The following is a 461373-nucleotide window of genomic DNA, read 5'->3' as shown; positions in this document are numbered from 1 at the left end:
ATTTTCACCTCATTATCACCCAAGATTTTTTTAGTTTATATTGAAAAACCTATGAATAATTCTGAACAAACGATTTCATTTGGAGGTCCAATTCCTTTTCTCAAACAAAAAATTCAGCTTTCAGAAAATACGAAAGATTATCCTCTTGAAATAAAATTACAACCTTTAAAAGAAACAAAAACAACTTTTTCCTTTATTCCGTTTCTCATTTCTTTTATTATTTCATTCATCTTACTATTTTCAGTAGCTGGTCTATTTTTAAGGTTTATGACAAAAAGTGAAAATAGAGACCATAAGTAACTATATGGTCTCTTTGAACTTAATAGTTTATAAAGGATTCCCTTTTATGCTTTGGCTTTATTAAAGAATACTGTTGATTTACACCCCCTGTTGTTTGGAGCGGAAGGCACGAAGACTCCTGTGGAAGTACGGTTCAGGGGAGACCTAGTAAAATGATCCACAGGAGGGATCATTTGTACCCCGCAGGCGTAAACGCCGAGGAGGCTCGCCGAAACGCCCAAGGAAAAATTTGTTTTTTGAAAAAGCCGGCAGTAGGGCTTTTTCATAATTCTTCCCACGGAAAGCGAAGTGCCTGAAGCGGAAATCAACAGGCAAGTTTAACAGAGCTTATATAAAAACTACTTAAACATATTTAGAGTAAAGTGAAAGGAAGCATATAAGGATAAACTAAATGTTGTGATAAATATTGTTTTCTTTGCCGATTTCATTATTGAGTTACCTATCTGTATGGCTAAATAGAAAAATATAAAAAACATTAAGACATTATAAACAACCTGATCATGTTGCGAAAGCCATTCTAACAGAGTATATCCACTCCAAAGGATTAATTGTAATAAAACCACTACATATACCCTCATTACATCCTCCATCCCCTTTAATATCACTTAAACTAAATATATGAATGGAATCCATCAGTTATTTTTCATTTGTGTAACAAATAAATGACAAGCCTATTTTTACCTATCTTCTATGCTAGAATATAGGTAAAATTGACGAATTTTCGACACTTACTTATATTTTTTAATAAAGCGAGGCGTACAAATGAAAGGGTTGGCTCTGGTTTCTATATGTACCATACTATTTTTCATAGCCTCTTGTAATAATCATTATTCTATTGATTCTTTATCGATTAAAAAGAATGTAAAACAAATAGTCTTTTTTACAGATGAGGCAAATGTTCAAGTTGAAGCACCTTATTATGATGCTATAATTGAACTGCGGAAAGATTTTCCAGAGGAAATAAAAAATATGATGGTTCTTACAAAAGCTAATGGTAAAAAGTATTATGAATCCTTTAAAATAAAAAGTTCTCCGGCCATTGTTGTTATTTATAATAATCAAATCGTCTCTAATATCAACGGTAAAGTAACAAAAGACCAAATCGTACAACCAACCTCTAAAGCACTTGAAATACAAAAATAAAAGTCCTTTTCAAATTGAAAAGGACCTTTGTAGCAGACCTAAAACGTTTTAGGTCTGCTTTTATTATTTAATAATATGAATTGGACTACCAAGTGCAACTTCTGCAGCTTCCATTGTAATTTCACCAAGAGTTGGATGAGCATGAATAGTCATTGCTAAATCTTCAGCTGTCATTCCAGTCTCAATCGCCAGTCCTAACTCAGCAATCATGTCAGATGCACTAGGGCCAGCAATTTGAGCTCCAATGACTAATCCGTCTTCTTTACGTGTAATTAATTTTACAAAACCATCTGTTGCATCAAGTGCAAGTGCACGGCCGTTTGCAGCGAACGGGAATTTAGCTGCGATAATCTCTATACCCTCTTCTTTAGCTTGAGCCTCTGTGTATCCAACTGAAGCTAATTCAGGATCAGAGAAAACGACAGCAGGAATTCCTAAATAATCGATTTCTGAAGGATGCCCAGCAATCGCTTCTGCAGCAATTTTACCTTCGTATGATGCTTTATGAGCTAATGGTGGACCTGCTACAACATCTCCAATGGCATATATATTGCTGATATTTGTTCGGCACTGTTTATCAACATTAATAATACCACGATCTGTCTTTTCAATACCTACCTGCTCTAAACCTATCTCATCGGTATTTGGTTTACGACCAACCATAACAAAAACATAATCAGCTTCGACAGTCTTTGCTTCACCATTTACTTCATAGGTAACAGTTACACTATTTTCGTTTTCTTGAACACCTTTAGCCAATGCTTTTGTTATGATTTCTGCACCTTTTTTCTTTAGGTTACGTTTAACAAGTGCAGACATTTGCTTTTCAAAACCATTTAAGATTTCATCTGTACCTTCTAAGATGGTTACTTGGGTACCAAAGTTAGCATAAGCTCCTCCTAGCTCAGTTCCAATATAACCGCCACCGATAACGACAATTTTATTTGGAATTTCTTCAAGGGCTAATGCTCCAGTTGAATCTAAAACACGTTTTGAATATTTAAATGCAGGTAATTCAATCGGACGAGATCCCGTTGCAATAATGGCATTTTTAAAAGTATAAGTTTGGGCAGAATTTTCGTCCATTACACGAAGAGTGTTAGCATCTACGAAATACGCTTCACCACGAACGATATCTACTTTATTTCCCTTTAACAGGCCTTCAACTCCACCTGTTAATTTCTTAACCACACTTGCTTTCCACGCTTGTACTTTGCTGAAATCAACTTTTACATTTTCAGCTGTAATACCAATTGAATCAGAATGCTTTGCTGTTTCATAACGGTGTCCAGCTGCAATAAGCGCCTTGGATGGAATACATCCAACATTTAAGCACACTCCACCTAGAATTGCTTTTTCAACGATTGTAACTTTTTGTCCTAGTTGTGCAGCACGAATAGCTGCAACGTATCCACCAGGACCTGCCCCAATGACGAGAGTATCTGTTTCTATAGGAAAATCTCCAACTACCATCGATTACGCCTCCATTAACAATAGTTCTGGATCGTTTAATAAACGTTTAATATGATTTAATGCGTTTTGAGCTGTTGCACCATCAATCATTCTGTGGTCGAAGCTAAATGATAAAGCTAATACAGGAGCTGCAACAATCTCACCATCTTTAACCACTGGTTTTTCTGCGATTCTTCCAATACCTAAAATTGCAACCTCTGGGTGATTGATAACTGGTGTAAACCATTGTCCACCTGCAGAACCAATGTTAGTGATGGTACATGAAGCACCTTTCATTTCATCTGGTGCAAGTTTACCGTCTCTAGCTTTGCCAGCTAATTCATTGATTTCATTTGAAATAGTGAATACAGACTTACGGTCAGCATCTTTTACAACAGGGACTAATAAACCTTTCTCTGTGTCAGCAGCAATACCGATATTGAAATAATGCTTATGAATAATTTCACTATTTGCATCATCCAATGATGTATTTAATACTGGATATTCACGAAGTGCACTTGTTAATGCTTTAACTACGTAAGGAAGGAAAGTAAGTTTGATTCCTTTCGCAGCTGCCACTTCTTTAAATTTCTTACGGTGTGCAACAAGCTTTGTTACATCTATTTCATCCATTAAGGTAACGTGTGGTGCGGTGTGCTTAGAATTTACCATTGCTTTCGCAATTGCTTTTCTAATACCACTCATTTTTTCTCGTGTTTCTGGATATTGTCCTTGAGGAATTGGAGCTGCAGCAGCTGTTGGTTGTTCAGTCGTTACAGCAGCAGTTCCTTCTTGAGCAACATTAGCATCCTGTGGTGCTGCTTGAATTGCTCCACCACTTAGGAATGAATCAATATCTTCTTTTAAAATACGTCCATTTTTACCAGTACCCTGTACACGAGAAATCTCAACACTCTTTTCGCGAGCATATTTACGTACAGAAGGCATTGCAATAATTCGACGGTTAGGGTCTATTTCTGGCTGTGTTTCTGCAATTGCATTAGCTGTAGTACTCTCATTGTTAGAAGGAGCCGCAGTTTGTGCTGGTGCTGGTGCTGGTGCCGATGGAGCTTCCTCTTGCTTTGGTGCTTCTTCCTCATGATCACCTTTAAATTTTAAATGTTCATATCCAGGCGCATCAAAAGTAATTAAAGTTTGTCCAACTGTTGCTACAGTGCCTTCTTCTACTAAAATTTCTTCAACGGTACCAGCAACAGGAGATGGAATTTCTACAACAGCTTTATCGTTTTGAACTTCACATAGCACATCGTCTTCTTGAACCTTATCGCCTTTTTTTACAAACCACTTGACGATTTCCCCTTCATGGATACCTTCACCAATATCAGGTAATTTAAATTGAAATGACACGGATTTTCACCCTCCTAAATTTCACTGTCTCAAACATATCAAACATGAAAAGGGCAGACATTTGCCCTCTCCCCTATATTAGAATTCTAAAACCTTTTTCGCTGTTTCGATAACATCTTTGTAATTAGGTAACCATACTGTCTCTGCTTGTGGGAATGCAAACACTGTATCTGGTGCAGTCACACGTAGTACTGGAGCCTCTAAGCTCAAAATTGCACGGTCATTGATTTCTGCAACAACATTTGCAGCAATACCTGCTTGTTTTTGAGCTTCTTGAACGACAATCGCACGTCCTGTTTTTTCAACAGAAGCCATAATTGTTTCAATATCTAGAGGGCTAACTGTACGTAAATCAATTACTTCTACAGAATAACCATCTTTAGCGAGCTCTTCAGCTGCTTTTAATGATTCATGAACCATAGCTCCATAAGTGACAATCGTTAAATCTGTTCCTTCTCTTTTCACTTCAGCTACACCTAATGGAATGGTGTATTCTCCTTCAGGAACTTCTTGACGGAAAGAACGATATAATTTCATGTGTTCAAGAAAAATAACTGGATCATTATCACGAATTGCAGAGATTAGTAATCCTTTTGCATCGTAAGGGGTGGATGGAATAACTACCTTTAAACCTGGTTGTTGTGCCATTAATCCCTCTAAACTATCAGCGTGCATCTCAGGCGTATGTACACCGCCTCCGAATGGTGAGCGAATAGTTACTGGTGCGTTAAATCGTCCACCTGAACGATAACGCATACGTGCTAACTGTCCAGAAATAGAATCCATTACTTCATATACAAATCCAAAAAATTGAATTTCAGGAACAGGACGGAAGCCTTGCAAAGTAAGACCAACAGCTAAACCACCAATTCCAGACTCAGCAAGAGGTGTATCAAATACACGTTCTTCCCCGAATTCTTGCTGCAGGCCTTCAGTTGCACGGAATACCCCGCCATTTACGCCTACGTCTTCACCGAAAATTAATACATTCGGATCATTTCGCAGTTCTGTACGTAACGCATCCGTGATTGCTTGAATCATAGTCATTTGCGCCATGGCTTACTTCGACTCCTTCTCTTTATATATTTCATATTGTTCTTTTAAGTTATACGGTAACTCTTCATGCATAATAGAAATAAGGTCTGTTACTTTTTGCTTTGGAGCTTTATCAGCTTCTGCAATTGCTTCTTTAATATCTTCTTTTGCTTTTTCAATTGTTTCATTTTCCATCTCTTCGTTCCAAATTCCTTTCTTCTCTAGGAATTTACGGAAACGAACAAGTGGGTCCTTTTTCTCCCATTCATTATCTAACTCAGCCGTACGATAACGAGTTGGATCGTCCCCTGCCATTGTATGAGGACCATAGCGATAAGTTAAGGTTTCGATTAAAGTAGGTCCTTCGCCATTTATTGCACGTTCACGAGCTTCACGAACTGCTGCATAAACAGCCAATGGATCCATTCCGTCTACTTGAATGCCATAGATTCCTGCAGCAACAGCTTTTTGTGCAAGTGTTTTAGCTGCAGATTGTTTAGAAACTGGAGTCGAAATCGCAAAACGATTATTTTGAACAATAAAGATTGCTGGAGCACTATAAGCACCTGCAAAGTTAATCCCTTCATAAAAATCACCTTGGGATGTTCCACCGTCACCAGTGTAAGTAATAGCAACAGACTTTTGGCCACGTTTTTTCATTCCAAGTGCTACTCCTGCAGCTTGAACATATTGAGCACCGATAATAATTTGTGGAGCAATCGCATTTACTCCCTCAGGAATTTGTCCACCTTGGAAATGTCCTCTTGACCACAAAAATGCTTGTGATAAAGGTAATCCATGCCAAATCATTTGGGGAACATCACGATATCCTGGAAGAATAAAATCTTCTTTTTCAAGAGCAAAATGTGAAGCTAATTGAGATGCTTCTTGTCCTGCTGTTGGAGCGTAGAATCCTAAGCGTCCTTGACGATTTAGAGAGATGGATCTTTGGTCCAATATACGTGTATACACCATGCGACGCATTAATTCCTGTAATTGCTCATCACTTAACTCTGGCATTGCTGCTTCGTTAACAATTTCGCCTTCTTCATTTAATATCTGGACTGTCTGAAATTGCTTCTCAACATTTTCGAATTGAGTTGTTGAATCGAAAATTGCTTTTTTTGTGTTTGAAGCCATCTAAGTCACCTCTTCCTCTCATATAAAAATTAAAATGACAATAGCCAATACTTACTTAGGTTACCCAAAGACACGTATTATTAGAAAACTTTGTTCTGTATGAAAGTTGACGAAAAAAACGTACTTTTGACTAGTTTTCCACAGAAGATTAAGAATCAATCATCATCATAGCATTTTCAGATATACCGTCTGTATTAGTTATTTATTAAAAAATTATAATACAATTTTTCTCTACGTTTTTCAGTTTACATCACAGCTTTTATATTCGTCAATCACTATGCTTTATAATTTAACAACATAATTAACTTATTAAAATGAAATCACTTCATCATTAACTGTATTATTTATTTCAATATAACTGTACCACAATAAACACTAATCAATACAAATAAAAAAAGGCGGATTATATTCCACCTTTACTCGCCCTCAATTTTGAACCCAGCTTTTTTATAAAATGCTAATTTCAATTCATTATATTTTTCCGTTTGAATATTAAATTGTTCATTAATTTTATATACATCCTCATACTTCATATTAATTTTATTTAGCTGTTCTTCAATCTGGTCAATGCTTACATCACGATTTTTAAACAATTGGTAAAGTTCCATATCATATTGTAAGGCTTGAAAATAAGCCACTTGAAGTTGATCATGCAGCTTATATCTTTCCATCATCAATTCGTATAAGTTTTTAGCATCGGTTTTAAGTGAGTTATCTTTTAATTCTTTTATATAAGGGGTTAGTTCTTTAAATACTTGTTCTGATTTTTCAATGCTATCCGTTTCTAAATTCATTAATTTCTTTCTTTCATCCACTAATGAGATAGCTTCGTTAGATAATTGCTCTATTTTATCGTGTTCCTTCATTCCGATGCTAATAATCTGATCGTACAGCGCTTTTTCTTTTTTCTCAGCCTGTACTAAGGGATCTTGTTGTTCTTTGAAAGCATTTTCAGCTACAACGACTTTTTCCATTACATCGTACATTTTTTCAGGAGCTGTTCTTTGATTTAGGCAACCACTTATTAAGAAAATACTAAAGAACAATATAGCCAAACCAAGTTTCTTTTTATTCATCTTTTAACCCCCTCCTTTAACAATTAATACGATATCAGTTGCGGTTCATTTTGACAACAAATGGTGTAAAAATGATGAATAAAAGGAATTAATAAGCTTGTCCTCTAAAATGATATTCTCTTTCTTATTGTTTATGACTAGGTATTCGCCCATACAAATATAGATTTCTGACATAGGCTATATAACCATCTGATGAATTAGTCAGATTAGTTTGTTTGAGGGGTTGATCGTAATGTATGGATACGGATACGGATATGGTTGTGGATGTGGATATGCTTATCCAGCATATGGATTTGGTAGAGGGTTTGCATTAATAGTGGTTCTTTTCATCCTATTAATCATTGTTGGATGTTCTTGTTGGAAGTTTTAAGAAAGCACGGGAAGAGTAAACCTCTTCCCGTTTGTTTTTTAGAAAAAGAATAGAAATATTAACTTTTTATGCATTGTCTGATAGACTATGAACATACATATGAAAAAAGATAGTGATATCAGGAGTGATGGTACTATATGTTAACAATGAAGGATATTATTCGTGATGGTCATCCATCATTACGGCAAGTAGCAAGTGAAGTTGTTCTACCCGCTTCCGAAGAAGATAAATCTATTTTAAAAAGTCTCTTGGAATACGTCATTAATAGCCAAGATTCAGAACTTTCCCTTCAATATGGCCTGCGACCAGGTATAGGCCTAGCAGCTCCGCAAATTAACGTATTGAAAAGAATGATTGCAGTTCATGTAAAAAATGAACAAGGACAATTATATAGTTATGCTTTATTCAATCCTAAAATTATGAGTCATTCAGTTGAAAAAGCTTATCTAACCTCTGGTGAGGGCTGTTTATCAGTAGATGAAAATATACCTGGATATGTCCCACGTTACGCTAGAGTAACTGTAAAAGGTTTTGATTTAGAGGGTAAAGAAATTAAAATCCGTTTAAAAGGATTACCAGCTATCGTCTTCCAGCATGAAATTGACCATTTAAACGGAATTATGTTTTATGATTATATTGATTCTTCTAATCCGTATAAGAAGATTGATAATGCCATTGCGATTGAAAGATAAAAGGTTGATCTAAGAGATCAACCTTCTTTATTTGTCTTTTTATATAAGCTGGAGTTCTTTTAAACCATACCATATTCCTTCTTCTGATACGTCTCGGGTAATAAGATTTGCTTGCGATTTAGCTTCACCCACTGCGTTACCCATTGCAACACCTGTTCCAACTGCTCTAAGCATCTCGATATCATTTAACCCGTCTCCAAATGCATAGACATCCTTAATGTCAAAACCAAGAGTTTCAACCATTCTTTTAATCCCTTCAGCTTTTGATCCTCCAGCGGGTAAAACATCAACAGAATAAGGATGCCATCGAATAAAATGAAAACGGGAATAATCCGAAGTATATAAATGTTCTTCACTTTCCTCACAAAAAAGAAGAGATTGGAAAATTTCATGTTTTTGATAGAAAAGTTCATCTTTTTCAGGATGAGGAAACTTTAAACTACCCATACTGTCTTCAATAAATTTATGATGATCAACACTTGATTTCATCGTGTGTTCATTCATAAATATAAGGGGATGACCCATTTTCTTACTATTTTCGGATAGCTGATGAATCTCATTTTTATCTAAAGGGTTTTTATAAATGACCTTATTTTCAAAAACAACATATTGTCCATTAAAACTGACAAATGAATCAATATCTAATTCTTCTCTAAGATTTTCAAACATAAATGGGGCTCTGCCAGTTGCAATAGCAACAAAAACCCCATTTTCCTTTAATAGCGCTAAAGCCTTCTTTGTGCTTAGAGGAAGATTCTTATCATGATCAAGCAACGTTCCATCTATATCAAAAAAAACAATCTTTTTCATTAGTTGGTCTCCTTTTACTGGATGTTAGGCAGAAATACTTGTTTAACTTTTATATTTTCCTTTTTTTAAAATAGTATATTGTTCCCTCAACTTATCCCTTTTGGCTTCATTACTTTCCTACTTTACCAAAGACAAGTATTAAATTCCATTTCATTTACTTAAATATTGACAAATTCAGTACATTCCAATTAATTCCACGTTTCTTTATGAAAAAATATGTCAGTTTATCATATAATAAAGTAAAGAGAGAAGGTTGAATCGTATATTTTTTCTATTTATTAGCCTCCCCTTCTTTACATTGGACAAGGAATGTTTAAAATAGGAAGTAAGGAGATGATCCACCATGTTAAAAAAGCTCAGAGAAAAGCTTTTGAAACAGTGGAAAGATTTACTTAGAAAAAAAACAATTGCTTAAATTTGAGCCCTTCATACTTGCGAAGGGCTCCTTCCTTATTGTAAATTTAATCAGTGCTTCTATTTTAAACCTTGTTTCCCAAATATAGGTATTTGCGCTGAAAATAGAAAATACATGAAATAAATGCTAATTTTTTATATAATAGAAAAAGTTAAAATGGAGTTAGGAGCGAGCTAAATGATTTTTAAAGTATATTATCAAAAATCTATTACAGAAGTACCAGTAAGAGAGAACACAAAGACGATGTATGTTGAAGCAAATTATGAAAGAGAAGTTAGAACAAAATTAGCTGATCGAGGTTTTAACATTGAGTATGTTCAACCTGTTGTAGATGCGTTTTTAGATTACGAAAAACAAAACGAAGATTTTAAAGTATTGGAGATAGATTAATTTATGAAATTTGTTAAAAATGACCAAACAGCCGTTTTTGCTTTAGGTGGTCTTGGTGAAATTGGTAAAAATACCTATGCAGTTCAATTTCAAGATGAAATTATTCTTATTGATGCCGGGATTAAATTCCCTGAAGATGAGCTATTAGGAATTGATTACGTTATTCCAGACTATACTTATCTTATTAAGAATGAAGAAAAAATTAAAGGTTTGTTTGTTACACATGGACATGAAGACCATATTGGTGGGATTCCTTATTTACTTAGAGAAATAAATATTCCAATTTATGGCGGTAAATTAGCATTAGGCTTTATTAAGAATAAATTAGAAGAACACGGTTTATTAAGAAATGCTAAATTAATCGAAATTAAAGAAGAAGATATTATCAAATTCAGAAAAACCTCTGTTACGTTTTTCAGAACCACACACAGTATTCCGGATTCTTACGGTATTGTGGTAAGAACCCCAAATGGTCAAATTGTTCATACAGGGGATTTTAAGTTTGATTTTACTCCAGTTGGAGAGCCAGCAAACTTAACGAAGATGGCGGAAATTGGTAAAGATGGAGTGCTATGTCTTTTATCAGATAGTACCAATAGTGAAATTCCTAATTTTACAATGTCCGAACGTCGTGTTGGAGAAAGTATCAATGACATTTTCCGTAAAGTCGATGGCCGAATCATATTTGCTACTTTTGCCTCCAATATACATCGTTTACAGCAAGTAACCGAATCTGCTGTTCAAAACGGAAGAAAAATAGCTGTTTTCGGCAGAAGTATGGAAGCAGCGATATCAATTGGACAAGACCTTGGCTATATCGTAGCACCAAAGGATACATTTATCGAACCTAGTCAAATCAATAGACTTCCGGCTAATCAGGTAACTATCCTTTGTACAGGAAGCCAAGGGGAGCCAATGGCAGCCCTTTCACGTATTGCCAATGGTACACATCGACAAATTCAAATAATACCTGGTGATACAGTTGTATTCTCTTCATCACCTATTCCTGGAAATACAATAAGTGTAAGTCGTACGATAAATGCATTATTTAAAGCAGGAGCTGAAGTCATTCATGGGCCTCTCAGTGACATCCATACTTCAGGGCATGGAGGTCAAGAGGAGCAAAAACTTATGCTTAGACTTATAAAGCCAAAATTCTTTATGCCTATACACGGTGAATATCGCATGCAAAAAATGCATTCTAAACTAGCTGTAGATTGTGGTGTACCTGAAGAAAATTGCTTCATAATGGATAATGGTGAAGTATTAGCACTTTCTGAGGATACAGCTCAAATTGCTGGAAAAATACCGTCAGGAAATGTTTATATTGATGGTAGTGGTATTGGCGATATTGGTAATATCGTTCTACGTGACCGAAGAATTCTTTCTGAAGAAGGTTTAGTTGTTGTAGTCGTTAGCATCAATATGAAAGAATCCAAAATTGCATCAGGTCCTGATATTATTTCACGCGGTTTTGTCTATATGAGAGAATCTGGTGATTTAATCAATGAAGCTCAAAATTTATTATCAAAACATCTGAATAAAGTCATTGCTGATCGCAAAACTACCCAATGGTCTGAAATTAAAAATGAAATTACAGACTCATTATCACCATTTTTATACGAAAAAACAAAACGTCGTCCTATGATCCTTCCAATCATTATGGAAGTATAAGTAGGAATAAAAGAGCCTGGAATCCCATTCCGGGCTCTTTGTTATTGTCTACAAAACCTATTATCATGGGATATAATTGTCAACATTATTGGGATATCGAAATAGTATATTGAATAATAATTTTCTGGGGTGATTCTATGGCAGTAGTAAGAGCGCGTGAATCTGATATCAATTTATTAGCTAGATTACTTAGAGCAGAGGGAGAAGGGGAAGGTAATCAAGGAATGTTGATGATCGGAAATGTAGGAATCAATCGCATTAGAGCTAATTGTTCGGACTTTAAAGGTCTTAAAACCATTCCCCAAATGGTCTATCAACCCCATGCTTTCGAAGCCACAACGAAAGGATATTTTTATCAGCGTGCTAGAGAAAATGAAAAACAATTGGCACGAAGAGCTGTGAAGGGGGCCAGAATTTGGCCATCCAAATATAGTCTTTGGTATTTTAGACCTTCGGGAGATTGTCCTCCAACTTGGTATAATCAACCCCTTGTTGGCCGTTTCAAGCTTCATTGTTTTTACGAGCCAACTGGTAAAGAATGTGAAAATGTCTATAATACTTTTTAATGTCTTGAATAAAGTAGTGTTGACTTTCACTCCAGGTTGCTCGCTTTCCGCAGGGCGGGCGGTAAGCCTCCTCGGCGCTGCTAGCGCCTGTGGGGTCTTACCTGTCCCGCTGCTCCCGCAGGAGTCTCGCACCTTCCGTTCCAGTCAACTATTTGATAAAAAAATTAATTTAAAAACAACAATCATTTAGAAATTGAATTTTTATAAAGTTTGTTGTTTTTAAGTGAATTATTCTTTTAATAATCTGAGTTGATTGTAGTGGAGGGCACTTGACTCCTGCGGGAAATAGAGGGAAGTGGGAGACCTAGGTAAAATGATCCTCGCGAGGGATCATTTCTACCCCACAGGCGCTTGCGCCGAGGAGACTCCCATCCCTCCCAAGATGAATTTGTTTTTTGAAAAAGCCGGGAGTAGGGCTTTTTCATAATTCATCCCCGCGGAAAGCAAGTGCCTGGAGCGGAAATCAACGGACAACTTTAGCCTTAAAAAACTATTTATATGAAAAGAGACAATATAAAAAAGGATACGCCTCTTGTAAAGAGTGTGTATCCTTTTTCCATTTTACTGGATTACTTTTTTTTCAAACCGATTGATATCTGCATCTGCTCCAATGACTATGAGTATATCTCCTTTTCGAATCGCTTCACTAGCCTGTGGAGACACTAAAATTTCAGTTTCTCTTTTTATTGCGACAATATTAATTCCATACTTCGCCCGAATATCAAGGTCAATTAAGGAATAACCGTCTAATTTACTGCTGGCAACAATTTCAACAATACTATGTTGGTCTGAAAGCTCTAAGTAATCTAGTACATTATTTGAAACTATATTATGAGCAATTCGTTTTCCCATATCTCTCTCGGGATGAACAACATGGTCCGCACCAATTTTACGCAGCACTTTTTCATGGTAATCATTTTGTGCCTTCACGGTAATATTTTTAACACCTAGCTCTTTTAAGATTAAGGTAGTTAAAATACTTGATTGAATATCGTCTCCTATCGCGACAATTACATGATCAAAGTTACGAATACCCAGACTTTTCAGCACCGCTTCATCTGTAGTATCCCCTACTACAGCATGCGAGGCAATCATTGCAAATTGATTGACCCGTTCTTCATTATTATCTATTGCCATTACTTCCATTCCTTGATCAGCGAGTTCCCTGCAGATACTTCCGCCAAATCGTCCTAAGCCTATAACGGCAAATTCTTTTCTCACTAGTTATTCCTCCAACGGTTGTAATGAAAAAACATGACTATATTTTAACAAATTAATAAACGTTTAGAAAGAATTATCCTTTTTCATTATTTTTTTGTTCTGTTTTTTCATTAGACTTATACCTTTTAAAACCAAAGTATAATATCAATAAAAAAACTGAAATTATTAGTAGTATTGGTAAGTTTCCAACTACTAAAACAAATAGTCCTGAAAATGCACTTAAGAGAAAATTGGTACTGGATGCAAATTGTTTCTTTGTTTTTTCCCATGTATTCAGTTTATCTTTTTCAATATCCGGAACAATAATATTATCCTCATATAAATGAATGGTAACAGTTGAAAATGAGGTTTGATTTTCTAAAAATTTCATTCGTCCTAAAACCTGCTCAATTTCTTCTTGCACTCTGGCTAAATCACTAGATATTTTTAATAAATCCTCTGTCTTATTAGCCTTCTTCATAAACTCTAATAAACGCTCTTCTATTACTCTTTTAGAACGAAGACGAGATTCTAGGTCTACATATTCTTCTGTCACGTCCTGACCATTAACATTGCGTTCTAAGACCTCTTCGGCCACCCCTTCGGCATCATCTAAAAACGCTTGAAAGTAGTCTTGCGGGATACGTAGAGTTATCGTCCCACTCATTTGTTTATTATCATCACGAAAAACATTGGATTGAACAATATATCCGCCATAACTACTCGCTTTCTTTTCCAGACTGCTATGAGTCGCTTCATAATTTTTCACTTTAAGCCGTATCTCAGCTTGATAGATAACCATCCTCTTACTACTCTCAATAGTAAGATTTTTAGTCTCCTCCGCTTTTAAATCGCCCACTGCATTTTCTGTCATTGAAATGGATTCCTCTGAACCGCTCTTGGCATGATCCATACTCATTTTTGCTTCTTCCTTTTGACCACTACAAGCACCTAATAGGAAAAGGAGAAGTATAGATAAACAGAAAATCCATAATTTCCTCATAGTATCACCCCACTGAATTGTTTTAAGAACAGACGCTTTTAGCAGATAAAAGTTACAATTTCTCCTTGAGATTAATATCTTAAAACAAAAAAAAGCGTATGAAATTTAAGTTTCATACGCTTTTTAGATAGGAGTCACCTAATTAACTAGCACTAAAAACTTGGTATTGTGCCTTAACAAGGTGATAATATTCTCCTTGTAGTTCCATTAGCTGATCATGACTGCCTTTCTCGATAATTTGTCCATGGTCAAGAACGAAGATTTTATCTGAATCTCTTATCGTCGAAAGTCTATGTGCGATAATAATGGATGTACGCCCGTTTAATAATGTCTTTAAAGCTGTTTGAATTTTCAATTCCGTTTCGGTATCAATACTTGCTGTCGCCTCATCTAAAATTAAGATTTTTGGATTCGCAAGCAATGACCTAGCAAAGGATAATAATTGTCTTTCTCCAACCGATAAGATGTTTCCTCTCTCTTCTACCTCAGTTAAATATCCATTTGGCAGCTTTTCGATGAAGGAATGAGCACCTACTGCTTCCGCTGCCTGCATCACTTCTTCATCAGTTGCATCTGGTCGTCCGAAACGGATATTTTCCATGATTGTTCCTGAAAAAATAAAAGTATCTTGTAGTACAACACTTATTTGGTTGCGAAGACTTTTTAGTGAGATATCCTTTATATCCATCCCATCGATTTTAACAGTTCCACTCGTAGAATCATAAAACCTACTAACTAAGTTTGCAATGGTTGTTTTACCAGAACCTGTATGACCGACCAAAGCTACCGTTTCACCTGCTTGTATTTCTAGGTTAATACCTTTAAGTGCTGTTCGTTTATCATCATAGGAAAAGACAACTTTTTCAAATTCAATATGGCCAGCTAGCTCTTTTAAGTCAACTGCATTCGTTTTTTCAGCCACTAATGGTTTTTCATCGAGAAACTCAAAAATCCGCTCGGATGAAGCCATTCCCATTAATAATTGATTATAAACCTGACCCAACCTAGATATAGGCTCCCAAAACATTCCTAAATAAAAAGCAAAAGAGACAAACACACCGATCGTAATAGTTTCATTTTGAATTAAATGAGCCCCAAACCAAATCAATACAGCAGTTCCCAACGCATTTGTCAATTCAACAAGAGGTCTAAACATCGCATTTTTTTGGGAAGCAATTCTCCAACTTTCATAGGTTTCCCAGTTTACTCCATCAAAGAAAGCCATATTCTCCTTTTCTTGAGTAAAAGATTGTGTCACTCGAATCCCCTGAATACTTTCATTTAAATGTGAATTTAACTTAGCTTGCTTTAAACGTACTAGCTGCCATGCACGACGAATATTCTTTCTCAGGCTTGTAGAAATAAAGAACATAATCGGCAGAATAACAAGGACAGCTAAAGTTAATGCAGGACTTAATGTAAATAGGATAATTATGATTCCAACAAGAAGAACAATGTCCATTAATAGATTAATGGCTCCATTTGTAAATAACTCTTGTAATGAGTTGATATCATTCATAATACGTACAAGAATGGAACCTGCAGATCGTTGATCAAAAAATCGATGCGAAAGATTTTGAACATGGGTGAACAAATGCTTTCTTAGGTCATAAATGACACTTTGGCCAAGTTCGTTCATCCATTTGATTCGAAAAATATTTGCCATATATGCTGCGGCATATAGCACTCCAATTGTTACAACCAATATAGTAAGTAGACCCATATCTTTATGTTTGATTGCTTTATCTAGCGTGTATACACCAATTAAAATCGGGATAGCTAGGCGAACTAATGTCGTTACAATTACCATAGCAATGGATAGCGGAAGTAAATTCTTACGATAGGGCTTCATATAACTAAATAACCGTAGCATCTGATGCCAATTAAACGGTTTATCTATGACTTGATCAGTAGAATAATGGAATCGTTTTAAAACATTTTCATTTATATTCTTTCTTTTCATGATGACACCTCCCCTTTTCATCCAGTTTGAGACGATACAATTACCGCTTGATCCTTATATTGAATTTCAAATATTCTTTGATATAAGCCATTATTTTTAACTAATTGTTCGTGGATACCACGTTCCACAATTCGACCATTTTCTAATACTAATATTTCATCAGCATGCTTTAAAGATGAAATACGGTGAGCAATAATAAAAGTTGTTCTGCCTTTCATTACTTCAATAAGAGCTTTTTGTATTTTAAACTCTGTTTCCATATCGACAGCACTTGTAGCATCATCCAATATTAATATACTTGGGTCTACACATATTGCACGAGCAATAGCAATCCGTTGCTTTTGCCCTCCAGATAATCCCATACCTCTTTCACCTAATATGGTGTCATAGCCATCTGGAAGTTCCATAATAAAATCATGGGCTTGTGCTCTTTTGGCCGCATCAATAATTTCCTCCATTGTGGCATCTGGTCTACCATAAGAAATGTTAGCTTTAATGGTGGATGAAAATAAGAAAGATTCTTGTAGAACAAATCCAATATTGCTTCTTAACGACTGTAAAGAATATTCACTTACATTCTTGCCATCAATAATTACTTCTCCATTTACCGGCTCATAGAATCTGGTTAACAATTGGGTTAAACTCGTTTTACCTGAACCAGTGGAGCCAATAAGACCAATCACTTTTCCTTGATGGGCTTTAAAGGAAATATTATAGAGCGCATCCTTTGAATCCTCATCATAGCGTAAGGTAACATCTTTAAATTCTACCTCGCCGCGAAGTTTTTCAGTTCCAAGAGAATGATCCCCATCAGCTATTTCCTTTTCTTCCTCCAACACCTCTAATAGTCTTTCACCCGATGCTTTCGCTTGTGAAAACATGTTAATCACAAAGCCTAAGTTTACAATTGGCCAAATGATATACCAAACTAAACTATAAAAAGCAACCAATTCACCTGGTTTTAATTCAGAGTTAATAACTAAATATCCTCCATAAGATAACAAAAAGACAACACTAAGATTCCCGAGGAACTCCATTAATGGGAAAAATTTCGCCCATATTATAGAAGTGGATAAATACTTTTCTTTATAATCACTATTGGAATCATTGAATTTTCCAATTTCAAATTCTTCGCGGGACAAAGATTTAACTGTATTTATCCCACTAATATTTTCTTGAACCTTCGTATTTAGCTTCCCGAATGATTTTCTAATTCCTCTAAAGGCAGGATGGACAGCCTTTTCAAATTTGTAAACGACAATCGCCAAAAAAGGTAATGTGGCAAGCGTAACTAAAGTTAATGTGACTGAATAATAAAACATAACAGCAAAGCTTATACCAATTAAAACGATTAATCTAATTAATTCTGCAATACCGAAGGATAGAAAAAATCTAAAGCCCTCAACATCCGCTGTTAAACGTGACATCAGGTCTCCAGTCTTGGCATTATCATAATAACGAAACGGCAAAAATTGAAGCTTTTCATAAAGTGAATTTCTTAATTTATAAACTGTTTTAATTCCGAACATATCACCATAATATTGATTAATGTAAGTTGCAATCCCTTTTATAAACATTAGAATAATAAAACCTATGGCAAGATACGGTACCCAATTATACTTTTTCCCCAATACGACATCGTCGATTGTTACTTGTAAGATCATTGGATATACCACTGTAATGGCTGTTACTAACATTAAGAACGCAATTGACCAAAAAAAGTACTTTACATATGGCCAATAAAAAGGCTTTAGCTTTTTAAACGTATTCATGATGACCCTCCCTTTGTTTGAATCTTTCTATTTTTTTGTAAGAACATAATAATAAATATATCGAGTTTCGAAGTATTTTTCCAGTCTTTTGCCTGAATTTTTTTAAAAGTGTAAATAAACTTTTTCTTTACTTAGGCATAAAAAAACAGCAATCACAAGGATTGCTGTTCATTATTCTGCTTTTTCCATTTCATCTAAAACGCGATTTACTCGTTTTTCTAACATTTTCATTCCACTTCCACCTGCTTGAAAATGACGAAGGTTACCGTCTTTATCAAATACATAATAGGCAGGAACGTATTGGTTTTCAAAGGCTTCTGTTAATTTATGTTCATTATCAACAAAAATAGGCTGACTAATACCATGTTCATTTGCAACCTTTTTAATCTCATCAAGATTTAAATCTTCTTCTGATCTTGGCATATGAACGGCTACTACATTTAACTTGTCCTTAAACTGGTCCCGGAATTGATTTACTTGCGGCATAGCTTCTTTACACAGATAACAGCTAACTGACCAGAAGTGAATTAAGGTAGGTTTTTCTCCTACTAACTGTTCTTTTGTTACTTCCCCATTTAACCACTCTGTGGCACCGTTTAATTCTGGCATTGGTTCACGTAGTTTCATGTTTTATAACTCCTCTCATTAAAAGATGTTCCTCATTGCCTGCTTTGGTTTTAAAAAGACCTAACTTTAAAGAGTTAGGTCTGAATAGATGAGTAAAATTATAGTGTAGCTTGTCCAGGTTTCCAGTTTGCTGGACATAAACCACCTGTTTGAAGTGCTTGAAGCACACGTAATGTTTCATCTACATCACGGCCGATATTATTATGGTTCACCACAGAATACATTAATTCACCTTCAGGGCTAATGATAAATAGTCCACGAAGAGCGATACCTTCTTCTTCAATTAATACACCATATTCACGTGAAATCATGTGATTTGTATCGGCAGCTAATGGATAATTTAATACTCCAAGTCCATTATTTTTACGATCTGTATTGATCCATGCTAAGTGAGTATGAATTGTATCTGTAGATACTCCAATTACCTCAGCATCTAAGTCTTCAAACTCATCATAACGATCAGAAAGAGCTGTAATTTCTGTAGGGCAAACGAAAGTGAAATCCATTGGATAGAAGAAAAGAACAGTCCACTTGTCATTCTTCATATTTTCTTCCAAGCTAACCTTTCCAAACTCCTTGTTTGGTAATACTGCATCCATTTCAAAACGTGGTGCTTGTTTTCCTACCATACGTTCTGGCATATCTAACCCCTCCATTAAAAATAATATTATTAGGATTATGTAAGTTCATTTGTTGTTCTATAAATCAAATCTAGTTTAGCATTTCTAATAGAAAAAATAAAATATTCTGCATTTATCTATATTTAGTTTTCTTGACCTTTGAATGATAAATAATTTCCTATAAAAGAAATCCCTTTCTCAATAACCGATTCATCAGGGTTTAACTTAGAATGATGAAGTCCATAATCAGAAGCTACCCCTAACCAAAACATAAAACCTGGTATCTCCTTTAACATATAACCAAAGTCTTCACCTGTCATTGCTTCTTTACATTCAATGAGTTTCATTGTTTTATTATGTTGTATAAACTCCATAAATTCTCTTGTTTCCGTTTCATGATTGTAAACCTGATGGTACATACAACCAAAGTCAATGGAGGCTTCACATTGAAATCCTACTTCAATACCATTCACTAGTGCTTTAACTCTTTGTTTCACTTTATTCATCGATTCAGGTGAGAGGGTTCGAATAGTTCCCTCTAGTCTTGCACGTTCTGCTATGATATTTTGGACGGTCCCACCCGTAATTTTTCCAATCGTAATAACAGCACTATCCAAAGGATCTACATTTCTCGAAATAACCGTTTGCAGTTGAGAAACAAGTGCACAGGCAGCAACAACCATATCATTCGTTTGATGTGGATAAGCAGCATGACCGCCTTTACCTTTTAAGTCAATGAAGAGTTCAGATGTATTTGCAAATAATAATCCTTCTTTTACAGCGATGGTACCGACCGGATACTCTGGTGCAATATGTAAAGCCATAATCATATCCGGTTTCCAATCTTTCATAATATCTGATTGAAGCATCGGTTCTGCCCCACCAGGACCTTCTTCTGCGGGTTGAAAAATAAACAAAACATCATCCTGAATCGGATTATTAATGATATATGTCAATACTCCTAATGCAATACTCATATGAAAATCATGCCCACAAGCATGCATTCTGCCTTCATGAGTAGATTGAAATGGTAAGCCTGTTTCTTCTGTTATGGGTAAACCATCAATATCAGCTCGATATCCAATTGTTTTACGTGGATTTAGGCCATGAACCTTAACAAATAACCCGGTTTTCCATTTTTTAATGGTTAGACGATTCTCAGGCAGGCTTGAAAGATATTCAACTAAATAAGCTTGTGTTTTAAATTCTTGGAATCCTAATTCAGGAATTTTGTGTAACTCTCTACGAATGTTTACAAACGTACTCAAAGACGAGTCCCCCTATTAGAAAAGCTATTTAATAATGACGCCTCATTAGAAATAAAGCGTGGAATACACTTCCACGCTTTGTTTTATAGCTGACGTAACTCTTGTTTAATTTCTGTTTTGGATTTTGTTTTTTCATCGATTTGTTTAATAACACGTGCTGGCGTACCGGCAACTACTGTATTTGGAGGAACATCATCAATTACAACTGCTCCAGCAGCAACTACTGCACCTTTACCGACAGTCACACCTTCTAACACAACTGCATTAGCCCCAATTACAACATCATCCTCTACAACCACTGGTTTTGCTGAAGGCGGCTCGATAACACCTGCTAAAACAGTTCCAGCACCAATATGACAGTTCTTTCCGACGGTAGCACGTCCACCAAGAACAACGTTCATATCAATCATTGTTCCTTCTCCAATTACAGCACCAATATTGATAGAAGCTCCCATCATAATGACAGCATTATCACCAATCTCTACTTGGTCACGAATAATGGCACCTGGCTCAATTCTGGCTTTAATATTTTTCATATCTAGTAAAGGAATAGCCGAATTACGTCGGTCATTTTCGACAACAACATCTTCAATTTTTTCCTTATTTGCTTCAAGAGCTGCACTAATTTCAGACCATTCGCCAAATACGACTCCTGTATTTCCAGTAAGGAATGTTTTCGCCCCTGCACCAAAATCAATACTTTCTAAATCACCTTTTATGTATACTTTTACCGGTGTCGCTTTTTTACTATTTTGAATAAAAGAGATAATTTCATTTGCATCCATCATTTTCAATTTAATATCCCCCTTTTAAGGTATTTACTTTTACTAAATCATACTTTAACAAACAACAGTATTGAAGACAAGTATAATTCATTTTGCATCTTTTCGTTCGTTTGCAATAAATTCTTTTATAAGTTCAACAAATGCCTTTACTTGTTTTAACTCAAAAGCAGACTCATATCCTAAAAGCCATGTATCTCGGCTTAACGGCTCTCCATTTTCATCAATTAATGGGATTTTAAAAATATTTTTTTCGGCACCATTTAAGGTAATAGCAGGTAAAATAGCATACCCAATTCCATTAAACGTCATCTGTTTACATGTTTCAATTTGGTCCACAACGACGGTCCGCTTCGGGGTTGATTGAAATCGTCTGTGCCACCAATCTTGTATTTCCTGATAATAATTGGAATCACTCTTAAATTGAATAAATGGCCGATCTGTTTCTAAGATTTGTTCTGTTTTCGTAATTTCGGTATCAACCAAATACAAACTATCCTTGAATAAATGAATTTTCACACCCTTCCAATCGGGTGTTCCTCTAATAATCCCAATATGTACTTGATCTTCATACATCGCTTTTAAAATCTCGGAACTCCATCCGGTGATAAGAGAAATTTTTGCTTGTGGATATCGTTGGATGAACATTTTTAAAACCTGGGGAAGCCAATTCTGCCCCACTATAGAAGCTACTGCTATTTTTAAAGTTCCATGCACTTCATTTTGCAAGGCATGAAGTGCCTCACGTACTTCTTCTTCTCTTTGAAGAGTTTCATTTATAAACTTAATCACATGCTCTCCAGCCGGCGTTAAAGCTAGTCCTTTTTGAGATCGGACAAAAAGTTTTGTTCCCCACTCTTTTTCAATACCTTGTAACCGCTGGGAAAGGGCCGGTTGCGATACAAAAAGTCTCTCTGCTGCTTTTCTCATATTCATTTCCTGCGCGAGTACAGCCAAAAGTTGAAACTCTGAAATTGATGACATTTTTATACCTCATCATAAGTTTTTCTTATAGTATATCTTGTTGATTATTTTTTTTCATTATAAACAGCTAGTAGATTCTAACTAAATATATAAAACTCCACCCGTTTAGGTGGAGTTAGATTTATTTACTCTTTTTATTAGATCTTCTTGTATGTTTATATAATAATTTTAATACAGCTCTTCTAGTTAAGATTCCCTCGAAATACCCTTGATCGTTTTCAATACATAGGAAAGGATGATCGACTAATAGCTCCAAAGTAGATAATACAGGACTATTTATAGTGATTCTGGGAATGGAAGGATTCATGACATTTTCCACACGGTTTTTTTCTAATTTCTCGAATTCGATTCTTTCTAATCCTAAAATGGATTCTAACACCACAGGTGTACTAATTAAGCCTTTTAGCTTATATTGCATATCTAATACAGGAATTGCTGTATATCCACTTTTAGTTAATACCAGTAAGGCATGCTCGAGTGTATTTCCGATTTGAACGTGAGCAACTCTTTCAGATGGTATCATTAATTCTTGAATGTTTATCTCTAAGAATTCATTACTTTGTAGGCTGATCATTCAAAAAACCCCTCAAAATTTGAATATGAATCGCCTTCATTTTAACATACATTTTTGTCTAAAAGTGAAAAATCTTCTTAAACGTTTTGCTTTTCAGGCATATAACTAGCCTTTACTGGTTTCAATATTTCTTTTTTCAAACAGGCAATGGGGACATTGAAAAATGACATTTTGATTGGATTGAGCTGTTAGAACCCTTCTGCCTATCTCTTCTTCTTTTAAACAGTTAGGACATTTAATAGTAGGTATCATTTTTTAACCACCTCAGCTTTATTTTACTTAAAAAAGAGTATTTGAATTCAAAAAAAAGAGACCAAAAAGTGGTCTCTTAGTTATTGAATCAAATCAAATATTTCAATGGTAATCATATCAATATTATCAAATTGGTAACGCTTCGGTTTTTCCTTCTCATTATATACTTCTAGCTCAAAGGTTTCCGTTTTTGGGTGAAATGTAACTTGGCATTTTCTTTCCCCGTTTACTTCAAAATATCTTTGGGAAGATTCTCCTCCATTTGATTGCTCTTGTAGGTTTTTTAAACGAGTTAAAATTCCTTGAAGTTGTGACATACTCTCTCTCCTTTCAAACCAAACACTACTAGTAGGTTTCTCTATTAACATGTTTCTATCCTGAAAAAATCTTTCAAGTTTTTCCATTCAATACATATCAATATTAACAGAATAAAATAACTAAGTGTGTTTGCACAAGTAAAATAGTGAGAAAGAGCCATATTTTTTTCCTTTTTAAAAGAGTAAAGAGAATCTATGATTTATTTTTCTTTTGAATAGGAAGGAATAAAAGGGATTGTCTGAATGAACGGAAAAATTGATTTTTTTTGGAAGGATCGCACTTAAAGTAATCAAGCTTTGGTCTTTTGTATGAAAAGTTGAATTTTCTTCTTTTTCTTGATAGCCAACCTTTGTAGAATCCTTTTTCATTTGCTCAGCTTTGTCGATGATTCTTCGGGGAATATGATTATATAAATAGTCAGTTACTTTCCATTCATTTTTTACTTTTTCTATCAAGATTCCTTCATAATGATCGTCGTAACCTACAGGACCCTCATGATTTTTTTTAAAATATTCAAAAACGTATATTTGCTTAGACTCCATCACCACTTCTGTATTCTCTGTAAACCTACGGTAAGGAATGAAATACTGAGCAAAATCAGTACCATATGTACAATATTTCCCATCCTCCGCATAAAGGTTTGCATCTAGAAATTTCTTCTGGTATTCCTTTGAAAAATAAGGAGTTAATACCTCATTAATTTCCTCCATACTTCTAACCTTCTCACTTAAAGAGGTCTGTTGATGAAATGCTTCCTCAAGAAATTGCATTACCCCATCACGATTTTTCAATTCATTTCCACTTGCTTTTGGGGATATAGGAATGATCAATAAGAGCAGTACAGTAAAAATAGCGATAAATACTTCTTTTTTCCTCATTGTGTTTCCCCCTCGTCCAATCTTTGAGTATATTCATTCTAACAACAAACGATGCTGAAGAAAGAATAAATCGTTCGTAAAAAACTGCCATCATTAGACAGAAAATAACTATTGTTGGCTTTTATTTACCCCATTTGACAAAATATTAACTTCAAATAAAAAAAGAGTCACACGGACTCTTTTTAAAATTTTAGCTTGTCGTATAAATAATCATAACTAATATCAATAAATAAAAAATCTTTTTCATTAATTGCAAATGAAAAGGTTCGAATTAACTCTCCTATTTCAATATCACTATATAAATCGGATAGTATTCCCTTCTGCTCTTTTCTCATATAGATGATATTTTCAAGAAAAAATGGTCTCCAGCTCCAATTTTTATTGATATATTCTTTTTGCAAAACCCAATAATCATTTTGTTTAAAAATATTCGCTGACTTTTGAAAACCATCCTCATCACATACATATAATCGGAATGCTATCTCATGGAATTCTTTACTCAAGATTGTTAACCAATCATCGTATGTTTCCAGTTTTTTATTCTTTGCTAAAATCATTTGCAGCTTTGATTGAAGTTTATCTCTCATTTCAAGCAAAGAAACAAGATTCTTTTTTTCATATGTAATAAATTCATGAATTTCTGTTTTCAAACGTTCCTTCAACAACGTACGACTTAAGAAAAGCTCGGAAGGTTTTTGTAGATAATACCCTTGATAATAACGTCCGCCGTTTTTCCAAGCAAACTGTAATTGATGTACCATTTCAATATTTTCAAATAACAATGTTGCTCCAATCTTTCTTGCTAACATAGAAAGGGTAAACAATACATCTTGAAATGCTCTTGATGTTTCAGTGGATTTTAAGGCTTTTAAATCAACCTTGATAATTTCTGGAGAAAGCTGGCCGATACGGTCTAACTGACCATTTTGATCGCTTCCAATCTTATCCATAGCTATTTTAATGCCATAAGTACGATAATAATTTAATAAATGGTCTAAATGTTCTAGGTCCCCTTGTTCCAAACCGCCTGCAATTTCTAAAATGACACGATTTAATTGAATTCCTTTTGTTTCATATTCCTGTAAAATTCCCAAAAAACTTTCTTCTTCATCATATAATAATAATTGGGCATTACGGTTAATAAATAGCATAACATCTTCATCAAGGGAAAGAGACTGTTCAAGAGCTTTTCTTAATACAAGATTATCCACTAGCAATCGATATTCTTCAGGAATTTGTTCATCTTCAAAAAAATACCCTATGCTAATCGGCCCACCTTTACTAATATACCTCCCAAAAACTTCGTATCCTATAATTCGATGTTCATCAGCGCTAAAAATAGCCTGAAAATAAGGAGCAACATTATCTAAGTCAGTCAAAATGTCTAAAGCATCCATCAGTAGACCTCCTCTTCTTCCAGTTTTTCTAAGGTGCTCTTCTATCACTTATTTCATCGTTTTCCAATAGATATCTTGTTAATATCCCTCTATTCAAACATATACTAACCATGCAGAAAGAAAGGATGTGCTTACATGAAGAAGATCCATTTTTTTGCTGCAATAATTCCACTACTTGGGTGTAGCCATGTTAGTCCTGAATCTCAAACTTCACTCAATAGTGAAAATAAAACTCAACAAATACAGAATACAACAGATACTCAGATGAGTGAATATATAAAGGTACAAAATCCGCCTAAAAAAGAGCAACCTATAGAAGTCAACTCTTCTAACAAGGATAAACCTGTTGAGGTTATTTCACAAATAAAAATAATGAACGTACCGCTTGTTAAGCAAAATCCTGAGTTAAAGTATGGATGTGAAGTAACAAGTTTAACGATGGTTTTAAACTATGCAGGGGTTAACGTTAACAAAATGGAGCTTTACAGAAAAGTAAAAAAGGATGCAGATCCTATAAGACGTGCATCAAGCGGTGATATTCTTCAATGGGGAAACCCCCATGAAGGATTTGTTGGAGACATGACTGGAAGGAATGCAGGGTATGCTGTATTTGATAAACCAATTGAACGTTTGGTTAATGAATATTTACCGGGAAGAGCAGTTAATTTAACGAACCAATCATTTGATAAGGTAATCGAACATGTATCAAAGGGGTATCCGGTCGTTGTTTGGACTACAGGGGATTATCGATTACCCGATAGATGGGAATCTTGGAAACATGGCACCCAAACGATTAAAACTCCTCTTGACCTTCACGCTGTTGTTTTAGTGGGTTATGATAATCGATTTGTTTATTTAAATGACCCATTATCAGGAAGAAAAAAGGTAAAAGTAAATAAGCAACAATTTATTGCTTCTTGGAAAGCTTTACACTCTAGAGCAGTTAGTTATAGATGATGATGATGGACCAAAAAGAAAAACTTTCTTTTTGGTCCCAATTATTTTTTAAAATGGAAACTGATTTAGCCATTGTCCTCCATCCATCGTAATACATTCACCATTAATATATGACGCATGCTCTGAGAATAAGAATGCAGCCAGGCCTGCTATTTCTTCTGGTGTACCCAGACGACCAAGAGGTACGCTATTTAAGGTTCTCCGAGCTGCCTCCTCTGATTCCCAAAGTTTTTCTGCTCCTCCTGTCCGTTCAATTGGCCCAGGAGCAATAGCATTGACTGTTATGCCGTATTTTTTCCCCCATTCTACAGCTAAGGTTCTTGTCATCGACAAAACGCCTGCTTTTGCAGCTGCAGAATGAATCACTCCAGCACCGGCATTCCAAGCATATGTAGCGACAATGTTTATCATTTTTCCTTTTATCCCTTTTTCAATCCAATACTTACCTACTTCACTGCTGCAATAGAATGTACCATTTAGTACAATATCAATAACCGAATTCCAACCATTAACACTTAATTTTTCAGCTGGACAAATAAAATTCCCAGCTGCATTATTGACTAGAAAATCGATCGTACCGAATGTTTGAACGGTCTCATTTACCATTTTTCTAACATCCTCTATATTTCGAACGTCCATTGAAATAGGAAGTACATGTCCAGCTACTGATTCAATTTCATTCTTTGCCATTTCTAATTTTTCTATACTTCGCCCTGTTATAACTACTTTTGCACCTTTTTCTACAAATTCCTTTGCCATATACTTACCCATTCCACTTGAACCACCAGTGATAATAGCTACTTTTCCTTTCATCCAATCCCTCCAAAATGAATCATCATTCATTTTCATTATAACATATTTAGGGAATATTCTAATAATTTAGAACAAAAATACTTATTTCAAATCTGGTTAGATATTTTACTTCTTTTTCATACATATCTTTGTTAGTATTAAAAGGAAAAATGAATGTAAGGTTGGTTTTTTTATGCCTAAAAAGGTTTCAAGGAGAATTTTTCTAAGAAAAGTTATAGGTTCACTATTAACACTTGTTGGTACTGGTTATGGGGGATATTTTTATGCCCATCAAATTGAACCAAGATTATTAAAGGTTAATTCCTATACGATTAAACATAATGATATTCCAAAAAGCTTTAATGGGTTTAAGATCGTTCAATTCAGTGACACTCATCTTGGTTTTCAATACGATTTAGTTCAATTCAAAAAAATGCTAAGAGTGATTAAAAAACTCGAACCTGATGTTATATTTTTTACTGGAGATTTAATGGATGCACCTAACCAATATTCACACCAGGAAGAAATTATTCCATTATTAAAGGATCTGGAAGCCCCCTTTGGGAAATTTGCTATTTATGGTAACCATGATCATGGAGGTTACGGATCGAATATATATAAAAATATTATGGAGCTTTCCAACTTTCAAATTTTATTAAACAAATCATTTGAGATAAAGCTTTTGGATCAAAACAGTATATATATTATTGGTTTAGATGATGCCATGCTTGGTAACCCCAATTTTGATATGGCTTTACATAATATCCCTGATGATCAATTCAAAATATTACTTTCCCATGCTCCAGACCTTGCTGATCAAACGGTAGAATACGGTGTACAACTTCAATTAAGCGGACATAGTCATGGTGGCCAAATTCAAATTCCTTTTGTAGGTGCTCTTATTACCCCTCCGTATGCAAGAAAATATCGAGAAGGTTTTTATAATATTAATCATTTAAAGCTTTATGTAAATCGTGGTATAGGAACGACACGCTTGCCATTCCGATTTATGTCCAAGCCCGAGATAGCTGTTTTTACATTACAATCGTTAAAATAAAAAGGAAGGCTTGTTATTTCATTATAAAAAGCTGTTTTCGTATAGATTGTGGTTTTCGTAAAAATCCTTAAAGCCGGATTTTTACAGGATCTCTTAATAAGTGATCAGCTCTTTTCTTCATTTCCATATGAGTCTAACACCCTATATCGTGAAATGCCTATTTATTAGTCTCAAAAAGCAACAAAGTTTCAGAAAAGAGCCTTATAAAATAACTACCTTCCTTTTATAATTTTAGTTTAAATACTTTTTTTCAATATCTTCAGGTGTTAAAGGTTTTGCAAAGTAAAATCCTTGTGCCTTTTGACACTTTGCTTTTAATAAAAACTCCACTTGTTCTGCCACTTCGACTCCTTCGGCAATCACTTCCAATCCGAGACTTCTTCCTAAATGAATGATTGTACTAGTTATGGCTGCGTCCTTTTCATTTAAGAGGATATCCCGTATAAAAGATTGATCAACTTTTAAGACATCTATCGGGAACTGTTTAATATAACTTAAAGAAGAATAACCCGTGCCAAAATCATCTACTGAAATGCTAACACCGAGTTCTTTTAAACTTTTTAATACAGGTATTGTCTCTTTTTTATCATGCATTGCCCCTTCTGTTATTTCTATTTCTAAAGAAGCGGGTTTTATCTGATAAAAGTCAATCATTGCTTTAATGGTTTGTACCAAATTGGTTTGTTGAAATTGTTTTGGAGAGATATTAATGGCAATCCGAATTTGGTTATAGCCTTTTTCATTCCATTTCTTTATTTGCTTACAAACGGTTTTAATAACCCAATTACCTATTGGGATAATAAGACCTGTTTCCTCTGCTAAAGGGATAAATTCCCCTGGTGAAATAAAACCTAACTCAGAAGAATTCCAACGAATAAGAGCTTCAAAGCTTTTGACTTGAATCGTCTCCAAATCAATCTGCGGTTGATAATACAAAGTAAGTTCTTTTTTTTCAATGGCTTTTCGTAAATGCGTTTCTAAAGAAACAACATTATGAATGGTTGAATTCATATCTGAGCGATAAAACTGATAGTGTGCCTTCCCACGTTCTTTCACTTGAAACAAAGCTTCATCTGCATTTTTTATTAATGATTCTGAGTCCCTACCATCATATGGGTATAAACTGATACCAATACTTGGGGATATATAATATTCCTTTGAATTGATATAAAACGAGGAAGTAAAACTTGATAGTATTTTTTCAGCAACTCGAGAAACCTCTTGACGGTTCATGTTCGGCAGTAACAACATAAATTCGTCTCCACCCTGTCGATAAACCCGAACACCATGTGATTGTATACTAATTAGTCTTGTTGCAACCTTTTTTAATATTTCATCTCCTATAAGGTGACCAAGTGTATCATTTAAATATTTAAAGCGGTCCAAATCTATGGATAATAAGGCAAACTCTTTCTTTGAATCCTTAGCTAAAAAGATTTCATTATTCAAATCATCCAATAGTGCACGTCTATTTAATAACCCTGTTAGTTGATCATGAAAAGCCATATATTTTAAGGTTTCGGCGTTTTTGGCTTGTTCAGAGATGTCACGAGTAATAACATAGATTCCTTTTATCCCATTATGAATAATGATAGGAACTGTTTTTATATGGACAGTCAACTGATTACCATTTTGATGGTTAAAACGACAGTCCAATGATTCTAAAGAATAACCTGATTCTGTTTGCTGCAACATATTTTTAAGATTGGTTTGATCATGGTCCGACACAAAATCAAATATGGATCGATTTCTTAGTTGTTTTTCTGTATATCCCATTAATTTATAGGCTGCTGGATTGGCCTCTAAAATAATGCCATCCAGATTAATTGAAAAAATCCCATCCAAATTATGATCAACAATGGAGCGATAATGTTGTTCACTTTCAACTAGTCGATTTTTTTCAATTAAATTTTCTGTTACATCCCTTGTAACAGCAACTACAAATTGTATATCTCCTTTTGCATTTTTTACTGGAGTTAAAATGGTTTCTCCATATACCTTTACACCATTTTCTATTATGAGTTCATCGGAAAAAACGGTGGTCTTACCTTCTTTCATTAATCTTTCATATTCATTTTGGAGATAGATAGCCCTATCTGGAGGAATAACCTCTTCTATTAGCTTCCCAATTGAGTTTTGATTAATTCCAGCTTTGTTTAAACCTGATTCATTGGCAAACATATATCTAAATTTCGGTCCTTTTTCTACTTTCATAATAAAGACCACATCTTTAACATGCCGGAAAATAATATCAATAATCGTTTTCTCTATTTTTTTATTTGTTTGAATTCCAGCAGTAAGAATATCTTCTAGTTTATTCATCGAACCATCCTTATTTTGCTATATATATTATTATCGGCTAACTATTAAAATTATTTATCTTCGCTATCTTAGTAAAATTTTACCGATTTTTCTTCTCTGCATTTAAAGATATAGCCAGTAAGAGAAATTCGGTAAAAATTTTGTAGAATGATTCTTTTATTATTAGATTTTTATTTTTATAAAAAATAGATATAATAAAATATGAATAACAAATGAAAGGAGCTATAATTGTGGATAGGAAAATAAAAATCCCCCACCAATTAGAACCAACAATAAGCAACCTCTCTCAAGCAATCTTCACTGTGAATCGACACGCCAAAACGGCTCCGAATCCAAAACAACTTTATCTTTTAAAGCATGAAGCATTAAAAAAACTCTTAAGAGAAGGAAAAGCTAAAAAAGTGGGACTTCACTTTTCTCAGAACCCTGGGAAGAGCCAGCAAAGATCGGACGTTTTAGTGGTTTGTGATCAATATACCTTTCACATCCCCCCAACAAAAACAGATTTCTCTGAGCTTCCACATCTAGGTAAGCTTGATGAAAACATTCGAAATCCAAAATCTTCACTCTCTTTAAACCAAGCAAAAAAACTTTTACATTCTTATACAGGAATAAAGGACCAAGACGCATCCCATCCTAAATCCCCTAAAAATTATCATAAGCCTGTTTTTAAAAAACTTGGAGAAAGCTATTAAAGGTTGTGCCCAAAGGGACAACCTTTTTCCATTTTATAATTAGGTATAAAATACAAAAATTAGTAAGAAACTATAGCTGTATGATTATTTTTATGAGGTGATAAATATGGATGCAAATCGCGTAAAACAGATATTATCTTCTTCTGCTGATATTGAAGTAAAGTACAATGGGACATCTGTATGGATAGATCAACTAAATGAGGACGGCCGAACTGCAACAGTTCATCTTAGAGGGCCATTAGAAGAACGTTCAACCGTAGAAATTGGAGAGCTAATAGAGGGATAGTGAAATAAAAAAGACGTGCAATTAAAGTGGCACGTCTTTTTTCCTTTAGAGCACAAATTTATCAATTTTAAGGACTAATTCTGCAATTTCAGGTTTACTTACTTGATAGTTAGCTCCTACCATTTCCCCTTTATGTCTTAGATCATCTGTAATTAATGAGGAAAATATGATAACTGGTAGCTTTTTTAAATTTGGGTTAGTTTTTATTCTTTTAGTAAGATGATGACCGTCCATTTGTGGCATTTCGATATCCGTTATGACTAATTGAATTTCATCTACAATGTTCTTCCCCTCTTCAACGAGGCTTTCTAGATAAAAAATCGCATCTTTACCATTCTCAAAAAACTCTACTTGATCGAACCCGGCTTCGGATAGTGTATCAAATAATAGCTTACGAAGAAGCGGTGAGTCCTCGGCTACCAATAATCGTTTAGTTGAACGCTCTCGTTTACCTAGCTTTTTTACTTGTTGGACATTAATACCTGAATCAGGATTAATATCGACGACAATTTTCTCAAAATCTAGTAAAAGAACCATTTCTCCCCTTAATTTCACAACACCAATTACCTGACTATTTTGACCTTGGTACATTTCGGAAGGTTTTTCTATTTCCTGCCATGAAATGCGGTGGATTTGGGTAACGGAATGAACATGGAATACGATCTTTTGTTTATTAAATTCCGCTACAATATATTTATCATCTTGAGGATTTTCTGAAGGTGGTAAGCCAAGAGAACGGGCTACATCTACTACTGGTAAAACCTCACCTCTAAGTTCGATTATACCCTCTACAGTTGGATGTGCGTGGGGAATAAAAGTAACCGGAATTGGATGAATAATCTCTTTTACTTTGATTACATTAATACCAAATTTATTCTTACCAATACAAAACTCTACGATTTCAAGTTCGTTTGTGCCGCTTTCTAATAATATCCCTTTATTGTTTTCCATATAAATGCGTCCTTCCTATTTCATCATCCCTAGCTTCTTTTACTATACCACGAAAGACCTAATTAATAGATAGGGATTTTTACGAAAACCACAATCTATACGAAAACAGCTTTTATGAAACTTGGATGGCGTTTATAATTTGTTTTTGGTGATGTAGATCGTGTCCAATAAAGTCCTCAAAATATTCCTTTACGGTTAAAGAATGTTCGCCAATTGAAAATCTAATCCTTAAATCCTCTTCAGTAAATTGGTCAATATATTGGAAGTATTTTTGCCTTCCCTCTATTATTTCATTGATTAGTTGTTCCTTTGTGATTCCGCTATGTGCATATTCTTTCGCTGTATCATTTACGTGTTGGAAATTAGGATACCCCTCTTGTTTAACACCTTCCTGAAAATGCGGAAATCTTTCATTTAACGAGTGTTTATCCCATGATAATAGATGGGAAATAACAGCAGCAGTCGACCACTTATTTTCAGCAATTGGAGCATACCATTTTTCATCATTTACATTCATAAGAGATTGCAGCCACTCTTGATAATTTACGTAATGCATCCTAATTTCTTGTAGATTCAATTTATTTCCCCCTCATACAATTACTGCATAATCCTCTTATAATTTATTTTTTTAAAACTACGGTTCCCGCAATAAGGTCATGCAAAGATTGTTTTTTCTCTGTAAAGGCTGCAATAATATAACCAATCATAAAGATGGAAGATAAAAAAGCCATAGCTAAATATCTGCCGAATGCTCTCCAAAATGAGATACGCTGACCTTTTATATCGGTAACAATTAAACCAAGTAATTTTTTCCCTACGGTTCCTTGCCATTTGGATGCGTGCATGCCTGCATAATATAGCACTGTGAGGATAAAACTTACTAGAATCGATAGCAAGTACGCCCCAATAAAGAGTAAAGCTTGTTCGTCTGTCATTTCATTTTCCATGTATGCAGGATCAAGTAAAACATCAAATCCTACGGCTGCTCCAAATACACTAATCATGATGATAATCATAATAATGGCAATAGGAATGCCTACAATAATACTATCTAACAAACTAGCCACAAAACGAATCCAGAACCCAGCATATACCCTCTTTTGCTCCTGCTGTGTTTCATAATTTCCCATCTATAATCCCCCTTTAAGTAATGGATATTTCTCCCATTATAGCATCATCATGTTTTCTTTAACAGATATCATATTAACGATGAAATATTCACCTTAAACTGTTAAAATAGGAATATTATACAATGCGGAAGGATGAAGCAGAAAGTGGAACATTTAATTAATCCAAAGGTAAAGAACATAGAAATTTCGGGAATCCGCAAATTTTTCAATCTTGTTTCTGGGACAAAGGATATGATTTCCCTCACCATAGGTCAGCCAGATTTTCCAACTCCCGATCATGTTAAAGAAGCAGGAAAGAAAGCCATTGATGAAAATTTCACTACATATACACATAATGCAGGAACACTTGAATTAAGAAGGGCAGCTTCTCAATTTGTGAAAATAAAATATGGATTAGAATATAATCCTGATTCAGAAATAATAGTTACTACGGGTGCCAGTGAAGCGATTGACATTGCTTTCCGGACCATTTTATCAGAAGATGTAGAAGTTATTTTACCTGGCCCTGTTTATCCAGGCTATGAGCCGATCATTCGTTTATGTGGAGCAACACCTGTTTATGCTGATATTCGCCCACACGATTTTAGGTTTACTGCAGATGTTATAAAACCATATTTAACTGACAAAACACGCTGTATTGTCCTTCCTTACCCTTCTAATCCAACTGGAGTAAGTCTTACAAAAAACGAATTAGAAGCTATTGCAACATTAATAAGAGGTAAGGATATTTTTATTCTCGCAGATGAAATATACAGCGAATTGATTTATCAGCAACAACATACATCTATCGCTACCTTTCTAAGGGAGCAAACAATCGTCATAAATGGTTTATCAAAGTCTCATTCCATGACCGGATGGAGAATTGGCCTTTTGTTTGCTCCAGAGGATATTTCAAAACATATACTTAAGGTACATCAATATAATGTAACCTGTGCCACTACCATTTCACAAGCAGCAGCTTTAGAAGCACTTACAATTGGAATAGATGATGCTCTTCCAATGAAGGATGAATATGAAAAGAGACGAAACTATGTTTATCATCGTCTGGTTGAAATGGGATTTGAAGTGATTAAACCGGATGGAGCATTTTACTTTTTTATCAAAATTCCAAATTCGGATATTACCTCTATGAACTACTGCTTATCCATGGTTGATAAGGTAAAGGTTGCAGTCGTTCCGGGTAGTGCCTTTTCTACACTCGGAGAAGGATATTTCCGTCTATCCTATGCATATAGCATGGATACCTTAACAGAAGGGTTAAATCGAATAGAACAATTTATAAAGCTATAAAAAAATGCCCTTAATCGGGCATTTTTTTTGAGTAAAAGTAAAATTATCCTTTAAATTCACCATTATTTTTAGATGCTTTTTCTTTTTTTGCTTTATCTTTATGAACTTTGTTAGCAGCAGCACTTCCAAATTCATGAGCAAATTCTTGGTTTAAAACAGCAGAGTCAAAGCCTTTTTTATTTTTTTGATCTGCATCGTTTTTCTTAGTTCTTTTAGCCATAGTGTTACCTCCCTTTTTCCTTACAAACTTATTATGAAAAAGAGGAGATCTTTTTATTCGATTAGTTTTGCTGTTGCCAATACTTATATAAGGCTTGTGTACCACTATTTTCCTCGCCCATTTCAGCTAGGCGGTCATACATGTTTTTGGCTAATGAAAGTCCTGGAACATTCATTTCAAGCTTTTCTGCTTCTTCAAGAGCTATTTTCATGTCTTTAATAAAATGCTTTATATAAAATCCAGGGGCAAAATTTCCTTGAATAATTCTCGGTGCAAGATTGGATAATGACCAACTTCCAGCAGCACCAGATGAAATGGTTTGAAGTACTTTTTCAGGGTTTAACCCTGCTTTTTCAGCATAGATGATCGCTTCGCAGACACCAATCATATTAGTAGCAATGGCTATTTGATTACACATTTTTGTATGTTGACCTGCACCTGCTTGTCCTTGGTAAGTGATATTAGTTCCAAGTATCTCAAAAATGGGCTGCATTGCTTCGAAGGCTTCTTCATCCCCACCAACCATAATAGCAAGCTTACCATCTCTTGCCCCAATATCCCCGCCGGATACAGGTGCATCAAGAGCAAATATACCAACTTCCTTAGCTTCATGATATATCCTTTTTGCGAGTGTTGGTGTAGATGTAGTCATGTCAATTAGATATGTATTTTTAGAGCTATTGTAGATAAGTCCTTCTTCTCCAAAATAAACTTGCTCAACGTCAGTTGGATAACCGACCATTGTTATCACAACATTTGCAGCATTTGCAATATCCTTTGGAGTGTCTAACCATTTAGCTCCTGCTTCGATTACTTCTAATGCCTTTTCTTTTGATCGTGTTGAAACCACTAGAGAATACCCAGCTTTAAGAAGATTTTTAGCCATACTTTTCCCCATTACACCTAAACCAATAAATCCTATGACAATTTCATTATTTTTCATCATTCTCTCCACCCCAATATATATATTAAAGTCTAAATTTATTTTAACAAAAAAAAGACCAAGTTATCAGAACTTAGTCTTTTTTTCTCTCGCAATTTTACGCATTATATAGCTTTCCCTTATATAAGTTAATTAAACAGTATTGATGAATTTATATTGATTTCACCATACCACCATCAACTAGAAACGCACTTCCCGTCATATAAGCATTTGCATCAGATGCTAAAAAGACGACGACTTTAGCAAACTCTTCTGGGCTACCATATCTATTTAAAGGAATATTATTTTTCGCTTCTGTTTCAACTTTTTCCCTAGTTGAACCAAGTTTTTTAGCAGTTACTTCATCTAGATGTTTCACACGGTCCGTATTGATTCTTCCTGGCGCTACAGTGTTAACAAGAATATTATAGGGTGCAAATTCTTGAGAAAGGGTTTTTGCTAGTCCTACTATACCTGTTCTAAAGGTATTCGATAATATTAAACCAGGTATTGGCTCTTTAATAGATGTGGATGCAATATTAATAATTTTCCCACCATTCCTTTTCAAGTATGGTAAGGCTGCACGGATCATTCGAACATAGGATAATAAATTTAATTCAAATGATTTATACCAATCCTCATCTGTTATCGATTCAAAATTACCTGCAGGAGGTCCACCAGCATTATTAATAAGGATATCAATCGTTCCTAATTTCTCAACTGTTTCAGCAACCAGCGACTCAATATCTTCTGCTTTAGTAATGTCTGTCTTTTTATAATAGACCGTTCCATTCGAATTGGTTTGCAACTGTGTTGCAACATTCTTTAATTTATCCTCTTCCCTGCCACTTATCATGACATTTGCACCTTCTGCTAAGAACATTTCCGCAATTGCTCGTCCAAGACCTTGACTTGATGCAGCTATTAAAACTGATTTTCCTCTTAAGTTAAAATCCATTTCGTTTCGTTCCCTCCCTGAAATTCATTTTAACGCCATTATAGCAAAAAAAACCGAATGTCGTTAAACATTCGGTTAAGCCGACTATGAACTAGTCGAATGATCAGGGGGGAAAGAAAATGGTTTACCACAAACCTTACCAGTTGATAAGAGTTATTTACCCCTTATTTCTAAAATTCAAACATTAATTTTTGTTTTTTGTAATTTCATGAACAGCCGCGATGACTTCTTCAGTAGTACTCATTTGAATGACTTTCCTTGCTAATTCTTCTGCTTCAGACTTAGTAAAATGGCGGACCAGTGAACGTGCTTTTAAAATACTAGTCGCACTCATGGAAAATTCATCTAATCCAAGCCCTACCAAGATTGGAATAGCAACCTCATCCCCAGCCATTTCACCACACATCCCTGCCCATTTTCCTTCTGAATGTGCTGCATCAATGACCATTTTAATGAGTCTTAAAATGGCAGGATTATATGGTTGGTATAGATAGGACACACGTTCGTTCATACGATCTGCTGCCATCGTATATTGAATTAAATCATTCGTACCAATACTAAAGAAATCTACTTCTTTAGCAAATTGATTCGCTAACACTGCCGTGGAAGGAATTTCGACCATGATCCCTAATTCTATATGATCCGCTACTTTTTCACCTTTTTGAATTAAATTCTGTTTTTCTTCTTCAAGTATGGCTTTACCTTGACGGAATTCATCTAAAGTTGCAATCATCGGAAACATAATTTTTAGATTCCCATAGATACTTGCTCTTAAAAGTGCTCTTAACTGAGTACGAAAAATTTCTTGTTCCTCTAGGCAAAGACGAATTGCCCGAAAACCCAAAAACGGATTAAGCTCTTTAGGTAAATCTAGATAAGGAAGTTCCTTATCTCCACCAATATCTAAAGTTCTTACTACAACGGGTTTGCCATGCATTCCTTCTAATACTTCTCTATATGCTTTATATTGTTCTTCCTCTGTAGGAAGTTGGTCTCTTCCCATATAAAGAAACTCCGTACGGTACAGCCCGATAGCTTCACCGCCATTTTCAATTACACCTTTTAAATCTTTTGGAGTGCCGATATTGGCAGCAAGTTCAATTTGGTGGCCATCTTTTGTTAAGGTTTTCTCATTAACTAATTTTGCCCACTCTTCTTTTTGTTTTTGGTAATCAGCATGTATTTGTTCATATTGATTAACAACTTCTGGGGTTGGATTTATATGTACTTCACCTTTCAAACCATCCACAATAATCAAATCCCCATTTTGAATGGATTCTGTGGCTTTCTTTGTTCCCACCACCGCAGGAATCTCCATTGAACGGGCCATAATAGCTGAATGTGATGTTCTTCCACCAATATCTGTCGTAAAACCTTTTACATAGTCACGATTAAGTTGTGCTGTATCTGAAGGTGTAAGGTCCTCTGCAATGATGACAACTTCTTCTGCAATCAGACTAGGATTAACCATTTGCACTTTTAATAAATGAGCAAGAACACGCTTTGTCACATCACGAATATCTGCGGCCCTTTCCTTCATATAATCGTTATCCATTTGTTCAAACATGGTAATAAACATATCAGCTGTTTCTTTCAAGGCATGTTCTACGTTTACCTGTTCTGATACTATTTTATCTTCGATTGGTTTAATTAATTCAGGATCACTTAATACAAGTAGATGTGCCTCAAAAATTGCTGCTTTATCTCTACCTAAATCCGTTTCTGCTCGATCACGAATTTGCTCAAGTTCATTTTTAGAAACAGCTAATGCATCTCTAAAACGAGAAACCTCTTCTTCTGGATTGCTAACTGTAGTTTTCGAAAATGTTAAGTCTGGTTCGACTAACTTATATGCCTTAGCAATGGCAATTCCATTTGAAGCTGCGATTCCGTTTAAAAATGTCATTATTCAGCCAATCCTTCTTTTTTCAAAGTTTCCTCAAGGCTATTTACAGCTTCTACTTCATCGGAACCTTCTGCAGAGATTTTGATCTCAGCACCCTGCCCCACACCAAGAGACATAACTCCCATAATGGATTTGAGATTCACTTTTTTATCTTTAAATTCTAAAAATACTTCAGAATCAAATTTACTTGCTGTTTGTACTAGTAATGTGGCTGGTCTAGCATGAATACCAGTTTCTGCTGTCACTTTAAATTGCTTTTCTACCATAAAAAATCAAGCTCCTTTATTGTTTGGAATGTTAATTTGATGCTAATAAATATGAAGGAAATAAATCCTATTTCTAGTTTCTAAGGTAATCAAAAAGATCTTTTTAGTCAACTAACGCGAAAAATGAAATTGGTAACATAGATGGAAACGATTTTATTCTTCCCAATTTACTATAAGAAATGTAAAAAATTGATTTTGATTGTTCATAGAACGTTCAAATTTTTTAAATAAGATATGAAATCAAAATAATATATTTATGCTAAAATTTTTTCATTAAAAATGTATTGGTGGTACATATGATATATAAAAGAGAAGAACCATTTAGATTTCACTTTCAAGCTCCTATTTCAGCTAGTTTAAAAATATTTAAAATAAATGATCATAGAAAAGAATCCAGCCAAGGACTAGCACAAGTTTTAGATGTAAGTCCAAATGGCCTAAGAATCAAAACTCTTTATGATCTACCAGTAAATGAGAAAAAATTCTTAATAGAAATTTCATTTAGAATAAATGATAAACCAATTAGAATTTTAGGAAACCTTGTTTGGAAAAAACAAGAAGGTTCATCTTTTATTTATGGGTTAATAGGTAGGGAAGATTCGGAAACTAAGAATGAAGTCATAGAGGAACTTAAAGAATTTACAAAAAGAATAAAACGCAAATGATAAAATATTAAAAATGCTGGCTCAAAAACTATCCCGTTTGGATGAGAGGGAATGATGAACTAATAACTTAAAAATAACGTACTCTGTGTCCTTTAAAAATTAGAGAAAACATTTATCGGACCTACAATCCGCTATTTATAAAAAATAAGGTTTTCTTTCCCTTATAGGACACACGTTCCGTTATCGAGGTAAAAGATGGTCATTTCAGCTAGATAATAAGCCACTAGCGTACTCTGTGTCCTATAATACCTCCAAATTAGCGTAATTGACACACATAACGAACCCTGTGTCCGATAACTTTTCCAAAGTGACTTGTTAACTAGATAATAATTAGAACTGTTCGAGTATGTTCAATTTTTCATAATATACACCTATGTTCTAGCCAAAGAAAATAGCCGTGATTCCAAATTTGAAATCGACGGCTTTTTTATTGTTAATTTAATTATTATTTCAAGCGAATTAGCATTTCTTCGAGGCAACCAAACGGACTACTCAAAAAACCGCAATCTTTACCTTTATTCTTTTATATTTTTAAGAACATTCCATACAAATGAGAGAACACCAAGAACTGTTAAAGTTGCACCAACTGCTATTCCAGGCAGAATAGCTTCGTTTTGTGTTGTAACTAGGGTAGCAAGGGATAACATCATAATGGGCAACCCAATATTATGAAGCCAAAAATGGACGGTTGCCAAACGATTATTAGTTAATGAAGGAAATAGATGATAAATGATTCCTGCTAAAGTTAAAGCCGTCCAACCTAAAAGATTGATATGGACATGAACTGGAGTTAAATCATACGAATGAGAAACGGACATGTAATAACCAAGTAAAATTCCAATGGCAAAATAAACAACCGAAATTTTAATCAATCGAATTCCCATTTTATCACTCCTTGGATTAAAAGTTCATAAATCTTTAACAATATATGAACATATCCTTCGGCCTAGAACTTTCGTATCAGATATTAATTACGACTTTCATTCTTCATATATCATCTTTTTTGTCATTCCTCCATCAATCGTGATATTTTCACCATTCACAAAATCATTTTTAGCATCACATAAAAAAATACAAGCTCTTGCGATATCGTCTGGTTTACCTACACGATTTGATAAATGTTGAGAGTGATCGATTGGTTTAAGTTCATCATAATTTACGGTTTCAATCCAACCTGGACTAATGCAATTCACTGTTATGGCGTGAGGGCTTAATGTGTTGGCTAGTGCATGAGTTAAAGCCACAATACCTCCCTTTGATGCACTATAAGCCTCAGTATTGGGTTCTGACATAAATGCTCTAGTAGAGGCTATGTTTACAATCTTCCCTCCATTTTTCTTCATAAGTTTAGCTGCTTCTAAAGAACAGAAAAAATATCCTTTTAAATTTGTGTCCATCACATCATCCCAGATTTCACTTGTCATTTCCCAGAAGGAGTGAAATTTTGATATTCCAGCATTGTTAATTAAGATATCAATACTTCCAAATAATTCGTATGTAAACGTCATTAGATCTTTAATTTCGTCTAAATTTTTCACATTCGTTTTTTTAAACTCAACTATCTTCTGCTTTTTTTTCAGTTCGTTTTTGAGTTTATTACCATTCTCCTCGTTTATATCTGCTATCACTATATTTGCATTTAATTCAGCAAATTGTCTTACAATTGACCTGCCAATACCGTTTGCTCCACCTGTTATAATGACTGTTTTCCCTTTAAAACTCATCATGTCACCTTCTCTTAAAATATGGAAAAGGACGGTTATTAACCGTCCTCCAACAAAAAATATACTTAAAAAAACCTATTCATCATTATACTATATTCTTTACAGGAAAATCATTTCACCTATTATTTTGCAAAGCGATGATTTCCGATAGTTACTGTTACTTCACGGGAAAAAATCCATTGACTAACTGCTGTTTTTGGATTGTAAAAGAATAATGAGCCACTACCTTGTCCTCTAAAAGCTAAAGCTTCATTGACAGCTCTCTTAGAAGCAGCATCGGCAGGCTGATTGATCTGTCCATTTTGCACTGGTGTGAACGCATAATGTCCGTTTGAGATTTGATAAATAACAGATCTAATAGAGTTTGGGAAATTAGGGCTAGATACACGATTTAAAATAACAGTAGCTACTGCCACTTTACCTGCATAAGGTTCCCCGACTGCTTCTGCACGGACTAAACGTGCCATTAAATCTTTGTCTGCTGCAGAAATAGTAGAACTTGGAATGATCAGGTTTTGTCCAGCTAATAAATAGGAGCTATTTGTGTTATTTGACTTCATTAATGTTTTAACAGGAATTCCATACTTAACTGCAATTTTCCAGTAAGTCTCACCAGATTGGACTTTATGAGTAGTTGTTGCTGCTTCTGTATAGTGATTTGCAGTAAATGCTGACATTGATAGAATTAATCCAGCTGCAATTACTAGTTTCTTTAGTTTTTTCATTTATAATTACCTCCTAGTAGTTGTTTCGCTCTACTACTAGACTAGCAGTTGTAATATTTCAATTCATGGTCCAAAAAATGGTAAAGACTATAAAGGTCTACCAATCCTTTGTCAGTAAAATGCTTACACAGATATAAGAAATATTATCCAAGAAACTTTCATCAACTAAAAATTTCCAAGTTAGGATAAAAGTAGAGCAAATTTTACATTATGTTTCAATCATGTTACCAACCATTCTATAAAAAAAGCTACCATATGGTAGCTTTTTAGCTTCGAGGAACTTCTAGATAGTGATAAACTGCTGCACCACCTCGTTGAGCAATACCACGAAAATGTTTAAAGTCCTCTCTTTTCACAAGAACTTTACGGAAAACTAAAAAATCCTCTTTGGAGACATAATATTCGTTTATTACACCATTTTTTAATTGATCTAGCCGTTCATTAATTAAATCCGCATTCACCTTTATCACCTACATTTATTCATATATAGTAGATTATCATATTTTTTTAAAAATCGATGAAGGAATAGACAAAAATATCAATTTATAATTTTCTGATAAATTAGTTTAATTCATTTGTTTTTTATGTTAAAATAATCTAAAACTTTGACAAATTTTTGAATATTAATGTTTGTATTTTTTCCAAAATGATTGAAAATTCTTTACGAAAGGAACATTTTAGTGCAAACTGATAATATTGCAATTGGCGTGTAAAGGAGAGGAAATGGTTGAAAAAAGCAGAAGTTGGTAATGTCATCGAATTTAGAGAGGGCTTACAAGGTATTGTAGAGAAAGTAAACGAAAACTCTGTCATCGTTGATCTCACTTATATGGATAATTATCGTGATTTGGAACTTGACCAACGGACAGTTGTTAACCATAAAAACTATAAAATTATTAAAGAAAAAGCTATTTAAAGAGAAACCTAAACAAGCATATTCATATGCTTGTTTATTTTTTACCTCTTCATAGTTCTAGATCCTATTATTTTTGAAAACTACATTAGAAAAATGTTTGTTTCTATTAATATCGGGTATATATATAAGTAGTATGCCTAATATAAATGATAAAATAGGAAAAAAACAATGCCGACAGGAAAAAACTCACTGTCAGCATATTAAGGATTATTCTTTTTCAGGATTTGCTCCATTTGCAAGTTCTTTAAAAGAATTTACTTTACCGTGAGGATTTTGGTCTTGTTTACGGACAGTCCAAGCTCTTTCCTTCTCTCTTTTTGCTCTAGTCATTTAACCATACTCCTTTCCTGTTATCTAGAATCTTATTTACTAATGATGTGAATGACACATGTGGACTTCGCTAACAATATCTTTACTTACTGAAGACGAAGATTAGTAAACAGTCATAGCATAATCATTTTTTATCCTTTTTATTAGAATTAGTTTATTTTCCTTTTTACATATCCTTTGTATTTTTTTGTTAAAATAAGTTGATAGAAATAAGGAGTCATTTTTCAATGAAAAAAAGCATGCTTGATATCCGTCTTGTAATCGGATTTTTGCTTGCTCATCTTCTTTTCTTCTTCATATCTAAGCACCATCAAGTTTTCTGGTACATGTTTACGGCAAGTATGCTTATATTAATAAGTTATTCCATTATAAAAGAAGAAGTAGATGATGCAGTTTCGATACGGGGTTATTTGACCTATGGTATGATTTCAGGATTCCTCCTATTTGTTCTATTTTTTTTAGGTAATCAAGTTCTTAATTTAATAAAAATCCCTGTCCAGGATCAAATAGTAAGATTATATGATTTATTTTCCCCAACGTTATTTTGGCATTTTATCTCATTACTATTAATTGCTGTACCAGGGGAAGAAATATTTTGGAGAGGTTTTATCCAAAAACGATTGTTACAAACTGGATTTTGGAGCAGTATTCTTATTTCATCCTTCATGAATGCATCGATTAATATATACACAGGTGAATGGATTTTAGTATTTGCAGCTCTATTGTCTGGAATCTTCTGGGGATTCTTATATGCATGGAAAAGAAGTTTACCACTCGTAATTGTTTCTCATTTAATATTCGATTTATTTATATTTTTTATTTTTCCACTAGAAAATTTTCAAAACGATGTAACACTTTCCCATTTTTTTCGTCAAATTTTGTAGAATTACTTCATAGTTAAATTGGGAGGAACCTATTATGAAATTTTACATACCATCATTTTTATTATCTACCATTTTTATTTTAATGGTCTCTGGATGTGGGACTACCAGTCAAGATGATTTGACTCAAACCAACGGAGCAAAAAATAAAGTGACTCTAAAAGATTCTTCAACCTCTCAAAGTGGACAGAGTACTAATGATGTTTCTGAAGAACATATCCGTATATTGGAGCAAAATCTTGTTTATCAAAAAAATGGTCAGGAGGAAAAGGACACTGCATTCCTAAAATATAGTGATAATCAAAACTATTCTATCTATGTTTTACCTGATTTTGAATTAGCTGCGGAAGAACCGTACAAAGATATCCTTTATGTAAGTAAAAATGATTCTATTTTTATGAGAATTGAATTATTGCCTGATGACGTAGATTGGAATTTAGTTAAGGAAGAAACCAGCTCACAATTAAAAGCTGTTTCTCAAACGATTAAAACTCAAACACCTGTGGATGATGAATTTTTCAAAGATACCATTATTTTAGAGGCTGCTAATGAGGAAGACATCGTGACATCCTATTTAGTTAATAATGAAGACTTACAAATGAAGCTAACCATTTTTAACAAAAAACAAGAAGACTACCGAGATGCGCTGTTACAAATGGCAAAGACTATTATGAAAGAAACAAATAAAAACGCTGGATAAAGAGTAAAATTCTCTTTATCCAACGTTTTTTATTTTGGCAATGGTTTCATCCACAATAGTATAAAAAATAGCAAGCTGATATAGCCAAATAACGGATATAAATAAGAGAGTAAAGTACTATAATCGACTAAACTAATAAAATAAGTAACCATAAATATAAAACATACGATTACAATACTTGGCATTGCGATATATCGTTTTAACTGACGCTCTAATCCAAAGACATTGCCAATCACGGAGGTGAATATCTCACCATAAATAATGAGGATAAAAATCCAATAAAGACCTGAAGCAATGTTTTTCATTATGACAGCCATCGGAATTTCATAGGATTCAAGATTCGGAAGCATAACAAGTGTGATATGACTTGATATTAATATTAATGTTAATGCTATCCCGCCAAGTATCCCTCCCCAGCGAATAGTTCGATCATCTTTAATTTCTGAGGCAACTGGAACCAATACTGCTTGAGCTAACCCTAAATTTAAGGCAGAATATGAAAACGGAGTAATTACTGTCTTCCATCCATCTTCCACAAAAGGTATAAAAAGAAAGTTCTCGATAAAGTTAGGCATTTTTATAGATAAAATCATTAACAGTACGCTAAACGATATCATCATTGGAACAACAAACGTATTAACTGCAAATATCCCCTTAATTCCAACAAGCATGACAATAAAAGAAAGGGCTATAGTTACAATGATTCCTATCATTTTATTTATACCTAGCTGTTCTTGAAATATAGCACCTGCCCCTGATAGCATCACTGCACAAACTCCAAGAAGCATAAATAACATTAAAACATTTATGAACATTCCTATATATTTACCAAACAAATATTCATTAAATTCCTGATAAGATTTTGCACCGATTATGGCAGCTGTTCTCATTAATTTAGACCCTAAGAATATGAGTAAGTAGCCACTCATTAATATACTAATAAAACCAAAAAAGCCAAATCGGGAAAAAAACTCTACAATCTCTCTTCCAGTTGCAAAGCCGGCACCCACCACAGTACCTACATATACAGCTGCAATTTGACAGGCAGCTCCCCAATTCGTTTTCACTGCATCTCCTCCTTCCTTTTATGTATATGAAGAAAAGGACAAACAATGACGAGCTCTTTTGGTTCAAATAAAATTTCCTTTCATTCCCTGTGCAAAATACTTGAAAGTCAAAATAGGTCAAATTATACTATGGTTACAAAGGTCAAAATAAGTCAAACCATTTTGATCTTCTTTTAACCTATCTAAAATTTATAATTTTATTTTTAATATATTTCTCTAAACATTTGAAATCATTGGGAGGAATGGAAAAATGATGTGTCAAAATTGCCAAGAAAAAAGTGCAAAATATCAGATTCATTTGAATGTCAATGGACACAAACAAAGCTACCGTCTTTGTCAGGAATGTTATCAAAAACAAAATGAAAAAATGCCAACACCAAATGGCTTAAAAGGTAAATCTTCTTCTCATTTTCCTTTTGAAGATTTCTTTTTCAAGAATATACAGTCACCTTCTTATTTCAATCATCATGAAATGACATATGAAGATCCTCAAAATAAGACTGCTTCAAATGGAAATAGCTTTTTAAATCAATTTGGCCGTGATTTGACTCATATGGCAAAAGCTGGTTTAATCGATCCTGTTATTGGCCGTGAAGAAGAAATTAATCGTGTCATTGAGACCCTAAATCGCCGTAATAAAAATAATCCCGTTTTAATCGGAGAACCCGGTGTTGGGAAAACAGCTATTGCAGAAGGATTAGCTTTAAAAATAGCGGAAGGTTCCGTTCCAAATAAACTATTAAATAAAAGTGTCTATTTATTGGATGTAGCATCTTTAGTCGCGAATACAGGTATCCGGGGTCAATTTGAAGAAAGAATGAAGCAGTTAATTACAGAACTCCAACATCATAAAAATATTATCTTATTTATTGATGAAATTCACTTAATAGTTGGGGCAGGCTCTGCTGAAGGTTCAATGGATGCTGGGAATATTTTAAAACCAGCTCTAGCGCGTGGAGAACTGCAGGTAGTTGGAGCAACGACATTAAAAGAATACCGAAAGATAGAAAAAGACCCTGCTCTTGAGAGAAGATTCCAACCAATCCAAGTACAAGAGCCGACACCTGAACAAGCAATTGAAATTTTAAAAGGAATTCAAGGAAAGTATGAAAAGTATCATGAAGTAAAATATACAGAGGATGCTATTAAGGCGTGTGTTACCTTATCACATCGTTATATTCAAGATCGCTTTCTTCCGGATAAAGCAATCGATTTATTAGATGAAGCAGGTTCTAAAATCAATCTTTCCTTTAGCGAAACAGATATTTCTCATATTGAGAATCGATTAAAAGAGATACACAATGAAAAAGAACAAGCTTTACAAAGAGAAGATTATGAAAAGGCTGCAAAACTCCGAGACGAAGAAACAAAGCTAGAAAATGCATTACAAGAAACACAACCTTCCAATACAGCAACTGTTGAAGCGGCACTCATTGCTGAAATTGTACAAAAGAAGACTGGTATTCCAGTTGGTAAACTGCAATTAGATGAAAATAAGAAAATGAAAAACCTAGAAGAGAATTTAGGTAAAAAAGTAATTGGTCAAGAAGAGGCAGTTAAAAAGATTGCAAAGGCAGTTCGCAGAAGCCGCGCAGGTTTAAAATCCAAAACACGTCCAATTGGTTCCTTCTTATTTGTTGGACCAACTGGAGTGGGTAAAACAGAATTAACGAAAACCCTAGCCAAAGAGTTATTTGGGTCAAAGGATGCCATGATTCGTCTAGACATGAGTGAGTTGATGGAAAAGCATAGTGTCTCTAAATTAATCGGTTCACCTCCAGGCTATGTCGGTCACGAGGAATCTGGACAACTAACGGAAAAAGTTCGTAGAAATCCTTACTCAATTATTCTTTTAGACGAAATTGAGAAGGCTCATCCAGATGTTCAACATATGTTCCTTCAAATACTTGAAGATGGCCGTTTAACAGATAGCCAAGGCAGAACGGTAAGCTTTAAGGATACAGTCATTGTCATGACAAGTAATGCAGGTGTTGGAGTTAAAAATATAACGGTTGGCTTTGGACAAAACGAAACCTACTCAGAAGCAAGTATACTTGACTCACTTAGTCATTATTTTAAACCTGAATTCTTAAATCGCTTTGATAATATTATAGAATTCAAATCGCTTGAAAAGAAACATCTTCTAGCGATTGTTGATTTAATGATTGAAGATCTGTCAGAAACACTTAGAGAGCAAAATGTTACATTGTTAGTGACAGCCGATGTTAAAGAAAAAATCGCTGAACTTGGCAATCACCCTTCATTTGGTGCCCGACCATTACGTCGAGTGATTCAGGAACAATTAGAAGATAAAATTGCAGATACCTTACTTGATAATCCCGATATGAAGAACGTCACAGTAAAACTAAGTGATGGTCAAATTGTTGTTGAGGTATAACCTTTTCCAATTAAAGAACCCAGTGAATCAATTCACTGGGCTTTTTATTTATAGTTTTTGATCGTCAACTGAATTTAACCAGTTTTCGATTTCACCAACAACTGATTCCACACATCCATCTTGGAATGGAGAGATCAATCCTGCTTCCTCCGCTAATTTAGTAAAGGATAAGCTACCCCCTAGCTGGCAAAGGTGATGATAGTCTTTCCAAGCCGATTCTTGATCTTCACGCGATTTTTTCCAGAATTGGAACGCACAAATTTGAGCAAGTGTGTAGTCGATATAATAGAATGGTGAGTTATAGATATGACCTTGTCGTTGCCAGAAACCACCGTTTTCTAAATACTCATTTCCATCATAATCTTTATGTGGTGAATATTTTTTCTCAATTTCACGCCAAGCCTGCTTTCTTTCTTTTGGTGTAGCTTCTGGATTTTCATAAACCCAATGCTGGAATTCATCAACAGAAACACCATATGGTAAGAACAATAATGCACCACTTAAATGTGCAAATTTGTATTTATCAGTATCTTCCTTGAAGAAAAGGTCCATCCATGGCCAAGTAAAGAATTCCATACTCATGGAATGAATTTCACAAGCTTCGAATGTTGGCCAATTATATTCAGGAATCTCAAAATGACGACTTGAATAAACTTGGAAAGCATGACCTGCTTCATGAGTTAAAACATCAATATCTCCAGAGGTCCCATTGAAGTTAGAGAAAATAAATGGAGCCTTATACTCATCGATGTAAGTACAATAGCCACCACCCGCTTTACCTTTCTTTGCAACAAGATCCATCAGATTATTTTCTTGCATAAAGCTGAAAAACTCACCTGTTTCTTTTGAAAGCTCTTCGTACATCTTTTGACCATTTTCAATGATCCATTCAGGGCTTCCCTTTGGAGTAGCATTCCCACTTTCAAATTTAAAGCCTTCATCGTAATACTTTAACTTGTCAACACCGATACGTTGACGTTGACGCTCTTTTAACTCGGTTGCAATAGGAACGATAAATTCCTTTACCTGATTACGGAAATTAGCAACCATTTCAGCATTATAATCCGTGCGGCTCATTCGATAATAGCCTAATTCTACAAAGTTTTTATAGCCAAGTTTTTGAGCAATCTCTGTTCGTACCTTAACTAACTCATCATAAATTCGGTCGAATTCCTCTTCATTTTCATTGAAAAATCCAAACTTGGTTTCACTAGCTAACTTTCTCATTTCACGATCCTTAGATTCAGTAAATGGATCTAATTGAGCTAAAGTTCTTTCTTCTCCCTCAAATTGGATTTTGGCAGATGCTACTAGCTTTGTATATTCAGTCGATAATTTATTTTCCTTTTGAAGTAATGGAATAATATCAGGATGGAAAGTTTTTAATTGTCCTTCTGCCAAATCAAATAGCTGGCGACCCCATTTTTCTTCTAATTCAGCACGGAAAGGTGAAGATACTAATGCTTCATAATACTCAGAAATGAGACCCTCAACCACTGGTGCAATTTCATCCATATAATCTTGTTCAGCTTTATAGAATTCATCATTTGTATCAACGGAATGACGAATTGAGCAAAGATTAAACATCGTACCAAGATGTCCTCTAATCTCATTTATCTTTTTCATGGCATCATTTTGTTTTTCGATATCATCTGCTGTCTTAAACTGTTCAAGAGAAATATGAAAGGAAGCTTTTACTTCTTCCATATTAGGTCTTGTGTATGTATATTCTTCAAATTTCATGATGAATCCCCCTTTTTATCTATTATAAAAATTCTATAACTATTTCGATACTCTAATAGAAAAATCCTCTATTTAGATAAAAAAAAACAGTCCTTATAAAGGACTGTTAATACTTTCCTACAGATAAACCAAGTTTTTTTAATAGTTCAATTGCGGTTTCTTTTTCATCAGCGGTTAAACTAGACATCAGATCATGGATTCGTTGTTCATGATCAGGAAACATATCACCAATAAATTTCTTACCCTCTTCTGTTATTTGTGCATATGTTACTCTTCGATCCTTAGGACAGGCTACTCTTGTAAGTAATCCCTTTTCTTCTAATTTATCTACCACATAAGTGATGCTGCCGCTAGCTAATAAAATTTTACCGCCAATTTGCTGAAGTGGTTGGTCTCCTTTATGATAAAGTAACTCTAGAACAGCAAATTCGGTTGGATTTAATCCTTTAGATTGTATTAATTTATTCACTTGTTCATTTATCGCTTTGTAAGCTCTGGATAGAACAATAAAAAGCTTTAAAGACTGAGTAGAGTCATTAGTCATTTCGTTTCATTCCTTTAAATAGCAATTTTATAACTATGATTCCATTTATCTTGAATTCAAAGTTATTATAGTGAATAAAAAATGCCTTGTCAATTTTTGATACTACTGTAAGGTTCAAAATAGCATGTTCCTCTTAAAAGAAAACATAGAAAAAAGGCATTCATTAAAAGTAGCACTTTTAAGAATACCTTTGAATAAAAAATAAACACTTGTTACCCAGTTTTAATTCATTCTTCTAATTTCTCTATGCCTATTTCCTAAAAAAACATAAATTAGAATAAGACTTATCCAAACCATTAAGGCACCATTTAGTAAATTAACATTAATAGCCAGGGATGTATGTTGAACGATAAGTGGACAAATTAAGAATCCAACAAAGAATCCTATTCTTGAAAATAGCCCTTGTAAGGAAAACGCTTTTCCCCGTTCATGAACAGACGTTTTTTGTAAAATGGTATTAACCGTAACCTGAGATAGCCCTTCGAAGACCCCAGATACGAATAAAAATATCAGAATCCACTCTTGACTTGTTTCTCTAAATACGAGAATCATTGCTGCTGAAAAAAAGAACAAAAATAGACAATATCGAATGAAACTATCCTTCTTATTGATCAATATTGTTCCAACCAACATTCCTGCGGAAGCAGTTGCCCAAAACAATCCATTAGTCAAGGCTTCTAGCTTGAATGTGCTTGCTAAAAAGGGTAAGGAATAATTATTTGCTGAAACTGCAAATGTATAAAATAAGCTAGTAACAACAATTATAGCGACGGGGCCTTTCTTCATGACAGAAAACAACTTTTTTCGATCGCCAAAATGTTCTTGAATTTTTGGAACTGAATCCCACCGTAAGGATACCAAATAAATAGCTGCTATCAAAAATGTTAAGCTATCGAATAAGATGACAGGCTTGTGTCCAAAAAACTCAGTAGTCCAACCACCTATTATAAATCCACAAATACTTACAATAGATCCAACTCTAACAATTAAAGCATTTATTTTTGGTGCTTCTAAATGTCCAAACATATCAGGAATAGAAGCTGAGTAACTAATATAAAAAAGTTGATTTGTACATCCAAGAATAAACGCAGCCATACAAATTGAAATTGGATGATAATAAAAAATAGGAAGTAGGACGGATAAAACATTGATTCCGTCGGTCAAAATCATTAGTTTTCTTCTGTCCACTCTGTCTATAAAACTACCTGCTATAAAGCTGGTTATGATTCCTCCAATTTGTCTAACGAGGAAAAAAGCCATCAAATACCATTCCGCATTTTGAAATGATAATAATAGTACCGATAAAGCCATAAAGTTCATTCTTGAAGCAAATTCTGAAAAACCAACTACAAATACATATTTTTTCATTTATTTCTTAACCTCCGCTTTTGGCGGCTCAGATACAACGCCCCTGTTAGGGGCGCTGTTGGATGATTTCATTCACCATCTGCTTTCCTCCTTTAACTTTTCTTCATTTTTTAATTACGTGGGTTGTATCGTTGCCTAATTTTACTTTTCTAAAAGTAATTATCTAAATTATATTAAGATTCCAAGCAAAGAACACGATAATTTTATTGTTTTGTAAAAAAAAAGAGTATACCAAAAAAAGCCTTTGATATACCCTTTTATATATTAGATTAAATTTCTCTTATTTTTATAAGGAGTTCTTCCTTTTCTTCATCTGAGAGCATTCTCTCTGCCATAGGGAAAAGTACATTTTCTTCTTTTGCAAAATGCTGTGTAAGTGTAAAATAAGCATTTTTAATTAAGTCAGCAAATATTTTCTGGTCATCTATAGAAAAAGTTGAACTTAGACTCGTTTTTTCTAAAAATGTTCCTATATAGTTTTTGGCTTGATCATGCTCATATTCCATAACCGCGATTGGTCCACCGTTTCGGCCAATGTATTTTTCCATCATTTCAAAAAGTACCCCTTCTTCTCTTTGAGAATGTGGATCCAATTCAGTAATAAAAACCTTAACATCATTAATTAATTGCTGAAATGTTACGTCTATATGATCTTCAAGTTCTATCTTTTGCGTCAGCTCAAAAAGTCCTTCTAACTTACTTAATAATGGAGTATGCTCGCTTTTCAGCTGAGCCAATCCTTCACAAAGAGAGCCCTGGCTCATGCCCCCAAATGAACTCATACAACCTTCCATAACACATAACTCCCTTCTGCATTATTACATTTTAAGTATAAACAGATAAAAGGTTAGATGTTGTGATTCACGTCACAATAGAAGATGATTCCCTGATGACAAAATAGTCAAAAAATTTTAACAAATATAAGATAAAAATCATTAAAGGCTCGCATATAATAAGCTTAGAGGGTACTATATTTATAGGAGGTTTTAAAATGAACCAACCTGATTATCGGGATTTTTATCCAAAATCTTTAATACCGATTGGAGTAAATGATCAAGCTGCACTAGAATTAATACCGTCGTATACTAAGTCTTTTCAAGCTACACATTGGTTAGTTGCCTTACAAGCAAAAGTAAAACCTGAATCAGAAGAAACTTATCACTGGCAGGTTTACCTTTTTCCAACGGATTTGGAGGGTTCATATACTTGGAGTAACCCATTATTAATTTCTAAATTTGTTAATAGTATCGACGAAGCACTTGAAATGTCAAATGAACTTGAAACATATGGCAGAGATGATTCTATTATCTCATCTAAATATATAGAAAGAATTAGTTAGACCCTTCCGCTACGAATTCCTCTTTTAGCTTCACTCTTTTTATTCCCTTATGTGAAAAAATATACATATGCAGTTAACACCGAATTCAATAATAATCCTCCTTATAAAACGAATAGCAATTTTTTGGACAGGCTTTAAGTCAAAAAAAAAAGCTACTGACGCGGATACATCAGCAACTTTATTTGATAATAGGGGGATAAATTAAGCTAACCTAAAGACGATTCCATGCCCACCCTTTGGATATTCCCATTTGATATTTTGATAAGGACAGCCGATACGGCAGCTTCCACATTCGTGGCAGCCTTCATAACCTACTTGCATTCTGGAGCCTTCCCATTTATAAACCTCAGCTGGGCAAAATACCGTGCAAAGTTTATCGGGACATTGTGTCATACAAACATCATGATCTAAGACAGTTAAATGTGACTTGGTATCACACTTAAAACGAATCAAATACTGTTTTTCTTCTAGTGTTTTTGTAGACATTATTTCACCGCCTTCCATGCGCGATACATATCTTTAATAACATTAATAGTACCTCTTTCTTTTGTGATACTGCGCATTATTTCTTTTTGCTTATCACGTTTTGGGGTACCATCAACGGTAAAGAACTTACTCATAGCCTTATTCATCATTGGAACATATTCTTTAAAATATTGAGGATACTTTTCAAACGTATGAGCCGCATCCTTATACTTTTCAAGATCCTTTATAATAAAGCTATCATATAACTTTTCTCGATAAACATTTAAACTGGATTCACTAAAATCATTGCGGTGTTTTGCTTCAATAATTGCTTCTGCAGCCATTTTCCCAGAAGACATCGCCATGTTTGAACCCTCTCGGTGAATCGCATTAACAAGCTGAGCAGCATCCCCAACTAACACGACACCGTTTCCAGCTACTTTTGGTACGGAACGATATCCTCCTTCTGGGATTAGATGAGCTAAATATTCTGCAGATTCTCCACCTTCAAGTAAAGGTTTTACCATCGGATGGTTTTTTAAATGATCTAATAAATCATATGGCTTTAATTTGGCCTTGATCATACTTGAAAGAGTTGTTCCAACCCCAATATTTAAGCTATCTTTATTCGTGTAAAGGAAAGCTGTTCCTAAATTCCCCTTTGTGGAATCACCAAAAATTTCAATCGTACAGCCTTGATTATCGGAAAGATTAAATCGTTCATTAATTTTATCCTTAGGGAGATTAATAACCTCCATTACTGTTAATGCTACTTCATCTGGACGGAACTCCTTATGGAAACCTAGTTGTTTTCCTAATAACGAGTTAACACCATCTGCTAGTACCACCACATCAGCGTATATTTCACCATCTGGTCGATCAGTACGTACTCCCACTACTTTTCCATTTTCCACAATACATTCCAAGACAACCGTTTCATTAATTAATAAAGCGCCTGCCTCTACAGCTTTTTGAGCAAACCATTGATCAAATTGTGCTCTAAGTACAGTAAAGTTATTATAGGAAGATTCTTCTCCCCACTCTAGACCTTTGTATCCGAATTGGACAACTGACTCTTTATCCATCATCCAAAAACGTTGTTCAATAACAGGTCTTTCTAAAGGAGCTTCCTTCCAAAATTCTGGAATAAGTTCTTCCATCTGCTTTCGATATAAGACCCCACCCATTACGTTTTTACTACCAGGATATTCACCGCGTTCAATTAATAGTACCTTTAAACCACTTTTTGCACATGTTAAGGCACATGCCGTTCCAGCTGGTCCAGCTCCCACAACAATTACATCAAATTTTTCAGACATAGCTCAATTCACCACCTGAAGTTTTAAGTACCTGTTTAAATTGCTCTATTAATTTAGGTAAAATTTCCATTGCATCTCCCACAATACCGTAGGTTGCTACATCAAAAATAGGTGCATTGGGATCTTTATTGATTGCAATGATAATTTCTGAATTCTTCATTCCAACTACATGTTGGATAGCACCAGAAATACCAATAGCAAAAAATACTTTAGGTGTTACGGTTTCTCCTGTTTGACCGATTTGTAGTGAGTGTGGTAACCATCCTGCTTCAACTACATCTCTTGAACCACCAACACTGGCACCAATGGTTTTGGCAAATTCATGAATTAGTTGGAAATTTTGATAATCCCCCATACCTTTACCACCACAAACAATAACATGTGCATCGGCAAGATTTGCTGTATTTGATACATCTTTCACAATCTGTAGCACTTTTGTACGCATTTCTTCTTCTTTTAAAGAAATGGTTTCTTCCATTATTTTCCCCTGACGGCTCTGGTCAGGTTCAAGAGCTTTCATCACTTTTGGTCGTACTGTCGCCATTTGTGGACGATGTTTTTTACAAAGAATGGTTGCCATAATATTGCCGCCAAAAGCTGGCCGGCTTGCTTCGAACAACCGGTTTTCAAGATCAATATCAAGCATTGTCGTATCAGCTGTTAATCCCGTACTTAAATCTGTAGCAACAGCACTGGCCAAATCTTTTCCATTTGGTGTTGCTCCATATAAAAAGATTTCTGGCTTATACTTTTCAGCTAATAAAATGACACCCTTCATATATGACTCTGTTCGATAGTCCTTTAAAACCGGATGGTCAATGATATACACTTCATCTGCACCATAATAGATTACTTGATTGGCTAATTGGCGAATTCCATCACCGAGCAACACACCCGCTAAAGGAACCTCTAACTTATCGGCTAATTTTCTTCCTGCTCCCAATAACTCCAATGATACGCCTTCAATTTCCCCTTCATTTTGTTCAATGAATACCCATACCCCTTGGTATTCTTCCAGATTCATAGAGGACCCTCCTATATCAATAAATTCTATTGAATATTAATTTGTTGCACTTGTCGTAAACAGTTCTTTTTTCTCCATTAACAGATCCATAAGCTGTTTGACCTGTTCTGTAGAATTACCTTCTAATCTTTTACCACCTTCAGGCTTAGGAGGAGTAAACATTTTTCCTACAATAGTTGGTGAGCCCTTTAAGCCTAGTTGGACACGGTCTACATTTTCAAGATCTCCTACCGTCCAAACTATGGACTCATATCTTGCTGCATTAATCATATTCGGCATAGGAGAGTATTCAATTTCATTGATTTCTTTTTCGACTGTTAACAAGCATGGTAATTGAGTTTCAATGACTTCATATCCATTTGTAAGTTTCCTCTTTATTTGAACTTTTTTATTTTTAACATTTACTTCTGAAACTTCAATCACATTTGTTACTGGAGGAATGTCGAGACGTCTAGCAATTCCAGGACCTACTTGACCTGTATCACCATCAATGGCATGTTTACCACAAATAACCATATCAATTGGTTTATCCTTCGCTATTCTTTCTAATGCCTTCGAAAGTGCGTAGCTTGTAGCAAGAGTATCTGCCCCTGCAAATGCACGGTCTGAAATAAGATAGCCTTCATCAGCGCCAATCTCAATACTTTTTTTTATGACTTCTGTTGCCTGTGGTGGACCCATTGATAAAACAGATACCGTACCACCATGTAGTTTTTTTAGTCTTACAGCCTCTTGTACAGCATGTGCATCATATGGATTTAAAATGGCTGGTGCACTACGGCGGTCAAGAGTGTTCGTTTTGGGATTAATTTTAATAATTTTGGTATCTGGTACTTGCTTGACACAGACGACAATGTGCATGAATACTAGACCTCCTCTATGGGTAGATATATTTGAAAGCAAAAGCCTTCATCATATAATTGAAAATGCTTTTATTACGATATATGTATCGTAATATAAGCATAGTACAAACGATTAAAATAAAGGGTTAACAATCTATGAACATTTGAGAGTATTTTCATACTTTGTTAAAAATTTGTAACCATTTTGACCCTTAAAATATGCTATATAGTGATGTTGTGATCCAAAAGGGTTTCACTTAATACGCTAGTAACACATGATGTAAAGATGGAAATATGTATCGTTTAGTAAAGAAGTGTAGTAGAATAGATGCATTCCATGGATGTCCAAAATTCTCATACAGAAATGTCATTCATTTTGATGGAGTAAAATTAAGAAATTGAAAATAAACTGTTTATTATACTATAAGAAATATAAAGATATAGACAATGATATAAATCACACCCATACGTTCAAATATGAAAGTTCAATAAATAATTGTCGAAATGAAGGAAAGGAACAAGTGCTATGAAGGAAGTATTGATTGGAAGCATTTTATCAGCCTTATCAACAGGTTTTGGGGCTATGATTATCCTGTTTATGAGTCAAAATGTTACACACCGGTTTCGGGATGTTTTGTTAGCCTTTACAGCAGGTGTTATGATGGCTGCTTCTACGATGGGGCTTATTCCTGAAGCTTTAAGCTACGATGGTTTTATTCCGTTAGCTATTGGAATTATTCTCGGTGTTTTTGTCTTAACTATAATGGAAAAAAATATCCCACATATAGATTTACAGCATTCAAAAAGTGGACTTAAATTTGATGAAAAGGCATTGTTAATTATCGCGGCTATTACCTTGCATAATATTCCAGAAGGCCTCTCTGTTGGAGTAAGTTATGCATCAAACCATGGAGAAACTGGGAATCTAATCGCATTTGCTATTGGGTTTCAAAATGCACCTGAAGGACTATTAGTTGCCTTATTTTTAATCAATCAAAAAATAAATAAGGTTAAAGCTTTTATCATCTCAACCTTGACCGGGGCTATTGAAATTATCACTTCTCTATTAGGGTACTACCTAACTTCTTATCTAGATGCACTTGTGCCTTATGGTCTTGCCTTTGCAGCAGGAGCCATGCTTTTCATTATCTATAAAGAATTAATACCTGAGAGTCATGGAGATGGAAATGAGAGGAATGCTACATATTCCTTTATAGTCGGCTTATTGTTTATGATTTTCATTATCGATATATTTTAAATATATATAAAAGGACTGAAAATCATTCAGTCCTTTTTTCTATCTTATATATATATAATCTCTGAGGTCAAAGAGGCTCGTGGCCATACTAACATATGCTGAACAGAAATTTTTATTTCATTTTTACTTTTTGGTTCATTGCGAAAGGTACATTGGTATTCATATATTAATTTATCTAGTTCTTGACTATAATGTAAAGTTTCTTGGCTAGTAAACCCAGTGACTTTTGCGGACAACATCATCATTTCTCTAATCTCATTGATCTCTTCTAGCATTCTATTTGAATGCACCTTGTCTGTCTGGCACAACTCTATTTCCTCCTAATCCACTTTCCACTTATACATTAAGGTACTTAATTTGTATACCTGATGAATTATGACAATAATTTGAATAAATGTAAATAGATTCGCAATATTAGACAAAACTTCCAATCAACTCTTCGGATTCGACAACAACCTTAGGTATTATATCCTATTTTTCGACACTAACACCCCTTATAATAGTCAAAAAGACCCATCACCTAAGTGAAGGGACTTTATCAAAATATTAAGCTTCTACTTCTTCTTTTTCGTAAATAGGTACCCAGCCCTCTGTTGTAACAAAGATACGAATAGCCACAACTTTTCTATCCTCTTTTAAAGTAAAGTAATGTCGAATATTCGGTGGAACAGAAATTAAATCACCAGGATTTAAATGTACCTCAAAGAAAGCTCCGTCTTTTCCTTGGATAATAAATACGCCATGTCCGCTTACAATAAAACGAACTTCGTCGTCAGTATGATGATGCTCTTTTTGGAAATTTACTAGAAGTTGTTCTAGATTCGGTGTATTTTCAGATAGAGAGATTACATCTTGAGCCTTATATCCTCTTCTTTCAGAGATAGCCGCGATTTCACCATCAAATGTATTTAATATTTCTTCTTTTTCCTCGTCAGATAGAAGATATTTCTCATTAAGATGTGCTGGAAGTTTAGTAATATCCCAGTGCTCATAAATCACTTCTTGGCTTGTTAAAAAGTCTAATACTTCCTGTTGATTTTCAATCAGATTACCGTTTTCTTGAAATTTAATATATGCCATGTCAATTCCCTCACTTTTTTTATTTTAGTCTCTGTTATATAGGAATGTTGATTTCCGCTGCAGGCACTCGCTTTCCGCGGGGCGTGCTGTGAGCCTCCTCGTCGCTGGCGCTCCTGTGGGGTCTCACCTGTCCCGCTTCTCCCGCAGGAGTCTCGCGCCTTTCGCTCCAATCAACATTGTTACAAATCGATACTGCTCTTTAACAGAGCAATATCTTAAAATTTAATTAAATTAAACTACTTTAAATAATTGGAAAGGTTTGTGTTCTAATAATCTCAGTTGATAGCGGAATAAGAATTCTGATGCTTCTAAGATTTTTTTTGCTTCGAAAGCGGTTCTTCCCCAAACTGTAATTCCATGATTACGTATTAATACAGCACCTGAGTCACCATGAATATGTTCTGAAAATGCCTTGGATAAGGTTGGTATATGCGCATAATTGCGGATAATTGGTATTTTTAATACAGCATCTTCTTCCCATTGATCAAAAGCTTTAATCAGTTCTTGGCCTTGAAAAGAAACCTCTCCTCGGTCACCGTAAATCTCTGATATAACATTGTTATCGATGGTGTGAACATGCAAGCTGCAACCAGCATTAGTTCTTCGGTAAATTTCAACATGTAATAAAGTTTCAGCAGAAGGCTTTAAATGGGTTGGGACAGCTGGTTGACCAAACTGATCTACTAATAAAAAGTCCTCATCTGTTCTTTGGCGCTTATCTTTTCCACTTGCTGTAACTAAAAATTGCAATGGCTCGTTTTGCACCTTAATAGCTAAATTTCCACTTGTGCCCATAAACCAGTCTCGGCCAGCAAGCTCATCCTTTACATCCGCTAACTCATTCCATTTTTCTTTAAACATTTGCTCGATTCACCCCAATCCATTTTTTAATTAAATCTATACAATCGTAAAACGTTTCGAACTTTTTATATTGAATGCCTAATTCTTCACACTTATCAGCCAAAAACTCCCTAGCAAAAACAAAATCCGCTTGTTTTGCTGCTTCTAAATCTGTAATGGAATCTCCAATTACGATTGTGAAATCATTTGGATTTTTTAATTTTCTAATAACACTGGGTTTGCAGCATCCACAACCGTTATCACAAAGATCATCGCAAGCATTCGGCCAAAGTATATTGATTGTATGATTCAAAAAATCTGCGCTGTTACAATATATACTAGTAAATGGTCCATATGGCTCTAAGATGGGATCTACAAAAAAGTCAATCCCCCCACTTACAACATGAAAAGGAATTCCTTCTTCCTTTGTTAACTGTAATAACTCAGGAAAACCATCACGTATGACAGCATTTTTTAAGGAAAATTGGACGATATCATTTTTTAGATTGCTTGGGAGCAACGCAAATAATTGGCCCACTCCATTTTGAATGCTAACTTTTTGAGACAATATATCGTCTTTTATTGCTTCCCATCCAGGAGGAGCAAACTCTTTCATGATCGCAATAATATTGTCTTTTTCCGTGATTGTTCCATCAAAATCACAATAAATAACAGGTCTGCCCATTATGAATTCACCTCCACATATCCCCATAACTCAAGGGCTGTCTTTAATTCTGGGTATGTTTCGGCACCTTCTATCAGAGTTTGGCCCTTCAAATGTACATCAATCGCTTGTCGAAACGCTTTTCCACCACCTATTGCACCCAATGGGTGGCCGTGAACACCACCGCCTGCATTTATGATAGAATCTTGCCCGAAATCATTAATTAATAATGGAACCAATCCAGGATGAATTCCAGCGGATGGTACAGGAAATGCTTTCTTATAGTAGGTATCTTCTTTTATTAGCTCCTGTTTAATCGATATTGCCTTCTCTTTTTCTAATGCTACAGAACCATAAGGTGATGGGAATAAGGATAAATCTGCCCCAGCATATCTCAAGAGTTTACCAAGTAAGAGTGAGTGAGATAATCCATAGGAATTAGAAGAAGTAAGGGCACCACTTACTGCTGGATGCGCCATTATTGGCAATCCAATTTCATCATCTTCACGCAATTCTTGGAGAGTATCTAGCCCATAAGCAAAAACATTAAATAATAATAAATCAGCACCTAACTCTTTCGCTTTTCGAGCTTTTTCTTTTAAACGAGAGGTCCGTCCCGATAAATTAACCGCATACAAAGTCCGATGTCCAGATTGTTCATAAGTGTTTTGTAATACTCTTTTTCCTGATAAAATTCGTTCTTCAAATGGGGTTAATCCATTATCAAAAAGGATTTCATCATCCTTTACAATGTCAACCCCTCCTAAGGCTTGTGCTTCAAGTTGTCTAGATAAGAAATTAAGATCTCTCCCGATTACACCTTTAAAGATACTCATTAGTAACGGTCGATCGTAAACACCTAATTTCTCCCTTATTCCGTTTATCCCAAACCTTGGACCTGGAAAGATATCCTTTAATTGATCAGGAAACTCTAAATCTAGTAATTTGACCTTTCCGTCCAATGATAATTTCCCAAACACTGTGGTTAACATAGCCGGAATATCTGCTGAGAAGTTTACAGGAGGATAGGCAATCTTTATAATGGCTTCCCCTTCATGTTCAGGATCTTCTTCGATAGAAACTACTTTGCCTTTATGTTTTCTTAATTGATTTTGCTCAAGTTCAGGTAGATCAGTCCATGATCCAATTGTTAATCCGAGAGCTATATCCTCTGCTTTTTTAAGTGGGCTACCCTTGATATCTTTAATAAGATACGTAGCAATTAAATCATTCATCGTAAATCTTCCTTTCAAACTCATCTGCATGACTATTCTTTGTTTGCAATTTTCACAATAAAAAAACCTCTTCAAATAAGAAGAGGTTAGCATACATAACTAACGTCCTCTTATCTTTCAGCTTTTTCGCTGCAAGAATTAGCACCGTGCTTTATGAACGGATTCATAAAATCGGTTGCCGGGCTTCATAGGGCTAGTCCCTCCGCCTGCTCTTGATAAGAAAATCGTTTATTTATTTTATACGTTGTAAATGTTATTTTTCAAATTAATTTGGATTATGACAGGATTTAATAACATTGTCAATGGATTATTTGAAAATTTCTAAAGATTTAATTCTCTCTACTGCTTCTTGCATTCTTCCTTCAGAAGTTAAGAGTCCAACACGAACATAACCTTCTCCATAATGACCAAATCCTACTCCTGGTGCGACAGCAATATGTGCCTTTTCTAATAAAAAATCCGCAAATTCTTCAGAAGTATAGCCTTCCGGGACCTTTAACCAAGCAAAAAATGAACCTTTTGGTGCACGAACATCCCAACCAATTGACTTTAATCCCTCTATCAAGACGTTTCTTCTAGATTCATATAAGGCATTTAGCTCTTCCACACACTGTTGTGAAGCGTTTAAAGCTACTGCTGCAGCTTCCTGAATTCCTCCAAAAATGCTTACATAAAGGTGGTCCTGTAACAGTTCAATAGCAGAAATGACACTGCGATTTCCTACCGCAAATCCAACACGCCAGCCTGCCATGTTATAGGTTTTGGATAAAGTATAGATTTCGATTCCAATATCCTTAGCCCCTTCCGTTTGTAAAAAGCTGATCGGCTTTTGTCCATCAAACCCAATTGCGCCATAGGCAAAGTCATGTACCACACAAATATTCGTATTCTTTGCTAATTCTACCGTTTTTTCAAAAAATTCAAGAGATGCAGTAGCACCAGTAGGGTTATTGGGATAGTTTAAAAACATTAATTTCGCTTTTTCAAGAATTTCAGGTTCAATCGTTTCATATACAGGTAAAAAGCCATTCTCTTCTAGCAAAGGCATTGTAACCATGTTTGCCTGGGCAAGCGATACACCTGACCAATAATCTGGATACCCTGGATCTGGGACAAGTATGGTATCACCAGGATTTAATAAGCATTGCGGAATTTCTACTAAGCCTGCCTTACCGCCAAATAGAACCGCTACTTCCGTATCAGGATCTAAACTAACCCCATATTCTCTTTCATAAAAATCGACAGCAGCCTGCTTGAAATACTTATATCCCTGAAAGGGCGAATACTTATGATTTATGGGATTCGCTGCTGCTTCCTGCAATTTTTTTACAATATGTTCTGGTGTCGGCTGATCGGGATTACCTTGCCCAAGATTAATGACATCATGACCATTAGCAACAGAAAGGGATACTTTCTTAACAAGAGAAGCAAAAAACTGCTTTGGTAAACTATTTAATAAATTAGATTGTTGAAAAGTCTTCATCTACATTCACCTACACAAATCTATTAGAAAATTTTTATTGAAAATCTAGTCACAAATGATATAACTTTAATGACAGAATGTAAAGAAAAATTTAAAAGATTGTGGTGAGTCATGATGAAATATAAAATTGCTCTAATCCAAATGTCGATAGAATTTGGGAATCCAGAATTAAATTATCAAAAGGCAGAAGCCCAAATTGAATTAGCCATGCAAAAATCACCGGATATCATTGTCTTTCCTGAATTGTGGACAACAGGTTATGATTTAGAAAACTTACCAGTTACAGCAGACCAACATGCAAAGAAAACGATTGATTTTCTGCGAGAAAAGGCTAAAAAGTTCAATGTACATTTTGTTGGAGGATCCATTGCGAATCAGGAAAAAGATGGTATCTATAACACCCTTTTAATCATTAATCGCCAGGGGGAACTGGTGCATCAATATAGTAAACTTCACCTCTTCCAATTAATGGGTGAACATTTATTTCTTAAGTCAGGAAAAGACGAAGGTATATTTGCATTAGATGGCGAAATTTTTGCTGGTCAAATTTGTTATGATATTCGCTTTCCTGAATGGATCAGGGCGCATGTTCTAAAAGGTGCACAAGCGATCTTTGTTGTAGCGGAATGGCCATTACCAAGACTTCATCATTGGAAAACTCTATTAACTGCAAGAGCAATAGAAAATCAATGCTATGTCATTGCATGTAATTGTGCAGGCTCTAACCCAAGTAATATTTTTGCAGGACATTCTTTAATCATTGATCCTTGGGGAGAAATTGTCGCGGAAGCCTCCGAGAGTGATGAGATTTTACATGGAGAAATAGACTTAGAGAACGTCGTCAAGGTGCGTAATACCATCCCAGTCTTTCAAGATCGAAAGCCTGACCTATATTAAAAATTTTCTAAAAAAAATGAATTGACAATATTTAATAAAGCCTGTTATTATTTTCATCGTATCAACTTCAATTGAATATTTACATTTTTCTCTTATCAAGAGATGGCTGAGGGATTTGGCCCTATGAAGCCCAGCAACCGACCGTAATTCCATTGTGAAATGTGGCGCAAGAAAGCGCCTTTTATTTAAGGCACGGTGCTAATTCCAACAGAAAGTTAGACTTTCTGAAAGATAAGAGGTGCGAAGACTATTCTTCAAGCCTCTTTCTTATGAGAAAGGGGCTTTTTTTCTAGCCCTTCACACCAGGAGGAATGAAAAATGACATTATTAACAGACAAAAAATATGAACCACTCACTGAACATTCTGCTATTGATTTAGCCATAAAATTAGGAATTTTCGCTGAGAATTCCACTCTAACTTGCTCAGAAATTGGAGACGGTAATTTAAACCTTGTTTTTCGTATAACAGATACTACTAGTGGCCAGGGAATCATTATCAAGCAGGCCCTTCCTTACGCAAAGGTTGTTGGTGAAAGTTGGCCGTTAACGCTTAAAAGAGCGAAAATTGAAGCAGATGCCTTAAAAATATTTGGTAAACTTGCACCTGATTATGTTCCAGTTGTACATTTTACGGATGATCAATTAGCTATTACTGTTATGGATGATCTATCTCATTTGACTATTGCTAGAAAGGGTTTTATTCGAGGAGATCAATACCCATTACTCTCCAAACATTTAGGTGAGTATTTAGCAAAAACACTTTTTTATACTTCGGATTTTGGAATGAATCAATCAAAGAAAAAAGAACTCCTAGGGCAATTTATCAACCCAGAACTTTGCAAAATTACGGAAGATCTAATTTTTACAGATCCTTATACTGATTCACCTACAAATTCCTATGAATCAGAATTACAAGCTACTGTTGACAAAATCAGAAATGATCAAGAACTCATTTTCCAAGTAGCACTGTTAAAAATGAGCTTCTTAACGGAGGCAGAAGTATTATTGCATGGAGACCTTCACACTGGAAGCGTTTTTGCGAGCTCAACGGAAACGAAAGTTATAGATTCGGAGTTTGCTTTTTACGGACCAGCTGGTTTTGATATTGGGCAAGTTTTTGCGAATCTACTCTTCCAAGCTTTAGCTAACGTTGAAAAGAAATCTGAAATTCTTACGCATGTTGAAACATTTTGGAACGAGTTTGTATTACATTTCTCAGAGCTTTGGAAAACAAATAATCAAGAACCACACGCAGCCATTCCAGGTTTATACGAGTCAGTTTTAAATAAATATTTCAATGATTCATTGGGGTTTGCCGGCTGTGAATTAATTCGCAGAACGATAGGTCTTGCTCATGTTGCCGATCTAGATAGTATTGAAGACAATGAACAGAGAATAAATGCTAAAAAACAAACCCTTTCATTAGGGAGCTTATTAATTAAATCTAGAAAAGAAATAAAATCATTCACTGATTTCTTAACTCTCTTAACAAAAAGCTTATAATGTAAAAGAGACAGAACTGGCTTAAAAGCCATTCTGTCTCTTTTAACCATCAATCTTCGCCCACATTTCAACTGGATTAAGTTCATAAATTCCATTTTCACGATACATATAATGGTTGATGATAAACTCTCTACGAATTGTGGCATAATCATCATGAAAACGAAGAATATACTCATTTATTTCCTGCTCAGAATATTTTCTCCCTCTTTCAAACCCCTTTAAGATATGTTCAAACACCAGTAGCTTTTTCTTTCTTTGTGCAGGAATTGTTTTTAACTTCCCATCTTTTGTAAAGAAATTAGCAATTATTTTTTGCTTTTCATCACTTATTTCATTCACCTTTGTATCCTTCCCTTCTACTAGCTCCATCAATGATTCACAATATTGATGGACTACCGAATGTTTCAAATAAAAATAGATCGTATTTTTGTCACGTCTTTCATAAACAACATTTATATCCCGAAGCTTTTTTAAATGATGAGTGATGGTTGGTGCAGTTAAGCCTAACTTACCTGCAATGGCTTGACCATGAAGTGGTCCACTTGATAATAATGACAGTATTCTTAATCGTGTTGGGTCACCCATTGTTTTATGAAAGTCAACTAACCTGTTTAATTGCATAGCCATTACTCCTCTATTTTAGATATACATCTAATTAGATGATAATCTAATTTATTAATTATTGCAATATTTTATAAAAAAAATAATCCTTTTTCAGGATTATCATTCATTCGTTCAATCTATTTGGGATAGGTCAATATATTATTTACTAGATAAATATATATGAAAGGTAGTGCCCACATTTTCTTGGCTATCGACTTTAATTCTCCCATTATGCTCTTCAATAATTTTATAACTAACCATCAAGCCTAAACCCGTTCCACGGTCTTTTGTTGTATAAAAAGGCTCTCCTAGTCGCTTTAATTTTTCTGGAGGAATACCAAAGCCCTCATCTTTAATCGAAATATGAATTTGGTCATCTTTGTATGATTCAATGAAAATTGTAATATTTCCACCAGCTTGCATCGATTCAATAGCATTTTTGATCATATTAACGAACACCTTTTTTAGTTGGTTTGGTTCACAAAATATAATCGGTAGATTTTCTTGATAGTAGGTACGAAATTGGACATTATACATGACTGCTTGGGCATTAAGAAGCTCAACGGTATCCCTCATAATTTGGACGATATCTACTTTCGAATACTTTACTACCTGCGGCTTTGCTAGAATCAAAAATTCATTAATAATAGAATCAATACGATTCAATTCAGAAAGGATTACTTGGAAGTACATCGAACGATCTTCTCTCATTTCGCCTTGCAGCAATTGAATAAAGCCTTTTAACGCAGTCATGGGGTTGCGGATTTCATGGGCAATACCGGCAGCAAGTTCTCCTATTACATTTAGTGTATCGGATTTTCGAAGACGTTTTTCCATTTCTATTTTTTCCGTTACATCTTTGATTACAATAAAATTTACATTTGAAAATAGGTGGAAGATAGAGCTAAATTCGAAATGTTTCACCGTTTCTTCATCAATGTAAATTTTTGAAGTTCCATGAAGCTGACCCGTTTTTTCTAATGTACTTATTATGTTTTCAAGCTTCTGCTTGTTGCCATTTGTATCCGGCAATAAATTTATTAAGTCTTTCCCTAAAATCTCATCTCTTGACGTTTTGAATAATTGACATGCTGCTTGATTGACATCAATAATTTCCCCGTCATCATTCCAGAGAACTAGGCCTTCTAATGAACCTTCAAATATAGTTCGGAATTTTTGTTCACTTTCTCTTAATTCCAGTTCCATCCGGTAACGTTCACTTACATTTCGAAAAATGGTCATATGAAATCCCTCTTTTGAATGTAAGCGAGAGGTAAATTCGATTAATTTTTCTTGACCATTGGGCATTTTTAAAAATAACTGGTCGTTAACTGCTCCTGTTTCAAATAACTCCTTTAGTATTTTCCTATATTGATGGTTCTTTTTTAATATAAACTGATCAAAATTAGCTCCAATGATATCCTGATATCCACATTCAAAGATTCGGCAAGCTGCCTGGTTTGCATTGATGATCTGACCCTTCATATCCCAGAAAATAATTCCGTCCATTGCTTCAATAAATAATTCCTTAAAAAAATAGTCATATTGGGCAGACTGCTCTTTTAGGTTCATTTTTTCAGTTTCATCCCTGAATACAGAGATATAATGACCACTATCTTCATCAAGGCTTGTTACGACACTAAAATAAGAGATACCATTTTGATGGAGGATCGGGAGAACTCCTCTAGCATTCCGATTTTGTTCTAATAAAACTTTTTGTCTTCGAAGCTTATAATGTTTGTCTTTAGGTACAAAATGTTCAAGAGTATATCCAATTATTTCGTCTTTATTTGTATTAATATATTTACAGAAGGAACGGTTTACATCCAAGATAACACCATCTTGATTAAATATGACAATTCCGTCTAATGTTTTATTGAAGATATCAAAAGTCTGTAAATTGGGGTTACACGGATTATTTACATTACTATTATTCATTAAAAAGCATAACCTCCCCAGCAACATAGAAGTATATATATATCTATATTTCTACAAAATGACAGAAAAATCCTTTTTATATAGCATACAACTAAAAATTTTATCGAATACTTTCCTTTTACAAGGCTCTTTTCTTAAACTTTGTTGCTATATGTAACTAATAAATAGGCATTTCACAATATACGCTGTTAAACTTATATGGAAATGAAGAAAAGAGCTGGGCGCTTATTAAGAGAGCCTGTAAAAATCCGGCTTTAGGGATTTTTACGAAAACCAGAATCTATACGAAAACAGTTTTTTACAAAAAAAAAGAACTGTAAAAAGCTTTACAGTTCAATAGTAACTTATGAAAGTCTAAATCTCGAAATCATATCATTTAATTGATCAGACAGTTCTGATAGTGATTGGGCATTGTCTGAAATTTCTTCCATAGAATGATTCGTTTGTGTAACTGAGGCACTTGTTTGTTCGACACCAGCAGCTGATTCTTCTGAAATGGAAGCAATATTTTCAATAGATGCATTCATTTCTCGAGAACTTTGAGCAACTTGTTCAAGATTATCAGATATTTCTTTTACCTTATCTGTCATTAATGTTACAGCACTATAAATTTCCTTGAAGGTTTGGCCGGTTACTTCTATTTGAGAAGTACCTTCTTCTACTTCATTGTATCCCAACTGTAGGGAGCTCACGACATTATTAGATTCTAGCTGAATACCTTGAACGATTTTCGTAATATCTGAAACAGAAAAAGAAACCTGTTCTGCAAGTTTTCTTACTTCATCCGCAACGACAGCAAATCCTCTGCCATGTTCACCGGCTCTTGCCGCTTCAATGGCTGCGTTTAAAGCAAGTAAGTTTGTTTGACCAGCAATTTCATGTATAACTTTGACCAGTTTAGAAATTTGCTTTGTTTGGTCGTCAAGTCCTCTCACTTTCTCCACAGATGTTTTCATAATATCGTTAATTTTTACCATTTGCTTTTGAGATTCCATCATTAGAGAATCTCCTTTTTGCGTCATCATCATGACATCATTTGATGCATCACGAATGACGTTTCCACTTGCAGTTGCTGCCTGTACCTTTGTTAAATACTCTTCCATCATTTCAGATAGAGCAGTAGCATTGTTTGCTTGTTCCTCCGAACCACTCGATAATTCCTGCATAGTCGAAGCCACTTGCTGACTTGATGCTCTAACTTCTGAAGCAGCTAGATTTAACTCCCCACTCCTGCTATTTACATGATTGGAAACAGTAGATATCTCTTGAATCATAGAACGAAGGTTTTCCTTCATTAAACTAGTAGCGCGGCTAAGCTCGGATATTTCATCTTTACCATTCGCTTCTATTAAATCTACATTCAGATTACCATTAGCAATTTCAGTTGAAACAGATACAATATGTTTTAATCTTCTTGAAATGATAGCTCCAATTAAAACGATTGCTAGAATCCCAATAATGGTAGAAACAATGACAGAAATAACAAGTACCGTTAATGTTGAGATAAGGCTGCCTGTTGCAGATGATATTGCATCCTTTTGTTCTTTTTGCATCATTTCTTTTAATTGGTTTAGCTTGACAACATTATCATCAATTAAATTATCAACCTTTAGTTTTCCTAGACGATAATTTCGTTCATGCTGTAATTTAACTTCAGGTACAATAACACTTGTAAATTGAAGATTCATTGAATCATCATCTTTACTCATTTGAATAAATAACATCTTTTCTTCACTGGTGGTTAAACCTTTTCTAATTTCTGCCTTTAAATTTTTTAGTTCCTCTGATAACTCTTCAAAGCGTTTTGTATGCTTCGGATTAGAGTCAATTATGTAATTCCCTACCGAAACTCCTTTTTGATGGAATAAAGCAGCCGCATCAGAAATACGTGTAGCCTGCTTTCCCGTTAGTTCGACTAAGTCCATCTTTTTTTGAACCGAGGTTAATAGAACAAAAGTAATAACAGTAGATATAGCAAAAAGACCAATTGTAATAAATAAAGCGACCCCATACTTTTGTCCAAGCTTTAAATGATTCCAAAACTTTGCTGCGGAAAGAAGCTGTGTCCACTTTTCTAGAAGTGGCTGTTTTTTAGAAACCTTTTTCTTCATTTTGGGCTCTTTTTTCTTTCTTTTTAAGAATTTTACACCTTTCATGTTGTTTCTCCCTTCTCCCCCATTTACAAATTATTTGAAAATTCGACATTACTTTTTATTATTATAATTGAAAAGTAGGCATATTTGAAGAAAGAGTTTCAAATTATAATGAAAAAAGGACCAGTTCGAATGAACTAGCCCTTACTAGAGATTATAAATAAGGATTTTCGTGCTTTGCCTTTAAGCGCTGCCATCTTTTTTCAACTTCAGCTTCAAAACCTAAAAGCACATCTTTGTTTTCTTCTTTTAATAAATGTTTTGTTTTCCCCATATATTTTAACCACTCAGAAAGTGTAACGCGTTTATTTTTTTCTTCCGGGTTATATGTGATTGCAGTCACACCTTGTTCTACTTCATATAGTGGGAAGAAACAGGAATTAACAGCTTGTTCTAAGATCTTTTCACCATAGCGATCTTCCGATTTCCAGTTTAATGGACAAGTAATAAGAATCTTACCATAAACGGTTCCTACATTTTGTGCATACCACTGTGCTTTAGCTGCTTTTTTAATTAAGTCCTGTGGAAATGCTTCTACCCCAGTAAAGACATAGGGAATATTAGTAGAAGCCATAATTTGAGCTGTATCTTTATGATGGAAAGCTTTTCCTTTTTGAGTTTTCCCTACATTAGAAGTACTAGTCATATGCCCCATTGGAGTAGAGTAGGACATTTGAGAACCCGTATTCATATAGCCTTCATTATCATATTCAAGGATAATTAATTTATGGTTACGAAGAGCTGTTCCAATTGCAGAGCCCATTCCAATATCCATACCACCATCACCTGTAATCATAACAAATGTGGCGTCCTCTGATACCTCAATTTCCCCTCTTTTCTTTAATTCCAAAAATGCCTCTACAGTACCAGAAAGAGTAGCAGCTCCATTCTGGAATAAGTTATGAATCATGGTTTGCTTATGAGAAGTGTACGGATAAGAAGTTGTTGTTACATATGCACAACCTGTTTGATATAAAACAACAACATCCCCTTCGATTCCTTTGAAGAATAGCTCTAACCCACCGAAAATTCCACATCCTGGACAGGCACCATGACCAGAAGCAATTCGCTTAGGTTTATTTGTAAGATTACGAAGCGGTGGGATTTTCACTTTTAGCTTATTTGTTTCTTCATCCACTTTCACTTCAATTAAACCTGATTTATAGGCATCACTATGTTGAGGTGTAATTACAGGCTTTATTTTTTTATCTGTATTTCCTGGGACATGCCCGTAATAATCAAATGGCTTTTCTGCAAAACCATTTTCTGCTGCCTCAATGGCCATTTCGAAAAACTTTTCGGCATCGTCTGCATAGAAGTCCTTTCCACCAAGACCGAATACACGACTTAAAACAACTGTTTTATTATCTTTATCATCTTGTAGGGCTGATTTAATTTCATGAGTAAGGTTTGGACCGTTCGCACCATATGAATCAGCACGTTCCCCAACCAATAAAGCTTTTACATTTTTTAATGCTTCACGAATCTCTTTTGCCGGGAATGGTCGAATAATATTAGGGCTGATAACACCCACTTTTATTCCTTTTTCTCTGAATCGGTCAGCAACATCTTTCGCAGACTCAGCAGCAGAATTTAATAGAAACAGTGCTACTTCTGCATCTTCCATTTTATAGAGATCCAGTACAGAATATTCACGCCCGGATAGTTTAGCATATTCAGCAGCAACCTCTTTATAAACCTCACCCGCTGCAATAATTGCCTCAGATTGTTGGAAATGATTATTGATTAAATCATCTCCATTCATATGTGCACCAATCGTAACTGGTTTTTTTGGATCACGAGCAAAGTTATAATCCGTTGGACACTCACCTACAAATTTCTGCACAACACGACGATCACTAAAATAATTTACTTTTCTCTTTTGATGAGAAGTAAAGAATCCATCATAGGCTACAATCACAGGAAGACGTACCTTGGAGTGTTCCGCAATCTTTAAAGCCATGATATTCATATCGTATACAGCTTGTGGAGTTTTTGCCGTTAAAATTACCCAGCCAGTATTTAATCCATAATATAAGTCAGAATGATCACCACGGATGTCAAGAGGTCCACTAACAGCACGTGTTACTAGATTCATAACCATTGGTAAACGCGTTCCAGCTTGTACAGGCAATTGTTCAATCATATATAAAAAACCGTTAGCACTTGTCGCATTAAAGACACGTGCACCTGTAGCTGAAGCACCGTAGCAAATACCAGCAGACCCATGCTCACCGTCAGCGGGGATTAGTTTAATGTCATGCTCACCACGTGCTTTCATTTGATCTAAAAATTGTGCTACTTCTGTTGAAGGCGTAATTGGGAAGTATCCCATGATATGATAATTGATCTGTGCTGCAGCCATAGCAGCCATTTCATTTCCCGACTCGAAAGTAGTGACTTGTTCAGCTGCACCCTTTACTATTAAGTTTTCTTCTAAGATAGACATTAAGATATACCTCCTAACACGTAAGGAAAGTTCTGTTTAACTCGATTTGCTTCTGCATAACCAATCATTTCACGTAAATCTTGCAATGCGTCAGTTGGACAAGCTTCCACACACTTCAAGCAACCTTTACAATATTGATAATCAATTCCTTTTAAGAACATTTGTTTACGGCCTTTTTTATCCTCGCCTTCCTCCCAAACAAAGCAGAAATCAGGGCAAACAGTATCACAAGCAGCACAGTTTATACACTTTTCTTGTTCGAATTGAGGTAAAAAGCCTTGGCGTGATCCACTTAAGTCTTTAAGGATACTATTGGCCTGTGTAGTAAGCACTCCACCAATATCCTGCGTTAGATATCCTAATTGAGGTGCAGGACGTTCAAATCTCTTACCGACGGCATCTTCTGGAGCTTCATATTTCTTAAATTTAACTTCATTGTATCCGCGATTGAAAGTACGAATATTAGGTTCAACCAAGTGTGGATATTTTTTTTCGAATGTTTTCTTAATGACATTACGCATTACATCTGGCTCTAAGAAGTCACATATTCTAAAAAGTGCTCCTAACATTGCTGTATTTACCTTCGTTTTTTCTTCAACAGCAATTGTTAAAGCATCAACAATAGCAACTGTGCCATATTCAATCTTTAAGTCTCTTTTTATATCATCAAAATCTCTTGTAGAATTTACAAGAATAATACCATCTGGTCGCATGCCACTAACAACATTGACCATTTTATATAATGCTTCATGAAATACACCTATAACATGTGGTTCCTCTATTGGACTATGATCTCGAATTTCAACTTCTGGATCGCAATAACGAATAAAGCTTTTAACGGGTGACCCTTTTTTTTCTGAACCATAGGAAGAAAAATTAGAGCCATTTAATCCTAACCCGAGTACACCTGCTTCAGCCAACATTTTCCCAGCTAGATTTGCCCCAAGTCCTCCAATTGATTCTAGACGAATTTCATAGAATCCAAGTTCATTCTTTTGTGGTAAAATAGACAATTTGCTCCCTCCTAAAACTATCCTTGAGGAACTTTCCCCTATTGCCATTGTATAATGTTTCATATTTTTCCTCTGTGATAAAAGTCATACTTGATACAAAAAATTTTATAACACATTTATTTTTTATAAAAAACTCCTTGTTATCAAAGGAATGGCATCGGTTCCAACAATATATAACAGGCTTATTTTTGTAGTATAACAGGATGTACGAACTAGCTTTTCCCTGTTATTCCCTTTTATTTTCCAACAATTTCACTAGTTTCAGATAGAATAATAGGGGTAAAATATTTATGTATTTTTAAAGGGGGGCATGAAGGAGGAAACGATTTGAAGCATCGTGAATATTACTTCGATAATGCCAAATTTATTTTGATTTTTTTTGTAGTCTTTGGACATTTTATCCGACCGCTAATTGAGGATAATGAGCTTGCCTTAGCCATCTATAAAGTGATATATACTTTTCATATGCCTGCATTTATACTAATCTCAGGATTTTTCGCAAAAGGAATTCAACAACAAGGTTATATACAAAAAATTACCAAAAAGTTAATATATCCATATATCATCTTTCAGGTTATTTATTCTATCTATTATTTTTATTTATACTCAAAGTCGGATTTATCCATTAACTTCTTTCAACCACATTGGTCATTGTGGTTTTTAATCAGTCTCCTGTTCTGGCATATGATGTTGCTCGGTTACATTAAGATCAAACCAATATATTCTATTATTTTTGCTGTATTAATCGGCCTACTTGCTGGTTATGTTAGTTGGATAAATAGTTATTTAAGTTTATCTAGAACCTTTGTATTCTTTCCGCTTTTCCTTATTGGCTACTATCTAAAAAAAGAACAATTTTATCATTTAATAAAGCCGAAATTTAAGGTTCTTTCGTTCATTTTGATTTTAATAGTGTTCACCACTTTTTATGTGTATCCAGATATTAACGAAAAGTGGTTATTAGGTTCAAAGCCATACGAAGCTCTCGAAAACGACTATGTATTAGCTGCCATAAAAAGACTTGGGGTTTATGTTATAAGTTTTATCATGGTATTAAGTTTCTTTTCATTTGTTCCAAAAAGGAAACTTATGGTTTCAAAGCTAGGCAGAAATACTCTATATGTCTATTTACTGCATGGTTTCTTTGTTAAGCTATTTCGATCCATGTCTGTAGAATCCTATTTTCATAACACAGGATTCATTATTGGCCTAGCCTTATTATCTTTACTGTTAACGTTGATATTATCAAACAAGTGGCTAATCAATACGTTAAAACCTTTATTTGTGTTAAAGCTGCCTAAATTTAAAATTCAATAGAATTAGAAAAGCGCAAGCGCCTTGGTTAGCCCCGACAAGCAAATGTTCTCTAGCGTAAGAAGTTTGAACTTTGACTTCTTACGCTAGAGGTTATTTGACCTCGAGGGGCTAGGCGCTGGAGCTAGACAATTTTCGAAGTCCCAAAAAGTTATACTTTCTTATCCTGTAATAAAAGCGCAAGCGCCTCAGAAAATAATATCTGTGGCGCTTTTTATATTCTGTAAACATTGGTTTCAAATAATATTCCCCCAAATACCTTCTTTTTACATCTACCTAGTTTTACTAGTATCTTTTTTGACAAGAATAAAGTAAAATAGAATGTTGATTCACTTATACAATGTTTTATAAGGAGTATTATATATGAATATAATCTGTACTACTTTAAATGCAAAATATATACACACGAATATTGCGATACGATATTTAAAAGCTTTTGCCCAACCTGAGTTTGACATTAAGCTTATTGAATATACGATTAAGGATCCGGTTATGAATATCGTTTCAGATTTAATCCAAAAGAAGCCTGCTGTCATTGGATTTAGCTGCTATATCTGGAACATCGAAGAAACCATAAAAGTAATAAAAATGATTAAAAAAATTAATCCATCTATTCAAATTGTTCTTGGAGGACCAGAAGTAACTTACGATGTTCTTGATTGGATGGTAAATGTACCTGAATTCGACTTTATTGTTATAGGTGAAGGGGAAGAAACCTTCAAACAGCTACTTGTGCAGTTACGTGATAACAAAGATGTTAGCTCTGTTCCTGGAATTGCATACCGCCAAGAAGATAAAAGCATTAAAATAAATCCACAACGAAATAAGTTGGATTTAAAAGAATTACCATCCCCTTTTAGGTTTGAAGAAGATATTCCTCATTTGTCAAAACGAGTGACTTATATTGAAACAAGTAGAGGTTGTCCATTTAGCTGTCAATTTTGCCTTTCTTCCATAGAAGTTGGGGTTCGTTATTTTGATCGAGAAAAAGTGAAAGAAGATATTCGTTATTTAATGGAAAATGGTGCAAAAACAATTAAGTTTGTAGACCGCACTTTTAACATCAGTAGAAGCTATGCAATGGAAATGTTCCAATTCTTAATTGATGAACATCTGCCTGGAACGGTATTTCAATTTGAAATAACAGCAGATATTATGAGACCAGAAGTAATTGAATTTCTAAATGAAAAGGCCCCTAAAGGCTTGTTCCGATTTGAAATTGGGGTCCAATCCACTAATGACTATACAAACGAGTTAGTCATGAGAAAACAAAACTTCTCAAAATTAACACGTACAGTTTCACTAGTAAAGAACGGCGGCAAAATAGATCAGCATCTGGATTTAATTGCAGGTTTACCCGAAGAAGATTACTCTTCATTTAAAAAGACATTTAATGATGTGTTTGAGCTTCGGCCGGAAGAGCTCCAACTTGGTTTCTTAAAAATGCTTCGCGGCACAGGCGTTAGATTAAATGCCGATAAGCATGATTACATTTATATGGATCATTCACCTTATGAAATCTTAGGTAATAATGTATTATCTTTTTCAGATATTATTCGTATTAAACAGGTAGAAGATGTTCTAGAAAAATATTGGAATGACCATCGCATGGACCATACAGTAGAATATCTAGTTTCCCGTGTTTTTGATACCCCATTTGACTTTTTTCAAGATTTCGGAACGTTTTGGGAAGAACAAGGATGGTCAAGAATTGGTCATCAATTAGAGGATTTATATACACGTTTGTATCAATTCCTTAAAACTAGAAATACTGCAGACCTTGATGTGATAGAAGGATTAATGAAATATGATTATCTTCTGAATCAAAAATACAATCCTCGAAAACCATGGTGGGAAGGCAGATTACAAAAAGAAGACCGTTCTGTTATCTATAGGGATATTCTTGAAAACCCAGAATCTTTAGGAAGTGACTTTGTTTCTTTGCAATTAAACGAAAAAGAACTATATAAGCATACCTTGCTTGAAACACTTTCCTTTGATTTACAGCGTTATTTACAAGAAGGAATTATTAAACGTAAAGACAGTTTTATTCTAACCTTCTTCTCTCCTTCTAACGAAGGTACAAAAATATTTGGTTTTTAAAACAAAATTAGCCCCAAGGGGGTAGCCCCTTGGGTTTATTTATTACGTTCTTTTTTAGATTTCTCTTTTTCCTTTTGATTGGATATAGGGTATTCATAAAACTTAATACCATTAATATCTCCAAACTCGATTCCGAATTCAACATTGGTAGCTTCTCTAAGCTTTTGTTTCTTTTGTTCCATTATGCTCTTCCTGCTCTACCTTGTTTGGAATTACGGTTCGCACCCTTCATTCGGTTTTCACCTTCACTAAATTCAGCTGAAAATTCCGATTCTGCCACGTTCTTCTTAGGTGTTTTACTATATTTATCAACAGCATCAAATTCTGCTTTGCGTTTAGCCATCTAAAATACCTCCTATTTTTTCTAAATCTCTTTTATTTTGTCTCTTTCTTTTAAAAAGATACTTCCTATTATTTTCTAAAAATTGCTCAACATAAAAAAAGCAAAGGTTATTTAAAATAAGAAAAAAGGAAGTGATATCTTTGAAAAAGGAAAAAAATCAAAATGATTTTTCTATCGAGGAAACCCTTCCTCATCAAATTAATTCCCCAAGTTTTAAAGAGACTGGGATAAAAATGCAACCACCATTTAAAAATTCGCATGGTGTCATCATTGGAGATAGTCTTTATTCATCCCCTAATTCCCCATTAGAAAATTGGAGTGATGAAACTGACCCTGAAATTATGGCTGGCGAAGAGTGGGTTCATCCAACAAATGATATTGGTTGGAATTCAGCAGAAAACCGTGAGTTGCTCGAGAGTAAAAGAAAACCTCAAGCCTATCCTTTTATGCATCCAACAAAAGATGTTAGTCATGGGAAAGATTAATAAACAAAAAAGGTTGGCCAAGGCCAACCTCTTTTGTTTTGTTTTAACCTATAATAACTTTTTCCTTTGGGTAATGGAAATTTGGTTCAACTCTTTTACCACCAATGATAAATAAGAACGAAAGAATTCCTACCCTACCGATGAACATAAGAATAATAATGACTAATTTTCCTAAAATGGATAACTCTGGTGTTATACCAAGAGATAACCCAGTAGTTCCAAATGCAGATGCAACCTCGAAAATTAACGCTAACAACGGTTGATTTTCCGTAATGCTTAAAATAATGACCGCAATAAAACAGATAAATAATGCCATCATCGTCACTACTAATGATCTTATAATATCTTCCTCATATAGTTCTCTTTTAAAAACCTTAATAGAACGATTACCTCTTGCAAAATGAAAGAAAAACAATAAATTTAAGGCAAAAGTAGTTGTCCGTATTCCCCCACCAACTGAACTTGGTGATGCACCAATGAACATCAAAGCAGATAATATTAACAAAGTCGAGTCATGAAAGTTATTCATATTCATTGTTGACAATCCACCGTTTCTAGTAGAAGCCGACTGAAACAGAGAGTAAAACAAAGCTTCATGCCATGACTTATCTCTAAAAAAGTGGTGAATTTCTAGGACTAAAATAGCAATTGTTCCAAAAATCAGCAACCCGAAAAAGGTAACAGTGGTTAGTTTTGTATATAAAGTAAAGTGAAATTTTCCTTGTGGATTTCGGTTAAACAAATATTCCTTTGTTTCAATTAATACTGGGAACCCAATAGCTCCTAAAATCAATAAAATAATATTAACAAATTGAACAAAATAATCATGGGCATATGGGATTAAGGATTGCCCGGTAATGTCAAAACCCGCATTTGTCGTTGCACTAACAGAAGCAAATAAACCATGTAGAAAAGCTTCTTGCCAAGTAGGATAATATCTTAGGAAATATGACCCTAAGATTACAGCTCCAATAATTTCTATTAAAATAATGATGATTAAAATTTGCTTTAATAATTTTACTAAACCAGAAAGACTGGTTTGATTTTGATCTGTCATAATTAATCGGCGTTCCCTTAAACCTATTTTTTTCCCTAGGATTAACCAAAAAAAGGTTCCAAGTGTCATGATACCAATTCCACCAAACTGAAGGACAAACATTAATATAAAGATCCCCGTCACACTAAATGTATCTGAAACAGTTATCGTCGATAATCCTGTAACACTTACAGCGCTGACTGCTGTAAATAAAGCATCTAAAAATGTCCACTTGGCATTTTCTTTTAAAGAAATTGGAAGGCTTAGTAATGTCATTGACACGGTAACAGCTAGTATGTAATAAGCAACAATTATTTGGGCTGGCGCTAGCCGTGAAAGTATTTTTCGTGCAAATATATTCATAAAAATAAATCTATCCTTTCCAGATGTCACTCTTCATCCTATATTAAAGAAAAATCTTCAAGGAATAAAGAAATATCTCCATTTCCCAGTTATTTATAAAAAATTGAAAGTTTTATCCAAAACCAAATATAAAGCATATGTACATTCCCATTAGAAATAAAGAGAAAAATTACCTCTTATGAAATGATTAATTTTTAGCAAACTATATTTACAGAGTACCAAAATTCTCTGTTATTCATCCATCAAAAGGTAAAAGGAGTTGAGAAGTATGTCTAGAAGTAGTAATAAATTGCTTGTTCCTGGTATCGAACAATATATGGATCAGGTTAAATATGAAATCGCACAAGAATTTGGTGTTAACTTAGGTTCTGATACAGTTTCTCGAGCTAACGGATCAGTTGGAGGAGAAATTACAAAAAGACTAGTTAAACAAGCTCAAGCTCAATTGGCTGGAAATAATAATCAATAAAACTTAATATATAATGGCAAAAAGTCCGGACTTTAAATGTCCGGACTCTTCTCTATTTTTTATTTTTTTGATTATTCTTTTCTTCTTTATGTTTTTTATCTTTTTTTCCTTTTTGATGATATAATTCATCGTTATCATCAGACTGATTATTCATTTTTTTTTTTGAATTATGAGTAGACTTATCCTTTTTATCTACTTTACTTTTTTTTTCGTTTGATTTCTCTTCAGACTTTTTTAGTTGGCCCGGTGCTTGGGCCTTACCTTTTACCGGATGATTTTCTTTTTTACTCTGATCATTTTTTGGCATACTTTTCTTATCTGACTTTGGCGTATTATTTTTTTCAACAGGAGGTTTTTGCTTGTTGGTAGATTTCTGTTTATTTTCTATTTTCTTCTCTACACTCGGTTGATTTTCTTTAAGTTTCCCAGTTGTTATGCCCTGTTTATGTGCTTCTTCTCTTTCTTCCTTAGTTCCCTGAACAACTGTTAATTGAAGGTTCTCTTCTTCTACCTTCTTTTCAATCATTTCAATATCTTCTTCAAGCTTCTTTTCAATCTTATCTTGCTTTTTATCTTCATAAACAGTTGATATGACAACCTCATCATGGTTTTCAAAGAAGCCTTGTTCCTTGATTTTTTCAATTATTTGAGTCGTTACAGCTGAAACATCTTTCTTTTTCCAATTATCGATTTCAGAAATAACTAACTTACCTTCTGGATTGTAAGCCTCCATACTAACTACTTCTAAATCTTCATTAACAGCTAATTCAATGCTTGGATTTACATCAATGGACATGTACGCATAAACATCGTTACTTCCAGACATAGGAAGAAATGAAGCCGAAGCAATGACGATTGCAAACATTGCTGCCACTAAGGCCTTTTTCCCAGGAAGCTGATAAAACAATGAACTTTTCTTCGGGACTACATTAATTGGAAAAAAATCAATTTCTTGTCCTATGATATATTCTTGTTTCTCTTTACGAGCTTTTAAAAACTCGCCTTCTGGGGTTAATAATGTTAAAAAACGTCTGTCAATTTCCATTACTATTCCTTTTTTCACGTTTTCAACACCCCTTTAATATAATCTTTTAAATAAACATAGTCATTAATTAAAATCAAAGAAATCGCCATAATATACTTACGATTTCTTTCAATTGTTTTTCTACTTACTTGGACGATATCCTCTAACTGTTTAATGGGAAGTCTTTTCTTCTCCAATAAGTAGGTTCGTAACTCTTGATCATCCACTAGTAACTTTGCAATTTCCATTGCATTTTTCCTCGCGTCTGCATGCTTCGGAGATTGCTCAACCAAATCCTGAAATGAAAGATCATATTCCTTTAAAATTTGCTGAAACTGAAGGATTTCATGCTTTCGTAATTCGGTTTCATTTTTTTTCTGATAGTCAACAATGGAAATTTCATTTTCAATAGCTAAGCTTGGTGAATCATCATCATGATTTTGTGAAGTAAAATCAATACTTATACTTTGATTTTTAGAATGTTTTCGGATATAGTCAATAACCCTACGTTTAATCATTACTTCTGCAAAACTAAGTAATGAACTTCCACGGTCAGGTGAATATTTTTGGATTGCTTCATGAAATGCAATAAGACCAATGCTAAATTCATCGTCTGATTCATGAATATATCTTTTACATACAGAAGATACCGTTTTGGCGACAAACGGTTTATATGAATCAATCGTTTCATTTAATAATAGAAGATCGCCTTGTTGAATTTTGAGCACTGTTTCTTCTAACGTCTTTTTCCGCTTTTTTGCCATAAACAATAAACTTAGCATAAGCCTCACCTCTCTTTACCTAAACCATTATATCATACGAAGATGATATCATTTTTTAGGGGGTTAGGCATTAGAGAAAAGATAGTCCGATTTACTCGGACCATCTTTTCTCATTTCATGGTCAAAGATTATTATTTATGACCATTTGCTTCTTTGTTACCTTTTCCGTGATTAGACTTGACTGTTTCTTTTAATGCCTTTACTTCCTTTTTTACTTCAGCGCGTTTTCCTTTTAATTGAGCTTTTGCTTCTTCTCTTGCCTTTTTAACTTCTTGTTTAACATCTTTACGTGCTTGTTTTTCTGCAGCCTTCACTTCTTTTACAGATGGAGCAACTGTTGTAGTTGTGTCTTCTTCTACCTCAGTTTCAGTAGAACCTTGAACGTCTACATTTATTTCCTGATCATCTGTTTCAGATTTAGTTGTCACATCAGTTTCAGTAGTTGCATTTACTTCTTCTTGATCATCTGATGCTTCTGCTTTATCTGCTTCTGTTGCTAAATCTTCTTCGATTTTAGCTAATTTTTTCTCTAATTTTGCATAGCTCTTTTCAATGTTTCTTTGTAATGCAGCTTTTGCAACTGGATTTTTCACTTTTTCCATTGCAGCTGTTAGTGCAATAATATTTTGAGATAGAATTTCTTTTACTTCTTCAACAGTACCCTGATCTTCATTTACAGGAGCTTCTACTGTTTCTTCTGTATCTGCTGTTACATCAGTATCAGTATCAGTATCTCCTTCTACAGTTGCATCTTCTGAAGTAACTGTTTCATCGGAAGGATCTGCTTCTTCTAAGTTAGTTGAAGCTGTTTCATCTGTAGTATTAGTGTCCTCTAAATCAGCTGAAGTTTCTTCAGTTGTTTTAGCTTCATCCGCAACCTCATTATCATCTGTTTTTTCTTCGATTACAGTATTAGATTTTGCCATTTCTTCTAGTGCTTTTTGGATTGTTTCTACCGCTAAATCTTCATTACCATCTTCAAAAAGGCTTTGAGCTTCTGCTAATCTTTCGGAAGCAAATTGAGCAAATAGTTTAGCTTCTTTTACGTCATCCATCGTTAAAATTAATTGTAGTTTTTCTAAAGCTAATTTTGCAAAATAAAAGAAGTCTCCAGGCACTAATGTAGGCGCATCCACCGTTACGTCTGTTTGAGTTTCAGTTGAGGATTCTACCTCAGATGTAGCGTTATCTTCTAATTGAACTGTTTGTACTTGATTTTCCTCAGATGAATTATTTTCATCTGCAAATGCTAATGAGGAAGAGAAGGTAAATGATCCAGCTAGGACCATTGCTAAAGCTGTTTTAGCTACTTTATTCATTTCTTTTTGATTGATAAATTTCTTCAATTTCATTCACCTCGAATAATATTTTAAAAATGTTTTTTGCGATTGCTTTTTCACTAAATGATTACGAGATTATGTTTCACGCTATGGGGGTTTTAAAAAAAATAACAAAAAAAAAAGCAAAGTCAGGGATAAAATACGATCCACAAACTTTGCTTTAAAAACAAATATTCACGATTTTTTATAATTATCGAAGTGAGCTAAACTTTAAAACAAACATTCGGATTAAATAACCGACCAATAAACCTAATGGCAGAAAAAAGAACATTGGCAGAAAAACCGGACCAAATTTTATATTAAATATCTCCATTTTGGGTGAGTACATTAATCCCACCGTTAAAAAATATGCTGCAAAAACAAAGGGAAAAAAAGCTAACCTTTCTCCTTCTGGCATGGCATGTCTATAAGAATCCCACATAGCAAACATATATAAGCATGGATAAAACATTAGCCATTGATAGTCGGTTACTTCGGTAGCTTTATCAATCTCCCATAGAAAACTATACATAATGGCTGAGTTAAATCTACTTTTAATATTTACTAAAAATTCTAGGAAGACAAATATTGCACCTTTAAAATACTGACCCACCAATAATTGCCCAAATCCCGGAAGTGCTACACTCCATAAAATCGCTTCGATCTTCGTCAATTTTTTCATAAATTCGCCCACATCTTAGAAAGGATATTTTTATTATTATTATTCCAATTTGTTGGCATTTTTATCTCAAGAAATGACGAATTCTATCTTTAATTGTAAAGCAGTATTATATTTTAATTTGATACTCTGGTCTATTTTTATTTTTTTCATAAAACAATACCATTGCTTTTAATCCTTCTTTAAAATCAGGACAACTTATTCCTGAATCCTCTAAGTCCTGTTGGGCATTAGAACAGTCAAACTTGCCTTTCCACTCGAAATAGTCCAATGCTTCTCTTTCAACCCTTAATATTTTTTGAACGGTTTTAAATTGCAAGAAAAACTTAGCAATATTTAAAGGTAAAATCCCCTTAGGTGTTTTTTCAAGAAGCTCATTCATTAAAAGTTTATATATTTGAGTAACAGGGTACGGGTTTGGGTCAGTAAGATGATAAGTTTTCCCTTTCCCCTTTGGACTAAAACTTAAATAAGTGGTTGCTTTTAAAATATAATCAATTGGTACTAAATTAATAACGGCATTACTAGTTCCGAGGTAAGGAATAATAGGTAAGAATCTTAGTCGATTAAAGAAATGTAAAATAAAATAAGGACCATCAAATTTAATGGTTTCTCCTGTTTGTGTATGGCCTTTTACAATACCAGGTCTAATAATCGTAACAGGTATATCTTTTTTCAAATCATCCACAAGTAATTCTGCCTCATATTTAGTTTCTTCGTAAAAATTCTTAAATTTTTCCGGTTTTACTAATTCATTTTCATATAAGATTCCCTCTCTTAACCCTGCAACATATGCAGTACTAAAATAGGTGTATCGTTCAAGACTTGGTAATTGTTTTACCCATTGATTTAGATAGTCCGTTCCTTTGACATTTACAAGATATGCAATGTCTTTCGGAACAGCTAAATCATAAATAGCTGCTAAGTGAAAAACATGTGTAATATCTTTAGAAAGTTGCTCTTTTTCATTTTCACTTATTTTAAAGATTAACGGGTCTGTGATATCACCTTGAACAATTTGAAATCGATCTGAACTAAGATTAAATTCATTAAGAAACCTTTCTCTTTCCTTTTCTGCTTTTTCTATCATAGACGGAACTACGAGAACAATTAATTTGTCAGCAGGGTTCGTTTTCCAAACCTCTCGAATTAGCTGATTACAAATAAAGCCTGGAAATCCCGTAAAAAAATAACTTTTTGTTTCCATTTCATCACCCTTTATTAAAATGCATTTATTTATATTTTAATTGGATAAAACAGAAATCGTCAAACTGTAGATTGAATCTTTAGAAAAATCTAACCACTTTAACAAATTAACGCGCCGGGGGTCTGACCCCCGGCGCGTTAATTTGTTAAAGCAAGGATAGAATGAGAACTGCAGCTGTCCCCCACATTATAATGGCAGAAACTTTATTTAATATCTTGATGAGGTAACCAGATGAATCTATTTTTCCAACCATTTTCCCTACTAATGAAAGACCAAAAAACCATAACCACGAAACAAGTATACAAGATAGTGTAAATATCCATTTTTCAGATCCAGTATAAGTAATCGATGATGTCCCAATGACTCCAATAGTATCAAGAATAGCATGAGGATTTAACAAAGATACGGAGGCTGCAAACAGTATCTGTTTTTTTGCGGAAAATACCTCAGACTCTGTTTCATCTTTTTTAAGTTTTGTATTCCAAGTTGAAAAACCCATAACTAGTAAAAAAACAACACCCACTAAGATTAAAATCGTTTTTATCCAAGATAAACCTAAGATGATAACAGATATTCCAAGAACAGCAACCGAAATAAGAATTGTATCACAAATGGCAGCCGTTAGAACAACCGGTATTGCCCTAATAAAACTAGGTTGTGTAGCCCCTTGATTAAATACAAAAACATTTTGCACGCCTAATGGAAGGATTAGTCCAAAAGCCAGTATGAATCCATGAATAAATGCATTTAACATAGTAAAATCATATATCCCCTTTTATTAATTTCGAATAACAAGTAATCCTAATTCTACCATCGTTCTAATGAATTATCTTTATTATTATGAAAAAGCGATTCTCCTTTTAAAGAGAATCGCTTCTAATTTTATTCGTGTTGATCCATTGGATTATATAATTTCACTTCTGGGTTTTTATCTTGGAACCATCTTAAAGCAAACTCATTTTCAAACAAGAAAGCATACTTATCAAAACGATCTTTTACTAAAATACTGCGGGAGCTAGAAAGGTTTTCTTCAACTGAATCTCCTTCTAACCATCTTGTAATTTTTGAGCCTAAACGTTCCATAATAACTTCCGTGTTATATTCATTTTTCATACGGTGCTCAAATACTTCAAATTGAAGCTGACCAACAGCGCCTAGATAATAATCATCTGTTTTGACCGTTTTAAATAACTGAATCGCACCTTCTTGTACTAACTGTTGAATCCCTTTTTGAAAGTGCTTTTGTTTCATTACGTTTTTGGCACTTACTCGCACAAAAAGTTCAGGCGTAAATTGTGGTAAACGTTCAAATTGGAATTGATTTTTTCCTACCGTTAAGGTATCTCCAATTTGATAAGTACCAGTATCATATAGTCCGATAATATCACCGCTCACCGCTTCATCGACAGTCGATCTATCATCCGCCATAAATTGAGTTGATTGAGATAGCTTTAACTGCTTTCCTGTCCTCGGAATATTTACAGTCATCCCTCGTTCAAACTTACCAGAACAAATACGCAGGAAGGCTATTCGGTCACGATGTGCTGGATTCATATTAGCTTGAATCTTAAAAATGAACCCTGAAAAATCTTCAGAGAGAGGATTGATTTCCCCAACTGTTGAATTTCTTGGCTGTGGAAATGGAGCAAATTTTAAATACGTTTCTAAAAACGTTTGTACACCAAAATTAGTTAATGCACTACCAAAAAAGACAGGTGTAATAGATCCATCTCTCACACGTTCAGGAGAGAATTCATTTCCAGCTTCGTTAAGAAGCATAATTTCTTCTAACGTTTGATCATACAGACCAGTAACTTTTAAAGCATGATCTCCTTCTATTTCTCCATCTTCATTTAATGGAACAAATCTTTGGTCTTCCCCGACACGGAATTGTTCGATACGATTATAGAAACGATCATATATTCCTAAAAACTCTTTTCCCATACCAATTGGCCAGTTCATTGGATATGACTCAATCCCCATTACCTCTTCTAATTCAGCTAATAGCTCAAGTGGGGCTTTCCCTTGACGATCTAATTTATTTATAAAGGTGAAAATTGGGATTCCTCGCATACGACAAACTTTAAAAAGTTTTAATGTTTGTTCCTCAATCCCTTTGGCAGAGTCAATAATCATAACCGCACTATCAACAGCTGTTAACGTCCGATACGTGTCTTCAGAAAAATCTTGGTGCCCAGGGGTATCTAGAATGTTTACACGAAAACCATCATATTCAAATTGCATGACACTGGATGTAACGGAAATCCCACGTTGTTTTTCAATTTCCATCCAGTCACTAGTAGCAAATTTACCGGTTTTTTTAGCTTTTACGGTACCTGCATCGCGAATTGCCCCTCCAAATAGTAATAACTTCTCTGTTAAAGTTGTTTTACCTGCATCGGGATGGGAAATAATCGCAAATGTTCTCCGCGATAAAACTTCATCTTGTAACTTTTTTACCATATCTGAAAATCCTTTCTTTAATCCCTTCATATTTAACACTCATAAATTCAATCTTATCTTTCTCTTCCTTACTTTGCAATCCACAATTTATTCATATCCAATGTTTTCAAAAAGGTGCCTGCCATTCCGCCTATCACACACCACCGCTTTAAAGCAATGGGGGTCTGACCCCCATTGCTTTAAAGCGGTAAAAAGACATATTTTGCAGGTTCTTTCTTCATACTATAGGAAAAGAGGTGTTAAGTATGGATGATAAGAAATATGAAGAGGGTTATAAAAAATACGAAACAGCTGCAAAAGATTATATCGAACAACCAGAGAAAACAAAAGAACTCATCCATAAAGCTACTAAAAAGGCAGCTGACAAAAAGAATGCATTACATGAGGTATGGGACAGACTACATCTACTTTTTGATTTAGTTACGGCATGGAGAAAAGGGGATTACAAGAAGGTACCAAAAGGATCGATTGTAATGATTATTGCTACCATTTTATATTTCGTTTCTCCGATTGATATTATCCCCGATTTCCTTGTAGGCCTTGGTATCTTGGATGATGCAGCCGTAATAGGTTTTACTTTAAAACAAATCGCATCAGACCTTGATAAATTCAAAGCTTGGAAAGACCAAGAAAAAGAGACCCTTTAGTTTTATAAGAGGGTCTCTTTACTTAGAGAATTGATGATTACCAATCACATTTGTCACTGTTCGTGATAATTGCCATTGATTCTCAGAAATATCAGGGTTATAAAAGAATAATGCCCCGTCACCCTGGTCTTTTAATGCTAACGCTGTTTTTACAGCTTTTTTATCCATTTCTCCTGCAGACTCTTTTATAGCTCCATTATCAACTGGCTGAAATTGTCCATCTTGATAAATAACCTCTTTAACAGTATTCGGAAATTCTTTGTGATCAACTCTATTTAATACTACTGAAGCAACTGCGACTTTTCCTGCGAAAGATTCTCCTTTTGCTTCTGCATGAACAAGTCTTGCAAGTAATTCTTCTTCCTTCTTAGAGATACTTTCTGGTACTAACAATCTATCACCCATTTGAAGCTTCTTCTTATTTGTTGGATTTAATTCCATCAATTCGAGCTCAGAAACACCAAATTTTAAAGCAATTTGAAAATAAGTTTCTCCTTCTCTAACCGTATAGATTTGAGTTTGATCAGTTGTCTCTGCAAAAATATCCATGGAATGCGGAAGGGAAATGGATAGAAGGGTGATTAGGAAGATAAAGACTAGCTTTTTCATGCTATCAACCTCCATTTATGTTTAATAATCAACAACATATACTAGCCTAACATGCCTAAAAGTCAAGTTCCACCCCAAAATTATTCCATGGAAAAGATGGGTTTATTTACTAAAGGCTCTTTTCTAAAACTTTGTTGCTTTTGTAATTAAAAAAGAGAGATTTCGCAATATAGGGTGATAAAAATCTTTTTAAAATCAAGAAAAGAGTTGCTCCCTTATTAAGAAAAACTGTAAAAATCCGGCTTTTGGGATTTTTACCAGAATCACATTCTATACGAAAACAGCCCTAATAAATAAAAAAAACTCGGTTTTCACCGAGTTCCCCATTAAGCCTCTCCATTTATTACATCAACACGTTTGACTAAACAATATATCCCATCGATAAATGGCCATATCCCAAATGTAAGCCATCCCAACAAAAGGATAGCAATTCCAAGACCAATATCACCTAAATAAAAACGATGGGCCCCAATAACACCTAAGAAAAACCATAATAAAAATGTAACTACCTTAGATTTTTTTTGCATTATAGCCCTCCAAAAAAAAGATTTTTCTTGTACCTATATTGATTCATACCGACTAATGACTATAAATATTCCTTAAAAGTAGTATTAATCAAATTTTTACAAGATATTCTTTTATGGAGTTCCATACATTATAAGTAAAACCCAGTACAATAAAGTACCGGGTTTGGTGCTCCTTCACACTAGAAGTTAAAGCAAGCTGCTCCAACAATAATTAAAAGAATGAATAGAACAACGATTAAGGCAAATCCTCCATAGCCAAAGCCTACTCCATAGCCATATCCACATGGGTTACAGCATCCATAACCGTATCCGTACATACTCTCACTCCTTAAGCTTTTTCAAATATCATTTATAAATTAGCAAATCCATGAAGCCCCAATAATAATTAGAAGAATAAACAATACAACTAGTAATGCAAATCCTCCACCAAAACCAACTGCACCTGACATATGAACAACCTCCTTCTCAAATTTCTATATATCCTATTCAATAGTGAAGAAATGTGCGAATAACTATAGGCAAAATGGGCTTGCATCTCTAAATCTAATTTAAATAAATAAAAGGCAGCTTGTCGTAACAAGCTACCTCAACAACACCTTAACAACCTACCCTAGTGTTTCGTATATAATAAAGATCTTTACTTCTATGAAAAAGTTTTATCAATCGCCTCAGACAAATTTAACTCTACATCTTTAAGATAGCGTTTTGTAATATTAATATCCTTATGACCTGCTAACTTTGAAACCGTACCTAAGTCTACCCCATTATTTATAAGACGATAACAAAAGGTATGTCTTAGCTTATGAGGATTTACCTCATACTTTTTTAATATATATTGAACAGCTCTTGTGGTAATTCGTCTCTTATTAGATGAAGTAAATAAAGGTACTTTACAATCTAATTTATCAAGAGTACTTAAATAGGAACATACATGTTTCTTTGCTTCTTTTGAGAGTGGTATGACACGTTCTATTTCTCCATTATTGTTGTTCCGAATGAATATTTTTGATTTATTTTCATTTAACTCTATATCAGTAATATTCAGATTACATAATTCCGATACTCTTATTCCTGTGTGTAAAAGCAAATACATCATGGCAACATTACGTAAATTACCGTCCATTTCTACTTCTTTTAAAAGGATAGTCTGTTCGGTTAAATCAAGACCGCTCGGTGTCTCGAACTTTTGATCTTTAACCTTTCGAACAATATTCGCCATAATTTTAGGGTTTCCAAGAAATTTTGAGAAAACGCTCAAGGCAGCAAAATGTTTTTCCACAGTACTGGGGCTTTTATCTTTTTCTAAAAAAGAAATATAAGATTGTATTTGCTCTTCATTAAGGTCATCAAACGACAATCCATGATTTTCTAACCACAATTGTAGTTTGTTAACAACCTCTAAGTATGTGTTGATCGTTCCTTCTGCTTTACCTTGATCCAACAACCACTTTGAAAAAGCTGATTTAGCGTTCAATTTCATTGGAATCATCCCCAAATCTTTTTTCATCCTAATTATTATAACATACTTTTTAGAAAAATCAGATTCACTATGATATAAATAAAAGACCCACACGTCTTGGCTATTTATGGCTGCTGCATTCCTGCCCTGACCTGTTCATAGCTTTAACGTTGGATCTTTAACTGGGCTAGCTGGATTTGAACCAACGCATGACGGAGTCAAAGTCCGTTGCCTTACCGCTTGGCTATAGCCCATCGATTTTATGGCGGAGTGGGAGGGATTTGAACCCTCGCGCCGGTTGCCCGACCTACACCCTTAGCAGGGGCGCCTCTTCAGCCTCTTGAGTACCACTCCATTAATATGTTATTTCATACAAAACTTTTGTAAGCCGTATTCTGTTCACAAAGTGCTGCAAACGGAAAATATCCTTGCACTATATGGAGAATCATCTATCTCATAGTATATTTACTATGGTGTCCTTAGGTTCTATTTCCCTTTAGACACTTCCCCTACCATCGTTTGGGTTGCTCGCTCGTGGGGTTTACCTCGTTCCACCTTCAATGTTTCCATCGAAGCTACGTCACTGTGGCACTTTCAAAGTATTCACACCATATTCAATTGAACTTAGGTGTTTTCCTTGCCGTCAACCATTTAAGGCTGCTCTAGCTTACGGTTTCGCTAGACACGAACACTACAGACATCTCAGTCTGTGCGAGTACGGACTTTCCTCACAAATACAAGATTTGCGCGATTCTCTCCAGTTTTGTATGTTCTAACAAAAATTATTTTATCACTTTTATTCGTTTAAGTCAACTTCTGCGAATAAATGAGTAATAAATAAAAGCGGGTGATGGGAATCGAACCCACGACATCAGCTTGGAAGGCTGAGGTTTTACCATTAAACTACACCCGCATAATTAATATAATATTTTATTGTATTCCTATCTTAACATATCCAAACATTAAGTTCAAATGTTAATTAATGGGGCGATCGAGGGGAATCGAACCCCCGAGTGCCAGAGCCACAATCTGGTGCGTTAACCACTTCGCCACGACCGCCATCTTATTATGATATAAACTTATTTTGTCCATATTTTAAAAAAATATGGCGGAGGAAGAGGGATTCGAACCCCCGCGCGGTTTAACCCGCCTGTCGGTTTTCAAGACCGATCCCTTCAGCCGGACTTGGGTATTCCTCCATATTAAATCAAAGTAGCGGCGGAGGGGATCGAACCCCCGACCTTACGGGTATGAACCGTACGCTCTAGCCAGCTGAGCTACACCGCCATAATTTTAATAATTAAATTCATGGTCGGGAAGACAGGATTCGAACCTGCGACCCCTTGGTCCCAAACCAAGTGCTCTACCAAGCTGAGCTACTTCCCGATAATATGGCGCGCCCGAAAGGAGTCGAACCCATAACCTTCTGATCCGTAGTCAGACGCTCTATCCAATTGAGCTACGGGCGCATATAATGTGTCTACCATTTCAACAAATTATTTTAAGGTAACCTGCGAATAGGAACTTTGGGACAAGAAATATATTAACATCCCATTTCACAGAAGTCAACTTCTTTTCAATAAAAAGGTTCCTTTTACAATCAAAAAAAATGATGGATTAGGAATTTCATTTTATCTAGTCCAAGCTATAAAATCAAGATAAAATTTAAGAAAAAAGAACGCATGAGTTAAAAAATGCTTAGTAACTCTACATGCGTTCCATTAACAAATTTAAGATAAAATAAAACCTTTATTGCCTGATATCCAAAATAAACTCCAAAACCTATCAGTGATAATCCAGATAGTAATGATATGAGGAAAATCATTTGATTTGTAAAAACCTTTTTAAAACTGCTAGAAATGATTGCCATTGTAATATCCCAAATAAATAATCCAATAAATATTGCTAAGCTATACGTTAACAATTGTTGGTGATTATAAGATGCTACTGTTTTAGCTAGAACTGAACCATAAATTCCTAACCAAAATAAGATCGTAAGTGGGTTTGATATTGAAATGAAAAAGCCATTCAAAAATGACTGGTATAACGGAACTTTCGTTCTATTTGAACTTGAAGTCTTTGGTTGCGCATTTAGTAAACTTTCAACACCAGTATAAATAAGAACAAAACAGCCGAATAACCAAAGAAAAGTCTGCATAAATGGAGTTTCTATAAAATTCACTACTCCTATGTAAACAGCAATCATATAGATTCCATCTGCTACAAATGCCCCAATCCCTACAAACCAGGAATGCCAAAAACCAAACTTTATCCCCTTGTCCAATTGAGCTGCATTAACAGGACCGATTGGAGCAGCTAGGGATAATCCTAATAATATGTAACTCAGAAAAACACTCACTCACCTTTGCTCCCTTCTGAAAAAAACATCTCTAAGAAAACTTATTCAGAAGGATAGACAAGTACAACCTTTTTTTAGAAAAAAAGACAAGTTGTTTGTCAACGAAAATTTCATCAAAAAAGAAGTGGCCAAAACTTTCTGGCCACTCAGTTTGTTAATTATTTACTTGATAATTTAAAAGAGAGAAAAGTTCATTTTTTTCCTTTTCAGATAAATCTCTCCACTGACCTATTTCTAAACTACCTAATTTAATATTCATGATTCGAATTCGTTCAAGCTTTGTTACTCTATATCCAAAAGCTTTACACATCCGTCGAATTTGGCGATTTAACCCCTGGGTTAAAACAATTCTAAAAACACGGTCACTAATTCTTGTTACTTCACAACGCTTTGTTATTTCGCCTAATATTTCCACTCCATTTGACATCCCTCTTATAAAATGTTGGTTATAAGGTTTGTCTACTGTTACAATGTATTCTTTTTCATGATTATTCTCTGCACGGAGTATCCTATTCACAATATCTCCATCGTTCGTCAGTAAAATTAATCCCTGGGAATCTTTATCTAATCGACCAATTGGAAAAACTCGCTGTGGATGATTGACAAAATCAATAATATTCCCTTTTACTTGTTTTTCAGATGTACAAGTAATTCCTACAGGCTTATTTAATGCAATGTATATTGGTTTTGGTTTTGACTTTATAGGTTTACCGTCAATTAGTACTTCATCTCCAGGTTCAACTTGACTTCCTAATTCGCATATCGTTCCATTAATAGTCACTCTTTTTGCTTCAATTAATCGGTCAGTTTCCCTTCTAGAGCAAAAGCCAGTTTCAGCAATATATTTATTTATTCTCATTAAAATCCTCTTCTCTATAACCATTGTTTCATTTTAATTGAGATCTATGTAATTTTGTTAACTAACGTCTAAATTATATAGTAAAGAAGTAGCGAAAGGAAATACCAAGTGGATAAATATAGATACACTTACGCTATTCGTTATTTCGAAATAGTTTTAATCCATTTCTTATAGTTCATACTAATATAACTTATCATTTTTTCGATATAAGATAAAATAAATAAATACCCTTATTATATCTAGTTTATATATCAATATTTTATAATTTCGAATAATTTTTAGTAAATGTAACCAAATAGACTAAAGTGAATTTTTGTTATTTACAAAAAATTCTGCTCAGTGTATTATTCAAATACAACTTTCGACAAAATTTTCAACTGTGAGGAATTTTTATATGAGCTTATTTCGTAAAAAATCAATTTCCGCTTTACTGCAAGAATCCGAAAATAAAGGATTAACGTTAAAGAAAGATCTCGGTGCTTTTGACCTTACTATGTTAGGCATTGGAGCTATAATCGGTACTGGAATTTTCGTTTTGACTGGAGTAGCCGCTAGCCAACATGCCGGTCCTGCACTTATTATCTCCTTTATATTATCTGGACTTGCCTGCGTTTTTGCAGCACTTTGTTATGCTGAATTCGCTTCATCTGTTCCTGTTTCTGGAAGTGCTTATACTTATAGCTATGCTACCTTTGGAGAACTCATTGCTTGGATATTAGGATGGGATTTAATTCTTGAATATGGGGTTGCTTCATCAGCTGTCGCTGCTGGTTGGTCTGGTTATTTCCAAGGGTTACTAGGTGGGTTTGGAATTTATCTACCGAAGGCTATAACAAGCGCCTATAATCCATCCGCCGGAACCTATGTGGATATTCCAGCTATACTTATTGTGTTATTCATCATGTTTTTACTAACACAAGGTGTTAAGAAGTCAGCTCGATTCAATACGATCATGGTTATAATTAAATTAGCGGTAGTCTTTTTATTTATTGGAGTAGGAGCTTGGTATGTTAAACCTGCAAACTGGACTCCATTTATGCCTTTTGGTTTTGATGGGGTAGCAGTTGGAGCAGCAACTGTATTTTTCGCTTATATTGGTTTTGATGCCGTTTCAACAGCCGCAGAGGAAGTAAAAAATCCTAAACGCAATATGCCGATTGGGATTATAGCGTCATTAGCTGTTTGTACGATTCTTTATATTGTCGTATCAGCTATTTTAACTGGAATTGTTCCTTACACTGAACTAAATGTTAAAAATCCGGTTGCTTTTGCCCTAAACTATATCCACCAAGATTGGGTTGCTGGTTTTATTTCATTAGGGGCCATTACTGGAATTACAACTGTTTTACTAGTTATGATGTATGGTCAAACACGTTTATTCTATGCAATAAGTCGTGATGGATTATTACCAAAAGCCTTTTCAAAAGTTAATAAACGTACTAATACACCAGTTGTAAATACTTGGGTAGTGGCAATTATTGTTGCGTTTTTTGCTGGGGTTATTCCATTAGGGAAGCTTGCTGAATTAACAAACATTGGTACACTATTTGCCTTTATTGTAGTTTCATTAGGGGTTTTAGTATTAAGAAAAACTCAACCGAATTTAAAACGTGCTTTTAAAGTTCCTTTTGTACCAGTTATCCCCTTACTGGCAGTTTTATTCTGTGGCTATTTAACATTACAATTACCTGCTACCACTTGGATCTCATTCTTCGTTTGGCTTGTCATTGGGTTATTTGTATATATGTTATACGGACGTCGTAATAGTCATTTAAATCAAACAGAAGGAAAAGAAAAGCAAACAACCTAATTTATAAGTAAATTCAGAGGTGAGCAGAAAGGACCCTATTCTTTCTGCTCATTTTTTGTTATTCCAAAATTACTCGGTATGTTAATATACAACTAGTTAATAATCTTAAGAGCTATTCAAAAGGAGAAAAACATGATTAGAGTCATCGCCGTAACGAAAGATTCAAAACTCGTTTCTGATCTACATGTTCATGATTTACACCCTGAAAAATACAAATGGTTTTGGGTAGATTTTGACCGTCCTACAGACGAGGAAATTGACTTATTAAAAGACCCTTTTCAATTCCACCATCTTGCTATAGAGGATTGCATACATACGCTACAAAGACCGAAATTGGACTATTATGATGATTATTCATTTTTTGTTACTCATTCGATCAATCCAGAAACTTTTGAAAAAGAAGAGGTTGACTTCTTTTTAGGGGAAAATTATGTTGTTTCCTTTCATCGAAAACTATCAATAGAATTAGAGGAAGTTTGGCAACGTTTTTTCGTATCAAAATCTGCTAAAAACTGGACACCATCCCTTGTTTTTTATCATGTTCTAGACAAAATTGTTGATAATTATTTTCCGCTGGTATATCAAATTGAAGATGCATTAAATAATATTGATGAAGAATCAAATAAAAAATCAATGGAAGTATTATTAAATCAATTGTTCGATGCACGCCATCATCTTCTAATATTAAGACATACCATTGTGCCAATGAGAGATTTAGCCTATCGAATGCTCAACTCGCAGCGACTAACGGCAATTGTTCATAAAAAAGAATATTTTGCAGATATTCATGATCATTTACTTAAATTGTCGGAAATGATTGAGGCAAGCAGAGAATTAACAACCGATATTCGAGATAGTTACCTCTCATTAAATTCACATGAAACGAACCGAGTCATGAAGGTGTTAACGATTATTACCACTATTTTCATGCCTTTATCTTTTCTTGCGGGATTATACGGAATGAATTTTGAACATATGCCTGAACTTTCATGGAAGTATGGCTATTTTGTTATTTTAATACTAATGTTCACCATAAGTACCGTTATGTTTATTTGGTTTCGAAAAAAAGGATGGTTTAAATAAAGTAAAAAGACAAGACAAGCAATAAATGCTAGTCTTGTCTTTTTTTCTATTTTATCGGTGTGGATTCTAATTTTTGTATCAGTGTATCTTCTTTTTCCTTGGCCATACCTGCTCTCATTTCAGCCGAACCCCTTACCTCTTTATACCATTTTAATGTGTCTGTCGCAGTCTCCTCTACCGGTCTAAAGGACAATCCTGCTGAGATAGCTTGGTCTGTATTGGCAGCAAGCATTCCACTCATATCTTTTCCGTCTGAAAGCGGTCTAGCATCCGGGATCCAAAGAGGCATTTCCATCCAAGGACCGACTTCATTTTCTAGAAGAAAATCATCATTTGCCCATACAAATTCTGCATTGGAACTTAAACCTCTTTTAATTGCTTGAAGTAAATAGTTCATTGTTAAATGGTTATCTATTCCTGTAGCGTTAAATACTCCTGTTTGATTATTTTCAACCATATGGATGGTCCACTTTGCCAAGTCTCTTACATCAATATATTGAACCATTCTATCAGGGTTACCTGGAGCCAGTACTTGCCCTCCTTCATTAATTCGTTTCACCCAATACGTAAATCGGTCAGAATTATCATAAGGCCCAACGATTAATCCCGGACGAATAATTAAGCTTTTAGAAGGAATTGCCTGTAAAAGAACTTGCTCACATAAGGATTTTAGCTCCCCATAATGGCTCATAACTGGTGAATCACTTCCCTTTGTTACCTCTTCCACTTCCTCTTTTGTCATAGTTAGGGTCTCTGCATCCTCATTAAAGTTCTTTTTTGAAAAATCCTTATAGACAGAAATCGTTGAAATAAATACATATTGATCAACCTGATTTTCTAAAACTTGGACAGATTTCTCCATTGTTTTAGGTAAATAACCACATGTATCAATAACCGCATCCCATTTCCGACCTTTAAGCTGCTCTAAATCCTGAATTTGATTCCGGTCTCCGAAAACTTGTTCAACATCTGGAAAAACCTCTTTGTTTGTACCTCTATTGAATAAAGTGATTTCATGGTTTCTTTTTAGTCCCTCTTCCACTAAAAATCTTCCTAAAAATCTTGTACCACCAATAATTAATATTTTCATATTTTCGCCCCCTTTTTATCCTTTAATTTATATTCTAAATAATTTGAAAATTTAACTCAAATTTTGAATCACAAAACTGTTCGACTTTTTTTAAATGAATGGGTTTTATTTGTTTAAGCTCGTTCATAAAATGTACAAGTTTCTATTTTAGGATGGAGTGGTAATTTGAATGTTAATGTGCTTTTGAGTTATATAATCCTTGGGTTAACACTAGCCGCTCCCATTGGACCGGTAAATTCTTCGCGAATTGATAAAGGGATTAAAAATGGTTTCTGGCATGCGTGGATTGTAGGGGCTGGCTCCATGATTGCAGATGCTATTTTCATGTTGCTAGTATTTTTAGGGGTTGTTCGTTTTTTGGACATACCTATAGTGCAAATATTTCTTTGGATTTTCGGCTCATTTGTCCTCCTTTATTCAGGTGTTGAGAGTATTCTAAAATCTAATGTTATTTCCTTAAATTACAGCCGGGAAAAAGAATCCTTGTTTAAATGCTTTATGACTGGTTTTATCATGTCTATTACTAGTCCATTATCTATTTTATTTTGGTTAGGGATATACGGCTCCGTTTTAGCTAAAACAGCCTCATCCTATGGAAATGGCTTATTAATAATCTATAGCTGTATGATATTTCTAGGTTTAACGATTTGGGATATCTTCATGGCATTTTTAACAACTGGATTTAGAAAGTATTTAAACTATAAAAGCCTTATGGCTATTTCTGTTATCTCTGGGGCTTCACTCATTGTTTTTGGTTTATATTTTGGATACCAAGGAATTAAAGCTCTCTTTTGACCATAAACATAAAAACCACCAAAATTGGTGGTTTTCTTTGGTTATTCGGTTATTTCTCCTTCATATTCTGTCGGGTCAACAAAAGAAATATATAACAGATATACTACCATACCAATAGCGGTTAATAAAAATGCCCAGCCAAGTGTTAATTGGTCAATTAGTAGATAGTTATTACATAACTGAACAGGGGATTTTATATAAAGCCAACCCAAAAGAAAAAATGAAACAGTGAAGAAAATAATAACGGTGTTTTTTGTAATTGAACCAAGCTTTTTCCAACTATCCCGTAATGGTACACCTGCTAAAAATGGGATACTAATAAATTTGAAAATTTCTACTGTAGTGACTGTCAGTGCTTCATCCATGGATCGAGGCAACATCCAATAAACCATTATGATAGAAAATAAAATAATACCAGGTAATCCATTTGAATTCCATTTTTCAAAAAATCCCGGAAAGCGTTTTTGAAAAAAATCAGCCATCAGTAATCCCGCAATGACCAACATAGGCATTTGCATATGCATATGAATAGCCATCACCGATTCCATAAAATTTGCTACAGGAGGAATAACTAAAAATATTAATAACAGTAGCCCATAAAAAGATTTATTCATAGTCTACTCCCCCTCTTCTTTAAGAATATCTAATATTTTATCCTTTGCTTCTGCTGGCTTCATATAATCCATGACATCCACTAAAGTCCCTTTTTTATCGACTAAGTAAAATGCAGAATTATGAACAAAGTTTCCATTTCCATCTGGAATAACGGTTACCCCAAACTTATTTAACAATGAATCTAGTTCAGCTTGGTTTGGGATTCTAGCCATTCTCCACGTTTTTCCATCACTGTTAAACATATCTTTATACACATCAAGTCGAGCTGGATCATCCCTAGTTGGATCAAAGCTAATACTAAGAAATACAATGTCTTTTCCTATATATTTACTGGGTAGAGTATGGTATACCTGGCCCATGTTTTTTTCTAATTGAGGACACACCGTTCCACACGATGTATACATAAATGTAATTAATACAAATTTATCCTTAAACTCAGAAATAGTATATTTTTGTCCATTGCTATCCTCTAACGTAACTTTTGGAAACTTAGGCTGGACATCTATTAGTCTATTTACTCTAGCCTTTTCAGCTGTATAAGCAGTGAATCCATCTGTTCCTATATAAAATAAAATGAAACCGAATAGGAAAACGATTAATAATGCGATGGTATTACTTCGATTTTTGATCATTAACGATCACTTCCCACAATGTTTTTAAAACAAAATAGAGTAGAAAGAGATAGCCCCATCCTAGAGCTATCTCTTCTTTTTTCTGAATTACCAAGTTTTAAATGGAGGTGAACCTGGAGGTGCATTAACAATCATGTCTGTTAACGGTACGACATATGCCATTGCAATTACAATAATCGTAAGAACAACCCATAATCCCCAACGCTCAGTCCAATATGGAGTTTTTGGTGCATTTTCCTCTTCTTCAGCAATTGGGAACTCTGTTTCTCCCTTTGGTGCAAAAAACATCATATTAAATACTGCGTAAACTTGTATGATAACTGCAATTAATAATAATGTTGCTCCGATACCTAAAAGCGTCATATATGGCTCCCAGCCTAATGCTGTTGCATGATCCCCATAGGTTGAATAAGATGTTCTGCGTGGAGCTCCAAATAATCCAACCGTATGCTGAGCGCCAGACATAATAATCATACCAATTGTCCAAGTGATTGTTTGAACAACCCCTACTTTATTCATTTGTGGTGTTAATATACGATTTGAAATATGTGGAACTAACCAATAGCTTACTCCGAAGAATGTCATAACTACTGACATCCCTAAAGTTAAGTGAAAATGTCCTACAATCCACATTGTATTATGAACGACACCATCTAATTGATTTGTGGTTTGAGCAATACCACCTGCACCAGCTGGAATAAAGGCAGCCATTGCAATAAATGGAGCTAGGAATCGAACATCCCCCCATGGTAATTTCTTAAACCAACCAAGTGCTCCTTTACCGCCTTTTGCTCTTCCTGTTTTTTCAAATACTCTAAACATAGCATATGCTGTCATTAATGAAGGGAATCCGATTGCTAAACTCATAAAGACGTGCATAAACTTAATCTCAGGTGAAATAGCAGGGTCAACAATCTGATGGTGGAATCCACCTGTGATGTTCATAATAACTAAGGGAATAACTACCATACGTGTTAAGAAATCATTCCAACGGTGTCCACCGATAATTTTCGGGATAATGCAATACCATACAGATACAGCTGTTAAATACCAGATGTTAACTGCCGTATGTCCGAAAGCCCAGAATAGAGTACGAGCAACCATAACATTAATACCATCGGTCCATCCAAGTACCCAAGGAATAATCATGAAAAGCACTTCAACTGCAACGAAAGCAGTTGCACCTACTAATAAGATAAATACACCCGTTGCAAAAAATGATAAAATAGGAAGATGTTTCCCACGATTATTCTTTCTCCAATTTGCCACTTGGATAAAAGCCCCAATTGACAGCATCCAAACACCTAATACAATAAATACAAGACCGAAATAAAACATAGGATGAGCTGCCATTGGCGGGTAGAAAGTATACATAACAGAAGCTTCATTCATTAAAATTGGAATTACGGCTAAGACAAAGCCGAAAATCTTCATCCAAAAGCCGATCCACGCCATCTTTCTTACTTTCGGAAGAAGACCACCCAGTGTATGGGAAAGTCCAGCATAGAAGTAACCGATTGTAAAGAATGCAGATAATACAACAACTAAGAGGATACCGTGTGCTGTAAGTACCTGATAATAATTAAGCCAAGATGGTAATTCCAGAAGTCCAGCACGATTTAAACCTTGTAATAAACCTAATAATCCACCAAGTAGTAATGCTAAAAAGGCAACAGATAAATATAATTTCGTTATTTTTGCATCTAGAGGATTTACACCCAATACTTTATTTGTTTTTTCTTTAAATACGGATTTTGTTTTACCATTCTGATGTAAAATTGATTCCACTGTACTTCCCTCCTTTATTTAACCGTAATGGTTGTACTCATCATTTGGTGTCCAGCACCACAATATTCATTACATAGCACTAAATAGTTACCAGCTTTATCAAACTTTTGAGTTGCTCTTGTGATATGTCCTGGCATTACCATCGCATTCAGATTTGTTCCCGCAACTTCAAATCCGTGAACAACATCCTTCGAAGTCATAATAAAATGAACGGTTGATCCAGCAGGAACTTCTATATTACCAGGGTTAAAGCTAAAAATTTGTAAAGTCATAACCACTTCATATTCGTTTTCTCCAACCTGTTTGATTCCAGGTTGATCAAAAGGTGCGGTTTGGTCCACTTTCTGTGGATCTATCGTTTCTTGATTTGTTGGCGGTCCCATTTCTAAGGCGAATCCTTGGTAGCCAGTAATTAACATGAAAATCATGATCATACCAAAGCTCAAGGTAAGCCATATTTTTTCATCCAAATGCATCTTCATTTCTCTTCCCCCTTAATATCTAGCCATAAATAGCCCGAATAGTACAAAATACGTAACAAGTATGACTGCTCCAACTACTCCTACAGAGATCCATGTTCCAACTTTTGACTCTTGCTCTTTATTTACTTTTGAAGCTCCCATTGAAATTTAACCCCCTTTGATATTTCATACTTACATAATAGTTGCGAATAATTATCAATGATGTGAAGTGCATCACATAAAATGGTTGATTTAAATTACTGTTTGTAGAGTTTTAAAGATAAATGGTCCAAATAATAAATGTATGCTGTCTTTAAATAGCGTTATTATCACTATTGATAAGCTTATTAACATGTTTTGCAAAAAATAGCTTTACACGAAAATAGACAAAATTAAAAATGACAAATTTGTGAATGTTGCCATAAATAAAAAAGATGCACAAGTAGTTTGAATGAAACTACTTGTGCATCTTTTATTTTTAAAGAAAATATCTAATTAAAAAATGGCAATGTGACAATAACCATTAATAAAAACATGATGGTTATATAGTTAACTGAATAAAGGAAAATCAAATGAGCCCAATTGTAATCATTTTTAGCGAAAAATCCTTTAATACTTAATACAATCCATCCAATGTTTAACGCTGTCGCAATAACTAGAAACGTTATTCCAAGCGATGATAAGAAAAATGGTAATGGCATTAAAGCTAAACTATAAATAAGAACTTGACGTTTAGTAAATTCAAATCCATATACAACAGGAAGCATAGCAACCTTAGCAGCTTTATATTCATCATATTTTTTTATTGCTATTGCAAATGTATGAGGCATTTGCCAAATAAATAAGATGAGAAACAAGATGATTGGCACAATATTAAGCTTTGGTTCTACTGCTGCCCAGCCAATTAAAGGTGTAACTGCACCTGAGATACTTCCAATCACAGTATTAAGCGTATATCTGCGTTTAGACCACATTGTATATAAAATAACATAGGTAAACCAGCCGACAAATGCATAAAAAGTAGCCTCAATTGTGGTAAACAGTAAAAGAATTAAACCAAGTATGCTAAGGGATATTCCCATTGTTAGGACTACCTTTAATGAAATGTTACCAGTTACCGTAGGACGTTTTTGTGTTCTTTTCATTACAGTGTCAATATCTACATCGTACCAATTATTTAGAAGTAGCGCTCCAGCCATTACTAAAGTACTTCCTGCTAGAGTTATAAATAAATCTTGCCAATGGTCCGTAATAGAAATATTGCTAAAATACAGAGCTAACCAAAAACCACTAAAAACAGGAATAACATTAGATATTAATACAATCGCTTTAAAAAGTTCTTTTATATCAGAAAGTAGTGTAGTGTTGACTGCTTTATTAGATAGAGTTGTTTTTCCAACCTCTTGTAAAGACGGTAGTACTTCTTTACTCATCAAGATCCTCCCCATTTAATTCTTTTTTCTATTTAAACATAAATAAAAATTTTTAATAATGATTTACATCACAAAGATAGTGAAAATCTTCAAAAAAGATGAAAAACACCAGAAGTCATTCTGGTGCTTTCTTCTTTACCTATATTAACATAATTAATCTAAATAGGATTTAAAATTTTGCTTTTTCCAGACTTTTTTATTCATGATTAAAGCTACCAGCCCGATAATAGCGACAAATAATAAGCTCACAAAAAATCCTGGACGAATCGTTTTTTCCATTAAGGTTCCTGTCACCGCAGCAAAAATGAGCAATAAGCCAATAAAAGCTAATGTTTTGCCGAAAAATTTATTATCAAGTATACGTAATGCTGAGATGATAATAAATGACCAATTAAATAAAATCAATATTCCTGCTGCTGTGGTGATATATTCATATATTTTTCCTGGTAAAAGTAAGGCCGTAATGATAGATGCCAATAAGCCAACTGTGGCAAGTCCTAAAGATGGTAAAGGTAGGTCCTTCCATTTTTTTAGTTTTTTTGAAAAAACCTCTGGGGCATCTCCATCATCCGCCAATGTAACTAAAAGCTGTGTAACACCAAACAATGATGCTGTCATAGTTGAAAATCCCGCTATAATAATCGCCCCATTAAAAACATGAGGAAAGAACGAAATATGATATTTATCAAGTGCGGTAACAAAGGGACTCTCTTTTTCATTAAAAGCTCCATGGGCTACCATGGTAACAGCTAGTCCAAGTGAAACAATATAAATAATCGCTAATACAATTAGCATGATGATTCCAGCTTTAGGTGCATCTTCTTTCTTTTTTAATCTTGTGGCCATGAGACCAATTACTTCAATCCCACCATAAGCATAGTAGGCATAGATAAGAGAAGACCAAAAGCCTTTCAGGCCTTCTGGAAAAAAATCATGAGATGATTTCGGTATTCCTGGATGCTTTACATCTCCATCAATCCAACCAATTAAGGCAGCGGCTGCAATGATAATAAACATCACAATGGCAGAGGTCTTTATGATTGCTAATAGATTTTCAACCTTATCGAATCCACTCGTTCCCGTTAATACAACAATAATGGAGAGTACAGCATAACCAGCGGCAAAGACCCAAAGAGGTACATTAGGAAACCAAAATCTTGAAAGAATAGAAAGAGCCGTTAACTGGCTGCCCATTATCAATATATTGGAGGACCAATAATTCCATCCGCAGCTAAATCCTGCCCACTTCCCGTATGCCTTATTTGCATAATAACAGAAAGATCCATCCTGTGGATCCTGAGCTGTCATTTTAGCTAATAAACTATAAACGATATATGTACCAATAGCCGCTAGCATAAAGGAGATGACAATCGAAGGTCCCGTCATTTCGATTCCTATCGTAGAGCCAAGAAAGTACCCCGTCCCGATTGTGCAACCAACACCTATTAAGGATAGCTGCCACCAGCTTAATTCCCCTTTTTCGGCTCCCTTTCCTTTACTTGCATTACTAGTAGAGCTGCAACTCGTATTGCTCAAACTAATACCTCCTTTTACAGGTATTATGGTTTGATAATTAGCTTCATTTTATGTAATTACTTGGAAATGTCTTTCGATAAATCCTTATTGCTCTTAATTAAGTACATTTTCATTATCCTCAACACCTTCATGTCTCTTTCTTCATATATATATTTGAGATATTACGTACAAGAGATAACATGGATAGATTTACAATGACAGCCTCTAAAATATTTAATAGAGACTACTTATTATTTTCAGCAAACTTTCTAAAGTTTTAAAAGGAGAGATGATTTTGAAACTTATAGCTTTTTATTTGCCTCAGTTTCACGAGACTGACGAAAACAATCGTTGGTGGGGGAAAGGTTTTACTGAATGGACGAATACAAGAAAAGCAAAGCCTTTATTTCCTGGACATTATCAGCCAAGAGAGCCGTACCAAGACTATTACTATGATTTAACAGACGAATCAGCAAGAGAATGGCAAGCCCAAATTGCAAAAAAATATGGTATCTATGGATTTTGTTATTATCATTATTGGTTTAAAGGGAAAAGGTTTCTTCATAAACCATTAGATGCAATATTAGAAAAGGGGGAGCCTGATTTCCCTTTCTGTCTTTCGTGGGCAAATGACCCATGGACGAGAACATGGACCGGTTCAAACCATGAGGTATTGGCAGATCAAAACTACGGAGAAAAAGTAGATTGGAAAGAACACTTCCATTTTCTATTAACAGTATTTAAGGATAAAAGATATATTAGAGTAGAAAACAAACCATTATTTCTAATTTATCGTCCAAGCGATATTCCACAATGTGAGGAAATGCTGGAGTACTGGCAAGAATTAGCTGTTGAAAATGGACTTGATGGAATTTATGTAGTCCAAACATTAAATAGATTTAACAACCCTATTATTAAAGGATTCGATGCTCGTATTGAGTTTGAACCAGGATATACAATGCATTTAACAAATGGTATCCGTTCTCAAAGAGCCATTGATGGTTATAAGCAAAAATTTACTGTAATGGATTACGATAAATACTGGTCTAGTATACTAGAAAGAAAATCTGATACGGCTAGTGTTAAGACTTATTTAGGAGCTTTTATCGATTGGGATAACTCCGCTCGCGTTGGAGGAAATAACCCCCTCATTTTCACCGGCGCGTCCCCCGAAAAGTTTTCAAATTATCTAACACAACAAATAAAGAAATCTATAGAAATGAATAGTGACCTTTTGTTTATAAATGCTTGGAATGAATGGGGCGAAGGAACCTATTTAGAACCAGATCAAAAATATGAATCTCAATATCTTGAATCAGTAAAAAAAGCATTGGAGAATAATGGTTTTTGCCTAGAGGTGAGCGAAAATGACTGATAATCAGTTTCAAATCAGCAAATTGTATCAATTCGTTGATTCGGTAAGTGGGTGGTTATCAGTTGCGGAACAAACAGCACTTTTACATTTGCCCTCTTTTGTTGATCATTTAGAAGGGGAAATTGTGGAGATTGGTTCCTTTAAAGGAAAAAGTACTGTTGCATTAGGCCTTGGAAGCAAGTGGCTAAGCGAAAAAAAGCGAACCATTTTTGCCATTGATCCTTTTATTTCAAACGGATATTATTCCAATTATTTTCATGAATTTCAAAAAAATATTCTAGGTTTTCGTCTCTCAAATTATGTATCACCAATAAAAAAATTCAGCCATGAGGCCATACACGATTGTCCTGAAAGCATAGCTGCCCTTTTTGTAGATGGAGACCATAATTATTCAGGGGTGAAAAGAGATATAGATCTATTTGCCCCAAGAGTTGTCCCAGGCGGATTTATAGCCTTTCATGATTACACAGTTTATGCAGATGTCAAAAAAGCGGTGGATGAACTATGTGAAAGTAGAGAATATGTCCTAGTTTGTGATTACGATAGTTTACGTCTGCTTCGTAAAGTCAAAAATAAAATGTGATATTTATGTAGCTCAACTTAAACCTGAATAAAGAAAATAAAAAAAGCCTCAATTCCCTTGTTTCGAGAAATGAGACTTTCAACTTGATGACCTGTGAGGGACTTGAACCCCCGACCCCTTCCCTGTCAAGGAAGTGCTCTCCCACTGAGCTAACAAGTCATTTTTTAAAATATACTAATAATTATTAGGGATTTGTCCACGAATGTCAAGTCATAATTAACTAAATCAGGTTTTTAAAAAATAGGTTTGGCTAGACCAAGTGGCAGCCAAACCTATTTTTTTAGACATTCGATAGTGCTTTATTTCCCCCGTCTTGTCTCTTCATCATGAATTGTAAAGCTATTAATAGTGCAAACAATCCAAGACCAACCATATCTGAAACACCTTCTGGATAGATTAATAGTAATCCGCCAACTAACCCTATGATTCGCTCGTACCAATAAAGCTTTCTAAACCAATAACCGATAATACCGGCACCAATAGCAGTCATGCCTGCTAAAGCTGAGAATACTACCCAAATTAAGTATGTCCAGCTAGTATCAATCATGAGTAATTCAGGTGATAGAACAAACATGTATGGAATAATAAAGGCGGCAATGGCTAATTTTGCAGAATTCACACCTGTTTTTATAGGTTCACCACCAGATACACCAGCTGCTGCAAATGCGGCTAATGCTACTGGAGGGGTTATGTCTGCAATGATGCCAAAGTAAAACACGAACAAATGAGCAGATAAATCTGGTACTCCTAATAAAATGATGGCTGGAGCAGCAATGGTTGAAGTAATAACATAGTTAGCCGTTGTTGGAGACCCCATGCCAAGAACTAACGCTGCAAACATCGTAAATACTAACGTAAGTAGCAAATGTCCGCCTGCTAAATCAAGTAATCCGTTTGCTAATTTCAATCCTAAACCTGTTTTTGTCACTACCCCTACTATTATTCCTGCTGCTGCGGTTGCTGCAGCTACTCCTAATGCTGTGCGTGCACCGTCAACTAATGCATCAATTGCATCTTTGAATCCAATTCGAGTTTCTTTTTTTATCGCACTCACTACAATTGTAATGACAATGGACCAAAGCGCAGCTCGCATGACACTCATCCCTGTCATCATTAAAACGATTACTGTTAAAATTGGTACCAATAAATAAATCTTTTTTAATACTTCTTTTCGATTTGGCATTTCCTCTTTTGTTAATCCTCTTAAACCAAGACGTTTTGCTTCAAAATCGGTCATAATCCAAATTCCCGTAAAGTATAGTAATGCTGGTATCGCAGCAGCCTTGGCAATATCCCAATAGCTTATACCCCCGATAAATTCAACCATTAAAAAGGCTGCCGCTCCCATAATTGGTGGCATTAATTGTCCGCCTGTAGAAGCTGCTGCCTCAACAGCCCCTGCAAATTCCTTCTTATACCCCAGTTTTTTCATCATTGGAATCGTAAAGGAACCGGACGTAACTACGTTAGCTACGGAGCTTCCACTAATTGTACCTTGTAAGGCACTTGAAAAAATCGCAACCTTGGCTGGTCCTCCTATACTTCTGCCGGCAATGGATACTGCCAAATCATTAAAATATTGTCCAACCCCTGTCTTTACTAAAAAAGCACCGAAAAGCAAAAATAAAAAAATAAAGGTAGAAGATACCCCTAATGGTGTTCCTAATATCCCTTCAGTTGTATAAAACATCGTTTGGACTAATCGTGTTAGATCTAAACCTCGATGAGCTAGAAAACCTGGCATGTAAGGGCCAAATAGGGCATAACACAAAAATAGACCTGAGATAATCATGATTGGCAATCCTACAGCACGGCGAGTTGCCTCTAAAACTAACAAAATAGCTGCTAAACCAATGTAAAAATCTAAATCTGTCAAACGCCCTACCCTCATAACAATCTCATCAATCATTAACGGCCAATAGGCACCTACTGCTATCGCAATGATGGCTAAAATGACATCATACCAAGCCACCTTGTTTTTTTGAAGATTTTTTTTTCTTGCTGGAAAAAGTAAAAATATTAATGCTAGAGCAAAGCCTAAATGTATGGACCGTTGTAATTGTGCTGTCAATTGTCCAAAGATAGCAGTATACAATTGGAACAAAGAAAAAGATAATAGCCCAAAAAATACAATCCAACCAAAAAGTCCATTTAATTTTCTAGTCCTAGCTTCAGGATCAAATTTCTCTAATACCGCTTGTTGTTGTTCTTCAGATAAACTTCCCACATTAAGACTCAAGAATATTCACTCCTCTCATGATTTCTAAAAGATTTACCTTTTTTACATGTATTCGAATCCATGTTCCGGGTTCGATAGTCTTTGATAATGGAAATTCCTTCTTATGATAAATAATCGTATGATTCGCTCTCACTTTACCGACTCTTAAATCAAATGAAGGAAATATTCGCTTCATATTTTTTATGTAGTACTTCCCATCCTTTTCCTCAAAAACTTCCCCTTCAGCTGCATTTGCTGGCATACCAATCGCAAAATCCTCATACATCAGCTCATATTGTTTTATTTCATTCTCTTTAGTAATAGAATAGCTTTCTATTACATTCGTTAAATGAATCGAATGGGTATATTTTATCTGAAAAGTATCTTGTTTTTTTAAAGGAAGATAAGCGAGAATTTTTCCTGTATTTTGATATTCGAATACAAGAGCTTGTTTAAATGGAAGGAATAATAAACTTGATATGATTAAAGCAATAAGGAGGATGAGTAAAATTGTTCTTCTAAAACGTAAAACGTCTTTCATTATTACCTCCAACATCATCTCTATAAGCGAATGTGACCGGTCTTAAACCAAAATTGGTTTTTAGACCGGTCCATTTTGTAAACCTATTCGGCTTTTATACCCTTTTCATCATAGTATCTTTGTGCACCAGGATGAACATCAATTCCCACTCCATTTAAAGCCTTTTCCGCTTTAATAAGCTTTCCTTTAGCGTGAGTGATTTTATTTGTATTTTCAAAAATGGCCTTTGTAATGTCATACACCACATCATCGGATAAGTCGTCTCGAACCACTAACATGGCTAATACAGCCACTGTTGGTACAGCATCTGTTAGTCCATATACACCAGAAGGAACTTCATCTTTTGCGTAATATGGATATTTTGAAATTAATTCATCCGCTTTCCCAGCCTCAATCGGAACGATCACCACATCCTCTGTTGCAGCTAACCCTTCAACTGCTCCAGTTGGTGTTCCAGCTGTAACAAAAGCAGCATCAATGGTGCCATCTTGAATTCCTGCTGTAGATTCATCAAATGAAAGATGCTTTGCATCGATATCATCCATTTTTATTCCATGTACTTCAAGAATTTGCTCTGCATTCGCATAAGTTCCTGAACCTGGTGCTCCAACAGACACCTTTTTCCCCTTCAAATCATCTACTGTTTTTATCCCAGACTTTGCAGTTGTAACAATTTGTACGGTTTCAGGATATAACGTACCAATTGCCTTCACATTATCAACTTTATTATCTTTAAACATTAATTTTCCTTCTTTTGCATAAGAAGCAATATCTGTTTGCGTAAAGGCAATTTCCGCATTTCCATCTTTTAATGTCGTCATATTTTCAGCTGAGGCACCTGATACCTCTGCATTTGCCTGAATACCTGTTGCATCAGAAATAATATTAGCCATTGACCCACCTAGTGGATAATATGTACCACCAGTACCACCTGTAACAATACTAATAAACTTTGGCTTTTCAGCTTTTCCTTCTTTACCTTTATCAGAATCTCCTGATCCTTGCTCTGTCTTACTTCCACATGCTGCTAAAAATAAGGAAAGAACCAAAATAAAAATGGTTGCTAATAGAAAACGTTTATTTTTCAATTCGCATCCCCCTTTTTTAAATTTAAAATTTATTTCCACTATTAATACAATGCAAACAAGTCCGATTTTATGCATTATTAGAATAATCAATTAAAGGTATGAAAATGCATGAATGAAACAATTCTAAATAGGATATGGTACAATTTTGATATCGCTTTCTTTCAAAAGTAGGGAAATTTTTATTAAAGGAAGGATTTTATGAATAAAGGATTAACCAAAGATTATATACTCTATAGCCATTCCTTGAAGGAAGAAGTACCGTTGCTCATTTATTTTCCAGCATCCTATTCTCCTCTTTATAAATACAATTTATTAATCGCTCAGGACGGACAGGATTACTTTCAACTGGGAAGAATAGCAAGAATTGCAGATGAATTAATACATAACAAAGAAATGGCCAATACCATTATAGTTGGAATACCCTATCAGAATGTTAAAGATAGACGGGAAAAATATCATCCAATAGGACAAAGAAACAAAGACTATATTCGTTTTTTAGCACATGAACTTGTCCCTTTCCTTGATAAAGAGTTTCCTACCTATCAAATGGGTATGGGGCGCACCCTTATAGGTGATTCTCTTGCTGCAACCGTTTCATTACTAGCAGCTTTAGAATATCCAAACACATTTGGAAAAGTGATTCTTCAATCTCCATATGTCAATGAGATGGTACTGTCTAAAGCTAACCACTTCAAGGATACCCATTTAATCGATGTCTATCATGTTGTTGGTTTGGATGAAACCTCTGTGGAAACAAAAAATAGAGAGGAAGAAAACTTTTTGGAAGCAAACCGAAAACTATCTTCCATATTTAAAGCAAAGAATTATCCTTATTTCTATGAAGAGTTTAATGGAGATCATACCTGGACCTACTGGCAACCCGATTTAAAAAGGGCTTTATCTTTGATGCTTAAATAGAGCATTTTACCCTTTACAAATTTCATATTAAAAATAATTTAGACAATTTCAGGTCATTTTTTTGTATTGTTACTTTTATCCAAAAATATTTGTTATAATATTTAGACATATTAATGCTATCTTAATGAAAAAAACTTTTATTGGGGGTATTAAACATGAATTATGGTGTTGTTATTTTTCCATCCAAAAAGCTACAAGATTTAGCCAATTCTTATCGAAAGCGATACGATCCACATTACTCGTTAATTCCTCCACATTTGACATTAAAGTATACTTTTACAGCCACAGATGAAGAAGTTAGAAACATAGCCAACCAATTGAAGGAAATTGCACAAAATCACAAACCTTTTCCATTAAAAACCTATAAGTTTAGTTCGTTTCATCCAGTTAATAATGTTATTTATTTAAAAGTGGAACCAACTCCTGAACTTGAAGGACTTCATGCTGATCTAAATAATCGATTATCCGGTGAGAAGAGTGAGTATGCTTTTGTCCCACATATTACGATTGGCCAAAAACTATCGAATGATGAACATTCAGATGTGTATGGTTCACTTAGAATGATGGATGTGAACCATACTGAAGAGGTAGACCGATTCCATCTACTATATCAGCTTGAAAATGGTTCATGGACCGTATATGAAACATTTCGTTTTGGAAAGGAATAATGACTAAATGAAGTTAAAAGTAGTAAACAGCGATGAAGAACTTCAAGATGCCTTTAACATTCGAAAAACCGTTTTTGTTGAAGAGCAAAAAGTCCCCTTGGAGGAAGAAATTGACCAATTCGAAGATGCTTCCACCCATTTTGTTTTGTACAATGATCAAGAAAAACCCATTGGTGCTGGTCGCTTCCGTATTTTAGATGAATTAGGAAAAGTAGAACGGATATGTGTATTAAAAGAAGCTAGAGGAACAGGAGCAGGAAAAGTGATTATGCTTGGTATAGAAGAGTATGCTAAGAATCTACACATTCCTACCTTAAAACTGAATGCTCAAACCTATGCGATTCCCTTTTATGAGAAATTAGGGTATCTTGTTATCTCCGAAGAATTTATGGATGCTGGTATTCCGCATAAAACCATGAAAAAAACTCTTGTCTAAATTGACAAGAGTTTTTTTCATACTTTCACCATATCAGTAAACACTACCTATTAAGGGGTGAAACATTGATGGAGTTTGTCCATATCTTTTCAGAGTTAGTGGTTGGTTATGTTGCGCTTTTTATATTGGCAAAGATACTAGGGAAAACACAGATTACGCAAATTACCACTTTTGATTTTATCTCTGCTGTCGTTCTTGGTGAATTGGTCGGAAACGCCCTTTTTGATGAGGAGATTGGGATAAAAAAGATACTCTTTGCCGTGATGATTTGGGGAACTTTAATTTATACGACTGAAATTATTACTCAAAAATTTAAAAGAGTTAGGAAAACCCTTGAAGGTGAGCCATCGATCGTCATTCGAAAAGGTAAAATTGATTATAAACAATTAAAGATAAATAAATTGGATATTAATCAACTTCAACACTTATTGCGGTCGAAAGATATTTTTTCGATAAGAGAATGTGAATTTGCCATATTAGAAACAGATGGAACGATTAGTGTTCTCCGAAAGCCTTCATTTGAAAATCCTACAAATCAAGACTTAAATCTACCATTAAAACCCGTTCATCTGCCTATCTCTTTAGTTTTAGATGGAGAGCTTGTTCGTGATAATCTCCAACTAGTTCAATGGGATGAACACAAACTTTTACAAGAGATGAAGCCATATGGTATTTCAAAACTTAACGAAGTATTGTATGCAGAATGGAAAGAAGGAGAAGCTTTGCATGTACAAACGTACTAAGCTTCTCCCTTTTTTTATTAGATTCGTTCATTAAAATATTGACCTTTACCAGTAAGTTCCTTCATTATTTCCTCAGCTTCCAGATTTTTGTTTCTAGTTCTTTGCTGATTGTATCCATGGTTGAAGTTCGTTTCTGGAGAAATTGGTTTTAAAGGAGAAATGGCCTCTGGTTTTATTAAACGATGTTGTGATTTACTTTCTCGCGACAAGTACTGAAGATCTCGTAAAGAAGTATAAGGTAAAATATAACCCATTTTATCCACCCTCTTTTCGTTTATAGTATATAATTTCTCCCACTTCTCCCTATTCCCCTTTATTTTTTATTGAAACCTTTTCCTCTTCAGGTCTCCACTCAATTCTGATATGATAGTCTGTATGAATGTTTACGAAGGGGATCTACTATGCAAACTGCTTATTACAATAATGAAATGATACAGCTAGAAAGCTATCCTCGAGAACTCTTTCATCAGCTATATCTATCGGCTAAAAAAGATAAATTACTATGTCCTGTCTGTAAGGAACCCGTCCAATTATATTTAGGGATGAAAAATCCCCCCTATTTTTACCATAGTCGTTCACCATTGAAGACTTGTGAAATGGAAGTTCCTGTTGAGAATAACGATGATACCTTTATTGAACAAAATGGGTTTCGCATTCCGAAAGGCAGAAATATCTTAGAAGGAAAAACAACGGCTAAAACCTTTCGAAAAGCAAAGCTTTTACCTGTAAAAGTAATCGTTTCAGCACACGAAGCTCCTGCTATTCAACATCATTCAAATGATTATATCCAAACACTTCTCCAATCAGGTGTTCCTCTGGACAACAATCAAATACAGGCAGTACTTGATACCAACAGACCGTTACTTGTACTTTCCGGTGCGGGTAGTGGGAAAACAAGAGTCTTAACAACAAAAACAGCTTTTATGATTAATCAACAAAATGTAGATCCTAGCAGCATGATGTTAGTAACCTTTACTTCAAAGGCTGCAAATGAAATGAAGCAACGACTTCTCACTTATCCAAGAATACAAGTTAATCAGATTAATAGATTGATTACTGGTACGTTTCATAGTATCTTTTACAGAATATTAATGCACCATCAAGCAGAGAAATGGAAACCTGAAAAAATTCTTAACAAAGATTGGCAAAAAGAAAAAATTATTAGAGAAGCTGCAAAAGAACTAGAGTTAAACGAAAAGGAATTTGCTTTTGATTTAGCCCTACAACAAATTGGATTTTGGAAAAATTCCCTTATCTTTCCTTCTGAAGTAAAAGCGGAATCAAAATGGGACGAACAGGTAGCATTTTTGTATCAAAAGTATGAGCTATATAAACAAAATAATGGATTTTTTGATTTCGATGATATGTTAATTGGATGTTTTCAGTTTTTCAACGAAAATCCGATTATACTAAAAAAATATCAGCAGCGTTTTCATTATTTTTTAATCGACGAGTTTCAGGATATTAATAAAGTTCAATACGAGCTTATTAAACAATTATCGGAAATTCATAAAAATGTTATGGCCGTTGGCGATGATGACCAGAGTATTTATGCTTTTCGCGGAAGTGATCCAGAGTATCTTATTCATTTTGAAAATGACTTCCCAAATGCAAATGTAATAAAACTGGAGGAAAATTATCGTTCCTCGCATGAAATAGTCGCTTCTGCAAATGAAGTCATTGCTCAAAATAAAAAGAGACGTGTCAAAATAATGAGGGCCCAATTTTCTACAAATAAGCCACCTGTACTGTTTTTCCCTTATGACGAGGAAGAAGAAGCAACGATGGTTGTTACTGAAATACAGGAAAGAATTAAAAAAGGAGCAAGGCCATCTGACTTTGCTATTCTTTTTAGAACCAATGCCGCCTCCCGAGCTATTTTTGAAAGACTTGTCAGTTCAAATCTTCCTTTTCGTATCACACAAGATGCTGAATCCTTTTATGACCGCTTTATTCCTAAAAGTGTTTTAGCTTATTTAAAATTAAGTATGAATGAAGATGATGCTGATGCGATTAATACCATTCTTCCAAGTTTATTTTTAAAACAAGGTTTGTTGCGCGATATTAAGGCATCCAGCATTTTAAAGGATTGTAGTTTTGTGGAAGCCCTTGCGTCTTTAAAAACAAGTTATGCTTTTCAAGCTAAGAAACTCCAAGCACTTCCAAGCATCATCCGTTCACTGAAACATCTTTCTCCAAGTACAGCAATCGAAAGAATTTCTAAAGACATAGGGTTGGAAGATTACCTAAAAAAACGTGGAAGTGAAGGTAATAAATTAGAAAAAGGTTCGGATGACTTAAAGGATTTAAAGGTCGCTGCAAAAGGATTTGACCATATACAAGAGTTCTTACTTCATGCTGAGCATATTTCAGCTCAAAATAAAGAAATGAAAAAGTTGAGTAAAAGTTTTGACAATGCTATTACTTTAAGCACGATACATCGCGCAAAGGGTTTGGAATATGAAACGGTATTTGTTCTCGGAGTGGTGGATGGAAGTATTCCACATGATTTTTCCTTAGATGAATTACGTAATGGTAATGCGGATGCATTAGAAGAAGAAAGAAGATTGTTGTATGTAGCGATAACAAGAGCAAAGAATAGACTTCTTTTATCCATACCAGAAACTAGACGAGGAAAAAGTACTCATCGTTCTCGATTCCTAAATAAGCTTATTAAAAAGTAAAAATATATGAGGGTGCTCCGTATTAATTGGAGCACTTTTTTTATTTTCAAACAGAATTTGTAGATATCTAAACCCATATTCTCACGAGACCGTGCCATATCTATTTTCAAGTCATACAATACTCTAGGAAAATATTACTTTCTGTATTTATTAAACCATACAGCAAAAGGAGGACTAGGATTGAAAGGGATTATTTTAGCCGGCGGAAGCGGAACCCGATTATATCCTTTAACACGGTCGATATCAAAGCATTTATTGCCGATATATGATAAACCTATGATTTATTATCCGCTCTCAACTCTTATGATAGCTGGCATAAGAGAAATATTAATTATTTCTACTCCTCACGATACTCCACACTATAAAAAAATGCTTGGAGATGGATCTGAATTTGGAATCTCCATCCACTATGAGGTCCAACCTTCTCCAGATGGAATTGCACAAGCATTTATTATTGGAGAACATTTTATTGGAAAGGACCAGGTTGCTTTAATTTTAGGTGACAATATTTTTTATGGAAACAACCTCCCAGACCTATTATTGGAAGCAGCCGATCAGAAACAAGGAGCTACTGTATTTGGATATTTTGTTGAGGATCCTGAACGATTTGGTGTGATAGATTTTTCGGAGGATGGAACTGTTACCTCCATAGAAGAAAAACCATCACAACCCAAAACAAATTATGCTGTGACAGGCTTATATTTTTATGATAACAAAGTGATTGATATAGCCAAAAAGATAAAGCCTTCTGGCAGGGGTGAACTTGAAATAACAGATGTAAATAAAGCATACCTTGAATTAGGAGAACTTACAGTTAAATTGTTAGGGCAAGGTAACGCTTGGATGGACACTGGTACTCATCAATCCCTATACAAAGCCTCTCAATTTATCAAGACAATTGAAGAAGCACAAAATATTAAAATTGCTTGTTTAGAGGAAATTGCTTTTCAGAAAGGTTATATTTCGAGAGAAAATTTACATCATCTAGCATTGCCGTTATTAAAAAATGATTATGGGAAATATTTAATGAAAGTCGCAAATTTAAACGATTAAAGAGGTGGGATATGAACATCAAAAAAACCAAACTTCAAGGTGTATATATCCTTGAACCGAATGTTTACAGTGACAATCGGGGATTTTTTATGGAAAGCTACAATAGAAGTGTACTAAAAAAACTCGGGATAGATCTGGCTTTTATTCAAGATAATCAGTCTCTATCTAAAGAGACTGGCGTATTACGCGGGTTACATTATCAGCTAAATCCAAAAGCGCAATCCAAGTTAGTTCGAGTAGTTACCGGGGCAATCTTTGATGTGGTTGTAGATATTAGAGAAAACTCCCCCACCTTTGGTCAATGGATTAGTGTTATTTTAAGTGAAGACAATAAACGCCAAGTCATAGTTCCAAAAGGCTTTGCTCATGGTTTTTGTACCCTCGTCCCCAATACAAACATTTTCTATAAAGTAGATGAGTATTATGATCCTAATCTAGAAAGAGGAATCCTTTGGAATGATCCTGACCTTGACATTGATTGGCCAGTTTCAAATCCAATATTATCGGAAAAAGACAGTAAGCTTCCTTTATTAATAAATGCTGAGATCAATTTTTCAATAAAGGAGGACAGAAAATGAGATTACTCGTTACAGGTGGAGCAGGGTTTATCGGTAGCAACTTTATCCAGTACTTTCTAGAAAAATATCCTGAAAAACATATTATTAATTATGATAAATTAACTTACGCTGGAAATTTAGAAAACTTACATTCAATTAAAGATTCAGATCATTACTCCTTTATTAAAGGAGACATTACCAACCAAGAGTTACTTGAACATGTAGTAGTGACTTATGGAGTAAACGTAATCGTCAATTTTGCCGCTGAATCACATGTTGATAGGAGTATTACCAATTCCTCTGAATTCGTAAAAACGAATATTATGGGAACACAAACACTCTTGGAAGTGGCAAAAAAATATCATCTCCGTTTCATTCAAATTTCTACTGATGAAGTATATGGCTCACTCGGTCCAACTGGATACTTTACCGAAGACACCCCTTTATCCCCCAACAGTCCCTATTCAGCCAGTAAAGCAAGTGCAGACTTCTTAGTTAGAGCCTATCATGAAACATTTGGTTTAGATGTAAATATCACTAGATGCTCCAATAATTATGGACCTTATCAATTCCCCGAAAAATTAATACCGCTCATGATTATTAAAGCACTAAAAGGAAAAACACTACCTGTCTATGGGAATGGTCAAAACATTCGAGATTGGTTGCATGTAAAAGATCATTGTTCAGCGATTGATTTGGTTATCCATAATGGTAAATCTGGTGAAATATACAATATCGGCGGACATAATGAACGTACCAATCTTGAAATTGTAGAACACATTGTTAAAACATTAGGAGTATCCAAAGATTTAATTACGTTTGTTAATGATCGATTAGGACATGATTTTAGATACGCGATAGACTCCAGTAAAATTCAAAATGAATTGGGTTGGAAGCCACGTTATACATTCGAACAAGGGATCCAAGAAACGATTACTTGGTATCAAACAAATGAAGAATGGTGGAAAAAGCTGATTTAAATTTTATAGTAGGGTTTAGAGGGGGGATTTGAGATTACTAGAATACTAGTGACTGGTGCACAAGGACAGCTCGGTTCAGATTTGGTTCTCTTCTTAAAACATTCAGGCTATGATGTTGTTGGTAAAGGAAAACAGGAACTAGACATTACAAATGAAGAACAAGTACTTCAAACCATTTCACAATTGCAACCAAATATCATTATTCATTGTGCTGCTTATACACAAGTAGATCAGGCGGAATCGAATATGGACCTAGCTTTTCTTATCAATGGAATAGGCACTCGAAATATCGCTATAGCAGCTGAAAGCATTAAGGCAAAATTGGTTTATATCAGTACAGATTATGTGTTTGATGGACAGTCAAATGTACCCTATCATGAATTTTCACCCGTTTCCCCAATCAATATTTATGGTCAGTCAAAATTAGCAGGAGAGAATTTTGTTCGGGATTTTCATTCAAAATATTTTATTATTCGTACCTCTTGGGTTTACGGAAATAATGGAAGCAACTTTGTCAATACCATGCTTAAACTATCAAAAGAAAAGGAGCAACTGATGGTGGTAAATGACCAAGTTGGCTGTCCAACTTATACTTTAGACCTTTCTAAAAGTATTGTTCAAATAATGGAAACGAATAAATTCGGCACTTACCATGTATCTAATTCAGGTAGCTGCTCTTGGTATGAATTTGCAAAAGAGATTTTCAGACTAAGAAACAATCCTATTAATCTCATACCTTGTACAACGGAGGAATTTCCCCGTCCTGCTAAGCGACCGAAGCATTCCGTTTTAGACCATTTAGGATTACGGATTAATCATTTTGATGCTATGCCTCATTGGAAAGATGGGCTAAACCGGTACTTACTGGGCAATAAGAAAATGGAAGATAAGTAATAAATAAAAGCAATTTGAAAAGCTCTCGGGTCCCGAGAGCTTTTCACAGTATTAACATATTAATCTAAAGTTTTTAATATCTCATCAATTCGTTCGACATCTTTAATAAATTGAGGATAATTCTTCACTCGATTTCTGTAAGAGTTTAAAGCAGTTTTGAATAATTCATTCGTATCAAGAAATCCATCTTCTCTTGAAGCAATCATTATATCCAGCCATTCACCAAAAGCCTTAAATCCCAAAACATTATTATTTTGTTTAGGATGTATTCGAAAATAACTAAGTGCTTCCGGGATATATACAGCCTTCCCCTTGGATAACAATGATAGCCAAGCCGCTAGGTCATTAATAAGTGAATACTGTTTCCCTTGATATACCCCAAATTTTTCGGTTAGATCCTTTTTGCGAAATAACACTGTCGTAGGTTCGCCTATAACATTGAGACAATTTGTTAACACAAAATTTCCAAACCGTTTGCCTTCTAAAATTCGGGTTTCTTGATATAGTTTCATAGTCGCACGCATAGGGGAAATGAAATGACCGGATTCATTAATAGTCTGCCGATAAGAAGTAACGAGTGTAATATTCTCAAATTCATTAAAAAAATAGATCATTTTCGCAATTTTATCTTTATGAAAAACATCATCATCCATTAAATAATTAATATACTCACCTGATGCAAGGTCGAAGCATTTATGCCAATTTTCTAGGAATAGGTTCCGTTCGTTTTTATGGTACTTAATCTGAGGATATGATTTTATATAAGGAACAAGCATTTCTTGCACCCTATTATCTGAACTATCATCACAAATAATGATTTCAATATTTTGATAGGTTTGTTGCAATACGCTTTCGATAGCTATTTTTAAAGTATCTGGACGATTATATGCTGGTATCACAACACTTACTAAGGATTTTCCCAGAATGATTCCCCCTTTCTCTTTGGTTAAATAATAGTTAATGAACGTTTAGCATTTTTTTAGACTTCTTTTAAACTCTGCAGGAACCCCTGCATATAATGAATGCTCTTGTACATCATCTTTCACGAAAGATCCCCCGCCAATCACAGACCAGGATCCTATGGTCGTTTTTTCACGAATGGAAGAGCCTATTCCTATAAAAGCACCTTCCCGTAAAGTGACATTCCCTGCAATTTGAACTCCTGGAGATACAGTCACATAATCCTCTATTTGATCATCATGACTAATCCCTACTCCTCGATTTATAATGACAAAATTACCTATATCTACATTCGTGGTAATAATAGTCCCTTCACAAATGACATTACCAATTCCTAAGCGATTTCGTTTAGAAATAAACACAGAGGGATGTATTAATGAATCTGCAAATTGAAACCCAAAGTTCTTCGTTTTTTCAACTAGTCGTTTCTTTAGGTACGGATCCCCTACACCTGCACAAACAATCTTCACGTCATTTTTTAATGAAATAATATCAGGTAAATCACCTAATACAGGTACATCATCCACTACCTTCCCTTTCACTTCAGGTCTTTCATCTAAAAATCCCAACACTTTTATACCTATTTGTTCACATAGATGAAGAACCTCACGACCGTGTCCTCCGCATCCCCAAACAACAAGCGGCTTTATGATAACCCCATCCCTTCTACAATTCTCTTAACATCTTGAATGGTCATTTCTTCCCATAGAGGGAGACTAAGGATGCGTTTTGAAAGATTTTCGGTGACCTGTAAAGTGGCATGTTGATAAGATTTAAAAAGTGGTTGTTGGTGGCAAGTCGGAGAAAAGTAAGTACGAGCTTCTATATTCAAATTTGCGAGAGATTGGATAATATCGCTGTTATTTTTACCTTCTGGACAACAAATTGGCATAAATTGATGAGGGATTCCTCCCTCCGTTTTTTGAACTTGCCAGCCTTTATCGAATAATCCTTTTTGTTCTAGTTCGTTTAAGTACCAATGATAAATTTGTTGTCGCACATTCATTTTTTGCTCATATACATCCAAAGTAGCTAAGGCGATTGCTGCCGTGTACTCTGATATCTTCCCATTCAAACCAAGTAAATTGGTTTCTCTGTTACTCGAAAATCCAAAATTCTCCGCTTGGCGAATTTTAGATATTAAATCCTTGTTTCCACTATAGATTAGACCTCCCTCCCCTACTCCAAAAGATTTGGTTGCATGAAAACTAAACACAACAAAACCAGGGAATCCCTTTCCAAAGTGAATTTGGTCTTTTATTGCACCGAAACTGGCAGCTGCATCTACAACCACAGGAACCCCAGATTCATGAATCTTTTTATAGAATTTTAGGTCCATGTTCGTTCCGAAGGTTGCATAGGGTAGAACAGCAGCTACGTCATCACCCAATTTTTCTAGACAATCCTTAAGTAAACTCTCATTCATAGACCAGTTATCAGAATTAATATCAACAAAATAGGGCTCTAACCCACTCCAAATTGCTGCTAAGGGAGTAGCAGCAAACGTAAAGCTAGGCATGAGAACATACTTACCCTTCGATTTCCTAATTTGAGAAAGAGCCAATATCAAGCCAATTGTTGCATTATTGACTGTTATGACTGCTCCATCATTGTCAAAATATTGATTCATGACTTGTTTTTCAAACCGTGTATTTAAAGGACCAAAATTACTATAAAGTCTAGAGTCTTCTATTTCTTTTAAATACGGGATTAGAGCCTCGTGCTTAACAAGATTTGGTCGCAAAAATGGAATTTGTATCATAAGTTGCTTTTGTCAACTCCTTATCAACTACAACATTCATTCCCTTGAACTTCGTGATTCCATTGATTTAGTATCGTCAAGGGCATATCTTCTTTCCTTTCCCATATATATCTATGTAGATAAAAATAATGAGTGAGTTTGTATTTTGAAATTGATTCATTAAGGAAGGAAGAAATATTTACACGCTATTTAACCAATTTTTTTAGAGGGGGAATATGAGTTGCCTTCCACTGAAACTCCTTTATTGACAACCCATCTTTTTATTTCGAAAAAGAATAATTTAAATGGTTTTAAGGATATGTTAGCTAAATTGAAAGAAAGCGGCATCACTGTAAAAGTATATGCTCCTACAGACTCGTTATTAAATATTCATCCAAAGAACCCAAGAGTTTATCTTTCCCTAGGACCAGAATGGCAAGAGTTTAAAACACTAAATAAATTACCTCATCACGAAAGAAAACGCTGGTTACATTATTCTTCCATAGAAGAGATTCAACCCTATAAATTATTTTACTGTTGGCTGAAAAGCACTGATCCTCTTCCTGAAAATAGAACCATACCATCCACTCGATTTTCTTCCGATACTCCCTTAATATCCATCTTTACAGCTAGCTATAGATCTAAAGAGAAAATTCAACGACCGTATCGATCTTTATTGAATCAAACATACACTAATTGGGAATGGATCATTGTAGACGACTCAGGTGATGATGATGAAACCTATCATCAGAGTTTGCTTACCTTAGAGGACCCAAGGGTTAGAAGATATCGTCAAGACTTTCGTAATGGATATATTGGGGCCATTAAACGGTATGCAGCTGGGCTATGTACAGGGGAAATATTAGTAGAAGTTGATCATGATGATGACCTCACCACTGATTGTCTTCAGAAAATTGTTGATGCATTTAAGCAAAATCCAGAATGCGGTTTTGCCTATGGAGATTGCACTGAAGTTTATTACGGAACTAATTTTGCCCATTGGTATGGGTGGGATTGTGGGTATGGTTATAGTATTCATTATCGAGTCTGGGTACATGAAATGAACAGATGGCAAAATGTACAAAGACATACCACCATTAATGCAAATACCATTAGGCATTTGGTGGGTTTACCAAATCATCCACGAGCGTGGACTCGGGATTGTTATCATCTAATTGGAGGACATCGTGAAGAACTTTTGGTTGCAGATGATTACGATATGATTGTTCGAACATTTCTTTGTACAAAGATGGTGGCTATACCTCATTTACTTTATATCCAATATCGAAATGAGCATGGAGATAATTCCACTTTTACTCGGAATCAACAGATTCAGATCCTAATACGGGAACTTTATCGCTATTATTATCAAAGGATTTGTTCAAGAGGGGAAGAACTTGCTTTACCGGAACTCTTACCTTACAGCCGAGTCTGGGAAACGCCTCCTGACCATCCTGCTCGGAAAACGGCTCATATTATAAATGAAGATGATTCTAAAGTGTCTATCCTATTTCCTATCCCCTATTCACAATCTGATCATGAACATTCCCAATTACTTAAGACTCTACAAAAGGGGTTAGATACTAATTTCAAAGAAATGGAAGTAGTCGTTGTAGGCAGGATTCCAGAAGAAGTAGAGAGTTATGCTTCAAAGGCACCAATGGGAGCAATTCGCTGGTGGCCAATGGAGCCGAATGATTCATTAGAAACTTGTATTCAGTATGCTAAGTATTGTGCTTCGGGTAAGGAGATAATTGTTGTAGAACCTTAAGGGAAGTAATTAAAAACCATTTAGCCTACTTATAAACTATTTCATAATAAATCTGAAACCTCAGTCCATTAGAGATTGAGGTTTTTAAATTTAATATGAATAATTTAAAAATTAAACTTCTTAAAGCCGCCTATAAATGTCAACACAAATATGTACAATTTCGCTTGTATAAGGATGTACAAAATTACTCGTTTTCTTTAGCTAAATGATCTTTTAAACGATATGAATTGCCTACCATTGTCACCACAGTCGCATGGTGTAAAATTCGATCTAATATCGCATTAGCTAGCTTTGGCTCCTGGAAGACTTCATCCCATGCTTTAAAGTTTATATTCGTTGTAAATATCGTACTGCGCTTTTCATAACGCATATCAATAAGTTGAAAAAACATTTTCGCATCCTCTTGATCAATCGGTAAATATCCAATTTCGTCAATAATCAAAAGCTTATATTTTGCATAGTGTTTCAATCGATTTTCTAAGTGATTTTCCAACCTCGCTCTTTTCAGATTCTGTATCAAATCATGGCACTTGATAAAATACGTACTTGTTCTCTTCTTAGCTGCGTGAATCCCAATTGATGTGGCCAAGTGGGTTTTACCAACACCACTCGGTCCTAAAAAGACGATATTTTCATTTTTCTCAATAAATCGTAACGTTAAAAAATCGAAAATTTGCTGTTGATTGATGGACGGTTGAAAATCAAAGTCAAAATCCTTCACTTCTTTTAAATGTGGAAAAGCTCCAACCTTCACCATAGAATGAATCATATTTTGTTCACGCACATCAATTTCGTAATTTGTTAATTTAATAAGGGTGTCCACAAATGATAATTGGTTTTGTACGCTGAAATCTATAACTTGATTTAGATGCACCATCATTTGTTTGAGTTTTAAATACTCTAAATTATTTAGTAAATGTTGATAATTTGTACCGGGATTCATTATTTATACACCTTTCCAATCGCTGCTAGATTTTGTTTGGCTAATTCATCAATCTCAGGATAATACGGGGCTGAAACAAGTAGACTTTCTCTATAATGTTCTTCCTGATAATTGAGTTTTGCGTTACTGATTGAGTGTTGAGCGATGAGTTTCGTGTTATAATAAATCCATAGTTGTTCATCGTACACTTGTAAGCCTACTTTTTTTCCTCGGTATTCGGCTGGTACCGAATATTGATTGGATTTGTAGGAAATCATGTTAGACGCATTGACTTTTACTTGTGTATGTTTGATGCGATAGGAATCTCTTACTTTTTCAGTTGGTAGCTGGAGTAAGTGATTCCTTTCTTTTTTAAATTCAAAAACCGGTATTTTACCTGTTCCTTGATGCAACTCGTGATTAATTCGATTACATAAATCTTGTATAAACTGATGTAGCTCTTCTAAAGTTAATTGCCCTTGGTAAGCATGAATTTCATCTAATAACTTCATCGTTGATTCTACTTTTCCTTTGGTCCTTGGGCGGCCTGCAATACAAGGTTTTACTTTAAAACCAAAATCCTTCGCAAACTGCTCAAACTTTGAATTTACTTTCCCGCCAGAAAATTCTGTTCTTGCCTCGTCCATTACGGTTTTCATATTATCCGTTACAATTTCAGTGGGTACGCCTCCAAATGCTTCAAATGCCTCCGTTAAAAAAGAGAGCAGTACACTTTGAGACTTAGAGATACTTAAATAGAAAGCACGGAATCTAGAATACGATAGAAGTAACACCGCAACATTGACTTCTACTTTTTCCCCATCTTTTGTTTCAAACTGAATACTTTCCTTCCAATCTAGTTGAGCTTGTTTGCCTGGAGGTGTTTCAAAACGAACCGTCCCCGTAGGGGAAGAAATACGCTTCTCATCCTCAAAATAGGCTTTAAATTCTGGTGTTCGTGCAATATAGGCACGGAATGCAGAATCAGAACAATTTAAACCGTGGTTATCCTTAAGATATTGCCAAAGCACTCGCCGATAATAAAAAACCTGCTTTGAATCTTCGCTAAGAAGGGCTGCAATAACTTCATAGTATTCATCAATTTTAGAAGGCTTTTCTCGTTTGCGTTTCGGGACAAATCCCCCCAGATACTTATCAATCGTTCTTCGATCCACACCTAATTCTTCTGCTAATTTACTTTTATTAATTTTCATTTTTAAATGCTCCATTAGTTGTTTAAATTTTGGCAAGTCTGAAAGACTCTTAATCTCAAAATTAGTTTCAACATTTAGCGTTATATACATACTAATCCCCCCAAGATTAGTATGAAATGAGCAATCGATTTTGTACATTTTTATTCAAGCAAGAATGTACATATTTAAATTAGCATTTCTACCGCCTATTAAATACTAGGTACTTAGTATACATTCCCCAATTTTTCAATAGAAATTTTAGCACCTCATACTCCAGACAATTCTTTGGCCAAGTTTTTTTCTTCGCACACCTATAGGTTCTATAATAACAAATCTTAAATAACGAATTTCGGCTCTTGATTATGGATACAAATCTATTTTTAATAACTGCCGTGTCAATTATTTCAAGGAATTAATAGAGTATATAGACAACTAATAAAGTGAGGTGTAAAAAATTTGTCGTGTATTATTTGTGGAAAATTAAATTGTGAATGTTATCATGCCGAAGACCCTTTTAATAGGTGTAATCGTGGAACTCAAGGACCTCAAGGACCTCAGGGACCTGCAGCTGGACCTCAAGGCAACCAAGGTCCTCAGGGACCTCAAGGCAACCAAGGACCTCAGGGCAACCAAGGACCTCAGGGCAACCAAGGACCTCAAGGCAACCAAGGGCCTCAAGGCAACCAAGGACCTCAGGGCAACCAAGGACCTCAAGGCAACCAAGGACCTCAAGGCAACCAAGGGCCTCAAGGCAACCAGGGACCTCAAGGCAACCAAGGGCCTCAGGGACCTCAAGGCAACCAAGGGCCTCAGGGCAACCAAGGGCCTCAAGGTAACCAAGGTCCTCAAGGTAACCAAGGGCCTCAAGGCAACCAAGGACCTCAAGGTAACCAAGGGCCTCAAGGCAACCAAGGACCTCAAGGTGACCAAGGGCCTCAAGGTAACCAAGGGCCTCAAGGCAACCAAGGGCCTCAAGGTGACCAAGGACCTCAGGGTGAACAGGGACCTCAAGGCGACCAAGGTCCTCAAGGTGAACAGGGACCTCAAGGCGACCAAGGTCCTCAAGGTGAACAAGGACCTCAAGGCGATCAAGGTCCTCAAGGCGACCAAGGGCCTCAAGGTGACCAAGGACCTCAAGGCGACCAAGGGCCTCAAGGTGACCAAGGTCCTCAGGGCGACCAAGGGCCTCAAGGCGACCAAGGGCCTCAAGGCGACCAAGGTCCTCAGGGCGACCAAGGGCCTCAAGGTGATCAAGGACCTCAAGGTGATCAAGGACCTCAAGGCGACCAAGGGCCTCAAGGTGAACAGGGACCTCAAGGCGACCAAGGACCTCAAGGTGAACAGGGACCTCAAGGCGACCAAGGACCTCAAGGTGACCAAGGACCTCAAGGCGATCAAGGACCTCAAGGCGACCAAGGACCTCAAGGTGACCAAGGACCTCAAGGCGACCAAGGACCTCAAGGTGACCAAGGACCTCAGGGCGACCAAGGTCCTCAAGGCGACCAAGGTCCTCAAGGCGACCAAGGTCCTCAAGGCGACCAAGGACCTCAAGGTGACCAAGGACCTCAAGGCGACCAAGGACCTCAAGGTGACCAAGGACCTCAAGGCGACCAAGGACCTCAAGGTGACCAAGGACCTCAAGGTGACCAAGGACCTCAAGGCGACCAAGGACCTCAGGGTGATCAAGGACCTCAAGGCGACCAAGGACCTCAAGGCGACCAAGGACCTCAAGGCGACCAAGGACCTCAAGGTGACCAAGGACCTCAAGGTGACCAAGGACCTCAAGGTGACCAAGGACCTCAAGGCGACCAAGGACCTCAAGGTGACCAAGGACCTCAAGGCGACCAAGGACCTCAAGGCGACCAAGGACCTCAAGGCGACCAAGGACCTCAAGGCGACCAAGGACCTCAAGGCGACCAAGGACCTCAAGGCGACCAAGGTCCTCAAGGCGACCAAGGACCTCAAGGCGACCAAGGACCTCAAGGCGACCAAGGTCCTCAAGGCGACCAAGGACCTCAAGGCGACCAAGGACCTCAAGGCGACCAAGGTCCTCAAGGCGACCAAGGACCTCAAGGCGACCAGGGACCTCAAGGTGACCAAGGACCTCAAGGTGACCAAGGACCTCAAGGTGACCAAGGACCTCAAGGCGACCAAGGTCCTCAAGGTAACCAAGGACCTCAAGGTGAATGTGATTGTGAAGATGATGATGTAGGATGCACATGTACAGCACAAATAGCAAACTTATTAGAACAAATTGTTCAAAAAAATACAGATAGTAACCCAAATAACAATATAAGCGTTTCTATAAGAACTGCTGAAAATGGTGCCATTGGTAACTTTACTCCAGTAAGGCTTATTCCAGATTCAATAATGGATCCAACTCTAACCCCTGGAGTAGTTGTTGGTGCGGATGGAACAAGAATTAGTATCTGTGATATTGCTGCTCTTACCCTTTTAGGAAATGCTACGTTTACAAGCGCAGGTTTAACATTCCTAAACCTACCAGAACCTGCAGACACTTCGTGTGAAGGAATATGTGAGTCCGCAATTAGAGTAGCCTTAAATGAATTGTTAGGAACAAATGTAGCTATAGGTACAGGTGGTACAACATTTACGGGCACAATTAATCAAGTCTTCGTTGGAATTGTTAACCAAGGCAATATTCGTGCTATAACAACATGTAATATTGGGTTCATTAATCCGTAAAGTAAGGAGAGGGAGTGAAAGCTCCCTCTTTAATAATTTTATAAAGAGAATTACATTTCTCTATCAAACATTGACAATATCCACATTTAATAGAGTGTATGAAGAAAAGTATTCAAGAGATTAATAGAAAGTAAATTACATAATACTATTAAAAAATTACTCTATAAATCAAAAATATATAAATTCCAAGAGAGAATAATTATTTTGATCCTTGTTATTATTTAAAATTTAATTAAATCAGTTAGGCAACATCCTCACTCAAAAAATAAATTTAGCCGTATGCTAATTTTGAACAATTATGTAAGGAGTGAAAATAAAATGAGATTTGGTAATTACAAATATAAAGATCATGAAAGAGAAAAACATTGGCATTTGGATAAGCATTGTGAAAGTAGTGACCATCATCACCACCATCGTGATGAGAGCAGTGAGCACCATCACCATCATCATGAAGAAAGCAGTAGTTCAAGTAGTCATGAATGGAAACATGAGAGCAGCAGCAGCAGTAGTAACAGTAGCCATGAAACTGAGGAAAGTAGCAGCAGTCATGTTTGGGATCAAAGTAAGGATCTTGACCATGGCAATACCAAGCATCAACAAGGTTGTGTAGAAGATGTTTTAAAAGCAATCCTTCATGCACAAAAGAAAGCCAAAAAAGATAAAGAGTGCTGCGATACTTCATGTAAAGGGTCCATTCAGGAATTATTAGGAGAAAAAAATAAAGTCAAGAAAAACACAATACCTTTCATTTTGTACTGTGGAGGTTGTGAACCTTTCAAAGCCACAGGTGTGAAAACTTACTGTAGCCGCAAATCTAATGAGGAAAAGTTTGCTTGTATTACTTCTTTTATCTTTAAAGTGAAAAAAGTTAAAAACGGTTGTGCAGTTCTTGAATTATTAACATTTAAACAGGATAAGTCTCATATGGGAAAAGACAGTAGTCATGACCATAGTCCATGTAATCAAATTCACTGCAGAAATGTTAACGATTTAAAAAGATCGGGAATTTGTATTACAGTAGACCTTTCCTGCATTTGTGCGATTACCTGTTTACCTGCTGTGTATTTATAAAAAATACTTTTATTAGGTAACCAACATATCCATTTTCAACAGTTAATCTACTCTCACTTATGATTTTCTGCCAATTCCCTCAAATCAACCAAAAAAGGTGAACTTAGCTATATAGTTCACCTTCATTACATAGAATGATTATCCTCCAAAAGCTTCAAGAACTTCATTTAAATCTTCCATTTTCAGCTCCATTGAGTGTCTTATCTGCTGATTCCTTGAGCGTAAATCTAATGAAGAAAGGTCTTTAATCGTAGAAACATTTACCAACATTTTTTTTATTTCCAATAACTCAAAGAGGATTTCTTCTGAACCGCCTTTGCCTTTTACCTTCCTTGGATGAAGGTATTGATCAAGAGCAGATAATACTAAATGAATCAATGTATTGTTATATGCGTGATATTCAATTTGTTCCTGTATTACTGGAGAAACAGGAAAAGTCTCCCCTGTTTTAACATCGATATACGTATCAGGGAGTGTAATTGCTGTTTTATTGATGTAATCTGTATATGTTTCTGACATTTCCATCACCTACTAGCTCTTTACTGTAGTAAAGTTAACATTATTTTCTTGTTCCTTTTTTAGTTGGTTCATTTTTGCTAAAATCATCAAACCAAGTACATTCAGCTTTTCCATATCCTCAGGGAACATTAAATCAATTGGACGCCCTCTTTCTGACCATTTGACAGCCGCTTCTTGTATCTGTCTCTTAGCCAATTTAGCAGCACCTCCAACAGCAATATATCTAGTTGCACCCTTAATTTCATTTGAGCTGCTGCGAACACGGTCAAACCGCTCAAGATACTTACTTGCTAATGCTCTTAACTGAGGCACAATATACTTGCTGATATCTTTTCTTACTCCTGCAAATGGTTCTACATACCACTCGGATTGCCCAGCAATTAATTTTTCTTCTAATTCTGAGCGTGAATCAAATTTATATAGCTCATTTTTACTAACCTTTTGGATAATATTATCAATAAATTGATTAATTCCAAATGGCTCCCCTTCAACAGAAGCAACAGGTTTGTTATTTTTAATACCCACAAAGTCGACTGAATCTCCTCCTAGGTCACCAATAATAATGCCTTTTCGAGATTCGGTGATTAAAGAATTATCCTTAATTCCTAAGGTTTCTTGGTCACGTGTCAGACCTAAGTAAGCACATGCTCCCTCCGCCCCAACGATGACATCTTTCACATGAATCTTAACAACCAGTTCCTTTGGTTCAGGAATACCTGGAACCTTATGAAAAATAACGGTATGTGTACCAATTAATCGCTGTTTAAAATTGTGTTTCTTGTCTTTGTATTGAGTCGTAGGCAGCGAAATAGCTAATTGATCGATTGTATAGTGAATATCACTTTCTTCATCACCCATTAATACCGCATGATAAGCCGCTAGACCAAAAAGCAAGATATAGGTGCGGTCCTCATCAACCTTTTGATTATTAAAAGCTGTTAAACTTACATCTCGTTGTTTGGCAGCTGCCTTCCCAATATAAAACAATTCTCTTTTATCAAGTATTGCCTGACTTTTGATTTCAACTATCAGATTTTCTTCAAATACTACATCATCATCATCATATGGTTTTTCATAGTATTCTTCATCAAATAATGAAATGGCATTTGGAATGTTATATTCGCTATTGACTCCTCTATCAAACGATAAAGCCTTATACCAACTGTTTCCTATATCAACGGCAAAATAGTTATGATTATTCATGATCTCTACCTCCTTTTGAATCATATGCAAATCAGGAGTTTCATTGTGCGTGTACCCATTTTTTTAAATCATTACTTTCATTGGATTTTTCCACGAATGTACTGATACATATAACTATGCGAAGGAAGATTAGCTTGCATACCATAAATTGAACCTTAAATTAAAAGGAGGAATATGATTAATGAGCAATAATTGTCAAGATAATAATTGTGTTGATTTTGGTCAATCTGCCGGTGTAGATGCATGTTGCAGTTCTCAGGTAAATCCTGTTACTCAGCCTGGTAACCCAGTCACTGGTCAAGCTGTACTAAGAGTTCCAGTTACACTTGCTGAAAGAAGAGTATCTACCGTTCTTTCCACACATATTAATTTCCCAGATTCTGTTCTGGAAATTAAAGATATAAAAAAGAGGGTGAAAATTGTTCAATGCAGTTTAATGTTACAGCCAGTTACATGTCCGGAAGATGCTTATAACCTGGCTGACGCAACATTAGTGATTAAAGGTTTTGTACGTAAAAACATTCAATACGCAACACCAACAAGCGATATTTCAGCTGACTGCGTATCTTCTACTCTTAGATCACTTACAACTGATGTACCATTTGAATGTATGACTATCATTCCAGCATCTGCATTTTTATCACGCCCGCAACGTCCAGTATTGAATGCTCGTGCAGAATTTGACTTCTTCAGATCACAATCTTTAGGGGTAGGTTTTCCTGAAAAAGATCAGCTACTTTCTAGTGACCTTTCTCAATTCCACCAAACGAGCACTGCCTATTACAACCAACTTCCATTCTGCGAAATCCTCTCACATAATATTCTTGAATGGGATGAATCTGTAGATCGTTCTGGTTTGGGTGTAAATGCTCCATTCGAAGAAGGAGTTTTCACACGTATCAGTGAAAAAATGGTATTAAATTTTGACATCAAGGTCTTACAAAATCAGCAAGTGGTTGTTAACCCATTGACTTTTATACCGCCTACAAATAACGGAAGATAAACTTTGCAATCGCTTCGCATTCAGCAAAATATTTGCTTTAGCAAAGCCATTAGGTCAAAGTTCTCCCTTCAAAATTGTAACTATTATCCTAAACTTGGCATTACCAAATATGGTAATGCCTTTATTTTTTATCAGTGTTAATGGTTCTAATACCTTTATATTCATACCATTAAAATCCTGTCACTTATATTAAGTCTTCCATTCTATTGTAAAAATTGTATCCTTGACCTTAAATATATGAATTTGAATTAAAAAATTTTTTCCGCCTATGTCCATGGGCGTTTACCTATACATAGTCATATGTCAGGCATAGGATACACTATTCTGATTTACCTAGGAGGAGAAAAAATATGTCTGAGAAAAAAAATAAAAAAAACCATCATAAATGTGACGATCACTGTGAATGTGAAGCAACACACCATCATCATCCTCAAGTATCTATTGGTAAAATTGTCACAAAGGTGCCTGTTGTATTAGCAGAGCTTACTTTACAAGCAAATGTAGATACAAACATTACATTTCCAGAACCTGTACTAGAAATTAAAGATATTAAAAAAAGATTAAAAATCACACAATGCCGATTACTTTTACCGACCAATAAGCTTTTTATTAAAGGATTTGTTCGCAAAAACATTCAATATGCAACTCCATCAACTGATATTTCTGGAAGCACAACTACATCGGTTTCATCTGATTTACACTCATTGACAGTAGATATTCCTTTTCAGACTATTACTGAAATTAAAAAATTCATTTCATGTCCAGTTATGCCTGAAATGAACAAACGAAAAGAGTTTGATTTCTTTGTATCCAAACCATTACCATCTGGTTATCCAGAAAAAGATGAGCTGTTAACAAGCGATTTATCTCAATTCCACCAGGAGAGTTCTCAATTTTATAATGAACTGCCATTTTGTGAATTAATTTCAAGCAGAATTATTGAATGGGATGAAGCCGTAGATCGACAACCAATTCCAGATTGCGCTCCATTAGATGAAGGGTTTTTTACAACCATCGAGGAAAAAATGGTTATTGACTTTACAATAAAGGTACTTCAAAATCAACAAATTCGGGTTACATCAACAACAAACGATCATGATTGGGAAGAAGATTGTGATTAATTTTTATTAGGGATAAGTGGACAAAAACGGGACTATGCGGCCAAGTTTGTATAATCCCAATTTCTTAATTTGAGATGAATAAAAGGGGTATATTCGCGAGAAATAAGGAGGCGACAGGAAAGAATGCTATTATGCATTCCTTCTTAAAAAATGAAAACTGAGAGGAATGTTTTTCATGAAATGAAATCGAAAAAAAACGATTTAGAAGAAATAATCGGAGAAGGTTATTCTTATAGACGAAGCACTAGAAAACCAATTATATTACCACCACCTTTGAAGGGCAATGACTATCAAAGAATGTCGCTAAAGAATAAAAAACACAAATCGGATAACATAAGCAAAGATGACGATCATAAGGTTCTTGCCATTGAAGAAGATACACAAAATGATAAGGGTTATTTTGAGCTTACATCGTCAATATACGAAGTATTGGAGAGCTCCTCTGATAGACTAGATGAATCCTCTTACTTATTAGAGACTGATGAATCTTCTTCTTCCCCAGAGGAATCATCTTCAAATAATGATTTTACACTTGACAAGGAGTTAGTGAACAAATTTTCTTATATGCTGGACAGTGAATCGTCTCATATTGAATCTTCTTCCTTTTACGAATCAGATTCTATATATGAATCTTCTTCTTATTCTGAGGAGTCTTCTTATCACGATGAATCTGATTCTTTAGATGAGTCTTCTTCTTATTTTGATGAATCTTCTGGTAAGGATGAATCTGATTCTTTATACGAGTCTTCTCCTTATTCTGAGGAATCTTCTGATCAGGATGAATCTGATTCTTTAGATGAGTCTTCTTCTTATCCTGAGGAATCTTCATGTCAGGATGAATCGGAGTCATTAAATGAATCTTCTTCTGAGGAATCTTCATGCCAGGATGAATCTGATTCTTTAAGTGAATCTTCTTCTGAGGTATTTCTTTGCCAGGATGAATCTGATTCTCTAAGTGAATCTTCTTCTGAGGTATTTCCTTGCCAGGATGAATCTGATTCTTCAAATGAGTCTTCCTCTTACTCTAAGGAATTAGATTGTAGTCAAGATGAAAGCTCATTAGAAACAGATTCAACACTTCCAATAGTTAAGATTCCAGTTGTACTTGGACTGTTAAACTTAGATTTAGATATATATAATACGATTAATCTTAGTATTCCAATTGCCAACATAGTCAACATCGATTGGAGTCTTAAATCATTTGATTGCAAAGTACTACTACCTTCTCCAAATGTTTTCTTAAAAGGTGAACTTATCGGAGAAATTGAATATATTAAGGAAAATGATGAAAATTCTTTACACTTAACTAAGATTCGTATTCCTTGGGATAAAGTAACGGAGATAGATTGGCTGCATTGCCCTGATTTGCCAAGTAGCCATCAAGCGGAATACATGTTTAAATCAAAGGATGACAAGGAGATTCAGATTGTCCGTGAATGTCATAACCAATTCGCCTGCCCAATTTATCCTGAAATCCACCATATTCATATTACCTGGCATGACGAATTATTATCAAAGACCAGTCAAAAAGAACTTGATGTACAAGGAAGGGTTCTTTTAGCAATTAATCTCTTACAATCTCAGTATGTAAGTTTATGAAAAAAATCTAATAAAAGAATAAACAGGGCATCTATAGATGCCCTGTTTATTCTTTTTAAAATTTATCACTTTATTCTTCATTTTCTAATGCTGCAGGGGTAGGAACACCTGGTGTTCGAACAAATTGATTTTGTGTTAATCTTAAGAATAATCTAATTTCCACTTTTTCAGTTACTCGAGAGAATCTTCCAAAAGAATCGAAATCTTTTAGAAGGTCAATTTCAGTAATAATTGTATTTAGTATTTTGCATTCAATTGGATCAGTGAAATACTCAAAAGTTCGAGATCCAGTAACACATCTATTAGCTGAATGTTGGTCATCGCCAAGCTCTCTATACTCATTAAAGGAAGCTTTTTGGCTAAAAGCTATACCAGTAGTTCCTGCAGGATTTCTAAATGGTGTAATTAAAGGTACCCTTTTAATTGTTGTAAATGGGATGTCAACACTAAAATCCCTTACAAATCCGCTGCATTGCTCTACATATTGAATGTTTTTATGCAAGATACCTGTTAAAAATAACTTTACGACCATCCCAATTGGTGACTGATCTGAAGGCACCGCTCTGCATTGTTTTAACGATATGTTTTTCTTAATCCATTTGATTTCACGAGCAGGTGTTGGAAGATGAAAATCGTCTTCGACATCTACTTCAAGTTCGAAATTCTGAAGAACAACATCCTGCAAAGTACCTGCAGGTAATCCTGTGTTAGGTAAACCCACTGCAGTGAACTCAGAATCTACCGCAATTATTTTTCCTGTTTGACAAGCAGAAAGTGGAGGGCAACTTTGATTTCCATTATGCCCATGACTGTTACATCCAGTATTTTTTTTCATTTATTTCACTCCTTTTTTTTTTATCAAAAGAACTCAGAAAGAAATAACCGATTTTCGGCTACATTCTTTTTCCTTTTTCTTTTGACTTACTATTTTATATGATTAAAATACCAAGAAGGAATGGACGAGTGCCGTTAGACTTTAGCATATTTTTGATTATGTATTCAGATGAGCTCTCCATTTAAGAATTGATAACCATTTATTATTAATAATTTACATAAAAAAACGGCTGTTTGAAGTTGAGCTTCAATCAGCCGTTTCAGATATTATTTTTTATTAATCATCTGGGAAATTGTATTGAAATCTAATTGCTTTCCATCATTTACAATGGATTTAACAATTTTATCTTCCATATCCTTTGATACGGGCTTGTTTGCTATTTGAGAAACACGACGAATGACGCCTCGAACTGTTTTTTCATCTTTAAAGTTTGCATTTTGTAAAGAGTTTGCTAAGTCTAAAATATCTTTCATATTGACGCCAGTTTTCTTTTCTACATTTTTGAAGAATCCATTATCCATCTTGTATATCACGCTCCTTCATTCAACTACTTTATAATATGAAGGAGGCTTAAATCGGTGTATGTTTAATTGAATAAGCGCAAAATTATATGATAATTCCCATTTTCTTACCCTTTAGGTTTAAACAAAAGTGCCCCAATAAAACCAAAAATGATAGCGGCAGAGATCCCTGAACTGGTAACCTCAAACATTCCCGTTAATACCCCAACGATACCATGCTTTTCTGCTTCATTCATAGCCCCATGAACAAGGGCATTTCCGAAACTTGTAATAGGAATGGTTGCCCCAGCCCCTGCGAAGTCGATTAACGGTTCATATAGACCGAAACCATCTAAAATAGCACCTATTACGACTAATGTACTTAAAGTATGTCCGGGGGTAAGTTTAAAAACATCAAACATAATTTGGCCAATAACACAAATGATTCCCCCTACTACAAAAGCCCAAAAAAACATCGCAAGCATAATACTCCCCCTCCTAACTATTCATTTCAATTGCTACGGCATGAGCAATGCATGGTATGCTTTCATTTTGCTGAAACGTTAGTGGAGACAAAAGTGCCCCAGTTGCAACGACCAAAATCTTTTTCCATTTTCCTTTTTTCATTTCATTAATTAAATGACCATATAAAACCGTAGCAGAGCAACCAGCACCACTTCCACCTGACTGTACCGGCTGCCCATCCTTATAAATTAATAATCCACAATCTTGAAATTTGCTTTTATCAAAGGTGATCCCATTCTTCTGTAAAAGTTCATATGCTGTATCTCTACCAATTCTTCCTAAATCACCTGTAACAATTAAATCGTAATCATCGGGAGATACACCTAAATCCTTAAAATGCGCTGTAATCGTATCAACTGCTGCAGGTGCCATAGCCCCTCCCATATTAAATGGGTCAGATAGTCCCATATCCATGACTTTACCAATTGTTGCAGAAGTCATAATAGGTTTTGTTTTATCACCATTATTCGAAGTGACAAGCGCCACTCCAGCACCTGTTACAGTCCATTGAGCAGTCGGAGGTTTTTGACCTCCATATTCTGTTGGATAACGAAATTGCTTTTCTACAGCAGCATTATGGCTAGATGCTCCTGTTAATATGTAGTTGGCACCTTGATAGTTCACCATAAAAGAAGCTAATGCTAATCCTTCCATTGAAGTGGAACATGCACCGAAAATACCGAAGTAAGGTATCTCCATTGTCTTGGCAGCAAAACTAGTTGGTGTAATTTGATTAATTAAGTCACCTGCTATCAGAAACTCTACTTTATCTTTTTGTAAATTTTCTTTTTGCAAGGCTGTTTGTAATGCTTCTTCTAATAACAACCGATGTGCTTTTTCGTAAGATTCTTTACCCATCCATAGATCATCATGTAATATATCAAAATCAGCAGCTAGGTTCCCATTTGCTTCAAATGGCCCACCAGACACACCAGTGGAGATAATCATCGGACGATTTTGAAAAACCCAAGATTGTTTTCCCTTAAGCAATCAAATTACCCCCCAAGTGATTAATAACGTTTTGATTAGTGCTACAATAAAAGCTGAGAATACCCCAAATAAAATAACAGAGCCTGCAAGTTTAAACATATTTCCTCCAACCCCTAAAACAAACCCCTCTGTACGATGCTCAATCGCAGCGGATATAACAGCATTACCAAAACCTGTTACTGGTACAGCACTTCCCGCACCTGCAAATTGACCAATACGGTCATAAACACCAAACCCTGTTAGAAGCATAGATAGGAAAACCATTGTTGCAACAGTCGGATTTCCTGCCGTTTGTTCAGTGAAATTAAAAAATGCAATATAGAAATAAGTGATAGCCTGTCCGATTAAACAAATAAGACCTCCAACAAAAAACGCTTTCACACAATTTTTAAGAACAGGTCTCTTTATTTCATGCTTTTGTTCAAGTTTTTGATATTGCTGCTGTTGTGGAGTCATTTTTTGTTTTTGTTTATTTCCCATCTAGCCCACCTCCTATGTTAATTCTGCTTTTAATTGAATGATTTTTTGTAATTCTTTTTCTGCTTTATCATTTGAATACTTTGGATTTTTTGCTTTTTCTTTTAATTCAAGAGCTTCCATAAATATTTTATAATCACTTGAAACAGTAAAATTTTCATCCGGATAATTCTTTTCAAGCTGTTTATTTATCTTTTTTTCAATCTGCTTCATTCGAAACCTATGCAAGTGCTTTACTTTATACACCACAAGTGTATCTTTTTTCCCTTTAATGACGGCTACGTCATAAATTTCTTTATACTTCATAACGTCCTTCTTAATATCTTTTGCTACATTCTCTTCACTTTTATTGATTTGAACAGGACTTGGATTGGTTGTTTTAATCAAGGATAGTCTGCTGTCCTTTTCTGCTTCACTCTGATTACATCCTGAAATCGTTATAGTTAGTAGGAGCAAAATTAATAAGAAAACTGTTAATTTTTTCATACTTCCTCCATCCATTTCCTAAGAATAAACAATATGTTTTACTATTTTCTGCTTGTTGTATTTTTTTATACGAATTAGTAAAAAGGTATAAAATAAAAAACGCCTATCATTTGATAGACGTTCAGTCATTTTTTCTTTCCACAACCACACCCTCTTTTTTTTCTTCTTCTCCTTGGAGTAGTTGCTTGGGGTTGCTCTGTTTTTTGTTCAGCCTGTTCTTTAGAAGATGGTCTTTCCATTTTTTAACTATCCTTTCTATATAGTAAATTTTTATGGAGTATGCGGATAAGATTCTGAAGTTCATCTATTTTTCTAATAGAACTTGAATGATGGAGGCACTACCAGCTATGGCAAGAACTATAATAATGGGGCTTATAAAAGATGGCCAAAGTATATAGCTTATATAAATAATGACCGCGCTCCAAATCCCTGTACACCAATGACAGCTTAATAATTCTCCTATCCAATATTGAATTCCCTTCCCCTTTATTTCGATATATGTTTCTGTTGTACCATCTGGCAATATTTCTTCTACATTTTCATGAAACGGACGTCGTAAAAATTCAGTGATTGTGTCATAAACAATTAATCGAGTAAGTCGAAAACTCGCTAATATTAATAGGATAAACTCAAACCAACTCGGCATTTTTTAAACCCCCTTCATCTTTACGCTAAAATCTTATCCTACCTTATATTATTCAAAGAAGAATCAACTGCTTGGGCATTTTCCTACTAGAGACATGTCTTCATATGATAAAAACACTAACAAAATTATTATTAATAAATCATTTTTAGACACTTGCCCACACCAAAAAAGGGGCTATTCATATAGTATTAAAGACAATAAGTCAAAATTGAAAATTATATTAAGGAGATGAAAAATGTATGTCTTGTAGAGGACATGGTCACCATGAGAATGAAAATTGCGTTTGTGGAGTACTAAGAGCAATCGTTGACGCACAAGATCAAGTCAGCCCAATCGAAGAGGGAGATTGCACAGTAAGCTGTGAAAGATCTATACAAGAATTATTAGCTGGAGTTGTTTCTCCAACTTCTGGCCCAAATACTATACCAGTTATACTTTATTGTGCATGTGAACCTTTCCTTGGATTTGGTGTTAGAAAAACAACAACAGCACCAGTTGGAAGACTTGATTGTGTAAGATCTTTCATATTTAGAGTAAACTCTGTTGACGAAAATTGCTGCGCTTCTTTAGAACTATTGGAAACAGGTCACAGTAATCAGGGTAATCATTTTGATGTTTGTGATCAATTCCCTGGTAATTCTGTAAGTCCAGAAGATATTACTGGAACTGGAATTTGTATCACAGTTGACTTAAGCTGCTTCTGTGCAGTTACATGCTTAGACCCAATAACATTATAGTAGATAATTCGAAAGTGGGCTTACTATAAGTAAGCCCATTTATTTATATGCCAATAATATTAATATCAACAATTTCAGCATCAGATATTTGAGTATGCTGTTTTCCAGTTCGTGTATCTATTTTAATAACCCCATCTTTGTATGAAATAAAATATCCCATATAAATATTATTAATTGTTATAAATTCATATAAAACCTTTATTTGAACAGGCGGCATTTTTTTTAGTTCGTTAAGTTTATTGGATAAATCTAAATGATTAAAGTGGGGTCTTTTTTTAGTTTTTTTACTAACAGTGGATTCATTGGACTCTTCAATAATTACGTTCACAACTTCTTTATCAAGTTCCTCAAGTCTACTAGTAGATAATGTAGTATTTTCTAGTAATGTATTAAAAGGTTGTTCTTGTATAGAATCTAAGTAACGAATATATTGTGTTTCTTCGATTTTCTCTTCTTCCACTTTTACTTCAGATGATAAAATCCCTTCGATAATAAACTCCATAACTTTTGGATCATCTGTTTCTTCCAATACAGAACCCACCTGACTAAGGGTATCCATTTTTGTTTTTGTAAGGAGTTCGTCAAATTTTCCGAACTGCTGTTCTTTCTCTTCTTCAAGATTTAATTCCTTAGAGTGGAGTTCATCTAATGGTTTATTTTTTCGATTTTTAACAAAGAAGGATTGCTGCATTGGGGCAATTTGCTTATTAAAAGTGGGTTGTTGAATATAAAGAAGAGGTTGTTGATTTTTCTTTGAAGCCATATCTATACCTCCAAAATAATTATATTTACCATCCATATATTATGCTGGGCTGCCTAATTCGTTAATAAAAAAAAACCGCCAAGTGGCGGTTTTCTATTTTTATTTTACCCTAGAATATGATACCCAGAATCTACATGAATGTTTTCGCCAGTGATTCCACGTGATAATTCACTGAATAAGAATACTGCTGTATCGCCAACCTCTTCTGGTGTGGTTGTACGACGTAATGGAGCACGTTCTTCGATTTCTTTTAGGATGGAGTTAAAATCACTTACTCCTTTAGCAGATAATGTACGAATTGGTCCAGCTGAGATGGAGTTAACACGAATTCCTACTTTACCAAGGTCAGCAGCTAGATATTTTACGCTTGCATCAAGAGAAGCTTTTGCAACACCCATTACATTGTAGTTGGAAACGACGCGCTCTCCACCTAAATATGTTAGAGTCACAATGCTTCCGCCTTCTGTCATCAAATCTTTTGCTACTTTCGCAACTGCTGTTAAAGAATACGAGCTGACATTATGCGCAAGTAAGAAGCCATCACGAGTAGTATTCATGTAGTCACCTTGTAATTCTTCCTTGTTAGCGAAAGCAATACAATGAGCTACACCATGGATAACGCCGACTTTATCTTTAATAGACGCAAAACAGTTTGAGATGTCTTGATCATTTGTTACATCACAAGGAAGGACAATTGTTTCCTCTTGGTTAAGTGATTCAGCTAGCTCACGAACACTACTTTCCATTCTTTCACCCGCATAAGTGAAGATTAATTTAGCACCTGATTCATGAAGAGAACGCGCAATTCCCCACGCAATACTTCTTTTATTTGCTACACCCATTACAACGTACGTTTTGCTATTTAAAGAAAGATTCATTTATGTATGCCTCCCAAATAATATTACAAGTTATTAGTACCTAGTACTAATATACACGAAATCAAAAAAAATGAAAAGCTTGGACACCGCATTTTAACGCATTAACGCACTGGGGGTCTGACCCCCAGTGCGTTAATTGGCTAAAGTGGGTTATTTAGTTTTTAGTATTTCCTAACACCATTCGCAGAATTCGAGCTCACGTTTTAGTTCGTCAACGTATTCTTTTGAGCCTGTTACGATTAAACGGTCATTCATTTGTAGTTCGGTATCGCCATGTGGAACGATGGAATCTCTGCCCCGCAAGATTCGCACGAAAATTACGTCACCTGTGAATGGAAATCTTCTTATACTCATCCCTGCAAACTGTTCATTAACCATCCGAATTTCATATAGAGATGTTTCCTGATTATTTAGGATGTTCATTAAGCTTGGTGATTCAATTAATGCTCGCATCAATGTTTTAGTTGATAATAAAACAGAAAAGACTTCGATATCATGCTCTTTCAGCCCTGCTTCTAAGTCAGGTGCCTCAATTCTTACGATGACCCGATTTACACCTTTTTCTTTAAAAGCAATTGCAAGTGTCGCATTTAGTTCATCGTCTCCAGTTGAGACAACTACCACATCCGATTCCATTACAGCGGTTTCCTCAAGTGTTTCTATAGAATAATCTTCAACCTCAATAATATCAAATGCTGAATCGGCAATTGGAATACCAGCTCTTTCCTCTTGCTTTAAATGATATAAGGTTGGTTCATATAATGAGGATTTTAATTCAAGGGATACAGGCATTGTGACTTGATTGGCTCCAACAAAAGCGACCTTGATTTTTTTTGCTGTAACCGATTCTTGTGGGAACATTTTTTTAAAGACAGTAGGGGTAATAACACTTGTGAGTACTGCTACTAATATAAGTGTCCCGCTCATTTCAGGAGAAATAATTTTAATTCTTTCTCCAATCGTTGCTGCAGCAATAACAAGCGATAATGTTGAAGTTAACAAGAAACCTGATGCAATGACCGTTTTCTTATCATACCAGAAGCTTAACAAATAAGTAGGAATGAATTTGGATATTAATAATGCAATAAACAAAAGCGGAATCAATAATAGCAACTTAGGATCACTGAATAATGACCAAATATCTAAATTTACTCCAACCATTACAAAGAAAATCGGAATTAAAAATCCATATCCAAAGGAATCAAGCTTGTGTACTAGTTCTTGATTCGGTGATAGTAAAGATACTAATACCCCAGCTAAAAAAGCTCCTAAAATATTTTCCGCCCCTACCGTTTCAGATACGGCTACTAAAATAATAATCAATGCAAAAACCGCACGGGTACCAATTTGAATCGTTCCTTTAGACATCGCCTCAAGGAAGTTCCGATTTTTAAACCTTTTTCCAAGAAAATAAAGTCCTACTCCTGCTGCAAAAAGGATTAATAATAACCAAGTATTTCCGCCACTCTTATCGTAAAGAGAAACAAATACAGCTAATAAAATCATTGTCACTAAATCAGCAATAACTGCGACAAGCAGAATAATTTGACCAATAGCTGTTTTGGTTAAATGCGCTTCCTTTAGTGTAGGTAAAACCACCCCTAAAGAAATCGTTGAGATGATTAGCGTCATATGAAAGGCATTTTCAATAAAGCCCATCAACACAAATAAGTAAGATAAGCCTAAAGATAAAATAAAAATACCTACAAATATCAGACTGGCAACGACAAAGGTATTAGGTTCTAATTTTCCATTTGTAAGCTTTTCACGCTTTTTTTTGCCGGTAAAAGCCGAAAAGTCTATCTCTAATCCACTTAAAAACATTAAAAAGATAAATCCTAATGTAGACAATGTTCCTAACCATACATCATCATGAACGATATTGATTCCACTTTTTCCAATAATTAACCCCATAATAATTTCTGCTACAACAACAGGTATGAAGTTTAATTTAAAGCGATGCATGAGTATTGGTGTAATAAAAGCTACGACCATGACAATAACTAACGATGCTACTGATTGATGCTCCATCCATCTCCCTCCTTTTAAGGTGCTAAATAATTCATAAAAATAGTGGCCATGCCAAAATAAATTAAAATACTAATAATGTCATTAATGGTTGTGATAAAAGGACCTGATGCAACTGCTGGGTCTATTTTAAATCTATGCATGATTAATGGAATAAAGGATCCTGCTAAAGTCGCAACAAATAATGTCGAAAAAATAGAAACTCCAACCAATACCCCAAGAAAAAAGTCGCTTTGCCAAATAAACACGACCAAGGTGACCACGATTCCACAGGTTGCTCCTGTTATTAAACCAGTTCCAGCCTCTCTTATCAACAATTTAAACTTACTCTCTTTCTGTAAGTCACCTGTTGCAATCCCGCGAACCGCAACTGCTAGTGCTTGGGTTCCCGTATTTCCGGCCATTCCAGCTATTAGTGGTATGAACATAGCAAGAATCGCTACTTTACTTAGCGTTTCCTCAAACTTTCCAATTAAACTGGCGGTAAACATCCCTAAAAATAAAAGAATAATTAACCATGGTAACCTTTTTTTCGCTGCAGATATAGGGTTTCGGTCAAGTGTATCCATATCAGATACCGCCGCCAATTTCGAATAGTCATCTGAGGCTTCTTCCTCCATAACATCCATAATATCATCGACAGTGATAATCCCTAAAAGATGGTTTTGAAAGTCTACAACTGGTACCGCTAAAAAGTTATAGTCCTTCATTTTCTTCACAACTTCTTCCTGGTCCTCCCCAACTGAAACCGAAACGACCCGATCGTACATTATTTCTGATATCATCACATCGTCATGACTCACAATTAAATCTCTTAATGAAATAACGCCAACAAGATGCTTCTCCTCATCAATCACATAAAGGTAATAAATCGTTTCGGCTCTAGGAGCTTCATTTTTCAGAATAAACATAGCTGAACGGACCGTTTGATTTTTAGATATAGCGATAAATTCCGTCGTCATGATACTTCCAGCTGTATATTCTTCATAATGGAGAAGCTCTTTTATTTCATCTGCAGCTTCATCATCCATAATCGTTAAATAACTGGCTACTTGATCTTTGTCCAATTCATTTAAAACATCAACTGCATCATCGGCATACATATTAGATAACATATCGGCCGCATAGGTAGGATTCATTTCCGCCAGGACATCTTTATATTCGGCTTCCTCAATCTCTAAATTTTCAAAAAGGGAAGCCATCTCTTCAGGAGATAAATAGTGATAAATCGTTGATCGAAGATCCTCATGAAGATTTTGAAAAAAGATAGCCTGATCATATGGATGTAGGTGCAAAAATTCCTCACGAAACGTAACCATATCTTCATTCTTTAAGGTTTGTTTCAACAGAGCAGAATTCATTTGCTCCTTACTTCCCTCATTATATTCTTTTTGCTCCTTCATCTTGTTCCCCCCTTTTCCAATATTTTTTCTTTCAATCAACTTTTTTAAATCAAAAGCATTCCAAATTTATCGATGTTTATATTATTTCCCTACTTTACCCTTAATCATTTTAATTGAATCTTTTTGAAGTTGTTAATTCTATTCCTCTTGGGAATACTTTTTATGACTTATTATCAGAACGAAAATCATTCAGGGAGGCTAACAAATGAAAATAGATATTATAGGTGATATCCATGGGTGTTACCCAGAATTTAAAGCATTAACTGAAAAGCTTGGATATTCGTGGATAACCGATATTCCAATACATCCCGAAAAACGAAAACTTGCTTTTGTAGGTGATTTAACTGACCGTGGCCCGCTGTCTCTTAAAATTATAGAAATAGTGTGGAGGTTAGTAAAAGAGCAAGGGGCTCATTATAGTCCTGGTAACCATTGTAATAAGCTTTACCGGTTTTTTCTTGGAAATAAGGTTCAAGTTTCACACGGCTTAGAAACAACAGTCGCTGAATATGAATCTTTAATTCCACAGGAACAAAAACGCATTAGAGATATGTTTATAGAGCTTTACCAAAATGCACCACTATATCAAGTACTGGATGAGGGAAAGCTAGTCATTACACACGCAGGTATTCGTGAGGATTATATTGGAAAAACACATTCAGGGGTTAAAACCTTTGTCTTGTACGGTGATATAACAGGTAAAACAAATCCTGATGGAACACCTATTCGCCGCGATTGGGCAAAGAGTTATAAAGGAAAACCATTAGTTGTTTATGGTCATACTCCTGTAGAGAACGTTCGCTGGGTCGGCAATACGGTAAACATTGATACTGGTGCCGTATTCGGTGGAAAATTAACCGCTCTCCAATACCCTGAAAAGGAAACTATTTCTGTATCTTCTACCATGCCATTTGTTGCTGAAAAATTTAGAGAAATCACTTAATTTACTCAAAAGATAAGGCTGGCCATTTAAGAATGGTCAGCCTTTATTAATTTTTCGATATCAACAGGGTTTTCAATTTCAAAAGTGAAAACTTCCTTATTAAAAGGATGAACAAAAGCTAGTCGTTTACAATGCAAGGCTTGACGGTTAATATAGCACATATCGCCACCATAAAGATCATCCCCCAATAGTGGGTGTCCAAGATAGGACATATGCACCCTAATTTGATGGGTTCTTCCGGTTTCTAGGCGCAGTTGAATATAACTATAATCGATAAAATTTTGTAGGAGCTGATAATGGGTACAAGCATATTGCCCTTCTTCCGTTACTTCCCTCTCTATGATACTATCTGATTTTCTGCCTATAGAAGCTTCTATTGTTCCTGCTTCATTTTGAATAATGCCATGAACAAGAGCAATATACGTCCTTTTTACAAGTCCTTTTTTTTGTTGTTCACTTAATAAATGGTGGACATGCCGGTGTTTGGCCACTAATACTAATCCAGAAGTATTACGATCTAATCTCGTTACAATATGAGTAGCTGCAGATAATCCTATCGTCCCATAGTAGTTTAGCAGTGCGCTAGCTAAACTTCCTGTCGGATGCTCTCTAGATGGAATTGTATTCATGTATGCAGGCTTATTGACTACCAACACATATTCATCTTCATAAACAATACTTAATGGTATTGCTTCCTTTATGACTCCCTCACTAGGGATTTCTAGTGGGAAAATAATTTTTAAAAGATCTTCATTTTGAAGTTTGTAACGCACATTCATCTCAAGATCATTGATTAATATTTTTCCACCATTAAACTTAATATCTGTTAAAGCAGCTTTTGATATTTCTTGTTCTTTTAAAAAGTCTTTAATCGTCTTTTCTGAATCTTGATGGCTAATAATCCAAGTAAGAGAAAATGGTTGTTCCATTTAATTTGAATCCGATATAAATGAATCATGTACTCTTTTCCAAAAAGGAAAAGGTCGGAACCTGGCAAAACGAATCTTTTCATTTGCTACTCGAAATTGTATCGATTTAACATCCTTATGTAAAAGTGTTAAATGGTCAACGGTTACTTGAAAATCTGGACGATTAACTGGCTTTAACATACATGTATGATGATCTGGAAGGATGAGAGGTGAGCCTACCGTACGAAATACTCTATTGTTAATCGATGCCATCTCAGCTAATTGGATAGAAGGTAGTGACGGATGAATAATGGCTCCACCTAATGCTTTGTTGTAAGCTGTACTTCCAGATGGAGTGGAAACACAGAGTCCATCTCCTCTAAAACGTTCAAAGTGCTCTCCCCTTATCTCAACATCCATTACTAGGGTACCTTCTACACTTTTCACAGTGGATTCATTTAATGCTAAATATCTTGTTTCTCTCCCGCCATTTTGATATCGAATAATTACCTCTAGGAGCGGATATTCAATAACTTGATAGGGAGTTTTGGCGATGGCGATGACTAGTTTTTCAATTTCCTCTGGTACCCAATCAGCATAAAATCCTAAATGCCCTGTATGGACACCAACGAAAGCCGTTTTATCCAATCGACTGCTATACCGATGAAAGGCATAAAGTAAAGTGCCATCACCGCCAATTGATACTACAATGTCTGGTTGATCCTCATCGTAAATAAGATCAAAATCCTGTAAATATGTTCTCATTTTTAACATGAGAGTACTAGATTTTTGATCACCTCTGGTCGTAATGGCAAAACGCATCAACTTTAGCTCCTCTTATAGTAAAATTGTTTTATTTCTCTCCATCTTGAGCTTCCTTTTTTCTAGTAAAGAATGCTTGGGCTTCTTGTATTTCCCCGCGTATTTGCGACATCTCCTCATCCAAATGGAATGCTGCTTCTGCCGCTCTTTGAAGCCTTTTCTTGATATCCTCTGGGAAGTCACCTTTATATTTATAGTTAAGTGAATGCTCAATTGTAGCCCAGAAATTCATGGCTAATGTTCTAATTTGGATTTCCACGAGAATTTTTTTCTCTCCCTGGATGGTTTGAACAGGATATAAAATAACCATATGATAAGAACGATACCCACTTTTCTTTTGATGTGAAATATAATCCCGTTCTTCAATTACTTCAAAGTCATTTCGATTTTTTAACATACGTACAACTGTATGGATATCATCAACAAATTGGCACATCATTCGAAGTCCTGCAATATCCTGCATTTCTTCTTCTAAACGATCGAGTGCAATTCCTTTTTGGTTGGCTTTATCTAAAATACTTGCAATAGGTTTCACTCTCCCGGTAACAAATTCAATCGGGGAATGACTAGTATCCATTTGAAATTGGCCTCTCATCCCTTTTAATTTGACCTTAAGCTCTTCCACTGCCTGCTTATAGGGTGCCAAAAAATAGTCCCATTGTTTCATATGATTATCACCTCATCCATATTTCTCTATTCTGTAAGGATGACAGATTAAAAAGTGCTTTCTACTTTTTCAACCATAGCCTCACCATAATTACTATTACCTCTGATATTGTCTATTAGGTATTCTAATTCTTCCTTAAACATAGGTAATGGCAATGTTTCTTTTTGGTTATAAAGGACAGGAGTATGAGAATTTTCCAAAGCAACCTTTAAAGTTGGCCATATTTCTTCAGGTAAAACAATATATGTAAATTCATCATTTACTTCTATTAGATAGATAAAAGAAAAATGATCAGAATCAACTAGCATTTGCTCTTTTGCTATAACATTCGTTAAATGAAAATTATCTTCTACATTTAAGAATAATGTATTATCTTCGATTTTTGCAGACCTAATATGTACTTTTTTTTTCATTTTTTCTACCTCCATTATTCTTTTTTTATTTTAACATAACCTTAGCATTTATCATAAAGTGAAACTTTCATAGGCAAGAGTTTTTTATCCTTCTTTTCCATGATAAACTATGGTAGAAAGGATGAACGACTTTGACACAATCCATTGAAATCGAATTTAAGAATGAACTAACGAAAGTAGAATATGAAAAATTAAAAGATCATTTTAGACTGGATTACTCTCAATTTTTTCTCCAAACAAATCATTATTTTGATACTGTTAGGTTTAGCCTTAAGGAAAAAGGCTCTGCATTAAGAATCAGACAAAAAGCCAACTCTTATGAACTTACACTTAAACAACCCTACCAGGATGGACTTTTAGAGACCAATCAAGTTTTGACAGAAGCCGAAGCTAAAGAAGCAATCGAAAATAATCAAATCCCTGGAGGACATGTCTCAGAACTAATTTCTGAAATGCAAATTGATGTTAACCAAATCCAATTTTTCGGAACTCTAACAACCAAACGCGCTGAATGGGAATATGAAAAAGGATTACTTGTTTTGGATTATAGTACCTATTTAAATACTGACGACTATGAGTTAGAATATGAAGTAAATGATAGAGAAAAGGGACAAGTTGTTTTTCATACACTTCTAAACTCTTTACAAATCCCTATACGGAAAACTGACAATAAAATTAAACGATTTTATTTACGAAAATATAAGTTATTATCCTCTGATGAAATGGATAAAGATCGCTAAAGGGGAAGAACAATGAACGTTGATAAATTAAAAGCTATGTTAGAATTGAAGGCATTACAAAATTTTCAAACCACAACTGCCAATCCTTCTGGTTCTTCTTTATTCCAAGAATTATTGAGTGAACTCTTAACTGAAAATGAAATAACAGCTTTAAACGAACCATTACCAAATGAATCAAAACCTAAAGCTGCAGCTTTGTTCAATTCCTATATACCCCCATTTAACCTAAAAGAATCTAAAATGGGGAATGCAGAAATAAACAAAATTATTGAGGAAGCAGCAGAGCATTATCAAATTCCTAGTAAATTAATCCGTTCGGTCATTCAGCAAGAATCAAATTTTAATCCTAATGCGATTAGTTCAGCTGGGGCATCTGGATTAATGCAACTAATGCCTGACACGGCAAAAGGATTAGGGGTTCAAAATATTCTTGATGTAAAGGATAATATTTTTGGCGGCAGTAAGTATTTGCGTCAGATGTTAGACCGCTACAATGGAGATATTCCCTTAGCTCTCGCCGCTTACAATGCAGGTCCTGGGAATGTCGACCGCCATGGTGGAATTCCACCATTCCGTGAAACACAAAACTACGTAAAAAAAATTACGGACCATTACTTTTCATAAGGCTCTTTTCTGAAACTTTGTTGTTTTTTCTAACTAATAAATGGCAATTTACAATATAGGGTGTCAAACTCATATGAAAATGAAGAAAAGAGCTGGGCAATTATTAAGAGAGCCTGTAAAAATCCGGCCTTAGGGATTTTTATGAAAACCACAATCTATACGAAAACAGCTTTTCATAAAAATAATTATTAAAAAACTGTCTGTTACATTTCATTACAGACAGTTTTTTTATTATCCAATAAGGCTCTTTTCTGAAACATTGTTGCTTTTTGGTAACTAATAATTAAGCATTTCACAATATAGGGTGTTAAACTCTTATGAAAATGAAGAAAAGAGCTGAGCACTTATTAAGAGCTCCTGTAAAAATCCGGCTTTAGGGATTTTTACGAAAACCACAAACTATCCGAAAACAGCTTCCAATAAAGAGCGGTTTCCATCTAAATACAGAAAAGTAACCGTTTTGAAGCTATTTGTTTGAGTTATACTAATGGCATTGCTAAAATAAAACAAAAAGCAGTAGAGAACATAAAAGATAATAGCCATTTTTTCCCTACGATGCTTATGAAAACAAACTCATTAAAAGGAGTTATCAACATGATTGAAAAGCCTCTTACTCCATTTGAAGCAATTGGTGAGGAAAAATTACATCAATTAGTCGATGCATTTTATTCACGGGTTAGTCAACATCCTGATCTAGCTCCTATTTTTCCAAAAGGATTTAATGAAATTGCTAGAAAGCAAAAGCAATTCTTAACTCAATATTTAGGTGGTCCATCTTTATATACAAATGAACACGGACATCCAATGATGCGTGCAAGACATTTACCATTCGAAATTACACCAACAAGAGCTAAAGCATGGTTATCATGTATGAGTGAAGCTATGGATGAGGTAAATCTGACTGGACGTGTTCGAGATGAATTCTATTCAAGGCTTATCCTAACAGCCCAGCATATGATCAATACTCCTGATCCCGATGACAATTTCGATGGTGATCTAGAGTGAAAGTAAACAAACCTTGGTCCACAAAACCCTTCCATAGTTCTGATAAAAAGCCAATTGAAATATATATGTTCATTGACCCATTATGCCCGGAATGTTGGGCACTAGAACCAATCATCAAAAAATTAATGATTGAATATGGAAAGTATTTTTCTATAAAACATATATTAAGTGGAAGAATAGCCACACTTAACATCTCTAAAAAGAAAAATTATGAAAGTATAGCCGAATTCTGGGAAAAGACCGCTAGCAGAACAGGTATGTCATGTGATGGTAGCTTATGGTTAGAGAATCCTGTCTCCTCCCCCTTCATTGCATCTGTTGCCATAAAAGCAGCAGAACTACAAGGAAGAAGAGCCGGAATTAGATTCCTACGTAAACTTCAGGAAGTGTTATTTTTAGATAAGCAAAATATCTCTAATTTTGAAGTTTTAAAGAATTCAGCTAGTAGCATTGGTCTTGATGTAGAAGAATTTATAACAGATATCCATTCTGAAAGCGCAGCTAAAGCATTTCAATGTGACTTAAAAATCACAGCTGAAATGGAAGTTGACGAAATTCCAACTTTAGTATTTTTTAATGAAAACGCTGAGGATGAAGGGATAAAAATCACTGGTTATTATCCATACGAGGTGTATGTTCAAATCATTGAAGAAATACTACAAGAAAAACCAGTAAAACAAGCCCCTCCACCACTTGAATGCTTTTTAAAATATTTTAGTTTAGTTGCATCCAAAGAAATTGCAGTTGTTTACAACATGACGATTTCACAAGTAGAAAGGGAAATGAAAAAGTTATTATTGAAACAAAAGGTAGAACAAGTTCCAGTTAAATATGGAATGTTTTGGAGATATATTGAATAACAAAGAAGCACTTTCAAATGAAATGCTTCTTTTTTGTTATTCTACTAAAACAAATATCAAAAAAAGAAAAGGACCTTGCATCTTTTGCAAGGCCCTGTTCTATCATACAAACAAAGGGGATGGGAGAAATCTTTCACTTCAAACAAAGGGGTAAATGTTTGTTTGTGAACAACTTCATGAATAAAATATATCATGGATTCCTATCAAATTACAGTAGTTTGTATTTTATTTCACAATATTGTCAAAAAAACGGTATGAGGTATTGATTGTAGTAATATAATTTACTAAAGGTCTTGTGTATTAAGTACAAGCACATATTTTTAGGAGGAGACGAACATTGAAAAAGTTTACTATTCCTCTCATGATTCTTATGATTTTCATTTCTTTTTACCTGCAAATCCTTGGACTAATGAATTTGATCCCTTTCTTTGTAAGTGCACCTATTCTATTTTTATCCTTCTTATTCCTGCTAACTTCAATTAATAGAAGAAAACGGTTTAGAGGGTTTAAGTAAGAAAAAAGCTCAATCGCCCAGAACTACGAAAAAAAGATGTTCATTTTTCTCAGCCCGACACGCAAATGTTCTGTGGTGTAAGAAGTTCTTACTTTGACATCTTACACTACAGGTTATAACATTTATCGGACCTACAATCCGTTATTCATAAAAATATAGGTGTTTTCTCCCCCTTATAGGACACACGTTCCGTTATCGAGGTAAAAGGTGCCCATTTTAGTGCGATGATAAGCCAATAGCGTACCCTGTGTCCGATAACATCTCCAAAATAGGCTATCTGACACAAATAGCGGACTCTGTGTCCTAAAAAAACAAAAGAAAACATTTATCGTACCCAACAAATCCGTTTTTAAAACTACTGTTCAATTAGTGTTCAGTTTATCTTAATAGACATCCCTGTTCAGCCCAAAAAAATAGCCGTGATTCCAACATTGAAATCGACGGCTTTTTTTAAGTTGTTTTTTAAGTGTGAATTTGCGTTTTCTCTGCACCAAACGAAAAGGTTACATTAGGATGGCTTTGTATTATTATCTAGGATAATAATCTTTCCATTTCATTTAGTTTTTCTTCAAAAACCTTACAAGCTTCTGCAATAGGATTTGAGCTTGTCATATCCACTCCAGCTTTCTTTAGAACCTCGATAGGATAATCTGAGCTACCTGCACTTAAAAATTCAATATAGCGCTTTACAGCAGTTTCGCCTTCTTCAAGAATTTGTTTACTTAAGGCAGTCGCAGCACTAAACCCAGTTGAATATTGATAAACATAATAATTGTAATAAAAATGTGGAATTCTAGACCATTCCAGCCCAATTTCTTCATCGATTACAATATCTTCTTCCCCAAAATATTTTTTATTTAACTCATAGTACATTTCAGTTAGAGAATCTGCAGTAAGTGCTTCGTTATTTTGTGCTTTTTGGTGAATTTGATGTTCAAACTCAGCAAACATCGTCTGACGGAAAACCGTTCCACGGAATCCTTCAAGATAGTGGTTTAGTAAATATAATCTTTTTTGCTCATCATCAATTGTTTTTAATAAGTAATCATTTAACAATGCTTCATTACAAGTGGAAGCCACTTCGGCTACAAATATGGAATAATTACCATATGGATACGGTTGATTCTTTCTTGTGTAATAACTATGAACGGAATGACCAAATTCATGTGCAAGAGTAAATAAATTATTTACGTTATCTTGCCAATTCATTAAAATATAAGGATTTGTTCCATATGTTCCTGAAGAATAAGCCCCACTACGTTTACCTTTATTCTCATGAATATCAACCCAGCGGTTCTCAAACCCTTCTTTAAGGACATTCAAGTATTCTTCTCCAAGTGGTGCTAACCCTTTTAAAATTAAGTCTTTAGCTTCCTCATAGGTTACTTCCATCTTTACATCTTTCACTAGTGGAGTATATAGATCGTACATATGGAGTTCTTTAACACCAAGCACCTTCTTACGGAGCTTCACATATCTCTTCAATAAATGAAGATTATCATTTACTGTATTAATCAAATTATCGTATACACTCTCAGGAATATTATTGGCTGAAAGTGCCGCATGTCTTGCCGAAGAATAATTTCTAATTCGAGCATTAAAATTATCTTTTTTAACATTGCCACTTAATGTACTGGCAAATGTATTGCGGAACTTCCCATATGTGTCGTAAACAGCCTTAAATGCATCATGTCTTACACGCTGGTCAGCACTTTCTAAAAAACGAGAATATCGGCCATGTGTAACCTCAACATCATTCCCATTTTCATCCTTTATATGTGGGAATACTAAATCCGCATTGTTAAGCATTCCAAATGTATTTGCAGGACTTCCTAGAATCTCACCTGCTTCAGCAAGTAATGCTTCTTCTTTCGCACTCAAAACATGTGGACGTTGAAGATTTATTTCCTCAAGGGCATGTTCATAAAGTTTTAATTCCTTTTTTTCTTCTAAAAAGCCTTTGATTTTATTTTCATCAATCGAAAGAATTTCTGGGACAATATAAGCTAACGTACTTCCGACCTGAGAATAAAGATTTCTGATTCGATCATCTAAACCTTGATAGAAGGAATTAGTCGTATCTTGATCATATCTCATATGTGCATATGTATAAAGCTTCCCCACACGCTCCATAAGGAAATCCTGTTTTTGTAAGGCCTCATATAGTGTATCAGCACTTTCACTTAATTTCCCTTCATATTTTTCCAAGGTTGGGATTAATGCTTTTACCTCTTGAAACTCCTTTTCCCAAGCTTCATCTGTTGCAAAGACATCCTCTAAACGCCAAGTATCTTCCACTGAAATTTCACTTCTTGCAGGAAGTGTTTGAACCTTAACCTCGTTTGTCATCTTTATACCTCCAATAATCACTTTGAATTCTAAAAAGTCCTTTTTATGCTATTCGACTTTCCTTTAGAAATTCCTTTTACATTTATATATTATGTCCATTCCTTCGATTACATTTTAAAAAATAATATTTGCATATTTTTGATAAAAGGCATTTTCCATATCTTTTTGTTCCCTAGGTGAATTGGGAATCTGAAGATCATTCTCTATTTGAAAAATATCTTGATTGAGTTGTCTAATAATATTCGTTTTTACTAGTAAATCTACATATTGAGCAACTGGTATGAGTGGTGGATATATATCTCCTTCTGAATAATCCTTTTCAACTAAGGGTAGCGTTCTTAATTGTATCTGTTTTTTACTTATCCTTTTTATAAATGCCATATTTATGTCGTGTCGAGAAAAAGGATTCCGTGTTCCCCTTTTTAAAAGAATATCAATAAAAAAATAAGTTTGCCAAATTAGCGGAGGTGTTGTGATAAAAGGACTATCCAGGACAGGTAAACCAAGATAAGGAGGTAATAAAAAAAGATTGAGGTGATTTTGATAAATCAAATTTAAAAAGGAGTTTTGGAAGGAGCCATGGAACTGAATTTGTTTATATTTCCAATAATCTAGTTCCTTTAACCATAAAGTCGGGTCCAATCTTGGATGATTTTGGGGCGCCAACAGATTTAAAATAGTAAATTCATCTTTTTTTCGAATAGTTTGTTTGGAGAAAACATTTCGATTGGTAATAGCTTGTATGGATTCTTGAAGAATAAATGTTTCCGTTTCTGAACAATAGTAAGGAATCATCCACGAACTGGTGGGATACTTTTGGAGGAATAAATAATGAAAATCAGATAATGCGGTAATGGAAGGCTTCTTTCGATTAAAATGATTGGCCCCTAAAATCCAAATAGGAGTATAATGATTTGCCCGGTATCCTATGGTTCTTTTTCTAAAAATTTCTTCACTAATGTTTGAGCATTGGTATTCTATCACATATTTCCTTGAACCAACATAAAAGAGAATATCCGCTCTCTGCTTGATTTTTGAATCATAGAATTCCATTTGCGGATTTAAGTTTTGTTTCATTAACCATTGATAAAGCTGAATTTTTCCATTTAAATGATATTCAGATTCTTTTTCGTGTTCATACTGACAACTAGTTCCCTTCAAATGTGAAAAATGAAAAATCCTTTTGTTACCTAGTTTTAAAATCATATTTTCATGACATTGAGGACAAAAAAACTGTTCTTCTTTACGTAATTTTTGCAAAGATTGCTTGTCTTTATAATCCATTAAACAAATTCTTTGCTCATTTTTCAAGATAGCTGTTAACAAGTAAATTTCCTCCTTTCCAATTTCTTATCTAATTCGATAACGCGTAGAGAATCTCCTTCAAAAAAAAGAACCCCTGTTAATTAAACAAGGATTCTCTTTATAACAATGGTGATAATAAACGCGAAGTTGATTCTAATAGCCTTAAACCGAGATGACGTTTTTTAAATGTTTCTAAATTTAGTTCTTTTGAGTTCTTAATATCCTTTAAATAATCATTTACTAGCTTTTGAGTGCTCCTTGTTCTATAGAGAAAGGCGTTTACTTCAAAGTTTAAATGAAAACTTCTCATATCCATATTGGAAGTTCCAATAGAAGCTAACTCATAATCGACAATAACAATTTTACTATGCATGAATCCACGGTCGTATTCAAAAATTCGAACTCCAGCTTCCATCAATTCCGGGAAATATGATCTTGAGGCGTGAAAAACGATTCTTTTGTCTGGTTTTTTAGGTACAAGAATCCTCACATCAATTCCACTTAATGCTGCAATCTTGATAGCCGAAAAAATATCCTCATCTGGGATAAAATACGGTGATGCAATCCAAACCGTTTTCTCGGCTGATGTAATCATCGAAAAGAAAATATTTTTTATTACGCTCCATTCATTATCAGGTCCACCCGCTATCAGTTGAACTCCACCATGTATGTTCTCTTCCAAATCAGGTGACAAATATTCTGCCGTTAAAAAACTATGATTAGTCATGTAGTACCAATCTTGTAAAAATATTAATTGTAAAGAACGTACTGCTTCCCCTTTAAGCATAAGATGGGTATCACGCCAAAATCCAAATTGATTACTTCTCCCTAAGTATTCATCCCCAATATTTAAGCCTCCAACAAACCCTACAGAGCCGTCTATAACTATTATTTTTCTATGATTTCGGAAATTAAACTTATTGTTTAGAAAGGGAAGTCTTACTGGACCAAAAGGTACCATTTCTACACCTGCATTACGTAATTCCCGGATAAAAGTCTTAGATAACTTCCAGGAACCAACCGCATCATATAAGAAACGTATTTTAACTCCTTCCCGAGCTTTTTCTATTAATAGATTTTTAATTTCTCTTCCGATTTCATCATCTCGGACAATGTAATATTCTATATGAATATGGTGCGTAGCTTTTTTTATTTCATTTATAATACATTTAAAGGTTTCTTTTCCGTTTGTTAAAGTCCTAGTTGAGGTGGCAAAAGAAATCGGGCTATTCCCTAGCTTTTGAGCTAATGCAAAAAGTCTTCGTTGTTGGTCACCCATCTGCATCATTTTTTCTTCACTTTTAGGATCTTCTTCTCCTTCTATCGTTAAAAAAGCTTGTTTGTCTAAAAAATACTTTTTTCTAAACATTCGCTCCTTCCGATAGTTGCGTCCAAAAAGTAAATAGAAAAAAAATCCAACTAAAGGGAAACTACCTAATACTACAAGCCATGTTAATGTTTGTGTTGGGTGGCGATTTTCTAAAAAGATGACAAAACTAATAAAGATAACGGACAATGTGATGAAAATACTAGAAATCCGTAAAAAACCACTTCCGACATATTCTTTAAAATAAGAACCAAGAAGGATCAAAACCGAAACAAATAGGATTACACGTACGGTATTTTTCAAATTTCATCACCTACCCCAAAAAACTTCGATCTCTACATTAGAAGTTTAGATTACGCAATACGAATAATTTTACTCTATAATCTTTAAAGATATATAGAAAAAAGACCGATTTCAACCATGAAATCGGCATCTCTTTTATAAAAAGTGTTTTCTTATTGTTTCAAATACATTTTCAGCTATAACTTCTTTTCCATATTCTTCTAAACGATGAATAGTCATATGAGATTCAATCCCATATTCCATTAATACACTTAATAGGTTATCAATATCTTCTTCACTAAACATCTCTTCATCAAACTCAATATATAAATAATATTTATTTTCATATGCAAATAATCTAGTGAAGATATCGTCAAGTCCTGGACGTTTGGAAAGAGAAATAACATCTTCAATATCTTTAAATGAAAGTAGGAATTCTAATGGTTCATCAGAATAATCCTCATCGTTTTCATCTTTATTCTGGTTAAATTGCTGATCCAAAAGATCCTCAATTCTCTCATCAACTGGTGAATCCTTATACTTATCAGAAAGCATTGGTAAATCAAATCTTTGACCGTCTTTACCAAGTTGTGCCTTTGTAACAAGAATTTCTAAGCCTTTATCAAGTGCATGAACCTGAATCCAAAGTGGACCTTCAACCTCAAATTCCTCTTCTTGATGAACTTCATCCATCATTTCCCAAAAAAGCTCTTCACTCCGTTCTCGATTATACCAGATCTCTTCACGATCAAAGCCTCTTTGTTCTATATCAACATAAGAAATATAAAATTTTACGGTATTTTCATTAATTCGTTCTATTTCCATCATACACTCTCCCTTCTGGTATATGATTGAAGGAATAAAATACCCCTGTACCTAGGGGTTTTTTATTACACCAAATGATAAATGATATTGTATACCTTGTACTTTCATTTTATGACAAAAGTAGTAATATGGGAAATAAAAATAACTAAAATTTAAAAAATCATCAAATGCCTATATCAGAACATTATTAATTTATATTAGATTATTATAACAATTATTTTTTAAATAAACAATTTTCAAGGTATGATGTCTTAAATTAGACAAAAAAACCTTCTATGTTAAAAAACATGAAGGTCCTTTTTCATACATGATTAATTTACTAAACGCTGTGCTTCACGAAGTTGATAAGTTCTAACTTTCCGTGGAAGAAATCTTCTAATTTCGTCCTCATTGTAACCTACTTGTAAACGTTTCTCATCCAAAATAATTGGACGTCTTAATAAGCCAGGATTTTCTTTGATTAATTCAAAAAGATCCTGTAATGGCATGCTTTCAACATTTACGTTTAACTTTTGAAAAGTTTTTGATCTCGTAGAGATGATTTCATCTGTTCCATCCTCAGTCATTCGAAGAATTTCTTTTATCTCATCAATCGTTAAAGGCTCAGCAAATATATTTCTTTCCGCATAAGGAATTTCATGCTCTTCTAGCCAGCTTTTAGCTTTTCTACATGATGTGCAACTTGGTGAAGTATATAACGTAACCATTTCCTTCACTCCTTATTATAAAATCTTATATAATAAATTTTAGATTAAAATAACTTTAAAAAAGTAATTTCTATAATGATTATACATCATATAGATTTAAAAGGGTATACTTTTTATAAGAGAACGCCGAAATTTCAAAGAGATAATCTCATATAATATAAGACGAATTAAACGTAAAAAGGTTTCATTTTTAATATAAATAAATTATATTTTTTCACTTCACCATAATATTCGAAAGGCGTTTCCTATTTTTGAGTATTCTTATTTAATTTTTAAAAAAACCTCTTAATTCTAATTACCCCTTATATGCCTATACAAACATTAAATAGGATTTTATTCTCATTTAGTTTTACGAAAATGAAAATGCTTTCATTTATTATAATGGTATATAGAAAAAGTTCAGAGAAAATATATAATTACCTCTTTTATTAAAGTAAAACTTCTTTTACAATTAGAGTATAGGCATATAAACTCGATATCAATGTTGGGTCTTACTAACGGCTAAAAGAAAATGGAGGTTTAACTATGGCTGGTTACATAACTGATCTTACAATTGTTGCTTTACTGATTGTTGGGATTACCGCTTTAATGGGTGTAATGACTAATGGAATTGGCGAAAAAGTTTTTGGCGGAAAACACAAATCCGAATTTGTTGATAAATCAGCTAGTATGCAAACAGGTTGGAAAAGTGTTGGCGGAAAGAAAAAATAAATGATCTTAAAAAACTAGCTACTAAGCTAGTTTTTTTATTTTCGAAAAAAATTTTTTAAATATTAAATATTTATAAATAATTGAAAATTTACCGTAGTTTTTTTGTCATTATTGTAGTAATATAATGTTTAAAGCTATATTACATTAACGAATAAAAGTACTAAAGAGATCATTTATCTAACTTATCAAATAAAAAAACGATCTCAAGTTATGAGATCGTTTTTTGTTTAAATTAGCTGTGCTTTATATTGTTTAAATTCCTTCTCTGAACAATTCACAAAATGTCCTGGAGATACTTCTCTCATTTCAACTTGTTCATTTTCTTCATAATTATGAACACTTGGATCATAAGATCTTCTTTTGCGAGTACGTTCAGACTCTGGATCAGGTAACGGAATTGCAGATAACAATGACTGAGTATATGGGTGGAAAGGGTTTTTGTAAAGATCTTCAGCTGGTGCAAGCTCAACTAGCTTTCCAAAGTACATAACTCCAATTCGATCACTAATATACTTTACCATTGAAAGGTCATGTGCAATAAACAAATAGGTTAAGCCTTTTTCACGTTGCAGTTTTTTCATCAAGTTAACTACTTGTGCTTGAATAGAAACGTCAAGTGCAGAAATTGGCTCATCCGCAATAATAAACTCTGGTTGAACTGCCAGTGCACGTGCAATACCAATTCTTTGTCTTTGACCGCCAGAAAACTCGTGTGGATAACGGTTAGCGTGTTCTTTATTTAAACCAACTGTTTCTAATAGGTCATAAACTTGTTGCATACGTTCTTTTTTTGTTTTTGCTAAACCATGAATATCAATGCCTTCTGCAATAATATCTGCAACAGTCATACGTGGATTTAATGAGGCATATGGATCCTGGAAAATCATCTGCATTTTTCGATTGAATTTCTTTAATTCTTTAACAGATTTTTTCCCATGAACATCTTCACCATTAAAAAGCACTTGACCATCAGTTGCATCATATAGACGAATTATGGTACGACCAGTTGTAGATTTACCACATCCGGATTCACCAACAAGACCAAGAGTTTCACCTTTATAAATATCAAATGAAACACCATCAACAGCCTTGACCATATTCGGTCTGCCAACATTAAAATGTTGTTTAAGATCCTTTATTTCTACTAATTTTTCTGCCATTTTATTTCCCCTCCGTTACTAGTACAGGCTTTTCAAAAGTGGAGGATAGTTTACGCATTTTGCGTTTTACCGCTTCCGGTGGCTCAACTTTCGGTGCGTCCGGATGCAATAACCATGTCTTTGCAAAATGTGTTTCTGAAATTTGGAACATAGGCGGTTCTTCTTCAAAATCAATTTGCATGGCATATGGATTTCTCGCAGCAAATGCATCCCCTTTTGGAGGATTTGTTAAATCTGGCGGTGTACCTGGAATAGCAGCCAATTCAGATTTGTCATCATTATCTAAGCTTGGCATAGAAGCTAATAATCCCCATGTATATGGATGGCGAGGATCATAAAAAATTTCATCAACTGTCCCAGTTTCAACAATTTGACCACCGTACATAACCGCAACACGATCAGCAACATTTGCTACAACACCGAGGTCATGAGTGATAAAAATAATAGATGTATCCATTTTAGATTGAAGGTCTTTCATCAATTCTAAAATTTGAGCTTGAATCGTAACATCCAATGCAGTTGTAGGTTCATCGGCAATAAGAAGCTTTGGATTAGCTGCTAGAGCAATTGCAATCATCGCACGTTGTCTCATACCACCTGAAAATTCATGTGGGTATTGATTAACCCTTTTTTCAGGCATAGGGATACCTACTAATTTAAGTAATTCTATTGCACGCTCTTTTGCAGATGCAGTTGATAATTTTTGATGTTTAATTAGCCCCTCCATAATTTGACGGCCAATTTTCATCGTTGGATTTAATGAAGTCATCGGATCTTGGAAAATCATACTAATTTCTTTCCCGCGAACCTTCTCCATTTCCCTATCCGTTAAAGGGACAATATCTTTACCTTCAAACAAGATTTGTCCACCTTTAATTTTACCAGGAGGCATAGGGATTAGTTTCATAATCGTTTGAGTTGTAACAGATTTACCAGAACCTGATTCTCCTACGATAGCTAACGTCTCACCTTTATATAAATCAAAGCTAACACCGCGTACGGCCTTTACTTCTCCTCCATATGTTTGGAATGAGACTTCTAAATCTTTAACTTCTAATAATTTTTCCATCTTCTCACTCCCTATTTACGTAGTCGTGGGTCTAATGCATCCCTTAATCCATCCCCAATTACGTTAAAGGCAAAAATGGTTAATGCGATAAATGTCGCCGGGAAGAATAAACGCCATGGGAAATATTTAAGGGCTGGTAATCCATCTGCAGCCATTGTACCCCAGCTGGCAAGTGGAGGTGTTAATCCTAATCCTAAGAAACTTAAAAAAGATTCAGTGAAAATAGCAGATGGTACAGTAAGAGTCATTGTAACTAAGATAGGACCCATTGTGTTAGGAATTAAATGTTTACCCATAATTCTAGATAAACTTGCCCCTAAAGTTCTTGAAGCAAGAACATATTCCTGACTCTTAAGTGATAATACTTGTCCACGTACAATACGTGACATATTAATCCATCCAGTAATTGTCATGGCTAAAATCATTGTTCCAAGACTTTGCCCTAAAACTACCATAAGTAAGATAACAAGTAATAGGTAAGGAACACCATATAAAACATCGGCCGATCTCATCATAAGTTCATCAGTACGTCCGCCTTTATATCCAGCAAATCCGCCCCAGAGAACTCCAATAGTAAAATCAATAACTGCCGCCATAACACCAATAAGTAATGAAATTCTTGCACCCTCCCAGGTACGTGCGAAAACATCACGTCCAAGGTCATCTGTTCCAAACCAATGTACAGCTGATGGTGCTTTATTTGCATTAGTAAGATCATTTGTAGCATAGTCAAATTTAGTCATGTAAGGTCCAAAGATAGCCATAAAAATTAAAATAGCTAATAAAACAATACCGAACATCGCTAAATGGTTTTTACGAAAACGCATAGATACATCCTTCCAAAAAGAAAGACTAGGTTTCGTAATTTTTTCAGCTTCAGAGTCTTTTGTACCGACTATTTGGAATTTTTCTTTTGATATCTGCTGCATATTTATTCTCCTTTCTTCCCACCAGCTAATTTGATTCGCGGATCAATTAACCCATAGGCGATGTCGACGAGAAGAATAGAAACCAATAAGAGGACACTATAAAACACAGTAACTCCCATGATAACTGTATAATCTCGGTTTGCAATTGAAGTAACAAAGTGAGAACCAAGTCCTGGAATACCGAAAATTCTTTCGATTACGAAGCTTCCAGTAATGATACCAGCAGATAAAGGACCCATATAGGATACAACTGGTAATAATGCATTTCTAATTGTATGTTTAATCGTAATGACACCTTGGCTTAAACCTTTTGATTTTGCTGTACGAATATAATCATTTGCAAGTACTTCTAACATGCTAGAACGAGTTAAACGTGCAATAAATGCCATTGGTGTTGATGCCAATGCTAGTGATGGAAGAATAGTATGTGCGAATGAATCCCAACGAGCAACTGGTAGTAGGCCTAGCTTTATTGCAAAGATATATTGCAAAAAGGATGCCATAATAAAAGATGGAACAGAAATCCCAAGTACAGCGACAATCATTGCGCCGTAGTCTTGCCATTTATTGTGTTTTAGTGCAGCAATGACCCCTAAAAGCACACCGATCGCAACAGCAATCAGAATAGCTTGAACCCCTAATGCTAACGATACAGGGAATCCATCATTAATTAAGTCATTAACCGTTCTTGATTTATATTTAAAAGATGGACCGAAATCCCATTGTGCAATGCGTCCTAAATATTCACCATATTGTACGTACCATGGGTCATTTAATCCGTAATGTTCATTAAGTGCAGCTTCGATTTCAGCCGGCAATTTTTTTTCAGATGTAAAGGGGTTTCCGGGTGCTAAGCGCATGAGGAAAAACGTTGCTGTTACAATAACGTATAAAGACAACAACATGTAAATTAAACGTCTCGTGATGTATTTAGTCATTATGCACACCTCCAATTGTTAGTAAATTGCGAAAGCTTCCTTTCAGAAAGCAAGGTATATGAGCACAAGCCCATATACCTTATTATCATCTTTATTTAATTGAAAGCTTATTCAAAATAAGCCCACTTTAATTGAACATCACCTAAACCAGATACTACAACGTCTTTTAAGTTTTCTTTTTCTACCCATACGTTTGTATAGAAGTAGATAGGAGCAACAGGCATTTCATCCATGAAGATAGCCTCAGCATCCTTTAACATTTGTGCACGCTTATCAGCATCTGTTTCTTTTTGTGAATCATCTAACAACTTCTTGAATTCAGCATTTTCCCAAAGTGTATCGTTATTACCGCCGTTCTTTTCACGGAATAATTCAAGGAAGTTAATTGGATCGTTGAAGTCACCTAACCAACCCATACGCCCAACCATGAAGTCACCTTTGTGAAGCTTATCGATGTAAACAGCCCACTCAGCATTATCTAGAGTTACTTCTACACCAAGTTCTTTTTTCCACATATCTTGAACAGCTTGAGCGATTTTTTGGTGTGCTTCGCTTGTGTTATAAGATAGTGTGATTGCTGGTAATTCAGATACATCTTTTAATCCAAGTTCTTGTAAACCAGTAGCTAAGAATTCTTTTGCTTTTGCTACATCATTGTCAGAGAAATATCCTTGTTCATTTTCAGGGAACATGGACGGAGGAACAGCAGCCATTGCTGGAATCTGTCCACCTTGAGTGATGTTTTCAACAATTGCTTTTCTATTGATTGCATAAGCTAACGCTTTACGGATGTTTTTGTTCTTTAAAGGTCCATTTTCAGTGTTAAACTTATACCAGTAAGTTCCAGCAATTGGCTTAACAATTAAATCACCAGAATCTTTTAATTGAGGTAATGCATCAGTTGGAAGTGTTCCAAATGGTGAACCTGCACGGTCTAATTCACCGTTATCAAACATAGATAATTCAGTATTAGGGTCGTTGATCATGTACATTTCAACTTTAGTTAATTTTACAGTGTCAGCATCCCAATAAGTATCGTTCTTTTCAAGAACAATTTTATCTTGGTGAGACCATTCAGTCATCTTGAAAGGTCCGTTAGAAACATAATCTGCACCAGCTTCTGTGTACCAGTTTGGATTTGCTTCAGCAACTTTGTGGTTAACTGGGTAATAAGTATAGAAAGCAGTTAACTCTAAGAAATAAGGTGTTGCGTTTTCAAGTGTTACTTCAAGAGTTTTGTCGTCAAGAGCTTTAACTCCTAAAGTGTCAACACTAGCTTCACCAGCATTAATTTTTGTAGCGTTTGTAATATAGTAAAGTTGGTAAGCGTATGCAGATTGGTTAGCTGGGTCTAGAGCCCATTTCCATGCATAAACGAAGTCTTCTGCTGTAACAGGATCTCCGTTTGACCATTTAGCATCACGTAATTTGAAAGTATAAGTTTTTAAATCATCAGAAGTAGTAATTTCTTCAGCCATAGCATTCTCTGGCTTTCCGTCTTTACCAATACGAGTTAATCCTTCAAATGTTTGTAATAGTACTCCACCAGAAGTTGCATCACTTGCAAGACCTGGATGTAGTGCAGGTGGTTCTGAGTTAATATTTACACGAAGTTCTTGAGGCACATCTGCTGCTTTGTCGCCTCCGTCTGTCCCTTTGTCATCAGCATTGTCTTTACTGCCAGCACAAGCTGCTAAAAACATACTAAGGACAAGTAACATGCTAAAAAAGACCGATAATCTTTTCTTCACGGTTTTACCCCCTATTTTTTTTCTGCAAACGACTTTACAATTTTTACATTTTCCAAAAATACAATTGTTCATTCTGAGTGTATTGAGAGAATAGTCAAACAATTTACTTTACAATGAGACATTTCCTTAAATGAATAAAAAAAGATAAATTACTATAATAATAGTTTTAACTCAAAAATAATAGTAACTTTCTCTTCATTTAAAATTAAGGAATTTTTTTATTATTAGAAAATGTAACAAAATTGTAATGTTTCGCTTGGTAGTTTTATTATAAATATTTTAAAAATTTAATGCAAGTACGATTTTTTACATAAATTTTATTATTCAAATATAACAATTGTATAAAAGCTTGAAAAACAACGTTTTATTCGACAATTTTCTACTAGTTTTTTTATAAAATTTATTCATATTTCTTTTTAAAAAAACAAATTTATCGAATTTTGTTTTTATTTTGGTAAAATAAGTATGCTTGAACTTGATTTTCAAGTAAAAATGATTTATCTTATAAAAAAAACAATTTATTTAAAAAGCTATGAAAAAGAATAGTACATTCAATTGTCGGATAGATAGAGAGTTTGTGGTTGGTGTAAACAAACATCCCAATGAATGGAATGGACTTTTGAGCTTTGAGCAGGATGATTGAACAATCTTATGGCTTAACGTTTGCCTTACGTTATCAAGGTTCCTAACTAATGATTAGGATTAAGAGACTCATTATGAGTAATTAGGGTGGCACCACGGACCATTCGTCCCTATTTAGGACGATGGTCTTTTTTTATTTATATATAGGATGTGTTAAAGGTTATAATTAATTTTAAGATTATGTTGATTGGAGCGGAAATCAACAACCATGATTAAGAGCACCTATATATAAGTAAAAACTAAAAACAATTTAATAATTGGAGGAAACCTATTTATGCAAACTATTTTTTCTGGCATTCAGCCAAGTGGTACCATTACACTTGGAAATTACATTGGAGCGCTCACCCAATTTATTGAGCTTCAAAATGAATATAATTGCTACTTTTGTATTGTTGATCAACATGCCATTACAGTTCCACAAGATCGTTTAGTACTGCGACAAAACATTCGCAGCTTAGCTGCCCTTTACTTAGCTGTTGGCATTGATCCCGATAAGGTTACTTTGTTTATTCAATCAGAAGTACCAGCCCATGCTCAAGCTGGTTGGATGCTACAATGTGTAGCCTATATTGGTGAATTAGAAAGAATGACTCAATTCAAAGATAAATCTGCTGGTAAAGAGGCTGTAGTTGCAGGACTTTTAACATATCCCCCATTAATGGCTGCCGATATTCTTCTATATAATACAAATCTTGTACCAGTAGGAGAAGACCAAAAGCAGCATTTAGAGTTAACGAGAGATATCGCAGAGAGATTTAATAAAAAATATAATGACATTTTTACTATTCCAGAAGTTAGAATTCCTACAGTAGGGGCAAGAATCATGTCTTTGCAGGAACCAACTAAGAAAATGAGTAAATCAGACCCGAATCAAAAGGCATTTATTAGCTTGTTAGATGAACCTAAACAAATCGATAAAAAAATAAAGAGTGCCGTAACTGACTCTGAAGGTTTAGTAAAATATGATAAAGAAAATAAACCAGGCATTTCAAACTTAATTTCGATCTATTCGATCCTTTCTAAAAAGTCTATTGCTGATATTGAGGCTCTTTATGAAGGGAAAGGATATGGTGAATTTAAAGCAGATTTAGCACAAGTTGTTATAAACGAGTTTGAACCCATTCAAAAAAGATATCATGAATTAATGAAATCTACTTATTTGGATGAGGTATTAGACCAAGGTGCTGCAAAAGCAAATCTGGTTGCTAATAAAATGATAAAGAAAATGGAAAATGCAATGGGATTAGGTAGAAAAAAGTAATAAAAGGAAATGATAAAAAAATAGTCGAGGTCACAGTGACCTCGACTAATTTACTTTTGGACCATGTTCCATTTCCCATAGCTTTTCAAAAAATGGCTGACCTTTTATTATGTTTTCACAAAAAGTTGAATGTTTAGGACTCCAACCTGGTTTCACTTCTTCATATAATTGGTTCCAAATCATTTCAAAATCTAGATCTTGAATATAAGAATATTTAACAGGATTCCATTCTGTATACCAATAGCGAATCTCAGATGTATTTTTTGAGGAATACAGCTGGTCTAGCGCCATAAATAGTAATTGCTTGAGTTGTCTCTCTTTTCGAGTTAAACCTGTCATTAATTCTGGCTCTGGAGCTAAGATGTGAAAATCCCTTTTCAATAATTGCTTATTAAAATTGTACTTTCGTGGGGAATGATTTTCAACCATTTCATAAACAAGCTGTTCTTGTCTAGGGATTAGCCTACTTTTTCTAATTGGAATATTGTAACCAATAGTATCAACAGCAATAATTCCAACACCATCTGTCACCACGAAGCAGTATTCTAATTGAATTCTCTCATGATTTTTTCTTAAAAAAGCTTTTTGAAAAATATCATCTAATAATTGTTGCGGTAATTCTGATAAGTCATTCTCTAAATAATGGAACAAAATGGGTTCTACCTTTAATAGAGGGACTTGATCTAGTAACTCTACACTATCATCTTTTCTCCATTCGTGAAAATGGCAGACATTGTATCCATTTTCTTCTCCTTCAAACCAATTGACCCAAACATCATGAAGATATAGCATGGTACGACCCCTCACTTCAAGAAACTGTTTGTCCATCAGTATGGGCAGTCATCAGTAAATTTATTCCTATTTTGATATCATTCTCCATCATTCCACTTATCAACTGGATAATAAATACTAAACCATGTGAATATAATGCCTATCGGAAGCAAATAGCATTCAATTCTTTTTGATATAAATGTTAAATATTCTAATACACTATTACCCATTGTTAGTAAGTTTAAATATCCAATTGTACTTACACCCCCGGTGCAAGCCAATCCGAAGCCAGTAAGTAATAAGAATACTCTAAATAACATATTCATTTCCCCGAACTCTAATCATAATATATAGTCGATGGCCCACGGTACACACCCTCAAACTTGTCCATTTTTCTACTATATATATGAAGGCAAGCTATTATTATGTACTATTTATCTCCAATCATATTCAAAAAAAATAATCTACCATTTGTCATGGTAGATTATCTGTTAGATTTAGGGTTAAATGCATCTTTTAAACCTTCACCAATAAAGTTAATAGATAAAATGGTTAATGTTAAAACAGCTGCAGGCGGAATCCAAATCCACCATTTAATTGCTAGAACATCTGGGCTTCGTGCTTCGTTAAGCATATTCCCCCAGCTTGGGATATTCATTGGAACCCCAAACCCTAAGAAGCTTAAACCTGTTTCCGCAACAATCATACCAGCAAGAATAAGCGTGGCTTGTACAATAATAGTTGACATTACATTTGGCAACAAATGTTTAAAAATCGTCTTGGCTGGAGAACAACCGATTGAAATCGAGCCTAAAATATATTCATTCTCTTTTTCAGCCATTACTTTACTTCTCACAAGACGTGCCACACCGGTCCAGCTAAGTACACTAATGACGAAAATCAAGGTTGCTGTTCCAGATTCCAAGAAAATTGATTTTAATACAATTACAAATAGTAAGAATGGGAAGTTCATCATAAAATCTGTAAATCTCATTAATGCATTATCAACCCATCCACCAAAATAACCAGATACTGCACCAACAATGGTACCAATTGTTATAACTGATATTGTAATGGTGAAGGCAAGAAGTAATGACGTTTTACCACCATGTAGAGTACGTGCGAAAACATCTCTTCCTGACTTATCTGTTCCAAAAAAATGTTCAGCAGATGGCGTTTTACCAATTTCTCGAATATTAATTTTTGCTGTATCTTCGATAGGCATTGTTAGCGGTTCTGCTAAGATTGATAAAGCACAGACAGTTAATAGAAAAATTAAGCTGATCATCGCAACTTTATTTTTCAAGAATTTTCGGCGGGCGAGAACCCATGGTGATTGGCTTTTAGGTTTAGTAGGTTTTACTAAAGCCGGTGTACTTTCATGTGATACTGTTGGTTCCATTCTCTCTCACCACCTAATTTAAACGAATTCTTGGATCAACTAAACCGTATAAAATATCTGCGATTAAGTTACCAATTAATGTTAATATTGTTAGCATCAAAGCAATTGCCATCATAACTGAATAATCACGAGAACCTACTGATTCAACGAATAAATAACCGATCCCTGGATAAGAGAAAATCGTTTCAGTAATCGTTGCTCCCCCAAATAAAGCAGCAATGTCAAATCCAAGTAGAGTAATAATTGGAATGACTGAATTTCTTAGTATATGTTTATTATAAATCACTGATTCTTTCGTACCTTTTGCTCTTGCTGTACGAACATAATCTTTGCGAGAACTTTCAATCATATCATTTCGTAAGAATTGGGTATAACTCGCAGTTGCCATAGAACCTAATACCAATGCAGGTAATATGGTATGTTTAATTTTACTTACATAATAGTCAAAAGACCCGACTTCTACACCAGATCCAATACTACCACTCGCTGGAACCCAGCCAAGTTTAATCGCAAAAACATAGATTGCTATTAACGCAGCAACAAAGCTTGGTATAGCTAAAGCTAAATAATTGACACCTGAAATTAAATAATCTCCAACTGAGTAAGCATGACGCCCTGAATAGCGCCCCATTAAAAACGCAAGCATGTAAGTAATTAATAATGAACTAATACCTAGAATAATGGTATTTGGTAGTCTTTCACCAACTAATTCCATTACAGGCATTTTATGAACAAAAGAATCCCCGAAATCTCCTTGTAGAACTCCGCCAATCCAACGAATATACTGAGTAGGAAGAGGGTCATTTAATCCCATTTTTTCGCGCATTTCCTCGATATATTGCGGATCTGAATTAAGCGGGTCTATTTTTCCAGAAAGGGCATCCCCTGGCATTAATTTTGCCAGGGTGAATACCACTACTGAGATAAGGAAAATAATAGGAATCATTCCTAGAACTCTTCGGATAATATACTGAAGCATACTCCATTCTCCTTATCAAACAATGTATTTAGAGTAAAGATGATTATTCTGTGATGTGCCAGTTATAGAACTCGTCTGTTCCAAATGGAGTTACTTTTACTCCGCCAACACGTTTGTTGATTGCCCATGCATCTTCACGTTGTTCGAAGAAGATTACAGGAAGCTCTTCGTTAACAAGTTTTTGCCATTCAGCATAAACTTCTTTACGATATTCGATAACGTCTTTGTTTGGATCTTCAGGGAATTGAACAGCTTTCTTAATTAATTCGTCAGACTTTTCGCTGTACCAACGACCCATATTCCACTTGTCAGTAGATAACCAAATACCAGATGGATCTGGATCTGCAGAAAGTCCCCAAGCACCATGGAAAGTTTCAACAGTTGGATCATCAGCATCGATAGAATCATAGAATAAGTTGAAGTCTTTTAAAGCTCCACCGTTAAGTTTTGCATTTACCCCAACTTCTTGCCAAGATTGGATTACGAATTGAGCACGAGCTTCAGAAGTTTCTGCACCGCTCATAGCGTCAAAGTTAACTGTAAATGGCTTACCGTTTGGATCTTCACGGAATCCATCACCATCAACATCTTTATAACCTGCTTCATCTAATAAAGATTTTGCTTTTTCTGGATCAAAATCATATGTGTTAATTTCGCTGTCATCAACTTTTGCCCATGATACTGATGGGAATGGAACGTTTAATGGTTTACCTAATCCGTTACGGAACGCATCAACGAATGCTTGACGATCAAGAGCATATGCTAAAGCTTGACGTACACGCTTATCTTGGAATTTAGGGTTATCCATTACAACTTTTCCAGCTTTATTATCGTAGTGACCAAGGTCAATACCGATATAGCTGTAAGACATTGCATCAGTTGTTACAGGGTTGATGTTTGGAAGAGCTTTAATTTGCTCCCATTGGTCAGAAGGAGCGTTCATTACATCAATTTCACCGTTTTCAATTAAACCTTGAGCAAGGGAACCATCAATAATTTTGTAAACTACGCCATCTAATTTAGCTGGGCCACGCCAGTAATCATCAAAACGCTCAAATTCAATCATTTCACCAGGAACGATGTTTTTCACTTTAAATGGACCAACACCGATTGGATTTTTACGAACTTGATCAGAGTTTGGTAAATCTTTTGCAGAGATATCTCCATAATAATGTTTTGGTTCTGGAATAGACCAAATGTTATCTAGTAAGTTAACTGAAGCTTCTTTTACAGTAACTTCGATTGTGTAATCATCGATTACTTTAATACCTTCAATTGTTTTTGCTTTACCGTCTTTATACTCTTGAGCACCTTTGATCATTTCTACGTTTGCGAAACGAGGACCTTCATAAGATGGATCAGCAATTAAGTACCAAGCATATTCCATATCTTCAGCTTTTAATTCTACACCATCATGCCATTTAACACCTTTTTTAAGGTTAAAAGTTAACTTTAAATGGTCATCAGAAAGTGTCCAATCAGCCAAGTTTGGTTCTGGTTGTAATTGGTCATTTGTTGCAATTAAACCTTCATGCATAAATTGAAGTGCGTTTGCATCGTCTTCCCCTTCATAGAATGCAAAAGAAAGAACGCCTTTGAATGGTTGTGTATAACCAAATGTTACTTTACCACCAGATTTTACTTCGCCTGTTTCTTTACCTGCGTTGTCTTTAGGCTCTGTAGAAGACTTTTTGTCTCCTGAACAAGCAGCTAAGAACAACGACATGATCATTACTAGTGAAACTAGCCATAATGCTGACTTTTTCATGTTTTTCCCCCCGGTAATTTTAATTTAGTTTTTGAAACTTAATTGTACAAGTGACATGCAACCCTATGCCCAGGCTTCACCTCCTTCAATACTGGCTTCACGCTTGAACACTCAGGTCTAGCGTGAGCACAGCGCGGATGGAATGTACAGCCTGAAGGTGGAGCGATTGGACTTGGTACATCGCCCTCAAGAATGATTCTATCCTTCTTTTTCCGTGGATCTGGCTCTGGAATAGCTGAAATTAAAGCTTGTGTATAAGGATGTAAAGGCTCAGCATATAAACTATCTTTTTCTGATACCTCTACAAGACCACCTAGATACATAACGCCAATTCGATCACTCATGTGTTTTACAACACTTAAGTCATGCGCTATGAATAAAAAAGTTAAGCCAAACTCGTCTTGAAGTTCTTTTAAAAGATTTAAAACTTGTGATTGTACGGATACATCCAGCGCTGAAACTGGCTCATCCGCAATAATCAATTTTGGTCTTAATGCAAGAGCCCTTGCAATACCAATACGTTGTCGCTGTCCACCTGAGAATTCATGTGGATATTTATAGTAGGCATCCTCTGGAAGACCGACCTTTTCCAAAAGATCCATTACTTCATCTTTTAAATCTTTTTGTGACTTCTTCGTATAGTTACGAATTGGCTCAGCAATTAGGTTTCCAACCATCATCATTGGATTAAGTGAAGCATATGGGTCCTGAAACACCATTTGAAAATCTTTCCGGATTTTTCTTAATGATGTTCCTCTTAAGTTCGTAATATCTTGACCACCAAAGATGATTTTCCCCTCAGTTGGTTCCAATAATCTAAGAATCGTACGTCCTGCAGTAGATTTACCACAGCCCGATTCACCAACTAAACCTAATGTTTCTCCCTTTTTTATTTCAAAGGAAATATCATCTACGGCTTTAACAACTGCTACCGTTTTTCTTAATATTCCACCTTTTATAGGATAATAGGTTTTTAGATTACGTACCTCTAATAGAGTCTCTTTTTCATTCTTATCCTTAATTGCAGAAGTAGAATTTTTCAAATCTGTTGCACTCATTATGCTTTCACCCCTTCTTTAGGCTGACTTGTTTCATAGAGTAAACAAGCCACATCATGATCTTTATCGGTTTCAGCTAAAAGTGGGGTAACACTTGTACATTCTGGCATTGCTTGAGGACAGCGTGCAGCAAACTTACATCCATGTTTAGGCATATTCTTTAAGGATGGTACGATCCCTTTTATCGTGCTTAGGACTTCTACGTCTTCATCCATTTTAGGAATAGCTCCCATTAGAAGCTTTGTATAAGGATGTTTTGGGTCATGGAATAATGTATCTACATCTGTTTTTTCAACTATTCTTCCAGCGTACATAACTATTACTTCATCACACATTTCAGCTACTACTCCTAAGTCATGTGTGATTAAAATGACAGACATGTCGTTTACTTCTTGAATTTCTTTTAATAATTCAAGTATTTGGGCTTGTACAGTAACATCAAGCGCTGTTGTTGGTTCATCTGCAATCAGTAGCTTCGGTTGGCAAGCGATTGCTATCGCAATCATAACCCTTTGTCTCATACCACCAGATAATTGATGTGGATATTCATCTACAATTTTTTCTGGTCTAGAAATCCCAACACTTTTTAAAAGTGCAACGCTCTTTAGTCGGGCTTCTTTTTTCGAAATTTTTTGGTGATTAAGTAATACTTCTTGTAATTGGAATCCAATTGTGAAAACTGGATTTAATGAAGTCATTGGTTCTTGGAAAATCATTGAAACATCTTTTCCACGGACTTTATTAATCTCTTTATCTGTTAATTTTTCTAAATGAACACCATCGAAAAGAATTTCACCTGAATGTATTTTCCCTATACCTTTAGGTAAAAGCTTCATAATGGAGAGAGACATAACGGACTTACCGCAACCGGACTCACCTACGATCCCGACTATTTGTCGAGGCTTTACTGTGAAAGAAACATTATCCACTGCATTGTAATATTGACCATCAATGGAAAAAGCTGTTTCTAAATTTTTCACTTCAAGCAAAGGTGCGTCGCTATGGATATTTGTGCTCATATGGACACCTCTTACTTTTTTAAATTATCAGTAAATTTTGCTTTATTTGAATAAAATATTATTACAGATTTATTACAATTGCAATAGTTTTTTTAACTTTTAGAAACTAAAAGTTTAGAGATAACGAAAAAAGCCTGTTTATTCAGGCTTCTTCAGAAAATTTTTTTATAAAAATTTCGGGTACCAAAGAAAATGATGCTTTTGTAGAAAAATTTTCGTGCTTCCTATACTTTCGAACTATATGATACCCGCAAGTATAGCCTAACATCTTTGGTACAAACCCTTTTCCGAACAATAAATGATCATGAAGACTATCTTTTTTCTTTATTGATAAATGCTTTTTAAAATATTTTTGCCAATATTGGTTAAATTGTTCATTTGGTAATTCTTTACTCCAACTAGCTACATACTTTTTTCCTAAATGCTCATGAACAGCATCCTCTGCAAGCCCTTCCATAATGATAGAGTCAAGTAGTGTATATTCATTTAATGGTTTAGTTAATCCATTCATTCGGCAAACATGATGATATTCATGAATGATTAGTGCTTCTAGTTCTTGACTATCGTCTAAATTTGATAAAAATAGGAATATCTTATCTTTAAATGATACTCCCGATTTTGTCTGATTTGACCTAAATAGCAAACGACTGCCCTTATCTATAGGAAAAATATAAATGGGTACTTTGGGTCCTTTCCAATCTTCTTTATACTTGCTATAAATTAATTGGACCTGATCCCATGTCCTTCCCTTTTTTAGTTCTTCGAATACATTCTTACTCTCAGAATTAGGTCGATACATTCCAAATTGGACCAAGTATTGATAGAAACGTTGCAATTCACTCTTGTTTTGAAAACCACTCATTTTCTTACACATTTCTATAGGATGTTCAAATGAGTCCCTTAACCAAATGTCAGTTCTTTCGACTCCCATTACCCCACCCCTTTTTCTTCATCTCTTCACATAGTATGTAGAAAAAGTTAAAATGCCCGTAAATTTAGAAAGAGACAAAAAAAGAGAGGAGATGATGGAACATCCCCTCTGCAGTATTACTTTTCAAATCTTTTCAACGCAATCGTCGCGTTATGACCACCAAAGCCTAAAGAATTACTGATAGCTGCTTTAATTTCTTTATGGCGAGCTTCATTTGGGACATAATCAAGATCACATACTGGGTCTGGTGTTTCTAAATTAATCGTTGGCGGTAAAATATTTTCCTTAATGGCTAGAGCAGTAAAAATGGCTTCTACCCCTCCTGCTGCCCCCAGTAAGTGCCCTGTCATTGATTTCGTGGAACTAACAGCAAGTTTATATGCATGTTCCCCAAAAACTGTTTTAATTGCTTGCGTTTCATATTTATCATTATATTCCGTACTTGTACCATGAGCATTAATATAATCTATATCATCAGGGTTTAAGCCAGCATCATCTATAGCCATTTTCATAGCACGTGCTCCACCTTCTCCTTCTGGTGCCGGCGCTGTAATATGATAAGCATCTCCAGTTGCCCCATATCCTACAATTTCAGCATATATCTTTGCGCCACGTGCAAGGGCATGCTCCAGTTCCTCTAGAATAACAATACCCGCACCTTCCCCCATGACAAAGCCATCACGATTTTTATCAAATGGACGACTCGCTTTATTAGGATCTTGATTGGTTGATAAAGCTGTATTGGCACAGAACCCAGCTACCGACATTCTTGTGATTGGTGCTTCAGCCCCACCCGTTACCATTACATCTGCATCTCCGCGTTGGATGACTTTAAATGCGTCACCAATGGAATTCGTTCCAGTTGCACACGCCGTAACGGTACAAGAATTAAATCCTCTTGCCCCGAGGGTAATCGATACTTGACCTGTTGCCATATCTGGAATCATCATGGGTACAAAGAAAGGACTTACTCTTCTATAGCCACGATTTAAGAATGTTTCAAATTGATTCTCGAACGTTTCCATTCCACCAATACCTGAACCAATCCAAACACCTACTCTTGGTGCATTTTCTTCATTAATGATTAAATCTGCATCCTTTACAGCCATTAACGAAGCCGCTACTGCATAATGAGTAAAACGATCCATTTTTCTAGCTTCTTTTTTATCAATAAACTCTTCCACATTAAAATCTCTGATTTCGGCAGCTACCTTTGCTGGATATTCATCAGCATTTACTCTTGTTAGTGGTCCTACGCCAGAGACACCATTTTTAATATTATTCCATGTTGTCTCAACATTACTTCCCAGTGGAGTCACAGCTCCTATACCTGTAATCACTACCCGACGTTTCATATATTTTTCAACTCCTAATGTATGTTTGTTCGTTTATCTTCCCCAACGTAATGCGATGGCTCCCCATGTTAGACCGCCACCAAAACCAACCAATACGATTAAATCATCCTCTTTTATTTTTCCGGCTTCTAATTCTTCAACCATTGAAATCGGAATGGAAGCTGCTGAAGTATTCCCGTACTTATTTACGGTTTTTGACATTTTTTCTTCAGGTAATTCCAGGCGTTGTCTAGATGCTTCCATAATTCGAATATTTGCCTGATGAGGAATGAGGAAATCAACATCTTGTTTGGTAAGACCGGCCTTTTCTAAAACATTAACACTGCTTTCTCCCATTTGTCTAACAGCGAACTTAAACACTTCTCTACCATTCATTGTAATAAATTGTTCTTCTTGGTATAAATGCTTTCCTCCTGACCCATCAGCACCTAACTCAAATGAAAGAATTCCTCTTCCTGCCGATACCTGCCCAAGGACGACAGCGCCAGCTCCATCACCAAATAATACAGCTGTATTTCGATCGTTCCAATCCACAATTTTCGTAAGTTTTTCCACACCAACTACTAGTACATATTTATAAGTTCCACTTTCAATAAATTGCTTGGCAGTTACCATTCCATACATAAATCCTGCACAAGCAGCACTAATGTCCATTGCTGCTGCTTTTTTTGCTCCAAGTTTATCCTGTATCATACAAGCAACAGATGGAAATGGCTGGTCCGGGGTAACAGTTGCTACAAGAATCATATCAATCTCAGCAGCTGAAATACCGGCATTTTCGATGGCTTTTTGTGCAGCAGCGTACGCCATGTCAGATGTATCAACATCATCTGTAGAGATTCTTCTTTCTTCTATTCCTGTTCTTGTTCGAATCCATTCATCAGACGTATCCATCATTTTCTCTAAATCAAAATTTGTTACTATTTTTTCTGGCAAATATCTTCCGATTCCTACAATACCTGCGTTCATAATGATCCAACTCCTTTTTTTAGGGAAAGCAGATGTTATTTGATATCTAGTTTTATCTTTCCATCTAATCCGTCATATAAGCATTTTCATTTGTACTAAAATAGTTTCTCTTTAATATTATAATCAATTATTATGACTTGGTACTAATTTTAACAAATATTGTTCCTTTCTTGCAAGAGTTTGTATTTATTTCAGGCATTAACCCATACCATTAGAACCTTTTACCATAATCTAAAGTAATGAGTATAAAATTTTGAGGTGATAGGAATGTCAAATAATAAAAGGTCTCAAAGCGATGATCCGATTTCAAAGTTTATGTTTGGAGATAAAACAAGAAGAAATGATTCTATAGATGAAATCGAAAATGAAAATTCTAATAATAGTACCATTGATTACGAACAACTTTTTAATACATTTGATACTCTTGTGGAATCTGCTAGTAAACTTAAACCTTTATTATCAAAAGTAACACCATTAATCGAAAAACATTTTCTCAAAAAAAAATAAGCAGCTCTAATGGCTGCTTATTTTTCATTCGCTAATGCTTCTTCTTTTCCTAATTCATAGGCTTCATTCATCACTTTTGTAAATAGAGTCATCAAGGGCTGAATCATTTCCATAGATAATTCAACACCAGCCTGGTTTAATTGCTGCTGTGCTTCTGGAAAGTACTTCATTGCTATTTGTAAAAATTTCATTGAATTGTCTTGCATTTTCCAATCTCCTTATTTTTTATGGTTGTTTGTGCTTAGCTATGTAAAATCCTAAAACTAACTCTCATTTTATACTGTCATTAAACAAATGAAAAGAAGCTATAAAAGCTTCTTTATAATTTCAGCTTGATTTTTTTGATGTTTCAATGCCTCGCTTAAGGGAATATTGCCTTTAACTTTTATGATTTGGCAATCTTCATGAATTTGTAAATCTTCCTTTTGTCTATTTTGGTAAAATGATTGTAGATTTAAATACTCTGCACATTTTAACCATTTATTCCCCTCTTCACTTTGTAAAATAATTTTTGACGATTCATTAATATTTAAAAGAGAAACTAATTTATCTGTCAGGTCATCAATATATATGGCATCCATCATACATTCTCTTTTATCAAATACCATTTTGTCTGTTTCTTCCTTTAGATAATATTGTTGAAATAAAAATGTTTCTGGCTGCCAGGGTCCATAAACGGTTGGTAAATAAATAGTTTGAAGCGGTCTATTAAATTTTTTCAGCCAATTTATTTGTTCTTGAATGAGGAAGGGAACCCCATTTAGAAACTCGTAAGGATAAAGACATACGAATTTTAACTTGTCAGGATGTCTACAAGTAAGCGCCATATCCAGTTTCATAAATGGATGGCTTACAAATCTTTTTTCATCTAATGTATGAAAGAAATCATAATATGAAATGATGATAGTTGTTTCTCGATCTTCTTCAAGAATATGAGTATCTTCTCCAAATGAACGTTCTTGAAAATTCGCATTTCTTCCAATCATTAACTTTTTATTTTCTATTATATCTTGTAATTCCCCTATATCTAAATGATATCCATTCACTTCATAGCCTTCTTCTAGTAACTTCACACAAGTACTATATCCAACAAAACCATATGTTCCAAATATAATAACCTTGTCCATTACATATCCTCCTAAGAAAAAAGCATAAAAGTCCTTTTTGTGTAAAAAGGTAAGTGCCACTTCCTTCTCGAGTACTTACCTTTTCTATAAGGCTCTTTTCTGAAACTTTGTTGCTATTTGTAACTAATAAATAGGCATTTCACTATATAGGGTGTTAAACTCATACTAAAATGAAGAAAAGAGCTGAGCTCTTATTAAGAGAGCCTGTAAAAATCCGGCTTTAGGGATTTTTACGAGAACCACAATCTATACGAAAACAGCTTTAAGCAAACTTCATTGTATCCTATGCGTAAAGGTTGTAATTTATAATTCTTTTTCAAATTGTTGAAAAAAATGGCTCATAATCGGACCTAATTGCCCTTTCTTTTCTGGCAACAAAAAAGTGGATTGAATATGGTCATTTTGTTTTTCCCAGTTTGAAACTATCCTTTTGGAAACCTCTGAATTTTGATAAGCACGTCTATTGGATAATACATGTATGATCTTAATCGGTACATGCGGGACCTCGTTTGTTCCTTCCATTAGAACCACTTGCTCCTCAACCTTTTCTTTTTCAATCTCATACGATTCAGAAATCTCTTTTAAAAGCTTTTTATAAAAAAATTTAGATTCTTTTTCTTGTTCTAACTGATGTTTTAAGGAAAGGATAGGATTCAAGAGAACGATAGACCGAACGTTCCCCTTTAAATTTTTTAAAAGATTTAAAACAATAAGGGCTCCCATTCCCTCTGCAATAATATGGATTTTACTATTTAATATTTCCGTTCTCATTATGTGATGATAAAGTCTTTCTGCCATTTTATACGCTTTTTCATTCCCCCAATGCTTTCCATATAAATTCGAATAGAATATGGTATATCCCTTTTCTTTTAGATGATTCATTAAATACTGCTTCCCCTCATTTTGTAACCAGAAGCTTTTTTGTTCATCAACGAAATGTCTCTCATCTCCGATTATGAGGATACCAAAACCATTTGGCTTTTCGGAGTAATGAATCATATTCCATTCCGTTTCCAGTTTAAAGTTTCGGTTCTTCATAACGAAATCTCCTTTATCTAATTTCCTTTATTATTGTATGTATTTTCACAATATTTGAAAGGGAAAATGCCTATAAAATAACATATTTTAAAATAAAGCTTTTCTTTATACTCGAGATAAAAGCTGTTTTCGTATAGATTGTGGTCTTCGTAAAAATCCCTAAAGCCGGATTTTTACAGGCTCTCTTAATAAGTGCTCAGCTCTTTTCTTAAATTTCATATGAGTTTAACAACCTATATTGTGAAATGCCTATTTATTAGTTACAAAAAGCAACAAAGTTTCAGAAAAGAGCCAGATAAACAATTTAAATGTGTTTTTACTCTATTCAACGTTTCACATTTGTCTTTCATATGGTAAGATGATAGGGGAAAATATAAGGCAAGAAAGCCTAATTTAGGCAAGGCAATTTATAAAATAGTAAGAGGTGAATTATGATGCGTTACTTTTGGACATTCTTTTGGACATTCCTTTTAGTTCAAATGCTTAATTATGTTGTATCTTCCATGAGTGGAACTGAATTCAACTTTGTTACTGGAACGATTCTTGCAGTGATTGTAACCGTTTTACTATTTATCGTTTCGCTAATCATTCCCAATGATCCTGTTGAACATCATGGGGCACATTAATACACTGTTCTCATGATAAAAAGCCATCCACATTTCGGATGGCTTTTTCATTTTTTTAAGGTTTTCTTACATAAGTCCAATGACGCTTATCATTAGATGTTTCTGGGAAAGGGTCCCCTGCATTTAATTTGATTTTTTTTGGATTTACAACATTATCCCCAGTATCTCCAATTTCAATATAATATCCGTTATTAGGTGCTTTATGTCCCGATTTAAAAACATGGCTTTGGCCCATTATAACCATCCCTTCTTTGAAATATCATTAATAGTATTACCTTTTCATAAAAGAAAACATCGGCAATTTTCTCCAACAAGATATTCCAAAGTATGACAAATTATTTCCTGAGCAATAGTTCGTTACTTTCAACCTAATATGAGACGGATAAAGATAAAACAAAAGAAGATCGCAGCATTTATGATTTCATATATCCCCACTTTTTTAGCCGAAATGGACCTACCATAAAAAACAATCGATCTTATTAAGCTAGGTAGAAAGGCTAAAAAAATCAGCCATTCACCCAAAAGTATCCATAAAATAGTGGCAAATAAGTGATACCCCCATGAAACCCACTTAAAAGAATGATTCTTTTTTTCCCTAATCATTGTTTTCACATAAAAAGTGCAACCAATAAAAAACAAAAAGCTTGTGATGAATACTAATATGATATTAGCTGTCATTTCCTCTGAGACTAGGTATCCGCTTGCAACTCCAGCTATAGCAAAAGTAAATACAGCACTAACATCATTTCCTAATGATCGATCTTGATTCCTGCTTGAGTAATACGCATTAATAAAAAAGAAAGGAATCATCATAATGCCAAAATAGAAAAGTTTTGGCTGGTGCCATATAGGGATGGATAAAAATAAAAGTGCAGGTACCATATATATGAAAGACCATTTGATATGAAAGGCCATTTTCTTTCCTTTAAACAATAGCAACATTGGATACGTTGCTAAATAAAGAAACAACCAACCAATAAAAAAAGGAACATGCTGCCATATCATGCTTGTTGCTGCGACTCCAAGCCAAAATGGTATGATTAACATTGCCCATGCACCATGTTGTTTTGGTAGAAATACCTTCATGGAAATCACTCTCCTTGATTGCTTATTTCCAATATATAAGAAATGTACAAGTAAAAAAGTGAACATTATCACTTCATAATAAAGAAAGAAGGCAATTCTGCCTTCTCTTCACATTTTATTAACTTTTAAATCATTTATATGGATTGGTTGTTCATCGTTCCGGTTGATTTCATTTCCAAATGCTTAATCATCCAATTTAAACCTTCTACACGATTTAATAAAAATGTTGGCAACTCGATTCCTTCAGGTATAATTCTTTCATTCCAAAAGAAGACAACCTTTATATTGGATAATTCTTTAATCAAATGTAAATCCTCTGTATTTTTTATGATTAGAGCTTTAGGAAACTCGGCAAGTTTATGACCCTCAATTAGGAGTAGGTCAAGTTCAAAGGAATGCAAACTTTTTATTTGTTCTTCCAGCGTCCACTTCTTTTTTTCTGCCTGTAAAATTAAACGCCCATCACCTTCGACAATCGATGCTTTAGCTCCGGATTGAATATACTTGGCGGCATCTTTTTCTTCATTTATATCAGGTCTTCCACCATGTCCATGGTGTTTAATTATGCCTACTTCTATATTTTTAGGGGATAGATTTTTAATCAATGTATTGATTAGAGTCGTTTTTCCACAATTTTGATAGCCAACTATTTGAAATATATAGGGCTTTACCAAGGCCACTCACTACCCGTTTGATCTTCCAAGAGTAATACATCTACCTTTGTTCCCTTTTCATATCCCCTTGTTCCACCAGGTAAAATCATAAGAGAATTGGCTCCAGCAAGGCTCATGACAATATTAGATTTATCAAGACCACTGGGTTCTACTTTTATAACACCATTTTCCACATATACATGGCTGCGAACAAATCTCATAAATGGATTTGCTTTTGGAAAGTCGGCTTCTAATATTGCCTGCTCTTTCCTTAAATGTGGACGATCGGATAATAATATTCTTCTAATAATAGGTCTTGCAAACAATTCAAAACCAACATAACAAGCAGAAGGATTACCAGATAATCCAAATAATAGCTTCCCATTTAGTTGTGCAACAGTCGAAACACTACCAGGACGCATTGCGACTTTATTAAACAACACTTCGGCTCCAAGCTTTTTATAAATCGCTGGAAGATAATCATAATCACCAACTGATACACCACCAGTTGTCAATAATATATCTACTTTTGTTAGAGAATCTTTTATAGCATTAAAACATGTATCAAAGTCATCCGCTAATTTTCCAAAGTAAACCACTTCTGCTCCTACGCGTTCAATTTGTGCAGAAATCATATAGGAATTACTATTACGAATCTTTCCTGGAACAAGGTCATCACCAACTTCTAAAAGCTCTGTACCAGTAGCAAAAAGTCCAACTTTTGGCTTTCGAGCTACAGGGACCTTATCATAACCGAATGTAGCTAGCATCGCTTGAATCCCTGGGTTTATAAATGCTCCTTTTTTTACTAATACCTCGCCTTTTTTTGCATCCTCTCCTTGAAAAGAGACATTATCCCCATTTTTGAATGAACGCTTAATACTCATAAAAGCTTGGTTATTTTCTTTGTAATCTTTTGCTAATTCTAACATGACTACAGCATCTGCTTCTTCTGGCATCATAGCACCAGTCATAATCCTTACTGCTTGAAAAGGGCCCAATTTTTTATTTGTAACCATTCCCGCACCAATTTCATCAATGACCTCAAAAGTTATTGGACTATCCTGGGATGCCTTTTTGGTATCGATTGAACGGATAGCATATCCATCATAAGGTGCCCGGTCAAAATGAGGTACATCACTTGTTGCTACTAAATCTTCTGATAAGTATCTTCCATAGGATTCAGTTATCGGTATGTATTCTGTTATTCCTTGTATTTGATAATCCATTACCATTTGAACCGCTTTACTGATGGCAATAGGATTTCTTTTTTCTAGCATCATATCCACTCCTACAGGTTTTACTTTGTTATTAATTGAACATGTAAACCTATTATAAGATTAACTGACAGGAAAAAACATGGCAAACTTCACACCTAAGGATATTTATTCTAAATCCTATAAACATGTTAATAAAGTTGTCAAAAATATATCGTTTTGGTGTGATACATGTCACCAACCTTTAAACCTCTTTACAGTATCCTTAGGTAGTAAACCAATAAATATTTAGATTCATGATAATAAGGAGGATTTTTCATATGAATTTCCCATTTACAGAACAATCATTAGTAAGAGATATTGTTAATGATTTCCCTAAATCAAGCGATGTGTTTAAACGTAACCGAATTGACTTTTGTTGCGGTGGGAATACGCCATTAGTAACGGCTGCTACAGCAAACCGTGTCAATTTAGAAAGTCTAATTGAAGAATTAAAAGACCTATACGAAAAAAAAGAGAATAATGAACAAAATGATATGGAAGTGTGGATGAAGTCTGATTCTAAAGCGATTATTGATCATGTAATCGAAAGATACCATCGTCCACTAGAGGAAGAACTCGGTTCATTAAGTCCATATGTTACAAAAGTGGCAAAAGTTCACGGAGATCGTCACCCAGAATTATTAAGAGTGTATGAGCTATTCTACGAATTGAAAAAAGAACTTTTAGAACATACAAAAAAAGAAGAGGAATTTTCTTTTCCATTAATTTTAAAGCTTGAAGATGGCAGTGTTGAAAATCGGGAAGAAGCATTAAAAGAGATGGCCCAGCTGGAAAAAGAACATGATGCAGCAGGTGAGATTCTAAGGGAAATACGTTCTATTACATCCGATTTTGAGTTACCAATTGATGCATGTGGTACTTACCGTCTTGTATACAAGCGTTTAGAAGACTTAGAAGGTGAAACCTTCATGCATGTGCATTTAGAAAACAATATTTTATTTCCAAGATATTTATAAGAACAAAAAGCGCAAGCGCCTCGATCAGCCCCGACAAGCAAATGTTCTGTAGTGTAAGAAGTCTGCACTTTGACTTCTTACACTACAGGTTATTTGACCTCGAGGGGCTAGGCGCTGGAGCTGGATTACGAAAAACTTTCTCTAAAGCTATCCACAAGTTTAAAATTTATAAATTCCTTAACCATAATAAAGAAACAGGCTGCATATTTAGCAGCCTGTTTCTTTATCCACCAATATAAGACATTTCTATCTTTTTCCGATTTTTATTTGTTTCGGCTGTACGTTCATCCGAATATCGGTCATTACGATGATTCCATATATCTGTAATTCGTTTGATAATTTCTTCATCTGTTACACCACTGCGCATAAAATCACGAATGTCGTGTCCATTTCCATTAAATAAACAAGTGAATAGCTGTCCATTTGCCGACAATCTAGACCGAGTGCAGCTTGAACAAAAAGACTCAGAAACGGAAGTGATAAATCCTACATCGGTATCTGTTCCCTTATAACGATATCTTTTAGCCACCTCACCGAAATAATCAGGATCAACTGGTTCTAGTTCGTATTTATTTTTTAAAATATGGTATATTTCTTTTTTTGTAACAACATCATCCATACGCCAACCATTGGTTGCTCCAACATCCATATATTCAATATATCGGAGCTGTAAACCTTCATTTTTACAATATTCTGCCATAGGTAGAATTTCCGAATCATTTAATCCCTTTTTAACTACCATATTAATTTTCACACCAAGACCCGCTTTTATGGCAGCATCTATTCCATCGAGTACCGGTTTCGTTCCAATATTACGCCCATTAATTTCACCAAATAATTGATCATTTAAACTATCTAAACTTACATTTACTCGTTTTAATCCTGCTTCTCTTAATGATTTTGCATGTTGTGGTAATAATACACCGTTCGTTGTTAATCCAATATCACTTAAACCATCAATTTGACTTAACTTCTCCACTAACACAGAAATGTCCTTTCGTAACAGTGGTTCCCCGCCAGTAAGTCTAATTTTTTCTACTCCAAGACTAACAAAAATTTTAGCTAATCTTTCTATTTCTTCATAGGTCATTAGCTCACTTTTTGGCAAAAAGGCAAAATCAGGACCGAAAATTTCTGCAGGCATACAATATTGACATCGAAAATTACAACGGTCTATTACCGATATCCGCAAATCTCTTAATGGACGGTTTAATTGATCTTTAATAATTGTTTTGTTCAAGATAATTCAACTCCAAATTGGCAACGTTAGGTACCTATTTTCGTTTTAGATGTTTCGTATACCAAGAAAGTTAATTTCAACATAAATAATTACTTTATATCATTTAATCATATCATCAATATCCATATGAGCAAATGAAATTTACTTAATTGGTCAGATAATGTACAAATCCAAATGGAATATATCGATAGAAATTCAATTTTCAACATTTTAAAGTTATTTAACTTTTTTATTTATTGACGGTTTTGTGAAAAGCCTTTTTGTTTTATATTGATTGTGATTTAATTACGTTTATAACACCACTGTGCGGTTTATCACAGGAATTAAAAATAATAAAATCAAAAAGGATGATTCCTATGATTAATAAAATTAAACCAACCCATTCAATTGAAATAAAAGAACTTTTACACTTTGCTGATCGAAAATTTATAAGTCAACGAGGTGCGTTCCTTTTTCAAGAAGGAATGGATGCGGAAGAATTGTATATTATTATGTCTGGTAAGATTCAAATAAGTAAAATTACAACCGATGGCAGAGAATTGTCTTTAAGGATTTGTGGTGCCAATGATCTATGTGGAGAATTGACATTATTCACATCTAATCCTAAATATTTATTAAGCGCTAAGGTCCTTGAAGAAGGAGAAATTGTCGCTATAAAAAAGGATGTTATTGAAAGTGAAATTTTTCAAAATCCTACTTTAGCCTTTGAGTTTATGAAATGGATGAGTGATCATTTTAGAAAAACTCAAACCAAATTCCGCGATCTTGTATTGAATGGGAAGAAAGGCGCTTTATTCTCTACTTTAATTCGTATGACAAATAGTTACGGTATTGAAAAAAATGATGGAATTCTAATCGATCTACCTCTTACTAATCAGGATTTAGCTAATTTTTGTGGTACTTCACGGGAAAGCACTAATCGTATCCTCAATGATTTAAAAAGAGATGAAATTATTTCTATTAAAAGAGGAAAAATTACGATTCATGATTTACAGTTTCTAAAAGATGATATTGGCTGTGAAAACTGTCCAGCCATCTATTGTAGTATTGAATAAAAGGGATGGTTACCCATCCCTTTTTTATTATATTTGATTTTAGTTGGTTTGTTTTTGTCGCATTGATTTTGGTATATAGACACAGAATGGTTCACTTTCTAGATAATCACCTGTCATGGCATATGCTCTTGAACGTGAGCCTCCACATACAAATCTAAACTCACATTGACCACATTTTCCTTTATACAGGTCGGGATTTCTCAAAGATTGAAAAATAGGTGATTCACGGTAAATTTCTGCTAATGGTTGTTCTCGAATATTTCCTGCTTTCACTGGAAGTAGACCACTTGGATATACATCTCCAATATGAGAGATGAACACGAATCCATTTCCATCGTTTACCCCTTTTGGAGCTCGGCCAAGCCCATCAATCGAACCGGTTAATCCCTGTTGAGTAAGGGCATCTAAATATTGAATTTCTTCTTTTTGTTCTTTTGCCTCACGCATTTTTTGTTGAATAACCACTCGACGATAATGCTGTGCAGCAGTTGTTTTTATATCAAATGATACTCGTTTACTTAGATCGTAAAGCCATTGAAAAACTTTTTCATGTTCAACAGGTGATATCATATCTTTTTCTTGACCGCGGCCTGTTGGCACAAGGAAAAATACGCTCCAAAGTACACAATCTAGTTCCTCAATCAGCTTTGCCATTTCATCTAAGTAATCGTAATTATAACGTGAAATGACCGTATTAATTTGAATTGGTAAACCCACTTCGTGTAGATATTTAATTCTCTCCATTGTTAAGTCAAAAGAACCAGCTGTTCCACGGAAGTGGTCATGAATTTCTGCTGTCGGTCCATCTAAACTAAAAGCCCAACGAGCCAATCCTATTTCTTTTGCTTTCTCTATCGCTTCTTTTGTTACGTTTGGTGTTGCACTTGGAGTCATTGATACTCTTACACCTTTATCTATTGCATATTTCGCAATATCGAATACATCCTCACGCATCAGTGGATCTCCACCTGTAAACACTAACATTGGATTATTCATTTCATATATTTGATCTATAAGTTTCTTGCCCTCTTCAAATGAAAGCTCCCTCGGGTCGCGGCGATATTGTGCCTCTGCTCTACAGTGCAAACATTTTAACTGACAAGCTCTAGTTAATTCCCAAATGACAATAAATGGATCTTTATTAAAGTCTCTGCTAAACATATTCTAGCGCCTCCTATACAAAGAGGTTTCTAATAAAACCACCTTTTATAGATGTATTATATTGCAGAAACTATCGGAGCAAAGTGAGGTTCCTCACACCCACCTTTTATTTCATAAAAACTATGACGTTTTTGTGAAAACAAAAAAACCACTCTCATTCGAGAGCAGTTCCTTCATTATGAAATAGTCAAGACTTCATATTTAGTTGCTAATTCAATAAAATGTCCCATAGAACTTATCGTACCCACGGAAAGCTTTTGGGAAAGTTCGTAGTGATCCACACATGTCTTGCATGCATAAATGGAAACTCCCCGATCCATAAGCTCCTTCATGTGTACCGATACAAAGGATTCATCAGTTAGTGTAAAGACACCTCTATTCATGCAAAAAATAGCATATGGAACCTCTTCCCGTTGCTTTAGTAGAGTAAAAAAGGTCTCTAACACTGACTCTCCTAGTTGGGTGTCGCCTTTTCCAAATTGATCAGAAGTGAGCAAAATTACTTTATTCTTCATAACTAACTCCTAACGAATACCTAGAGCAATTTTTGCATATCTTGACATACGGTCCTTTGTCCATGGTGGATTAAAAACGATATTGACATCCACTTCATTCACTTCAGGAATATCTGCTAATGATCTTTTTACTTGGTCAACAATAGTTCCAGCTAATGGGCACCCCATGGAAGTAAGGGTCATTGTCACTTTTGTATTACCGGATTCGTCCATTTCAACATCATAAACTAATCCTAGATTTACAATATCAACACCTAGTTCAGGGTCAACAACAAGTTCTAAAGCACCCATGATATTTTCTTTTAATTGCTCGTCCATTTCTTTTTCCTCCTTGGTATACTAACTTTATTTATAGTAGCATAAAAGTTTTAAAATCCTTATATTATTAGGTTTATTTCAGGTGGGTTTCAAACCATTCTACCGTTTTTAAAAGACCTATACGGCTAACCTTATGATCAGCCTTTTCATCAACAATAAATTGCACTTGTTTATTTTCATCCTTAATACTTTCAAAAAAATCATAGGAAAATCTAAATGGAACAATCGGATCTAATTTCCCATGCCAAAACAGTAATGGTCTATTCCTTAACAATTCGGGATGCAATGATAAATCATATTGTTTTAGTTTTTCCAAAAGAGCTTGTTTTTCATCCTCAGTTATAGGAAGGTTGATACCGTGTTTTTCCATTTCTTCCAATTGCAATTGAGCAAATTGGTTAAAAGAAGGAAGACCCATTAAACATACAGCTGATTCGATCCAATCATATTTTGTTACGGATCCTAGAGTAACAATTCCTCCCATTGAGGTACCAGCAACACCTATCTTATTTCCTTGGATTAAGTTCCTTTTATGAAAATATTCTTTTATTAACGGCAATTCCTCTATTGTATTCAATACAATATCCCAGAAATGATAAGCTATTTCCTTAGTATTTATACTTTTGTGCCTCTCACCATGGAAAAGTGCTTCAGGTAATACTACTCTCATGCCTTTTTCCGCTAATAAATAGGCATAATGCAGATTGTGTTCTTTTGCACTAGAAAAACCATGAATGAATATGACTAAAGGTAATGATTTAGATGCTTTTTGATGGTCCACAATATGTAAACATGGAATATCTTTAACATCTAGTTTTTCTACCATAATCACGTTAAAAACCCTCCTAAAACCCAGTATATATTTTACGTATAGTGATTGAAGTGATTTTTTATACACTTATAAGAAAAAACTGTTAACATAGTAGTAAGTAAAACTGTAAATTATATCTATTTTTTCACTATATCATGTATACAAAGATTTTCTCAAAATTTATCATTGAAATACTTAAAATTCGTTGTTCAAAGAGGGAGATTATATGTCTGACAAGTATTTAATTGCACTGGACTTAGATGGTACATTATTAAAGGATGATAAAACAATATCTCCGATTACGAAAAAAGTTCTTGAGAAAGCAAAAGAATATGGGCATCAGGTTATGATTGCAACCGGAAGGCCTTTCCGTTCTAGTGAAATGTATTACCGAGAGCTTGGACTTGATACACCGATCGTAAATTTTAATGGGGCATTCGTACATCATCCTAAAAATAATAACTGGGGAGCTTTTCATTCTCCATTAGATATTAAAGTAGCAAAAGATATTGTAGAAGCATGCAATGATTTTAATTTGTACAATATTATCGCTGAAGTGAAGGATGAAGTGTATTTACATTATCATGATGAAAAATTATTAGATATTTTTGGGTTTGGGAATCCTTCGATTACAACGGGGGATTTAAGAAAGTTCTTGACTAAGTCCCCGACAAGTATGCTTATCCATGCTGAAGAACAACATGTTTCAACAATAAGGAAACACTTAACAGATGTTCATGCAGAAGTTATTGACCATCGCCGTTGGGCTGCACCGTGGCATGTTATTGAAATTGTTAAATCTGGATTAAATAAAGCTGTTGGAATCCAAAGGGTTTCTGAGTACTTTCAAATTCCATCAGAAAGAATTATTGCTTTTGGTGATGAGGATAATGACTTAGAGATGTTGGATTATGCTGGTTATGGGGTTGCTATGGGAAATGCAATTGAACCATTAAAGCAGGTAGCAAAAGATGTAACTTTAAGCAATGAAGAAGATGGAATTGGTATATACTTAAATGAACTACTTAACTTAAAAGCCATTTAAGTAAAAATGGATATATTAACCATCCATCGTATAGTTTTCCTATTTGAAACCGGAAATAATGAGCATACTATAATTGAAGCGGCAATACAGCTGTTTCATCCAAGTATGCTCTTAATATTGGAGGGATTTCGAATGGGTAAACGTAACAAGTCAAAGCGCTTTGTACAGCAAGGGGTAGACGCAGTATCTAAGCATGATGATCGTATCCCATACCACATGACTTATGCTGAGGCCGAAGCTCAAAAAATGGCAAATGTTAAAGAATCCTCGCTTGGAGGAATTTAATTATGGGAAACAGATTGTTTCAAGAAGCAAGAACATTTGTCGAAATAGCAAAATCAGCTGAGTCTAGTGAAAAACAAACTGCCATATCAAGAGCAAAAAATGCATTATCATCAGCATATGCTAATTCAACCGTTGCTGAACAAGCACAGCTTCGTGAAATGCAAAGTGAATTGGAACAGTTACAATAACAAATATGCTGAAAAAAGCTGGTACGTTATACGTGCCAGCTTTTTTATTTATTATTATTTTAAAACTTTGGGATAGGAATAAATAATGGCTCCTTTATCATCTTTTTCATACAGATACAAAATGAGCGGTAGTTGACGTGGATATTTTTCCTCTTTTGGTATCACCAGTTCGAAAGAAAAATCTTGCCATTTTGGATAACTTTTTTCAATTTTTTGTTCCGTTTCAGCTATCCACTCATGATGCCCATCTTCAACAAGATAATAAAGGGATCCTAACATTGGACGAGCTTTTCCAGAAACAATAAATCCATTATTCTTTTTACTAATTTTTATATTCTTAAATACAGGATTTTTCTCCGGTATGACCATCTCAGCTTCGTCTACAAGAGAACTGGTATCTCCTATTTTTTCTCCATTGATCGTTCTGGCTAACAATTGAGCGATAACTTTATACTTCCCTGGGATAAGCTTTTTATGGTCCGAATAAACAAGGTCCTCCGTCCAAACTTTTGTTTCACCGGATTTTAATCTTATATGTTGAATCGCCTGTAGGAAAGATTTACCTTCAGAAAACTGATACACAGTTTCATTTTTTTCATTTACTATGGTCATTTCATATAATTGTGAATTATTGAATTCAAATTCCAATGTATTCTTTCCTTCATTAATTAAAAAAATCTGTATACTTGCTTCCTCTGGTCCTGTTACAGGATTAACCAAAAATTGAAACCCTTCATTGTCAGTAATCTTTTCACCAAACACATCATTTGGAACAATCATGGTCATTAATAAACTAAAAAAAATCAGAATATTTTTCATTGATATCCCTCCTATTATTTCAACTAATCCTTTCGAAAAAAACCAAAGATTCCTGCTGTTTCCACAATATTTGTAAAAGCATTAGGATCAACTTCTTTTATGACTCTTTCCAAATCAAAAAGCTCGTATCGAGTAATCACGATAATTAACATTTCCTTATCTTCATTTGAAAATGCCCCTTTTGCTGGTACAGAAGTGATTCCCCTAACCAATTTGGCATGAATTGCTTTTTTTAATTCGTTTGATTTTTGGGAGATAATCATTGCAGTTAGTTTTTCATGTTTCGTGTGTATGGCATCAATTACCCTAGTGGATGCATATAAGGTAACTAATGTATAAAGTGCCTTCTCCCACCCAAAAAGGTATCCAGCAGTTAAGATAATAACGGCATTTAATAAAAAGATATAAGTCCCAACCGGCTTATCCTTCATCCTTGATAAAACCATTGCAATAATATCTAATCCTCCCGTTGAAGCTCCCCATTTTAAGGTTACCCCCACTCCAACAGCTGAAATGACGCCGCCAAATACTGCATTAAGCAGTAAATCCTTCGAAACGTGAACAACTGGCAAAATTTCTAGAAAAAGTGTCATTAATAATACACTAAAGAAACTGTATAAGGTGAAGGATCTGCCGATTACTTTCCATCCTAATATTGTTACTGGAATATTTAATAGTAAAAGTAAAATACCCGTGGAAATGGTAAATGGGGTATATTCCGTAAAAATACGAGAAACAAGCTGAGATATTCCTGCAAACCCGCTTGCATACACATCTGCTGGTATCAGAAAAAAATTCATTCCAACTGCATTTAAAAGGGCACCGAGCATGACTACGATCATTTTTTTGATTTGTAACCAAAGCATTGAATCTTCCTCCCTTCCTATTAAGTTTTCTCCCATTTTCATTCCGTATCCATTTTAATCATTCTAATTGTATTTTTTCCTTGAAACCTATACACTAATAAAAAGAAATAGGAAAAAGAAGGTGACATTATGTCAGTAAAAATATTAGCTGACAGTGCTTGTGATTTACCCTTGAGTTTTTATCAAGAATACCAAGTACAATTACTACCATTAAAGGTTTTAATAGACGACACAGAATATGAGGATGTAGTTTCTATCCATCCAGATTCTGTTTATGATGCAATTAGGGCTGGAAAAGTACCAAAAACCTCACAAGTTTCTCCTACTACCTTTGAGAATATTTTCACTGAGATGGCTAAGCAAAACCAAGATGGAATTTATATCGCTTTCTCTTCTGAGTTATCAGGTACTTATCAGACAGCGGTCATGATTCTAGAACAAGTGAAAGAAAACTACCCAGATTTCCAACTAACGATTGTTGATACAAAATGCGCTTCTTTAGGACATGGTCTTGTTGTTAGAGAAGCTGCAAAGCTAGCTGCAGACCAACATTCTAAAGAAGAAATTCTTTCAACTGTTCAATTTTTGACACAGCATATGGAGCATTTATTCTCTGTAGACGATTTAGATTATCTAGCTAAAGGTGGGCGACTTTCTAAAGCTTCTGCCTTTTTCGGTGGTTTGTTAAATATAAAACCGTTATTACATATGGAAGATGGTAGACTTGCCCCTTTAGAAAAGCTACGGGGTAAGAAAAAGTTATTGCGTCGTATGGTAGAAATGATGAAAGAACGAGGACAGTCCATAGGACTTCAAACAATTGGTATTAGTCATGCAGCTGATGAAGAAACAGCAAATGAATTAAAGGCTATGATTGATGAAGAACTTAATCCAAAGGAAATTATCATTACCTCCATTGGCTCCGCCGTTGGTGCCCACACGGGACCAGGGACCATTGCTTTATTTTTCTTAAATGAGGTTGAAAAATAGAATTAAATTTTTTACATACTCCTTTCATAGAAGACAGAAAATAATATCTGTAAATTACTTTTACCGGAGGGAGTTTTAATAAATGTCACATACTTCAGATAACGATAAAAAAGCAAAAGATAATAATGCATTAAGACATGAAAAAAATATGATGAGAGAAAAGAACCGTCAAGCTGGAAAGAATCAGTATTCTAAAAAAACAGACCATAAATAAGAAAAGCGCAAGCGCCTTGGTTAGCCCCGACAAGCAAATGTTCTCTAGCGAAAGAAGTCTGAACTTTGACTTCTTACGCTAGAGGTTATTTGACCAAGGAAGAAGTGATTTTTCTTCTTCCATCGAGGGGCTAGGCGCTGGAGCTAGACAATTTTCGAAGTCCCAAAAGTTATGCTTTTTTAAATAGAAAAAGAAAAAAAGAGCAAGATTTATTCTTGCTCTTTTTCTTCTTTTAGATAAGTCCAGCCTGTCTCTTGGTAAACTCTTCCTTCTTTTAGTAATTTACCTATAGCACGTTTAAATGCACCTTTACTCATCCTAAATTTTTCCTCTATGTCTTCTGGCATACTTTTATCCCAATATGGCATAGCTCCGTTTCGAGAAATGAGATATTCTAATATGACCTCGGCATCCGTTCCAAGAGCTTCATGCTTTCTTGGCAGTAATGAAACGTTGATTGTACCATCATCTTTTACATCCACAACTCTTCCTTCTACCTTTTGCCCAAGTCTTGGCTCTATTTTTCTTTGGCTCTCATGTATGAAACCTCTATATCCCTCTGCGGTAATCATCCATGTTCCAACTTTTGCTGTCCGATAAACATATCCCTGGATATTCTTATTTAGGTCTTTTTTATTTGCAGGTATCGAGATTTCAGAAATAATTTGCTCTGATGCAAGTTTTGCGTAAAGACGATTATTGCGGTTTACTCTCAGTGTCGCAAAAACCATATCTCCTTCTTGGGGCCAAACATCCTTGACAACAGGTAAATCCTCTTTTCCTAATAATAGATCCTTTTGCAGTCCAATGTCTAAAAATGCACCAAGATCCTCTCTTATATCAACAACTTTTACCCAATCATATATACCTAAAGAAATAAAAGGTTTCTTCGTGGTAGCTGCAAGACGGCCGGTGGAATCAATATAAATAAATACTTCCACTTCCTCATCTAATTCATATTCTTTTGTCGTTTCATTATTGTGTAATAAAATATCTTCCTCGCCATCTGATAAGAAATACCCAAAGTCAACAATACGGACAATAGGTAAAGTAATTACATCTCCTATTGATTCATTTATAAAAGCCAAAAGGTTGTCCTCCTTTAATCAAAAACTTATTTCAATTATTTATTACCTAAAGTTGTATGAACTGCTATATTCTACTATAATGGAGCCAATAATAAAATGTTTTTTTCGGAGGTAGTTATGTCGAAAGAGAGCTCATTTGATATTGTGTCCAAAGTTGACTTTTCAGAAGTCACAAATGCTATTAATTTAGCCATGAAAGAAATTCAAACAAGGTATGATTTTAAAGGCAGTAAAAGTACTGTAACACTTGATAAAGAGGATTTAGTGTTGGTATCTGATGATGAGTATAAACTTGAACAATTAAAAGATGTATTATTTGGTAAAATGTTTAAAAGAGGAATCCCTGTTAAAAATCTTGACTACGGAAAAATAGAAGGAGCATCAGGTGGAACTGTTAGACAACGAGCTAAGTTAGTACAGGGTATTGATAAGGACAATGCCAAAAAGATTAATACGATTATTAAAAATAGTGGTTTAAAAGTAAAGAGTCAAATTCAAGAAGATCAGATTCGTGTTACAGCTAAAAGTCGTGATGATCTGCAGAAAATTATTGCAGCTGTAAAAGAAGCTGATTTATCCGTTGATGTACAATTTATGAATTATCGATAATCATTAAGGAGCGACAACGGTCGCTTCTTTTTTTTGACCATTTTAACCACCGAAAATTTCCTCGGTTTAAACCTAATAAAAGTTGGAATAGTTAATAGAAGCAAATCTTTTTTAGGAGGGGTAAGATGAGTCAAAGCAACCAAAATCAAAAACATACATTTCCTGCACAACATCAGGATCAACAGCCTGGTGTTGAGACTAATATGAATCCTAAACCAACATCTATAGACTTAATTTACCAAGGAAGTGGTAAATTAAAGGATAAAGTAGCCATTATTACAGGTGGGGATAGTGGAATTGGAAAAGCTGTGGCTATTTATTTTGCTAAAGAGGGCGCAGATATAGTCATTTCCTATTTAAATGAACATGAAGATGCGGAAGAAACAAAAAATCTAATAGAAAAAGAAGGACGAAAATGTTTACTATTACCTGGGGATATTGGGTCAGAAGCCTTCTGTAAAGAAATGATCGTAAACATTATGGGACACTTTAAAAAAATCGATATTCTGGTCAATAACGCAGCAGAGCAGCATCCTCAACAAAGTTTGCTTGATATTACTACAGAACAACTTGAAAAAACATTCCGAACCAATATTTTTTCCATGTTTTATTTGACTAAGGCTGTTTTACCCCATCTTCATAAAGGTGCTTCGATTATTAATACGGCCTCGATTACAGCATATGAAGGTAATGAACAGCTTATTGATTATTCAGCTACAAAAGGGGCTATCGTGACCTTTACAAGGTCTCTTGCTAAATCATTAGTAGGTCAAGGTATTAGAGTGAATGGCGTTGCTCCAGGGCCAATCTGGACCCCACTCATCCCATCGACCTTTCCAGCTGACCAAGTTTCAACATTTGGTAGCAACACACCAATGGGAAGAGCTGGTCAGCCATACGAACTTGCTCCTAGTTATGTATTTCTTGCTAGTAACGATTCTTCCTATATAACAGGGCAAATGATACATGTAAATGGCGGCAAAGTGATAAACGGGTAATCATGTTATTATCAGAGCAATGTAATATAAAATAAAAAAGCGACAGTTAAATGTCGCTTTTTTCACTCAATTATTAAGTGCTTCCTTTTTATTACTTGGCATTTCACAAGATTGACGTTTAACGATCGTATGAGGAATAATAATCCTCTTAATTGGTTCCTTTGGATTTTCAATTTTTTGAATAAGGCTCTTAGCAGCCTCAAACCCTAAATCAAAAATACCAATATCAACTGATGTTAAAGGAGGTCTTGACATCTCAGATAACATCACATTATTAAAGCTGATAATCGAGATATCTTCAGGAACTTTGATTCCCATCTCATCTAGTGTATTTAAAACACCAAGTGCCATTAATTCATCGACAACAACAAGAGCTGTTGGTGGTTTTTCAAGAGACATTAGTTCTCGTACAGCCTCTTGACCTCCTTCACGAAGAAATTCTTCATGAATAATATATTCTGGTACTAAAGAAATAAATGCATCACGAAGTGCCTTTTCATAACCAAGTAACCGTTCGACTGTCACAACCAGGTTCAAATCCCCGCCAATAAATGCTATAGCGTCATGACCAAGATTGATTAAATACTCGGTTACTTCCTTGGTAGCACGGAAATTATCATTATCCACATGAGTGATTTCTTCTACTTGTTTAAATGGTTTTCCAATTACTACAAATGGAAAATTTCGTTGTTGGAGATATGATAAGATTTTGTCTTCTACTTTTGAGTAAAGTAATACCACTCCATCTACCCTGCCTCCTTGTACCATTTGAACAACACCATCATAAATATCATCTTCCGATTTTCCCGTTGTCATATATAAGGCATATTGCCTTTCATTAGCTGCTTCACTTATTCCCCTTAGGACAGTTGGAAAAAAGGGATTTTGAAATACTTTATCCGTTGAACTTGGCATAACTAAGCCAATTGCTTGTGTCGATTGGCTTGCGAGGCTTCTGGCGATAAAGTTAGGATGATATCCAAGTTGGTCCATTGCTTCTCTCACTTTTTCTTTTGTTTTCTCACTAATCCTTGAACTGTTTGCAATAACTCTGGAAACTGTTGATGGAGCAACATTAGCCAACTTGGCTACATCTTTTATTGTAACCGCCATAAATACACCTCCCCCGTCCTTTTTCTATTTTTAAGAAACACTACTTTAAGCTTGCTAATTTATGATTTTTTTCTTTTTCCTTTTTTCCATATAAAATAGAGAAAAGTTGCAAAGGCTGCATAAACAACTCCCATAGCTGAAAGGTAAGGAATGTTTAAACCTGTTTTCTCAGCTAGAGCATAAACTTCTGCTTCTTCCCTATCAATAATTAAATCGTATTTTCCATTTTTACTACGTGCTAAATCATTAGCTAGAAGACCACGTAATTCTTTTCCTTGCTCAATATCTTTAGCCGTTAAAGTAATATGCTGAGATTTAGAAGTATTATTGATTGCGATAATGGTTACTTCTTTTTGATATACTCGCTTATAAACAGCCATACCATTTTTTTCATACAATAACTCCATTGTCCCCCTTGTCAATGAAGGAAGCTGTTGTCGTAATTCACCAATTTTACTAATATAATCGATGATTTCCTTATCAGTTCGAAAATCCATTTGTCGACGATTATCTGGATCTTTACCACCGTTTAGTGCAATTTCACTTCCATAATAGACAATTGGTATTCCTGGTGTTGTATACAAATAAGTCAAGGCCAGTTTCCAGCGGGTACCAGGATTTTGATTATTTTCAACCATATCATGAGTAAAACGTATCGTATCATGATTATCGAGGAAAGTCCCCATTAAGTATGGATCTTCGTAAATCGTCTTGTTTCTATCATAATTTTTAAATAATGCATCAAGCCTTTGATCTGGCTTCGCAAATGCTCTTCGCAAATACTCATTTAATGGATAATCAACAAAACCATCGATCCCAGCTTTATCATAATTAGAGATATAAGTAGGGTCATTTGACCAAACTTCACCTAATAAATAGAAGTTTTCTTTTGTTTCTTTTACCGTTTTAGAAAACTTTTCCCAAAAAGAAGTTGGAACATGCTTTACAGTGTCTAAACGATAACCATCAATATTGGTTTCTTTAATCCACCATTTTGCAGCATCTAGTAAGTATTTTTCAACTTCTGGATTTTCCTGCGCTAAATCTGGTAAACCATAGATCCATCCATTTTCAAGTTGGTTTTGGTCTTCCCAATTGGTAATCTCCTTATTCTCATGAAACCAATCCTGCTTTTCAGGGTCTTTTACCAAAGGGCTACTAGGTGCTACATGATTTGCGACAAAATCTAAAATGATTTTCATATCTCGTTTATGGGCTTCAGATACAAGTTTCTTAAACGTTTCAATATCACCAAAATGTTCATCCACTTTGTAGAAATCATTTATCCAATATCCATGGTACCCTTTATCCGCATTATCAAAAATAGGTGTTAACCAGATTGCAGTAAATCCCATGTCTTTTAGATAGTCAAGCTTATCTATAATACCTTGAAAATCTCCACCATGATACGCAAGTGGATCCTTGACATCTACATCCATATCATTGGTTGTATCACCATTATTAAAACGATCTACCATTAAAAAATAAACTGTCTCATCTTGCCATTTTCTATCTTCTTTCTCCATCGCCCCTACTGGAAGAGCGTAAATAAGAAGAAACGGTATTAAGATGAGTGAAAAAAGACTTTTTTTCATCCATGCTCCTCCTTCATGACTTAGGCAAAGGAATTTATAAAAATCCTTTGCCTAAGTATCCTTACATTTAATAGATTAGCTTTGTTGTCCCTCAGTCGTCAAACGTAATTTAGTACGTTGGTTGCACTGGAGTGATTTTCTAAAAACAAAGCTAATTATACCAAGTAAGCATGGATGAATAAAATGTTGTCTTTTTAATTCCCCAATACAAGGAAGTATATTGTACGATCATCCCTTGTTTGCTCCAGCTTTTAGACCTTCAACAATATGCTTTTGGAATATTAAGAATAAAACTGTAATCGGAACGGCAACAAGAATTGCTCCCGCCGCAAATGTCGTAAATTGAGTGTTTGCTTTACCTGTTACAAATTCAAAAAGTCCAATTGCCAACGTTTTGTTTTCATTGGAACGCAGGACAAGACGAGCAAAGATAAAGTCCATCCATGGTCCAATAAAGTTATTAACAGCTATAAAAACAAGAATTGGTTTAGATAAAGGCATCATAATTTTAAAGAAAATAGTTGTATGGCTCGCACCATCCATTTTTGCTGCTTCTTCTAAACTTCTAGGCAGTCCATCAAAATATCCTTTTACTAACCATGCACCAAATGGAATGGACCCACCTGCATAAACTAGAATTAAGCCCCAGTGATTATCTAATAAACCAATTTGAAGCAACAAGATATAGATTGCAATCATACCCATAAACCCTGGGAACATTTGCAATACAAGCATAGTCATTAACCCTTGTTTTCTACCAGGAAATCTAAAACGTGAAAATGCATATGCAGCTGTCACAACAAGTAAAGTAGAGATAATCATATTAAAGAACGCGATCTTGATTGTATTTTTATACCAATTTAGATAATCTGTTTTTTCAAATAAGTCTCTAAAGTGGTCTAAAGTTAAACTGTCTGGAATTAATTTTGTCGAAAAGAGTGAATCCCCCGGGTTAAAGGCTCCGATAATGATCCAATAAACAGGATATAAAACAAAAATAGATGTTAGGATTAAAATGGCATATATTAGCCCTACAGATAAACGATCATATAGTTTTTTATTCATCATGACATCATATCCTCTTCCTTAAATGCTTTTGTTCTTCTGAAGTTCCACACGGATAGTGTTGCAACTACCACGAAGATTAGGATCGATACAACAGAAGCCATGGCAAATTGACTTTGTTCAAGTGTCATCTTATAAATCCAACTGATTAAGATGTCAGTAGACCCTGCATAGCTATAATTCACATCAACAGGCTTACCTTGTGTCATAAGATAAATAACGTTAAAGTTATTAAAGTTTCCAGCAAAACTCATAATTAATAATGGTGCAGTTGAGAACATAACGATTGGCATGGTAATTTTCCAAAACTTTTGAGAAGCCGAGGCACCATCAACATCAGCCGCTTCAAATAATTCTTTGTCAATGGATGTCATAACCCCACTCATTAGTACTAACCAGAATGGAAAACCAAACCACATATTTACGACAACAAGTGTTGTTTTTGCCCAAAACGGGTCAGATAACCACGGAATGGCAGCTAGTCCAATTGCTTCTAAATATTGGTTAAGCGGACCAAATTCACCGTTGAAGAGATTTCTCATTACTAAAATACTAATAAATTGTGGAATTGCCCACGGTAAAATGAAGATACTTCTCCAAAATTTCTTGAGTTTAATACCTCTATGATTAATGAATACGGCAAAAATTAATCCTAAAAAGAAAGTAGTTGCTGTTGAAAGAATTGCCCATATAACTGTCCATGAGAATACACCATAAAATGTATTACTCCATGTTTTTAAGTTGAATAAGTCAATGAATGTTTGAAACCCTACCCAATCAACCAATGCTTTTGGCGGCAAATGATTTGGTCCAGAGTAGTTTGTGAATGCAATTAAAATACCAAATAAAAGCGGTAGGATCGTTAAAAAGGCGGTAAACAGAATCGATGGTGTTAATAGGATATAAGGGAACCCATTTTCCCAAACACTTGACAATGTCTTCTTAAACGAATTAGGAATAACTCCATGATCTCGTAGCTTCCCAACCTTATAAGCATCACGTACATTCAAGTAATAAACCCATACAAATAATAAGAATAAAATTAGATAGATAATTCCTTCAATCATCAAGAAGATAGAATGGTCACCCTGTATAATTTGAAATCCTTTTTGAGTCTGTGGAGTTTCTCCAAGTGTTGTAAGTCCCCACATTGCATATCTAAACGGCAAAGACCAGAATACAAGTAAATAGATTTCTAAAGCGATGAATAAAATCCCTTTAATAAATTGGCGATGGTAAATTTGCCCAAGTCCCATGAGCAATACGGATAATAATGCTCCAACCTTTGCTTTTGAACGCACCGAATAAACCCTCATTTCTCTTATAAATTTCTTTGAAATATAATTTGTATAGTAACTGCTATTTTATTTGCAGAGAGTTTTCAAATTCAGATTATTTCCACCTGTGTAAAAACCGAGCCAATACCATAAAGGTATCGGCCCTTAACATTTATTTATTATTTTGATTGAGTGGCAATTGCATCTTCAATCTGAGATCTAGCAGCATCAAATGCCGCTTTTGGATCAGTATTGTCATTCCAAATAGTTGTATATGCTACACCCATTGGACCCCAAACTGATTGCATTTCTGGTATATTTGGCATTGGAATAGCACTCTTCGCTTGCTCTAAGAAAGCCATTGCATATTCATCAGCTTTAATCGCATCGCTGTCAAGTAAACCGTTGTGTGGTGGTACTTGTCCAGTCATTTCAAAACGTTTTTCTAACATTTCTTTGCTTGTTGCAAATTGTGCTAATAGAGTAGCAGCTTTTGGATATTTAGAATAAGAGTTTACATAGTAAGCTTTAATTCCTGAGAATGAAGCAGGTGTTTCACCGTTTTCAAGTTTTGGTAGTGGAGCAATTCCAAAGTTTACGCCTGCATCCTGGTGGTTTTTGATATCCCATGGACCAGAGATACGGTATAATAATTTTCCTTCATTAAAGAATGTAGAAATTACGTCACCAGTAATATCTTCAACTTTTAATGGAAGTAATTCATTGTGAAGCTTAGATACGAATTTAGCTGATTCAATTGCACCTTCGTTGTTTACACCAAGGTCAGCTGGATTTGTGTTGTTATCACCAAAAATGTAACCGCCGTATCCGCCAAAGAAAGCATGTGCAAAATAGAAGTTACCTGGCTCATACATAATTCCAAACTTTCTGTTATCCTTTGTAGAATCCTTCATGAATTCTTTAGATTGTGCAAAAATTTCATCCCAAGTTTCAGCTGGCTTAGAAACTAGATCTTTATTGTAATATAAAGCATAAGTTTCGATAGCTAATGGGTAACCGTAAAGCTTAGATTCACCATCAGTAGTGTAAGATGTACCACTAATAGCTGCATCCATGAAATCTTGCTTATATTGATCTGCAAACATATTTTCATATACTAGACCAGAAGTTACTAAGTTACCAACATGGTCATGTGGAGCATGGAAAACGTCAGCACCAAGACCAGCAGGTCCGTCAACCTTTAATTTTGCTGCAGCATCAGTATGCGCAACTTCCTGAACTTCTACAGGAATGTTGTACTTTTTAGTGAATTCTCCAGCAACATAGTTTGCCCATTCACCTTCAGCACCACCGTTATCCCAAAGGATTAGAGATGCACCTTCTTCAGGCTCGATTGCAACTTCTTCTTGAGTTGTTGCTTCGCTTTCTTTTTCTGTGTCTTTCTCTGCTTGATCTTTTACCGGCTTGTTACATGCTGCAAGAGCAAAAATTAACATAGCGATAAATGAAAGCTTTAAAATCTTTTGCATTGAATTTCCCCACCTTTTAGATGAAAATGTTTTTATTTCATGCACGGTTGTGCATCGAAATCGATTTCTTTCACTGCGAAAACGTTTGCCTAAAAATGTAATATTGAAATAGTATTTTTCCATTCTCGCAACTATTTATGCAAACGGTTTCTTTGTGAATAAGTTAAGTCTAAACCGAGAATGGATAGATGTCAATTCATATTTTTTTCACTGTGCAAACGATTTCACTGATGTTATAATCATAACAGATAGACAAATAATGTTCTATATAGTTTTTTAATATTTTTTAGCTGTTTTGTGGCATGTTCATCATATCGACATTTTTAGGAGAGTGACCAACTTTGTTTAAAGAATCCATTTACCACAGACCAAAAGATAATTTTGCTTACGCTTATGACGAAAATACTCTACATATCCGTTTGCGTACCAAAAAAGGAGACATTACCTCTGCTGTTCTTATTTACGGTGATCCTTATGAACATACAGAAAATGGATGGGTAACGAAAAATGTTCCTATGATCATAAGTGGTAGTGACCAAATGTTTGATTATTGGTTTGCGGCTATTCAACCAGAATACAATCGCGAACGATATGGTTTTCACCTTTCAGACAGTAAAGAATCTCTTATATATACTGAAAAAGGTTTTTTTGAAGAAGCACCTAAGGATACTGGCTATTACTTTTGTTTCCCGTATTTAAATAATATTGACGTGTTTAGAGCTCCAAAGGAAATTAAAGATACTGTATGGTATCAAATCTTTCCTGAAAGGTTTGCAAATGGAGATGAAAAATGGAATCCTCCAGGCACCTTACCATGGGGAAGTGCAGAACCAACACCAACCAATTTCTTTGGCGGGGACTTAGAAGGAGTTATCAAAAACATTGATTATTTGTCTGAACTTGGAATAACAGGAATATACTTTACTCCTATCTTTAAAGCTCATTCGAATCATAAATATGACACGATTGATTATTTGGAAATTGACCCGCAATTCGGTGATAATGAAACATTTAAACGAATGGTAAAAGTGTGTCATGAAAAAGGCATAAAGATTATGCTTGATGCGGTATTTAATCATAGTGGATTCTATTTCCCACAATTCCAAGATGTATTAGAGAACGGTGAAAACTCACGCTATAAAGATTGGTTTCATGTTAAGGAATTTCCGCTTGTAACAGAACCAAGACCCAATTATGATACCTTTGCTTTCACTCCTTTTATGCCTAAGTTAAACACTGAAAACCCTGAAGTAAAAGAGTATTTATTAGAAGTTGGTCGATATTGGGTCAGAGAATTCGATATCGATGGCTGGCGTCTTGATGTAGCAAATGAAGTGGACCATGCCTTCTGGCGTGAATTCCGTCAAGAAGTAAAGAAAATCAAACCTGATTTATATATTCTAGGAGAAATATGGCATGACTCTATGCCATGGTTAAGAGGCGATCAATTTGACGCTGTCATGAACTATCCTTTTACCACGAATATTCTTAACCTTTTTGCAAAAGAAACGATTACGCCAAAAGAATTTGTAGAAAATATGAACACGGTTCTTCATATGTATCCTAAAAATGTAAATGAAGTTGCTTTTAATCTAGTTGGCAGCCATGATACACCAAGAATTCTAACGGAATGTAAAGATGATCTACGTAAAGTAAAACTCATTTATTCCATCATGCTAACTTTTATCGGCACACCATGTATTTACTATGGTGATGAAATTGGGTTAACTGGTGAGCAAGATCCTGGATGCAGAAAGTGTATGGAATGGGATGTTTCTAAGCAAAATCGGGACCTATTTAACCATGTCCATAAACTAATAAAATTACGAAAAGACAATCCACTGCTTGCGAATGAAGGTGAACTTACCTTTATCCCTTCAGACTATCACGACAAATGTATTGCTTACACGAAATCAAATGGTTCTAAAACATTTATTGTGGTTGTTAATTCAACAGACCAAGTTACTGAATATGTTTTACCTTTTAATCTTAAAGGCAAAAAAATTCTTAACGTTTGGAATAATGAGGAGTTTGCAGCAGAAGCAAATGACTTAACCGTAACATTAGATGGATTTGGTTTCACCATTCTTGAATTTTAAGTTAGATATTTACGAAAAGCCTCTTTCCTGAAAGGAAAGAGGCTTTTCGTTTGTTGATAAACGATTTTATTAGTCCACCACTTGAATTTGATAATCGTTAAACCAGACATGAATTTGCGCCAAGTGAGCTAATAGCTGTGGACCTGACATCAATTGACCAAACCAGGGCTCTTTATAAGAGTTTCCACCGGTTTCTACTAATTCATTTAATTGTTCTTTATTCAAAAACTCATATAATGCTGAATTTTTATCCTGAAGTATTTCCTTTAACCACGAAGTGACAGCTTCTGTGTATTTAGGATTATGTGTTTTAGGATAAGGGCTTTTCTTCCGATATAAAACTTCATTCGGTAATATACCTTCCAGAGCTTTACGAAGAATTCCTTTTTCTTGATTACCATGCATTTTATACTCCCAAGGAATATTCCAAACATATTCCACAAGGCGATGATCTGCAAAAGGGACTCGAACTTCTAGACTTGCTCCCATACTCATTCGATCTTTACGTTCTAATAATGTTGTCATAAACCATTGCTGATTTAAATAGAAAAGTTCTCTCCTCTTCTGTTCTAATGGACTTTCACCTTCTAATCTTGGTGTTTCAGCCACAGATTCCATATACCTTTGCATCACATAATCATTTATTTTTAATTTTTTATGCCAATCTTCTCTTAAGAGCATTTGTCTTGCAGCTGTTGATCTCATCCATGGAAAACCTTCCCTATTAAAATCATCTTCACGATGGAACCATGGATATCCACCAAAAATTTCATCCGCACATTCACCCGATAAACTTACCACAAAATCTTTTTTGATTTCACGACAAAACCACAAAAGGGATGAATCTATATCGGCCATGCCTGGTAAATCCCGAACATGAACCGCTTCGATTAAATATTCGACTAATTGTTCTTGAGTGATAATAGCATTATGGTGTTTGGTGGTAAAAGTATCTGACATCAATTGTATATATTTTGAATCTGAATCAGGTTGGAATTCATTTGATTTAAAATAGTCATTATTTCCTTCGTAATCAATAGAATACGTATGAAGCTGACCCTTTCCTTCCTTCTTGAAGGCTTTTGCAGCTATTGCAGTGATTGCACTTGAATCCACTCCACCAGATAAAAAAGTGCATAAAGGTACATCTGAAACTAGTTGTCTTGTTACTGCATCATTTACTAAAAAACGTACTTTTTCAACAGTTTCTGAAAAGCTGTCCTTATGCTCTTCACTATTCACACTCCAATATTTCCAGATTTTCAACCCATCTTTATTAAAAGTTAATGTATGACCAGGACGTAGTTCGTTTATATTTTTAAAGACTCCGTGACCTGGCGTACGAGATGGTCCAAGACCGAATATTTCTGCCAAACCATCACGATCAACCTCAGCTTTTACCTCAGGATGTGCAAGAATCGTTTTTAATTCAGAACCAAATAGGATTCCACTGTTCAATTCTTTATAAAAAAGTGGTTTGACTCCTAGTCGATCTCTTCCAATAAATAGTTGTTCTTTCCTTTCATCCCATACCGCAAACGCATATATGCCATTTAAATGATCAACACAATTCTCAGCCCATTCTATATAGGCAGTTAATAGAACTTCTGTGTCAGAATGACCTTTAAAGGAATATCCTTTATATAGGAGTTCTTTTCGAATATCCTCTGTATTATATAATTCACCGTTGTAGCAAATCGTATATTCATTACCATTTTTCTCCTTTTTCATCGGCTGTCTTCCGCCTATAGGGTCCACCACAACTAACCGTTTATGCCCGAATCCTACATGAGTAGCAGTCCAAATATTGGTATCATCTGGTCCCCGCTTCGCTAACGTCTCTGTCATTTTATGAAGTGAATCTGTCTCTAAACCTATATTTTTTTTGAAATCTACCCAACCGGTAATACCACACATATTATCATCCTTCCTTTCCACTTTTAGGCCCACCTTGTGAATGTTCTATCATATGCACTTTATTTAAATTAGTTAATTGTCCTAATTTCGGAGGGATATCGTTTAAAATTCATGGATTCTGTCTACAAAGGAAGGTGAAAGCTACAATCACGGAGGTTAACAGATGAGTCAAACACAACGCAGTAAACTTTTAGAATATCAAATTAGAGCCTTTACGGAAGGTTCCATTGAGTATATTAATAATCAATGGGTATTCTTCGATAGCGAAACAGAAGAAGCCTCCTTACTTGAAGAATACCTTCATCAAGAGATTGAATTATTTCGATTAAATCGCTGGAGAAAAGGGATATTATTTGAAGAAGGAAAAGTGTGTTTACCTAATGAGACTCTTTTCTTAGAAGACCAAGATCTTATTCGAATTCGAAAACATTTGGTTTATTCATTAGAAAAGATCCTAGAAGATATAAATGACGATGCTTTTTTTCAATTCGTTACTACACTAAATTCACTTCATTTTTCGATATATGATTGCATTTACTGTTATAATCATCTAAGTTTTTTAGAAAATGAGAGAGGAAAAAATGGAGTTAATTTTATGGTCTTTGACAATCAAGAACAAATCTGTAATGTACAACATCATTTTTGCTACTTAGAAAAAACGAGTGACCGCTTTGAATTCACTTTAAACAGCGGAAAAAGAGTAGTGATAGAGAAACTAATTTCATGAGAAAAGGGCAAGCGCCTTGGATCTGGACAATTTTCTAAGTCCCAAAAGTTAAAAACCCGAAGTTCTTCTAGAACTTCGGGTTTTCTAATTATTTTTGATTGTAAAAACCTTGTTCAAACTGTTCAACACGCAGCGGTTTATGGATGTAAAAACCTTGTGCATAATGACATTTCATATCTTTTAATAATTGAATCTGCTCTTTTGTTTCTACTCCTTCAGCAACTACTTCAATATCTAAACCATATCCCATCGTAATAATCGCTTTCACAATCGCAATATCAGATGATTCATTGCGAAGGTTATGGATAAATGAACGGTCTATCTTCAGCTTATTAATCGGCAAATTCCGCAGATAACTTAAAGAGGAATAGCCAGTACCAAAATCATCAATTGAAACCTTTACACCTATTTCTTGTAAAGCCTTCATGGTATTGATACTATTTTCAATATTTCTTAACATGATACTTTCAGTAAGCTCTAATGTTAGACATTTCGGTTCTAGTCCTGATTCAGCTAAAGCATTTTTTACATCATATAAAAAGTCCGGTTTTTGAAATTGTTCTGCTGAAACATTGACAGATACAGATAAGTCCTTCAAGCCTTTTTCTTGCCACTTTTTATTTTGCTTACATGCAGTATAAAGTACCCAGCTGCCAATTTCCTGAATTAACCCTGTTTCTTCTGCCAAAGGTATAAAATCAGCTGGTGAGACTAATCCCAGCTTAGGATGATTCCATCTAATTAAAGCCTCGCTACCATATAATCTACCAGAATCTAAATCTACTAAAGGTTGATAACAAAGGAAAAATTCATTTTTCACAAGAGCTTTTCGTAAATAACTTTCCAATTCTAGTCGGTTCATAGCCTGTTCATTCATTTCTGTCGAAAAGAAAGTAAATCTATTTCCACCTTGATTTTTCGAACGATTCATGGCGATATCTGCATTTTTTAATAAAGCATGCTCATCAAGCCCATCATTGGGAAATAAGCTGACTCCAATGCTAGCAGAAATAAAGAATTCTTGATTTAAATAAAAAATAGGTTTTGAAATTTCTGCTTGGACGGTCTCAACCATTTTCATAACGGATTCCATTTGAATTTCTTTAGTTAGAATTAATGTAAATTTGTCTCCGCCAAATCTGCCTAGATAGCTGCCACTCGGTAAAGAAGATTTAAGTCGGTCGACAATATCTCTTAATATGGAATCTCCTGCATAATGACCTAAACTATCATTAATAATTTTAAATCTATCTAAATCCAAAGATAAAACCGCTAGCATTCGTTTTTTCTTTTTAGCTCTATAAAGCATTTCCTCTAGAATTTCTGTTAATTTTAAGCGGTTTGGCAGACCTGTATCCTGATCAAAATAGGCTAATTGGAAGATTCTCTCTTCTATTTTCTTTTGTTCTGTAATGTTTCTACCTATTCCGTAAATACCCACCACTTCGTCATTAATAGTAATTGGTATATTCTTCATTTGAAAAAGCTGTATATTCCCATCCTTTGACGGAATTTCCAGGTTATAATGTTGCTCTTTCCCCTTTAAGGTTCGTGTAAAGTGACTCTTGACCCTCAAGATATCATCTTCATTAATATATCTTAAAGCAGGCTTTCCTAAAATTTCATCCCTACTGTATCCAAAGGTATTCTCAAAAGCTAAATTAACACTTGTAAAACGACCATTTAAATCCGTTGAATACACAAAATCAGTATTGTTATCAAATAATGATCTGTAATATTGTTCAGAAGTTAAGATATTATCATTTAAATTCCGAATTTCATTTTGTGATTCTTGCATTAAATGCGTTAAGGTAATCATGGTCTGCAATTGAACTGGATAGGTATATTCAAAATGATTGATATTCATCTCTTTTGAAACACCAGTTTCTGAAATAGCTAAATAACTTAATGAATGACCAATGATTTGCGGTGTTAAACCTTTTTTATAGAATATTTCACCATACGAAAAAAATCCGCTTATAGGTGAAATTGTGTTTAACATTTTCATTTCTTCACCAGTAAAATGGCTCATAAACCTTTTACGCGCCATACAGTTATAAACAAAAATAGTTTCGGGTGTTTTTTTCGCTAATCGTTTCAACTGGGTTAAAGAGTTATTTATAATTTCACCCATATTGGCATAAGCAAAAGTAAGTTTTTTACCTTCAACGACTTTACGATTAACATCAATAGCCCCATTTTTATGTAGCTTTGTAATAAAAACAGAAACTCTCGACCCATTATCTTCAAGAATAAACGGAAACTCGACGCCTGATTGTGGTAACCCATCAATGAAGGTATCACCTAAAAACTTTCTTAAGATATGGATAGGTCTTTTATTATCTATTTCTAAGATGGTCGTGCCTTTTGACTTTGTCACTTGAAAGCTTTGACCAATTTCTTGCCATTCAAAATTAGTAAAGTTCTCAATAACTAGATCTTTCCCTTGTAATGAAACAGCAACAATCCCTTTAGATGTCATTTCATCCCCAGTAAAGACAAACGCTTCTTCAAATTCACCATTATCTCCTGCTATCCCGCCAGCTAGAACGACATTTGGACACTCTTCGTGTAAGCCTTGCAATAGCTCTTGAACGTTTACATCAAAACTAGTTGGGAACAAGATAATTGCCTTTGTCTCCGGCGAAGTTATTCTGGTCGTGATACTTTTCCCCATAAGATAACTATTATCTTCAAATAAATCTAAATGAAGAAGAACAGATTGCAATTCTACTTGTTCAAAAGTGGTAAAAGAGAGAACAATTTGAAAGTCATGTACTTCTCCTTCAAAGATTTCACCTGCTGTTGTACACCCAATAACAGTAGCATTGGGTAGATATCGTTTAAGGTTATTTTGAACCTCCGATATTCTTTGCTTTTCAGGAGAACCAGAAAATACTTGAACAAGTACGTTCGAACTGTGTCTAAGTTCATTTTTTTCTATGTATTCAATTAATTGTTCGTCATTTTGATAAAGACAGGATACGGATTTGGCCACATTTATCACCATTTTTTAGAAGTTCTTACATTAAAAATATCACAATTTTCGTTCTAATCCTATCAAAAAAAATAAAAAAGCTGTCATTTTGACAGCTTTTGTTGAAAAATGTCTATTTTTATTGATTTATATGTCCAATTCTTAAAATCCTAGCGGAAGTTTAAACCCTAAATAAAGAGCTAATAGGAAGGCAATGATAAATTGGATCCATAGTACTTTAGTTGGCTGGTTCTTTGATAGCTTTGAAAGGATCATTTCAAAAAGACCAATAATCCAAATTCCGATAGCTGCTTTTAAAATATACTGTAGACTTAAATCGGTACTTAACATACCATAACCAAATAAAAGAATTAAACCAGTTGCTAGAATCAATAAATAAACTACTCGTAAAACCATTTGCATGATTTTAAAGCCCTTTGCCTTCCCTGACTTATGAAGGGAGATAGCAATGAAAAAGAGGATAAGAGCTAAAAACCAAGACGTTATATGGGCGTGCGTCATTTAAGTGCCTCCTTATGTATTGTTCCTCCGTATCTTATCACACTTTAAGGAAGATAAAAAAGTTTTATATACCAATGTTATCAAAATAACTAGTATATTTTATTTTCTAGTATTCCAATCGTTTCAACTTCAATGGTTACAACATCACCATGTTTTAAAAACTTAGGTGGCTTATAGCCTTTTCCAACTCCAGCAGGTGTACCAGTAGCAATAATGTCCCCTGGTTCTAGAGTCATCCCTTTTGAAAGAACGGATATGATTTCTTCTATATCAAATATAAAATGTTTTGTATTTGAATCTTGTCTTAATTCACCGTTTACCTTTGTTTGAATATTTAAGTGGTTTGGGTTATCAACCACAGATTTATGTACAATCCAAGGTCCCATTGGACAAGAAGTGTCTAGACTCTTTCCAATAAAGAATTGTTTATGCTTCGATTGTAAATCACGAGCTGTGATGTCATTGATAATCGAATAACCAAAAACATAATCAAGCGCTTCTTCTCTTGATATCCCCTTTCCCTTCTTCCCAATAATGATTGCTAGCTCTCCTTCATAATCTAATTCATTTGTTATATCTGAATGAGAAAGTACATCATGACTTGGACCTACCACAGTAGTTGGTGCTTTCGTAAAAACCATCATATGTTCCGGGATATCCTCTGCACTACCCATTTCTATAGCATGCTCTACATAATTTTTACCGACACAAATAATATTCTTTTCAGGTTTATGTATGGGGGCAAGCATTCTTACTTGATTAATAGGGATATGCAGATCGGTTCGAGAGTGAAATACACTTGATTGATTTTGAATCCTATCAATAAAATCCGAACCCAGCTTTATACATTCAAGCAGACTATCAGGTATGATCGAGCTTCCAAAAACACTTTCTTCGACTCTTTTTAAAGGAATAATATGCTGCTCATCATTTGTTATCATTCCAACAAATGGACTTTCTTCACCCACTGCTGTAACTAACTTCATTTCATCCACCCCTTCTTCATTTTTATTAATTTTACTATAATACAAACCTAACAAAGATAAAATTAAAATACATGTAATAAAATGGATGAAAGCGGTGGGCTCCCCCAACCGCTTTCATGTATTCCTACTAATATTTTTTACTTCTGGAAAGTTTGGACGAATTGAATGATAGCCGGACCTAACAATACAATAAATAAACTAGGAAAAATAAATAGAACTAAGGGAAAAAGCATTTTTATTGGAGCTTTCATCGCTTCCTCCTCTGCCCTTTGTTTGCGCTGCTCTCGTACCTCGCTAGATTGTACACGCAATACTTGTACCATTCCGATTCCCAATTTTTCTGCTTGTAATATACTACTGATAAAAGAACGCACCTCATCTACTTCGACTCGATCCCGAATTCCCGATAATGCCTCTCTTCTTGTTTTTCCTAGTCGAATTTCTTCCAAACAACGATGGAATTCGTCAGCAAGTACCCCATGTTTTTTTGAAACCACTTTGTTTACGGCTGAATCGAAGCCTAACCCAGCTTCTAAACTAACTGTTAACAAATCTAATACATCAGGAAGTTCCTTTAAAGCAGAGTGACTTTTTTGCTTCATCTTTTGTTTTAGATAAAAGTTTGGCAGAAAAACAGCAATTAGAATCCCAATGAAAGAGAATAATATGATTCCGCCGAGTCCTGCACGTAGTAACGAAGCATAGCCACCAAATAATACTGGAAGAATGACAAACAAAGCTGTCTGTACTAAACGAAAATCAACCGGAGTCATTCCAAAAGGATTTCCGGCTAACTGAAGCTTTCTCTCGAGCTTTGCCTCTTTTTCTCCAGGCATTCTCTTTTTAAAACTTCTTTTAAAATCTGACCAAAATGGGCGCATAAAACGATGAAAGAAAGAGGATTTTATTTCCTTTTCTATTGGTTGATTTACAGTTTCCTTTTCACCTTTAATAAAAACGGCCATCCTTTTTTGAAGTTTATCCTTTTTTTCCAATCTAACAAGGAAAATCCCATAGACCAAGAGAGTAATACAAAAAAAGAAAGCTAAAAATAGCATATTCATTTACACCTCAATAGTGGTAATTTTTTTAATTAACACAAAACCTATAACACCAGATATCCCTCCTGCAATAGTTAAGGCGATACCAATTGGATGGGTAAACAATGTCCCAATATATTGAGGTTCTATTAAATAAATAACAAAGGCTAAAATAATAGGCAAAAGTCCGATCACAATACCGGATAATCTTCCTTGAGCGGTTAAAGTTTTAATTTGTCTTTGAATTTTTGTCCGGTCACGAATTGTTTCAACGATTTTATCCAAAACCGTTGCAAGATTTCCACCAACCTGCCTTTGAATAAGTATCGCTTGAATCATTAAATCCAAATCTTCACTAGGCATTCTCTCTTTTAGTTCATTTAGTGAATCCTCAAGACTGCTTCCATATTGCATCTCCTTTATTACGGTTTCCATTTCCTCTTTTATCGGAGAATCCGCTTCTTCAATAACCGTTTTTAAAGCTTGTGGAAAGCTAAATCCCGCTCTTAAAGAGCCTACTATGGTTGAGATCATATCTGGCAAACCATCATTAAACCTTGCCATTCTCTCTTTTTGCTTTTTCTTTAAATACCATCTGGGAATTTGAAACCCCATTAATAAGCCTATAGGAAGTAATAACCAATTACCTGTAAGTAAGACCATTAAGCCTCCCAGCAAGGCGGTACTGATCCATTGAAAAAGAACATATTCTTCAGGTTTAATTGGTAGACCTGACCTAGATAGCATGGATTCTAGTTTATTGTTCTTCTCCTTAGATAAGACATTTTTACGAATGCGCTGCTTGGCTAATTGATATTGAAGAAATAAATTAAAGTGTTTAGGATTTAATTTTTGCTCTGAATGAGCTAAATATCGCTTCATCCGCTTTTCAAGCCTTTTATCTGAAAAAAATAAGAGCCTTAATAAATAGATGAAGAAAAAAAAGGAGGTGAACAGAAAGAAAAGTAAGATTAGGTAAATCATTTTCACCACTCCGCTTCATCAATAAATACACTTGCCGGAATATGAATTCCTGAGTTTTCAAGACGTTCATAAAATTTGGGTCTAACCCCTGTTGGAACCAGCTTCCCGATAATTTTCCCTTCTTCATTTACTCCTTCTTGGTTATAGGTAAAGATATCTTGTAAGACGATTACATCGCCTTCCATCCCTTGTACCTCAGTTATACTGATGATTTTTCTTGTACCATCCTTTAAGCGGGATTGTTGAATAATTAAGTCAATTGCTCCAGCTATTTGTTCCCGTATGGCTTTCACTGGTAGTTCCACCCCAGCTAATAAAACCATGGTTTCTAGCCTGGCAATCATATCACGTGCACTATTTGAGTGACCGGTTGCTAATGAACCATCATGTCCGGTATTCATCGCTTGAAGCATATCTAATGCCTCAGCACCACGAACCTCGCCGATAACAACTCTATCAGGGCGCATCCTTAATGAGTTTCGTACTAAATCACGAATCGTAATGGCACCTTTCCCTTCAATATTAGGTGGACGGGATTCTAATGAAACAATATGTTCTTGTCCTAATTGAAGCTCCGCTGCATCTTCTATCGTGACAATACGTTCATCTTCAGGAATAAAATTGGATAACACATTTAGGGTTGTCGTTTTCCCAGAACCAGTCCCACCACTTACAAATATGTTAAGTCTGGCCTTCACACATGCCTCCAAAAAAATCGCCATCTCTTCTGTTAAGGTTCCAAAATTGATTAAGTCAGAAATTTGAAAAGGATCTTTTGAAAATTTACGTATGGTGATCGTTGGCCCCTTTAATGCTAATGGCGGTATAATGGCATTTACACGCGATCCATCAGGCAAGCGGGCATCTACCATCGGTGAACTCTCGTCGATTCGCCTACCAATTGGTGCCACTATTTTTTCAATCACAGCCATCACGTGCTCATCATCCCGAAACTGAATCGAAGTTAATTCAAGGCGCCCATTCCGTTCACAATAGACTTGATTCGGCCCGTTTACCATTACTTCGGAAACCTCTTCATCCATTAACAATGGATTAATGGGCCCAAATCCAGTAAGGTCATTGGTTAATTCATCAATCACTTTCTTACGATCAATTTGCCCACGAAATGTTTCATCCTCTTTAATAATCTCAATTGCCATACTCTCTAATTGAGGAATAATTCCTTCCACATCTTCATCCTTCAGCTCACTTAGAATCTTTTTATGGAGGAGATTTTTTAATTCTTGATGTTTATCTACCTTTTTCACTATGGTGTTTTCTTTGCGATGATCCCGTTTACGGTTATCCCGAAACACATTTCGTATATCAACCTTTGGAGCAGGAGGATTATCAATAATGGATGATTCTATCTCTGAATTAACGACAGATTGTTGTGTTTTCTCTTGGATACGATCTAATAAACTCATTCATGGATCCCTACCTTTTTCTGCTTGCGAGAAATTAGTTTTGATAAAAATGAAGGCTTATTCGCTTTCAATAAACCAATTTCTCTTCGAGAGGTAATTTGTTCAGCCATTTTAAACACGGACTTTGCAACTTCCGTTTTCCCTTGATTCATCACAAATGGTATCCCAATATTTAAAGACTGAGAACAAACTTGAAAATCATTTGGTATATAAAATGGATTTTCATCTCCTAAAATTTGTGCAGCATCTGTTGCCTGTATGACGCTTTCCATTGTTGCTCGGTTTATCACAATACGTATTTTCTCTTTTAAACCTAATATTTCAAAGGTTTCTAACATTAGTTTTGTATTTTTTAACGTGGCCATTTCCAAATTTGTCACAACTAAAATTTGATCTGCTTTTTCCACAAAGTTTAATGTATGTTCGTTAAAGCCTACCCCAGTGTCAACCAGCGTATAATCAAAGATTTGAAGCATATGTTCCATTACTTTATTGACCTTTTCCTTTGACATTAAATCAGCATATTCTGGTCGTTCAGGGGCAGGCAATACCTTTACTCCACTTTCATGACGGCAAAGATAACCAGGTAAGCTGTATTCATCCAGCGTTTCAATTCCTTCAATTACTTCTTTCATCGTAAAAGTTGATTGAAGGTCCATAGCTAAACTGACATCTCCAAATTGGAAGTCCCCATCCACTACCCCTACAGAGATATTCTTTTTGTAAAGTGCAGCAGCAATGTTAACTGTTAATATGGTTCTGCCAATCCCGCCTTTTGCGCTACAGACTACAATCATCTCACCACGATTCGGACGTATGTTATTCTTACCTGTTTGCAATTCATCTTGGCTTGTCATGATTATTCACCTTCCATTTGGTTTGCACTAATTTGAAGCCTTAACTTCCTTTTCTTTCTCAATAGGTCTTTGATGCAATATAAAATGAATGCTGCCCTGTTCAGCAGAATTAATAAGCTTTACTGCATCATTCTGCTTTAATTCAAGAGTTACCGAGCTATATTCTACATAAGGCTCTTCTGTTTCTTCCGAATCTACTAATTTTCTTCCTACTGCCAACACTCTTGCTTTTTCTAAAAGAACAACGGAATCTACCGATGTTTCAGTAGCGCTTTCCTTCTTTGCTTTTGAAAAAACGACATCTACATCATCTTCTGGTTCTATTAAGTTTGAAACGGATTGATTAAAATTCACTCCCACGGAAACTGCCCGATAACCTTCTCTAATTTTTCTCGATACAAAAAGTTTTTCTTCCTTTTCCGTTACCAATCGATGTGATAAAATCGCCTCTCCCTTTACAATGACAGAAGTGGCAATCTTCCCTTCCGCTGCATCTATACTTTTTAAAGCCTCTGGATGAACACTTTTTTCTGGCATTGAAACAAGTTCTAGTTTACTTGCCGAAATTCTTTCATTCTTTTCAATTTGCTCTTTCGCAACCACTACTTTAACTGTATTAGTAGTAGAAACAGTAGCTGCATCAAATTGCTTCATATAATTAAAAAATAAAACGGTTGTGATGACTCCCATAACAAGAGCCACGATTAAAACGATTTTCGATCGCATTTATGCTCACCTACTCTGTTAATCGGATGCTATAAGCTCCTTTAAATAAACTGCCTTCTTCTTCAAAACCAGTTCCTGCTCTTTTAATAAACATCCCTCTGATAGATGTATCCTTTGAATCCATTGGGTCTGTTATATAGAAATAGGCAAATCCAGTAATTTCAACACTTTTTAATTGGTTTTGATCAATTTTATTTGGTTTGTAAACGGGAACTAAAATGACCCTTGAACAATCACGGTCGTTTACATCACGGGGCATTTCCGTACAGCCATTCACTCGCTCTTGTATCACTTCTCTTGTTTTACCTGCAATATTTCCTGTCTGTGTTTCAAGGACCATCCCTGTTTGTAATTCCTCTTGATAACCATTACGTAGATTTTCTTCGAATGGTTTTGCTCCAGTACTACCTAACGCCAAAACGCCAAAATTACCATACTCTACCCCAGATGAATCTACCTTTAATTGATAAGGCTTTAAATACTCTAGAGGAATTCGGTCATCAATTCCTAATGGGGCAGCTCCCACTGCTCGTCCCATTGTTCGCAACTCAGCTGCAGCATGAACTTGCACATCCATTTTTTCAAACCCAAATAATCGAGCAAAAGATAATTGGACTGGTTTATTCAGGTCAACAGCCACTCGCTTTTCCATCTCAATTTCTACTTTTTCTAATGAAGATTCTTCTTTATGTGATTTAAGTATATCCATTACGATGGTTTCTACTTTATCTTCTTGATTGGTTAACTCTTGTGCACCTGACAATACAGCACTATTGGCTACCTTTTGGAGATGACTTTTTGTCATATAAACTAAACCGCCATCTATCGCTAATCCAGCCATCCCCAATAACCCCATAAAGGCAATGGCCGCGAAAACAATAGCATTTCCCTGTTCCCGCTTAAATAGATTAAGTATTATTTTTTTCAATGTCCCACCCCTTACTCAACCCTTATCGTCGAATCTGTTTCGATCCATAACAAAGAAGGAAACAAATGCGATAAGAATGGGGTATATAGTTGAAAGGGATACTTTAAATCAACGGTCATATAATCACCGGAATGCCGGTCTAATTCTTTTGGAGTGATATTGACATCTAAATTAGCAGCGTCTCCTAAATGAACATAATTGTGCGCAAACTCGATTATTTCCGAATCGCTGCCCCCTAAACCTCCAACTCTAACCGTTTCCTGTGCTGCCATATTCAAATGAGAATAGGAATATAAGAATCTTCCAAAATCCAGGATTCCAACCAATAAAAGCAAAAGGACTGGCAATAATAATGCTGTTTCTACCATTGATTGGCCACTTTCGTTATTTCTCATATGGCCATTCCTCCAGCTGATGCCCATATTTCACAAATGGCTCCTGCTGCTATAGCTACCCCATAAGGATAAGTAGTTGATAAGGCTTCTTTATCAAGAGAAAACGGAATCTTAACACCCTGCTTTAAGCATGAAAGATAAAAAATGGTATGTTTAATCCGTGCCTTCACCCCTTTACGGAAAAGAAAGATAAAAATAGCAATTAAACCACCTGCAAGTCCCATATACAATGCTGTCATCAAGACGAAGCTGGTCCCTTTTAATGCTCCGATAACGGCTAATAATTTGACGTCTCCTGCTCCCATACCACCCATGAAATAGGGGATAATTAAAATAGCTAATCCAACCATTGTCCCTAAAAATGTTACAACTAATCCGTCCCATCCACCTAAGACAACATTTAAAATCCATGCAATGCATAATACAGGAAACAAGACGACATTATAAATCTTTCTCTCTTTTAAATCTGTTACCACACAGATCAACAATAATAAAATTAAAATGACATTACTCCACATGCATCTCCCTCTTTTCGAAAGGGTAATTTTTTACAAAAAAAGCCCCACGTTACTAAAGAACGTAAGGCTTCTTTTTTACACCTCGATGACTAGTATCATAATAGACTCTGGCAGTTTGGAATGTAGATTGATAATAATATTATAGAATATATAAGTTCTTTTCCCTCTACAGCTTAGCCATTCCGCCTTTCATATTACTACTAGCCCTCGGAACTTGTTAATATCTCTAAAGTATTCGTAAGCATTGTTACAACGTTCTCGGATAATCCTGCTATTAATCCTAGAACTGCCACTGCAATAACTCCTATAACAATACCGTATTCAGAAAGTCCTTGGGCCTTTTCTTCTATAAAGAAACCTTTAAGAGCCTTCATTACTTACTTCACATTAAGGAGTAGTCGTAGTGCTATCGCCAGTTTCAGCTCCAGTTACTGCTGATACCACGTTATCAAACATTGTTACGATTTGCTCACGTAGTAAAGCTAATGCTCCAACAACCGCTACTGCGATAATTCCTAATACTAAACCGTACTCTGTCATCCCTTGACCTTGTTCTTCTACTACTAAGCCTTTTAATTTGTTCATCATTTTTCATCAAACCCCTTATCCAATAATTTGTATTTTGTGTCCTACTTTCGTTCCTGACTTCTGTATGGTCCCTGATGGAAGTTCTAAAACAGAATGACCATTTTTATATACCTGTCCTATTTTTGAAGGCTGCAGTTTTTCATCTACACCAACAATTTCTAAGTCTTTATTTAGATAAAGAACATCAATAGGATAGTTCATAAAAAAGGTGTGTATGGATCGGCAGGGTTGAATATGCAAGCCATGACCTTCAGGCAAACTTTTTGAAAACATTAGCCCTCTTAATCTAGTAAAAAAAGAATGTGCTTTTGTTAACTGGTTTGCTAGTTCCGTACCGTTTGATAGGTTCATGACTTTCATTCTTTCACCTCCATTTTTGCAACAAAATAACCCCACCTTTAACCGAAAGGGGGGTCATAGAACATATGATTCACCCTGATCTTTCGGTAGCTGGCTGGCATAGTACTTTTGCACCTTAGCCCCTATAGCTTTGCGTCACTGATTTTCATCAGTTTTGCCTTTATCGAGATTCAGTGTTTTATTTTTTCGACTGATCTCTTGTTTTTATGATAGTATTTTTCAAATATATCTAAAATCCGTCAAAAATATCATTTTTTTCTGAAAATTAACTAGGGCTATTTATCTATTTTTAAAGTCACTTAGATTCTTTATATGCCATTCTACTTATTTTTATGAATATTCCTTTACATTTTATACAATTACACCGATATAATAGGAATTTACTCCTTTGACATTTTAAAAATATTGTCGATTGTCTAGGAAGATGATCTACCTTTTCTCCAAGTTGGTTTTTTACAATAGGAAAATGCTCTCCAAATCCATTCAACAGGTCCATAGTGATGGCTACGCAACCAAACTGTACTTATCAGTGCTTGAATCAAATAAATAGTCACAGCGATTAGTGTCCCTGTTCCGATAGAAATTTTGTTATAAAAACCAAAACCATAGCTATAAAAAAGCAAGGTAGCTACTAAAGATTGGAACAAATAATGACTAATTGCCATTTTCCCAACTGACTGAAAAATTTTTAAGGGCAAAAACTTATCCATCAATAAAATGATAAGAATAGCGTAGGTAAAACCCAATAAGGGCCCTCCAAAAATATCCTGTATGTATTCCGTAAATAAATTTCTAAAAACAAACGGCAGAAGTTTAAGAACGCAACCAACGCTTCCAAAAATCAGCAATAGTTGTGTCAACTTTTTCTGATTAATGATGTTATTTCGTATCAAATTTAACTTAGCAATACCTGCTCCTATTAGGATAAAAGGAAAAATGGAAAAAAATAATATAAGGATATTGTCTAAACCATTTACTAAATACCAATCATGGAATCTTTGTTTTGTTATGGCAAAAAAAGAACCATTTTGATAAACATCAACCAAACGAAGTGCTTCTTCTTTATTGAAAAAGTTTTCAACTGGAGAAAAGAGACTGACCACAAGTAATAATAAGCTAAATAAAATATTCGGAATCATATAAGAAAGAATTCCAATATATATTAATCTTTTTCCACTTAAATGAAGAAATAGGAGAGCACCAAATCCAAATACAGCATAATTCATTAATATATCACCATGCCAAATAAAATAAGCATGTATACATCCTATAACAAGTAATAGTAATAATCTCCTTACGGCAATACTGATGAAGGATAATCCTTTCACCATGGCTCTTTCTCTTATCACCACCAAACTAAAACCGAAAAGACAAGCAAAGATTGGATAAAAACTTGCTTGAACAAAAAAATCAATTAAACTATACAAAATATGTTGTGACTTCGAAGGCCACCATTCATAAGGATTTATATAGAGCATTGGAGAATGGAAATCAAGCATATTCGTTAGAAAAATCCCCAAAATCGCAAACCCTCTAATCGCATCTATTGACTTAATTCTTTCAAAATCTTGGATTTTCATTGATAACCTCTCTTCACATTATTTCCTATAGAAATTTTAACATTATTCACCAGTAATATTAAAACAAACAAGAAAAATAGGCATTTTAATCACAATCCCATCTAGAATACATAGGATAATTAAGAAATCATTACACCTCTTTTGCCTTGTAGTGAAAACATAATCTTTTATGTTAGAGGTGGGAGGGTAAATTCAGAAAAAGGGTGTACGAAAATGCCAGCGATTGTCGGAGTTGTGCAAGTTATTGCAATAGGAACAAGTTCCGTTTTTAATATCGGGGATGTTTATAAGATTATGCCTATTGCCAATGCAAAAACCTATGCAGGGGCTGGTTCCTTTAATACAGGGGAAGGCGTATATATTCAAAACTATCAAAGTTCAACAAATACCTATGACCATGACGGTTTTGACCAAGGCATTTTATTTAATGCATAAAGCTTTCTATCGTAGAGAAAAAGGTGAGCTCAATGAATTTTTATATCCAACAGTCCATTCAAATTAATACCATTAAAATAGGCAGTGTAACCAACTCGAGTGTCCTTCAGATTGGAAGTGCAGGAGTTATTCGACCGACTTCACATCTTTTTAATACAGGTGGATTTATAAAGCCAGCTCCAGAGGCAAAAAAACCTACTACAAAAGTAACTGAAACCCCACCAACAACTGCACCAACTGTAAGTGATACGGTGAAAGCTCCCGCAGTTCCCATATCTGTACAATAATTAGAGAAGATTTGCCTGGGGAGGGTTAAAACATGAATGATCAATTTTATGACTATATCAGACAACTTCATAGTGTTGTAGAATCACAAGGAAAAAAATTAAAACAATTAGAGAAAACCGTTCAAACACTAGAAGAAGAGCTAAAAGGAATAAAAAATAAAACACCTATAAATGTTGAAAGAATTGAATATAAATTTGATCAATTAAAAATAGAAACTTTAGAAGGTACACTTAATATTGGCCTTAATCCAACAGATTTAGAGAAAGGTATAGAAGATGAATTTTCAGTAAGCGGACAACAATTGGCACCAAATCCTGTTGGACCAGCTGCACGGATGCAATACACGATGAAAATAGAAGAGTCAATCCTTCATTATCTTGAAAATGAAACGAAAACGATTATGGATCAATATGCTCAGGAAAAAAGGATACAATTAGATGATTCCTATGTATCTTTCGTACAAAATGATGTAAAAAAGCAATTATCTAATCGCATTGAATTTTATGTTAATCAGATTCCTTCAGCTCAAAGAACACCAGAACATTTAGCACAAGCAGAACAGCAAATTGTTAAACTAATTAAAAATGATATTCAAAAAGGAATTAAAGTATTTCTAGATAACCTTCCTGCAGAAGTAAAAGGAGGAACCGACTCATGATATTTCAAGTATATAATCGTGAAATATGTGTTACTACGATTCAGGTAGACGGAGTAACGAGCTCATCTTTGTTAATGGTTGGTGATACGCAAACCATCCAATTATCTTCTACTTTCGACACACCAGCAGAATCCCTCATCATTGGTCCATTTGTTCCATTATCACCACAGGCTTGATTGCGATGTTAAGTCGAAGTTCACAAGTTCAAACAGTAAAAATTACCTCTGTAGCCATTGGGTCAGTCACACAAATTGGTGATTCATGTATCATCAATGCTCTTTCAAGAGCATTAGCTGTTCAAAGAGAATCTGAAATTTTCCTAGGCAATGAAGGTGACTATTCAAAGTATCCAATTTTCTCTGAATTAATCCCGCTACCACCCATAGAAGACCATGTCGTGATGCAAAGGATGAATTTATCACCAATCATTCGAGTAGGTCATATTAATGTAATAGGTGTTTCGTCCGCTTCGGGGATTCATATTGGTAGTAGTGAACATATCTGTTTAGAAGCACGAGTAAAACATATTCGTCATTTAGAAAGTGTAGATGAAGAAGAAGCTTCCCAATTACCAGTATCCACTGATTAATAACGGTCTTGTTGGAAAACTTATGGAGATCAAATAAAAAAGGCAATTAAAAGAACCAAACCAAAAAAGGAGTTAGATCATGCCGGCGATTATTGGACCTGTTCAGATTGTCAACGTGACTGGTGGGGTCGTTCATTTTGGGGATTCATTATTTCTTTCTCCAAAGTCCGCCTCCAAGTCAAGTACCGGTGCAGGTGCTGTCAACACCGGTATCGGTTTCTTTACAGCAAATGGAGTTAGCACAAACAATGTCTTAGATACAAATCTACTCGATCAACCTGTTTCGGGTAATAATTAATTTGCATAATGAAAAAGAAGACAGTCCAGACTGTCTTCTTTTTCATTTTTTATATCATTTTTATCACATGTGCCCCGTCAAAGAAGTAGAGATAACTTTCCTTTATTGGCTTTTTTAAAATTTGCTCTAATGCACGAGTATATAGCTCAATCTGCAATTGATATCTGCCCTTTAAAATAGGTTCTGCTTCAGAGAATCCACCTTTAAAACGCTCTGTAATTGTATCGGTTTTATAATCAAGGAGGACCGTCCCTTCTGAATCTTCAAATACACAATCCATTACACCCTGAATAAAAATCGGCTCATTTTCTCCTTGGAAATCAGGATACACTTCTTTCGCAGGCAGTGAAAAACTAAATGGAATTTCTCTTTGTATTCGATCAGCTTTTACTAACCGCATTCCAATTCCTGTTTCAAAAAAACCTAAGATATGATCTATATTTACTACTTCTTTTTGTTCTTTTGTTAATAATTCCTTGTGAACTAAATCTTCTAGAAGGATAGATATAGACTGATGGGTGATGGGTTTCCCCAGGTCAATATGCTGCATAACTAGGTGTAAAATGGTCCCTTTTTCTGCAGGAGAAAAAGATTCCTTTTGAAGGAATTTTGGTCGTTTTAAAATGGGCTTTTGAAACTTCTTTAATAAATCGTGACCACTTTCCTCCGTACCTATTTCCCTTTGTCTTTTCATTTCAGAAACAGATTGCTTTGAACGATAGTTCGAAGCTGCTTCATATGGATAGCTCCAATCTAGTTGAGCGTTAATCTTTTCATACCATTCAGACTGGACTGGTACCATCTCTCCCTTTTCAACTAGTTCTAGGTAATTACCACTTTCCGTTTCTTCATCCTGCTCTATGTCTCTTATTTCATCTGATTTAAGAAGTTTTATTTTCCAACAGGATGGATGATTTAGAATATCCTCAACAAGCAAGGGATGTAACGTAGCATCATCTTCACGTAAATTTTCACAATCGCTATGTCTAACTAGAGCAGGGCCAATCCAATCAAGATAGCTGCCGGCATTAATGCGTTCAAATTCCTTCAGTAACCAATCTTGTTGAGAAATAGTGTTTAACCATTTCTCTCTCTTCTTTTCGAGATCTTTTACTGAAGCAATTAAAAATAATTTTTCTTTGGCTCTTGTTAATGCCACATACAAGACCCGCATTTCCTCCGCAAGCATTTCTAACTTCTTTTTTCTTTTAAAGGCTAATTGAGGCAAAGATGGGTAGGAGATTCGTTTTTCTGAATCGACATATTTAGCAGCAAACCCATATTCTTTATCGAGCATGAACGATTTTTTTAAGTCCATCGTATTAAAGTTTCTATCTAAACCTGCGATAAAGACGAAAGGAAATTCTAACCCTTTACTGCTATGAATCGTCATGACTCTTACCACATCTTCCTGCTCTCCTAAAGCCCTAGCAGCACCAAGATCGTCTCCACGATCCATCATTCTTTCCACAAATCTTAAAAATCGAAATAATCCTCTAAAGGACGTTTTTTCATATTGACGGGCTCGATCGTATAATGCCCTTAAATTAGCCTGTCGCTGTTTACCACCTGGCATACCACCAACAAAATCATAAAAATGTGTATCGCGGTATAACTGCCAGATTAACTCTGATAATGCTCCCTTTCGAGCCTTTAAGCGCCAATTTGTTAATTGTTCCATAAATTGAGTCAGTTGTTCTGTTAGTTTCCAATTTTCTAACGTTACACCTTTTTTGGTAAAGGCAATTAGAGAATCAAAGAATGTACCTTTTTTAGCAAATGTTCTAATGGTTGCCAACTCTTCTTCAGTTAAACCTACAATGGGAGAACGAAGAACCGAAACTAATGGTATATCTTGATTTGGGTTATCTATCACCCTTAATAGAGACAACATAATCGCTACTTCTGTTGCTTCAAAATAACCCGTAGATAAATTCGCATAGATCGGAATACCTTGATATTTAAATTCCTCCATAATTTGAGGTGCCCATGTCATTGAGCGCAATAGAATGACAAAATCACGATAGGTAGCAGGTCGAAACGAATTTGTTTTCGGATTATAAACAGGTTTCTTTTCTGAAATATATTCTTTAATCTTCCCTGCCATTAATCTAGCTTCAAGCTGTGCTTGTTCTAACTCGACTGCATCAAATTCAGTTGTTTCATTATCATTCTCTTCTTTACGTGAATCCTCGTTTTTCTGAAGATCGACAAGTACCACTTCGATGGAGAAATCATCTGAATCTGGATATGGTGCCCCTTGCTTTAATTCTGCCGCTTCATCGTACTCAATTTCGCCAACCTTCACACCCATTAACTGTTTAAATAAGAAATTTGTTCCGTGCAAGACCTCTTTTCGGCTGCGGAAATTTTTAGCCAAATCAATTCTTAAACCTGTTTGATCTCCATCTGTTTGAAAACGGTTATACTTTCCTAAAAAAAGATTAGGTTCGGCCAATCTGAAACGATAAATGGATTGTTTCACGTCACCAACCATGAACAAATTGCCCGTTTCTTCTTTTTCCTGTGAAACCATATTAATGATTGTTTCTTGAACCATATTTGTATCTTGGTATTCATCAACTAAAACTTCTTTAAAATGATTGCCGTACATTAAGGCAACTTCTGAAGGAGACATCTCTCCTTCAGGAGATTTTTGCGTTAATATTTGTAAACACATATGCTCCTGGTCAGAAAAATCGATTAAACCTTTTTCTCTCTTTATCGCTGCGAAGCGATGTGAAAAATCCCGTACTAGTTCCACCAAGGTTTCAATATGGGGTTTCATTAAAACGATATCTCGTAGAAAACTTTCAGGTTTTCTTGAAAATAGCTCATCCTTTAAGTCCGTTATTATTTTCTTTACTTTATCTCTTGTTTTTTTTGATTTCTCTATTAAGTTTTTATCAAACTCATCCCCACGGCAACTCTTTAATGTTGAAAATGGCAACGTCTGAATGGCTTCATATATACTCTGCCAGGAGTCATTGTTTGCCTTTATTAAGGAATCAATTAGTTGTATATCAAGGTTGAAGGTTTCTGCTCTTGGCGCAGGACCTGCTGGTAATTTTGTTAATTCTAAGCCCTGCTCTGCTAAATCCCGGGCACCTTCTAACTGTAGACCAACTTCAAACAGCAATGGTTTCATAAAAGGTAAATTTTCGATAGGTGTAGTTGTTTCCACTTCGTACATTGAAATGACTTTTTGCAAATACTCCTCTGGGGATGGATTAGACATGGCAAAATCGTAAAGCTCACCAATGATCGTTTGTAATGCGATATCACTGCGGTCATTGCTAAACATATCGACTAATTGATAAAAAGCTTCATTTCCCACTTTGCCATATTCAGCCTCGAATAAATCATCCAATACCTCATCTCTTAGCAGTTGAACTTCCGTTTCATTCGCAATCCTAAAACCTGGGTCAATGTCAATCAGGTAGTAATACTTTCTTATTACCTCTAAACAGAAGGCGTGCAGGGTGGAGATGGACGCACGATTTAATAAACTTAATTGTTTCCTTAAATGGGTGGACTTTGGATTAACATTAATGGCTTTTTCTAACGCTTCTCCAATACGATGACGCATTTCGGCTGCAGAGGCATTCGTAAATGTAACCACTAATAATTCATCCACATTAATAGGGTCTTCCGTTGATATGATTTTTTGAATCATTCGTTCTACTAATACAGCTGTTTTCCCTGACCCAGCCGCTGCAGCCACGAGAATATCCTGATTTTTAGCAAAAATAGCTTTCCATTGGTCCTCTGTCCAAGTGGCTTCAGCTGGTTTAGGTGGAATCATTACCTTAGACATGTAAATCCTCCTCCTCCTTCTTTGTTAGACCTTCTATCACTTGCTCTCTCGATTTGGGAACTAGAACACGGAAATCATTTTCAACAATAGATTGATCAAAATGACATACTGGTTTGTATGAGCAGAATGTACATGGTGTTTTATCTTTGAGCTTATATGGAGCAATGCTAATATTCCCATTAATCATTTCATTACCTGTGGAAACATACTTATTTCTCACAAAACCTCTTAATAAATCAAATTCATCCTTTGTTGCTACTTTTGAATTTTTTGAAAGTGTCCCGTCCTTATTAATACTAGCTGAAATGATTGGCGAAGAGCTCGAGTCAATTCCTTCATCCATTAATCTCAATACGTTCGGTTCTGCTAATAGTAATCCATTCATTTTAAATTTTTTAAAGAGTTCTGCCTCAATCTGATCCAAAGTTAATGCTTTTTTCGATTGAACAAGCGGATTATGCACATGGAAATAAAGAACTCCAGCGGGTAAGGCTTGTGATTCTACAAGTTTACTTGAATAGGAAATGACAATATCTAAATATGTTAACATCTGTAAAGCAAGACCATAGTAAACCTCCTGCAAACTAAGGTCCTTTGCACTCGATTTATAATCAACAACCCTTAAATAAACCCCATCTTGATTTGTTGCTTTATCCACTCTGTCAATTCGTCCAACCAATGACATGCTACGTCCATTTTCTAATTCAAATTGTAATGGCGGCAATTCTCCCTTCGGACCAAATCCTAGTTCTAGTCCAACCGGTGCGAATCCACTTACCTTTGCTTGCTCACTTAGCACAAAGGAAGCACGACTTATAATTTGTTCTAGCTTTCTTTTAATATAATGATGGCGATTGGAGCTTAATAGAATTTCATTTTGAAGTCTAGGTGCTAATGCTTCAATTGCTTGTTTTGCCAACTCCTCGCAATCACGACGATTCATTTTGGCCCAAGATTTATTTTCATCTATAATCGTTTGTGATATATACTTTAAAGCCGCATGGAAAAGTTCTCCAATATCCGGGGCCTCTAAGCGGAATATTTGTCGTTCCCTCAGTTGTAGCCCATACTGGACGAAATGCGAGAACGGACAGCTATGAAAAAGTTCCATTCTTGATACACTTGCTTGGATTTGTTCCCCATACAGTTCTTTGGTTAACTCATTCGATAATGGCACAGTTCTATTAGTATAAAATAAACTTGACAATACTTTTTTTGACGAATTCTTCCAATCCTTATTTTCAAGATAATAGTTGTATAAATCCCACCAAAAATCATACATAGGATAATTTCTTTTCATTAACTGCAGCTGTGTCGTGAGATAGCTTAATCCTGTTTTTTTGTTTGCAGCGTACTCTAATTGCTCTCTTTCGAATAATTCACTTATATCCGATACAAAGAAATGTTCCTCATGCTGTGGAAAAAGCTCCTTCATTCGACTGATAAAGGAAGAAGGCATAAGTCCTTTTCCTTCTTCGTTTGCTAAAGGATAGGTTAAATAAAGGACGTCTGATGGCAAAGTAAATGACTTATATGCCAAGAATTGCTCATCTAATAGCTTTATTTTGCTGCTTGGACCAATCTTTAAACCATTCGTAATCAGTCTTTCGCGATCATCATCGGCTAATATTCCTTCATCAGAAAATTTAGCTGGGAATACCCCTTCATTCATCCCGATAACAAAAGCTGCTTTCATTTCAGATAGTCTTGATTTTTCTAAATCTGCCACGATAACCTGATCTAGTGCTGGCGGCACAATCGAGAATTTTAAAGTTTCTAATCCAGCATCTAGAATCATGGCAAACTGTTTAACCGTTAATTTTTCATCCGCAAGCATTTCAACAAATTCATCAAGAAGATCAATGATGGCATTCCATGCTTGGTCATGTTCCCTTGCTTGTACTAAATTTCCTTTTGATTCCTCTACTAATTTCCATTCTTCGAGTTTTGCAGGGATATCTAATTCTTCTAAAAATAAAAATAACGCTTCACAATATTCGATCGTCTTTTCTGACTTGTTTAATCTTCTAACTAAACGTAGAATGGGTGCGGTTATTTTCAACCTAATCTCATTTAGCTCTTGTTCAAATCTTTTTTCCTCATCTGTTTGAATCTTAGATTCAAATTCTATTCCTTTATACTTCCGATAAATCCAACGTTCCTTTTTAATCCATTGGTTTCCTTGGATTCCATAGGCTAATACAAAGTTTTCAAGCTTGTCCGCTTGCTCACGTAGGATCGCTTGGTTTTCCTTTAACGGAAAAAGAAGTTCCGTTTTAATAGCACGAAAAACTGGTTCATAACGCCAATTAGAATGTAAAATTTCTAAGGTTGAACGGATCAGTTCCACTAACGGATGGTGAAGCATCGTTCTTTTTTGGTCAATAAAAAAAGGAATATCATAATCTGCAAAAACCGTTTCAAGAATTTCCTGATATTCCTGACCGTTTCGAATTAAAACGGCAACATCACGATAACGATAAGATGGAGACTCGCTTACTAGCTGTTTTATTTGGCGAGCAACACCCTCAACTTCTGCACGGCGATTGACAGCTTGTCCAATATGAATATTGGACTTTTGTTCAAACTTTACTACTGGTCTAGTATCGAAAAAAGCTTCCAAATGTCTTAAGGAATCGTTATTCCATCTTTTTTGCTTTGTAAAAGGTACTATATTTTCTAGTTCTATACCTTCTGTATGGGCAATTTCATAAATGGTTTGACATGTTTCTCCTGATAATCGGAAAAGGTGCAGTTCATCTGGTGGTGTTTGATAGAATGGCTCGTCTAAGGTCAAAGCAATCGTGACTCTTTTGCAATTTTTCATAAGAGCTGCGATAACCATATATTCTTGTGGTGTAAAACTATCAAACCCATCGATGTATACCTCAGCATTTTGAATAAAACTAGATTCATGTGCTTTTTCAGTTAGTAATCGAAAATAGTCTTCTGAATCTAAATATTTTTGATGCAGGGATTCTTCAAAACTTTTATAAATCAGTTCTAAATCATGTAATTTATCTTTAAGCACTCTTGTTGTACGAGGATCTTTATCAGAGAGTGTCTCACGTTTTATACTTAATTCATTGGGTTGAATACAATATCTTTTAAATTCAGTAAGCATTTGTTCCATCTGCTCAATAAACCCGTTTTTATCAGCTGCTTTATCAAATATTTTTAGATCAGCCTTTTTTTCCTCAATAATCTTTCGAATCAACATATTTAAACCAACACTGGTAAGATGCTGTCTGCTGATTCCACCTGTTTCTTGCAATACTCTCCACGCTAAACGGGAAAAACTAAACACTTGTCCCCTAATCATTCCATTTATATCATTACCTGTTATGAGGCGATATTCTGATAGAAAAGTCATTTGATCCGGTACTAAATAAATAATGGGGTTTCCTTCTGGTTTTTCTTTAAGATGGCTTTTCATTTCATTAAAGCAAAAAGTTGTTTTTCCAGTCCCCGAACGACCAATCAATAAACGAACAGACATCTACTTCGCCACCTCTTTCTCATATTTTATCTATTAGTATCTTACCACACAAAAGACACGAATACATGTTCGAGCTACTGACAAATAAAGTAAAAAAAGCGCATAGCTGCGCTTTTAACTTAATTGATGATTTTTTTTACTTTTTGAATTTAATCTTAATTCAATTCGTTTTCCTATATACCATAATAGAAAGATTACAACAGCTACTATTGCCGTTCGAAGTGGCTGAGTTATTAACGAACGAATATCATATCCGATAAAACTAATGATAAAAATCATTACCATTTTTCCAGATAGAACAGCTAGCATGTATTGGGCAGTGTTAATTTTTGATAAGCCAGCCACAATATTCACAACCGCTGATGGAGTAAATGGGAAACAAAGAAGAATAAATAATGGACCGAATCCGTGACGTTCAACCCAACCCATTAATTTTTGAACTTGAGAATGTCTTTGTAAAAAAGAGAAGAACCGTTTTTGACCATACTTTCGAAAAACAATAAAAACGATAAATGCTCCAGCACATGCCCCAATCCAGGAATATAGAAATCCAACCCACAAACCAAAAGCACTCGCATTTGCCATAATAAATAAAAATAGAGGTAAAAAAGGAAGGAATGCTTCAAGCATTGGTAAAAATATTCCAGGTAATGGTCCCAATGCTCGATACTCTTGAATTAATTTCATGATATTTTCTAAAGTTAACCATTCTCTTAGCGTATTAAAATCCATTTATTTATACTCCCTTTTAAACCAAGCATGTCCTATTTATTTTCCCCTAAGGTTGTTTAATAAACTCATGAAGTGCCGTTTTATTTACTTCCTCGTCTATCCAAAGGACAGCTCCCACTCCTTCAATTCTTCTGTTTTCAAATGACCCGTCCACAGGAATACGAAGTGTTGGGATATTTCCTCGATCACCAGATAAGAAATCCTTCCCCATAAATAATATATTGGTTGTATTTAAATTAGTATTTACAAATGGTTTTACTACCCCTACCAGCTTTGGCAGTTTAGGGATCTTCTGAATACTTGTTAATTGATTAGCAACTTCTTTGATAACCTTTTGTTGTCTTTCCACTCGACCAAAATCTCCAATGGCATCATGACGGAACCGTACATATCCTAATAAATGCTCACCATCTAAATATTGCTCCCCTGGTTCTAATGTGACGCCAATTCGTTCAGACATTTTCTTTTCAACGTCAACCTTGACGCCCTTCGGGAAAGCTTCATCAATAACATGAACAAACCCTTGAAAGTCGACTATTGCATAGTATTGTAAATCGATATCAAAGTTATTTTTTATCGTTTCCCGCAATAATTCCGGTCCGCCAAAAGCAAATGCAGAATTTATTTTATTGTAGCCATGATCCGGTATATTTACATACGTATCACGCATGATGGATGTTACTTTAAAGGTACCCTTGTCTTCATGATAATGGGCAATCATAATCGTATCCGCCCTAGAAGGTTCGTCTCCCCTTGCATCACTGCCTAATAAAAGAATATTGGTTCCACCATACTGATCCTTATCTCCATTAAATTCATATTTAACTTGTTCAGGTGCCTTTTCCTCTGTTTGTGAAATCCCTTGCTTATATTGAAAATAAGAGTAAACCATTGTTCCCAAAAACAGGAGCCCAATGAGTAATAAAATTCCTCTTAATCTAACTCTTCGCCTTCTTTTTTTCATATGTTTTTCTGATCTCATGTTAATCAGTCCTATCCTTTACATTCTTAATTATTATTTGTATTATTTCTCCACCCAATGTAAATACTCTAACCTCTTTACTATTAAAAGTTCAAGAAAAATATGTATAAACACAAATAAAAACCTCTTTTTGAAAAAGAGGTTTTTCCTTTTTTAGTTAAATTTTACTTTTTATTTTCATTTGCTTACTGATATTTTTCCAATGTTTTTTTTCATCTGATTGGGCCTTTTTATCCACTTTTCGATCTAAATAAGCTAATTCTTTTAAAAGCTTTTTATAACTATATAAACGTTCCTCTGGTAAATCACCTGATTCGATCGCCTGATGAACCGCACAACCTGGTTCTTTCTCATGCTTACAATCACGGAAACGACATAGTGCAGTTAGATGCTCGATGTCGGAAAAGCTCTCTGATAATCCTTCATTGCTTTCCCAAAGCTGTAATTCTCGCATCCCTGGAGTATCAATCAAAACTGCTCCATTTGGCAATAAAACCATTTCGCGATGTGTAGTCGTATGCTTCCCTTTATCATCACCCACACGGATTTCCTGAACAACTTGTTTTTCTACTCCTAGAAGGATATTGGTTATCGTGGATTTTCCTACTCCAGATGAACCTAGTAAAGCTACTGTATTTCCTGGCTGTAGATATTGCTGAACATTTTCAAGACCGCTATTTTCTAAAGCACTAATCGCTATAATAGGGACTCCTAAGGCAATAGATTCAACCTCTTTTATCTTTTCATCAACATTTTCGCAAAGGTCAGCCTTACTTAAAATAATGACTGGATTCGCTCCACTTTCCCAAGTTAACAATAAATATCTTTCTATTCTGCGTAAATTTAAATCCTCATTTAAGCTATTTACTAAAAATATAGTGTCCACATTTGCTGCAACAATTTGTTCCTCTGTCACAAGTCCAGCCGATTTTCTAGAAAATTTACTTTTTCTTGGTAGGATAGCATGGATAGTACCACGATTTTCGCTTGTTCTCTCCTGGATAACAACCCAATCCCCTACAGCAGGATAATCTTCTCTAGCAGTTGCCATAAAGGCAAATTTTCCGGATACTTCACAAAGTGGTTCTCCATTTTCAGTCCAAACGCGATACATTCTTTTATGCTCAAGTGCTACCCTTCCTAAAGTGTAGCCCTGCTCTAAATATGGGTTAAAATTTTCTTTTATTTGTTCATTCATACCAATTAAGTTTAAGTTCAATTTTTGTTCCTCCAATATGCTTTTTTCACTTTTTTTACATAATAAAAAACCATAGGCACGCACAACCCATGGTTTTAATAAGCATTAGAGGACAAAAAGATTCTAATTAACTGTATTAACGCACAGATGGGCTATGCAACGATATTCAACAATGAGATATTGATTTAATTTACTCATTACACGTCACCCACCTTTCAAATAATTAATAGTAGTATATGCTATATTTTGAAAAATGTAAACCCAATATATTCCTAAATTTCAAATAAATACTTCAGCAAATAATGCTGAAGCATTTTTTGTTTATACGTACTGGTTAAACCAGTCTTTAATAGCATTTAATCTTTCTAGTCGAAGCTTTGGATGACCACTTCTTGAAAGTTCATGATTGGCTTCAGGGAAGCGTAGAAATTTAGTTGTTTTATTTTGTCTCTTTAATGCAATAAACAGCTGCTCTGCTTGCTCGATTGGGCAGCGATAATCTTTTTCACTGTGTAAAATTAATAATGGAGTTTTTACTTGGTCTACGTAAGCAAGTGGTGAATGCTTCCATAGAGTTTGAATATCACTTAGGTCTGATTGGACTTGCCACTCGGTAAAGTAATATCCAATATCACTTACGCCATAAAAACTAATCCAGTTTGAAATGGAACGCTGTGTAACAGCAGCCTTAAATCGATCGGTATGACCAACAATCCAGTTTGTCATAAATCCGCCATAACTTCCTCCAGTAACACCCATACGGTCTTTATCTAAGAAAGTAAACTTCTCTAAAGCAAAATCTACTGCATTCATTAAATCGTTATAATCATTTCCACCATAATCGCCTCTAACGGCATTCACAAATTCCTGTCCATAACCATGACTTCCGCGCGGGTTTGTAAATAATACAGCAAAACCTTCGGCAGCAAGTGTTTGGAACTCATGCATATAGCTATTTCCATACATTGCATGTGGACCACCATGTACTTCTAGTAATAAAGGATATTTATGATCTTTATTAAAATTAGCGGGATACATTAACCAGCCTTGAACGTTTAGACCGCCTTCACTTTCAAATTCGAAGCTTTCAACTGGAGACAGAGATATCTCTTCCAATACCTTTTCATTTACATTCGTTAATCTTTTAAGCTCACCTGTTGTTATTTTTAAAGAATATAAATCACCAGGATGGTCTGGCTTACTAATAGCTACTACTGCAAGGTCATTTCCATCAATGGATACCCCATAAACATGTTGATTATCTAATAACGCTGGATAAATTTCACCATTTAAATTCCCATAATAAAGTGCGGTATTTCCATTGTCAGTTGCTTGGAAATAGAAGCTATGATTATCGTTTGCCCAGAGAATTCCCACGTTGGCTACGCCTTGTTGGAAGTCGCCAATCGTATAATCTCCTACTATAACATCCCACTCATTTGTTAAACAGGTATGCGTATCCTCCTCTAAGTCATAAATCCAAAGCTTTGTAAGGGTTGCATTTTCAAATTCTCTATTGTGTCCTGTCATAGCTAAATAACGTCCATTAGGAGACCATGTAACTCCTCCAAAAAACCCGTCGCTATTCGTTTTTTTATGTAATTCTTTTGTAGATACTTCTAGAAGAAATACATCCATTAAAAAAGAATCATCCCGGTTTTCAGTTAAGTCCCCAGCCACGGCAATATAGGTTCCATCAGGAGACCAGCATTGTAGGTGCAGGTCAGCTTTACCAGATGTTAATTGTTCAACATCTCCTGTTGCAATATCTATGATTCCAATTTGTCTGTATGTACCTTTCCAGAATCCTTCTGCATCTGATTTATATTTCATCTGCTCGACAACTAATGCAGTAACTTCCTTTGCCTTTACGTCATCTTTTTTCTTTTCCTTTTGCTCTAAATCTTGTATATCTTGACCTTCTTTTAAGGAAATAGAAAATGCCAATTTTTCACCATCCGGTGAACAAATAAAATGACTTACACCATTTTCAAAAAAGGTAAGCTGACGTGCTTCCCCACCTTTTTCTGACATAAGAAATATTTGCATACTGCCTGTACGATTCGATAAAAAAGCAATCTTGTCCCCATTAGGTGACCACTTTGCATTTTGGTTACGATTGTTCCCAAATGTCCATTGAGCGGCTGGTGTATCCTCCGTCAAATCTTGGATAAACAAATTAGATGTATAGGCTTGTTTTTCTTCATCCATGGATGTTACTACATAAAGGCATTTCTTTCCATCAGGTGAAATCAATGGATTTGCAACTGATTTCAATTGGTACAAGTCTTTAGGTTCCATTCCTCTTTTGACCATTCTTTTCTTCCCCCTAAAAAGCATAGAAAATTATTTCGACAACAGAAATAATTTTCCTGCGTAAATAATTAAATTTTTTCAGTCCAAAAATAAAGATATGTCTTTATTCCTAATTAAAAGATAATTATTGCAAAAGTTTAAAAGTTACTACGAAAAATTTTAGACAAACAAAATACTTTTTCATAAGGGAAGAATCTTGCTTTCACGCCATTTTTCTTGTATGATTTATACGAACAAACGTTCTTAAAAGAAAGGAGACTTTTCATGACTCGTATACCAGAAGCTGAAAGAGATATCATCGAAAAAGCCATTTATTTGCCGATGGTATTAATTGTATTAAATCGAGACTTATTAGTTTTTGAGAAAAGTCCATTCAAACTAAGAAAGCCCTATTTAGAATTAATTGAGGAAGCAATGAAAATGATTCAAAAAGAATTATATGAAGTCAAACAATTTTTAAGAAAAAATCAAATACAAGTAAAAGAAATAAATCGTGACGAATCGTTTACCATGTTCTCCTTTCTATATAAAGGCTATGAAGAACAGCATAATTATTTTAATCCAAGAATACGTAACAAAGTACAAGAGTTAATGGAATATTATTTGTTTAAAAGATATCTTCACCAAGGTTAATTTTATTGAAGCCTATTTACCCTTATTCAAAAAATTGCGGTTCTTTTCTTAATAGGAATTTTCCATACTCGTCCTTACTTTCTGATGCTGCCATATACTTTGGAGTATGAAGATAAAAATATGCTCTTCTTTCCATCTCATTCATTCTCTGATTGAGTTTTGTTCTTAAATGAGCTGTACGAATAACTTGATTGTTAAATGATCTTGTTGAAATGGGTACTTCAAAAGTTTCCTTATTGCGAAAAATGACATTCGTATGATTAGGTGAAGTTTGACGATATTGCAAAACATGTTCGTGTGAAATCCAAATACATTCAGGCTGGCTCGGAGAAGTGGTGGGGAAGAAATAAATGGAATTTGTGGGGTCAATGGCAATTGGGGCTTTGTGAGTAATCCCAGTTAATTTTCTACAACCTTCTTTACGACCTTCGTAACTGCTTCCGAAGAATTCACAACTGGTTTTTATGATTTCAAACGGCTTAAACGGCGAGAGAATTTCATCCTCTAATTCATAAATCTTGGAATAAGTCTTACTGCCATAAAGAACTGGGATAATTAACATTGTGCAGGGATTAATTTCATATTCTTCTATAATTTTATCTTTCAAAATATTCAACTCCTTTCTTTTATGACAACATCATAACATTCATGTTTAAAATATTTTAACAATTTGTGAAAGATTGCTAAATTTGACATAAAAAATATTTTCTGAAAATTATAAATTTTTAGTTGATATTGTTCATTGAATTCCATATAATATAAAAAAGCATCAGGGGGGATACACATGAAGGATAAATCCTATTCAAATTTAATGAAAACCGGTGCTATGAATCGTCAGCTTGAAAAAGAAGCATTTGTCCAAAATTTATACATTGAAATGTTTTTAAGAGAAATCCAACTCAATTCCGAAAAGGAAAAGCTCCAAAAACAAATTGATGCTGCGATTGATCAGCGCCAAAAAGATGTATTTATGAAATTATCCAAACAACTTAACGAACTAAACAAACGTTTCGGTACCTAGGGAGAGACTTAATATTAAATCGGAGGAATTTAACATTTCTTATGATTAACACGGAACATTTTACTTTTACTCATAAAAAATAGGCTCACTATTCAGATGACTGAAAAAGTGAGCCTATTTTTTATTTTTTATTTTGATGTTCTATGTTCTAATTCGTATTCCTCAATTCTTGAAATCCTCTCAAGCATGGTTGGGTGACCGTATCGGAAAATCTTCACTAATAACGGAGGGTTAACCTGGCTCAAACCTGAACGAGTTAGCTCTTGAAAACCTGTAATGGCACTTTCTGAGTCTTTTGTCATTTCTATCGCATATTTATCTGCCCTTGCTTCTTGATAGCGGGATACAAAATTGGACAACGGGCTAGAAACAAACATTAATATAGATAAAACCATTAATATTAAAGGGAGTGAACGAATATCTGCTACACTTGAAATTTTCAACTCTCTTCCCCAGTTAGTAACGACCCAATTTATGATACGATACGTTAAATAGAGGCCAACTAAAGATAGAAGCAAATATCCAGCAATTCCAAAATACAGATGTTTTTCGACATAATGGGCCATTTCATGTGCCATGATAAAAAGAATTTGATCATTATTCAAGCGATTCAAAGTAGTATCCCAAAGAACAATTCTAGAGTTAGATCCAATTCCTGTCACATAAGCATTTAAAGCATTGGTTTTTTCCCCCATATTTACTTCATAAACATGATCAGCTGGGATATTCGCTTCACTGGCTAGTGATAATATCTGTTTTTCTAGTTCTTTATTTTTTAAAGGGTAGAAATCATTATACAAAGGATCAATAATTACAGGCTGTACAAACATTAGAAACAATGTAAACGGCACTGAAAGAATCCATGCAAACAACCACCACCTTTTCTGGCTCTTTTTAATTAGCCAATAAAGAACAACGACTATAATAAGCATCATTCCATAGTTAATCCAAAAGTCGATTAACTCATCTTTCATCCAAGAGGCAAAGCTCTGGGTTGATATATGATAGGTTTTAGATAACGAGTAACTAATATAGCTTAGCGGAAATGTAGCTATATATGCAAAAAGAGATAACCAAATCAGATAGATAGCTTTCTGAAAAAAACGATTCTTTGTTGTCTCCTCCGCCCATTTCTTAAATGCGTTTGAAAGACCAATAATTAGAATGAATAAATAGAACAGCCATTCAAACGGAGTCGATAGAAAAAACAATAAATTTCTAATTTTGGAGTATTCTTCACTAAGCATCAATTCGCGCCCATTTAAAAATGTAGCAGGATCGGCCTTTGAACCTTCATATTCAAACGGAAGGCTTGTATCTGCGAAATAAAATAGGTACCAGTAAAAAAATAATCCGTATAGTGTGTAAGCTATAACGGAATATATACCCATTTTCCTTACCATCTTTAGACCCCCTCTTTGTCCAACCTTCTATTTTAAGTTTAGTTAAAAAATGATTTTTTAGAACAATATTATAGATTTTTTAAATTACCTACTGAAATCATAAAACCTAAAAAAAATGGTAAACCAAAAATATCTACCCTGTGTCCGCAAAAAATGAGAGAAAACATTTATAGGACCTATAATCCGTTATTTATAAAAATATCGGTGTTTTCTTATTCTTATGGGACAAACGAACCGCTATCGAGGTAAAAAGTGACCATTTTTGTGCGATGAGAAGCCAATAGCGTACTCTGTGTCCGATAACCCCTCCAAAATAGCAGAATTGAACTAAATAGCGTACCCTGAGTCCTATAAAAAATAGAGAAAACATTTTCCCGGTTTAGATTACTTTAAGATAAAAAGCCGGCCTGTGTTAGACCGGCTTTTTTCATTATACAAAAAAAGAGTAGATAGTTAAAACAGCTATCGAACTAACTACTACCACAATAACGTTTGCACCCAAAAAGGCAGTTAAGAAGGCAGCTGCTGCTCCCAATATCCCATACCATATATCCTCTTGAATTAAAAGGATCCCTGGAAATATTAAAGCACCCAGGGTAGCAAATGGAACATTTTTTAATACGCCTTGTAAAAAAGGGGGAAGCTCTTTACCTTTGAATAAAACAAATGGAAGCATTCTTGGTATATAGGTGACGAGTCCCATCCCAATGATCATCCAGAGGATTTCTACTTTCATGTGGACTCTCCTCCTTTTGATCCTCTATTTTTCAACCATTCTATAGTTTCAATGATGACAGCAGATAAAATAGTAGCCAAGACGATAGACCATCCTGTCGATAATAATTCTGCGAACGTAAAAATGATATTAAATAAGGCAGCTAAGCTTGCGAGAAAAATCGCCTTCATACTTTTTTTCAAAGAAGGAACCAAAAGCCCAATAAACATAGCATATAACGCAACGGACATACTCTCTTGTAAGGTTTCTGGAAGACTTGATCCAACAAGATGACCTACTCCTGAATTGACGACCCAGCTTGCGTAGGAAACAGAAATGACACCAAATATGTACCCTGTTGAAACATTTCCCTCTTTCGTAGCCGCAACAGAAAACGTTTCGTCTGTTATTCCAAACGAGTATATTGCTTTATAAAGAGTTCGATCATCATCCACTTTTTCATTGAGTGATGCAGACATCAAAAAATGACGAATGTTTACAATAAAGGTTGTTAATATTATTTCAAATGTACCTGTTCCTAATGTTAAGAGCGATAAGGAAATATATTGTGATGCCCCAGCAAACACGATTAAACTCATCATTACTGTTTCAAAAATGGACAAACCACTTGTTTTTGAAAGCAAGCCAAAGGTTAATGCAATTGGAAAATAGCCAATGGCAATACTAATTCCAGCCTGTATTCCTCTTTTAAAATCGGAGGCGTGTCTTTCCATCACCATCTCTGTCATGTCAATCATCACCACTCTTTCTAAAATAGATAGTCTAATAACTTGAAATCTATTATACATACCAAAAATCGGTTTCACAATAAACTATATTTCGTTTTACGAAAAAAAGGAGTTGGTCACTTAAGTGTCCACTCCTTTTTCCTATCTAAACTAATATCGCTCGATCGGTCATGGATCCACCACGTATTTGCTGGAACTCCTTTAATAAGACCTCGATAGTAAGCTCCTTCTTTTTCTTTTCGTCTGCTTCAAAAATGATTTCCCCTCGATCCATCATAATTAAACGGTTACCTAAATCAATAGCCTGCTGCATATTATGGGTAACCATTAAGGCAGTTAGCTTATTTTCTTCTACTATTTTTTTTGTTAAGGAAGTAATTAGTTCTGCCCTTGATGGGTCAAGTGCTGCTGTGTGTTCATCTAATAAAAGAATTTTCGGTTCAGTAAAAGTTGCCATTAAAAGTGATAAAGCTTGCCGTTCACCGCCTGACAATAAACCAACCTTAGCCGTTAATCGATTTTCTAAGTTTAGTTGAAGCGATTCTAATTTCTCTTTAAAAAAGGCTCGCCGATTCCGTGTTACACCTAGTGAAAAACCTCGGGCTTTTGTTCTAGAAAAAGCTATAGCTAAATTTTCTTCAATTGTTAAGGATGGTGCTGTTCCAGCCATAGGGTCTTGAAATACCCGACCAATTAATCTAGCTCTTTTATGCTCTTTCATGTGAGTAATATTTTTTTCATTTAGGATTACTTCACCTAAGTCAGGTGTAAGCTTCCCAGCAATTAAATTTAATAATGTTGATTTTCCGGCACCATTACTGCCAATGATGGTGACAAAATCACCTTGTTTCATTGAAAGATTAAGATGGTTTAGTGCCACTTTTTCATCGACTGTTCCTTCATTAAAAACTTTATAAATTTGATTTAATTGCAGCAAGCTTTTCACCACTTTTCTTTTGAGAATGGGTTGTCTTTTGCAATGAAGCAAGCAATCTACTTTTCTTATTTTGCCTTTCTTTCCACTGTTTCCAAGTCTTAGGGATAATTAGAGCACAGATGACGATAAAGGCGGTAATCATTTTCATATCACCTGTTTCTAAAAAATCGACCCTAAGAGCAAGAGTCACGATAATACGATATAAAATAGAACCGGCTACTACCGCTAATGTTGCCCTAACGATGGTTTTGGCTCCAAAGACCGCTTCCCCGATAATAACCGATGCTAGTCCAATAACAATCATTCCGATTCCCATACCAACATCGCTGAACCCATTGTATTGAGCAACTAATGCGCCTGATAAAGCAACTAAAGCATTGGATAATCCAAGACCAATAATTTTTAAAAAATCAGTATTAGCAGCAAAGCTTCTAATCATTGTTTCGTTATCACCTGTCGCTCTGATACTTAAGCCGATTTCCGTCTTTAAAAACCAATCTATTACTAGTTTCAACAAGAATACTAGTAAGCTCATTATCACAACAATAGCCCATGTTTTTGGAATAAAGCTTGCAAGACCAATACTTGATAGGATTGACTGTATCCCTTGATCAATTCCAATTGCTTTCCATCCTTCTGACACCCAAGTAAAAACGGTTTCTTCTGATAGTAACGGAATATTGGACTTCCCCATAATACGCAAATTAATAGAATAAAGAGCAATCATCATAAGAATCCCTGATAGTAAAGGATTTATTTTACCTTTTGTGTGCAATAATCCAGTTAATGACCCTGCTAGGAAACCGGCAATGAGAGCTGCCAAGGTTGCCGCAAAAGGATTAACATTTTGAGAGATTAGTATAGCTGTAACGGAGGCACCCGTAACAAAGCTGCCATCCACTGTTAAATCAGGAAAATCTAAAATTCTAAAAGATAAATACACACCTAAAGCCATTATTGCGTAAATGACCCCAGATTCAAAAGCACCAAAAATTGCCGTTGCCATACCTCAACCATCCCTTCCTTTTCAACGCACCACCACTGCAAAGCGCTGGGGGTCTGACCCCCGCCGCTTCACCGCTTTGCTGTACCGGGGGTCTGACCCCCAGCGCTTTAATGCGTTATGGTATGAATACCTATTTGTTTATTCAATGACTTCTCCAATTTCGTTCCATTTGTCATTCCATTCGATGTTCATTTCTTCTGCTGCTTTTTTATTTAATTGCAGTTTTAACTTTTGCGGGTATTGTACAGGTAATTCAGATGGTTTTTTGCCTTCTTTCAGGATTTTCGCAGCCATCTCTCCGGCTTCATACCCAATGTCAAAATAATCGAATCCATATGCTGCAAAGCCACCGCGTTTTACGGAATCCAGTTCTCCGACAAATAACGGTATATCATTATCATTAGCTACTTGTATGACTGATTCTAAGGCCGAAACAACTGTATTATCAGTAATAATATAAAATACATCCGCTTTTCCAATCAGTGATTCAGCAGCTTGTTTTACTTCAGATGAAGAGGAAACCGTCGCTTCTTCTAACTTCATATTTGCCTTCTCTAATTCTTTTTTCACTAAATCAATCTGCGCCACAGAGTTTTGTTCCCCTGAATTATAGATAACTCCTACATTACTTTTCGGCATATTCTCTTGAATAAATTTCACTACATTCGGAATAGCATCAGGATGTGTATCAGTCGTCCCAGTAACATTGCCGCCAGGGCTTTCCATGGAGTCAACAAGTCCAGCACCTACAGCATCGGTAACAGATGTAAATACAATCGGAATATCCTTCGTTGCATTTAGAGCACCTAGCGCACTTGGTGTTGAATTAGCAAAGATTAAATCTACCCCATCCCCTACAAAATTAGTAGCTATCGTCTGATTATTATTTTGATCCCCCTGTGCAATTTGAACATCATACTTCGCCTTTACTCCTTGATCTTCCAAAGCCTTCTTAAATCCATCAAAAGCTGCATCTAATGATGGGTGCTCGACAATTTGTGTTACACCAATTGTCACTTCGTTTTCCTTATCTGAAGAAGAAGCAACTTTATCCGCACCACACCCGCTTAAAATAATCGAGCCTAATAGGCTTATAATCGATAATTGTTTCAGTCTCTTTTTCATTTTATTTATCCCCCTTGAACACTTCTTTCGCACTTAAACGCTTTTATGCTTTTATGCACTAAATTATACTGTGTTATCCATTATTTTTGCAAACTATTTTTTAGAAAATTTTAAAATATTATATTTCAATACAAATAGATAATCTATTTACTTGATACATTCCCTCTAGCAATCTATTATTTAAATACATATAATTTTTTGAAAAATAACTAAAAGAAAGTTGGGTTCCTTAATGAAAATTTTTATTTCTGCAGATATCGAAGGTATTTCGGGGGTCTCTACCAATCAGCAATTAAAAACTCCTAGTGAATATCAACGTTTTCGCAAATTAATGACACAAGATGTAAATGCAGCGATTGAAGGAGCTTTCAAAGGTGGCGCTACAGAAGTAGTTGTGGCAGATGGTCACGGAAACATGTCTAATATTTTTATAGAGGACCTCGATTCTAGAGCATTACTTGTCCAGGGTAGCAACCGCGTCATGTGTCAGCTTGAAGGCTTAGATGACAGCTTTGATGCCATTATGTTTGTTGGGCATCATGGACGTGAAAATGGCTCTGAACGCACCATTATTAGTCATACCCTTGCTGGAATTTGTGTAAATGAAATGAAAATCAATGGGAAAATTGTCGGGGAAACAGAGATGAACGCCATGGTAGCTGGTGATTTTAATGTTCCAGCTATATTCATCTCGGGTGATGATGCTTACGTAAATGAGGTAAAGGAAACATTGCCAGGCGTAGAAGCAGCGGTGGTTAAGCGTGGTATTGATCGATTTGCAGCTGAATTGATTCATCCCGAAAAAGCCCAGGCACTTATTAGAGAAAAAGCAGAAGTAGCTGTTAAAAGAATTCCTGAGTTTTCACCATTAAAGGTAGATGGACCAGTGACATTTGAAATTGAATTCAAGGGAACAAACCAAGCATTAATGACTACAACCATCCCTTCAGTAGCATTAATTGGCCCAAGAAAAATAACTTTCACATGCGATGATATGGTTACAGCCTACAAGCATATGTGGGGATGTGTGATCATTGCGATTACAGCTACAAACGGTGTCTTAGGAAATGTAAATGCTTAAAAATGAAACGGAGTCCTTACGAATTTTTAGTAAGGACTCCGTTGCTTTTATATCCAATTTACAAAAATGATTCAAAACTAATATCTAAATAAGGAATCTCCCTTTCTATTCTCTCCTTCAAATTAGAAAGTGTATATATTTGCCAATCTTCTAGATGCTCCATATCCCATTTTTCATTAAATAGAGTATAAAGAAAAAACTCACGAAATTTTAAAAACAATGGAATCTGTATTAATATAACCCTATTTAATACGTTTTCTTGTCTATATCCTTCAAAAAATGAGTGTAAAAACTTCACAGGAAAATAGGTATCATCTGGATTGAAGGACATTCCTTGCCATGCTGCATGGTAAAAGGAAACAGCAATATCATGTGCATACCAATTGTAGGTACAATCAGCAAAATCAAATATCGTCATTTGTCCATCTTGAACAAAAAAATTCCCTTGGTGAAAATCACTGTGGATTAACCCATAAGTATCTAGTTCTCTCGGAAGGGCTTGAATCATCTTTACTAACTTTTCAAATGAATTAGTCGCTTCCTCGCTAACTGAAGATAAAAAATCAGCTATTTTTCTGATATCTGGAGAAACTGGGCTCCATGCTGGTCTTTGAATAATGCGACAATCATGCTCTTTGGAAATGGAATGCATCTTGCCCATTGTCCTCCCCCAATGTTGAAAAAAAGATTCATTCCATTCGTTTGGATTGCTTACCATTATCGGATTTCCCTTGGCATAGGAGAAGGATGCTACGAGGTAGGTATTATGATTCCACTTTATTTTTTCTATGTATTTGCCATGCATCGAAAGAAGCGGCCTTGAGACTGAAATTCCTCTTTCGGCAAGCATCTCAATATATTCCATTTCCCCAATGGTCAGATCTACATGTGATAGTTGTTTGCTGTTGGAAATACGCAAAATTCGTTTTTTCTTACCCTGTTTATACTCGTAAACATCATTCTGAAACCCGCCTGTAAGTTTTAAAAAATCGCTACCATTACTTCCCCAAAAGGAAATCGCCGATTCTACCAAATTATTCTCAATCATCTCTATCTTATTTCCTCTCTATTAACCGTGAACTTTAAAGAAAACTCCCATTTTCACATTCTGTCAAAATCTATTTTTCATTTTAAATTTCATTTCATTTGAATTCAAACTAAATAATAGGTTATTTTAAGAATGAGCAGAAAATCTGCTCAAAAACTTCGTCGGGAGTGATGTATCGTGGGTAGAAACAAACTTTTGGTCCCTGGAGCAGAAAATGTTCTGAATCAGATGAAAGAAGAAATCGCCAATGAGTTTGGAGTTCAACTTGGTGCTGATACGACCGCACGAGCAAACGGTTCTGTTGGTGGCGAAATGACGAAACGTCTTATTGCGTTAGCAGAACAGCATCTTAGAGAACAACAGAATTTTTAAAAAGAAAAAAATTTATTTATCCTGTTGATTCTCTGAATAGAGACCCATTTTTATTGGGTCTCTTTTTTTAATAAAAAGCAACCATCAATTGTCATCAGAACAATGGTTGCTTTTCTCCAATATTATTTTCCTTTGAAAACTGGTTTACGTTTTTCTGAAAAGGCTTGAAGGGCTTCGATTCTATCTTCTGTAGGAATCGTTACTTCATAAGCTTTTCGTTCAATTTGAAGTCCGGTAGCTAAATCGGTATTCATTCCTTGTTTAATCGCAAATTTCGCTTGCTGAACACCTACTGGTCCATTTTGAAGAATCATATTAGCCCAATCCAATGCAGATGACAAAAGCTCTTCGATTGGAACGACACGATTAACAAGCCCAAACTGAAGGGCCTCCTCTGAAGGAACCCTTCTTGCTGTTAAGATTAATTCTAATGCCTTTGCCTGACCAATTAACCTTGGGAGTCTTTGCGTTCCACCAGCTCCCGGGATAATCGCAAGACTTGTTTCTGTTAACCCAAGTAATGTTTTTTCAGCAACAATTCGGAAATCACATGCTAACGCAAGCTCCATGCCGCCACCGAATGCATAACCATTTATTAGAGCAATGGTTGGTTGAGGAAGTTGGTCAATAGCATTAAATACCTCATTAATTTTAAATAAGTTTCTTTTTACTTCCTCATTCGTTAATGATTTACGTTCTTTAAGATCGGCTCCAACACTAAAAGCTTTTTCACCTGCACCTGTAAAAATAACGATTCGAACGTTAGGATTAACACGAATTTGTTCAACCACATCCTGTAATTCCTTTAACGTGTCATAATTAAAGGCATTTAAGGCTTCCTCACGATTAATAGTTACGATAGCAATATGCTCATTTAAATCAAATAATATATTTTGCACTTCAATTGCTCCTTCTATTATATTTTTCAATATTAAAATTCTATTATTTAACTAAATAATCCTTTAATAGAATGGAGCTATATGGAGTACTATCCTTTCATTTCTTCCAAAACTTTAGTTTTTAAAGCTCTTCTTAAGATTTTCCCTGTTGTATTTTTTGGGAGTTCTTCAAGGAAATCAATTGTACTTGGAACTTTATATTTGGCTAAATGTTCTTTACAATACTGCAAAAGTTCGGCATCTGTTAGGTCGGCATTTTTGCTCACCACATAACATTTTACGGCTTCTCCTACGTTTGGATCTGGAACACCAAGAACGGCAACTTCCACAATGTCCGGATGATTATAAAGCACTTCTTCTACTTCACGTGGATACACATTATAACCACCAACAATAATCATATCTTTTTTACGATCAACGATATAAATATAGCCTTCCTCATCCATCTTTGCTAAGTCGCCAGTATAAAGCCAGCCATCTCGGATTGTTGCTGCCGTATCTTCCGGAAGCTTATAATACCCCTTCATAACATTCGGACCTCGAACAATCAATTCTCCCACTTCACCAACAGGCACCTCATCACCTAACTCATTAACCACTTTATTTTCAACATTGATAATGGAAGTACCTATAGAACCTGGTTTACGTGGTCGGTCTAATGGGTTAAAACAAGTCACCGGTGAAGCTTCAGATAAACCGTAGCCTTCTGATATTACCACATTAAATTTCTTTTCAAAATTCTTAAGTAAAGCCACTGGCATAGATGCTCCGCCTGAAATACATAACCTAAGAGATTGTAAATCCTCTGGGTTTACATCTGGGAATTGAAGTAAGAAATTATACATGGTAGGTACTCCAGCGAACACAGTAGCTTCATATTTTTTAGCAAAAGCAAAGACCTCTTTAGGACTAAACTTTGAAAAAATGATAAGAGTTGCTCCGTTCATTAAAGGAGCATTTAAAGAGACTGTTAAACAGAAAACATGGAACATTGGTAAAACTGTAATAACACGGTCACTTTCATTCATTTTCAGGTAATCGCTTACATCTTTTGCATTCGAATAGAGATTTTTGTGAGTGAGCATTGCCCCTTTTGGTTTACCAGTTGTTCCAGATGTGTATAAGATGACTGCAACATCTTCATCTTGAATATCTGGTTCCACAAAATTCAACTGCCCGTTCGCTAGGATGTTTGTAAACGATTTCAATTTTGGGAAAACAGAAAGATTCTCTACTTGTATAGATTGTTCATTTTCTTTTGGAGTTTCACAAATTAGGTAATTCTCCACATTTGGCAGTAGCGGGTTCATCTTTTCAATTAGAGGTAGTAATAAATCAAGGGCTATCACTACCTTAACATCGCCGTTTTTCAAAATATAGCTAATCTCATCGGGAGTATAAATAGGATTGACTGGAATAACTGTAGCTCCAAGTCTCAGAGCTCCGTACATCCCAATAACAAAATAGGGTGAGTTTCCTAATAATAGAGCAATATGATCCCCTTTTTTAACCCCAAGTTGTTCTAACCCCGATGCAAACATTGTAACCGCCGCGTCTAATTGTTGATATGTAGTTGTTTGTTCCATGAAGTAGAATGCCGGTTTCTGTGGTAATGAACTTGCTGTCAGATGAAGCTGTTTTGATAAATTCATTTTCCCATCCCCTTGTTCATTAATTGAATGAATACTCATTCATTTTAATTGTGAATATAATAAATTTTCTAAATATATTATATTGAAAGAAATTTTTGGATACAAGAGAAAAGCATAAATTATTATAAGAAAACGTTCACCACACCCTAACCTTTAACGCATTAACGCATCGGGGGTCTGACCCCCAGTGCGTTAATAGATTAGAGTGATGAAGTCTTCTTTGGTGATGTTGCCGAAGTAGTGTTGGATGTTTACTTCACTTAGAGCATTTTCGATTGATGCTTTTTCATATTTTTGCCCAATTAACAGATTTTCAATTTCGCTAACATCCCCCACTCCAAAGAAGTCACCGTAAATTTTACAGTTTTCTATTTCACCTTTACTTACTTCAAGTCGAATATCAATTTGTCCAACAGGGAAACGATGGGAATGCTGCATATTAAACTTAGGGGATTTCCCATAATTCCAATCCCAATTTTGATATCTTTCCTTTGAAAGTTTATGAATATTTCCCCAATCTTCCTCGGTTAGGACATATTCTGGTATTTCAAGTGATTCAGAGAAAATATTCTTAAGAAGAAGACTGCGAAATTCCTGAATATCCATTTTCTCTGGAAGGAATTCTGAAATATTAGCCACGCGGCTTCTGATTGATTTAATACCCTTTGATTCAATTTTATCTTTTTTAACATTTAGGGCTGAAACGACACTTTCAATTTCAGAGTCAAACAATAAAGTACCATGACTAAACATTCTGCCTTTAGTGGAGAACTGTGCATTACCTGAAATTTTTCTACCCTCTGCTAAAATATCATTTCTTCCGCTTAATTCAGCATTAACCCCTATCTTTTTTAAAGCTTCTATAACAGGTTCAGTAAACTTTCTAAAATTATGAAAGCTGTCCCCATCATCCTTAGTGATAAAACTAAAGTTTAAATTTCCTAAATCGTGATAAACCGCCCCGCCGCCTGATAAACGACGAACTACATGAATATCATTGCTTTCAACATAATTGGTATTAATTTCTTCAATGGTGTTCTGATTTTTTCCAATAATGATAGATGGTTCGTTTATGTAAAATAATAAATAGGTTTGATTTATGTCTAAATTCTTTAAAGCATACTCTTCAATAGCTAAGTTTATTCTTGGGTCCGTAATTCCTTTATTATCAATAAATAGCATGTTTGAACACTCCCTTTATATTTCGAAAATTAATCCTTCTTCTGCCAAAAGAACTTCTCTTCCATAATTCTGCTTTGCTTCTTCAATGAGTTGGGCTAAATCACCGTAGTGCGGTAAATGAGTTAACACTAATGTTTTTACATTGGCTGCTTGTGCAAGTGTTCCGGCATCCAAACTTGTCATGTGGCCAGCATTTTTTCCATTTTGATTTCCATAAAAATTACATTCACAAAGCAATAAATCAGCATCCTTACTAAAAGGAATTAGTTCTTCCTTAAATGAAGTATCTCCCGTATAGATCAGAACTTTCCCTTCAACTTCTATCCTCATTGCATAACAAATGGCTGGATGATTCGTTTGGACAAAAGAAATGTCAAATGGTCCAACTTTAAGCGGCAAACCCGGGTTATAAGCAATGCCCTTCGTAATTTCTTTATACGAAAGCTTTAGAAACTCTTGCTGATCCTGATTATGTCCATAAATAGGCAGGGTACCAAAGCTCTTTCCCAAAAAACCTTGAATCAACTTTGCATGCTGAAGAACTCCGATATCTGCAATATGATCTGGATGATAATGTGATAATACAACAGCATCTATCTCTTCTGGATGTATGACATTTTGAAGTTTAGATAATACACCACTACCGCAATCGATTAACAGATTAAAACCATCATGTTCAAGAAGATATCCAGAGCTTGCCTCATTTTTCTTTGGATACCCGCCCCAACAACCAATTACCGTTAGCTTCATTTCTTTCCCTCCGTATTGATTATTTTCCTACTTTCACTATATACGATTCAATGACAAATTTCACGTTTGTAAAAGTTCACAAAGTGTTCCTAACCATCCTGTGTATGCAACGAAAAACAGATATAAAATAAGGTTGTAAGGATTTTCTTCATTAAAAACAACGGAGGTCATCCAAATGCTTGAGAGCGTAACAGAATTCTTTAAAAATTTACCCCCTAAAGTTTGCAGTGAATGTGGAGAAATTGTCGAAGAGCAGCATGAATGCTACGGAGATACATGTAACAAGTGTCTTGGGTTAACAGATATCAAAGAATAAGTCTAATAAATGGATAAACCAGCCGCCCAAAGACGACTGGTTTTTTGTTTAAGCTGTTTTCGTATAGATTGTGGTTTTGGTAAAAATCCCTGAAGCCGGATTTTTACAGGGCTCTCTTAATAAGTGATCGGCTCTTTTCTTAATTTTCATATGAGTTTAACATTCTGAATAGCGAAATGCTATTTGTTAGTTACAAAAAGCAACAAAGTTTCAGAAAAGAGCCTTTGTTTACAAAACGATTTTTTAATTATTTGTACTTAACACTTCAAATTGGCGTTTATGTTTAAAGCTAAAGAAACTTAATGTTAAGATCATACATGCAACTAAGAACCCAACAAGTACGAATGCATTATGCCACATATAGCTATAGTCACCACTAGAAATGACAGATTTAAAGCCGCTTACTGAATAAGTCATTGGCAATAATGAACTTATTGGCTGCAACGCATTAGGAATTAATTCTAATGGGAAAGTACCAGCACTTGTTGTTAATTGTAAGATTAAAATAATGATTGCCACGAAACGTCCTGCATCTGCTAAGACAGTAACCAATAATTGAATTAATGCTATAAAAGTTAAGCTTGTTACGATTGTAAATAATAGGAATAATGGTACACTCTCTACCTCCAGACCAAGTCCGAATAGAAGAATAGCAGATGCAATTAAAGCTTGGATGATACCCACACCAGCTAAAACTCCAAATTTACTGATAAACCAACTCCATGCATTTTTTGGCACTGCAACTGGCTCTCTTAATGGAAAAACAATCGACAATAATAAACCGCCAACAAATAATCCTAATGATAAGAAATATGGTGCAAAACCAGTTCCATAATTCGGAACATGATTTATTTTCTCATTTTTAACGTTTACAGGGCTGGCCATCATTTCACTTGTCTTTTTAGTTGGATTAAATTTTGATGTTTCTTCTGCACCATTATGAAGACCGCTAGCTAACTCATTTGCACCTTTTGTAAGCTCTACGTTCCCCTCTTTTAGTTGATCAGAACCGTTCTTGATTTTTCCTACACCTTCTGTTAGTGCATTGGATCCTGTTTCTAATTGATTAAGCGCCTTAGAAAGCTCTGTTCCACCTGAAGCAAGCTGAGTAGACCCATTTTTGACTTCCGTTAGCTTTTCACCAAATAAGGAAACACCTGCTTGAAATTTCTTTTGCCCCTCAACAAGATCGCCAAGTCCTTTATTTAACTGTTGTGAACCTGCTGCTAATTGGCTGACACCTTGTTGAAGTTGTATTTCCCCTTGCTTTAATGCACCTAAATTTTCCGCAATCGATTTGCTTCCATGAGAAATTTTCCCAGCACTATCAGATAGTTGAGTAGTGCCAGTAGCAACTTGCTGACTTCCAGCCACTAACTGCTTCATTGTCATTTGAATGGTTGCCTTCTGTTCTGGAGTTATGCTTGAATTATTTGCTAAAAGCTGTTCCATTTGTTCGTTTAAAGCTTCTAATCCGCCACTTACCTTTGCTGCTCCAACGGCAGTTGCTTCAGCTCCAGCTTTCCATTGATCGACTGAGGAACTTAATTGTGTAGCTCCAGTTTCGATTTTTTCTGTACCAGCAACTAAGGTTGGAGTCTTACCACTTAATTCTTCAATCCCTTGTACAGCATTATCAAAACCACTTTGGAACTTTTCGCTACCTGCTACAAGCTTTGCTGATGTGTCTTCAATTTTTTGATAATTTTCATCAAGCAAAGTGATTCCATTAGATAACTTATCTACTCCTCTTGTTAATTCCATACTACCTGAGTTTATTTTAATAACCCCTTCATTAAACTCAATAGACTTCTCTGCAAGTAAAGACAAGCCATTTTGCAAATCAGTGGTACCATCTTGGAGTTTTAGAGAACCTTCATATAGCTGTTTAGCTCCATCACTAGCATCAGTAATTCCATTGGACAACTTATCAATTTTACTAAAAATCGTATCTGAATAGGTTTCGGTGATTTTTTCAGATAATGAAGATTTTATTTTCTCTATTGCCGTAGAACCGATTTGAGCTGATAGAAAGTTATAGCTTTCATTTGGTTTATAAATTAATTCTAATTTCTGCGGGTTTTCATTCATTAACGTTGTAGCATTTTCAGAAAAATTTTCTGGTATTTCAACTAACATGTAATACTTTTGATTCGTTAGACCTTTTATCCCTTTTTCCTTATCAACAAAAATAAAATGAAAATCATGACTTTCTTTTAATTTTTCTTCCAAATCCTTGCCAAGAGATAACGTTTCATTTTCGAAATCAGCCCCTTTGTCACTATTGACAATAGCAACTGGTAAATCATCTAAATGATCATAAGGATCCCAAAAGGCCCATAAGAACATTCCACTATACAAAACTGGAATAAACATGACGGCTAATATGGGAACTAATAACTTCTTGTTTTTTAAAATGGCTAATAGTTCTTTCTTCAATAGACTTCTCATAGCTGTTTCCCCCATTATAAAAATAAAGTGACTAATTTGTTCATTTAGTCATTTTCCATCAAAAAAGAAGGATATCCTATTTGGATAATCCAATAAAAATATATTGTTTAAATAAATTCAAAATTTCCTCTTTATCAAGTGGCTCATGATTCTTTTCCCAATCAAAAATTAAAGCTACATATAGCTTTAGCATCACAAAGGCTGTTAGTTCTGGATCACATTCTTTTATATCACCACGAATGATAGCCTGTTTAACTCGTTCTTTGATATAATTTAATATCATATTTTCTAAGGTAGAGATAACATCTAAAACAGCAGGAGTTCCTATTTCCTTCTCTTCTTGAAAAAGTTTAATCGTTAATTGATGCTCTTTTCTAAATTCCAAAATTCGATACAATGACTGATGGACATTTTCATAAAAGGATAAAGATTCATCATAAGTTTCTTCCGCAGCCATTTTCATTTCTAAAATAAGTTCTTTAATAATTTCATCAAAGAGCTCTTCTTTATTTTTGAAAAAGGTATAAATCGTTCCTTTGCCAACATTGGCCAGCTTCGCTACTTGGTCCATCGTAGTTGCTTTATAACCAAATAACGAAAATGATTTTGTTGCCGCTTCTAAAATTAATCTTTTACGATCAATAGACATAGATCACCTCACAAACTGACCAAATGAGAATTTTAGTCATTTTCTCGACTTTTCTACTATATCACTGCACTTTATATTAATCAAGTCAAAAATAGGATGGCTTTATGAGCCATCCTACATTCTACTACTGATGAATGAATTCCTTTTTCAAAGAAGTTAGCTTTAAGAAATCTAACACTTGTTGTACTGCATTTTCTCCTTGATCCACGCAGTCAGGTAACCCCATACCCTCATAGGAACTTCCTGCTAGAAACACACCAGGTAACTCCTTTTGCATTGCATTTTTCACCGTTTCAACACGTTGTTTATGCCCTACTATATATTGTGGCATTGTATCCTTCCAACGAGTAACTATCGAGAAATCAGGTTCCATCTTAATATTCATCGTTTTATTTAGATCATCTAAGACAATTTTAGTAATTTGATCATCTGATAGGTCAACGATGGTTTCATCACCAGCACGACCAACATAACACCGAAGCAATACTTTTCCTTCAGGAGTCGTATGTGGCCATTTTTTATGTGTCCAAGTGCAGGCTGTTATAGAATAATCACTATTTCTTGATACAACAAATCCTGTACCATCGATATCTTTGACAATCGCTTCTTTCGGAAAAGCCATCGCAACGGTTGCTACAGACGATGCAGGCATATCTTTAAATACATTGAAAAATTCATATTGAGAAAATATTGATTGAGCGATATGATGACCTACACAGACCACTACACTGTCCGCCAACAATATTTCCCCATTATTTAATTCCAACTCATATTTATGACTTTCCATCTTGATTATTTTTTCGACTTTATACCCTTTTAAAACAGAATGAGGTTCTAGACTCTCCTCCATTCTGTCTGTTAATGATTGTAGTCCAGTCGTTAAAGTTAAGAAAATTCCTTTATTCTTTTTTTCTGGATTTGAATTACTGGGGGATAAAGTCGTTGACTTCCTCATTCCTAAAATTAAACTCCGATATTTTTGTTCTACTTGATAAAATTGTGGAAAAGTAGACATCAAGCTTAATTGATCGATATTCCCTGCATAAATTCCTGAAAGAAGGGGCTCAATTAGATTTTCAACCACTTCATCACCTAATCTTCTTCTGAAAAATCCCCCTAGACCCTGGTCTTCTTTAGGATTCGATTTTGGCAAGAAAAAATCGGCTGCTGCTCGTAGTTTACCGGGTATTGAAAATAAGCCAGTTGTCAAAAATGGAGCTATTTGTGTCGGAATGCCCATGATGGAACCACCAGGCATCGGAAATAGACGCTGATTGACTAATACAAATGATTTCCCAGCTGTATTTCTTATCAGTTTATCTTCCAACCCAACATCTTTTACTAATCTAGACATACTTTGTTTCCTAGCTAGAAAAGAGTCTGGCCCGCGTTCAATGGTAAAACCATCTTGGACTATTGTTTGCATTTTCCCCCCAAGACGGTGGGAGGCTTCGATTAGTTTTATTTCAAGTGGTAAATTCTTTTCTCGAGCCACTTTTTGCAAATAATAGGCAGCCGTAAGTCCAGTAATTCCACCTCCGACCACAACAACTTTTTTGATATCCTCCATTTCGCTCGCCTTCTTTTCACATATCTCTAAAATGGGTATCCTTCCCCACTCTACTCTAATAGCTTAAATATCGCTGAAGCCATAGCTTCAATAAACTGTGGATTAGTGTTAGGCATTTCCGGTCGGTAGTAACTTGCACCAACCTCGTCTGTAACAGCCTTACATTCATTATCATTATCGTATAAAACCTCAAGGTGGTCAGAAACAAATCCAACAGGTGTATATACAAATGCCTTATATCCGTGCTGATTAAATAAATCTCTCGTTAAATCTTGAACATCTGGTCCAAGCCATGGTTCAGGGGTATTTCCTGCACTTTGCCATCCGACTGCATAATGAGAAACTCCCGCTCCTTTGGCAATTAAATCTGCTGTTTCTTGCAACTGATTAGGATAAGGGTCACCTAATTGAAGAATTTTCTCTGGTAAACTATGAGCAGATACAATCAATGCAGCTGTTTCTTTTTCTTCCGGTGGCATTTTAATAAATGTTTCTTTAACTTTTTGTACCCAATAGTCGATAAATTTCGGCTCTAAATACCAGCTTTCAACTGATTTTATTACTGGACCACCTAATTTTTCTGCTTCTTCCTTTGCACGTCCATTGTATGATTTCACACTAAAGGTAGAGAAATGAGGAGCTAATACGATACTTACCGCTTCCTCTATCCCATCCTTGTTCATTTGTGCAACAGCATCCTCAATAAAAGGTTCTATATGTTTTAGTCCAAGATACATCTTAAACTCAATTTCATCTTGTATCTTATTTAAATATGCCTCAAGACTCTTACCTTGTTCTTCAGTAATTTTAGCTAATGGTGAAATTCCACCTATGGCCTCATATCTCCCACGGAGCTCTTCTACCATTTCCTCAGATGGTTTTCTCCCTCTGCGAATATGTGTATAATATCTTTCTAAATCTTCTTCTTTATATGGCGTTCCATAAGCCATAACAAGTAAGCCCATTTTCTTTTTTAACACAACTACACCTCATTTTTTCCAAAACATTAAAAAATCTAACAAACTTATTTTGCCAAAAACACCTTCTAATTACTATCAAAAGGCTTTTATTTGTTTAACTTTGAAGCTGAGTATTCATGAACAAAACTAGTTAATTTCTTCAATACTTCTGGATTAACAGATGGGAATACTCCATGTCCTAAATTAAAGATGTAGCCTGGTTGCGCCATGCCCTGATCAAGAATAGCCTTTGCTCTTTCCTCAATTACTTCCCAAGGAGCTAATAATATGGCTGGATCTAGATTTCCTTGAACCGTCTTGGTAATTCCCATTTCCCTTGCTTGATGTATCGGTAATCTCCAATCTAATCCGACAACATCAAGAGGTAGGTCATGCCATTCTAATGCAAGGTGGCTTGCGCCAACTCCAAACATGATTAATGGCACGTTTTCTCCTCTTAGTTCCGTAAAGATTCGTTCCATGGCTGGTTTAATGAAATAACGATAATCTTCAACATTTAAAGCTCCAACCCATGAATCAAAAATTTGGACCGCTTTTGCTCCCGCTTTCACTTGAGATTTTACATATGTAACAGTCATTTCAGCCAATTTATCCATTAGAGCAAACCATGCTTTTGGTTCTGCATACATAAAAGCTTTCGTTTTATTGTAATTTTTTGAAGGACCGCCTTCTATCATATAACTAGCTAATGTGAAAGGCGCACCAGCAAACCCTATTAAAGGGACAGATAATTGCTCTTCTGTTAAGAGTTTAATTGTATCTAATACGTAAGGAACATCATCTTCTGGATGAATCTCCCCTAATTTTTCAACGTCTGCTAACGAACGAATGGGGTTCGAAATGACTGGCCCAATCCCAGATTTAATTTCAACATCCACACCAAGTGCCGGAAGAGGAGTCATGATGTCCTTATACAGGATCGCAGCATCTACATTATATTGCTCAACAGGAAGTCTGGTCACATAAGCGCATAGTTCTGGCTGGTGAGTAATTTCAAATAAAGAATACTTCTCTTTTATTGCTCGATACTCAGGTTGTGATCGTCCTGCTTGACGCATATACCAAACTGGAACATAATCCGTTTTCTCTCCACGAGCTGCTTTTAAAAATGTTTCATTTATGATTTTAGTCATATTTAATATGATCCACCTTTCGTAAACTTGTCTGCATACCATTGTAATATATAAATGTCGAAATTAGAAACTAAAGAAAATGAAAATTATTTAGTCTGTCTCAAATATATCTTTTTTGGAGTAAATATGTATATATACCTCTTTTAAATGTCAAAAAATAGTCGTATTTATGTACCTATTTTTGTTAAATATTGGGTAAAGTTATAAAAATAAACGCCAGAGGTGAAAAAATGAAAATATATATAACTGCAGGAACCTATTATTTTTTAAATAAAAAGAAACAAACCTTCCCTAAAGAATCCATGCTATTAATAGAGAATGCTGAACAGGCTGTATTACTTCATGAAACAAATGGAGAATCTGTTTTTAACGAACCTAGAAGTTTTGGGGTGTTGGTTTCAAAAGGGGCATTCATAAATGAAGGGTTTGTCGTCATGCACTATTTTACTGTTACGGAGGAAGGGAAAACTTTATTTGAATATCGAATAAAAGAGACCCTAAATGTAATAGGGACTCAAGATGGCCTATTAGCCATTAGAGGCTTGCATTCTTTAGATTCTAGAACATATTTAATTTTAACAATATGGGATCAAGAGGAAAACTATAAGGAATGGAAATGCTCAAATTCGTATGAGCAATATCATGATCTATTATTAAAAGATAGTGGCCTGGATTCCGTTCCTAATATCTTCACCAAGCCTTCCTATATTTCTACTTACCATACTTCTGAAGACTCTTAAGTATAAGGCTCTGTATTTCCGCTACAAAATCAGCTTTTGTCTATCCATAAAATTAGGTAGGAGCTTTTTAAGCCCCTACCTTTTTGATTTTAATATGCCATTGCGATTAGCATAAACTGCTGCTTGTGTTCGGTCTGACACGTTTAATTTGCTTAATATATTACTTACATGAGTCTTAACCGTTTTGATTCCGATAAATAACTCCTCACTAATTTCTTGATTGGTCATCCCTTCACCTAAACATTTTAAGACATCTAATTCTCGTTCCGTTAGGTCATCATGAGGTTTCCGCCCGCTCTGACGGAAACGATTAATCATTTTATTGGCTACTTTCGGTTCGATGATTGTTTCACCTTGGACTGCTTTATAAATTGCTTGGACAATCTCATCCGCGGATGCCGTTTTAAGTAAATAACTAAAGGCTCCAGCCTCTAAAGCAGGAAATACTTGTTGATCATCATAATAACTTGTAATAATGATAATTTTACAAGTAGGCAAAAAACTCAATATTTCCTTTGTTGCATATATTCCATTCCCGTTCTCCATTAATAAATCCATCAAAACAATATCTGGTTGCACCTGAGAAACTAATTTGATTCCATCATTTCCACTACTTGCTTCTCCTACCACTTCTATATTTGGTTCTGTAAGTAAATAAGAAATGATTCCCCTACGAACCATATCATGGTCATCTACTACGACTACTTTAATTTTTTCCACTTAAGCCTCTCCCCTTTTTATGAATGCGGATATCTAAATATGTGCCTTCATTTTCCTTTGAGCGAATATTGAAGATTCCACCGATTTCTTCACAACGTTCCCTCATTGTTTTTAATCCATAAGAGGCAAAGCGGTCTTTCGAAGGATCGAACCCTCTACCATTGTCAGATATATATAAATGGATATCATGCTCCCTTTCTGTCAATGTAATCTTTACTTTATTGGCCTCTGAATGAAGAAGAATATTGGAAAGTGCTTCTTGTACAATTCGAAATAGATGTTCTTCGGCAGCAGTAGAAAGGTTTTCAATTTCATCAATACTAGCTTGAAACTCAAGATTTGTTTTTTCCTTTAATTCAACAATTAATTTAATAATACCTTCACATAAGGAATCTTCTGAAAGCTGAACGGGTCTTAAATGAAGTAGTAAGGCCCTCATTTCCCCTTGTGCTTTAGTCGCTATATCCGCTATTTCTTTTATTTGCTCTTTTACTTTACTCGGATCCTTATCTATTAATCTTAAAGTGGCTGAAGAGAGCATACTTAAAGCAAATAATTGCTGACTGACTACATCATGCAAATCCCGAGCTAATCTTTGTCTTTCTTCCATCACAGCAGCAGTATGAGCGGATTGCGCTAATGTTACTTTTTCATCGGCAAGTCTTTGCATGGAGTAAGCCTGCTCTTCTAAAAAAATAGCCAATTGATTTAATTCTTCAACGATCGGTCCCATTTCTTCTAAATCAGAGCTGTTTAACCTTTCAGAAAGTTTCCCATTTTTCAGACCCGAAATGAATAAATGTATATCACCCAAATGCCCCTTTAAATACGTACTATTTTTCAGTCCAACATAACCGCTTACAAACAATTGGATCATTAATATATAGAAAAAAAGCCAGAATGATATTTTGATTGAAATAACAGGTTTTTGGGAGATAAATAAATAGACTTGTAAGCCCACAAAAAATAGTAAAGAACTAATAAAACCAGTCATGATAAAACTTTGGAAGAACCAATAACGGCTATGAAATTGTTTCATCAATCTTTGCTCCTATACTTGATCGATTCGAATCGACCCTATTTTTAATTCGATCATGATATTTAATTTTTTTATGGCATCCTCATATCCAGGAGTCTCATACACTAAGTTTCTATTAATATCATTGGAACGAATGTCAAAAATCCTTATATCGCCTATTTTCACTTTTGCCTGAACATGTACAGCTACATCATCAGGTACAATCATTTTTACATCGCCTATCCAGCCTTGCACGATGATAGGCGTTTCTTTTTCAGGTATATAAGCTTTACTAAAATCTATAAAATAGTCCCCTATCGTGTTATATAGATTCATAGGCTCTAGTGACCAATTAGATTTCTTTATTTCTATATCCCCAATGGAAAAACTCCTAATTTTCTTACCGCTAGATGATTTAGAATCAGCTTTCCAGGTTTGAGAGTCAACTGTCTCTTCGTTTTTACTCTCAAAAGGGATATCCGAATTAAAAAATATTTTAACTTTATCCTTCCTTATTAATAACTCTAATCCAAAATAAATAATAATCACCGGCCATAATTTCCAAAAATCCCCAAAACTAAAATTTACTATTTGAAATCTGTCAAGACATAACATTAATGAAAATGATAAAAAGAAAATTCCCCAAAATAAGCTTGCTCTACTATGTCGTTTAAATGCCTTAACTAATAAGTAAAAGCTGAAAAGGAACATAATATACGGATATAATTCGACAATTAGTACTTTTATTTCCAAGGAAATGACTCCTACATTCAACAATAGTAGAAATATACCGACAAATAAAAGCAAGGCTGCGAAAATGACTTGATTCATTGATTGACGCATAGCAATCATCCCTCTCTTCTATCTATAACATTCTCTATCCTAATAAAAAAACCTTTATTGACCTCTTTATTTTAAAATATATCTAATAAAATGAAGTACATTCTCTAGCACGCTTTCTACTCCGTCTACAGACTGATTTTTCTCTTAATTCTTCTCACCATTTTTCCGAAATCTCATATTGTGTATTACATCCGTAAGAGGGCGATTGCCTAATTTACTCGGACTCAAGGAGGAGTTTTTATGGGGGTTGAATTAATTACACTTCATTGGATATACGTCGTTTTCATTGCCCTTATCATTGGCTTTATGGTAATGAGAAGGGATACATCCCTTATCTGTATAGTAGGCATATTTTTAATAGCCATCACCGCCACTGGATCACTCAGTCATTCGGTAAGTAGTATTTTTAATAGTTTCATATATGCCATCACAGAGTTATTATCGACGATTTTAGTTATCTCCATCATTGTAGCAATGAGTAAAACACTCACATCAACAGGAATAAACGATGTTATGATCTCTCCTTTTTCCAAATTAATCAGAAATTCTACCATGGCTTACTGGACAATCGGGATTCTCATGATGATTATCTCTTGGTTTTTTTGGCCATCTCCTGCAGTAGCTTTATTGGGGGCAGTTTTATTACCGGTCGCATTAAGAGTAGGTCTTCCTGCTTTAGGGGTAGCCGTAGCTATGAACTTGTTTGGACACGGAATAGCATTATCTGGTGATTTTATTATCCAAGCAGCACCAAAATTAACAGCAGACGCAGCTGGATTACAGGTTAATGAGGTTATTCAAGCAAGTATTCCATTAGTTATTACAATGGGAATCGTAACGACAATTGCAGCCTTTTTCTTACTTAAAAGAGATATGAAAAGAGGTATATTAAAAGTAGAAGGGTTGGAGAACAATGCACTTCTAGGTGAACAAGGTGAAGATGCTGCACTTTTAAGTTTGAATCAAAAACGTTTCTTTGCGTTATTGATACCACTATTATTTGCTATTGATGTAGCAGCTATGTTTATTTTAAAACTACAAGGCGGCGATGCTACCGCACTTATTGGTGGTACGTCCATTTTTATTCTGATCTTAATTACATTAGTAACTCATAAAGGTAAGGGACTTGAAAAAACAACAAGTTATTTAATTGATGGATTCCAATTTGGATTTAAGGTATTTGGTCCAGTTATTCCAATTGCAGCCTTCTTCTATTTAGGAGATTCTGGGTTTGGTAAAATTATCGGCGACTATTTACCTGCTGCTTCTCAAGGTATAGTCAATGACTTAGGGGTAGCCTTAGCTAATATTGTTCCTCTAAATCAGGAAGTGGGTGCCATTACGTTAACTGCAGTAGGGGCCATCACAGGTTTAGATGGTTCAGGGTTCTCTGGTATCTCTTTAGCTGGTTCAGTGGCTAATTTATTTTCACATGCTCTTGGTGGGGGTGCCGCTACTTTAACTGCCTTGGGTCAAATTTCTGCCATCTGGGTTGGTGGAGGAACGTTAGTGCCATGGGCCATCATCCCTGTTGCAGCAATTTGTAATGTAGATGTTTTTGAGCTAGCACGAAGAAACTTATTACCAGTCGTTATTGGTTTAGTTGTTACAACTATCGTAGCAATGTTTTTGATTTAAAAACAAAAAGCGGAAGCCCTCGAACAAATCTCTGTTGATTTAGTACTAATTGCCAAAGTCACTAAGTAATCTTATGCATAGCATTTTTTAAAAAAAGGGGCTTGCCATATCGGCTTAGCCCCTTACTTTTGCTTTTTCCTTTATCTGCTGATAAATTAAAATCCACAAAAATGCCCATATAAAACCAAATGCATAACCGGCAATTACGTCTGAGGCATAATGTACATTTAAAACCAATCTACTGATACCCAATAATAAAATAATCACTACACAGCTGGCAGCAGCAATCCATTTTCCAACAGTTGATGGGATATACTTTACCAAGAAGTAGGCAAGAAGCATATAGAGAATGATCCCCACCATAGCATGTCCGCTTGGAAAACTTAATGATGCTTCTTCTCCTATATGTTCTAGTGAAGGTCTTTCTCTTCCAATCCAATTTTTCAATAATTTATTTACTTCATTACCTAACCCAACTGCCAAAGCTATTGTTGCCATACCAGCATAATCTTTTTTCTTTATCCATAACCATAGAATGGTAAGAAGGGCTACTGTTCCAATTCCTAACTTATAACCAAGCTGTGTAATATAATCAAATATGGTTATTGCGGTACTGTTAGAAGTGGTAAAAATAGCTGAAAAAGTTCGGTCAATCCAAAGAGATTCGCTATGAGTAACTAAGTAAAGTAGGTAAATACCAATTAACCCAGCCACCAAGCTATAGATGAAAAAGTGTTTTTCGTATTTTTTGTTCATGTTTTTCCTCCAGAAAAAATTTTTACAAGAATTCGAGCTTATATAAAGCTAGTATATACATTTAGTGCTATAATCTTAAATAATTATAACCTGAGGAGAGTGGTCAATGTGTACAAAAATTTATTTGAAAATTTAGAAAAGTATTACGATGAAATGGTTGAGATCCGTCGTTTTTTACATCAACACCCTGAACTCTCTTTTCAAGAAGTTCAATCAGCCGATTACATAAAATCGTTTTACGATAAACTTGGTGTAGAAGTAAAAGGCAATGTCGGCGGTAACGGTGTTGTAGCAAAAATCTATGGTGCTAAGCCCGGTAAAACGGTTGCTCTACGTGCTGATTTCGATGCCCTTCCTATACAAGATGAAAAAGATGTTCCCTATAAATCTCTTATTCCTGGTGTCATGCACGCTTGTGGACATGATGGACACACTGCTACTCTACTAGTCTTAGCTAAAGTTTTACATGAAAATCGTGCTGAGTTAGAAGGAAATTATGTTATGATCCATCAACACGCTGAAGAATACGCTCCTGGGGGAGCAGCACCTATGATCGCAGATGGATGCTTAGAAGGTGTAGATGTTATTTTTGGTACTCATTTATGGGCATTGAATCCTACAGGTACGATTCAGTATCGAGTTGGACCAGTGATGGCAGCATCTGATCGCTTTGAAATTATCATTCAAGGCAAAGGTGGCCACGGTGCTCAACCTCATAAGACGAAGGATTCTATCGTCATTGCTTCCCAGCTTGTGATGAATCTTCAACAAATTGTTAGTCGTCGTGTAAATCCTATTGATTCTGCCGTTGTAACAGTTGGTTCTTTTGTTGCAGAAAATGCCTTTAATGTTATAGCTGACCGTGCAAGACTAATTGGAACCGTTAGAACCTTCAATGAAGAAGTTCGTGCTGATATTGAAGCAGAGATCGAAAGAATCATTAAGGGGACGTGTTATGCTTCCGATACGACGTATGAATTTATCTATGAAAAAGGATATCCAGCAGTAGTAAATCATAAGGCAGAAACCGAATTCCTCATTCAATGTGCAGGTAGTGTACCTGAAGTCGATACAGTAGAAGAAACTGAACCACATATGGGTGGAGAGGACTTCTCCTACTATTTACAAAAGGTGCCTGGAACTTTCTTCTTTACAGGTGCAAAACCGGACGGTGTTGATGAAGCATACCCACACCATCATCCTAAGTTTGATATTAATGAAAAGGCAATGCTTATTGCGGCGAAGACGTTAGGTTTAGCTGCTATTAATTACCAGAAGACAAATACTCTTTCCACTCTTGTTAAGCAATAATATGGCAAGGACCGGTAACATGACCGGTCCTTTTTATTTTCATATGTAAAAATGTATAACTTTTGGGGACTTCGAAAATTGTCTAGCTCCAGCAGGGAAGAAAGTAATTCATTTCTTCCTACCTAGCCCCTCGAGGTCAAATAACCTCTATCGTAAGAAGTCAAAGTTCAGACTTCTTACGATAGAGAACATTTGCTTGTCGGGGCTAACCAAGGCGCTTACGCTTTTCTATTCAATTGTAGGATTGGTCGATAATATTCTTAGCCGATAAGCATTCATTGCCGTATTTCCTAAATGTTCAGTTAAGCGATAATTAGCAAATGCCCCTACAATAGCTCCTAACCCTGGTACCATTTGCAATAGCTTTACAAGATCAATATAATCACGATACTCTTGCTGAAAGGTTCGCCAGTCTATTTCCATAATCGTTTCATCTTGACTTTCCCATTCTTCAATCATTTTTAAAGTATTTACTTTGGCTTCGTCCTTAGAAAAAGCTAATTGAAAAACATATAGTAAAAATAGTCGTTCTTCATATTTTCTAGTATCATATCCGTAAATAGAAGCTACTTCAAATAAAAATTTCATTTTAATCGTTAAAAATAATGGGAAATCCGCTAAACCTACAAAAAAACCTGCTGCACCTGTCCCAGCCCCTTCAATCGTGGCTGTTCGGCGATAACTGTTCAGTTTTTCTTTTAGTTTTTCATCCTTCTGTTGTAGTGATAAACCTTCACCTTGTGCCTTTTTGGTAGTAAATTGAGAACCAGTTAAGGTTGCTTGGACCATTCCTTTCATTGCTTCAGTAACTGCAGAATGAATTTTTTCAGGAATTATCTCATTTACCTTTTTCTGTGCTTTGCGTGATAATCGATCGATCATATTAGGTCTTTTCAATATTTCTTGTTTCCAACTAATGAGCTCATGATAAACGTTAAGTTCGTATTCATTCATTGTCATCACACCTTTTTCCAGCTATAAAAGCGAACAAACAACTTGGAGAAGGTTAAACCAAGCAATATTCCTAATAAAGTGTATAGCCATTCTCCCTTTACAAGGAATACACCCGCAAATACTAATCCCTGTATCGTTAAGACGATGGAGATGATTTTTTGAAAAGCCAGAGACCTTTGTCTCTCATGGATCGGATATAAATCAAGCCATAAAATGTTTTGATGGTGTTTTTTTAATGGCAGCAGTTGAAAACCAGTTAAATACATAAACAGCAGAAGGAATAAGAACTGACCGTATACAAAATCCCAAAAATAAATAAGAAGACTGCCAATTACAGTCAGTCGTACAACTAAGCCAAAATAATCTCCTGACCTTAAAAAGGTTCTTGTTAATAGATAGAATTGAGTATTTTTATTATCAAAAATAATTTTTGTGGTTAGCCAATCTAACCATTTCCGTCTTTTAACCACATCCCTTAATTTAGGGACATCTGTAAACAAATTGGCGATTCGGTAAAAATGAGTGAGCCGGTCTTGTTCCAAAGAAATGATTTCCTCCCACTTTAGTCCTTTTTTCTTTGTGGTTTGCTGAAAGAAAAGAAATAAGCCTAACATCACTACAACCAAAAATCCTAGTAAAGTTTTATTAGCAGACATAAAAAGTAGGTATACAAATACGGTATTTAAAGAAAATCTTACGAAGGAATCAATAAATTGTACCTGTTTTTCTACATAAAATTGAACCTTCCACTTTAAAGCTAGGTTCCATATTTTCAATAATAAACAGCAGATTAAAAAATAGAAAAAATCCTTAAAGGAAGAACCGTATACTTGAACATATATCGGCATTAAAGCAGCAAGGACCATTACAATGATATATGCCTGTAAAATGAAACTGACAATGCCTGATTTTAAAAAGTAATTCTTCAATCTGGTTTCAACAGGTATAAGGAAAACTCGATCCGCTTCTAATAAAAAGGTGTAAATCGGACTATAGGTTAAAAGTATAGATAAAATGACCGACATAATCATCGCAGCCGGAAATTGATCATCTAAACTTTTAACCCACTGTTGATAATAAAAGGTTAAAGAACCTATGATAAAAATCAAAACAATCATTAGATGTCCATTAAAAATATATCGGAGGTAACGACTTATTTCTTTACCAGTTTTTTTGGACCGTTTTGTCCATAACTCTCTAACATCAAGCATAGTCTTCTTCCTTCGTTAATTGTATATATAAATCATCCAATGTGGCATTAGGCATATGAAACTGTTTTCTGAGTTCTTCTAACGTACCCTTTGCCCGTATTTTACCTTCGTGTAAGATAACAAACCGGTCACAATACCGTTCCGCAGTCGCTAAGATATGCGTAGACATTAAAATACCGGCTCCTTCTTCCTTCTTCTTTTTCATAAGATCTAATAATGACTGAATTCCTAATGGATCCAAACCTACAAATGGTTCATCAATGATGTATAGGGAGGGCTGTACCAGAAAGGCACACATAATCATAACCTTTTGTTTCATTCCTTTTGAAAAATGTGCCGGAAACCATTTTAATCTTTTGGCCATACGAAATTCTTCAACAAGACTTTCTATTCTTTCTTTATATTGAGATTTTCCCAATCCATATGCCATAGCTGTAAGCTCAAGATGTTCCTGGAGGGTTAATTCATCATAGAGAATAGGAGTTTCAGGAATAAATGTAAATTGGTTTCGATAGGCCTCTTTATCATTAATAAAAGATTTTCCATTAATTTTTATTTCTCCTTGATGTGGCTCCATAAGTCCAATGATGTGCTTAATGGTGGTACTCTTCCCCGCACCATTTAAACCAATTAATCCTACAATTTCATTTCTTTCAACAGAGAAGGAAACTTTTTGTAGAATGGGCTTCTTCGTGTATCCTCCAGTAAGTTCATTAATTTCTAATAAAGGCATCCATGTCGTCCTTTCTATACGTTATCGTATTCACTTACTACGTATTGTATCAAAAATGGTTTCATGAAAATAGAATTTCCCCTTAGGCTTAAATAGTTAAATTTCATGAAAATGAAATTTATATGTATATAACCTTTCAAATTGGTTATTCTAAACTTTGAAGGGGACAACCACTATCTAATTGAAAATGAGGTGTCTGTTAAAGACAATATTCGTTTCAATCCAGAGGCTTCACAACGTTTCAAAAAATAAGGGGATGGTTACGATGCGCAAGTGTGCCTTTTAATCCATCAAATTACTTGTTGCAACACCAAATTTTAGAAAATGAGGTGTTTGTCGCAGACAACATTTCCGCTTTATAAGTTGTGATAACATATAAAGAAATAAGGGGATGGTTGTTTTGAACAAAGTAAAAGGTTCCTTAACTTGATTAAATAACTCATAAAAAATGAGGTGTTTATCAAAGGTACTTTCCCGAATTAAACGTTTGCTTTGAAGCAGTAACCCCTTCATGAAGGTAGGATTCCTAGCGAATCCTGCCTTTCATCTTTTTTCTGGAATATGGTAAAATGTGAAATAAAGACCAGAGAGGGGAAGAAAAAGATGAGTGATTGCATTTTTTGTAAAATAATAAACGGTGATATCCCAGCTGCAAAAGTTTTTGAAAACGAACATGTTCTTGCCTTCCTTGATATTAGCCAAGTGACGAAGGGACATACACTTGTCATTCCAAAGGTACATAAAGAAAATCTTTACGAATTAACACCAGAGATTGCCGCAAAACTTTATGAAGTTGTACCTGCAATAGCAAATGCCTTAAAAGCAGAATTCAATCCAATTGGTTTAAACTCTATCAACAATAATGGAGAGCATGCTGGCCAATCTGTTTTTCACTTTCACTTACATTTAATCCCTCGATATGGTAAAGGTGATGGATTTGGGGCTGTTTGGAAATCTCATCAAGAACAATATTCCGGACAAGACTTAAAAGAAATAGCTTCTAGTATTAGCAAGCATTTATAAATATCATAAGGAATTATCAATGGGCTCCCTCACTAGGTTGAGCCTTTTTATTTTATTTTTAACTAGTTGTCCAATGAGGTTTCCTCTTTTTAAAAGTTTTTCCAATTTTCTCTAAACTTCTTCACTTATTTTCATTTTCTGTTAGGATTATTTAAAAAGAATAGGAGTGATTTTTAGATGAGGAATGCTCTTAACTTTAATGCTGGTCCCTCTGCATTACCTATTGATGTTCTTCGAGAAGCACAACAAAATCTTTTAGATTTTAATGGTACGGGTATGTCGATTATGGAATTAAGCCATCGGAGTGATGTTTATGGAAGTATTCAACAAGATGCCAAGAGTTTACTTCAAAAATTATTAGATATCCCCCCTGAGTTTGACATCCTTTTTTTACAAGGTGGAGCTAGTCTTCAATTTTCAATGATCCCGATGAATCTCCTATCCCCTAATCAAACAGCTTATTACATCCTTTCCGGAGTATGGGCTGAAAAAGCTTTTAATGAGGCTAAAAAGAATGGTAAAACGGCGATCTTAGCTTCAAGTAAGGATAAGAATTATAATTATATCCCCTCTAATTTTTCTATACCTGACAAAAATTCTGCAGCTTTTGTTCACCTTACCAGCAATAATACTATCTACGGTACTGAATGGAGAAATTATCCTTCTTTCCCTTCCATCCCATTAGTAGCCGACATGTCAAGTGATCTCCTTAGCAAGAAGATTGATATAAACCAGTTTGATTTGATTTATGCCGGTGCTCAAAAAAATCTTGGTACAGCAGGTGTTACTGTGGTTTTCATTCGGAAAAGTCTATTGGAACGTTCAAAAGCAACCCTTCCAGCTATGCTCAACTACCAAATTCATTCCCAAAATCAATCTTTATATAATACACCACCTACTTTCTCTATCTATATTTTATATTTAGTCCTAAAATGGATAGATCAAATGGGTGGAGTAAATGAAATGGAAAAACTAAATATAGAAAAAGCAACTACATTATATGAAACAATCGATAAAAGTAACGGTTTTTTCATAGGTCATGCAGAGAATAACTCTAGATCTAGAATGAATGTTACATTTAATTTAGTAACAGAGGAATTAACCCAAAAATTTTTACAAGAAGCATTGGATTATGGATTTATAGGATTAAATGGCCATCGCTCTATCGGAGGCTGCAGAGTTTCTATCTATAATGCTGTACCCTTGTCCCATGTTCAGATTCTAATTAATTTCATGGATGAATTTAGACGGAAACTTCAATGAAATTTTTACTTTAATCTGTTAAAATCCTATGATATAATGACAACAAGCTTTTCGCAGCAGGCAAGAGTGCACTGTTGGAGAAGTAATTTTAAAATAGAACAGATTAGCAGAGGAGAGTTGAGAAATGAATACAAAAAATCTTGTTGCTCTTTCCCTACTTGTAGGAATTGGGGCAGTACTTCACGCGGTTATACCTGGCTTTTTCTTAGGAATGAAGCCTGATATGATGCTCACCATGATGTTTTTAGGAATTATTCTTTTTCCAGACAAGAAAAGTGTACTGTTATTAGGACTAGTCACTGGTTTAATATCTGGTATTACTTCTACCTTTCCAGGGGGACTTGTACCAAATATCATTGATAAATTTTTAACAGCATTTATTGTATTTGGATTATTTGTAGTCTTAAAGAAATTTAACCGTTCACTAATTTCTGTAGGTATTTTGACTGCAGTAGGAACTCTAGTTTCTGGATTAGTATTTTTATCATCAGCTTATTTTCTAGTTGGCTTACCTGGCCCTTTTGTTGCGTTATTCGCAGCCGTTGTTTTACCAGCAACAGCTTTTAACACAATTACAATGGTGATATTGTATCCGATTGCTACAACAGTACTAAAACGAACTAAATTAAATACTCAATTTAACTAATAGTAAAAGCCTGACCTTTATTCTAAAAGGGTCAGGCTTTTTTATTTAAAGAAAGCAAATAGAATGCCAATTAACAAAAACAATATCCCCCCCATCGCAAATGCCCCTGCTCTTCTTCTTAAGATATATTTTGGTGGATAAACACCAGGGCGCTTTGAAGCAAAGAAAAAATGGGCCATTCCTAAAAAAAATAAAATACTTAATGCGAAGATAATAAACATAACCCCTTTCAATCTACCACCACCAAAACATTAAGATGATTTTGCTATTAAAACCATCTTATGTTAGAAACACACTTTATATGAAATAAAGATAAATATGAAAAGGATTTTTTAATTTTTTATCGAATTTTTAAATAATAAAATTAATGTAAAAATCAATTTTTATTTATTTTATTATTATTTCTAAAAATTTTGTAAATTTATATCTTTATTAATTTTTGTTTTATTGGCATAATGTTAATAAAGAAATAAATAAAGAAGGTGAATTTGGGGATGACAGACAAACTTTATTCAATGAAAGAAGCTATGTTATTTAGTCAAAGAATTGCTCAATTAAGCAAAGCACTTTGGAAATCAATCGAGAAAGACTGGCAGCAATGGATTAAACCATTTGACTTAAATATCAATGAACATCATATTTTATGGATCGCGTATCATTTAAAAGGCGCTTCCATTTCTGATGTAGCTAAATTTGGCGTCATGCATGTTTCAACAGCTTTTAATTTTTCTAAAAAATTAGAAGAGCGCGGTTTATTAAAGTTTTCTAAAAAAGAAAATGATAAGCGAAATACTTATGTGGAATTAACGGAAGAAGGAGAAACTATTTTATTAAAATTAATGGAAACGTATGAACCAGATAATAATGCTGTTTTCTCTGGTGCCTTACCTTTGAGAGATTTATATGGGAAATTCCCAGATATTATCGAAATGATGGCGATTGTACGCAATATATACGGAGATGATTTTATGGAGATTTTTGAAAAATCTTTTAATAATATCGAAACCGATTTTACAGATGAAAATGGTATGTTAATAAAAAAACAACAAGCTAATCGGGAGCTTGTTTAAATTTTAAATATATGTTTTTAACTCACTCATTAGTGGTAAAAATAAATTTTGAGTGATACATGCCATTATGACTTCTTTAATAGAAAGTTTACGATTAAGTGTATCCGAAAATTGTTGATAAAGCGGATGAAAATAGACAAATCCTTCCGCTTTTTGTTTTTCCAATTCAATGCTCATATTCTCACAAAGTTGGAAAAATTCGTAAACTTCTTCCTCCGTTAATCCATGTTTAATTACGAGCTTATAAAATTCATCTTTGGATTTTTCAAGCATAGAGACAATAAGCTGCTGATGATATTGTATAAGTTGTAGTTTTTTTAACACTTCAGATTCTTCCAAAAGTCACACCCCAATTTAAATAAATGTATAAACGAAAATATTAATAGTATAATGTCTAAAAAACATATTGATTTTTTCCTTCTTTCATCGTACATTATCTTAGTAAGTTTTCAAGTGACTAACTAATAATTTCTCCATATGGAGGTTCGATTCGATGAATTGCTGGAAGACGATTAATATCTCTAAACAGTACGGCTCACAAAGACTTTTTATTTTGTCTTCCCTAACGATGTTATTTTCGTTTATTATTCTCTATGTACCAGTAACTTATTTGTCTGTTTCACCATTAAAAAGCAATCACCTATTGTTATTGGTCTTAAGTTTATTTTTCATGTATCCTCTCCATAAATTCTTCCACTTTTTACCGATTGCTCATTTAGGCGATCGTGTAAAAAAATCAGTGGATCTAGTAGGAGGCTTTATTCCTGTTATTCGTATTTGTGTAGAAGATCCGATAAAAAAATGGAATTTTCTTATCGCTTTATTTTTTCCTTTTCTTTTTATAGGTATTTTCATTTTTATTGGTTATATTGAACTTCCAAACTATAGTCACTATTTTACTATTATACTAGCTTATCATATCGGTCTTTGCGTTTCTGACTTTATTCGAGCTAAAAATATATTATTTGCTCCAAATAATTCTTACATTGAGGAAAACGATGAGGGCTTTGAAATCTTAGTATACAAATCAGCATCTTAATATACAGTGATTGTGCCCGTTTTTTTGACTATAAAATAAGTTGCGGCATTTGTTATAAATGCCGCTTATTCTAACTTTAAGGAGGGAATCGTTGATGATCTCCGTTTACATCATCTTTGCGGTTTTTATTTTATTTTACATAAACAAACTAACGAATTCTCTTTGCATTCAAAAAGATATCCCTGAAGATAAACAACCAAAGGTATTTCAGACGATAAACATCTTGGTTACAATCCTTTTAATTTCATCATATGTAGAAATTTTATACACATAATAAACAAAAGCGGTGAAGATGATTCACCGCTTTTTTCATTAATATACCCATGAAGCTCCAATAATAATTAATAGTATAAATAGAACTACTAAAAGAGCAAATCCTCCACCAAAATGTCCTACTCCACCTGACATATTATTACCTCCTAAAAAAAGTTTTTTAGCAACATGTTCATCAAATTACTTTAGATTAAAGAACATGGAGAGATAATTCTCCACGTTCTTCACTTCATATTAGTACCAAGAAGCACCAACAATAACTAATAAAATGAACAATACAACGATTAAAGCAAATCCTCCGCCGTAACCTCCACCCATGGTAACACCCCCTTTATCTTTAGCTACCTTATACTATTCATGGTAGGGTTGTTTCGAATAGGCGATTATCATGCCTAATTTATTTTTCTTAACAGTAAGCTGCCCCTACAATAATTAACAAAAGGAATAAAACGACATTTAACGCAAAAACTGAATAAAAGGCGCCATGTGTTTCTTCCTTTTTACTCTTCGTCATATCATATGTCTACCTAGGAATTTTGGGAATTAAAATTATCGCCTATTTTTTTGTCCAAGTATTAAGGTATTTTTCATAATATTTTTGTTCTTATAGTCATTTGTGATATAGTAAGCTTTGTGATATAAAATTGCATAAAGAAATTAATATTTAGGAGTGTTCAACATGAAGAAGTGGTTTCTAACCCTTTCTATTGCTGCCGGAGTCATTGGTTTAACAGCATGTAATCAAAACGATGCCAGCTCAAGTGATGTAGTAGTAGAAACAAAAGCAGGGAATGTAACAAAGGACGAGTTATATGAAGCTATGAAGGACAAGTATGGCCAAATGGCTTTACAGCAATTAATTTATGAAAAAATTCTTACTAAAGAATACAAAGTAACAGATGAAGAACTAAATACGAAAATGGACCAAATTAAAGCAGATCTTGGGGCTAATTTCGAAATGGCTTTATCACAATATGGATATAAAAATGAAGATGAGCTAAGAGAAACCATTAAAATTGGCCTTCTACAAGAAAAAGCGGCTATTAAGGATGTTAAGGTAACAGATAAAGAAGTGGAAGAATACTACGCTACCTACAAGCCTGAAATCAAAGCTAGACATATATTAGTGGAAGATGAAAAGACTGCTAAAGAAGTCAAGAAAAAGCTTGATACAGGTGCTAAATTTGAAGATTTAGCAAAAGAATATTCTAAAGATCCTGGTTCTGCTGCAAATGGTGGAGACTTAGGCTGGTTTGGACCAGGAAAAATGGTTCCTGAATTTGAAAATGCAGCTTATGCTCTTGATGTGAATCAAATCAGCGAGCCAGTGAAATCTGAGCATGGTTTCCATATCATTCAAGTAACAGAAAAGAAAGAAAAGAAACCTCTAAAAGACATGAAAAAAGAAATCGAACATGATTTAAAGGTTTCAAAGCTTGATGCAGATTCAGTTCAAAAGGCTATGCAACGTGAAATGAAAGCTGCAAAAGTGGAAATTAAAGACAAAGATTTAAAAGACGTGTTAAATACAGAAGCAGAAGCTGAAACTAAATAAATCAAAAAAAGGACTGACAAGCTGTCAGTCCTTTTTAACCTTCATATACTCTTTCTTTATTCACTGTTCTGCTATCTTTTTCTTTTTCAAGACGTTTCATATAGATTTCACCTTCACGCTCAATACTCTCCATTTCTAACTGCCTCTCTTCTTTCCCTGTTCGAATGGCCATATAAGCGCTAATGATAATGCCGAAAAATACTGCAAACACCCAAATTGGAATATTCATGATATGGTCTCCTTTCAAATAAGGTTGTCCACCTTCTCTATTAGGATATTCACAGTATTCCTCTTTTATTCTACTAAAATATAATCTACCACTATTTACTTATTCAAATCTATTTATGAAAACTAGGTTTATAAAATGAACGATTTTCTAACGCAAAGACTCTCTCAGTAAATTCTCCCGGCTTCACTCTCTCAAGGGCTCGGTCTAGCATATTCATCTTAGCATCCAAGTTATCAATGTAATGTAAGATTTCTGCTTCTTTAATTAATGGCGGTTTTGGACTTCCCCATTCGGCTTTTCCATGGTGAGACAGCACCATATGTTGTAGCATTAATACTTCTTCACCTGTGATATCAAGCTCTTCCGCTGCTTTGCCAATTTCATTTACCATAATCGTGATGTGCCCTAATAGATTTCCTTCTAAAGTATAACTAGTTGAGATTGGCCCTGATAGCTCTACAACCTTCCCCATATCATGAAGAATAACGCCTGCATAGAGTAAATCTTTATCTAGAGTAGGATATAAGTTGGCAATTGACTTGGCTAAATCAAGCATACTTACCACGTGATAGGCTAAACCAGACACAAACTCATGGTGATTTTTGGTTGCTGCTGGATACTCAAGAAAGGCTTGCTGATGTTTTTTGATAAGATAGCGTGTGATTCTTTGGATATTAGGGTTCTTCATATCAAAAATATATTGCGTTAATCTACCCGTCATCTCATCCTTAGAAAGTGGAGCAACTTCTAGAAAGTCTGAAAGATTTACAGCATCCATAGGAGTACTTGGGCGAATATGTCTAATTTTCAATTGGTTTCTTCCACGATAGCTTTGAATTTCACCGTTAATTCTTACAATACTCTCTGGACCATACGCTTTTATATCTTCCTCAGAAGCATCCCAAAGCTTTGCTTCCATTTCACCGCTTTGATCTTGTAATATTAGTGTTAAGAAAGGCTTCCCATTACTTGCTATTCCCTTTACAGAACTTTTCACTAATAAAAAGAGATCCATCTGTTCTCCAACCTCAAAATGCAGTATACCTTTTTCCATCTTTCCGAACACTCCTCTCATCTCATCTAATTATATTACAGATTTATAGGAAAAGTAGTCCTATATCCATTTCCTTTTTACCCCATTATAAATGTTGCTGAAGTAACTCTTTACCTGAATTCATTTGATAGACTTGTGCCTCTCTAAAATATCTTAATAAGTGTGAATGGCATGTAAAAAATAGAATCTGATGCCCTTCTATTTCACTTAATAACTTAAGAACTCTTTCTGTACGTTTCTCATCAAAGTTTACAAAACTATCATCGATGAGAATAGGAAAGTTCACTTTTTCAAAAAGGGTTGTTGCTAATGCTAAACGAATAGAAACATAAACCTGCTCCATTGTTGCCTGACTTAATTCATTTGCTTCAAAAAAAGTATGGTCCATCCGTTCAATTAAAAAACCATTTCCTTCTTTTTTTGAATGAATCCGTACATATTCACCCATTGTTAAATAGGAAAAATACTCTTCCGCTTTTTTTAGTAATAATGGTAGTTTTTCATTTTTATAACGATCTATTGTACAGGTCAGAATATGCTTTGCTGTAGCAAAGGTACCCCAAATCTTCGCCTGTTCCTCCAATTCATATTTCTTTTGCTTGAAACGATGAAGCAACTCAGAATAAGTACCGCCTTCCTCAAGGATAGCAATTTGATATTTAATATCAGCCAAATGATTTAAATCATTTGATACTTCAATTCCTAATTGTTGATACTGTTCTGATTCCTGGACTAATAACTCATTTAATTGATGGATATGATTATATGGGATAAAGTCGTTTATCATATATCCTGCCATTTGTAATTGCTTTTCTAAAGATATCTTCTGGTCTATTAAATTTTTTCGTTTCAAAGCTTCCTCATAATTGCTTCGAAAATCCTCTTGGCAAGTCGCCCCTACTTCATCAAATAATTCTGTTTGTTCTTTAAGCAAGTATTCATGTTCTTTTTCAACGGTGATAATATCTGCCTGAAGTTCTTCTAATTTTTGTTGTAGTCCTTGAAATTGAACATTTCTTTCCTTCTCTTCCTTTAAAATTTCTTTTAATCGGAAGACCAATTCAACTAGGTTTGCTTTAGTTTCAGGTAAAAATCGTTCGACCAATTTCATGATATCTGTTTGAATTTCATTTAACCTTACATTTAGTTCTTTTTTACGTCCCAATAGTTTTTTCTTTTCTAGTGTTATTTCCTTCATATCGGTAATGATTTGAAAGCTATCGTCCACTCTTTCAAATGGGACTTGTTTTGGTAGTAATAAGGCTCCATATAATTGATTCATCGATTCTTCTAATTGTCTTGATTCTGTCTCCCATTCTTCAAATGCATCGATTACTTTTTCATATCTATGCTGTTGTTGTGAATATCTTATTTTCGCTGTTTGTAATTGTTCACGTATTCTATCATCTATTTGTATCTTAGACTGTATGAACTCCGGCTCCGTATCGTCATAGGCAGATATATCTGTAAGTAATGTTTTTTCTTTTTCTCGGAGCACAACTATTAGTTCATCCTTTACAGAGGATATATTCGTACCTTTCTTTAAAGTCATGAATAAGAGAATGACTAAACCAATTCCAGTAATAGCAAGCAGGAACCATTGATGTTTTAATCCACCCCATCCCCCTAAAACCAGGAAAAATAGAACAAGAAAATAGGTGGTACCTTTCTGTTTATCAGAATGAATTCCTTCTGTTCGTTTAGTTGTTTGATGATAGAGTATATCATTTTGAACTTCTCTTAAATCTTTTTGGAGCTGTTCCCTTAAGGTACTTTGTTTTAACTGTTTTCCTAGTTTTTCTCTTTGAAACTCTGGCAAAGTTTGTTCAGTTAGAGCCTTCATTTCTTTTTCAACCAAGTCCAGAGCATCTTTCTCTTCATTAAAATGATGATCTAGCATCTTTTTTTGGTCCATGAGTCGAAAAAACTGTGCATGTGCTTGTCTTACTTTTTCTTTCATGAATATACTAGTGTCCAAGTCTAACAGTTGATTTTCGTCCAAAGGGAAATGAAGCTGCTTCCTAAGTTCATTAAGTCTTTCAGAAATACTATTTAGCTGATGTTCTATTTTGGAAGACTCATTAACTAGCTGATCATAAATAGAAATCTGTGAAGTAACATTCTCGATTTCTGCCTCATGCTTGAGGAGTGTCTGATTTACATCTAAAGATGATAATTGTTCTTTTAACCGATTTTTTTTATCTTGCAAAGCCGATAATTGCGCTTCTAAAGGCTTCATCATTTGTATCAATGCATCTAAACGTTTTATTCCATCTAATGGAAAGGAAGGCGCATTTGTTTTTTCTAGCTCAGAGCTTAGCTCACGCCACTCCTGGACGTAAGGAAAAAGTTTTTTCCATTCCTCTATGCGATTAATTTCCGTTTGAAGACCTCTTTTCTTAGATTCTTTATGATGAATAGACTGTTCTAAATTCATTTTTTCATCTATAAGTAAAGAGTATTCTTCATTTTTCATTTGAGCTTCCCTTACTTTTCCGTACAAATCCTGCAATTCTTTTAGTTGTTCATTTAAGATTGGTTTTTTACCCCCAGGTTTAAAACGTGTTTCCAATTCCTTTTTCAGTTCATTTTCCACTTTTACAAGTTTATCTGTACCAACTGCACCTGCTGAGAATAAAAATTTGCCTAAATCTTCCCCTTTAACTTGGTGAATGTTTTGCAAACCATTAAGGTTAAAGGAGTATATATTTTGATACATGATCTTATCGATACTTTTCATTAGTAGAGCTAATTGTTCTTCGCCACCAATTGTTCCATCCTCAAACTTTACGATTACATCCCCTGTAGCTTTTCCTTTTACTCTTTCTATCACTACTTTTCCTGAAGTAGGATGGAGTATGATTAGCTCTCCCCCATACTTCGTGTGACTTTTCGGTTCGTATCTAAGGTCGTTCTGCTGTTTTGTAGGGAAACCAAATAAGATGCTATGAATAAAGGACATGATTGTAGATTTTCCAGCTTCATTTGGACCATAAAAAACTTGGAAATCTGCTAAATGATTCATTTTAACATTTTCCATTTTTCCATAGCCGTAAATATTGATTTCTAGTATCTTCATTTTTCCACCTCCCCTTTGTTATTTATCAAAAAGATATTGGATTACTAGCTTCTCTGCTTCAAGTAGGATATTTTCTTGTTCCCCTTCATTTAGTCTACTAATATATTTGCGTGCTAAATGATGTTGGTATAAGGGCTCTAAAGCACTGTCTATGTCAGTAAAAGTTTCGATTGTTTCAAACAGTTCCTTGAAAAAACCATCTTCTCCTTTTAAAGCCTCTTTGTCGTAGGTTTTTAGCTCATTGGTTTCAATAGAAGAGACCCAAATAAAATTCTCTTCATTATGTTCATTTTCTTGAAGAATGTCTAATAAGTCACCATTAATTAAACTCTCTTTTCCTTCAATTGGCTGAAGGTTATTCAAAATCAATTTTATTATTTTTCCATTTAATTGTATTACCCTAAACTGATTGATCGTATCTAAACATAGGCGGAGAATATCGTGAAAGTCATGACTTTGACTAACATCTATTTCTAAGGTATCCCATTCTATATCAGCAGTATCGATCCAGTTTAATTGGACATCAGTTTCACTTAAAGTTACTTCGTAGCACCCTTTAGGCCCAGCTTCTTTATGATGCCTACCTTGAATGTTCCCAGGATAAAGGATCGGAGGAAATTCACTTATAATTCTTTGCTTATGTATATGTCCTAATGCCCAATAATCAAAGCCTTTTTCCAATAGATCTGTTACAGAAAAAGGGGCATAATTTCCATGAGTACTGTTGCCTCCATCATTTCCATGGAGTATACCAATATGAAAATCGGCACCTTGTATTTTTTGATAGTCATCAATTTTTTTATCCATTACTTGTCTGCGGGGATAACTAAATCCATACAAATGAACTTTTGTATCACCCTTAACAAAGGAGTGCATTTCAACCTCTGGTCCAAACAAAGTGACATTGAAAGGTAATGGGATTTGAGCCCAAGTTCCACCAAGGTGATCATGATTGCCATGAATGAGGAAAACAGGAATTCCAAAGGAGTTTAACCTTTCCATTTCCTTGCTGAATAGAACCTGTGCACGGATACTTCGGTCCTCCCCATCATAAATATCACCTGCTATAATGACAAAATCAACCTTGTTGTCTATTGCTGCATCAACCAATTGTTTAAGTGCCACAAAAGTACTATTTAATAATCGTTTATATATTTTTTCAGGTAGGTGACTTAAACCTACCATTGGGCTATCTAAATGAAGGTCAGCCGTATGGAGAAACTTTATCTTTTTCATAGACTCTTCCTTTCAAGTTATCTATCTGTATACTATTTTACCATCCACAAAAAGCGAATGCACGTTCTTATTTCAGTTCGAACCCTCTTTAACACAGTAACGCGCCGGGGGTCTGACCCCCGGCGCGTTACTGTGTTAAAGGATTTATTTCATTTCTTCGTTTTGGCTGTTGTTTTGTGTTGTGTTTGCTTTTGATACTTCTGCGGACAGTTGTTCAATGCTTTGACGAACATTTCCTTTTCCTGAGAAGTTTTCTAATAGTTCTTTTACATCAATTCCTGAAGATGCTTTTAGAGATTCCTGCAGGGAAGACATTAAATTTGTGGCATAGCCAGTGATTTTGTTAGCACCACTGTTTTCACCATTTCCTCCCCCAGTATCCACAACTGTGATTTTATCAATATTAGATAAAGGAGCTGCCACTTGTTTCGCATATTCAGGAAGCATTTTCACAATCATCTCAAGAATTGCAGCCTGACCGTATTTCTCAAAGGCTTCCGCAATTTTTTGTTTTGCTTCAGCTTCTGCGAGACCTTTTAATCGGATAATTTCAGCTTCTGTTTCCCCTTTGGCCTTTTCTGCTTCTGCTTTAGCCAAACCATCCATCCTAACCTTTTCTGCCTCCGCTTTCGCTAGTGACTCGATACGATATTGATTTGCATCCGCTTCCGCTAATTGTTTAGCCTTATCTGCAGCTGCTGCCTGTTCAACTGCATAACGATCTGCATCTGCTTTCTTTTTCACTTCAGAATCATATTGTCTTTCGCGACGTAAGATTTCTTTTTCTTCGAGTTCAATTTGTTTTTGACGTTCAATAATTCGAATTTGCATTTCCTGCTCTGTTACCTCTTGCTTCGCTCTGGCTGTTTCAAGGTCGTACGCTTGGTCAGCTCGTGCTTTCGCTACATCTTGTTCACGACGGAAATCGGCAATTTTCATTTGATTTTCTTTTTCAGCTTCAGCAATTTCAGTTGCCCGCTCTAGTTCAGCCTTTTGAGCATCCTTGTCTGCTTCTGCTCTTTTAATACGTGTTTCTTTTTCAGCCTCTGCTGTAGCAATATCTGCATCTCGTTTTACTTGAGCAATACGCGGCTTCCCTAATGATTCTAGGTAACCGTTTTTATCTCTCACATCTTTAATAGTAAATGAAACAATGACAAGCCCCATCTTAGCTAAATCTTGTGAAGCTACCCTTTGAACTTCTTGAGAGAACTTATCACGATTTTTGTAAATTTCTTCTACTGTCATCGATCCAAGAATGGAACGCAGATGTCCCTCTAAAACCTCTCTCGCTTCATTTTCTCGATCTTCTTTGGGTTTACCTAAAAACTGTTCCGCAGCAGTAGCAATTTCTTCAATGGAACCGCCAATTTTAATAATTGCAGTACCATCTGCCATCACTGGTACACCTTGCTCCGTATAAACTTCAGGAGTTGAAACTTCTAGTTTACTAGAAAGTAAGCTTAGAGGCTCAGATTGCTGGAACACTGGAAAAATAAATGCACCACCGCCACGAATAATCTTTATTTTATTACCAGATTCATCTACATGGACATTTTTGCTTCCCAAATAACTACCCGTGATAATTAAAGCTTCATCGGGTCCCGCTGTTCGATATTTGGCAATAAACACAGCAATAAAAGCAATTAACAAAAATACCACTAAACCTACTACAATAAATACAGGTGTAAACATTAGCATCCTCCTTAAAGTAAATATTGTTCTACTTGATCATAAGGTAAAACGAGTAGAACTCCATCTTGAACATCAATCACCAAAACCTTTTGTCCTTCAGCAATACCTTTATTTTCAAAGCACTTCGCGGATTTTGCAATCGTCCCGCTGCTACTTTGAATAATCACCTCACCGAAACCGTCTATGGGTATCGGGATAATAACTTTTCCCACTCTTCCCCTTAATGAATTCTCTGAATAAGCAAGAGACTCCTCTGCTGTTGATAGTGGAATTAACACGAACACATTCAATAAAACATCAAGAATAATAGCCAAAATAATGGACAGGAATAGTGTGAGATAATGATTAAATGATGTAAGTAATTCAAATAAATAGCCTGTTGCAGAAGCAAAGGTTATAAAAGCTAAACTTAGTGTAGGGTTTAAAAAACCCGTAGCTTCTGCGATTCCTTCCAGTACATCCCCAAATAGGATATAAAGGATGGTTACAGCTCCTGAAATAATAAGGATTGTTAAATAAATTGATTCAATTGAAGTTCCAAATAGCTCCATTATTCTTCACCTTTACGTGTTTATTCGTGATATTCTTATTTACGAGTCATCCCAAGGAAAGTTTCACAATTTATTGAAAATTTATGAACATTTTTAATTAGATATAGTGTTAATATGATAAAATAGATCAGTACGGCAGAATGTTGGAGGTCTTTATGAAGCAATGGACAAGGGATATACAAATTAATGCACCAATTGAAAACGTTTGGAAATTATTCGATGGCACATTAGAAGATATGCAAAAAATTATGCCGCAGGTTAGAGAAAATAAACTTATAAAGGAAACTCCTAATAAAATTGGAAGTGTCTATTTGCAAGTATATGGAGAAGGAAAGAAAACTCAGAAATATGAAGTCGAAACGATTGATTACCTTGATACTCCTGATGAGAAAAGATTAAAGATTGCTTTTAATCTTGCTAAAATGTTTGAAATTACAGCAGATTATGAGTTAACGAAGGTAAATGAATCTAAAACTCTTTTTAGATATACGTCTACTAATCGACCATTAAAGTGGTTTTTAAACTTAATTCTGAAACTTGCCAATGATAAAGTGGTTGTCCAGTTTACAGAACGTGTAAAAAGTGTCGCCGAAGAAGAATTTTCTCATACGAAAGAAGTAACTGTTTAAATAATATAAAGTAATTTTCGTATAGATTGTGGAGGTTTTCGTAAAAATCCCTAAAGCCGGATTTTTACAGGCTCTCTTTATAAGTGCTCAGCTCTTTTCTTCATTTTCATATGAGTTTAACACCGTATATTGTGAAATGCCCATTTATTAGTTAGAAAAAGCAACAAATTTTCAGAAAAGAGCCTAATATAAAGCCCATGGAGGTAACTTCCCCCATGGGCTTTTTCCTATTTAGAAAGGAAATGTTTGTCCTTCATGAAGATTCAAAATAAACTGCTTTACTAAATCCTTTGTTGCCTCTAGGTCGCTTAGGTCAATTACTTCTACTGGAGAATGGGCATATCGAGAAGGAATAGATAATACTCCTGTAGGAATTCCTTTGTTCGCATAATTGACGGCCCCTCCATCTGTACCAATTCCAGGGAACACTTCTAGCTGATAAGGGATTTTGTTTTCCTTTGCAAGTTTGATAAGCAAATTTTTCATTGTTTTATGAACAATTAAACTAAAATCTAGTACCTTAATGCCTGTACCATTTCCTAGAGCTAAAGTTTGGTCCATTGTTTCTTCGGGAGTATCACTTACAGCTGTTGTATCAATAGCAATGGCTGCATCAGCATTAATATGTTCAGAGGCTGTTTTTGCACCGCGAAGACCCACTTCTTCTTGTACAGCAAATAAAAATACTAATTCCCCTGCAAATGAACTCGATTGCAGTTCCTCTAAAACTTGGACTATCACCGCACAACCAGCTCGATCATCCAATGCTTTTGAACGGATTTTTTGTTTTTGACTTGGACCAAAGACTTGAAACTCAGTTCCCCATGTAATAGGAGTCCCAATTTCAACTCCTAACTCGTATACCTCTTCTCTTGAGCTTGCGCCAATATCTATGTATAACTGTGAATGTTTTCTAATTTTTCCTGGATCATCAAACTTTGCATAGTGAGCTGAAATCGTTCCAATCACACCTGGAATGTCGCCATTTTCCCCCATTACTCTTACGGGTTGAGCAAGCAAAATTCGATCATCATGACCTCCAAGCTTTTCAAAACGTAATAAGCCGTTAGATTCAATTTTCTTAACAATAAAACCAATCTCATCCATATGGGCAGTTAATAGAATTGTAGGACCTGGCTTGTCACCCTTTTTTCTAGCAATGACATTACCAATAGGATCAATTTTAACCTCATCTACTTTGTCCTTCAAATACTCATTTAAAAAATAACTAACAGAATGCTCATAGCCACATGGACCAGAAAGATTGGTTAATGTTTTTAATAGTTCTATCATCTCAACTACCCCTTCCTCAACTATTTCTAAGCTCGAAATACTTTCACTTATTATAATTTATGAATTTTCAGTAATCAATAAAAACATGAGGAAAAGACCTAACAAAAAGTTAGGTCTCAGAAAGAATGTTTATTTACAACTTTATAGTTGCTTTAGAATACTTTCCATCATTTTGATTAATTCTTCTTTTGAAATTTTACCCTCAGTGAAAATCTCTATCGTTAGCTCTTTATTATTAGACAACTCTTTGTTAATCAATACCCCATTATCATGAGTTACGCCTTGCAGCCCCAATATTTCAATGGATTCTGGATTCGTTCGCGGAAGGGTAAATCTTGTATTTGGCTTTATCTCTCTAATATAATAATTTAGTTGAAAATGGTTTTCTAAACCCTCACCTTTACTATAATAGATATGATAACTTGGCTCGGAACTATTAATATTTAATAACTTCCCTTTATCATCGTAATTAGGTATTCCACTGATTCCCTCTTCGTTTGTATAATGATAACCTTCTGGTAGATAGGCAGGCTGTACAGGAAGAAAGCCCATAATTTCTTCTGCATTCTCATTATCAAATTTGACCATATGGTTTGTTACAGACTCAGGAGCATCTTTATCAGGTTGAAACGGATTTTGATTCTCCACTACTACTTCCTCATTCCCAATCTTTAATTGGATAAAATCCATTAATTTTCCAGCATTAGCAAAAGATCCAAAAGAAAGCCCTAGTACCATAATAGCTGCAGGAACGAGCCATTTATAATTCCATTTTGACTTCTTCTTGCTTTTTTGAATATTCCCCCAAATTTTATCAAAGTCTGGAGCTGGTATCCCTTCACTACTCTTCATCATTTGACTAAACTCGTGCTCACTCTTCATTTAAATACCCTCCTTAACAATATCAAGCATACTTCGATTGGATATATTTACACGTAATAGTTTTAATCCATAATGGCAGCTCGCTTTTACCGTTCCTTCCGTTATACCTAACAAATCAGCGATTTCCCTATTTTTCATATCGTGTAGGTATTTTAGAATGATTACATCCCTAGCTCGGTCAGGAAGCTTTGATAATAGTGATAACATATCTTGCTGAAGATGTTTCTTGTCAAATTCAGACTCCAAATTGGTGGAAGCCTTCTCCATTTTAAATATATCTTCCACCACAATAACTTTCTTCTTTCTCTTCAAGTAATTTCTACACATATTTAATGTAATTTTGAGTATCCAAGATTTTATATTTGCTATCTTATGATAATCTTGATGAAAGATTTGTATAAAAACATTTTGAGTCATGTCCTCTGCCTCATGTTTATCTTGTAGCATGTAAAAACATGTTTTATACACTTCCCATTTATACGTTTCAAAAAACTCTAATTCTGACATTCCATATCCCCCCTTTTTTTCAATTCACATATATAACAATTAACAGAGAGAAAAGGTTTAAAAACATTTAAAAAACGCTAGGATTTTTCTTTTCCCAGCGTTTTTGGTTACATATCATTCATTTTTCCCTAATTGAATCGCTTTTTTTATATCCTTAATAGAATTAGATTTTCCGTACATTAATACTCCGCCTCGATATACCTTGGCACCAAAAATTCCTAAAAATACAATCGTACCTACCAAAATCAGGATACTTAAGGAAATTTCCCAAAAAGGAATATTCAGCATTCCCACACGCAAGAACATAATCATGGGTGTAAAGAACGGAATAAAGGATGTTATCCTTACATAAGAAGCCTCAGGGTTTCCTAAACCAAAAACGGCAAGCATAAATCCTGCCACCACTAATAGGGTCATTGGTGTAATCATTTGTTGAACATCCTCAATCCGGCTGACCAGAGACCCAAGAAAAGCTGCTAGAGTAGCATATAAGAAATATCCTAATACAAAAAAGACAACTGCAAATACAATAGTCATATTCGGCAGACTGTTGAATCCAAAAAACTCAAAAAAGCCACCATCCATGGTACTTAAATTACGCTTTACAGAAATGTATCCTACTGAGAGCTGTATTGCGAGCTGTGTTAAACTAAGCAATCCAATCCCTAGTATTTTTGCAAACATTTGCTTTACTGGAGAGACACTTGATATTAAAATCTCCATAACCCTAGAGGATTTTTCTGTGGCGACCTCCATCGCAATCATATTCGCGTACATAATTACTGAAAAATAAATAATAAATAGTAGAACGTAAACTAAACCTCTAGCCTGATTAAGTTCCTCTTCAGTCTTTGCATCTTTTTCAAGTGCCTTTTTTTCAAAATGAACCGGCTCATTTAATTTGGCTAATTGTTCCATTGTTAAATTGATTTTAGATGCAGTTAAAGCTGTTTTTATCTGCTGTAGGGCCGTTTCAAGCTCTCTAGAGATTTCCGTTTCTGCTAAACTTTTTGTTTTGTAAGTGGCTTCAGGTAGGGACTCTTTATTAAAAGAAAGAGTTAACAGACCATTATATGAACCATCTTTTATTAACTTTTCTGCTTCTTCTGTACTTCCAGAAAAACTTTCGAGTTGAAGCTCCTTATCCATTACCTTTATTTGATCCATGAGAGCAGTCTGTAACTGCTCCGTCTCATCTATTATAATCACTTTTTTATCTGAATCTTTATTAAAGTTTTCTAAAATTCGATTCATATTGGTTAAACCTAAAAGTATAGCGACCGATATGATTGTCGTGATAATAAAGGATTTTGTTTTAATTTTTGATGTATAGGTATGAAAGAGAATAATCCAAAATTTATTCATAGGAAGCACCTACTTTTTCTATAAAAATATCATTGAGGGACGACTCTTCAAGGGCAAATTTACGGATAACCCCTTTCCCAACAAGATCCTTTAAGATACGCTGAGCCATATCCTCATTTTCTATTTGAATATTAGCACCTTCAACCGTAGTTTTGAATTTCGTAACTCCACTTTGATTTTTAATGAAATCAAGTGGAAAGTCAGCATGTATGATAAGGTTCTTTTTACCAAAATTACGTTTAATTCCTTTTAGTTCTCCATGAACGACGGGTTTACCTTTGTGCATGATACATAAAAATTCACAAAGTTCTTCCACATGTTCCATACGATGGCTTGAGAATACAATTGTCGTTCCATTCCTTTTTAGATCAATCACGGCTTCTTTTAACAGTTCTACATTCACGGGATCCAAACCGCTAAAAGGTTCATCTAGGATTAAAAGCTTTGGTTTATGTAATATAGCAGAGATAAATTGTATTTTTTGTTGATTCCCTTTTGACAATTCCTCAACTTTTTTATTCATATATTCTGGTACTTTAAAACGGTCCAGCCAATGCGCCAATTCCTTTAGTGCGTCCTTTTTGTTCATTCCTCTCAAACGAGCTAAGTAAACAACTTGTTCGCTCACCTTAAGCTTTGGATACAATCCTCTTTCCTCTGGTAAGTAACCAATTAGATGGCTAGTAGAATAATTGATTGGTTGACCATCCCAAGAAATTTTTCCTTCATTAGAATCTAATAGACCTAAAATCATTCGAAATGTGGTGGTTTTACCTGCACCGTTTGCCCCTAAGAATCCAAATATCTCTCCTTCGGGAATAGTAAGAGTTAGATTACTAACAGCTGTGAAATGACCAAATCGTTTTGTAACACTTTCAATTTTTAGAACCATAGGTCTTTCCTCCTTATCTCTATTTTTTATACGAACAATATGTATGAAAGATTCATTTCTTTTTGCACATTTTTTGAAATTATGCAAAAATAATAGTAATTCATTTTTACAAAGGGAGGATTACCTGTGCAATCATATAAATTAACTGCCTTTGAAGTAAACGGGGAAAAACTTATAGATGAAACCTTTCAAGCAGCAAATGATAATGAGGCTAAAGCAAAAGGAGAGCAATTGCTAAGAGAAAAAAATTTATTAGAAAAGACACATCGTTGTGTTTCTCCAACTGGTAAACTATTATTATTCCATGTTTAATTAATTTATTGATAAAAAACAGGGGTGTCTACACTATAAATTGTAGTCACCCCTGTTTTGCTTACTTCCCTGTGAAACTTGGTTTACGCTTTTCCACGAAGGCCTGGATTCCTTCGAGATGATCTTTTGTTTCTCTCATTTTGCGTTGTCCTTGTTTTTCTAATTCGAGAATTTTTAGAAGTTGAGGTCTATTACAATCTGCTAAGATTTTTTTGGTTTTAATCATAGCCTGAACAGGTTGTTGAAGCCACTCTCTCACTTTCGTATTTGCAGCCTCGCTGATGTCCCCATTCGTTATTTCATCAATTAATCCCATCTCTAAGGACGATTGTGCATTATGTACTTTTCCTTCCCAAATCAGGTTTTTAGCCTTAATTTCTCCAAGACGTTTTTCTAAAAAGAAATGTGCTCCACCATCTGGGATTAACCCTATACCGATAAAATTCATGGCCAATTTACTTTCTTCCTGAGCTAAAATATAATCGGTTGCTAAAGCAAGGCTTACCCCAAGACCAGCAGCTGCTCCAGAAATCGCGCTAATAGTTAACTTAGGCATGCTATAGAGCGTAACAATTAACTCACTTATAGAATCCATAATCGTAAAGAAATCATTCTCAGAGTCAAGTGTTAACATCGATTTGATGTCGCCACCAGATGAGAAAGCTCTACCCTTTCCTGTAAGGATAACAACATCTATATCATCTAAGTCGTTAATTTCTTTCAGTTTTACAACTAGGCTTTTAATCATTTCTTTATTCAGTGCATTTAATGCATCAGGCCGATTCATTTCCACTGTTGCCACACGACCATCTACTTTCAATAGTACCGTGTCTGTGGGTGAACTAGTGTTCAACATAAACCCCTCCTTCATATTTTCATCATCCTCTTTTCATTATAAATTGAAACTTGTAACATCGTAACCTCTTTTCAAACTATTTTTAATATTAAAACTACATTAACACATTAAAGCGGTGGGGGTCTGACCCCCACCGCTTTAATGCGTTAATTTGTAACTTATACTCCTACTTCTTCCTTTTCCTTTTCTTCCTGTAAGTTCCCCATTGGACCGAAGAATTCGAAGTGAATTCGATCTTCAGTAACACCTAATTTTATTAATGAATTATAGATAACCTTCATGAATGGAACTGGCCCACAGAAATAGTAATCTGCAGAGTTAGTATCTGTATTATCCTCTAACCATTCTTGAGTGATATATCCTTCAAAATCAAAGTGCATATTTTGGCGATCTTCTTCTGTTGGAGAATCATAGAAAACATAAGATAAAACATTTTCATATTTACTTAAAGTATTTACTTCATCACGAAGTGCATGTACCTTCCCGTTTTGTGCAGCATGGATGAAGGTTACTTTTCTCTCTGACTGGTGCTCTACCACCGTATTAAGCATACTAACCATTGGAGTAAGACCAACTCCACCACTTAATAAAACAAGTGAAGATTTCTTGTTCATATCCAAAATAAAGTCACCAGCTGGTGCACTTATTTCTACTACATCTCCCTCATTAATTTGCTCATGTAGATAGTTTGAAACCATTCCATCTGGGTGAAGGTCATTCTGTTCTTTTTTAACACTGATACGGTAATATTCTTTATTTGGTGCATCAGAAAGACTATATTGACGGATATGAGTGTTTTCTTCGCCTTCAATGGTCATTTTCACACTAATATATTGACCAGGAATAAAGCTAGCAATTGCTTTTGTATCTTCTGGTTTTAAATAGAAAGATGTAATAACGGCACTTTCCTGCACTTTTTTATCAACGATGAAACGACGGAAACCATCCCAACCACCAACTTGATTCTTAGCTTCCTCATACATTTCATCCTCAATACTAATAAATGCATCCGCTATCACATTATAAGCCTGACCCCATGCATCGATAATTTCATCTGTTGCTGCATCCCCTAAAACATCCTTAATCGCAAGTAATAAATGCTTACCTACAATTGGGTAATGCTCAGGTTTAATTCCTAAACTTCTATGCTTGTGGGCAATTTGTTTTACTACTGGAATAATAGCTTCAAGATTATCTATATATTGAGCAGCTGCATAGACAGTTCCAGCAAGAGCCTTTTGTTGTCTACCTTGTTTTTGGTTAGCGTGATTAAAGATATTCAATAATTCCGGATGATTTCCAAACATTAGTTGATAAAAACGAGTTGTTATTTTTTCACCATGCTCCTCTAGAACCGGAACAGTCGATTTTACGATTTCAATAGTTTGCTTGTTTAACAATATATTCACTCCTAAGTTGTTTCTAAGATTCGCATAGTGATTATATATAAAAATATATACTAATATAGTGATTTAAATCACACTTTTAGAAATACACAACAAAAACACTACAACTCAAACGATTTTCCAAATCGAAAAAAAGAAGGATAGGTCTTAATCCCTATCCCTAAATAATATCTATTCTAGCTCACTCCTAGCCTTTTTATCTCTAAAAAATAGAAAAAGGGGTAAAGCCATCGATAAACCAACTACCAAATTTGCTAATAAACAAATCCACCATTCTTTTATATGTAATCTTTTAGATTCTACGTACATAAATACCCAAAAAACGATAGAAGAAATCAAAAAATCTACGGCAAAAAAGGTTGAGATGTTATTAACAAATAAAAGGTCGAAAAGTAATTTTAAATTTAATCCATTTTTAACAAGAAAAGGAATAAAGAAGGAATACGGTAAGGCCGCACCAATTACCGTTAAGAGTATATATATTTTTCTCATTTATTAATCTCCATTCTTTTGTTTTTCATTTCATACTCCTCATTTAATTTCTATGATTTTATTCGAAACACCTCTAACTATTACAATTTTTTCCTAATAGAGATTTTAAAAAAGGAATACTGACTTCTTTACGTGAATATTTAATTATATCAATTATGAAGGTGGGATTGTTCTGAAAACTGCTTTATTAGTAGTAGATATGCAAAATGAATTTTTTGAGGATGAAAGTAGTAAAAAAAGTCTTGAGGAAATATTAGGGGTTGTAAACTTTTCCATCAATGTGTTTCGTGATGCCCAGCAGCCGATTATCTTTATTCAGGATGAGGATGCTGGAGAAGGACCTGAATCATACGGATATCAATTAGCAGAGGGGCTCCATGCTGAAGATACGGATTATTATGTATCAAAGCAATTTTCCAATTCTTTTTGGCAAACAAGTCTAGAAGAAAAACTAAGAGAATTAAATGTAGGAATGGTTTTGATTTGCGGTTTCGCTGCTGAATATTGTGTTCAAGCGACCTATCAGGGGGCACTTGAACGCGGCTTCGAACCAGCTCTCCTTCAACACGGTATTGCAAGTATGGATCAAAGATATATTGGTTTTGTTCAAGAAATCAATCGAACGGCATCTATAAAAGTAGTTCAATATTTATTCAATAATAAATAGAAAAAAAGCAGGAACATTTTGTTCCTGCTTTCTCTTTTAAGGTTTTACAGCTTGTCCTTCTTCAACAATATGGTATAGAAGATGCGCAAGGTGATGAATAGGTCCGTAAGTTTCTTCTTCATCATCTTCATTTGCTTCTTCATTAAATTCTAAGTCATTTAAATATAAAGCCATAAATTCATAAAAGTCTTTCATCTGAAAAGAATAACAAGCAGTGGGATCCTCATTATCCTCTTCATATTGAAGCATCATATGAGAAACATTTCCGTCTTTGTCCTCTGCATCAAAAAAAACAAAAAAGCCTACGTTAGTGTCAAGCTCAAATAAGTGTCTTGTACCACCTTCTGTCGCATTTTCAAAATCTTCTTCACTCAATTTTTGAATTTGCATGGCATCGACATTATCTTCTTTATGAAAACCTACAACAAATGAATTCAATCTTTTCCCTCCATTTCCAAAATCATGACCACAATAATATACCCTATTTTACTCGTTTTTATCTTCAAAAAATATATAAATTTTCCATTTATTCATGTTTTCTTCCTTCTCGCACAAAAAAGGACCCTCTTCTTAAGAGAGACCCATTAATGGTTAAGCTAAAAACGCTAATACCTTTTGGACTGCGGCTTCACCTTGATCAATACAGTCTGGTATACCCACACCTTCAAAGGCGCTACCAGCTAGAAATACACCTGGTAATTCTTTGGATAAGCCATCCTTTACAGCTTGTATCCTTTCCTTATGACCAACAGTATATTGAGGCATTGTTTTTTTCCATCTAGTGACAACATGGAAAAGAGGCTTACCTGTAATATTCATTGTTTTATTTAAGTCTTTTAAGGCAATATCAATAATCTCTTCATCCGTTAATTCGACTACTTCTTGATCACCAGGTTTTCCCAAATAACAGCGTAATAATGCCATATCCTCAGGAGTAGTTCCCGGCCATTTCTTATGGGTCCAAGTACAAGCGGTAATTCGGAAATCACTGTTTCTCGAAACCACAAATCCTGAGCCTTCTATATCTTGTTTAATGGCGGACTTTGGAAAAGCCATCGCCACATTTGCGACGGATGTTGCTGGCATATTTTTAAAATGATCCATAAAAGAATAGTCTGATAAAATCCGTTGGGCTTGTAAATGATTAGTTGCTAACACCACACTGTCAGCTTCGACGATTTGCTCATTGGATAGCTTCAACGAATAGCCGTTTTCTTTTTGATTAATCCTTTCAACTGCTACACCTTTCGTAACACTTTCTCCCAATCTTTTTTCTAATTCAATAATGATATCTTCCAGACCAGTGGTTAATGAAATAAACATTCCTTTTTTAGATGGTTGTTTATTTGTTTTTTTAGGAGCAGACGGCATCGTTCTATTTAATCCAATTACAAGACTTCGATGTTTTTGTTCGATGTGATAAAAGTTCGGGAATAAAGACATAAGGCTGAGCTGATCAATATCACCAGCATAAATTCCCGATAATAGCGGTTCTATCAAATTTTCTACTACCTCATCGCCCAATCTTCTTCTAAAAAATGCACCAAGAGACTGGTCACCCTGTACCTTCCCTTTTGGCAGAATAAAATCCCCAGCTGCTCTTAGTTTACCCATTGGTGAAAAAAGACCAGAAAACGCAAATGGTTTCACTTTAGTCGGTATTCCCATAAAGGAACCTTCTGGCATCGTATGAAGCTTTCCTTTTACAAGAATATAAGACTTTCCTGCTGTATTTGACACCACTTTATCCTTTAACCCTAGATCTTCTATTAACTTAAGGGCACTTTTTTTACGTGCTAAAATGGAATCTGGTCCTTTTTCAATGATAAAACCGTCTTTTTTGTAGGTTTGAATAACCCCTCCAAGCTTATTACTTGCTTCGATCAATTTCACATCTATTGGGAGGTTCTGCTCTTTTACTTCTTTACGCAAATAATAGGCTGTCGCTAGCCCAGTAATTCCTCCACCGATTATAACAACTGTTTTTTTTGTCATATTTATTCACCTGCTTTTACTATAATCGTTCTTTATATAAAAAGTTGTTAAGTTTTTCACATATCTTTAAAAATTTAAAAGAGAAAGATGTAAGTCCTTCTCTTTTAAATTCATTGTATATGAAATTAATTTAAAATAGGTGCTTATCCCTAAATTGTAATGAAATGTTTGAAATTAGTCGTTTAATTTTTTTGATTTAGTTCTTCACGTACCACATCTCTTAAGGCACGTTTCAAGAACTTTCCAACTGAAGTTTTCGGAATATCCTTTAAAAATAGAATTTCATCTGGAAGCCACCACTTAGCAAATTTCGGAGCTAAAAAGTTCAGCAGTTCTTCCTTTGTTGTTTTTCCTATATAAGTATCTTTCAAAACTACACAAGCAATAGGGCGTTCCTGCCATTGTTCATGTGGAATGGCTACCACCGCTGCTTCAAAAACGGCTTCATGTGCCATTAATGCATTTTCTAAATCAACGGAGGAAATCCACTCTCCGCCACTTTTAATTAAATCCTTTGTACGATCCACTATTTTAACAAAACCTTCTTCATTGACTGTTACAACATCTCCCGTATAAAGCCAACCATCTCTAAATGCTTCACTACTTCTTTCATCCTTATAGTATTCTGAGGCAATCCATGGTCCTCGGAGCGTTAGCTCTCCCATTTCCTTTCCATCCCATGCCACCTCTCCATCCTTACCTAGCACCTTCATTTCAAGTCCTGGAACTAAAATGCCCTGCATGGCTTTAATATCGAGTTTTTCTTCATCCAACAGCTGTTCCTGATAGCTTTTGAGAGTTGAGATAACAACAAGAGGACTTGTTTCTGTCATACCATAGGCATGCATAAAAGGTATTTTATGCTTTTGCTCGAACGCCTGAATCATCCCCCGAGGTGCTGCAGAACCTCCACAAAGAATAGACCTAAGGCTACTCATGTCATAACAACCTTCATCAAGTTCTTTTAGTAATCCTAGCCATATTGTCGGAACTCCTGCTGTAATCGTCACTTTTTCTTCTTGTATAAGCTCTGCAATTAACTTTGGTGTAAAGTATGGACCAGGTAAAACTAAGTTTGTACCAAACCAAACAGCTGCAAATGGTAAACCCCAAGCATTTACATGGAACATCGGCACAACCGGAAGAGCAATATCCTTCTCACTAACCGCTGCACTGTCAGCCATTCCAAGAGCCATACTATGTAAATAGATTCCACGATGAGAATAAATCACTCCTTTTGGATTTCCCGTTGTGGCTGAGGTATAACACATTCCAGCTGGTTCGTTTTCTTCAATATCATCTGGATATTCATATGTTGGATCTGCTTGAGCAAGTAATTGTTCATAGTGATAGACCGGTGAAAGTGTTGTATCTGGAAGTTCATCTTCATCAGTCATAATAATATAAGCTTTAACTGTTTGAAGAGATTCTTGACATTTTTCTATTAGAGGAACGATATCAGAGTCAATTAGTAGAACCTGATCTTCTGCGTGATTAATAATATAGGAGATATGCATAGTTGAGAGCCTAATATTAATGGTATGGAGAACCGCACCACTGCACGGAATAGCGAAATAGGCTTCTAAATGGCGATGATGATTCCAGGCTAATGTTCCTATTTTGTCACCTCTTTGAACCCCTAATTTTTGGAGAGCGTCAGCTAATCTTCTAGTCCGTTCTGCCATTTCTTTATAAGTAAAACGCTGTATGCCACTGTGTGTTCTTGAGACAACCTGCTTTTTTGGAAAATACTTCTCTGCTCTTTTAATCATTTGCGTCATTGTTAATGCAGTATCCATCATTCATTTCATCCCCCTTTTAGTAAAAGCATATTCCTAGAACCTATGAATTAATTTCTGAATTAGATGCTTGTTCCATTGTATGTGTCATTCATACTATTTCATTCTTAATAGGTAATATTTTTAATTTTTAAACCCTGTAAAAAATACCTGTTGGTCGTAGCTGTTCTTGTAATCGAGACGTTATTTCAATTTTTCGTCAAATAGTTTTGACGAATTGGTGAAGCTTAATAGTGTGACCATATTTTCTAGAAACAAATTAATATATATATAGTGTAATAATCAATTAAAATCTTTTGAGGGGAAGCGATTAATATGTTAGTAAAATGGCTAAGAGAAAACACAGTTTCAGCAGTATTATTGACGGCTTTAAGAATATTTTTAGGTTATAAGTGGATGACAGCTGGTTTTCACAAAATAACCGATGGTTTTGATGCCAGTGGATTTTTAAAAGGGGCAGTTGCTAATCCTGTTAAAGGACCAGATGGAGTAGTATATGGCTGGTGGGCATCATTCCTAGATAGCTTTGCTCTTCCGAATGCAGACTTATTTAACGTTTTAGTTCCTTGGGGTGAATTTTTAGTTGGTTTAGGTCTTATACTGGGATGCTTAACAACTGCCGCCGCCTTTTTCGGAGTAGTAATGAACTTTGCCTTCCTACTTTCTGGTACGGTGTCCCACAATCCAACTGATATTATAATGGGAATCTTAATTATGGTAGCTGGATACAATGCAGGAAAATATGGACTTGATCGTTTTGTTTACCCATACCTTGGCAAATATTTCAAAAAAGTCAAAGAAGAGAAAAAGGCTACTGTTTAAATAAAGGGAGGATGATTCTTCTGGAATCATCCTCCTGTTTTTTTATTTACTTTGCTATGTTTAAGATTGGTGTTGATGATGTTTAATTATTTATAGGACTTACATTCCGTTATTTCCCTAAAATAGACGTTTTTTTCTAATCTAAAGGACTCAGGTTCCGCTATTGACTATATTTCATTAGCAAATGGCATACTTTTAGTGAGATAGCGGAACCATAGTCCGATAATCCTCTAAAAACAATCATTTTCGTCATATAACGGAACGTGTGTCCGCTAAACACTACTACTTTGGTGATCCTGTACTAGATCAACCATGATTTTTAGCATAGCCATTTACTTAACGTTATCAGAAGCAAAAAGATCTTCTAATATGTCTAGTTTCTTTTGTGTATATTCTTCAAAGCTATCATTGTATGTTTTCGGATCCTTTGGATTAGAGAACTGTATAATCTTCCCTGTTTGTGGATGAATAAATTTACTTGCTGCACCACAGCCAAGGCCAATAATCGTTTGCACTTCTTCCATTATGATAATATTGTATAAACTTTCCTGAGTTGGAAGAGAATATCCCACATTTTCTAAGTTACCTAGAATGTTTTTTTGACGGTATAAATAGTACGGATGGTATCCATGTTCTTCTGTCCATTTTTCAGCTAATTCCATCATCTGTTCTACTTCTTCTCGATTTGCTACTTGATACTTTTGTTTATTTTGTGTCATTTCAGACGCCCGTTTAAAGGATAAAGTATGAACGGTTAATGACTCAGGCATTAATTTTTCTGTTTCATTTAATGTATGACTAAACTCTGGGAGCCCCTCACCGGGAAGTCCAATAATTAAGTCCATATTGATATTATTCATATCCATCTTTCTCGCAAGATGGAATTTTTCCACTGTTTCTTCTACTGTATGATGACGACCAATAGCCTTTAACGTTTCCTGGATATAGGATTGTGGATTAACACTGATTCGGTCAATATTCCACTTTTTTAGAACGTTTAATTTTTCAGGAGTAATGGTATCAGGTCTGCCTGCTTCAACTGTTATTTCACGAATATTCTCGACGTCTGGAAAGGATTGATACATTTCCTCATAAAGCATATCCATTTCTTCAGCTGTAATACTTGTAGGTGTCCCACCGCCATAATAGACCGTTGTAATTCTTATTCCTTTTTCTTTTAACCATTTACCTGTCTTTCTCATTTCGTAATGGAGGCCACCTAAAAAAGAATCCACTGAACCTTGGCGTCCATTAATCGCATATGCCGGGAATGTACAATAAGCACATTTAGTAGGACAGAACGGAATTCCTATATAAATGCTAACCTCATTTTGTAATTGATATAGATCCGGTAATACGGCTAATTGTCTATCCACAATGTTTTGCATTAACTGAATTTTTTCATTTGAAATTAAGTATTGTTCCTTTAATTCTTGATGCGCTATATCGGTAGGAATACCTTCTTGAACCTTTTTATGCAGCAACTTCGTGGGACGAATCCCTGTTAAAAAACCCCATTTTTGCACAATACCTGTAAAGTCTTGAAGAACTACTAGGTAGACAGACAGCACCGTATTCTTCATTTGCTTCCAGCGTTCCTTTTCCTCTGTTGCGGTCAATTCTTTCTCAAGTTTTTTCGTGTAAACTTGCCCAACAGAGTCACATAATGTGGCCTTTGCCAATACGGTCTCTTCAATGTGAATGTCCAAATTAATCTTTATATCATAATCCGTTTTCATATCGTAAGTAAGATTTGACTCTTCAAAAAACAAGTTTGCAATTAATTGTAATGGACGATGAAACCGTTCATCCTCTATTCCAGTTATGAGTATACGCAATACAATCACCTTTTCAAAATAAGCTTTCTCTAGTGTATCTAATCGACCTGTAGAAGGTCAACAAGAAGAAATCGGTAAGACTTACTAGTTGATAGCCACTGTAGGAGCCTTCAATCAACATTCAGATATTTAAGACCAAAACAAAAAAAGACTAAATCCGGGCCATACACCGAATTTAGTCTCTCTTCTTTAGTTCTTAATAATATTCATTTTGCGTAAAAACTCAATTGGCTGCTGTTTTCTAAAGTGTTCTTTTACCATATAGGCAACGCCTTGTTCGTTGTTGGAACGAGTTACCCAATCCGCAGCTTTTTTTACCTCAAAGGAGGAGTTACCCATCGCTACTCCAAGACCAACAGCATCAATTAATGGGATATCATCTTCGGAATCCCCTATATAAACCATTTCCCTGCTAGAGATTCCAAGACGTTCACCCAAATATAATAATCCATTTAATTTAGAAATACCTTCCGGGACAATATCTAATCTAAGCTTATTGATTTTAACAGTATCAACTTCAACAAACATCCCTTTCAGTGCTTTCATCACATCATCCAAATCCTCCTCATCTTCAAAAAACACTTCAAATTTTGATGGAGTCATTGGATTTTGTGTTAATGCTTCACTGACAGAATCTACAAACTGGTGAGAATAAAAAGCAGGCTCTGCTGCCGAAAAGATTGTTTTTGCCATAAGATTATTTGATAACTTGGAACGATTACTTAATGAAAATTGTTCATTTACTAAACGAAACTGGCACTCAAATCCTTCTAATAAACGAGAAATCTCGAATGCAATATCCTCTTCTAGTCTTTTCACAAAAATAGGTTTCTCATCTGTACTTGAGATGTAGGCTCCTCTACTTGTAACAATGGGATTATTTATTTTTAAGGAATTGGCAAGTTTTTTAGCAGAAGGGAAGCTTCTAGATGTAACGAGTGTGACCTCTACACCTTTTTGCTGTACATATTGAATGGCTTCCTTTGCCGAACGGTGTAAGCGACTATTGGACTGTAAAAGAGTTCCATCAATATTTAAAGCCAATAAGCGGAATATCATATACTTTTGCCCCCTGTTCTTGTTGATAAGGTTTCTTTTCTTTAAAAAGAATTTTCCTTATATCACATTTATGAAAAAATAAGAAAAATTAGAACAAGGGTATTGTTTGTAAACACAAAAAAAGCTGGCATCTGCCAGCTTTTCAAAACCATTTATTGCATTGGAGGTCCATAAAGATCTTCTAACGGTTTCATAATAATACGATTTAATTCGGCAATAATCATACTCATTCTTTGTTCAGCTTCCATAAGCTTCGCAATTTTAGGATTTTGTTGGACCAGTGCTACTGATTTTTGCGCTTGCTCTACTTCAGCTTGAGTGATTTCCTGACCCATCATTTGCTTTTGCTGTAGGTTCATTTGGATCTTGCGGAAGTTGTCGAACATATTTTTAGCTGCAGGGTCACTATTCACTTCCTTATAGCTTTGAAGTAATTGTGCATATTCAGCACTGCCGCGAATAGCCTTTTCCATTTCGTAGGCTGCATCATATAAATTTGCCATTTTATTTAACACTCCTTATCTATAGGCACTATTCAATCACTATAACAAACTATGCGATAAAAAGCCAAAAGTTACCTATACTTTAAAATAGAATGGCGATTAGACCTTGGAACAAGCCGATGATACCTCCTAGTAAGGCACCTAAGTAGGTAATCATTTTCAATTCACTGCTTGTAATCGAAAGAACCATTTCTTCTAATCTTTGTACAGGGAATGTCTCTACTTGATTAGTAACAATTTGGGCTAAATGAAGTTTTTCTAAAACTATGCCAATACGTTCGATTAACCAATGAGTTAGTCTTTCAACCATGTTCGGAACAAACTTTTCCACAATGATTTCTTTATAATCAGCAACGAGTGCAGCAACAGGTTTTTTCATGATTTCTTCTACTTGAATGACTTGATGTGAATATTGTTTAATTGTATTTAATAATTTATCTTTTTCAAGCCAATCTTCTACTTTTCCGAATTCCCACTGGGAAAACTTTTCCCATTCCTTATGTAAAAGAGTTTCAAGAAGATCACTAGTCCCCTCATTACTTAAAAACTTTATCAGCTCTGGTTGTATTTTATCTGCTAGGCTTACATTTCCTAAAAACATTTGCAGCATATTTCCAAGCATGCCTCGTTCCTTAAGGAAATCATCGAACATTCGTTGAATACGCGCTTTCCCTTCTATACTTGAAAAATATTCTATTCCTTTATCAAGGATATATTGAGAAACAATCGGAATCTTCAAGGTGATTTTTTCTTGAACTTCATTAGGAATAACATCTTTTATCGGTTTTTCCCGATATTTCATCGAAATCCGCTCAAATGTTTTTTCGATAAACAGATCGATTTGTCTTTTGACTTTGGTCGTTCCATCTTTAAATTGTAATTGCTCTAACCACTCTTCTACCGTCTTTTCCGATGCCAAGAACTTAGATATTTCAGTTTTGGCAAGCGCCGTTACATCAGATTGAAATTCTGTTTCACTTAACTTTTTTTGTATCCCTTCCGGAGTTAATAAATGGCCAACCACCATATTTCCTAATTGTCTAGCCAACTCATCTCGTCTTTTTGGAATAAGTCCTGGAGTAAAAGGGACACGCCACTTTCCAATATAAATCGCACGATATGGTCTAAAAAGCATTTTAATGGCTAAGTGGTTGGTAAACCCTCCTATTAATGCCCCAATAATTACCATAACTAAAAATGTTATAAATACTTCCAATCTACATCTACCTTCCTAAAAAAATCACCAATCTAGGCTTTTGTACATACGATACTATATCCATTTAAGCCCAACTATTATTATAATTCTACATTTCATGACGAGCAAATGAGGATTGGTACTTGTGAATAATTTTATCCCAATTAGGGTTGTTCCCCATCAGATTCACACTACAAATGAAATGTCGCTATTTATTTCAAGACCATTGATAAAAAAATGGAAACTAAAATTAAATAGCATGATTAAAGTTTGTATTGGGAAGCATTATATGACTCTTGAAGTCTGTGAAAATGAGAGTAATGAAGATCTGATTTTAATATCCGAACGTTTATTAGAGGAAAGCTACTTACCCATTCAAACTTACACTTTCTTTGCTCAATTTATAAATTCTGCCCATACTCTTCGTCTAGCGCCACTCATTGGTTTATTAACGGAAGTAAATGAGGATGATCTGGAAAACCCAAACTTTCGATCTGTTCATTCCTTTAGCGAGGAATTAGATTATGTGACTAATCATCTAGGTGGTTTTTTCTATGTTTTCTCCCTTCAAAGTATGAATGAAGGCTTCATTACCGGCTTTTATAACCAAGATGGGAAATGGAATAAAGCTCGTCTTCCCATACCCGATGTCATTTATAACCGAATCCACTCACGAAGGATTGAGCATAGTACCTCTTTCCACCAGTTTCGAGATCAAATACAATCAGATTTCATTCCTATGTTCAATGACCGTTTTTTATCAAAGTGGGAGGTATACGATGTTTTATTTACAGAAGAACATTTACGTGCCTTTATTCCTTCAACGAAGTTATATTCGAAGAAAAATTTAGAAGATATGCTCGATCAACATGATACTTTATTTATAAAACCAATTCATGGGAGTCAAGGAAGAAATATAATCCGATTAGAAAAAGAAGGTTTCTCCTCCTATTCCATTCAATTTAGTTATTTTAAAGAAAAACAAAATAGTCTTCACATAACCAACTTAGATGAGCTACATGTTACCCTCCTTCCTTTTATAAAAAAGAGCTCATATTTAATCCAACAAGGCATACCCTTTATTCAACACCAAAATCGCTTTATTGATTTTCGAGTGCTTTGTCATAAAAACAACCAAGATATTTGGAATGTCACTTCTTCCGTAGCCCGTCTTTCTGCGGATAAACAATTTGTTTCCAACATCGCTCGTGGAGGAGAAACAATGAAACCATTAAAAGCTCTAAGTCTATTTTTTGACCGGAAAACAGCCAAGCAACAAATGGTACTCATGAAGGAATTAGCAGTAGAGTTTGCTTCTATAATGGGCCAAAACTCCGAGGGATTGACTGGTGAACTGGGAATAGACATTGGAATCGATAAGGAAGGTCATCCTTGGTTAATTGAAATAAACTCTAAACCCTCAAAGAACTTTGAAGAACAAGAAATAAAAATTAGACCTTCGGCGAAAGCCATAGTATCTTATTGCCTATATCTTGGACTTGAACACGCCACTCAAAAACTTCATGGGTATAGCTCCATAAAGGAGGAAACATAATTGAATACATTTGGAATCCTGACAACGAAGGATACTGAAATTCATTATTTTACTGAAATCGCAAAAAGGGCTTCACATGTAGGAATGACTTGTTGTCGGTTTTTTCCGATTGACATTGATCCTATATCGCAAGAAGTTACCGGACAGATGTTTAATTCCGAAAATAATAAGTGGGAACATTCCGTATTTCCAATCCCCAAAATACTTTATGACCGTTGTTTTTACAGCCGAGATTCTCTATCACAAAAGTGTATTCCCATTGTTTCTTGGTTAAAAAGCAGAGAGGATATCTATTTTCTAGGATACGGCTTACCTAATAAACTAGAATTATATCATGTGCTAAATCAATCTTCCCTTAGTCCGTATCTCCCCCCTTCCAAACCAATTAAACTTCCAACGGATGTTATAAAGGAACTACAAACAGTAGAGAAAATCGTTCTTAAACCCATTGCAGGTTCACAGGGAAACGGAATATTTTTAATTGAAGCTGGCCCACAAAAATTGATTTCTGTTAAAACCTTCAATCGCCGTAAACATATTTATCGAGAATTTACACAATCTACTATATTTTTATCCTGGATGGATACCCTTCTCTCTAAAATGGATTATTTTATGCAGCCCTATCTTGAACTTACTAATAAACTAGGAGAACCCTTTGATGTAAGAGCCCTTTTACAAAAGCAAGAAAATGGGGAATGGACGGAACGTGGGCGAGGTATTAGAGTCGGTCACAAAGATGGAATCCTGTCAAACATAAGTGCGGGAGGATATATAAGGGAATACGAACCGTGGATTAAACAATTATTTTCAACTTCATTCGAATATATTGATAATGAGTTAAACGATATCCTATTTAAACTTCCATCCATTTTGGAAAATACATTTATGCCTTTATTTGAATTAGGCATCGATATCGGGATTGCTAAAAATGGAGGCATTTGGATTCTGGATATCAATTCAAAACCAGGTAGAAAAGTTATCCAAGAAACTTCTCCCGGTAAGAACGATGAACTTTACTATGCTCCCCTTCTGTATGGAAAAACGTTAACGAACTCTGAAAATAAAGAGAGGAAGAGATACGATGCGAAAACGTTATCCAATTAAATTCAGTTCACAATTGGTCAAAACCGTTTATTACCCTGCTGAGCTTAAATCAAAATGGAACAATGTCGAACGTATTGCTTTTGGAAGTTATTCCTGTGAAGCGAAGATAAAATCGCATCCTCAAAACCAAGATATCATTGTCATAAGTGAGGATTTAAAAGACGAATTACATTTTCCAGATATGATGATTCCACTACACCTTTTCTACGAAAATGACACACTCTTTATCGGACCCATTGTAGGAATCTTCACCTCTGGATTTACTCCATTTCCATTAAGACCCATAGGTGATCGCTCCTTATTTTTTTCAAAATTACTATCAGTCGAAAAATCAGTTGGGGCTATTACCTTTGTATTTGGAGAACAACATATTAATTGGGAAGAAGGATTAATTGAGGGTTATTTTTATCATGCAAACGGATGGGAGAAGCATATAGTTCCATTTCCAAATGTTGTTTATGATAGACTTCCAAATCGATTAAGTGAAAACAGAAAAGAACAACGTTTAGTGAAGGAACGGATGCAATCAGAGTACTTAATACCTTGGTATAATCCTGGGTTTTTTAATAAATTGGATATTTACGAAAGGCTTTACAATGACATCTCTGTTTCGCAGTATCTTCCAGAAACAGAACCCTTTACCTCTTTTTCTGCCATAGAACAAATGCTATCCCAATATGGCCATGTTTATATTAAGCCTATTAACGGTAGTCTCGGGCTAGGAGTACATCAACTCCTTTTCGACAAGGTCGAAAATTATTATTATTGTCGATATTATGATGAAGATGGAGAGAAAAAGCTAAGAAAATTCTCAACATTAGAGAGTTTAATGAATACTATTTTCCGTAGACGTTCTCTAGAAAAAATGATTGTTCAACAAGGTATTCCATTACTTAGATATGAAAACCGCCCCATTGATTTTCGTATTCACTCTAATAAGGACGCAAATGGGAACTGGCAAATTACAGCTATGGCCGCAAAGATTGCTGGTATTGGTAGTGCCACTACCCATGTTAAAAAGGGCGGACTCATAAAATCATTGGATGAAATCTTTAATCAAGAAGAAAAAAAGCTCTATATTCCTAAACTTAGAGAGGCTGCCCTAAAGCTAAGCCAATCGCTCGAAAAAAATCTAGAAGGAATCATCGGGGAAATTGGATTTGATTTAGGCATTGATAAGGAAGGGAATGTTTGGCTATTTGAAGCGAATTCAAAACCCGGTCGGTCTATTTTTACCCACCCACAATTAAAAGAATTTGACCTTTTAACAAGAAAACTTTCCATTGCATTTGCCATTTTCCTCACTGAAAAGTCGATTTATTCACCAGGGGAAATATTCAAATGAATATTTTCTATTGTCGAGAGACCAAAAAATGGTTTCATGATAATGACCAAGTTTATACATTTGGTGGCTCCCATAAAGAGCTTATACCTGAATCTAAAACAAGTACAAATCAGGAAATCCCTTTTCAGTTATCGTTAAAGGACCAACATATTGGTCCTTTAATTGGCATTATGACTTCTTCAAGAAATAAATCATTAGTAGGAAACTGGCAGCTTTTTATTCGAATACAAAATGAATTGCTTAGAGCAAATGCCCTATCCATTGTATTTTCCTATGAAGATGTATATGATGACGGCTGGCTAGAAGGCTATGTTTTTCTGCCTTCACAGAAGGAATGGCTAAAAGCGAAAATTCCCTATCCTGATCTCATCTACAATCGGGTTCCATATAGAAAAGATGAAAAATCAGAGCGATATGATACTTGTTTAGCCAGATTTCATGAAAAATGTATTCCTATTTTTAATCCAGGGTTTATTGATAAATACCAGTTATATCAAATTTTAAAAAAGAATCAAGTGGTCAAACACTACCTTCCCGATACCATTCTGATTGAATCATCTAAACAACTTCAATCTTTTATTGAAAAGCATAAGGATATTTATATAAAACCGAGGGAATTATCAAAAGGACAAAAGATTGTCAGGGTCTATTATCATAAGAACCGATTCATTATGGAATCACAAAAAGAATGCAAAATGTTTCATAATATTGAAAGCTTATGTCATGACCTTAATTACATTCTTACCACTAAGAGGTTCATTGCCCAATCTACTATTGTTCCAGCACTTATTGACGATAAACGGTTTGATTTTAGAATCATTGCCCATTGGTCCGTATACAAGAAGAATTATATCGTGACAGGAATAGCCATTCGTGCCTCTGATTCTTATCGGCTAACGACTCATTTAATGAATGGTGGAAGTATTTTTCCATATAAGCGAATTCAAAGTGAAAGCCATGATTCCTTCATAAAAATGTTGGTAGAAGAAATCGGTGCAGCACTATCATCTGAACTAGGTTTTTTTGGTGAGTTCTCGATAGATGCTGGCTTAAGTAGGGATGGGAACTATGTTCTTTATGAAGTAAACTCTAAACCGATGAGCTTTGACGAGAAGGAAATCGAACAAAAACGTATCGTTATGCTATGTGAATTATTTATTCGAATATTATCAGATAGCTAGTAAGAAGGCCGCCTCTGTCCTTCTTCTTTTTTTTGCACCTATTTGATAAAATGGCGATGGAGGGATTGACATGATTACACATTTTCAATATAAAGCTTTATACCAACACCAACAATTACCTGGTTGGACTTTCTCATTTTATTTTCAAAAACAAAAGTTTTCAGGTATTTATCACCCTGATGGAACAATCGAATGGACATCCAGCCTTCCGAAATCGGAGGACGAAGCTACATTAAAAGAGCAAATTCATGAGTTAATGCTTTTTCATGTGTACGATAAATAATGTAACCATTTTACATAGTATGATAATCTCCTTTCTTTGTAAAAATATAAAGAGGAGGTTGTTATGATGAAAGAGAAGAACAATGAACGTTTTGAAGAAGATTTAGCTTATGAAGGAAAAGATAAGGTATATTTAGATGAGGACAGAATCATTAATGAAGGTTTGTCAGGTGGCTCCGTACATATGAGAGGAGAAACCACTAATATTGAGGAAGCAAGAGATCTTGTGGAAGAAGAACCACCAAAGTGAAAAAGGTAAAAAAAGATAGGGAGACTCCCCTAAATGGGGATAAGTCTGCCCTATCTGCTTTTCACGAGCATATTCACCGCTTCTTGTATTGCATCTTCCGCATTTTGACCCATATCATTTGCTTCACGAATACATGACTCTAAATTTTTTGCCACAATAAAACCAATTGCACGATCCACAGCAGATCGAACAGCAGATAATTGTGTTACTACTTCTTTACACTCTTTTTCTTCTTCCATCATTCGAAGAACTCCTCTTACTTGTCCTTCCAAACGCTTTAAGCGATTTTTAATTTCTGGTGAATATTCTTGCGTCATTACTAATCCCTTCCCTTGCCAACATATGTATTTAATATTATACCCTATAAATAGGCTTTAACCAGTGAAACTTTTAACATTCTTTTTTTTTACTGATATAATGAAAGATACTTATTACTTAAGACGATGAGGTTTAATATGTTGAAGAAATTATATTCCCTATTTCCAAACTTAATAGTGAAAAATGAGAAACCAGATCCAACCCAAGCTCATATCTGGTTTCTTATTGAAAAAAACAAATGGATTGGAATACCTGAATCTGATTTGGTTGTAGAACAGTTAATTCTTTTAAAAACACTATTTGATTATGTTGAAAGAGATAATGAATTTGTACAAGCATCTTTAATGGCAGAGAAATGGTACCAATATTTATTCCAAAACGGACCGAAACCTCATAATGATGAAAATGATTATCGCTTGATTTATTTCCAATGGTCTAACGGAAAAATCAATCATATGGATTTTGAATCAGCTATCCATGCGTTTTATGACTCCGAAGTAATAGTTGTTTGGGAAAATGATTTTAAAGGAATTATTGTTGAACAAAAAACGAATCACATTTTAATGGAACAAGACTTTATCGCTATGTTTGATACACTTAAATCTGATTTTTTTATTGAACCTCACTACTATATCGGAAAATTCCGTAAGTTAACTGATTCTCTTTTAAGTTTAGTTGAACAAGAAAGGTCATTGTTCGAATATGCAATAAACTCCTTTAAGCAAGATAAACTTTCTCATTTCGAAAAAGTAACACCACAACACATTGCTCTAAATTTACCGAATACTTTAAAAACCATTATTCAACATGATATTTTACCTGTATTTAAAGAGGACCCTGAATTATTTACAACCATTAAATATTTCCTAAAAAATAATATGAATGCTAGCACAACAGCAAAAAATCTATTTATTCATAGAAATACATTGCAATATCGGCTAGAAAAATTCACTGAAAAAACAGGGATTCCATTGAAAGAATTTTATTCAGGAATGACCGTTTACTTAGCATGTATTCTATTTGAAAATCAAGAATGACAAATTGCATAAAGGACAGTAATGAATATTTGTGCACTTTGTCTATATATGAAAATGATTATCTTCGGTACACTAAACCTATGAAAACGATTTCTTAAATAGGAGGCTATTAAAGTGGCTGAATTAAAATTAGATCATATTTATAAAATTTACGATAACAAAGTAACGGCAGTTTCTGATTTCAACCTACACATTCAAGATAAAGAATTTATCGTGTTTGTTGGTCCTTCAGGATGTGGTAAATCTACAACATTACGTATGATTGCTGGACTTGAAGATATTTCAAAAGGTGAGTTCTTTATTGATGGCAAACGTGTAAACGATGTTGCTCCAAAAGATCGTGATATTGCGATGGTTTTCCAGAACTATGCATTATATCCTCATATGACTGTTCGTGATAACATGGCTTTCGGTCTTAAACTTCGTAAGTTTCCGAAAGATGAAATCAATCGTCGCGTTGATGAAGCTGCAAAAATCTTAGGATTAGAAACTTATTTAGATCGTAAGCCAAAAGCATTATCAGGTGGGCAGCGTCAACGTGTTGCTTTAGGTCGTGCAATCGTTCGTGATGCTAAAGTATTCTTAATGGACGAGCCACTTTCTAACCTTGATGCAAAACTACGTGTACAAATGCGTGCTGAAATTGCAAAGCTTCACCAACGTCTTCAAACGACAACAATCTATGTAACGCATGACCAAACAGAAGCTATGACAATGGCAACACGTCTTGTTGTTATGAAAGATGGTGTTATCCAACAAGTTGGTGCACCAAAAGATGTTTATGAAAAACCAGAAAATATCTTTGTTGGCGGATTTATTGGTTCTCCTGCTATGAACTTCTTTAATGGTAAAGTGGAAGATGGTAAATTTGTCATTGGAGATGTCTCCATCGCGATTCCAGAAGGTAAAATGAAAGTACTTCGTGAACAAGGTTATGTTGGTAAAGAAGTTACTCTTGGTGTACGTCCAGAAGATATTCATGACGAGCCTGTATTTATTGAGGCATCAGCAGGAACAAAAATCAATGCAAAAATTGAAGTTTCCGAGTTAACTGGGGCAGAAACAATGCTTTATTCTTCCATCAGCGGCCAAGACTTCATTGCTCGTGTTGATTCCCGTTCTAATATTAAGCCAGGTGATGTAATGGATCTTGCTATTGATATGAACAAAACTCACTTCTTTGATAAAGAGACAGAAGCACGTATCCGATAATATTTTACTTAAACAGCCAATCAAATCGATTGGCTGTTTATTTATTCCTCAATTAACAAAACTTGATCTTTTTGACAAGACAAGCAAGTAAATAGATGTGGACATTGATGATCTGAAAAACTGTTAGGGTAGCCATCCTCTAATTTTAGTTGGTCTATTTCCATATAAGCACTGTAATCATCGTAAAAGTCCATTTCTTTCCCGCTATCAACCATTGTTCCACCACATTGACAATTCAATTGTACTTCTTTAAAGCCATTGCATAGAGGACAAATTCCCATATAATGATCCCCTTCTTTTTCAATACTTAAGATGTACTATTAGGTTGTGTATTTTTCAAAATCCCATAACGGAAGAAATTACCTATTTATTAAAATGAATATTGTCCAAAAAACTTAGCATAATAGACATTACAAAGCAACACAGCAACAAAACAAAACAAAACAAAGCAAAGCAAACAGGAACTGCCAACATGTGAGGAGTTGCAATCTTATTCAACTTAACAGACTTTCCTTTAATCAAATACAAAACCTATAAATTAGATTTCCTTGAAACACACTTTCTTATTACTTCTATAATGGGTTAGGCCAAGGTGGCAATGGTTTATCACCATAAATGGTTCAATTCCATACTAACCCTAAAAAAAAATCAAGAGGAGTGTTAGATTATGGCAAGTAGCAACAACTCAAATCAACTTTTAGTACCGGGAGTAGAGCAAGCTCTAGACCAAATGAAGTATGAAATTGCAAATGAGTTTGGAGTTAATCTTGGCGCAGACACAACTTCTCGTGCTAATGGATCTGTAGGTGGAGAAATTACAAAGCGTTTAGTAGCAATGGCTGAGCAACAATTAGGCGGTTTCCAAAGATAATAATATAAATAACTGAATATGAATGGCTTAAGCCCCCTTTTACAGGGGGCTTCCTACATAAAAAAAACTTGGCAATTCGCCAAGTATTTTTTTATTTATTAATGATGATGTAACTTGTAAAATAAGTAAGAATCATAATACTAGCAATAATTAATGTTACTGAAAACTCTTCCATTTTTTTGCCCCCCAGTTTTATCTGAACAATCCCACTTTTAAATTAGCATAATCTAACCGGAGGGAACGGAAGAGTTGTTTCAATTTTGTGACAAAGTAATGAACATTATATGGAGTTTTTTTTACAGTAAAAATAAACAAAGCAGTCCTTTACTATAAAGCCAAAGGACTGCTTTGTTTTTATCCTGCCAGAGTTTTACCACCGAGCTGTAGTTGATACATTTGAAAGTACTTACCCTTCTTCTCCATTAATTCATCATGATTACCTTTTTCAACAATTTTCCCTCTATCTAAAACTAAAATTTGATCTGCATGACGAATCGTCGATAAACGGTGCGCAATGATAAAAGTGGTTCTTCCTTTTTTTAAGACCTCCATAGCCTCTTGAATTAAGCTTTCTGTCTCTGTATCTATACTGGAGGTCGCCTCGTCTAAAATGAGAATAGCTGGGTTAAAAGCAAGTGCTCTTGCAAATGATATTAACTGACGTTGTCCACTAGAAAGAGTACTCCCCTTTTCAATCACTGGTTCATCAAAACCTTTTTCTAAGTTTTTTAATACCTTATCTGCTCCAACATCTTTTAAAGCTTTTTCAACCTGTTCCCTTGTAATCGAAGGGTCATCAAGGCTAACATTGGAAGCAATCGTACCAGTAAATAAAAACGGATCCTGTAATACAATTCCCATATGTTTTCGCAACGTTTGTCTAGATAATTGGGTAATATCCATTCCATCAATGGATATTTTTCCTTTTTGACAATCATAAAACCGAAATAAAAGATTCATGATTGAACTTTTTCCGGAGCCGGTATGACCAACTAATGCCACTGTTTCTCCATGCTTCGCTTCAAAATCAATATCCTTTAACACATACTCTCCTTCTTTATAACCGAAGGAAACATGCTCAAAACGGACATTACCATTGTAACGGGGAATATCATTTTCACTTACATCTATACCTGGTTCATCTAATAAATGGAAAACTCGTTCTCCCGCAACTAATGCTTGTTCTAGGTTGGCTAACTGATTGACAATCCCCTGTATCGGCTGAAACAAACGATTGATATAATCAACAAATGCATAAAGCATTCCTAACGAAATGATACTATTAATGCTTAAGGATTGGGCACCAAAGTACCAAATAAAAGTGACAAACACTATATTTCTTAATACTGCAACTAAATTATGAGATGTTAACGAATTTAATCGGAGCATTTTGTTTTGGAACATAAAATGTTCTTCATTAAATGCCTCAAATTCTTTTTTCGTTTTGTTCTCCCTACGAAATGCTTGGATAATGTTCATACCTTGAATGGATTCATTTACCACGGCGTTGATATCACTTACTCTAGAACGAATCACATGATTATATTTAGAAGCAAATTTTCTGTAGATGATCATCCAAATAAAAATGATCGGAATCAATAACAAACAGATTGCTGCCAATTTAGGATTCAGAATAAATAATGCAACATAAATACCCGTTAAATAAATACCACTTGTAAAAAAGGTCGAAAGAACAGTTACGTATAATTCCCTTATAGCCTCCGTATCATTTGTTATTCTAGCAACTACCTTTCCAGCTGGTAAATTATCAAAGTATTGGATCGGTAAGCGTTGAATGTGTTTAAAAACATCTTCTCGCATATTTTGAATGATACGATTTGCAGATTTTTGGAGAAGATATTTTTGCCAGTATTGGAAAAATGCTGCAATGACCAATAAGATAAAATACACGCTTAACAGAATGATAATTTTAGATATCTCAGGCTTGTAAAATGTTAATAAACTCTTTCCTTCTAACAGCTCAGCCTTATATGATTGAATCCCCTCTTTACTATTAACGGTAAGAATACCATCTTTATATGAGCGTTTTCCATCCAATGCAATGGCTCCATCAACAAAAACGTAATTTCGTCCTACTTGTAAAACTCGTACTTCCTTACCTTTTGCTTCTCCAGGTTCAAAATACTTTTCACGTTTGTAAAAATGTTCTTTAAAGTTAGCTGTTAACTTTCCTTTTTTCGTTTCAAACCATTTATTTTCAATTCCTAGAATATGTTCATCAATCATTTTTTTAGCTACAAACGGCCCTGCCAAATCTGCAGCTACTGAAATTGACAACATCAATAATGCGGCAATAATGATTCTTTTATATTTTAAAGCATATTGCCATAATCTTTTTCCTTTATTCATGAGGACACCGCCTCCTCTTCTGCTTCACTTTCGACTTGCTGACGAATATATTGATCTCTATACCATCCACCCAATTCCATCAATTGTTCATGCGTTCCTTTTTCGATCATTCTTCCTTCATCTAATACAATAATCTCATCTGCATGCTGAACCGCAGACATTCTGTGTGTCGTAATAATATTTGTTTTTCCATTTCGTTCTTGACGAATATTATCAATGATCCTTTTTTCTGTTTTTGCATCAACAGCAGAAAGAGAATCGTCCAATATCAATATTTCTGGATTTTTGATTAAAGCTCTGGCAATGGAAATCCTTTGCTTCTGTCCACCAGATAATGCAACCCCTTTTTCACCCACTAAAGTATTCAGCCCTTCTGGAAGTAATTCTAAGTCCTTACGGAAGGCTGCTAAGTCAATGGCTCTATCTAGATCCATTTCGGAAGCATCTTCTTGACCAAATAATATATTTTCTTTAACGCTTCTCGAAAAAAGGAAATGATCTTGTGGAACATAACCGATCCAGCCTCTTACTTGATCCAATGACTGTTCCTCAATTGCTACATTGGCAATTGAAATTTCTCCTTTTCCTGTTGGATATTCCCTTAGTAACTGTTTGATAAAAGTTGTTTTTCCACTACCGGTTTTCCCAACAATCCCGAGTGTTTTCCCTTTCAAAAGGTTTACTTCGATATTTTGTAAATTATTTTGCTTAGAAGACGGGTATCGAAAAGTCACATCATGGTATTTGATTGAATCTGGTGTTTGAACCATTACTGGAATAGTTGGGTCTGCTACATCCTCTTGATAGGATAATGTTTCTTGTAATCTGTCTAAAGAAGCATTTCCACGTTGCATAATATTAATCAATTCTCCAATTGCGAACATTGGCCAAATTAACATCCCTAAATAAACATTGAAGGAAACAAGTTCACCAAGCGTTATAATTTGATTAAATACTAAATAGGCACCATAACCTAATCCGATTAAGTAACTTAAACCTACTAAAACTTTAATCGTTGGATCAAATAGAGAATCAATTTGAGCAACCTTTAAGTTCTTATGAAAAACATCTTCCGTCATTTGATGAAAACGGTTTTGATCTGCCTTTTCTTGTACATAAGCACGTATGACCCTTACACCGGAAACAGATTCTAAAACCCGATCATTTAGTTCACCAAATGCATCCTGTGATTCCATAAATCGCGCATGTATTCTTTTTCCATAAATCTTCATTAATAATGCCATGATTGGAAGGGGCAGAATAGATGCTAATGTAAGCTTCCAGCTGATTAAAAAGCCCATCGTAAAAAGTATGGTTAGCATAAAAACACTTGAATCAATTAAAGTTAATATTCCAAATCCCGCTGTTATGGAAATAGCCTTTAAATCATTCGTAGCTCTTGCCATTAAATCTCCCGTACGATTCTTTTCAAAAAAGGTAGGTGTCATCCTTAAAAGATGCCCCATAAAATTAGAACGCAGCTTTCTTTCAACTAAAAAAGCTCCACCAAATAACTGATACATCCAAATATACGTGATTGCGTAAGAGGTTACTGTTAAAGCTATTAAATAGCCGATATATTGTATGAGCCTTTCCATTGACATGGTGCCTAAATGAATATGATCAATAGCCATCCCCACTAGTTTTGGCGGGATAACATCTAGTACCCCCACCAAGATTAATAAGAGAATCGCTACTATATAACGTTTTGAATTTTCTTTAAAAAACCATTTTAACTTCCAAAGTACTGATAACATAATGTTCTCCTCTCTACTATCAATTTAAAATTAAACTAGCCACTCTCTATCTCTCCAGCACTACTCATTAGTAATTGACAAACCATCCATCTCATCATTATTTCCTCCTTTTGTTTTAAAAAATAAAAAAGACATACCGCAAGTATGCGATATGTCTAGATAACTAAAATTGGACATAAAAAGGCACACGTTACGTATAGAGCGTAACCCATGCCTTAAGTTCAACGTATTTAAAAAGACTAAATAATCACAGAAGGATAGGTTACATCATTTATTTTATTTGCAGTCATTAATACATTTACTAAGATCATGATATAGCCCTCCTTTTTCCTTTTTTTTCATCTTTTAGTAGATTAACATCGAACAAGCTCTAAAGTCAATTGTATTTTCGAAATATTTCGAGTCCAATTAATTATTCAACCAATACTGCGGTACCATAAGCTATGATTTCAGAAGTATTTTGCATAATTGCAGCTGATTGCAGTCTCATACCCACAATGGCATTAGCCCCTTTATTTTTTGCATCCTCCACCATCCGTGCAATGGCTCTTTGTCTAGCTTCATCCATCATTTCTGTATATTCTTTAATTTCACCGCCAACAATTGTTTTCAAACCAGCTAAAATGTCCTTCCCGATATGCTTGGATTGTACAATATTACCTTTTACAAAACCTTTAAATTCCTTTATTTCTTTACCAGGTACAAAATCAGTAGTCACGATAATCATTTTCTTCGTCCTCCTTTTTTTCTTTTCTTTTCTCCAACATCAGTAAGAAAAACATGATAAATATGGAAAGTGCATATACGATATAGACGATAATTGCAATTTTAATATTAATAAATAATAAAACAATCCCTACCAGCTGACCAATGATGGCTATAAAAACCAAGAGAAGTTTTAATTTTTCCATAAAAATCTCCTAACTATTGTCAATCAATTCTTTTCTGCCACACTTTTCGAACAAAAATTAAATAGACTATGGTAGGAAATGGAGCTTGAATTAAACCTAGAATTCCCCATAACCAATAATTATGTTGGTTCTTCTTCGCATTAATAAATAAAAAAAGACTTTGGCTCAACAAAATAATGACAACAAACATTATTAATATTGGTGTTGGTTCTTCATTCATAGCCTCTCACCTTCTTTACAAAGTTCATCATGCTGTATATAACAACAAAAGAAATTCCTATCCCTTGTAAAATGATAAATATGATAGGCATTTGATAAAGGGAAATGATGATTCCGCTTAAAATAAAAACAGCAATAAGAGAAAATAATAAAATCTCCTTTTTCCATTTTTCCTTAGCCTTTTGCTTTTGTTCTAATACCAAATTTTCAATCCATTTTTGACTTGGAGTTTCAAATGGCAAACTGTTTAAAGAATCAAGACCATGAGAAATTTGTTTTAATGTTTCATCTATTTCAATTTGTTGATCTATTTTCAATGGAATAACCTTGGATTTCTTCATCCAGCTTTAACTCCTTCCGTACTGTTAATATACCGTTATGAATTCGAGATTTAATGGTCCCAGGTGATAATCTCATCATTATTCCAATCTCATCATATGAATACCCATAATAATGTTTAAGAATAATCGGTATTCGGACCTCTTCTGATAACTTTCCTAATGCAGTTAAGGCATCATTCCATTCTTCATTTCTGCTTTCCAAATGCCACTTTATTTTGCGAAATGATTGCTCTTGTGTTTGCCAATTTTGTTCTCTTTTTGTTTTCCTTAATTGATCCACATATTGATTTGTCGCGATTGAAATCAGCCAGGACGAAAATTTCGATTTTCCATTATAAAGATGTAATTTCTCTATGCACTTCGTCATTGTTTCTTGAGCAATTTCCTCTGCCAAATCTATATTCATCGTTATTTTGATTAAATATTTAACCAAAAAAGGATAGTTTTCATGGAATAGCAAAGCAAAAGCAGAAGTATCGCCCTTTATCGCCAACTTTATTAATTTTTTCTCGTCCATTCCCATCCTCACTTTCGCTCTCTATCCAACCTATCTAAACATAAGACGAACAACCATTACATTTTGTTCATTATTTTTTTTGTTTTTTTCATAAAAAAAAGGTGACTATTGTCACCTTTAACTATAATGCACTTTGTTCAATTGGAGAAACTACTTTAGATTTTTTTTCAGATGAAACTACATATTTTGGTAAGCTTAACATGTAGTAAAAGCCCACTAACATCAAACATCCGCCAACCATCCAATATAGCATCTCTACTGTAAGAACTTTTGGGAATGCAACAGCGATGACACCTAATGTAATGGATTGCGACAACATCATAAGTGGATTAATCCACCCTTGAACTCTTCCCATCATCTTAGGGTCAATAATACTAGGCATCCAACCACCGATGGCAATATTCACGAAAGGAAGACCAAGTGAAGAAATAAACATCAGCCCCATAAATAAATAAATATTGTTAGTAAACGATGATAGAACGGTAAAACTGCCTGAAACTAATAAACCAAATATAATCAATTGATATAATTTGACTTTTTGTGAAAAAATCGATGCAACAAAACTGCCTAATAGGACCCCAGTTCCAAAAATAACACCGATCCAAATGGAAAGCTCTTCATATGAATTTGGTGCAAGCTTATATTTTAAGATAAAGATAGGAATGACAGAAAATCCTCCATTCACAACCCCAAATACAACAAAACCAATCAACAAAGTACTTAGCAGTTTATTGGATAATATATACGAAATCCCCAATTTGAAATCCTTAAATACTAATTTTAAATGTAAATCATTGAATGTGTGTTTTCCATTAGGAAGACGTACTTCTTCAGAAATGTTAACTGACTTTATTAAAATAGCACTTATGAGAAAAGTGATGGCGTCAACAATAATGGCACCATATATTCCTACAGACCAATAAGCAAATATCCCTAGAGCATTACCAAAAAGCATAAATAAGCTCATGACCAACTGATTTAACCCTGCCGCTGTCGTGTATTCATCCTTTTTCAATATTCCTTGCACCATTGCACCTTCAGCTGGCATAAAAAATTTAGAAATCGCACTCCTTAAAAAAAGCATAAAAAAGATTAAAGGCATCCAACCAATTATGATTGCTCCAATTAAGGTAATGGAGAGAATAGCACTAAGCCAATCGCAACTATACGCTATTTTCTGACGATCCATCCTGTCGGCAAACACACCAACAAGAAAGAATACTGCCAATGTCGGTACTGAATACATTAACTCTGTTATGGAAGCATATATAGGCTGATTAGAAAAACGGTCTAGCAGATAAAACATAAATGCGGTTAATCCGATGGTGCTTCCCATTTGGGATGTAAAAGTAGCAAAAAAAAGATTCCGAAACGTTCGATTTTGAAAAATCTCCCGAAATTTTTTCATCCTGCATTCCCCTATTCACGATTTGATACTCTTATCATAGTAAAAAGGGAATATGTGGTATAGCGACTTGTGATGGTTTTTTTCTCATTCTCAAGACGGATGAAGACTGAGCTTTATTTTTTATAGAACTCCTAGTTTATCCAAGATGATTGAGGGTAAAGAAAGATAACTACTTGATATAAAGGGGTTTGTTAATATAATGGAGATCAATTCTACAAAACTAACTATGCATAATAAATTTTGCACAAAAAAAATACTAGATATATTTCAAACCATTAAACAATTTGACGGGAAGACCTATATTTGTTGTAACTACAAAATTATTGATGGAGAAAATTTACCTAGATTAGTTTCTTTTTTACTTACTCTTCAACCCAAAACAAATATTAAAATTATTGCAGAAGGAAGAAATGTCCATAAACATCTTAGCTTGTTAAAAGATATGATGACAAAGAGTGCAGATTATATGAAAGTGAATCCAAAAACAGTGCTGATTTCGAAAAAAACAATGTATATATAAAAAGACACGGAAATGGATCCGTGTCTTTTTGTCTTTAGTTGTTAATCTAGATCTATCTTTTTTCCTAATATGGTTTAAACCATTCTCTTTGGTGCAGCACTAATAACTAAAATAACTACAATAGCACTTATAATGAAGCTAGGTAACATATATGTTCCATTATAAAGTAAAGAATAAAGAGCGACATTTTGGCCCTCAGGAGCATATTCACCGAAGAAAACAATGCCTGAATAAAAATGGGCTAAAAATCTTAAAAGGCTTCCAAGTAAGATACCTATTGTTGCTAATGTCATCCATTTGCCTTTCTTCTGTGCTTGAACTGCACCTTTAACTTGAGAAGCAAAGATTCCTGCTAATCCTAATACGGAAAAGGCAACTAAATAATCGATAATTCCTTGAACTGGTGTATAAATTTGTGAGTATCCTAATACAAACTGAAGTAGTCCAAATAAAAATCCAGTTAATAGCCCACCTTTGATTCCCCATCGCAATGCCATTAAAAACACTGGTACCATTGCAATAGAAACGGATCCACCTTGTGGCCAAATTCTTGAAAATACAAAATTGGATACTAAGTCTAGTAAAAAGGCTAATGCGGTAAAGACTGCAACCTCTACTAGAAATAACGTTTTACTCTGTTTCATTTCTCGTTTCCCCCTTTTTATAATTGGAAACGTCTGACTAACCAACCCACTGTGTTAAAACACGATTGATATAGTTTTTGGCAAATAAAAAAACAATCTGGACGGTTTTGGATGGTCCACATTGCTTCTATCCATAAACCACATTCCTACGCTAGCATTAACTAACAGGTTCAAAGGGTTAGAACTCAAACGCTCACTCTCAGCCGGCTTCCTGCGGCCCCCCTTGTGGAAATTATTTAATTTTAAAAGACAATTTGACTATACAACTATTTATCTTTGTTTACAAGTAAAATATTTTACTAACCACATTATGAATTCAAGTATAATTCCAAACTCACAACCCTTATTACCATATAAATCCAAATTTTGATAGAATTTTTCATCTCTCACTTTTTTTCGCCATAACTTTTCATTTTTCTACAAAACTCGATGAAGGAGATTAACAAAACTGCTCGAATACTATTGCTAACACCTATATTTTAATTTGTTTTACCTTCTGGAGGGCTACTATGTTATCCGAAACTGGATTTTCAAAATTAATAGACTACCTGTTAAGCAGGAAGGAAGAATTATTAAATGAATGGGGCAAAAAAATTATTATTTCATATGATGACCCCTTCAAGTTACAAATTCGTGATAATGGCGAAGCCATGTTTTCGATATTATTAAACATTTTCACGATGACAGATCAACAGTTAGATGATCATCTTAAACGTTTAGCTGCAAAAATCGCTATGGAGAGAGTTCATGCTGATATCAATATCGGTGATTTTGTTTACAATGTTAGCTCTGGGAGAACCATTTTATATCAACAATTATCCCAATCTAAACTTGAATGGGAAGAAATGCAGCAAGCTATGAATAAAATTAACTATTGTTTTGATAAGTTCTTATATTTTGCTGTTTCAAGCTATACAGATGCTAAAAATAAAATCATCCAGGAAAAAACTCATCTTATAGATTCTACTCATGAAGATCGTTTAACACTCTTAGGACAAATGACATCCAGTTTTGTCCATGAATTTAGAAACCCGCTTACTTCGATAAAAGGATTTATCCAATTAATTAAATCAGAGTATCCAGATATGAAATATCTAGATATTATTTCCAATGAACTTGAGCAATTGAATTTTAGAATTTCCCAGTTTCTTTTATTATCCAAAAAGGAACTGATCGGCAAAGAAAAAACAACATTCTCTTTAAATACCATGCTTGAGGAAGTCCTCGTGTTCCTATATCCAAGTATTTTAGATGTTAAAGTAAAAATTATTAAGGAACTACATGATGACGTTAATATTTATGGATACGCAGATGAAATTCGACAGGTTCTTATTAATATTATATTTAATGCTATCGATGTTTTAGGTCACTATCGCATGGAAGAACCAATTATCGAGATAAAGTGCTTTATCATTCCAAATTCTTTTGTACAAATAAACATCGGAAATAATGGACCGATGATTCCAGAAGAGCATCAAAAAACCATTTTTGAACCATTTTTCACAACGAAAAAACTTGGTACAGGTTTAGGACTTTTTGTATGCAGAGAAATTATTGAAAAACATAAAGGTGTTCTAACGTGCAGTTCTCATATGGATCGAACCGTTTTCTCGATTGTTCTTCCGTTAAATAACTCTTCTAATCATTAAAGGAGTATTATATGTTTACATTAAAAGTTGATCATGAAATTGAATTACAATTATTTCAACTCCAACATGCTGATGAGCTTTATAAACTAGTAAATCAAAACCGAATTTATTTACGTCAGTGGTTGCCATGGGTAGATTCGATGGACTCCCCTTTACAGTATCATTCTATTATTCCGATGTGGTTACGGCAATTTGCGGATAATAACGGTTTTAATTTAGGAATACGTTATAAAGGGAATTTAGTGGGATCAATAGGTTTACATCATATTGATTGGAGAAATCTACAGACCTCTATTGGCTATTACCTTGGTGAAGGATATCAGGGCAAGGGAATTATGACCAGAGCTGTTCAAGCTTTGTTAAATTATGTTTTTTTTGATTTACATTTAAACAGAGTCGAGATACGCTGTGGAGAAAAAAATAAGAAGAGCCGTTCCATTCCAGAAAGATTAGGCTTTGTACAAGAAGGAATCATTCGTGATGGTGAAAACCTTTACGGTCATTTTCACCACTTAGTTGTTTATGGCATGTTAGAAAAGGATTGGAGAAAGTAATGAAATGGATATATAGGAGGATGACATTTTATTTTGTCATCCTCCTTTTTGTTTCTTGATTATGATTCTGGTTGTTCCTGTAGTTTTAATTCCTCATTTGCTTGGTCACGTTTGATTCTACTACTTCCTACTGATAAAGCCACAATAACTCCTAGAGCAATAAAAAGTAAACCAAACATAAAAAGGGACGAAAATGATTCTGCCCATACTAATTTGATTGATGTAACGATTCCATTCCTAATTTCACCAGGAACCGGAAGGACATCCGGTTTCAACAATACTCCAAATAATTGGTCTGTTTCCTTTCCTAGTTCTTCTAAAACTTTTGCACTAACAGGGTTCTTCTCTGCCGAAACTGCTTCCTTCATCTTATCCTGTATCGAGTGATTCATCATCGCATTTAAAATGGTCACTCCAATAGTTCCTCCTATTGAACGGAAAAATGTTGAAGCAGATGTAACTGAACCCAATTGATTTTTTGGGAATTCATTTTGAATGGCAATCATTAAGGTTGGCATAACTAACCCCATACCTAAACCTAAAATGATCATATAAAGATAAGCAGTTAATTCACTTGAGCTTACTCCCATTGTACTCATTAAGAAAAAGCCCAGCGAAGTAATGAGCATCCCAAATGTTAAAACTGTCCTAAATCGAAACTTTAATAATAGTCTTCCACCAATTACACTTGCTAAAATGAGGGCAATCATCATTGGGGTCATAGTTGAACCTGCCCTAGTTGGCGTAACACCTAAAATTCCTTGCATAAACATAGGAACAAACATGATGGCTCCAAACATTCCTAACCCTAGTAAAAATCCTAATATATTCGTTGTGGCAAAAATGCGATTTTTAAATAAACGCAAATCAAGAATAGGCTCTACGGCTTTCTTTTCAAAAATAAAGAAAAGAATCAATAGGATAACAACTGCACCAAATAACAGTAAGCTAGTGGACGATAACCATGCAAACTTGTCGCCACCAAAAGTTAGTCCTAATAAAAATAAAACAATGGCTGGAATTAAAGTTAAGATCCCTAAATAATCAATATCGACTTTCCCATTTTTTCGGACTTCTTCATTTTTCAGACCAATAAAAATCATGAATGTAGAAATTAATCCAAAGGGAACATTAATGTAGAAAATGGAATGCCAGCTTATGGAATCTACAAGAAGGCCTCCAATAAATGGACCAATGACTGAACTGAGTCCATATATTGCACCAAAAACGCCTTGCCATTTTGCCCTTTGTTCAGCTGTAAAAATATCTCCAATAATGGTTTGTGATAATGGCATAATCATTCCACCGCCAATACCTTGGATCGCGCGGTAAATGATAAGCTGCTCCATTGATTGGGCTGTTCCACATAGGGCAGATCCAGCAATAAAGATGATATTTCCTAATAAATATAGCTTCCGTCTCCCATATATGTCTGACAATTTTCCAACGATGGGGATAACGGTTGTTGAGGTAATCATGTAAGCAGTCGTAACCCAAGCAAAAATGGAAAATCCATTTAAATCACCTATTATGGTTGGCATTGCTGTACCAACAATGGTCTGTTCTAATGCACTAAAAAACATCCCAATTATTAATCCGGTTAAGATTAATTTTGTGTTCAATTGTTTTTGTTCCTGTACCATCCATATCACCTTCTAGTGTCTTATATTCTGTTTACAAACCAATCATTGACCAACGAGTCACCTTATTTTATATCCATTTGACCAATCGGTCAATAAATTTAAAAATAAAAAAAAGATAAACAAAATAGAGTTAGCATGGTCTATTTTGTCTATCTATTTTTCTACCTTTGGAAGTTGAAAGATGGTTAAAATTTGATGTATATGTTTATCAAATTGTTGAACACCAGAGAAGTTTGATAACATACCTTGGATCACAGCAGTTCTAGGTTTTTCACGTGATACTTCTGCTTCAAGTACATCTAAAGAAATCTCAAGGTTTTCTTTATCTTCAATGTTATCTAACTGCATCCGCATCTCAGTAAATATCTGATGAATCTGTTCTGTTTCTTTTGATAAAAATGATTTGGTTTTAAATAATATTTTATCCATTACACTTTCTGAAAATAATGGCTGCTCATCCAATAAATCTTTATAGATAGAATCCATTCGTTTTAATAAATATTCAGCTAGCTCATTAAGGTCAATTTGCTCAAAATCAAAAAGTAGGATTCGATTAAAGGATTGAATTAAACCGTCCATTAATACGGATAAATCCCATAAATACGGTTTTGACTCTAGTCCATAGATAGAAGTAAAACCATTTCTATAAAACTGTAGTGTTTCTAATCTCATGGTGTAGATAAGCTTTTTAGTTGAATCATTTTTAGGAACAGCCTGTTCTTTTGTAATCATAATAAGAAATTCTTTATGATCTAAGAGCTTTTGAAATAAAATTTTTAATTGATGTGTAAACTTTTCACGTGGATTGTAGGTGTCATTCTTAAATTCAAATATTTCTTTTTTAAAACTTTGATGATAGTAATGAAAAATCGCCAATAATAAAGCATCCTTGGATTTGAAATGTAAATAAAAGGCTCCTTTTGATATTCCACTATTATTCGCTATTTCTTGAATGGATGTGGAAGAAAAACCTTTTTTGGCAAATAGTTTTATCGCTTCCTCAATAATTACTTTCTCTTTTTCATTAACCTTAATGAGAATCACCTACGATCTACAATCATTCTTTTCTAGTCTGAAATATCTTATCGAAATATGACCGAATAGTCAATAATTGAAAAAAGAGTAGCCAACCAAATGTTAGGCTACTCTTTCTAATTAATTTTCCTTTTTCCATACCCTTAGAACGTATCCTCCGCAACCACATTGATCAATAAACTTCATTGAAATGTTTTCTTTGTAAAGTTCTTCTAGTAAAGGTTGCAAATAATCGACTGGATTTCCAAAATGACTGGAGGTTACCAAATTCACATAAAATCCAGGCCTTGTTATATCAACAGCTTCAATTGCATCCTTAATAATTAGATCGATATCATCTTCATATTCGTCATGCTCAAGATCTTTCGTCCAATCCTTGTTCATTTTATAGCCCCCTTGTTTTGCTAAAAAGAGAACTGTATCTATGCCTTAGACTTTAAAATAATGATCTCTTCCTCGGCTTTGGCAAGCATAAGAAGTTGAGAATCTAAACGCTTTTGAATAGATTTAATCTCATCACTGCCATTTCCAGAAAAATTCTCTTTTAACTCTTCTAATGCCTCTTTTATATCTGAAAGGTCAATTTGATTTACAGCTACTCTATGTTCAATACTATCGACTTTTTCCAATCTTGCTAATCTTTTCTCAATACTTTCTAATTTCTCGTTGTAAGAGAGGACAACTGTTTTAATTTCCTCTAATGATTTCAATAATCTCTCCATTTGGAATGTCACCTCTTCTTTTCTATATTTAAATCTTAACACCATTTTTAATATAAAGATGTTACAAATTAAGCAACAAATAATTCAGGAAAATATTTGAACCTAAAAAATGAAAAAAAGGCATAAGCCAATTTCTATTGTCATTCCTTTCATTGTATTAAAACTTGTTGGAATTTAATTGTAAATAAAAGTAAATAATATAAATAATGACTAATTCTCTATTTGTAAAAATTTCATTATTCAAGGGGTTTGATCATGCACCTATTAATTGCAAGTGTCCTTGGTATAACAGCTTATTTTAAAGGGAATTGGAGGGAGTGGAATAAATATCATTCAACTATCTTATATGTGGTAAACTTAAATCTATTGTATGAAGTACTTTGCCACGATAAGCTCTTATGGGTATACAATCCAACCCTCTTCCCTAAGTCTCAAATCTTTACAACTTTAATTTATAGCTTTTTTGTTTTACCAAGTATTACACTCATTTTTTTATCTAATTATCCGTTCAAAGAAGGGAAGAATAAAAAAGCTTTTTATATCCTTAAATGGGTTATTGCCTCGTATATAATTGAATCCATCTATATTTACTTTGATAAAATTGATTTAAAAAACGGCTACAAACATTGGATGGAACCATTGTTTTACATTGTTATGTACCTCATGATTCGTTTGCACTTTTCCCGTCCATTTTTAACGTATAGTTTATCCTTCGTTATCATAGTGGTATTACTTAACTTTTTTCACATTCCCATTAAATAATGGTAATATCCCCCCTATAAGGGGGCAAAAAATAGATTGCGAAACCACTGTATCCTCAGAAGCTTCAGACCAATCATTATATATAACCGCAACTCAAAAACTAGCCTTTTTATTATAAATCCACTTATTTTTACTCCATTTAAAAATAATCGTGTTTATAAATATACATTCCGCCTATAAAACTCTATAATAATCTTAATGTCTAACATGTTAAATGAATTTCAAGGAGAGCAACAAATCTAATGTGGAAAAAATGGTTAGTCGTAATTTTAATCTTACTTGTTTTTTACCTTATATTACCATATGTACTTCCCATAGTATTTGCCGGAATAACAGCGATTCTTTTAGAGGGAATCATAAAACGATTAATAAATAAAATACATTTTAAACGATTCCAAGCCGTTTTACTTACCTATCTCGCTTATCTAGTTTTCTTATTTTTAACCTTTTACTATGCTGTATCTATTTTGACGCAAAAGGCTACTGATATTTCAAAACAAATTGCATCAATTGTCGTCAATTTATATGATTCAGGGATATACCCTTTCTTAAAAAAGTGGGAAAATTATCTAAGTAATTTACCACCTGATGTTATTTCAACCGTGGAAAAGTCATTCGAAAAAAATATAGCGGGTTTAACACAATTTCTACAAAATACGGCTGAAAACTTAATTTCTTTGTTAACAACTATTCCAAGCTTTTTAGTAGAATTTTTAATCTATTTAATTGCTTTATTTCTAATTAGTCTAGAGTATCCAAACATCATTGCAAAAGTGAATTCCTATTTGAAAGAATCAACCCGTGAGAAAATCGATTTAGTTCTAAAACCATTAGCACGTGCATCAATAGGTTTCTTGAAAGCACAAATTATTCTTAGCTTTATTACTTTTATTCTAGCCTTTAGTGGTCTTTGGATATTAAATGCTCCATACAAAACTGGCCTCGCCATTTTAATTGTTATTGTCGATATCCTGCCAATCCTTGGGACAGGTTCTGTATTAGTTCCATGGGCAGTTGTGGCTTTTCTGCAAAACAATGATTTTTTGGGATCAGGTTTATTAATCCTATTCGTTGTCATTACCATTATTAGAAGGATTATTGAACCAAAAATATTTGCACAAAATCTTGGTATCTCGCCTTTGGCATCATTAATCAGTCTTTTTATCGGATTTAAATTAATAGGATTTATCGGTATGTTTTTAGGGCCTGGAATCGTCATTGTTTGGAATACTTTAGTTAAAACCAATATCATTAAAATGAACTTTAAAATTTGACCTGGCACTCCTTTCAAAGGGGTGCCTTTTCTTTATGTAAAGGGAATGATTATAGATTGGAAAATCCATAATAAGTTTATAAATGACCACAACTGAGGGAAAACATGCTGAAATATAATAGAGAAAAAAAGACTGTTACAAAAATAGAGCACTTTCAAATTCCAGAACCAGGTGAGATTGTTTGGTTTCATATGGATAGTACAGAACAACTCCCTAATATGATTGCGGATTTAGGTTTACATCCTTTAGCTAAAAAATTATTTACAGAATATAGTGACTACCCTAAAGTAAACATATTTAAAAATGAAGCGATTGTATCTTTATATATCATTAATAATGATTTTAAGGCGATTAAAATGACCATTTTAATAAGTGAACATTTTATTTTATCTCACATAGAAAATGATGAAAAAAAGTACCTCCAAGATTTAGAAAACTTCTTTTTAGAAAATCATGAATTTATGGAAGCAACCGGGCTCATCTTATACCATCTTATCAATCGTGCTTCCGAGTATTTTTTATCCGCGATTGATCGAATAGCAAATGAAATTCAGCATATTGAAAGACTTGTCTTTAAAAACCCTTTTGAAAATGAAATAGGTAAAAAGGTTTACCGTTGGAAATTAAAGCTACATGAACTAAGACAAATTGTTGAACCTCAAGAAAATGTGATTAAAACAATCACTCATTCGGATTTCCCATTTTTAAATGAGAATTCAGGTTTTTATTTTCAAGATTTAAAAGAAAACTTTGCAAGGGTTACTAGTGCCTTTGACACTTTTAAAGAAAATCTAAATGGAATATTTAATCTGCAAATATCGTTAAAGTCTGATCATACCAACGCTATTATGAAAACTCTTACCCTGGTAAGTGTTATCTTTATTCCAATGACTTTTATTGCTGGGCTTTATGGAATGAACTTTGAAAATATGCCAGAATTAAAGATGAAGAACGGCTATTTTTATGCCCTTACCTTAATGCTGGTTCTTGGCCTATCCATCATGTTCTTTTTCCGATTTAAGGGTTGGTGGGGAAAGAAAAGAAACTAAACAGACAAAGTATAAAATATACTTTGTCTGTTAATTTTTCTGGAGTTAATGCAAATTTCACATTTTTCTTGATAATAATTGTATAATTTAACTATCGGGAAGTTATACATATGCATGATTAAAACTAAGAAAAGGGGTTATCGAATGTCATATCCAAATACAAGGGAAACGATAAATTTAATAAAAGAAATTGTATCGATCCCAAGTCCTTCTGGTAATACCAATAAAGTAATTGAGTATGTTGAGAAATATTTAAGTGAATTTAATATTGAAACAAAAAGAAACCGAAAAGGCGGTCTAATTGCAACTCTTCCAGGTAAGGATACAAATCAGCATAGAATGTTAACCGCTCACGTTGATACACTTGGGGCAATGATAAAGGAAATTAAACCAAGCGGTCGTTTAAAAATCGATTTAATCGGTGGATTTAAGTACAATTCCATCGAGGGAGAATATTGTCAAATCGAAACGGCATCTGGAAAAGTCTATACTGGTACAATCTTAATGCATCAACAATCTGTTCATGTTTATAAGGATGCAGGAAAAGCTGAACGAAATATCGATAATATAGAAGTTAGGATCGATGAAAAAGTACATAGTGCGGATGAAGTCCGTGCTTTAGGAATTGAAGTTGGAGATTTTGTCTCTTTTGACCCAAGGGTCGAAATAACGGAAAATGGGTATATTAAATCCCGTCACTTAGATGATAAAGCAAGTGTAGGTATTTTATTGCAGCTAATCAAACAAATAAAAACAGAAAATATCACTTTACCTTACACTACACATTTTCTCATTTCTAATAATGAAGAAATTGGATACGGTGGAAATTCAAACATTACCCCTGAAACTGTAGAATATTTAGCAGTAGATATGGGTGCAATGGGTGATGGTCAGTCAACAGACGAATATACTGTTTCTATCTGTGCAAAAGATGCAAGTGGCCCATATCATTACGAAATGCGAAAGAAGTTAGTTCAACTTTGTGTAGAAAATGACATTCAATATAAGGTGGACCTATATCCTTTTTATGGTTCAGACGCTTCCGCTGCCATTCGCTCAGGACATGATATTGTACATGGCCTGATAGGACCTGGAATCGATTCTTCACATGCATTTGAACGTACACATCAATCATCCATTGAAAATACTGCAAAACTTTTATACCATTACATTCAATCTGAAATGATTAAGTAGCAATAAAGGGGTGTCTCAAAAGTATAAACTTTTAGGAGCACCCCTTTTTTATATGGTTTTATTAACTTGTCCGTTAATTGCCGTTCTGGGCACTTTATTTTCCGCAGTCCTCGGATTTATTTAGAAATTTCTTTTTCCATTACTTTTGTTGGTATGGACCAAATATAATAGGTGATGTAAACCACAATACCTAATAAGATTATTTTAACTGCTAGTAGTGGAACTAAGAAAAAGATGGAATACCCTGATGAAAACCATAACACCATTATACTTACAAACTTAGCTCTTAAGGGGATACCTTTCCCCTCTTGAAAACTCCTAATATATGCCCCAAGCCATTTTGTGTTTAATAGTTTATTGTACAAATTTTCAGAGGACTTTGCATAGCAAAAAGCGGCTAACAATAGGAAGGGTGTGGTTGGTATTAATGGAAAAACAATTCCCACAATACCTAGGATGACAAACAGGGACCCACATACAATTAATAATGGCCGAAATAATGCCTTCATTCCAAAATCCTCCCCGTTTAAAATTTTCATGATGATTTTATCTTAAGTAATTTACAATAAAAAGTAAAGGAAACCCTTGTTAATCAAGGGTTCCCTTTTTAAGCAGTTGACTTTTGACCTAGCATTTTTACAATTTCAAGCGATTTTACATGATACCCTTCCATCTCAAGGATCTTAAATTCGTATTCACCTAGAGCAATACTGTCGCCTTCTTTTGCTTCCATTTTTTCAGTCAATATCCAGCCGCTTATGGTATCTATATCTGTGTCATCAATTTCGAGACCAAACAAATCATTTACTTCCTCGATTAGTACCTTTCCGTCAATAATTGTTTTATGTTCATTTACCTTTTTAATTTCTGGTACTTCATCATGATCAAATTCATCACGGATATCACCGACAATTTCTTCAATAATGTCTTCAACCGTAACAAGGCCCGCTGTACCGCCATATTCATCTACAATGATGGCCATATGAACCCTTTCTTTTTGCATTTTGGCCAATAGATCATGAATAGGCATCGACTCCATCACTTTTATAACTGGCCGTGCATATTTAATAATCGGTTCCTGAATATTTCTTTTCTTCACAAAGTCAGTTAGAACTTCTTTCATATTAATCATTCCGACAATATGATCTTTGTCACCAGCATAAATCGGATAACGCGTATAGTTTTCTTCTGTAGCAGTGGCAATAAACTCTTCCATGATTTGATCCTTTTCAACCCCAACCATCTCAGTACGCGGAACCATGATTTCCTTGGCAATACGATCATTAAATTCAAAAATATTATTTACGTATTTATATTCAGACTGGTTAATTTCACCACTTTTATAGCTTTCAGAAAGAATCATTCTGAGTTCTTCTTCTGTATGGACCATTTCGTTATCAGCCACTGGCTTAAAACCAAATAGTCTTGATAATAAACGGGCTGATCCGTTTAGTGCTTTGATTATCGGGTACATCAATTTATAGAATAGAATAATTGGTTTTGAAAATAACAGGGTAATCTCTTCCGCCTTTTGGACGGCCATTGTTTTCGGTGTAAGCTCCCCAATGACACCATGTAAAAACGTAATGGTTGTAAAAGCAATGAAAATAGCCAATCCCGTTGACAATGATTCAGATAAATTAAAGTATGTGATAAGAGGATAAAAAAGATCTTCAATAGTAGATCCTCCTAACCATCCTAGCCCTAGTGCAGTAATCGTTATTCCTAATTGACAAGCAGATAAATACTCGTCTAAATTTGAGATCACAGTTTTGGCCGCAATTGCATTTTTGTTTCCCTCTGACACCAACTGATCGATCCGGGTACTCCGTATTTTTACAATCGCAAATTCTGTTGCCACAAAAAAACCTGTTAAAGCAATTAAAATTGCCACTATGATCAAATGATATATGTCCAAATAGTCTCCTTACTGTAATTCTACAGTGAAGGAATACACCTCCTAAGTGTAATGTTTTATAGTTATTTATTAAAAGAATGGAATAATTATTCTTCTCTTTTCACATTCTCTTGTAGAAACGCATGACAATTTTCAACAAAGAAGAAAATGAAAACCGATTAACTGATTAAATACAGTAATGATTGAGCAAGAGCACTGCCCTGGTTAGAAAGACGTTTAAGAATCAACTCTTTCTGCTTTCCATCTAAATTTTCTAATATTGGTCTTAATTCCTTAATCTCCATTTCAAGATGATGCATATACTCAGAGATTTGCTCGACATGCTTCTTCATGATCATTTCATCTACAGCAGTAGTCTTTGAGTTTAAAAGAACAATCAAGTTCTTTATTTCCTCTAAAGGCATATTCATCTTTTTATAATGATCCACAAGCTTTAAGGTTTGTAATGAGTCTTCACTATATAACCGATAGTTCGAGTCCGTCCGCATAGGGTTTAATAAGCCTAATTGGGTATAATAATCGATTGTTCTTTTGGAAATATCGGTCATCTTTGCTAACTCACCAATTCGATAGTACTTCCCAATAGTCTCACCCCTTTTTTATTAGATACTCTAAATGTATATGAAAACAAACCGTACAGTCAACGTTTTAGTTTCATATTTTGAAAATATAATAGTAGATAATAACAAATAAAAGGATACCATTTAGGCATCCTTTTATACTTTCAAAAAGTTTTATTTTACATCAATCATAATCACTTTATGCTCATGTATTTCTTGATCTTCTTTATTTACATGAATTTGAATATGGTAAGTTCCTTGTTGTTTAAAAGAGGTTGTAGCACTATAAATGCCATCTCCCTCCTCTTTTGCCTCTAACCATTCCACATTGTTACTATCATCATGTGAAATAATTTCATATCTTACTCTTGCTCCCTTAAGAAGAGCGTCTTCATGTTTAACAGTCGTTTTCAAACTAGTTTCTTTATTGATTACATAAGAAGGGTCCATTGCCATTTCTATCTCAATAGAACCATCGTGATGGCCATGATCATCTTCATGATTTTCAGCTGCCTCATGATCATGTTCTTCTACTGTACCTACAACAAATTCCTTTTTCGGCATTGCATGCATACTGCGAGCAGTTACGTGACTAATAACATAATATTTACCGTTTTCAGTAAAAGTCTTTTTAATGGAGTAGATACCCTTACCTTCATTTGCGCCTTTTAACATCTCATGTTCTTCCTGTCCATCTTTCCATACTTCAAATTTCACTTCATTTGCATCATCAACTTTTTCGTTTCCTTGAGTAACCAGAGCTTTTATTGTGACTTCCTCATTTGGATTGATGGTTTCTGGAGTTTGGATGGTTACTTCAATGATTTCTAAAGATTCGCGGCTGCCATTCTGATGTTCTTGTTCATTTTGTGAAGCACACCCCGCCATAATTCCGATTAATAAAATAACTGCAATAATTGCCTTTTTCATAATAGACTCCTTAATAAATTTTTTAGAATCACATATTTAATGCTAATGGATGACTTTGGACTAAACAATATAAACATGTGAAAAATATGTGAACAATGTGCATCAATAAAAAAGTCAAACCTAAGAGATGTTTCTCCTCTCAAGTTTTGACTTAAAGAGGTGATGTATAAACCTATTTTTTTAATGTATGAAAACCGTACTCCTGAAAAATTTTTAAAGCTTGGTCACTTTGTAGGAATTTGTAAAAACTTTTCGCTTCCTCTTTTTGTTTTGAATTTTTTATGACTCCCAACGGATAGATAATAGCTGAGTGGTCTCCAGCTTGAGCTACTCCTGTTATTTCAACTTTTTTTGAGATTAAAGCATCTGTTTTATAAACAAAACCGGCATCTACATTTCCTGTTTCGACATAGGTTAGAACCTGTCGTACATCTTTTGCAAATACCATTTTATTTTTCAAATTGTCCCAAAGCTGAAGGTTCTCCAGTGTCTCTTTCGTATATTCTCCAGCTGGAACGGTTTCAGGCGTACCTATAGCTATTTTAGAAATGCTATTATTGGTTAGACCAGAAATGTCCTTAAGTTTCAGCGAATCCTTATTTTTGTTTTGAATCAAAACCAGCTCATTACCAATTAAATCCACGCTGTCCTCTTTAGAGATATGGCCATTCTTTACTAGTTCATCGAATTGATCCTTTGAAGCTGAAAAAAATAAATCTACAGGAGCCCCCTGTGTAATTTGTTGTTTTAAGGCTCCTGAGGATCCAAAATTAAAATAAATCGTAACATCCTTATGATTTGTTTCATACATCTCCTTCACTTGAGTAAGAGCTTCTTGCATACTGGCTGCTGCTGATACAGTCAAACTCACTTCTTCACTTTTGGAGTGGGAGCAAGCGGTAAAGGTATATAAAATGAAGAATAGGATCATATAAATTTTTATTCTCTTTTTCATTTCGTTTATGTTCCTCATTTCAGAATTTTTACTTCTTATCCTTTTTCATTCTACCTAAACTTTCACCGATAAACTAGACTGTTAAATGGAAAATGGACCAATTCCTTAGAATGGTCCATAGTACTTTCTTATAAATATTTACGATGAATTCCCTTACCATCATACGTAAATAGCATATTTCGATTCTCAATGACACTTTCCATATGAACAGGTCTACCCCAAAGTTGGTAAATATATGGAAGAACTTTTTCGAGATATTTTAAATCTAATTCAATACCCTCAAACCAGTGCTTTAAATACAGTTCTCCATTTTTTAAATGATCTCCATCATTAACCGTAATATATGGGAAGCCTCCATTTACTCTCATGCTGACAAGCTGATCACGAACATGCTCCCACTGTTTATCAACCACTTTGTATTCCTTGCCCTGCTTTTGGAATAAATACATATCCTCTCGCATAACAAGATCCTTTGTTAAATAATTTCTTAGGAAAGATATATCTGATTCAATTTCACGAACTTCAAACATTTTTTCACGCCCTGAACAAGGCTTAACACCTCTGCGCTTCATTTCTTCTGTAGGATTATTATACCTTTCTTCAATATCCTCGAAGATTTTTATACCAAGATAGTAGGGATTAATACCTGTTTTAGAGGGCTGTACGACCCCGGCATTCAACTTGGCAAATTCAATGGATTCGCCACTAGTAAGGTCCATCTCTCTTAAGATTCGTTGATGCCAGTAGGAAGCCCAGCCTTCGTTCATAATTTTGGTTTCAAGTTGCGGCCAAAAATAAAGCATTTCCTCACGCATCATGGTTAAAATGTCCCTTTGCCAATCCTTTAATTCCCTGCTGTATGATTCAATAAAAAGTAAGATATCCTTTTCTGGCTGAGGAGGGAATACCTTTTTATTCTTTTTAGGTTCTTGTTTTTTATCTTTTTCATCTAAATTCCAAAGATCATCATAAGGAGATAAACTAGGTCTTATTTCCTCCTCAACTTCAACATCATCAAGTGTCCAATTTAGTTTCGGTCTCATTAAGGAAGGATCGATATGTTCTTCAATGGCTAAAACAGCATCCAGGAAGGACTCAACCTCTTTTTTTCCATAAAGGATTTCATATTGGCGAATTCGTTCAGCTGTGGCAGCCATACTCTCAACCATATCGCGTTTCGTATTTTGGAAACGAACATTATTTTTAAAGAAGTCACAATGAGCAAGAACATGAGCGACAATAAGTTTATTTTGAATAAGAGAATTGGAATCCAATAAAAATGCATAACATGGGTTTGAATTGATTACGAGTTCATATATTTTACTTAAGCCTAAATCATAATGAAGCTTCATTTTATAAAATTGCTTCCCAAAACTCCAATGAGAAAAGCGCGTCGGCATCCCGTAGGCTCCAAAGGTATAAATAATATCGGCTGGACAAATTTCGTACCTCATTGGGTAAAAGTCTAAGCCAAACCCCTTAGCAATCTCAGTAATTTCGGTTATCGCATATTCCAAATCTTTCCGACCCTGCTCGTTCATCCGTCACTCCCCCTTCATCCTCTTATCACAATGTATGAGATATTTGAAGGAATGATGAAAACAAAGTGAAAGGTATTATTCCACAACATTTAAAGGTAATAAAAAACAATAGCCCAAAAGTGGGCTATTGCTTCATTTCTTCAACTGTAAGCTGTAAAAGTTTGTTACTTTGAATACTATGCTTGACTTTCACCACTACACTTTTTTGTTTTCCTTCATCTTTTACCGCAAATTGAAAGGAATCTTGTACATCAGTTACTGTTATTTTCTCTCTTCCTAAATATTGATACTCTGTTACGGGTTCCCCCGGGTAGTCTGCTTTTACTACAGCAATAGCAATCTTTCCGTATTTTTCGTAATCAATTCTTTCAGCATGAGCTTGGGACATTCCAAAAAACACCAATATAAAGAATGCCATAAATGATAACTGAAGCTTTTTCATTTGAATACCACCTTCTTAGTTAAGCTTATTGATATTTTTTGCTTCATTCGCCAGCATCATTCCTAAAAATTGATTTCTTCTCCATTCTTCATCAAAAACACTTAATGGAGGGCTTGTTTCTCCAACCAAATAACTAATCTCAACTGTCATTGCTGGTTGGTGATAAGTTTGGATAAACCAATCGGTATATCCTGCACCAACCGCTTCTTTTGGAGGCTTGGCTAATTCATAACCTGTTAAAGATGCAGCCTTGTTGGCAATCAGAAAATCCCTTTGTTTATTTTCGCCATTATTATATTTCCAATATATCTCTCTTCCAGCCGTATGATAGGAAACCGCCATAATTGGCTTGATTTTTTTAGTGAATCTTACGATGGCTTTTGTCTCATGAGAAGCAATCGGCTTTTCTCCTTTATAAAATTGGTACGATGGAGAATTGACACCCTCACTAGGTACCTGATCCCACCCCGAAGGATATTGTCGATTTAAATCAATACCTATTGCATTTGCCTTCCACCTGGAAAAGTCTTTAGAATTTTGATTCATTTTTAGCAACTTTCCTCGATGGTATTTTGGAACAGCTGAAAGCCCCTCTTGTTGGATGGCTACACCATCAGGATTCAACATCGGAACAAACCAAATGGATACTTCATTTAAAATATCAGTTGGGTATTCGCCAATTTTCACTTTACGATGATAGGCATCTGCATAGGTTTCCAACATTTCCACAAGCAATGCACTAGTCATCCACTCCCTACCATGATGAGCCCCAATAAGGAGGATGTTTTTTTCACCAGATCCTAATTTAACAGCTAGTATTTTTCGTCCAAAATGAGAAAATCCCAGTGTTTTTATGACTAATTCATCTTTATAGTCTTTTTTTAGGGTATAAATATCATTCTTCATCTTTTCATATGTATATGGCTGTTCTAGCTTTGCACTTGCAGGAGTTGTATTTAACAACAAATAAATGGAACAAAAACAAATAAATAACTTTTTCATATTTTCCTCCTTTTTCGGTTCTGTTTTTACTGTTTATCATTTGATTTACTGACCAGATTTAAACATAAATATACAGGAAAATGTTGAAAACCTTATTAGAACAACAAGTCCAACATTTGTAGGGAAACTTTTTTGAGGTTTCTTCATAAAATAATTTCAACTCCTAGTAAGGAGGAGAGAGAAGAATGAATATTGTTGACTATGATCGAGCTTTATATTATACCCATCGTTCACAGTGGGATAATTTATTAATTTTAATGGTAAGAACTAAGGATCAGTTTTTATCTAAAAAAATTGAACATTTCCTTCACGCTTACCATTTTGAAAAAGATTACTCTATACTTGAAAAACATCTATATTCTCTATTGCGTTACATCGACCATGCTAATACAAACCTGTCTAATGAAGAAACTGAATTCAATTTTATAGAAAATGGCTCAATGTGAATTCCACCCAAAAGAAAAGGCTTGAACCAAAAGGTTAACCCCTTTTGATTCAAGCCTTTTCACTTTGCCCGATTTCTTTCCATTTTCTTTCTTTTATTTTTTTATTTGATGGTTTTTTTGTTAGTATCACAACCGTTAAAGCAATCAATAGTAAAACAGCTAAAAGGTAAAAACTATATTGGGTTTGAAATTGCGAATTTATATAAGTGAATAGCGATAGTAATAAAATTCGAATAGCCAAACCTATCGTACGGAATAAACTGTCGACACGACCGACAATTTGGTTTGGTATGTGGTCCATTAAAAAAGAATTACGTGCCACACGAGTGCCCGCATTTCCAAAGGCCAAAAGAGCGATTAGCACCAAATAGATTGGAACAGCTTTTGTAAAAATAATAATACTGATTGCGATTGTATAGACAAAAGTAGTTAACATAATGGAATTTTCATTGCCAAGCTTGGCTGCGAGAAAAGGAATCATGATTCCTGCTAGTACTGCTCCAATCCCATAAACCATACTTTGGGCTCCATAAATAGAACCTTCAACCTTTAATACATTCACTAAATAAACAGGAAATAAATAATTCGTTACCATAACCCCGATAAAAGGCATAAAAGATGCGATTAAAAAGAAAAATAATTTTGGACGTAACCTCATGTAACGAAAACCTTCCGTTAATTTCATCCAAAAAGAATCTCCCTTTTTCATGTCTAATTTTCTTTGCGCATAAGGAATAAGCCAAAAGAAAATACATGCACTTATATATGTGACCGCATCAAACAATAGAATCCATTCTAAGTTTATTTTTCCTAGAAGAAGGGCAGCTACTGCACCTGCAATCACACTTGATAACTGACCTTGAATTTCCATTGCCCCATTCAAAGCTTTATAGACGCTCTTAGGAAAGATCTCTTGCGTTAGTGCAAACATTCCTGGATAGAAAAGATTATAGTAAAAGCTTCCTGTTCCATACAGTAACATATAATGCCAAGTTGAATATTCAATTCCTAGAAATCCACTAATGGCAAATAGTAGCACCATAAAAAATCCCACTGTTTCACCTAACATTAATAATTTTTTTCTTGAAACACGATCTACTAGTTGACCAATAAATGGTGCGCTTAGAAAATTTATTATGGTCATCACGATAGTGGCATAACCATACAGAGTGGCGCCATCACCTTTTGAAACTAAGAGCCAGGGGATAGCGATCATCGTAATTCCTGAACCAATGGAGGAAAGAATATTGGCTGCAATGATTAGATAAAAACGTCGGTCTTTATATAATTCACTCATAAACTACTCCTCCTTCAAAACAAGATAACTTTTCGTATACAACTTTAATTCACTAATAAGAGCATCAACCATTTTCATGGAATCCTGTTTAATACTATCTTGTTGATACTCAAAACAGATAGGGTCTAAAACAAGTTGTCTCGGAATGGTATTTGCATATAACCCTCTCATCACTGTTCTCATATTATTTAAAGCATTTATTCCACCTTTTCCACCGCCAGCTACGGCAAGTAGAGCTACTGGTTTATGCTGAAAATGATCACTACCTAAGAAATCTAAAGCATTTTTTAAAACTCCGCTCATCCCATTGTGATACTCAGGTGATGCTAAAATAATTCCGTCTGCCTCTTTAACTTTTTGACTTAATTTTTGAACACTTTCTAGTTGTTCTTGCTCATCCTCACCTGTATATAAAGGAACTGCATCTTCACCGCTTAAGTCAATTACATCAACCCCATATTGTCTTGCAATACTTCTTGTAGCAATACCTGTTCTGCCGTTTCTGCGAGGACTTCCATTTATCATTAATATTTTCATTTTTCATTCGCTCCTTATGATTTGTATATGTTTATTATAGGAAAAGAAAGAAAACTCTAAATCGTAGAAACGCTTGATATTGTCTACTCTATTAGCTAGAGGTTTTTAGAACTTTTTCTCAGACTTTAGTTGTAGAAATAGGTTGTTCACATAAAATAAGTAGTGTTGACTCCCACTTCAGGTTGCTCGATTTCTAGGAAGTTCTCCAAGCGTGAGTTTACACATTTTCTTAAGCAAAAATAAAACAGGCAAGGTTACGATGACCTTGCCTGTTTTATCATTTTTAGTTTTCCATTAATCCGTTTTTTACAGCAAAAAGAGCTGCTTGAGTACGGTCCTGTAAATTTAATTTAGCTAGGACATTGGACACATGTGTTTTAACTGTCTTTTCCGTAATAAACAGAGAAGAAGCAATCTCCTTATTACTTTTTCCTTTTGCAATTTCTAACAATACATCTAATTCTCTTTTCGTTAAATCATCAATTGGCTGTTTTATTTCACGATTTTTATTAGTTAAATGAGATAATAAATGGGTTGTTGCTTTAGGATGTAATTGGTTTTCACCTGCAAGCATTCTTTTAATTGTGCGAACTAGTTCATCTGGCTCGATATCCTTTAGTTGATAACCTGAAGCACCAGCTTCAATGGCAGGAATCACATGGTCTTGATCAGAAAAACTGGTCAGAATCATAATTTTCATATTGGGTAATATGGCTTTGATTTGTTTTGTTGCTTCAATTCCGTCCATTATCGGCATATCTAGATCCATTAAAACGAGGTCTGGATTTAAAGTTTTCGTCATTTCAAGTGCTTCTTGTCCATTTTTCGCTTCCCCAATTACCTCAATATCTTTCTGCGTTTTTAAGAAAAAGATGAGACCACGTCTCACAACATGATGATCATCTGCGATTAATATTTTAATCGTCATTACCTATTCACCCCGTTTAAATTGGCACTTTAATTTTTATCTTAGTACCCTTTCCTGGTTTACTCTTTATGTCAAAAGTTCCTTTTATGGCTTCCGTCCGTTCCTTCATACTTTTTAAACCTAGAGATGGCAATTCTTGATTTTTATCATAATAAAATCCGCAGCCACTGTCTTCAATCGACATGATAAATACATTCTTATCTGATTTAAACTGTATTTTTACCTCAGTTTGTTGTGAATGTTTTTTACAATTAGCAAGCGCTTCTTGCCCAATTCTCCAGACCGCTTCTTCCACACGCCCCGGTAGGGATAGCACTCCCTTAACTTCGGTCTTAACTTTCAACCCAAGCATATTTCCATAACTGCATAGTGCAGATACTACTCCATTTTCTAATCCTTGTGGTCTTAATTGCCAAATCAGTGCTCTCATTTCAGTTAGAGCTTCCTGAGCTAAATCTTGTATATAGGAAAAAGTTTCCTTTACTTCAGGATGATCAGACATTTCACGTCCACCACTCGCGGTTAAGCTCAATGAAAATAATATTTGATTAACCGAATCATGCAAATCACGAGCTAAACGGTTTCGTTCTTCTGTTAAAGCAATGTCCTGTTCCTTTTGAATTAATTTCATTCTTTTAAGTGCTGTTCCAATTTGGAAGGCAATCGATTCTAAAAGGTCTAGCTCGTCAGCATGGAAATGGGTCTTATTTCGTGAACCGACATTTAAAACACCAAACTTTTCACTTCCTGCTCGGAGTGGAACAGAGGCGTGGTGGGTCATTCCTTGGGTTTCACCCCAATTATGTTCAATCGCATCTTCAATCCGTTTACATTCGATGATGTTCGTTGCCTTTTCTAATCGACCATCATTATAACGATCAAGACACCAACAATCTCCTTTACACATCAAGGAGCAATCTTGACTCGATAAGGCAGGTGGCAAGTTTTCTTTAGCCGCCAATTCATAATGACCCTTTTCATCCACTAAAAAAATCCAACCCGTTTCCATACCAGTCACTTGAAGTAATTTTTTCAAAACAGACGGAAGAACTTCGTTGACCTTTGTTTCTTTATTTAACAATTCGGCTATTTCTTTAAGTATGAGATGCTCAGAATGGTGTTTCTCCTCTACCATTATTTCACTCCCGAAAATTCAGTTTTCTCTATTATATCTTTTTTCAAAAAATTCTACCTTATAAAAAAGAATGAAACATATATAAGACTAAAGTCTTAAAGATAAAAAAAATCCTAAGAGCCATTTCTGCTCTCAGGTTTTAGATGATTAAGCAATAGGATAATTTTGAACTAATGGATGAAGCACAATTTCATCGATTAACATATGTTTTGGAGCGGAAGCCATATATACTACTGCGTTAGCGATATCTTCGACCTTTAACCAATCATGTTTTTCGGGTAATCCTTGTGTTGAGTTGGCAAAGTAGGTGTCAACCATACCTGGATTAATGGTTCCAACACGGATTCCATATTCACGTACTTCTTGGGCAAGAGATCCAGAAAAGCCTTGAACCGCATATTTAGATGCAGTATAGGCTGCACCATTAGGTATCGTATAACGACCGACATCTGATGAAATCGTGATTATGGTACCTGTTTTTCGTTCCTTCATATGCGGAAGCACCGCCTTAGCTGCAATAAAAACACCTTGAACATTTACCTCGAAAAGTTTACTCCATTCTTCCACCGTAACATCTTCTGTTAATTTAAAGAAACCAATACCTGCATTATTTACTAAAATATCAATTTTTCCATACTTATCAAGTGTAGCATTGATTACTTTCTTCATATCTTCTTCATTCGCTACATCAGCCTGAACGGCCATAACCTCAGTAAAGCCTTGTTCATTTAAATCCTTTGCAGATTGATGAATTTCTTCTGAGCTGCCTACAAGCGTCAATTTTGCACCTTGTTCAGCTAGCTTCAAAGCAATTTCCTTACCTATCCCACGTGATGCTCCAGTTACAATTGATACTTGATCTTTTACCATATAAAAAACTTCCTTTCTTGTTGAATCATCATGGTGTACGAATTCTTCACTATGCTGAAACAAGCTTTAGCTTTTGATCTACAAGATCCATAAATACTTGTTCCAGTTCCGTAAGCTTTTGTTTAGTTTCTTCCATATTTTCTCCATTAACACCGAAATAAAACTTTACTTTTGGTTCTGTTCCAGATGGTCTTAAACATATCCATGAACCATCTTCAAAAATGTATTTTAACACGTTAGATTTTGGAAGCAGAATATCTTCTGTCCCTTTCGAAGTTTCACGCTTACTTGTTAAGTAATCTTCTGCAGCTACAATATTAAATGAGCCAAGCTTTTTTAAGTTTTCATTTCGGAATGAAGTTAAGATAGCTTGAATGGTTTCCGCTCCTTCTTTTCCTTTCAAGGTGAGTGAGCGAAGTCCTTCAAGATAATAGCCATACTTTTTATATATGTTCATTAATCCTTCATAAACGGTTATCCCCATGTTTTGGTAATAGGCGCAAACTTCCGTTGCAAGAAGAGTGGCTTGTATGGCATCTTTATCACGAGCAAAATCACCGATTAAATAACCGTAGCTTTCTTCATACCCGAACAAAAAGGTATATTCCCTAGAAGATTGATACTGTTCTATTTTTTCTGCAATAAACTTAAATCCTGTTAACACATCTTCCGTTTTGATTTGGAAGGAAGAGGCGATTTTACGACCTAGCTCGGAGGTGACGATTGTTTTAAAAACAATCCCATTTTTCGGAAGAGTCCCTTTTTCCTCTTTTTGAGATAGAATATAGTCTAATAATAGGGCACCGGTTTGGTTTCCAGTTAGGACAACATATTCTCCTTCATGATTTTTCACCGCAATCCCCAGCCTGTCCGCATCAGGGTCTGTTGCGATAAGTATATCAGCTCCTAAGTGATTACCATCTCGAATAGCTAATTCAAATGCTGCATGCTCTTCTGGATTCGGGCTTTTTACCGTTGAAAACTGAGGGTCTGGTAATTCCTGTTCTGCTACTACATGTACATGTTTGTACCCTAAAGCCTTTAGTGCCTCTCTAGCAGGTTTATTGGCTGTTCCATGTAACGGAGTAAAAACAACCTTAATATCTGTTTTAGTAGAAAGCTGTGGATTTTCAGAAATAGTTAAAAGTTTTTCCTGATAGGCTCTGTCTATTTCATCTCCAACCATTTGAATGAGTCCCTGGTTAATCAGTTCTTTTTCATTTTGAACTTCAAGTACTAATTCGTCTTCAATGTTCTCAATATAATTGATGACAATATCAGCAGCCTCTGGAGGCAACTGAGCACCATCTGGTCCATATACCTTATAGCCATTATATTCCGGAGGGTTATGACTTGCGGTAATGACGACTCCTGAATAAGCATTCAAATAACGAATGGCAAAAGAAAGCTCAGGAGTCGGACGTAATTCCTGAAACAAAAATGCTTTTATTCCTCTAGAAGCAAAGGTTTTGGCAGTTTCTAAAGCAAACTCTTTCGATTTATGTCTGGAGTCATAAGCAATAGCCACGCCACGTGCTTTCGCCTCTTCCCCTTTTGACTCTATGTATGAAGCAAGACCTGATGATGCCTTTCGAATGGTATATGTATTCATGCGGTTTGTTCCGACACCAATTTCTCCGCGCATGCCGCCTGTTCCAAACTCAAGGTTTTTATAAAAAGCCTCTTCTAACGCTTTTTCATCTGTTCGGATTTGATTAAGTTGTTCTAATAAATCGGCTTCTAGTTGCTTATACTGCAACCAATTCTCAGCCTTATTTTTCCATTCCATTTATAGAATCCCTCCAATCAGTAATACTTCTTTAATTTCGCTTTAAATCATCATCTTCCTCTAAATATTAAACGTCGAATTATGACAAATAACGAGGATAGCTCCAAAGGAATTGTTTAAAATCTTCCTTTAACATCATACCTTTAAAAACCAATTTTATAAATATGCTAAAACGGCTTCACTCATACATGTTTTTTGTCGAAGTCTCTAATTTGAGATATTTTCAATTTTCCCTTAAGATAGAATATGTTAAGAGATATTAGATTGAGAGAATAAGGAGCTTAATATGAACGAAAAAAAGAAGGAAACGTTATTGTTTACCGCTTGGGCTGCGTCTGTAATTGCTATGTTTGGAAGCCTTTATTTTTCAGAAATTCGTCAATATGAACCTTGTTTACTATGTTGGTACCAACGAATTCTTATGTACCCTATGGTAGGGATACTAGGGATTGCAGTCATTAAAAAGGATTACAAAATCTCTTTATATTCCATGGTTTTATCCGCGATTGGCGGCGGAATCTCATTCTATCACGTTCTCCTTCAAAAGGTTAGCTTTTTTGCAGAAACAGCTCCTACATGTGGTAGAGTACCGTGCACAGGCCAATACATTAATTGGTTTGGATTTGTAACCATTCCGTTCTTAGCTCTTATAGCATTTATAATTATTTTTATTTGCAGCTTCATGATTTGGAAAAAGAAAGGACAATAAGAATGAAAAAAATAGTGATATTCCTCGTAATTATTATCGCCCTATTTGCAGGAGTGGCCGTTATAAATAATGTTCAAAACAAGGACAAACTAAGTGAAGGAAATCCTTATAAAACAAATGACCTTCATCAAGAAACCATTGACCAATTAGACGACCCTAACTATCAAAACATTATCCTTCCGGATGAACTTGAAACAAAGTTACAGAACAAGGAAGATTTAACTGTATATTTCTTTGCTTCTAACTGTCCACATTGTAAAAGAACAACACCAATATTAATGCCTCTTGCTGAGAAAATGGGAATTGATGTGGTTCAATTTAATCTTTTAGAGTTTGAAGCAGGCTGGGATCAATATGGAATTGAAGGAACTCCTACCCTTGTACGATATGAAGATGGAAAAGAAGTAGCTAGAATAGACGGTTACCGTGAGGAAGCAACCTTTAAACAATGGTTCGAGGAAAATGTGAAAGAATAAGGCTCTTTTCTAAGACTTTGTTGCTTTTCTGATTTATTAAAAGGGATTTCTCAGTGTAAAATGTTAAAACTCGTATAAAAATCAAGAAAAGAGCTGCTCACTTTTTAATAAAAGATGTAAAAATCCGGCTTTTAGGATTTTTACCAAAAACACAATTTATACAAAAACAGCCAAAATAATAGCCATAAAAAAACACGCCATTAACTTGGCGTGTTTTTTCAAACTAACATTTCATTATCCGGTCTTGAGTACATACTTAGGTTTTCCGCTTTTATATTTTTCGAGAAAGCAAAGTTTTCGAATCGAAAGGGAAAAGATAATCCAAACTCATTTAATGTCTCCGCATTTTTGTCAAAAAGCAAATCATATTTCGAATTTAAATGATTTCCTTCTAATATGTGGCATAATGTTTGTAGACTAGTAATTACTTGATAGGCATCCTTAAGTGTTCCCAAGTCATGAAAGGTTTCTTCGGATGTATGTAACACTTGTAAACGCTTAAATTCTTTTATCTCTTCATCTGAAAAATAAAGAGGAAATACATCTGTATAAAATTGTTCGATTAATTCTTTAATTTTCTCCTCCTGTTCCGGAGTAGATGCAAAAACAACTTTCACTTAAAAAACCACCCTTTATACCTCTAAACTGAGAATGATATAGAATAAGAATACCATATTTCTCAAGGATTTGAGCGTGGTAATTTAAGCCACATTTTTGGGGAAGGTTGTCAAAAAAGTTTAATAAAGGAGCCGTAAAATGATTCAGTCAAAACGTCAGGGATCGTGGCAGGAATTTTTAATACAACAGGAATGGGCAGGACAAACGCTTGAAATGCTATTTAAAGAAATATGGGGTGCCCCCAAAAAATTAACCCACCTATTTAGGATGGAAAAAAGAGTGTTGGTTAATCATATACTAGCAAATTGGAATGAACCATTAAATAAAGGTGATCGTGTTTCCGTTAACTTTTTCGGAGATTTAGAAGATAAAGTAGAACCTAGTTATATGGATGTGGACGTTTTATATGAAGATGACCACATTATTGTGGTGAATAAACCAGCTGATTTGGACACCCATCCTAACGAACCTGAACAAACGAATACATTATTAAACGGAGTTGCTTATCATTTACAAGTAACTGGTCAGGTTACATGGGTAAGACATATACATCGCTTAGATCGCGATACAACTGGTGCTATCCTTTTTGCCAAACATCCGCTTGTTGCTGCTATCCTGGACAAAATGCTAGAACAACGCCAAATAAAAAGGACCTATATTGCCTTAGTTCAAGGAATGATAAAAAGCAAAAAAGGAACGATCCATGCACCCATTGGCCGTGATCGCCACCATGCAACAAGAAGACGTGTTTCACCAACTGGTCAAGATGCCATTACTCATTATCAATTAATAGAAGCTTTTCGCACAAAAGATATGTCTTTAGTAAAGTGCTGGCTAGAGACAGGGAGAACACATCAAATCCGTGTACATTTTAGTCATCTCGGCCACCCCCTTTTAGGAGATACATTATATGGTGGAAATGCTACTGTAAATAGACAAGCGCTCCATGCTGCGAAACTAGAATTTACTCATCCACTTACAAAGGAAGCTATCTCCTGTACAGCACCTGTACAAGACCATCCCGTCATTTTTCCAGATTTTGATTTTACTAAAATTTAAATTTTGCATTAAAAAAGCTGAACGAAAGAATGCAACCCATTCTTCGCTCAGCTTTTTTTATACTTATTAAGAAGCTTTACGCATCATTTTCATGAGTAAAGTTAACAGGAATACAAGAACAATTGCTCCAATTAATGAAGGAATGATAGAAAAACCAGCGATAGCAGGTCCAAATGGATCGAATAAGGCTGAACCTAGCCAGGAACCAATAATTCCAGCAATGATATTTCCTACTATACCACCTGGGATATCTTTACCAACAATTAGACCTGCTAACCATCCGATAAGACCACCGATAACTAACATTAAAATAAATTCCATTCTAAAATCCACTCCTTTGTAGTTATTTGGTTCTGATGTAGCTTGTCTTTTTCGTTTTCGCTAGATGTAGACTGAACTTTTACCTAGCCGTCAATTGCTTGTACATCCTATATACCTCAGAAAGTGACATTTAAACATAAGGTATTGAAATTGTGTAAATACTATTTTTATAGTTCTTTTCTAAAAAACTATTGATTACACACCAAATAACGAATATTATATTAGTTGTGATTAAAAATGTTCGTGTTTACGGAGGGGTTTTTGTTGTTTAGGCTTAAAGAAAATAATACAAATGTAAAAACTGAAGTATTAGCAGGGATTACAACCTTTTTAACAATGGTTTATATTGTGATTGTTAATCCGATTATTTTAGCGGATGCAGGCGTACCGTTTGCCCAAGTATTTACTGCTACTATTATTGCAACAGTGGCAGGAACGTTATGGATGGGGTTATTTGCAAACTATCCGATTGCCATTGCACCAGGTATGGGATTGAATGCTTATTTTGCCTATTCTGTAGTTGGAACTCATGGAAATATTTCTTATATGACGGCTTTTGCAGCAGTATTTATTGCTGGGATTATTTTTATCATTTTATCTTTAACACCTTTTCGAAAAAATTTAATTGAAGCAATTCCTGAAAACCTAAAACATGGGATAACAGCAGGTATCGGACTATTTATTGCATTTATTGGTCTTCGTTTAACTGGGATCATTCAGGCACATCCAACCAATTTGGTTGGCTTAGGTGATCTACATACTCCATCAGCTATTTTAGCCTTAATTGGCCTCGCTGTGACCTTGATTTTATTGGTATTACGTGTAAATGGCGCTTTATTTTTTGGTATGATCATAACAGGTATCATCGCTTTCTTTAGCGGTCAATTATCTTTCAATGAAGGATTTGTTTCATTACCAAGTCTTCCTGAAGGATTAATTGTTTTGAATCCAGTTGATGCTTTTTCAGAAGTTATCCAACATAGCCTTTATGCAGTCGTGTTCTCCTTTTTATTAGTAACCATCTTTGACACGACCGGAACGATGATTGGGGTTGCTCAACAAGCAGGTTTGATGAAAGGAAATACAATGCCTCGTGCACGTGAGGCTTTGTTATCTGATTCCATTGCTACAACTATTGGGTCAATGTTTGGAACAAGCCCAACTTCAGCCTATATCGAATCGTCTAGCGGTGTAGCGGCTGGTGGTAGAACAGGATTAACATCATTAACAGTTGCGGTGTTGTTTATTATTGCGGCCTTTTTTGGTCCTCTTGTAAGTGCAGTTTCTGGAATTTCTGCGATTACAGCTCCTGCCTTAATTATTGTTGGTAGTTTAATGATGGGAAGTATTTCTCATATTAAATGGGATGAAATTGATGAAGCATTCCCTGCCTTCCTAATTATTCTAAGCATGCCACTAACTTCAAGTATTGCTACTGGAATTGCATTAGGATTCATCTCTTATCCACTGTTAAAAATAGTTAAAGGACAATGGCGCCAGGTACACCCCCTATTATATCTGTTTGCTGTTCTATTCTTTATTCAATTGGCATTCCTGCCACACTAATTCATACATCAAAAGGCTGTCGAGATCTTCTCGACAGCCTTTTTCTTCTTCTTTTATCTATATGCAACTAAGTCTTAAGTCTTATTTCAAATTAATACTCAGGTTCGTTATGGAAAGTTTTTCTAATAGTTAAGATAATACATGGAAAGGAGGTTATGGCCTCGAGCTTTTTGGTTATTATCTTAATGAACAAAAGTTTTTCTATACTTTTTTTGTCAATACACTTGTTTTTTATTACGCAAGTGTTAATATCTTAACTGTTGTATTTATAGTTATTTTTTACCATGAATGGAGGTTTTTACAAATGAGTTGGTTTACCAAATGGGCCTTTGGTAACAAAGTTGCAGTTACCATTATGTCTGTCTTAATCCTAATTTTGGGTGTTGTTAGCTACTTTACATTACCGATGGAATTTCTTCCTTCTGCAGATAATCCTCAAGTAACAGTTATTGTAATGGGGCAAGGAACAGATTCTAAAACGATGGAAGGTCAAGTAACAATCCCTCTTGAAGAGTCTGTTACAGGAGTAAAAGGAAAGAAAAATATCTTCTCTACTACTGGAGATGGATTTTCCAAGATAGATATCTTCTATGAATCTGGAACCAGCATGAAAGAAGCAAAGCAAGAAGTAGATGAAGCAATTGGAAAGGTACAGTTGCCTCAAAATGTTTCAAAACCAATTGTTGTACAGCTTAATACATCCATGATTCCAATTGCTGAAATAGCTGTTACCTTTGACGAAGGGATTACCCCTGAAAATGTAGATTTAGCCAAAAATAAAATTGTACCCTATTTAAAGGATATTGATGGTGTTTCAAATGTTCAAGTGTTTGGGGCAACAGATTCTTATCTCTCAGTGAAGCTTGATAATGAAAAAATGGCAAGCAAGCAGGTTTCATTTCAAAATGTCATGACATTACTTCAAGGAAAAAATATGGCAATGGCCGTAGGCGAAAAAACCATTAATGGTCAGGCAAGTAATATTCAAGTAGTTGGTACGATTGATACACTAGAAAAAGTAAAGCAGTTACAAGTAGCACCTACTGTTTCTCTTAAGGATATTGCGACTATTGAAGTGAAAAAACCAGAAGATTCATTGAATCGAATCAATGGTTCTGAAGGATTATACTTGATTGTACAAAAAGAGAGTCAAGCCAATGCAGTTTCAATTGGGAAAAAAATTAAGGAAGCTGCAAAAGACTTAAACAAAAAATATGAAAATATTTCCGTTAGTGTTCCTATTGCTACTGCCGATATGGTAGAAACATCTGTTAAAGCAATGATGAAAGAAGTATTGCTAGGGGCATTCTTTGCAACAATCGTTATTATGCTATTTTTAAGAAATATTCGTTCAACCTTTATTACGATCGTTTCAATACCTCTTTCTTTAGCATTTACCTTATTCTTACTTTCTCGTTCAGGAGTTACATTAAACATTTTAACTCTTGGTGGAGTTGCAGTAGCTGTTGGGCGATTAGTTGATGACAGTATCGTGGTCATTGAGAATATCTTCCGTAAAATGCAAAAGGAATCATTTTCCATTAAAATGGTCATTGATGCTACAAAAGAAGTTGGCTCAGCCATTACGGCTTCAACACTAACAACGGTTGCAGTTTTCCTGCCAATCGGTTTAGTTAGCGGCAGCTTACAAGAGTTTATTCTTCCATTTGCTCTTACAGTAACATATTCTTTATTAACTTCATTAATCGTCGCATTAACAGTTGTACCATTAATGAGTGCTGGATTATTAAAAAACACGAAACTACCTAAACATAAACCTTCAAAAAAGTTTTCAAACTTCCTTACATGGTCATTAAATCATAAATGGGTTGTTTTAAGTTTAGCATTTATCATTTTTGCTGGTTCAATCGGAACTTATTTTGTAATGCCAAAGGGAGCAGTCGATAGTTCTTCTGCAGAATTTATTCAGATGAGTTTGAACTACCCTAATAATACGCCAATTGAAAAAGTAAAGAGCGATGCATTAAAACTAGAGGATTATGTTTCTAAACAAGGTGAAGTAAAAGAATTTATTACTCAAGTTGGGAATAATGCCGATAGTGCCCAATTTGGAAATATCGGATCTCCAACCTCAGCCAATATTATGGCAATTATGAAGGATAAAAAAGATACCGAGGCTTTTATTAAAAAAGTAGAAAATCAGGAAAACGAATACCCTGATGCTGATTTCTCAGTTATAGGTGCTTCCCTAATGGGTGGTGGATCCCCACAAATTACGATTGATGTTTTAGGAGACAATCTAAAGCAACTCGAAGAAACGGCTAATACTATTAAGGAAGAAATCAAAGATATTAAAGGTATTGAATCAGTAGAAACAAATCAAGATGAAAAGAAGACCGTATACTCTTTAGTTGTTGATCCTGCAAAAGCTCAAACAGACCAAATTGCACAGCAAGTATCGGTGATGCTCAATAAGGTACCACTTGGTACTATTCAATTAGATGACCAAACAACAAATGTGTTTCTAGAGCCAATGCTTGAGCCAAAAACACCTAAAGATTTGGAAAATATAATGATTATGACTCCACAAGGTATGGTTCCGGTATCGAATGTGGCCAAACTCCAATCCGAGGAAAAGCCAACAAGTGAGTTCCATAAGGATGGAGAACCATATATTCGTGTCATTGCTTCCGTCGATTCGAAAAAACTATCTGAAATTTCTAAGGAAATTAACCTAACTATTTTCGGCAACAAACAAGCAGGCAAAAAGGGCATGGATCTTTCAGATGATGTGGAAGTACTTGTTGGTGGAGCCAGTGCCCAACAAGCAAGTGATTTTACTGACTTATTTATGACTATGTTAATTTCTGTAGGAATTGTATTCCTCATTATGGTCATTACATTCAAAACGGTTCGTGCACCAATTGCGATTCTCTTCTCATTGCCACTTGCAGCCATTGGGGCAATATTAGGATTGTTAATCAGCCGTATTCCAGTTGATATTACTTCCTTATTAGGTGCATTAATGTTAATTGGCGTTGTTGTAACGAATGCCATTGTTTTACTAGATCGCGTGAAGCAAAATGAACAAAAGATGATTATTCGGGATGCAATTGTCGAAGCTGCGACAACAAGAATGCGTCCAATACTTATGACTGCTGTCGCCACCATTTGTGCTATGCTTCCTCTTCTATTTAAAAAAGCTGAAACCGGAAGCCTAGTATCACAAAACTTAGCAATCGTGGTAATCGGTGGACTTAGTGTAGCTACCTTATTAACACTTGTTGTCATCCCTGTTGTTTATGAACTATTTCATTTTAAAAAATCTAAAAAACAGCGTTTAAAACAAGCTGAAGTTACTGATTTAAGCGCATAATGAAAAAAGAGCCAGCCCGCAAAATTTATAAGGGGTTCTCTTTTGGAGTGCAAAACGTGAAAAAATAACTCAAATAGCATGTTAAATCACATATGATTTAGCATGCTATTTTTTATTGGTATAAAAACGTTTATGACATTTAAATTTGAGAATGAACACTGAAATTAGCATTCCGAATAGCAAAGTGAGAATGAACATTCTCATGCTGTTCGTTTATAAGTTAAAACGGTTGTTAATACTTCGTTAAATTTGATAGGTATGGAAGATTTTCAAACATAAAATAGATGCACACGGAAGAAAGAATTCTTGTCCTTAATTAAGTAACCAGCGAAAGTAAAACATAAGCGGAGAATTTCCGGTTAAATTCATAATGGAGCTCATTTCGGGCTAAATAAGGGGAGATTTTCCGATTATGCCAAGCAAAATCACCCATTTTCATGTTTTTTGAGTCGATAGGCGGAATCTCTCCGTCTATTTAAGCTCTTTTCAGTGCTATTAACTAATTAAGCGGAATTTATCCGTCTATTTATCAAATTAGTTCGGATGTTATCTGATCTCCCCTTTAAATCTGTTAGTTTAATTCCAAGTATTACGACTTTGAAATATCATGGGTCATATTCAGAAGCAAAAAAAGCATGATGATTAAATTGCTAATCACCATGCATTTTACTACGTTATTTGTACTGTTATTTATGATTTTGCACTCCAAAAGAGAACCCGTTAGCAAAATTTAGGGTTGGCTCTTTTCATATTTATATTTCTGCTTCAATCTTATTGGTCAGATCTTTATAAACATCTCCATCGATTTCACCCGTAAATCGACTGGTTAGGATACCAGAAGTCATTGCCCCGCTAACATTTACCGCCGTACGCCCCATATCAATTAGTGGCTCAATTGAAATGAGTAATCCAGCCAAACCTACCGGAAGATCTAAAGCGGAAAGTACGATAATAGCAGCAAAGGTAGCTCCTCCCCCTACTCCTGCTACACCAAAGCTACTAATTGCTACAACGGCAATTACTGTAACAATAAAGGATGGAGAAAGCGGGTTAATTCCAACTGTTGGTGCAATCATAACAGCTAACATTGCAGGATAAATTCCTGCACAACCGTTTTGACCAATCGATAGCCCGAAAGAACCTGCAAAGTTTGCAATGGCGTCAGGTACTCCTAATGATTTTTGTGTCTTAATGGTTATTGGTAATGCCCCAGCACTTGTTCTAGATGTAAAAGCAAAGGTTAGAACCGGAAATGCTTTTTTCACATAAGTAACTGGATTTAGACCAGTTACAGATAAAAGGATCAAATGAATAACAAACATGACCAATAAAGCTACATAGGATGCAATGACAAACTTGCCTAGTTTTAAAATAGCATCCATATCACTTAATGCTACGGCTTTAGTCATTATGGCTAAAACGCCATAAGGTGTTAACCTTAATATAAGGGTAACTACTCTCATAATTACGGCATAAACAGAATCAACAAGTTTCTCAAACAGTTCTGCACGTTCAGGTGACTTTCTTCTAACACCTAAGAATGCAACCCCAATAAAGGCTGAAAAAATAACGACTGAAATGGTAGAAGTAGCTCTTGCACCAGTAAAATCTAAAAATGGATTGGCCGGCAATAAATCCAGCATTTGTTGGGGAAAGGTCTTATCTCCAATATCCGTTAATTTTTGCTCTAAAAGCTCCCCTCTCGCTGTTTCTGCATCCCCTGCATGAATTTGAATCGCTTCTAAATCAAATCCGATTGCCGTTGCAATACCTACTCCAGCTGCAACAGCTGTTGTTCCAATTAACAATCCTAAAATAAGAGTGCTAATTTTACCTACATTATGAGTCAGATTCATTTTGGTAAAAGCCGCTAATATTGAAATAAAGACAAGAGGCATAACAACCATTTGTAAAAGTTTAATATATCCAACCCCAACTAGATTAAACCAATCAATCGATTTGATAACTACCTCTGATGTAGGATCGTAAATCCCTTGTAGGATAAAACCATAAATGATTCCTACTGCTAAAGCTAAAAAGACTCTCTTTGAAAAAGATACATGCTTCTTTTGGAGTGAAAATAAACCAATGATGAGCAACAACATGACAATAATGTTAATCCAAAAACCAACTGTCATCTTTCATTCCTCCTCAATTATTAGTAAGCCATTCCAAGGCACGTATTCATATAAGTGAAGTAGGAATTAAAGTAAAAAAATAATAGTATGCCTTAATCCAATTTATGACTTTACTACTTTATTTATGTGAATTAGCAATTGAGGTTTTAAATTTTTATTCATCATGCACAGTGTATGTTTTTCTAGCTTTTATCAAATACTTTAAATGATATTCATGGAATATCATTGGATTTCAGAATATCCTATCCTAACTATGAGGTGATACGAAAATGAGTTATCAAGATCATTTAGATCAACATTCTCAACAGTTTCACCATAATTGGACAAGACCTAAGCGTACTAAATCTCAAGTAAATGGGCATACGCAACTGTCACAAAACAACATTATACTAAGAAGTAATGCGAAGGCACACAGATGGTAGAGGATACTTCTGAAAGACAAAGAAAGAAGACTTATGCGGAGTCTTCTTTCTTTTTTTCTTTTTTAAAATTTTAAATTGAGAAAGAATCGTTTATACTGTATGTAGGACAAAATGTATGGAGGATTCCAATGACTGAAACAAATAAAACAACTGAAACTGAAGCTCCTAAGAAAAAAATGAGCTTACAAGAGGCAATGAAACAGCAATTAGCTAATAAAAAGAATCAGCAAATGGGTGGACAATCAGGCTTTAATGGTTCACAATCCACCAAAAAAATGCAAAGCCAGCAAACTAAAAAAGTGAGTAATCAACGCAGAAAAATGGGCGTGTAATGAACGGTCAAAATAGAAAAGACATCTTCCCAGGAGCACAGGTTGATATTGTTCTAAAATCAGACCAAAGAACAGGTAAGTTAACCAGTGGGATTGTAAAAGATATTTTAACCAATTCAAGCTTTCATCCTCATGGAATTAAAGTTAGATTAACTGATGGCCAAGTAGGAAGAGTACAGACAATTAAGAGTTAAGCATCAAGGAGATAATCCTTGATGCTTAACTCTTTTTATCTCAGGATAATTTTTTATTAAAAGTGAGCTGATTCTTTTGAAGAGTGATTCGAATATTATATTACCTTCTTCCTTCTATCAAATTCCTACCCTTGAATTAGCGCAAAATCTTCTAGGTTGTATTTTAATCAAAAAGACAGAAGATGGTAATTGTTCAGGATATATTGTGGAAACAGAAGCCTATTTGGGACCTACTGACAGAGCTGCTCATAGTTTTAATAATCGGCGAACCAAAAGAACAGAAGTAATGTTTGGTAGTTCCGGACACGCCTATACGTATACAATGCATACGCACTGTCTAGTAAATGTCGTCAGTGGTAATAAAAATGCTCCCGAGGCTATTTTGATTAGAGCTTTAGAACCGCTGACTGGTATTGATCAAATGATAAAAAGAAGAGGTACTAACCAAATCAAAAATTTGACTAGTGGCCCTGGAAAGTTGACAAAGGCTATGGGGATTAATATGGATGATTATGGCCACCCATTATGGATGGAACCTCTTTATATTGTAAAAGGATATGAACCGATTTCGATTTCAAATGGGAAAAGAATCGGTATTGCTAATTCTGGTGAGGCCGCTGAGTATCCTTGGAGATTTTGGATTACAGGCAATCCATTTGTTTCAAGATAGAATTTTTGTAGATAGAGTTTGGGGCTTGAAGTTGATAAGTTTGAAATTCGGTTGATAAATTTGAGGTAGTGGTTGATAAATGATGAAATTCGGTTGATAAATTTTAAATGGGTTGATAAATCGGGTTTAGGTCATTAAATCAGAATTCTCTAGATAACAATTGGCATAAAAAAGAGCGAATCTATGTGATTCGCTCTTTTTGTACATTATTTATCTAAATCTTTCGGTGAAAATGCACCTGGTAAAAGGTCAGCAACCGTTATTTTTTGAGTATCACCTTTTAAATTGGTTAAGATGACTTCCATATTGGGGTCACAAAACTCTGATATGACCTGGCGGCATGCACCACATGGGGAACAAGGTCCTTCTGTATCCGCAACTACAGCCAAGGAGGAAAATTCCGTAACACCTTCAGATATTGCTTTGAAGAAAGCTGTTCTTTCTGCACAATTAGTCATGCTATAACCTGCATTTTCGATATTACAGCCTTTGTATACAGTTCCATCTTTCGCCAATAGGGCAGCCCCTACTTTAAAATTCGAATATGGAACATACGCTCTTTCCCTAGCATCGATCGCTTCTTTAATTAATTGTTTTTCCTCCATTGGTTTGAACCTCCCATGACTACTTATTGATATTTATTGTTGAAAAAACTTCATAATATATTCAACAACAACTCCGCCGAACCAAACCCCAACAACACCCATTACTGCCGAAAAAACAGGCGGAGCAGGTAAAGGCAATTTTAAAAATTTAAATAAAATACCTACAAGCATCCCAGCTATAGCTGCTAAAAAAACTTCTTTCATAGTATATGCCCCTCTTTATTAATTTAAGTTTAATACAAACTTGAAGATGTTTCACCTTTTACGATTGAGACACCTGAACTTGCGCCAATTCGTGTTGCACCTGCTTCAACCATGGCAAATGCATCTTCACGGCTTCTTACCCCTCCAGAAGCTTTAACACCAATATTTGGTCCGACAACTTTTCTCATTAAAGCAATATCTTCTACTGTTGCTCCACCAGTTGAAAATCCTGTTGATGTCTTAACAAAATCAGTTCCAGCTTTAACTGCGATCTGAGAAGCTCTTTCTTTTTCTTCATTTGTCAGTAGAGAAGTTTCGATAATAACCTTTGTTAATGCTTTACCTTTAGCAGCTTCCACAACCGCGCGGATATCTTGTTCCACTAACGCATCGTTTTTATCTTTTAAAGCTCCGATATTTATGACCATATCTACTTCCGTTGCACCATTTTCAATAGCATTCTTTGTTTCGAATGCTTTTACTTCTGGCGTATTGGCACCTAGAGGGAAACCAATAACCGTACATACCTTTACTTCTGGTGTATCCTTTAAAAGTTCTGCTGCTGTTTTTACCCAAGTAGGATTTACACAGACAGAGGCAAACTTATATTCCTTTGCTTCAGCAACTAATTTTAAAATATCTTCTTTTAATGTATCTGCTTTTAATGCTGTATGGTCAATCATACTTCCGATATTGTTTATCATCTATATCAACCTTTCCTTACTTTAGATTAAATTCTACCTAGATTTATTATTAGACTCTCCACTTGAACAAGTTATCCTTAAGGTAATCCTTGGCTTAAGCGGTAAAAGAGCTCTGAATAAATGTAAAAAGATACCCCATTAATCCATTTACTAAGAGTACCACTTAGTAAATATACCAGATTAATGAACAAATGTAACTATATAAATTTTACATTTGTAAAAAATAATACACTTTTCACTAATTTGTCACTAAATTTCAGTAGCTTTATCTAATAAAAATTGTGCTGTAAATTGATCGGTGATTAAGACGTTCGCATATCCACCTTTTAAAGCACCATATATACCTTCAATTTTATTTGGACCTCCAGCCACTAGGATAGATTGCTCCTTCTGTTTTAAGTCCTCTAAGTCTATCCCTAATGTTCTGTCATTAAGACTTTTATTACATACCTTTCCATCCTTATCAAAGAATCTTGAACAAATGTCACCCACTGCTCGTGGATAAAGAGTTTTTAAATCCTCTTCGGTAAAATAACCTAATTGAAATAAAAGGGATTCGGATTTTACAGGGCCAATAGTAAATAGTGCTATATTGGCTTGTTTACCTAGTTCAAGTATTTTACGAATGTGTCGATCTGCCTCCATCGCTTGTTTAACCACTACATGGTCAACAATTGCAGGTAAAGGTAAATGATGCGGAGTTGTATTAAACGCCTTCCCAAATAAATAGAGAATTTCAGATGCATACGTATTTGTTTCCGCATGTGACACTCCGCCCTTTAATTGAACGACCTTTACATCCCTTACAAACTTTTGTTTTAATTCAATGGCTACATGATAAAGTGTAGTACCCCATGTGACACCAATAATGTCCTGATCTTTTATAGTTGAATCTAAATAAGCAGCTGTCTTTTCACCTAAATAGTTTTTTATAATGTTATCTTCGTATTGCGGTATTGAGGCTATAACTGCTTTCTTTAGTTGGAATCTTTCTTCTAATTCTTTAGATAAATTCTCCACATTTTCAGTTGGATCCATTATTTTTATTTGAACAATACCCTCAGATTTTGCTTGCTGAAGGAATCTTGAAACGGTTGGGCGAGAAACACCTAACATTTTGGCAATATCACTCTGGTTATAGTCCAATAAATAATACAGTTTAGCTGCTTCAATCACTTTGTTAAACTTTGGATCTCGTTCCACCATCATCACCTACAAATCATAATCGAAAACACTTTTTATTCTAATCCGTTTTTGAACTTTTGTAAAATATTTATTTTACAATTGTAAAAGTGTGGTTCGCTTTTAGTTTATGTAAAAAACAATTGTATAAAGTTTGGTGGTGAAATGAAGTATTGGGAAAACTGGAAAAGGAACATAATAAAAAGGAATTCATGACTTTATTTATTTAGGATAGAAATGAGGAGCCTTTAGAAAAATGAAAACTTATCACAATGGGATATTTCGATTCCGTTTTTTTATAGCACTTCTTTGGCTGTGTTTAATCATCTTTTTAGGTTATTATGCTTTGAAATTACCTGGGGTTTTAAGTGGAAATGGATTTGAATACGCTGGAGATTACAAGAAGACAAATTTGATTCTTAAAAGTGAGTTTGGAAAGGCGAATACCCCAGTGATCATTCTTTTCGAAAATAAAGATCATATGGAGCCTAAGAAATGGAAAGAATCCATTCATTCCTTTTTTGAAAAAACCAAGGAAATCCCATATATAAACCAACGTATTTCTCCTCTCGACTCTTCAGATATGATAAAAGGAGACTTGGCTTACGGAATTCTTTTTTTTGCTCCATTAAAAGAAGATGAATTAAAGCCATTATTAAAGGATTTACGAGAAATGGCCAATCGGCAAAAGCATGGAGTGGTTTCGGTAACGGGAGAACCCATCATGGTGGAGGATTTAAACAAAGCTAGCCAGGAGGATTTGGCAAAGGCTGAAATGATTGGTTTGCCCATCGCCTTGATCGTATTAGTTTTAGCATTTGGGGGTTTTGTAGCAGCTTGTATACCATTAATCATTGGCGTAAGTTCGATATTAGTCAGTATGGGGATGGTTTACTTTTTTCATCATCATGTAGATTTGTCCATTTTTATTCTAAACATTATCCCTATGATCGGTTTAGCCTTAAGTATTGATTTTGCCCTTCTTTTTATTAACCGCTATAAAGAAGAAATAAGAAAAAATACTCGTGAAGATTCTTTAGTGATCACACTCCAAACAGCAGGACGGTCAATTATTTTTTCAGGACTTTGCGTATTTATAGGATTGTCTGGTTTGCTTTTTATTCAAATTGATATCTTTCAAAATGTCGCTATTGGAGGGATGATTGTTGTTTTCATTTCCATCCTATCCTCCCTTACTTTATTACCAATGATCTTATATTTTTTAGGTAACAAAATTAATGCTCTTCCTTTAATTAAAATAAAGAATAATCAAGATAAGATTTGGAATCGGTTTGCCCAATTTGTTATGCGTTATCCCATTCTTATTACCATCCTATCTTTGGCAGCTTTACTTGTATGCTTAGGACCCATAAGAGATATCCGATTAGACATCCCTGGTATGGATTCTTTACCGCCACATTATGAATCAAGAATTGCATACGAAAAGTATAAGGAACATTTTATTCCTAAAGAGTTAGATGAAGAAAATGAATTATTGATGGTTTTAGTAACTAAAAATGAAATATTAGATAAGTCCAATCTTACAGACGTATTTCAATTCATTAAGACTCTTAAGAATGAGAAAGTGGTCACCTTTGTGGAATCCCCTTTTTCTATTTCAAAAATCGAAAACCCGGAAATGTTTCTTCATATGTGGCAGCAAGACCCAAGGCTATCTAAAGGGCAAGAGTCTTATATACATCAGAATAAAATGTTAATAAAAGTTTATATAGACGATAAAATTAATAGAGGCAAAGTTCGTTCTTGGGTGAAGAATTGGGAGAAGAAAGAACTTCCCTTTCAACTTCATTTAGGAGGACAAATCAAGTTTGAACAAGAAATTTTTGATGAAATCTATCACAAAGCCCCATACGGGTTATTTTTAATACTTTTATCAACGTTCTTTATTCTAACGGCGGCTTTTAAATCCATTCTCATACCGTTAAAAGCGATATTTATGAATATGTTAAGTTTAGGGGCTACCTTTGGAATCGTGGTTTGGATTTTTCAATATGGTCATTTCAATATGACTCCCGTTTCCATAGGTTTAATCCTACCCGTATTTGTTTTTAGTCTAGTGTTCGGTCTTTCAATGGATTATGAGGTCTTCTTAATCTCAAGAATTCATGAAGTTTATTTGGAAACGAAGGATAATGGATATGCAACTGTACAAGGTTTGACCACTACAAGTAAGATTATTTCTTCGGCTGCTGCCATCATGATTGTGATAACCGGTGCTTTTTCTTTTACTGGAGTCATGCCGATAAAACAGATAGGTATTGGTATTGCTATAGCTATCTTTATTGATGCAACCATTGTGCGCCTTCTTTTAGTGCCAGCCCTAATGAAGCTTTTAGGCGATTGGAATTGGTGGTTTTTTGGCTTAAATAGAGGAAAGGCTGAAACGAATAAATAGGAGATTATGGATGCATAATCTCCTTTTTCATTAATCATTCATTTTTGTTTTCTTTTGAATTCAGTACAGAGTGAACGGCTGTTTCTATTTCATGATAGCTTGTGCATCTACATATATTGGATGAAAGCCATTCTTTTATTACTTTGTTGGAGGGATTTTCGTGGTTTATTATTAATCCCTGACAATTCATGATAAATCCTGGTGTACAATATCCACACTGAAAAGCAAAGTTTTCAACGAACGCATTTTGTATCGGTGTATTTTTTAAACCTTCAATCGTCGTGATTTGATGGTCAACTGCTTCAATAGCGAGCATAATACAGGATTTCATAGGGGTATGATCGATTAAGACTGTACAGGCCCCACAATCTCCATTCAAGCAGCCTGGTTTATGTCCCGTTAATCCTAGTTCATGACGTAGAATATATAAAAGCGTATCGACAGGACGTATCTCTACATTTTTTATTTCGCAATTAATATGAAATGGAATATTCATCTTATTTGATTGACCTTGTATCATTTATTTCCCCTCCATCCATCTCAAAAAGTCCATTAAGGTATTTTTAAGGACAAATAATCGGTAATCGTTTGAACCTTCAACATCGTTTAGGACAGGTCCTGGTATATGATGGAGTGCATTTTCTATCCTGTTTTCATAAGATATACCCTGGTTATTTAATTCTTTTTCCATTTCCAAAGACCTGAAGGGAAATGGACATAATCCACTAAATGCAAATCTCAATTCACCATTTATTTTTAATGTTGCTGCAGTTATTAACGGATAACCGGTTTCCCATTGCTGTCGCTTTTTAACAGCTATAAAAGGTAGACTTAAAGTGCTTGTATCCGTTAAAATCTGTACTAAAAATTCTCCTTCTTTTAACTGAATCTCTTTATTAAAAATAGACTGGATTGGTTCAACTCTTACTCCATTTTTACTGGCAATGGCAAATTGACTCTCTGCTAACAAGAAGGGCAAAACAGCTTCGCGGTAAAAAATCATCCCACATATATTACCGCCAACTGTAATTTTATTTCGTGCTGTTCGGTCAGCTATTTCGCTTGAGACACTTGTAAATAACGGAAATGGATTACGATCTTCTAATACCGTTAATGAAATTGCTGATCCTGTGACGAAAACATCTGTTGTTTCTTGAATGGACATACATTCAGGAATTCCCTTGATATCGATAATTGATTTGGGTTCAATTAAATTTAGCCTGCCGAGTGTAATAATTTCTGTTCCACCGGAGTAATACATCGGCTTTCGATTTTCTTGCTGCAGCTTGTCAAATAATTCAACTGCTTCCTTTATACTGGACGGTTTATAATAGCCAATCTCTGCTGCTAACAATTCTAAACCCTCCCTTCCTTTATTCGCCATAAAATTTCAGGAATCAGGGGTAAATGATTGATTTCTACATCCAACGCTTTGGAAAGACTATTGGCTAATGAAGCAGGCATTCCTAATAATCCATGCTCCCCAACTCCTCGCGCCCCATATGGAGCATCAATTTGTGGAGTTTCAACAAAGTCGACCACATACTGAGGATGTTCCCCAAACCTTATGGGACGATAGGTTCGAAGTTGGTCATTTAAGACTCTCCCATGCATATCAAAGAAAAAGGTTTCGCGGCCAGCAAAAGACAACCCCATACTCATTGCCCCCATTACTTGCCCTACGGCTCCCTTATGATTAAGTACTTTCCCGATATCAATGACCGAGATAGCTTTTAGAATCTTATAACGGTAGGTTTTCGTATCTATTTCAATTTCTACACCTTCTGCGCCAACCGTCCATTCTGGGCCAGGCCTTCCAGCACCCGTTTCCTTATCTAATAAAGTCATCCGTCTCATGATATAATTTCCATGTCCGATGATTTGACCACCTATTGAATTACCGTTTGGATATTTGTAACCATATGCGATATCTTTTACTTCTAAATAAGTATATGGTTGGTCTCGAAGGAAAACTTTTTCGTTTCCTACCTCTAAATCCTCCGTTGAAACACGTAATACCTGTGCAGCGATACTTTTTAACTGTCCTATCACATCATCTGCTGCTTGCAGGGCCGCTCGACCTGCCATAAAAGTTCCCCTGCTAGCAACCGTTTTCCAATGCTCAGGTGTATTTTGAGTTTCAACTTTCATTTGTACATGAACTTTTTCAACAGGCATTTTTAAAAGCTCTGCAACAATTTGTGCTAAGACTGTTTTTGTACCTGTTCCAATCTCGACAACTCCTGATATCAAATTAATACTCCCGTCAGGATTAAACATTAGAATAACGCCAGAGCTAGCATTCTCATCAATAGTTGAGGTTTTCCATATACAGCTTATTCCTTTTACTTTTAGGATGTTGTTTCCTAAATCCACTATTTGCCCTTCATTCCAATTCATTAGTTCTTTTAATCTGCTAATACATTCGGGTAAATTACCTAGATTACTTCTATTGAGGAGGACTTGTGTGGGAGTAGTGTGTCCTGGTAATATAGCATTTTTGTTTCGTAACTCAAGTGGGTCCATATTTAACTTATTAGCTAAAATGTCCATAGCTCTTTCGAATGCAAATAAAACCTCCGAATGAGCAAATCCTCTAAACGGGGCTGGATAAGGATGATTGGTATACACACAGAGAGAATCACACGAAATATTTTCGATGTGATAGGGACCTGTGCAATCTACTGCACCAGCCCGACTAAGATCAATCGCCTTATCAGAGTATGCTCCGCCATCCCATAAATAAAGGATTTCTGCAGCTTTTAAATGGCCATCCTTCATACATCCTAGTTTAATAGTAGCTTCGAGACCAACATGCCCCGGTGCAGTTATGAGATCTTCTTCTCTTGTATATAAAAGTTTAACCTGTCTACCACCGACTGCTTTTGATGCTATATATACTAAAATTTCTGATTGTACCGATCCTTTTCCACCATATGCTCCACCCACTAACGGAGTTCTAACAAGAATTTTTCCTGATTCAACACCAAAATAAGTAGCTATAAGTTTTTTAATCATGAACGGGGCTTGGGAAGTAGAAGTAATTTCAACTATTCCATTTTCATGTATTTGCGCAAAAGAAACTCGAGTTTCCATGGCGGCATGACTGGAAGGATTAAAGGAAAATCTAGCTTCAATCGTCACCTCACTTTCATCCCAGCCTTTTTTTATATCTCCTTTTCTTATTTTTTGTCGACTGGCAATATTCGTCCCTGGTTCAGGATAAACCATTTCTCCCTTTTCATAGTTACCTAGATTTTCATGCAGGATTGGTGCATTAGCTAGTAAAGCCTTACTTGGAGAATTTATAACAGGAAGAGGTTCGTATTCTACTTTTACAGCATCCGCTCCTCGTTTTGCTGTGATGGGATTATCAGCGACCACAACCGCTACCACTTCACCATGGTATCGAACTCGTTCAAAGGCAATGGGTGGACGATCCCGAAGTTCTTCCCCTGTTAATGGTAAATTTTCTCCTGTAATGATTGCTCTAACTCCAGCTACTTTCTCTGCTTCAGATTTATCAATATGACGGATTCTAGCATGGGCATAGGGACTTACCACCAATCTTGCATGTAACATCTCCCGATTTTCATAGTCGTTGGTATACTTTGCTTGACCTGTCACCTTTTCTAGAGCTTCTTTCCGTATTACGCTTTTGCCAATTACCCTCATATTTAATCACCACTTTCATATAAGGTGTTTCTCTTCTTCAACTATCAAAAAAAACTGGTTTGATTGCTTATTTTTATCATTTCGGCCATAATACTAGTGGCAATTTCATTGGGACCTTTTGCCCCAATTCTCAGCCCAATAGGAGAATATAGATGTTGAGGAATGGGACTGTTATTTAATAAACGCTCAGTCCTTTCTCTTGGGCCAAGGACCCCAATATAAGCAACATCTTTATCTAAAACGAATTGAAGAAATTCCTTATCTTTACTGAAATCATGGCTCATAATTACGATATAATCTCTTTGGCAGAATTCAAGTTTACAAACGATTTCTATTGGATTGCCAATAATAAATCGGTTTGCCTCAGGAAAGTTTTTTCCCGTACATAAACCAGAACGCCAATCACATAAAATGACATGAAATCCATTTCTAGTTGCTAAGGAAACTAGTGGCTTTGCATCATTTCCAGCTCCAAAAAGTATTAATCGTTTTTTCGGTTCATACACATGCACAAAAGTGTAGTTTCGATCCTTTTCATTAGATTGCAGGCCACTTTTGTGTGGGATTAGCTGGGCATCATATTTTTCCACTTCGATAAACTCGTATTTTACTACCATAAAATCCTTTGTTAGGTATTTGATATGTAAAACTGATTTTCCCATCAATAATTGATCTCTTAACAAGAGTAAATCGTTCTTTAATTGATTAGTTATTGGTTCTATTAAGACATGAATAATACCGTTACACCCTGCCCCTCGCCCCCATGCATAATCGTCTTCATGACTCATATCATAAGAAAGAATTCGTGGAGTCTGACTGTTGATAATCTCTTCAAACCGTTGAAATATATCTTCCTCCAAGCATCCAGGGGAAAGCATACCAAAATGGGTACCATCCTCAAGGATTAACATGGATGTGCCTTCCTTTAAATAGGCTCTTCCTTCTACATGGATGATTGTGGCAAGAACACTTTTTTGTTCACTTTTGGAAATGGCATTCAACAATTCGAGCATGCTTTCCATTGCTGCCTCCTAGTTTATAAGAAGTAAATGACAAGCTTATTTCTCGATAATTCTTCCTTAAAACCTATGATATAATTTTTGAAAAATGTTAGTGAATGAGAATAATATTAAATGGACATACAAAAAAATTCCCCCTTAGAGCTGGGGGAATACATGATGTTTTATTACGATTTAGAATTAATAAATGAATGGGTAACCATAGCCATAGCCATACGGCATGCCATATCCGTAACCATAACCATACGGAGAAAGTAAGGAGCCAGCTATCAATCCGCCTGCTAAACCACCTAAGAATGGACCACCAAAGCCCCATCCCCATGGTCTTCCCCAACCCCATGGGCGGCCCCAACCAAAACCGAATCCTGGACGGCCCCAACCGCCAAATCCAAATCCTGGGCGACCGAATCCACCAAAACCAAATCCTGGACGGCCGAAACCACCGAAATGGCCAAAACCTCCAAAAGGTCTAATTCTTTCATCCAATTGCTCTGTTAAAAATTGATTATTTTGAATATCATACATGAATATTTAGCCTCCTCTTTTTTTTCTCTCTAAATAGTATGCTCGTGCCTAAAAGAGGTATAGGCAAATACCCTTTTTAGGGAAAATTTGAGATAATAGGAAAAGAGTCTTTGGTTATGCAAACCAGAGACTCTTTTTAAATGTCCATTAATCAACAGATATGGTTTGTTCCTGAACTAAGGTCATTCCCTTTACAATGGCTTGGTTATTTATGGATAATAGGTGATGCTTTTCTGGAGATAATACCTTTTTCAAGGCTTCCTTAATAGAGTCCAACCCTAAAATCTGTGTTTTTTCCAGATAGGCACCTAATAAAATCATATTTGCAACCCGAGGATTTCCAAGTTCTATCGCTAAGGCAGTCGCATTCATTTTTATTACTTCAATATCATTTCTTGAAGATTCCTTATCGACTAGGGATGTATCTATAATAATCAGTCCACCGGTGCGAACCATTGGTTCAAATTTTTCAAAAGAAGGATTATTTAAAGCAATAAGTGTAGAAGGTTTGCTGACAAGTGGGGATCCTACTGGTTCGGTACTGATAACCACCGCACAATTAGCCGTTCCTCCACGTTGTTCTGGCCCGTATGACGGTAGCCACGACACATGCTTTTCTTCGTACATCCCGGCATAAGTTAATAATTGTCCCATAGACATAATCCCTTGACCGCCAAAACCTGCAATAATGATTTCTTCAAGCATTTTATATTCGCTCCTCTCTGTTTTTATAAATACCAAGAGGATAGGCAGGAACCATGTTGTCCTTTACCCATTCAAGCGATTCAGTTGGATCTAGTCCCCAGTTTGTAGGGCAAGTGGATAGAACCTCTACTAATGAAAAACCTAATCCTTTCTTTTGTGTTTCAAACGCTTTTCTAATAGCCTTTTTGGCTTTGGCTATGTTTGGAACGTCATGGGATGATACCCTCTCAATATAGGCAGCCCCATCAAGGGTCGCGATCATTTCACTAATTCGGATAGGAAGCCCTTGTATGTTAGGATTACGTCCTTCTGGAGAGGTTACCGTTTTTTGCCCAATTAGGCTTGTCGGTGCCATTTGACCTCCAGTCATTCCATAAATAGCATTATTGACGAAAATAACGGTGATATTTTCACCTCTTGCCGCAGCATGAATGACTTCGCTAATTCCAATAGAAGCTAAATCACCATCCCCTTGATAGGTAAAAACAAAACGGTCAGGAAGCACTCGTTTGATTCCGGTAGCCACTGCTGGTGCACGCCCATGTGCAGCTTGTGTCATATCACAATTAAAATATTCATAGGAAAGGACCGAGCAACCAACAGAGGCTACCCCAACAGTGTCTTCAAGAATGCCCATTTCCTCTAAAACTTCACCCACTAATCTGTGGATAATTCCATGTGTACATCCTGGGCAATAATGGGTTGGCTTATCCGTTAATCCTGTTGTTTTTTCATAAACAGTTATCATACTTCGACACCTCCTGCAATGGAAATGATTTTTTGATAAATTTCCTCTTGCGTTGGTACGATTCCACCCGTTCTTCCATAAAATTCAACAGGTGCATGCCCATTTACAGCTAGTTTAACATCCTCAATCATTTGTCCTGCGCTCATTTCTACTGTTAAATAGGACTTTACCTTCCCTCTTGTTTCTATAAATGGCTTTTCAGGGAATGGCCAAAGGGTTATTGGACGGATTAGACCCACCTTTATGCCTTCTTGTCTTGCTTTTTGGATAGCATTCATAGCAATTCTAGCAACTGTACCAAATGCAACAACTATATGATCGGCATCTTCGGTATGAATAGCTTCATATCTTACTTCAATTTCTTTTATTTGTGAGAATTTCGATTGAAGATGATGGTTATGCTTTTCTAAGCTTTCAGCATCTAGCTCAAGTGAGGTGATGATTTTCGGTCCCCCATCTCCTCGAGTTCCAGTTGTTGCCCAATTTTTGGGTGGAAGCTGTTTAGGGCTTGCTTCTTTAAATTCAACTGGTTCCATCATTTGTCCAAGCATTCCGTCCCCCATAATGATAACAGGTGTACGATACCGGTCTGCGATATCAAAAGCATCTTGAGTTAAGTCAACAATTTCTTGAAGGCTGGCAGGTGCAAGTACAGGGATATGATAATCGCCATGTCCACCACCCTTTGTTACCTGGAAATAGTCTGACTGAGCCGGTTGAATATTTCCAAGTCCCGGGCCACCTCTTACAATATTACAAACGACTGCAGGTAACTCTGAAGCTACTAAAAAAGATATTCCTTCTTGCTTTAGGCTGAAACCTGGACTTGAGGAAGATGTCATGACCCTAACTCCGGTCCCTGCAGCTCCATATACCATATTTATCGCTGCTATTTCACTCTCTGCTTGTAAAAATAAACCGCCTACTTCTGGAAGTCTTTTAGCCATATAAGCTACTAGTTCACTTTGAGGTGTAATGGGATATCCGAAAAAATATTTGCAGCCTGCATGTACGGCTGCCTCTGCTATTACTTCATTTCCCTTCATTAAAACCTTTGCCACGTTAACTCAACTCCTTTTGCTAAACAGATAATTTTTTCTTTTTAGGACGATAAACGGTAATAACTGAATCTGGACATATTTGAGCACATTTTGCACAGCTAATACATTTCTCTTGCTCCAAAACGGTAGCTGGCCGATATCCCTTTCCGTTCAAATAATCGGCAAGAAAAATGACATTTGTTGGACAAACATTTATACAGAGGCTACAAGATTTACAAATGTCTTCGGTAAATTCAACTCTTTTTTCCATTTTCTGTTTCCTCCTTATTTATTTTCCCAAGGGAGTTTCATATAACGATGTATAAAAATGACTGGATGTTGTTTAGAAAATTCGATTGAGATATCTTTTAGATGATCTGAGATGGTTGTATATAGTAAGGGGATTTTCGTTATTTCTGAAACTTGATTGGCTAATTCCAATCCTTTTTGGATGTCTTCCATCGTTGTTTCAGAACCAATATTCGTGTTGTTTATAATTCCTTTTATCGGTAAACGTGCGGCTTCTTCAATTCTTTGAATAGTAGATATTGCCCCATCTATTGTACTGACATATGGACGATTTCCATTTAATACAAACAGCATTTCTGGATTCATGCCTTTCCACTCATGATAATACTGACCAAGAGCCGTTGCCCCGTCCTTATCTCCACCTGCATCGATAATAATTCGATAAGCCGGGTCATGGAGAACACGATAAATTTCACCTGATACAATTGGTAAATCTGCCATAGCAAGATGTCCCTTTGGGGCAATCAATTCAATGTCTAGGTTTTGGAATTCTTGCTTGATGTCTCTCGTACGATAATAAGGATTAATGACATCTAAATCGTTAATGGCTACTTTTTGATGTAGCTTTCTTTCTGTAATAGCCTTATTGATGGCAATTTCAGTTTTACCACTGCCAAAATGGCCAGTGAAAATAGTGATTTTTGTATCCATTTTCTTATGGCCTCCATTAGTATTTGTAAGCGCTTACAGATAAGGTACTATTTTTATGGTCTAACACTCATTTATTATAAAAACTCTTAGTCGAATCCGCTTTGACTTTTATCACATTTATAAAAAAGAAGTTCCAAAAGGAACTTCTATTAAGACATAAAAGTAATGATCACCTTTTGTGGCATGTCACTTTCATTATAGACATCCTTTTTAATACGTTCACAAGATGGCATTTGGAACGAAAATTCTTGAACATTTTCAGGAATGGTACCTTCTAACTTCAGCTTATCAAAAACCATTTGCATGGCATCATCTGTATCAATACATTGGTTTGATCCTTCAAATTTTAAGCACTCTACACAAGTCTCAACAATATTTTCATCAATATGTTCTTGGGTGAAAACTAATTTTGCCCCTGTCATTTTTTCCACTTCTTTATTTTCTAATTCAATAATGGTAGTTACATTCATTTCTAACACCTCCGGTTATTTATATTTTCATTATAGAAAATATGGTTTCTCAATTGTGAAAAACAGAACAAAGTTCAAATTATCTTCAAAGCTTTGTGACAGAACAACGTCAAAAATACATCACCACTTTAAAGCACCGGGGGTCTGACCCCCGGTGCTTTAAAGTGGTAAATTATCTTGAATATTTAGTTTGTTTAATATGGTTTATTATGGGGAAAATGAAAATTGGTAGGGAAAAGTATAGTCCTATTTGTTCTTAGAAATGGAGGAATCAAAATGGATAACCAGCTTTCAAGTATGATTAATAAGCAAATAGCCAACTGGTCTGTATTATTTATTAAACTTCACAATTATCATTGGTATGTAAAAGGTAATCAATTTTTTACTCTGCATACGAAATTTGAAGAGTTTTACAATGAATCAAGTCTTCATATTGATGAATTGGCAGAAAGACTATTAGCCATTGGTGGACAACCAGTTGCCACAATGAAAGAATGCCTGGCCATGGCTTCTGTTCATGAAGCATCCGGAACTGAATCGGCTGAAGAAATGGTACAAGCTATTTCTAGCGATTTTTCTCTTTTAATTGGTGAATTAATAGAAGGAATGTCCATTGCTGAAAACGAAAATGATGAAATTACAGGTGATATGCTTTTAGCGATTCATTCTAGCTTAGAAAAACATGTATGGATGTTAAAAGCCTTTCTTGGAAGATCCGTATAAAAAATGCAAAAAGAGACTAGTCCAAATAAAGATGGCTAGTCTCTTCATTTTTTATGCTATTTTTTGGGTATCATTTTGTTTTTTCTGAGTTTGAGCTAATACTTGTTTAGAGAAGACAATTCCACTTGCTAATAGCAGCATACCAAAGGTGAATGTTTTGATATCTGCGGTACCGGCAATGATGACCCAGATAGAATAGGCCGTTGCTAGGACAGCAATCATTCCATCTACCCAACGATCCTTCATCATATTTGCGTACGTATCACCAGTAACGACCAATTTAATTTGGAATACAGATGAAATAAAGTAAGGTACTAAATAAGCTAATGTTGCCACATAAATAACAAAATCAAAAGCTGCTGAAATGGAATTAGAGATGGTAGAGAATATAAATAATTGTGCTAAGCCATTACTTAGTACTAAAGAGAAAACAGGAATTCCATTATCGTTTACTTTTAAAAATGATTTTAAAAATAGTCCCTGTTTTGCAGCTTGGTAAGGGACCTCCGCACTTAGCATTACCCAACCGATGGTTGAACCGATTAAGCTTACTAATCCAATAGCTGCTAATACCTTTCCACCAACTGGACCTAATACAGTTTGAATAGCATCGATTAATGGTGTTTCCGAAGCGATTAACGTTTCTTGTGTCAGCATTCCCATCACTAAAGTACTGATCCCAATGTAGATCGCTAATGCAATCAATAAACCTAAAATGGTAGCACGCTTAACGTCCGTTTGTTTCTTCGCTCTTGAAGCAAAAACAACAGCTGATTCAACACCAATAAAAGCCCATAAGGTAGAAACGGCTGCATTATTAATTTGTCCAAATAAACCAAATGTTTGACCAGCGTCCCCAACGCGTGGGGCAACAAATGGCACTAAGTTAGCAGAATTAAAGGCAAATAAACCTACTACAATAAACAGAAAGAATCCAATAACCTTTGTTGCAGTTGCCAAGAAGTTTAACTTACCTGCATTATCAAGGCCACGTAAGATAATAAAGTGAGTTCCCCAAAGCAAAATGGTAGCGACCAAAAAGGTTAAAGCATTTCCTACTTTTAATTGAAAAGAGCCAATTTGTAGAAGTTCAGCATCACTTGTTAAGATTGGGAAGAATGTAGAAAGGTATCCAGTAAAAGTAGTAATAATCGCTACGTTCCCAGCAAAGTTTCCAATCCAATATCCCCAAGATGCCATGAATCCTGAAAGAATGGATGCTTTCGAATCTTTCTTAAAAAGCTCCTTCGCATATATTTGCGGCCCACCTGTTAAGTTTGGCTTTCGAATCGCTAAGTTCCCAAAAACTAGTGCAATCATTAATACTCCAACACCTGTTAAAATCCATGCACCCATTACCCCTGCAGGACTCGCAGCTTCTGATAAAGAACGTGGAAGCATAAAAATCCCTGAACCAACCATGTTACCAATCACTAATGCTGTTAAAATCCAGAATCCAAGTTTGTTGTTCTGCCCCATCTGTTTTCGCCTCACTTTTCATCATCGATTTTCTAATATACTTAATATCTTACTCTATTTTAATTTTTATTTTAAAAAAACAAAAAACACACCTGAACACGGTGTGCAATTATTAAATGAACGCTTATCATCATACAATCTATGTCGAATTGTGTCAAAGGAAATTTTAGTTAAGTAAAGTGTTAAAGGGTGGGTCTTTTTCCAGATTTTATACCTACTTAATTTGTAAATGCATCAAGTATTGTGGACCTATCTCCCCAATTCGTTCTTCACCTGTATCATCGAATCCCGTTTTATCGTATAAAACTCTTGCTCCCTCATTTCTTTTATTAACGACCAGGACAATTTCATTCACCTGTGGAAAGTTATTTTTGACAAATTGCGGTAATTGCTGCATTGCTTTTTTGGCATATCCTTTTCCTTGTTCATTAAAATCAATGGATAAAGCACGCAGGAGCATAGCGTTAGGATTGCTAGTGAACGAACGTATATCCTCTCCATAGTGAAGAACAAAAAATCCTACCACCTCATTATCACTCGAAATGACAATCGGAAAACGGTTTTTATCTTGAATGGATATTTCCAAAACATCAACGGGAAGTCCTGTAAATTGATGCTGGTCTTCAGGTAACTGAAATGATAATAATTTTTCTTCATACTTTTTTTCAAAAAATACTAGTTGAACCAATACATATACCTACCTTCTATTATTTTACATAGGCTCTTTTCTAAAACTTTGTTACTAATGTTATTTATTAAAAGGGATTACTCAATGTAGTAAATTGAAACTCGTTTAAAATCAAGAAAAGAGCTACTCACTTCTAAAGAACTGCAATCTAAACGAAAACAGCCTTTACATAACAATATGTCTATATAGACATTCTAATACAAGGAGGTGATCGATGTGGACGAAAAGAATCGACACAATTTACCGGATTTCGACAGTCTTGATGATCGAATGATTGCACGACAACCTAGCTCGCCAATGCTTGTCATCAAAACAAATTTAGACCCAAAAGATGTCACCGAAGAAAATCCTTACCTTACAGATGAAGCTAATCAGGATAAAAATAAATTTCGCAACTTTTTTGAAGGTGACTCTTAGAAATCGAGTCACCTTTTTTCTAAAGACTCTTTTCTGAAACTTTGTTGCTTTTTCTAACTAATAAATAGGCATTTCACTATATAGGGTGTTGAAACTCATAGGATATGAAGAAAAGAGCTGATCTCTTATTAAGAGAGAGCCTGTAAAAATCCGGCTTTAGGGATTTTTACGATAACCACAAACTATACGAAAACAGCCTTTCTAAAAAACATGAAGGAGAATTGGATATGGAGATCGTTAAACCAGAACCCTTTACCTTTGAAGGCGGAGAAAAAGCAGTCTTACTTTTACATGGCTTTACCGGAAATTCAGCTGATGTTCGTATGTTAGGAAGGTTTTTAGAGAGTAAAGGTTATACGTGTCATGGTCCTCAATATAAAGGTCATGGCGGGGAATCTCCTGATGAATTGGCCAATTCTACTCCTTCTGACTGGTGGCAAAGTGTTCTTACCGGATATCAACATTTAGTAAATATGGGATTTAAAAAGATTGCGGTAACTGGCATCTCCTTAGGTGGGGTAATGTCATTAAAGCTTGCGATGGAAAAACCAGTTGTGGCGGTTATTCCAATGTGTGCTCCAATGGGATTTGTTCGTGATTCTGTTCTAAACGAAATGGTCCGTTCATACGCTGAAAGTTATAAAAAGTTTGAAGGAAAAACGGATGAACAAATCTCACAAGAATTAAATATGTTAACGAAACAACCTATTCCAGCCGTGCAAGGTCTCCTAGATTTAGTGGCAGAAGTAAAACAAAATCTACAAAATGTGGAAGCACCAATCCAAATCATTCAAGGAAGAAAAGACAATGTCATTGATTTACAAAGCCCGGACATTATTTTTAATCATGTTCATTCTAGTGAAAAATCAATTAAATGGTATGAGCAATCAGGTCACATCATCACGCTCGAAAATGAAAGAAATAAAATCGAAGAAGATATTTATCAATTTTTGGAAAGTCTCAATTGGAATGAACAATCTAATTTATTGTTTGATGTTAAAGAAACAGAAGCACCGCAAATTTGGTGGTAAAAAATTTTCCCCCTTTTAAAGACAACATTGTAAGCGTTTACTAACTTATTTTTCAAAAAAAACGGATTGACAGAACATTTTCTTAGGATTATGATACGACTTAGTTAAAAAAATTACATATTTCAAACTTATCAAGAGTGACCGAGGGATAGGCCCTATGACGTCCGGCAACCTCCTTTTTAGGAACGGTGCCACTTCCTACAGAATGATTTCATTCTGAGAGATAAGTCGTATAGATTGTTTACGATGCCTCTTTCAGATGAAAGAGGCTTTTTTATTTTTTCAAATCTGATATTCGGGAGGTTTACAGAGATGATTCGGATTGAAAATCTCGTAAAGGAATACAAAACAAAGAAGGGTACGGTGGTAGGGGTTAATGATGTTTCCCTAACCATTCAAAAAGGAGAAATATATGGGATTGTCGGTTATAGCGGTGCTGGAAAAAGTTCACTTCTCCGTTGCTTAAATCTGCTAGAAAAACCGACATCTGGTGCCATTCATATCGATAATCTAGAGTTAACTTCCTTAAATGAAAAGGATCTTCGAGCTGCACGGCAAAAAATTGGTATGATTTTCCAGCATTTCTATCTCGTTTCCTCGAAAACAGTTTTTGAAAATGTTGCTTTCGCCTTAAAAGCAGCAAATAAACCAAAAACTGAAATCGATGTTCGTGTGACAGAATTACTTGAATTGGTTGGACTGAGCGACAAGCGTGATGTTTATCCAGCACAGCTAAGCGGTGGTCAAAAGCAAAGAGTTGGAATTGCAAGAGCTCTTGCGAATAACCCACATGTTCTTCTTTGTGATGAGGCAACATCAGCACTGGACCCAAGTACAACGAAGTCTATCTTATCTTTATTAAAAAAAATAAATAAAGAGCTTGGATTAACCATTGTGTTAATCACCCATGAAATGGACGTTGTAAAAGATATATGTGATCGAATTGCGGTTATGGAAAATGGTCAAGTCATCGAGGAAGGTCCTGTATATGAAATTTTCGCAGAGCCAAAACAACCTCTAACAAAAGCATTCATTAATAGTGTTCTTCATTTTGAATTACCAGAACATCTACTCGAAAGCAGAGTAGGTACAATTGTAAAAATTCAATTTAAAGGATTGGTTGCAGAAGAAGCTGTTGTTTCCGATATGCTGCAACAATTCAAAGTTAAAGGGAATATCCTTCATGGAAAAATCGAATATATCCAAGGGACACCCTTAGGGATTTTTATTATGGAGTTATCCGGTGAAAAAACAGAAGTTAATCGTGCTATTGATTACATAAAGGTACGTACTAATAACTTGGAGGTGGTCTTAGATGCCGCTTGATTCCATCATTGAGATACTGCCGGATTTAAACAAAGCTTTTTTTGAGACCCTTTATATGGTCCTCATTTCATTAGCTGTTGCAATTGTAGTAGGGTTACCTCTTGGAGTTTTATTATTTGTAACGGACCGAGGTTTATTTTTAGAAAATCTACCTACTAAAATTCTTTCAGGTTTCTTTGTTAATACGATACGCTCCATACCTTTTATCATTTTATTGGTTGGACTCATCCCATTAACAAACTTAATTGTAGGAACAACTATTGGGCCTACTGCTGCAAGTGTTTCCTTGTCTGTAGCGGCCATTCCGTTTTTTGCTAGACTCGTAGAAACCTCTCTACGTGAAATAGACAAAGGTGTCGTGGAGGCAGCTGTTGCTGTCGGTGCCACACCTTGGATGATTATAAAAGATGTATTACTTCCTGAAGCTCGTCCAGGAATTGTTCAAGGTATTACTCTAACAACAATTAGTTTAATTGGTTTTTCAGCAATGGCTGGAATTGTCGGCGGCGGTGGAATTGGAGACCTTGCTATACGCTTCGGCTACTACCGTTACGACAACACCGTGATGTTCACAACAGTGATTGTATTGATTTGTTTAGTCCAGCTTATCCAACTATCAGGCGATCAAATCGCCCGACTTGTTGATAAGCGCTAAAAATATATTGATGGTGACAGGCACCTGTCGAATTAATTTTCTACAAAAATAGGGGGAAACAAGAAATGAAAAAGCTTTTATTATTATTAGTTCTAGTGTTGTCAGTTGGAGTCATTGCTGCTTGCGGCAATACAGAAAAATCATCCTCTTCTTCAGAGGATAAAAAGGAAATAAAAATTGGGGCAACTGCTGGTCCTTACAGTGACATGGTTTCAAAAGCAATTAAGCCGTTACTGGAAAAGAAAGGCTATAAAGTAGAAGTTGTAGAATTCAGTGATTATATTCAACCGAATAAAGCCCTTGGAAACGGCGATATCGACGCTAATCTTTTCCAACATAAAATTTACATGGAGAACTTTGCAAAAGAAAACAACTTAGAACTATCTGAATTAGTAGTCGTTCCAACTGCCCCAATGGGTGTTTATTCTAATAAATATAGTTCATTAGACGAAGTCGCTGAAGGTAGCACAATTTCATTACCAAATGATCCTGTCAATCTAGCACGTGCGTTAGGAGTATTAGAGGATGCTGGATTAATTACATTAGATCCAGACGTAAATCCACTTACAGTTTCTGAAAAAGACGTGAAGGATAATAGTAAAAATCTCAAATTACAGCCAATTGAAGCTGGCCAACTTCCACGTTCTGTTGACAGCGTTGACTTAGCTGCTGTCCCAGGAAACTTTGCTTTAGCCGCAAAAATGGATCTTTTAGATGCTCTTGTACTTGAAGACATGCCAGATGATTACCGCAACCGTGTCGTTGTAAATACGAAAGACCTGGATGCTACATTTGCAAAAGACATAAAAGAAGTAGTAGAATCCGCTGAATTTGAAGCAACCATGGATGAACAATTCAAAGGTTTTGGTAAACCTGCTTGGATGGCTAATCGTTAATAAAATGAACAGTATCATCCCGTTCGGTTGTGGCGGAGAAAATGATGATTCGCATTTGAATAACAACATAAATCCACAATAAAAGCCGTCGATTTCAATGTTAGAAATCACGGCTCTTTTCTTTGGCTAGAACAGAGAAGTTTATTTATGAAAAACTGAACACTAATTGAACAGTAGTTTCTAGAATTTATAAATAGCGGATTGTAGGTCCGATAAATGTTTTCTTTTATATTTTGCAGACACAGGGTACGTTTTTTATAAAACACAGGTCCTGCTTACTTTTCGCAAAAAAGAATAATAATTACTTATGGAAACAATTACTGATAGCATTTCCAAGCCCTTTCCCCTACCCTTTAATTAGGGGGAGATCATATGAGATATATAACAGTGGAACAATTAAAGAACTTGCCTGATTCTATTCGCGCAACGAAATATTTACAAACTATATGGTATCAAATTGAAGAAGGTTTTATTCAAACCCCGCTAGCTTTTAAACAACTTACTCATATTCAACATGAGGCTCCAGAAGGTTGGGAATTAAACTTTGATGGACTCTCTTTTTCATTAAGTAAAATTATTCAAAATCATGGTAATTTATGTATCTACATTCAAACTAATGGTCTAATCACTTATAAATTATTCTAGTAAAAACTCTCAAGAGCTCTTGAGAGTTTTTTTACATATTTAAAGCAATAAAAAGGAAAAATGAACTTGGGTTGTTTACCCACACCATTTAATCTTTGGAGGCAAGTTGAATGAACATGATGAACCAAGGAACTATTGGCGCAGGTGAAACGTTACAGTACCATGAGGTATTATGTAGTTCCATAAATGCAATTAATCAATTTCAACTATATCAACCATATTGCCAAGACCCAGAATTAAAAAACATCCTTCAAAACCAATTAAATTTCATGGTTTCTGAATACAATGCGATGGTGCAGGCTTTAAATAGCAAAGGAAATTCAACTTCCTTACCACCTGCCAACCTTAATAAAGCGTTTACGCCATCATATGGAATGACACCTTCATCACCCGAGCAGCCAAATAACTCGATGAACCAGATGAATGACCGAGATGTCGCTTCGGGAATGCGCGATTGTTCAAAGGCCTCCGCTATTATGAGAACCTACGCTGCATTAGAATGCTCTGACCCACAGCTAAGAAATATGATGGCACAAGGTGCAAGAAACTGTATTGATCAGGCGTATGAAACATGGACCTATATGAACAAAAACGGCTATTACAGGGTTCCCGTTTTTGATCAGGCTACAATGAACACGCTTCTAAGTACTTATCAATCAACTAACTCAACATTTGGAATGCCTAAGCAAAACCAACAATTAATGTAAATAAGGGGGAACATGGTATGCATACTACTCAACATGGTATCCAACAAATTAACCAATGCAAGCAGCTTGCTCAACAATTGATCAACCAAACGCAACAAGGAAATCAAATGTATCAACAAATGCTTCAATCGGAACAACAAAACATCCATATGTTAGAACAGCTTTTACAGCGTGAGCGTCAAGCAGTTCAAATCATCCAACAAAGTTTACAAGGACATGAATTGGCTATTCAGAAATGCCAACAAGTCATTAATCTTTGCGAGCAAATGGAACACCAATTAACTGGACAACAAACGTTCAACACATATGCCCAAACCAATTATGTACCAAATGTAAATACCGCCCAAACTCACTTCGTCCCAAATATCAACACAATGACTCATATGCCTACTTATCGGAACCTATAAAAATAATTTATAAGGGATATGTATCGTGCCAAAATTATTTTAGCACGATACATATCCCTAAAATAATTTTTTACCGATTCTTTTCCTTTTCAATCGTTTGAACTAACTCTTCTTTAGTCCGAATTCCTTTTAAAATGGTTTCCCCAATCATAAAGGTTGGGACCACTTGGATGTCTGCTTCGTTATAGGCGTGGTACAGGGCTGCTTTGTGAACTTCCATATATTCTCGACTCTCAAGAGATTGACGAAAATCCTCTTTATTAAGACCAATCTCACCAGCTAAATCCGTTAAAATATCCATTTTTCCTATATCTAATTCATCGATAAAAAAGGCCGTAAACATTCGATGATTATACTCATTTCCCTTCCCTTGATTTTTGGCAAACTGGTAACCTTCAAAGGCCAAATGAGTATAGGGCTGTGGCGACACTTTCGGTAAAATAATTGGGTTACCCAATTTTTGAGCTGTGGGGTATACAAAATTTTTCCAAGTAGTTTGGAGATACTCTCCTTCAGGCTCTAATGTTTCTGTCGGATACGGACGCAGTTCAAATGGCATCCACTCCACCTCAACAGCTGTTTCCTTCAGCGCCTCTTGTAGCGGAACCTCCGCTAAAAAACAATAAGGTCAGACATAATCTGAGTAAACTTTAACAACTAGTTCCATATATGAATCTCCTTTAATTATTCTCTATCAGCCATTTCATTATTGTTTGAATAACAATAATTATCATACTCCATTACTGTCAGTATAAAATATTATTTTAAATCAAACAAAAATGTAATCGTTTTCAGAAATAAATATATTTTCTAAATATATTGACATAGTTTTTTAAAGCTGATATTTTATATTTAAATAATTTTTAGTCTATTTAAAAAATTGATGACGAGAAGAGTAAGATAAGAATCTTGTTCTCCAGAGAATCGGTAGGGGTTTAAATCTAAACCCAATGGTGCGAGCCGATGTCCAGACCTTATCCGAAAATCATCTCCGAGATGCAATACTGAAAGGTTTTTTAGTAAGTATTGCCGGCTAGTCCTCCGTTACCAAGGAACACGTATGATTGTACGTTGAATGAGTGCCGCATAATGTTTGTATTTGCGGAACTAGGGTGGTATCGCGAGTTAACTCGTCCCTATTATTAGGGGCGAGTTTTTTGTTTTTTCATCAAGGCTCTTTTCTGAAACTTTGTTGCTTTTTCTGACTAATAAATAGGCATTTCACAATATAGGGTGTCAAACTCATATGAAAAATGAAGAAAAGAGCTGAGTCCTTATTAAGAGAAAGCCTGTAAAAATCCGACTTTAGGGATTTTTACGAAAACCACAATCTATACGAAAACAGCTTTAATCATAGAGAGGAGAAAGTAAGAAATGAAAAAGAAAGATACTCTATTAGTTGGTTTAATGTTATTTTCAATGTTCTTTGGGGCTGGGAATTTAATTTTCCCTCCTTTTCTAGGTTCTCAAGCAGGTACCGCTTTTTGGCCAGCAATAATTGGATTTGTATTAACTGGTGTAGGTTTGCCTGTACTGGTTTTAGTAGCCATTGCTTTATCAAAAAATGGTGTCCGTTCACTCGGTAATTATGTCCATCCAAAGTTCGGATTCTTATTTACAATAATCGTTTATTTATCCATCGGACCCTTCTTCGGGATTCCTCGTAATGCGAATGTTGCCTTTGAAATGGGGCTAAAACCATATCTCGGTAATACAGCAATAAATCTATCCGTACTCTTATTGATTTTTACCGTTATATTCTTTGGACTAGTTTATTTATTAAGCTTGAACCCTACTAAAGTAACAGATTATATGGGGAAATTCCTTACCCCAACCCTATTATTGTCCATTATTTCTTTATGTGTAATTGCCTTTATTCAACTTGATCAACCTTTACAGACCCCAGCTGATTCCTATCAAACAGCACCATTTATTAAAGGTTTTATCGATGGCTACTCAACTATGGATGCTTTAGCAGCTTTAGCATTTGGAATCGTCGTCGTAAGTGCTCTGCAACAAAAAGGCGTGGTGGAGCAAAAGCAACAAGTGAGCTACACATTAAAAACTGGTCTTGTAGCGGGAACTGCCTTAGCTATTGTTTATGTAGCACTTGGTTGGCTCGGGGCTAGTATGACTTCAGAAGGTCCATTCGAAAATGGGACTGCTCTTTTGTCCACCGCTTCAAATCTTTTATTAGGTAAAAGTGGAATTGTATTACTTGGAATTATTTTTACCCTTGCATGCTTTACCACTTGTGTAGGTCTTACGATATCTTGCGGACATTATTTTAATAAGCTGTTTCCAAAAATAAGCTATAAAGTAGTGGTGACACTCGTAACAGTTGTTAGTTTTCTAGTAGCTAATCTGGGATTAAATCAAATTATAGCCGTTTCTATTCCATTCTTAGTTATGGCTTATCCCTTAACGATTGTTTTAGTCGTGTTAGCATTCTTTCATCGATATTTCAATGGTTCACAGAAGGTTTATGGTTTGAGCATGTTATTTACCGGTGTTTTTGCTGTCTATGATGGATTAAAAATGTTTGGATTAGAAGTAAATAGCTTAAATCAGTTCGTTGGTATGCTTCCATTATCATCATATGGTTTGGCATGGGTAGTGCCTGCTTTATTAGGTTTATTGTTGGGTGTTATTTGGGCACGAATAACTAGAGACCATTCCGTTGTGAAGGTACTTGAAACTAGAAGTCAGAGGTAAATCTTTAACCATAAAATGGCCGTAGTACATTGAAAAAACCGCTAGGATAATGAAAAAACTTCATTCCTTGGCGGTTTTTTATTAAAATAATATAATTATAATGCTCTATATAGGTTTGCCATTTCGATGGCACTTACTGCTGCTTCCCAGCCTTTGTTGCCTGCTTTTGTTCCAGCTCTTTCAATCGCTTGTTCAATGGAGTCTGTTGTTAGTACACCAAAGATAACTGGAACTCCTGTATTTAATGCAGTAGAAGCTACTCCTTTAGCTGTTTCGTTACATACGTAATCAAAATGTGGAGTAGATCCTCTAATAACTGTTCCTAAAGTGATAACGGCATCATAATTATTGCTTTTTGCCATTTTTTGAGCAATTAATGGTATTTCAAAGGCACCTGGTACCCATGCAATATCTACATGGTCCTCACTAACTCCATGTCTTTTTAAAGCATCTTGTGCTCCGCTTAATAATTTACTTGTAATAAATTCATTAAAACGGCCTACAACGATACCTACTCTTAACCCTGTGCCAACTAAATGACCTTCAAATACTTTACCCATTTTGATTATCCTCCATTTAAAAATTAAGCATATGACCTAACTTTTTATATTTTGTTTTTAAATAGTTTTCATTTTCTTCTCTAACTTCCATTTGAATAGGAACCCTTTCTACAACCTCAAGTTCATATCCCTTCAACCCTTTAATTTTTCGAGGATTGTTCGTTAGAAGGCGCATTTTTTTAATACCTAAATCTTTTAATATTTGTGCGCCAATCCCATAATCTCTTAAATCCGGTTGGAAGCCCAATTTTTCATTTGCTTCCACTGTATCCAACCCTTCCTCTTGTAGCTTATAAGCCTTCATTTTATTTAATAGACCAATTCCTCGGCCTTCTTGTCGCATATAAAGTAATACACCACGGCCTTCTTTTTCAATTTGAGCTAAAGCTGCATGAAGCTGTGGGCCACAATCACAACGATAGGAACCAAAGACATCTCCAGTTAAGCATTCTGAATGAACCCTTACTAGTACTGGTTCATCTGAAGCAATTTCTCCTTTAATTAAAGCAACGTGCTCTTTGTTATCTACGACGTTTGAGTATCCAACGGCACGAAACTCTCCAAATTCAGTAGGAAGTTTGATTTCAATTTCACGATTAACTAGCTTATCTTTTCGGTTCCGATATTCAATTAAATCCTTTATAGTAATCATTTTTAGTTCATGTTGGTCAGCAATTTTCCGTAGCTCTGGTACCCTAGCCATTGTTCCATCTTCATTCATTATTTCACAAATGACGCCAGCTGGCTTAGCTCCACATAGTTTTGCTAGGTCCACTGCCGCTTCCGTATGGCCAGCTCTTCTAAGAACTCCACCTTTTTTGGCTATTAACGGGAAAATATGGCCAGGTCTTTTAAAATCAGCCGCTTTTGCCTCAGGATCTAGCATGTTCAGAACAGTTGCGGAACGTTCAAATGCTGAAATTCCTGTTGTGGATGATTTGTGATCAATACTGACGGTAAACGCTGTACCATGGGGATCCGTATTACGTGAAACCATGTTGTTAAGCTCGAGCTTTTCTGCTAGGCTTTCCTCAATCGGTATACAAATTAACCCTCTTCCATATGTAGCCATAAAGTTTATCACTTCAGGCTTTGCTTTTTCTGCCAACGCGATGAAATCACCTTCGTTTTCACGATCTTCATCGTCACAAACAATAACTACTCTTCCTTGCATTAGTTCATATATCGCTTCTTCAATTGGATCAAACATTCTTATCTCTCCTTATTTGAACCCATTTTCTTCTAAAAATTGCTCGGTAATACTCGACTTTCTTTTTGGAGTTTGCTCCGTATTCAATCGATTAGCTAAAAAGTGATCAACATACTTACCTAGCATGTCGCACTCAACATTGACCATATCACCAGGTCCTTTCAACCCTATGACAGTCTCACTTAAAGTATGAGGAATAAGGGATATGGTAAAGTGATCATCAGAAACTCCAAAGACTGTTAAGCTTGTACCATCAACTGCAACAGAACCTTTATAAATAATGTATCGAAGAAGTTCACTTTCTACTCCAATTTCATAGTAAACGGCATTTTCATATTGCTTTTTGCTTTTAATGATTCCTATTCCATCAGCATGGCCAGAGACAAAATGACCTCCAAATCTTCCGCCGGCTGCCATTGCTCTTTCTAAATTTACTTTCGATCCACGTTTTAAAGTTTTCAGACTCGTGGCTCTTACCGTTTCCGGCATTACATCAACTGTAAATTGGTTATTCGTAAAGGAGGTTACTGTTAAACAAACACCATTAACAGAAATGCTATCACCCAGTTGTGCATCTTTTAAGATTTTATTGGCTTCAATTGTTAAGACAATCGCTTCACCTGTTTGCTTAATGGTTAAAATAGAGCCAATCTCCTCAATGATTCCTGTGAACATTCGCTATTCATTCTCCTTTGCAGGATACTTTAAAGCTTTTGTCTTTATTTCAACGAAAAAAGACCCAAAAGTTTTCACTTCAGGGCCTTAAAATGACAATAAGAAATAGAGGCTTTAGTTCATTATTTAAAAAAACTAAATCCATACATATTCCTTCTCCCATCCAGACTATACTGTCGGCTCTGGAATTACACCAGATCCACCGCATAATAATTACATTTATTACACGGGTCACGGACTTAGAAGCTGATGCTTCATCACCGCCGGTTGGGAATTTCACCCTACCCCGAAGGAAATATTCAATTTATTATTCTTTATTATACGTTAATCCTTTTATAAAAGGAAATGAAATCACTCATTTATCTTTAAATCCCACTTACTTAGATGAATAAGGTCTATTTCTTTGTCACCGAAGAATCGGATTCCTTGAGCGCTCTCACTTGGATAAATTCTACCTGTCATGACTTTTTCACCATGATTGATAAATACCTCAAGCGACGAGGAATCAAGAAAAATATGTAAATGAAGCTGTCCATCTAATAGTTGTACAGGTACTTCGCGAACTCCACCAGGTCCTGCTCCAGATTTATTTCGATTAAACACAAACATTTCTGTTTCCTTGTTATAGGAGAGCACGGTTTCTTCCTTTTCACTAACTCTAAGTTTTAGTCCAAAAGTAGTCGCTTCTTTAGGAACAATAATTAATTTAAGTTCGATGGATTTTCCTTTCACATGAGGAATTTCGATTTCTTCTTTAACCTTTACATTTTGATAGGACAAGGGATTCTGACGTAACTTTTCTAATTCTTTTACTGGTGTACTTATGATTTGGCCATTTTTAATAGTTAATTCTCTAGGAAGTGTCATAGCCCCAGCCCATTTGTATTCTTGTTCGGGCATGGAACTTTCCCACATCGCCATCCAAGCAATCATAATTCTTCTTCCATGAGGGTCGATCATGGTTTGTGGAGCATATACATCAAAACCATAATCTAATAGCTGGAACTCCCCATGATGAAGCATGCCATTTTCAAAATCTAATTCTCCTAACATATAGCCAGATTGATGTAAATTATGATAAAGGTATCCTTGTGGACTTAAACCTTGAGGAGACATCATTAAAACATCATTCCCGTTAAGATGAAAGATGTCAGGACATTCCCACATGTATCCTAAATTACCGTCCCCTTTAGCAGCAACATTTATAAACTCCCAATTGATAAGATCCTTTGATCGATACAGAAGGATTTGCCCAATATGGTCTTTTGTTCTGGAGCCTAGCACACAATAATAATTCTCTTGATGTTTCCAAACTTTAGGATCCCTAAAATGATATGGATGGATATCTCCATTAGGGGCAGAGGAAATGACAGGATTTTGCTTTATTTTTTCAAAATGTATCCCATCTTCACTAAATGCTATACACTGAACTTGCTTCAAATCTGTATCATGATTTCTTCCTGTCCAAACATTCCCTGTATACATTAAATATAGCTTGCCGCCTTTTTCAATTGCACTTCCAGAAAAACAACCATCCTGGTCATAATCCTCACTTGGAGCTAGTGCGATCGGTAGATGTTCCCATGTAACTAAATCGTTACTTTTCACATGTCCCCAATGCATCGGTCCCCATTCAGGTGAGTACGGGTGATACTGAAAAAAAAGATGATATTCTCCTTTATAGAAACAAAATCCATTCGGGTCATTTATCCAATAAGCTGGTGCAGAAATATGGTATTGCAGCCGCCAATGATTTTGAGCAATCTTATCTTTCACTTCATTTACAGAGTTCTGTGCTTTTTGAATCAAGCTTTGATGTCTATTATTCAAACCGGTCACCATCTTTTTATAGCTTTTATCTTTCATTTTAATTTTATCAAATTTTATTGATAGTATTTATCTTTAGGCAGAACAGTCATCATTTTTTTGGTTTGCCATTGCTAGTTTTACGTAAGAACGATTTCCTAATGTAAAGAAAAAGATACTACCTAGTGCAATGATCGAGATAATCCAAAACATGATTTGGCCATTGAAATGACTTAGAAAGAAGCCTCCAACTACCGGTCCAAAAAAATGACCAATCTTGCGGAATTGACCTGCTCCAAAATAAGTTCCTCTTAAATGGTCCTCAGCTAATTGGTCTATTAAGATGCTATTAGAAGGGAAAATGAGAATTTCTCCTATTGTTAAAAGCGCCATGGCCAAAATAGCTACTACCCATCCATTTACAAAACTAAAACTGAATAACCCTAGAGACATACAAACTGAGCCGACAATTAACACTTGCATCGGTTTATAACTCTCAGCAACATGGCTGATTGGCATTTGTAACAACACAACCATAACAGCATTTATCGAAAGTAAAACAGAATATATCATGACTCCTTTTTCAATGGACCCTTCTAGAAACTGAGGCAAATTGGACTCTACTTGAGCATAGCCGATGTTAATCAGAATCACACCAAGAATGAGATATCGTAATATCTTATCCTTTCTAACAATTTTTACTGCTTCCATAAAGGTAGAACCTTTTTTCGATTCATTTCTTTGAATTGAAATGGTATTTAAAAATAGAACCAAAACAATAAAATAACTAAAATACGCTGTTCCTGTAATCACAAAGGTAAGCTTAGGAGAGCTATTCGCTAAAAAAGCACCAATTAAAGGGCCAACAGATGCTCCTATATTGATGGCTGTATATCTTAAAGAAAACACTCTCATTCTTTTTTCCTTTTTCGTTACATCAGACATTAATGCCTGTGAGGTCGGTTCAAAAAAAGAATTACTTAACCCACTCAAAGCATTTAACACAATAAACCACCCTGGACTATTCGCAATGGAAAATCCATAATAGACTAAAGCCAATATCAATAAAGAGGTTAACATAATAGGCTTACGCCCATATCGATCAGATAATTGCCCTCCAATAAATCCTCCTACGGTGGCCATTAACGGACTTATTCCAACTGTTAATCCTATTAATAAAGGATGAAGGTCCATATTCCTCGACAAATAAATAGATAGAAAAGGTAACGTCATAAAAGCTGTTCCTCTTGCAAAAATCGTTCCTATAAGTAGCACCCAAACAATTTTATGAAACTGATTAAAATAATCTTTTAAAATCTTCATGTTATATCCCCACTGTAATGGAATGTTTTTCTATTTGACTATACACTCTACATTTATATAAGTAAATTTTAAACATTTTATTTAAAAACATAAGAAAAACTTATAAACCGAATCCAAAAAAGCGATTCCTCCTTATAAAGAAAGAATCGCTTTTCCCATTATTCAAAGTCCGATCCTGCTCTAGGAATATTTTTCCCGTAAAAAATTTCATCCATTTCATTTTTCAATTGCTCGGTAATGAATTCTTGTTCTTCTTCTGTTAATTTGTCCTTAGGGTAACCAAATAAATAGTTATCTAAATCAAACTTTTTTAGCTTACACTTTGTATGAAAAATATTTTCTTGGTACACATTGACGTCAATCATATCGTACATTTCTTGAACTTCATCTGGGATATAATTTTGAATGGAACTAATATCATGGTCAATAAATAATTTATGTCCTGTTACGTCCCTTGTAAACCCGCGAACACGATAATCAATGACCATCACATCTGTCTCAAAAGAGTGAATTAAGTAATTTAATGCTTTTAGAGGAGAAATTTCACCACAGGTTGAAACATCAATATCTGCACGAAATGTACTGATACCTGCATCTGGATGATATTCCGGATAGGTATGAACGGTAATATGGCTTTTATCTAAATTACCTGTTACCGCATATGCCTTTGTCAATGGGACTGGTCCAGGTGATTCCTCAAAGTGTTCAGCAGGAGCTTCTTCCACGGGTCCTTCTGATACCAAGATCGTTACACTCGCCCCCTGCGGTACATAATCCTGCTTAGCAATATTTAGAATGTGTGCACCAATTATATCTGTTACCTCAGATAAGATTTTAGTTAATCGATCCGCATTATATTGTTCATCAATATAATCAATATATGCTTGGCGTTCTTCAACTGTTTTTGTATAACATATATCATACATATTGAAGCTTAAGGACTTTGTAAGGTTATTAAATCCATGCAATTCAATTCGTTGCTTTGGAGTTAGTTTCATTTTTTCGTCCCCTTTTTTCTTTTTCAATATCCTTATGTTTTATTGAATGGTCCAAATATATTCATTTTATTTTGTGATAAAAAGCCAGCCATTTTCAAGGCTGACTTTTTCTATTATGGCAATCGGTCCCCACGAGATGCTACATAAAGAGAATACCATTCTTCACGTGTCATTTGATCAGCTACATGGATTGCTTCTTTACTTTTTCTAATACGTTCAGGATTGGTTGTTCCAATAATAGGTTGAATCATCGCGGGATGCCTCATTAACCACCCAAGAACAACAGCTTCTGCGGAAGTATCTTTATTTTTTGCCATCTGCTCTACAAGCTCACGTGTTTTTAGAATGGATTCTGTCGGATTTTCTAACTCACGTCCCGAATACATACCATATGCAAAAGGAGCCCACGCCTGGATTTGAACATTTTCTAGCCGGCAATATTCCATAACTGATTCTGGGAAATTTATGTCTAAGCCTGCCTTTTGATTCACTAACACACCTTGTTCAAGCCAATCTATCCGATTCAAACTCATTTCAAGTTGATTAACAACCAGTGGTTCTGGAAGCGCTTCTTGTAAAAGCTTCATTTGTGAAGCATTCATATTTGATACACCAAAATAGCGAACCTTTCCAGCACCTTTGAGTTGTTCAAAGGCTTCTGCTACCTCTTCCGGTTCCATTAAAGGGTCAGGACGGTGCAAAAGTAAAATATCTATGTATTCCATAGTTAATCTAGATAGAATACCATCAACAGAGGAAAGAATATGTTCTTTGGAAAAATCATATCTTCCCGGTACATTCCCTTCAGCAAAGCGTATTCCACATTTACTTTGGATAATCATTTGTTCCCTTAAAGCTGAATTTCCTTTTAACGCCTTTGCAAAAACCATTTCTGATTTTCCCATTTTATAAATATCTGCATGATCAAACATCGTAATGCCGCTTTCTAATGCAGCATCTATAGCACGTTCAGCAATTAAGACATCATCCTTTGTATAAGGATCATGGTTCCACTCTCCACCTAACCCCATGCAGCCTAAAGCCAATCTGCTGGTGGATATCCCTCTTTTTTCTAATGGCATTTGCTTCATATTTTAATCTCCTTTTTCATGACTAAAGGTACAGCATTTATTTTTAAAGTCAAATATCAGATTATTGGTTGGTGTTGATACTTTTCAAGATTAACAATGCAATTATTTTTCACTTCAATTCCCTCACTTTGAAGAGCAAGCAATTGTTCATGGAACGATTCATCTTCCTTAATCACTATTTCACCTTTAGAGTTAATCACTCTGTGCCAGGGGAGTTGGTATTTTTTACTCATAGAATGAAGAATTCGAACTACCTGCCTAGCCCCCCTTGGGCTTCCTGCCAATTTGGCAACCTGTCCATATGTCATCACTTTACCCTCTGGGATACTTTTTATCACCTGTATTGCTCTTTCTGTAAAAGATTCCATAACATTCCGTTTCCTTTTTCCTGTATTTTTATCTTTTATCTGCCTAACCAGCCACCATCTACTGCCAGTAAGTGCCCATTCACATAATTAGAGGCATCTGAAGCTAAGAACACAGCCGTCCCCTTAAAGTCTTCAGGGGTACCCCATCGTCCAGCAGGAATACGTTCTAGTATTTGCCTATTTCTCGTGTCATCATTTATTAATGCCGTATTCATTTCAGTCGCTATGTAACCTGGAACAATAGCATTTACATTTATATTATGTTGAGCCCATTCATTCGAAAGTGCTTTTGTTAGCTGTGCCACACCGCCTTTTGCAGCAGCATAAGCCGGGACGGTGAAACCTCCTATGTACGAAAGCAGTGAGGCCATATTAATGATTTTCCCTTTCCCTTGTGGAATCATATAACGACCTGCTTGCTGGCAAAGTAACCAAACTGTTTTAAGGTTCACATTTATAACATCATCCCAATCTGATTCTGAGAAATCGACTGCTGGGGATCTTCTTTGGATTCCTGCATTATTTACTAATATATCAATCTTACCAAAATCAGAAACAACCTGTGGAATAGCAGCCTCAACTTGTGTTATATCATCTAAATCGCAAGGTATTATCATACATCTTTTTCCTAGTAGTTCTATTTCTCTCTTTACTTCAACATTTTCAGGGTTCCGTTGAAGAAGCGCAATATCTGCTCCTGCTTCCGCTAATGCCAAAGCTATTTCTCGTCCAATACCTCTTGTAGCACCAGTCACTGCCGCCACTTTTCCATCTAGTTTAAAAAATCTAGTACCATCCATATCCCCTCCTAGCTTGTCTAAATATAAGTATATAACAAAAAAGATTCGACTGGTGACTGGCACCTGTCGAATTTTAGACTAAACATTCCCTGTCGAATTATTTTATTTTTTTATTGGTATTTTTCCAATCCCTAATTCTTTTGCTTCTTTTCGAAGGGCTTTAATGAGACTAATGGTCATTAATGCCATGATTACTGAGAAGGGCAGTGCAGCTGCAATCATCGTGTTTTGTAATGCTTGTAGTCCACCAGAGTATAATAGAACAATCGCAATCACTGATAGCATTATTCCCCATGTTAATTTGATTCTGTTACTTGGGTTATGAGAACCGTTAGCCGTCATCATCCCTAAAACGTATGTCCCAGAGTCCGCAGATGTGATAAAAAAGGTGCCAATCAAAATAATTGCTACTATAGATAGGAAAGTCCCCATCGGGTAATGTTCGAACACACCAAATAATGATTGTTCAGTAGATAGGCTTGAGATTTCTGCAATCCCGTTATGTTCAAGCATGATCGCTGATCCTCCAAAAGTCGAGAACCACAAAAATCCAATGACAGAAGGAGCGATTAATACCCCGAAGACAAACTCCCTGATTGTTCTACCTTTTGATACACGTGCGATGAAAATTCCTACAAAAGGGGACCACGCTATCCACCAAGCCCAATAAAAAATAGTCCATCCATTAATCCAAGTTCGAACTTCCTCATTAAGTGGTGAAATTCTAAAACTCATTGATGGGAGATTTTGAAGGTAGGTACCGATTGTATTGGTAAATAAATTCAAGATGGTGAGAGTAGGTCCAAGTATAAACATTAATAAAAACAATAGTCCAGCAAGCCCCATATTGGCATTACTTAATATTTTTATTCCTTTCCCTAAACCAGACCAAGCTGACATCATGAACAGTACGGTTACGACGACAATGATTATTAATTGAATCATAAAATTAACTGGTAGTCCGAAAAGATACGCTAGTCCACCATTAATTTGCGTGGCTCCAAAACCTAGTGTAGTTGCTACCCCTATTACAGTCGCTAATACAGCTAAAATATCAATAATTTTACCAGTGGCTCCATCTACTCGTTTCCCTAAAATAGGTCTTAAAGTAGCGCTTATTAGCCCGCGTTCATCATGACGAAAGTTAAAATAAGCAATGACTAAGGCTACAATACCGTAAATAGCCCATGCATGTATTCCCCAATGGAAAAAGGTGAATCTTAAAGCATCTCTTATGGCTTGATTTGTCCCCTCTTCACCTCCTGTGGGTGAACTTAAGGCGTAATGACTAATTGGTTCTGCTGTTCCCCAAAAGACTAAACCAATCCCCATACCTGCACTAAATAGCATAGCAAGCCAAGTTCCAACTGAAAATTCAGGTTTTTCATCTTGCTTCCCTAATCTAATTTTTCCAATTGGGCTAATAAGAAAATATAAACATACAATGACAAAAAGTGTAACGAGGATGAGGTAATACCATCCAAAAGAATTCGTAATAACAGATTGCACGTTAGATGTAACGGTTTCTAATGTACTTGGGATAAAAACTCCAAAAAGGACCAGTATCAATAAAACGCCTAGAGATATGTAAAATACCATACGTCTTCCTCTTTTCTTTATTTATTATGTAAACCTTTTAACAAAAATCCTCCATTAAAATGAGTTGGTTCATAAGAAATAATAAAGGCAGTTGGAGTGAAAGATGTAATCATCTTCCTTAACTTTTGTTCCCGATTCCTTTTAGCCAGCACTTTCATGACTAATCTTTTTCCATCCTTTCCTTCTGCTAGCCATGATGTGACGCCATATCCCTGTTCTCTAATTTTTGTGGGAAGACTATGCTCTACAGAGTCTACTATTACCTCTAATACAATGTAGCCAAGTGCCAAAAAAACTTCAATTTTACCACCAAGATAAACCCCTAGTCCCCATCCAATACAGTAAGCTGCTATATTAATGGGCTTATCCAGATTATCAAGAACAATTGTAAGTCCCATTAAATAAACGAAAACCTCAATCATGGATAACAAAGAAGCAACAGCTCTGTATCCTTTAATGACGAGAATCACTCTTAAGGTAAACAATGAAACATATATGATATTCATAAGAATAATAATAAAAATAATGTTTGACATCACACACTACCTCCAATAGAAGATACGATTGCAAAAAAAAGCTCACTACTGACATACATAATACTTATCTTTTCATAAATTAGGGTTTATATGCGAATACAGAAAAAACCAACAGGTGGGATGTCACCTGTCGGTTTTTGTCTCAAATCTTAATTAAGCTAATACTTTACTTGGATCATTTTTGAAAAAGCTCTTCATGGCGTGAAAGACATCGGGTTTTTGTTTTAGGATGTAGTAGCGGAAATGTTCATCCTTGATGTTTTTATATGCGGACATTAACGTGGAATGGCGGTTGTATTGGTTTACTTCTCCGTAACCAAACATATTGGATACTTTCATTAATTCCTCCACTAACTTCACACATCTAGCATTATCAGAAGTTAGATTATCTCCATCAGAAAAATGGAAAGGGTAAATATTAAAACGTACTGGATCATATTTTTCATCAATGATTTCTAAAGCTTTTCGATAAGCTGAAGAGCAAATGGTTCCACCACTCTCTCCTTTCGAAAAGAAATCTTCCTCTGAAACTACTTTTGCCTCTGTATGATGAGCAATAAACTCAATTTCAACGGTTTCATATTTTGTTCTTAAGAACCGTGTCATCCAGAAGAAGAAACTGCGAGCCATATACTTTTCCCATACACCCATGGAACCGCTTGTATCCATCATAGCCAATACCACAGCTTTTGAATCCGGCTTTTTCACTTCATTCCAGGTTTTAAACTTTAGATCTTCCGGATAAATTGGATAAAAAGCTGGTGCGCCTGTCATGGCATTTCTTTTGAAAGCAGTCATCATGGTACGTTTTTTATCAATATTTCCCATTAATCCTGTTTTGCGAATATCATTAAATTCAATATTCTCCACAATGTTTTCAGCTTGTTCTTTCCTTTTTAGGTTTGGAAGCTCTAGCTGTTTAAATAGTGCTTCTTCAATCTCCATCAAAGATACTTCAGCCTCAAAGTAATCTTCACCTGGCTGATCCCCAGCTCCCTGGCCTTTACCTGGTCCCTTCTGCCCACTTGGCGACCCATCACGAGCAATGACATCTCCAACCTGACTGTCCCCGTTTCCTTGGCCAACATGTTTGTTTTTATCATAGTTATAGCGTATTTTGTATTCGTCTAATGAGCGAATCGGAATTTTTACCACATCTCGACCATTGGACATAACAATACTTTCTTCTGTAATCAAATCAGGTAGGTTATTGCGAATGGCTTCTTGGACTTTGTCTTGATGTCTTTGTTGGTCATCGTGGCCTTTACGGTGGAGGGACCAATCTTCCTTGGAAATCACAAACTGATGATTATTTACATCGGTCATTTCTGTACCCTCCTTATAAAATTTTTTCATTCACCTTTTTTGCACAGATTAGTGAAATCTGCATATGATATGGCGATGTTTTATGCTAGTAAAAATTAGTTTTGATTACTCTATACTATGCAGTTTTATAAAATAATTTACAAATAATTTTGACAATTAAGCTTTTGTCTATCTATGGACAAGCCTTTCTTAAAGTCTTTTATCCTTCCAAAAATTCATAACAAAGTGATCGGCTGGTTGATAGGCAACACATTGATAACCTTGTGAATAAATGAAATCAATAATCTCTGGTAATACCAGTGCCGTTTCTTTTTTAACATGAAATAAAATCACGATAGGTTCTTTCCGTTCTTTTAATTTTTGAAAGCCTTCCTTAACATTCGATACAATTTCCATTGGATTTTTGCCTGCGTATTTCCAATCCTCTGAATCAATATTCCAATCCCACATTTTTAGTTTTTGTTTAGCCATCTCATCACGAAACGGATTGGTCATATAGGGCTTGCTTCCGAAAGGAGCCCTCGTTAAGGATGATTGAATTCCTGTAATACTATAAAGTGTTTTTTGAGCCTTTAACATTTCCATCGAGACAGCCGATGCCTTGCCACCATATAATAATGACTTATTATGTGAAACACTGTGTAACGCTGGATAATGCCCTTCCTTTACTAGATGTTTAACATCTTCAGGAAACTTTTTCATTTGTGTTTCAATCATGAAGAAACTTGCTTTTGCCTTCTTTGCTTTTAGAACATTTAATATCTCCTCCATTCCTATACTCGGTCCATCATCAAAGGTTAGATAAACCTTCGGGCGATTCTCCCAAATTAATTTTTGATAAAATTCTTTGATTTGCTTCTCATTTTCTATGAGGAATTGTTCAGTATCCGTTTTGGCATCGGAATTTACTAGACGTACGATAGGTCCTTTTGATAGATATTGAACATCATATCCGAAATATTTACCTAGATCGCGTAAAGGTGCATAGGTTCTTCCATCCTGGACAAAGTTGTTAATTTTGATTCTAGTTCCCTCGAGAGTAATCATTTCATTTTGTTTCGTCATTAGTTTAATTGAGTTTTTAGGTGATGTAATGGTAATAGAACCTTCTGTTTTATCAACAGTAAGGGTAGCGCCCATTGCGTCACTAAGAAACCGAATCGGTATATAAGTGGTTTGTTCTTTTACAAACGGAAGGGCATCCGGAAAGTTAATCCATTCATCATTTATCGCAATGGGGATATACTTCACGTTAGAGGTTGCGGCAGCTTCACCATCGAAAGAAAATAGAAATAAGATCAGAAAGAAGAAATAAACCCAACCCTTTTTCATAATAGCGTTCTCTCCTTATCATCAAAACCTTTTCTACTATGTCTATTAAAATAGGACAGCATATATGATGAAATAATAGAATTAACATCAAAAACTTTACCCCTTTAAAGCGCCGGGGGTCTGACCCCCGGCGCTTTAAAGGGGTAAAGAAGGTTGTATGAAAGGGAACTAAATTATGCTTTATGATTTATGTTGAATCGGATCAGGTATTTTTTGATATTCTTTCTTTAATTCTTCGTTGGTTCGGTGTTTTTTCATTTGCTTTCCCAACTTTTTCATTTCTTTTTCATCGGCAGCCATTGAACTATTTTTGGGGGTTTTGTTTAAATCTAGATCTTCTTTTCTCATTTTTATCACCTCTATGATTCATTACCCCTAGAATCATTCGGACAAACTTCTTTTAGCGCATTAAAGCGGCGGGGGACTGACCCCCGCCGCTTTAATGTGTTAAATTATCTATTTAGCAAGCTTCCTACGTATCTTAGTAGCTCGTTTGCGGATGTGGAGTTATAGCCGTGTTCGTCAATTAGGCGAGCAACAACTTCGTTTACCTTCTTCAGCTGCATCTCATCAGGAGTTTTTGTGGAAGTGGTAATCTTCACTACATCTTTTAAGTCTGCAAATAGTTTCTTTTGGATTGCTTCGCGTAGGCGATCATGTGAATTATAATCAAATCGTTTCCCTTTACGAGCATACGCAGAGATACGAATTAAGATTTCTTCACGGAATGCTTTTTTCGCATTTTCAGAGATCCCGATTTGCTCTTCAATGGAACGCATTAGCTTTTCATCAGGATTAATTTCTTCACCCGTTAACGGATCCCTTAATTTATTCTTATTACAGTAGGCTTCGACATTATCTAAATAATTGTCCATTAATGTTTTAGCAGACTCTTCATAGGAATAAACAAACGCTTTTTGAACTTCTTTCTTGGCGATATTATCGTACTCTTTGCGTGCCAATGAGATGTAATTCATATATCGTTCTCGCAGCTCAGCCGTAATGGATGGATGTTGATCAAGTCCTTCCTTCAACGAACGTAGAACATCTAGTGCGTTGATAGATGGAATTTCTTTTCGAATAATCGTCGAAGAAATTCGATTGATGACATAACGTGGATCAATCCCACTCATACCTTCATCTGTATGTTCCTTCTTCAACTCTTCAATATCGGCTGAATTATAGCCTTCAACTTGTTCTCCATCGTAGAGCCTCATTTTCTTCACTAAATCAATATCGCCTTTTTTCGGTTCCTTTAGGCGTGTTAAAATCGTAAACATCGCTGCTACTCTTAATGTATGAGGGGCAATATGAACATCCGATACGTCACTTTCACGAATCATCTTTTCATAAATTCTCTCTTCCTGTGAAACTTTCAAGTTATAAGGAATTGGCATAACGATAATCCGCGAATGTAGGGCTTCATTTTTCTTATTCGAAATAAAGGAGCGATACTCTGTTTCATTTGTATGAGCAACAATCAACTCATCCGCTGAAATCAACGCAAACCTTCCTGCCTTAAAGTTCCCTTCTTGTGTGAGTGATAGTAAATGCCATAAGAACTTCTCATCACACTTCAACATTTCCTGAAACTCCATCATTCCACGATTTGCTTTATTTAATTCACCGTCAAAACGATAGGCCCGTGGATCAGATTCAGACCCATATTCGGCAATGGTTGAAAAATCAATGCTACCTGTTAAATCGGCAATATCCTGTGATTTTGGATCAGATGGACTAAACGTACCAATCCCCACACGTTTATCTTCAGAGAAAAAGATTCTTTCAACTTGAACATCTTCCAAGCGTCCACCATATTCCTTTTCCAACCTCATCATATTGAGCGGAGAAAGGTTTCCTTCAATTCGAATTCCATACTCTTCGAAAAAATCTTGACGTAAACTATGAGGAATAAGATGGAGAGCATCTTCATGCATCGGGCACCCTTTGATAGCAAAGACGGAGCCACGATCTGAATGTGAATATGCTTCTAATCCTCTTTTTAACATCGTCACTAATGTTGATTTACCGCCGCTGACTGGCCCCATTAAAAGTAATATACGTTTTCGTACATCCAATCTTTTAGCCGCTGGGTGAAAATATTCTTCCACTAAGCGCTCCAACGATTCTTCCAATCCAAATAATTGATTACTAAAAAACTTATAGCGCTTTACACCTTTTACTTCTTCAACACCCGCGTCTTTAATCATGTTATATACTCGTGAATGTGCTGACTGTGCCACCCATGGCTTTTCTTTTAATAATTGTAGATAGTCCCCAAATGTACCTTCCCAACGCAGTTTTTCTTCCTCTTCGCGAAACATCTCAATCTTTTTTAGAATATCCATATAGACCTCCCCTGTAGTAGCATGTAACATGATCAGAGACGATTAATATAATCTATGCGCTCGTTCAATTGAACATTCATTAACATTTCAAATGTAAGATTGTCCTTTTTTCTTTTTTAACAATATAAAAAAATAAGAATTAGCATTCACTCTTTTGTTTTATTAGGATATAATAAGCTTATCTGTATAAAAGGACCTTTAAAGAGGGAGGACTACATAACATGGGTACTATTCTTATCGCAGGTGTGATGATTGTGTTCTTAGCTGCCATTTTCACATCAGGATACAATGATCGTCCAGGATCAAATAAATAAGAAAATAAAAAAAGCTGCTTATTAGCAGCTTTTTTTATTTTCTTAAATGTAGATAATCCAGCTGTCTTAATGCCTCATAAATCAAGATAGCAGCTGTATTAGACAAATTTAATGAACGGATATTTTCATTCATCGGGATTCTTAGTGCCCGATCAAGATTGTTTTCAATAACATCCTTTGGAAGACCTGTTGTTTCTTTTCCAAAAATAAAGAAATAATCTTTTTCTTTATCGGAGTAATCAAAGTCTGAATGATTCTTTTTGCCAAATTTTGTGATAAAGAAAAATTCTCCGCCTTTATTTTTTTCGAAAAAATCATCTAAAGAATCATAATACACGATCTTTACATGCTCCCAATAATCCAATCCAGCTCTTTTTAACATTTTATCATCTGTTGAAAAACCAAGTGGTCGGATTAAATGAAGAGTTGTATCGGTTCCGGCACAAGTTCGTGCAATGTTACCGGTATTAGCTGGGATTTCTGGTTGATATAAAACTACATGTACTGGCACAATTTTCACCTCATCTAAATCTTGTTCATCTGCTATTATACCATTTAATCATGTTAACCATGATTATTCATCATCTACTACAGTAAAGAATTTATACTTGATATTGGGAGTATAGGCCGTTGAATCCTCATAGGCCCAGTATCTCATTCGGCTATTATAGGTGTGTGCATTAACTAATGGCATTCCATATGCATCTTTTCCGGTAACAATCGTATTGTGGTTAAAACGCCCATCACCTTCAAAGTCATAACATATAATATCGCCAAGTAATAATTGATCAGGACTAGTGACTTCACGTGTTCTTAATCCAACTGTTGAATTCTTTAAATAGATACGCAGACTGTTGGCTACCGCCCAGCTATAACTCCAGTTACTACTTTTTAACCACCATCCATTACCACGGTTGGGGTAACCTCTCATAGGAGCCCCTCCCTCATGTAAGCATTGAGAAATAAAATTGGTACAATCATTCTCAAACTTCTTATAAGCCGGATTATATTCGTTCCACCATCTCTCAGCATATTGCACAGCCTTCAAGCGATTATATCTATACTCCATCCTACCGTTAGAGCCACTTACCACTTCATCCTCCTCACCAACCCGAAAATCCTCCTTTACCGCATTAACGTACTGGGGGTCAGACCCCCGGTGCTTTAAAGTGGTGAAGTCTTCGTCGGGTTGTTCGGGTTGGGCAAAGAGGGATTGGTTTATTTCGGTGTCTTTTATTAAGGTCCCTTTATAGAAGTGGGCTAAGCGGTGTTCGACTTCTTCTTCGAGGTGCAGATTTCCTTTTTGTTTTATTAAGTATTGAAAGTGTACTTGATAAGTAACTTCTGTATTGTCTTTCCTATCAACTTTACTGATGATTTTACCAGTAGCTTTTGATTTCACAATCTCTGCGGAACGCGTTAACAGAGTATCCTTCTTCTTTTCTATTTTCTCACATCGAAAATCAGTATTACGTGAAATGGATACACATTGTTTCGCTCTATCTTCTAACAAACGTTGTAGCTGTTCTCTCATCAAAATGACACTCCTTTCATAAAATACATATGAAAGGAATTTGATTTTAACCTAAAAAAATAAGGAATAATCGGTAATCCGATCATTCCATTTTTTGTAAAAGGAATAAACCCTTTTCAATTTCAACTTTTGCATCTTCATCTGTTTCTTTTTCCATAGCGTTTTGAAGTACTTCCTTCGAGCGTTCTCCCCCGATTTTCCCAAGTGCCCAAGCGGCTGTCCCTCTAATTACTGGTCGAGAATCTTTGTTGACTAATTCAACAAGGTCATCCACTGCACTCTCGTCTTTAAAATGGGCAAGTGCAATAATGGCATTTCTTTGGATTGGTTTTTTGCCTCTCCAGGAGCCTGATAATGGCCCAAATTTCTCTTTGAATTCACGATTGCTCATATGCAGAACAGGCTTTAACAATGGCTTAACGATTTCAGAGTCGGGTTCCATTTCAGGATGAAAATAATAGTTTTTACCTTTATTTTTTGGACAAGCCGTCTGACATGTGTCACATCCATAAATTCGATTCCCTAGTTCTTTGCGAAATTCATCTGGTAGAAAACCCTTCGTTTGTGTTAAAAAAGCGATACAGCGATTTGCATTTAATTGACCACCTTGAACAAGTGCTCCTGTCGGACATGCATCCATACAAAGTGTACAATCATCGCATTGGTCTTCTATGGGACTATCAGGTTCAAAAGGAATATTCGTAATCATTTCACCTAAGTAAACAAACGAACCAAATTCAGGTGTAATAATGGAACAGTTTTTTCCACTCCAACCAATTCCGGCACGTTCCGCTACCGCCCGATCAGAAAGTTCTCCCGTATCAACCATCGACTTCAACTTTGCCTCAGGGACCTTTGATAAAATAAATTCTTCCAGCTTCTTTAAGCGATCTCTTAAAATATGATGATAATCTTGTCCCCATGAAGCACGGCAAAAGATTCCACGTCTTTCGCCTTTTTTACTTTGAACACGGATTTTCATTTTAGAAGGGTAAGCTAGAGCAATCGAAATAATAGATTGTGCGCTATCTAATAACAAACTAGGATTAACTCGCTTCTCAATATCCGACTCTTCAAAACCCGATTGATATCCTAATTCCTGCTGACGAATTAATCGATTTCTTAATTCATCGAAGGTTGATGCGGTAGTAAAGCCAATCTTATCAATCCCTATGGTTTTACTATATTGAATAATTTCTTCTTTTAATGATTGGATGCTCAAAGCTACCCCTCCTTTGAAAAAATATAAATGAACGAATTCAATGGAACTCTATTATTTTTTTATTCATACCTTCCTATGATAAACTATTTTTAATTACTTTTGGAGGTGGAAAGATTGGAAATAAAGATTTCCCCTGAGATTAAAACCTTGATTCCGGATTTTAAACTTGGCATTATTCAATATAAAAATATAGTTGTTTCCGAATCACCACAAATGTTAAAAGGCCGTCTACGTTTATTCCAAGAATCCATTTTCTTTGATTTAGAGGATAAAAACGTATCCGATCTAGTGGGAATAAATGAATGGAGACAAATTTTCAAAAAAACAGGAAAAGACCCAAATCGGTATCGTCCTTCCGTTGAAGCATTATATAGAAGAATAAAAAAACAAAACTATATCGAATCGGTCCAAAGTGCGATCGATATAAACAATTTCTTTTCTCTACAGTATCAAATCCCAATTGGTGTATATGATACAAAACAAATAAGTGGAAATGTCACGATTAGAATAGGAAACGAAAATGAGGAATATCTCGGTTTAAATGGAAGAAAAAACTCAGTTCATCAGTTAATTGTTTCTTCCGATGAGGAAGGTTCATTTGGCAGCCCTTTTGTAGATTCAGCACGAACACCAGTAACAGAAGAAACAACCTCTGCTCTACAAATTGTCTATTTAAGACCTTCTTTACATATAGATGAATGTTCTAAGCTTACTGAGTCCCTCATGAATATGTTTATACAAATTCATGGCGGGGAAGGAAATTTTGAAATAATAGATTAAAAAAGGAAAGCGAATCCTAGGATTCCCTTCCTTTATTCATTAGCAAATAAGGTTTTATTTAACCATCCAAGATTAAATTAACCTAACACTTTTCCCTGATTCACTGCTCTTGTAAATGGCATCAATGATTTGTGAAACTTGTAAAGCCTCTTCTGGTTTCACAATCAATTCCTCTAAACCTAAACAACTATTAATAAAGTTTTGTGCCTGAGGTATGCTCGGGTCATCTTCTCCAGGAACCCAATTTGCTTCGCTGTTTAGTAACATCCCGTGTTTCATTTGATTTAATTGGAATGGAAAAAGATCAATTCCACCAGTTAGACCTGAAATACTTAAACTCTCTTCATCATCCTTGATATTCGCCATCCAGGATGTTTCAAAAAGCAGAGATGCACCATTATCAAATTTAATATAGGCAGTAACATGATCATCGACTTCAAAGGTTTCGTGGTTAAAACTTCCCCACTGATTCAGTTGTTCAGGCATCTTACTTAAATGATTATAGGTACTTCCCGATACTTCGACTACTTTAGGATTTCCAAGTAACCAAAGGGACAGGTCGATAAAATGACAGCCATAATCGATTAGGCTTCCTCCACCTTGAAGTTCCTTATTTGTAAAGACTCCCCATCCAGGAACTTTACGTCTTCTTAATGCTTTTGCCCTTGCTACGATTGGCTGGCCAATTTCATTTTCTAGAATGACTTGCTTAGCAGCACGTGAATCCTTCATAAAACGATAGTGGTAAGCAATGGCTAAGACTTTTCCAGATTTGTCCGCAGCATCAATCATTGACTGGCATTCTTCAGGTGTCATAGCCATTGGCTTTTCACAAAGAACATGAAGGCCAGCTTCTAAAGCCGCTATCGTGATTTCTGCATGAAACTTATTTGGTGTACAAATCGTAACAGCATCCACATCCTTGAACATGTCACGGTAATCTGAATACACATTTGAAATATTAAACTTTTCAGCAACATTTCTTGCAGTAGTTTCATTCACATCACTAATCGCTTCGATTGTTACTTGATCGGATAGCTTTAAAAAGGTAGGGATATGACGCCCTTGGGCAATCCCTCCTACACCGATTACACCCATTCTTAATTTTTGCATTCTTTTACACCTCAAGCTAGAATTTCACTATTTTTTTAGTCTCATTTGATTCAAGTGCAGCAAGAACCACTTGAAGAGATTTCATACCCTCTTCTCCTGTAACTGGAGGCTCTGTATTGTGAACAATCGAATCGATAAATTGACTTATGACTTTGGAATTCTTTTGTCCTCCAGATTCATTCGTTTGTATTGCTCCAAGCTCATATTTTACAACTTCACCATTTTTATATTGAACAATTAACGAATAATTTGGATCGTCTTCTAATCGCAAGATGGCGTTTTCACCATATATAATAGTTGAATTATCTTCTTTGGAAACATATGACCAGCTTGCAGCCAATGTACCGATAATCCCGCTCTCCGTTTTCAAAATACATACAGCAGTGTCATCAACTGTTGCCTTTTCTTTTGCACTAGTTTCGATGAATGCTCCGACCTCTACAAATTCTTCTCCGAGTATAAATCGTAGCAAGTCAGTCTTATGGACACCTAAGTCGCCCATTGCCCCGATAAAAGCCTCTTCCTTTTTAAAGAACCAGCTGTCTTTACCGTCTGCACTCCAACCTTCTGGACCACCATGGCCAAAAGCAGTTCGGAAGCTATAGATTTTTCCCATTTCCCCATTAGCTATAAGTTGTCTTGCTTTTTGATGGGAAGGAACAAAACGTTGATTATGAGCAATCATTAGTTTTTTACCATTTTTGTTTGCTGCAACAATCATTTTTTCTGCTTCTTCACGAGAAGTTGCCATTGGCTTTTCACATAAAACATGTTTACCAGCATTCAATGCTGCAATCGAAACCGGTGCATGTAAATAGTTTGGAGTGCAAACGCTTACTGCATCTACATTGGAATCTGCTATTAAGTCATTAAAGTCTATATAAGCTTTTGCCTGATATTTCGCTGCGACTTCGTTAACACGGCTTTCAACGATATCACAAACCGCAACAATTTCTACATGCTCATTTCTAGCGTACTCAGGTAAATGACGGTGAGTAGCAATACTACCGCAACCAATGATACCGACTCTAATTTTACTCATAATAAATACTTCTCCCTTTCCATTCTAATTTTTTGCCTTGATTTCCTCTAATGCCTTTGCATTTCCATAAACAGGCTTTGGAAGCTTAGTTGGTTCAGCCCACTTGACTGCATTGATGATAACTCTTTGAACTTCTTTATTATAATAAGTTGGATATGTTTCATGACCTGGTCGGAAATAGAAAATCTTCCCTTTGCCTCTTTGATAAGTACAACCACTTCTAAATACTTCTCCGCCTTCAAACCAACTAACCATTAATAATTGGTCTGGAGCAGGAATATCAAAATGCTCACCATACATTTCTTCTTTCTCAATTTCTATATATTCTCCTAAGCCCTCTACAATCGGATGACTTGGGTCAATAATCCATATACGTTCCTTTTCACTTGCTTCTCTCCATTTTAGATCGCATGAAGTTCCCATTAAGGTTTTAAATATCTTAGAAAAATGACCTGAATGAAGAACAATTAAACCCATACCATCTAGAACTCTTTGCTTTACCTTTTCTACCACTTCATCTTTTACCTCATTGTGGGCAATATGTCCCCACCAAATAAGAACGTCTGTTTCGTTAAGTACATCGTCTGATAGCCCATGCTCTGGTTCATCCAATGTTGCTGTACGGACTTCAATATTTTCTTCTCCAAGAAATGAAGCAATGGTGCCATGTATTCCTTCTGGATAAACTTCTCTTACTTGTGGATTCTTCTGTTCATGGCGATTTTCATTCCAAACTAGTACTTTTAACATAAAAAGACCTCCATTTATTATTTAGCTATGTAGAATATCATTCTTAAAGACAATACAAATAAGTGCTTTACAAAACTACATTTCGATTTGATAACCCACATAAAGAGATTTTAGCGAATAAATATTATAGAAAGATAATTGTTTTATTCATATTCTATGATTATCACCTTCAAAGATTCTGATGATAATCCAAATCTATCCTCCTTCCTTTTCTTTAGTATATAGCGTTTCAACCTTCATATGGAAGTATTTTTGAATAATTTTAAACGTATTTATACAACATTTTCTAATCAATTAAAATGAAATAAAAAAACGCAATGCCTCATTTTTATAAAAATGAAACACTGCGTTGGTTAACATATGTATGGAGCGGGTGATGGGAATCGAACCCACGACATCAGCTTGGAAGGCTGAGGTTTTACCATTAAACTACACCCGCAAAAATACAGTCAAAATTTGTCGAATGAACAATAATTATTTTACATAAGTTATTAGACAATGTCAACCTAAGTAGAAGTGATTAAAAATCTATTTTTAAAGAAAATACATTACATATTCAGTAATTAGTATAAAAATATAACATTTTTTACAAAATTGTACAAAATATCATTGTGTAGGTCTTAATACCTAGTTATAATAAAATATGTCGTTTTTTGTCTCATCTATAAAATTGGGAGGTTAATTGTGAAGAAAAAGATAAAATATCAAATTCTTGTACCATTTTTAGCTATTATACTTATTTCTATCATTCTTATTTCTTACATAAGCTACGGATTATCTGTATCGATTATGTCAAAAGAATTGATTAACAGTGTTAAAAACCAAAATCAGCAAACGAATGCCTCTTTTGAACAGTTTTTTAACAGTGCAACTCAAACCTTGGAAGTAGTTAGAAACTCTTCTGAAATAAAGAATTATGAAAGTGATCGACCTGCTTTAATTGATTACATGCGTACCTTAAAATCAGCAAACTCTTCACTTACAGATATTTATATGGGTACTGATAAGGGTGAAATGATCATTGCAGATTGGGAGGTACCTTCTGACTATGATCCACGAACAAGGACTTGGTATGGAGATGCGGTAAAAAATAGAGGAAAAGTTATTTGGACAGAACCCTATGTTGATGCTGAAACAAAAGATGTTGTCGTAACTGTTGCTAAAACAATGGAAAAAGATAATCAGGTAATTAGAGTTGTCGCTATTGATTTATCCATTACACAATTAGTAGCTTCCCTAAAAGCCATGGAAGATGCTAGCTCCACTGAGATGTCTTTAATTGATGAAAACGGACAAGTCTTATACCATACCAATAAAAAACTTATTGGATCTAATATTAAAGATGAAAGCTTCTTTTCACAGATACATAATTTAAAGACTGTTGGAAACTTTAACTTTAAATATGAAGGTGAAGAAAAATCAATGATAGTGGTAAAAAATCCAACTACTCATTGGGCAATCACTGGCAGTATTAACATTTCAGATTTAAATAAGAAATCATCTAAAATTGTATTCCCATTAGCTGTTACTAGTATTATTTTATTAATCTTAAGTATCCTTGCTAGTATCGTCTTATCTAGAAAAATTTCGAGACCATTAAACGACCTTTCCAAAACTGCGAAAGAAATTGAGAATGGGAATTTAACCATTCGTTCAACTATAACAAGAAAGGACGAAATTGGATCTCTTACAAACAGCTTTAATCATATGATATCTGAGCTGCATTCGACTATAGTCGAGGTCGCAACTATTTCGAAGCAGGTCAAATCAGCCTCTAATATATTATCTCAAAGTGCAGATGAAAGCGCTGTTACTTCAGATGAAGTTTCTCAAGCCATGCAAGAAATTTCAGTTGGAACAATGAACCAATCTGAGCTTATTGAAAAATGTTTAATATCCATCCAAAATCTAGGCGATCAATTTGATTATTTAGACCAACAAATGAAACATATGATGGAGAACTCAGAATTAATGATTAATACTTCGGAAAAAGGTTTACATGTTCTTGATCATTTAAGAACAAATTCTACACAAACAAATGAAAAAATAAATACGATGGTTAAAGCTATTCACATGCTTGATAATCGCTCTAAAAATATCAGTACAATTATAAATACCATTTCGCAAATTTCTAATCAAACCAATTTATTAGCTTTAAATGCGGCAATTGAGGCTGCTCGTGCAGGGGAAGCAGGTAAGGGATTTGCGGTTGTAGCAGGAGAAGTAAGATCTTTAGCTGAACAAACAGGAATATCCTTACAAGATATAGAAAAGTTGATTTTTGAAATGCAAGAAGAAATGGGCGTCACCATTCAACAAATTGAGGAAACACATACTGTTACTGAACTTCAACAAGAAGGTGTAAATAATACGGAAACAGTTTTTCATGAGATTACAAAAGATATTAAGAATAATTATGAAATTATAAAGAATGTCCATGATCAAATGGATGTCATGATTTCTAATAAAGATTTAGTTATACAAACTTTTGAATCCATAAGTGCAATTTCTCAAGAAACTGCCAGTGGTGCTGAAGAAGTTGCTGCCTCAATAGAAGAACAAACTGCATCTGTACAAAACTTGGCAGCTCTAAGTATCCACCTAGAAGAACAAGCAAATCTATTAAAAGCACGCTGTGATGTATTTCATTTAGACTAAAAGATAATGAAAATATTCAGTGATAATGGTCAATACCTTGGGTAATCAGGGTATTGGTTTTATTTTTCTATTATCATGTGAAAGAAAGACTCATATTTGTAATTCAACCATTTACTGCACCTTTTTTTACATTTAGCCATGCAACTGTATATGGCTAAACGTATGACAGAGATCTAACCCTATTATATTTGCTTGTTTACCAGGTAAGAGTCGTAATTTAGATAAATAAAAAACGCTTCTTACAAAGTGTAAGAAACGTTGTTCAAAAAGTTTATTTAACTAATGTAATGATACCGGTGGTCGGGGTCGAACCGACACTCCAGAGGAACACGATTTTGAGTCGTGCGCGTCTGCCAATTCCGCCACACCGGCGCGGTTAAATAATAGTTTTGTAATGCCGAGGACCGGAATCGAACCGGTACGGTAGTCACCTACCGCAGGATTTTAAGTCCTGTGCGTCTGCCAGTTCCGCCACCCCGGCAAAATATAAAAGTGCCCCAATCCAACTCATTTAAGAAATGGAGGCGGCAACCGGATTCGAACCGGTGGTAAAGGTTTTGCAGACCTCTGCCTTACCACTTGGCTATGCCGCCAAAATAATTGGAGCGGAAGACGGGATTCGAACCCGCGACCCCCACCTTGGCAAGGTGGTGTTCTACCACTGAACTACTTCCGCAAATGGCTGGGCTAGCTGGATTTGAACCAACGCATGTCGCAGTCAAAGTGCGATGCCTTACCGCTTGGCTATAGCCCAATTATTTTATATTTTTAAATAAATATGGGGCGATCGAGGGGAATCGAACCCCCGAGTGCCAGAGCCACAATCTGGTGCGTTAACCACTTCGCCACGACCGCCATATTATTTGGCAGGGGTAGTAGGAATCGAACCCACACCAAAGGTTTTGGAGACCTTCGTTCTACCTTTAAACTATACCCCTATTATAAATTACTTATTTTCCATAGTGCAATTTAAGGATATCTATTTTCGCTATCGCGAAAAAGATTTGGTGGAGGGGGACGGATTCGAACCGCCGAACCCAAGGGAGCGGATTTACAGTCCGCCGCGTTTAGCCACTTCGCTACCCCTCCATTTAATTTTAAACAGTGCCGGCGAGAGGACTTGAACCCCCAACCTACTGATTACAAGTCAGTTGCTCTACCAATTGAGCTACACCGGCATGTAAGGAGACTTTTACACTTAGAAAAAAATCAAGGTGGCTCAGGACGGAATCGAACCGCCGACACAAGGATTTTCAGTCCTTTGCTCTACCGACTGAGCTACTGAGCCATAATTTGTTTTATTATTAAATTATTAAAATATAAATGGCGGTCCGGACGGGACTCGAACCCGCGACCTCCTGCGTGACAGGCAGGCATTCTAACCAACTGAACTACCGGACCAAAATTATTTTCAAGCTATGCTTGAAAATAACTAATTGCGGGGGCAGGATTTGAACCTGCGACCTTCGGGTTATGAGCCCGACGAGCTACCGGGCTGCTCCACCCCGCGACAATATTAAATCTACCTTATTAACTTTTCTATGTTCATATAGCATAGAGTAATATGGTGGAGGATGACGGGATCGAACCGCCGACCCTCTGCTTGTAAGGCAGATGCTCTCCCAGCTGAGCTAATCCTCCATTTATTGGTGACCCATACGGGATTCGAACCCGTGTTACCGCCGTGAAAGGGCGGTGTCTTAACCGCTTGACCAATGGGCCATATTAAATATTATAATGGCGGAGAGCAAGGGATTTGAACCCTTGAGACAGGGTTACCCGCCTACACGATTTCCAATCGTGCTCCTTCGGCCACTCGGACAGCTCTCCAAAAAATATGGCTCCGCAGGTAGGACTCGAACCTACGACCGTTCGGTTAACAGCCGAATGCTCTACCACTGAGCTACTGCGGAACAATGTTATGCCTGGCGACGTCCTACTCTCACAGGAGGAATCCTCCAACTACCATCGGCGCTGAGAAGCTTAACTTCCGTGTTCGGTATGGGAACGGGTGTGACCTTCTCGCCATCGCCACCAGACTTTTTTCAGTGACACTATTTTATTATAATGTTTTCCTGAAAAATTTCAAGAGGAAATTTAAAACTTTTTGTTCCCTCAAAACTAGATAATGTATTAGAAGAAGTAAAAACGAGTTTGCCTTATTTGGATATCCAAATATTTTGGTTAAGTCCTCGAACGATTAGTATCAGTCAGCTCCACACGTCACCGCGCTTCCACCTCTGACCTATCAACCTGATCATCTTTCAGGGTTCTTACTAGCTTACGCTATGGGAAATCTCATCTTGAGGGGGGCTTCATGCTTAGATGCTTTCAGCACTTATCCCGTCCGCACATAGCTACCCAGCGATGCCTTTGGCAAGACAACTGGTACACCAGCGGTGCGTCCATCCCGGTCCTCTCGTACTAAGGACAGCTCCTCTCAAATTTCCTACGCCCACGACGGATAGGGACCGAACTGTCTCACGACGTTCTGAACCCAGCTCGCGTACCGCTTTAATGGGCGAACAGCCCAACCCTTGGGACCGACTACAGCCCCAGGATGCGATGAGCCGACATCGAGGTGCCAAACCTCCCCGTCGATGTGGACTCTTGGGGGAGATAAGCCTGTTATCCCCGGGGTAGCTTTTATCCGTTGAGCGATGGCCCTTCCATGCGGAACCACCGGATCACTAAGCCCGACTTTCGTCCCTGCTCGACTTGTAGGTCTCGCAGTCAAGCTCCCTTGTGCCTTTACACTCTACGAATGATTTCCAACCATTCTGAGGGAACCTTTGGGCGCCTCCGTTACTCTTTAGGAGGCGACCGCCCCAGTCAAACTGCCCACCTGACACTGTCTCCCACCCCGATAGAGGGGTGCGGGTTAGAATTTCAATACAGCCAGGGTAGTATCCCACCGACGCCTCCACCGAAGCTGGCGCTCCGGCTTCTCAGGCTCCTACCTATCCTGTACAAGCTGTACCAAAATTCAATATCAGGCTACAGTAAAGCTCCACGGGGTCTTTCCGTCCTGTCGCGGGTAACCTGCATCTTCACAGGTACTATAATTTCACCGAGTCTCTCGTTGAGACAGTGCCCAGATCGTTACGCCTTTCGTGCGGGTCGGAACTTACCCGACAAGGAATTTCGCTACCTTAGGACCGTTATAGTTACGGCCGCCGTTTACTGGGGCTTCGATTCAGAGCTTCGCTTGCGCTAACCCCTCCTCTTAACCTTCCAGCACCGGGCAGGCGTCAGCCCCTATACTTCGCCTTACGGCTTCGCAGAGACCTGTGTTTTTGCTAAACAGTCGCCTGGGCCTATTCACTGCGGCTTTTCGAGGCTATTCACCCCAAAAAGCACCCCTTCTCCCGAAGTTACGGGGTCATTTTGCCGAGTTCCTTAACGAGAGTTCTCTCGCACACCTTAGGATTCTCTCCTCGCCTACCTGTGTCGGTTTGCGGTACGGGCACCTTTTATCTCGCTAGAGGCTTTTCTTGGCAGCGTGGAATCAGGAACTTCGGTACTATATTTCCCTCGCTATCACAGCTCAGCCTTCACGGTAACGGGATTTGCCTCGTTACCAGCCTAACTGCTTAGACGCACATATCCAACAGTGCGCTTACCCTATCCTTCTGCGTCCCCCCATTGCTCAAACGATAAAGAGGTGGTACAGGAATATCAACCTGTTATCCATCGCCTACGCCTTTCGGCCTCGGCTTAGGTCCCGACTAACCCTGAGCGGACGAGCCTTCCTCAGGAAACCTTAGGCATACGGTGGATGGGATTCTCACCCATCTTTCGCTACTCATACCGGCATTCTCACTTCTAAGCGCTCCACCAGTCCTTACGGTCTAGCTTCAACGCCCTTAGAACGCTCTCCTACCACTGACACCATACGGTGTCAATCCACAGCTTCGGTGTTACGTTTAGCCCCGGTACATTTTCGGCGCAGAGTCACTCGACCAGTGAGCTATTACGCACTCTTTAAATGGTGGCTGCTTCTAAGCCAACATCCTGGTTGTCTAAGCAACTCCACATCCTTTTCCACTTAACGTAAACTTTGGGACCTTAGCTGGTGGTCTGGGCTGTTTCCCTTTTGACTACGGATCTTATCACTCGCAGTCTGACTCCCACGGATAAGTCTTTGGCATTCGGAGTTTGTCTGAATTCGGTAACCCGATGAGGGCCCCTAGTCCAAACAGTGCTCTACCTCCAAGACTCTTACTACGTGAGGCTAGCCCTAAAGCTATTTCGGAGAGAACCAGCTATCTCCAAGTTCGATTGGAATTTCTCCGCTACCCACACCTCATCCCCGCACTTTTCAACGTGCGTGGGTTCGGGCCTCCATCCAGTGTTACCTGGACTTCACCCTGGACATGGGTAGATCACCTGGTTTCGGGTCTACGACCACATACTCATTCGCCCTATTCAGACTCGCTTTCGCTGCGGCTCCGTCTTATCAACTTAACCTTGCATGTAATCGTAACTCGCCGGTTCATTCTACAAAAGGCACGCTATCACCCATTAACGGGCTCTAACTACTTGTAGGCACACGGTTTCAGGATCTTTTTCACTCCCCTTCCGGGGTGCTTTTCACCTTTCCCTCACGGTACTGGTTCACTATCGGTCACTAGGGAGTATTTAGCCTTGGGAGATGGTCCTCCCTGCTTCCGACCGGATTTCTCGTGTCCGGCCGTACTCAGGATCCACTCAGGAGGGAACGAAGTTTCGACTACAGGGTTTTTACCTTCTCTGACCGATCTTTCCAGATCTGTTCATCTACCCCGTTCCTTTGTAACTCCATGTTGAGTGTCCTACAACCCCAAGAGGCAAGCCTCTTGGTTTGGGCTATGTCCCGTTTCGCTCGCCGCTACTCAGGGAATCGCGTTTGCTTTCTCTTCCTCCGGGTACTTAGATGTTTCAGTTCCCCGGGTATGCCATCAGTACCCTATGTATTCAGATAAAGATACTACTCCATTACGAGCAGTGGGTTTCCCCATTCGGAAATCTCCGGATCAAAGCTTACTTACAGCTCCCCGGAGCATATCGGCGTTAGTCCCGTCCTTCATCGGCTCCTAGTGCCAAGGCATCCACCGTGCGCCCTTATTAACTTAACCTAAAGGTTAATTCTCTTACTATAAAATAAGAGAGAAACTAAAATGGCAATTACTCGGTTTTCACTTGGTTTCTTCTATACGATTATCTAGTTTTCAAGGAACAAGACTACGAATTTCAATCACATCGTGATGATCTTCCTAGCTTAACTTCATGCTGCCTTGCGACATAGCGAAGCGAAGGAGCAAAAAAAATTGGAGATAACAATCTATTTAAATGAGATTGCTCTCTCAAAACTAAACACCAAACGATTAACACCAAAGATTTAAATGTTTTTTTGTGACCAATAATAAAAATATTCATTTTTACTCGGTCACTTATATTCCTTAGAAAGGAGGTGATCCAGCCGCACCTTCCGATACGGCTACCTTGTTACGACTTCACCCCAATCATCTGTCCCACCTTAGGCGGCTGGCTCCTTACGGTTACCCCACCGACTTCGGGTGTTACAAACTCTCGTGGTGTGACGGGCGGTGTGTACAAGGCCCGGGAACGTATTCACCGCGGCATGCTGATCCGCGATTACTAGCGATTCCAGCTTCATGCAGGCGAGTTGCAGCCTGCAATCCGAACTGAGAATGGTTTTATGGGATTCGCTTAACCTCGCGGTCTTGCAGCCCTTTGTACCATCCATTGTAGCACGTGTGTAGCCCAGGTCATAAGGGGCATGATGATTTGACGTCATCCCCACCTTCCTCCGGTTTGTCACCGGCAGTCACCTTAGAGTGCCCAACTGAATGCTGGCAACTAAGATCAAGGGTTGCGCTCGTTGCGGGACTTAACCCAACATCTCACGACACGAGCTGACGACAACCATGCACCACCTGTCACTCTGTCCCCCGAAGGGGAAAGCCCTATCTCTAGGGTTGTCAGAGGATGTCAAGACCTGGTAAGGTTCTTCGCGTTGCTTCGAATTAAACCACATGCTCCACCGCTTGTGCGGGCCCCCGTCAATTCCTTTGAGTTTCAGTCTTGCGACCGTACTCCCCAGGCGGAGTGCTTAATGCGTTAGCTGCAGCACTAAAGGGCGGAAACCCTCTAACACTTAGCACTCATCGTTTACGGCGTGGACTACCAGGGTATCTAATCCTGTTTGCTCCCCACGCTTTCGCGCCTCAGCGTCAGTTACAGACCAGAAAGTCGCCTTCGCCACTGGTGTTCCTCCACATCTCTACGCATTTCACCGCTACACGTGGAATTCCACTTTCCTCTTCTGTACTCAAGTCCCCCAGTTTCCAATGACCCTCCACGGTTGAGCCGTGGGCTTTCACATCAGACTTAAAGGACCGCCTGCGCGCGCTTTACGCCCAATAATTCCGGACAACGCTTGCCACCTACGTATTACCGCGGCTGCTGGCACGTAGTTAGCCGTGGCTTTCTGGTTAGGTACCGTCAAGGTACCGGCAGTTACTCCGGTACTTGTTCTTCCCTAACAACAGAGCTTTACGACCCGAAGGCCTTCATCGCTCACGCGGCGTTGCTCCGTCAGACTTTCGTCCATTGCGGAAGATTCCCTACTGCTGCCTCCCGTAGGAGTCTGGGCCGTGTCTCAGTCCCAGTGTGGCCGATCACCCTCTCAGGTCGGCTACGCATCGTTGCCTTGGTGAGCCGTTACCTCACCAACTAGCTAATGCGCCGCGGGCCCATCTGTAAGTGACAGCCGAAACCGTCTTTCAGCTTTTCCTCATGTGAGGAAAAGGATTATCCGGTATTAGCTCCGGTTTCCCGAAGTTATCCCAGTCTTACAGGCAGGTTGCCCACGTGTTACTCACCCGTCCGCCGCTAACCTTTAGGAGCAAGCTCCTAAAGATTCGCTCGACTTGCATGTATTAGGCACGCCGCCAGCGTTCGTCCTGAGCCAGGATCAAACTCTCCAATAAAGAGTTGATATAGCTCATAAAGTTTACTCTGGCTTTTTTAAAACTTCTATAATAGAAGCCTTACTTTTGTTAATGTTTGGTTGTTTAGTTTTCAAAGAGCAATTTTTATCACTTCGCTCAGAAGCGACTTTTATAATATATCATGTTGTTTTTTTTATGTCAACCACTTTTTAAAACTTAATCCGTCAACTACGATAACGATTATTTCGTTTTTCGCAGCGACGGATATTAATATAACAAGGATTCATTTAAAGGTCAATAGTTTATAATACTTTTTTAAGATAATTTTTCTTTCACCTTATAATATCTATGGTAAATTCCTTGTCCCTTTGTTTCAACACTTACCACTCTGATAAAATTCTTATCAATTAAGTACTCTAACAAAACCTCAAGATCAACCGAATAGGAAGATAACTCGTCATGTTCCATCATTTCTTGAAATGACCAATATTCTTGAGTTATTAAAATATCCATTAAATGTGAGATTCCAATCACGGTTCGTGAGTGAATAAGAAACTCACTAGCTAGGAAAAGAAGCTCTAAACGTTTGTCTAATGACTCTGAACTATTAACTAATTCTTCATATAACTTAAAGATTTCAGGTTCAATTTGTTTGACTTGCTGCCAAACGGTGACCTCAGGATGGAATCCATTTTCTATGACAGCTAATCTCGCCAAGTGGTGCAGTGAATGAACAACATGATTAAAAGCATCTAATGATTGATGGTTTTCAAAAAACGTTTTTCCATCCACATACCGTCTTATTAACTTAGCAAATTCTAGTCCCATTTTTAACTTTCTTCCATAGAAAGGAAATTCTCTTAATTCTGTTTTTAAATTCTCCATATATTCATTACGATCGAACAAGATTTTTCCATTTAAAAGCCAATCAAAAATCTTTCGATTAGAACCTAATAATATCCATTCCCTTAACTGTGATTCAGATACAATATGCATGGCTGCCTTTTTATCATCAGAGCTATAATGTTTCACAAACCAAGGATGCTCCGCTTCTTTTAAGATAATTAACAATATAGCATCAAAATTATCTGTGTAGTTTTTCATAAATCCTTTTTCTATTATTTGAACACCTAATGTATTAGGATGACTTGCTCTTTCTTGATAAATCGGCCTTAGAATGTCTTCCATACTTCTGCCTCCATTATTATTGAACAAACACCTCTGCTTCTTCCTTTCAAATGGTGTTGTTCAATTTGCTCTAGCTATATTTTCGACAATTATTGTTGATTTCCTTCTTCTTAAAGCAGTAAGAATTCTCGTTAACAAATTACTTATAACTTGTGTTATAGTTATCCATTAGGAGGGAATGGTTATGGCAACTAAATATTCCAGTAAAATTAATAAAATTAGAACATTTGCATTAAGTTTAATCTTTATTGGGTTTATCGTCATGTATGGCGGAATATTCTTTAGAAGTTCCCCTATTCTAATGACTATTTTTATGATACTTGGACTTTTATTTATAATAGCAAGCACGGTCGTTTACTTTTGGATTGGAATGCTTTCTACAAAAACAGTACAAGTAGTTTGCCCAAGCTGCGGAAAGCCTACAAAAATGTTAGGTCGCGTAGACATGTGTATGTATTGCAGAGAATCATTAACCTTGGACCCAACTCTTGAGGGAAAAGAATTCGACGAAAGTTACAATCGAAAAAGCAAAAAGGATGGCAACTAACGCCATCCTTTCTTTTTTAAATAAATGTTTAATGCGCTTTTTGAGCGGAACAATCAGGGCAAGCACCATAGATTTCCATTCGATGGTGACCAATTTTAAAACCTGTTACATGAGAAGCCAAATGTTCTACTTCATCAAGACCCGGATAGTGAAAATCAACAATCTTTCCACAATCCTCACAAATCACATGGTAGTGTTGGGATGTTATATAATCAAAACGGCTTGATGCATCTCCGTAGGTTAATTCTTTTACAAGACCAACTTCTCGGAAGACACGTAAGTTATTATACACAGTCGCTACACTCATATTAGGAAATTTCCCTTCAAGAGCCTTATATATATCATCTGCAGTTGGATGTGACATGGAGTTGATTAAGTATTCTAAAATGGCATGACGTTGAGGAGTTATTCGAACACCTGTCTCCTTCAAAGTATCCAATGCTTCTTTTAACTGGTTTGACACCGCCATGCACCTCTTTCTGAAAAAATTATTACTTTATAATGTTTATAAATAGTGTACTAATTATATATTACTCTTGTCAATATTATTAACCTGTACATAGTATTTTTCACGAATTTGGACGTAATGTTTTTTCCGATTGACCCAACTTAGCATTTACATACCTTGCTGCCACAAATAAAAAGTCAGATAGGCGATTCAAGTAAGAAAGAACTAGCGGATTAAGTTCCTCTCCTAGAGAAACTGCACTTCGTTCTGCTCTTCTAACCACTGTTCTTGCTACATGTAGGGCTGCTCCCCCGGGGTGTCCTCCTGGTAATATAAAGTTTGTTAATGACACCAACTCCGAATCCCAAATATCAATTTGGTTTTCTAATTCCGTAATGTCCTCTTCTTTTAATCTCCATTTTACTTCTTTACCAGCAGGTGTAGCCAATTCAGCACCAACATGGAACAAGGTAGTTTGAATTTTATAAAAGATATCGTCAAATGCCGTTTTACCTTCGAATGAAACATCTTTTAAATGACTTAAAGCCAGTCCAATGACAGAATTTGTCTCATCACAAGAACCATACGCTTCTACTCTTGCATTATTTTTCGCAACCCTTTGTCCATATATAAGTGAAGTTGTGCCCTTATCACCTGTTTTTGTATAGATTTTCATATTCATATCCCCTATCCAATAAGCCTATTAATTATTACGTTTCTATTTAATATGTATGAAGAAATCAACTAAATATTTCGAACACCCTTATCTTTATGTAACACCTTTCATATCTCTTTCATCATATCACCAATTTTCTGATTTTTAAAAGTAGTTTCCCTCTTTAACAAATCTCTAAATATAAAAAAAAGAGACAGACCAAACGGTGATCTGTCTAAAAAAATTTATCTGAGGAGGTATGCCCTAATATAATGTATGCATTTCGACTTTGATGGAATGGACAATAGCCTTGTTTATAGAAAATAGGCATGACAAATTTTCTTTAATGAAGGCTGTTTTCGTATAAACTGTGGTTTTAAGCTTTTCTTAAAAAGTGAGCAGCTCTTTTCTTGATTTTAAACGAATTTTATCATTCTGCACTGAGTAATCACTTTAAATTAATTTTAAAAAACAACAAGGTTTTAGAAAAGAGCCTTAATAAATGTTAGAACTTCCTCAACATGGTTAGTTACTTTTACTTTCCGATACTCTTTTACTAATCGACCTTCTTTATCAATAATAAAAGTCGATCTTTCTATTCCCATGTATTCTTTACCAAAATTCTTTTTTAATTTCCAAACATCATACGCTTTTGCTGCTTCTTGATTTACATCGGCTAATAATAAAAATGGCAAACCATATTTTTCAATAAACTTTTCATGTCTTGCCAATGGATCAGGACTTACCCCAATTATAACCGCATCCATCTTATCGAAATTTTCATGTTGATCACGAAAGTCACATGCTTGTGTCGTACAACCCGGAGTCATATCCTTAGGATAAAAATAAAGAACTACATTTTTCCCACGATAATCCGAAAGCTTTACCTTTTCACCATTATTTGCCTCTAATTGAAAATCAGGTGCTAATTCACCAATATGTAACGTCATATCAATTACCCCCAATAAAGTAATGTCTAAATAAAGACTATACAATTTTGAGAATAAAGACAAATAAATGAAATTACCATTCACGGATTGCCCTTGCAACAAAAGCAGCAGGTATCGTATAACCAATTAAGGCTTCAAATACCACAAGCATCCTTCCAATTCCAAGGGGATAAATATCTCCATATCCAACTGAAAATATGGTCATAGCGCTAAAATAAAAGCTAGATTCCAGCTTCATTAAAAATCCATCATCAGATGTTAAAACCCCGTCCTTTACAACTGGATATCCATTCATATCAAACAGAAGATATAAAAGAGCAAATCCTAAGGTTACAGTAGTATAAAGGATTGCTAACACGAAAAAATTTTCTAAGGATGCTCTTTTCCCTTTAATTCTATAAGAAGAAAACATCGTTTTTAAGCTCATCACAATACTAGTAGATATCGAAAGTAATAAGAGAACAAAAAGCATAATGAATCCCTCTTTTATTTAATATAATATCGCACTTAATATTTCATGTTTATGCAGGCTTGGCCTATAAAATACAGCATAGAATGTTTTAAAATTTAGAAAAGGGGATTCCATGTTTAAAACATGCTAGAATAATAACGCAGTGATTTTTAGGAGGAATTGTCAATGCAATTTAATCAATCAGAAAAAATTTATGAAGAAGCATTAGAACATATTGTTGGAGGAGTCAACAGTCCTTCAAGGTCTTACAAAGCTGTCGGAGGCGGCGCACCAGTTGTAATGGAACGTGCTCAGGGTCCTTATTTTTGGGATGTTGATGGAAATCAATACATAGACTATTTAGCAGCATATGGACCAATTATTACAGGTCACGCTCATCCACATATCACAAAAGCTATACAGAGAGCAGCTGAAACAGGTGTCCTCTATGGCACTCCGACACCACATGAAGTAAAGTTTGCAAAGATGCTTAAGGAAGCTATGCCAGCATTAGAAAAAGTCCGTTTTGTCAATTCTGGAACAGAAGCAGTTATGACTACCATACGTGTGGCTCGCGCCTATACCGGTCGTGATAAAATTATTAAATTTGCCGGTTGTTACCATGGGCATTCAGACTTAGTTCTTGTTGCTGCTGGTTCTGGTCCTTCTACACTAGGAACACCTGACTCAGCTGGAGTTCCTAAAAGTATTGCTCAAGACGTCATTACTGTTCCTTTTAACGATATTGAACCATTTAGACAAGCACTCGAAAAATGGGGAGATCAAATTGCAGCAGTTTTAGTGGAGCCAATCGTAGGAAACTTCGGTATTGTCGAACCGAAACCTGGATTCTTACAACAAATCAATGAACTAACTCATGCCGCTGGTGCATTAGTTATTTATGATGAAGTAATAACAGCATTCCGCTTTATGTACGGAGGAGCTCAGGATTTATTAGGAGTAACCCCTGACTTAACAGCTCTTGGAAAAATTATTGGCGGAGGACTACCAATTGGAGCTTACGGCGGCAAAAAGGAAATTATGGAAAAAGTAGCCCCTCTAGGACCAGCCTATCAAGCAGGTACAATGGCAGGTAATCCCGCTTCCATTCTTTCAGGTATTGCTTGTTTAGAAGTATTAAAACAAAACGGCGTGTATGAATATTTGGATCGACTTGGTGCATTGTTAGAAGATGGAATTTTAAGTGCGGCAAAGGAATTTAATATTCCCATTACCATTAATCGTTTAAAAGGAGCTTTAACAGTCTATTTCACAAACGAAAAAGTGGAAAACTATGAGCAAGCCGAGAACACAAATGGCGAGATGTTTGCAAAGTTCTTCAAACTTATGCTCCATCAAGGAATTAATCTTGCTCCATCTAAATATGAGGCTTGGTTTGTAACGATCGCCCATACGGAAGAAGATATTGAATCTACCCTTCATGCAGTTCGTCAAGCTTTCGAAGAATTAATGAATGCATAATTATACAAAAACTTGTACATCACTAGTGTCTTAAGCACTAGTGATTTTTACATTTTATAACTGAAAACGTTTACATATTAACATTCCCCACCTCTCCCTTCTATCCATAATAATGCATAAATAATTGATTTCTGAAAATTCTTATGATATTATAAAACTATTATTTTATTTTTATTCCTTTATTGATTTACCACAATAACGCTTTAATTCAGTATTTTATCCCCATTAAAAAACCCCATACATTTAATATAGAGGAGGTGAATCGGCTTTAACTGATATGATGTATAAGCCGAATAATATGAACAAAACTTGGAGTCCTTCTACGTTTAACAATTTTCACCAACATGAACATGATGCTTGTGGAATTGTTGCTTCTTTAGAAAAGACAAAAATCCCATCGAGAGAAAATATTTATCATTGCATTCATGCACTTGTGACAATGAATCACCGTGCTGGTTTCATTAATAATGAAGGTGATGGTGTTGGGATTCACATTGATATCCCAAGAGCACTTTGGAAAAATAAACTGCACAAAGTAGATATGAACCCTGAGATTGTCGATCAAGAGAATTTTGTGGTTGGACATATTTTTATAGGACAAAAAGAAAAGGAAGCTTCTTTAGCCTATATTCTTTCCACTTTTAAAAAGTACCAACTTGAAATTGTCTTTCAATCCTTGAACGAAATTGACCCTACAGCCCTTGGCACCATTGCTTTGCAAGAAAACCCTTTATTCCTTCAAATCGCATGTTTAGGCCCTCTTGTAAAACAAGAGCTTTCAAAAATTCTTTTTGAATTAACCATAGAACTTGAAAAAAATGAGGCCGTACATGTTGCTTCATTAAGTCAGGATTATGCTGTTTACAAGGTTTTAGGTGCGGGGGATATTTTACCAAAATACTATACAGACCTAGCTGATCCACTGGTAGCTTCAACCATGACATTAGGTCACAACCGTTATTCGACTAACACTTTATCTAGCTTTTTTCGTGTGCAGCCATTTAGTATATTAGGTCATAACGGAGAAATAAATACGATTCAAAAACTTAGAGATGAAGCTGTTAAATTGAACGTACCACTTGTTAAAGGCGGTAGTGACTCACAGGATTTAAGCAGAACATTAGAAACGTTCCTTTCTCGTGACGGGTACAGCCTATTCGAAGCAATGGATGTCATGTTTCCTCCTATTCTGAATGAAATAAAGGCATACCCAAAGCATCTGCAGGATATGTATACGTATCTTCGAGAGGCATGGGGACATTTTGCTCAAGGACCCGCTGGAATTATCTCGCGTTACCAGGATGAAGCCGTCTTTAGTGTAGATGCTTTAGGCTTAAGACCTTTATGGATGCTAGAAACGCTCGATTCTTACTTATTCTCCTCAGAGCCAGGAATTATCCCTTCATCCGAATATACGGGAGAACCGAAACCATTAGCTCCAGGTGAAAAAATTGGTTTCAAGTGGGATGGAGAAACATTAAAGAGATATGATCAACCTAGCTTCCAACAGGAAGTATATGAAAGACTGAAAAAACGTTTAGATATAATGAATTCCCATCAGCGTCTACAACCTCCTCCATTTGAGAAGGTCGTCATGATGAACTACCCTGAAAAAATAAATAATGGTCAGTACAAAGCATTTGGATGGGAAAGAGAACATGTTCAATTCGTGGAACAAATGGCGGAAAAAGGCGCAGAACCAATTCGCTCTCTTGGTCATGACTCTCCTTTAGCTGCTTTAAATCCAGAAAGAAAAAACATTGCTGACTTTATTAAGGAAAGTGTGGCTGTAGTAACAAACCCCGCTATTGACCGTGATCGTGAATCAGAACATTTCTCAACACGCGTGATCATCGGAAAAAGACCATCGTTAACGGAGAATAAAAAGGTAGATTCTGTTTTAGAGCTAACAAGTCCTATTTTAATAGAAGGTAAATTTGGATATGAATGTTCTTCCTTATTAAAACAGCCTAGTTTCGACCAGTTAATTCATTATTACCAGGAACGGAAACTTGTAGCCTATGTATCTTCCACTTTCCAAGAGAATGAATTAATCGAAGCAGCATTAGAACGTATTACAGAAGAAGCCCTTGCAGCCGTACAATCTGGAAAAACATTGATTGTTCTGGATGATGCCTTGGCACACCATGAACAATTTTGGTTGGACTCACATCTCGTCCTTTCTACTGTCGACCAGGCATTACAAAAAGCAAATGTACGAAGAAATTGCTCCATTCTTCTACGTTCAGCTTCCCTACGTTCCCTTCATGATTTAATTTTATCTGTAGGTTTTGGTGCAGATTTAATTAGCCCTTATTACATGTTTATAACTGTTTTGGAAAATGGTACAGAACCATTAGTGAATCTATATTCTGCTTTGATAAAAGGTATGGAAAAAGTGATCTCTACTCTTGGAATCCATGAACTTCGTGGATACGGCCGTTTATTCTCAGCTATTGGTTTAGACGAAAAAGTGGCTTCAGCCTTAGATATTGTTAATTTCTTCGGCGGAGATGGTTTAGGTCTTCATTTTGCAAAGATGGAAAGTGATGCAAAAGATAGAGCACGGGATTATCATGATGAAAACGCTAGAATAGGGAAATCATTTCATATTTTCCCACGTATCTGGAAGTCTGTCGGTGAAATAGCCCAAACGGGGAATTATTCCGTTTATCGTGATAAAATCACGGAACAAGAACAAGAAAACCCAACAACGATTCGTCATTTGACTGAATTAAAACCATCCCAAAAAACCATTTCAGCACAGGATGTTGATATTCGAGTTGGTAAACATGATTTACCTTTTGTGATCGCCTCCATGTCATTTGGTTCTCAAAATGAAATTGCCTTCCGTGCTTATGCTGAAGGCGCAGATCGATTAAATATGGTTAGCATGAATGGTGAGGGTGGAGAAATTAAGGATATGCTCGGCAAATATCCTAACACTCGTGGCCAACAAGTAGCTTCTGGTCGATTTGGAGTAAATGCTGAACTCTTGAACTCTTCTAATCTCATTGAAATAAAGATCGGTCAAGGGGCTAAGCCAGGAGAAGGCGGGCATCTTCCAGGTTCTAAGGTTACAGCAAAAATTGCTGAAGCAAGAAATGCAACCATTGGATCAGACTTAATCTCCCCTTCTAACAATCATGACATTTATTCGATTGAAGATTTAGCACAAATGATTCACGAAATTAAAACAGCAAATGATCAAGCAAAAGTAGCTGTTAAGGTGCCTGTTGTTCCAAACATAGGTACGATCGCAGTAGGAATTGCTAAGGCCGGAGCCGATATCATTACGGTTAGTGGTTTTGACGGAGGGACTGGGGCTGCAAGAATTCATGCTATTCAGCATGTTGGCTTACCTGTTGAAATTGGTGTCAAGGCTGCCCATAATGCCTTGCTTGAAAGCGGTCTTCGCCATCAGGTTGAAATTTGGGCAGACGGCGGTTTAAAAAGTGCAATGGATGTATTAAAAATAATGCTTCTTGGGGCAAACCGTGTTGGTTTCGGAACACTCTCAATGATTTCGATTGGCTGTACAACTTGCAAAGGATGTCATTTAGATACCTGTCACGTTGGTATTGCCACCCAAATCGAAACAGAACTTCAAGCAAAAGAACATGGACTTAGAAAATTTGTCCCTCGTAACCTCGAATTAGCCGTTCAAGGAATCGTCCATTTATATAGCGCTTTTGGTGAAGAACTAAAACAACTAGCAGGCTCTATTGGTATTCAAAATCTTCAAGCAGCAGTGGGGCGTTCTGACCTTCTTCAACAAGTAAAAGGAGAAGATCAATTAAATCTAGCTGAGTTATTAAGAACACTTGATATTGCTCAATTTAATCAACATGAAATGGATACTATTACCGAACCGGCTGCCATCCAAGCTGCTGTTGGTGCGGAATATTTAGACCAGCGAGTTGAAGATTTACATTATTCCAGAGATTTTTACAGCGTCACCTCTGAACAAAGGGTTTTAGGCAGCAGAGTATCCTGTCACCGTGTCCGCGGCCGTTTAGATGGTACTTATAAGTCTTTACCTCCTATTCAATTAAAATATAAAAATGGTTCTATCCCTGGAAATGGATTAGGTGCGTATAATAGTGCTGGTATCAACCTTGAGGTACATGGCGGTGCTCAAGACGGAATTGGTAAAACATCTTTTGGCGGTAGTATCGTCATTTTAAAATCAAAAGGGAAAGACGGAAAGTACTATAACGGATCTGTCGGAAAAGGCTTTGGATATGGAGCACAAAAGGGACTTTTAGTCGCACAAGGTAATGCTGATGCAAGAGCTGGGATTCGGTTATCAGGTGCAGATATGATTATCGGTGGTCAAATTCAAACACCACTTCCCGAGAAAGAGACAGGAAATGTGGCATCCCGTGCTAATATTAAAGGTTTTGCCTTTGAATATATGACGAACGGCAGAGGCTTAGTGCTTGGGGACCCTGGTCCATGGATTTGTGCAGGTATGACGGGTGGTGTCGTTTATTTAAGACAGCAACCTGAAATGGGTTTTACATTGGATGTCATGAAAAAACGGATTGCAAAAGGTGCGAAGGTATCGATTACTCCTCTTTCCGTAAAGGGAATAGCAGATGTTGAAGAATTGTTAACAAAATATATTCATATTTTAGTGGAAAGCGGTCAAATGGAGGAAGCGTCTCCTTTACAATCATTATTAGAGCATATAGACGAGCATTTTGTTCAGATTATTCCTGTCAAAGAACAAGCAGATCCTTCCGTATCTACAGAGTGATTCCTATGTAAAATGGCAATTGCCCTCGATTGTGGCAGTTGCCATTTTTTATCATTTTTTTCAGGTAAATGTCCCTTGCAGTTTCATACATAACACTGTATAGTACAATACTAGCAGTTAAAAAAGAAATTACACATGAAAGGAATTTTTAAGAAATGAAGCTTGGCGCCCGAATATTCAAAACGGGAATCGCAATCATCCTATCCTTGTTAGTGGCTCAACAGTTGAACTCCCCCTCCCCTGTTTTCGCGGGGATTGCTGCAATATTTGCCGTACAACCTTCTATTTATCGCTCTTATTTATCGATCATTGAGCAAATTCAAGGTAATATTATCGGTGCAATTATGGCCGTTTTATTTGTGCTATTGCTTGGTAACCATGTGGTTATCATCGGCTTAGCCGCTATTATTGTGATTACCATCAATCTCAAATTAAGACTGGAAAACACCATCGCCTTATCGTTAGTTACACTTATCGCGATAATGGAAACGCCTGGTGAAGAATTTATTAACTTTGCCTTTATCCGTTTTTCTACAATTATGATAGGTGTATTTTCCGCCTTTATCGTAAATCTTGTGTTTTTACCACCTAAATACGAAAACAGACTTTATCTAAAAATATCAAGTACAACAGAAGAAATTCTCAAATGGATTAGAATGTCCTCAAGACACGCTTCTGAGAATCATCTATTAAAAAATGATATTGAAAAAATAAAGGATACACTTGTTAGACTTGATCAACTTTATCTTTTTTACAAAGAAGAACGGAATTACTTAAAAAAGCAGAATTTAGTTAAATCACGTAAACTTGTTATTTATCGTCAGATGATTACCACAACAAAGAGAGCTCTTGAAACATTAAAACAATTAAACCGATATGAAAACGAGCTTCTTCAATTATCAGAGGATTTTCAACTTCAGCTCCAAGAACAGCTTGATTGTCTCATCCATCATCACGAACAGCTCTTATTAAGATTTATTGGTAAAACCAAAATCCAAACTGGTAGTACGGAGTATGGTGGAAATGTCTGCTTAAATAAAAAAGGGCTCTTTCAGTTATTTATTGTTCAAGAAAGAAGCGAGGAAAACGAAGCGGTTCTGTTTCACACGATGCAGGTCATTGCAGCAATTATGGATTACGGTGAACATGTAGAGCATCTTGAAACATTGATCAACAGCTTCCAATCCTACCACAAGGACGATAATGAAGTGAATATTGAGGAAAGTAAACCGGAACTTTAATCAAAACTCGCCTTATAGGGGCGAGTTTTTTATATAAAAAAACAAACCCATGTGATTTACATGAGTTTGTTTTAGCATGCCGGTTGTATTTTCGATTCTGGAACCAAAAGAACATTGATAATGTTAGAGTCGTTTATTTCTTTAATTTCACAGTAGCCATTCTCGTATGTATAAAAGATGATGTATTCTTCCCCTTGATAAATGACCTTTTTACCTAGCTCCAAGATGGTTCACCTCAACCTTAAATATAATTAGTATCTAAGTACCCATCTATTAGAGCCCTAAACATAAAAATGGTAATATTTTTAATTTTTTTCTAAAAAAAACTGTCCAAATGATGGACAGTTTTTAACTTTCTAGAAGAGAAACAGGTTCTTTTGTATCAATTTGTTGTACTTGAAACAGTCGGTAATAGCTCCCTTTCTTCTCCATTAATTGCTCATGGGTGCCGATTTCAACTATTTCTCCATGCTCAATTAATACAATTCTGTCTGCATGGGTAATGGTCGATAATCGATGGGCAACAATAAAGGTTGTGCGGTCTTTTGCTAGCTTTTCAAAAGATTCTTGGATAAGATGTTCACTTTCTAAATCCAGTGCAGAGGTAGCTTCATCTAGAATTAAGATCGGCGGATTCTTTAAAAATACTCGAGCAATGGCAATTCGTTGCTTTTGTCCACCTGAAAGCTTAACTCCTCTTTCACCAACTTTGGTACCATACCCCTGCGGAAGGCCCATGATAAATTCATGCGCATTTGCTGCTTTAGCGGCTTGAACAACTTCTTCTTCACTCGCTTTTGGATTTCCTAAAAGAATATTTTCTTTAACCGAGTCACTAAAAAGAAGATTATCCTGGAAAACCATTCCAACTTTATCTCTTAAGCTTCTCACTTTAAAATTTCTTATATCTTGACCATCAAGTAAAATTTCTCCTGATGACACATCATAAAAACGTGGTATTAGGCTTACAAAGGAAGACTTTCCTCCTCCACTCATCCCGACAAGTGCAATTGTCTCTCCCTTTTTAACCTCTAAGTTGATATTTTTTAATACTGATTCATTTTCATTATAGGAAAAGAAAACATTTCGGAAACTTACATTCCCTTTTACATTTTCACATTCGAAAGCATTAGGCTGATCGACAATATCATACTTTTCATCAATAAATTCAAACACACGGTCCATTGAGGCAATGGATTGCGTAATGCTGGTAGAGGAATTCACCATTCTCCTAAGAGGATTATAAAGCTTATCAATATAAGCAATAAAAGCAATCATGGTTCCAAGTGTTAAAGTACCTTGGATAACTTGAAAACCAGAATAACCAATCACCACTAAAGGAGCAATATCCGTAATCGTATTTACAGCTGCAAACGATTTGGCATTCCAACGAGTATGTTCAATCGCTCTTGTTAAGAAATTTTTATTTTGTTTATCAAACAGTTTTTGCTCATGATCTTCAATCGCAAAGCTTTTTATGACGGGCATTCCTTGTACCCTTTCATGTAAATAACTTTGCACTTCAGCTAAAGCCTGAGAACGAGACTTTGTTAATGTTCGCAGGTTTCCAAAAAAGTACCGTACAGAAATCGCATAAAGTGGAAAAAGGATGATTGACATAACCGTCAGCTTTACATCCATCGTAAACATGATCATAATGGCGATCACAATAGTGGCCATATCTAGCCAAAGGTTCATTAATCCTGTCACAACAAATGTTTTTGTCTGCTCAACATCATTAATCACTCTGGAAATGATTTCTCCTGATCTTGTATTAGAGTAATACTTAAAGCTCAATTTTTGGATATGAGTATATAATTGATCTCGAATATCATAAAGAATTTTACTAGCGGTCCATTGTGCATAATATTGGCGATAATACTCAATAGGCGGACGAACGACAACAAAGATGACAAACATAATTCCCATAATAAATAAAAGGTGGTCAGTCTTTTCGGTTTTAGATATTTGATCATTTCCAACAATATCATCAACCACATATTTAATTAACATAGGAATTAATAACGGAATAGAAAATTTTAAAATACCAATAATGATAGTCCAAATAATTTGAAACCGATAAGGTTTTACAAATTGCAAATACCTTCTAATACTGCCCAATTGTACTGCACCTCCAAAAGCTCTCAAAAAAACTAAAAAAAATCAATAAACCTGTTGATCTGATCAACAGGTCGGTTTTAATTTATTTTCTGTATGTAAGGTATCTCTCATACCAGGTATCAATAAAATCAGGTGCAAATGGACCTTTACGCTGATGAATCCATTTAATTAATTTTTCAACATTCTTTTTTAATATATGGTCAATAACCTCAGGATATTTCATTTCACGTCGATGACGTTCGTATTCATCTTCATCTAGCAAATGGTAAGTCATATCCGGGAACACTTTAATATCTAAATCGTAATCAATATATTTAAGTGCTTCTCCATCATAAATAAAAGGCGAGCTTAAATTACAGTAGTAATGAACCCCATCCTCACGAAGCATACCGATGATATTGAACCAATATTGGGAGTGAAAATAACAAATCGCCGGTTCTCTTGTAATCCAAGTTCTTCCATCCGACTCAGTTACAATCGTGCGATCATTTCCCCCAATAACAAGAGTCTCTGACCCTTTTAAAACGGTAGTCTCTTCCCAAATGCGATGGATATACCCGTTATGTTTATAGCTATGAATTTGTATTGGTTCTCCTTCAGTGGGAACGCCCATTACATTTCCCCTACTTTCATTTCCGAACATTTGTAACCCCGAAAGCTCAAAGCACGATACCTCTTTTTTAAGAGGGTGGTACTACGGCTAAACAATATTTTATCAAAACGACATAAGGCAACAAAGAACGATTCTTTTTTCTTATTATTATAACGGTTGTACGCAGAATTTAAAACAAAAGAGCCATTGAAATTTCAATGACTCCCCTAATTTTATAAGTTTTTTGGTATTTTTTAAGAAACTGGAGTCAAATCTAACGTTTGATAAGAACGAATGACTTCTTCTGTTTGATTTTCAAACACTTGCTGAATTTGCTTTAATTCTTCTTTCATCCGATTGATCTCGTACTGAACACTTTCTAATTCAGTCTCTTGCTGAAGCGCTTTTAATTCTTCCTCAATTTCTTGACATCTCTCTAATTCCGCCTGGATAAATAAAAGCTTTTCCATCGTTTTCATTTGTTCTGAAACTAAACGGTTAAATTGATTCATTTTATGCCACCGCCTATTTTTATTGTTATAGTATGTATTCGTGAGGGTCTCGAAGACTCCTTTGACTAGTTCTGTAGAGTAAAGGGAAGTTTTGTCGAAAAAAATAAAAAGCGGAAGCTCTGGAGCTAGATTCCGTAAATGCTCACAAAAAGAAAGCGCCCTATCGTTGTTAGGGCACTTTCACTAAGTATTAAGAATTAGATTGAGATTGTTGGTTTTGAGCTCTTACTTCAGCAGCGTCTGTTTGGCTTGCGAACTCAGTACCAAATTGACCTTGGCTACCTTGACCAGCACTCGCTTGAGATTGTTGGTTTTGAGCTCTTACTTCAGCAGCATTTGTTTCACTAGCGAACTCAGTACCAAAAGAACCTTGTCCACCTTGAGAAGCTGCATTTTGTTGTCTTACTTCTTGAATGTTTGTACCAGCTTGTGATTTGTTTGGTTGTTGGTTGAAATTTGCCATTGTTATCACCTCCACGAAGATTAATTTACCCATCGTGAAGGGAACTATCCTTTTTTACAGAAAAGATTTTTTGAAAAAATTCACTTTAATTAAGTATAAAATTAAACGAGTAAAGAAATACCGCCATCCACAATAAGTGTTTGACCGCGAATCATACTTGCTTCTTCTGATAATAAAAACATGACCGAATTTACCATATCATCAATTTCGACCATTCTGCCAGCAGGTGTTTTTTCCTTTGCTTCTGCTAATAATTCTTCACGATTTGGAAAATGAGTTAACGCTTCAGTATCCACTGCTCCACCAGAAACTGCATTTACTCTAATATTCATAGGGGCTAGTTCCACAGCCAAGTAACGAGTTAATGCTTCTAGTGCTGCTTTTGAAACACCAACAGTAGTATAGTTTTTCAAGTAACGAATCGATCCAAGGGAGCTAATGCTAACAATTTTTCCGCCGCCGCTTTTTTCCATTAGTTTCGCTGCTTCTTGTGCGCAGAATAATAATGCTTTACTGTTAATATTCATCGTCCAATCCCAATGAGATTCCTCTAGTTCCATCGCAGGTCTTAAGACTCCAGATGCTGCATTATTAACAAAAACATCTAATCGGCCAAAGGCTTCATTAATTTCCATAAACATCTTTTTAATTTTTTCTACATCACCAACATTAGCTTTCACAACTAATGCTTTTCTACCTAGAGCCTCAATTTCACTAGCTGTTTCTAAGGCTGCACTTTTACTCCGTGCGTAGTTGATCACAATATCATATCCTTGTTCAGCTAAACGTAAAGCCGTTGCCTTTCCAATTCCTCTGCTGCTTCCTGTTACAAGTGCTACTTTTTGTGTCATATGTAAAGTTCCCTTCGATAAGTTTTCTTTTTATTTTAGCTTTTTCATGAATAGATGACAATTCTAGATAGGAAAATAGGGAAGACAGAAGCTTTCATTACGATAAAAAAGGGGCAGATAAAGATGTATGTAGGCCGTGACATGACTGAGCTTTCTATGATGTCTAAGACTGATTGGAAAGATGATGAACTTGCTTTTTTCCACCATTCATTACAGCAAATGGTTCCTTATTTGAATAGTGAAGGGCAAACTATTCATCGTGAAATTGTAGAAGAAATCATGCGTCGTAATGGGTTAAATCGCGGAGAAGCAGATTATACACATGGTACAAAGATTGTGTATGATTGATATTGATTAAGACACTACGTAAAAAGAAGGACTCACTCCTAAAGAGTAAGCCCTTCTTTTGTAAACTCCAAAAATTGCTGGAACATTTTTTGATGGGAGACAGGGAATGCAAATGCCTCTATCTCATCAAGAGAAACTAACTTCAATCGTGGGGTTTCTTTTACGGTAGAAATAATTTTTCCTGAATACACCTGGATATACCATTTTAAATGCGAAAAGACATGTTCAATCTGACCAAGCCCTTCGTTTATTTCGGCCGTTACTTCATGCTGACTTTTAAGTTGATCAAGAAACTCATCTTGTCCCCTTTTTAATTCTGCATGGATTTCAAAATTAGGAAATTCCCAAAGGTTTGCCAATAATCCCGTTTCTGGACGCTTGCGAATGAGAATTTTCCCGTTTGGGTCCGTTAAGATACCAGCTACCAATTTCACATCTTTCACTTTTGTTTTTTTGGTTTTAACAGGTAGGTCTGTTTGTGCTCCTTGTTCAAAAGCACTGCAATGTTCTCTAACTGGACATAACAGGCAAGATGGAGAAGTAGGAGTACAAATTAAAGCACCTAACTCCATTAACGCTTGGTTAAAATAGGAAGGATTATCATGAGAAATTAATTTTCTAACCGCTTCTTCAAAAATCTTTCTAGTTGAAGGCTTTGCGATGTCCTCCCAAATGGAAAGAACCCTAGACAAAACTCTCATGACATTCCCATCCACTGCCGGCTCTGGTACTCCATAAGCAATACTTAAGACTGCTCCAGCCGTATAAGGTCCAATCCCCTTTAATTTAGATATTTCATTTGGTGTATTGGGTACGACTCCATTATATTTTTCTTGGACTTCTCTACAAGCCGTTTGCAGGTTTCTAACCCGGGAATAATAGCCGAGACCTTCCCATACTTTTAAAATTTTTTCTTCATCTGCATTGGCAAATTCCTCTAATGACGGGAACTGTTCCATAAAGTTTTGATAATAGGGAATAACCGTGTCTACTCGGGTTTGCTGAAGCATAATCTCTGATACCCATATACGATACGGGTCACGTTCTCTTCTCCATGGTAAGTCCCTTTTTTCATTAGTGAACCAGCTGATTAAGTCTGATTGAAAATCATTGATATTCAGTGAATCTAGTGTTTGTTGAAATTTTTTAGGCACTTTTGTTCCTCCAAGGTGTTAAACATCCCTTAAAAATGGGAATATAATATTAACGCTTCTTTTTAATACCATAAAAACCGATCTGTTGAAGACCACCTTTTATATAAGGGTCCAAACAACCGAATAGGGTATGACTTTTGGATTTTCTTAATTTCTTCAGGGCATAATAATGGGATTCCGTTGGCAATAAAAAGGTTTCGATGACCTTATGATTGGATTCGTTTAATTGTATCTGATCCGCTTCAAATGAATGTAATTTTGAATGGATTTGATGGATGACTTCTTTATATTGCTGATAAGTAGATTCAACAATTTCATATTCGATGACCATTTGTATTTCTGATTTCATTCCTTCATCTCCCTAGACTAAACCATAATTATTATTGATGACAAGTAAGAATGCTTTAAAAATTTTTCCCTATAAAGGAGGGCTTTTCCTTTTGGATACAGGTACACATGTGGTAATGGGACTTGCTCTGGGCGGATTAGCTACTTTAGATCCTGTGTTGGCAGATAGTTCTGCAACGGCGACAAGTGTGCTAATCGGCACTTTAGTTGGATCCCAGGCCCCTGACATTGATACAATTCTAAAATTGCGCAATAATGCCGTCTATATTCGGAATCATCGTGGGGTTACCCATTCTATTCCCGCTGTTATCCTTTGGCCTTTAGGGATTATGGCGATTATATATCCACTTTTTCCAGAGGCTAATTTACTCCACTTATGGATTTGGACATTTTTGGCCGTATTCCTGCACGTATTTGTCGACATATTCAACGCTTATGGTACACAAGCATTGCGACCTTTTTCGTCGAAATGGGTCGCATTAGGAATTATTAACACATTTGACCCGTATATTTTTGGGATTCATGTCGTCGGAATTTTTGCTTGGGTATTTGGAGGACATCCAGGTTATATCTTTTTAGCTGTTTACGCGATTCTCATCAGCTATTACTTTTTCCGTTTCCAAGCACAAAGAAAGGTGTTGCATAAAGTAAAAGAAATAGTTCCTGATGCGACACAAGTCATCATTGCTCCAACTATGAAAACACATGAATGGCGGATTGCGGTTATGAGTGAAACAAGGTTTTATGTGGGAAGAGGGATTAAAGGGGAAGTGAAAATTTTAGATGAATTCGAAAGAGTCGCCGTCCCAAAAACAGCTGTGCTTGAAGCCGCTAAAAAGGACAAAAATCTTTCCGCCTTTTTATCCTTTTCCCCTGTTTATCGTTGGGAAGTAGATGAATTTGATGATCATTACGAAGTAAGATTTATTGATTTACGTTATAGAAGTAATGGACATTATCCATTTGTGGCAGTCGTAAAGTTAGATTTAGAGTACAATATTTTAAGTTCCTACACCGGGTGGATTTTTAGTGAAGAAAAGCTGCAGAAAAAATTAGAATTTCTTCCGAATTCATAAGAGAAAAACGTAAACGACCTGTAGCGACGTAAAGAAAGGTCTGGCCCTTAAAGGGGCTAGACCTTTTAATGTAATGTTTGATTGTTTAATAAGTGTTTGTATTTAGGATTATTGGCGACAAATTCATGAAGCTTTGCACCTTGATACTCAATCCATTGACGAACCACTTTTTCGGTCATTTCAGGACCCTGGTAATCCCTGCCTGCTTTTGCATAGGTTGATTCAAAGTCACTCCATAAAAGTTCCACCCATATTCTTGCTTGAAGCTCATTTAATTGGTTATTTTTTTCAAGCAAAAGTTGAATTAACTTTTCTTGGTATTCTTGCATAGAAATCACCTCTAATTCCATTATTCCTCTTGATAGCTTTTTTTAAATGAACAAATAATAAAGGTACGTGATAAGCATTGGATAGGGCTTTGTTTATCACGTTTATCATTCATTAGGAGGGTTTCGCATGGTACGAAATAAAGCTACTCATTTCCCAAACCAACATAGCATTAAACTCGAGGGTGAGCCTCGAGCAAAAGCTGAGTATGCTTCAAAAAGAGCGGATGGTACCATCAATACTCATCCACAAGAACGAATGAGAGCCTCCACTACTCGTTCAGGTGATACACCTGAAGAATTTACAACTGGATTTTAATCTTGACTGGCTCCCTTTTGGGGGCCTATTCTTTCATTTCTTTTAACATGGAAATAGGTAAAGCTTCTTCCACTGAATTTCCTCCGAGTCGAAAGCCCCAAGCAAATACCCCATTTAGATACTGGACTTTAAAATAGGTTCCAGGATCCCCTTCTATTTCATACACTTCATTTGATTTTATTGTTTTTGGATCTATTAAGTAGGCCTTAGCCATGATTGCTTTTCTTTCCAGTACCGCATATTCATTAACCATACCTAATTGTTCTGCCTTACGTGCCTTTTCATTTAACTGGGAGATTTCTTGCTGTAATTCATAAGCAGACATTTGACTGTATCTTTTTTCTTGCTCCATATTTTTTGTTCTCCTTTTTTAAGTAGATTTCCTATTCTTTAGTATAATAAACATTAGGTACGGAAGAAACTATTTCATTCTTCCTTTAAGGAAAGGAGAAAGCTAAATGAACGCAATAGTCATTACAGGGGCTGGATCTGGTTTAGGAAAAGAACTTGCATTATTATTTTCTCAAAATAATTTTCATATCCTATTAATGGGGCGATCGCAGGATAAACTTCAAAGTGTGAAATCAGAAATTGAACAATTGGGCGGTAAAGCAGATGTGATCCAAGTAGATATTCGCTCTTTTCAAGATGTCTCTGACAGAGTAAAGAAAATTAGTGAGCACTATACTTTATATGGATTAGTGAACAATGCGGGCATCGGCTATTTTGGTCCTTTTGAAAAAATAGACGAACAAGAAATAATCGAAATGACAGAAACCAATATTTTAGGCACAATGTTCATGACTAAAGCAGTATTACCTATCTTCTCTCAACAGAATTCAGGACATATTATTAATATAATCTCAACTGCAGGCTTACGAGGGAAAGTAAATGAAGCAGTTTATGTAGCAAGTAAGTTTGCTGTAAGAGGATTTACGGAAAGTCTGCAAAAGGAATACGAGAATAGTGATATTAAGTTTACCGCAGTATATATGGGTGGCATGGATACACCATTTTGGGAGAATAGTGACCATATTAAAGACCCTTCTCGATTACGTTCACCAAAAGAGGTTGCTGAAATTATTTATTCCCAATTAAACGAAGAGTCAATTGTGATTGAGAGTCAGAAATAAATAGGAGGAGTTAAGACCTCAAGTGTGCGTGGGCACTTTGAGGTCTTTTTTTTGGGGATGGCCTTCTTGAAAGTTGATAAATCTGAAATTCGGTTGAAAAATGATAACTAGCGGTTGATAAAATGATTTTTTGGTTGATAAACTTCGTATATCGGTTGAAATATCAATTTTGTTAACTAGAACAATCTCCTTCACAACAAAAAAAGACTGGAACATGTAGCTAGTTCCAGTCTTCTTGTTCAAGATTCCTCAAAAAGTCTTCTATATGTTCCATAGAAAAACCCTTTCGATAGAGAAATTGCTTTATTTTATGATTATCTTCGCCATATTTTTTGATAGCCTTTTCACCTTGTGTTTTAATTGCTTCAAATTCTGTATCCTCTTGCACTGAGTCCTTCATTTCCATCATGGCTTCATCTATTATGGAAAAAGAATATCCTTTGCGACTTAGTGCTTGCTTTAGCTTTTGTTCAAATACAAACTGGGAGTCATTCCTCTTTTTCTTTTGAGCTTTTTGACAAAGCTGGATGGCTTTTGAAAGTTGCATCTCATAAGAATATTCATTTATCGTTTTTTCCATAATATCAGGTGAAATTCCTTTTTCCTTTAATTCAGCTTTCACCACATTAGGCCCCTTGTCCGTTGTATTCATTTGAGTTCGAACATAGGCAAGTGAAAACTCTTCATCATTCAAATATTTTAAGCTATAAAGACGGTGGATAACTTCTTGAATAACAGGATCTTCATTTTCCTTTTGCTTCAGATGGTCTCTTACCTCTTTTTCTGAACGCATCCTTGCAGCTAGACACTGAATAGCGGTACTTAATGCTTTTCTTATCGTGTCTTGATAGAGAACCTCCATTTGAGTGAACTCATCTAATTCCACTCCTTTTTTAAGCTGATACTTAATGAGAACATCCTCGTCCACACTAAAGGCATATTTTTCACCTGTTCCATCATTCACATATATATTAAAGCGATCACTTTGTTTCTTTTGTGTGGTGATTTTCGTAATATAGACCACATTCTTCACCTCTCTTTCAATGTAACATATTTAAGAGGATTTTTTTACGTAAATGGTTTAAAATGTCTTTACACAGGGGAGGAGGAATTTTTTTGAAAATGGTTATTGCTGGTGGTTCTGGCTTTGTTGGAAAAGCACTTAGTGATTATTTTTTAAACAAGGGGGATGAAGTGCTTGTCCTTACCCGTAAACTTCCATCTCCATCTCATTCTTCCAAGATAAAATATGTTCAATGGCTCACTCCTAACAGCCATCCTAATACTTATTTAGAAGATGCGGATGTTTTAATTAATTTAGCTGGTGAATCCATCAATAGTGGCCGATGGAATGAGAATAGAAAAACTAGAATTCTCCAAAGCCGGTTAGATGCTACAAATGAACTGCTTAGAATCATAAAACAATTAAAGAAAAAACCAAAGGTATTAGTGAATGCAAGTGCAATTGGTTACTATGGAACATCAGAAACGGAAACTTTTACAGAACAGAGTTCAAGTGTTGGAAGTGATTTCTTAGCTGAAACCGTCAAGAAATGGGAAGCCTTAGCTATAAAAGCGGAGGAACTTGGTGTTCGCACGGTATTATGCCGCTTAGGTATTGTCCTAGCTAACAATGCAGGAGCTTTACCTAAAATGGCCCTTCCCTATCAACTATTTGCAGGGGGAAAACTTGGCAAGGGAAATCAGTGGGTTTCCTGGATTCATATCAATGATGTTATTCGAGCCATTTCTTTTGTGATTCAACATGAAAATATTCGGGGTCCAGTTAACTTTATCTCTCCACAACCAGTTACAATGGATCAGTTTGGCAAAGAACTAAGTAAAGTATTACATCGTCCTCATTGGATACCAACTCCAGAAATCGCCTTAAAACTTCTTCTTGGAGAAATGAGTATGCTTATGCTGGAGGGGCAAAAAGTTTTACCTCAGGCCCTTTTAGAACATGACTTTGTTTTTGAATATTCGACTTTAGATAAAGCATTAAATAATCTTTTTCAAATTTAATCGTTTATCCTCTTCCTTTTAGGGCAAAAATAGGGAAGTCAGCATGAGTATGTCTCTACTTCGATTTCACATTTTAGAAACGAAAGGATAGGATGATCACATGTCAAAGTCAGGAAAAAAAGACAAAGTAAGAAGCAATTTAACAAGTATGCAAGCTGTTACATATTCTAACGAGTTCAGACGCGCAGATCGCGCAGCTGGTTACACTCAAAAAAGTACCAGATAACTCTCCTTATATTTTCTTTCATTCAGCAAACAATAAAAGTACGAAAACGAATTCCGTTTTCGTACTTTATTGTTTTGAAAGGGGATCATAACGATGGGCAGAGCACATGGACATAAAACTCGTGATCGTAACAAAGGAAGCCTTCCGCAAACGCCAAAGAATTTAAAAACGGATGGCATTGATGAAGAATACTCAGCTGAGCTTGCTGATCAAGCGGATTTAGAGGCTCAAGCACGTGCTAATGCTGCAAATCAGCGCGTTAGTACAAATCGGAAAAGAAAATAGTTTGAGGCAAAAAAAAGGAAGCAGGATGAATTCATCCTGCTTCAACATTTATATAAGGGGGAGTAAAACTAGTTTAAAAAGTAAGTACCACTTCAGTACTTCCTCTTCACACCTATACTATACGCCGAAGAATTTCCTCAAGCAATGCATTTCACAGTTTCTTAACATATTTAAATTGGAAATATGAATATAGTGTGACAACCTTAATGTCCTAACTAACACAACCTTGCGGATAAATTGTGTATAACTAAGGATATCCTGTGAGTAACTCTGTGTATAAACCTGAGGATAACTTTGTGGATAATGTTGATAAGTATAAAAACTAGTGAATATATCATACTTTTGTCAGTGGATAAACATGGGGATATAGAACCATTATCGTTTTTCATTTGCAGTTATCCTCATTTATCCTATAAAGGATTTTTTAGGGAAATCGACGAATTAGTTAGGAAAACTATTTTCGGAGGTTCCTATGAGTCTTTTTTCAAAAATGGATACCATTATTTTACGAGTTGCTGATATTAAGGCAGCCAAGAAATGGTACGAAGAGGTATTAGAGTTCACCTCGTCATATGAAAGTAACGGTGATCACGCTATTGTTATTTTTCCAATAGGGAATGGACCTTCTATTACGCTTTATGAATGGCAACACGATGAAAGTCATTCTCCTGCCTCTTCATCCTATCCTATCTTTTTTGCTGAGAATATTGAGGAGGTTCATACAAAGCTCACGTCAAGGGGGGTAGAGACCTCTGAACTGCAAAAAGATGGGAGTACCACGTTTTTTACCTTCTACGATTTAAATGGAAACAAATTAGAAGTTTGTTATTGGAGTTAATAGGAAAAGAGCAGGTATCTATATGATTCCTGCTCTTTTTTATCATGATTATTTATATACAATCTCACTGCCTGAGAAAAAGCTTTGTCTCCAATCCTCTATAATTGGATGGTGTTTTTCATTTTCGTTCGTAGAGTAGAAATTGACATTTTCTCCTTCGGTAGTAGCAGCCCACATATTGCCAGAGTTATCGAAAACAACTACACCTTCTGCTATTCCTTCTAGACCAGGCATATAACCATGAAAGGCATACAGATTTTCGTCTTCTGTTGGAACAGGTGAAATTTGCTGGAATGTTACTCTGAAAATATCAAGGTCATCACCAACAAGCTTTCGAAATGTATTTTCCATATCTTTGTCTAAAAAAATACCGAAAATCTGATTATACTCTTCTTTATCTTCTAACTCATAATCCTCTTGTTCCGTTGATGAACTATCCTCTTCGGCATTTGTTTCCTCCATAACAGCTGTAGCCTCTTCTGCTACTTGTTTTTCTCCATTATCCGTTTCTTTTGAATCTTTTTCAGAACAAGCAGAAATGATAAATAGAACCAAAAACACACTAAAAATTGATAAGATTTTCTTCATTCCCTACACCTCTAAGAAATATGATGGATAGTCTTCAAGATAGAAACGAGAATAGCATTCTATTAAACCTACTAATCTATCTTAATATTAGGACTATTTTAACATATTAATACGTAATGGATATATATAGAAAGAAGAATATTAAAATTTAATGAAGCGTTTCACTTTTATTCATAATTTATTCATATTTTCTAGATACAATGAAAGTGTTAGAAACAAGCCAGTTTCATAAACCCCCCTTTTGATAATACCTGACAATACAATTTGTCAGGTGTTTTTTTGTTTTTTTGAGAATAAAAAAATACCGATAAGAAATCCTCTTATCGGTATTTTTTATTATTCTTCTTCATTATTCATTTCATGAACTCTGACCTTTACCTTCATAATTCGTAGTTCTTTCATTTCATCTACAGAGAAGGTAATATTTTTATATTCAACCTCAGGGTGTTCATCACCGGTAGGAATATAACCAAGTTGCCCAATCACAAAGCCACTGACGGTATCATACTCCTGTGTCGGTAATTCCACTTTAAGAAAATCTTCCACTTCATATAAATTTGTTGTGCCTGGGAATAGGTATGTATTGGTATCAAGCTCAATGATTTCCTCGTCATTATCATTAGGTTCGTCGTGTTCATCAAATATGTTTCCGACGATTTCTTCAATTAAGTCTTCTATGGTAACAATTCCATCCGTCCCACCGTATTCATCAACTACGATGGCCATATGAGTGTTATTCTTTTGCATATCCTTAAACAATTGATCGGTTCGGATAGATTCTAGAACGTAAAAGGGTTCACGAATAAGTTCTCTTAAATTAAATTGTGTTTCATTACAACTTTCAATAAATTGGATTAAATCCTTTACGTGTAAAACCCCGACAATATGGTCAATATTCTCTTCAAACACCGGAAATCTCGTGTATTTTTCTAGGTTAACGATATTGGCCGTTTCTTTTATATTGTAATCGATGGGGATAGCAACAATATTAGTTCGATGGGTCATAATATCGGAAACCGTTTTATTATCGAATTCAAAAATATTATTAATCATCACCATTTCAATATCTTGAATGGTTCCTTTTTCTTTTCCAACGTCAACCATCATTCGTATTTCTTCTTCAGTCACATTTCCATCCTCTGCATTTGGATCAACACCAAACATGCGAACAATGACGTTCATGGATAATGTTAATAATTTTACAAAGGGAGCCGTAATTTTAGACAAAATAGTAAGTGGCATTACAGCAAAGTTTGCAATTTCTTCTGCTTTTTGCAAAGCTAATCTTTTAGGAACAAGTTCTCCCAACACTAAAGTAAAATAAGATAAGATCAATGTGATGATAACAACAGAAATGGTTTCAAGAAGATCTTTAGAAAGAGGAACACCTATTTCTATTAAATATTCTGCAAGTCTTCCCGCAAAGCTTCCCGCTGCAAAGGCACTCGCTAAAAATCCGGCAAGTGTAATTCCAATTTGAATAGTCGCTAAAAAACGACTTGGTTCTGATAATAAGTTTTGCAGAGCTTTAGCCTTCTTATCTCCACCTTCAGCTAAAAGCTTTATTTTATTATCATTTAATGAGATCAAAGCGATTTCTGATGCAGCAAAAAACGCATTTAAAATAATCAGTACTAAAAGTACCAATATTTCCGTAACCAAAAGACAACCCTCCAAGGTTAATAAAAAGTACCAATTTTCCTTTAATGGAATAACGGTTTATTGTTTTTATTTAAGTATAACCTATTCATGAAAAAATTACTAAAAAAAGAAATAGGCTGAAGGCGTTCAGAGAATTTTACATATTATTTGACAGGGTTATTTAGTCAACTCCTTGAGCCTTGCCTTTTACTATATACACCACACATTAAGCTAATTCACTAAATCAAGACTGAATTGACCTTATGAACTGTATTCAGGAATAATCTGAATGATATCTTGATCTCTGCTTTCCACACCTTCATGAAAAGTTAATCTAGTTTTGAAACGAAATGATCGATTTTCACTCGTTAATGGGATGCTATTTGGCAGTTTCACTGTAAATACTATTTGATCAGATTCTTCTGATTGGATGATTTTAGAGGTTAAAACGGTTACAGTATTAATCACCTGTTCCTTGCCATCATCAGTCATAACTAAATCACAATCAATTTTTTTAATTAATTGCTCGATTGTTCCACCTTTTATTAAAAAATAGCCATGAATCGTCTCTCCAGGAAAATAGGATTCCTTTGGTAAAATCAGATCGATTCTGGCAGAACCGATCCCTAATAAGGACATATATTTTCTTAATATCAATGAATATCCCTCCAAATAAACAAAATGGATTAACCTTTAGAGTATTTATCCTCAATCCGTTTTTCAATTTTTTCAAGTTTTTCACGGTCTTTCATAATCTCTTCTTTATTTTTCTTAATTAATTCTATGATGGATGTTTTCAGTTTTTTCATTTTTAAACCCTCTCCTTTTAAAATAATCTTTAATAAATAAAGAAAACCTTTACCGATATTGGGTAAAGGTTTTTTAAATAAATAAAGACCTTTACCATTTGGTAAAGGTCTTGCTAACAACAATTGAGTTGCCAACAATGCCGAGAGTATAAGTACTCTGAAATGACGACATTATTGTAAAAGCTACTCCCCTTTAGGAGGCAATCTATGAATTTATTAAATTAACTATATTATAACACTGTCAATTATGTCAATTAGTTGGGGGTTTTTCTTGCCCTAAATATTGATCTAGGAAATCATATATTTGTGAGAATACATATAGCTTATTCTGAGGTTTGTTTAGTGAATGACCTTCATCTTCAAGCAGGATATATTTTACTGGATGGTTTTTTTTCTTGAGTTGGGAGACAATTCGATCAGATTCTTCTTTGGGGACTCTCGGGTCATTTGCTCCGTGAATAACCAAAAGAGGAGATATAATTCTATCTATAAAGTGTATCGGATCAATTCGATCAAAAAATGGACCGTCTTTTTCAATGGTACCGTATTCTTTTTCACGAAGTATCTTGCGCCATGGACTTGTGTGAGTAAGAAAGCTTCTAATACTTGAAATTCCAAACATATCAATAGCTGCAGACCATAAATGTGGAAAATGAGTAATAGCTGCAAGTACAACAAACCCTCCATAGCTGCCACCCATAATGGCAATTTTACGTTGACGAAAATAATCCCCTGCGTTTAGCAGCTCCGCTAAAGTTATCACATCTTTAACAGAATCCATTCTTTTTCGATTATCATCAAGATGGGTGTAGCTCTTACCATATCCTGTACTACCACGGATGTTTGGAGCATATATCGTATATCCTTTTTGTAAAAGCTTTTGAAAAAACGGATTGTAGGTTGGACGAAATTGACTTTCTGGACCTCCGTGTATATAAAACACAGCAGGTTGCTTTGCAGCAAGCACTTTAGGTTTGTATATAAAAGTAGGAATCTGTAGTTTATCAAAGGCTAAATAGGAAACACTACTAGGTTCAATCATAGTTTCCTCTACACCAGGCGAAGGAGATAGATTAGTTAGTTGTTCTACTTCCATACTTATTAAATCGAGTGCCCATATATTGGTGGGATTTTTAGGGCCATTAAAAACGAAAGCTAGTTTATCATTATTTGGTGAAAAGACATAATTCATAATAACTCCCATTGGGGTTTCCCAATGATAAAGTGAGCTAGTCAATAAATCCAGTAGATAACCTCTTGAAATCCCCGCTTCATTTACGGAATAAGCTAATTTTGTTTTATCCTTACTTATGGTCAAACGTTCGAAATCCCAATTTTTTTGTTCAAGCCATGTCAACTTTTTTGTTGAAATCTCAATCATAGCCAATCCCATAAATTCTCTATCTTTATTGGTTAAAACAAAAAGATGATCACCTGATTGATTAAAATGTGGATCATGAAAGCTAGCTTCCCCCTCATGAATGGTTAGCCAATTAATTTGTTTTGAATCCAAATGAAGCAGTAATAAATCATTATCAAGTTGGGAGTTTGTTTTTTCAATTAAAAGGGATGAGCCATCAGGGGACCACCCCATTGAATAATAGATTCCATCTCCCTTTAGCACCTGGTAAAATTCAAGTGTTTCAATATTCTGGATATATACATCATAATAGGCCGGGTTACGCCGATTACTTGACCAAGCAATCCATTTTCCATCGGGAGAACTGCCGCCATATCGATGAATATGTTCCGGAGAATTCGTTAATGGAATCGTAGAACCATCTTCTTGTAATAACAATAACTGCTCCTTTTCATTAGAGTAGATGTCGACACCAACAATCCGCTTCCGCGTTCCATTTATGTATGTCACAAATGTAACGTTTTCCTTAGATATTGGTTGGGTCGGCATCCGATGATAAGGATCCTGTTCCCATAACTGGGGGACCCCTGTAAAGTTTGAGATGAAATTAAGTTTTTTTCCACACGGCTGGTATACGGGGTGCGTAATCGAATATATCAGAAATTCTAGATCTCGCTTACCGTAATCCATATGCCCACCCCTTATCTTTTTGGTCTATACATTTTAATAATCTATTCATAATGATTATTTTTGACATTAAATAGGGGATTTTTTCTTGCCATTTTTATCGTACTAAACTAGGGATAGCGGATGATTAATTTATCCGATTTTGCACGTGACACGCAAGACAAGATTCGTTGCTGGGATTTTTTTTGTTCTTCACTTAGGAACGTATCATAATGTTCAATCTCACCTTCTAAAACCTTTAATTCACATGTCCCGCATCGCCCAATTCTACAGGAAAATGGAACTCTTTTCCCTGCCGCTAATAAAGCTTCTAAAAGGGACTGGTCTTTTTCAACCTTAATACTTTCCCCATCAGGTAACGTGACTTGGAATGGTGATGGGTTCATTACATGGGGGGCAGTAAAATGTTCAACATGAATACTAGATGTTGGATATCCTATTTTCTTAGCAACTTCAACGAAATTTTTCATAAAATGCTCTGGACCACAAATATATACACGAGTACCAATCGTATGGTTGAATAATGAGTCGGTGGTTAACCGTTTTACATTTGAAAAATAAAAGGAGATTTGTTCATCATAATTTTCTTTTAAATAGGAATAAAAAGCACAGCTTTGATGCGATTTTGTGGTGTAATGCAATTCAAACGAAGCGCCATCTTCCTTTAATACCGACATCATCGATAAAAAGGGCGTAATTCCAATACCTGCTGCATAAAAGACATGGTGTTTTGCCTTATCACTTAATGGAAAGTGATTTTTAGGAAAACTAATATGAAGCCTATCACCCACATTCACATGATGGTGCCAAAAAATCGATCCACCTTTTGAATGATCACTTAATCGAATCGCAATTTGATAACAATCTGGCTGTTCTTGATAATTAGTTAATGAGTAAGGTCTGCTAATCAACCCATTGGGGCCATCCAAATAGGTGATAATATGTGAACCTCCACTAAACGGAGGCAATGGCTTCCCATTCATAGCTCTTAGTGTAAAGGATTTAATCTGCTTAGTTTCTTCATGTATGGAATCTACATAAACTGGAATCGTTTTTTCTTTGTACATATCTTTACCTCTAATTAAAGTTTTGCTACATATCCTAAATAAGCGTTCTTTACTCTCGAATAATGATCTGAAACAACAAGTAATAACTGGCAATACGAACAATGGATTTCTTGATCCATTTCGAGGTTCTTTCCCTCTGTCATCCCATGACAACGGCAACAAAATACTTTGATTGTTTGTTGCCCATAACCAATAAATTGTGATTCCTCTTCGGTAAATCCTATCTCCTCAACTACATTTTTGAAAACGAACAATTCTTCCCAAGGAAGCGCTGCATAAAGATAACTTCCCATTTTCTGATCTTTCAGCCACTTTGTGAGATCAAAATCGATATCGTCTTCTTTCATAACGACTTTAAAAGGTGTATTTTTTTTAAAAATTTCTCCTATAATAGGTTGCAGCAAACTGATCCCCTTTTGATCCGTGTAGAACAAGTACTCCCTCTTTCCTTCTACAAAAAAAGGTGCTTTATTAGGCATCAAGGTCCGCCCCACTTTCAAGTCTATCTTTCAAGTAATCTATCACAGCATCCTTGAACAATGAAAGACCTTTATAATCTACTATATATGGAGGAAGTTCCTTTAAAATCCGATAAAAGGATTCGAGCCATTCTCTTTTATTGGCCAATTCTTCTAAGGCTAAAAGATGTGTATGAATCGTAAAGAGAATTCCATTACTACGAGACAAGCGAGAGAGAGTCTGGACTTCAACTCGTAAATGGACAAGTTTTCCTGCATTCTTCTTGGTAACAAGCTTACGACCTTTCCCCCATTGGTCAAAAGTTTCAAGTGAAGTATCAAGTCTATTCCCTGCCATTAAAGACCAGTTCTTTCTTCCCCATGGATTCCCTGGCTCTAGTTGCAAGAGAAATTGTAAAATTCGTTGATCCAACCCAGCTTCTTTAAACCCAGGGATTGGATAGTGAATTTCTTGAAAATTCATCCCTATATCAAAGGCTAATGACCAGTTAGCTGGAAAGCATAATTGTCCCGCATCTAAATATAAATTAGCATCTCTTTGCATCATTAAGATCAAATCTTCTTGTACATGTCTTCCAATAAAGTCTAGTGGTTCAATAGGTAAACTAGTATGGTCTCCCATTATAAATTCCTGTTTTTCGTCTAATAATTTATTATGAAAATTCCAGTTTGAACCGTTTTTTTTCACTTCAAAATACTGAGGATAATAGGTTATAAGATTTTCAATTATGAGTTCAACAATCTCCCATTGTGCTTTCTTGGAATAAGGTAAAGATTGATAACATCTAGTAGGATACTTATTTAAAAGATCTCGCTTTAGCTTGATTTCCTGGCTGTATGTTGAAGTAATTTCCACACACTTTGATTTCTTTAATGGAATAGAATTATTCGAGTAACGATAGATATATTCATTCTCCTTAAACGGGAATGGAAATGATTCATTGACATCTCCCTTCTTCACGAAACCACCCTTTTTCTGAATATTGTTTATCCTCATTTTAATGAAAAAGATTTAAAAATAAAAGGAACCATGTCGGTGAAAATTTATTGTTGCCATCTTTTGATAAATTGTATAATGACTTAACGATTAAAATTTAAAGGGAGGGGTTACATTGAGAAAAAAGCTAATCTTATTACATTCTATTCACGTATTAGCATTTACTTCTTTATTAATCTCTGGTTTAGCTTTATACCTCCCTACTACAAGAGCTTGGTTAAATCAGCTTCATTTCCCTTTGGTTGCCTTTCATCTAAGTGTAGCTTGCCTTTACATCCTTATCGTGCTCGTTAGCTTTAACGACATCTTCAAATACCTTTTGAAAAAGCCACTTATAAAAAAATATAATGTTTATCTTATTGTTTTAGCTGCTTGCCTTTGGATCTCTTCTGGTATTTCCATGTATTTTCAAGATTTCTTACCCTTCACTATCCGAGGCATAGCTGTTGTTATACATGACTGGAGTACATTCTTATTTCTCCCATGGGCCATTACCCATAGCGTTGGTCATCTATTAAAGATTCAAATGCCGTGGCCAAAATGGTGGCGTGCGAAATCACCTATTCCATCCACCATTACAGAAAACCAATTGGAACGAAGAGATGTACTAAAGTTTTTAGTTTTTGGATTTTTTTCGATTGTGTTTGGCGGTTCCATTCGTTGGTTTTCTCCCATTTTATCGATTCCATCTGAACAATTAAAAAGAAGAGGATATTTTAGAATTTATAATGTAACGAACGATATTCCTGTATATGAAAATCAGACTTGGTCATTAACCATTGACGGTAGGATTAACGAAAGAACAAACATTACATTAGCTGATATCCCGCGTTTACCTCAAACCACCATTGTTACAGACTTTCACTGTGTAACCGGCTGGAGCGTCAGAAATGTAGAGATGAAAGGAATATTATTGAAGGATCTTTTTGATTCATTACAGTTAAAAACAACAGGGAAATTTGCGACTGTCTATTCTGGGGATCAAATCTATTTTGACTCTTTTACAGTTGAACAACTTCTGACGGATGAGGCCATTTTAGTTTTTGAATTAGATGGACAGCCATTAAAAAATGCCCAAGGATATCCCTGTAGGCTTTATCATCCTTCCTTATATGGCTATAAATCTGTTAAATGGGTAGAGAGGATCGAATTTACTGACGAACGTCAAATCGGTTATTGGCAACAGAGTGGAGGATACGATGTAAATGGTTACCTTTAGACCTGTAAAAAAGTGGGTAATCCCCATTTTAGCGATTATGATAGGAAGCTATATTGGATTTTCCTTTTTACCAAGTCACCAGGAATTTGCTTACAAGCAGTGGGTTCAACAATTAAATAAAAATGAACAAAAATCTTACCATGTTAAAACAAATTTTTTAAAAGATGATTCTATTGCCTTTGAAAGTAATGGATATTGGTCTTCTAAACATTCGAAGTTTCGTATTGAAACACCTGTGTCTAATGGAAGCTCTTTTCAGTTTGACGTTTATCTGGAAGAAAGCCAGTTTTATATTCATACTGGGAATGAATGGAGAAAAGGACAATATCCACATCGATTTATTGAGGAATTATCTCCTCTAGATAATCCCTTTCAATGGTGTAAAGAGATACTAAGAAATGCAGATAAAATAACTAGAATAAAACAGGGGGAAAAGGAAACTTATACCGCTTTTTTTCACACATTTCCCGAGATAGAATTACAGGGTATTTTACTTAAAAAACAAAAAAATAGTTCGCTTTCTATCAGTTTTCAAAAAGGACAAATTCAATCGATGGTCTTTAAAGCTGCACCCATTAGACCAAATGAAGTTCCTTTCCTCAGTATCTATCCAGAAAACATGGTCTATCAGATCGACTTTACCTTATATAACGGCAAGTTGCCTAATCTCCCTAAAGAGGCTTCCTCAAGCATCCCAATAGATTAAAAAGGTATCAAGAAAACACTCTACTTTCTTGATACCTTTCTTAATATTTTTATTTGAGTTTAAAAATTAACTTTAGCTAACCTCTTGCTTACTATCCGTACTTTCGACATTTTTAAAATTTGTCTCTAGCCATCCGGAAATTTTTTGTAAGCCTTCTTCGTGAAGAGGTCGTTTCATCAATTCCTTAAAAATCTTCCTTGCATTTAGAATACTTCTTGGCTCTGTTTGAACTCGTAATCCATGCTCCATGTTATGAATAATATGATATTCACTCTTCCCTGTAACTAATGGAGCTAATTCAGTTAAGACTTTATTGTCTACTAATGGATCCTTATCTCCATGTAAAGCGAATACTGGACATTTTACATTTTTCAAGGTTTCTCTAGTGTTACAAACACTATGCTCTCTGAACCATTTGGCTGGCTGTTTAAAGAAAAACTGAATTTTTATAATGTCTTTATCCGTCTGATTCATTTTCTTCATAAGGTTTTCGACTTGCTTTTCACCTTTCACATCCACTTTTAATTTACGATTTAACCAGCCTTTAATACCAGGTGTTTCGAAAAGTTCTTTGTAGGCAAGTTGACGCTGTACCTTAAGAAACTCCATCAAGTTATCTACTCCTCCGGATAAAAGCATTAAGCCGCCTAATTCAAATGATTCTGTTAGTTTCGTAGCAATAATGGTTCCTTCACTATGACCACATACAATCACCTTTTGTGCATCCACGTTTGGATGAGACATCATGAATTCAACCGCTTTTTTTGCGTCAACCATTAAGTCGGATAAACCTGCCGCCAACCAATCCCCATCTCTTTTTCCAGTCCCTCGTTTATCATATCGAAAGGTGACAAAACCTAAACCTCCCATGTACTCAGCCAATTCCTTGTATAAATTGGTTGTATATTTCCCTTTACGATCATTTCCATTACGATCAAGCGGGCCTGAACCGGCAATGATTAAGATGGCTGGATATTTTCCTTCCGTTGAAGGTATTGTTAGTGATCCGTATATTGGATTTTCACCTTGTATGATGATTTCTTTTTCCATGTTAAACACCTCTTATTGTTTTTTTTCAGGAATGATGATAGTCGCTAAATTTCTGCCTTTTCGTTCTGGCGATGGTTCATTTAGCATTGCTTTTTGGATTAGCCCTCCCATTTCTTTTGCTAACTCCAAAAACTCTTCATCAGTTAAGTAAAGATTGGCCAAACGATAGCTAACACCGTCTCTAACTATATGGATATCGTCTTGGTTTAAGTAATTTTCATATATGCCAAGCAGCTGAGTGGTAAACGTTAAAAAGAGCTCTAAGTGTTGGTCTTTTGATAAATTCATCAGGTCTTGTTGCGAGTTAATGGATACTTCCTTTAATCCATATATCTTTTCAACCGTTCCTCTTATTTGATTTTCTTGTACCACTTCGATGATGTTTGCTTCTAGAAGTTTATTTATATGACGATATAAGGTAGCTGGAGGAACATCTTTTAAACGTTCTGCTAATTGCTGTACATTTCTCTTTTTACTATTTAGAAGAGACTGAACGATTTTCATTCGGACAGGATGTAAAATTAGCTTTGATTTTGAATCTTTCAAACCAATCGCTCCCTTCAATTCATTTTCAGTTATTATTATCATTTTTGATAATAATAGTTTAAAAAAATAAAACTTTCACTTTAAGTATTATTATCACTTTTGATAATAATACTTAAAGTGATAATAGTCAACTGTATTTTTCCAAAATTTCTCTTCTTTTTAAATTAATCATAAAACTCATGGTGAAAACAAAGACTAAAGGAAATTCGTTCTAGGAGATAGTTATCATGAGAAGAAAATTGCTTATGATTAGTGCTTCATTATTCTGCTTTTGCTTTTTAGTCTCCACTGATTCTGTTTTAGCATCTTCTTCTACCTACAAACGAGGAAAATTTGAAAAAACAGGACATGTTTTTTGGGATATTCGCACAAAAGAAAAATTAGTTGCCCTTACCTTTGATGATGGACCAGACCCTATTTATACACCTCAAATTTTAGACGCACTAGAAAAATATGATGCTAAAGCTACCTTTTTCGTTATTGGACAAGAGGCCGAACGTTATCCAGAAATCATTAAACGTCAGGCAAAAGAAGGACACGAGCTTGCTAATCACACCTATCGGCATTATTTTAAAGACAATTTTAATAAAAATAAATTAAAGTCAGAATTAACTACTGCAGGAGAGGTCATTGAAAAATTGACCGGTAATCCCCCTGCCCTATTTCGTCCCATTGCCGGCTATTATGATGAACAGATTATTGATACAGCGATTGAAAGTGGGTATGAAGTGATTTTGTGGTCATGGCATCAGGATACAAAAGATTGGAGCAAGCCAGGGGTAGGAAAGATTACAAACAATGTAATATCTGATACTAAACCAGGCGACATTGTCATTTTCCATGATGCAGGAGGAGATCGTTCACAAACAGTAAAAGCTATCGAGAATATTCTTGAAGTTCTGTACGAAGAAGGATTCAAATGCGTAACAGTCTCTGAAATGTTAGGACGATCTGAACCGTTTTTAACACAGCCTTTAAAAATCGCACCATAGATATATAAAAAGGAAACACAACTAGAAGTGTTTCCTTTTTATTGAGCGATTCTATTTTTCCTTAAAACATAAGCTAAAGCAAATAAAATAACAGGAACCAATAAAACTAATCTTAGTTCACCACCAACACCTGCATAAAGTGCAGCTGGTATGAAAGATATACCACTTAGAAAAAAAGCACGCCACGATTTTTTTACAAGACCATAGATGATACTAACCGCTGATACCGCTACCGAAACCCAAAAAAGATATCCTACTAATAATGAAATCATTTTCATTTCCTCCTCTCGTTTGTACTCTTATGATCATTATCTACTATTTGGAAACAGATGGAAATAAAAATAATTCAGTTTATAATCAAAAATAATAGGAATAAAGATGAAATTTGATTAAACTATACATTATGAATTAGAAGGAGATATAAACAATGACAAATATACCAGATAAAAGACCATGTTCAGATTCTAGAGTTTTTCAAACAAATCGAGTTTTACCTCCAGACACGAATAATCATCATACCTTGTTTGGTGGTAAATTGATGGCTTCTATCGATGTAGTAGCATCCATTTCGGCTGCCAAACATTGCCGTTCAGAATGTGTTACAGCCTCTATGGATTCGGTTGATTTCTTACATCCCATTCGTCCTACGGATGCCGTGCACCTAGAATCATTTGTTACCTACACAGGAAGCAGTTCGATGGAAGTATTCGTAAAGGTTATTGCAGAGCATTTAATTACCGGAGAAACAAAGGTAGCAGCAACAAGTTTCATTACATTCGTTTCATTAGATGAAAACGGTAAGCCCAAACGAGTACCAGCTGTTTATCCGGAAACTGAAGAAGAAAAATACTTATTTCATTCAGCAGAGGAACGAACAAAATCTAGAAAAGCGAGAAGGAAGTTAAGTATTTATTTAGCTGAGCAAATCGAGAAATATTAGTGAATTGGAAAAGCATAAGACAAAATTACCAAGCAGCCTTCAAGGGCTGTTTTTTGTTTTGTCTGGGCAGGTTCAGATTTGAGACATGTTTTCATAATCATTAAATATACTATACCAACAATGGAAAAGGAGTGATTTTATGTTATCCTCTATTGCAGATCGTGTCTCAAGAGGTGTCCAACGATATTTACCTGATGCCTTTGTCATTGCCGTTCTACTTACTTTGTTCGTCTTTATTGTCGGTTTTTTCACTAATCCAGCTGAGCCCATTTCCCTTTTTAAATCCTTCGGCGATGGCTTCTGGGTATATCTTTCTTTTACCATGCAAATGGTGCTTCTCTTAATGACAGGAATGGTCCTCGCCGCTGTTCCCTTTGTAAAAAAGGGCTTGGAATCAATTTCATCTTTAGCTAATACCCCAAATAAAGCCTATGTTTTAACATTTGTTGTTACAGCCATTGCTTACTACATTAACTGGGGCCTTGCAGTTGTAGTTGGAGCTATTATTGTCCGTGAGATTGGTAAACGAAACCAAAATGCCCACTTCCCTCTTTTAGTTGCTGCAGCCTATTCCCCTACGGTTCTTTACACTGCCGGATTATCAAGCTCAATCGGTTTAACAGTTGCGACAAAGGATCACTTCTTAGCAAATGTAATGGGTGTTATTCCTACTTCAGAAACGATTTTTAATCCTTCTACTATTATTATTTTTGCTGTCTTGTTTATCACCATGCCAATTTTCATTTGTTTTATGGCACCAAAGACAAATATAAAGCCATATGTGGCTAGAGAAATTCCTGAGAAGAAACCGAATGAATTGGTGCCTGCCGATACACCTGCTCTAAAATTAGAAAGAACACCACTTCTTGGAATCATAACAGGAGCAATTGGACTCATTTATGTAGTAAATGAATTTATAAATGGCCGTGACCTTGATTTAAATATTATCAATATTCTTTTTCTCTCATTAGGCCTAGTTCTTCACCGCTCTCTCGGACAATTTGGTGAAGCATTTAAAGAAGCAGCTGGATCCACTTCGCCGATTATTTTACAATTTCCCTTTTATGCTGGAATCATTGCTGTTCTCGGTAGTTCAGGATTAGGGCAAATGATTATTGACGGTATGGCATCAGTAGCTAATAAAGAAACCTTTGATGTATTTACGTATTGGTCAGCTGGGCTAGTCAATCTACTTGCTCCATCTGGTGGTGGACAATGGGCTCTTCAAGGACCATTACAGGTTCCTGCTGGTATGGCATTGGGAGTAGACCCCGCCACCATCGCCATGGCTGTCGGCTGGGGAGATGCTTGGACCAATTTAATTCAGCCTTTCTGGGCACTTCCTATTCTTAGTGTTGTCGGTCTTCATATTCGTCATATTATGGGATATTGCTTCTTATTGGCCATTTGGGTCGGGGTTATAACAACCATTCTTTTATTCTTTTTATATTAATATTAAAATGCATTTAAAAAAGCATGGATAAAAGTGAAATCCATGCTTTTTTCTTGTTGCAACTTTTTATAGGACATAGAATCCGTTATTTTTATAAAAAAGGCTATTTTGATGGTGTTATAGGACACTGGGTACGTTATTCGCTTATAAACACTTAAAAATGACAAGCTTTCACCTAAATAGCGGAACATAGGTCCGGTACGAACAAGAAATCACTATTATTTTCACAAATAACGGAACGTAAGTCCGATAAAATTCCACCCAAGGGAGCCGCATCTTATAAAACTATTTTACTCTTGTTTCAAATAAACAAAATCATAGGTTATATCTTTTCCATTAAGAAATTCCTTTTAAAATATCGTAAAATCCTTTTTTAAAAAAATAAAAAGCCAATTAAGTTTTGACCTAATTGGCTTTTACTATTTTATTTAAACTTTTTAGGGAATTGCTTTACGATTCCATCTGTTAAAAAATCAGCCATGTGAATAAGATGCTCTTCATTTCGATCTGCCGTGCGAATATCGTTTTCCCAATCCTTTTTGAGTCTGTCGACAACTTCATCATTAGTCAGTTTTAGGTGCAAATAAAACATATCGGTCAATTCTTTTTTATTCCATTTTGGGTTGGCACTTGATAAGAACGCAACAATCTGATCAGCGTTGCGAGTCCACTCTTTATTCAATTTATCCACATTGGCTTGGTCACCTTTTTTAGCAGCCTCAACGATACTTCCAGCAATTAGAATATGTTCATTTAATAGTGCTGTTAGCTTCGTTCCCGCTTCTTCCCCATAGTAAGGTTTAATCGTATCACCGATGTCGACTTGATTTTGTAAAAGTCTATTTAACACGGCTTGTTGATCTTCTATTCCTGCTAAGCTGCTGACAATAAAACTTCTTGTCCACCAGGCATGTTCGATCCATAACTCCTGCATTCTATATTTTAACTTAATATGAGACTCCGTGTAGCTAGTACCCTTCGCTGGAGCCTTTTCTGCTACTGCGTTCAGCTGGGAACTCATAAAGACAACTAAAACGAATGATAAAATGAATGACAAATAGTGTTTTTTCATCATGTATTCTCCTTTTGCATAATTTTAACCCCGTTTTATTATTTATAATATTTTCAATCTTATACAAAAAAAGGAGCAAGAAATGTAGGATTTCCTGCTCCTTTTTGTAAAAACTATGCTGTTAGTTGTGTTTTAGATTCATGACGGTGATAATGCCGGTCTATTAAGTAGCCGCTTAATGAAGCTAACACCTGCTGGAACAGCATTCCAACCACAACGGGTACGGCAACGGCTGCTGGGAAATATGAAGTGGCTATAACAGCCCCAGCACTAATATTTCTCATCCCACCAGTAAACGTTAATGCAACAACCGTTTCTTTATTTTTGAATATAATTTTTCCAATGATAAAAGAAAAGAAATATCCAGTTATGGCAATAAAAAACACTGCTATCGCTATAATAACAAGCTCTAAACTAATGTTTCGTAAATGCGGAGCTACTACCGCACCATTTAACATGACCACTGCACCGATACCAATTTTCGAAAAAGGAGCAAGCCGTGGACTCCAAACCTCTTTCACCTTTCCTTTAGTTAGATGGTTAATGAGCATCCCTAATAGAGATGGAATCACAATCATTCCTAGCAGCCCTGTCATGATACTGGAAACATCCATTTCAATTTTTTGCCCAACGATCAGTGAAATCGTGAATGGTACTAGTATCGGCGAAAGTAACGTATCAACTAGGATTAGTGATAAGGTAATTGGAATATTTCCTTTGTAAATAGAAACCCAGATCATGCTTGTTATCCCTGTTGGAATGGCCATGCCTAGAATTAATCCTGTTATTGTAAAAATATCTTCACTAAATACGATATGTCCGATGCTCCAAGCCCATAATGGCATGACAACATGCAAAATGAGTAGCGTTATCACAATCGGTAGTGGATGCATAAAAGCATCCTTTAAAGACCCAAAATTCGATCCTAAGCTACCGGAAAAAGTCATAAAAGCGAAAATCCACGGGATTAAAAAAGAATAATCCTTTATATACGCAGATACTAATACCCCGAGCACTACACTTGCCGGTGTAATGAGAGGCATAATTTTTTCTAGTTGTTTATTAATACTCTGAAGCATGATTTGGTCTCATCCAATCGGTTATGATTTAGACGGATTTTTATATTCCTTCCAAGCTGTTACTCCGCCTTCTAACACTACCACATTATAATCCTTTCCAGCTAAAATCTCAGCACATTTAGTTGCCGAATTTCCAGTTGTGCAGGTAACAATAATTTCCTTTTCTTTTGGTAAAACGGCAAGTAGATTTTCATCCAAATCAAAAATAGCATTCTTCGGTATGTTCCAATTTGTACCTTCAATATGAAAAGCTTGATATTTATCAGCTGCTCTTACATCTAAAAGTTGAACATTATCTTCCTTTAACATTTTTTCTGCTAATTCTTTTGGCGATATTTTTCTAATAGTCACTAATATTTCGCTCCTTATCATATATGTTTTATTCAAAAGCCCTTCTATTGTACAAATGAATTATACTCTTTTTCTAAACCCAATAACGTCTGCAGATTCTTTATTTCTTTGTCGTATATCATTCTACTTCTCTTGAACTTTTGTCTTCAGAATTTATTTCTTTCACCATTTTTACGATTTCTGTTTCATAATTCAAATGTTCATAGAATCGAATAGCTCTTTCATTATTAGCAAAAACATGAAGAACGATCTGTTTATAACCTTTTTGAATACTCCATTCTTCAGCAGTCTTCATGAGCTTTTTGGCAATCCCCTTGCCCTCCCCTTCTTTTGAAACGACAATAGATGAAATATAACCCTGTTTTTCACCAGTAAAATAGTCTTCATTTTTACTCATATGTAAAAAGCCTAATCGTACTTGATTTTCGTTTTCGGCAATAAACATATCTGAATCAGAATCCTTTTGGCCAAATGATTCTTTAGCCATTCTTACTTGAGCTTCATTCATTGCCTGGGGGTCTCTCCACCCCATAAAGGCAAATTCATTAAATCTTTCCGCAAGACTAATAATAAACTTTCTGTCCGAATCATTAACTTGTCTTATATTTATTCCCATAATATCCCCTTATTTATAATGATATTGGAAGTATTTAACTAACTAAAGATATGATAATATGAAATTATAATGAAGGATAGGAGATGAAGGAAAATTGCAAAAAGATTTGATTAAAAGACTGACATCCTATGTAGTGGTGGATACACAATCGAACGATGAAAGTGAAACATGCCCTTCCACCCCAGGTCAATTAACATTGGCTGGAATGCTTGTAGATGAACTAAAAGCAATTGGTATGACAGAAGTAACAATGGATGAAAACGGTTATGTGATGGCCACTCTTCCTTCTAATACGGAAAAAGGAGTTCCAACCATTGGCTTTTTGGCCCATGTAGATACGGCAACGGACTTTACTGGAAAGAACGTCAAGCCACAAGTCGTTGAAAACTATGACGGTGAAAACATCGTTTTAAATGAGGAATTACATATCGTCCTAACAACAAAGGACTTCCCGCAAATGGAAAACTATAAAGGTCATACCTTAATCACTACTGACGGTACTACACTTCTTGGGGCAGACAATAAAGCAGGAATTGCTGAAATCATGACGGCAATGGAATATTTAATCCAACATCCTGAAATAAAGCATGGAAAAATAAGAGTCGCTTTTACTCCTGATGAAGAAATCGGCAGAGGTCCTCACAAATTTGATGTAGCAGCCTTCGGGGCTAATTTTGCCTATACCATGGATGGCGGCCCACTCGGGGAACTTGAATATGAAAGCTTTAATGCAGCTGGTGCTAAATTAACATTTAAAGGTAGCAATATTCATCCAGGTACTGCTAAAGGAAAAATGGTCAACTCTGCCAAAATAGCAATGGAATTTCATAGCAAACTTCCTGCAGAAGAAGCACCTGAATATACAGAAGGATATGAAGGTTTTTATCATTTAGGTTCTTTTCAAGGTGATGTCGAGAAAACAACTTTATCCTACATTATCCGTGATTTTGATAAACAAAACTTTGAAGCACGTAAAGCAAAAATCGAAAGCATCGTAAATGAATTACGTACAAAATATGGCCAGGATAATATTTTGCTTGATATGAAAGATCAATATTACAACATGAAAGAAAAAATAGAACCGGTTAAGGAAATTGTCGACATCGTAGAGGAAGCGATGATAAAGTTAGACATTAAACCAATCTTTAAGCCTATTCGTGGCGGCACGGATGGTTCTCAACTTTCTTACATGGGACTTCCAACTCCAAACATCTTCACTGGTGGTGAAAATTATCACGGAAAGTATGAATTTATCTCCGTTGATAATATGGAAAAAGCGACAAATGTTATTATCGAAGTGGTTCAACTTTTTGAAAAAAGAGCGTAAGAAATAGAGGTCTCCACTCAAGTGGGGACTTTTTTTGTTGATGTTTCTTGTTATTTTTGAAGTTTTGAAATTTATGATATTATAAAAATCAATTAAATATTTTTTCTGAACATTATCGAAAATACTGAAGGAAGATGTTTATGATAAATTTGGTTATCGAAAACTTACGAAACGAATTATATGAAAATACAAACATATCAAGTTTAACTTCTAGAGAAACTCTACAAATAAGCCAGCAGCTAAACCAATTTTTAAATTACCAAGGCCGAACAACTATGTCCACATCCGAAGTAGATTATTCACAATCCAGTGTTCATTCAAATGCAATTTTAAACATTTTAGAAGTAGCAGAAAAAGAAAAATTGGATTTGAATTCTCTTATTGAAACCAAAATTAATCGATCACAGAAATGGTACGATATTAATCTGGTCAATTTATTGCTAGATACCGTTGAAAAAAATTACGGTTTGGATGCTGTAGAATATATGGGTGAGTTTGTTCCTGAGAAATGTATCTTTCCTGATTCTATAAAGGATTTTAAGAGCTCATTGGAAAACCTAACCCAAATTTATTGTTTAAATCATAAATCCAAGGTTTATATTGGAGAATATTTACCATATATGCTGACCACTAATGAGCTGCATATGTTTTGCTATACTCCCCACTATCATAGCGCTTTTAATCACGGTATCATAAAAGGACTATCCAAAAGATTTAATCACTCTCTAAAGCTTTCAATTATGGAAAAAGATCATGGTGGTCAATTTAAAATTCGATTATAAATCAAAAAGGGAACTCATCCGAGCTCCCTTTTTGATTTGTTTTAAAATTCCTCCTTCTTTGTACAGATATGTTCATTATAAAAGGTTGCGACTGAGGCAGTAACGTATGGAGTTAGCCATAGTAAACCGATTCCTAGTGTAAATAAGCAAAGAATTGCCCAGCCAAGAAAGCTTATATACAAAATTAAATATTTCCATTTGTAGCCCTTCATCCGCTTTTTACTTTCTGAAATGGCTTCAAGCACCGAATACTCTGGATGATCTTTTAATATGAAAAAAGTTTGTGAATAAGAAATAGCTTTTATGATGCCAGGAATAATCAATAATAAGGACCATAAAAAGACAAATATCCCCATTAAGAAGGATGCACCTATTAATTTAAAGGAGGTTGTTCCATCCTTATAAACAGAAAATACTTTCTCGATTGAAACATTTTCGGATCTAATGACTCCTAGATAAAACCAATAAGTGGATACAGACAGTGGAATCACGGCTAGGGACACCAAAATATTAATTAAATCAGCTGCAATTGGAGTTTCCTTTTGATACCACCAATTAGAGAATCCCCCACTTATAAATACCTCCACTAAATAAGGAAAAATAGTGGTAATGAGATAGACTAGTAATGTCAATTGAACGGCCAATCCCCATTTACCTTTCAATGCCCTTCTTGCTGTTCTTTTTATCTCTACAATGGACATACATGATCACTCTCCTT

At 35.4% G+C, this 461373-nt stretch carries 472 protein-coding genes, 26 tRNA genes, 3 rRNA genes, 2 other RNA genes, 6 riboswitches and 2 other annotated features (1 of these 511 running past the window's edge); of the genes, 151 read left to right on the top strand and 352 right to left on the bottom strand.

The genetic code is table 11. The features are described from left to right. Positions 1-300, top strand: the 3' portion of a protein-coding gene (locus ACSBPO_RS07025) for a hypothetical protein (RefSeq protein ID WP_442599340.1). 39 nt of this gene lie to the left of the window's left edge; only the last 300 of its 339 coding nucleotides appear in the window; the start codon falls outside the window, past its left edge; the stop codon is at positions 298-300. A gap of 762 nt (positions 301-1062) precedes the next feature. Next, complete coding sequence (locus ACSBPO_RS07020; RefSeq protein WP_442599339.1) at positions 1063-1443, top strand: small peptidoglycan-associated lipoprotein; 381 nt, start codon at positions 1063-1065, stop codon at positions 1441-1443. Positions 1444-1506: 63 nt separating this feature from the next. On the opposite strand, the gene lpdA is transcribed toward ACSBPO_RS07020, so the two are convergent. The 5 genes from lpdA to ACSBPO_RS06995 form a co-directional block, all read right to left on the bottom strand. Next, the gene (gene lpdA, locus ACSBPO_RS07015; RefSeq protein WP_442599338.1) at positions 1507-2916 is read right to left on the bottom strand and encodes a dihydrolipoyl dehydrogenase; all 1410 of its coding nucleotides are present in this window, start codon (positions 2914-2916) and stop codon (positions 1507-1509) included. Between the two features lie 3 nt (positions 2917-2919). After that, positions 2920-4263, bottom strand: a complete 1344-nt coding sequence (locus ACSBPO_RS07010; protein WP_442599337.1) for a dihydrolipoamide acetyltransferase family protein — start codon at positions 4261-4263, stop codon at positions 2920-2922. A 78-nt stretch (positions 4264-4341) separates the two neighbouring features. Next, positions 4342-5319, bottom strand: a complete 978-nt coding sequence (locus tag ACSBPO_RS07005) for an alpha-ketoacid dehydrogenase subunit beta (RefSeq protein ID WP_442599336.1) — start codon at positions 5317-5319, stop codon at positions 4342-4344. A 3-nt stretch (positions 5320-5322) separates the two neighbouring features. Next, complete coding sequence (gene pdhA, locus ACSBPO_RS07000) at positions 5323-6438, bottom strand: pyruvate dehydrogenase (acetyl-transferring) E1 component subunit alpha (RefSeq protein ID WP_442599335.1); 1116 nt, start codon at positions 6436-6438, stop codon at positions 5323-5325. A 416-nt stretch (positions 6439-6854) separates the two neighbouring features. Further along, positions 6855-7514, bottom strand: coding sequence for a YkyA family protein (locus ACSBPO_RS06995; protein ID WP_442599334.1), 660 nt, complete (start codon positions 7512-7514; stop codon positions 6855-6857). A 232-nt stretch (positions 7515-7746) separates the two neighbouring features. On the opposite strand from ACSBPO_RS06995, the gene ACSBPO_RS06990 reads away from it, so the two are divergent. Beyond that, on the top strand, positions 7747-7884 hold the full coding sequence (locus ACSBPO_RS06990; RefSeq protein WP_442599333.1) for a YjcZ family sporulation protein: 138 nt from the start codon (positions 7747-7749) through the stop codon (positions 7882-7884). Positions 7885-8021: 137 nt separating this feature from the next. Further along, positions 8022-8576 carry a peptide deformylase gene (gene def / locus ACSBPO_RS06985; protein WP_442599332.1) on the top strand — a complete coding sequence of 185 codons (555 nt, stop codon included), beginning with the start codon at positions 8022-8024 and terminating at the stop codon, positions 8574-8576. A 39-nt stretch (positions 8577-8615) separates the two neighbouring features. Here def and ACSBPO_RS06980 read toward each other — a convergent pair whose 3' ends face one another. After that, a complete protein-coding gene (locus tag ACSBPO_RS06980) occupies positions 8616-9386 on the bottom strand; it encodes a Cof-type HAD-IIB family hydrolase (RefSeq protein WP_442599331.1) in 771 nt (256 codons plus the stop codon). Between the two features lie 592 nt (positions 9387-9978). Here ACSBPO_RS06980 and ACSBPO_RS06975 point away from each other — a divergent pair. The 3 genes from ACSBPO_RS06975 to ACSBPO_RS06965 all read left to right on the top strand — a co-directional run bounded on the left by ACSBPO_RS06975 (position 9979) and on the right by ACSBPO_RS06965 (position 12431). Next, the gene (locus tag ACSBPO_RS06975) at positions 9979-10191 is read left to right on the top strand and encodes a DNA-dependent RNA polymerase subunit epsilon (RefSeq protein WP_442599330.1); all 213 of its coding nucleotides are present in this window, start codon (positions 9979-9981) and stop codon (positions 10189-10191) included. 3 nt (positions 10192-10194) lie between these two features. After that, positions 10195-11865, top strand: coding sequence for a ribonuclease J1 (gene rnjA / locus ACSBPO_RS06970; RefSeq protein ID WP_442599329.1), 1671 nt, complete (start codon positions 10195-10197; stop codon positions 11863-11865). A gap of 137 nt (positions 11866-12002) precedes the next feature. Continuing rightward, the gene (locus ACSBPO_RS06965; RefSeq protein WP_442599328.1) at positions 12003-12431 is read left to right on the top strand and encodes a cell wall hydrolase; all 429 of its coding nucleotides are present in this window, start codon (positions 12003-12005) and stop codon (positions 12429-12431) included. 561 nt (positions 12432-12992) lie between these two features. Here the strand turns inward: ACSBPO_RS06965 and ACSBPO_RS06960 are convergent. The 14 genes from ACSBPO_RS06960 to ACSBPO_RS06895 form a co-directional block, all read right to left on the bottom strand. Beyond that, positions 12993-13652, bottom strand: a complete 660-nt coding sequence (locus ACSBPO_RS06960) for a potassium channel family protein (RefSeq protein WP_442599327.1) — start codon at positions 13650-13652, stop codon at positions 12993-12995. Positions 13653-13725: 73 nt separating this feature from the next. Continuing rightward, positions 13726-14634, bottom strand: coding sequence for a DUF4349 domain-containing protein (locus ACSBPO_RS06955; protein ID WP_442599326.1), 909 nt, complete (start codon positions 14632-14634; stop codon positions 13726-13728). Positions 14635-14776: 142 nt separating this feature from the next. Beyond that, positions 14777-16597 (bottom strand): ABC transporter ATP-binding protein, encoded by a 1821-nt coding sequence (locus tag ACSBPO_RS06950; protein WP_442599325.1) that lies wholly within the window; start codon positions 16595-16597, stop codon positions 14777-14779. Between the two features lie 17 nt (positions 16598-16614). After that, positions 16615-18369 carry an ABC transporter ATP-binding protein gene (locus ACSBPO_RS06945; RefSeq protein ID WP_442599324.1) on the bottom strand — a complete coding sequence of 585 codons (1755 nt, stop codon included), beginning with the start codon at positions 18367-18369 and terminating at the stop codon, positions 16615-16617. A 171-nt stretch (positions 18370-18540) separates the two neighbouring features. Further along, positions 18541-18996, bottom strand: coding sequence for a TlpA family protein disulfide reductase (locus ACSBPO_RS06940; RefSeq protein ID WP_442599323.1), 456 nt, complete (start codon positions 18994-18996; stop codon positions 18541-18543). A 98-nt stretch (positions 18997-19094) separates the two neighbouring features. After that, the gene (locus tag ACSBPO_RS06935; protein ID WP_442599322.1) at positions 19095-19637 is read right to left on the bottom strand and encodes a peroxiredoxin; all 543 of its coding nucleotides are present in this window, start codon (positions 19635-19637) and stop codon (positions 19095-19097) included. A gap of 122 nt (positions 19638-19759) precedes the next feature. Further along, a complete protein-coding gene (locus ACSBPO_RS06930) occupies positions 19760-20884 on the bottom strand; it encodes an N-acetyldiaminopimelate deacetylase (protein ID WP_442599321.1) in 1125 nt (374 codons plus the stop codon). 83 nt (positions 20885-20967) lie between these two features. Then, positions 20968-21678: a 2,3,4,5-tetrahydropyridine-2,6-dicarboxylate N-acetyltransferase gene (gene dapD / locus ACSBPO_RS06925; RefSeq protein WP_442599320.1), complete on the bottom strand. Its 711-nt coding sequence runs from the start codon at positions 21676-21678 to the stop codon at positions 20968-20970. A 78-nt stretch (positions 21679-21756) separates the two neighbouring features. Next, positions 21757-22650, bottom strand: coding sequence for a LysR family transcriptional regulator (locus ACSBPO_RS06920; protein ID WP_442599319.1), 894 nt, complete (start codon positions 22648-22650; stop codon positions 21757-21759). 121 nt (positions 22651-22771) lie between these two features. Beyond that, on the bottom strand, positions 22772-23224 hold the full coding sequence (cbpB, locus tag ACSBPO_RS06915) for a cyclic-di-AMP-binding protein CbpB (RefSeq protein WP_442599318.1): 453 nt from the start codon (positions 23222-23224) through the stop codon (positions 22772-22774). Between the two features lie 105 nt (positions 23225-23329). Beyond that, positions 23330-23476 (bottom strand): hypothetical protein, encoded by a 147-nt coding sequence (locus ACSBPO_RS06910; protein WP_442599317.1) that lies wholly within the window; start codon positions 23474-23476, stop codon positions 23330-23332. An 80-nt stretch (positions 23477-23556) separates the two neighbouring features. After that, positions 23557-23793, bottom strand: coding sequence for a YkuJ family protein (locus tag ACSBPO_RS06905; protein WP_442599316.1), 237 nt, complete (start codon positions 23791-23793; stop codon positions 23557-23559). A gap of 174 nt (positions 23794-23967) precedes the next feature. Further along, a complete protein-coding gene (locus tag ACSBPO_RS06900) occupies positions 23968-24672 on the bottom strand; it encodes a DUF3993 domain-containing protein (RefSeq protein WP_442599315.1) in 705 nt (234 codons plus the stop codon). A 182-nt stretch (positions 24673-24854) separates the two neighbouring features. After that, positions 24855-26069: an EAL-associated domain-containing protein gene (locus ACSBPO_RS06895; RefSeq protein WP_442599314.1), complete on the bottom strand. Its 1215-nt coding sequence runs from the start codon at positions 26067-26069 to the stop codon at positions 24855-24857. Between the two features lie 135 nt (positions 26070-26204). Between ACSBPO_RS06895 and ACSBPO_RS06890 the strand changes: the two genes are divergently transcribed. Then, a complete protein-coding gene (locus tag ACSBPO_RS06890) occupies positions 26205-27026 on the top strand; it encodes a C39 family peptidase (RefSeq protein WP_442599313.1) in 822 nt (273 codons plus the stop codon). Positions 27027-27074: 48 nt separating this feature from the next. On the opposite strand, the gene fadH is transcribed toward ACSBPO_RS06890, so the two are convergent. Further along, the gene (gene fadH / locus ACSBPO_RS06885) at positions 27075-27839 is read right to left on the bottom strand and encodes a 2,4-dienoyl-CoA reductase (protein WP_442599312.1); all 765 of its coding nucleotides are present in this window, start codon (positions 27837-27839) and stop codon (positions 27075-27077) included. A 172-nt stretch (positions 27840-28011) separates the two neighbouring features. Here fadH and ACSBPO_RS06880 point away from each other — a divergent pair, with 172 nt between their 5' ends. Beyond that, positions 28012-28875 (top strand): metallophosphoesterase, encoded by an 864-nt coding sequence (locus ACSBPO_RS06880; protein ID WP_442599311.1) that lies wholly within the window; start codon positions 28012-28014, stop codon positions 28873-28875. 231 nt (positions 28876-29106) lie between these two features. Here the strand turns inward: ACSBPO_RS06880 and ACSBPO_RS06875 are convergent, their stop codons facing one another. Continuing rightward, positions 29107-31197, bottom strand: a complete 2091-nt coding sequence (locus ACSBPO_RS06875) for a sensor domain-containing protein (protein WP_442599310.1) — start codon at positions 31195-31197, stop codon at positions 29107-29109. A gap of 212 nt (positions 31198-31409) precedes the next feature. Here ACSBPO_RS06875 and ACSBPO_RS06870 point away from each other — a divergent pair, with 212 nt between their 5' ends. Next, entirely contained in the window at positions 31410-31892 is a 483-nt protein-coding gene (locus ACSBPO_RS06870) for a YkyB family protein (protein WP_442599309.1), read from the top strand. Positions 31893-31998: 106 nt separating this feature from the next. Beyond that, complete coding sequence (locus tag ACSBPO_RS06865) at positions 31999-32178, top strand: small, acid-soluble spore protein, H family (protein WP_442599308.1); 180 nt, start codon at positions 31999-32001, stop codon at positions 32176-32178. Positions 32179-32223: 45 nt separating this feature from the next. Here the strand turns inward: ACSBPO_RS06865 and ACSBPO_RS06860 are convergent, their stop codons facing one another. From ACSBPO_RS06860 to ACSBPO_RS06850, 3 genes are all read right to left on the bottom strand, one after another. Then, entirely contained in the window at positions 32224-33129 is a 906-nt protein-coding gene (locus ACSBPO_RS06860) for a chemotaxis protein (RefSeq protein ID WP_442599307.1), read from the bottom strand. Positions 33130-33241: 112 nt separating this feature from the next. After that, the gene (locus ACSBPO_RS06855; protein ID WP_442599306.1) at positions 33242-33706 is read right to left on the bottom strand and encodes a DinB family protein; all 465 of its coding nucleotides are present in this window, start codon (positions 33704-33706) and stop codon (positions 33242-33244) included. Positions 33707-33749: 43 nt separating this feature from the next. Beyond that, positions 33750-34259, bottom strand: coding sequence for an RDD family protein (locus ACSBPO_RS06850; RefSeq protein ID WP_442599305.1), 510 nt, complete (start codon positions 34257-34259; stop codon positions 33750-33752). 144 nt (positions 34260-34403) lie between these two features. On the opposite strand from ACSBPO_RS06850, the gene ACSBPO_RS06845 reads away from it, so the two are divergent. Continuing rightward, positions 34404-35549 carry an aminotransferase A gene (locus ACSBPO_RS06845; protein ID WP_442599304.1) on the top strand — a complete coding sequence of 382 codons (1146 nt, stop codon included), beginning with the start codon at positions 34404-34406 and terminating at the stop codon, positions 35547-35549. 43 nt (positions 35550-35592) lie between these two features. Here the strand turns inward: ACSBPO_RS06845 and ACSBPO_RS06840 are convergent, their stop codons facing one another. The 5 genes from ACSBPO_RS06840 to ACSBPO_RS06820 form a co-directional block, all read right to left on the bottom strand. Further along, positions 35593-35769 carry a hypothetical protein gene (locus tag ACSBPO_RS06840; RefSeq protein WP_442599303.1) on the bottom strand — a complete coding sequence of 59 codons (177 nt, stop codon included), beginning with the start codon at positions 35767-35769 and terminating at the stop codon, positions 35593-35595. A 61-nt stretch (positions 35770-35830) separates the two neighbouring features. Further along, entirely contained in the window at positions 35831-36715 is an 885-nt protein-coding gene (locus tag ACSBPO_RS06835) for an NAD(P)-dependent oxidoreductase (RefSeq protein ID WP_442599302.1), read from the bottom strand. Positions 36716-36863: 148 nt separating this feature from the next. Then, complete coding sequence (locus ACSBPO_RS06830; RefSeq protein WP_442599301.1) at positions 36864-37649, bottom strand: SDR family oxidoreductase; 786 nt, start codon at positions 37647-37649, stop codon at positions 36864-36866. Between the two features lie 184 nt (positions 37650-37833). Continuing rightward, entirely contained in the window at positions 37834-39555 is a 1722-nt protein-coding gene (gene ptsP / locus ACSBPO_RS06825; RefSeq protein ID WP_442599300.1) for a phosphoenolpyruvate--protein phosphotransferase, read from the bottom strand. Further along, positions 39555-39821: a phosphocarrier protein HPr gene (locus ACSBPO_RS06820; protein WP_442599299.1), complete on the bottom strand. Its 267-nt coding sequence runs from the start codon at positions 39819-39821 to the stop codon at positions 39555-39557. The genes ptsP and ACSBPO_RS06820 overlap by 1 nt, the downstream gene beginning before the upstream one ends. Before the next feature lie 296 nt (positions 39822-40117). Between ACSBPO_RS06820 and ACSBPO_RS06815 the strand changes: the two genes are divergently transcribed. Next, the gene (locus tag ACSBPO_RS06815) at positions 40118-40486 is read left to right on the top strand and encodes a PilZ domain-containing protein (protein ID WP_442599298.1); all 369 of its coding nucleotides are present in this window, start codon (positions 40118-40120) and stop codon (positions 40484-40486) included. Positions 40487-41001: 515 nt separating this feature from the next. Here ACSBPO_RS06815 and ACSBPO_RS06810 read toward each other — a convergent pair. The 4 genes from ACSBPO_RS06810 to ACSBPO_RS06795 form a co-directional block, all read right to left on the bottom strand. After that, positions 41002-41370 carry a cbb3-type cytochrome c oxidase subunit I gene (locus ACSBPO_RS06810; RefSeq protein ID WP_442599297.1) on the bottom strand — a complete coding sequence of 123 codons (369 nt, stop codon included), beginning with the start codon at positions 41368-41370 and terminating at the stop codon, positions 41002-41004. A gap of 96 nt (positions 41371-41466) precedes the next feature. Continuing rightward, complete coding sequence (locus tag ACSBPO_RS06805) at positions 41467-42210, bottom strand: SDR family NAD(P)-dependent oxidoreductase (RefSeq protein WP_442600327.1); 744 nt, start codon at positions 42208-42210, stop codon at positions 41467-41469. Positions 42211-42332: 122 nt separating this feature from the next. After that, positions 42333-42935 carry a cell wall hydrolase gene (locus ACSBPO_RS06800; protein WP_442599296.1) on the bottom strand — a complete coding sequence of 201 codons (603 nt, stop codon included), beginning with the start codon at positions 42933-42935 and terminating at the stop codon, positions 42333-42335. A 266-nt stretch (positions 42936-43201) separates the two neighbouring features. Next, positions 43202-43396 (bottom strand): hypothetical protein, encoded by a 195-nt coding sequence (locus tag ACSBPO_RS06795; RefSeq protein WP_442599295.1) that lies wholly within the window; start codon positions 43394-43396, stop codon positions 43202-43204. A gap of 266 nt (positions 43397-43662) precedes the next feature. On the opposite strand from ACSBPO_RS06795, the gene ACSBPO_RS06790 reads away from it, so the two are divergent. After that, complete coding sequence (locus ACSBPO_RS06790) at positions 43663-43851, top strand: YkvS family protein (RefSeq protein ID WP_442599294.1); 189 nt, start codon at positions 43663-43665, stop codon at positions 43849-43851. A 207-nt stretch (positions 43852-44058) separates the two neighbouring features. Here the strand turns inward: ACSBPO_RS06790 and ACSBPO_RS06785 are convergent, their stop codons facing one another. Next, complete coding sequence (locus tag ACSBPO_RS06785) at positions 44059-44181, bottom strand: DUF6254 family protein (RefSeq protein ID WP_442599293.1); 123 nt, start codon at positions 44179-44181, stop codon at positions 44059-44061. Positions 44182-44408: 227 nt separating this feature from the next. Here ACSBPO_RS06785 and ACSBPO_RS06780 point away from each other — a divergent pair, with 227 nt between their 5' ends. Together ACSBPO_RS06780 and ACSBPO_RS06775 are read left to right on the top strand one after the other, a co-directional pair. Next, entirely contained in the window at positions 44409-45065 is a 657-nt protein-coding gene (locus ACSBPO_RS06780; RefSeq protein ID WP_442599292.1) for a CPBP family intramembrane glutamic endopeptidase, read from the top strand. A 34-nt stretch (positions 45066-45099) separates the two neighbouring features. Beyond that, positions 45100-45762, top strand: a complete 663-nt coding sequence (locus ACSBPO_RS06775) for a hypothetical protein (protein WP_442599291.1) — start codon at positions 45100-45102, stop codon at positions 45760-45762. A gap of 29 nt (positions 45763-45791) precedes the next feature. Here the strand turns inward: ACSBPO_RS06775 and ACSBPO_RS06770 are convergent, their stop codons facing one another. After that, positions 45792-46829, bottom strand: a complete 1038-nt coding sequence (locus tag ACSBPO_RS06770) for a YkvI family membrane protein (protein ID WP_442599290.1) — start codon at positions 46827-46829, stop codon at positions 45792-45794. A 250-nt stretch (positions 46830-47079) separates the two neighbouring features. Between ACSBPO_RS06770 and ACSBPO_RS06765 the strand changes: the two genes are divergently transcribed. Continuing rightward, positions 47080-49227 carry an AAA family ATPase gene (locus ACSBPO_RS06765; RefSeq protein WP_442599289.1) on the top strand — a complete coding sequence of 716 codons (2148 nt, stop codon included), beginning with the start codon at positions 47080-47082 and terminating at the stop codon, positions 49225-49227. Between the two features lie 48 nt (positions 49228-49275). Here ACSBPO_RS06765 and ACSBPO_RS06760 read toward each other — a convergent pair whose 3' ends face one another. The 4 genes from ACSBPO_RS06760 to ACSBPO_RS06745 all read right to left on the bottom strand — a co-directional run bounded on the left by ACSBPO_RS06760 (position 49276) and on the right by ACSBPO_RS06745 (position 53676). Continuing rightward, positions 49276-50970, bottom strand: a complete 1695-nt coding sequence (locus ACSBPO_RS06760) for a M3 family oligoendopeptidase (protein ID WP_442599288.1) — start codon at positions 50968-50970, stop codon at positions 49276-49278. A 106-nt stretch (positions 50971-51076) separates the two neighbouring features. Continuing rightward, positions 51077-51514, bottom strand: a complete 438-nt coding sequence (locus ACSBPO_RS06755; protein WP_442599287.1) for a MarR family winged helix-turn-helix transcriptional regulator — start codon at positions 51512-51514, stop codon at positions 51077-51079. A 222-nt stretch (positions 51515-51736) separates the two neighbouring features. Continuing rightward, entirely contained in the window at positions 51737-52882 is a 1146-nt protein-coding gene (locus tag ACSBPO_RS06750; protein ID WP_442599286.1) for an MFS transporter, read from the bottom strand. 269 nt (positions 52883-53151) lie between these two features. Continuing rightward, positions 53152-53676 (bottom strand): hemerythrin domain-containing protein, encoded by a 525-nt coding sequence (locus ACSBPO_RS06745; protein WP_442599285.1) that lies wholly within the window; start codon positions 53674-53676, stop codon positions 53152-53154. A 197-nt stretch (positions 53677-53873) separates the two neighbouring features. Between ACSBPO_RS06745 and ACSBPO_RS06740 the strand changes: the two genes are divergently transcribed. Next, the gene (locus tag ACSBPO_RS06740; RefSeq protein WP_442599284.1) at positions 53874-54221 is read left to right on the top strand and encodes a hypothetical protein; all 348 of its coding nucleotides are present in this window, start codon (positions 53874-53876) and stop codon (positions 54219-54221) included. 201 nt (positions 54222-54422) lie between these two features. On the opposite strand, the gene ACSBPO_RS06735 is transcribed toward ACSBPO_RS06740, so the two are convergent. Genes ACSBPO_RS06735 through ACSBPO_RS06720 form a run of 4 tightly spaced genes read right to left on the bottom strand, consistent with a single transcriptional unit; the run spans position 54423 to position 57890 of the window. Then, positions 54423-54707: a ferredoxin family protein gene (locus tag ACSBPO_RS06735; RefSeq protein ID WP_442599283.1), complete on the bottom strand. Its 285-nt coding sequence runs from the start codon at positions 54705-54707 to the stop codon at positions 54423-54425. Further along, complete coding sequence (locus tag ACSBPO_RS06730) at positions 54707-56005, bottom strand: FAD-dependent oxidoreductase (protein ID WP_442599282.1); 1299 nt, start codon at positions 56003-56005, stop codon at positions 54707-54709. Before ACSBPO_RS06730 ends, ACSBPO_RS06735 begins: the two co-directional genes overlap by 1 nt. Beyond that, positions 55998-57029: an electron transfer flavoprotein subunit alpha/FixB family protein gene (locus ACSBPO_RS06725; RefSeq protein ID WP_442599281.1), complete on the bottom strand. Its 1032-nt coding sequence runs from the start codon at positions 57027-57029 to the stop codon at positions 55998-56000. The genes ACSBPO_RS06730 and ACSBPO_RS06725 overlap by 8 nt, the downstream gene beginning before the upstream one ends. 36 nt (positions 57030-57065) lie before the next feature. Continuing rightward, a complete protein-coding gene (locus tag ACSBPO_RS06720; protein WP_442599280.1) occupies positions 57066-57890 on the bottom strand; it encodes an electron transfer flavoprotein subunit beta/FixA family protein in 825 nt (274 codons plus the stop codon). 507 nt (positions 57891-58397) lie between these two features. Between ACSBPO_RS06720 and ACSBPO_RS06715 the strand changes: the two genes are divergently transcribed. Beyond that, entirely contained in the window at positions 58398-59129 is a 732-nt protein-coding gene (locus ACSBPO_RS06715; RefSeq protein WP_442599279.1) for a ZIP family metal transporter, read from the top strand. A 44-nt stretch (positions 59130-59173) separates the two neighbouring features. Here ACSBPO_RS06715 and ACSBPO_RS06710 read toward each other — a convergent pair whose 3' ends face one another. The 6 genes from ACSBPO_RS06710 to ACSBPO_RS06685 form a co-directional block, all read right to left on the bottom strand. Further along, the gene (locus tag ACSBPO_RS06710) at positions 59174-59437 is read right to left on the bottom strand and encodes a Spo0E family sporulation regulatory protein-aspartic acid phosphatase (RefSeq protein ID WP_442599278.1); all 264 of its coding nucleotides are present in this window, start codon (positions 59435-59437) and stop codon (positions 59174-59176) included. Positions 59438-59675: 238 nt separating this feature from the next. Next, a complete protein-coding gene (locus ACSBPO_RS06705; RefSeq protein ID WP_442599277.1) occupies positions 59676-60209 on the bottom strand; it encodes a cupin domain-containing protein in 534 nt (177 codons plus the stop codon). Positions 60210-60440: 231 nt separating this feature from the next. After that, complete coding sequence (locus ACSBPO_RS06700; protein ID WP_442599276.1) at positions 60441-61070, bottom strand: methylthioribulose 1-phosphate dehydratase; 630 nt, start codon at positions 61068-61070, stop codon at positions 60441-60443. Beyond that, positions 61063-61734: a 2-hydroxy-3-keto-5-methylthiopentenyl-1-phosphate phosphatase gene (locus ACSBPO_RS06695; protein WP_442599275.1), complete on the bottom strand. Its 672-nt coding sequence runs from the start codon at positions 61732-61734 to the stop codon at positions 61063-61065. The genes ACSBPO_RS06700 and ACSBPO_RS06695 overlap by 8 nt, the downstream gene beginning before the upstream one ends. Next, positions 61734-62948, bottom strand: coding sequence for a 2,3-diketo-5-methylthiopentyl-1-phosphate enolase (gene mtnW, locus ACSBPO_RS06690; RefSeq protein WP_442599274.1), 1215 nt, complete (start codon positions 62946-62948; stop codon positions 61734-61736). Before mtnW ends, ACSBPO_RS06695 begins: the two co-directional genes overlap by 1 nt. A 107-nt stretch (positions 62949-63055) precedes the next feature. Further along, positions 63056-63170: riboswitch (SAM riboswitch) on the bottom strand. Between the two features lie 85 nt (positions 63171-63255). Continuing rightward, positions 63256-64431, bottom strand: a complete 1176-nt coding sequence (locus ACSBPO_RS06685) for a pyridoxal phosphate-dependent aminotransferase (RefSeq protein WP_442599273.1) — start codon at positions 64429-64431, stop codon at positions 63256-63258. A gap of 114 nt (positions 64432-64545) precedes the next feature. Between ACSBPO_RS06685 and ACSBPO_RS06680 the strand changes: the two genes are divergently transcribed. Both ACSBPO_RS06680 and mtnK read left to right on the top strand, forming a co-directional pair. After that, positions 64546-65328: a carbon-nitrogen family hydrolase gene (locus ACSBPO_RS06680; protein WP_442600326.1), complete on the top strand. Its 783-nt coding sequence runs from the start codon at positions 64546-64548 to the stop codon at positions 65326-65328. An 89-nt stretch (positions 65329-65417) separates the two neighbouring features. After that, positions 65418-65566: riboswitch (SAM riboswitch) on the top strand. An 80-nt stretch (positions 65567-65646) separates the two neighbouring features. After that, positions 65647-66831: an S-methyl-5-thioribose kinase gene (gene mtnK, locus ACSBPO_RS06675; protein ID WP_442599272.1), complete on the top strand. Its 1185-nt coding sequence runs from the start codon at positions 65647-65649 to the stop codon at positions 66829-66831. Positions 66832-66873: 42 nt separating this feature from the next. On the opposite strand, the gene ACSBPO_RS06670 is transcribed toward mtnK, so the two are convergent. From ACSBPO_RS06670 to ACSBPO_RS06650, 5 genes are all read right to left on the bottom strand, one after another. After that, positions 66874-67452, bottom strand: a complete 579-nt coding sequence (locus ACSBPO_RS06670) for a metalloregulator ArsR/SmtB family transcription factor (protein WP_442599271.1) — start codon at positions 67450-67452, stop codon at positions 66874-66876. A gap of 141 nt (positions 67453-67593) precedes the next feature. Next, positions 67594-69372 (bottom strand): PAS domain S-box protein, encoded by a 1779-nt coding sequence (locus tag ACSBPO_RS06665; protein ID WP_442599270.1) that lies wholly within the window; start codon positions 69370-69372, stop codon positions 67594-67596. Between the two features lie 344 nt (positions 69373-69716). Continuing rightward, positions 69717-71528 carry a methyl-accepting chemotaxis protein gene (locus ACSBPO_RS06660; RefSeq protein WP_442599269.1) on the bottom strand — a complete coding sequence of 604 codons (1812 nt, stop codon included), beginning with the start codon at positions 71526-71528 and terminating at the stop codon, positions 69717-69719. A gap of 151 nt (positions 71529-71679) precedes the next feature. Next, positions 71680-73974, bottom strand: coding sequence for a thiamine pyrophosphate-dependent enzyme (locus ACSBPO_RS06655; protein ID WP_442599268.1), 2295 nt, complete (start codon positions 73972-73974; stop codon positions 71680-71682). Then, a complete protein-coding gene (locus tag ACSBPO_RS06650; RefSeq protein WP_442599267.1) occupies positions 73974-74987 on the bottom strand; it encodes a 2-oxoacid:acceptor oxidoreductase family protein in 1014 nt (337 codons plus the stop codon). The genes ACSBPO_RS06655 and ACSBPO_RS06650 overlap by 1 nt, the downstream gene beginning before the upstream one ends. Positions 74988-75314: 327 nt before the next feature. On the opposite strand from ACSBPO_RS06650, the gene ACSBPO_RS06645 reads away from it, so the two are divergent. Beyond that, positions 75315-76304 carry an acyltransferase family protein gene (locus tag ACSBPO_RS06645; RefSeq protein ID WP_442599266.1) on the top strand — a complete coding sequence of 330 codons (990 nt, stop codon included), beginning with the start codon at positions 75315-75317 and terminating at the stop codon, positions 76302-76304. 360 nt (positions 76305-76664) lie between these two features. After that, the gene (locus ACSBPO_RS06640) at positions 76665-78404 is read left to right on the top strand and encodes a B12-binding domain-containing radical SAM protein (protein ID WP_442599265.1); all 1740 of its coding nucleotides are present in this window, start codon (positions 76665-76667) and stop codon (positions 78402-78404) included. Positions 78405-78439: 35 nt separating this feature from the next. On the opposite strand, the gene ACSBPO_RS06635 is transcribed toward ACSBPO_RS06640, so the two are convergent. Continuing rightward, a complete protein-coding gene (locus ACSBPO_RS06635; RefSeq protein ID WP_442599264.1) occupies positions 78440-78586 on the bottom strand; it encodes a hypothetical protein in 147 nt (48 codons plus the stop codon). After that, a complete protein-coding gene (locus ACSBPO_RS06630) occupies positions 78586-78747 on the bottom strand; it encodes a hypothetical protein (RefSeq protein ID WP_442599263.1) in 162 nt (53 codons plus the stop codon). The genes ACSBPO_RS06635 and ACSBPO_RS06630 overlap by 1 nt, the downstream gene beginning before the upstream one ends. A 134-nt stretch (positions 78748-78881) precedes the next feature. On the opposite strand from ACSBPO_RS06630, the gene ACSBPO_RS06625 reads away from it, so the two are divergent. Beyond that, positions 78882-79232 carry a DUF3905 domain-containing protein gene (locus ACSBPO_RS06625; RefSeq protein ID WP_442600325.1) on the top strand — a complete coding sequence of 117 codons (351 nt, stop codon included), beginning with the start codon at positions 78882-78884 and terminating at the stop codon, positions 79230-79232. A 43-nt stretch (positions 79233-79275) separates the two neighbouring features. On the opposite strand, the gene ACSBPO_RS06620 is transcribed toward ACSBPO_RS06625, so the two are convergent. Continuing rightward, entirely contained in the window at positions 79276-80631 is a 1356-nt protein-coding gene (locus ACSBPO_RS06620) for a TrkH family potassium uptake protein (protein WP_442599262.1), read from the bottom strand. 268 nt (positions 80632-80899) lie between these two features. On the opposite strand from ACSBPO_RS06620, the gene ACSBPO_RS06615 reads away from it, so the two are divergent. Beyond that, positions 80900-81100, top strand: a complete 201-nt coding sequence (locus ACSBPO_RS06615) for a small, acid-soluble spore protein, alpha/beta type (protein WP_442599261.1) — start codon at positions 80900-80902, stop codon at positions 81098-81100. 52 nt (positions 81101-81152) lie between these two features. Here the strand turns inward: ACSBPO_RS06615 and ACSBPO_RS06610 are convergent, their stop codons facing one another. The 7 genes from ACSBPO_RS06610 to ACSBPO_RS06580 all read right to left on the bottom strand — a co-directional run bounded on the left by ACSBPO_RS06610 (position 81153) and on the right by ACSBPO_RS06580 (position 88574). Next, positions 81153-82163 carry an anti-sigma factor domain-containing protein gene (locus ACSBPO_RS06610; RefSeq protein ID WP_442599260.1) on the bottom strand — a complete coding sequence of 337 codons (1011 nt, stop codon included), beginning with the start codon at positions 82161-82163 and terminating at the stop codon, positions 81153-81155. Beyond that, entirely contained in the window at positions 82160-82906 is a 747-nt protein-coding gene (gene sigI, locus ACSBPO_RS06605; protein ID WP_442599259.1) for an RNA polymerase sigma factor SigI, read from the bottom strand. The genes ACSBPO_RS06610 and sigI overlap by 4 nt, the downstream gene beginning before the upstream one ends. A gap of 131 nt (positions 82907-83037) precedes the next feature. Continuing rightward, positions 83038-84252, bottom strand: coding sequence for a DUF5667 domain-containing protein (locus ACSBPO_RS06600; RefSeq protein WP_442599258.1), 1215 nt, complete (start codon positions 84250-84252; stop codon positions 83038-83040). A gap of 184 nt (positions 84253-84436) precedes the next feature. Then, the gene (locus ACSBPO_RS06595) at positions 84437-84907 is read right to left on the bottom strand and encodes a hypothetical protein (protein ID WP_442599257.1); all 471 of its coding nucleotides are present in this window, start codon (positions 84905-84907) and stop codon (positions 84437-84439) included. A 106-nt stretch (positions 84908-85013) separates the two neighbouring features. Next, the gene (locus tag ACSBPO_RS06590) at positions 85014-86111 is read right to left on the bottom strand and encodes an SDR family oxidoreductase (RefSeq protein WP_442599256.1); all 1098 of its coding nucleotides are present in this window, start codon (positions 86109-86111) and stop codon (positions 85014-85016) included. A 145-nt stretch (positions 86112-86256) separates the two neighbouring features. Then, on the bottom strand, positions 86257-86865 hold the full coding sequence (locus ACSBPO_RS06585; protein WP_442599255.1) for a LysE/ArgO family amino acid transporter: 609 nt from the start codon (positions 86863-86865) through the stop codon (positions 86257-86259). A gap of 128 nt (positions 86866-86993) precedes the next feature. Beyond that, positions 86994-88574 carry a peptide chain release factor 3 gene (locus tag ACSBPO_RS06580; protein ID WP_442600324.1) on the bottom strand — a complete coding sequence of 527 codons (1581 nt, stop codon included), beginning with the start codon at positions 88572-88574 and terminating at the stop codon, positions 86994-86996. Between the two features lie 245 nt (positions 88575-88819). On the opposite strand from ACSBPO_RS06580, the gene ACSBPO_RS06575 reads away from it, so the two are divergent. Then, positions 88820-89221, top strand: a complete 402-nt coding sequence (locus ACSBPO_RS06575) for a YkvA family protein (protein ID WP_442599254.1) — start codon at positions 88820-88822, stop codon at positions 89219-89221. Positions 89222-89239: 18 nt separating this feature from the next. On the opposite strand, the gene ACSBPO_RS06570 is transcribed toward ACSBPO_RS06575, so the two are convergent. The 17 genes from ACSBPO_RS06570 to rluF all read right to left on the bottom strand — a co-directional run bounded on the left by ACSBPO_RS06570 (position 89240) and on the right by rluF (position 95034). Beyond that, a complete protein-coding gene (locus ACSBPO_RS06570) occupies positions 89240-89830 on the bottom strand; it encodes a cell wall hydrolase (protein WP_442599253.1) in 591 nt (196 codons plus the stop codon). Positions 89831-90156: 326 nt separating this feature from the next. Next, positions 90157-90357: a TM2 domain-containing protein gene (locus ACSBPO_RS06565; RefSeq protein ID WP_442599252.1), complete on the bottom strand. Its 201-nt coding sequence runs from the start codon at positions 90355-90357 to the stop codon at positions 90157-90159. Positions 90358-90536: 179 nt separating this feature from the next. Continuing rightward, positions 90537-90674, bottom strand: a complete 138-nt coding sequence (locus tag ACSBPO_RS06560) for a YjcZ family sporulation protein (protein ID WP_442599251.1) — start codon at positions 90672-90674, stop codon at positions 90537-90539. Between the two features lie 39 nt (positions 90675-90713). Next, complete coding sequence (locus ACSBPO_RS06555; protein WP_442599250.1) at positions 90714-90806, bottom strand: YjcZ family sporulation protein; 93 nt, start codon at positions 90804-90806, stop codon at positions 90714-90716. A gap of 194 nt (positions 90807-91000) precedes the next feature. Next, on the bottom strand, positions 91001-91837 hold the full coding sequence (locus tag ACSBPO_RS06550) for a tyrosine-type recombinase/integrase (RefSeq protein ID WP_442599249.1): 837 nt from the start codon (positions 91835-91837) through the stop codon (positions 91001-91003). A gap of 70 nt (positions 91838-91907) precedes the next feature. After that, positions 91908-92003, bottom strand: an RNA gene (gene ffs, locus ACSBPO_RS06545) — signal recognition particle sRNA small type. After that, positions 91999-92070 (bottom strand) — tRNA-Gln (locus ACSBPO_RS06540). Before ACSBPO_RS06540 ends, ffs begins: the two co-directional genes overlap by 5 nt. Positions 92071-92079: 9 nt before the next feature. After that, positions 92080-92170, bottom strand: a tRNA-Ser gene (locus tag ACSBPO_RS06535). 25 nt (positions 92171-92195) lie between these two features. Beyond that, an RNA gene (gene rnpB, locus ACSBPO_RS06530) (RNase P RNA component class B) lies at positions 92196-92579 on the bottom strand. A 79-nt stretch (positions 92580-92658) separates the two neighbouring features. Further along, positions 92659-92729 (bottom strand) — tRNA-Gly (locus tag ACSBPO_RS06525). Positions 92730-92799: 70 nt separating this feature from the next. Continuing rightward, a tRNA-His gene (locus ACSBPO_RS06520) sits at positions 92800-92875 on the bottom strand. Positions 92876-92922: 47 nt separating this feature from the next. Beyond that, a tRNA-Ser gene (locus tag ACSBPO_RS06515) sits at positions 92923-93015 on the bottom strand. A gap of 14 nt (positions 93016-93029) precedes the next feature. Next, positions 93030-93103 (bottom strand) — tRNA-Met (locus tag ACSBPO_RS06510). A gap of 22 nt (positions 93104-93125) precedes the next feature. Continuing rightward, positions 93126-93202 (bottom strand) — tRNA-Pro (locus ACSBPO_RS06505). A gap of 6 nt (positions 93203-93208) precedes the next feature. Further along, positions 93209-93285 (bottom strand) — tRNA-Arg (locus tag ACSBPO_RS06500). A 218-nt stretch (positions 93286-93503) separates the two neighbouring features. Beyond that, positions 93504-94175: a LysE family transporter gene (locus ACSBPO_RS06495; protein WP_442599248.1), complete on the bottom strand. Its 672-nt coding sequence runs from the start codon at positions 94173-94175 to the stop codon at positions 93504-93506. Positions 94176-94329: 154 nt separating this feature from the next. After that, positions 94330-95034 carry a 23S rRNA pseudouridine(2604) synthase RluF gene (gene rluF, locus ACSBPO_RS06490; protein ID WP_442599247.1) on the bottom strand — a complete coding sequence of 235 codons (705 nt, stop codon included), beginning with the start codon at positions 95032-95034 and terminating at the stop codon, positions 94330-94332. 394 nt (positions 95035-95428) lie between these two features. Here rluF and ACSBPO_RS06485 point away from each other — a divergent pair, with 394 nt between their 5' ends. Continuing rightward, on the top strand, positions 95429-96844 hold the full coding sequence (locus ACSBPO_RS06485; protein WP_442599246.1) for an amino acid permease: 1416 nt from the start codon (positions 95429-95431) through the stop codon (positions 96842-96844). A gap of 132 nt (positions 96845-96976) precedes the next feature. Further along, positions 96977-97927, top strand: coding sequence for a magnesium/cobalt transporter CorA (gene corA, locus ACSBPO_RS06480; RefSeq protein WP_442599245.1), 951 nt, complete (start codon positions 96977-96979; stop codon positions 97925-97927). 46 nt (positions 97928-97973) lie between these two features. On the opposite strand, the gene ACSBPO_RS06475 is transcribed toward corA, so the two are convergent. Further along, positions 97974-99017 (bottom strand): SDR family oxidoreductase, encoded by a 1044-nt coding sequence (locus tag ACSBPO_RS06475; RefSeq protein ID WP_442599244.1) that lies wholly within the window; start codon positions 99015-99017, stop codon positions 97974-97976. Positions 99018-99182: 165 nt separating this feature from the next. Here ACSBPO_RS06475 and ACSBPO_RS06470 point away from each other — a divergent pair, with 165 nt between their 5' ends. Continuing rightward, positions 99183-99812: a LysE family transporter gene (locus ACSBPO_RS06470; RefSeq protein WP_442599243.1), complete on the top strand. Its 630-nt coding sequence runs from the start codon at positions 99183-99185 to the stop codon at positions 99810-99812. Positions 99813-99853: 41 nt separating this feature from the next. On the opposite strand, the gene ACSBPO_RS06465 is transcribed toward ACSBPO_RS06470, so the two are convergent. From ACSBPO_RS06465 to ACSBPO_RS06435, 7 genes are all read right to left on the bottom strand, one after another. Then, positions 99854-100426 (bottom strand): hypothetical protein, encoded by a 573-nt coding sequence (locus ACSBPO_RS06465; RefSeq protein WP_442599242.1) that lies wholly within the window; start codon positions 100424-100426, stop codon positions 99854-99856. A 3-nt stretch (positions 100427-100429) separates the two neighbouring features. Next, positions 100430-101059, bottom strand: a complete 630-nt coding sequence (locus ACSBPO_RS06460; protein ID WP_442599241.1) for an SCO family protein — start codon at positions 101057-101059, stop codon at positions 100430-100432. 87 nt (positions 101060-101146) lie between these two features. Then, a complete protein-coding gene (locus tag ACSBPO_RS06455; protein WP_442599240.1) occupies positions 101147-102847 on the bottom strand; it encodes a cbb3-type cytochrome c oxidase subunit I in 1701 nt (566 codons plus the stop codon). A 14-nt stretch (positions 102848-102861) separates the two neighbouring features. Beyond that, entirely contained in the window at positions 102862-103329 is a 468-nt protein-coding gene (locus ACSBPO_RS06450; protein ID WP_442599239.1) for a cytochrome c oxidase subunit II, read from the bottom strand. Between the two features lie 12 nt (positions 103330-103341). Further along, the gene (locus ACSBPO_RS06445; protein ID WP_442599238.1) at positions 103342-103470 is read right to left on the bottom strand and encodes a cytochrome c oxidase subunit 2A; all 129 of its coding nucleotides are present in this window, start codon (positions 103468-103470) and stop codon (positions 103342-103344) included. A gap of 329 nt (positions 103471-103799) precedes the next feature. Next, on the bottom strand, positions 103800-104741 hold the full coding sequence (gene cyoE / locus ACSBPO_RS06440) for a heme o synthase (RefSeq protein WP_442599237.1): 942 nt from the start codon (positions 104739-104741) through the stop codon (positions 103800-103802). Between the two features lie 153 nt (positions 104742-104894). After that, complete coding sequence (locus tag ACSBPO_RS06435) at positions 104895-106277, bottom strand: amino acid permease (protein WP_442599236.1); 1383 nt, start codon at positions 106275-106277, stop codon at positions 104895-104897. A gap of 274 nt (positions 106278-106551) precedes the next feature. On the opposite strand from ACSBPO_RS06435, the gene ACSBPO_RS06430 reads away from it, so the two are divergent. Both ACSBPO_RS06430 and ACSBPO_RS06425 read left to right on the top strand, forming a co-directional pair. Beyond that, entirely contained in the window at positions 106552-107631 is a 1080-nt protein-coding gene (locus ACSBPO_RS06430; protein ID WP_442599235.1) for a glycosyltransferase WbsX family protein, read from the top strand. Further along, a complete protein-coding gene (locus tag ACSBPO_RS06425) occupies positions 107624-108214 on the top strand; it encodes a class I SAM-dependent methyltransferase (RefSeq protein ID WP_442599234.1) in 591 nt (196 codons plus the stop codon). The genes ACSBPO_RS06430 and ACSBPO_RS06425 overlap by 8 nt, the downstream gene beginning before the upstream one ends. Positions 108215-108301: 87 nt before the next feature. Here ACSBPO_RS06425 and ACSBPO_RS06420 read toward each other — a convergent pair. The 4 genes from ACSBPO_RS06420 to ACSBPO_RS06405 all read right to left on the bottom strand — a co-directional run bounded on the left by ACSBPO_RS06420 (position 108302) and on the right by ACSBPO_RS06405 (position 112061). Further along, positions 108302-108373 (bottom strand) — tRNA-Val (locus ACSBPO_RS06420). Positions 108374-108494: 121 nt separating this feature from the next. Continuing rightward, a complete protein-coding gene (locus ACSBPO_RS06415) occupies positions 108495-110453 on the bottom strand; it encodes a TRAP transporter permease (RefSeq protein ID WP_442599233.1) in 1959 nt (652 codons plus the stop codon). Then, the gene (locus ACSBPO_RS06410; protein ID WP_442599232.1) at positions 110443-110973 is read right to left on the bottom strand and encodes a DUF1850 domain-containing protein; all 531 of its coding nucleotides are present in this window, start codon (positions 110971-110973) and stop codon (positions 110443-110445) included. The genes ACSBPO_RS06415 and ACSBPO_RS06410 overlap by 11 nt, the downstream gene beginning before the upstream one ends. Before the next feature lie 83 nt (positions 110974-111056). Continuing rightward, entirely contained in the window at positions 111057-112061 is a 1005-nt protein-coding gene (locus ACSBPO_RS06405; protein ID WP_442599231.1) for a TAXI family TRAP transporter solute-binding subunit, read from the bottom strand. A gap of 198 nt (positions 112062-112259) precedes the next feature. On the opposite strand from ACSBPO_RS06405, the gene ACSBPO_RS06400 reads away from it, so the two are divergent. From ACSBPO_RS06400 to ACSBPO_RS06385, 4 genes are all read left to right on the top strand, one after another. Continuing rightward, positions 112260-112979, top strand: coding sequence for an alpha/beta hydrolase (locus ACSBPO_RS06400; protein WP_442599230.1), 720 nt, complete (start codon positions 112260-112262; stop codon positions 112977-112979). A gap of 155 nt (positions 112980-113134) precedes the next feature. Continuing rightward, positions 113135-113647: a YjcG family protein gene (locus ACSBPO_RS06395; RefSeq protein ID WP_442599229.1), complete on the top strand. Its 513-nt coding sequence runs from the start codon at positions 113135-113137 to the stop codon at positions 113645-113647. A gap of 7 nt (positions 113648-113654) precedes the next feature. Next, entirely contained in the window at positions 113655-114083 is a 429-nt protein-coding gene (locus ACSBPO_RS06390) for a GNAT family N-acetyltransferase (protein ID WP_442599228.1), read from the top strand. A gap of 68 nt (positions 114084-114151) precedes the next feature. After that, positions 114152-114826 (top strand): DUF421 domain-containing protein, encoded by a 675-nt coding sequence (locus ACSBPO_RS06385; RefSeq protein ID WP_442600323.1) that lies wholly within the window; start codon positions 114152-114154, stop codon positions 114824-114826. A gap of 17 nt (positions 114827-114843) precedes the next feature. Here ACSBPO_RS06385 and ACSBPO_RS06380 read toward each other — a convergent pair whose 3' ends face one another. Continuing rightward, the gene (locus ACSBPO_RS06380) at positions 114844-115080 is read right to left on the bottom strand and encodes a hypothetical protein (protein ID WP_442599227.1); all 237 of its coding nucleotides are present in this window, start codon (positions 115078-115080) and stop codon (positions 114844-114846) included. A 147-nt stretch (positions 115081-115227) separates the two neighbouring features. Here ACSBPO_RS06380 and ACSBPO_RS06375 point away from each other — a divergent pair, with 147 nt between their 5' ends. The 5 genes from ACSBPO_RS06375 to rfbD all read left to right on the top strand — a co-directional run bounded on the left by ACSBPO_RS06375 (position 115228) and on the right by rfbD (position 120994). After that, entirely contained in the window at positions 115228-117510 is a 2283-nt protein-coding gene (locus ACSBPO_RS06375; protein WP_442599226.1) for a UvrD-helicase domain-containing protein, read from the top strand. Between the two features lie 180 nt (positions 117511-117690). Further along, positions 117691-118563 carry a glucose-1-phosphate thymidylyltransferase RfbA gene (gene rfbA / locus ACSBPO_RS06370; RefSeq protein ID WP_442599225.1) on the top strand — a complete coding sequence of 291 codons (873 nt, stop codon included), beginning with the start codon at positions 117691-117693 and terminating at the stop codon, positions 118561-118563. 11 nt (positions 118564-118574) lie between these two features. Next, entirely contained in the window at positions 118575-119141 is a 567-nt protein-coding gene (gene rfbC, locus ACSBPO_RS06365) for a dTDP-4-dehydrorhamnose 3,5-epimerase (protein ID WP_442599224.1), read from the top strand. After that, entirely contained in the window at positions 119138-120100 is a 963-nt protein-coding gene (gene rfbB, locus ACSBPO_RS06360) for a dTDP-glucose 4,6-dehydratase (RefSeq protein ID WP_442599223.1), read from the top strand. Before rfbC ends, rfbB begins: the two co-directional genes overlap by 4 nt. A 48-nt stretch (positions 120101-120148) precedes the next feature. Further along, entirely contained in the window at positions 120149-120994 is an 846-nt protein-coding gene (gene rfbD / locus ACSBPO_RS06355) for a dTDP-4-dehydrorhamnose reductase (RefSeq protein WP_442599222.1), read from the top strand. Positions 120995-121053: 59 nt separating this feature from the next. Here rfbD and ACSBPO_RS06350 read toward each other — a convergent pair whose 3' ends face one another. The 3 genes from ACSBPO_RS06350 to ACSBPO_RS06340 form a co-directional block, all read right to left on the bottom strand. Next, complete coding sequence (locus ACSBPO_RS06350) at positions 121054-121917, bottom strand: glycosyltransferase family 2 protein (RefSeq protein WP_442600322.1); 864 nt, start codon at positions 121915-121917, stop codon at positions 121054-121056. A 45-nt stretch (positions 121918-121962) separates the two neighbouring features. Beyond that, positions 121963-122538 carry an acetyltransferase gene (locus ACSBPO_RS06345; RefSeq protein WP_442600321.1) on the bottom strand — a complete coding sequence of 192 codons (576 nt, stop codon included), beginning with the start codon at positions 122536-122538 and terminating at the stop codon, positions 121963-121965. Between the two features lie 62 nt (positions 122539-122600). Continuing rightward, positions 122601-123716: an aminotransferase class I/II-fold pyridoxal phosphate-dependent enzyme gene (locus ACSBPO_RS06340; protein ID WP_442599221.1), complete on the bottom strand. Its 1116-nt coding sequence runs from the start codon at positions 123714-123716 to the stop codon at positions 122601-122603. A gap of 220 nt (positions 123717-123936) precedes the next feature. Here ACSBPO_RS06340 and ACSBPO_RS06335 point away from each other — a divergent pair, with 220 nt between their 5' ends. Beyond that, a complete protein-coding gene (locus tag ACSBPO_RS06335) occupies positions 123937-125466 on the top strand; it encodes a glycosyltransferase (protein ID WP_442599220.1) in 1530 nt (509 codons plus the stop codon). Positions 125467-125650: 184 nt separating this feature from the next. Here ACSBPO_RS06335 and istB read toward each other — a convergent pair whose 3' ends face one another. Next, positions 125651-126409, bottom strand: coding sequence for an IS21-like element helper ATPase IstB (gene istB / locus ACSBPO_RS06330; RefSeq protein ID WP_442594255.1), 759 nt, complete (start codon positions 126407-126409; stop codon positions 125651-125653). Further along, positions 126409-127692 (bottom strand): IS21 family transposase, encoded by a 1284-nt coding sequence (istA, locus tag ACSBPO_RS06325; protein WP_442594257.1) that lies wholly within the window; start codon positions 127690-127692, stop codon positions 126409-126411. The genes istB and istA overlap by 1 nt, the downstream gene beginning before the upstream one ends. A 418-nt stretch (positions 127693-128110) precedes the next feature. Between istA and ACSBPO_RS06320 the strand changes: the two genes are divergently transcribed. The 3 genes from ACSBPO_RS06320 to ACSBPO_RS06310 all read left to right on the top strand — a co-directional run bounded on the left by ACSBPO_RS06320 (position 128111) and on the right by ACSBPO_RS06310 (position 131358). Further along, positions 128111-129793, top strand: a complete 1683-nt coding sequence (locus ACSBPO_RS06320; RefSeq protein WP_442599219.1) for a hypothetical protein — start codon at positions 128111-128113, stop codon at positions 129791-129793. A gap of 158 nt (positions 129794-129951) precedes the next feature. Further along, positions 129952-130287, top strand: a complete 336-nt coding sequence (locus ACSBPO_RS06315; RefSeq protein ID WP_442599218.1) for a hypothetical protein — start codon at positions 129952-129954, stop codon at positions 130285-130287. A 318-nt stretch (positions 130288-130605) separates the two neighbouring features. Next, the gene (locus ACSBPO_RS06310) at positions 130606-131358 is read left to right on the top strand and encodes a CotY/CotZ family spore coat protein (protein ID WP_442599217.1); all 753 of its coding nucleotides are present in this window, start codon (positions 130606-130608) and stop codon (positions 131356-131358) included. A 138-nt stretch (positions 131359-131496) separates the two neighbouring features. On the opposite strand, the gene ACSBPO_RS06305 is transcribed toward ACSBPO_RS06310, so the two are convergent. Both ACSBPO_RS06305 and ACSBPO_RS06300 read right to left on the bottom strand, forming a co-directional pair. Beyond that, the gene (locus ACSBPO_RS06305; protein WP_442599216.1) at positions 131497-131877 is read right to left on the bottom strand and encodes a hypothetical protein; all 381 of its coding nucleotides are present in this window, start codon (positions 131875-131877) and stop codon (positions 131497-131499) included. A 12-nt stretch (positions 131878-131889) separates the two neighbouring features. Next, on the bottom strand, positions 131890-133080 hold the full coding sequence (locus ACSBPO_RS06300) for an Alp7A family actin-like protein (RefSeq protein WP_442599215.1): 1191 nt from the start codon (positions 133078-133080) through the stop codon (positions 131890-131892). A 181-nt stretch (positions 133081-133261) separates the two neighbouring features. Here ACSBPO_RS06300 and ACSBPO_RS06295 point away from each other — a divergent pair, with 181 nt between their 5' ends. From ACSBPO_RS06295 to ACSBPO_RS06285, 3 genes are all read left to right on the top strand, one after another. Beyond that, entirely contained in the window at positions 133262-134083 is an 822-nt protein-coding gene (locus ACSBPO_RS06295; protein WP_442599214.1) for a CsxC family protein, read from the top strand. A gap of 350 nt (positions 134084-134433) precedes the next feature. Beyond that, the gene (locus ACSBPO_RS06290; protein WP_442599213.1) at positions 134434-135204 is read left to right on the top strand and encodes a CsxC family protein; all 771 of its coding nucleotides are present in this window, start codon (positions 134434-134436) and stop codon (positions 135202-135204) included. 180 nt (positions 135205-135384) lie between these two features. Beyond that, positions 135385-136803, top strand: a complete 1419-nt coding sequence (locus ACSBPO_RS06285) for a hypothetical protein (RefSeq protein ID WP_442599212.1) — start codon at positions 135385-135387, stop codon at positions 136801-136803. A gap of 70 nt (positions 136804-136873) precedes the next feature. Here the strand turns inward: ACSBPO_RS06285 and ACSBPO_RS06280 are convergent, their stop codons facing one another. The 7 genes from ACSBPO_RS06280 to ACSBPO_RS06250 form a co-directional block, all read right to left on the bottom strand. Beyond that, positions 136874-137638, bottom strand: coding sequence for a CsxC family protein (locus tag ACSBPO_RS06280; RefSeq protein WP_442599211.1), 765 nt, complete (start codon positions 137636-137638; stop codon positions 136874-136876). 266 nt (positions 137639-137904) lie between these two features. Then, positions 137905-138159, bottom strand: a complete 255-nt coding sequence (locus ACSBPO_RS06275) for a stage VI sporulation protein F (protein ID WP_442599209.1) — start codon at positions 138157-138159, stop codon at positions 137905-137907. Positions 138160-138266: 107 nt separating this feature from the next. After that, a complete protein-coding gene (gene spoVAE / locus ACSBPO_RS06270; protein WP_442599208.1) occupies positions 138267-138623 on the bottom strand; it encodes a stage V sporulation protein AE in 357 nt (118 codons plus the stop codon). Positions 138624-138636: 13 nt separating this feature from the next. After that, entirely contained in the window at positions 138637-139653 is a 1017-nt protein-coding gene (gene spoVAD, locus ACSBPO_RS06265; RefSeq protein ID WP_442599207.1) for a stage V sporulation protein AD, read from the bottom strand. Further along, positions 139654-140133, bottom strand: coding sequence for a stage V sporulation protein AC (gene spoVAC, locus ACSBPO_RS06260; protein ID WP_442599206.1), 480 nt, complete (start codon positions 140131-140133; stop codon positions 139654-139656). A 12-nt stretch (positions 140134-140145) separates the two neighbouring features. Continuing rightward, positions 140146-140616, bottom strand: coding sequence for a YhcN/YlaJ family sporulation lipoprotein (locus ACSBPO_RS06255; RefSeq protein WP_442599205.1), 471 nt, complete (start codon positions 140614-140616; stop codon positions 140146-140148). Positions 140617-140920: 304 nt separating this feature from the next. Continuing rightward, positions 140921-141262 (bottom strand): DUF1360 domain-containing protein, encoded by a 342-nt coding sequence (locus ACSBPO_RS06250; RefSeq protein WP_442599204.1) that lies wholly within the window; start codon positions 141260-141262, stop codon positions 140921-140923. A 239-nt stretch (positions 141263-141501) separates the two neighbouring features. On the opposite strand from ACSBPO_RS06250, the gene ACSBPO_RS06245 reads away from it, so the two are divergent. Continuing rightward, the gene (locus ACSBPO_RS06245) at positions 141502-141999 is read left to right on the top strand and encodes a CotY/CotZ family spore coat protein (protein ID WP_442599203.1); all 498 of its coding nucleotides are present in this window, start codon (positions 141502-141504) and stop codon (positions 141997-141999) included. 43 nt (positions 142000-142042) lie between these two features. On the opposite strand, the gene ACSBPO_RS06240 is transcribed toward ACSBPO_RS06245, so the two are convergent. The 4 genes from ACSBPO_RS06240 to mgtE all read right to left on the bottom strand — a co-directional run bounded on the left by ACSBPO_RS06240 (position 142043) and on the right by mgtE (position 147029). After that, on the bottom strand, positions 142043-142762 hold the full coding sequence (locus tag ACSBPO_RS06240) for a CotO family spore coat protein (protein WP_442599202.1): 720 nt from the start codon (positions 142760-142762) through the stop codon (positions 142043-142045). 104 nt (positions 142763-142866) lie between these two features. Further along, positions 142867-143640 (bottom strand): enoyl-ACP reductase FabI, encoded by a 774-nt coding sequence (gene fabI / locus ACSBPO_RS06235; RefSeq protein ID WP_442599201.1) that lies wholly within the window; start codon positions 143638-143640, stop codon positions 142867-142869. Between the two features lie 171 nt (positions 143641-143811). Continuing rightward, on the bottom strand, positions 143812-145671 hold the full coding sequence (locus ACSBPO_RS06230) for a monovalent cation:proton antiporter family protein (protein WP_442599200.1): 1860 nt from the start codon (positions 145669-145671) through the stop codon (positions 143812-143814). 14 nt (positions 145672-145685) lie between these two features. Beyond that, the gene (mgtE, locus tag ACSBPO_RS06225; RefSeq protein WP_442600320.1) at positions 145686-147029 is read right to left on the bottom strand and encodes a magnesium transporter; all 1344 of its coding nucleotides are present in this window, start codon (positions 147027-147029) and stop codon (positions 145686-145688) included. 247 nt (positions 147030-147276) lie between these two features. Between mgtE and prpE the strand changes: the two genes are divergently transcribed. Beyond that, positions 147277-148014 (top strand): bis(5'-nucleosyl)-tetraphosphatase PrpE, encoded by a 738-nt coding sequence (prpE, locus tag ACSBPO_RS06220; RefSeq protein ID WP_442599199.1) that lies wholly within the window; start codon positions 147277-147279, stop codon positions 148012-148014. Positions 148015-148040: 26 nt separating this feature from the next. On the opposite strand, the gene ACSBPO_RS06215 is transcribed toward prpE, so the two are convergent. From ACSBPO_RS06215 to ACSBPO_RS06200, 4 genes are read right to left on the bottom strand one after another with little or no spacing between them, the layout of a single operon-like run. Beyond that, positions 148041-148943 (bottom strand): RluA family pseudouridine synthase, encoded by a 903-nt coding sequence (locus tag ACSBPO_RS06215; protein WP_442599198.1) that lies wholly within the window; start codon positions 148941-148943, stop codon positions 148041-148043. After that, entirely contained in the window at positions 148944-149744 is an 801-nt protein-coding gene (locus ACSBPO_RS06210) for an NAD kinase (protein ID WP_442599197.1), read from the bottom strand. A gap of 31 nt (positions 149745-149775) precedes the next feature. Continuing rightward, positions 149776-150411 carry a GTP pyrophosphokinase gene (locus ACSBPO_RS06205; protein ID WP_442599196.1) on the bottom strand — a complete coding sequence of 212 codons (636 nt, stop codon included), beginning with the start codon at positions 150409-150411 and terminating at the stop codon, positions 149776-149778. 47 nt (positions 150412-150458) lie between these two features. Then, positions 150459-150824 (bottom strand): hypothetical protein, encoded by a 366-nt coding sequence (locus ACSBPO_RS06200; RefSeq protein WP_442599195.1) that lies wholly within the window; start codon positions 150822-150824, stop codon positions 150459-150461. A gap of 131 nt (positions 150825-150955) precedes the next feature. Between ACSBPO_RS06200 and ACSBPO_RS06195 the strand changes: the two genes are divergently transcribed. The 4 genes from ACSBPO_RS06195 (at position 150956) to ACSBPO_RS06180 (ending at position 154053) form a co-directional block, all read left to right on the top strand. After that, positions 150956-151564, top strand: coding sequence for a CYTH domain-containing protein (locus ACSBPO_RS06195; RefSeq protein WP_442599194.1), 609 nt, complete (start codon positions 150956-150958; stop codon positions 151562-151564). Between the two features lie 12 nt (positions 151565-151576). After that, positions 151577-152188 carry a lytic transglycosylase domain-containing protein gene (locus ACSBPO_RS06190; protein WP_442599193.1) on the top strand — a complete coding sequence of 204 codons (612 nt, stop codon included), beginning with the start codon at positions 151577-151579 and terminating at the stop codon, positions 152186-152188. Positions 152189-152782: 594 nt separating this feature from the next. Next, on the top strand, positions 152783-153193 hold the full coding sequence (locus tag ACSBPO_RS06185; protein WP_442599192.1) for a globin domain-containing protein: 411 nt from the start codon (positions 152783-152785) through the stop codon (positions 153191-153193). After that, positions 153190-154053 (top strand): ClpXP adapter SpxH family protein, encoded by an 864-nt coding sequence (locus ACSBPO_RS06180; protein WP_442599191.1) that lies wholly within the window; start codon positions 153190-153192, stop codon positions 154051-154053. The genes ACSBPO_RS06185 and ACSBPO_RS06180 overlap by 4 nt, the downstream gene beginning before the upstream one ends. Positions 154054-155098: 1045 nt before the next feature. Here the strand turns inward: ACSBPO_RS06180 and pepF are convergent. From pepF to spxA, 5 genes are all read right to left on the bottom strand, one after another. Further along, positions 155099-156916: an oligoendopeptidase F gene (pepF, locus tag ACSBPO_RS06175; protein ID WP_442599190.1), complete on the bottom strand. Its 1818-nt coding sequence runs from the start codon at positions 156914-156916 to the stop codon at positions 155099-155101. A gap of 114 nt (positions 156917-157030) precedes the next feature. Continuing rightward, a complete protein-coding gene (locus tag ACSBPO_RS06170; protein WP_442599189.1) occupies positions 157031-158242 on the bottom strand; it encodes a competence protein CoiA in 1212 nt (403 codons plus the stop codon). A 97-nt stretch (positions 158243-158339) separates the two neighbouring features. Then, the gene (cls, locus tag ACSBPO_RS06165; protein ID WP_442599188.1) at positions 158340-159851 is read right to left on the bottom strand and encodes a cardiolipin synthase; all 1512 of its coding nucleotides are present in this window, start codon (positions 159849-159851) and stop codon (positions 158340-158342) included. A gap of 135 nt (positions 159852-159986) precedes the next feature. After that, positions 159987-160655, bottom strand: coding sequence for an adaptor protein MecA (gene mecA / locus ACSBPO_RS06160; RefSeq protein WP_442600319.1), 669 nt, complete (start codon positions 160653-160655; stop codon positions 159987-159989). Between the two features lie 311 nt (positions 160656-160966). After that, the gene (spxA, locus tag ACSBPO_RS06155; RefSeq protein WP_442599187.1) at positions 160967-161362 is read right to left on the bottom strand and encodes a transcriptional regulator SpxA; all 396 of its coding nucleotides are present in this window, start codon (positions 161360-161362) and stop codon (positions 160967-160969) included. A gap of 525 nt (positions 161363-161887) precedes the next feature. Here spxA and ACSBPO_RS06150 point away from each other — a divergent pair. Next, positions 161888-162073: a hypothetical protein gene (locus tag ACSBPO_RS06150; protein WP_442599186.1), complete on the top strand. Its 186-nt coding sequence runs from the start codon at positions 161888-161890 to the stop codon at positions 162071-162073. A 227-nt stretch (positions 162074-162300) separates the two neighbouring features. On the opposite strand, the gene ACSBPO_RS06145 is transcribed toward ACSBPO_RS06150, so the two are convergent. From ACSBPO_RS06145 to ACSBPO_RS06125, 5 genes are all read right to left on the bottom strand, one after another. After that, positions 162301-163233: an ABC transporter ATP-binding protein gene (locus ACSBPO_RS06145; RefSeq protein WP_442599185.1), complete on the bottom strand. Its 933-nt coding sequence runs from the start codon at positions 163231-163233 to the stop codon at positions 162301-162303. Position 163234: 1 nt separating this feature from the next. Then, positions 163235-164302 carry an ABC transporter ATP-binding protein gene (locus ACSBPO_RS06140; RefSeq protein WP_442599184.1) on the bottom strand — a complete coding sequence of 356 codons (1068 nt, stop codon included), beginning with the start codon at positions 164300-164302 and terminating at the stop codon, positions 163235-163237. Between the two features lie 11 nt (positions 164303-164313). Continuing rightward, positions 164314-165231, bottom strand: coding sequence for an ABC transporter permease (locus tag ACSBPO_RS06135; RefSeq protein ID WP_442599183.1), 918 nt, complete (start codon positions 165229-165231; stop codon positions 164314-164316). A 2-nt stretch (positions 165232-165233) separates the two neighbouring features. Continuing rightward, complete coding sequence (locus ACSBPO_RS06130; RefSeq protein WP_442599182.1) at positions 165234-166169, bottom strand: ABC transporter permease; 936 nt, start codon at positions 166167-166169, stop codon at positions 165234-165236. Between the two features lie 107 nt (positions 166170-166276). Then, complete coding sequence (locus tag ACSBPO_RS06125; protein WP_442599181.1) at positions 166277-167920, bottom strand: peptide ABC transporter substrate-binding protein; 1644 nt, start codon at positions 167918-167920, stop codon at positions 166277-166279. A gap of 523 nt (positions 167921-168443) precedes the next feature. Continuing rightward, positions 168444-168677: a binding site (T-box leader), on the top strand. A 159-nt stretch (positions 168678-168836) separates the two neighbouring features. On the opposite strand from ACSBPO_RS06125, the gene trpS reads away from it, so the two are divergent. Then, on the top strand, positions 168837-169823 hold the full coding sequence (trpS, locus tag ACSBPO_RS06120) for a tryptophan--tRNA ligase (protein ID WP_442599180.1): 987 nt from the start codon (positions 168837-168839) through the stop codon (positions 169821-169823). A 45-nt stretch (positions 169824-169868) separates the two neighbouring features. Here the strand turns inward: trpS and ACSBPO_RS06115 are convergent, their stop codons facing one another. The 10 genes from ACSBPO_RS06115 to ACSBPO_RS06070 form a co-directional block, all read right to left on the bottom strand. Further along, positions 169869-170615, bottom strand: a complete 747-nt coding sequence (locus tag ACSBPO_RS06115) for a YjbA family protein (protein ID WP_442599179.1) — start codon at positions 170613-170615, stop codon at positions 169869-169871. A gap of 77 nt (positions 170616-170692) precedes the next feature. Next, positions 170693-170914, bottom strand: coding sequence for a hypothetical protein (locus ACSBPO_RS06110; protein ID WP_442599178.1), 222 nt, complete (start codon positions 170912-170914; stop codon positions 170693-170695). A gap of 164 nt (positions 170915-171078) precedes the next feature. After that, positions 171079-171996 (bottom strand): oligopeptide ABC transporter permease, encoded by a 918-nt coding sequence (opp4C, locus tag ACSBPO_RS06105; RefSeq protein ID WP_442599177.1) that lies wholly within the window; start codon positions 171994-171996, stop codon positions 171079-171081. 13 nt (positions 171997-172009) lie between these two features. Beyond that, complete coding sequence (gene opp4B, locus ACSBPO_RS06100) at positions 172010-172975, bottom strand: oligopeptide ABC transporter permease (protein WP_442599176.1); 966 nt, start codon at positions 172973-172975, stop codon at positions 172010-172012. 43 nt (positions 172976-173018) lie between these two features. Continuing rightward, the gene (gene opp4A / locus ACSBPO_RS06095; protein WP_442599175.1) at positions 173019-174743 is read right to left on the bottom strand and encodes an oligopeptide ABC transporter substrate-binding protein; all 1725 of its coding nucleotides are present in this window, start codon (positions 174741-174743) and stop codon (positions 173019-173021) included. A gap of 38 nt (positions 174744-174781) precedes the next feature. Further along, the gene (locus ACSBPO_RS06090; protein WP_442599174.1) at positions 174782-175801 is read right to left on the bottom strand and encodes an ABC transporter ATP-binding protein; all 1020 of its coding nucleotides are present in this window, start codon (positions 175799-175801) and stop codon (positions 174782-174784) included. After that, positions 175801-176820, bottom strand: coding sequence for an ABC transporter ATP-binding protein (locus ACSBPO_RS06085; RefSeq protein ID WP_442599173.1), 1020 nt, complete (start codon positions 176818-176820; stop codon positions 175801-175803). The genes ACSBPO_RS06090 and ACSBPO_RS06085 overlap by 1 nt, the downstream gene beginning before the upstream one ends. A 142-nt stretch (positions 176821-176962) precedes the next feature. Next, positions 176963-177751, bottom strand: coding sequence for a DUF2268 domain-containing protein (locus tag ACSBPO_RS06080; RefSeq protein WP_442599172.1), 789 nt, complete (start codon positions 177749-177751; stop codon positions 176963-176965). A 116-nt stretch (positions 177752-177867) separates the two neighbouring features. Beyond that, positions 177868-179106, bottom strand: coding sequence for a beta-ketoacyl-ACP synthase II (fabF, locus tag ACSBPO_RS06075; RefSeq protein WP_442599171.1), 1239 nt, complete (start codon positions 179104-179106; stop codon positions 177868-177870). Between the two features lie 33 nt (positions 179107-179139). Then, positions 179140-180075: a beta-ketoacyl-ACP synthase III gene (locus ACSBPO_RS06070; RefSeq protein ID WP_442599170.1), complete on the bottom strand. Its 936-nt coding sequence runs from the start codon at positions 180073-180075 to the stop codon at positions 179140-179142. 267 nt (positions 180076-180342) lie between these two features. Here ACSBPO_RS06070 and ACSBPO_RS06065 point away from each other — a divergent pair, with 267 nt between their 5' ends. Continuing rightward, positions 180343-180582 carry a hypothetical protein gene (locus tag ACSBPO_RS06065; protein ID WP_442599169.1) on the top strand — a complete coding sequence of 80 codons (240 nt, stop codon included), beginning with the start codon at positions 180343-180345 and terminating at the stop codon, positions 180580-180582. Between the two features lie 17 nt (positions 180583-180599). Here ACSBPO_RS06065 and ACSBPO_RS06060 read toward each other — a convergent pair whose 3' ends face one another. The 3 genes from ACSBPO_RS06060 to ACSBPO_RS06050 form a co-directional block, all read right to left on the bottom strand. Then, positions 180600-180788 carry a ComZ family protein gene (locus ACSBPO_RS06060; protein WP_442599168.1) on the bottom strand — a complete coding sequence of 63 codons (189 nt, stop codon included), beginning with the start codon at positions 180786-180788 and terminating at the stop codon, positions 180600-180602. Positions 180789-180887: 99 nt separating this feature from the next. Next, complete coding sequence (locus ACSBPO_RS06055) at positions 180888-181709, bottom strand: hypothetical protein (RefSeq protein ID WP_442599167.1); 822 nt, start codon at positions 181707-181709, stop codon at positions 180888-180890. A 303-nt stretch (positions 181710-182012) separates the two neighbouring features. Beyond that, positions 182013-182747, bottom strand: a complete 735-nt coding sequence (locus ACSBPO_RS06050) for a hydrolase (protein ID WP_442599166.1) — start codon at positions 182745-182747, stop codon at positions 182013-182015. A gap of 434 nt (positions 182748-183181) precedes the next feature. Between ACSBPO_RS06050 and ACSBPO_RS06045 the strand changes: the two genes are divergently transcribed. Then, a complete protein-coding gene (locus ACSBPO_RS06045) occupies positions 183182-183373 on the top strand; it encodes a YjzD family protein (protein ID WP_442600318.1) in 192 nt (63 codons plus the stop codon). Between the two features lie 55 nt (positions 183374-183428). Here ACSBPO_RS06045 and ACSBPO_RS06040 read toward each other — a convergent pair whose 3' ends face one another. The 4 genes from ACSBPO_RS06040 to ACSBPO_RS06025 all read right to left on the bottom strand — a co-directional run bounded on the left by ACSBPO_RS06040 (position 183429) and on the right by ACSBPO_RS06025 (position 186392). Further along, positions 183429-183608: a YjzC family protein gene (locus ACSBPO_RS06040; protein ID WP_442599165.1), complete on the bottom strand. Its 180-nt coding sequence runs from the start codon at positions 183606-183608 to the stop codon at positions 183429-183431. Positions 183609-183736: 128 nt separating this feature from the next. Then, complete coding sequence (locus tag ACSBPO_RS06035) at positions 183737-184459, bottom strand: YwiC-like family protein (protein ID WP_442599164.1); 723 nt, start codon at positions 184457-184459, stop codon at positions 183737-183739. A 134-nt stretch (positions 184460-184593) separates the two neighbouring features. After that, positions 184594-185139 (bottom strand): molybdopterin-guanine dinucleotide biosynthesis protein B, encoded by a 546-nt coding sequence (gene mobB / locus ACSBPO_RS06030; RefSeq protein ID WP_442599163.1) that lies wholly within the window; start codon positions 185137-185139, stop codon positions 184594-184596. After that, positions 185127-186392: a molybdopterin molybdotransferase MoeA gene (locus ACSBPO_RS06025; protein WP_442599162.1), complete on the bottom strand. Its 1266-nt coding sequence runs from the start codon at positions 186390-186392 to the stop codon at positions 185127-185129. The genes mobB and ACSBPO_RS06025 overlap by 13 nt, the downstream gene beginning before the upstream one ends. Before the next feature lie 257 nt (positions 186393-186649). On the opposite strand from ACSBPO_RS06025, the gene ric reads away from it, so the two are divergent. Continuing rightward, positions 186650-187348: an iron-sulfur cluster repair di-iron protein gene (gene ric / locus ACSBPO_RS06020; RefSeq protein ID WP_442599161.1), complete on the top strand. Its 699-nt coding sequence runs from the start codon at positions 186650-186652 to the stop codon at positions 187346-187348. 223 nt (positions 187349-187571) lie between these two features. On the opposite strand, the gene moaA is transcribed toward ric, so the two are convergent. Further along, positions 187572-188588, bottom strand: a complete 1017-nt coding sequence (gene moaA / locus ACSBPO_RS06015; protein ID WP_442599160.1) for a GTP 3',8-cyclase MoaA — start codon at positions 188586-188588, stop codon at positions 187572-187574. A gap of 356 nt (positions 188589-188944) precedes the next feature. On the opposite strand from moaA, the gene ACSBPO_RS06010 reads away from it, so the two are divergent. Continuing rightward, positions 188945-189643 carry a Crp/Fnr family transcriptional regulator gene (locus tag ACSBPO_RS06010; RefSeq protein ID WP_442599159.1) on the top strand — a complete coding sequence of 233 codons (699 nt, stop codon included), beginning with the start codon at positions 188945-188947 and terminating at the stop codon, positions 189641-189643. A gap of 39 nt (positions 189644-189682) precedes the next feature. Here ACSBPO_RS06010 and ACSBPO_RS06005 read toward each other — a convergent pair whose 3' ends face one another. The 4 genes from ACSBPO_RS06005 to ACSBPO_RS05990 all read right to left on the bottom strand — a co-directional run bounded on the left by ACSBPO_RS06005 (position 189683) and on the right by ACSBPO_RS05990 (position 192469). After that, positions 189683-190804, bottom strand: coding sequence for a TIGR04053 family radical SAM/SPASM domain-containing protein (locus tag ACSBPO_RS06005; protein ID WP_442599158.1), 1122 nt, complete (start codon positions 190802-190804; stop codon positions 189683-189685). Between the two features lie 176 nt (positions 190805-190980). Further along, complete coding sequence (locus ACSBPO_RS06000; protein ID WP_442599157.1) at positions 190981-191319, bottom strand: DsrE family protein; 339 nt, start codon at positions 191317-191319, stop codon at positions 190981-190983. A 9-nt stretch (positions 191320-191328) separates the two neighbouring features. Further along, positions 191329-191637: a metal-sulfur cluster assembly factor gene (locus ACSBPO_RS05995; protein WP_442599156.1), complete on the bottom strand. Its 309-nt coding sequence runs from the start codon at positions 191635-191637 to the stop codon at positions 191329-191331. Positions 191638-191710: 73 nt separating this feature from the next. After that, complete coding sequence (locus ACSBPO_RS05990; protein WP_442599155.1) at positions 191711-192469, bottom strand: prolyl oligopeptidase family serine peptidase; 759 nt, start codon at positions 192467-192469, stop codon at positions 191711-191713. A 205-nt stretch (positions 192470-192674) separates the two neighbouring features. On the opposite strand from ACSBPO_RS05990, the gene ACSBPO_RS05985 reads away from it, so the two are divergent. From ACSBPO_RS05985 to ACSBPO_RS05975, 3 genes are all read left to right on the top strand, one after another. Continuing rightward, positions 192675-193493 carry a Cof-type HAD-IIB family hydrolase gene (locus ACSBPO_RS05985; protein ID WP_442599154.1) on the top strand — a complete coding sequence of 273 codons (819 nt, stop codon included), beginning with the start codon at positions 192675-192677 and terminating at the stop codon, positions 193491-193493. Positions 193494-193625: 132 nt separating this feature from the next. Further along, a complete protein-coding gene (locus tag ACSBPO_RS05980) occupies positions 193626-193778 on the top strand; it encodes a hypothetical protein (protein ID WP_442599153.1) in 153 nt (50 codons plus the stop codon). 2 nt (positions 193779-193780) lie between these two features. Further along, positions 193781-193966 (top strand): DUF3813 domain-containing protein, encoded by a 186-nt coding sequence (locus ACSBPO_RS05975; protein WP_442599152.1) that lies wholly within the window; start codon positions 193781-193783, stop codon positions 193964-193966. A gap of 54 nt (positions 193967-194020) precedes the next feature. Here ACSBPO_RS05975 and ACSBPO_RS05970 read toward each other — a convergent pair whose 3' ends face one another. Together ACSBPO_RS05970 and ACSBPO_RS05965 are read right to left on the bottom strand one after the other, a co-directional pair. Continuing rightward, complete coding sequence (locus ACSBPO_RS05970; RefSeq protein WP_442599151.1) at positions 194021-194785, bottom strand: BsuPI-related putative proteinase inhibitor; 765 nt, start codon at positions 194783-194785, stop codon at positions 194021-194023. A gap of 23 nt (positions 194786-194808) precedes the next feature. Beyond that, the gene (locus ACSBPO_RS05965) at positions 194809-195651 is read right to left on the bottom strand and encodes a YitT family protein (RefSeq protein WP_442599150.1); all 843 of its coding nucleotides are present in this window, start codon (positions 195649-195651) and stop codon (positions 194809-194811) included. 129 nt (positions 195652-195780) lie between these two features. Here ACSBPO_RS05965 and ACSBPO_RS05960 point away from each other — a divergent pair, with 129 nt between their 5' ends. Together ACSBPO_RS05960 and ACSBPO_RS05955 are read left to right on the top strand one after the other, a co-directional pair. Further along, positions 195781-196641, top strand: coding sequence for a DegV family protein (locus tag ACSBPO_RS05960; RefSeq protein WP_442599149.1), 861 nt, complete (start codon positions 195781-195783; stop codon positions 196639-196641). A gap of 82 nt (positions 196642-196723) precedes the next feature. Next, complete coding sequence (locus ACSBPO_RS05955; RefSeq protein WP_442599148.1) at positions 196724-196855, top strand: DUF3941 domain-containing protein; 132 nt, start codon at positions 196724-196726, stop codon at positions 196853-196855. 209 nt (positions 196856-197064) lie between these two features. On the opposite strand, the gene ACSBPO_RS05950 is transcribed toward ACSBPO_RS05955, so the two are convergent. Beyond that, the gene (locus ACSBPO_RS05950) at positions 197065-197943 is read right to left on the bottom strand and encodes a CvfB family protein (RefSeq protein ID WP_442599147.1); all 879 of its coding nucleotides are present in this window, start codon (positions 197941-197943) and stop codon (positions 197065-197067) included. A gap of 117 nt (positions 197944-198060) precedes the next feature. Here ACSBPO_RS05950 and ACSBPO_RS05945 point away from each other — a divergent pair, with 117 nt between their 5' ends. Further along, the gene (locus ACSBPO_RS05945) at positions 198061-198552 is read left to right on the top strand and encodes a YajQ family cyclic di-GMP-binding protein (RefSeq protein ID WP_442599146.1); all 492 of its coding nucleotides are present in this window, start codon (positions 198061-198063) and stop codon (positions 198550-198552) included. A gap of 125 nt (positions 198553-198677) precedes the next feature. Continuing rightward, the gene (locus ACSBPO_RS05940; RefSeq protein ID WP_442599145.1) at positions 198678-199550 is read left to right on the top strand and encodes an SDR family oxidoreductase; all 873 of its coding nucleotides are present in this window, start codon (positions 198678-198680) and stop codon (positions 199548-199550) included. Positions 199551-199616: 66 nt separating this feature from the next. Here ACSBPO_RS05940 and ACSBPO_RS05935 read toward each other — a convergent pair whose 3' ends face one another. From ACSBPO_RS05935 to ACSBPO_RS05915, 5 genes are all read right to left on the bottom strand, one after another. Next, entirely contained in the window at positions 199617-200663 is a 1047-nt protein-coding gene (locus ACSBPO_RS05935; protein WP_442599144.1) for a LacI family DNA-binding transcriptional regulator, read from the bottom strand. Between the two features lie 59 nt (positions 200664-200722). Next, positions 200723-202258, bottom strand: a complete 1536-nt coding sequence (locus ACSBPO_RS05930; protein WP_442599143.1) for an alpha-amylase family glycosyl hydrolase — start codon at positions 202256-202258, stop codon at positions 200723-200725. A gap of 228 nt (positions 202259-202486) precedes the next feature. After that, entirely contained in the window at positions 202487-203323 is an 837-nt protein-coding gene (locus tag ACSBPO_RS05925; protein ID WP_442600317.1) for a sugar ABC transporter permease, read from the bottom strand. Further along, positions 203323-204624 carry a carbohydrate ABC transporter permease gene (locus ACSBPO_RS05920; RefSeq protein ID WP_442599142.1) on the bottom strand — a complete coding sequence of 434 codons (1302 nt, stop codon included), beginning with the start codon at positions 204622-204624 and terminating at the stop codon, positions 203323-203325. Before ACSBPO_RS05920 ends, ACSBPO_RS05925 begins: the two co-directional genes overlap by 1 nt. Before the next feature lie 155 nt (positions 204625-204779). Then, positions 204780-206090, bottom strand: a complete 1311-nt coding sequence (locus ACSBPO_RS05915) for a sugar ABC transporter substrate-binding protein (RefSeq protein WP_442599141.1) — start codon at positions 206088-206090, stop codon at positions 204780-204782. Between the two features lie 341 nt (positions 206091-206431). Between ACSBPO_RS05915 and ACSBPO_RS05910 the strand changes: the two genes are divergently transcribed. After that, positions 206432-208189, top strand: a complete 1758-nt coding sequence (locus ACSBPO_RS05910) for an alpha-glycosidase (protein ID WP_442599140.1) — start codon at positions 206432-206434, stop codon at positions 208187-208189. A 69-nt stretch (positions 208190-208258) separates the two neighbouring features. Here ACSBPO_RS05910 and asnB read toward each other — a convergent pair whose 3' ends face one another. Then, positions 208259-210106 carry an asparagine synthase (glutamine-hydrolyzing) gene (asnB, locus tag ACSBPO_RS05905; protein ID WP_442600316.1) on the bottom strand — a complete coding sequence of 616 codons (1848 nt, stop codon included), beginning with the start codon at positions 210104-210106 and terminating at the stop codon, positions 208259-208261. A gap of 163 nt (positions 210107-210269) precedes the next feature. On the opposite strand from asnB, the gene ACSBPO_RS05900 reads away from it, so the two are divergent. Continuing rightward, positions 210270-210833, top strand: a complete 564-nt coding sequence (locus ACSBPO_RS05900; protein ID WP_442599139.1) for a DUF2777 domain-containing protein — start codon at positions 210270-210272, stop codon at positions 210831-210833. Positions 210834-210921: 88 nt separating this feature from the next. On the opposite strand, the gene ACSBPO_RS05895 is transcribed toward ACSBPO_RS05900, so the two are convergent. The 15 genes from ACSBPO_RS05895 to ACSBPO_RS05825 all read right to left on the bottom strand — a co-directional run bounded on the left by ACSBPO_RS05895 (position 210922) and on the right by ACSBPO_RS05825 (position 224721). Beyond that, a complete protein-coding gene (locus ACSBPO_RS05895) occupies positions 210922-213831 on the bottom strand; it encodes a bifunctional diguanylate cyclase/phosphodiesterase (protein WP_442599138.1) in 2910 nt (969 codons plus the stop codon). A 141-nt stretch (positions 213832-213972) separates the two neighbouring features. Then, the gene (locus ACSBPO_RS05890; protein ID WP_442599137.1) at positions 213973-214332 is read right to left on the bottom strand and encodes a YisL family protein; all 360 of its coding nucleotides are present in this window, start codon (positions 214330-214332) and stop codon (positions 213973-213975) included. Between the two features lie 89 nt (positions 214333-214421). Then, on the bottom strand, positions 214422-215318 hold the full coding sequence (locus ACSBPO_RS05885) for a fumarylacetoacetate hydrolase family protein (RefSeq protein WP_442599136.1): 897 nt from the start codon (positions 215316-215318) through the stop codon (positions 214422-214424). Positions 215319-215455: 137 nt separating this feature from the next. After that, positions 215456-216376 carry a type II secretion system F family protein gene (locus ACSBPO_RS05880; RefSeq protein WP_442599135.1) on the bottom strand — a complete coding sequence of 307 codons (921 nt, stop codon included), beginning with the start codon at positions 216374-216376 and terminating at the stop codon, positions 215456-215458. A gap of 6 nt (positions 216377-216382) precedes the next feature. Beyond that, complete coding sequence (locus ACSBPO_RS05875; protein ID WP_442599134.1) at positions 216383-217342, bottom strand: type II secretion system F family protein; 960 nt, start codon at positions 217340-217342, stop codon at positions 216383-216385. Between the two features lie 2 nt (positions 217343-217344). After that, positions 217345-218769, bottom strand: coding sequence for a CpaF family protein (locus ACSBPO_RS05870; RefSeq protein ID WP_442599133.1), 1425 nt, complete (start codon positions 218767-218769; stop codon positions 217345-217347). Further along, entirely contained in the window at positions 218766-219626 is an 861-nt protein-coding gene (locus ACSBPO_RS05865) for an AAA family ATPase (RefSeq protein WP_442599132.1), read from the bottom strand. The genes ACSBPO_RS05870 and ACSBPO_RS05865 overlap by 4 nt, the downstream gene beginning before the upstream one ends. Before the next feature lie 27 nt (positions 219627-219653). Further along, positions 219654-220352, bottom strand: coding sequence for a Flp pilus assembly protein CpaB (cpaB, locus tag ACSBPO_RS05860; protein ID WP_442599131.1), 699 nt, complete (start codon positions 220350-220352; stop codon positions 219654-219656). 10 nt (positions 220353-220362) lie between these two features. Next, complete coding sequence (locus ACSBPO_RS05855; protein WP_442599130.1) at positions 220363-221280, bottom strand: TadE/TadG family type IV pilus assembly protein; 918 nt, start codon at positions 221278-221280, stop codon at positions 220363-220365. Between the two features lie 11 nt (positions 221281-221291). Next, complete coding sequence (locus ACSBPO_RS05850; RefSeq protein ID WP_442599129.1) at positions 221292-221675, bottom strand: TadE/TadG family type IV pilus assembly protein; 384 nt, start codon at positions 221673-221675, stop codon at positions 221292-221294. After that, the gene (locus tag ACSBPO_RS05845) at positions 221672-222193 is read right to left on the bottom strand and encodes an A24 family peptidase (protein WP_442599128.1); all 522 of its coding nucleotides are present in this window, start codon (positions 222191-222193) and stop codon (positions 221672-221674) included. Before ACSBPO_RS05845 ends, ACSBPO_RS05850 begins: the two co-directional genes overlap by 4 nt. A gap of 200 nt (positions 222194-222393) precedes the next feature. Next, entirely contained in the window at positions 222394-222567 is a 174-nt protein-coding gene (locus ACSBPO_RS05840) for a Flp family type IVb pilin (RefSeq protein WP_442599127.1), read from the bottom strand. A gap of 13 nt (positions 222568-222580) precedes the next feature. Then, entirely contained in the window at positions 222581-222781 is a 201-nt protein-coding gene (locus tag ACSBPO_RS05835) for a Flp family type IVb pilin (protein WP_442599126.1), read from the bottom strand. Positions 222782-222796: 15 nt separating this feature from the next. Beyond that, entirely contained in the window at positions 222797-223141 is a 345-nt protein-coding gene (locus ACSBPO_RS05830) for a DUF192 domain-containing protein (RefSeq protein WP_442599125.1), read from the bottom strand. A gap of 82 nt (positions 223142-223223) precedes the next feature. Further along, positions 223224-223310, bottom strand: a riboswitch (cyclic di-GMP riboswitch). Between the two features lie 247 nt (positions 223311-223557). Beyond that, complete coding sequence (locus ACSBPO_RS05825) at positions 223558-224721, bottom strand: DUF418 domain-containing protein (protein ID WP_442599124.1); 1164 nt, start codon at positions 224719-224721, stop codon at positions 223558-223560. A gap of 213 nt (positions 224722-224934) precedes the next feature. On the opposite strand from ACSBPO_RS05825, the gene ACSBPO_RS05820 reads away from it, so the two are divergent. From ACSBPO_RS05820 to ACSBPO_RS05795, 6 genes are all read left to right on the top strand, one after another. Next, positions 224935-225156: a spore germination protein gene (locus tag ACSBPO_RS05820; RefSeq protein WP_442599123.1), complete on the top strand. Its 222-nt coding sequence runs from the start codon at positions 224935-224937 to the stop codon at positions 225154-225156. A gap of 32 nt (positions 225157-225188) precedes the next feature. After that, complete coding sequence (locus ACSBPO_RS05815) at positions 225189-225443, top strand: spore germination protein GerPB (RefSeq protein ID WP_442599122.1); 255 nt, start codon at positions 225189-225191, stop codon at positions 225441-225443. 32 nt (positions 225444-225475) lie between these two features. After that, the gene (gene gerPC / locus ACSBPO_RS05810) at positions 225476-226102 is read left to right on the top strand and encodes a spore germination protein GerPC (RefSeq protein WP_442599121.1); all 627 of its coding nucleotides are present in this window, start codon (positions 225476-225478) and stop codon (positions 226100-226102) included. Continuing rightward, positions 226099-226278 (top strand): spore gernimation protein GerPD, encoded by a 180-nt coding sequence (locus tag ACSBPO_RS05805; RefSeq protein WP_442599120.1) that lies wholly within the window; start codon positions 226099-226101, stop codon positions 226276-226278. The genes gerPC and ACSBPO_RS05805 overlap by 4 nt, the downstream gene beginning before the upstream one ends. A 5-nt stretch (positions 226279-226283) precedes the next feature. Next, positions 226284-226691, top strand: a complete 408-nt coding sequence (locus ACSBPO_RS05800; RefSeq protein ID WP_442599119.1) for a spore germination protein GerPE — start codon at positions 226284-226286, stop codon at positions 226689-226691. A 79-nt stretch (positions 226692-226770) separates the two neighbouring features. After that, complete coding sequence (locus tag ACSBPO_RS05795) at positions 226771-226989, top strand: spore germination protein (protein ID WP_442599118.1); 219 nt, start codon at positions 226771-226773, stop codon at positions 226987-226989. A gap of 49 nt (positions 226990-227038) precedes the next feature. On the opposite strand, the gene addA is transcribed toward ACSBPO_RS05795, so the two are convergent. The 6 genes from addA to ACSBPO_RS05765 form a co-directional block, all read right to left on the bottom strand. Beyond that, positions 227039-230806 (bottom strand): helicase-exonuclease AddAB subunit AddA, encoded by a 3768-nt coding sequence (addA, locus tag ACSBPO_RS05790; RefSeq protein WP_442599117.1) that lies wholly within the window; start codon positions 230804-230806, stop codon positions 227039-227041. After that, entirely contained in the window at positions 230799-234305 is a 3507-nt protein-coding gene (gene addB / locus ACSBPO_RS05785) for a helicase-exonuclease AddAB subunit AddB (RefSeq protein WP_442599116.1), read from the bottom strand. The genes addA and addB overlap by 8 nt, the downstream gene beginning before the upstream one ends. A gap of 114 nt (positions 234306-234419) precedes the next feature. After that, complete coding sequence (locus tag ACSBPO_RS05780) at positions 234420-235037, bottom strand: TVP38/TMEM64 family protein (protein ID WP_442599115.1); 618 nt, start codon at positions 235035-235037, stop codon at positions 234420-234422. A gap of 46 nt (positions 235038-235083) precedes the next feature. Then, positions 235084-236019: an LCP family protein gene (locus tag ACSBPO_RS05775; protein WP_442599114.1), complete on the bottom strand. Its 936-nt coding sequence runs from the start codon at positions 236017-236019 to the stop codon at positions 235084-235086. Positions 236020-236176: 157 nt separating this feature from the next. Continuing rightward, positions 236177-237238 carry a ribosome small subunit-dependent GTPase A gene (gene rsgA, locus ACSBPO_RS05770; RefSeq protein WP_442599113.1) on the bottom strand — a complete coding sequence of 354 codons (1062 nt, stop codon included), beginning with the start codon at positions 237236-237238 and terminating at the stop codon, positions 236177-236179. Between the two features lie 300 nt (positions 237239-237538). Further along, complete coding sequence (locus tag ACSBPO_RS05765) at positions 237539-239533, bottom strand: S9 family peptidase (protein ID WP_442599112.1); 1995 nt, start codon at positions 239531-239533, stop codon at positions 237539-237541. Between the two features lie 264 nt (positions 239534-239797). Here ACSBPO_RS05765 and ACSBPO_RS05760 point away from each other — a divergent pair, with 264 nt between their 5' ends. Further along, positions 239798-240166, top strand: coding sequence for a hypothetical protein (locus ACSBPO_RS05760; RefSeq protein WP_442599111.1), 369 nt, complete (start codon positions 239798-239800; stop codon positions 240164-240166). Positions 240167-240188: 22 nt separating this feature from the next. On the opposite strand, the gene ACSBPO_RS05755 is transcribed toward ACSBPO_RS05760, so the two are convergent. Next, positions 240189-240773: a competence protein ComK gene (locus tag ACSBPO_RS05755; RefSeq protein ID WP_442599110.1), complete on the bottom strand. Its 585-nt coding sequence runs from the start codon at positions 240771-240773 to the stop codon at positions 240189-240191. Between the two features lie 177 nt (positions 240774-240950). Here ACSBPO_RS05755 and ACSBPO_RS05750 point away from each other — a divergent pair, with 177 nt between their 5' ends. Next, positions 240951-241187: an IDEAL domain-containing protein gene (locus ACSBPO_RS05750; RefSeq protein WP_442599109.1), complete on the top strand. Its 237-nt coding sequence runs from the start codon at positions 240951-240953 to the stop codon at positions 241185-241187. 128 nt (positions 241188-241315) lie between these two features. Here ACSBPO_RS05750 and ACSBPO_RS05745 read toward each other — a convergent pair whose 3' ends face one another. From ACSBPO_RS05745 to ACSBPO_RS05720, 6 genes are all read right to left on the bottom strand, one after another. Then, entirely contained in the window at positions 241316-242590 is a 1275-nt protein-coding gene (locus ACSBPO_RS05745; protein ID WP_442599108.1) for a M48 family metallopeptidase, read from the bottom strand. A 430-nt stretch (positions 242591-243020) separates the two neighbouring features. Further along, positions 243021-243326, bottom strand: a complete 306-nt coding sequence (locus tag ACSBPO_RS05740; protein WP_442599107.1) for an AzlD domain-containing protein — start codon at positions 243324-243326, stop codon at positions 243021-243023. Beyond that, positions 243323-244054 (bottom strand): AzlC family ABC transporter permease, encoded by a 732-nt coding sequence (locus tag ACSBPO_RS05735; RefSeq protein WP_442600315.1) that lies wholly within the window; start codon positions 244052-244054, stop codon positions 243323-243325. The genes ACSBPO_RS05740 and ACSBPO_RS05735 overlap by 4 nt, the downstream gene beginning before the upstream one ends. A gap of 145 nt (positions 244055-244199) precedes the next feature. Further along, positions 244200-244991 carry an ABC transporter ATP-binding protein gene (locus tag ACSBPO_RS05730; RefSeq protein WP_442599106.1) on the bottom strand — a complete coding sequence of 264 codons (792 nt, stop codon included), beginning with the start codon at positions 244989-244991 and terminating at the stop codon, positions 244200-244202. Further along, positions 244966-245997 carry an ABC transporter permease gene (locus tag ACSBPO_RS05725; RefSeq protein ID WP_442599105.1) on the bottom strand — a complete coding sequence of 344 codons (1032 nt, stop codon included), beginning with the start codon at positions 245995-245997 and terminating at the stop codon, positions 244966-244968. The genes ACSBPO_RS05730 and ACSBPO_RS05725 overlap by 26 nt, the downstream gene beginning before the upstream one ends. Positions 245998-246135: 138 nt before the next feature. Further along, a complete protein-coding gene (locus ACSBPO_RS05720) occupies positions 246136-247122 on the bottom strand; it encodes an ABC transporter substrate binding protein (RefSeq protein WP_442599104.1) in 987 nt (328 codons plus the stop codon). A 232-nt stretch (positions 247123-247354) separates the two neighbouring features. Between ACSBPO_RS05720 and ACSBPO_RS05715 the strand changes: the two genes are divergently transcribed. Next, positions 247355-248203, top strand: a complete 849-nt coding sequence (locus tag ACSBPO_RS05715; RefSeq protein ID WP_442599103.1) for a M55 family metallopeptidase — start codon at positions 247355-247357, stop codon at positions 248201-248203. Between the two features lie 58 nt (positions 248204-248261). On the opposite strand, the gene ACSBPO_RS05710 is transcribed toward ACSBPO_RS05715, so the two are convergent. Then, the gene (locus ACSBPO_RS05710; RefSeq protein WP_442599102.1) at positions 248262-249251 is read right to left on the bottom strand and encodes a phosphotransferase enzyme family protein; all 990 of its coding nucleotides are present in this window, start codon (positions 249249-249251) and stop codon (positions 248262-248264) included. 177 nt (positions 249252-249428) lie between these two features. Here ACSBPO_RS05710 and ACSBPO_RS05705 point away from each other — a divergent pair, with 177 nt between their 5' ends. Beyond that, a complete protein-coding gene (locus ACSBPO_RS05705; RefSeq protein ID WP_442599101.1) occupies positions 249429-249623 on the top strand; it encodes a small, acid-soluble spore protein, alpha/beta type in 195 nt (64 codons plus the stop codon). A gap of 122 nt (positions 249624-249745) precedes the next feature. Here ACSBPO_RS05705 and ACSBPO_RS05700 read toward each other — a convergent pair whose 3' ends face one another. The 4 genes from ACSBPO_RS05700 to ACSBPO_RS05685 form a co-directional block, all read right to left on the bottom strand. Beyond that, positions 249746-250522, bottom strand: coding sequence for an enoyl-CoA hydratase-related protein (locus ACSBPO_RS05700; protein WP_442599100.1), 777 nt, complete (start codon positions 250520-250522; stop codon positions 249746-249748). 89 nt (positions 250523-250611) lie between these two features. Then, a complete protein-coding gene (locus ACSBPO_RS05695) occupies positions 250612-252174 on the bottom strand; it encodes a fatty acid--CoA ligase family protein (protein WP_442599099.1) in 1563 nt (520 codons plus the stop codon). A gap of 192 nt (positions 252175-252366) precedes the next feature. Continuing rightward, positions 252367-253356 (bottom strand): lipoate--protein ligase, encoded by a 990-nt coding sequence (locus ACSBPO_RS05690; RefSeq protein WP_442599098.1) that lies wholly within the window; start codon positions 253354-253356, stop codon positions 252367-252369. Between the two features lie 15 nt (positions 253357-253371). After that, the gene (locus ACSBPO_RS05685) at positions 253372-254106 is read right to left on the bottom strand and encodes an MBL fold metallo-hydrolase (RefSeq protein ID WP_442599097.1); all 735 of its coding nucleotides are present in this window, start codon (positions 254104-254106) and stop codon (positions 253372-253374) included. Positions 254107-254281: 175 nt separating this feature from the next. On the opposite strand from ACSBPO_RS05685, the gene yhfH reads away from it, so the two are divergent. Then, complete coding sequence (gene yhfH / locus ACSBPO_RS05680; protein ID WP_442599096.1) at positions 254282-254422, top strand: protein YhfH; 141 nt, start codon at positions 254282-254284, stop codon at positions 254420-254422. Positions 254423-254665: 243 nt separating this feature from the next. On the opposite strand, the gene ACSBPO_RS05675 is transcribed toward yhfH, so the two are convergent. The 5 genes from ACSBPO_RS05675 to hemE all read right to left on the bottom strand — a co-directional run bounded on the left by ACSBPO_RS05675 (position 254666) and on the right by hemE (position 261205). Continuing rightward, positions 254666-256873: a YhgE/Pip family protein gene (locus ACSBPO_RS05675; protein ID WP_442599095.1), complete on the bottom strand. Its 2208-nt coding sequence runs from the start codon at positions 256871-256873 to the stop codon at positions 254666-254668. 76 nt (positions 256874-256949) lie between these two features. Then, positions 256950-257522 (bottom strand): TetR/AcrR family transcriptional regulator, encoded by a 573-nt coding sequence (locus tag ACSBPO_RS05670; protein ID WP_442599094.1) that lies wholly within the window; start codon positions 257520-257522, stop codon positions 256950-256952. Between the two features lie 124 nt (positions 257523-257646). Beyond that, the gene (hemY, locus tag ACSBPO_RS05665) at positions 257647-259092 is read right to left on the bottom strand and encodes a protoporphyrinogen oxidase (RefSeq protein WP_442599093.1); all 1446 of its coding nucleotides are present in this window, start codon (positions 259090-259092) and stop codon (positions 257647-257649) included. 50 nt (positions 259093-259142) lie between these two features. Then, positions 259143-260072, bottom strand: a complete 930-nt coding sequence (gene hemH, locus ACSBPO_RS05660; protein ID WP_442599092.1) for a ferrochelatase — start codon at positions 260070-260072, stop codon at positions 259143-259145. Between the two features lie 86 nt (positions 260073-260158). Then, positions 260159-261205, bottom strand: a complete 1047-nt coding sequence (hemE, locus tag ACSBPO_RS05655; protein WP_442599091.1) for a uroporphyrinogen decarboxylase — start codon at positions 261203-261205, stop codon at positions 260159-260161. Positions 261206-261435: 230 nt separating this feature from the next. Here hemE and ACSBPO_RS05650 point away from each other — a divergent pair, with 230 nt between their 5' ends. Beyond that, on the top strand, positions 261436-261945 hold the full coding sequence (locus ACSBPO_RS05650; protein ID WP_442599090.1) for an antibiotic biosynthesis monooxygenase family protein: 510 nt from the start codon (positions 261436-261438) through the stop codon (positions 261943-261945). Positions 261946-262020: 75 nt separating this feature from the next. Here the strand turns inward: ACSBPO_RS05650 and ACSBPO_RS05645 are convergent, their stop codons facing one another. Genes ACSBPO_RS05645 through liaF form a run of 3 tightly spaced genes read right to left on the bottom strand, consistent with a single transcriptional unit; the run spans position 262021 to position 264526 of the window. After that, positions 262021-262626 (bottom strand): LuxR C-terminal-related transcriptional regulator, encoded by a 606-nt coding sequence (locus tag ACSBPO_RS05645; RefSeq protein ID WP_442600314.1) that lies wholly within the window; start codon positions 262624-262626, stop codon positions 262021-262023. A 25-nt stretch (positions 262627-262651) separates the two neighbouring features. After that, positions 262652-263704 carry a sensor histidine kinase gene (locus tag ACSBPO_RS05640; protein WP_442599089.1) on the bottom strand — a complete coding sequence of 351 codons (1053 nt, stop codon included), beginning with the start codon at positions 263702-263704 and terminating at the stop codon, positions 262652-262654. 12 nt (positions 263705-263716) lie between these two features. Continuing rightward, a complete protein-coding gene (gene liaF, locus ACSBPO_RS05635; RefSeq protein ID WP_442599088.1) occupies positions 263717-264526 on the bottom strand; it encodes a cell wall-active antibiotics response protein LiaF in 810 nt (269 codons plus the stop codon). Between the two features lie 240 nt (positions 264527-264766). On the opposite strand from liaF, the gene ACSBPO_RS05630 reads away from it, so the two are divergent. Further along, positions 264767-266164, top strand: coding sequence for a hypothetical protein (locus tag ACSBPO_RS05630; protein ID WP_442599087.1), 1398 nt, complete (start codon positions 264767-264769; stop codon positions 266162-266164). Positions 266165-266278: 114 nt separating this feature from the next. On the opposite strand, the gene ACSBPO_RS05625 is transcribed toward ACSBPO_RS05630, so the two are convergent. Further along, positions 266279-266920, bottom strand: a complete 642-nt coding sequence (locus tag ACSBPO_RS05625) for a phosphatase PAP2 family protein (RefSeq protein ID WP_442599086.1) — start codon at positions 266918-266920, stop codon at positions 266279-266281. 153 nt (positions 266921-267073) lie between these two features. On the opposite strand from ACSBPO_RS05625, the gene ACSBPO_RS05620 reads away from it, so the two are divergent. Continuing rightward, positions 267074-268231, top strand: a complete 1158-nt coding sequence (locus ACSBPO_RS05620) for a M20 family metallopeptidase (protein ID WP_442600313.1) — start codon at positions 267074-267076, stop codon at positions 268229-268231. A 228-nt stretch (positions 268232-268459) separates the two neighbouring features. Here the strand turns inward: ACSBPO_RS05620 and ACSBPO_RS05615 are convergent, their stop codons facing one another. The 3 genes from ACSBPO_RS05615 to ACSBPO_RS05605 are packed head-to-tail and all read right to left on the bottom strand — an operon-like array spanning position 268460 to position 271129. Next, positions 268460-269185 carry an EcsC family protein gene (locus tag ACSBPO_RS05615; protein WP_442599085.1) on the bottom strand — a complete coding sequence of 242 codons (726 nt, stop codon included), beginning with the start codon at positions 269183-269185 and terminating at the stop codon, positions 268460-268462. Between the two features lie 5 nt (positions 269186-269190). Then, on the bottom strand, positions 269191-270396 hold the full coding sequence (locus tag ACSBPO_RS05610; RefSeq protein WP_442599084.1) for an ABC transporter permease: 1206 nt from the start codon (positions 270394-270396) through the stop codon (positions 269191-269193). Then, positions 270389-271129, bottom strand: a complete 741-nt coding sequence (locus ACSBPO_RS05605; protein WP_442599083.1) for an ABC transporter ATP-binding protein — start codon at positions 271127-271129, stop codon at positions 270389-270391. The genes ACSBPO_RS05610 and ACSBPO_RS05605 overlap by 8 nt, the downstream gene beginning before the upstream one ends. A 603-nt stretch (positions 271130-271732) precedes the next feature. Here ACSBPO_RS05605 and ACSBPO_RS05600 point away from each other — a divergent pair. The 3 genes from ACSBPO_RS05600 to ACSBPO_RS05590 all read left to right on the top strand — a co-directional run bounded on the left by ACSBPO_RS05600 (position 271733) and on the right by ACSBPO_RS05590 (position 274061). Further along, positions 271733-272152, top strand: a complete 420-nt coding sequence (locus ACSBPO_RS05600) for an HIT family protein (protein ID WP_442599082.1) — start codon at positions 271733-271735, stop codon at positions 272150-272152. A gap of 177 nt (positions 272153-272329) precedes the next feature. Beyond that, on the top strand, positions 272330-273415 hold the full coding sequence (gene serC, locus ACSBPO_RS05595) for a phosphoserine transaminase (protein ID WP_442599081.1): 1086 nt from the start codon (positions 272330-272332) through the stop codon (positions 273413-273415). Between the two features lie 124 nt (positions 273416-273539). Continuing rightward, a complete protein-coding gene (locus tag ACSBPO_RS05590) occupies positions 273540-274061 on the top strand; it encodes a tryptophan transporter (RefSeq protein ID WP_442599080.1) in 522 nt (173 codons plus the stop codon). 41 nt (positions 274062-274102) lie between these two features. On the opposite strand, the gene ACSBPO_RS05585 is transcribed toward ACSBPO_RS05590, so the two are convergent. Further along, on the bottom strand, positions 274103-274294 hold the full coding sequence (locus ACSBPO_RS05585; protein WP_442599079.1) for a hypothetical protein: 192 nt from the start codon (positions 274292-274294) through the stop codon (positions 274103-274105). Positions 274295-274555: 261 nt separating this feature from the next. On the opposite strand from ACSBPO_RS05585, the gene ACSBPO_RS05580 reads away from it, so the two are divergent. After that, the gene (locus ACSBPO_RS05580; RefSeq protein ID WP_442599078.1) at positions 274556-275131 is read left to right on the top strand and encodes an HTH-type transcriptional regulator Hpr; all 576 of its coding nucleotides are present in this window, start codon (positions 274556-274558) and stop codon (positions 275129-275131) included. Positions 275132-275134: 3 nt separating this feature from the next. Here the strand turns inward: ACSBPO_RS05580 and ACSBPO_RS05575 are convergent, their stop codons facing one another. After that, positions 275135-275470: a DUF1878 family protein gene (locus ACSBPO_RS05575; protein ID WP_442599077.1), complete on the bottom strand. Its 336-nt coding sequence runs from the start codon at positions 275468-275470 to the stop codon at positions 275135-275137. Between the two features lie 154 nt (positions 275471-275624). Between ACSBPO_RS05575 and ACSBPO_RS05570 the strand changes: the two genes are divergently transcribed. Together ACSBPO_RS05570 and ACSBPO_RS05565 are read left to right on the top strand one after the other, a co-directional pair. Continuing rightward, on the top strand, positions 275625-276170 hold the full coding sequence (locus ACSBPO_RS05570) for a DUF3267 domain-containing protein (protein WP_442599076.1): 546 nt from the start codon (positions 275625-275627) through the stop codon (positions 276168-276170). 94 nt (positions 276171-276264) lie between these two features. Then, entirely contained in the window at positions 276265-276444 is a 180-nt protein-coding gene (locus ACSBPO_RS05565; RefSeq protein ID WP_442599075.1) for a hypothetical protein, read from the top strand. 38 nt (positions 276445-276482) lie between these two features. Here the strand turns inward: ACSBPO_RS05565 and ACSBPO_RS05560 are convergent, their stop codons facing one another. The 3 genes from ACSBPO_RS05560 to ACSBPO_RS05550 all read right to left on the bottom strand — a co-directional run bounded on the left by ACSBPO_RS05560 (position 276483) and on the right by ACSBPO_RS05550 (position 276957). Beyond that, positions 276483-276578 carry a YjcZ family sporulation protein gene (locus tag ACSBPO_RS05560; RefSeq protein WP_442599074.1) on the bottom strand — a complete coding sequence of 32 codons (96 nt, stop codon included), beginning with the start codon at positions 276576-276578 and terminating at the stop codon, positions 276483-276485. A 99-nt stretch (positions 276579-276677) separates the two neighbouring features. Next, positions 276678-276761, bottom strand: coding sequence for a YjcZ family sporulation protein (locus tag ACSBPO_RS05555; protein ID WP_442600312.1), 84 nt, complete (start codon positions 276759-276761; stop codon positions 276678-276680). An 88-nt stretch (positions 276762-276849) separates the two neighbouring features. After that, positions 276850-276957: a YjcZ family sporulation protein gene (locus tag ACSBPO_RS05550; protein WP_442599073.1), complete on the bottom strand. Its 108-nt coding sequence runs from the start codon at positions 276955-276957 to the stop codon at positions 276850-276852. A gap of 165 nt (positions 276958-277122) precedes the next feature. Here ACSBPO_RS05550 and ACSBPO_RS05545 point away from each other — a divergent pair, with 165 nt between their 5' ends. Beyond that, the gene (locus ACSBPO_RS05545) at positions 277123-277998 is read left to right on the top strand and encodes a peptidylprolyl isomerase (protein ID WP_442599072.1); all 876 of its coding nucleotides are present in this window, start codon (positions 277123-277125) and stop codon (positions 277996-277998) included. A 34-nt stretch (positions 277999-278032) separates the two neighbouring features. Here ACSBPO_RS05545 and ACSBPO_RS05540 read toward each other — a convergent pair whose 3' ends face one another. The 6 genes from ACSBPO_RS05540 to ACSBPO_RS05515 form a co-directional block, all read right to left on the bottom strand. Further along, complete coding sequence (locus ACSBPO_RS05540; protein WP_442599071.1) at positions 278033-278227, bottom strand: sporulation YhaL family protein; 195 nt, start codon at positions 278225-278227, stop codon at positions 278033-278035. Between the two features lie 109 nt (positions 278228-278336). After that, positions 278337-279281, bottom strand: coding sequence for a 3'-5' exoribonuclease YhaM (yhaM, locus tag ACSBPO_RS05535; protein ID WP_442599070.1), 945 nt, complete (start codon positions 279279-279281; stop codon positions 278337-278339). Positions 279282-279366: 85 nt separating this feature from the next. After that, the gene (locus ACSBPO_RS05530; protein WP_442599069.1) at positions 279367-282360 is read right to left on the bottom strand and encodes an AAA family ATPase; all 2994 of its coding nucleotides are present in this window, start codon (positions 282358-282360) and stop codon (positions 279367-279369) included. A gap of 18 nt (positions 282361-282378) precedes the next feature. After that, positions 282379-283596: a metallophosphoesterase family protein gene (locus ACSBPO_RS05525; protein WP_442599068.1), complete on the bottom strand. Its 1218-nt coding sequence runs from the start codon at positions 283594-283596 to the stop codon at positions 282379-282381. Positions 283597-283740: 144 nt separating this feature from the next. Next, on the bottom strand, positions 283741-285291 hold the full coding sequence (locus ACSBPO_RS05520; RefSeq protein ID WP_442599067.1) for a flotillin family protein: 1551 nt from the start codon (positions 285289-285291) through the stop codon (positions 283741-283743). A gap of 11 nt (positions 285292-285302) precedes the next feature. Further along, entirely contained in the window at positions 285303-285842 is a 540-nt protein-coding gene (locus ACSBPO_RS05515) for a hypothetical protein (RefSeq protein WP_442599066.1), read from the bottom strand. 155 nt (positions 285843-285997) lie between these two features. Here ACSBPO_RS05515 and ACSBPO_RS05510 point away from each other — a divergent pair, with 155 nt between their 5' ends. Next, positions 285998-286471 carry an SRPBCC family protein gene (locus tag ACSBPO_RS05510; RefSeq protein WP_442599065.1) on the top strand — a complete coding sequence of 158 codons (474 nt, stop codon included), beginning with the start codon at positions 285998-286000 and terminating at the stop codon, positions 286469-286471. Between the two features lie 231 nt (positions 286472-286702). Here the strand turns inward: ACSBPO_RS05510 and ACSBPO_RS05505 are convergent, their stop codons facing one another. The 5 genes from ACSBPO_RS05505 to ACSBPO_RS05485 form a co-directional block, all read right to left on the bottom strand. Further along, positions 286703-287764 (bottom strand): M42 family metallopeptidase, encoded by a 1062-nt coding sequence (locus tag ACSBPO_RS05505; RefSeq protein WP_442599064.1) that lies wholly within the window; start codon positions 287762-287764, stop codon positions 286703-286705. 141 nt (positions 287765-287905) lie between these two features. Then, on the bottom strand, positions 287906-288646 hold the full coding sequence (locus ACSBPO_RS05500) for a DUF4367 domain-containing protein (RefSeq protein ID WP_442599063.1): 741 nt from the start codon (positions 288644-288646) through the stop codon (positions 287906-287908). Continuing rightward, positions 288647-289153, bottom strand: coding sequence for an RNA polymerase sigma factor (locus ACSBPO_RS05495; protein WP_442599062.1), 507 nt, complete (start codon positions 289151-289153; stop codon positions 288647-288649). Positions 289154-289267: 114 nt separating this feature from the next. After that, positions 289268-290518: an ABC transporter permease gene (locus ACSBPO_RS05490; RefSeq protein WP_442599061.1), complete on the bottom strand. Its 1251-nt coding sequence runs from the start codon at positions 290516-290518 to the stop codon at positions 289268-289270. Next, a complete protein-coding gene (locus ACSBPO_RS05485; RefSeq protein WP_442599060.1) occupies positions 290511-291410 on the bottom strand; it encodes an ABC transporter ATP-binding protein in 900 nt (299 codons plus the stop codon). Before ACSBPO_RS05485 ends, ACSBPO_RS05490 begins: the two co-directional genes overlap by 8 nt. Positions 291411-291536: 126 nt before the next feature. Between ACSBPO_RS05485 and ACSBPO_RS05480 the strand changes: the two genes are divergently transcribed. After that, on the top strand, positions 291537-291722 hold the full coding sequence (locus ACSBPO_RS05480) for a YhzD family protein (RefSeq protein WP_442599059.1): 186 nt from the start codon (positions 291537-291539) through the stop codon (positions 291720-291722). A 61-nt stretch (positions 291723-291783) separates the two neighbouring features. On the opposite strand, the gene ACSBPO_RS05475 is transcribed toward ACSBPO_RS05480, so the two are convergent. The 3 genes from ACSBPO_RS05475 to ACSBPO_RS05465 all read right to left on the bottom strand — a co-directional run bounded on the left by ACSBPO_RS05475 (position 291784) and on the right by ACSBPO_RS05465 (position 294476). Continuing rightward, positions 291784-292575: an enoyl-CoA hydratase gene (locus ACSBPO_RS05475; protein ID WP_442600311.1), complete on the bottom strand. Its 792-nt coding sequence runs from the start codon at positions 292573-292575 to the stop codon at positions 291784-291786. 161 nt (positions 292576-292736) lie between these two features. After that, positions 292737-293978, bottom strand: a complete 1242-nt coding sequence (hmpA, locus tag ACSBPO_RS05470) for an NO-inducible flavohemoprotein (RefSeq protein ID WP_442599058.1) — start codon at positions 293976-293978, stop codon at positions 292737-292739. Between the two features lie 177 nt (positions 293979-294155). Next, positions 294156-294476, bottom strand: a complete 321-nt coding sequence (locus ACSBPO_RS05465; RefSeq protein ID WP_442599057.1) for a DUF2834 domain-containing protein — start codon at positions 294474-294476, stop codon at positions 294156-294158. A 199-nt stretch (positions 294477-294675) separates the two neighbouring features. Between ACSBPO_RS05465 and ACSBPO_RS05460 the strand changes: the two genes are divergently transcribed. After that, on the top strand, positions 294676-295143 hold the full coding sequence (locus tag ACSBPO_RS05460; protein WP_442599056.1) for an isochorismatase family protein: 468 nt from the start codon (positions 294676-294678) through the stop codon (positions 295141-295143). Positions 295144-295179: 36 nt separating this feature from the next. On the opposite strand, the gene ACSBPO_RS05455 is transcribed toward ACSBPO_RS05460, so the two are convergent. The 3 genes from ACSBPO_RS05455 to ACSBPO_RS05445 all read right to left on the bottom strand — a co-directional run bounded on the left by ACSBPO_RS05455 (position 295180) and on the right by ACSBPO_RS05445 (position 298940). After that, a complete protein-coding gene (locus ACSBPO_RS05455; RefSeq protein WP_442600310.1) occupies positions 295180-295533 on the bottom strand; it encodes a cytosolic protein in 354 nt (117 codons plus the stop codon). Positions 295534-295734: 201 nt separating this feature from the next. Then, positions 295735-297138, bottom strand: coding sequence for a protoporphyrinogen oxidase (gene hemY / locus ACSBPO_RS05450; protein ID WP_442599055.1), 1404 nt, complete (start codon positions 297136-297138; stop codon positions 295735-295737). Between the two features lie 182 nt (positions 297139-297320). Continuing rightward, positions 297321-298940, bottom strand: coding sequence for a long-chain fatty acid--CoA ligase (locus tag ACSBPO_RS05445; protein WP_442599054.1), 1620 nt, complete (start codon positions 298938-298940; stop codon positions 297321-297323). A gap of 312 nt (positions 298941-299252) precedes the next feature. Between ACSBPO_RS05445 and ACSBPO_RS05440 the strand changes: the two genes are divergently transcribed. Then, positions 299253-299759 (top strand): DoxX family protein, encoded by a 507-nt coding sequence (locus ACSBPO_RS05440; RefSeq protein ID WP_442599053.1) that lies wholly within the window; start codon positions 299253-299255, stop codon positions 299757-299759. A gap of 332 nt (positions 299760-300091) precedes the next feature. On the opposite strand, the gene ACSBPO_RS05435 is transcribed toward ACSBPO_RS05440, so the two are convergent. The 4 genes from ACSBPO_RS05435 to ACSBPO_RS05420 all read right to left on the bottom strand — a co-directional run bounded on the left by ACSBPO_RS05435 (position 300092) and on the right by ACSBPO_RS05420 (position 304375). Further along, positions 300092-301606, bottom strand: a complete 1515-nt coding sequence (locus ACSBPO_RS05435) for a coproporphyrinogen III oxidase (protein WP_442599052.1) — start codon at positions 301604-301606, stop codon at positions 300092-300094. A 180-nt stretch (positions 301607-301786) separates the two neighbouring features. Further along, the gene (locus tag ACSBPO_RS05430; protein ID WP_442599051.1) at positions 301787-302656 is read right to left on the bottom strand and encodes a Cof-type HAD-IIB family hydrolase; all 870 of its coding nucleotides are present in this window, start codon (positions 302654-302656) and stop codon (positions 301787-301789) included. 152 nt (positions 302657-302808) lie between these two features. After that, positions 302809-303159, bottom strand: a complete 351-nt coding sequence (locus tag ACSBPO_RS05425; protein ID WP_442599050.1) for a YlbF family regulator — start codon at positions 303157-303159, stop codon at positions 302809-302811. 82 nt (positions 303160-303241) lie between these two features. Further along, positions 303242-304375: a DUF445 domain-containing protein gene (locus tag ACSBPO_RS05420; RefSeq protein WP_442599049.1), complete on the bottom strand. Its 1134-nt coding sequence runs from the start codon at positions 304373-304375 to the stop codon at positions 303242-303244. A 124-nt stretch (positions 304376-304499) separates the two neighbouring features. Here ACSBPO_RS05420 and ACSBPO_RS05415 point away from each other — a divergent pair, with 124 nt between their 5' ends. The 6 genes from ACSBPO_RS05415 (at position 304500) to ACSBPO_RS05390 (ending at position 310071) form a co-directional block, all read left to right on the top strand. Further along, positions 304500-305909 (top strand): YheC/YheD family endospore coat-associated protein, encoded by a 1410-nt coding sequence (locus ACSBPO_RS05415; protein ID WP_442599048.1) that lies wholly within the window; start codon positions 304500-304502, stop codon positions 305907-305909. Beyond that, entirely contained in the window at positions 305910-307013 is a 1104-nt protein-coding gene (locus ACSBPO_RS05410; RefSeq protein ID WP_442599047.1) for a YheC/YheD family endospore coat-associated protein, read from the top strand. Beyond that, a complete protein-coding gene (locus ACSBPO_RS05405; protein WP_442599046.1) occupies positions 306991-308358 on the top strand; it encodes a YheC/YheD family endospore coat-associated protein in 1368 nt (455 codons plus the stop codon). Before ACSBPO_RS05410 ends, ACSBPO_RS05405 begins: the two co-directional genes overlap by 23 nt. Further along, positions 308355-309539: a YheC/YheD family endospore coat-associated protein gene (locus ACSBPO_RS05400; RefSeq protein ID WP_442599045.1), complete on the top strand. Its 1185-nt coding sequence runs from the start codon at positions 308355-308357 to the stop codon at positions 309537-309539. Before ACSBPO_RS05405 ends, ACSBPO_RS05400 begins: the two co-directional genes overlap by 4 nt. A 70-nt stretch (positions 309540-309609) precedes the next feature. Further along, positions 309610-309822 (top strand): YheE family protein, encoded by a 213-nt coding sequence (locus ACSBPO_RS05395; protein WP_442599044.1) that lies wholly within the window; start codon positions 309610-309612, stop codon positions 309820-309822. A gap of 66 nt (positions 309823-309888) precedes the next feature. Then, entirely contained in the window at positions 309889-310071 is a 183-nt protein-coding gene (locus ACSBPO_RS05390) for a hypothetical protein (protein WP_442599043.1), read from the top strand. 50 nt (positions 310072-310121) lie between these two features. Here the strand turns inward: ACSBPO_RS05390 and ACSBPO_RS05385 are convergent, their stop codons facing one another. Continuing rightward, the gene (locus ACSBPO_RS05385) at positions 310122-310388 is read right to left on the bottom strand and encodes a metal-sensitive transcriptional regulator (protein ID WP_442599042.1); all 267 of its coding nucleotides are present in this window, start codon (positions 310386-310388) and stop codon (positions 310122-310124) included. 138 nt (positions 310389-310526) lie between these two features. Here ACSBPO_RS05385 and ACSBPO_RS05380 point away from each other — a divergent pair, with 138 nt between their 5' ends. Further along, positions 310527-311426 (top strand): PucR family transcriptional regulator, encoded by a 900-nt coding sequence (locus ACSBPO_RS05380; protein WP_442599041.1) that lies wholly within the window; start codon positions 310527-310529, stop codon positions 311424-311426. Between the two features lie 114 nt (positions 311427-311540). Next, the gene (locus ACSBPO_RS05375; protein ID WP_442599040.1) at positions 311541-312638 is read left to right on the top strand and encodes an ABC transporter ATP-binding protein; all 1098 of its coding nucleotides are present in this window, start codon (positions 311541-311543) and stop codon (positions 312636-312638) included. A 41-nt stretch (positions 312639-312679) separates the two neighbouring features. Here the strand turns inward: ACSBPO_RS05375 and ACSBPO_RS05370 are convergent, their stop codons facing one another. Continuing rightward, positions 312680-312919 carry a hypothetical protein gene (locus ACSBPO_RS05370; protein ID WP_442599039.1) on the bottom strand — a complete coding sequence of 80 codons (240 nt, stop codon included), beginning with the start codon at positions 312917-312919 and terminating at the stop codon, positions 312680-312682. Positions 312920-313305: 386 nt separating this feature from the next. Here ACSBPO_RS05370 and ACSBPO_RS05365 point away from each other — a divergent pair, with 386 nt between their 5' ends. Next, positions 313306-313509, top strand: a complete 204-nt coding sequence (locus ACSBPO_RS05365; RefSeq protein ID WP_442599038.1) for a small, acid-soluble spore protein, alpha/beta type — start codon at positions 313306-313308, stop codon at positions 313507-313509. A 354-nt stretch (positions 313510-313863) separates the two neighbouring features. Here the strand turns inward: ACSBPO_RS05365 and ACSBPO_RS05360 are convergent, their stop codons facing one another. The 8 genes from ACSBPO_RS05360 to ACSBPO_RS05325 form a co-directional block, all read right to left on the bottom strand. After that, complete coding sequence (locus ACSBPO_RS05360; RefSeq protein ID WP_442599037.1) at positions 313864-315879, bottom strand: ABC transporter ATP-binding protein; 2016 nt, start codon at positions 315877-315879, stop codon at positions 313864-313866. After that, a complete protein-coding gene (locus ACSBPO_RS05355) occupies positions 315876-317636 on the bottom strand; it encodes an ABC transporter ATP-binding protein (protein WP_442599036.1) in 1761 nt (586 codons plus the stop codon). Before ACSBPO_RS05355 ends, ACSBPO_RS05360 begins: the two co-directional genes overlap by 4 nt. 412 nt (positions 317637-318048) lie before the next feature. Continuing rightward, the gene (locus ACSBPO_RS05350) at positions 318049-318363 is read right to left on the bottom strand and encodes a YbjQ family protein (RefSeq protein ID WP_442599035.1); all 315 of its coding nucleotides are present in this window, start codon (positions 318361-318363) and stop codon (positions 318049-318051) included. Beyond that, positions 318344-318547 carry a hypothetical protein gene (locus ACSBPO_RS05345; protein ID WP_442599034.1) on the bottom strand — a complete coding sequence of 68 codons (204 nt, stop codon included), beginning with the start codon at positions 318545-318547 and terminating at the stop codon, positions 318344-318346. The genes ACSBPO_RS05350 and ACSBPO_RS05345 overlap by 20 nt, the downstream gene beginning before the upstream one ends. 19 nt (positions 318548-318566) lie before the next feature. Beyond that, the gene (locus ACSBPO_RS05340) at positions 318567-318767 is read right to left on the bottom strand and encodes a sigma-Y antisigma factor component (RefSeq protein WP_442599033.1); all 201 of its coding nucleotides are present in this window, start codon (positions 318765-318767) and stop codon (positions 318567-318569) included. Next, entirely contained in the window at positions 318760-319107 is a 348-nt protein-coding gene (locus tag ACSBPO_RS05335; protein WP_442599032.1) for a DUF5345 family protein, read from the bottom strand. The genes ACSBPO_RS05340 and ACSBPO_RS05335 overlap by 8 nt, the downstream gene beginning before the upstream one ends. Beyond that, positions 319061-319624, bottom strand: coding sequence for an RNA polymerase sigma factor SigY (gene sigY, locus ACSBPO_RS05330; protein WP_442599031.1), 564 nt, complete (start codon positions 319622-319624; stop codon positions 319061-319063). Before sigY ends, ACSBPO_RS05335 begins: the two co-directional genes overlap by 47 nt. A 121-nt stretch (positions 319625-319745) precedes the next feature. Continuing rightward, complete coding sequence (locus ACSBPO_RS05325) at positions 319746-321032, bottom strand: MFS transporter (protein WP_442599030.1); 1287 nt, start codon at positions 321030-321032, stop codon at positions 319746-319748. A gap of 199 nt (positions 321033-321231) precedes the next feature. Here ACSBPO_RS05325 and ACSBPO_RS05320 point away from each other — a divergent pair, with 199 nt between their 5' ends. Next, positions 321232-321552, top strand: a complete 321-nt coding sequence (locus ACSBPO_RS05320) for an HPr family phosphocarrier protein (RefSeq protein ID WP_442599029.1) — start codon at positions 321232-321234, stop codon at positions 321550-321552. Between the two features lie 74 nt (positions 321553-321626). Here ACSBPO_RS05320 and thiT read toward each other — a convergent pair whose 3' ends face one another. Then, complete coding sequence (gene thiT / locus ACSBPO_RS05315; RefSeq protein ID WP_442599028.1) at positions 321627-322196, bottom strand: energy-coupled thiamine transporter ThiT; 570 nt, start codon at positions 322194-322196, stop codon at positions 321627-321629. A gap of 126 nt (positions 322197-322322) precedes the next feature. Continuing rightward, positions 322323-322430, bottom strand: a riboswitch (TPP riboswitch). 275 nt (positions 322431-322705) lie between these two features. Between thiT and ACSBPO_RS05310 the strand changes: the two genes are divergently transcribed. Together ACSBPO_RS05310 and ACSBPO_RS05305 are read left to right on the top strand one after the other, a co-directional pair. Further along, positions 322706-323845, top strand: coding sequence for a histidine kinase N-terminal domain-containing protein (locus ACSBPO_RS05310; protein ID WP_442599027.1), 1140 nt, complete (start codon positions 322706-322708; stop codon positions 323843-323845). 11 nt (positions 323846-323856) lie between these two features. Beyond that, on the top strand, positions 323857-324399 hold the full coding sequence (locus ACSBPO_RS05305; protein ID WP_442599026.1) for a GNAT family N-acetyltransferase: 543 nt from the start codon (positions 323857-323859) through the stop codon (positions 324397-324399). 59 nt (positions 324400-324458) lie between these two features. Here ACSBPO_RS05305 and ACSBPO_RS05300 read toward each other — a convergent pair whose 3' ends face one another. The 4 genes from ACSBPO_RS05300 to ACSBPO_RS05285 all read right to left on the bottom strand — a co-directional run bounded on the left by ACSBPO_RS05300 (position 324459) and on the right by ACSBPO_RS05285 (position 327799). After that, complete coding sequence (locus ACSBPO_RS05300; protein ID WP_442599025.1) at positions 324459-326042, bottom strand: DHA2 family efflux MFS transporter permease subunit; 1584 nt, start codon at positions 326040-326042, stop codon at positions 324459-324461. A 153-nt stretch (positions 326043-326195) separates the two neighbouring features. Next, positions 326196-327086, bottom strand: coding sequence for a TetR/AcrR family transcriptional regulator (locus ACSBPO_RS05295; protein ID WP_442599024.1), 891 nt, complete (start codon positions 327084-327086; stop codon positions 326196-326198). Between the two features lie 111 nt (positions 327087-327197). Further along, the gene (locus tag ACSBPO_RS05290; protein ID WP_442599023.1) at positions 327198-327461 is read right to left on the bottom strand and encodes a CGCGG family putative rSAM-modified RiPP protein; all 264 of its coding nucleotides are present in this window, start codon (positions 327459-327461) and stop codon (positions 327198-327200) included. A 38-nt stretch (positions 327462-327499) separates the two neighbouring features. Beyond that, positions 327500-327799 (bottom strand): hypothetical protein, encoded by a 300-nt coding sequence (locus tag ACSBPO_RS05285; protein WP_442599022.1) that lies wholly within the window; start codon positions 327797-327799, stop codon positions 327500-327502. Between the two features lie 255 nt (positions 327800-328054). Here ACSBPO_RS05285 and ACSBPO_RS05280 point away from each other — a divergent pair, with 255 nt between their 5' ends. From ACSBPO_RS05280 to ACSBPO_RS05265, 4 genes are all read left to right on the top strand, one after another. Beyond that, complete coding sequence (locus ACSBPO_RS05280; protein ID WP_442599021.1) at positions 328055-328561, top strand: CBO0543 family protein; 507 nt, start codon at positions 328055-328057, stop codon at positions 328559-328561. A 242-nt stretch (positions 328562-328803) separates the two neighbouring features. After that, positions 328804-329835 carry a sporulation integral membrane protein YtvI gene (gene ytvI / locus ACSBPO_RS05275; protein ID WP_442599020.1) on the top strand — a complete coding sequence of 344 codons (1032 nt, stop codon included), beginning with the start codon at positions 328804-328806 and terminating at the stop codon, positions 329833-329835. 104 nt (positions 329836-329939) lie between these two features. Then, positions 329940-330884 (top strand): magnesium transporter CorA family protein, encoded by a 945-nt coding sequence (locus ACSBPO_RS05270; protein ID WP_442599019.1) that lies wholly within the window; start codon positions 329940-329942, stop codon positions 330882-330884. 144 nt (positions 330885-331028) lie between these two features. Beyond that, the gene (locus ACSBPO_RS05265; RefSeq protein WP_442599018.1) at positions 331029-332078 is read left to right on the top strand and encodes a M42 family metallopeptidase; all 1050 of its coding nucleotides are present in this window, start codon (positions 331029-331031) and stop codon (positions 332076-332078) included. 116 nt (positions 332079-332194) lie between these two features. On the opposite strand, the gene ACSBPO_RS05260 is transcribed toward ACSBPO_RS05265, so the two are convergent. From ACSBPO_RS05260 to ACSBPO_RS05225, 8 genes are all read right to left on the bottom strand, one after another. Next, on the bottom strand, positions 332195-332587 hold the full coding sequence (locus ACSBPO_RS05260; RefSeq protein WP_442599017.1) for a YbaN family protein: 393 nt from the start codon (positions 332585-332587) through the stop codon (positions 332195-332197). Positions 332588-332685: 98 nt separating this feature from the next. After that, positions 332686-333996 (bottom strand): hemolysin family protein, encoded by a 1311-nt coding sequence (locus tag ACSBPO_RS05255; protein ID WP_442599016.1) that lies wholly within the window; start codon positions 333994-333996, stop codon positions 332686-332688. Between the two features lie 158 nt (positions 333997-334154). Further along, a complete protein-coding gene (locus ACSBPO_RS05250) occupies positions 334155-334544 on the bottom strand; it encodes a MerR family transcriptional regulator (protein ID WP_442599015.1) in 390 nt (129 codons plus the stop codon). A 186-nt stretch (positions 334545-334730) separates the two neighbouring features. Continuing rightward, positions 334731-335486 carry a FixH family protein gene (locus ACSBPO_RS05245; protein WP_442599014.1) on the bottom strand — a complete coding sequence of 252 codons (756 nt, stop codon included), beginning with the start codon at positions 335484-335486 and terminating at the stop codon, positions 334731-334733. 172 nt (positions 335487-335658) lie between these two features. Further along, a complete protein-coding gene (modA, locus tag ACSBPO_RS05240; protein ID WP_442599013.1) occupies positions 335659-336441 on the bottom strand; it encodes a molybdate ABC transporter substrate-binding protein in 783 nt (260 codons plus the stop codon). A 128-nt stretch (positions 336442-336569) separates the two neighbouring features. Next, positions 336570-337982, bottom strand: coding sequence for a SpoVR family protein (locus ACSBPO_RS05235; RefSeq protein WP_442599012.1), 1413 nt, complete (start codon positions 337980-337982; stop codon positions 336570-336572). Between the two features lie 124 nt (positions 337983-338106). Next, positions 338107-338424 carry a DUF3889 domain-containing protein gene (locus tag ACSBPO_RS05230; RefSeq protein WP_442599011.1) on the bottom strand — a complete coding sequence of 106 codons (318 nt, stop codon included), beginning with the start codon at positions 338422-338424 and terminating at the stop codon, positions 338107-338109. A gap of 15 nt (positions 338425-338439) precedes the next feature. Beyond that, positions 338440-339426, bottom strand: a complete 987-nt coding sequence (locus tag ACSBPO_RS05225) for a M14 family zinc carboxypeptidase (RefSeq protein ID WP_442599010.1) — start codon at positions 339424-339426, stop codon at positions 338440-338442. 185 nt (positions 339427-339611) lie between these two features. On the opposite strand from ACSBPO_RS05225, the gene ACSBPO_RS05220 reads away from it, so the two are divergent. Next, positions 339612-339872: a YhdB family protein gene (locus ACSBPO_RS05220; RefSeq protein WP_442599009.1), complete on the top strand. Its 261-nt coding sequence runs from the start codon at positions 339612-339614 to the stop codon at positions 339870-339872. Positions 339873-339921: 49 nt separating this feature from the next. Here the strand turns inward: ACSBPO_RS05220 and ACSBPO_RS05215 are convergent, their stop codons facing one another. The 6 genes from ACSBPO_RS05215 to ACSBPO_RS05190 form a co-directional block, all read right to left on the bottom strand. After that, on the bottom strand, positions 339922-341169 hold the full coding sequence (locus tag ACSBPO_RS05215) for an MFS transporter (RefSeq protein ID WP_442599008.1): 1248 nt from the start codon (positions 341167-341169) through the stop codon (positions 339922-339924). 3 nt (positions 341170-341172) lie between these two features. Further along, on the bottom strand, positions 341173-341706 hold the full coding sequence (locus ACSBPO_RS05210; RefSeq protein WP_442599007.1) for an NADPH-dependent FMN reductase: 534 nt from the start codon (positions 341704-341706) through the stop codon (positions 341173-341175). A 283-nt stretch (positions 341707-341989) separates the two neighbouring features. Next, positions 341990-342634: a response regulator gene (locus ACSBPO_RS05205; protein WP_442599006.1), complete on the bottom strand. Its 645-nt coding sequence runs from the start codon at positions 342632-342634 to the stop codon at positions 341990-341992. Positions 342635-342650: 16 nt separating this feature from the next. After that, entirely contained in the window at positions 342651-343769 is a 1119-nt protein-coding gene (locus ACSBPO_RS05200; RefSeq protein ID WP_442599005.1) for a GAF domain-containing sensor histidine kinase, read from the bottom strand. A gap of 147 nt (positions 343770-343916) precedes the next feature. Further along, positions 343917-344639 (bottom strand): SDR family oxidoreductase, encoded by a 723-nt coding sequence (locus ACSBPO_RS05195; protein ID WP_442599004.1) that lies wholly within the window; start codon positions 344637-344639, stop codon positions 343917-343919. A 49-nt stretch (positions 344640-344688) separates the two neighbouring features. Further along, positions 344689-346428, bottom strand: a complete 1740-nt coding sequence (locus ACSBPO_RS05190; RefSeq protein ID WP_442599003.1) for a phospho-sugar mutase — start codon at positions 346426-346428, stop codon at positions 344689-344691. A gap of 286 nt (positions 346429-346714) precedes the next feature. Here ACSBPO_RS05190 and ACSBPO_RS05185 point away from each other — a divergent pair, with 286 nt between their 5' ends. Further along, positions 346715-347137 carry a disulfide oxidoreductase gene (locus ACSBPO_RS05185; RefSeq protein WP_442599002.1) on the top strand — a complete coding sequence of 141 codons (423 nt, stop codon included), beginning with the start codon at positions 346715-346717 and terminating at the stop codon, positions 347135-347137. Between the two features lie 2 nt (positions 347138-347139). Beyond that, positions 347140-347613, top strand: coding sequence for a thioredoxin family protein (locus ACSBPO_RS05180; protein WP_442599001.1), 474 nt, complete (start codon positions 347140-347142; stop codon positions 347611-347613). 218 nt (positions 347614-347831) lie between these two features. Here ACSBPO_RS05180 and ACSBPO_RS05175 read toward each other — a convergent pair whose 3' ends face one another. Next, on the bottom strand, positions 347832-348230 hold the full coding sequence (locus ACSBPO_RS05175) for a YhcU family protein (RefSeq protein ID WP_442599000.1): 399 nt from the start codon (positions 348228-348230) through the stop codon (positions 347832-347834). 139 nt (positions 348231-348369) lie between these two features. Between ACSBPO_RS05175 and ACSBPO_RS05170 the strand changes: the two genes are divergently transcribed. Beyond that, entirely contained in the window at positions 348370-349290 is a 921-nt protein-coding gene (locus ACSBPO_RS05170) for an RluA family pseudouridine synthase (protein WP_442598999.1), read from the top strand. 66 nt (positions 349291-349356) lie between these two features. On the opposite strand, the gene ACSBPO_RS05165 is transcribed toward ACSBPO_RS05170, so the two are convergent. Continuing rightward, positions 349357-349611, bottom strand: a complete 255-nt coding sequence (locus ACSBPO_RS05165) for a GlsB/YeaQ/YmgE family stress response membrane protein (RefSeq protein WP_442598998.1) — start codon at positions 349609-349611, stop codon at positions 349357-349359. Between the two features lie 264 nt (positions 349612-349875). Between ACSBPO_RS05165 and ACSBPO_RS05160 the strand changes: the two genes are divergently transcribed. Then, the gene (locus tag ACSBPO_RS05160; RefSeq protein ID WP_442598997.1) at positions 349876-351177 is read left to right on the top strand and encodes an NCS2 family permease; all 1302 of its coding nucleotides are present in this window, start codon (positions 349876-349878) and stop codon (positions 351175-351177) included. A gap of 304 nt (positions 351178-351481) precedes the next feature. After that, complete coding sequence (locus ACSBPO_RS05155; RefSeq protein ID WP_442598996.1) at positions 351482-354514, top strand: efflux RND transporter permease subunit; 3033 nt, start codon at positions 351482-351484, stop codon at positions 354512-354514. A 752-nt stretch (positions 354515-355266) separates the two neighbouring features. Here the strand turns inward: ACSBPO_RS05155 and ACSBPO_RS05150 are convergent. Beyond that, entirely contained in the window at positions 355267-356652 is a 1386-nt protein-coding gene (locus tag ACSBPO_RS05150) for an L-cystine transporter (protein WP_442598995.1), read from the bottom strand. A gap of 269 nt (positions 356653-356921) precedes the next feature. On the opposite strand from ACSBPO_RS05150, the gene ACSBPO_RS05145 reads away from it, so the two are divergent. The 4 genes from ACSBPO_RS05145 (at position 356922) to ACSBPO_RS05130 (ending at position 358270) form a co-directional block, all read left to right on the top strand. Then, positions 356922-357074, top strand: a complete 153-nt coding sequence (locus ACSBPO_RS05145; protein ID WP_442598994.1) for a YpzG family protein — start codon at positions 356922-356924, stop codon at positions 357072-357074. A gap of 128 nt (positions 357075-357202) precedes the next feature. Next, positions 357203-357406, top strand: coding sequence for a hypothetical protein (locus tag ACSBPO_RS05140; RefSeq protein ID WP_442598993.1), 204 nt, complete (start codon positions 357203-357205; stop codon positions 357404-357406). Further along, entirely contained in the window at positions 357406-357600 is a 195-nt protein-coding gene (locus ACSBPO_RS05135; RefSeq protein WP_442598992.1) for a YwbE family protein, read from the top strand. The genes ACSBPO_RS05140 and ACSBPO_RS05135 overlap by 1 nt, the downstream gene beginning before the upstream one ends. Positions 357601-357670: 70 nt before the next feature. Continuing rightward, on the top strand, positions 357671-358270 hold the full coding sequence (locus ACSBPO_RS05130; RefSeq protein ID WP_442600309.1) for a DNA-3-methyladenine glycosylase: 600 nt from the start codon (positions 357671-357673) through the stop codon (positions 358268-358270). A gap of 206 nt (positions 358271-358476) precedes the next feature. Here ACSBPO_RS05130 and ACSBPO_RS05125 read toward each other — a convergent pair whose 3' ends face one another. From ACSBPO_RS05125 to ACSBPO_RS05110, 4 genes are all read right to left on the bottom strand, one after another. Further along, a complete protein-coding gene (locus ACSBPO_RS05125) occupies positions 358477-358875 on the bottom strand; it encodes a cytidine deaminase (protein WP_442598991.1) in 399 nt (132 codons plus the stop codon). Positions 358876-358908: 33 nt separating this feature from the next. Continuing rightward, complete coding sequence (locus ACSBPO_RS05120) at positions 358909-359079, bottom strand: XapX domain-containing protein (protein WP_442598990.1); 171 nt, start codon at positions 359077-359079, stop codon at positions 358909-358911. 29 nt (positions 359080-359108) lie between these two features. Then, positions 359109-359783 carry a deoxyribose-phosphate aldolase gene (gene deoC / locus ACSBPO_RS05115; RefSeq protein WP_442598989.1) on the bottom strand — a complete coding sequence of 225 codons (675 nt, stop codon included), beginning with the start codon at positions 359781-359783 and terminating at the stop codon, positions 359109-359111. A 249-nt stretch (positions 359784-360032) separates the two neighbouring features. Beyond that, the gene (locus ACSBPO_RS05110; protein WP_442598988.1) at positions 360033-360986 is read right to left on the bottom strand and encodes a sugar-binding transcriptional regulator; all 954 of its coding nucleotides are present in this window, start codon (positions 360984-360986) and stop codon (positions 360033-360035) included. Positions 360987-361221: 235 nt separating this feature from the next. On the opposite strand from ACSBPO_RS05110, the gene ACSBPO_RS05105 reads away from it, so the two are divergent. Beyond that, entirely contained in the window at positions 361222-363381 is a 2160-nt protein-coding gene (locus tag ACSBPO_RS05105) for an MMPL family transporter (RefSeq protein WP_442598987.1), read from the top strand. 34 nt (positions 363382-363415) lie between these two features. On the opposite strand, the gene ACSBPO_RS05100 is transcribed toward ACSBPO_RS05105, so the two are convergent. From ACSBPO_RS05100 to ACSBPO_RS05050, 11 genes are all read right to left on the bottom strand, one after another. Next, positions 363416-363901 (bottom strand): (2Fe-2S)-binding protein, encoded by a 486-nt coding sequence (locus tag ACSBPO_RS05100; RefSeq protein WP_442598986.1) that lies wholly within the window; start codon positions 363899-363901, stop codon positions 363416-363418. Then, positions 363902-364735 (bottom strand): FAD binding domain-containing protein, encoded by an 834-nt coding sequence (locus ACSBPO_RS05095; protein ID WP_442598985.1) that lies wholly within the window; start codon positions 364733-364735, stop codon positions 363902-363904. A gap of 2 nt (positions 364736-364737) precedes the next feature. Then, positions 364738-367056, bottom strand: a complete 2319-nt coding sequence (locus ACSBPO_RS05090) for a xanthine dehydrogenase family protein molybdopterin-binding subunit (RefSeq protein WP_442598984.1) — start codon at positions 367054-367056, stop codon at positions 364738-364740. A gap of 44 nt (positions 367057-367100) precedes the next feature. After that, the gene (locus tag ACSBPO_RS05085) at positions 367101-368078 is read right to left on the bottom strand and encodes an XdhC family protein (RefSeq protein WP_442598983.1); all 978 of its coding nucleotides are present in this window, start codon (positions 368076-368078) and stop codon (positions 367101-367103) included. Between the two features lie 177 nt (positions 368079-368255). After that, the gene (locus ACSBPO_RS05080) at positions 368256-368600 is read right to left on the bottom strand and encodes a hypothetical protein (RefSeq protein ID WP_442598982.1); all 345 of its coding nucleotides are present in this window, start codon (positions 368598-368600) and stop codon (positions 368256-368258) included. Between the two features lie 147 nt (positions 368601-368747). After that, positions 368748-369305, bottom strand: a complete 558-nt coding sequence (locus ACSBPO_RS05075; RefSeq protein ID WP_442598981.1) for a 2-oxoacid:acceptor oxidoreductase family protein — start codon at positions 369303-369305, stop codon at positions 368748-368750. A gap of 1 nt (position 369306) precedes the next feature. Then, positions 369307-370053, bottom strand: a complete 747-nt coding sequence (locus ACSBPO_RS05070) for a thiamine pyrophosphate-dependent enzyme (protein WP_442598980.1) — start codon at positions 370051-370053, stop codon at positions 369307-369309. Next, positions 370050-371114, bottom strand: coding sequence for a 3-methyl-2-oxobutanoate dehydrogenase subunit VorB (locus ACSBPO_RS05065; protein ID WP_442598979.1), 1065 nt, complete (start codon positions 371112-371114; stop codon positions 370050-370052). The genes ACSBPO_RS05070 and ACSBPO_RS05065 overlap by 4 nt, the downstream gene beginning before the upstream one ends. 19 nt (positions 371115-371133) lie before the next feature. After that, the gene (locus ACSBPO_RS05060; RefSeq protein WP_442598978.1) at positions 371134-371364 is read right to left on the bottom strand and encodes a 4Fe-4S binding protein; all 231 of its coding nucleotides are present in this window, start codon (positions 371362-371364) and stop codon (positions 371134-371136) included. Between the two features lie 14 nt (positions 371365-371378). Next, positions 371379-372053, bottom strand: coding sequence for a hypothetical protein (locus ACSBPO_RS05055; RefSeq protein ID WP_442598977.1), 675 nt, complete (start codon positions 372051-372053; stop codon positions 371379-371381). A 149-nt stretch (positions 372054-372202) separates the two neighbouring features. Next, the gene (locus tag ACSBPO_RS05050) at positions 372203-372523 is read right to left on the bottom strand and encodes a hypothetical protein (protein ID WP_442598976.1); all 321 of its coding nucleotides are present in this window, start codon (positions 372521-372523) and stop codon (positions 372203-372205) included. 276 nt (positions 372524-372799) lie between these two features. Between ACSBPO_RS05050 and ACSBPO_RS05045 the strand changes: the two genes are divergently transcribed. Continuing rightward, positions 372800-373246 (top strand): Dps family protein, encoded by a 447-nt coding sequence (locus ACSBPO_RS05045; protein ID WP_442598975.1) that lies wholly within the window; start codon positions 372800-372802, stop codon positions 373244-373246. A 51-nt stretch (positions 373247-373297) separates the two neighbouring features. Here ACSBPO_RS05045 and ACSBPO_RS05040 read toward each other — a convergent pair whose 3' ends face one another. Continuing rightward, entirely contained in the window at positions 373298-374725 is a 1428-nt protein-coding gene (locus ACSBPO_RS05040; protein WP_442598974.1) for an amino acid permease, read from the bottom strand. A gap of 214 nt (positions 374726-374939) precedes the next feature. Continuing rightward, entirely contained in the window at positions 374940-375413 is a 474-nt protein-coding gene (locus tag ACSBPO_RS05035; RefSeq protein ID WP_442598973.1) for a GNAT family N-acetyltransferase, read from the bottom strand. A gap of 216 nt (positions 375414-375629) precedes the next feature. Between ACSBPO_RS05035 and ACSBPO_RS05030 the strand changes: the two genes are divergently transcribed. The 8 genes from ACSBPO_RS05030 (at position 375630) to ACSBPO_RS04995 (ending at position 381497) form a co-directional block, all read left to right on the top strand. Then, positions 375630-375830 carry a hypothetical protein gene (locus tag ACSBPO_RS05030; RefSeq protein ID WP_442600443.1) on the top strand — a complete coding sequence of 67 codons (201 nt, stop codon included), beginning with the start codon at positions 375630-375632 and terminating at the stop codon, positions 375828-375830. A gap of 227 nt (positions 375831-376057) precedes the next feature. After that, positions 376058-376861, top strand: a complete 804-nt coding sequence (locus ACSBPO_RS05025; RefSeq protein WP_442598972.1) for an alpha/beta hydrolase — start codon at positions 376058-376060, stop codon at positions 376859-376861. Between the two features lie 125 nt (positions 376862-376986). Then, a riboswitch (SAM riboswitch) is annotated at positions 376987-377091 on the top strand. 82 nt (positions 377092-377173) lie between these two features. Further along, the gene (locus tag ACSBPO_RS05020; RefSeq protein WP_442598971.1) at positions 377174-378187 is read left to right on the top strand and encodes a methionine ABC transporter ATP-binding protein; all 1014 of its coding nucleotides are present in this window, start codon (positions 377174-377176) and stop codon (positions 378185-378187) included. After that, positions 378177-378842: a methionine ABC transporter permease gene (locus ACSBPO_RS05015; RefSeq protein ID WP_442598970.1), complete on the top strand. Its 666-nt coding sequence runs from the start codon at positions 378177-378179 to the stop codon at positions 378840-378842. The genes ACSBPO_RS05020 and ACSBPO_RS05015 overlap by 11 nt, the downstream gene beginning before the upstream one ends. A gap of 65 nt (positions 378843-378907) precedes the next feature. Next, positions 378908-379738: a MetQ/NlpA family ABC transporter substrate-binding protein gene (locus ACSBPO_RS05010; RefSeq protein ID WP_442598969.1), complete on the top strand. Its 831-nt coding sequence runs from the start codon at positions 378908-378910 to the stop codon at positions 379736-379738. Positions 379739-380110: 372 nt separating this feature from the next. Beyond that, positions 380111-380383 (top strand): hypothetical protein, encoded by a 273-nt coding sequence (locus ACSBPO_RS05005; RefSeq protein ID WP_442598968.1) that lies wholly within the window; start codon positions 380111-380113, stop codon positions 380381-380383. Positions 380384-380493: 110 nt separating this feature from the next. Continuing rightward, entirely contained in the window at positions 380494-381090 is a 597-nt protein-coding gene (locus ACSBPO_RS05000; RefSeq protein ID WP_442598967.1) for a spore coat protein, read from the top strand. 17 nt (positions 381091-381107) lie between these two features. Then, positions 381108-381497 (top strand): hypothetical protein, encoded by a 390-nt coding sequence (locus tag ACSBPO_RS04995; protein ID WP_442598966.1) that lies wholly within the window; start codon positions 381108-381110, stop codon positions 381495-381497. Between the two features lie 70 nt (positions 381498-381567). On the opposite strand, the gene ACSBPO_RS04990 is transcribed toward ACSBPO_RS04995, so the two are convergent. Next, complete coding sequence (locus tag ACSBPO_RS04990) at positions 381568-382065, bottom strand: DsbA family oxidoreductase (RefSeq protein ID WP_442598965.1); 498 nt, start codon at positions 382063-382065, stop codon at positions 381568-381570. A 306-nt stretch (positions 382066-382371) separates the two neighbouring features. After that, positions 382372-382638: a binding site (T-box leader), on the top strand. A gap of 233 nt (positions 382639-382871) precedes the next feature. Here ACSBPO_RS04990 and brnQ point away from each other — a divergent pair. After that, positions 382872-384212 (top strand): branched-chain amino acid transport system II carrier protein, encoded by a 1341-nt coding sequence (gene brnQ, locus ACSBPO_RS04985; RefSeq protein ID WP_442598964.1) that lies wholly within the window; start codon positions 382872-382874, stop codon positions 384210-384212. A gap of 95 nt (positions 384213-384307) precedes the next feature. On the opposite strand, the gene ribH is transcribed toward brnQ, so the two are convergent. The 18 genes from ribH to queG all read right to left on the bottom strand — a co-directional run bounded on the left by ribH (position 384308) and on the right by queG (position 403254). Further along, on the bottom strand, positions 384308-384772 hold the full coding sequence (gene ribH / locus ACSBPO_RS04980) for a 6,7-dimethyl-8-ribityllumazine synthase (RefSeq protein ID WP_442598963.1): 465 nt from the start codon (positions 384770-384772) through the stop codon (positions 384308-384310). 16 nt (positions 384773-384788) lie between these two features. Next, entirely contained in the window at positions 384789-385982 is a 1194-nt protein-coding gene (locus ACSBPO_RS04975) for a bifunctional 3,4-dihydroxy-2-butanone-4-phosphate synthase/GTP cyclohydrolase II (protein WP_442598962.1), read from the bottom strand. Between the two features lie 12 nt (positions 385983-385994). Next, a complete protein-coding gene (gene ribE, locus ACSBPO_RS04970) occupies positions 385995-386657 on the bottom strand; it encodes a riboflavin synthase (protein WP_442598961.1) in 663 nt (220 codons plus the stop codon). A 147-nt stretch (positions 386658-386804) separates the two neighbouring features. After that, a riboswitch (FMN riboswitch) is annotated at positions 386805-386955 on the bottom strand. 53 nt (positions 386956-387008) lie between these two features. Continuing rightward, complete coding sequence (locus tag ACSBPO_RS04965; protein WP_442600308.1) at positions 387009-388496, bottom strand: glycoside hydrolase family 32 protein; 1488 nt, start codon at positions 388494-388496, stop codon at positions 387009-387011. A 63-nt stretch (positions 388497-388559) separates the two neighbouring features. After that, positions 388560-389786 carry an MDR family MFS transporter gene (locus ACSBPO_RS04960; RefSeq protein ID WP_442598960.1) on the bottom strand — a complete coding sequence of 409 codons (1227 nt, stop codon included), beginning with the start codon at positions 389784-389786 and terminating at the stop codon, positions 388560-388562. A gap of 158 nt (positions 389787-389944) precedes the next feature. Continuing rightward, positions 389945-390784: an adenosylmethionine decarboxylase gene (speD, locus tag ACSBPO_RS04955; RefSeq protein ID WP_442598959.1), complete on the bottom strand. Its 840-nt coding sequence runs from the start codon at positions 390782-390784 to the stop codon at positions 389945-389947. A 113-nt stretch (positions 390785-390897) separates the two neighbouring features. After that, complete coding sequence (locus ACSBPO_RS04950; RefSeq protein WP_442598958.1) at positions 390898-391875, bottom strand: aldo/keto reductase; 978 nt, start codon at positions 391873-391875, stop codon at positions 390898-390900. Positions 391876-391931: 56 nt separating this feature from the next. After that, on the bottom strand, positions 391932-392243 hold the full coding sequence (locus ACSBPO_RS04945; protein ID WP_442598957.1) for an MGMT family protein: 312 nt from the start codon (positions 392241-392243) through the stop codon (positions 391932-391934). A 35-nt stretch (positions 392244-392278) separates the two neighbouring features. Then, positions 392279-393043 (bottom strand): SDR family oxidoreductase, encoded by a 765-nt coding sequence (locus ACSBPO_RS04940; RefSeq protein ID WP_442598956.1) that lies wholly within the window; start codon positions 393041-393043, stop codon positions 392279-392281. Between the two features lie 102 nt (positions 393044-393145). Beyond that, the gene (locus tag ACSBPO_RS04935) at positions 393146-394642 is read right to left on the bottom strand and encodes a glycine betaine uptake BCCT transporter (RefSeq protein ID WP_442598955.1); all 1497 of its coding nucleotides are present in this window, start codon (positions 394640-394642) and stop codon (positions 393146-393148) included. 17 nt (positions 394643-394659) lie between these two features. Then, the gene (locus tag ACSBPO_RS04930) at positions 394660-395178 is read right to left on the bottom strand and encodes a DUF2179 domain-containing protein (protein ID WP_442598954.1); all 519 of its coding nucleotides are present in this window, start codon (positions 395176-395178) and stop codon (positions 394660-394662) included. 153 nt (positions 395179-395331) lie between these two features. After that, on the bottom strand, positions 395332-396504 hold the full coding sequence (gene yhbH / locus ACSBPO_RS04925) for a sporulation protein YhbH (protein ID WP_442598953.1): 1173 nt from the start codon (positions 396502-396504) through the stop codon (positions 395332-395334). A gap of 189 nt (positions 396505-396693) precedes the next feature. Further along, positions 396694-397836 (bottom strand): polysaccharide deacetylase family protein, encoded by a 1143-nt coding sequence (locus ACSBPO_RS04920; protein WP_442598952.1) that lies wholly within the window; start codon positions 397834-397836, stop codon positions 396694-396696. Between the two features lie 180 nt (positions 397837-398016). Further along, positions 398017-398184 (bottom strand): hypothetical protein, encoded by a 168-nt coding sequence (locus tag ACSBPO_RS04915; RefSeq protein WP_442598951.1) that lies wholly within the window; start codon positions 398182-398184, stop codon positions 398017-398019. A gap of 104 nt (positions 398185-398288) precedes the next feature. After that, a complete protein-coding gene (locus ACSBPO_RS04910) occupies positions 398289-400184 on the bottom strand; it encodes a PrkA family serine protein kinase (protein WP_442598950.1) in 1896 nt (631 codons plus the stop codon). Between the two features lie 348 nt (positions 400185-400532). Beyond that, on the bottom strand, positions 400533-401009 hold the full coding sequence (gene trmL, locus ACSBPO_RS04905; RefSeq protein WP_442598949.1) for a tRNA (uridine(34)/cytosine(34)/5-carboxymethylaminomethyluridine(34)-2'-O)-methyltransferase TrmL: 477 nt from the start codon (positions 401007-401009) through the stop codon (positions 400533-400535). 63 nt (positions 401010-401072) lie between these two features. After that, positions 401073-402032, bottom strand: a complete 960-nt coding sequence (locus tag ACSBPO_RS04900; protein WP_442598948.1) for an amidase domain-containing protein — start codon at positions 402030-402032, stop codon at positions 401073-401075. Positions 402033-402114: 82 nt separating this feature from the next. Further along, the gene (gene queG / locus ACSBPO_RS04895) at positions 402115-403254 is read right to left on the bottom strand and encodes a tRNA epoxyqueuosine(34) reductase QueG (RefSeq protein ID WP_442598947.1); all 1140 of its coding nucleotides are present in this window, start codon (positions 403252-403254) and stop codon (positions 402115-402117) included. 114 nt (positions 403255-403368) lie between these two features. Between queG and ACSBPO_RS04890 the strand changes: the two genes are divergently transcribed. Further along, a complete protein-coding gene (locus tag ACSBPO_RS04890) occupies positions 403369-404034 on the top strand; it encodes a B3/B4 domain-containing protein (RefSeq protein WP_442598946.1) in 666 nt (221 codons plus the stop codon). 72 nt (positions 404035-404106) lie between these two features. Here ACSBPO_RS04890 and ACSBPO_RS04885 read toward each other — a convergent pair whose 3' ends face one another. The 4 genes from ACSBPO_RS04885 to ACSBPO_RS04870 all read right to left on the bottom strand — a co-directional run bounded on the left by ACSBPO_RS04885 (position 404107) and on the right by ACSBPO_RS04870 (position 407378). Next, complete coding sequence (locus ACSBPO_RS04885) at positions 404107-405147, bottom strand: Gfo/Idh/MocA family protein (RefSeq protein WP_442598945.1); 1041 nt, start codon at positions 405145-405147, stop codon at positions 404107-404109. A 16-nt stretch (positions 405148-405163) separates the two neighbouring features. Further along, positions 405164-406189: a Gfo/Idh/MocA family protein gene (locus tag ACSBPO_RS04880; protein ID WP_442598944.1), complete on the bottom strand. Its 1026-nt coding sequence runs from the start codon at positions 406187-406189 to the stop codon at positions 405164-405166. 24 nt (positions 406190-406213) lie between these two features. Then, a complete protein-coding gene (locus ACSBPO_RS04875) occupies positions 406214-406939 on the bottom strand; it encodes a ThuA domain-containing protein (protein WP_442598943.1) in 726 nt (241 codons plus the stop codon). A gap of 365 nt (positions 406940-407304) precedes the next feature. Beyond that, a tRNA-Gly gene (locus ACSBPO_RS04870) sits at positions 407305-407378 on the bottom strand. Between the two features lie 245 nt (positions 407379-407623). Here ACSBPO_RS04870 and ACSBPO_RS04865 point away from each other — a divergent pair. After that, the gene (locus ACSBPO_RS04865) at positions 407624-409597 is read left to right on the top strand and encodes a methyl-accepting chemotaxis protein (protein ID WP_442598942.1); all 1974 of its coding nucleotides are present in this window, start codon (positions 407624-407626) and stop codon (positions 409595-409597) included. A gap of 291 nt (positions 409598-409888) precedes the next feature. On the opposite strand, the gene ACSBPO_RS04860 is transcribed toward ACSBPO_RS04865, so the two are convergent. The 20 genes from ACSBPO_RS04860 to ACSBPO_RS04765 all read right to left on the bottom strand — a co-directional run bounded on the left by ACSBPO_RS04860 (position 409889) and on the right by ACSBPO_RS04765 (position 417741). Then, positions 409889-409969: transfer RNA gene (locus ACSBPO_RS04860), tRNA-Leu, on the bottom strand. A gap of 23 nt (positions 409970-409992) precedes the next feature. Further along, a tRNA-Leu gene (locus tag ACSBPO_RS04855) sits at positions 409993-410078 on the bottom strand. 38 nt (positions 410079-410116) lie between these two features. Next, a tRNA-Cys gene (locus tag ACSBPO_RS04850) sits at positions 410117-410190 on the bottom strand. A gap of 8 nt (positions 410191-410198) precedes the next feature. Continuing rightward, positions 410199-410273 (bottom strand) — tRNA-Gly (locus ACSBPO_RS04845). 3 nt (positions 410274-410276) lie between these two features. Then, a tRNA-Gln gene (locus ACSBPO_RS04840) sits at positions 410277-410351 on the bottom strand. A gap of 25 nt (positions 410352-410376) precedes the next feature. After that, positions 410377-410452: transfer RNA gene (locus ACSBPO_RS04835), tRNA-His, on the bottom strand. Positions 410453-410461: 9 nt separating this feature from the next. Then, positions 410462-410535: transfer RNA gene (locus ACSBPO_RS04830), tRNA-Trp, on the bottom strand. A 67-nt stretch (positions 410536-410602) separates the two neighbouring features. Then, positions 410603-410686: transfer RNA gene (locus ACSBPO_RS04825), tRNA-Tyr, on the bottom strand. 16 nt (positions 410687-410702) lie between these two features. After that, a tRNA-Thr gene (locus tag ACSBPO_RS04820) sits at positions 410703-410775 on the bottom strand. 37 nt (positions 410776-410812) lie between these two features. Beyond that, positions 410813-410885, bottom strand: a tRNA-Phe gene (locus ACSBPO_RS04815). A gap of 36 nt (positions 410886-410921) precedes the next feature. Then, positions 410922-410998: transfer RNA gene (locus tag ACSBPO_RS04810), tRNA-Asp, on the bottom strand. 35 nt (positions 410999-411033) lie between these two features. Further along, positions 411034-411107, bottom strand: a tRNA-Met gene (locus tag ACSBPO_RS04805). 55 nt (positions 411108-411162) lie between these two features. Further along, positions 411163-411238, bottom strand: a tRNA-Val gene (locus tag ACSBPO_RS04800). A 6-nt stretch (positions 411239-411244) separates the two neighbouring features. Then, positions 411245-411319: transfer RNA gene (locus ACSBPO_RS04795), tRNA-Glu, on the bottom strand. 16 nt (positions 411320-411335) lie between these two features. Next, positions 411336-411427: transfer RNA gene (locus ACSBPO_RS04790), tRNA-Ser, on the bottom strand. Between the two features lie 8 nt (positions 411428-411435). Continuing rightward, positions 411436-411510: transfer RNA gene (locus ACSBPO_RS04785), tRNA-Asn, on the bottom strand. 10 nt (positions 411511-411520) lie between these two features. Next, positions 411521-411636 (bottom strand): 5S ribosomal RNA (gene rrf, locus ACSBPO_RS04780). 141 nt (positions 411637-411777) lie between these two features. Beyond that, a 23S ribosomal RNA gene (locus ACSBPO_RS04775) occupies positions 411778-414714 on the bottom strand. A gap of 328 nt (positions 414715-415042) precedes the next feature. Then, a 16S ribosomal RNA gene (locus tag ACSBPO_RS04770) occupies positions 415043-416592 on the bottom strand. The 16S, 23S and 5S rRNA genes sit together here with 16 tRNA genes alongside, the layout of an rRNA operon. A 276-nt stretch (positions 416593-416868) precedes the next feature. Further along, on the bottom strand, positions 416869-417741 hold the full coding sequence (locus tag ACSBPO_RS04765) for a nucleotidyltransferase-like protein (protein WP_442598941.1): 873 nt from the start codon (positions 417739-417741) through the stop codon (positions 416869-416871). Positions 417742-417925: 184 nt separating this feature from the next. On the opposite strand from ACSBPO_RS04765, the gene ACSBPO_RS04760 reads away from it, so the two are divergent. Continuing rightward, positions 417926-418288, top strand: coding sequence for a YgzB family protein (locus ACSBPO_RS04760; RefSeq protein ID WP_442598940.1), 363 nt, complete (start codon positions 417926-417928; stop codon positions 418286-418288). A gap of 28 nt (positions 418289-418316) precedes the next feature. On the opposite strand, the gene perR is transcribed toward ACSBPO_RS04760, so the two are convergent. The 4 genes from perR to ACSBPO_RS04740 form a co-directional block, all read right to left on the bottom strand. Beyond that, positions 418317-418757 (bottom strand): peroxide-responsive transcriptional repressor PerR, encoded by a 441-nt coding sequence (gene perR, locus ACSBPO_RS04755; protein ID WP_442598939.1) that lies wholly within the window; start codon positions 418755-418757, stop codon positions 418317-418319. Between the two features lie 100 nt (positions 418758-418857). Continuing rightward, positions 418858-419412, bottom strand: coding sequence for a cob(I)yrinic acid a,c-diamide adenosyltransferase (locus tag ACSBPO_RS04750; protein ID WP_442598938.1), 555 nt, complete (start codon positions 419410-419412; stop codon positions 418858-418860). Positions 419413-419873: 461 nt separating this feature from the next. After that, positions 419874-420341 carry a thioredoxin-dependent thiol peroxidase gene (bcp, locus tag ACSBPO_RS04745; protein ID WP_442598937.1) on the bottom strand — a complete coding sequence of 156 codons (468 nt, stop codon included), beginning with the start codon at positions 420339-420341 and terminating at the stop codon, positions 419874-419876. 73 nt (positions 420342-420414) lie between these two features. Next, entirely contained in the window at positions 420415-420813 is a 399-nt protein-coding gene (locus ACSBPO_RS04740) for an ion channel (RefSeq protein ID WP_442598936.1), read from the bottom strand. A gap of 165 nt (positions 420814-420978) precedes the next feature. Between ACSBPO_RS04740 and ACSBPO_RS04735 the strand changes: the two genes are divergently transcribed. From ACSBPO_RS04735 to ACSBPO_RS04725, 3 genes are all read left to right on the top strand, one after another. Beyond that, positions 420979-422274, top strand: a complete 1296-nt coding sequence (locus ACSBPO_RS04735; RefSeq protein WP_442598935.1) for a glutamate-1-semialdehyde 2,1-aminomutase — start codon at positions 420979-420981, stop codon at positions 422272-422274. 298 nt (positions 422275-422572) lie between these two features. Beyond that, positions 422573-427036, top strand: a complete 4464-nt coding sequence (locus tag ACSBPO_RS04730; RefSeq protein WP_442598934.1) for a glutamate synthase-related protein — start codon at positions 422573-422575, stop codon at positions 427034-427036. A gap of 155 nt (positions 427037-427191) precedes the next feature. Beyond that, positions 427192-428277: an aromatic acid exporter family protein gene (locus ACSBPO_RS04725; protein ID WP_442598933.1), complete on the top strand. Its 1086-nt coding sequence runs from the start codon at positions 427192-427194 to the stop codon at positions 428275-428277. A gap of 71 nt (positions 428278-428348) precedes the next feature. Here the strand turns inward: ACSBPO_RS04725 and ACSBPO_RS04720 are convergent, their stop codons facing one another. The 6 genes from ACSBPO_RS04720 to fabL all read right to left on the bottom strand — a co-directional run bounded on the left by ACSBPO_RS04720 (position 428349) and on the right by fabL (position 432816). After that, entirely contained in the window at positions 428349-428501 is a 153-nt protein-coding gene (locus tag ACSBPO_RS04720) for a hypothetical protein (protein WP_442598932.1), read from the bottom strand. Positions 428502-428625: 124 nt separating this feature from the next. After that, complete coding sequence (locus tag ACSBPO_RS04715; protein ID WP_442598931.1) at positions 428626-430398, bottom strand: ABC transporter ATP-binding protein; 1773 nt, start codon at positions 430396-430398, stop codon at positions 428626-428628. Positions 430399-430480: 82 nt separating this feature from the next. Continuing rightward, positions 430481-431011, bottom strand: coding sequence for a nucleoside tri-diphosphate phosphatase (ntdP, locus tag ACSBPO_RS04710; RefSeq protein ID WP_442598930.1), 531 nt, complete (start codon positions 431009-431011; stop codon positions 430481-430483). 233 nt (positions 431012-431244) lie between these two features. Next, entirely contained in the window at positions 431245-431502 is a 258-nt protein-coding gene (locus ACSBPO_RS04705; protein WP_442598929.1) for a YgaB family protein, read from the bottom strand. A gap of 190 nt (positions 431503-431692) precedes the next feature. Then, positions 431693-431965, bottom strand: a complete 273-nt coding sequence (locus ACSBPO_RS04700; protein ID WP_442598928.1) for a gamma-type small acid-soluble spore protein — start codon at positions 431963-431965, stop codon at positions 431693-431695. A gap of 101 nt (positions 431966-432066) precedes the next feature. Further along, positions 432067-432816, bottom strand: coding sequence for an enoyl-[acyl-carrier-protein] reductase FabL (gene fabL / locus ACSBPO_RS04695; RefSeq protein WP_442598927.1), 750 nt, complete (start codon positions 432814-432816; stop codon positions 432067-432069). Between the two features lie 123 nt (positions 432817-432939). Here fabL and ACSBPO_RS04690 point away from each other — a divergent pair, with 123 nt between their 5' ends. Beyond that, positions 432940-433164 carry a hypothetical protein gene (locus ACSBPO_RS04690; RefSeq protein ID WP_442598926.1) on the top strand — a complete coding sequence of 75 codons (225 nt, stop codon included), beginning with the start codon at positions 432940-432942 and terminating at the stop codon, positions 433162-433164. A 38-nt stretch (positions 433165-433202) separates the two neighbouring features. On the opposite strand, the gene mutY is transcribed toward ACSBPO_RS04690, so the two are convergent. After that, on the bottom strand, positions 433203-434318 hold the full coding sequence (gene mutY, locus ACSBPO_RS04685) for an A/G-specific adenine glycosylase (protein WP_442598925.1): 1116 nt from the start codon (positions 434316-434318) through the stop codon (positions 433203-433205). Positions 434319-434367: 49 nt separating this feature from the next. Then, positions 434368-434667, bottom strand: a complete 300-nt coding sequence (locus ACSBPO_RS04680; protein WP_442598924.1) for a hypothetical protein — start codon at positions 434665-434667, stop codon at positions 434368-434370. Between the two features lie 91 nt (positions 434668-434758). Between ACSBPO_RS04680 and ACSBPO_RS04675 the strand changes: the two genes are divergently transcribed. Further along, on the top strand, positions 434759-435742 hold the full coding sequence (locus tag ACSBPO_RS04675) for a metal-dependent hydrolase (protein ID WP_442598923.1): 984 nt from the start codon (positions 434759-434761) through the stop codon (positions 435740-435742). A 65-nt stretch (positions 435743-435807) separates the two neighbouring features. Here ACSBPO_RS04675 and ACSBPO_RS04670 read toward each other — a convergent pair whose 3' ends face one another. Continuing rightward, entirely contained in the window at positions 435808-436071 is a 264-nt protein-coding gene (locus ACSBPO_RS04670; protein ID WP_442598922.1) for a YfhJ family protein, read from the bottom strand. A 127-nt stretch (positions 436072-436198) separates the two neighbouring features. On the opposite strand from ACSBPO_RS04670, the gene ACSBPO_RS04665 reads away from it, so the two are divergent. After that, complete coding sequence (locus ACSBPO_RS04665; protein ID WP_442598921.1) at positions 436199-436387, top strand: small, acid-soluble spore protein K; 189 nt, start codon at positions 436199-436201, stop codon at positions 436385-436387. Between the two features lie 25 nt (positions 436388-436412). On the opposite strand, the gene ACSBPO_RS04660 is transcribed toward ACSBPO_RS04665, so the two are convergent. Next, the gene (locus ACSBPO_RS04660) at positions 436413-436739 is read right to left on the bottom strand and encodes a YfhH family protein (RefSeq protein ID WP_442598920.1); all 327 of its coding nucleotides are present in this window, start codon (positions 436737-436739) and stop codon (positions 436413-436415) included. Positions 436740-436845: 106 nt separating this feature from the next. Between ACSBPO_RS04660 and ACSBPO_RS04655 the strand changes: the two genes are divergently transcribed. Then, positions 436846-437520: an SDR family NAD(P)-dependent oxidoreductase gene (locus ACSBPO_RS04655; protein WP_442598919.1), complete on the top strand. Its 675-nt coding sequence runs from the start codon at positions 436846-436848 to the stop codon at positions 437518-437520. 220 nt (positions 437521-437740) lie between these two features. Here ACSBPO_RS04655 and recX read toward each other — a convergent pair whose 3' ends face one another. Further along, positions 437741-438544, bottom strand: coding sequence for a recombination regulator RecX (recX, locus tag ACSBPO_RS04650; protein ID WP_442598918.1), 804 nt, complete (start codon positions 438542-438544; stop codon positions 437741-437743). Positions 438545-438636: 92 nt separating this feature from the next. Between recX and ACSBPO_RS04645 the strand changes: the two genes are divergently transcribed. The 4 genes from ACSBPO_RS04645 to ACSBPO_RS04630 all read left to right on the top strand — a co-directional run bounded on the left by ACSBPO_RS04645 (position 438637) and on the right by ACSBPO_RS04630 (position 440894). Next, positions 438637-439545 carry a TIGR01777 family oxidoreductase gene (locus ACSBPO_RS04645; protein WP_442598917.1) on the top strand — a complete coding sequence of 303 codons (909 nt, stop codon included), beginning with the start codon at positions 438637-438639 and terminating at the stop codon, positions 439543-439545. A 100-nt stretch (positions 439546-439645) separates the two neighbouring features. Next, on the top strand, positions 439646-439771 hold the full coding sequence (locus ACSBPO_RS04640) for a YfhE family protein (protein WP_442598916.1): 126 nt from the start codon (positions 439646-439648) through the stop codon (positions 439769-439771). A 93-nt stretch (positions 439772-439864) separates the two neighbouring features. Then, on the top strand, positions 439865-440056 hold the full coding sequence (locus tag ACSBPO_RS04635) for a YfhD family protein (protein ID WP_442598915.1): 192 nt from the start codon (positions 439865-439867) through the stop codon (positions 440054-440056). A 472-nt stretch (positions 440057-440528) separates the two neighbouring features. Next, a complete protein-coding gene (locus ACSBPO_RS04630) occupies positions 440529-440894 on the top strand; it encodes a VOC family protein (protein ID WP_442598914.1) in 366 nt (121 codons plus the stop codon). Positions 440895-440942: 48 nt separating this feature from the next. On the opposite strand, the gene ACSBPO_RS04625 is transcribed toward ACSBPO_RS04630, so the two are convergent. The 8 genes from ACSBPO_RS04625 to ACSBPO_RS04590 all read right to left on the bottom strand — a co-directional run bounded on the left by ACSBPO_RS04625 (position 440943) and on the right by ACSBPO_RS04590 (position 448486). After that, on the bottom strand, positions 440943-441482 hold the full coding sequence (locus ACSBPO_RS04625; RefSeq protein ID WP_442598913.1) for a hypothetical protein: 540 nt from the start codon (positions 441480-441482) through the stop codon (positions 440943-440945). Positions 441483-441818: 336 nt separating this feature from the next. Next, positions 441819-443144: a hemolysin family protein gene (locus tag ACSBPO_RS04620; RefSeq protein WP_442598912.1), complete on the bottom strand. Its 1326-nt coding sequence runs from the start codon at positions 443142-443144 to the stop codon at positions 441819-441821. Positions 443145-443384: 240 nt separating this feature from the next. Then, positions 443385-443780 carry a sporulation protein gene (locus ACSBPO_RS04615; protein WP_442598911.1) on the bottom strand — a complete coding sequence of 132 codons (396 nt, stop codon included), beginning with the start codon at positions 443778-443780 and terminating at the stop codon, positions 443385-443387. Positions 443781-443809: 29 nt separating this feature from the next. Beyond that, positions 443810-443932 carry an FbpB family small basic protein gene (locus tag ACSBPO_RS04610; protein ID WP_442598910.1) on the bottom strand — a complete coding sequence of 41 codons (123 nt, stop codon included), beginning with the start codon at positions 443930-443932 and terminating at the stop codon, positions 443810-443812. 250 nt (positions 443933-444182) lie between these two features. After that, positions 444183-445982, bottom strand: coding sequence for an alpha/beta fold hydrolase (locus ACSBPO_RS04605; RefSeq protein WP_442598909.1), 1800 nt, complete (start codon positions 445980-445982; stop codon positions 444183-444185). Between the two features lie 107 nt (positions 445983-446089). Continuing rightward, positions 446090-447046, bottom strand: coding sequence for a PDR/VanB family oxidoreductase (locus tag ACSBPO_RS04600; protein WP_442598908.1), 957 nt, complete (start codon positions 447044-447046; stop codon positions 446090-446092). Between the two features lie 14 nt (positions 447047-447060). Beyond that, positions 447061-447525, bottom strand: coding sequence for a hypothetical protein (locus tag ACSBPO_RS04595; protein ID WP_442598907.1), 465 nt, complete (start codon positions 447523-447525; stop codon positions 447061-447063). Beyond that, entirely contained in the window at positions 447518-448486 is a 969-nt protein-coding gene (locus ACSBPO_RS04590) for a heme-dependent oxidative N-demethylase family protein (RefSeq protein WP_442598906.1), read from the bottom strand. The genes ACSBPO_RS04595 and ACSBPO_RS04590 overlap by 8 nt, the downstream gene beginning before the upstream one ends. A 151-nt stretch (positions 448487-448637) precedes the next feature. On the opposite strand from ACSBPO_RS04590, the gene ACSBPO_RS04585 reads away from it, so the two are divergent. Both ACSBPO_RS04585 and ACSBPO_RS04580 read left to right on the top strand, forming a co-directional pair. Further along, a complete protein-coding gene (locus tag ACSBPO_RS04585) occupies positions 448638-449741 on the top strand; it encodes a molybdopterin-dependent oxidoreductase (protein WP_442598905.1) in 1104 nt (367 codons plus the stop codon). After that, a complete protein-coding gene (locus tag ACSBPO_RS04580; RefSeq protein WP_442598904.1) occupies positions 449728-450447 on the top strand; it encodes a hypothetical protein in 720 nt (239 codons plus the stop codon). Before ACSBPO_RS04585 ends, ACSBPO_RS04580 begins: the two co-directional genes overlap by 14 nt. 72 nt (positions 450448-450519) lie before the next feature. On the opposite strand, the gene ACSBPO_RS04575 is transcribed toward ACSBPO_RS04580, so the two are convergent. Both ACSBPO_RS04575 and ACSBPO_RS04570 read right to left on the bottom strand, forming a co-directional pair. Next, positions 450520-451497, bottom strand: coding sequence for an alpha/beta hydrolase family protein (locus ACSBPO_RS04575; RefSeq protein ID WP_442598903.1), 978 nt, complete (start codon positions 451495-451497; stop codon positions 450520-450522). 12 nt (positions 451498-451509) lie between these two features. Next, positions 451510-452043, bottom strand: coding sequence for a helix-turn-helix domain-containing protein (locus tag ACSBPO_RS04570; protein ID WP_442598902.1), 534 nt, complete (start codon positions 452041-452043; stop codon positions 451510-451512). 227 nt (positions 452044-452270) lie between these two features. Here ACSBPO_RS04570 and ACSBPO_RS04565 point away from each other — a divergent pair, with 227 nt between their 5' ends. Beyond that, a complete protein-coding gene (locus ACSBPO_RS04565) occupies positions 452271-453035 on the top strand; it encodes a polysaccharide deacetylase family protein (protein WP_442598901.1) in 765 nt (254 codons plus the stop codon). A gap of 38 nt (positions 453036-453073) precedes the next feature. Here ACSBPO_RS04565 and ACSBPO_RS04560 read toward each other — a convergent pair whose 3' ends face one another. Further along, positions 453074-453307 (bottom strand): hypothetical protein, encoded by a 234-nt coding sequence (locus ACSBPO_RS04560; protein ID WP_442598900.1) that lies wholly within the window; start codon positions 453305-453307, stop codon positions 453074-453076. A gap of 155 nt (positions 453308-453462) precedes the next feature. Here ACSBPO_RS04560 and ACSBPO_RS04555 point away from each other — a divergent pair, with 155 nt between their 5' ends. Next, complete coding sequence (locus ACSBPO_RS04555; RefSeq protein ID WP_442598899.1) at positions 453463-453975, top strand: acyl-CoA thioesterase; 513 nt, start codon at positions 453463-453465, stop codon at positions 453973-453975. A 139-nt stretch (positions 453976-454114) separates the two neighbouring features. Continuing rightward, complete coding sequence (locus ACSBPO_RS04550; RefSeq protein ID WP_442598898.1) at positions 454115-455428, top strand: short-chain fatty acid transporter; 1314 nt, start codon at positions 454115-454117, stop codon at positions 455426-455428. 424 nt (positions 455429-455852) lie between these two features. Here ACSBPO_RS04550 and ACSBPO_RS04545 read toward each other — a convergent pair whose 3' ends face one another. From ACSBPO_RS04545 to ACSBPO_RS04530, 4 genes are all read right to left on the bottom strand, one after another. Continuing rightward, on the bottom strand, positions 455853-456503 hold the full coding sequence (locus ACSBPO_RS04545; protein WP_442598897.1) for a glycosyltransferase: 651 nt from the start codon (positions 456501-456503) through the stop codon (positions 455853-455855). A 110-nt stretch (positions 456504-456613) separates the two neighbouring features. After that, complete coding sequence (locus ACSBPO_RS04540) at positions 456614-457579, bottom strand: bile acid:sodium symporter family protein (protein ID WP_442598896.1); 966 nt, start codon at positions 457577-457579, stop codon at positions 456614-456616. Between the two features lie 21 nt (positions 457580-457600). Next, positions 457601-457930, bottom strand: coding sequence for a rhodanese-like domain-containing protein (locus ACSBPO_RS04535; RefSeq protein WP_442598895.1), 330 nt, complete (start codon positions 457928-457930; stop codon positions 457601-457603). 118 nt (positions 457931-458048) lie between these two features. Continuing rightward, the gene (locus tag ACSBPO_RS04530; RefSeq protein ID WP_442598894.1) at positions 458049-458546 is read right to left on the bottom strand and encodes a GNAT family N-acetyltransferase; all 498 of its coding nucleotides are present in this window, start codon (positions 458544-458546) and stop codon (positions 458049-458051) included. A gap of 94 nt (positions 458547-458640) precedes the next feature. Between ACSBPO_RS04530 and pepT the strand changes: the two genes are divergently transcribed. Beyond that, positions 458641-459873, top strand: coding sequence for a peptidase T (gene pepT, locus ACSBPO_RS04525; RefSeq protein WP_442598893.1), 1233 nt, complete (start codon positions 458641-458643; stop codon positions 459871-459873). 140 nt (positions 459874-460013) lie between these two features. Continuing rightward, entirely contained in the window at positions 460014-460655 is a 642-nt protein-coding gene (locus tag ACSBPO_RS04520; protein ID WP_442598892.1) for an aspartyl-phosphate phosphatase Spo0E family protein, read from the top strand. A gap of 41 nt (positions 460656-460696) precedes the next feature. Here the strand turns inward: ACSBPO_RS04520 and ACSBPO_RS04515 are convergent, their stop codons facing one another. Further along, entirely contained in the window at positions 460697-461356 is a 660-nt protein-coding gene (locus ACSBPO_RS04515; RefSeq protein ID WP_442598891.1) for a DUF975 family protein, read from the bottom strand. Between the last annotated feature and the right edge of the window lie 17 nt (positions 461357-461373).

The organism is Neobacillus sp. D3-1R (assembly GCF_052180215.1).
Taxonomy (GTDB): Bacteria; Bacillota; Bacilli; order Bacillales; family Cytobacillaceae; genus Pseudoneobacillus.
The sequence above is the reverse complement of the archived record's forward strand: the minus strand, read 5'-3'. Positions and strand labels throughout refer to the sequence as shown.

Coding starts and splice junctions, on each gene's coding strand:
- ACSBPO_RS07020 (WP_442599339.1), top strand. CDS start 1,063: ATGAAAGGGTTGGCTCTGGTTTCTATATGTACCATACTATTTTTCATA.
- lpdA (WP_442599338.1), bottom strand. CDS start 2,916: ATGGTAGTTGGAGATTTTCCTATAGAAACAGATACTCTCGTCATTGGG.
- ACSBPO_RS07005 (WP_442599336.1), bottom strand. CDS start 5,319: ATGGCGCAAATGACTATGATTCAAGCAATCACGGATGCGTTACGTACA.
- pdhA (WP_442599335.1), bottom strand. CDS start 6,438: ATGGCTTCAAACACAAAAAAAGCAATTTTCGATTCAACAACTCAATTC.
- ACSBPO_RS06995 (WP_442599334.1), bottom strand. CDS start 7,514: ATGAATAAAAAGAAACTTGGTTTGGCTATATTGTTCTTTAGTATTTTC.
- ACSBPO_RS06990 (WP_442599333.1), top strand. CDS start 7,747: ATGTATGGATACGGATACGGATATGGTTGTGGATGTGGATATGCTTAT.
- def (WP_442599332.1), top strand. CDS start 8,022: ATGTTAACAATGAAGGATATTATTCGTGATGGTCATCCATCATTACGG.
- ACSBPO_RS06980 (WP_442599331.1), bottom strand. CDS start 9,386: ATGAAAAAGATTGTTTTTTTTGATATAGATGGAACGTTGCTTGATCAT.
- ACSBPO_RS06975 (WP_442599330.1), top strand. CDS start 9,979: ATGATTTTTAAAGTATATTATCAAAAATCTATTACAGAAGTACCAGTA.
- rnjA (WP_442599329.1), top strand. CDS start 10,195: ATGAAATTTGTTAAAAATGACCAAACAGCCGTTTTTGCTTTAGGTGGT.
- ACSBPO_RS06965 (WP_442599328.1), top strand. CDS start 12,003: ATGGCAGTAGTAAGAGCGCGTGAATCTGATATCAATTTATTAGCTAGA.
- ACSBPO_RS06955 (WP_442599326.1), bottom strand. CDS start 14,634: ATGAGGAAATTATGGATTTTCTGTTTATCTATACTTCTCCTTTTCCTA.
- ACSBPO_RS06950 (WP_442599325.1), bottom strand. CDS start 16,597: ATGAAAAGAAAGAATATAAATGAAAATGTTTTAAAACGATTCCATTAT.
- ACSBPO_RS06945 (WP_442599324.1), bottom strand. CDS start 18,369: ATGAATACGTTTAAAAAGCTAAAGCCTTTTTATTGGCCATATGTAAAG.
- ACSBPO_RS06940 (WP_442599323.1), bottom strand. CDS start 18,996: ATGAAACTACGTGAACCAATGCCAGAATTAAACGGTGCCACAGAGTGG.
- ACSBPO_RS06935 (WP_442599322.1), bottom strand. CDS start 19,637: ATGCCAGAACGTATGGTAGGAAAACAAGCACCACGTTTTGAAATGGAT.
- ACSBPO_RS06920 (WP_442599319.1), bottom strand. CDS start 22,650: ATGTCATCAATTTCAGAGTTTCAACTTTTGGCTGTACTCGCGCAGGAA.
- cbpB (WP_442599318.1), bottom strand. CDS start 23,224: ATGATCAGCCTACAAAGTAATGAATTCTTAGAGATAAACATTCAAGAA.
- ACSBPO_RS06910 (WP_442599317.1), bottom strand. CDS start 23,476: ATGATACCTACTATTAAATGTCCTAACTGTTTAAAAGAAGAAGAGATA.
- ACSBPO_RS06905 (WP_442599316.1), bottom strand. CDS start 23,793: ATGTCACAACTTCAAGGAATTTTAACTCGTTTAAAAAACCTACAAGAG.
- ACSBPO_RS06900 (WP_442599315.1), bottom strand. CDS start 24,672: ATGAGGAAAAAAGAAGTATTTATCGCTATTTTTACTGTACTGCTCTTA.
- ACSBPO_RS06895 (WP_442599314.1), bottom strand. CDS start 26,069: ATGGATGCTTTAGACATTTTGACTGACTTAGATAATGTTGCTCCTTAT.
- ACSBPO_RS06890 (WP_442599313.1), top strand. CDS start 26,205: ATGAAGAAGATCCATTTTTTTGCTGCAATAATTCCACTACTTGGGTGT.
- fadH (WP_442599312.1), bottom strand. CDS start 27,839: ATGAAAGGAAAAGTAGCTATTATCACTGGTGGTTCAAGTGGAATGGGT.
- ACSBPO_RS06880 (WP_442599311.1), top strand. CDS start 28,012: ATGCCTAAAAAGGTTTCAAGGAGAATTTTTCTAAGAAAAGTTATAGGT.
- ACSBPO_RS06875 (WP_442599310.1), bottom strand. CDS start 31,197: ATGAATAAACTAGAAGATATTCTTACTGCTGGAATTCAAACAAATAAA.
- ACSBPO_RS06870 (WP_442599309.1), top strand. CDS start 31,410: ATGAAAGGAGCTATAATTGTGGATAGGAAAATAAAAATCCCCCACCAA.
- ACSBPO_RS06865 (WP_442599308.1), top strand. CDS start 31,999: ATGGATGCAAATCGCGTAAAACAGATATTATCTTCTTCTGCTGATATT.
- ACSBPO_RS06860 (WP_442599307.1), bottom strand. CDS start 33,129: ATGGAAAACAATAAAGGGATATTATTAGAAAGCGGCACAAACGAACTT.
- ACSBPO_RS06850 (WP_442599305.1), bottom strand. CDS start 34,259: ATGGGAAATTATGAAACACAGCAGGAGCAAAAGAGGGTATATGCTGGG.
- ACSBPO_RS06840 (WP_442599303.1), bottom strand. CDS start 35,769: ATGGCTAAAAGAACTAAGAAAAACGATGCAGATCAAAAAAATAAAAAA.
- ACSBPO_RS06835 (WP_442599302.1), bottom strand. CDS start 36,715: ATGATGAAAAATAATGAAATTGTCATAGGATTTATTGGTTTAGGTGTA.
- ACSBPO_RS06830 (WP_442599301.1), bottom strand. CDS start 37,649: ATGGATTTTAACTTAAGAGGAAAATCAGTTTTAATAGCTGCATCAAGT.
- ptsP (WP_442599300.1), bottom strand. CDS start 39,555: ATGACATTTTTAAACGGAATCGCAGCTTCAAATGGAATTGCCATTGCT.
- ACSBPO_RS06820 (WP_442599299.1), bottom strand. CDS start 39,821: ATGGTAGAAAAGCAATTTAAAGTGACAGCAGAAACTGGTATTCATGCT.
- ACSBPO_RS06815 (WP_442599298.1), top strand. CDS start 40,118: ATGATATATAAAAGAGAAGAACCATTTAGATTTCACTTTCAAGCTCCT.
- ACSBPO_RS06810 (WP_442599297.1), bottom strand. CDS start 41,370: ATGGGAATTCGATTGATTAAAATTTCGGTTGTTTATTTTGCCATTGGA.
- ACSBPO_RS06805 (WP_442600327.1), bottom strand. CDS start 42,210: ATGAGTTTTAAAGGGAAAACAGTCATTATAACAGGTGGAGCAAACGGT.
- ACSBPO_RS06800 (WP_442599296.1), bottom strand. CDS start 42,935: ATGAAAAAACTAAAGAAACTAGTAATTGCAGCTGGATTAATTCTATCA.
- ACSBPO_RS06785 (WP_442599293.1), bottom strand. CDS start 44,181: ATGACTAGAGCAAAAAGAGAGAAGGAAAGAGCTTGGACTGTCCGTAAA.
- ACSBPO_RS06780 (WP_442599292.1), top strand. CDS start 44,409: ATGAAAAAAAGCATGCTTGATATCCGTCTTGTAATCGGATTTTTGCTT.
- ACSBPO_RS06775 (WP_442599291.1), top strand. CDS start 45,100: ATGAAATTTTACATACCATCATTTTTATTATCTACCATTTTTATTTTA.
- ACSBPO_RS06765 (WP_442599289.1), top strand. CDS start 47,080: ATGATGTGTCAAAATTGCCAAGAAAAAAGTGCAAAATATCAGATTCAT.
- ACSBPO_RS06760 (WP_442599288.1), bottom strand. CDS start 50,970: ATGAAATTTGAAGAATATACATACACAAGACCTAATATGGAAGAAGTA.
- ACSBPO_RS06755 (WP_442599287.1), bottom strand. CDS start 51,514: ATGACTAATGACTCTACTCAGTCTTTAAAGCTTTTTATTGTTCTATCC.
- ACSBPO_RS06750 (WP_442599286.1), bottom strand. CDS start 52,882: ATGAAAAAATATGTATTTGTAGTTGGTTTTTCAGAATTTGCTTCAAGA.
- ACSBPO_RS06745 (WP_442599285.1), bottom strand. CDS start 53,676: ATGGAAGGTTGTATGAGTTCATTTGGGGGCATGAGCCAGGGCTCTCTT.
- ACSBPO_RS06740 (WP_442599284.1), top strand. CDS start 53,874: ATGAACCAACCTGATTATCGGGATTTTTATCCAAAATCTTTAATACCG.
- ACSBPO_RS06735 (WP_442599283.1), bottom strand. CDS start 54,707: ATGTCTACAAAAACACTAGAAGAAAAACAGTATTTGATTCGTTTTAAG.
- ACSBPO_RS06730 (WP_442599282.1), bottom strand. CDS start 56,005: ATGTCTGAAAAATTTGATGTAATTGTTGTGGGAGCTGGACCAGCTGGA.
- ACSBPO_RS06725 (WP_442599281.1), bottom strand. CDS start 57,029: ATGAATCTGGAAGAATACCAAGGGGTATGGGTATTCATTGAACAAAAT.
- ACSBPO_RS06720 (WP_442599280.1), bottom strand. CDS start 57,890: ATGCACATTGTCGTCTGTGTCAAGCAAGTACCAGATACCAAAATTATT.
- ACSBPO_RS06715 (WP_442599279.1), top strand. CDS start 58,398: ATGAAGGAAGTATTGATTGGAAGCATTTTATCAGCCTTATCAACAGGT.
- ACSBPO_RS06705 (WP_442599277.1), bottom strand. CDS start 60,209: ATGGCATATATTAAATTTCAAGAAAACGGTAATCTGATTGAAAATCAA.
- ACSBPO_RS06700 (WP_442599276.1), bottom strand. CDS start 61,070: ATGTTTAAAGAAAAATGGAATGAGTTAGCGGATGTAAAGGATGAGCTT.
- ACSBPO_RS06695 (WP_442599275.1), bottom strand. CDS start 61,734: ATGGGCAGACCTGTTATTTATTGTGATTTTGATGGAACAATCACGGAA.
- mtnW (WP_442599274.1), bottom strand. CDS start 62,948: ATGAATGATTTAATTGCTACGTATCTTATTAAAGATATCAAGGGTAGC.
- ACSBPO_RS06685 (WP_442599273.1), bottom strand. CDS start 64,431: ATGAAGACTTTTCAACAATCTAATTTATTAAATAGTTTACCAAAGCAG.
- ACSBPO_RS06680 (WP_442600326.1), top strand. CDS start 64,546: ATGAAATATAAAATTGCTCTAATCCAAATGTCGATAGAATTTGGGAAT.
- mtnK (WP_442599272.1), top strand. CDS start 65,647: ATGACATTATTAACAGACAAAAAATATGAACCACTCACTGAACATTCT.
- ACSBPO_RS06670 (WP_442599271.1), bottom strand. CDS start 67,452: ATGCAATTAAACAGGTTAGTTGACTTTCATAAAACAATGGGTGACCCA.
- ACSBPO_RS06665 (WP_442599270.1), bottom strand. CDS start 69,372: ATGAATAATAGTAATGTAAATAATCCGTGTAACCCCAATTTACAGACT.
- ACSBPO_RS06660 (WP_442599269.1), bottom strand. CDS start 71,528: ATGAAAGGTGTAAAATTCTTAAAAAGAAAGAAAAAAGAGCCCAAAATG.
- ACSBPO_RS06655 (WP_442599268.1), bottom strand. CDS start 73,974: ATGTCTATCTTAGAAGAAAACTTAATAGTAAAGGGTGCAGCTGAACAA.
- ACSBPO_RS06640 (WP_442599265.1), top strand. CDS start 76,665: ATGAATATAATCTGTACTACTTTAAATGCAAAATATATACACACGAAT.
- ACSBPO_RS06635 (WP_442599264.1), bottom strand. CDS start 78,586: ATGGAACAAAAGAAACAAAAGCTTAGAGAAGCTACCAATGTTGAATTC.
- ACSBPO_RS06630 (WP_442599263.1), bottom strand. CDS start 78,747: ATGGCTAAACGCAAAGCAGAATTTGATGCTGTTGATAAATATAGTAAA.
- ACSBPO_RS06620 (WP_442599262.1), bottom strand. CDS start 80,631: ATGAATATATTTGCACGAAAAATACTTTCACGGCTAGCGCCAGCCCAA.
- ACSBPO_RS06615 (WP_442599261.1), top strand. CDS start 80,900: ATGTCTAGAAGTAGTAATAAATTGCTTGTTCCTGGTATCGAACAATAT.
- sigI (WP_442599259.1), bottom strand. CDS start 82,906: ATGCTAAGTTTATTGTTTATGGCAAAAAAGCGGAAAAAGACGTTAGAA.
- ACSBPO_RS06595 (WP_442599257.1), bottom strand. CDS start 84,907: ATGAAAAAATTGACGAAGATCGAAGCGATTTTATGGAGTGTAGCACTT.
- ACSBPO_RS06590 (WP_442599256.1), bottom strand. CDS start 86,111: ATGGAAACAAAAAGTTATTTTTTTACGGGATTTCCAGGCTTTATTTGT.
- ACSBPO_RS06585 (WP_442599255.1), bottom strand. CDS start 86,865: ATGTTAAATGCATTTATTCATGGATTCATACTGGCTTTTGGACTAATC.
- ACSBPO_RS06580 (WP_442600324.1), bottom strand. CDS start 88,574: ATGGTAAAAAAGTTACAAGATGAAGTTTTATCGCGGAGAACATTTGCG.
- ACSBPO_RS06575 (WP_442599254.1), top strand. CDS start 88,820: ATGGATGATAAGAAATATGAAGAGGGTTATAAAAAATACGAAACAGCT.
- ACSBPO_RS06570 (WP_442599253.1), bottom strand. CDS start 89,830: ATGAAAAAGCTAGTCTTTATCTTCCTAATCACCCTTCTATCCATTTCC.
- ACSBPO_RS06565 (WP_442599252.1), bottom strand. CDS start 90,357: ATGCAAAAAAAATCTAAGGTAGTTACATTTTTATTATGGTTTTTCTTA.
- ACSBPO_RS06560 (WP_442599251.1), bottom strand. CDS start 90,674: ATGTACGGATACGGTTATGGATGCTGTAACCCATGTGGATATGGCTAT.
- ACSBPO_RS06555 (WP_442599250.1), bottom strand. CDS start 90,806: ATGTCAGGTGCAGTTGGTTTTGGTGGAGGATTTGCATTACTAGTTGTA.
- ACSBPO_RS06550 (WP_442599249.1), bottom strand. CDS start 91,837: ATGAAATTGAACGCTAAATCAGCTTTTTCAAAGTGGTTGTTGGATCAA.
- rluF (WP_442599247.1), bottom strand. CDS start 95,034: ATGAGAATAAATAAATATATTGCTGAAACTGGCTTTTGCTCTAGAAGG.
- ACSBPO_RS06485 (WP_442599246.1), top strand. CDS start 95,429: ATGAGCTTATTTCGTAAAAAATCAATTTCCGCTTTACTGCAAGAATCC.
- corA (WP_442599245.1), top strand. CDS start 96,977: ATGATTAGAGTCATCGCCGTAACGAAAGATTCAAAACTCGTTTCTGAT.
- ACSBPO_RS06475 (WP_442599244.1), bottom strand. CDS start 99,017: ATGAAAATATTAATTATTGGTGGTACAAGATTTTTAGGAAGATTTTTA.
- ACSBPO_RS06465 (WP_442599242.1), bottom strand. CDS start 100,426: ATGAATAAATCTTTTTATGGGCTACTGTTATTAATATTTTTAGTTATT.
- ACSBPO_RS06460 (WP_442599241.1), bottom strand. CDS start 101,059: ATGATCAAAAATCGAAGTAATACCATCGCATTATTAATCGTTTTCCTA.
- ACSBPO_RS06450 (WP_442599239.1), bottom strand. CDS start 103,329: ATGAAGATGCATTTGGATGAAAAAATATGGCTTACCTTGAGCTTTGGT.
- ACSBPO_RS06445 (WP_442599238.1), bottom strand. CDS start 103,470: ATGGGAGCTTCAAAAGTAAATAAAGAGCAAGAGTCAAAAGTTGGAACA.
- cyoE (WP_442599237.1), bottom strand. CDS start 104,741: ATGAGTAAAGAAGTACTACCGTCTTTACAAGAGGTTGGAAAAACAACT.
- ACSBPO_RS06425 (WP_442599234.1), top strand. CDS start 107,624: ATGACTGATAATCAGTTTCAAATCAGCAAATTGTATCAATTCGTTGAT.
- ACSBPO_RS06410 (WP_442599232.1), bottom strand. CDS start 110,973: ATGAAAGACGTTTTACGTTTTAGAAGAACAATTTTACTCATCCTCCTT.
- ACSBPO_RS06400 (WP_442599230.1), top strand. CDS start 112,260: ATGAATAAAGGATTAACCAAAGATTATATACTCTATAGCCATTCCTTG.
- ACSBPO_RS06395 (WP_442599229.1), top strand. CDS start 113,135: ATGAATTATGGTGTTGTTATTTTTCCATCCAAAAAGCTACAAGATTTA.
- ACSBPO_RS06390 (WP_442599228.1), top strand. CDS start 113,655: ATGAAGTTAAAAGTAGTAAACAGCGATGAAGAACTTCAAGATGCCTTT.
- ACSBPO_RS06385 (WP_442600323.1), top strand. CDS start 114,152: ATGGAGTTTGTCCATATCTTTTCAGAGTTAGTGGTTGGTTATGTTGCG.
- ACSBPO_RS06380 (WP_442599227.1), bottom strand. CDS start 115,080: ATGGGTTATATTTTACCTTATACTTCTTTACGAGATCTTCAGTACTTG.
- ACSBPO_RS06375 (WP_442599226.1), top strand. CDS start 115,228: ATGCAAACTGCTTATTACAATAATGAAATGATACAGCTAGAAAGCTAT.
- rfbC (WP_442599224.1), top strand. CDS start 118,575: ATGAACATCAAAAAAACCAAACTTCAAGGTGTATATATCCTTGAACCG.
- rfbB (WP_442599223.1), top strand. CDS start 119,138: ATGAGATTACTCGTTACAGGTGGAGCAGGGTTTATCGGTAGCAACTTT.
- ACSBPO_RS06340 (WP_442599221.1), bottom strand. CDS start 123,716: ATGATACAAATTCCATTTTTGCGACCAAATCTTGTTAAGCACGAGGCT.
- istB (WP_442594255.1), bottom strand. CDS start 126,409: ATGAATCCCGGTACAAATTATCAACATTTACTAAATAATTTAGAGTAT.
- istA (WP_442594257.1), bottom strand. CDS start 127,692: ATGTATATAACGCTAAATGTTGAAACTAATTTTGAGATTAAGAGTCTT.
- ACSBPO_RS06315 (WP_442599218.1), top strand. CDS start 129,952: ATGGATCCAACTCTAACCCCTGGAGTAGTTGTTGGTGCGGATGGAACA.
- ACSBPO_RS06310 (WP_442599217.1), top strand. CDS start 130,606: ATGAGATTTGGTAATTACAAATATAAAGATCATGAAAGAGAAAAACAT.
- ACSBPO_RS06305 (WP_442599216.1), bottom strand. CDS start 131,877: ATGTCAGAAACATATACAGATTACATCAATAAAACAGCAATTACACTC.
- ACSBPO_RS06300 (WP_442599215.1), bottom strand. CDS start 133,080: ATGAATAATCATAACTATTTTGCCGTTGATATAGGAAACAGTTGGTAT.
- ACSBPO_RS06295 (WP_442599214.1), top strand. CDS start 133,262: ATGAGCAATAATTGTCAAGATAATAATTGTGTTGATTTTGGTCAATCT.
- ACSBPO_RS06290 (WP_442599213.1), top strand. CDS start 134,434: ATGTCTGAGAAAAAAAATAAAAAAAACCATCATAAATGTGACGATCAC.
- ACSBPO_RS06285 (WP_442599212.1), top strand. CDS start 135,385: ATGAAATCGAAAAAAAACGATTTAGAAGAAATAATCGGAGAAGGTTAT.
- ACSBPO_RS06280 (WP_442599211.1), bottom strand. CDS start 137,638: ATGAAAAAAAATACTGGATGTAACAGTCATGGGCATAATGGAAATCAA.
- ACSBPO_RS06275 (WP_442599209.1), bottom strand. CDS start 138,159: ATGGATAATGGATTCTTCAAAAATGTAGAAAAGAAAACTGGCGTCAAT.
- spoVAE (WP_442599208.1), bottom strand. CDS start 138,623: ATGCTTGCGATGTTTTTTTGGGCTTTTGTAGTAGGGGGAATCATTTGT.
- spoVAC (WP_442599206.1), bottom strand. CDS start 140,133: ATGGGAAATAAACAAAAACAAAAAATGACTCCACAACAGCAGCAATAT.
- ACSBPO_RS06255 (WP_442599205.1), bottom strand. CDS start 140,616: ATGAAAAAATTAACAGTTTTCTTATTAATTTTGCTCCTACTAACTATA.
- ACSBPO_RS06250 (WP_442599204.1), bottom strand. CDS start 141,262: ATGCCGAGTTGGTTTGAGTTTATCCTATTAATATTAGCGAGTTTTCGA.
- ACSBPO_RS06245 (WP_442599203.1), top strand. CDS start 141,502: ATGTCTTGTAGAGGACATGGTCACCATGAGAATGAAAATTGCGTTTGT.
- ACSBPO_RS06240 (WP_442599202.1), bottom strand. CDS start 142,762: ATGGCTTCAAAGAAAAATCAACAACCTCTTCTTTATATTCAACAACCC.
- fabI (WP_442599201.1), bottom strand. CDS start 143,640: ATGAATCTTTCTTTAAATAGCAAAACGTACGTTGTAATGGGTGTAGCA.
- ACSBPO_RS06230 (WP_442599200.1), bottom strand. CDS start 145,671: ATGGAGCATCAATCAGTAGCATCGTTAGTTATTGTCATGGTCGTAGCT.
- mgtE (WP_442600320.1), bottom strand. CDS start 147,029: ATGAATTCTGCTCTGTTGAAACAAACCTTAAAGAATGAAGATATGGTT.
- prpE (WP_442599199.1), top strand. CDS start 147,277: ATGAAAATAGATATTATAGGTGATATCCATGGGTGTTACCCAGAATTT.
- ACSBPO_RS06215 (WP_442599198.1), bottom strand. CDS start 148,943: ATGGAACAACCATTTTCTCTTACTTGGATTATTAGCCATCAAGATTCA.
- ACSBPO_RS06210 (WP_442599197.1), bottom strand. CDS start 149,744: ATGCGTTTTGCCATTACGACCAGAGGTGATCAAAAATCTAGTACTCTC.
- ACSBPO_RS06205 (WP_442599196.1), bottom strand. CDS start 150,411: ATGAAACAATGGGACTATTTTTTGGCACCCTATAAGCAGGCAGTGGAA.
- ACSBPO_RS06200 (WP_442599195.1), bottom strand. CDS start 150,824: ATGAAAAAAAAAGTACATATTAGGTCTGCAAAAATCGAAGATAATACA.
- ACSBPO_RS06190 (WP_442599193.1), top strand. CDS start 151,577: ATGAACGTTGATAAATTAAAAGCTATGTTAGAATTGAAGGCATTACAA.
- ACSBPO_RS06185 (WP_442599192.1), top strand. CDS start 152,783: ATGATTGAAAAGCCTCTTACTCCATTTGAAGCAATTGGTGAGGAAAAA.
- pepF (WP_442599190.1), bottom strand. CDS start 156,916: ATGACAAACGAGGTTAAGGTTCAAACACTTCCTGCAAGAAGTGAAATT.
- mecA (WP_442600319.1), bottom strand. CDS start 160,655: ATGGAAATAGAACGAATTAATGAAAATACCGTAAAATTTTATATTTCT.
- spxA (WP_442599187.1), bottom strand. CDS start 161,362: ATGGTTACGTTATATACTTCACCAAGTTGCACATCATGTAGAAAAGCT.
- ACSBPO_RS06150 (WP_442599186.1), top strand. CDS start 161,888: ATGGCTGGTTACATAACTGATCTTACAATTGTTGCTTTACTGATTGTT.
- ACSBPO_RS06145 (WP_442599185.1), bottom strand. CDS start 163,233: ATGGCAGAAAAATTAGTAGAAATAAAGGATCTTAAACAACATTTTAAT.
- ACSBPO_RS06140 (WP_442599184.1), bottom strand. CDS start 164,302: ATGGAAAAATTATTAGAAGTTAAAGATTTAGAAGTCTCATTCCAAACA.
- ACSBPO_RS06135 (WP_442599183.1), bottom strand. CDS start 165,231: ATGCAGCAGATATCAAAAGAAAAATTCCAAATAGTCGGTACAAAAGAC.
- ACSBPO_RS06130 (WP_442599182.1), bottom strand. CDS start 166,169: ATGACTAAATACATCACGAGACGTTTAATTTACATGTTGTTGTCTTTA.
- trpS (WP_442599180.1), top strand. CDS start 168,837: ATGCAAACTATTTTTTCTGGCATTCAGCCAAGTGGTACCATTACACTT.
- ACSBPO_RS06115 (WP_442599179.1), bottom strand. CDS start 170,615: ATGCTATATCTTCATGATGTTTGGGTCAATTGGTTTGAAGGAGAAGAA.
- ACSBPO_RS06110 (WP_442599178.1), bottom strand. CDS start 170,914: ATGTTATTTAGAGTATTCTTATTACTTACTGGCTTCGGATTGGCTTGC.
- opp4C (WP_442599177.1), bottom strand. CDS start 171,996: ATGGAACCAACAGTATCACATGAAAGTACACCGGCTTTAGTAAAACCT.
- opp4B (WP_442599176.1), bottom strand. CDS start 172,975: ATGCTTCAGTATATTATCCGAAGAGTTCTAGGAATGATTCCTATTATT.
- opp4A (WP_442599175.1), bottom strand. CDS start 174,743: ATGAAAAAGTCAGCATTATGGCTAGTTTCACTAGTAATGATCATGTCG.
- ACSBPO_RS06090 (WP_442599174.1), bottom strand. CDS start 175,801: ATGAGTGCAACAGATTTGAAAAATTCTACTTCTGCAATTAAGGATAAG.
- ACSBPO_RS06085 (WP_442599173.1), bottom strand. CDS start 176,820: ATGAGCACAAATATCCATAGCGACGCACCTTTGCTTGAAGTGAAAAAT.
- ACSBPO_RS06080 (WP_442599172.1), bottom strand. CDS start 177,751: ATGGGAGTCGAAAGAACTGACATTTGGTTAAGGGACTCATTTGAACAT.
- fabF (WP_442599171.1), bottom strand. CDS start 179,106: ATGAAACGTCGGGTAGTGATTACAGGTATAGGAGCTGTGACTCCACTG.
- ACSBPO_RS06070 (WP_442599170.1), bottom strand. CDS start 180,075: ATGAACGCAGGTATTGTAGGAATCGGAAGATATTTGCCAGAAAAAATA.
- ACSBPO_RS06065 (WP_442599169.1), top strand. CDS start 180,343: ATGTCAAATAATAAAAGGTCTCAAAGCGATGATCCGATTTCAAAGTTT.
- ACSBPO_RS06060 (WP_442599168.1), bottom strand. CDS start 180,788: ATGCAAGACAATTCAATGAAATTTTTACAAATAGCAATGAAGTACTTT.
- ACSBPO_RS06055 (WP_442599167.1), bottom strand. CDS start 181,709: ATGGACAAGGTTATTATATTTGGAACATATGGTTTTGTTGGATATAGT.
- ACSBPO_RS06050 (WP_442599166.1), bottom strand. CDS start 182,747: ATGAAGAACCGAAACTTTAAACTGGAAACGGAATGGAATATGATTCAT.
- ACSBPO_RS06045 (WP_442600318.1), top strand. CDS start 183,182: ATGCGTTACTTTTGGACATTCTTTTGGACATTCCTTTTAGTTCAAATG.
- ACSBPO_RS06040 (WP_442599165.1), bottom strand. CDS start 183,608: ATGGGCCAAAGCCATGTTTTTAAATCGGGACATAAAGCACCTAATAAC.
- ACSBPO_RS06035 (WP_442599164.1), bottom strand. CDS start 184,459: ATGAAGGTATTTCTACCAAAACAACATGGTGCATGGGCAATGTTAATC.
- ACSBPO_RS06025 (WP_442599162.1), bottom strand. CDS start 186,392: ATGCTAGAAAAAAGAAATCCTATTGCCATCAGTAAAGCGGTTCAAATG.
- ric (WP_442599161.1), top strand. CDS start 186,650: ATGAATTTCCCATTTACAGAACAATCATTAGTAAGAGATATTGTTAAT.
- ACSBPO_RS06010 (WP_442599159.1), top strand. CDS start 188,945: ATGATTAATAAAATTAAACCAACCCATTCAATTGAAATAAAAGAACTT.
- ACSBPO_RS06005 (WP_442599158.1), bottom strand. CDS start 190,804: ATGTTTAGCAGAGACTTTAATAAAGATCCATTTATTGTCATTTGGGAA.
- ACSBPO_RS06000 (WP_442599157.1), bottom strand. CDS start 191,319: ATGAAGAATAAAGTAATTTTGCTCACTTCTGATCAATTTGGAAAAGGC.
- ACSBPO_RS05995 (WP_442599156.1), bottom strand. CDS start 191,637: ATGGACGAGCAATTAAAAGAAAATATCATGGGTGCTTTAGAACTTGTT.
- ACSBPO_RS05985 (WP_442599154.1), top strand. CDS start 192,675: ATGTCTGACAAGTATTTAATTGCACTGGACTTAGATGGTACATTATTA.
- ACSBPO_RS05980 (WP_442599153.1), top strand. CDS start 193,626: ATGGGTAAACGTAACAAGTCAAAGCGCTTTGTACAGCAAGGGGTAGAC.
- ACSBPO_RS05975 (WP_442599152.1), top strand. CDS start 193,781: ATGGGAAACAGATTGTTTCAAGAAGCAAGAACATTTGTCGAAATAGCA.
- ACSBPO_RS05970 (WP_442599151.1), bottom strand. CDS start 194,785: ATGAAAAATATTCTGATTTTTTTTAGTTTATTAATGACCATGATTGTT.
- ACSBPO_RS05965 (WP_442599150.1), bottom strand. CDS start 195,651: ATGCTTTGGTTACAAATCAAAAAAATGATCGTAGTCATGCTCGGTGCC.
- ACSBPO_RS05960 (WP_442599149.1), top strand. CDS start 195,781: ATGTCAGTAAAAATATTAGCTGACAGTGCTTGTGATTTACCCTTGAGT.
- ACSBPO_RS05955 (WP_442599148.1), top strand. CDS start 196,724: ATGTCACATACTTCAGATAACGATAAAAAAGCAAAAGATAATAATGCA.
- ACSBPO_RS05945 (WP_442599146.1), top strand. CDS start 198,061: ATGTCGAAAGAGAGCTCATTTGATATTGTGTCCAAAGTTGACTTTTCA.
- ACSBPO_RS05940 (WP_442599145.1), top strand. CDS start 198,678: ATGAGTCAAAGCAACCAAAATCAAAAACATACATTTCCTGCACAACAT.
- ACSBPO_RS05935 (WP_442599144.1), bottom strand. CDS start 200,663: ATGGCGGTTACAATAAAAGATGTAGCCAAGTTGGCTAATGTTGCTCCA.
- ACSBPO_RS05930 (WP_442599143.1), bottom strand. CDS start 202,258: ATGAAAAAAAGTCTTTTTTCACTCATCTTAATACCGTTTCTTCTTATT.
- ACSBPO_RS05925 (WP_442600317.1), bottom strand. CDS start 203,323: ATGAATAAAAAACTATATGATCGTTTATCTGTAGGGCTAATATATGCC.
- ACSBPO_RS05915 (WP_442599141.1), bottom strand. CDS start 206,090: ATGCAAAAGATTTTAAAGCTTTCATTTATCGCTATGTTAATTTTTGCT.
- asnB (WP_442600316.1), bottom strand. CDS start 210,106: ATGTGTGGTATTACCGGTTGGGTAGATTTCAAAAAAAATATAGGTTTA.
- ACSBPO_RS05900 (WP_442599139.1), top strand. CDS start 210,270: ATGAGTCAAACACAACGCAGTAAACTTTTAGAATATCAAATTAGAGCC.
- ACSBPO_RS05890 (WP_442599137.1), bottom strand. CDS start 214,332: ATGACGCACGCCCATATAACGTCTTGGTTTTTAGCTCTTATCCTCTTT.
- ACSBPO_RS05885 (WP_442599136.1), bottom strand. CDS start 215,318: ATGAAGTTAGTTACAGCAGTGGGTGAAGAAAGTCCATTTGTTGGAATG.
- ACSBPO_RS05880 (WP_442599135.1), bottom strand. CDS start 216,376: ATGCTATTTTTAGCTTTCTTTTTTTGTATTACTCTCTTGGTCTATGGG.
- ACSBPO_RS05875 (WP_442599134.1), bottom strand. CDS start 217,342: ATGATTTACCTAATCTTACTTTTCTTTCTGTTCACCTCCTTTTTTTTC.
- ACSBPO_RS05870 (WP_442599133.1), bottom strand. CDS start 218,769: ATGAGTTTATTAGATCGTATCCAAGAGAAAACACAACAATCTGTCGTT.
- ACSBPO_RS05865 (WP_442599132.1), bottom strand. CDS start 219,626: ATGACAAGCCAAGATGAATTGCAAACAGGTAAGAATAACATACGTCCG.
- cpaB (WP_442599131.1), bottom strand. CDS start 220,352: ATGCGATCGAAAATCGTTTTAATCGTGGCTCTTGTTATGGGAGTCATC.
- ACSBPO_RS05850 (WP_442599129.1), bottom strand. CDS start 221,675: ATGAGAAATAACGAAAGTGGCCAATCAATGGTAGAAACAGCATTATTA.
- ACSBPO_RS05845 (WP_442599128.1), bottom strand. CDS start 222,193: ATGTGGAGTAATGTCATTTTAATTTTATTATTGTTGATCTGTGTGGTA.
- ACSBPO_RS05840 (WP_442599127.1), bottom strand. CDS start 222,567: ATGAAGGCTCTTAAAGGTTTCTTTATAGAAGAAAAGGCCCAAGGACTT.
- ACSBPO_RS05835 (WP_442599126.1), bottom strand. CDS start 222,781: ATGATGAACAAATTAAAAGGCTTAGTAGTAGAAGAACAAGGTCAAGGG.
- ACSBPO_RS05830 (WP_442599125.1), bottom strand. CDS start 223,141: ATGAAAGTCATGAACCTATCAAACGGTACGGAACTAGCAAACCAGTTA.
- ACSBPO_RS05825 (WP_442599124.1), bottom strand. CDS start 224,721: ATGAAAATCCAAGATTTTGAAAGAATTAAGTCAATAGATGCGATTAGA.
- ACSBPO_RS05820 (WP_442599123.1), top strand. CDS start 224,935: ATGCCAGCGATTGTCGGAGTTGTGCAAGTTATTGCAATAGGAACAAGT.
- ACSBPO_RS05815 (WP_442599122.1), top strand. CDS start 225,189: ATGAATTTTTATATCCAACAGTCCATTCAAATTAATACCATTAAAATA.
- gerPC (WP_442599121.1), top strand. CDS start 225,476: ATGAATGATCAATTTTATGACTATATCAGACAACTTCATAGTGTTGTA.
- ACSBPO_RS05805 (WP_442599120.1), top strand. CDS start 226,099: ATGATATTTCAAGTATATAATCGTGAAATATGTGTTACTACGATTCAG.
- ACSBPO_RS05800 (WP_442599119.1), top strand. CDS start 226,284: ATGTTAAGTCGAAGTTCACAAGTTCAAACAGTAAAAATTACCTCTGTA.
- ACSBPO_RS05795 (WP_442599118.1), top strand. CDS start 226,771: ATGCCGGCGATTATTGGACCTGTTCAGATTGTCAACGTGACTGGTGGG.
- addA (WP_442599117.1), bottom strand. CDS start 230,806: ATGTCTAAGGTAATGATTCCACCTAAACCAGCTGAAGCCACTTGGACA.
- addB (WP_442599116.1), bottom strand. CDS start 234,305: ATGTCTGTTCGTTTATTGATTGGTCGTTCGGGGACTGGAAAAACAACT.
- ACSBPO_RS05780 (WP_442599115.1), bottom strand. CDS start 235,037: ATGGATTTTAATACGCTAAGAGAATGGTTAACTTTAGAAAATATCATG.
- ACSBPO_RS05775 (WP_442599114.1), bottom strand. CDS start 236,019: ATGAGATCAGAAAAACATATGAAAAAAAGAAGGCGAAGAGTTAGATTA.
- ACSBPO_RS05765 (WP_442599112.1), bottom strand. CDS start 239,533: ATGGTCAAAAGAGGAATGGAACCTAAAGACTTGTACCAATTGAAATCA.
- ACSBPO_RS05760 (WP_442599111.1), top strand. CDS start 239,798: ATGACTCGTATACCAGAAGCTGAAAGAGATATCATCGAAAAAGCCATT.
- ACSBPO_RS05750 (WP_442599109.1), top strand. CDS start 240,951: ATGAAGGATAAATCCTATTCAAATTTAATGAAAACCGGTGCTATGAAT.
- ACSBPO_RS05745 (WP_442599108.1), bottom strand. CDS start 242,590: ATGGTAAGGAAAATGGGTATATATTCCGTTATAGCTTACACACTATAC.
- ACSBPO_RS05740 (WP_442599107.1), bottom strand. CDS start 243,326: ATGAAAGTAGAAATCCTCTGGATGATCATTGGGATGGGACTCGTCACC.
- ACSBPO_RS05735 (WP_442600315.1), bottom strand. CDS start 244,054: ATGACAGAGATGGTGATGGAAAGACACGCCTCCGATTTTAAAAGAGGA.
- ACSBPO_RS05725 (WP_442599105.1), bottom strand. CDS start 245,997: ATGGCAACGGCAATTTTTGGTGCTTTTGAATCTGGGGTCATTTACGCA.
- ACSBPO_RS05720 (WP_442599104.1), bottom strand. CDS start 247,122: ATGAAAAAGAGACTGAAACAATTATCGATTATAAGCCTATTAGGCTCG.
- ACSBPO_RS05715 (WP_442599103.1), top strand. CDS start 247,355: ATGAAAATTTTTATTTCTGCAGATATCGAAGGTATTTCGGGGGTCTCT.
- ACSBPO_RS05710 (WP_442599102.1), bottom strand. CDS start 249,251: ATGATTGAGAATAATTTGGTAGAATCGGCGATTTCCTTTTGGGGAAGT.
- ACSBPO_RS05695 (WP_442599099.1), bottom strand. CDS start 252,174: ATGAATTTATCAAAACAGCTTCATCTGACAGCAAGTTCATTACCACAG.
- ACSBPO_RS05690 (WP_442599098.1), bottom strand. CDS start 253,356: ATGCTATTTATTGATAATAAAGGAATTACGGACCCAAGAATAAACTTA.
- ACSBPO_RS05685 (WP_442599097.1), bottom strand. CDS start 254,106: ATGAAGCTAACGGTAATTGGTTGTTGGGGCGGGTATCCAAAGAAAAAT.
- yhfH (WP_442599096.1), top strand. CDS start 254,282: ATGCTTGAGAGCGTAACAGAATTCTTTAAAAATTTACCCCCTAAAGTT.
- ACSBPO_RS05675 (WP_442599095.1), bottom strand. CDS start 256,873: ATGAGAAGTCTATTGAAGAAAGAACTATTAGCCATTTTAAAAAACAAG.
- ACSBPO_RS05670 (WP_442599094.1), bottom strand. CDS start 257,522: ATGTCTATTGATCGTAAAAGATTAATTTTAGAAGCGGCAACAAAATCA.
- hemY (WP_442599093.1), bottom strand. CDS start 259,092: ATGGAGGATATCAAAAAAGTTGTTGTGGTCGGAGGTGGAATTACTGGA.
- hemE (WP_442599091.1), bottom strand. CDS start 261,205: ATGACTAAAATCATAAATGAAACATTTTTAAAAGCAGCTCGTGGAGAG.
- ACSBPO_RS05650 (WP_442599090.1), top strand. CDS start 261,436: ATGAAAATATATATAACTGCAGGAACCTATTATTTTTTAAATAAAAAG.
- ACSBPO_RS05645 (WP_442600314.1), bottom strand. CDS start 262,626: ATGGTTCGTAGGGGAATCATTTCTTATTTACTTACAGAACCAAATATA.
- ACSBPO_RS05640 (WP_442599089.1), bottom strand. CDS start 263,704: ATGAAACAATTTCATAGCCGTTATTGGTTCTTCCAAAGTTTTATCATG.
- liaF (WP_442599088.1), bottom strand. CDS start 264,526: ATGCGTCAATCAATGAATCAAGTCATTTTCGCAGCCTTGCTTTTATTT.
- ACSBPO_RS05630 (WP_442599087.1), top strand. CDS start 264,767: ATGGGGGTTGAATTAATTACACTTCATTGGATATACGTCGTTTTCATT.
- ACSBPO_RS05625 (WP_442599086.1), bottom strand. CDS start 266,920: ATGAACAAAAAATACGAAAAACACTTTTTCATCTATAGCTTGGTGGCT.
- ACSBPO_RS05620 (WP_442600313.1), top strand. CDS start 267,074: ATGGTTGAGATCCGTCGTTTTTTACATCAACACCCTGAACTCTCTTTT.
- ACSBPO_RS05615 (WP_442599085.1), bottom strand. CDS start 269,185: ATGAATGAATACGAACTTAACGTTTATCATGAGCTCATTAGTTGGAAA.
- ACSBPO_RS05610 (WP_442599084.1), bottom strand. CDS start 270,396: ATGCTTGATGTTAGAGAGTTATGGACAAAACGGTCCAAAAAAACTGGT.
- ACSBPO_RS05605 (WP_442599083.1), bottom strand. CDS start 271,129: ATGCCTTTATTAGAAATTAATGAACTTACTGGAGGATACACGAAGAAG.
- ACSBPO_RS05600 (WP_442599082.1), top strand. CDS start 271,733: ATGAGTGATTGCATTTTTTGTAAAATAATAAACGGTGATATCCCAGCT.
- serC (WP_442599081.1), top strand. CDS start 272,330: ATGAGGAATGCTCTTAACTTTAATGCTGGTCCCTCTGCATTACCTATT.
- ACSBPO_RS05590 (WP_442599080.1), top strand. CDS start 273,540: ATGAATACAAAAAATCTTGTTGCTCTTTCCCTACTTGTAGGAATTGGG.
- ACSBPO_RS05580 (WP_442599078.1), top strand. CDS start 274,556: ATGACAGACAAACTTTATTCAATGAAAGAAGCTATGTTATTTAGTCAA.
- ACSBPO_RS05570 (WP_442599076.1), top strand. CDS start 275,625: ATGAATTGCTGGAAGACGATTAATATCTCTAAACAGTACGGCTCACAA.
- ACSBPO_RS05565 (WP_442599075.1), top strand. CDS start 276,265: ATGATCTCCGTTTACATCATCTTTGCGGTTTTTATTTTATTTTACATA.
- ACSBPO_RS05560 (WP_442599074.1), bottom strand. CDS start 276,578: ATGTCAGGTGGAGTAGGACATTTTGGTGGAGGATTTGCTCTTTTAGTA.
- ACSBPO_RS05555 (WP_442600312.1), bottom strand. CDS start 276,761: ATGGGTGGAGGTTACGGCGGAGGATTTGCTTTAATCGTTGTATTGTTC.
- ACSBPO_RS05550 (WP_442599073.1), bottom strand. CDS start 276,957: ATGACGAAGAGTAAAAAGGAAGAAACACATGGCGCCTTTTATTCAGTT.
- ACSBPO_RS05545 (WP_442599072.1), top strand. CDS start 277,123: ATGAAGAAGTGGTTTCTAACCCTTTCTATTGCTGCCGGAGTCATTGGT.
- ACSBPO_RS05540 (WP_442599071.1), bottom strand. CDS start 278,227: ATGAATATTCCAATTTGGGTGTTTGCAGTATTTTTCGGCATTATCATT.
- yhaM (WP_442599070.1), bottom strand. CDS start 279,281: ATGGAAAAAGGTATACTGCATTTTGAGGTTGGAGAACAGATGGATCTC.
- ACSBPO_RS05530 (WP_442599069.1), bottom strand. CDS start 282,360: ATGAAGATACTAGAAATCAATATTTACGGCTATGGAAAAATGGAAAAT.
- ACSBPO_RS05525 (WP_442599068.1), bottom strand. CDS start 283,596: ATGAAAAAGATAAAGTTTCTCCATACGGCTGACCTTCATTTAGATAGC.
- ACSBPO_RS05520 (WP_442599067.1), bottom strand. CDS start 285,291: ATGTTTACACCTGTATTTATTGTAGTAGGTTTAGTGGTATTTTTGTTA.
- ACSBPO_RS05515 (WP_442599066.1), bottom strand. CDS start 285,842: ATGGAGCTATTTGGAACTTCAATTGAATCAATTTATTTAACAATCCTT.
- ACSBPO_RS05510 (WP_442599065.1), top strand. CDS start 285,998: ATGAAGCAATGGACAAGGGATATACAAATTAATGCACCAATTGAAAAC.
- ACSBPO_RS05505 (WP_442599064.1), bottom strand. CDS start 287,764: ATGATAGAACTATTAAAAACATTAACCAATCTTTCTGGTCCATGTGGC.
- ACSBPO_RS05500 (WP_442599063.1), bottom strand. CDS start 288,646: ATGAAGAGTGAGCACGAGTTTAGTCAAATGATGAAGAGTAGTGAAGGG.
- ACSBPO_RS05495 (WP_442599062.1), bottom strand. CDS start 289,153: ATGTCAGAATTAGAGTTTTTTGAAACGTATAAATGGGAAGTGTATAAA.
- ACSBPO_RS05490 (WP_442599061.1), bottom strand. CDS start 290,518: ATGAATAAATTTTGGATTATTCTCTTTCATACCTATACATCAAAAATT.
- ACSBPO_RS05485 (WP_442599060.1), bottom strand. CDS start 291,410: ATGGTTCTAAAAATTGAAAGTGTTACAAAACGATTTGGTCATTTCACA.
- ACSBPO_RS05465 (WP_442599057.1), bottom strand. CDS start 294,476: ATGAGAAAAATATATATACTCTTAACGGTAATTGGTGCGGCCTTACCG.
- ACSBPO_RS05460 (WP_442599056.1), top strand. CDS start 294,676: ATGCAAAATGAATTTTTTGAGGATGAAAGTAGTAAAAAAAGTCTTGAG.
- ACSBPO_RS05455 (WP_442600310.1), bottom strand. CDS start 295,533: ATGCAAATTCAAAAATTGAGTGAAGAAGATTTTGAAAATGCGACAGAA.
- hemY (WP_442599055.1), bottom strand. CDS start 297,138: ATGACAAAAAAAACAGTTGTTATAATCGGTGGAGGAATTACTGGGCTA.
- ACSBPO_RS05445 (WP_442599054.1), bottom strand. CDS start 298,940: ATGATGGATACTGCATTAACAATGACGCAAATGATTAAAAGAGCAGAG.
- ACSBPO_RS05440 (WP_442599053.1), top strand. CDS start 299,253: ATGTTAGTAAAATGGCTAAGAGAAAACACAGTTTCAGCAGTATTATTG.
- ACSBPO_RS05430 (WP_442599051.1), bottom strand. CDS start 302,656: ATGATATTCCGCTTATTGGCTTTAAATATTGATGGAACTCTTTTACAG.
- ACSBPO_RS05425 (WP_442599050.1), bottom strand. CDS start 303,159: ATGGCAAATTTATATGATGCAGCCTACGAAATGGAAAAGGCTATTCGC.
- ACSBPO_RS05405 (WP_442599046.1), top strand. CDS start 306,991: ATGCGAAAACGTTATCCAATTAAATTCAGTTCACAATTGGTCAAAACC.
- ACSBPO_RS05400 (WP_442599045.1), top strand. CDS start 308,355: ATGAATATTTTCTATTGTCGAGAGACCAAAAAATGGTTTCATGATAAT.
- ACSBPO_RS05395 (WP_442599044.1), top strand. CDS start 309,610: ATGATTACACATTTTCAATATAAAGCTTTATACCAACACCAACAATTA.
- ACSBPO_RS05390 (WP_442599043.1), top strand. CDS start 309,889: ATGAAAGAGAAGAACAATGAACGTTTTGAAGAAGATTTAGCTTATGAA.
- ACSBPO_RS05385 (WP_442599042.1), bottom strand. CDS start 310,388: ATGACGCAAGAATATTCACCAGAAATTAAAAATCGCTTAAAGCGTTTG.
- ACSBPO_RS05380 (WP_442599041.1), top strand. CDS start 310,527: ATGTTGAAGAAATTATATTCCCTATTTCCAAACTTAATAGTGAAAAAT.
- ACSBPO_RS05370 (WP_442599039.1), bottom strand. CDS start 312,919: ATGGGAATTTGTCCTCTATGCAATGGCTTTAAAGAAGTACAATTGAAT.
- ACSBPO_RS05365 (WP_442599038.1), top strand. CDS start 313,306: ATGGCAAGTAGCAACAACTCAAATCAACTTTTAGTACCGGGAGTAGAG.
- ACSBPO_RS05360 (WP_442599037.1), bottom strand. CDS start 315,879: ATGAATAAAGGAAAAAGATTATGGCAATATGCTTTAAAATATAAAAGA.
- ACSBPO_RS05355 (WP_442599036.1), bottom strand. CDS start 317,636: ATGTTATCAGTACTTTGGAAGTTAAAATGGTTTTTTAAAGAAAATTCA.
- ACSBPO_RS05350 (WP_442599035.1), bottom strand. CDS start 318,363: ATGATTATCGTGACTACTGATTTTGTACCTGGTAAAGAAATAAAGGAA.
- ACSBPO_RS05345 (WP_442599034.1), bottom strand. CDS start 318,547: ATGGAAAAATTAAAACTTCTCTTGGTTTTTATAGCCATCATTGGTCAG.
- ACSBPO_RS05340 (WP_442599033.1), bottom strand. CDS start 318,767: ATGAATGAAGAACCAACACCAATATTAATAATGTTTGTTGTCATTATT.
- ACSBPO_RS05335 (WP_442599032.1), bottom strand. CDS start 319,107: ATGAAGAAATCCAAGGTTATTCCATTGAAAATAGATCAACAAATTGAA.
- sigY (WP_442599031.1), bottom strand. CDS start 319,624: ATGGACGAGAAAAAATTAATAAAGTTGGCGATAAAGGGCGATACTTCT.
- ACSBPO_RS05325 (WP_442599030.1), bottom strand. CDS start 321,032: ATGAAAAAATTTCGGGAGATTTTTCAAAATCGAACGTTTCGGAATCTT.
- ACSBPO_RS05320 (WP_442599029.1), top strand. CDS start 321,232: ATGGAGATCAATTCTACAAAACTAACTATGCATAATAAATTTTGCACA.
- thiT (WP_442599028.1), bottom strand. CDS start 322,196: ATGAAACAGAGTAAAACGTTATTTCTAGTAGAGGTTGCAGTCTTTACC.
- ACSBPO_RS05310 (WP_442599027.1), top strand. CDS start 322,706: ATGTTATCCGAAACTGGATTTTCAAAATTAATAGACTACCTGTTAAGC.
- ACSBPO_RS05305 (WP_442599026.1), top strand. CDS start 323,857: ATGTTTACATTAAAAGTTGATCATGAAATTGAATTACAATTATTTCAA.
- ACSBPO_RS05300 (WP_442599025.1), bottom strand. CDS start 326,042: ATGGTACAGGAACAAAAACAATTGAACACAAAATTAATCTTAACCGGA.
- ACSBPO_RS05290 (WP_442599023.1), bottom strand. CDS start 327,461: ATGAACAAGGATTGGACGAAAGATCTTGAGCATGACGAATATGAAGAT.
- ACSBPO_RS05285 (WP_442599022.1), bottom strand. CDS start 327,799: ATGGAGAGATTATTGAAATCATTAGAGGAAATTAAAACAGTTGTCCTC.
- ACSBPO_RS05280 (WP_442599021.1), top strand. CDS start 328,055: ATGCACCTATTAATTGCAAGTGTCCTTGGTATAACAGCTTATTTTAAA.
- ytvI (WP_442599020.1), top strand. CDS start 328,804: ATGTGGAAAAAATGGTTAGTCGTAATTTTAATCTTACTTGTTTTTTAC.
- ACSBPO_RS05270 (WP_442599019.1), top strand. CDS start 329,940: ATGCTGAAATATAATAGAGAAAAAAAGACTGTTACAAAAATAGAGCAC.
- ACSBPO_RS05265 (WP_442599018.1), top strand. CDS start 331,029: ATGTCATATCCAAATACAAGGGAAACGATAAATTTAATAAAAGAAATT.
- ACSBPO_RS05260 (WP_442599017.1), bottom strand. CDS start 332,587: ATGAAGGCATTATTTCGGCCATTATTAATTGTATGTGGGTCCCTGTTT.
- ACSBPO_RS05250 (WP_442599015.1), bottom strand. CDS start 334,544: ATGACCGATATTTCCAAAAGAACAATCGATTATTATACCCAATTAGGC.
- ACSBPO_RS05245 (WP_442599014.1), bottom strand. CDS start 335,486: ATGAAAAAGGCAATTATTGCAGTTATTTTATTAATCGGAATTATGGCG.
- modA (WP_442599013.1), bottom strand. CDS start 336,441: ATGAAAAAGAGAATAAAAATTTATATGATCCTATTCTTCATTTTATAT.
- ACSBPO_RS05235 (WP_442599012.1), bottom strand. CDS start 337,982: ATGAACGAGCAGGGTCGGAAAGATTTGGAATATGCGATAACCGAAATT.
- ACSBPO_RS05230 (WP_442599011.1), bottom strand. CDS start 338,424: ATGAAAAAGCTTCAGTTATCATTTATGGCATTCTTTATATTGGTGTTT.
- ACSBPO_RS05225 (WP_442599010.1), bottom strand. CDS start 339,426: ATGAAAAAGTTATTTATTTGTTTTTGTTCCATTTATTTGTTGTTAAAT.
- ACSBPO_RS05220 (WP_442599009.1), top strand. CDS start 339,612: ATGAATATTGTTGACTATGATCGAGCTTTATATTATACCCATCGTTCA.
- ACSBPO_RS05215 (WP_442599008.1), bottom strand. CDS start 341,169: ATGAGTGAATTATATAAAGACCGACGTTTTTATCTAATCATTGCAGCC.
- ACSBPO_RS05210 (WP_442599007.1), bottom strand. CDS start 341,706: ATGAAAATATTAATGATAAATGGAAGTCCTCGCAGAAACGGCAGAACA.
- ACSBPO_RS05205 (WP_442599006.1), bottom strand. CDS start 342,634: ATGACGATTAAAATATTAATCGCAGATGATCATCATGTTGTGAGACGT.
- ACSBPO_RS05200 (WP_442599005.1), bottom strand. CDS start 343,769: ATGGTAGAGGAGAAACACCATTCTGAGCATCTCATACTTAAAGAAATA.
- ACSBPO_RS05195 (WP_442599004.1), bottom strand. CDS start 344,639: ATGGTAAAAGATCAAGTATCAATTGTAACTGGAGCATCACGTGGGATA.
- ACSBPO_RS05190 (WP_442599003.1), bottom strand. CDS start 346,428: ATGGAATGGAAAAATAAGGCTGAGAATTGGTTGCAGTATAAGCAACTA.
- ACSBPO_RS05185 (WP_442599002.1), top strand. CDS start 346,715: ATGAACGAAAAAAAGAAGGAAACGTTATTGTTTACCGCTTGGGCTGCG.
- ACSBPO_RS05180 (WP_442599001.1), top strand. CDS start 347,140: ATGAAAAAAATAGTGATATTCCTCGTAATTATTATCGCCCTATTTGCA.
- ACSBPO_RS05170 (WP_442598999.1), top strand. CDS start 348,370: ATGATTCAGTCAAAACGTCAGGGATCGTGGCAGGAATTTTTAATACAA.
- ACSBPO_RS05165 (WP_442598998.1), bottom strand. CDS start 349,611: ATGGAATTTATTTTAATGTTAGTTATCGGTGGTCTTATCGGATGGTTA.
- ACSBPO_RS05155 (WP_442598996.1), top strand. CDS start 351,482: ATGAGTTGGTTTACCAAATGGGCCTTTGGTAACAAAGTTGCAGTTACC.
- ACSBPO_RS05150 (WP_442598995.1), bottom strand. CDS start 356,652: ATGACAGTTGGTTTTTGGATTAACATTATTGTCATGTTGTTGCTCATC.
- ACSBPO_RS05145 (WP_442598994.1), top strand. CDS start 356,922: ATGAGTTATCAAGATCATTTAGATCAACATTCTCAACAGTTTCACCAT.
- ACSBPO_RS05140 (WP_442598993.1), top strand. CDS start 357,203: ATGACTGAAACAAATAAAACAACTGAAACTGAAGCTCCTAAGAAAAAA.
- ACSBPO_RS05135 (WP_442598992.1), top strand. CDS start 357,406: ATGAACGGTCAAAATAGAAAAGACATCTTCCCAGGAGCACAGGTTGAT.
- ACSBPO_RS05125 (WP_442598991.1), bottom strand. CDS start 358,875: ATGGAGGAAAAACAATTAATTAAAGAAGCGATCGATGCTAGGGAAAGA.
- ACSBPO_RS05120 (WP_442598990.1), bottom strand. CDS start 359,079: ATGAAAGAAGTTTTTTTAGCAGCTATAGCTGGGATGCTTGTAGGTATT.
- deoC (WP_442598989.1), bottom strand. CDS start 359,783: ATGATAAACAATATCGGAAGTATGATTGACCATACAGCATTAAAAGCA.
- ACSBPO_RS05105 (WP_442598987.1), top strand. CDS start 361,222: ATGAAAACTTATCACAATGGGATATTTCGATTCCGTTTTTTTATAGCA.
- ACSBPO_RS05100 (WP_442598986.1), bottom strand. CDS start 363,901: ATGATACAAGGTCAATCAAATAAGATGAATATTCCATTTCATATTAAT.
- ACSBPO_RS05090 (WP_442598984.1), bottom strand. CDS start 367,056: ATGAGGGTAATTGGCAAAAGCGTAATACGGAAAGAAGCTCTAGAAAAG.
- ACSBPO_RS05085 (WP_442598983.1), bottom strand. CDS start 368,078: ATGGAAAGCATGCTCGAATTGTTGAATGCCATTTCCAAAAGTGAACAA.
- ACSBPO_RS05080 (WP_442598982.1), bottom strand. CDS start 368,600: ATGTATGATATTCAAAATAATCAATTTTTAACAGAGCAATTGGATGAA.
- ACSBPO_RS05075 (WP_442598981.1), bottom strand. CDS start 369,305: ATGCTTGAAGAAATCATTATTGCAGGTTTTGGCGGTCAAGGGATTATG.
- ACSBPO_RS05070 (WP_442598980.1), bottom strand. CDS start 370,053: ATGATAACTGTTTATGAAAAAACAACAGGATTAACGGATAAGCCAACC.
- ACSBPO_RS05060 (WP_442598978.1), bottom strand. CDS start 371,364: ATGGAAAAAAGAGTTGAATTTACCGAAGACATTTGTAAATCTTGTAGC.
- ACSBPO_RS05055 (WP_442598977.1), bottom strand. CDS start 372,053: ATGGATACAAAAATCACTATTTTCACTGGCCATTTTGGCAGTGGTAAA.
- ACSBPO_RS05050 (WP_442598976.1), bottom strand. CDS start 372,523: ATGAATGTAACTACCATTATTGAATTAGAAAATAAAGAAGTGGAAAAA.
- ACSBPO_RS05045 (WP_442598975.1), top strand. CDS start 372,800: ATGGATAACCAGCTTTCAAGTATGATTAATAAGCAAATAGCCAACTGG.
- ACSBPO_RS05040 (WP_442598974.1), bottom strand. CDS start 374,725: ATGGGGCAGAACAACAAACTTGGATTCTGGATTTTAACAGCATTAGTG.
- ACSBPO_RS05025 (WP_442598972.1), top strand. CDS start 376,058: ATGGAGATCGTTAAACCAGAACCCTTTACCTTTGAAGGCGGAGAAAAA.
- ACSBPO_RS05020 (WP_442598971.1), top strand. CDS start 377,174: ATGATTCGGATTGAAAATCTCGTAAAGGAATACAAAACAAAGAAGGGT.
- ACSBPO_RS05015 (WP_442598970.1), top strand. CDS start 378,177: ATGCCGCTTGATTCCATCATTGAGATACTGCCGGATTTAAACAAAGCT.
- ACSBPO_RS05010 (WP_442598969.1), top strand. CDS start 378,908: ATGAAAAAGCTTTTATTATTATTAGTTCTAGTGTTGTCAGTTGGAGTC.
- ACSBPO_RS05005 (WP_442598968.1), top strand. CDS start 380,111: ATGAGATATATAACAGTGGAACAATTAAAGAACTTGCCTGATTCTATT.
- ACSBPO_RS05000 (WP_442598967.1), top strand. CDS start 380,494: ATGAACATGATGAACCAAGGAACTATTGGCGCAGGTGAAACGTTACAG.
- ACSBPO_RS04995 (WP_442598966.1), top strand. CDS start 381,108: ATGCATACTACTCAACATGGTATCCAACAAATTAACCAATGCAAGCAG.
- brnQ (WP_442598964.1), top strand. CDS start 382,872: ATGAAAAAGAAAGATACTCTATTAGTTGGTTTAATGTTATTTTCAATG.
- ribH (WP_442598963.1), bottom strand. CDS start 384,772: ATGGGTAAAGTATTTGAAGGTCATTTAGTTGGCACAGGGTTAAGAGTA.
- ACSBPO_RS04975 (WP_442598962.1), bottom strand. CDS start 385,982: ATGTTTGATCCAATTGAAGAAGCGATATATGAACTAATGCAAGGAAGA.
- ribE (WP_442598961.1), bottom strand. CDS start 386,657: ATGTTCACAGGAATCATTGAGGAGATTGGCTCTATTTTAACCATTAAG.
- ACSBPO_RS04960 (WP_442598960.1), bottom strand. CDS start 389,786: ATGAAGATTTTAAAAGATTATTTTAATCAGTTTCATAAAATTGTTTGG.
- speD (WP_442598959.1), bottom strand. CDS start 390,784: ATGAAACTAACTCCAAAGCAACGAATTGAATTGCATGGATTTAATAAC.
- ACSBPO_RS04950 (WP_442598958.1), bottom strand. CDS start 391,875: ATGAAGCAAATGCCATTAGAAAAAAGAGGGATATCCACCAGCAGATTG.
- ACSBPO_RS04945 (WP_442598957.1), bottom strand. CDS start 392,243: ATGGAATCTTTTACAGAAAGAGCAATACAGGTGATAAAAAGTATCCCA.
- ACSBPO_RS04940 (WP_442598956.1), bottom strand. CDS start 393,043: ATGGATGGTACTAGATTTTTTAAACTAGATGGAAAAGTGGCGGCAGTG.
- ACSBPO_RS04935 (WP_442598955.1), bottom strand. CDS start 394,642: ATGGTATTTTACATATCTCTAGGCGTTTTATTGATACTGGTCCTTTTT.
- ACSBPO_RS04930 (WP_442598954.1), bottom strand. CDS start 395,178: ATGTCAAACATTATTTTTATTATTATTCTTATGAATATCATATATGTT.
- yhbH (WP_442598953.1), bottom strand. CDS start 396,504: ATGACCGATGTAAATAATCATCAGTTTGTGATTTCCAAGGAAGATTGG.
- ACSBPO_RS04920 (WP_442598952.1), bottom strand. CDS start 397,836: ATGAAAAAGGGTTGGGTTTATTTCTTCTTTCTGATCTTATTTCTATTT.
- ACSBPO_RS04915 (WP_442598951.1), bottom strand. CDS start 398,184: ATGAGAAAAGAAGATCTAGATTTAAACAAAACCCCCAAAAATAGTTCA.
- ACSBPO_RS04910 (WP_442598950.1), bottom strand. CDS start 400,184: ATGGATATTCTAAAAAAGATTGAGATGTTTCGCGAAGAGGAAGAAAAA.
- ACSBPO_RS04900 (WP_442598948.1), bottom strand. CDS start 402,032: ATGAGAGAACAGCTACAACGTTTGTTAGAAGATAGAGCGAAACAATGT.
- ACSBPO_RS04885 (WP_442598945.1), bottom strand. CDS start 405,147: ATGCAAAAATTAAGAATGGGTGTAATCGGTGTAGGAGGGATTGCCCAA.
- ACSBPO_RS04880 (WP_442598944.1), bottom strand. CDS start 406,189: ATGAGTAAAATTAGAGTCGGTATCATTGGTTGCGGTAGTATTGCTACT.
- ACSBPO_RS04875 (WP_442598943.1), bottom strand. CDS start 406,939: ATGTTAAAAGTACTAGTTTGGAATGAAAATCGCCATGAACAGAAGAAT.
- ACSBPO_RS04765 (WP_442598941.1), bottom strand. CDS start 417,741: ATGGAAGACATTCTAAGGCCGATTTATCAAGAAAGAGCAAGTCATCCT.
- ACSBPO_RS04760 (WP_442598940.1), top strand. CDS start 417,926: ATGGCAACTAAATATTCCAGTAAAATTAATAAAATTAGAACATTTGCA.
- perR (WP_442598939.1), bottom strand. CDS start 418,757: ATGGCGGTGTCAAACCAGTTAAAAGAAGCATTGGATACTTTGAAGGAG.
- ACSBPO_RS04750 (WP_442598938.1), bottom strand. CDS start 419,412: ATGAAAATCTATACAAAAACAGGTGATAAGGGCACAACTTCACTTATA.
- bcp (WP_442598937.1), bottom strand. CDS start 420,341: ATGACGTTACATATTGGTGAATTAGCACCTGATTTTCAATTAGAGGCA.
- ACSBPO_RS04740 (WP_442598936.1), bottom strand. CDS start 420,813: ATGCTTTTTGTTCTCTTATTACTTTCGATATCTACTAGTATTGTGATG.
- ACSBPO_RS04735 (WP_442598935.1), top strand. CDS start 420,979: ATGCAATTTAATCAATCAGAAAAAATTTATGAAGAAGCATTAGAACAT.
- ACSBPO_RS04730 (WP_442598934.1), top strand. CDS start 422,573: ATGAACAAAACTTGGAGTCCTTCTACGTTTAACAATTTTCACCAACAT.
- ACSBPO_RS04725 (WP_442598933.1), top strand. CDS start 427,192: ATGAAGCTTGGCGCCCGAATATTCAAAACGGGAATCGCAATCATCCTA.
- ntdP (WP_442598930.1), bottom strand. CDS start 431,011: ATGGGCGTTCCCACTGAAGGAGAACCAATACAAATTCATAGCTATAAA.
- ACSBPO_RS04705 (WP_442598929.1), bottom strand. CDS start 431,502: ATGAATCAATTTAACCGTTTAGTTTCAGAACAAATGAAAACGATGGAA.
- ACSBPO_RS04700 (WP_442598928.1), bottom strand. CDS start 431,965: ATGGCAAATTTCAACCAACAACCAAACAAATCACAAGCTGGTACAAAC.
- fabL (WP_442598927.1), bottom strand. CDS start 432,816: ATGACACAAAAAGTAGCACTTGTAACAGGAAGCAGCAGAGGAATTGGA.
- ACSBPO_RS04690 (WP_442598926.1), top strand. CDS start 432,940: ATGTATGTAGGCCGTGACATGACTGAGCTTTCTATGATGTCTAAGACT.
- ACSBPO_RS04680 (WP_442598924.1), bottom strand. CDS start 434,667: ATGAAATCAGAAATACAAATGGTCATCGAATATGAAATTGTTGAATCT.
- ACSBPO_RS04670 (WP_442598922.1), bottom strand. CDS start 436,071: ATGCAAGAATACCAAGAAAAGTTAATTCAACTTTTGCTTGAAAAAAAT.
- ACSBPO_RS04665 (WP_442598921.1), top strand. CDS start 436,199: ATGGTACGAAATAAAGCTACTCATTTCCCAAACCAACATAGCATTAAA.
- ACSBPO_RS04660 (WP_442598920.1), bottom strand. CDS start 436,739: ATGGAGCAAGAAAAAAGATACAGTCAAATGTCTGCTTATGAATTACAG.
- ACSBPO_RS04655 (WP_442598919.1), top strand. CDS start 436,846: ATGAACGCAATAGTCATTACAGGGGCTGGATCTGGTTTAGGAAAAGAA.
- ACSBPO_RS04640 (WP_442598916.1), top strand. CDS start 439,646: ATGTCAAAGTCAGGAAAAAAAGACAAAGTAAGAAGCAATTTAACAAGT.
- ACSBPO_RS04635 (WP_442598915.1), top strand. CDS start 439,865: ATGGGCAGAGCACATGGACATAAAACTCGTGATCGTAACAAAGGAAGC.
- ACSBPO_RS04630 (WP_442598914.1), top strand. CDS start 440,529: ATGAGTCTTTTTTCAAAAATGGATACCATTATTTTACGAGTTGCTGAT.
- ACSBPO_RS04625 (WP_442598913.1), bottom strand. CDS start 441,482: ATGAAGAAAATCTTATCAATTTTTAGTGTGTTTTTGGTTCTATTTATC.
- ACSBPO_RS04610 (WP_442598910.1), bottom strand. CDS start 443,932: ATGAAAAAACTGAAAACATCCATCATAGAATTAATTAAGAAAAATAAA.
- ACSBPO_RS04605 (WP_442598909.1), bottom strand. CDS start 445,982: ATGGATTACGGTAAGCGAGATCTAGAATTTCTGATATATTCGATTACG.
- ACSBPO_RS04600 (WP_442598908.1), bottom strand. CDS start 447,046: ATGTACAAAGAAAAAACGATTCCAGTTTATGTAGATTCCATACATGAA.
- ACSBPO_RS04595 (WP_442598907.1), bottom strand. CDS start 447,525: ATGCCTAATAAAGCACCTTTTTTTGTAGAAGGAAAGAGGGAGTACTTG.
- ACSBPO_RS04580 (WP_442598904.1), top strand. CDS start 449,728: ATGGTTACCTTTAGACCTGTAAAAAAGTGGGTAATCCCCATTTTAGCG.
- ACSBPO_RS04575 (WP_442598903.1), bottom strand. CDS start 451,497: ATGGAAAAAGAAATCATCATACAAGGTGAAAATCCAATATACGGATCA.
- ACSBPO_RS04565 (WP_442598901.1), top strand. CDS start 452,271: ATGAGAAGAAAATTGCTTATGATTAGTGCTTCATTATTCTGCTTTTGC.
- ACSBPO_RS04560 (WP_442598900.1), bottom strand. CDS start 453,307: ATGATTTCATTATTAGTAGGATATCTTTTTTGGGTTTCGGTAGCGGTA.
- ACSBPO_RS04555 (WP_442598899.1), top strand. CDS start 453,463: ATGACAAATATACCAGATAAAAGACCATGTTCAGATTCTAGAGTTTTT.
- ACSBPO_RS04550 (WP_442598898.1), top strand. CDS start 454,115: ATGTTATCCTCTATTGCAGATCGTGTCTCAAGAGGTGTCCAACGATAT.
- ACSBPO_RS04545 (WP_442598897.1), bottom strand. CDS start 456,503: ATGATGAAAAAACACTATTTGTCATTCATTTTATCATTCGTTTTAGTT.
- ACSBPO_RS04540 (WP_442598896.1), bottom strand. CDS start 457,579: ATGCTTCAGAGTATTAATAAACAACTAGAAAAAATTATGCCTCTCATT.
- ACSBPO_RS04530 (WP_442598894.1), bottom strand. CDS start 458,546: ATGGGAATAAATATAAGACAAGTTAATGATTCGGACAGAAAGTTTATT.
- ACSBPO_RS04520 (WP_442598892.1), top strand. CDS start 460,014: ATGATAAATTTGGTTATCGAAAACTTACGAAACGAATTATATGAAAAT.
- ACSBPO_RS04515 (WP_442598891.1), bottom strand. CDS start 461,356: ATGTCCATTGTAGAGATAAAAAGAACAGCAAGAAGGGCATTGAAAGGT.